Raw genomic sequence first — 386048 nt, 5'->3', positions numbered from 1 at the left:
TAGATGACACGAGTGATGATGGTGATGACACGGATGGCAACACTGAAGATGATGCAACGGTAACGACCATAGCCGAAGATCCAAGTATCGAGGCGGTTAAGACCGTAGCGATCACGAATGATGTTGCACCAGTAGGCGCGAGTTTAGGCGACACTGTAGAATATACAATCACAGTAACGAACACTGGAAATGTGACTTTAGATGGTGTAGGTATTGTGGATACGTTCGAGGATGCCAATGGTAATACCTTAACCTTATTAACAGGTCCAACGTTCGTCAGTGCGGATGCAGGCAGTTTAGAAGGCGACTTATTAGTCGGCGAGACGGCGACGTATACAGCGACTTATGTTATAGAGCAAGATGCAGTAGATGCAGGCGGCTTTAGCAACAGTGTATTAGCTGATGGTGATAGTCCAGCAGATACGAATGTAGATGACACGAGTGATGATGGTGATGACACGGATGGCAACACTGAAGATGATGCGACAGAGACTATTATAATCCAAGAGCCAAGTATGGCAATTGAGAAAGCAAGTAGTTTGGACTTAGGTGCTGATGGTATAGCAACTGTAGGTGATATCATTACTTACACTTATACAATTACAAATACAGGTAATACAACATTATTTGATGTGAGTGTTACTGAAGACACAACTGACTTTACAGGTACAGGAGGATTACCAACACTAATATATCAGAGTGGTGGTAGTGATGAAGATGGTGAGTCTGACTTAGAAGATATGGTAGTAGGTACAGGTACAATAGTTTATACTGCTACATATGCAATTACTCAAGCAGATATTGATGCAGGTATTGTAACGAATCAAGCTGTCGCAAATGGTACAGATCCTTTAGGAGGAGACGTTTCAGATGATAGTGATGACCCAACAGACACAACAGGTACGGATGATCCAACGGATACAACTATTCCACAAGATGCTAGTATTGCAGTAGAGAAAACAAGTAGTTTAGACTTAGGTACGGATGGTATAGCAACTGTAGGTGATATCATTACTTATACTTATACAATTACAAATACAGGTAATACAACATTATTTGATGTGAGTGTTACTGAAGACACAACTGACTTTACAGGTACAGGAGGATTACCAACACTAATATATCAGAGTGGTGGTAGTGATGAAGATGGTGAGTCTGACTTAGAAGATATGGTAGTAGGTACAGGTACAATAGTTTATACTGCTACATATGCAATTACTCAAGCAGATATTGATGCAGGTATTGTAACGAATCAAGCTGTCGCAAATGGTACAGATCCTTTAGGAGGAGACGTTTCAGATGATAGTGATGACCCAACAGATACAACTGGTACAGATGATCCAACGGATACAAATATTCCACAAGATCCTAGTATAGCAGTAGAGAAAACAAGCAGTTTAGACTTGGGTGCTGATGGTGTAGCAAATGTAGGTGATATCATTACTTATACTTATACAGTAACTAACACTGGAAATACAACAGTATTTAATGTGAATGTTACTGAAGATGTAGCCGACTTTACTGGAACAGGAACATTACCAACACCAGTGTATCAGAGTGGTGGTAGTGATGAGGATGGTGATACAGAAATTGATGATATTGCGGTTTCTCCACAAAATCCAATTGTATTTACTGCTTCATATGCACTTACTCAAGCGGATATTGATGCTGGTATAGTAACAAACCAGGCTGTTGCAAATGGTACCGATCCTTTAGGTGGTGGTGTATCAGATGATAGTGATGACCCAACCGATCCAACAGGAACGGATGATCCAACAGATACTGAGATTATACAAGTACCATCAATTAGTTTAATTAAAACTACTTTACCGTTAGAGGATACCAATGGAGATGGTATTGCCGGAAGTATTGATGACATAATTACTTATGTATTTGTTGTAGAGAATACAGGAAATGTAACCTTAACGAATGTTGAAGTACAGGACGTATTGCCTGGACTAAATCTTGTTGGTGGACCAATAGCTGTATTGTTACCTGGTGAGGTTGATGGTACAACATTCACTGCAACGTACCAAATCACTCAAGATGATTTAGATACTGGATTTATTACGAACTCTGCAACAGTGACTAGTGAAGGTCCTAATGGAGATCTCTTTGATCCATCTGATGATGTGGTTGATATTAGTGATGATCCAAATGATCTTAACGATGATGATAATAACGGTAACGGTAACCCTGATGATCCAACAGTTACTCCAGTTAATTCAATATTTGATTTACAGGTGGATAAGGTTGTTGATCCGACTGATCAGGTTGTTGTTGGTGATGAAATTACATTTACCATTGAGGTTGCTAATATTGGTAACGTAACAGCAACGGATATTGTTATAAGTGAGCAGATACCTAGTGGTTATGTATTTATCTCTGCAATTACTACTGCAGGAACTTATTCTGAAGTAAGTGGTGAATGGGCTATTACGCAACTGGATCCCGATCAAGTAGAGATATTACAGATCACGGTCGAAGTTCTAGGAATTGGAGATTATTTGAATACGGCATTTGTCGAGAGCTCAGTAGGAGGAACAGATGTAGATACAAATAATGATGAGAGTTCAGCTTCAGTCGATCCAATTTGTTTAACAATTTACAACGAGTTCTCACCTAACGGAGACGGTGTAAATGAGACGTTCGTGATTGATTGTCTAGAGCGATTCCCTAATAACAAATTAGAAATCTATAATAGATGGGGTAATATAGTTTACTCTAAGAATGGATATCTAAATGATTGGGATGGGACTTCTAATGGTAGAGCTGTAATTGAACAATCAAACGGATTGCCAGTAGGAACATACTATTATGTTCTAGACCTAGGAGACGGTTCTGAACCAAGAGTTGGATGGTTATATATAAACAGATAAGCTAATTAACACTTAATTATAAAATACGTTAAAATGATACATAAATCATCAATATTAAAAGGATTAGTAGCTGTAGTATTTGTACTAATAAGTGCTAATAGTTTTGCACAGCAGGATCCACAGTATACGCATTATATGTACAATACACTTAGTGTAAATCCTGCATATGCCGGACAAAGAGAAACCTTAAGTGTAGTAGGTCTTCATAGATCCCAGTGGGTTGGTATAGATGGAGCGCCACAAACACAAACCTTAGGTATACATTCTCCTTTGCGAAATGATAGGGTAGGATTAGGTCTTAACATCATAAGTGATGCACTTGGACCAGCAAGAGAAACTTTTGTGGATGCAAATTTCTCTTACACAATACCTTTAAATACCAATGATCTAAAACTATCTTTTGGTGCTAAGGCAGGTATACATATGTTAGATACAGATTGGAGTAAGGGACGTTTTCAAGATCCTGATGTTGTATTCAATCAGAATTTGAATTTAATATCTCCAATGATTGGAGCAGGATTATATATGCATACAAGAAAATGGTATTTAGGATTTTCGATTCCAAACTTCTTAGAAACAGATCACTATGATGATTTTCAAGAATCTGTAGCTACGGAACGAATGCACTTTTATGCCATTGGTGGATATGTATTTAATCTAAGTGAAACTTTAGAATTAAAACCTGCTTTTTTAGTTAAAGGCGTTTCTGGTACACCACTAATCGCTGATATATCAGCTAACTTTTGGTACAAGAAGAATTTAACAGCTGGTCTTGCATGGCGCTGGGATGATTCTGTTAGTGCTTTAGTAGGATTCCAGGTTACACCAGGTATGTTCATAGGTTATGGATATGACTTAACGACAACAGGCCTAAATAACTACAATAGTGGCACACATGAGATTACTTTAAGGTTTGAAGTAAAGAGATTAGGTAGAATTTTATCACCACGTTTTTTCTAAAATATTGAATATGAAAAGAGTATATAAATATATTTCGTTAGCAATTGTTATTGCATTTACTTCGTTAGTATCTGCGCAACAAGGAAAAATTCAGAGCGTTAAAAATGACTACAGAGACTTTGCATACGTTAAAACGAGCGAGGTTTTATTAGAAGTTGCAAATAAAGGCTATAAGTCTGCCGAATTATTTCAAAAATTAGCCAACTCTTATTATTTCAGAAACCAAATGGAAGATGCGGCAAAATGGTATGGAGAACTAATGGCCTTGAATGAGGTAATAGATCCAGAATACTATTTTAGATATGCACTTGCACTCAGAGGAACAGAAAATTATCAAGAATCTGATATGTGGATGAAAAAATTCTATGAGATGAAGCCAGACGATATGCGTGGTAAGGCCTTTATTTCAAAGGTAGATTATAGAGATGCTATAGAGGAACTTAGTAGAGATGATATAGAGCCGATAAATTTAGAAATCAACTCCGAATTTTCAGATTTTGGAACTACTGAATATGAAGATAAAATTGTTTTTGCATCCTCAAGAGGTGGTGGCAGAAAATATAGATGGAACGAACAGCCTTATTTAGATCTTTATAGTGCAAAAGTATCAGACTCTAGTTATAGTGAAGTTACTGAAGTACTTGGAAAGGTTAATACAAAGTTTCACGAATCTAGTGCTATTTTTTCTCCTAACGGAAAGTACATGTTTTTTACTAGGAATAACTTTTTCAATTTAAAATATAAAGAAGACGAGTCTGGTGTAAATAGACTCCAACTTTATAGAGCTACGTTAAGTGAAGATGGAACATGGGATGAAATTCACTCTGTACACTTCAACAGCCAAGATTATAGTGTTGCACACCCTTCATTAAATCTCTTAGGTAATAAACTTTATTTCGCATCTGATATGCCTGGTACTTTTGGTCAATCAGACATTTTTGTTGTAGATGTAAATGATGATGGTACATTGGGTGAGCCAGAGAATTTAGGGCCATCAATTAACACTGAAGGTCAAGAGTCATTTCCTTTTGTGAATACAGATGGAGATCTTTATTTTTCATCAAATGGATATCCTGGACTTGGTGGGTTTGATGTATTTAAATCTGAAGAATTAGATACCAAAGTTAGAGCAGGTTCTAATAAAAACTTTCCAATAGAAAACATTGGTAAACCTGTAAATGGCGCTTATGACGATTTTGCGTATTATGAGAATTTGGTAACTAAGCGTGTATATTTTAGCTCGAATAGAGAAGGTGGTAAAGGAAGTGATGATATTTATTCATTTGAGATCCCAGAATGTGAGCAACTTGTTGTAGGTACAGTGGTTGATATGGATACTGACGAATTAGTACCTAATTCAACTGTTATTCTTTTTGATGGAGAAGGAAAGGAAATAGAACGTGTTACCGTTGGTGCAGATGCTCAATTTCAATTTAGTTTAGGTTGTGAATTAGAATATTTAGTAAGAGGAGAAATGGAAACTTATGCTTCTGATGAAAAACGTTTTACTACACCAGACAGAAAGCAAGAGTTAATGCTTCAGTTATTACTTGATAAAGATGAGCAAGAAATAGAACCATGTGATGATTTAGCTAAAATCTTAGATATTCCAATTATTTATTTCGACTTTGATAAGGCCAATATTAGATATGACGCTGAGATTGAACTTCAAAAAGTTCTTGCTGTATTAAATAAGTATCCAACGATGACTATTGATATTAGAAGTCATACAGACTGTAGAGGTCCTGAAAAATACAACGAAAACTTATCAGAAAGAAGAGCACAGTCTACAAGAAAGTACTTAATTGATAATGGCATTTCTGAAGAACGATTAACTGCTAAAGGTTATGGTGAGTATAGATTGGTAAACGATTGTGGTTGTGAGCCAACAAATGCATCGACATGTTCTGAAGAAGAGCATCAGTTAAACAGAAGAAGTGAATTTATTATCACTGGTATAAATGGTAAAACATGCCCAGATAAATAAATCAATAAAATATCTTAAAATATTAGCCGATTATAACTTATAATCGGCTTTTTTTATGAATTCCTTTACTTTTTTTAATGGTATTGGTAGTAATTTTGCAATATGACAGAAGAACAGGTCATCCTAGTGGATGAAAATGACAATCAAATTGGTCTAATGGCCAAAATGGAAGCTCATGAAAAGGCCGTTTTACATCGTGCTTTTTCAGTATTTGTATTTAATGAAAAGAACGAGTTAATGCTTCAGCAAAGGGCTTTACACAAGTATCACTCTCCAGGCTTATGGACAAATACTTGTTGTAGTCACCAACGCGATGGAGAAACTAATCTCGAAGCGGGAAAAAGAAGATTGCAAGAGGAGATGGGTTTTGTAACAGAATTAAGTGAAACCACTTCTTTTATTTATAAGGCACCTTTTGATAATGGCCTTACCGAGCACGAGTATGATCATGTTATGATTGGGTATTTTAATGATGAACCAAGTATTAATGAGGATGAAGTTGCCGATTGGAAATGGATGCCACTAGAGGCAGTTAAATCAGATATTCATCAAAACCCAGATAATTATACGGCTTGGTTTAAAATAATATTCGAGAAGTTTTACGAACACATAAATGTAAATCCATCATGAGAGTAACTGTACATAGAAAGGCGCATTTTAATGCGGCCCACCGATTATACAGAAAGGATTGGTCTTTCGAAAAGAATGATGTTGTATTCGGTAAATGTAATAATCCAAACTTCCATGGTCATAATTATGAGTTAATTGCGAGTGTTACAGGTGAAATTGATCCGGAAACAGGTTATGTAATTGATGTGAAAGTACTAAAGGATATCATTAAATCTGAGGTTGAAGATGCCTTCGATCATAAGAATCTTAATATTGAAGTACCAGAATTTCATAATTTAAATCCTACGGCAGAAAATATTGCTGTGGTCATCTACAATAAGGTAAAAGCCAAATTAAATCCTAAATTTGATCTCGAAATAACACTTTACGAGACACCTCGTAATTTTGTAACATATTCAGGCGAGTAATTTATGAGCATATTATATCCACTTAAATTTAAACCCATTTTACAAGATAAAATTTGGGGTGGCGAAAAGCTAAATAAATTTTTTAATAAAGACTCCCAATCAAAGCTATTAGGAGAAAGTTGGGAAGTGAGTACTGTGCCTGGAAATGTTTCTTTAGTTTCGAATGGAGATTTTAAAGGAATTAGTTTACAAGCGCTTTTAAATGATTATACCTACGAATTATTAGGTGAAAAGAATTTCAAGAGATTTGGTAAAGATTTCCCGCTATTAATCAAATTCATTGACGCAAAAAAGGATTTGAGTATACAGCTTCATCCAGACGATGAACTGGCCAAAAAACGCCATAATTCCTTCGGTAAAACAGAAATGTGGTATGTGATGCAAGCTGATGAGGAAGCAAACTTAATTGTGGGATTTAAAGGTGATGTTAATAAAGAAACTTACTTAGAACACCTAAAGAATAAAACATTAACTGAAATACTGAATTTTGATAAGGTTACCGAAGGTAATACTTACTTTATTGAAGCAGGTCGCGTACATGCTATTGGAGCAGGGGTTTTATTGGCAGAAATTCAACAGACCAGTGATGTGACTTACAGAGTCTATGATTGGGACAGAGTTGATGCGGATGGAAATGAAAGAGAATTGCATAATGATATTGCTATAGATGCTTTTAAATTTAATATGAAGGATGATTTTAGAGTTGACTATGACAACACCAGAAATACATCGAATGAAATGGTGGCGTGTCCTTTTTTTACGACCAATTTTCTTCCAATTAATGGAGAAGTTAGTAAGAGGAATGTATTTGATTCTTTCATAATTTATATGTGTGTGAGTGGCGAAGTTAAAGTTGAGACAGAACAACATTGTGAAGTTATTTCTGCTGGCGAAACCATCTTAATTCCTGCATCTATAAAGGACTTTACGCTAAGCTCAGCTGAGGGTAAACTTCTTGAAGTTTACGTTTAAAACAAGCTAAATAAACCCAATTTTTAATTTAAGTATTTATTACTTTTGTACTTATAAATAATATCAATTATGGCTAACAAAAGAGATTTAAAAAAAGACATAAATTACGTGCTTGGTGATATCATCGAAGCAGTGTATATCTGGGAACTTGCAAATGCTGAAAAACCAACAAAAGAAAGCGAAGCAATTATCGATGAGGCTATAGCTACATTTGATGAATTAATTGCTCGAGTTAACGACAGAAGTGTAGAGGATAAGAAAGCACATTTTAAGGCTATTAACAACGACTTAGAGTCCAAGGGAAAAAGCCTTATCGATAAAATCAATAAGTTAAAATAAGGTATTAAAGGTATCTGGATTTGATGCTATATACTGTTGCCGATATAGCTCAGCTGGCTAGAGCAGCTGATTTGTAATCAGCAGGTCGTGGGTTCGAGTCCCTCTATCGGCTCAAATAAAAACTCCAACTAGAAGTAGTTGGAGTTTTTTATTTTATTTATTTCGATTATCAATCAATGTTTTTAGTTGTTTGCCATATAAAGATTCTTTGACGTTTTCTGAGAGACTGTTATATATCGAATCTATATAAATTGGATTAGCACTAGGAACTTCATAGAGTGCTAAATAGGGTGCAATTTCACTCTCAGCGTTATTCATTGCATATTGTATGGTGTAAGAGTACTTGCGCTTTATTAATCTTTTAGAGAGTTTAGCAATAGAATCAAAAGCTATAGAATCACCTTCCTTCTGTGCTAATAGTGAGGCTTCAATTAAGTCTAGGTTTTGATTTTTATAACCCTCCATTATTTCTAGATAGGCATTTAAAAGATCTTGTTGCTTAGAGCCTTTAATTTTAGCATCAAAATTAAAATTGTTTAAGGTGGTATTTATTTCTGTGACACCTTGGTCCGCAAAGAAGGGTATAAAGTGCTCTTCACCATCATTTTTAAACAATTTTAAATACAATAACCTTGGCTCATCTAAAGAGGTGCTTAAAACAAATTCTTTTTCACCAACAATATCTAATGAGTCGAGATTAATAACAGTAGAATCACCATCTTTTTGTAAATAAACTGTACCCTTTTTTAGACCTTTAATAGTGCCTTTTAAAGTAAAGTTTGCGGTATTGTCATTTCCACAAGAAACGATAAGTGTAATTAAAATTAAAAGACTTAGGGTCTTATATAATCTAGTCATATTTATAAGTTATGGTTATTATGTAATGGGTGCAATAATTCGCATTAATTCAGCAGTGAGCATGGCGCCATATGTGCCTACAACGTAGCCAAATACAGCTAGTAAAACACCAACAGTTGCTAATGATGGGTGAAAAGCCGCGGCCACTACAGGTGCTGAGGCTGCACCTCCAATATTTGCTTTGCTACCTACTGCTAAAAAGAAATAAGGCGCTCTAATAAGTTTGGCAACTAAGAATAACAGAGCAACATGGATAGCCATCCAAACGAGACCCACCACAATTAAGCCCGGATTTTCTACAATTTTAGTAAGATCCATTTTCATTCCAATTGAGGCGACAAGTATGTAAATAAATACGCTACCAATTTTACTTGCTCCTGCACCCTCATATTTTTTTAAACGTGTGAAGGAAAAGAGGATACCTAAAATGGTCGCAAAAGTGATCATCCAGAAAAATTGAGATCCGAAAGAGGACCAAGCTGATTTTTTATCTCTTACCGCTTCAATGTTATTTTTTAGAAATTCAGATATTTCGTTGGCTCCAAAATGCGAAATACCTACAACTGTAAAAGCGATACCTAGAATAATCATAAAGTCAGCCAAACTAGGATTTCTTGAAATACTCGCAGCATAACTTGATACTTTCTCCTTTAATGTGTCAATTGCACTATTATCTGCTTTGAGCCATTTGTCAATTTTTTTCTGTTTGCCAATACCAAGTAATAGGATAGCCATCCATATGTTCGCCACTACAATATCTACAATTACCATTCCTGCATAATTGGTGATATTATATTCATAAATCTCCAACATTGCTGCCTGATTTGCACCACCACCAATCCAACTGCCCGCAATTGTAGCCAAGCCTCTCCACACAGCATCAGGACCTGCACCTCCTACAGTTTCAGGAGAAATAAACGCAATTAAATAAATAGCGATTGGCCCTCCAATAATAATACCTAATGTTCCTGTTCCAAACATGGCTAGTGCTTTCCAACCTAAGTTGAACACTGCCTTTAAATCTATACTTATTGTCATTAAAACAAGTGCAGCTGGAAGTAAATAGCGACTCGCAATATAATAGACTTGAGATTGGTGTTTTACCACTTGCCCTGAAGCATCGGTAGTCTCCCATTCTGGTGCAATAATACCAAGTGTGGTTAGAACAGCTGGTGTCATATAAGCCATTAAGAGTGCAGGGAAATATTTATAGAATTTTTTCCAGAAACTGTTTTCACTCGTCGAAGTATAGAAAACAAACCCTAACAACAACATTAGCAGTCCAAACACAATAGTATCGTGAGTAAAAATAGGAGTGGTATCCATGATTTTGATTTTAGATTGGTGCAAAATACAAAAATTCAGGACTAAAAAAAGTGACCATTAAGATCACTTTTTGTTTGTTGGAGGTTCCTTTTTTTTAGGTTCCCTTTTATGTGTTTTTAAAGATTGCATTAACATCCATTCTATCTGTCCGTTGGTGCTTCTAAATTCATCAGAAGCCCATTTCTCAATAGCTTTGAGCATATCTTCATTTAACCGTAATGCAAATGCTTTTTTCTTAGCCATCGTTATTTAATTTGGTTTTATAAGTCTGCAATACCATTTCGGACTCATTTTTTAATTGTGTACCAATAAGGAGTTTTTTACCATTCTTTAGTTCAAGTTGTATACCTATATCGCCAGAAACATTAATAGCAGTGCCACCTTCTTTTTTCCAAAACTTACCGCCTTTTATTCCCCAGCCACCATATTCTGTAAGGGCATCATATTTTCTTATGTAAGCCTTATTGATATCATTCCAATTTATGGTTTTGAATTTAAGATGAAAAGGAAAAAACTTATAATGAATTCCATTTTCATCTATACGTGTCGTTAATCGGAAAATAAAAATTAAACATGGTGCTAATAATGTTATAATAAGGATTGAAGTAAACTCTAGCGGTGTAAATTGTTCTGGATTCTTAACGTAAGAACCTATAATAAGCGCCACAGGTACAATTAGACTTACCAACATTAATATGATTAGCCATAATTGATTAAATCGCTGATGTTCCTTAAATATTCTCATTATCTGTTTTTATCACGCTCTAAAACGACACTAGTCCAACCTTGACCAATAAAATTTACAGTCCAACCTTCACGTGCATGTTGATTGAGTAAATCCTCAAAATTTTGAAATCGATGCCTAAATCCTAATTTAGGTTGTATCACTTTATATTCTTTCATTTTAATTTTTGTCTTTATTAATTAGAAATGCGATAGCTATTACTACGCCAATAATTGTTCCTATAAGAGAACCCATATACAGTACCCATGGCAACATTACCTATCACAGCGCCTATGGTAACGCCAAAGCTAGTTCCTAAGGCGCTACCAATAGCTACGCTATATATTTGATGCTTGCTCATTATTAATGACTTAATGTTCCTGTATTCACTACAGGTGATGCGTCTTTATCACCACATAGCACTACCATAAGATTACTTACCATTGCAGCTTTACGTTCTTCATCTAAATCAACAACATCATTCTTATTAAGTTCTTCAATTGCCATTTCAACCATACTCACAGCACCTTCTACTATTTTGTGTCTTGCAGCAACTATAGCTGTTGCTTGCTGACGTTTTAGCATGGCATTTGCAATTTCTTGTGCATAAGCTAAGTAGCCAATACGTGCTTCTAAAACCTCAATACCTGCAATAGAGAGACGCTCGTCAATTTCTTTTTCAAGAGCATTACTCACTTCATTTACACTAGAGCGTAAGGTAATGTCCTCGTCATGACCTTCGTCAGCAAAATTATCGTAAGGATACATGCTTGCTAATTTTCGTACTGCAGCATCTGTTTGTACACGTACAAAATTTTCATAATTATCTACATCAAAAGCGGCTTTATATGTATCCTGAACACGCCATACCAATATGGTACTAATCATAACAGGATTACCAAGTTTATCATTAACCTTAAGACGTTCACTATCAAAATTACTTGCTCGTAATGATATTTTCTTTTTGGTGTAGAATGGGTTCACCCAATAAAATCCATTCTTCTTTACGGTGCCAACATATTCTCCAAAAAGTAATAGAACTCGAGATCCATTAGGTTGTACCATAATGAAGCCAAACATAATTATAACAGATAGAAATAATGATAGTCCTGGCCATGGTGTTTCATATGCAATTATTAAGCCTATACTTCCGACAAACATAATTAGAAATACAAGTAGCATTAAATAGCCGTTTGCTGGTACAATGATTTTTTCTTCTTTCATGATTTAAAAATTTAACTGGTTAATCATTTAATTTAACATGATATTAAAATGATATCATAAAGATATAATTTATTTCATTAGTACACAAATAATATTTTTTGTTACAGTTAAAAACAAAAATTTTAGTTTTTAAGTTTGGCACGAGCTTTGCTATATATAAAATGTAATGTTTCAAACGACAGTTGTATTAAACAACTTTACTTCAAAATCGTTGCATTACAATTTGGTTGGTTAGTTAGTAAAAAAGCATCTCAGTTATGAGATGCTTTTTTAATATTATTAAGTCGTTTAACTCCTTATTTTATAAAGGATGTGATTGCTTTAATAAGATCTGAAGAAATCGCTCTAGAGGTATCGTTATATGATTTTGAATTTTCGAGATCATCACCTTCAATTATAAATAAAATGTGATTCATATTCTCGATTAGTTTTAATCTAGCCTTTTCATTAGATTTTTTTAATTGCTCTGCTTCCTCAACTGTTACTTGTAGATCTTTAGTTCCATTAACAATTAATATTGGTATATCTAATTTATTCAAGATATCAGTAGGGTAGTAGGACATCCAGTTGATCATAAATGGTTGTATTTCCTGGCTAAACATTGAAGTTAATTCAGGAGGATAGTCGTTGGTGGTCTTACCAGCTTTTAAAGTATTGATCACACGTTCGGTATCTGTCTTAAACATTGGAGCTGTTTTTTCAACCTGCTCAAGTATGACATCACCAATATTCTGTCCAGCTCCAGCTAAAGAAATAAAACCATCCACATCTTCCATAGAAGCTAGCATTCCAATTAGACTACCTTGGCTATGCCCAATGACAAAAATCTCTGAAAATTCATCCTTGTCCTTAAAATGTTTTATAACATCTTTGGCATCATTTACGAAATCATCGAAGCGCGTATTGAGGTCAAATTTTCCGGTTTTAAGCTGTTTTACAACGCGTTTATCATATCTAAAGGTGGCTATTCCGTTACTAGTTAAATTTTCAGCTAATTTTTTGAGCGAATTGTTTTGAAGAAAGTTTTGATTGCCATTTCGATCTGTTGGACCAGAACCTGCAATGATAATTGCTAGTTTAGGCTTCTCCATTTCATTAGGTACCAACAGTGTGCCATCAATCCATTTAGATATTTGAAGTTCTTCACTACGAAATGGTGAATTTTCAGTTTGCGAAAAGCAAAATGTAGATACAAATAATAAGACTAAAACATGATAGATCTTCATAGCAAGCTTTTTAAACAAAATTAGTTATTTATTAGTAACAAAATTAAGGCCGATTTAGTATCAAAAAAAAGTAGATTCCACTTTTTGTATTTTGCATTTTATCGATGAAATGCACATTTTCATCTTTAAATGTTAAAATTATATGTATTATATCGATTAAATATGTTTTTAGGCGTCAAAATTAAATCCTAATTCTATATTTGAAGTGTACTAAAATTTAGTTTTTAGTTCAATGGATTAATTAATTAATATTTGCATTATGTTATGTTGACTTAGAGACCCTAAATCTACTTACATAATAAAAAAAGCAAATTAGGAAAACCGGGTTTGAGGGAACCCGGTTTTTTGTTTTTTAATTAATAAGTTTTCTAAATGTGAGATTAATTCGAGGTCCAATTTCTTTTTTTGTCTTAGCAATTTGATGTAACCAAAAATGTTGCATTTCTCCTTTCATAATTAATAGGCTACCATGTTTTAAAATTAATTTGTGTTTTGCTTCTTTAATGCTTCTGTGTTTAAAATGAAAAGGACGCTCTTCACCTAGACTTATTGAGGCTATTATAGGGTTTTTACCAAGTTCTTTTTCGTTGTCTGCATGCCAACCGTTACTGTCTTGTCCGTGTCTATATAAATTAATTAAAACAGTATTAAAATCGGATTCTGCAATTTTTTCAATGCGTTCTTTTATTGATAATAAAGTAGAGGTGAAGTACTTGGGATACATTGTAATATTTGAATAGGAGTAGGGTTGCCCAGATTCTCCATAAAGTGCTGTTAATCTCGGTTGTTTATATAATTTCCCAAATATTTTAATATCATCTTGTTGCCAATTAGTTTCACTGTAAATTGTATCGAAAAATGAATCTGCCTCATGTTTTTTAAAAAACTCAGGAACATAGGTTAGTTCTGCGTTAGGTAGTTGCAGGTGTTCAATCTCGTTTGTAAACAGGTCCATGGCATTTTTTTTGTCTAAATTAGTACTTAGATATGAAATTTAAAACGCTTTTTCTTTTCATTGTTTTTAGTAGTTTTTTAGGCAGTAGTTTTTATCAAAAAGAATTGCCTGACGGATTTGTTTATGCAAACGATATTATAAAAGACCTTGATGTAGAATTAAGATACTATTCTGCGAACAACTTTGTAGGCGATACAATAGATGGCTATAAGGCTAACAAACTTATTTTGACTAAAGCTTGTGCTGATCGTTTAAAATTAGTTCAGGAGGCGCTTCAATCTAATAATATGTGTCTTAGAGTTTATGATGGTTACAGACCACAACAAGCAGTTAATCATTTTATAAGATGGGCAAGAATCTTAAATGATACCGTAAATAAGTCTAAGTTTTACCCTAATGTTCTAAAACGAAATTTATTTAAAGAAGAATATATAGCCTCAAGATCTGGTCACAGTAGAGGGAGTACTGTTGATCTTACCATAATTGATGGTAATACAAATAGGCCATTAGATATGGGTAGCCCGTTTGACTTTTTTGGTGAGCCATCGTGGGTAGATTACCAAGACATCACTGAACTCCAAAAAAAGAATAGACAACTATTACATCAGGTGATGTTAAAGCATGGCTTTAGGAATTATGCGAAAGAATGGTGGCATTTTACGTTACGTGGAGAACCCTTTCCAAATACTTACTTTGATTTTCCTGTAGAGTAATTAGATAATTTTTAGTGCAGTAAAGAAGATGAAGGCCAATTCTATAATTAGAATCAAAGGATGAGTAATTTGAGTCCTTAGTTGTCTTTGTAAGTATTGACTGTTATTCCAATACCATAATTAAATAGGCCCTTATCTAAAAGACTCGATTTAAACCCGTTGCCTTTTTCAAACTTAACCCAACTGTTTCCATTGATAAATATCCGTTTTACATAGGTGTTCTTATTAATGACCTTATCTGTAAAAGGTAAAAGTGGTCTAAAATTAGTTGGTATCTTAACTGTACCAGTTTTAGACTTTATTTCCTTGTACTTTTTATTAGGTAACAACTTCCCGTTTTTATCAGTGTAACCCAATACCTGTAATGATACAAAAAAGCCATTTTTGGGAATGTAAATATTTAAGTCATCGACATCTAAATCAAAAAAATCACCATTTCTCTCAGTGGCTCTAAATACAATAGTCTCATAAGTTAAAACCTTACCTGGATATCCATTATTGTTGCTATAGAAATTTACTTTAAACAAGGTTGAAAATTTCTTTTTATCACTATTCGACTTTTTCCTTTTATTCCAATCTTTAGATTCTAGTGCAATTGGAAAAAACACATTGGTAACTTTTTGATCCTTATTCGAATTTTTAGGAAAATAAACTGCGATTTCAGATTCTATAGTTGGCAACCAACACTTGTAATAATCATCATCTAAATAAGGCTTTATTTTCTCCTGTTTATATTTTCTGTTGTTCTTTATCCCTATTACCACTTCATCCAATTCATCGGCTTGTGGTACCATTAAAATCGAGTCGGTTAGTTGTTTGGTAGATAAGTTTAAGCTTTTGTATCCCAAAGCTGAAATGAATAACGAATCAATATCTGGATATAATTTCTTTGTAAAAAAGAACTTACCATCATCATCAGCAAAAATGCCATTACCGTTTCCAAAAGAAACTGCAGCATAACTCACAGGATAATGAGTTAAACTATCCGTTAAAATAATTTGAGCGTTTAAGGATTGTAGGGAGATAAAGAGAATGCAAATAAATCTAATCATAAATAGATATCTAACTCAGTTAAATATACACTATTTATAGGCATAAAAAAACGCCTCAATATTTGAGGCGTTTTAATTTTGATTGATTAGATTTTATTCATCTAAAGCCTTTTTGGTCTGGGTATAGCCAACATATAAACCTACACCTGCCATAAAGAAAACAACAGCTACGTTTGCACCATCATTTAGGGTGGTATATTCATCTATGAGCGAAGCTATAAATGAACCTAAACCAATACCCATTAGAAGGAAGGCAACATTAATAATTATAACTTTCCATGATGAGCCTGAGCGCTTACCCATATTAAATATACTGGCATCTGCTCCTTTTTCGATAAGAGCTAATCGTTCTTTGTTTCTAGTAGAAAAGTATAAATAAACGATTCCAAAAACTGCGGCAAAAAAGCTCAACGGGATTAAAATTTCTTCTTGCATAATATTTGTCTTTTAATTGATTAATTTTAAATGTTCACAGCTTATGACGATATGTTTTTTGATAAGGTTACACTTTTTTTAAAAAAAATTATTTTCCAATTAATTGTAACCTTATATATACAAGTGTCGTCTTAATTTAAAATGACCACTAACGACGATCAAATAATCAATGCTATTAAAAATGGTGATACCCAAGCTTTCTCAATCTTGGTAGATCGCTATAAGGACTTGGTATATACCTTGGCCATTAGGATGATTAAGAATAGAGAGGAGGCGGAAGAAGTGGCACAAGACACGTTCATTAAAGTTTTTAAATCTTTAGATAGGTTTAAGGGAGATTCAAAATTTTCAACTTGGATATATAGGGTTACTTATAATACCTGCCTAGATAATATAAAGAAGAATAAAAAGCATTTAAATGATGTTGCAATAGATGAGTTTACATTTAATAAATTAGATACTATTGATAATGCTTTAGATCATTTAATGAAACAAGAGCGTAGTCAGCTTATAAAGCAATGTATTGAAAAGTTACCTGAAGACAGTAGTGCTTTAATAACACTATTTTATTTTGAAGAGATGTCTTTAGAAGAAATATCAAAAATTATCAATGTTGAAACAAATACAGTTAAAGTAAAGTTATATAGAGCACGAAAAAAGTTGGCCGTTATATTAGAGCAGTATTTGCAACCACAAAATAGATTGAATTATGGAACAGGATGATAAGAGAATAGCAGATTTGGTAAATAAGTTAATGGATTCAAATAACCTTGAAAAGGCACCTTTGGATTTTACTGACAAGGTTATGACCAAAATAGAAGGGTTGTCTGAGACTAGTGCAATTGTGTATAAGCCACTTATCCCTAAGCCTGTAAAGTGGAGTATAATTGTTGCTATTTTATCATTTATAGGCTATATCCTTTTTAAAACACCAGCATCAGAAGTTGGGTTGACCGAACGTTATAATTTACCTGAGCTTTCTTTTAACCTTTTAGACAAAATAGCATTCGACTTTTCATCGTCATTAATGTATGCAATGATCTTCTTGGTTCTTATGATTGGAATTCAAATACCACTTATGAAGCAACACTTTGAAAAAAGGTTGGCCATTTAATCTGGGAAATACCAAAATGGTATTTTTCTAAGGCTGAAATAGACCGTATCATTATCTCTATTTAATCCCTTTCTTTTAAACTCGAGCAAATGTTTGCCCTTAGTTAAATTGTCTGTAGATATATAACTTTCAAAACCTAAGGTTCCTTTTTTAGTGTGACTCACGATAAATTCTGATTCAACAACGGTTGTGTCAATCTTTGTATAATACACCTTGTTAAATGTAGAAAGATAAGCTCTTCTTAAACTATCTCTGTTTTGCATATTGCTATTATCATTAATAACCACAATATCTGAATCTAATCCGCGAATATCTTTTTCTGGCTTTAAGCCTTCATTAAATGAAAAAATTCTATCCTCAATATCTTCAGAATAGGGCACAAATACTTTAATGTAGTTTTCTTTTATGACCTTAGATTGGATTACTACATTATCTATATAACCAGACTCTTCTTCAATTAAATCCTCATAATTATCTCGATTAGAGATATAATCATTGGATGCATTTTCTACACTGAAGTAATTAGAAAAATTATAGTGCAACGAAAAGGCGATAGCAAACCCTATAAACAAAGGAAATAATAACATTGCAAAACGTCTTCCAAATTTATTATCTAAAAAATTATAAACGATCGGACGATACAAAAAGGATAATGTGATAAAACTAAATACCCAATAGAAAGGAAAATAGAACTTAGAGGTCCATTTTTTGCGCTTTAAAAACCCTTGAGTGATATAATCGATGAAAGTAAGGAGCATTCCAAAAACAATAAATAGCATTAATGGCACACCAAATCCAATGGAAAACCATTCTGGTAACCAATCACTATCTATAATATTACTGCCAATGAAACCAATAGTAAAAATTATGCACGTCATGGCTAAGACATAGAAAATTAATAGGAAAGACGCAGCAAAAATTATACTGCAATAGTTTTCTAAAGTAGCAATGTATTTGTCGAATGAACCAACTTTTTTCTTTAGGTATTTAGTGAATTTTTCACTGTAATTGAGTTCTTCATAATCAATCTCACCAGAAACGTACCGTAAGCCTAATGCACCAATCCAAAGACCTCTGAGTAATACATGTATTAAAAGACTAAAAATTAAAATAATACAAGATATACGAAAGACCGTAAATGCAACTCTTTTATAATCTTGGCCTGTAGCAACAGCTTCGTTAAAGTATAATACAACTGAATCATAAGCTGTAAAAAGACCAAAATTAGCGAAACCAGAAATGAGCAATTCTAACTGCCAACTTTCTTCTTGTAATTTTTCTAGTAGCTTTTTAAAAGCAGGATTAGTGTAATCAGAACTCATTATTAGTTGCTTTTATTCGATTAAAATTAGTGATTAAGATTAATAAAACACCTAATAAAAAACAAAAACACCACAAATGTGGTGTTTTCTGATTACACTGTACTGTCCATTAACTATTAACTATACCAGGACAAGTATTTTGAACTATTTAATAGCTAAAATTAGTTAGTCTAAAGAATAAAAAAATTATCCTATGTTAAGACTGGACAAAAAGATTATTTAGAAGGTTATTCATAGTTATGGATTAGCATGTTAATACTTTAGTAATATACTAATATTGCTATACCCAACTTGTAGTTTAGCGACTAGAATTAAAAAGTTCTTTCACATTTGGTTTACTTAATTCTATAAGCGTAAATACACCTAAAAGAATGCCTAAGATTCCTGTTAAGCAATTAACCACTGCCATTGCAAAAATAAAGTTGTAATTTTTTTCAGCTTTTAGATAATTGGATGCCAATATCGTAAGGATTCCAATAGTGACTGTAATGACAAGTCCAATACCTCCAATAATAATTATAAAAACGCCTGGGTTAAACGGTATATCGTTATCTTGATTTAATTCTACCGCACTCGTTACGAAAAACCCAAGACCAACATAAATCATAAAGAATAATGAAAAGCAAAGTGTCAAAATTCCTTTGATAAGAAAAAGTATACTGAATGTTCTTAAATTATTGTTTGCCTGCATCGTAAAGAAAAGTGACTTATTAAATATAAAAAAACCACCTCAAAGTTGAGGTGGTTCTTAAAACTTTATTTGTATTAAATTATTCTGAAGCTTCTTCTAAAGGAATTAAATTATCATCAGGAATACGATCTATCATTTTATTATAAGGATCGATACCTGCCTTTACAGGTAATTTATCAGTTACAAAAGTATATTTGGTTTGCCCTGGTTTTACCCAAATACGTTCTAATACTAAAGGTACTTTTGTAGTTATGCCTTGTTCATTTACATCATCCTCATCAAAGACGCCAATTTCCAGCAAATTAGGTTGATCTCCTTCTTGGAGAAGTTTACCGTTACCATCAAAGTAATTTTTTGCACTTTGTATATCTAAGGTTACTTCAAATTTATCATCTGCAAGCTTCTTATATGTTGCTTCATTTACCTTATTAGAGTATAATGTGATTTTCTCAAAACTATCTTCTAAATAATACTTTAAAGAATCTGGTGTAACCGATTTCATATAGTCGTACCATTCGGTGGTGGTTGTAAAAGGAGCTTTTGGTCTAAAGCGTGCCGCCTCCGTGTAGGCCTTAAATCCTCTGTTGAGATTATCTTCACCTATAAGATCTTGCAATGCATATAGAATTAAGCCTCCCTTTCTGTACCATACATAAGCCTGATTATCATTATCCAAGAGCGTCTTTTCAAACTTACTCTCATTAGCTCTACTTCTTAAATAGCGATCTAACTCTTCCTTTAAGAAACGCTGCATTGCATCTACACCGTATTCTTTTTTCATAACCATTAAAGACGAATATTCCGCCATAGACTCTGAAATCTGATTTGAGCCACGTGTGGCTGATGGTGTAATCTGGTGGCCCCACCATTGATGTGCTACTTCGTGTGCGGTAACAGTATATACATAATCTAAGTCGTTAGGATCGCTAAAATCACCAACCCAACCAAAACTTTCTGCAAAAGGTACTGTGTTAGGGAAGGACTGAGCAAATGTTGCATATCTAGGAAACTCTAAAATGCGCATTTGTCTATATTGATATGGTCCGTAGTTTTCAGTAAAATAATCAATGGAATGCTTCACACCTTTAATAAAGCGATCTAAATTATAGGTATGTGTAGGATGATGAAAGATTTCAATATTAACTTCATCACCATTTTTACCAGTCCATACTTCGCGGTGTACTGCGTATTCTGCAGAAGAAATATTGTAGAAGAAATCCAGTTCTCCTTCCATTTTGTAATGATAATATTTCCTGCCGTTTTCTTCCCATTCTTTTTGCAAGTAACCTGGCATTACTGCAATTTGATTTGGCGCTGTACTCACAATACCCTCAAAGGTCACGTAATCTGCATCATCATTAAATAACAAATTGCTTAAACCCCAAGGATCTTCTTGATCAGGTAAGGAATAATCTTTAATTGGTAAATCATATTTCTTTCGATCTTGGTCACTTGTGAGTTCCCCTTGTGAGCTGTAGCCAAAGGAAGGAAAGAAGTTATTGTTTAAAAATGTTCCGTTATAAACAATTGTGGAACCTGATCCCTCATTTGGGAATCCTTTATAATTAGCTTCTACCTCCAAAGCTAACGCAATAGTATCATTGGGTTGTAGAGGTGGATTGAAGGCATAAATCTCGTAGCCATAGTCATCATACTTTTTTCCTAATTGAGGTGCTTTGCCATTTAAAGTAAAGTGCGTCACCTTCTTTTTTAATAAACCTTCAGGTCCCCAATTGAGGTGAAGAGAATCAATAACTTCGTCAGATTTGTTAACCATAATGTAATCTGTTCTAATCGTGGCAGAACGTTCTTCAGGTACCAAATCGGCATTTACCTTTACATCAATTACTTTTGGTTGTGCAATTTTATCATATTTACTCAATTGCTTTTCATATTCTGCTGATCCAATAGTTCCTGCTTCTACGGTTTGATATTTATTAATGGTCTTTGTATTATAATTAATGTAAAAACCTGCACCTATAAATATGACGAATAGGATTATAAACGTAGAAATAGTTCTAAGATTTAGACGTTCTTTGGCTAGTTTCCAGCGGGCTTTTCTACCAGAATCTGTGCCGCGTTTCCAGAATAAATAGCCAATAACGGCTAATACACCACCACAGGCTAACCAATAGGTTCTAAACCAAAACAAAGATTCTCCAAAATGACCAAAACCGTTCATGTCTGAGACTGTATAGCCAGGCGCATAACCATATAGGTATAAGTTATTATTTACATCAGCAAGACTATTTAATCCAAAGAGTAGTACCCAAATCGCAATGGCCACAACGTGACCCATAAACTTCTTTGTAACCAAGGAGTGCACAAAAAAGGCCAGCATCACAAATATGATATACTTTGGAAATTCAATTAAATATAAGTCGGTGAAGTATTTGTCAAATTCAAAATTAAAGTAGCCTTTTACGATTTGATTTAACACACCACTTACTAATACCATGTTTACCAAAATGAAGCTCACCATAACAAGCGCTAAAAATTTAGACCCATAGACTATTCTATTTGGTAATGGTAGAGATCCAAAGATTTGGTCATAATTTACGCTACGTTCTCGATGCAACACTTCACCTGTCATAAACACGATAAGTATGAAAATGAGAATGATATAAGTGAAATCCTTAACTTCTAACATGTAATAGGTTAAAGGCAAGGATGGTGTACCATAAATTGGGAATCCAAACCAAGCATCAAAGAACAAAAACAAAACAGCCGCAATTAAAATTGCTCTAAAAAAGTTGTCTTTAATTATGTTTTTAAATTCCATAAATGCTAAACCAAAGAGTAACTTAAGATTTAGGCCTTTTGAAAATACCTGTTTAACATCAGGTATTTTAGTTAATGCTGCAGTTGAACTTTTTTCTTCATTATTTTGATCCTTCTTTTTAGTCTTGTAATTCTTGTTTAGGAATTTGATGAAATCAAATCTAAAGAGTGTATAAAAGAAGGCTAATAAACCAATACCACACCATATGAGTCTGTTCCAAACTAAAACACCACTAAATGGTACCGTAAGGGTATTTTGCTCTTCAGGAGTCCAATAACGAATGATGTTATTATAAGGGCCTAATCCAAATGGATCCAATAAGCTCACAAGATTTTTATTTTCTAAATCCTGCGTAAGCGTTAAGGTTATTAAATAAGTGATAAAAAGAATTGCACCACCAGCATAGGCTAGCATTACTTTTTTTGTTAAACTCACTAAAGCAAAAAAGATACAACCTGCAAAGAAGAAGTTGGTCCAATACAAGACTAACGTAGGTTGTAAATAATGCCAAAAATTGAAATCTGTGAATCGATCTGGTTCAACGTATCCTGCAAAAGGACCGATAGCAAAACCAATAATAAGCCCTAAATGAAGGCCTAAACTCACAAGAAAGAGTACAAACATAGAACCAACAAATCGGCCAAGCAAGTATCCTTTTTCAGTCACAGGGTAAGAGAAATAGTAATTTTCTGTTTTGTGCTCTATATCTCTATAAATAGGAACTCCCATTATTGCACTAGATAGCATAATTCCAAAAATACTAATGGTAGTGAGCATCGTTGCGATTGCAACCGGAGAGTTAACAAATACTTTTTCGGAGGCTGGTCCATTACCGCCAATCGATACAATAAGTCCAAAAATTAAAAGAATACCGAAGTATGCCCAAGTGGCTGGTCTTTTAAATCTATATTTTATCTCAAAGAGAAAGATTTCTTTAAACATAATTGATAAGGTTTAGATTAGTATTAAACAATTATGCAGAAACCGTCTCCATACGAGAGGTAATTTCAGCAAAATAAACATCTTCTAAATTCGCGTAACTTGCTTCGAATGAAGCATCTGGCTGATTGTCACTTAATACATGAATAATTGTATTACCCGCTTTAAGGTGCGTAGAGATGACTTGCATATTATCCTTGTAGTTTTCTAATTCTACTTTAGGTATTGCCTTTTTCCAGATACGTCCTTTAACGCCTTCTGTTAATTGATTAGGATTCCCTTTAGCGACTACCTCACCAAGGCAAATAATAGCCATATTATTACATAAATTGGATATATCTTCCACAATGTGAGTGGACAAAATTACGATGGTATTTTCACCAATCTCACTTAAAAGATTATGAAACCTTACACGCTCTGCTGGATCTAATCCTGCAGTTGGTTCGTCAACAATAATTAATTTAGGATCACCAATTAAAGCCTGTGCGATACCAAAACGCTGTTTCATACCTCCAGAATACGTCCCAAGGCTTTTATTCTTTACATGCCATAGGTTAGTTTTTGTCAATAAAGATTCAACAAGGTCTTTACGCTCTCCTTTGTTAGAAACACCTTTTAAGGATGCGATATGATGAAGCATATTATAAGCACTGATCTTTGGGTAAACTCCAAACTCTTGTGGTAAATAACCGAGAATTTCCCTCACTTTCGATTTTTCATTTAAAACGTCGATATCATCTAGCGTTACTGAACCAGAATCTGCTTGTTGTAAGGTTGCTAAAGTCCTCATTAAGGATGATTTTCCTGCACCATTTGGTCCAAGAAGCCCAAACATACCTTGGGGAATGTCTAGGGTTACATTTTTTAAAGCTTGTACACCGTTAGAATAGGTTTTGCTTAAATTCTCGATTTTTAATTCCATGATTTAGTTTTAATTTTTTTTGTTGGTATTTAAAGGTAGTGAAAATTGAAAAGTTCTGATAGTTAATTAATTATAGCCAAAATATCAATAACATAGTTTAAGCTAAGCATTAAGAACGTGCAATTAAAAACATACCTCTATTAGATAAGACGACTGTATTAATCAAATGGTTGCATGGTCTTTGAAAAATTTTCAAAATCTATGTTGTTTAAATTATTTCAAAATGCTTATTACAGTTTGATTTAGCGCGAATTCCATGCTGTAATCATCCCTTTTTCTTTCTCCACCATTTGTTTTAGATTACTATTGAATTTATCTCTTCTCTCATTTGAAACAGCTTCAGAATCCCACCATTTCAAAATGGACTTTAAGGTATCATTTAAAGGTCTGAAAGTAAGACCATTCTTTTTGGATTTGGCATTGGTGACTCTGGCAGACCCATAATGCTTGTCTAAAGGAATAATCCACGGAATAGAAAAATAGAATTCATTGTCTTTTAGAAAATCATAATCATCTATATAAACGAAATGATGTTCCTTATCGAAGGATTTTGATGCTTCATTAATAAACTGTTGCATCGTCTGTGGGTTTGCAGGTCCTACACCATTATAAATGCCTGCAGTTTTTGTTTCAGCTAATCGTATAAACCATTCTGCAATATCCCTTACATCAACATACTGTATAGAGTCGTCTTTTTTACCAGGAACCATAATTTCGCCTCCTTCTGCTAGCCTAACTGGCCAGTGCATAAAGCGATCCATTCGATCACCAGGACCTAACATATAAGTAGGTCTAATAATGGTTGTTCTATCTTCACCAAATGCCTTTATGGCTTCAAGTTCAGAATTGGCTTTCATAATGCCATAATCTTGCTCATACTTTTCATCTTCTGTTAGACCTTCTGGCATTTCTAATACAAGTTTGGTGTCGGTAGAAAGATTACCTGTTAAGTAGGGATAATAAACACCTGTTGATGAGGTGTACATGTAAAGCCCTACATTGTCTTTCAATAAAATAGCAGTGGCTTTCGTCCATTCGACCTTACGGCCAGAATTATCTATAACGACATCCCATTTTCGGTTTTCTAAGGCCTTTAAGTTATTTTCTCGATCACCAATTAACTGTTCAACATCTTTAAATAATTCTGCATGTATTTTTGGTATGGTTTTACCACGCGTAAATGTTGATATAGAATGACCGCGTGAAAGGGCATATGCGATTTGATGTGGTCCTAAAAAACTAGTGCCTCCAAGGATTAGGATTTTTAGCTTTTTAGATGTGCTGTTTAAGTCTTTTTTTTCAGATTTACAGGAGAGAATACTTGTGCCTAAAATAGGTAATGCAAGACTAGCCATTGCACTAGTCTTAATAAACGACCTTCTCGATTTAAAATGTGACATGATTAATTAGCTTTGTCACTAAAGTTAACAAAAAAACCACTTTACATTTGTAAAGTGGTTTTAGTTATAAAGTAATCAACTAATCAGTGTGTCAACTATTTGATCATATCATAGCTTCGCTTAATGAAGTTTGTAAGTTCTTCACCTTTAAGCAGGCCTTGAGATAACCTCGCCAAATCTAAACTCTGATTTATTAAGCGTTCTTGCTTTTTGCGTGTTTTGGTATTTAATATTTCACCAACGAGTTCGTGGTTTGTATTTACAACCAAATTGTACATTTCTGGCATGTTACCCATACCAAACATACCGCCTCCACCAGTTTGTTGCATTTCCTTCATACGACGCATAAACTCTGGTTGTGTAATAATAAATGGAGATGCATTACTATCCATAGCTTCTAGCTGTACCATAAACTTCTCTGATGGTACTACTTCTTTTAATAGTTCATCGAGTTTAGTTTTTTCGTCTTCACTCAGCTTAGATATGGTTGTGTCATCTTTTTTAATGAGGTTGTCTATATGATCTGCATCAACACGTGCAAAAGAAATGTTCTCTTTAGACGTTTCTAACTTCTGCATTAAATGACTAACAATAGGTGAGTCTAAAAGTAAAACCTCATAGTCTTTTTCTTTAGCTGCTTGTATATAGGCATGTTGCTCATCTTTATTCGAAGCATAAAGAATCACCATCTTATCATCTTTGTCTGTTTGCTTCGCTTTTATCGCATTCGTCAATTCTTCAAATGTGTAGAATTTTCCATCAACCGTTGGGTAAAGAGCAAATGCATCTGCTTTTTCAAAGAATTTTTCTTCTGAAAGCATTCCATATTCAATAACGATCTTAATGTCATCCCATTTTGCTTCAAAGTCTTCTCTATTGTTATTAAATAAAGATTTTAACTTATCAGCTACTTTTCTAGTGATGTAAGAAGATATTTTCTTCACATTTCCGTCTGCTTGTAAATAGCTTCTTGAAACATTTAATGGAATATCTGGCGAATCAATAATACCTCTCAACATGGTTAAGAATTCGGGCACAATACCTTCAACATTGTCTGTAACAAACACTTGGTTTTGGTAGAGTTGAATTCTATCCTTTTGAATGTTGAGGTCATTAGTCATTTTAGGGAAATATAGAATTCCAGTAAGGTTAAATGGATAATCTACATTCAAATGAATATTGAATAATGGCTCCTCAAACTGCATTGGGTACAACTCTCTGTAGAAGTTTTTGTAATCATCTTCTTCTAAATCTGTTGGTTGTTTAGTCCATGCAGGATTTGGATTGTTAATGATATCGTCTACTTCTTGTGTAGGAGCAGGATCATCTTCTTTAGCATCTTCTGGTTTTGGTAAAGTTTCAGTTTTAGTTCCAAACTTAATAGGGATTGGCATAAACTTGTTGTACTTCACTAAAAGCTCTCTAATTCTAGAATCTTCAAGGAACTCTTTTTCGTCTTCAGAAATGTGTAAGATTATTTCTGTACCACGATCAGCCTTGTCAGAGGTTTCTAGAGTAAATTCTGGTGAACCGTCACATATCCAATGTGCAGCAGGAGTATCTGTGTGCGATTTTGTAATGATTTCAACTTTATCAGCAACCATAAAGGCTGAATAAAACCCTAATCCAAAATGTCCAATAATACCAGAGTCTTTTGCAGAATCTTTATACTTATCTAAAAATTCTTCCGCTCCAGAGAATGCAATTTGATTGATATATTTTTCAACCTCATCAGCTGTCATTCCAATACCTTGGTCTATAATGTGGAGTTTCTTCCCTTCCTTATCAATCTTAATTTCAATCTTTGGATTCCCATATTCAGATTTGGACTCGCCAATACTAGTAAGGTGCTTTAACTTTAACGTCGCATCCGTAGCATTACTAATAAGTTCACGTAAAAATATTTCGTGATCACTGTACAAGAATTTTTTAATTAATGGAAAGATATTCTCTACCGATACATTAATATTTCCTTTTGCCATGATATATATATTTTTTGTTTTAAATTTTTATATCTAGCACTAGTCAAATAAAATACCAAGGACTAATTTGTGACAAGATGGCAGAATGCCTAGAATATGCTTAACTTATTGGGAGGACCAGTTTATGAAATTTTGTATCTTAATATCATATAACCAAACCAATTTTTTATGAAAAAAAAAGTTTTAATCATTTTGACTATAGCCCTTTGCTTTGGGTTTACAAAAGAAGAAGGACCAGATTACAGACAGGAAGGATTCATTGGTGAAGTAAAAATGTTTGCTGGAAATTTTGCACCTAGAGGATGGGCATTATGCGAGGGGCAACTACTAGCAATTAGTACCAACCAAGCCTTATTTAGTATTTTAGGAACTACTTATGGTGGTGACGGTCGTACGACCTTTGCTCTACCAGATTTAAGAGGTAGAGTGCCTATTGGTCCAGGCACAGGACCAGGGTTATCAACTTATCGATTAGGCCAAAAAGGAGGTGCTGAAACTAATACGATGCTAGTTAATAATATTCCAGCCATGAGTTATGGAGTTCCTGCTTATGAAGCCAGTGAGCTTAATGGTGGTACTATGGAAAAAGGTAATAAAGCTGTTTTAACAACAGGTAGCGAACCTAATACAACATTTAAAACTACCATAAATGGAAGAGGGCAATATTCAAATATTATGCAACCTTATACAGGAATGAATTATATCATATGTCTCACAGGAACATATCCCTCGAGAAGTTAAAGCTCGACTATAGAAATTAAAAAAAGCTGATTTAAATAATCAGCTTTTTTAGATTTAAAATGGTACTATTTTATTAACCTTTTATTTTTGTGTTTTCATTTTCAATTTGTGCCTCATCTTTCTTTTTGTTTTTTACATGCTTGTCGAGCCATTGGTCTTGCTCCCAAAGCATGTGCATAATAGATTCTTTGGCGCGATATCCATGACTTTCTTTTGGTAGCATCACTAATCTAACAGGTGCTCCCAATCCTTTTAAGGCATTAAAGTAGCGCTCACTTTGTAATGGGTAAGTACCGGAATTATTATCCGCAACACCATGAATAAGTAATAAAGGCGTCTTCATTTTGTCAGCATGCATAAATGGTGACATATTATAATAAATTTCTGGTGCTTCCCAGTAGCTACGCTCTTCACTTTGGAATCCAAAAGGTGTTAAGGTTCTGTTGTAAGCACCACTTCTGGCAATTCCTGCAGCGAATAAATCGGAATGAGATAATAAGTTTGCTGTCATAAAAGCACCATAACTATGTCCGCCTACAGCAACCTTTTCTCTATCTATATAACCTAAATTATCCACGGCATCTATAGCAGCTTTACCGTTGGCTACAAGTTGTGTTCTAAAAGAGTCATTTGGCTCTTCTTCACCTTCCCCAACAATTGGAAAGGCTGCGTCATCTAGCACCACGTAACCTTTGGTAACCCAGTAAATTGGTGAGCCCCAATATGGATATACAAATTCATTAGGGTTTGCAGTACTCTGTGAAGCACTAGACTTATCTTTGTATTCACGTGGATATGCCCAAAGAATCATTGGATACTTTTCACCTTCCTTATAATCTAAAGGAAGATAAAGTGTACCTTCTAAATCTAAACCATCATCGCGTTTGTAACTTATAACACTTTTATCAACTTCTTCTAGACTTTTGAATGGATTTTCAAATTCGGTAATTGCCGTTAAGCTATTCTTTTTAATATTTCTAATGTAATAGTTAGGATACTCCTTCTTAGATTCGATACGTACTAAAATTTCACCTTTTTTCATATCGATGGCCGAATTCAAATTCTCTAATTTATCGGTATACTTAGACTGATAAAGTCGTTTTGTTTTGCCCGATTTAATGTTATACTCATCAATAAATGGAAATTGCCCTTCCTTAGAGTAACCATCGCCCATTAGGTAGACTTTACCACTATTCATGGTGAGTGTATATCTACCAAATTCATTCTTAGATGTTACAAAATTACCTGGATCGCTATACACATCTTGGTAGTTTCGATCTGAAATGACTTTGGCATTTCCATTAGAAGGATTGAAGTGATACGTTTTTAAATTTCTGGTATTCCACCAATAATCGTATGCAATTGCGTTATTGTCATCGCCCCATTGTATTCCAGAAAAACGCTGCTTAGTTTTCAAAATTTCCTTAGGTTGTCCGTTAAATGGAGCATTCAATTCGTAGACAACATCTCTATATTCTACCTTAACCTCAGGGTCTCCTTTATCTAAGGCCTCTGCCCACACTAGGGTCGCGGCCTTGTCACCACGCCATTGCATGTTACGTTTACCCATTCTTGTTGACATAAACCCTTTAGGACGGACCTCATCTAGTGGTACATCATTTACAGTTTTAATCTTTTTACCATTAGCTTCATACATAATACTTTCACTAGGAAATCTACCATAGGTAACTATATAAGAAAAAGGACGTTTTATCTTAGTCACCATTATATAATTTCCATCAGGTGAAAAGCTAATGCCACGGTACATATCTGCGCCTAAAAAATCTTCAACGTTTCCGTTAATAGAGACTTTTTTTATTTCAGAGCGTGCTAATTGCTCAAAATTGAACTCATCGTTTGGTGTTTTTAATAAATCTTGATAGGTTCTATTCTGCGCTTTTGCTCCATCACTCACAGATACGGTAGGACCTGTAGGTACAGCTGTTGCAGTATTTATTAATTCTTTTCTGTCGTTAGGTAACATCTTAACCAAGAGGTTTTGGTTGTCATTAAACCAATTTAAAGTACTACCCATATTAGCATTTACGTTAGCCTCTGTGATTTTGGTAACTTTTGCTTCATTAATATGTAAGACCCAAACCTCAACTCCAGTTGCTGTAGTATTTAAACATGCAATCATACTTTCATCTGGTGACCATCTGAAACCAGATAATCTGGCATTATCAGGTAAACCAGTAACCTGTTTAGCATCTTTATCTTCAATCTTTTTGACTTTAATATTGGTAATGTAATTTGTTCTACTTCCAATATTTGTTACTGGGTTGATACGAAGTCCTGCAAGTCTTAATTCACTTTCTGATAATTCCTGAATGGATTTGTATTGATTTCTGTAAAGTAAGACCATATGCTGTCCTTTACTGTCGATTTGAACACCTGGTGCAAGTTCGACATCAGCGAGTTCTAAAATTTCATCTGAAGGTTTTTGGTAACTTAAGCTTTGTTGTGCATAACAATTTATTACAAAAAGAAATGCAAATAATTTGATTAATGATTTCATATATAAATGATTAATGATTAGTGCCTTGAAATTAATTAAAAATAGACTGAACCTATGGTAGGAGCTTGTTAAATAATTGCAAATTTTTATTCTCTCAATTTATTATGCACGCATAACGAATGGGTTTAAGTTTCAAGGCAAATGGGTTAATTTTGTAATTCTAACTTTATAAGGTAACTAATGTACAATTCAAGAATTACAGGATTAGGAAAATATGTTCCTGAGAACGTTGTAACTAACAACGATCTTAAGGTGTGGATGGATACGAGTGATGAGTGGATACAAGAACGAACAGGGATTAAAGAACGACGTTGGATAGATCCTAAAACCAGTGATGATACCACTTCATTAATGGGTGCAAAAGCAGCTAAAATTGCTATTGAAAGGGCTGGATTGACTAAAGATGATATTGACTTTATTGTTTTTGCCACCTTAAGTCCTGATATGTATTTTCCAGGTGGAGGAGTGCGTGTTCAGGAAATTCTTGAAATGGATACAATAGGTGCGCTAGATGTAAGAAATCAATGTTCTGGATTTATCTATGGACTCTCTGTTGCAGATCAGTTTGTAAAAACAGGTATGTATAAAAATGTATTAGTTATTGGGAGTGAAAATCATTCAGGTGGATTGGAGCGATCTACTCGAGGAAGAGGTGTAACGGTAATTTTTGGTGATGGTGCAGGTGCAGCTGTAGTGAGTAGAGAAGAGGATAACAGCAAAGGTATACTATCTACACATTTACATTCTGAGGGTAAACATGCTAAAGAGTTGGCTTTAGAAGGTCCTAGTACAGGTCGCTGGGTAGATACTATTATGGAAGAAAATGACCCAGATGATACGTCGTATTATCCATATATGAATGGACAGTTTGTTTTTAAGCATGCGGTTGTGCGATTTAGTGAAGCAATAATTGAAGGATTGACAACTAATAATTTGAAGAAGGAAGATATTGATATGCTTATTCCTCATCAGGCCAATTTGAGAATATCCCAATTTATTCAAAAGAAGTTTGGCTTAGGTAATGACCAAGTTTATAATAACATAATGCGCTATGGAAATACAACAGCAGCTTCAATACCAATTGCATTAACAGAAGCATGGGAAGAAGGTAAAATTAAAGAAGGCGATAATGTGGTCTTAGCAGCCTTTGGAAGTGGATTTACTTGGGGAAGTGCCATTATAAAATGGTAATTGTACCAATATGAATAAAAAAAGCCCGAACAATTTGTTCGGGCTTTTTCAGCTATTAACCAACTTTAACTAACACTACTATTATAAAACTTAATTTATAAAGTCTATTACTTAAAACTTATCTCCACTTAATAGACGTAGAGACTTCTGTTTTATTTCAAACTTTAACATATTTATGTATTATTTAACAAAAACCCGAAACCAAGTGGTTTCGGGTTTTATTATTTAATAGCAGTACACTAACACTAACCATCAACTATTTTTATGTAAACTATTAAATAAATATGTTCATATGTCTTGTATTTTAAAGACTATAATTTCCAGTGGATGTTACACCTTATTATAGAAATCCACCACCTGATTTTTCGTCGTTATCACGTCGCTTTCTTGATTTTGCTCTGTATTTTCCACCACCAAAACGGTAAGCTAAACTTGCGAAGATGGTCTTGAATTCAGGAATAAAATGTGCTTCTTGTCTAAACGGACGCTCACTGAGAATATTTACTTCTTGTGTGTCGAAAACATTATTAAAATTCAAACTAAATGTTGCTCTGTTTTCTTCAAGGAAACTGTAACGTAATCCTAGGTTAACAAAATACATTGGGTCCATTTCAAAATTTAAGCCTGTGTCACGTCCTCTATACATTGCAAAAGCAGAAAGAGATAATTTCTTAGTCACCTTAAAGTTGTTAAAAACTCTAAAGTTGATAATAAGGTTATCAACCTCAGTATTGGTTAAAATAATATCATCCTCAGTTGGGTTCACTATTGTAGGGTCTAAAGATTCTGCAAACCCACGTTGCGTTCTACCATACATATCGAAGCTAGCATTTAAGCTCCACCATTTTGTTGGTCTATAGTTACTAGATACTTCTACACCATAAGCAGATGTATTATCAAAATTGTCTATTCTTAAAATTACTCGACCAGAACCTAAGGCAGAACGGTCAACAAATACACCTTGATTAATTTCATCCTCAATTAATCGGTAAAACACTCCAGCAGTAATACTACCCTTTTCAAGATTTCTTGTATAGTTGGCCTCTAGAGAATTGGTGAACTGTGGCTCCAATTCCTGGTTACCGAACTGCGATATTAATGGCGTATTAAATTCTGGTATAGGATTTACTTGGCCTACTCCAGGTCTGTCAACACGTCTACTAAAGCTAAACTGATATGAGTTTTTCTCAGACGGATTGTAAGTAACAAAAGCTGATGGATATACTTGCGTATAATCATTCTCAAAAGGTAATTCTGTTACACTATTATTTGTAAGATCGGTATCTAATGCTAAGGTAGTTACGTTTACAGTCTCTGCTCTTAAGCCTAATTGATATGACCACTTTTCTAATTGCTTGCTGTAACTAACATAGGCCGAATAGATATTTCTCTCATAATCAAACGAGGTTGACGTAGGAATGTATTCTCCTAATTCGTTCTGAACTCTTGCATTAGAATTATAATCTAAATCGGTGCTAAACAATCTGGCCTGTAATCCTGCTTCTAATTTTGACTTATCTGATAGAGGATTTACATAGTCTAAATTTAGCGTAGTTCTGTCGCGTTCTGTATCTGTGAATTCGTCAAAATTTGGTCTTGCACCCATGCCAGAAAAGCGGTTGTAGGTAACAACATCATTATCAAAAATGTTGAAATCAGCTTCTAACTCAATATTATGGCCTTCTTTATCAAAGTCTAACTTATAATTGACATTATACTGTTGACTCATATTTTCATTTGTATTATCAATTATCTGATTTTGATTTAAAGACGGATCATTTTCGAAAAATAAACCTGTTTGGCCAAAAGCACCACCATCAAAAAAATTTTGATTCGTAAATACTGAAAAAGTGTTTTTATCATTGATGTAATAGTCTACTCCCAGTTTGAAGAGATTAGAATTCTGGCTATCTAATAAATCGATATCCTGAAATAAGCCTGTCTCAACCTGAGTAAGCTCAATAAAGGCTTGATTATCCGAGAAGTTGTTACCATAGCTCCCGTAAAAGTTTAATTTGTTATTTCTATAATTCATATCTATAGAGCTATTAAACTTTGGTTCTAGTTGATATCCCAGTCCGAAATTTACGTTACCATTGAAACCAATGTTTACGTTTTTGTGGAGAATGATATTAATAATACCACTCATACCATCAGGATTATATTTGGCAGAAGGATTAGTAATTAATTCGATCTGTTTTATAGAGTTAGACGGTATTTGTCTCAATAATTGTGCTGCAGGAATATTTGATAATTTTCCATCGACCATGACTTGCACATTTTGATTTCCTCTTAGTGCAATTGCACCAGTTTGAGGGTCTACATTTACTGTAGGAATGTTATTCATAATATCCGAAGCTGTTGGTCCAGATGTTGTAAGGTCCTTACCAACATTTATAACACGACGGTCGATTTTTTGTTGAATGGTAGAGGTTTCTGCTACTACGGTAACTTCATCCAGATTCTCAGCGTCCTCTTCGAGAAGGATGTCACCAACGTTTATCTTATAACTATTCTTACCTATAGTGATTTCTTTTTCAATGGTTTTAAAACCAATGAATGTAATTTCAACTTTAACGAGACCAGCAGGAATCTTAGAGATATTAAAAGTACCGTCTGAATTAGTGATACCTCCAGTAATGATTTTCTCGTTAGAATCTTTGATAATAACGTTAACGTAAGGCAATGGTTCATTGAGGCCTGCGTCTATTACACGACCTGAAATTGAACCGGTTTTAATGTCTGAATTGGACTTAGGTTGGGCGCTTAAAATGGCTGATGAGACCATTAAAAGCATTAAGAAGAAATGCTTCATTTTTTGATTGTTTTTTGATTGATTTGATAGTTTCTTAGTGTTAAGACGACTATTTTTGCATCGTGTTACCACAATTAACACTCCTTAACATCTTTTTAACAAATGAGCGAAACAACTTTAGTCCTTGGAGCATCCTTAAAACCTGAGCGTTATTCGAATATTGCAATTGGTAAATTAGTAGATAATAGTCTGAATGTCAAGGCATTTGGTTTAAAATCAGGTATAGTTAAAGGTGTTGATATCGATACAGAACTAAAGCCTTACAAAAATATTGATACGGTAACCCTATACGTTAATCCGCAACGACAAAAAGATTATTATTCCTATATATTGAACTTAAATCCTAAGCGTGTGATTTTTAATCCTGGGACTGAGAACCCAGAATTTTATGACCTTTTAATTGAGAATAATATACACGCTGAAGTGGCATGTACATTGGTTTTATTGGCGACTAATCAATATTTGAATTATTCGGAGAACGAATAAACTTTCATTTCGGCATTATTAGCCATGACAAGGAGTAAGTTCTTGTCTTTCATTTTAATAACTTCAATTTGCTTTATCTGATCATTAAATCGATCAATGCCATAATCTGTTACAGATTTAAAACTAGAGGATGAATCCATAATTATACCTTTCAATGAATTATAGGAACCATGATAAGTGTTTAATTTATAGGAATTACCTCCAATAATTATTTTAGAATCATCTTTTATATCAATAGAGGTGAAGCTGTTAATTGGTGCCAATTGTAAAGCATCGTCGAATTCAACAAAAGTATTGAATACGCCATTGTCATTTCTCAAATATCCTGAAGCTAAAGTATGAGCTAAAGACTTTTCTGCTTTATCTAAAGTGCCTTGTTTCATGACATCGACAATGGTTTTTCCAGCAATACTTTTATGATCCACATAAATTTTACTAACCACATTCATTTGACCGGCCAATTCATCTTTAGAATTAACCATGTAATATTTACCATTCCTGTTATATGCAATAAGTGTCTCTTTGACGCCATTTTTATCGAAATCGGAATAATACATGTTTAATGGGCCGTCGAAATACAAATTAAATTTTGTGTTTAAGCCCCAATTACCTAGTAGTATATCTAAGTCACCATCATTATCAATATCAAAGGTATTTATGGATTGCCATAGGCCATTAATATTGTCGGGTATATTCATTAAACTGAGTTTGCCGTCTGTATTTAGATAAATTTTTGGAGCATCCCATTCACAAGAAACAAGCAAATCTTTAAGACCATTACCGTCGATATCTACCCATTTCGCTGAGGTCACTTTACTAATATCTAATTCCGTACCTACCGAAAATTTACCTGTTCCGTCATTGGTTAGTATATAAGACGTTACGCGCTGGCCATAATCTCCAGCAATTGAGTGATTACCAACAAAAAGATCTATATCACCATCATCATCATAGTCATAGGGTTCTACTGATGTTGTCACATTAGTGTTTTCTGGTATCCATTGATTTGCGATGGTATAATTTCCATTATCGTTAATGTATAATCGATCTTTCATTACACTTTTAACCTTGAGAGGTGTAATACCAGAAGCCACATATAGATCTAAATCTCCATCATTATCAGCATCAAAAAAACTAGCGTCATTATCTTCATATACAACATCACCATCAAATACTTTTTGACTTAATAACTCAAGATCAGTTCCTGAATTAAGGTATAATTGGCTTGCTTTTCCAGAAGCACTACCGATGTAAAGATCTTCAAAGCCATTACCGTCAACATCTCCTTTTGCAATAGTAGGTCCAAAGGTTGAGACTTTATATGGAATAAGTTTTTCCTCCAAAAAGTCAATGTAATTATCCTCTTCGTGTTTATAGGAAATACTGCCATCAGTTTTAAAAAAGGTAGGTTTAGTTACTTTTTTGTAGGTGAAAGCTTTATCTGTTGCCTTATACTTTATTGATATTTCCGAATTAATTTCTGGTGCAATAATTTTTTGATAAGTGTTGTTAGGCCAAATTATTTGTAGAGAATCAATAGTTTCACTGGTGTTTAAGCCAAAATGAAGTTTACTGTCAAGCGAGGAAAGAAAGCCACGCGATTTAAACAATTGTTTCATTTGGGATTTTCCTCCAGCATATACTGTCGCTTTTGTCCCAATACCTTCTTGATTTCCTGCTTTATATTCTAATTCAATATTTAAAAATGCATTGTTCTTATCCGTAGTGTTTTTGTAAACACTTGCAACAGCATTAAAATTATTGGTAACAATATCTAAATCACCATCTTTATCTAAATCAACATAAACTGCTCCATTAGAAAGGCTCGGCTTGTTTTCTATCCAATCTCCTGTTTTAATTTTGAATTCCTTTGAATCTCCTTCAAAAATTTCATTGGTTACATCTCCGGCTGTCATTTCACCTATAGAATTAAATAACCATTCTAATCCTTCGCTCTCCGACCTTCCTTTGAAAGCATTTGATACGTATTTTTTAAAATCTAATCCGTTAGGGCGTCTTAAAATTCCATTTGAAATAAATAAATCTTGGTGTCCGTCATTATTAAAATCTGCGAAAAGAGGTGCCCAACTCCAATCTGTGTCAGCAATTTTATTAATCAGTGCGGTTTCATGGAAATACTCTCCATTGTTATTAATTTGAAGCATATTCCTAGAATATTGATCTTTATACCCTAAGTTTTTCAGTTGTTTTTGCATGTTAAACATGGCATCATCTCCTTCGGTTTCTTTGAGGATGCGCTCATCTTTAGGCAACATGTCTAATGTCATAATATCTTGATAGCCGTCACCATTAATATCAGAAGCATCGCTACCCATAGAAAAACGACTAACTGTAGAAAACGATTCATCTAAACGTTCAGAAAAAGTACCATCTTGGTTATTTATATAGTAGTAATCATCTTCATGAAAGTCGTTGCAGACATAAATATCATCCCAACCATCATTGTTGAAATCTGCAATACTAGCACTTAATCCATATCCATTAACACCACCATAAATATTTGCAGATTCACTGACGTCGGTGAAAGATCCATTATCATTATTTAATAAAACATCTCCAACAAGGGGAACACGTTTATTTCTTAAGTCAGCTTTTCCGTGCGAAAGTGTTGTATGTACAGCATGGTTTACGATATAAACATCTAAGTCGTCGTCTTTATCATAATCAAAGAAATAGGCTTGTGTGGAATATCCTTCAAAATCAAGTCCATAGGCTTTTGCATTTTCAGAAAATGTACCATCACCATTATTTATAAAAAGCTCATTATGACCTGTAAAATCTAATAGACCAGAAACTGCACAAACATAAATATCTAGTAAACCGTCATTATTTATGTCTATCATTGTGGCTCCTGTTTGCCAGCTTGCCTTACCCTGTACATTTGCGCTTTCAGTAATGTCTTTAAATTGAAAATTCCCCTGATTGAGATACAACTTGTTTTCACCCATATTCGATACAAAAAACAAGTCCGGTAAACCATCTCCATTAACATCACCTGTAGCAACACCGCCACCATTATAGTAATAGATGTAATTGATGATACTGTGCTGTGGATCCTCGGTTACTAAGTTCTTAAAATCGATTCCTGTAACATCTTCAGAAACAGATTTTAATAAGAATGAGGTTTCATTCGTACTTTTTTGTGGGTCTTCAGAACAGGAGATCAGTGTTAAAAAAACTAATACTATTGCAGAAATTTTTTTCATAGACTATTAGCAAAAGCAGTTGAACAAATATACTAATATTTTAAGCTAAATATTTCTGCAATACCTATAGCCAATTATGTTTTTGAAATTTTGGTTCTAATTAAGAGAAGGCCAATAAATGTGATTAAACCATTGATTGGTAAAAGTTCATAACCTAAGGTGTAACCACCTAATTTTTCAGGAGGAATAGAACCGATAATAGCGATTAAGATTGCAGAGACAATTGCAACAATCCAAACATATTTATCTTTAATGGAATACTTAGTGAAAATGCCAAAAGCAAATAAACCGAGTAATGGGCCATAGGTATATCCTGCTACGGTCAAAAGACTATCAATAACATTACTGGTCAATACATATTTAAATATGATTATAACAAATACTAACAGTATACTCATGGCAATATGAACTCTTTTTCTTAAACGCTTTTGGAGGGCTTTTGGTTTATCATTAATGTTCATAAAATCCACACAAAATGATGTAGTGAGAGAGGTAAGAGCGCTATCGGCACTACTATATGCTGCAGCAATTAAACCCAGCATAAAGGTTATGGCCAGTGTAATACCTAGACCGCTGTTAAGTGCTATTTCAGGAAACAATAAATCTGTTCTTGGCTTACCATCCATTAAAGGAACCTCGATATTATTTTTCTTGGCGTAGATATAAAGTAACGCTCCTAAAAGCATGAATAAAAATGTGGCAATTACAAGAACAATACTAAATGAAACCATATTTTTTTGTGAATCCCTTAAAGACTTGCATGTAAGATTTTTTTGCATCATGTCTTGGTCTAAGCCGGTCATACAAATAGTAATAAACATGCCACCGATAAAAGATTTTACAAAATGGCTACGCTCCAGAAAACTCTCTGTTACAAATATTTGGTCATAATTTTTAAGTTCTTCAGAAGAAAGAAACTCGCTAAAAGACCACCCTAAATTATCATTGATAAAATAAATTGAAAGCCCTACAGCTAGTAACATAAATAAGGTCTGTAAGGTATCTGTCCATATTATTGTTTTAATACCACCTTTATTGGTGTAAACCCAAATCAGTAAAATCGAAATTATTACAGTTATTTCGAAAGGAACGTTCCATGCATCAAAAACAAATTGTTGTAATACAATTGCTACTAAAAATAGTCTAAACGCAGCGCCAATTACTCTAGATATAAAAAAGAAAAATGCACCGGTTTTATGACTAACAACTCCAAATCTAGTCAGTAAATACTCGTATATAGAGGTTACATTATGCTTATAATAAAGGGGTAAAAGCACAAAAGCGACAACGAAGTAACCGAACATGTAGCCTAGTACCACTTGGAAGTAACTAAATTGAGACCCATCGATCCATCCTGGTACTGAAATAAAAGTAACACCAGATAGGGAGGCACCAATCATTCCAAATGCAACAATATACCAAGGTGATTGCTTGTTTGCACGAAAGAAAACATCGTTACTATCCTCTTTACCAGTTAGATAAGATATTAAGATGAGAATACTGAAATAACTCAAAATTAAAATCAGTATGGAGATTGGTGACATAAAATTTGTATTAAAATATTTACAGAAAAATACTATTTTTGGAAAAAATTGCTATCCCAAATTTAATCTTTATGAAAAAGAATATCCTTTTTTCCGTTTGTTTTTTAATTACATTTTCTCTCTTTTCCCAAGAATACTTGGATCTAATCGCAGAAGGAAATCATACCGTTCAGGAAATTTCTGAAAGTGCTGAAGCGCATTTTGATGAAGTAGGTCGTCAAAGAGGTACTGGTTATAAGCCATTTAAAAGATGGCAGTATTTTGCAGAGCGCGCTATGGATGAAAATGGTATGCTAAAATCACCAGAATTTTATTACAATGAACTCATTAATTATAATGCTAGAATTAATGATGAAGGCGCTTTTTCTAGAACAACTGTTGGTACCTGGGAAGAAATGGGGCCAACTTATTGGAATGCAACTTCTGGTTACAATCCTGGTGTTGGTAGAGTTACGTCAATTGCTGTTGATGAATCTAATTTAGATCATATCATCGCAGGAAGTCAAACAGGCGGTGTTTGGAAGAGTTTGGATGGAGGTTCAACATGGACAGTCTTAACGGATAACTTATCAAATATAGATGTTTATTCGTTGGCCATAGATCCACTGAACAGCAATACTTATTATTGGGGATCAAATGGAGGATCTATCTTCAAATCAACCGATGGAGGAGCAACGTGGTCTTTACATGGTAGTGTTTTTGGTACTGTAAATAGAATATTGATTGATCCAACGAATACATCAAAAATGTATGCTAGTGCACAAAGTGGTGGTTTATTTAAATCTGTAAATGGTGGCACAAGTTGGACATCTATAGCTTCTGGTATATCAACGGGATTTGATTTTCAATTTAAACCTGGTGATACAAATACAATTTATGCATCCGGATCACAATTCTATATTTCAACAAATGGAGGTACAACCTTCAATGCTGGTAACGGTTTTTCTTCAGGAGCAAAAATGATAGGTGTTTCATCAAATGATCCTATGGTAGTCTATGTAGTAGAAGAAGACGGTGGTGTTTTTGGAGGATTATACAAATCAACAGATAGTGGTGCAACGTTTACAGAACTAAGTCATTCTTTCTTCAATTACTTTGGGTATGATTCTAATGGGTTTGATAATTTAGGTCAGGCTCCGAGAGATATGGCGATAACGGTAAATCCAAATGATGTTAATGATGTTCATATAGCCGGAATTAATACTTGGCGATCTACAGATGGTGGAGTTTCATTTAGTATTACATCGCAATGGACACCAGGAGGAGCAAATAGTGAGAATATTGGGTATTGTCATGCAGATGTGGATTTAATGTTTTTTGCAGGCAGTGGAGCAAATACAAAATTATTTGTGGGCTCTGATGGCGGTATATATAGAGCTGATGATCCAACTAATGTGAGTACAAGTTATTACACGGATTTAACAACAGGAATGGGAATTAGACAATTTTACAAAATTGGAATAAGTCAAACGGATCCTGTAATCATAACAGGTGGCTCTCAGGATAATGGATCCTCAGTGTTACGAGCCGATGGCAATTGGTACGATTGGTGGGGAGCTGACGGTATGGAAGGCTTTGTGGATAAAAACAATACAGATATAATGTATGGCACTTCGCAGTTTGGGTCATTTGTTAAGTCCAATAATGGAGGTAATTCGGTTTTTGGTATTTCTCAACCTGATGGTAAAGGTGGGCAAAGCTCTTGGAATTGGATAGTACCTTTTGAGCAAGATCCGTTAGTTCAGAATACAATTTATTGTGCGTTTGATCAAGTATATAAATCCGTCGATGGTGGTAGTAACTGGACCTCTATTTCTCAAAACTTTGGTGCTGATGTTGACCACTTAAAAATTGCCCCTACGGATAGTAATAAGATGTATTTAGCTATTAATGGTACACTGTGGTATACCTCAAATGGTGGAACGAATTGGACACAATCATTTTTATTCCTTGGCGGAAGCCAAAGAATTAATAGTATTGCAGTTCATCCAACAGACGCAGATAAAGTTGCAATAGCAACTAATAATAGTAGCAAGGTTTATGTTAGTACTGATGGAGGAGTAACATTTACAGATATTCCATGGGACCTTCCAAATTTTTCAGCACAGGCTGTGGCTTGGCAAGATAATGGCAAAGATGGATTGTACGTTGGGATGAACTATGGTGTGTATTACACAGATAATGATTTAGGAGATACGTGGATACCATTTAATAATGGTTTGCCAAATGTTAGAATTAACGAGTTAGAAATAAATACTGCAGACAATAAAATATATGCAGCAACTTATGGAAGAGGCTTATGGCGTTCTAATGTTTATGAAGCATCATTAAGTGTAGATGAATTTAAATTAACAGATTTTAGTCTTTATCCAAATCCAGCTAATGACCAAGTGACGTTAAAATGGTCCAAGCCTGAAGATGTAAGTGTTCGAGTATACAATACTTTAGGAAAGCTAGTATTCTATTCAAAAAAGTTGAATATTATCAATGGATACAATGTCGATATTTCAAATTTTGAAAAGGGCATTTACTTTGTAAAATTAAATAGTACTTACGGAGAATTAACCAAAAAACTGGTTATAAATTAAGACTATCTAAAAGCTTAAAAAGTCCAATTATTGTTTTTGATAATTGGACTTTTTTATTTGTCTTCTTGACACTAAAAACAGTAACTTCGCACTTATGGATTTCTCTTCGAAACTTCTTGAAAATGCTGTAAACGAAATGTCTCAATTGCCTGGCATTGGTAAACGTACTGCATTGCGATTGGTTTTGCATATGCTTAGGCAACCAGATACACAAACGTTTCAATTGGCAGAAGCACTTACAAAGGTACGAGCAGAGATTAAGTTCTGTAAATCTTGTCACAACATTAGTGATAAGGAACTCTGTGAAATATGTGATAATCCTAAACGCGATTCAGAGATTATTTGTGTTGTAGAGGATATCCGAGATGTAATGGCTATAGAAAATACTAGCTCCTACAAGGGTTTATATCATGTTTTAGGAGGAAAGATCTCACCTATGGATGGTATAGGGCCTCAAGATTTAAATATTAATTCGTTAGTTGAGAAGGTTAAGGCTGGTAGTGTAAAAGAATTAATATTTGCTATGAGTCCCACTATGGAAGGTGATACAACAAATTTCTATATCTTCAAAAGATTACATGGCTTGGATGTGGCGACATCAACTATCGCTAGAGGAGTTGCTGCAGGAAATGAACTTGAGTATACCGATGAAATAACACTAGGACGAAGTATTATAGATAGAGTGCCTTTTGAGGCATCACTAAAATCCTAAACTACTGTGAAGCTTTCCGTTGTTATTCTTAATTATAATGTACGCTATTTTTTAGAGCTATGTCTTAATAGTGTTCAAAAAGCGCTACGCGATATAGATAGCGAAATTATAGTTGTTGATAATGCATCAAACGATGAAAGCTGTGCGATGGTGCGCGCTCATTTCCCAGAAATTAATCTAATAGAGAACAAAGAAAATCTGGGCTTTTCTAAAGGCAATAATATTGGTGTAGAAGAAGTTAAGGGAGAATATGTATGTATTTTGAATCCAGATACGGTTGTTACTGAAGATACATTTGAGACACTATTAGAATTTTATGAGTCTAAGGACAAAATAGGAATATTAGGGTGTCAACTCATTGATGGTAAAGGGTGTTTTTTACCAGAAAGTAAAAGAAATGTTCCCACTCCAAAAATTGCCTTAAAAAAACTAATAGGTTTAGGCAAAGCTTATTATGCCAATCACCTCGAAAAAAATGAGATTGGCGGAGCTGATATATTTGTTGGTGCTTTTATGTTACTTCGAACCGAATTGTACAAGTCAGTAGGAGGATTTGATGAAGATTATTTTATGTACGGTGAGGATATAGATTTATCCTACAAGATTAAAAAAGCCGGTTTTCAAAACTATTATGTAGGAACCCAGAGCATTATTCATTTTAAAGGTGAAAGCACATTAAAGGATAAAACATATGCAAAGCGATTTTTCGGTGCAATGCAGATTTTTTACAGAAAGCACTTTAAAACTTATTTTGTTATAGACGCATTTGTATGGATTGGACTTAGGCTTGCAAAAATTTTAAGTCGACCATCTGGCGAGGAGAATCAAGTTACTCAAAGCACCTATTTTTTAACTAATCGACCTATCGAGGATTTTAAAGATTATAATAACACACAAGCCTATACCTATACCAATGTTGGTGCACAAATCCCAAATGATACTACAATCGTTTACGATTGTGAGTTTGTAGATTTTAAAACGGTTATTACGGATATTAAAGAACGCTCTAAAAGATCTAAACACCAATACAGATTTTTATTAGGTGATCCTAAATTTGTTATTGGTAGTGATTCTTCAAAGGGAAGGGGAGAAATAAAATTGGCCTAAGACTGTTTTTACAATGCATAAAAACGAACAAAATATCGTTTTTTTTATTAATTTTGCAGTCGATTAGCGAATAAAGACCTACAAATTAAAGATATGGCAAAGTTTGAACTTAAATTACCTAAGATGGGCGAAAGTGTTGCTGAGGCAACAATTACTTCGTGGCTCAAAGATATTGGCGATACCATTGAAGCCGATGAGGCCGTTTTGGAAATTGCTACTGATAAGGTAGATAGTGAGGTGCCAAGCGAGGTAGATGGTGTCTTGGTTGAAAAATTATTCAATGTTGATGATGTCGTACAAGTTGGTCAGACTATTGCGGTTATTGAAATAGAAGGTGAAGGCGATGGAGATACAAGTGCACCTAAGGTAGAAGAAACAGCAAAAGTAGTAGAAGCTCCAGAAGTTGCAGAAGTTGCGCAAACGGTGGAAGTTGCTAAACAAACGGTAGAGCCTGTTGTCTCTAATGGTGATCGATTTTATTCGCCATTAGTAAGAAATATTGCCAAGGAGGAAGGGATCTCTCAAGAAGAATTAGATCGAATTCCTGGTACAGGAAAAGATGGTCGTGTTACAAAAAATGATATTAAAGCCTACGTTGCTAATAGAGACTCTAGTTCAACAGCATCAGTTGAAGTTACGCCTAAGATAGAAAAAGTAGAGGCACCAAAAACAGTTGTTAAGACTGAGACCAAGAAAGAGCAAGATGTTGCAGTTACGGCTAGTGGAGAAGATGAAATTATCGAAATGACTAGAATGGGTAAGCTCATTTCTAAGCATATGGTTGATTCTGTGCAAACATCGGCTCATGTGCAGTCTTTTATTGAAGCTGATGTAACCAATATCTGGAATTGGAGAAAGCAACATAAGGACAGTTTTAAGAAAAGAGAGGGTGAAAACTTAACGTTTACACCAATCTTTATGGAGGCAGTAGCTAAAGCATTACGTGATTATCCAATGATGAATATATCTGTTCAAGGAGACAGTATCATTAAGAAAAAGCATATTAATTTAGGTATGGCCGCAGCATTACCGGATGGGAATCTAATAGTACCAGTAATTAAAGATGCTGACCAGCTGAACCTATTAGGTATGGCGAAAAAAGTTAATGACTTAGCAAATAGAGCCAGATTAGGTGAATTAAAACCAGATGAAATCCAAGACGGTACCTATACAGTTACAAATGTTGGAACTTTCGGTAGTGTTATGGGAACACCAATAATAAATCAACCTCAGGTAGGGATCTTAGCACTAGGTGCAATTAGAAAAGTCCCTGCAGTTATTGAGACACCAGATGGTGATTTTATCGGCATTAGATACAGAATGTTCTTATCACATTCTTATGACCACAGAGTTGTTAATGGTGCTTTAGGTGGCCAATTTGTCCAAGCAGTAAAGAATTATCTTGAGGCTTGGGATATGGATAGAGAAATTTAATTTTACTCAAATATTATATTTAAGAAGAAAGCACAATTATAATGATTGTGCTTTTTATTTTACAAATCCCTCCCAACGACGCATATAGTTAATAAAGGTTTTACTCAAACCTTCATTTTGCAGATAATCTTCAGTAACTGGATTTTTTATAGGCTCAAAATTTGAATCTTCTATAACACGCTTCGGAAAATCATGATGCAAAATTGCTGAACGACCAATGGTTGCAAAATCAACACCTGCATTTAGTATTCGATGGACATTCGCTCCAGTTCTTATATTTCCTGCCACTGTAAGTTTTACGTTTTTATAATCGAGTTCTAGTATGTGTTCAAGGAGACTTTGCTTGCTTTCGGGTAATTCCTCAGGAGTTTTAAAACAATCCCAAAGTGAGAGATCTAAAAAGTCAATATTATAGTCGTTAATTAGTGTTTGACTTACGTCTTTCATTTCGCTCAACTTCATACCAAAGCGCTCAGGCGAAAGCCGAACACCCAATAAAAATTCGCTACCACACTGCTCACGTATGCCTTTTACAATATCAAAAAGTAAACGTGCTCTATTCTCTAGAGATCCTCCATATTTATCAGTCCTTTGATTGATTTTTGAACTTAAGAATTGCGTAAGGATATAACCATGAGCACCATGTACCTCCACACCATCATAACCACATTTTTGTGCTCTAACCGCCGCAGAAATAAAATCTTCTTTTAGTTGCTCCACCTCTTCAAGAAGCAAAGCTCTAGCATTATGTTTTTCACTATCAGATGGACAGACAGCCTTTGTTTTAATGACCTCAAATGGCGAGCGCATTCCAGCATGATGTAATTGAACAACAGCTAAACTTTCAAACGACTTTATTTGCGAAGCCAATTTCTTGTGTCCTTCAATATGTCCATCTGAAAAAATACCAAGTTGCCCACTAAAACCCTTTCCGATTTCCTGAACATGCGAAGCACAAGTCATTGTTAAACCAAACCCACCTTTTGCACGCATTGTTAGCCAATGGTATTCATCGTCAGATAGTTTGCCGTCTTCATGACTTTGCTGATTCGTCAATGGTGCAAGCATAAAACGATTGTTCATCGTTTTACCACAGTTAAAGGTTAAATAAGAAGAAGGTTCAATTGACATAGGCTTAATTTCTTACGAATTTCGACTATTTAATTAATATCCTCAAATTTGATTAGAAACCATTTAGTTTAGCTAATTCGAGTAACTTTGCAAAAAATATTTTGCATGCAGTTGAATTTAAATAAACCGATCTGTTTTTTTGATCTTGAAACTACAGGTATAAACATATCACAAGATAGAATTGTTGAAATTTCTATTCTCAAAGTCTATCCTAATGGTAAAGAGGAGTCTTACACAAAACGTGTTAATCCTACCATACCGATTCCTCCAGAAGTCACGCTTGTCCATGGTATTTCGGATGATGATGTTAAAGATGCACCAACTTTTAAAGAAATAGCCAAAGAGGTACATAATATGATTAAAGATTCTGACTTAGGCGGATTTAATTCAAACCGTTTTGACATACCATTATTAGCAGAGGAAATGCTAAGAGCAGAAGTAGATTTTGATATGAAAAATAGAGTAGCTGTTGATGTTCAGACGATTTATCATAAAATGGAACAGCGTACTTTAAGTGCTGCTTATAAATTCTATTGCGATAAAAATTTGGATGATGCGCACAGTGCAGAAGCCGATACCAAAGCCACTTATGAAGTGTTAAAAGCACAACTTTCAAAATACGATGCACTAGAAAATGACACTAAATTTTTAGCAGAGTTTAGCTCTCGAAAGAAATTTGCAGATTTTGCTGGTTTTCTAATTTACAATAAAGAAGGAGAAGAATGTTTCTCTTTTGGAAAACATAAGGGAAAGCGTGTAGTTGACGTTATGGAGAAAGAACCGGGTTATTTCGGGTGGTTACTCAATGCGGACTTTCCACTTTATACTAAAAAAGTGTTAACCGCAATTAAATTACGCCAGTTTAATAATAAATTAGGCTAGTCTCTTTTATAAAATCGTAGAACTACTACTTCTGTATCTTTCATGAGGGTAATTTTTTTGTTCATTTCATTTTTGAGTTTTGCTCAAGAGCAAGTTGCAAAAGGCGTTGTGTTGGATCAAGTAACGAATTTACCCATTCCTTATGTTAATATTTCTATCCTAGATTCCACGGTAGGAACCTCTAGTGATGAGGATGGAAGTTATAATCTCAGGATTAAGGAAAAGAACCTAAAAAAGCGAGTGAAGTTAACCTCATTAGGATATGAAAATCATGAAATACCAGTTTCATCATTATTAAAGTCTCAAAATATCTTTTTGAAGCCTAAAACTGAGACGTTAGAGGAAGTTGTAATTGCTGATAAATTCGAGGAGAAGCTTAAAATAGTTAATAAAATAGAGGATTCAGATTTATGTCATGGTTATGGCTCTATCGCTGAAAATCCATGGATTATGGCTTTATATTTTCCTTACCTAGATGCTTATGATGAAACACAATATTTGAAATCAATCAAGTTTCATTTTGGAAATTTTAAAAACAAAAAGGCTAAGTTTAGAGTACGGTTATTCACCATTGGAACAGATAGCCTTCCAGATAAAGACCTGTTGAAAGAAAATGTCATTGTGAAGTTAAAAAAGAAACAAAAAGAAACAGAAATCAATATTTCTGATTATGATATTCTTTTTCCTTCGGAAGGGTTTTACATAGCTTTCGAATGGTTGTATATTCCTTATAATGCTGAGGAAGTCACATTTCATTTTACAGATAAAAACAAGAAGAAAGAAAAAAGAATGAAGTACTCTCCAACACTTTCAGCGACTTGTGCAAAGGAGGGAGACTTTGTAGTTGCATCGTATATTTCTGGTGAATGGCGTTTTTATGTAGCTAAAACTTCTAACAACGAATACAGAGCAATACCTGCTATATCACTAACTTTGTCCAATTGAATAAATTGTAATTATGAAACTTATCTGCATAGGACGTAATTATACGGAACATATAAAAGAACTAGAAAATGAAAAACCTACTGATCCAGTAGTGTTTTTAAAGCCTGATACTGCTATCCTTCTTAAAAAGATGCCTTTTTTTATACCAGATTTTTCTGATGAGGTGCATCATGAGGTTGAGGTCTTGGTTAAAATTAAAAAAGTGGGTAAGTTCATTGATCAAAAGTTTGCGCATAAGTACTATGATGAGATTGGCTTGGGTATTGATTTTACTGCAAGAGATTTACAAGCCAAACTCAAAGCCAAAGGCCTGCCATGGGAAAAAGCAAAGGCATTTGATGGTGCTGCTGTGATTGGTAAGTGGTTGTCAAAAACGCAGTTTGATACCGTGGATAATATTAATTTTGAATTAAAGCGAAATGGTGAGACCGTTCAGTCTGGGAATACGGAGCTCATGTTATGGAAAATTGATGAGCTTATCGCTCACGTTTCAAAATTTTTCACCTTAAAAATTGGTGATATAATCTTTACAGGTACTCCAGCTGGAGTTGGTAAGGTTTTTGCAAATGATGAATTAAAAGGATATATTGAGGACCAAGAAATGTTTTCAATCAAAATAAAATAGATGCCAGAACATTATAAATTAGATCGCGTACGAGAAATGGCTGATAACGATGAGGATTTCGTTATGGCTTTAGCCGCAGCCTTTATTGATGAAGTACCAGTTGATGCTGACAGATTGCGTAAGGCCGTGCCAGAAAATGATTATTATGAAGCTTATCAAGCGGCACATAAAATGAAACCAACTTTAGAATTATTTGGCTTAACAGCTTATCATGCTCTAATAGAAGTGCAAGATTGGGGAAAATATGAGCAATCAGATAAAGATATTTCCGCTCAATTAGAAAAAGTACTTGATGGTGTGGAAAAGGCCACTGAAGAAATTAAATCAGACTTCGATCTTTAAATTATTTTATACCTAAGACTTTTTTAGACATATGCATAGTAACAAGCATATGAGGTAAGTCTACAGTTTCCGCAATTTTGAGATCACCTGCAAGAGAGCAAAGCGCATAGGCCTCATTCTCACCCATCTGATGTTCTCGCATTAAGTAGTCTACCATGTATAAGGTTGCTTTTTTAGCTGCGATATCTAATGTCGTTCCATAACCTGTGGTGGCATAGTATTCTTCCGTTTCGTACTGTGGTTCTTTAATTGTTTTGTTTTTAATTAATTCGATTTCATAGATTATGCGTAATGGAACTTCTATGGCAGTGCCACATACTTCACCAAGTCCTTGCACGGCATGACCATCACCAATGGAAAATAAACCACCTTCAACAAAAACAGGGAAATAAACAGAGGTACCTTCAGTCATATTTGGATCATCCATATTACCACCATTTGCTCTAGGAGGGATTGTACTGAGTAATTCTGTAGTTTCTGGTGCAACTCCCATTACGCCTGGAAATGGGCTTAGTTTAAGTTGAATGGAGTCATTAAAATGGACCTTGTCTTTATTCTCTTTAAGATCATAGATTCGAAGATATTCCCCTTTAATAGAATCTGCTACGAAACTAAAACCAGGAACAATAGCATTCCAGCCCCAATCACCAACTTCTATATCGTGTAAGGTGATTTTTAAAACATCACCTGGTTTTGCATCTTCAACAAAGACAGGACCTGTTAAAGGATGTATAGGTTCAAAGTTTAAATTTTTAAGATCTTCTATTGTTGAGCTTAGATTAAACTGTTCGTCACTGGCATCTTCTGTATAGGCCTCAATAATAGCGCCTGATTTAACGGTGAGAATAGGAGCAATAGTACTGCTAAATTTATTATGGGTTTGATCTTTAGTTAAGGTGTATTCTGGTTTTCTTTCTTCATCTTCAGAAGGCGCTGAAACAGAGTTTACAGGCATTTGATTATTACATTGATAAAGTAAAGTACATAGAAGGATGTAGCAGAGAATCTGGAAAGTGAATTTAAGTGACATGGATGGTTTATTATTTTATTAAAGGTTGTTTAAAATTAATGAATTAACATTTTAATAGCCTTACCTTTGCCAATATCATTAAAGTACTTAAATATTGACTGCAGAAATAATCACTATTGGCGATGAAATACTCATAGGCCAAACTGTTGATACGAATTCGACATTTATTGGCAAGGCATTTAATAAAATAGGGATTTCTATTTTCCAGATTACATCAGTTCAAGATGATAAAGCCCATATCTTAAAGTCCTTAAAAGAAGCTGAAGAAAATGCTGATATAATTATAATGACTGGAGGATTAGGCCCTACAAAAGATGATATCACAAAGTTGACCTTATGTGAATATTTTGATGATAAATTAGTTGAAAATAAAGCAGTGCTTCAAAACGTAGAATATCTATTTTCAAAATACATCAAAACACCAATTTCTGAGATCAATAGGCATCAAGCTTTAGTACCCTCTAAATGTAAAGTTCTAATGAATAAGTTTGGAACTGCTCCTGGTATGTGGATGGAAAAGAATGGAAAGGTATTTGTTTCTCTACCAGGTGTTCCTTATGAAATGAAGGCTTTAATAAATAATGAGGTAATTCCATTATTAAGAGAAGCCTATAATTTTCCTTACATAAAACACACGACATTATTGACCTATGGACTTGGAGAAAGTGCTATAGCAAGTAGAATTGAACATTTTGAGGATAACCTACCAGATTTTATTAAGCTCGCTTATTTACCAAGCTTAGGGCGTGTAAGATTACGCTTGTCGGCTAAGGCTATGGATAAAAATATGGTCGATGAAGCGATGGATGAGCAAGTAAAAAAACTCATCCCACTGGTTGAAGATATATTTGTTGGATTTGAAGACGACACAACCATAGAGCAAATTATTGGATCACGTTTGGTTGATTTGGGTAAAACCCTATCGATAGCCGAAAGTTGCACTGGTGGTAGAATTGCTCAAGCTTTTACAGCTAACGCAGGCGCCTCAAAGTACTTTAAAGGGAGTATAGTGAGTTACGCAACTGAATCAAAAGTCAATGTTCTTAAGCTTAACGAAAGCATCATTGTCGAAAATTCAGTGGTTAGCCAAGAAGTAGCTGAGTCTATGGCGAAAAATGTAAGACAACTATTCAATGCCGATTATGGTTTAAGTACCACAGGTAATGCTGGCCCTACAAAAGGTGATTCGGACGTGGAAGTGGGTACGGTATGGATCGCTATTGCAACAGAAGATGAGGTCATTTCAGAAGTTTTTAATTTCAGTAATCATCGTGAGAAAGTAATTATGAAAGCTACGAATAAGGCCTTTGAAATGCTACACAAAGAAATTTCAAAAAAGTAACACTTTATGTTTGTCGAAACGTAAAGATTTACTAAATTTGCACCCTGTTAAAAATTAACGTACCTAAAGAAAGAATACAATGTCAAGAGTTTGTGAACTTACTGGGAAAAAAGCAATGGTTGGGAACAATGTATCTCACGCCATGAATAAAACAAAGCGCAAGTTTAACGCAAACTTGATTAAGAAGCGTTTTTACATCCCTGAAGAGGATAAGTGGGTAACACTAAAAGTTTCTACATCAGCACTAAAAACTATCAACAAAATAGGTATTTCAGCTGCGATAAAAGAAGCAAGAGCAAAAGGTTTTTATAAATAATAACGAACGCTAAAGTCAAATACCATGGCAAAGAAAGGAAATAGAATACAAGTAATCTTAGAGTGCACAGAGCACAAAGCTTCTGGTATGCCAGGAACTTCAAGATATATTACAACAAAAAATAAAAAGAATACGCCAGACAGAATGGAGATTAAAAAATTTAATCCAATTCTTAAGCGTATGACAGTTCACAAAGAGATAAAATAATTGAATCATGGCAAAGAAATCAGTAGCAACATTACAGACAGGATCTAAGCGTTTGACAAAGGCTATTAAAATGGTAAAGTCACCAAAAACAGGAGCATATATGTTCGTAGAATCGGTGATGTCACCAGAACTTGTCAATGACTTTTTAAATAAAAAATAATTCGTTATTAACGAAATAGATGTTGAAAACTGCTTTCATTTGAAAGCAGTTTTTTTATGTCTATATTTGATCAAATTCTGACAACTTTTCATGTAAAAAACAAAGGCAAGGTTGTTGCTATAAATACTGCAAACAAACATTTAATGGGCTTTTTTAAAAATATATTTTCTTCAGAAAAAAAGGAAACACTAGATAAGGGATTAGAGAAATCTAAAACTTCTTTTTTTACCAAATTAAACAAAGCTGTTGCTGGAAAATCGAAAGTAGATGATGACGTTTTAGATAACCTAGAAGAGGTCTTGGTTACAAGTGATGTGGGTGTGAATACTACACTTAAAGTTATTGAACGCATAGAAGAACGTGTTTCTAGAGATAAATATTTAGGGACTTCTGAATTAAATCAAATACTAAGAGAGGAAATAGCAGCCTTATTATCCGAAACTAATGTTGGTGAAGCAACCGAATTTACAGTTCCTAGCGATAAACGACCTCATGTAATCATGGTTGTTGGAGTAAATGGAGTTGGTAAAACCACTACAATAGGCAAATTAGCTTATCAATTTAAAAAGCAAGGTCTTAAGGTTGTTTTAGGTGCTGCAGATACCTTTAGAGCTGCGGCTATAGATCAATTACAGGTATGGGCGGACAGAGTCGATGTTCCAATTGTAAAGCAGCAAATGGGTAGTGACCCAGCATCTGTTGCTTTTGATACTCTGCAAAGTGCAGTTAATCAAGATGCAGATGTTGTAATTATTGATACGGCTGGTCGTCTTCATAATAAAGTTAACCTAATGAACGAGCTCACCAAAGTGAAGCGTGTTATGCAAAAAGTTGTTGGTGAGGCTCCACATGATGTTCTTTTGGTTTTGGATGGCTCTACTGGTCAGAATGCTTTCGAGCAAGCCAAGCAGTTTACAGCTGCTACGGAAGTAACATCATTAGCAGTGACAAAATTAGATGGTACAGCAAAAGGTGGTGTTGTAATTGGGATAAGTGATCAATTTAAAGTGCCTGTAAAATACATTGGTGTTGGTGAAGGTATCGAAGATTTACAGGTGTTTAACAAGTACGAATTTGTAGATTCATTCTTTAAATAAGTCTATCTTTTTTCTTTTTTACCACTAATAAGTCCAAAGTTTGTCTTGCACTCCTTTCACAATTCTATTTGTCTGAATGGACTTCTTAGTTATTTGTATTTCAAAGATTTTAGAATCTAGTTTTCTAAGCTGAATTTCTTATTTTTATAAATGTCATTTAGATATTTAACAAAGTCAATTTATTAGCTTTTTTTATCTAAAAATTAGTAACCTTTATTCCAATCTAGTTGTGCAAAAGTTATTTTTATTATTTTTTATTTTTCTATGTTTTAGCTTTTGTCAGGGACAAAGTGTTGTTAATACTCCAAGCCAATATGAAAGCACATGGAGATTAAAACAAATCATTAGAGATCGCTTAAATAGAGACGAGAAAGCAAACCCTATTTCCTTTGAAGATATCAAAGGAAGCCCATATTTAACTCAAAATTTTGAAACAGCTCAGCTTATTATAAATGATAGTATTTATGGTAGTTTTCCAATGCGATACAATATTTATAATGATGAGATTCAAATAATGGATCCCAATGTAGCTCAACTTAATAATTCTAATAATGAAGAGTTTGACGCCCTATTAAAACTAAATGGAACCATCGTTAAATTTAAAGATGCTACTTTATTACTAAATGATTTAGCCGGTTTAGAGAAATACTCAAACACTTACATTATGCAGTTGTTTGAAGGAAAGAAGTTTTCATTATATCAAAAGAAAACGTGTAAACTAACACCTGCTGAAAAAGCAGCCTCTCCAAATCAGTCTGATAGAGCAGCAAAATTCAATATTTACGATGCCTACTATTTGTATAATCATAATAAAAAGGAAGGGTTTGAACTTTCCTTAAAAAAGAAAGACCTGAAGTTGGATTTCCAAAATGATTTTGAAGCGGTTTATACCTTTATAAAAAAAGAAAAAGTAAAGAAAAAAAGTCCTGAGTCGTTATTGGTCTTTCTAGAGTTTCTTAATAATTTAAATTAGTTGTTATGCCAAGAATAATTACCTTATTGTTAGTCTTATGTTTTGTAGTCTCCTGTGAGGAAGAATCGAATAATACCAAAGTAAAGGATGATGTAAAACTTGGATCCGATTCTACTGAAACCGTTGAGAAAGATACAACTGGTTTAGAAGCAATTTCTACAAAGGATTTTACTGAATTTTTAGTTTTAGATTCTAAAAATTTGACAAAGGATGAAATTTGGAATGCTATTAATCCAAAGTTGGAAGATTTTAGTGAGCAAGACTATGAGCGTCTAAAATCTCTAATCATCGAACAAGATATTCCTAGTCTTCAGCAAAATATTGCTGAGGGGAAATTCACTTATGAAGAATTAACTAAATTTTACTTATACAGAATTAGAAAGTATGATCGAGAAAACCCACTGGCTTTAAATTCTGTGATTTCAATAGATCCTAATGCTATTGATATTGCTATAAAACGAGATAAAGATAAAAGTGATGATACGCACGCCATTTATGGAATGCCAATTTTACTTAAGGATAACATCAATGCATCAGGTATGGCAACTACTGCTGGTGCTGTAGCATTAAAGGATAATTTTACTAATGATGCGTTTATAGTTGAAAAATTAAAGTCTAAAGGGGCCATTATTCTCGGTAAAGCAAATCTGAGTGAATGGGCTTACTTTTTTTGTGGTGATTGTCCTAGTGGTTATAGTGCTATGGGTGGACAAACTCTAAACCCTTATAAGCCAAGAGTTTTTGATACAGGAGGTTCTAGCTCAGGTAGTGGTGTTGCTGTGTCTGCTAATTTTGCGGCTGCCACGTTGGGAAGTGAAACTTCAGGGTCCATTTTATCGCCAGCAAGTCAAAATTCGGCTGTTGGACTTAAACCAACTATAGGTTTGGTAAGTCGTTCTGGTATTGTGCCTATTTCTTCCACACTTGATACCGCTGGTCCAATTACACGCACAGTTATCGATAACGCCATAGTTTTAGATGCTATTTTTGGAGAAGATGAAGAAGATGGTAAGTCATTTATGATGATGTGGGAGTCTGGATTCTATACAAAAGATCTTGCAAACGCTACCTTATCAGGAAAGCGATTCGGTGCGCCAAAACGACTATTGGAAGACAGTTTATATGTACAAGCAATTCAGGTATTAAAGGAGCAAGGTGCTGAAATTATTGAGATTGAGGAAGAAAAATTAGGCTTGCCCAATTTTTTACGCCTTTTAAATCTAGATATGAAGAAAGACCTACCAAATTATATGGAGCGCTTTGCTAATAAGGACATTAAATTGAGAACAGTAAGTGATATGATGGCATTTAACCTACAGGATTCTTTAAATTATATGCCTTATGGTCAAAATTTATTTAAAGGGATCGCTGCTGATGAAGGTGATGAAGCGTTTTTAGAGCGTATTATAGATACACTTCACAATAATGGTAAACGCTATTTTGATATCCCAATGTCTAAGCATGAATTGGATGGATTTTTATCTATCAATAATTATCATGCTGGTTTTGCTGCAGTAGCTGAGTACCCTGCTTTAACGGTTCCGATGGGATATAACAAAGAAGGTAAACCTTTGGGATTAACATTTATTGCAAAACGTCTTCAAGAAAAATTATTGTTGGAGTGGGCCTATGTGTACGAACAAGCATCAAAAGCAAGAGTCGCACCAGTAAACTACAACTAATTTATAAGCATATTAATGCGCAACCATAATTGGTCATCAAAATCAGAAAGAGCAAAATTTTCGTTATCCGCAGCTTCACCCATTCTAATTACGACCAGATTTTCACTTGGTACAATGTAAATTTTTTGGTCGTTCTTCCCTAAGGCGCAATACATGTCATTAGGAGCATTAGGAATCAATGAACCACTAAAAATATTTTGTGATTGAGGTAACATAAAAGTTGTTTTACCATTGAGCCACCACATGTAACCATAGGCTTCGTTGAGACCTTGGGAGGTGTTTATGGCTTCGTTTAAGAAAGATTCAGGTAATACTTGTTGATTATTCCATGTGCCATTTGCGTAAATTAACAGCCCAAACCTTGCCATACTTCTTGTTGTACTCCAATACACATTAAAATCCCCAGAAGGAAGCCATGCACCACTCATACCTATTGGATTTTTTAATCGATCATTAAAATAGTCGACAAAACTCATATTACTGGCACTGGCAACAACATCTTGCAGTTTAACATAAACGTTATGATAAGCCCATCGGGAGCCAGCATCTGCCACATATTGCAAATTTTCTGGTAAAACACTATCACCAATACTGTCATCTAATCCAGAATCCATACTTAATAAGTTCTTAGGTGTAATTAGATTTTCCTTTTCTAATGGTGCACTGGTCCATCCAGTTCCAAGATAATTCGAAACGCGATCGTCAATATTTAAAAGGCCTTCGTCTTCTGCAATTCCGGTAACTGCGGTAGTTAGTGTTTTACCCGCACTTGCCCAATACCAAGGTGATGTATTGGTGTGCCCATTTAAATAAGATTCTACCACAATTTTACCATTGTGAAGAATAATAAAACCTTTGGTGTTTTTATCTGTTAAATAATTGAGCAGTGGTTGCAGCTGGTCGGTGTTCCAACCTAGTTCTGCAATTGTTTTTGTATCCCATGTATTGGAGTTTAATGACGGAAAGTAAAGCGCTTCATCATTTGGTAATTCATTTGGGTCATTTTGATTTTGCTCTACATCTCCAGAGTTACTATCTGTGGTGCAACTATATAAATTATTTAAGCAAATAATAAAAAGTAACACCTTTATAGACTTCATAATTTGGGTTTTGCATTTAGACTATCAAATATATAAAAGGTTTAATTTACATTGTATCTTTGCGGTTTGATAGATCAAAAGCATGAGGACTAAAACACTTAAGAAAAATAGAATTAACGTTATTACACTTGGCTGTAGTAAGAATGTCTATGATAGTGAAGTATTGATGGGCCAATTAAAGGCCAGTGGAAAAGATGTTGTGCATGAGCAAGAAGGTAATATTGTAGTGATTAATACTTGTGGTTTTATAAATAACGCCAAAGAAGAAAGTGTTAATACCATCCTTGAGTTTATGCAAAAGAAAGAGGAAGGTGATGTAGATAAAGTATTTGTTACTGGATGTTTGAGCGAGCGCTATAAGCCCGATTTAGAAAAGGAAATTCCAAATGTAGATCAGTATTTTGGTACAACAGAATTGCCAAGTCTATTAAAAGCTTTAGGAGCAGATTATAAACATGAACTTATAGGTGAGCGACTCACGACGACTCCTAAGAATTATGCTTATTTAAAAATTGCTGACGGATGTGATAGACCTTGCAGTTTTTGTGCTATTCCACTAATGCGTGGTAAACACAGAAGCACACCAATCGAAGATTTAGTTGTTGAGGCAGAAAAATTAGCTTCAAATGGTGTAAAAGAACTTATTTTAATTGCTCAAGATTTAACCTATTACGGTTTAGATTTATATAAAAAGCGAAATTTAGCAGAGCTATTAGAAGCTTTGGTAAAAGTAGATGGAATAGATTGGATAAGATTGCATTATGCATTTCCAACAGGGTTCCCGATGGATGTATTAGATGTGATGAAGCGTGAACCAAAAATCTGTAATTACTTAGATATTCCTTTACAACATATCTCAGATGCTATTTTAAAGAGTATGCGTCGAGGCACTACAAAAGAAAAGACCACAAAATTACTTAAGGAATTTAGAGATATAGTTCCTGAGATGACAATAAGGACTACTTTAATCGTTGGCTATCCTGGTGAAACTGAGGAGGACTTTCAGACACTAAAGCAGTGGGTAAAGGATATGCGTTTTGAGCGCTTAGGATGTTTTACGTATTCTCACGAGGAGAATACACATGCTTACAATCTTGAAGACAATGTTCCTGAAGAAGTAAAAATGCAACGCGCTAATGAGATTATGGAAATTCAATCGCAAATATCCTGGGAATTGAATCAACAAAAAATAGGGCAGGAGTTCAAAGTAGTTATTGATCGTAAAGAAGGGAATTATTTTGTTGGACGAACTGAATTTGATTCTCCAGATGTAGATAATGAGGTTTTGATAGATGCTTCAAAAGTTTATTTGAAAACTGGTGAATTTGCGACTGTTAAGGTCACAGAAGCAGAAGATTTTGATCTCTATGCTGAGGTTGTCTAGATGGTAAAATCAATTAAGTTACCTTTTATTTTAAAGGGATGAAATCTGCTAAATAGCTCTTCTGAGTACCAACCTAATTCGCGTGTTTTTTTTACCATTTGGGCATGTTTAGGGTTTTTATAGGCATATTGAATCATTTCGTTTCCATTATTCCATAACGAAAAAGTTGCCTGCATAAAAATAGGCCATTCACCAATACCTTTAGAGTATATCAAGCCAGTATGTCCATCCATAGACTTTGATACCGATGGAACATATTTCCAAAATTTATGAATTAGTTTAGGTTTAATGGTGGCCCTGGTAATAACAGCCAATGGCTTATTAACATCATAGTCTATTGCCTTTTTAAAAGGTTCCTTATCGCTCCATCTACCATGGGCTTTAATGGTGTGCATATAAACATGAGTAAATGAAATTGCTGTATGAGTATAGGCCTCAATAACTTCTGATTCTATAAATGAATTAGCTTCTTCTTCAGAATTGAATACTGTAAGTAACCCAAAAGTTGAAAAATCTGGCCAAATAGAAAATCCATTACCACTACCACTACCTAAGGATTTCCAAAATGTCAAGCCTTCAATTGATGCTTCGAGTAAAGGAGGTCTGCCCATGCGTCCTAAGGCATTCCATTTATTGCGTGCACCCGAGTATTTAAAGAAGGAAATAAGTGTAGTTTGTGGCATTAATCTTATGCAATGAATTTGTACAAAGATAAGGCCAATAGCACTCTGTTTTTATTAATATAAGTTTAAAATGTGACTGTCTTAAAGTCAATGGGTCCTAATTTAAAGAGACATAATATTTAATGAACCACTTAGTAAAAAAGAATAGATTAAAAATAGTTATGCTGTCAATTTGCACACTATTAATACTATGCATTTGGAGTATTATACTATAACAAATAGTGAAATGTTGATTGGATGTATGAGTCACATAAATTTAACCAACCGTTATAATACTAAGACTGAGCAACCTCATTTAAATATGCTGATCGATAAGGATCGCATTGCCATCTGGATCTAAAACCACAAAACTAGCAGGTCCAGAATCACCAGCATCAATTTCACTAGCAAAGGTTACGCCTTTAGATTTTAAATGCGATTGAATTTCTCTAACATCATTATAATCATCTAAGGTATTGGCATTTTGATCCCATCCTGGATTAAAGGTGAGAATATTGTTTTCAAACATACCTTGAAATAAACCAATCAGTGTTGATTCGTTTTTCATGATGAGATAATTGCTCTCAATGGCTCCGGCAAAAACCGAAAAGCCCATGGTTTCATAAAAAGATTTTGAAGCCTCTAAGTTTTGGACAGACAAACTTACAGAGAATGCACCTAGTTTCATTTTAATTGATTTTAATTAGTACCTAAAGTTAATAAAATCAATAGAATAGCTTTTTTATGGGACTTAGATTATTTATTCAATAGAATAGGCTTGCCAAACCCTAAGGCTTCTAAACGATCTAATTGAGTTTCTGCATCTCCAACAAGGAGGTAAATCATCTGATTTGGTTTGATATATTTTTCTATCAATGCCTTTACATCATTAACAGTCATATTTTTCACCAATTCTTCTCGTTGTTTTGCATAGTCATCGTCAAGACCATAGTTACTAATATTAGTAAGCATATTTAATTTGGCATTTAAGGTTTCAAAAGCTCTTGCATTACTTTTTATGGTATAGCCTTTTGTAACTTCAAGATCTTCTTCATTGTATCCAGAGCCATAGTTTTCTAATATATCTTTAACTAAGCTTGTAGATTCGAATGTTACGTTTGATCGAACACCACTGCTAATTGCGAACTCGCCGTTATAATTAGAACCCGAAAATCGAGATCTAATACCATAGGTATAGCCCTTGCCTTCTCTTAATTGTTGAGTAAGCTGAGAAGCAAATCCGCCACCACCTAAACGATAGTTCATTACTGTTGCTGGATAGTAATCTACCTCAGTTGCCTTTAGTGCTGGATATCCAAATCGTATAACTGATTGTTTGGCACCTGGAATATCATAAAAATAAATCTTCGATGATGCAGGCTTTAATGGTAACGGCAATTCTGGAATGGTAACTTCTTTAGATTCCCATTGGTTATTTATTTGATCTAAAGACGCAAGCACCTCAGATTTTGAAATAGCACCAACAACATGATAGGATGCTAATTGAGGAGTGAGATTTTTATTGTAGAACTCCTTGAGATCTATCATGGTAATAGATGCTACAGATTCTTCTGTACCATTATTGCTATTTGACAAAATGTTATTTTCTCCATAAAGTAGTTTGGCATATTCATTTGCCGAAATACTGTTAGGGCTTCCTTTTTGTCTTTTTATTGTACTGATAGTACTCGCTTTTAGTAATTCTAGTTCGTTTTCATCCCAACGTGGTTCTAGTAGAATTTCATTCACCAAATCCATGGTTGCATCAAAATGTTTTGACAGTGTAGTGCCAGAGATGGTAATATTACTATCAGTGGCATAGGCATAGATACTAGCACCAAGGCTTTGGATAGCATTTTCTAATTCTTCAGTGCTTTTATTTTTTGTGCCTTTGGTCATAAGATTGGCTAAAAGGTTTGAAACACCAATTTTATTTTTATTCTCTAATAAAAGTCCACCTTCAATCTGCATTTCAAATTGTACTAGTGGAACTTCTGTATTTTCAATACCATAAACATTTATACCTGAATCGAGTTTTTCTTTCCAAACTTCTGGGATATTTAATTCAGGATTCTCACCAAAAGGTGGTTCAATACTACGATCAAAACTGCTAGGCGTTTTCTCATAAGTTGCTTCGATACTGGCGTCAAAGGTTTCTTCTGCACCTTGAACAATCTTTTCTTCAACAACATTTGCTAATGTTGAATTATCTAGAACTAAATCAACCTGTCCCTTAGGAACAAAACTTGTCGCTATATAATTTTTGTCTTTAATATACTTATTGTATACAGCCATGACATCCTCTGGAGTCACAGCTAAAATATTTTTAACATCTTGATTTATAAATCCAGGATCACCAGCAAAAATTTCATATTGTGCCAACTGAAATCCTTTGCCTAACACACTAGAAAGACTATTGTAGAAATCAGTTTCTTGTCCCGCTTTGATTCTATTTAAATCTGATTCGGAGATACCATTGAGTTCGAAATCCTTGAAACCGTCATTGATGGCATCTGCTACAACATTTAAATCAATTTGGTTAAAGGCCGTAACGGATAATGATATTTGTCCGGCTATTTCAGAATTATATTGAGAGAATCTGACATTATCAGTCAGCTTTTCTTGGTCAACCAAAATTTGATTTAAGGGTGCTTTTTTTCCATTAGATAAATACTCGGTCAAAACGCTTAAAGCATAAGAATCCTTATGGTATTGTGGTACACCTGGCCAAGTCATTGATAATCGAGGTAATCTGGCAAAATTATCCTCATAAAAAAGACGTTTTGATGATTTTAAAATAACAGGTTGTTTTTCAATTTCATCAATGTCTTCACCTCGTGGAATTTCATCAAAATATTTCTTTACCCATTCCTTAGTCTGTTTTACATCTATATCTCCGGCAATAGTCAAGGTTACATTATTAGGAACGTACCAGCGTCTATAAAACTCTTTTACATCCTCTAATGTGGCATTCTGCAGATCTTCCAAGGAGCCTATAACTTCCCAGCTGTAAGGGTGGCCTTCTGGGTAAAGATTTGTGTTTGTAACATAAGAACTGTGGCCGTATGGTCTATTGTCTGTAGATTGGCGCTTTTCATTCTTTACAACTTGCTTCTCTTTCGCCAGAACAGGTTCTGTAACTGTGTTAATGAAGAAACCAAGTTTATCAGCTTCTGCCCAAATCATTTTTTCCAAGGCATCTTTTGGCACGGTTTGGAAGTAGTTGGTTCTGTCTCTACTTGTAGACCCATTTGCACCTGAACCTCCAATACGAGCACTCATTTTGTCTAAACCACCTTTACCTAAATTCTCAGATTCAAGGAAAAGTAAGTGTTCGAATAGGTGAGCAAAACCTGTGCGCCCTTCTTTTTCTCTAGCTGAACCAACATGTGCTGTTAAAGCGACAGCCACAACAGGATCAGAATCATCTACGTGTAAAATAACCTGAAGGCCATTATCTAGAGTAAATTTTTCAAAATCGACTTTAAATTCAGTGGATTGTGTTTTTTCTTTTTCTTGACATGCTAATACAATTACAGCAGTCAATACAAATAGTAATAAGCCTTTTATTGATTTCATAATTTAGAGCTGAAAAATGACTAAAATTCAAATGCATTTATATTTACGAAGAATACAGAGTTCACTAAGAACAATTTACCGTTGTCCCAAAAATTCCTGAACAACACATTATCAGCAAAGTAAATAATACTACCGCTTCCTTTCTGTTCTTCACCAAAAACCAACGTATTTTTTAGGTTATTAATTGTATTCTTACCAGCAAATCCCGAGTATACTTTGGTGTCACCAATATGAGCTACATTATATCCACTACTTAGTAAATCATAAGCAGTGCTTCCTAACTTTAAAGTAAAATACTCATTTCCGTATCCAAATGCCATTGGGTGCGTATTATCCACTTTGGTTTTAAATATTGCACCAGTGATCATATTATTAGTGTATTCTCGTTCTCTTTCTGCATAAGGCGTTAGGTTATTACTTTCGCCTATCCCTTCTGAGGCTTTATATTTTAGACTCATTCCGTCTTTTCCAGCTATACTTCTTAAAGCACCATCTATGGCAATTAAGGTACCACCAGCTCTTACCCAGTCATTGATTTTATTGAAACTGTTATCATTTAAAACACTACCATAATAACCGTTAGGAACAATTAACACATTGTATTTGCTTAAGTTAGTTCTGCTTAGGTTTTTTGTATTTATTGAGGTAATAGGATAATTGAGTTGGTTTTCAAAAAAGTTCCAGATTTCACCATAACTTAAAGATGATGTACCATCTCCAGAGAGCACTGCAACCTTTTGATTATTTATTAATTTAATATCTGGTGAGCCAATATCTGGAGTCGTTTGGGAGAAACCAGATACAATAGGTGTTAATTTTTGATTATGAACTTTTATGGCTTTGTTTAAAAGTGTCATAAAATTATCGAGATGGCTATTGTCCCCTTTAGTAATGATGAGTGAACCTCTATCAAAAGTGCTACCATTTGATTTAAATGGTTTTTCAGTAAATCTTACTCTTATATCATGCTTTAATAGTGTTGCGAGAAACTGTGCATCCTTCATAGAATTCCATTTGCTCACATAGCCATAGGCTTCAGATACCTGTTCCAGAGTGTTATTATCTATTAAGATTTCACTAGATACTTTTGAAGTACTCGCAATGGCCTTTAAACCGTAAGCATATGGTAAAGACCATGCTGTTATATCATAAGTTAGGGAATCAGATAACTTTGCTGAAGGTTCAAAAAGTACCTTTACCATTTTACCTTTTGGCTGATTAGAATGAATAACTAAGTCATTAGATGAAAGGGACATGCTACCTTGTCCACCTTTGCTATAATCGTAGCCTGACGCTTTTCCGCCAGAAGGACGCTCATATTTAATTTCGTGTTGATCTAAAAGCGCTTTAAGTCTATTTAATTTATCCGCTTCACCTTGTAGTACATAACTCTTGTATTTTAAACCATTATTATTGAAAAACTTAACGAACTCGGTATTTATTTTATTGGCATTTTTTGAAGCAATTTCAACTGTTGATAAACCTGTAGTGGTGTGATGCGTTAAACGTTCAACTAAGGTTAATACATGACCCTCATCATTTAAAACACCTAGACCAGCCATACCATGACCACCTTGCTCATAGGTCATTCCAATAGCTCCCATGTAAGTAGGGTAGGTGTCACCATAACTTGGGTAAAGCAGGTCAAACCGTTCGCGAGTGAAAAATAACCAACCATTCGCATCGAAATATTTAGCGTGATTAATACCAATTTGAGTTTGGAAATCACGTTGCCAATCCGTAATTATTTCGTGATAAGGTTCTGCCGCAGGAGCAAAATAATAAGGTTCATTTATACCTTGTTCATGAAAATCTACATGAATATGAGGCATCCACTTATTATATACTTTAAGGCGTTGTTGCGTTTCAACTTGAGTGGCCCAAACCCAATCTCTATTTAAATCAAATAGGTAGTGGTTTGGTCGGCCTCCAGGCCATGGTTCATTATGCTCACTGGCTTGGATATCTATATCATATGGCTTGCTAGCCGTCTCATTAAACCAATTTACATAACGATCTCTACCGTCTGGATTAATACAAGGATCAATAATTACTACAGTATTGTTTAAAAGTTGTTTCTGTTCTGTCAATAATTTATAAATCGTAAGCATTGAGGCTTCAGTACTGGAAGCTTCATTCCCATGTACATTATAACTAAGCCAAACAATAGAAATATCAGAATCATTTGAAGTACCATCTAATAGACCAGTTTGCTTCAAATTGTTTGTTCTAATTGTTTCTAGATTTTTCAAGTTTTCTTCACTCGAGATATAAGCCAAATACAAAGAGCGTCTTTCATTGGTTTGACCATATTTTTCTAACTTTACATTAGCTGGCATAGCATCTGCTACATGCTCAAAATAATCAACGACTTGGTGGTGTCTGCTAAATTGAGTTCCAATTTCATAACCCAAAAAATCATCAGGTGATTGTAAGTTTTGGGCATTTAATTGAAAAAAGGAATAAAGTGAAATGAATAAAATGAAAAAATGTCGGCGCATATTAGTTGGTTTTATTTGATAACTAGTAAATATAAAGACTGTATCTCATATTTTTTGCATGATAATTTGAATTAACTAAAAATTAGCAGTTGCAAATTTGAAGAAGCTTATATTTACAGCATAATTACTAATCCTATGCCAACTAACTATATTCCTTTTAGAGAAACTGGTTATTTCTCTAAATTTATTTGTGATTATTTGGAAGAAAGACCAGAGTTGGCAGACTTTTACAATCGCTTTCCTAGTAAAGAGAATTTTGAAACACAAATAAAGGAAAAGCAGAGTAGTTACAAAGCATCTCATCGTAAAATCTTAGTTGAAACTTTAAAAGATCAGTATTCAAATTCTGATATTTCTGACTTAACAAAGCATAATATTCAGTCACTTGCAAGTGATGACACATTCACAGTAACAACAGGGCATCAATTAAATTTATTCACAGGTCCATTATACTTTTTATACAAGATTATTTCGGCAATAAAGCTGAGTAATGATTTATCGAAAACTTATCCAGAATATAACTTTGTTCCTGTTTATTGGATGGCTTCAGAAGATCACGATTTTGATGAGATAAACTATTTTAATTATAAGGGTAAGAAGCTTCAATGGAATAGTAATCAAACTGGCGCAGTGGGCCAATTTAGCACTGAGGGTTTAGATGAGGTTTTTGAGGTGGTTTCTGCAGAATTTGGTCAGGGAAAAAAAGCGGATCAACTTAAGCATTGGTTTAAAGAAGCCTATTTAGGACACACCAATTTAGCTGATGCTACGCGTTATTTGGCAAATGCTTTATTTGGAGAATACGGTCTAGTAATTATTGATGCAGACAATTCTGAATTAAAGCGATTATTTATTCAACAGATGGAGGCAGAACTATTAGATGAAACAGCTTATAATAATGTCTCCAAGACCAATTTAGATTTAGAAAGATTAAATCTTAAGATTCAGGTGAATCCAAGGGAAATAAATTTGTTCTACATTAAAAATGGGATACGCGAACGTATCATTAATGAGGAAGGTATATTCTCTGTGATGAATACTGATATGCGTTGGACTGAGTCAGAGTTAAAAGCCTCCTTACAAAATAACCCAGAGTGTTTTTCACCTAATGTGATATTACGACCCTTGTATCAAGAAGTTATTCTGCCTAATCTATGCTACATTGGTGGAGGTGGAGAAATGATATATTGGTTGCAGTTGAAATCTAATTTTGAAGCAAACAGGGTGACCTTTCCAATGCTTTTATTAAGAAATTCGGTGTTGGTTAAAACTCAAAAACAGTCAGATAAGCTGCGTAAGCTCGGCATTGTAGACAAGGACTTATTTTTAAAAAGGAATACATTCATTAACAAGCGTGTTAGAATAATCTCTAATATAGAAATTGATTTTTCAGAACAAATTAAGCACTTAGAAAATCAGTTTGAGGCCCTTCATGGTGTAGCAGAAGAGACTGATAAGTCCTTCTTAGGAGCAGTTAAAGCGCAGGAGGTTAAGCAAATAAAGGGATTAAAACATCTAGAGAAACGACTGTTGAAAGCCCAAAAACGCAAACTAAAAGATCAGATAGAGCGTTGTACGGAACTGCAAGAACAGCTATTTCCAAGTCAAAGTCTTCAAGAGCGTAACCTGAATTTTTCAGAATTGTATCTTGAGTATGGTGAAGAATTAATTCCAGAATTATTTAAGACTTTAGAGCCCTTAAAAGGCAAATTTACGGTGTTAACAATTTGAGGTAATTTTTGTTTTTCAGCTCTTTAATTTTTAGTTGCAATTGTTACTTTTGCACATGCAACATAATAAAGTCCTTATTTTAGATTTCGGATCGCAATACACTCAGTTAATTGCGCGCCGTGTGAGAGAGTTAAACATCTACTGCGAAATCCATCCTTTTAATAAAATTCCTGAAGCTATAGACACCTATAATGCGGTCGTACTTTCAGGAAGTCCAGTCTCTGTAAGATCAGAAGATGCCTTACATCCAGACTTATCTCAAATAAGAGGAAAAAAGCCAATATTAGCTGTGTGTTACGGTGCACAGTATTTGGCACATTTTTCAGGTGGACAAGTAGCAGAATCGAGTACTCGAGAATATGGAAGAGCAAAATTAGCCTACATTAAACCAGGCGAAGATTTCTTTGAGAATATTCATGAAGACAGTCAAGTATGGATGAGCCATAGTGATACGATTAAGAAATTACCAACCAATGGTGTTTTACTTGCCAGTACTCACGATGTTGAAAATGCGGCTTATAAAATTGAAGGCGAGGATACTTATGCCATTCAATTTCATCCTGAGGTTTATCATTCTACTGACGGTCATCAATTACTTCATAATTTTCTAGTCAAAATAGCAAAAGTAAATCAAGATTGGACACCAAATGCCTTTGTGGATGAAACCGTAGAAGATCTTAAGGCGCAACTCGGAGATGATAAGGTGGTTCTTGGTCTTTCTGGAGGTGTAGATTCGTCTGTAGCCGCAATGCTATTGCATAAGGCCATTGGTGAAAACTTATACTGCATTTTTGTAAATAATGGATTGTTGCGTAAAAACGAATTTGAAGATGTCTTGCATCAATATGCGGATATGGGCCTTAATGTTAAAGGTGTTGATGCTTCGGCACGTTTTTTGGATGCCCTAGCTGGTAAGAGCGACCCAGAAGAAAAAAGAAAGATAATTGGTCGCGTGTTCATTGAAGTTTTTGATGATGAAGCTCATCGTATAAAAGATGTAAAATGGTTAGCGCAAGGCACTATCTATCCAGATGTGATAGAAAGTGTTTCGGCAACGGGAGGACCAAGTGCCACAATAAAGAGTCACCATAACGTTGGCGGTTTACCTGATTTTATGAAGCTAAAAGTTGTTGAACCTTTAAAATCCTTGTTCAAAGATGAGGTAAGACGAGTTGGAGCTTCTATGAATATGGATTCTCATTTGCTTGGTAGACATCCATTTCCAGGTCCAGGATTAGCAATTCGTATTCTTGGAGATCTAACGGCTGAGAAAGTACGTATATTACAAGAGGTAGATGCAATTTTCATTAATAACCTACGTTCTTGGAATTTATACGACAAGGTTTGGCAAGCAGGTGCCATGCTATTACCAGTCAATAGTGTTGGTGTTATGGGAGATGAGCGAACCTATGAAAAGTGTGTGGCATTAAGAGCAGTTGAAAGTACGGACGGTATGACTGCGGATTGGGTGAATTTACCTTATGAGTTTTTACAAAAAACTTCTAATGAAATAATAAATAAAGTGAAAGGTGTTAATAGAGTTGTATATGACATAAGCTCAAAACCACCTGCGACGATAGAATGGGAATAGTTTGTGACCTTTGGTTCAAATATGTCTCTAATATCATATAGTCACAAGTATATTATGAAGAAATTTATATCCCTCTTACTATTAGTTTTTACGCTTAGTGTTTTTGGTCAGAATTATAAGACCCATAAGGTACTGAAAGGTGAAACTATTGAAAGTATTGCAAAGCAGTATTTGGTTACACCATTTGATATTTATGCTTTAAATCCAGATTTAAAGGCACGGTTGAAGCCAAATAGTGTATTGATCATTCCAAATTCTAAAGTTAAGAATGAGCCTCAAAAAGAGGAGACACGAGAACTAGTTGGCTATAAAAATCATAAAGTAAAGCGTAAGGAGACACTTTTTAGTCTATCTCAGAAATACGATGTTTCAATTGAGGAAATAAAAAAGGCCAATCGCTTTCTATATTCTGAAAATCTGAAGAAAGGGGATAAACTTAGAATCCCTAAGTTTAAAACTGTTATATATAAGAAATCCTTTAGTAACACTATTAAAAAGTATGTGGTACAGCCAAAAGAGGGTAAATGGCGAATAGCCTATAAATTCGGGATTACCGTAGACGAATTAGAGGATTTGAATCCTAATATGAAAGATGTACTTCAACCAGGTGATGAGTTAAATGTACCAAATATCTCAGATAACGAAGAGAAGCTTGTCGAAGAAGATTATAACTATTATGAAGTATTACCGAAAGAAGGATTTTACAGGCTCAAAATAAAAACAGGCTTATCGCAAGAAGAATTAGAAGCATTAAATCCTGAATTAAAGGAAAGCGGTTTAAAGGCTGGTATGGTATTGAAATTACCAGCACAACTAGATGCTGAGGCCGAGTTGAGTCGTGTAGAAACAACCGCTCTACATTCTAATCTTTCCAATTTTAAGACTAAAAAGATTGCTTTAATGCTACCATATCGACTAAATAGAGTCGATGTGGATTCCATAACAGAAACTAAAGAAATGATAAAAAACAGCAGGCTATTGTCTGTGGTTTTGGATTTTCATGCGGGTGCATTAATGGCCTTAGATTCTGCCAAGCAATTAGGTATTTCAACCGATTTGAAAGTTTTTGATACTCAATTTCAAATTTCTAAAACTAGAAACATTTTAGAAGGTAATAGTTTTGAAGATTATGATGCTGTTATTGGTCCTATGAAAGCTGAGTGCTTCGATCGTGTTGCTACGACGTTAAGACGCGACGGAGTTCCAGTAGTTGCGGCCATGAACAAACCAGAAGAAGTCTACTCAAATGTTTTTCAAACTATTCCTGAAGATGAACTCTTAAGGAAAGCTATGATTAATTATGTTAAGGCAGATAGTTTAAAGCAAAAAGTTGTTATTATTTCAGATTTATCAAAAACGGCAACGAGCGAAATGCTACGCAGTGAGTTTCCTGGAGCCAAATTGATTTACTCACGAAAAAATATTAAGACAGGAAAAGATGGATTCTTTATTGACCCGACCGATTTAGAGGAGGTATTCCCTAAAGGTAGAACTATTGTATTTTTGGAAACTGAAAACAATGCATTTGCATCGAGTATAATTAGTTTACTTAATGGATTAACAAATGAAGAAGAGCAAATAATATTGGTGACTTTAGATAAAAACCGAGCGTTCGAAGGAAAGAATATTGATAATTATCATTTGTCAAATCTCAATTTTCATTATCCTTCGGTAAATAAAAATTTTGAAGATCAAAGTAATTCAAGCTTTGTGAAAAACTATAAAAGAACATACGGTGTATCACCAAGTAAATATGCTTCTCGAGGTTTTGATGTGACGTTAGATTTATTGCTGCGATTAGCTTCTGCGGAGGATTTATATGAAGGCTCAACTGATGATATTGAAACAGAATATATAGAGAATAAGTTTAGATATAATAAAGCCATGTTCGGCGGTTATGTCAATGAGGCGCTCTATGTTGTAAAATATCAGGATCTAACTATAGTAAAAGCAGAATAATGACATCAAAAGTAGAATATCTCGGTGATTTAAGAACCGAGAGTACGCATATAAAATCAAATAATTCCTTTATTACAGACGCACCGACGGACAATAATGGTAAAGGCGAGGCGTTTTCTCCTACAGATACTGTAGCCACTGGGTTAGCAAGTTGTATGCTAACCGTTATGGGAATTAAAGCACGTGATATGGGCATTGATATGTCTGGAACAACAGCTGAGGTAACAAAAACAATGGCAAGTAACCCAAGGCGTATTTCTAAGATTGAAGTTGCTATCAATTTCTCATTTGAGACTGATGATAAGACTCGAAAAATTTTGGAGCACACAGCCAATACATGTCCTGTGCACTACAGTTTGCATCCTGATATCGAAAAGGATATCACATTTAACTGGTAATACATGCAACTAAAACATTTTGTGATTTGTTTATTATTGCTCTTTTTGGGACAAAATCAAGAGGAAGAAACCATATCATGGAGTGAATCTCGTAAACTTAATTGGGCTGATTTTAAAGGAGAAGTCAATCCAAATTCGGACGCAGTAGCCTTAACAGCCTCTGGTATCACATTTGGATTTTCAGTTTCAACCTCAGGATCGAGAATAGTGAATTACAGTACTACAGTTGAGGCTCATTTCTATCCTAACAAATCATGGTATGATAAAGAAAGGGCAGACGACTATATCCTTGGGCATGAGCAACTACATTTCGATATTACGGAACTTTATACGCGCCTTTTTAGACAACGCTTGTCTCAATTAAGGATTAATCAAAATATAAGAAAGCAAATGAAAGCCATCCATGAAGCTATTAATGCAGAATTAGATGAGACTCAAAAGCGCTATGATGAACAAAGTTCACACTCTATAAATACTGAAGTTCAATTACAATGGCAACAATTAATTGCTGAAGAATTACTCAAACTAGAAGAATTTAAGTCCATTTAGAATTGGAAGGTGATAAGAATGCACTAATAGAACTTGCACATTACAAGATGCCCTTTGGTAAGTATAAGGGTTCCTATTTAATAGATATTCCAGAGTACTATTTTACGTGGTTTAAGCAAAAAGGATTCCCACAGGGTAAGCTTGGTGTCATGATGACCCAAATGCACGATATAAAAATCAATGGTTTAGATGAGATAATTCGTAAAATAAAACAGGATTTTCCACGCTAAAATGAAGAGATTTAAAACATATAAACAAACCTTCAACAAATCCCTAAATACTCGTTTTATTTTGTAAATTTGCCTGCGTTTAAAGACGTAACATGACCACAAACCCTAAGTATATTTTTGTAACTGGTGGTGTGTCTTCTTCCTTAGGAAAAGGCATTATCGCTGCCTCTCTGGCCAAACTACTTCAAGCACAAGGCTATAGAACAACCATCCAAAAACTAGACCCTTACATTAATATTGACCCTGGGACATTAAATCCTTACGAACATGGTGAATGTTACGTAACAGATGATGGTGCTGAGACTGATTTGGATTTAGGTCATTATGAACGCTTCTTAAATGTACCAACTTCACAAGCAAATAATGTAACAACAGGTAGAATATACCAAAGTGTTATAGATAAAGAACGACGTGGTGAATTTCTTGGTAAAACGGTACAGGTGATCCCTCATATTACTGATGAAATTAAACATAGAATTCAAATCTTAGGAAACTCTGGAGATTATGACATTGTGATTACAGAAATTGGCGGAACGGTAGGTGATATAGAATCCTTACCTTATGTTGAATCGGTTCGCCAGTTACAGTGGGAACTTGGTGATAACAATGCATTAGTCATTCACCTAACATTAATTCCTTATTTGTCTGCCGCTGGTGAATTAAAGACAAAACCTACCCAGCATAGCGTAAAAACCTTGATGGAAAGTGGAGTGCATGCAGATATTTTAGTTTGTCGTACAGAACACGAATTAAGAGATAGTATCAAAGCTAAATTAGCACGTTTTTGTAATGTGAAAAAGGAAGCGGTTATTCAGTCGATTGATGCGTCTACAATATATGATGTACCAAATCTTATGCTCAAGGAAGGGTTAGATAAGGTTGTGCTCGAAAAGTTAAACCTTAAGAGTGATACACCAGACTTAACTCGATGGAATGAGTTTCTTAAACGTCATAAGAATCCAAAGAGTGAGGTTACCATTGGGTTAATTGGTAAATATGTAGAATTACAAGATTCTTATAAATCTATATTAGAAGCTTTCATACATGCAGGTGCCGAAAACGAAGTTAAAGTAAAGGTAGAGTCAATTCATTCAGAGTATCTGACTCCAGAAAATATTGAGTTTAAGTTACAGCACTTAGATGGTGTTTTAGTAGCTCCAGGTTTTGGTGAACGTGGCTTGGAGGGTAAAATCGAAGCTGTAAATTATGTACGCGAAAACAACATTCCTTTTTTAGGTATTTGCTTAGGTATGCAGATGGCAGTAATTGAGTTTGCAAGAAATGTTGTAGGCATTAAAGATGCAAATTCTGTGGAGGTTGACGAGAATGCCACACATCCTGTTATAGATTTAATGGAATCACAGAAAGATGTTGTAAATAAAGGAGGTACCATGCGTTTAGGTGCCTGGGATTGTGCATTAGAAAAGGAAAGTATTGCATATAATGTTTATAATAAGGATCTTATAAAAGAACGCCATCGTCACAGATTTGAATTTAACAATGATTATAAAGAACAAATCGAACGTTCAGGGATGAAAGCCACTGGTTACAACCCAGAAACAGGACTAGTGGAAATCGTCGAAATACCAGATCATAATTGGTTTGTTGGTGTGCAGTATCATCCAGAATATAAGAGTACAGTAGCAAATCCACATCCTTTGTTTGTAGCATTTGTTAACGCATCATTACAATATAAAAATAAGAAGTAACCCACTGCCACTTTGGCGGAAAGTAAAATTTGGATAGCTTTTTGGGTAATTCTATTTAACTAATCAAGTAGACCGTAAATACGGCTTTAAATATGGAAGAAAAGAAATTAGATATTAATTCAATAATAGGATTCGTATTAATATTCGGAATCTTGTTATACATCATGTATCAAAATCAGCCTTCTCCAGAAGAGATAGAGGCACAGAAACAAGCTGAGCAAGAAAAAGTAGAGGCTGAACAAAAAGCAAGTAAGCAAAATGAAACGCTTGTAACTACGGCAGAGGATTATTCGAATACTCAAAGTTTAGATTCAGTACAACGCGCAGCACTTCAAAATAAGTTAGGTGCATTTTCATATGCACTTTCACAACCCTCTAACTCTAGTACAACGGAAGTAGAGACAGATGTCCTTAAACTTAAGTTTAATAACACAGGTGGTCATTTAGAAGAGGTAAAGCTTAAGAATTTTGTAGACTTTGATTCTGTTCCTATTTACATGGTTAAGGACCAGAATAGTAGTTTCAACATTTCATTTGGCACAACCGACAATCGAATTTTTAACACACAAGACCTACCATTTCAGCCATCGGTTGTTAAAAGTGGAGAGAATACTGTGGTATCTATGAAGTTAAAAGTTTCAGAACAAGCATTTTTAGAATATCGCTATGAGCTGAAACCTAATGATTATATGATAGATTTCACCATTCGCTCGCAAGGTTTAAATGGTGTTTTTAATACTTCACAACCTATAAACCTCGATTGGAGACAAAAGGCATTTCGACACGATAAAAGCATCAGTTACGAAAACAGATATACGCGTTTAACTTATATGCATGATGGAGAGAAGGTAGATAAGTTAAAACAGATGGGAGATGATGATGAAACTGTTAACGATGTATCTTGGTTATCTTACAGACAACACTTCTTTAGTTCCATATTAGTTTCTGGTGATAATACATTTAATGACGTAGCTATAACATCAACTGATTTGGTTGAAGATGAAGAAGTAGATACCTTATTTACTAAAAAGTACACCGCAAAGATGCCGTTAGCTTTTAAGGGCGGAGAATTAAATGAAAATTTAGGGTTGTATTATGGGCCAACAGATAGTAAGGTATTAAAACAATATGGTAAGAGCCTTGAAGAAAGTATACCATTTGGTTGGGGCATTTTTGGCTGGATAAATAAGGCGTTATTTATACCATTATTTGGATGGTTAAGTGGCTTCTTGCCTTACGGTATTGCGATTATTGTTATGACTATCCTAGTAAAGATTCTATTATCTTTTGTACAGTACAAGCAATTCTTATCTCAGGCAAAAATGAAGATTTTAAAGCCAGAGCTAGACGCCATAAGACAAAAGTATAAGGATAATAAATTAAAGGCACAACAGGAGACTATGGCCTTGCAAAGTAAAGCTGGAGCAAGTCCATTAAGTGGGTGTCTACCAGGTTTAATGCAAATACCTGTATTCTATGCCTTATTTATGTTCTTCCCAACTGCCTTTGATCTTCGCCAAAAGAGTTTTCTTTGGGCTGATGATTTAAGTTCTTATGATTCGATTTTCGAATTACCGTTTAATATACCGTTCTATGGAGATCACGTGAGTTTATTTCCAATATTAGCAGCCCTTGCCATTTTTGTATACATGAAAATGACAACTGGGCAACAAATGGCAACACAGGCACCACCGCAAGAAGGTATGCCAGATATGAGTAAGATGATGAAGTACATGATTTATTTCTCACCACTGTTAATGTTGGTATTCTTTAATAACTATGCTTCTGGATTAAGTTTATACTACTTTATATCTAATTTAATTAGTATTGGTATTATGATAGTGATTAAAAACTACATCATAGACGAAGAAAAAGTTCTAGCTAAGATTGAGGTAAGCAAAAGCAAGCCAAAGAAGGAGAACAGATTCCAAAGAAAGATGAAAGAGATGATGGAGCAGGCAGAACAACAAAAGCAAGTACAACAGAAGCGTAATAAGAAGCGCTAAGTCAAAAAGAATTATAGATAAGCCTTGTAAATCAAGGCTTTTTTTATGCGTAAACTTTCTTTGATATGCGTATTCAGATTGCCACGTTAAGCACTCTGTTATTTATCTTCTTTAAAAGTCTAAATAGCTTCATAGTTTAATTATTCTAAGCTTTTTTAAGTGCTCACAACTACCCTAAGTTTGCAGAGTTACTTAAACTATCCATAGATAACTAGTGAGGGATTAATAAATGAAAGACATAACTATATAAACAAGCAAACCCGGACAAGCGTCCGGGTTTTACTACTAACTAAATCAATCAATATAAAAATGAGGTAATCAGCCTCGACTTTCCTATAATTAATCTACCGCTGGAGGAGGTAGAATTACTCTATCAATTACGTGTACAACACCGTTGATAGACTGTACGTCAACTAAAGACGTAATAATGTTACTCACACGACCATTCTGATCTGTAAGTGTAAAGTTACTTGTGTCTGCTTCGATAGAACCACCTAAAGTAGCAACAGCTCCTGTAGTTAATTCATCAGATTGTACGTTCGCACCAACAATGTGGTATAATAAAACCGCATTTACTGTGTCTGTATCTAAGTCTGTTAAAGCATCTATTTCTAATTCTGCTAATAAAGCAACGAATGCGTCGTTGGCAGGTGCAAATACTGTGAATGGACCAGCAGTGTTATCTGATACTGTAGCGATGTAAGGTACAGTTGGAGACCCTGTGTCAGCATAAGCTAAGGCATCTACTAAAATTGATAATGCTGGGTTTGATGTTGCGAAAGTTGCAATAGTTGGTAAATCGATTACCGTATCTACAATATGAATTGTACCGTTTGTTGCTGTTCTATCTGGATTAGAAACCGTAGAAACACCATTAATCATAACACCGTTAGATGTTGAGAAATACAAACTTAAGTTTTCGCCATTAGGACCCGTAGCTGCAGTGTTGGTGTAACCAGAACCAGCATTAACTAAATCAGCTGCCATTAAATTACTTCCAACTATTACATGGTTTAATAAAATGTTAGTTACTAAAGCTTCTTCATCAGCAGTCATGTTGTTTAAATCTACACCAGCTGCGTTTAAGAAAGTCGTAAACGCTTCATTTGTAGGTGCAAATACTGTAAATGGTCCAGGACCTTGTAAAGTGCTCACTAAACCTGTTGCCTCTAATGCAGCGGCTAAAGAAGTTAAATTGTTTTCTAAAGCTACATCGATTACCGTTGTGTCCATTGCAACTGGACCATCGTTGTTGTCATCATCATCACTACATGCAGTAAGACCAAAAACCAAGAATAATACTGGTAGTAATTTGAAAGTTTTTGAAATAAATTTCATTTTTTTGAGTTTTTAAAATTGTTCAACATTGCACAAACGTTTATTACATTTGTTTAACAAAAATAGAAAATGATTAAACAAAAAATATTATCAGGATTATTTTTAACATTAATTTTAACAACCTGCCTGGCTCAAAACTCGGTTAATCAGTTCGATAATAACGGTGAACGTCACGGTTTATGGGCTAAAAACTACGAAGGTACGGATCAAAAACGATACGAGGGTAATTTTAAGAATGGTAAGGAGATAGGTACGTTTAAGTATTATAAACTTAAAGATGGCAAGAGCGTCTTAAGTGCAACAAAGGTATTTAATGAGTTCAATAATATTGCTGAAGTAACATTCTTTACCTCGGATGGTAAAGTCGTGAGTACAGGTAAAATGGATAAAAAGAAATTTATCGGGAAATGGCTTTATTATCATAAGAATTCAAATCAATTAATGATTGAAGAGCATTATAACGATGAAGGCTTATTGGATGGTAAGCGGATTGTATATTATGAAAATGGAAACGTAGCTGAAGACACCAATTATAAGAATGATAAGCTAAATGGTGTAGCTAAATGGTTTACCAAAGCCAAACAAAATATAAGAACTATTACCTATTTAAATGGTGAACGAAACGGTTTGGTCATTAATTATGATGGTAAAGGCAACAAAGTTTCAGAGGGCTATTATAAAGGAGATCAAAAAACAGGTGTTTGGAAATATTATAAAGATGGTGTACTTTCAAAAGAAAAAGATCACGGCGCAAATTAATAGCGTTTATCTTAGATACAATTAATGAAATATCTACTGTCTTTATTCTGCTGTATTATTTTTTTGCATTCTTGTGCCAAAAAAAACATAAATCTAAAGAACAGTCCAATTACAAAAATAGATAGTATATCTAATCTTAATGAACTGCGGAAATTCGTAACAAATGCTGATGAAGCTTTAAAGCAGTTTATGTGCATGTCTCCACACGTTTATAAAAGTGAGGAATTAGCATCATCACCTCTAAAAGCAAAGTTGGATTCATTAATACCCAAGAAAGATTATTTAAAAGCCGATTTTGATGGTAATGGTTTAATCGATTTGGTCATTACAGGTTCAGTAAACTTTTCTTTTAGTGCTTTGGCAATATTAGATCAAGGTGATGAAAATTATAAGGTATTATCCTTAACACCTTCTAATTCTTTTATACAGTTTCCAGTTTACACACAATTGATAACAAAAAATGGAAAGCAACTAATTGAGGTGTATCAGAAAAGTTTGAGTCTAGTCAATGAAGATTTTGTTAAGTCCGTTTTGGTTTATAAGGATGGAAATTTTATTGAATATCAAGATGAGCCAGCTGACTATCAGATTTCAAAAATTGAGTTTGGGACTGCAGGTTGTTTTGGGACATGCCCAGTATTTGATATGACTATTTTGCCTTCTGGTAAGTCAAAGTTCCATGCAAAGTATTTTAACTTCAGTCAACAACGTGGTAGTGATGAAGAAGAAGGGCAATTTGAAACTGAACTAAAGCCTTCAGATTTTAATGCAATTGTTCAAATGATGAATGAGCTAAATATAAAAGATTTAGAATCAAATTATCGTGTCGGCTGGACAGACGATCAGACCATAAAAATAAAGGTCACATTCGCTGACGGTTCATTAAAATTCATTCAAGATTATGGTATGCAGGGCACAAGAGGCTTAATGTTATTATATGAAAAATTATTGGCCTTACGTTTTAATCAAGATTGGCAACGTATTTAGACCTTTGTTTGCCATAATTAATAGCTATTATTCCCATAGTATTTAGGTATAGCAATCTGGTTAAGATTGCTTTTTTTATTTGTAATTTTGCCTCGATTTTCGAGACAAAGGAGTTATGAAACGTGTTATAGTTGGACTTTCTGGTGGAGTAGATTCTAGCGTTGCGGCCTATTTATTAAAGGAGCAAGGCTATGAGGTTATTGGGTTGTTTATGAAAAACTGGCACGACGACTCTGTGACTATTTCAGACGAATGTCCTTGGTTAGAAGATAGCAATGATGCCATGTTGGTGGCAGATAAATTGGGAATTCCTTTTCAGACTGTAGATCTAAGTGTTCAATACAAGGAACGTATTGTGGATTATATGTTCAATGAATACGAAAGAGGTCGTACGCCAAATCCTGATGTGCTTTGTAACCGAGAAATAAAATTTGATGTCTTCATGGATATTGCGATGGAGCTTGGTGCAGATTATGTAGCTACAGGTCACTACTGCCGTAAAGGTTCTGTTGAAAAGAATGGAGAAACTGTTTATCAATTACTATCTGGTGTTGATGGTAATAAAGATCAATCTTATTTCTTATGCCAATTATCACAGGCGCAACTTGCGAAAGCCTTATTTCCAATTGGTGAGTTAACTAAACCACAGGTAAGAGAAATTGCAAAAGCACAAAATCTAATTACCGCAGAGAAGAAAGACTCTCAAGGGCTGTGCTTTATTGGTAAGGTACGTTTACCAGAATTTTTACAGCAACAATTAAAACCAAAGGAAGGTGTAATTGTTGAGGTAGATGCCTCTTTAGATACCTATCAGCAAACTGCACCACAATTTGAGTCTAAGGAAAACGAATTAGCGTTTCTCTCTACAAAACCTTCGTACACTCTTAATGATGGAAGAGTAGTAGGTAAGCATCAAGGTGCACATTATTTTACAAAAGGGCAGCGTAAAGGATTGGCAGTCGGTGGTACCAAAGAACCACTATTTGTAATTGAAACCGATGTTGATGAGAATATCATTTATACTGGTCAAGGCAAAAACCATCCTGGCTTGTTACGAAATGTATTATTTGTAACCAATGATGAATTGCATTGGATTCGTGAAGATTTAGCATTGAAGGAAGGTGAAACAATGGCTGTAAAAGCTCGAATAAGATATAGACAACCACTAGAGGAAGCCACTTTACACAAAGTACAATCTGGTTTATATGTGGAGTTTAAGAATAAACAATCTGCCATTACAGAAGGCCAGTTCGTTGCATGGTACATTGAGGATGAATTAGTTGGTTCTGGTGTAATTTCTTAACTTGCAATAAAATAAAAAGCTATGTTTAGATTAATATGCATGCTTTTATTGCTCCAGTTTACAATAACAGCAACAGCCCAACAAGATGCTTGGATTTATTTAACAGACAAAGCTAATGTTGCATCCTCATTAGCGAATCCTATTTCAATTTTAACGCAAAAGGCCATTGATCGCAAGGCACAATTCAATATTGTTATTGATGAACGCGATGTGCCTGTTAATGAATCCTATATTGCCGATTTAAAAACACAAACTGGTATTACAGTTATGGCAAAGTCTAAGTGGTTTAATACTGTACATGTAAGAGGAACTGAGGCAGATATTAATGCACTTGATGCTTTAACTTATGTTGATTCTATTGATTTTGCGGATAAGAGTCTTAATTCTGGCTCCCGAGAATTTCATGAGCAAGACAAATATGACAATTTTGAACAACAGGTTGTGTTTAACTATGGTAATACCCAAAACCAGGTCCAAATGATCAATGTAGATAATTTACATGTGGATGATTATACTGGTGAAGGTATTACTATTGCAGTTATGGATTCTGGTTTCCCAAATGTTAATACTATGGGAGCCTTTCAGCGCCTGCGTGATAATGGTGATTTATTAAATGGTTATGATTTTGTAACAAGAAATACTGATGTTTATGCCAATACGGCCAGTTCACATGGTACACGCGTATTAAGTGATATGGCTGGTTTTATTCAAGATCAATTTGTTGGTACAGCACCAGACGCATCCTACTATCTGTTTATTACAGAAGACGTTTCAAGCGAAAATCCTGTTGAAGAGAGTTATTGGGTAGAAGCTGCAGAACGTGCAGACAGTCTTGGCGTAGATATGATAAACACCTCATTAGGCTATCGAGTTTTTGATAATAGTAATTACAATTATACACCTGCAGATATGAATGGCCAAGTGACCTTTGTGTCGAAAGGCGCTTCTGTAGCTGTAGAAAAGGGAATTCTAGTTGTTGTGAGCGCAGGAAATTCGGGAGCTTCTTCGTGGCAAACGGTAGGCTCTCCAGGAGACTCACCAGATGTCCTGTCAGTAGGTGCTGTTAACGCAGATGGAAATTATGTATCATTTAGTAGTCAAGGTGGGCCTGCACAAGTAGGTTATCAAAAACCAGATGTTGTAGCACGAGGAGGAGCGGCTTATGTAATCGATCAGAATAACAACATTATTCAGAATAACGGAACATCCTTTAGCAGTCCAATTTTATGTGGTGGCATCGCTTCATTGTGGCAAGCCATACCAGATGCCTCGCATACTGAAGTTATGGATTATGTAAGACAATCTGCTTCTCAGTTCAGTACTCCAGATGATTTCTTGGGATATGGTATTCCAGATTTAGAGTTAGCTAAGAATATTGCACTAAGTACAAATGAACGATTGCGCCCAGAGTTCTATGTTTATCCAAATCCAGTAAAGGATGAATTAAAAATTCAATTTCCCAATGAAGTAATAGAGGCTGAGGTAGAAATATATAATCAAGTGGGACAACGTATATTCTCAGGAACGGTATCTTCAGATTATAATACCGTTAATGTCTCGCAATTATCAACAGGAATCTTTATTTTGGTACTAAGTTTTGAAGCTACTTCAAAGACGTACAAAATATTAAAAGATTAAATGTCAAACCGAATAACCGAACTTTTTAATATAGAACACCCAATCATTCAAGCAGGAATGATTTGGAACAGTGGATGGCGCTTAGCATCTGCTGCGAGTAATGCAGGTATTCTTGGACTTATTGGTGCAGGATCTATGTATCCAAATGTATTAAGAGAACACATTCAAAAGTGTAAAAAAGCGACTGACAAACCCTTTGGTGTTAATGTGCCAATGCTCTATCCGAATATCGTAGAGATTATGGACATCATTGTTGAGGAAGAGGTGAAGATTGTATTTACCTCTGCCGGAAATCCAAAAACCTGGACCAAGTGGTTACAAGACAAAGGCATTACGGTTGTACATGTGGTAAGTAGTGTAAAATTTGCACTAAAAGCACAAGATGCTGGTGTTGATGCTGTGGTTGCTGAAGGTTTTGAAGCAGGTGGTCATAATGGACGCGATGAGACCACGACGTTAACTTTAATCCCAATGGTTAAGGAACAGCTCAATATTCCATTAATCGCTGCTGGAGGCATTGCAACAGGAAGTGCTATGTTGGCTTGTATGGTTTTAGGTGCAGATGGTGTACAAGTTGGAAGTCGTTTTGTGGCAAGTGAAGAATCTTCGGCTCATATCGACTTTAAAAAAGTTGTTGTTGATGCCAAAGAAGGCGATACGCAATTAACCTTAAAAGAGTTAGCACCAGTACGCTTAATTAAGAATAAATTCTATAATGAAGTCCAAGAACTCTATAAAACAGCACCAACACCAGAGCAATTAAAAGAACTACTTGGACGTGCGCGTGCCAAACGTGGTATGTTTGAAGGTGACCTAGATGATGGTGAATTAGAAATAGGTCAAATCTCAGGTTTAATTCATGATATAAAGCCTGTAGCTTCTATTGTAAAGGATATGTTGAAGGAGTTTGAGGATTCAAAGCTTAAGGTATCCAATTTATAAGAGGATGAAGAAGTTTTTTGTTTGTTTTTACCTTCTCGCGAGTAGTACAGTATTCTGTCAGGAACAATTCGTTTTTACAGATCAAGGACTTAATCCAACTACTATTTCTATGGAGTTTCAAAACATTTCTGTATATAGTAAATCTTTGAAATGGATTAAGGATAATTCTGAAACGCACAAAATCAAAGTCTTAGACTCTTTAGAAAATGAGATGATTCTTTTTACAGCATCAAAGGGCAATGCAGTAAGTCTTGATAAGCAATATTTTAATGTTAGATATACCATTAGACTTAGTTTTAGGGAGAATCACTATACATTTGAACCAACGGAGATAGACTTAAAGCTGAATAGCAAATATGATATGGGTTGGAAACCCTTCAACTTTAAAGATACCAGCCAGTATTTTAAAAAAGGAAAACTTATTAGAAAGTATAGAGCTTATTTAAATGGTATTAGTCAACCAATTAATTTATTACATCAACAATTGGTTAATTTTATTGGGAGATAATATTTGAAGTTTTGCTTCAATCCGAATTCAAAACCACTACTTTTGCGCTATGGTTTTGAGCAACTATACCAAAGAGTTTAAATATAATTTAAGGTTGGCCTCTCCTGTAATTCTTGGGATGTTAGGCCATACCTTTGTGAGTTTTATTGATAACGTCATGGTTGGTCAGCTTGGAGCTGCCGAACTTGCCGCTGTCTCCTTGGGAAATAGTTTTATTTTCATAGCTATGTCCCTTGGCATTGGGTTTTCTACAGCCATCACACCTTTAGTTGCTGAGGCAGATACTGAGAAAAACTTTACTAAGGGTAAATCCGTATTTAAGCATGGTTTTTTTCTTTGCACAGTAATGGGAATCATTTTATTTCTATTGCTATTATTAGCCAAACCATTAATGACTGCGATGGATCAACCAGAGGAAGTGGTGGTTCTTGCCATACCTTATCTAGATTTAGTGGCATTTTCATTAGTGCCTTTAATTGTATTTCAGGCCTTTAAACAGTTTAGTGATGGTTTATCATTAACTAAGTATCCAATGTATGCCACATTATTAGCTAATATCTTGAATGTGGCAATTAACTATGTGCTCATATTTGGGAAATTTGGTTTTCCTCAACTTGGTATAGTTGGTGCTGCAGTGGGGACTTTAGTTTCGCGATTTGTCATGCTCTTCTTTTTATGGTGGTTACTTGCAAAGCGCGACAAATCAAGTCAATATGTTACCAATATAAAGTTCTTTAAATTGAGTAGCCAGCCGATTAAAAAACTCATTAATCTTGGCTTGCCATCTGCCATGCAAATGTTCTTCGAAGTAGCCGTTTTTACGGTTGCCATTTGGCTTTCGGGAATATTGGGAAAAAATGCCCAAGCGGCAAATCAAATAGCACTTAATTTAGCTTCTATGACCTTTATGGTGGCAATGGGCTTAAGTGTAGCTTCTATGATTCGTGTTGGAAATCAAAAAGGACTTAAGGACTATATTAATTTAAGACGCATTGCTGAATCTATTTTCTTTGTTGGAACTATCTTCGCAGTCATCTTCGCGATTTGTTTTGTCCTGTTTCATGATTATTTACCACACCTTTATGTTAATTTAGATGATGCTACAGAGATTGGAGATATTAATGAAGTCATAGAAATAGCTTCGACCTTATTATTGGCTGCAGCTGTTTTTCAAATTAGTGATAGTATTCAGGTCATTGTGCTTGGTGCACTAAGAGGTTTACAAGATGTAAAGATTCCTACACTTATAACTTTTATTGCCTATTGGGTGGTAGGTTTCCCAATTAGTTATTTCTTAGGAAAGGAAGAGGCTTATGGAAGTCTAGGAATTTGGATGGGACTTCTAGCTGGCTTAACATCAGCTGCAATTTTATTGTATTTGAGGTTTAATTATCTTACAAAGCTTTTAATTTTGCAACAAGACAATAACTAATATGGAATTACCAAAGTTTATTTTAGGAGACAATACGGATCATCCGGATGCTATATATATTATCCATACTGAGTTTCCTAGGTTTATCATTAATCTAGAAAATGATGAGGTAGAATGGTTCGAAGAGTTTGATCCACAAGACCAAAAGGAGCTCGAAACTGAAACTGAAAACTATATTAGGCAGGCTACTGAATTCTACGATAGAGAAGTGCAACGTTACGAAGACTAATGATAGATCAATTAATAGAACTTGATAAATCACTTTTTCTTTACCTGAATAATTTAGGTAATGAAACTTGGGATGGACTTTGGCTGGTTATTACCAATAAGCTGACGTTTATTCCTCTTTATGCTTTCTTACTATTTTTAATATTTAAAAAGTTTGGTTGGAAACCATTATTATTAATGGTTTTGGTTATTGCGGCAATGATTACATTCACGGACCAGATTACCAATGTATTTAAAGATGGTTTTATGCGCACTAGACCATGTAGAGCTGATGGTGTTTCAGACCTTACCCGTTTTGTCGCTGAGCGTTGTGGAAAATATGGTTTCTTTTCTGGACATTCTTCTAATTCTATGGCAGCCGCGGTTTTTGGAGGTTTAGTTTTACGACCTTATTTTAGAAGGTTGATTTTTATTCTACTTTTTTGGAGTTTTGTGGTGGCCTATAGTCGCATCTATGTCGGTGTGCATTATCCATTAGATATTATCTGTGGTATGGCCTTTGGTGCTTTATCAGGATTTTTATTCTACAGGTTGTCTCAATATCTCATAAAACGTTATTTGACGTAGATTCTTCAACTTGAATTCGCATATACTTTCGCTTTATCCATAAGTATATAAAACAATCTATTGGTGTACCAATGAGTCGCTTGCTAATACCATATTTAGATGTTCCTGCTTTTCTGGGAAAATGATGAATAGGGACTTGTTTTACTTTTCCATTCTGCAATTGAATCATAGCAGGAAAAAATCTATGGTAGCCTTTAAAAAACGGCATCTCTTTAGCGTTAGTTGTTTTAAATATTTTTAATGGACAACCTGTGTCGTTCACACCATCATTGGTAAACAGACGACGTATAAAATTGGCAATTTTTGAAGCTGATTTTTTTAATTGAGAATCTTGTCTATTAATCCTTTCTCCCATTACGAGTTCATAGTGGTCGCTATGCGTTAAAAGCAATTCAAAATCTTTGGGAGTTGTTTGTAGGTCAGCATCTATATATCCTACAAGAGGACTTGTTACGTAATCAAAACCAGCCATTAGTGCGGTACTAAGTCCTTTATTGGAACTAAAAGTAATGTGTTGAAAGCTTTTATTTCGTTCGCAAATAATTTTAATGAGGGCCAAGCTCTCATCGGTAGAACCATCATTCACGAAAAGAACAGTAGTTTTTTTAGTTGCTATTTTAATATAATTAGATAACTCTTTTTCTAAACGAAATATATTGTCCTCCTCATTAAACACAGGAACTACAATGGTGAATTCAGATTTCATTAAAATAGATTAAAGGCTTAGCAGATACTCTGCGGCAACAAATGGTGTTGTTTTACCAGCTTCAACAAGTTGTAATTGTTGTTTGAGTTCAGTTTTAATTCTTTCAGAATTATAGAAGTTAGATTTTAAACGTTCTTCAATGGTTTGGAGTAACCAAAATTTATTCTGGTTATTTCGATTTTGATTAAAATAATGATTGTCTTTAGTCGCAGTGATGTATTTGGTTATCATTTCCCAAACCTCTTCAATACCTGTATGTTTTAAGGCACTGCATAGTGATACTTTTGGTAACCAACCAGATTCCTTTTCAGGATATAAATGTAATGCTCTATTAAATTCTACTTTAGCAGATTTGGCTGCTCTCAGATTATCACCATCTGCTTTATTTATAACAATGGCATCAGCCATTTCTATAATGCCACGTTTTATGCCTTGTAATTCGTCACCAGCACCAGCGAGCTTTAGCAATAGAAAAAAGTCCACCATACTGTGTACAGCAGTTTCACTTTGACCTACACCTACGGTTTCAATCATTATAGTATCAAATCCCGCTGCTTCACAGAGAATAATAGTCTCACGAGTTTTTCTAGCAACTCCACCGAGTGAATTCCCAGAAGGGGAAGGTCGTATATACGCATTTTGATTTTTTACCAAATCTTCCATCCGTGTTTTATCACCTAAAATACTGCCTTTACTCAAAGTACTACTTGGGTCTACAGCAAGTACTGCAATTTTTTTTCCTAACTTAGTTAAGTGACTACCAAAAGCTTCAATAAATGTGCTTTTACCAACACCAGGTACTCCTGTTATGCCAATTCTTACCGAATTATTAGCATATGGTAAACAAGCTGTAATGACTTCATTAGCCTTTTTATTATGAGAGGTATTAGTGCTTTCTACTAAGGTAATTGCTCTACTCAATGCGGTGATATCACCATTTGTAATACCGTTTACTAAATCAGAAGTTGATGGTTGCTTTGAACGCTTAGCTTTTATGGATTTTACCGAGTGGATATTAAGAACTTTTGGAGGTGTAATACCTTCTTGTTCTTGCAATGCAGATTTATATTTAGGGTCTTTTTTGGACACAATAGCTTAAAGTTACGACTTTATTGTCAATACGCTTTAATAGGAATCTCAATCAAAGTTCTATCCCAGGCCATGGTGAGTTTCAGGTTCCCTGTGGTGTTATCGAAAGCAATCGTAAATTTTTCGACCGTTTCTTCAAGCTGTTTTACAGACGTTTCCAATTCCACAGCATCATAATTAGGATCCCACATTGGCTCCATTTTCTCATTAACACCCCATTCATATTGTCTTGTATTAAACATGACCTTCCAAGTGCTTTCTTTCGGAACTGTCCATACTGTATATTTTCCCTTCGTTAGACGCATACCACCAACATTGAGATCTTTATTGGTTTTAAAGGTTGTTGCTTCATTAGCACCTGTACGCCAAACTTTATCGTATGGTACTAGGGCACCGAATATTTCACGTTCACGTTTTGAGGGTCTATTATATTCTACTTTAAGGTTTAAATCGTTCAATTCAATTTTAGCAATATCCTTAGGACTAAGACGAGGAGAAAAAATATTTTCTACAAAAACGGAATATAATAATAATGCACTGGCAACAATGGCCAAAATGATAAGCAGGCGCTTGAGGAAACTGTTCATTAATTGCATGTGTTTAATAGTGAGTTAAAGATAATTCAATTCCATAACTTTATAAGATAGTAACGCTGAATTTTAAGCAAATCTTATAATTTCAATTTTTTTTGAAATTTTTTGCAACACTTAATTTTTTGTGTCGTCTTTAATGTGAAATCAACCAAAAACCAATAAAAAATTAGCACGTTTCAGATTCATATTGTTGAAAAATGCAAACAGAATGATAGGCAAGCTCAAATGCAATTGTACAATCAGTACTGTAATGGTATGCTTACAGTAGCCCTACGATTTGTTGGAGACACTATGGAAGCGGAAGATATTGTTCAAGAGGCATTTATAAGAGCGTTTTCAAAGTTAGATCAATACAAAGCTGAAGTAAGTTTTGGGGCCTGGTTGAAACGTATTGTAGTAAACCGATGTATTGATGTATTAAAATCTAAACGACAACGCTTAATTGAATTAGAAGAGAATCATCTTAATGTTGTTGATTCAGATTATGAAACAGAGTGGTTGGTTGAGGATGATATTACGATAGACGCGGTGAAATTAGCGATAGAGCAATTGCCAGAGAAGTATAGATATGTTGTGATGTTATACTTGATAGAAGGCTATGATCATCAAGAAATTTCAGAAATTTTGAATATTTCTGAAGTCGCCTCAAGAACGCAACTATCGCGAGGAAAACAAAAATTACAAGTTGCACTAAAAACAGAGAAAAATGGCACAAGATCTTAGGAATTTATTTAAAGAGGAAGAAGGAAACAAAGAGATAAGAATGTCTAAAGGTCATGAGGCACGTTTTCTAGAACGTTTGGATGAGGCCTTACCTGTAAAAAAGAAAGCCAGTTATTTCAATTTCTTAAATATTGCTGCAAGTGTTGTACTACTGTTAGGATTAAGTTATGGCGTGTTTACAATGTCTAATCAAACTGATCCTAATATTCCAGAAGATAATACTGTAGTTAATAGTATTAAAACTTTAGGTGATGTGTCACCAGATTTAAAAAAGGTTGAGGATTATTATTTGGCCAGTATCAACTTAGAACTTTCAAAGGTTCAACTTACACCAGCCAATAAGGATCTAGTAGATGGCTATATAGAGCGCCTAAAGGAATTAAATGAAGAATACGATAAACTAACAGAAGAATTAAATGAAAATGGACCGAATGCTGAAACCTTAGATGCCTTAATTGCTAATCTTAAGTTTAGACTTAACCTGGTTATGCGATTAAAAGATAAGCTAAGTGAGTACAGTGAGGATGCATTTGTACAAGAGAGTATATAATCAATTAAATAAAATCAAAAAACGAACAGTTAAATTAAAAAATCATGAATGCAATTAGAGTTTTAATGTTGTGCCTTATTACCAGTATTGGTTTTGCACAAAACAAATTAAGTAAGACGTCACAGTCTATCAAAGTAGATAAGGATGTGGTAGTTGATCTTAATACCAACTATGTTGAAATTGAAATAGATACCTGGAATAGAGATATCGTTGAAGTTGAGGCATATATAGAGAGTAGTGTTCTGTCAGGTGACGATTTACAGCGCGCCTTAGAAGCTTGGAATTTACAAATTGATGGATCAAATGACAGAGTTACAATCTCATCTGCAGTAGGAAGAACTGTCGGCTTATTTGGTGAAGCTGATTATGCTGATTTATTAAGAGACCTAGAATTTAAACTCGCTGATATTCCAGAAATGCCAGAAATTCTTGTATTACCTAATATGCCAGAGCTAGGTGAACTACCTGAGATGCCAGAATTACCAGAAATGCCTGAGTTACCAGAAATGCCAGAACTTCCTGAATTACCAAGTGGGATTACAACCATTAAGTTTGATTACGATAAATATCAAAAGGAAGGCGAGAAGTATTTAGAAGAATGGAGTAATCGTTATGAAAAAGAAGGTGGAAAGGAATTACGCGAGAAGATGGAAAAATGGGCCAAAGAGTTTGCAGATTCTGGTTATCAAGAAAAAATGGAAAAATGGGGAGAAGAGTACGGAATGCGTTTTGATAAGAAATGGGCCAAAGAAATGGAAAAATGGGGTGAGAAATTCGGAGAGAAATATGGTAAGGACATGGAGAAATGGGGAGAAGAATTTGGTGAGAAATTTAGCGAAGAGTGGGCTAAAGAGATGGAAGAATGGGGCGAAAGGTTTGCTAGAGAATGGGAGCGTAAAGCGGAAAGAATTGAGCGTGATGCTGAACGACAAGCTAGATTGGCCGAGCGCGAAGCTGCTATCGCAGAACGATATGCTGAGCGTGCATCGCAAATGGCAGAGCGTCAAGCGAAGATGCAAGAACGTAATAGAGAGATGCAAGAAAAACGTGAAACCTTATTTGCGAGAGGCTATGAAGGAGGTAGTAATAGTAAAGTGAAAAAGGTAATTAAAATCAAAATACCTAAAAAAGCCAAACTTAAGACAAACATAAGACATGGTGAATTGAAGCTGTCTTCGGTAATTCATAATATGAGCGGAGATATTTCACATTCATTTTTATTGGCAGAAAACATTGATGGAGGAGATACCTCCATCAATGTATCTTATTCTCCTGTGGTTATTAATAATTGGAGCTTAGGGTCGCTTAACTTAAATTATGTGGATAAAGCTCAAATTAAAAATGCTGGAGATATAGTCTTAAATGCAAAGTCTTCAAATATCAATATTGAAAAACTTATTAATACTGGTATCATAGATGGCAGTTTTGGCGATTTAACGATTTCTAATTTAGACGAGTCTTTTAGAAACCTCAATTTAGTTCTTGAGAATAGCGATGCCTATGTGAATCTACCAGATAATGCAAATTATAGCTTATTTTTCAAAGGTAGCCGTTCTAAATATAACAATGCACCAACTAATCAAAAGACCATTAGAAATTACCCTGAAGGTAGCAGTACAGATAAGACAATTGTTGTAAATGCAAAATATAGCAATGTTATAGTAGATTAAGCCCCTAAAAGTCTTAAATAGATTAGGGGTTTATTCTAACTTTTTTTTCACGTTTTCCATGAAATAGATACTTATTTTTATGGAAATTTTTGTTTTATGGCCCTTAGCGATTTTGAGGAATTATTAAAATCTCTCCAACCACATTCTTTATTACCAGAGTCTTTATCTAGAACAGACTTTACACCTTTAAATTTATCGGTTGATAACCAAGAACTCAAATCAGTAGATGTTGGTTCAGTTGAAGAATTGCAAAAATATGTATGGCAAGTCATGAAACTGCAAAATGCCAAAGTTGCATATGGTGGCTATTTGGAGAAGCGCGGTATTTATAGACGTAGTGATTATTTTAATCAAGAAGATCCAGAGACGGAGCGAAATATTCACTTAGGTCTAGATTTATGGATTAAGGCAGGCACACCAGTTTTTTCGCCATTAGAAGGACATATACATAGCTTTAAAAATAATACCAATTATGGAGACTATGGACCATGCATCATTTTAGAACATCATTTGAATGGGTTTAAATTTTATACACTATACGGTCACCTAAGCCTTGAGTCTTTAATTGATAAAGAAGTTGGAACAAAAATTCAAAGCGGTGAACAAATTGCGACACTTGGTATACCTGAGGTCAATGGTAATTACCCGCCACACTTACATTTTCAGATTATTAAAGACCTACAAGACTATTATGGAGACTATCCAGGTGTTAGTAATAAAATAAATCTTGAGTTTTACTCGGAAAATTGTCCAGATCCCAATTTGCTTTTAGGAATTTGAATCGTCAATATAATCGACAATTTTTGCAGGATTTCCGGCAACAATTGCCTTTTTTGGCACATCTTTGGTTACTATTGAGCCAGCGCCAATTACAGCCCCATTTCCTATAGTAATTGGTTTGATGATGAGACTATTCATACCAATGAATACGTTATCACCAATCCAAATATCTCCAGTAGAATATTCTGTTACGCCACTAGAAGATAATACAGGATAATGATTAATAATTTTTGTGCCTGTAGTTATTGTAACATTTTTACCAATTATAGTTTTGGTACCTTTTAAATTATCAAATAATACATCGGTTCCAATAAAAACAGATTTCCTATCGATAAAAGTAATACCACACCATTTTAGAATTAAAGTTCTAAAGCTTGGAGTGATAAAATACTTCATGGAAAGATGTAAAAACAAAAATTTAATTCCTTTCTTAAAAAATTTAATTGAAAATTTATTCCATGTTGCCTTATGCGTCATTTAAATTTCTGTATTTAATATGTTTTGCAGGTATGCCACCAACGATACTATTGGGCTGGACATCTTTGGTTACAACAGAACCAGAAGCAATAATTGCTCCAGTGCCTATAGAATTTACCGAACTTGTAATAACGACGTTGTTGCATATCCAAACTTCATCACCTAAAATTAAAGGTGAACAACTAGTAATGTTGTCAAAGATACTTAAGTTTTCAAAGTGATGTTTATGCGTTTGGATGGTAACATTGTCAGAGACCGTTACATTTTTACCAAATGTAATACCTCCACAATAATCAATTTCAATATTTCTAGAAAAGGTGCAGGGGCCGTTAAAATTTATTTTTGCCTTGGGGTTAGGTTTATCAAAATTTGTAATTACGACATTATTCGTTATCTCTAATGCGAAAGTTTTGAAGCGTAAAAAAAAGAATAGTTTTTTAAGTAATTTTAAAAGTGGAAAGGTGAAAATTAAAGATGTGAAAAAACGTTGTAAAACATAATCGATTTTATAAAGAAATTTTTTCATCAAACTTAGGCTTTAAAGATGATAAATTTTGAAACCATAAATCTTATTGGAAACAACAGACCAATTGTTAATACAGTTGCTATTAAATAATTTAAATTTAAATATACACCAATATTAAATAATAGATTGGCGAGCACATAAAAGACAAATATTGAAAGTAGAAATTTAATAAGTTTACCTTTAGTGTGTTGTGTTTGAAACAAAACCTTCAATTGCAGAAAATATAATAGCATATATGAAAGACCATAAATTATCATGAATGCTAATGATTGATTTATGTTTAAAACATCGACGAATAAGAATAATCCTGAAAAAACGAAACAATAACCTATAAGACTTATTATCATATATCTTACAAGCTGGTTCTTTGTTTTCTTATTTATTTTTTTCAAAATAAAGTTTCTTTTGATAGTATAGGATCTTTTCCTGGTTTTTTCGAATTCGACCTAACATATCAGCCATTAATGCATATACTGTTAGAATAAGTGACATCCCAACTAATGCTAGTCCAAATATTCCGATACTTTTATAAGGTGTAATACTGCCATTTTGTATCCAATGCGTCAGTACAAAACCTCCGAATAATAGACCAATCACTAGGATAATCATGGCAATAGACCCAAAGAAATACAAGGGTTTATAATCCTTAAGGCATTTAAAAATTATTGATGAGGTTTTAAGAGCATACTTTGTGAGGCTATTTGCTACTCGTGAAATTCTATCATCAAAATAAGTTACCTTAACTGGAACCTGAGCAACACGATAACCTTTATTTGCCAGGTCTAGAATAGTCTCATGGGTATATGTGAAACTACCGTCTAAATTTAAGTTTAATAAGCAGTCGTATGAGTATGCTCTAAAACCACAAGAAGCATCTTTAATTTTGTTTCTACTTACAAAACTTACGATTTTACTTATACGCTTATTACCCCAGTATTTTAATTTTGGCATTCCAACTGGCTTACCTTCATTAAAACGGTTTCCAATTGAGAAATCTACATCATTATTTAATATAGGTTTTATCATTTGTTGAATCTGGTTCACGTCAAATTGTCCATCGGCATCAATACTAACCAAAATAGTAGCCTTTTTTTTTAATGCATAATCGACTGCTGTATGGAAAGCACTTCCAACACCTTTATTGTAAGAATGGCTAATAACTGTTGCTCCTGTTTTTTTAGCTTCCGATACTGTATTGTCTGAGCTCCCATCATCAATTACCAATAATTCGATTTCTGAAACGCCTTTTAATTCTTTAGGAACAGATTGTAATACCTTATTAATTGTTTTGCCCTCATTTAAGGCTGGCATGTATATTATAACCTTTATATCATTCATGTTGGTTAAATATATCGGTTTAAGATTAAATAATCGAGTCTAAATTCGTTGATTATGTAAATAATACTGATAACATACATTGCATTTAAAATCCAACTTTCTCGTATACTAAGTCTCTCAAGAAAGTAATAAATACCTAACACAAAACCCGCTAATAAAATTAACCAATATCTACTGAAACCCGTTCCTGCAATTATTAGACCTAGCATAGTCAAAATTATTGCTGACAGAAGGATTTGCTCACCGAATTTTAGTGGTTTAGTAAGGTATCCTGCTAAAAATAAAATTATAAATCCAATACTTAATAAATAGTTTCTATACCCATCAATGGGAATAAATAATGATGCGAAAGCAGGTATTCCGTTTATTTTATTAACCTCTTCATGTTTAATAATACCAAGCCCAGCTTTAATATTATATAATAATGGATTCTCTGCTTCAAAACGGCTGAAATAACTGATTTCAGATAGATTGTTTTTCTCAATGTTTTGAACATATTTTAGCCACAACAAGACCGGTAATGAAATGAGAATAGAATACTTTAATAAACTATAAATTGTAGCATAGGAGGATGCCTTATAATATCGGAAGCAATTGTAAAGTATTATTAATCCTAAAATTGCATATACATACCTGGTTAAGATTAGCATAACAAAGAATAGTAACATTTTAATAAAATGTTTCTTTTTAACACTAGTTGTAGAATAATATATGAATCCCCAAAATGTAAACATTAATATTCCTTCTGGATATAGTCTGGCAAAAAATGTAATCCCTATGGGGTTAACAGCTGTAATTGCAATAATTGCCAACACCAATTTAGTTTTTAAACGTAATTGTGTTAAAAATAAATACAAGTATCTAAATCCAAGAATTGCGAATAAAAGATGAATTAATTTATGGAGTGTGAGACCAATTAGCGGCGTTGTTGACGTTTTTAAAAACGCTAAAATAAATGGAATGATGGGTGTAACAGTAGAAGGATAGTTTTTATAATAATATTTACCTTCTAGAATATGACTACCAATGGTATTGTACGTGTTTTCATCAGCTATCAGTGGCATAATTAAAGACCTGAGAGCAGAAAGAATGCTCAAAAAAATGATTAATGAGAATAACTTATGCTCTTTGATAAAGGAGATATATTTCACGCGTTAATGCACTAATAATAAAATTCTCTACGATTCTCTATTAGAATTGAAAGATAATAAATAAACCATGCAGTATTAGTTACTCTGTAATAAACTTGTCAATATCTTTTAGAGCATGTGCTCTAAGATAATCCTCTTCGTCAATTGTGTTGCCCTCACTAGAATCGTAATCCATAGTGATATACCACTTATCATTCACTTTTTTTAAGATAACATGGAATTGGCCATAATACTTTTGCTCTTCCGGTTTGCCTTTATTTACTATTAATTGATAAACACCACGCTCGCTGGCAGTCGCTTTGTTATTTATACGTTCAAAAAACCTCAGACTGATATTATATGAAATCCCAGCCTCCTTATTTTGTTGAAATCTTTTTTTATAGTTGTTTATATATGTTTGATAATCAACTATTGATTGACTACCTGAGATTCTAATCAAATCTTTTGAATGAATTTCGGCCATAAGGCTGTAATCAAGATATTCGAAAGCGTTATAAAATTTCTCCCAAGTTTTATTAATTTCAATTAAGTCCTCTTTTGTTTGTGCGTTAGAGGTAAACACAAAAAAGCAAATACATAAAACTCCAACTAATCGTTTCATTTTAATCTGCTGATAATTGTTTTTGGGCCAATTGCTTACCTAGTATAAACCCAACTATTATTAAAAGGCCGTCAGATAAAGTAAACCATAATTCTTTAGGTAGCATTACGATATTAAAAAGAGTCGCTAATAGCATTAATGCACCTACAATGTAACTCGGTACCATTGATTTTTTTGAAATTTTGGCCGCTACAAACATACCGACTACTATACCTGCAAAGTGTGCAATAACAACACAAATTTTAGCGCCCATTGGTATCTGATCCATATTATTTTTTATCCATTCCATATCCATTGGGTTTGCACCTTCGGGCAATGGGAATAAATTATGGCCTATAAGAGTTTCAAAGATGTAAACTGTAATTGAAGCAACTATAAAACCAACAATAGTGGCAAGAACATTTTTCATAATTATTTGATTTAGTTAGTACCCTCAAATTAGTAAAAAAATATTAGAGTATTCTATATGCCTTACCTACAGTAATTTATACTGGTTTAAATGTGACTTTTTTAAAGTTTTGGTGTCTTATTTATAAAGAAGGTATTCAACCTTGGTTAATGAAACATAAAGTAAATCCTTAAATGCGGATCCCTAAAAAGAAACATTAATCTATTAACTATACAAATAAAAACTAATTGTTTTTACAAAAAAATCCTGATGAGACTCATCAGGATTTTTAAGATATATATTTTAGCCTTTATTCATTTACTAAGACCCATTCGCCTTTATCGATTAATGGAATAGCTTGTTTGTATTTAACCACTTTATTTTCGCCACTGATTACATGTTTAATAGTGACTTTGTCATTACGACCAATTTTAGGTTTATCCCTTACAATGGTCTCAATAACTTGTTGTTGACGTGATGCATTAGCACCAGCCACTCTATTTTGTGCGGCACGCTCATCCATATTAGGAATTTCATCCTTCTGAGTTTCAAGCTTTTCTTGTTTACGTTTTTTAGCTTCTTGGATCGTACTCGCAGTCTCTTGCGGTATTTCTCCTTTAAATAAGAAGGAAATAACATCTTTATTGACTTGATCAATCATCGCTCTAAAGAGCTCAAATGCTTCGAACTTGTATATTAATAATGGATCCTTTTGCTCATGAACAGCCAACTGAACAGATTGTTTTAATTCATCCATTTTGCGTAAATGTGTTTTCCAGGCGTCATCTACGATAGCTAGTGTAATATTTTTTTCAAAATCGTTAATAAGTTGCTTTCCTTTAGATTCATAGGCCTTTTCTAAATCTGTAACAACTTGAAGATTCTTAACACCATCCGTAAATGGAACGACGATGCGCTTAAAACGATCACGTTGTGTATTATATACGTTTTCGATTACTGGGTAAGCTAAATCTGCTGCACGTTGCATTTTTTCGCGATAATGCTTGAAAGCCTCTTTATAGATTAGTCCAGAGATCTCCTGAGTACTCATTTTTGCAAATTCGTCTTGGCTTATCGGTGAAGCCATTGAGAAATAGCGAATTAATTCAAACTCAAAATTTTTGAAATCATTAGCATCTTTATTGGTCTGTGCGATACCTTCTGAAGTATCAAAAATCATGTTGGCTAAATCTACTCTAAGACGTTCACCATGAAGTGCATGACGACGGCGCTTATAAACCACCTCACGTTGTGCGTTCATAACATCGTCATATTCTAAAAGTCGTTTACGTACACCAAAGTTATTTTCCTCAACCTTTTTCTGAGCACGTTCAATAGACTTAGAAATCATAGAATGCTGAATAACTTCACCTTCTTTGAGTCCCATTCTATCCATCATTTTAGCAATACGGTCACTTCCAAAAAGACGCATAAGGTTATCTTCTAATGATACATAAAATTGAGAGCTTCCTGGATCTCCTTGACGTCCAGAACGTCCTCTTAACTGACGGTCAACTCGGCGAGAATCGTGACGCTCTGTACCAATAATAGCCAAACCTCCAGCTTCTTTAACCTCGTCACTCAATTTAATATCTGTACCACGACCTGCCATGTTTGTTGCAATAGTCACCTGGCCTGGTTTACCAGCTTCAGCAACAATATCCGCCTCTTTTTTGTGAAGTTTCGCATTAAGTACATTATGAGGTACTTTTCTAATGCTTAGCATTTTGCCGAGAAGCTCAGAGATTTCTACATTAGTAGTTCCAATAAGAACAGGTCTACCAGCATTTGAAAGATCTGTAACTTCATCAATTACTGCATTGTATTTTTCGCGTTTTGTTTTATAAACTAAATCGTCTTTATCGTCTCTGGCAATTGGTCTGTTTGTTGGGATTTCAACAACATCCAATTTGTAAATTTCCCAAAACTCTCCGGCTTCAGTAACGGCAGTTCCCGTCATACCAGATAATTTACGGTACATTCTAAAATAATTTTGAAGGGTAACCGTGGCGAAAGTTTGCGTTGCCGCTTCAATCTTTACATTCTCCTTGGCTTCAATTGCTTGGTGCAAACCATCTGAGTAACGACGGCCATCCATAATACGACCTGTTTGTTCATCTACAATCATTACCTTATTGTCCATGACAACGTACTGAATGTCTTTTTCAAAGAGGGCATAGGCCTTTAGTAACTGATTTAGAGTGTGGATTCTTTCAGATTTAATACCAAAATCTCTGAATAATTCTTCCTTAAGGTCAGCCTCTTCTTCACTCGATAATCCTTGATTTTCAATCTTTGCAATTTCTGTTCCCATTTCTGGCATAACAAAGAAATTTGGATCATCTTTTCCGGATAGGAAGTCTACACCTTTATCTGTTAATTCTACTTGATTATTTTTTTCATCGATAACATAGTAGAGTTCTTCATCTACCTTTGGCATTTCTCTATTGTTATCTTGCATATAAAAATTCTCAGTTTTTTGAAGTAATTGTTTAATGCCTTCTTCACTTAAGAATTTAATTAATGCTTTATTTTTAGGAATACCACGATAAACTCTAAGAAGTTGGAAACCTCCTTCTTTAGTATCACCTTCAGTTATGAGTTTTTTAGCCTCTGCTAAAACCCCAACAAGATATTTACGCTGTACATCAACAATCTGACTTACTTTAGGTTTTAACTGATCAAACTCGTGCTCATCTCCTTTAGGTACTGGACCGGAAATGATTAATGGTGTTCGCGCATCATCAATTAAAACGGAATCTACCTCATCCACAATGGCATAGTGATGAGGGCGCTGTACTAAATCTTCTGGAGAGTGCGCCATATTGTCTCTTAGATAATCAAATCCAAACTCATTATTAGTACCATAGGTTATATCTGCATTATAAGCCTTGCGTCTCGCATCTGAGTTTGGCTTATGGTAATCGATACAGTCTACGCTCAATCCATGAAACTCAAATATTGGAGCCATCCAGGCACTATCACGTTTTGCTAGATAATCGTTAACCGTTACAAGATGCACACCACGTCCGGCCAATGCATTTAGATAAACTGGTAATGTTGCAACAAGTGTTTTACCTTCACCAGTCTGCATCTCTGCAATTTTTCCTTGGTGCATTGCGATACCACCAATTAATTGCACATCATAGTGAATCATATCCCAAGTTATTGGTTTGCCAGCTGCATCCCAAGAATTTTCCCATACCGCTTTATCACCATCTAAAGTTACGTAGTCTTTATCGCCAGAAACTTCTCTATCAAAAGCATTTGCAGTGACAGGAATTTCTTTATTATTTACAAATCGCTTTGCAGTTTCTTTTACAACTGCAAAAGCTTCTGGTAAGATCTCATTAAGAACTTCTTCAGTAACATTATATATATCGTCCTCAATTTTGTCTGCTTCGAGATACAACTCTTCACGTACATCTATATCCTCAGTTTCTTCTGCTTTGGAAAGTAATTCATCCTTTTTTGCTTTCAGAGGTTTTCTGGCTTCGGCAATTTTATCTTTGAATTCTATTGTTTTAGCTCTCAATTCATCATGTGAGAGTGCTTCTAGAGCAGATTCAAATGTTTTTATCTTGTCTACTATAGGTTTTATAGCTCCAACATCTTGTTTGGATTTGTCACCTACAAAAACCTTTAATACTTTATCTAATATACTCATGATATTATTTATTGTGGTGATTGGAAATTTCCAATCTCGTAATTCTTATTTAAACTTAAACAGGTCTTAGTTAACCCATTTTAAGTGGTCGGATAAAAAGTATCCGAAAATAAAAAAAGTCTCTTACTTAAATTGTTGCAAGAGACTTTTTTTTGTGATTTCTTATATGTTAATATTCATCCTCGTTCCAGAGGTAATCTTCATCGGTTGGATAGTCTGGCCAAATTTCCTCAATTGAGTCGTATGAATCACCTTCATCTTCAATTGCTTGTAGGTTTTCAACTACTTCTAAAGGCGCTCCTGTTCTAATCGCATAATCGATAAGTTCGTCTTTAGTGGCTGGCCAAGGTGCATCACTTAAATAGGATGCCAATTCTAATGTCCAATACATTTGCGTATGTGTTTAATTTTTTGCAAAAATAATTTTTTAGCTGAATAATTCAAGAAAAAACTAATTTATTTAGTTTCTAGTCTTTATATATTCAATTATTGGTCTCACTAAACATTTTTATTTGGACGATTCTCTTAAAATAAAGAGCTGCCTAAAAATGTTATATCATTAATAAAAAGAACGTTAATTAATTCAACTCAACTAAACCTCAAAATTGCATTTTTAAAGTTTAGGGCATTAAAATCAAAGTCTAGTCTTCTTTCTGTGGAATCCATTTGATTTCTTCAGCTTGCAAATCATGTGACAACTTCCGTGCCAACACAAAGAGATAGTCAGAAAGTCTATTTATATACATTAGCGTCTGTGGCTGAAAAGGTTCGAGATCGTTGAGATGTGAGGCTAATCGCTCTGCTCTTCTACAAACTGTACGTGCTATGTGACAGAATGACACAGTTTGATGACCGCCTGGTAGAACAAAATGAGTCATTGGTGGTAAACTTTCTTCCATTTGATCCATTTCGTCCTCTAAGCGTTTAATATCTGATTCCGATATTTTGGGAATATTAAGTCTGGCTTTACCGTTTTTTAGAGTTGCCTTTTCTGGGTCAGTTGCCAAGATGGCTCCAACCGTAAAAAGTCTGTCTTGAACATGCATTAATACTTCTTTGTAATGCTGATGAATTTTTTGATCTCTAATTAAGCCAATGTGCGAATTTAATTCGTCTATGGTACCATAGCTTTCAATTCTAATATGATGCTTTGGAACTCGCGTACCACCAAATAGGGCAGTGGTTCCTTTATCTCCAGTTTTTGTATACACTTTCATAGCTGTAAAGATAAGGCTTAAAGCCAAATTTTAAGGATTCTAAAAGAATCAACTTAAGAACTTTAACAATGAGTTAGGAAATATTAATTGTAGGTGTCGCTATCGATCATACCATCGAGCAAACGTATAACTCGTTTTGCATGTGCGGCAATATCTTCTTCGTGTGTAACCATTATTACAGTATTGCCACGTGCATGGATTTCATCGAAGAGCTCCATGATTTCTAATGATGTTTTTGAATCTAAATTACCAGTAGGCTCATCGGCCAAAATTATGGATGGTTTATTGACTAAAGCTCTTCCAACAGCAACACGTTGTCTTTGTCCACCAGATAATTGATTAGGTTTATGATCCATTCTATCTGCTAAGCCAACATCTGTTAATACTTCAGACGCACGCCCTGAACGTACTTTTTTAGAGGCGCCAGCGTAAATCATTGGAAGTGCGACATTTTCTAAAGCAGTTGTTCTTGGCAAAAGGTTAAAAGTTTGAAATACAAAACCTATTTCTGTATTTCTGATTTCTGCCAATTCATCATCAGACATCTGACTTACATCCTTACCATTTAGTTTGTAACTACCTGCGGTTGGAGTATCTAAGCAACCTAGTAAGTTCATTAGTGTTGATTTACCTGAACCTGATGGTCCCATTATCGCTACATATTCTCCTTTTTTGATATCTAAGTCAATTCCTTTTAATACATGAACAGTTTCTTGTCCAAGTTTAAAATCTCTGATAATATTTCTGATTTCAATGACGTTGTCACTCATAATAGCTGGTCTTTATTACCAATGTGCCTGCAAGATACAGGATTTTACAGTTAATAAGACGTTAAAGTTGTGAGGTTGTTACAATCTAATTTTAAAATGTTCTTTTGCCTGTTCTTTTCTGAAAAAAACGATGCCGAAATGGAAGATATCAACTGTTACCGAAACCGATTTATGTTCTTTTATGTAATGCCAAGCGTCTTCCATACCTTTTGACCAATAAATATCATCAAAAATGAAAATAGAATCATTTTTTGCTTTAGGTAATAAAGCTTGAAAGTAGTTTATAGTAGCTTCTTTTTCGTGATGCCCATCAAAATAAATGAGGTCAAAATTGGGTTGTTCTAGTTTGGGAATATAATTTTTGAATTGATTATTTATCAATTCGATATTTGAAAATGATGACAAGGAATCCTTTGTGAATTGATAAATATTTGGACAACCTTCGATACTCACGAGTTGTTTAACTGAACTGTTTAAACCCATAGCCTGTGTCGCTATTCCTAAGGATGTGCCGAGCTCCAATAAATATTCAGGACTAAAATAATTTACAATTCGGTATAGTAGTTTTGCTTTTTTTAAAGGTGTTCCAGAATGCGTGGTAATTTCTTTTACAGAACGATTATTAGATTTTGAGACTTTTGATCCAGAACCATAATCTGTTATTTGAATGCGCCTTTTGTTTCTTATCAACACTTTTCGGTAAGCCTTAATAAACTTGTAGTTCTTATGATTGGTTTTATCATAAAGGCATTTTGTAACAAAATCATAGATGAATGGAGAATGTACACCATGATGATTTTTTGATTTCTTTAGAAATTTAAGATAGGCAAACAGACTATACATTTAATTTTCTAATTTTTCTGCCAATTCAAACCAACGCAATTCTTTTTCTTCGATGGTTTCAATTAAGGTTTGAAGCTCCCCTGACAATTTACTTATTTCATCTTGAGATAAGTCTGGATTATTGAATTTTGCCTCTAAAGCCTTTTTGTCTAATTCTAAAGACCTGATTTTAGATTCTAAGTTTTTGTATTCTTTTTGTTCGTTGTAAGATAATTTTTGAGCTTGGTTTTGCTTTACAGCCTTGTTTGATTGTTCACTTTGGGCTTTTTCAATCTGTTTTGGTTGGCTATTTTCATAAGCTCTGAAATCTGAATAGTTCCCTGGGAAATCATCGATTATACCGTTTCCTCTAAACACAAAAAGGTGATCAACAATCTTGTCCATAAAATAACGATCGTGTGACACAACAAGCAACACGCCAGGAAAGTCTAATAGGAAATTTTCTAAAACATTCAATGTTACGATGTCCAAATCATTTGTAGGCTCATCTAAAATGAGAACATTTGGATTTTGAATTAAAACTGTGCATAAGTACAATCGTTTTTGTTCACCACCACTAAGTTTCTCAACAAAATCATATTGCTTTTTGCGATCAAAAAGAAAACGTTCAAGTAATTGTTGTGCACTAATCTGTCTTCCTTTCGCTAATGGTATATAATCCCCAAATTGCCTTACAACTTCAATTACCTTTTGTTGTGGTTTAATATTTAATCCACCTTGAGTATAATAGCCAAATTTAACGGTTTCACCAATGACTATTTTCCCATTATCTGGTGATATTGATTGTGTTAGTAAATTTAAGAATGTAGATTTCCCAGTTCCGTTCTTACCAATGATGCCAATACGTTCACCTTTTTTAAAGGTATAGTCAAATCCATTTAAAATTTTATGATCCTTAAAAGCTTTGTGAACATTATGAAATTCAATAATCTTACTCCCCAGGCGCTCCATATTAATTTCTAATTGAACAGTATGGTCTTTTCTTCTTTGATGCGCTTTCTTTTTTATTTCAAAAAAATCATCGATTCTGCTCTTAGATTTTGTAGTTCTTGCTTTTGGTTGCCTGCGCATCCAATCGAGTTCTTTTTTAAACAATTGTTTTGCTTTACCAACTTCGATAAGTTCCTTAGAAATACGCGCTTCTTTTTTTTCTAAATAGTAGGAATAGTTGCCTTTATATGTAAACAACTTACCATGATCTAGCTCAATAATTTCATTACAAACACGTTCTAGAAAGTAACGATCATGGGTCACCATAAATAGCGTTTGTAGTGTTTTTTTAAAATAGTCCTCAAGCCACTCAATCATCTCCAAATCTAGATGGTTGGTAGGTTCGTCTAATATTAATATATCAGGTTGGCTCAATAAGGCCTGAGCAAGTGCTAAACGCTTCTTTTGTCCACCAGATAAAATACTAACTTTCTGTGTAAGGTCATTTAATTTAAGTTGTGACAGTATCTGTTGATACTGGGTTTCAAATTCCCAGGCGTTATTTCTATCCATTGCCTCAAAGGCAATTTGATAGGCTTCTGAGTCTTCAGGGTTTTTAAGAGCGTTTTCATATGATTGAATGATGTCTAAAATTGGGATATCAGAGGCAAAAATAGCTTCTTCAATGTTGAGCTTTGGATCAAGATCTGGTTCTTGATCAAGAAAGGCTAATCTCAGGCCATTTCTAACTACTATTTGACCTTCATCAGGAGTGTCTTGTCCAGATAGAATATTTAGAATAGATGTCTTACCACTTCCATTTTTTGCAACAAAGGCAATCTTTTGTTCTTTGTGTATACTAAACGATAAATCTTTAAAGAGGATGAGCTCTCCATAAGACTTCGATATGTTTTCTACATTAAGATAATTCACACTAAATTTTTTACAAAGAACGTAAATAAACCAAAAAGAAACCATTAAGTTTTGTTATTGGTATTGATAGGTTATATTTGTGTAATAGCACTTCAAACTTACTAATGAAAAATAGGCTTTTGATCTTTGTAATAATTCTATTAGTAGGATTATCATCATGCATTCCACATAAAGACTTAGTGTATCTTCAAAATAAAGAGATTGCATTAGATTCTTTATCATCCAATAACCTTACTGAAATTCAAAAACCATATCGTGTCCAGGTAAATGATATATTAAATATAAGGGTTAAGGCTTTAGATCAAGATAAGGTTACGATTTACAATCCAGTTGGTAATGAGAATCTTAATGCTGAAAGCCAAGAACGTTCTTATTTTGATGGCTTTACAGTAGATATTCACGGTAATATCCGTATTCCTGTCCTTGGGGAATTAAATGTTTTGGGATACACGACTGAGGAAATCCAGAAAATGCTGGAAACAAAACTATTGGAGGACCAGTTTAAGGAAACTGCAAATATTTTTGTTACTGTTAAACTCGCAGGATTGAGGTACGTGACCAGTGGAGAGGTAAATAGTCCGGGAACACAAGTTTTATTTCAAGATCGCGTTAATATTTTTGAAGCTATTGCTAATGCTGGTGAAATAACGCAGACAGGCAATCGGAGGGAAGTAATGTTAATTAGGCAATATCCACAAGGACAACAAATTCATAAATTAGATTTAACAGATATAAATGTTATGAAATCGCCCTATTACTATATTCAGAATAATGACATGATTTATGTGAAACCTTTGAAACAAAAATCTTGGGGTACAGGCGTCACTGGAACGCAGACGATTACAACAATTATTACTGTAATGGGTCTAGTTACAACAAGTATTTTGTTAATTGATAGATTATAGGGTATGTCTGATCTTGATTACGAATTAGAACCTAATGACGGAAAGCAAACTACTTTTGATATTAAGGGTTTGTTTTTTAAGATTCTAAATTATTGGCCGTTAATTGTCCTTTCCGTGTTAATTGGTTTAGGAATAGCTTATTATATCAATGTTCGTAAGCAAAATATTTATAGACTTGAAAGTTTGATTTCTGTTGAAAACGAACAAAGTCCATTTTTTACAACAAATACAAGTAAATCATTTAATTGGGGTGGGGTTTCGGGTAAAGTTGGTAAAGTAGTTACCGAACTTAACACAAGAACGCATAATGAATTGGTTGTTGACTCCTTAGAGTTTTACAAGCAGTACCTCAGAGAAGGTGAGTATAATCTTATTGATATTTACAGTAATTCTCCATTTGAAATAAGGTTGAATAAGGACCATCCTCAATTATTGGGTAAATCAATTGAATTACGTCCCATAGATGACGACACCTTTGAACTATATATAGACTTTGGGGAAGCAAAACAAGTAGTTTGCCAGATATATGACAGTCGAAAAGTAACATCGATTACGCTTTTTGAGAGTACTCTTTCGCAAAAATATCGATACGGTCAAAAGATTGAATTGTCATTTTTTAATGGAATTATTGAAAGAAATAAGAATATTAATTTTATTGAAGATTCTAAATACTACTTTAAATTCTTGAACTTTGATGCCGTTGTAAATCAATATAAAGACGCTGTAAGAGCAACACCTAAATCCAGAGATGCATCATCTATTCTGAGAATGCAGATGATTGGCAACAATAAGGCAAGAATTGTTGATTTCTTAAATGCGACTGTTGAAATTTTAGCCAAGACTGAACTGGAAAGAAAAAACCTTTATGCTACAAATACTATAAAATTTATCGATAGTAGTTTGGCTGAAGTGGATGCAGTTTTAAAGGCTGGAACCAATGAAATGAGCGATTTTAGGAAGCGTAACAAAGTATTTGATGTAACTGAAGAACTAACGCTAGTCTCAGATGACCTAAAAGAATTAGATAAGTTGCGAGAGTTAGAAAGATCTAAGCTTCAATATTTAAATTCACTAGAACAATATTTGATAACTCAAAAAGATTATACAAATATTGTTGCGCCAACTTCTGTAGGAATTACTGAAGCCAATATAATTGCTAGTGTGCAAAACATAACTGTTCTAGCCATAGAAAGGCAGAATCTAGAATATACTACTCAACCTGGAAACGTACTATTTGATGATCTGGACCGAAAAATAGATGCAGAGAAAAATGTACTATTAGAAACTATTACAGCAACAAAGCAGACTATTAATTATCAGTTGAATCAAGTCAATAATCGAATAGCAAAATTAGAATCAGAACTAAGAAATCTACCAGAAGATCAGCAAGAATTTTTGAAGATTCAAAGAAAATTGGATATAAGTATTGAAACTTATAATGTCTATCAAAGTAAGTTAAGTGAAGCTAAAATTATTAAGGCTGCCAACGTCTCTGATATTACTTTTATCGATAGAGCAAAAGATATTGGTGGTGGGAAGATAGGCCCTAATACTTCATTAAATTATATCATGGCGACCTTACTTGGTTTTGGATTGCCTATTATTTTAATTTTTATATTATACCTTTTAGATAATAATATTCACAATTCTGGTGAGGTTGAAAAATTATCTCGTATTCCTATTCTCGGTTTAATAGGAGTTTTTAAGCACGCGAATAACCTTGTGGTTTATGAAAAGCCAAAATCCACAATCGCTGAGTCTTTTAGGGCAATAAGGTCGAGTTTACAATTTATTTATAAACAACAAGAAAGCTCAGACGAAAAAGGAAGAACTTTAATGGTGACTTCATCAATTAGTGGTGAGGGTAAAACATTTTGTTCAATTAATATTTCTACTGTTTATGCACTTTCTGGAAAGAAAACGATATTGTTAGGGTTAGATTTACGTAAGCCGAAAATTTTTGGCGATTTTAATCTCAACAATGAAAAAGGTATTGTCAATTATTTAATTGGTGAGGAAAGTCTCGAAAATACAATCACCAATACTCACATTAAAAATTTAGACTTAATTTCATCTGGTCCTATTCCACCAAATCCTTCAGAACTTTTAATGAGTGATAAATTAAAGGAGGCAATAGAAATTTTGAGAAAGGAATATGATTTCATTGTATTAGACACTCCGCCGCTCGGTTTAGTTGCAGATGCTTTAGAACTTTCAAATTATGCTGATGCAACAATTTATATGATAAGGTTTGACTACACTAAAAAAGGAATGTTGCAACTTGTTAATGCAAAATACCGTAATGGTGAAGTTAAAAATATAAGTTTTGTCCTTAATTTCTATAAATACAAAGCACGCTATGGTTACGGTTATGGTTATGGCTATGGCTATGGTTACGGCTATGGTAGTTATGGAAATGCATATCACCAAAACGATAAACAAACCGTTTGGACAAAAACTAAGAATCTTTTCAAAAGAAAATAGTAATAAAATTGTTTTGATATCAACTTACCAACTTAGGGTTAAACGGATTTTTGATTTCACTCTAGCAACACTATTATTTCCTTTTTTAATCGTCCCAATATTTCTACTCACCTTAATGTGTTCTATTGATACCCGAGAATGGGGAATTTTTTCTCAATTAAGAGTTGGTCAACATGGGACACTTTTTAAGATATATAAATTAAGAACATTGCGTAATGAGCCTCATGAGCTAGGACAATTAAATAAGAGCGCTACTAAATTTGGAAAGATATTAAGAAGAACAAAATTAGATGAATTACCACAAATCTTTAATGTCCTAAAGGGAGATATGAGTTTTGTTGGGCCAAGACCTGATATACAGGGTTTTGCGGATCAATTACTGGGTGAAGATAGGATTATTTTATTGATCAAACCTGGAATAACTGGACCTGCTACACTAAAATATAAGGATGAGGAGCGTGTATTAGAACGACAAAAAGACCCAGAACATTACAATAGAACGATTATTTGGGTAGATAAAGTGAAAATCAATAAAAAGTATATCCATAATTACAGTTTTTATTTAGATTTGAGGCTCATTATAAAATCTACTTTAAACATATGACTACCTCAAATGATAAGATTGCCATTATTGGCTTAGGATATGTTGGCCTGCCTCTTGCTGTTGAATTTGCTAAACAATTTTTTGTTGTTGGATTTGATATCAATAAATCAAGAATCGACGAATTAAATTCTGGAGTCGACAGCACATTAGAAGTTGAGGATGAAAATCTTCAATCAGTATTAACTTCCGATAATAATGCAAGCACAGGATTATTTATAACCGATGATAAAGATGCATTGTCGCTTGCAAATATTTACATAGTTACAGTTCCAACACCTACGGACGCTTTAAATAAACCTGTCTTTACACCTTTAATTAAAGCAAGTGAATCAGTTGGAGCAGTTTTATCAAAAGGCGATATTGTAATTTATGAATCAACAGTTTATCCAGGAGCAACTGAAGACATTTGTATACCAGTATTAGAAAAAGTATCTGGTCTAACTTATAATAATGATTTTTATGCTGGATACTCACCTGAGCGCATTAATCCAGGGGATAAGAAACATACTGTTACGAAAATTTTAAAAGTAACTTCAGGTTCAACACCAGAAATTGCTAAGAAGATTGATGCCTTATATCAAAAGGTAATTACTGCAGGTACACATTTGGCACCATCAATTAAAGTGGCTGAAGCCGCCAAGGTTATCGAGAATTCTCAGAGAGATATTAATATAGCTTTTGTAAATGAGCTTTCTAAGATTTTTAGAATACTCGATATAGATACAAAAGCAGTTCTGGAAGCTGCTGGTACTAAATGGAATTTTTTAAAGTTCACACCTGGTTTAGTTGGAGGTCATTGTATAGGAGTTGATCCTTATTATTTAGCACAAAAAGCTATTGAATCTGGTTATAATCCTGAAATAATACTAGCAGGAAGAAAAATGAATGATAGCATGGGTAGTTATGTTGCTACAGAAACTGTAAAGATGATGATTAATAAAGGGGCAACGATTAAAGGCTCTAAAGCCTTGGTTCTTGGAATTACATTTAAAGAAAATTGTCCTGATATCAGAAATTCAAGAGTTATTGATATTATTGAAGAACTTCAATCATATCATGTAGATGTGGATGTTTATGATCCTTGGGCATCTAAGGCCGAAGTTCAGCACGAATATGGTTTAGATCTAATTACAGATAAATCAAAATTAAACTCAAATTATCAAGCAATAATTCTTGCAGTTTCACATAACGAATTTTTAGATATTGACATATCCAGTCTTAAAGCTAAAGACTGCGTTACTTTTGATGTTAAGTCTTTGCTACCGATTGAGTCCATTGATGCGCGCTTATAATTTCTGATTTATTATGTACGAAAATAAATATCATACAGCAGACCTCTCAAAATTAAGTTTTTTAATTACCGGAGGAGGAGGGTTTATTGGTTCTAATCTTGTTGAATATCTTCTCAAGTATAATGCCAATAAAGTAAGAGTTTTGGACAATTTCTCAAATGGATATAGAGAAAATCTAGTAGAATTTATGAATAATCCTGCCTTTGAATTATTAGAAGGTGATATAAGGGATCTTCAGACCTGTATTCAAGCTATGGATGGTATAGATTATGTTTCACATCAAGCTGCATTAGGTTCTGTTCCTCGTTCTATAAATGACCCTGCTACCACAAACGAAGTCAATATTTCAGGTTTTCTAAATATGATGATCGCTTTAAAAGATAGTACAAATGTAAAGCGAATGGTATATGCAGCCTCGAGTTCTACTTACGGAGATAGCAAAACATTACCTAAAGTTGAAGACAAAATAGGAAAGCCATTATCACCATATGCTGTCACTAAATATGTTAATGAGCTTTATGCAGATGTTTTTGGAACTACCTATGATACTGATGTTATTGGTCTTAGATATTTTAATGTATTTGGACCGAAACAGAGTCCTAACGGAGCTTATGCTGCTGTAATTCCTTTATTTATGCAAGCTTTGAAAGACAACAATCCATCGAAAATAAATGGTGATGGTGAACAAACTCGAGATTTTACATTTATAGATAATGTAGTGCAGGCAAATATTAAAAGTATGTTTGCTTCTAAAGAGGCCAAAAATCATGTTTTCAATGTTGCGTGTGGTGAGCGTATAACCATAAACTATTTATGGGATTCTTTAAAGATTGCAGCAGGTTCTTCTCTTAAGGCCATTTATGGACCTCCACGACTTGGAGATGTAAGAGATTCTCTTGCAGACATTTCCAAAGCTGAGAAACTTATTGGTTATAAACCACAATTCACCGTCAGAGAGGGTCTTAAAATTACTTGGGATTATTTTAACTAAAGCATTGTTAAAATCACCTTAATAAGTGATTTTATATTTTACTACTTCAATTAATATCATTTATTATATTCGCTCATCTAATATTTGATATTTGAATTCTTCAGACCAAAAATGGCTCTATACCATATCCTCAAAAAGGAATTTATTTAATCTCAATTTTAAAGAAATTTGGAGATATAGAGATCTCTTAACACTTTTTGTTAAGAGAGACGTTATTACAGTTTATAAGCAAACTATTCTAGGACCACTGTGGTATATTATTCAGCCATTAATCACATCGATAATTTTTACACTCATTTTCAATAATTTGGCTAGTATACCAACTGGAAATAGAGTACCACCATTTTTATTCAATCTTGCAGGTATTACAGCTTGGAATTATTTTAAAGCCTGTTTAACCGGAACTTCAGATACATTTATTAAAAATCAAAATATTTTTGGGAAGGTCTATTTTCCACGAGCTATAATGCCAATGTCAATAGTAATATCAAACCTTTTGAAATTTGGTATTCAATTATTTGTTTTTATTGTGTTTTATCTTTATTTCATATTTGTTAATAGCTCAACAATTAGGCCAAATAGTGGATTAGTTTTCTTGCCATTTCTCATTTTGATAATGGCACTATTAGGACTCGGTTTTGGTATGGTGATTTCATCACTCACAACTAAGTATAGGGATCTTAGTTTTTTAGTTCAATTTGGAGTTCAACTATTAATGTATGGTTCAGCGGTTATGTACCCATTATCTTATTTTGAAGAAAAATTGCCTCAATATTCCTGGCTTGTAGAATATAATCCTATTGCAATTGTTATCGAAACTTTTAGATATGTGGTACTAGATATAGACTCATTCTATGTTTACAAACTTATCTATGCAATCGTCTTTAGTATATTAATTTTTATTATTGGTCTGGTCGTTTTTAACCGAACAGAAAAAAGTTTTATTGATACCGTTTAAATATGTCTAATGTGATTCTAAAGGTCGAAAGTATAAGCAAGCAATATAGACTTGGTCTAGTTGGTACTGGTACACTAAGTCATGATATTAATCGTTGGTGGCATACTGTACGTGGCAAGGATGATCCATATTTAAGAGTTGGGGAATCTAATGACAGAAGTAAGAAGGGTAAAAGTGAATATGTTTGGGCATTGAAAAATATTGATTTTGTGGTCCAAAAAGGAGAAGTGCTCGGAATAATTGGTAAAAATGGTGCAGGCAAATCAACTTTGCTAAAAATACTATCCAGAGTTACCGGTCCAACAAAAGGTCAGATCAGGACAAATGGAAGAATAGCATCTCTTCTAGAGGTAGGAACAGGATTTCATCCTGAAATGACAGGAAGGGAAAATATTTTTTTGAATGGTGCTATTTTGGGAATGACCAAATCTGAAATCAAGACTAAATTAGATCAAATAATTACATTTTCTGGATGTGAACGATATATTGATACACCTGTAAAGCGCTACTCTTCTGGAATGAAAGTTAGGCTTGCTTTTGCTGTTGCTGCACATCTAGAACCTGATATTTTAGTCGTAGATGAAGTATTAGCAGTGGGCGATGCGGAGTTTCAGAAAAAAGCCATAGGTAAAATACAGGATATCAGTGAAGGTGAAGGACGAACTGTTCTATTCGTAAGCCATAATATGGAGTCGATTCAGAAACTTTGTAGCAGATGTATTGTTTTGAGTGATGGTGAGGTTTCCTTTGATGGTAATGTGAACGAGGCTATTTCAAAGTATCTAACATTTTTTTCAGAAGATCAAAATGAGAATAATAAGTTTCCTATAGTTGTAGGAGATATTCAAATTAATAATTTCCAAGTTTCAGATAAGAATTTTAAAGAAGTTAAAACATTAATTTCAGGATTCCACTATTGTTTTCATTTAGAAATTTTGAGTAGCAGTAAGTTACCGATTGAATTAAATTTGAGAATTCAAATCTTCGACAGTAAGGAGGTATTAATATCCACATTAAATACATATCACACGAATAGTACTATCGAAGTGAAATCTAATGAAAAAGTTCATTTTGATTGTATAATTGATAAACTTCAATTAACAGAGGGAGAATATTTAGTAGGTATTGAACTTCTTGACTTATTTTCAAGACGAAGATTATATTCTAATGATAGAATTTTATCTATTAATGTTGTTAATGGTGATTATTTTAACAGTGGTAAACTTCCAAATAAAAAGAATTTAGGAAAGTTTTTGAGTAATTTTAAGTGGGAAAATAAAATCAATGATATCTCATAAATACAAATGCATATTTATTCACATACCTAAATGTGCAGGGAGTAGTATCCAAAAATATTTTCATCCTTATGTAGGCTTAAATTGGAAAGAACCAAATTATGACATTTTATATGGATGGTGTCCAAAACGCAAAATTCACCTTCAACACGCTACCAGTAAGATACTGTTAGAAACAGAACTTATTTCTGAAGAAAATTGGAAAAACTATTTTAAGTTCACAATAGTTCGTAACCCATGGGATAGAGCTTATTCAGATTATTTTTGGATTCAGAAAGAAAGAAATATTAACGGATCATTTTCAGATTATATTCAAGGGCAAGGACCATTCTATGATATTTTCAATTTAATTGATGTAAAGGAGTATCGAGGGGATCACCTTAATCTACAAACGGATTTTTTTGATTTTGAGGGACTTTATAAATTAGATGCAATTTTAAAATTTGAATCTCTTAATTCAGATATGTCTAAACTTGTTGATAAGCTGAATTTTGATAAAAAATTCAGAATTCATGAAAACAAGTCACCATTAAAAAAGAAGCTCCATTATTCTAAATTTTATACAGATGATTATAGAAGTATGGTCGAACATAAATATATGCGAGATATAAAGCAGTTAGGTTATGTATATGAAAACAGAATTAGTTTAAAATCCAGAATTAGTGACTTTTTTAGTGGATTAATTAGTACTACAGCCTAATGACTAAAAACGGTTTAAATAAACGAATCTTTACTGTAATAGTCTCCTATAATGGTCTTTTATGGATTGAAGACTCTATTAATTCTGTAATCGGTGATACAACAGTTATTGTTGTAGATAATTTATCTACTGATGGCACCAGGGATTTAATAAAAAGCAAATTTCCTAGTGTATTACTTCTAGAGCAAGAAAAGAACCATGGATTTGGAAAAGCAAATAATATCGGAATTGGTTATGCATTTGAGAATAATGCTGAGTACATATTGTTGCTAAATCAAGATGCTAAAATGCAAAAGGGTAGTATCGAAGAGTTATTTTATGCTTCTCATGAACATGAAGAGTTTGGAATATTGAGTCCTATTCACTGCGATTGGGAAGGTGAGTTTTTAGAATCATCATTTTCTGGATATATGTCGTACGAAAAAAATAAATTCTTCTATTCAGATTTTGTACTTTCAAAAGAAAAGCAAAAAATATATGAAGTTACTTTTTTTGCAGCGGCATGTTGGTTTATGTCAAAAAAGGCGGTTCTAAATGTAGGAGGTTTTGATCCAATTTTTAAGCATCTTGGTGAAGATGTAAATTTGGCACAGCGGTTTAGGTATCACGGTTATAAATTAGGTGTATTACCAAATTGTAAGGTAATGCATGATACAATGAATAGGAAATATGATAAAATTGATAAATTTTCAGATCAATATTTCTATAAGTTAGACTATCGGAGCAAAATGAAGTTTGCAGATCTAAATATATCCAACTGGCAAGAAAAGTTGAATTATGCGAAGAATCAGGTTAAAAAAGAAGCTCTTTTATCACTTTTAAAATTTAGATTAACTGATTTGAAAGGATATTTAAAGGAATTAAAAGAATTGAGTAGAATAGAACTCGAGTGTGCTAAATCTAGAGAATTAAATAGAAGGACTGGAGATCATTACTTAAATTAGTGAACGATGGGTAAAAGAATTGTACATGTTGTTAATGACTTCCCTTCAAAATCTGAGACATTTATTGTTAATCATATCGTAGAGACAATTAAAAATGGTTATGAAGTTTCTATATTGGTCAATAACTTACATCCACAATCGCACACTTCACAACAATTGCTATTTGACGAATATGGGCTTTACAAAATAGCTAGAACGTTTAATCCATCATTACCGAAGAACAAAATAGTAAGACTTGTTAAAGCAAAATTTGAATGGTTAAAGAAGCCTTTTTTCTTAAAGGTATTTTTAAGAACACTCAATAAGAAATATGGAAAAAAATCTAGATCTCTGAAAATGTGGTTTCAAACAAGTACTTTTTTAGAATATCGAGATGTTCAACTATTTCATGCCCATTTTGGAGTGTCTGGTAAAATATTGGCAGAAATGAAAGAAATAGGAGCCATAAAAGGAGATATATTCACTACATTTTATGGAATTGATACGTTTTCAACAAATGAAAATAGAGCCGCAATAAAAAAGTATTATTCAGACCTATTTAGTTCTGCCAAATCAATAATTACAAGTTCTAGTTATCTTGCTAATAATCTCAAACTACTAGAAATACCTATTGAAAAATTACATGTCAATTCGGTAGGTGTTGATTTGGAGAAATTTAAGTATCAAAAAAGAAAAATAGATTCTCAAATAAGGCTTGTTACGGTTGGTAGATTAATCAAGTTAAAAGGACAGGATTTAGGTATAAGAGCGGTCAAGTTGTTAGTGGATAAAGGGTATAAAATCAATTATAGTATTGTTGGAAAGGGTGAGGAATACATAAACTTAAAGAACTTAATTACGGAATTAAAACTTGAATACTTTGTTGATTTGAAAAAAGGTAATTCCCAACAGGATGTTATAGAAATGTTATATGATTCACATTTGTTTTTAATGACCTCGACCAAAGACAAAATGGGAAGAGCAGAAGGGCAAGGATTGGTATCGGCAGAGGCACAGGCAACAGGAATACCAGTTATTGGATTTAGATGTGGTGGTGTGCCAGAAACAATTCAAAATGGCAAAACTGGTGTTATTATAGATGAAATAAATGAGTACTCTTTGGCTATTGCTATTAAGAAATTTATAAAAAAACCAAGTTTGATTAATGAAATGGGACTGAGTGCGAGAGCAATGGTTGAGAATGATTTTGATAATCATATCCAGAGTAAAAAGATAATAGAATTGTATAACTCCATTTAAATTTTGCAACCCTTAATATCCATTATCATACCAACCTATAATCGTGAAAAGCTTCTCATTGAGACTTTAGATAGTATATTGTTACAGACCTATGAAAATTGGGAGTGCATCATAATTGATGATGGAAGTACTGATAATTCTGAAACGATAATAACGACATATACCGATAACGACTCGAGATTTTTATTTTATAATAGACCAGATTATAAACCAAAAGGCGCAAATGCTTGTAGAAATTTCGGGTATGAAATGTCAAAAGGTCAATTCATTAATTGGTTTGATAGTGATGATATTATGCATCCAAAATTTCTTGAGATTAGAATAACAAGATTAATTGAAGACAAAAACCTTGATTTTTGCGCTTGTCTTGGGAGAAAATTTGTTAAAGGTATTGAGATAGATCCATTGACAATTAGGCCACCAATTATGAAGTCAGATAATTATTTGGAAGATTATTTACTTAATGGATTATTCTTTTATACACCAGCACCATTATGGCGTAGGCGTTTTTTAAGTGGTAAAAAACTTTTTGACGAATCTATGCATCGTGGTCAAGAGAGTGATTTCCATTTGAGATTATTGGCCTACAACCCTAAATATTTATACTTGGAAGATGCTCTATTCTATATAAGAGTTGGTCAAGAAAGTATTACTACCACTTATCAAAAATCCTTACTGGCACAAAAATCTATTTTTAACTATTTTAATACGGCATTCAAAGTTATTAGCGAACAAGGCAATGCCAAAGGATTGATATTAAAACGATATATATTCTATAGACAATGTGTCAATTATTATAATGTAAGTTTACTTTCAAAGGGATTTAAAGGACGATTGAGATCTCTCATGGATTATACTGTTAATATTTTTACTTATAGTTTTAACTCCAAATTGAATTTTGGAATAATATTAAAATTACTTTTAGGAATGTTAATACTATTATTTTTTAATAGAGGATATAATTTGTTTTACTATCCACAATACGACTACAGAACATACAAATAAACTAAAGGCAGGTATTTTAATAAATGTTAAAGAGAATAAATAGAAGATTAAGAAGAATAATAAATAATCCATATAAGCTATATGCTCAAAATTCAGAATTAAAATCTCTATTCAATGATTTCAATGAGGCTGTTATTTTAGGGTCTGCCTCATCAATTAATCAATTAGACTTAACTGGTTATTCAGATAAAATGGCCATAACTGTAGGGAATTTTTTTGAACATCCAGATATAGAAAAAATCAACCCAAAGATTCATATTTTTGCTGCATCACATCCTCCCATAACTAAGGAAGTTCTTATAGATTGGTGGACAAGATGCCAAGAAGTTTTGCCTCAGAATGTCCCACTATTGGTTGAAAAAAGAGACAAAGAAGTAGCTGACAAAATATTCAAGAATCGTTCTGTTTATTACTATTCTTATGGTGGAGATGTCCCTGTAGACTTTACTAAGCCTATTTTGTCACCATGGAGTGTGACGATTGTCGCTTTGCAATTAGCAATATATTGCAAATTGCCAAAAACAGGAATTTTTGGAGTGAACCATGATTGGCAATGCATTAAGCCCTATACACATTTTTATGATCATGATAAACCATCATTAGAGTTTTATCTAAATAAAGCAGGAATAGAAATCTCATATGAAAAACAAAAGCAACCATTCCCAAAGGAAAGACTTTATAAAGAATATGAATTGTACCAGCAATATGAAACATTAAAAAATCAAGCTCAGATTAACGGACTGAAAATTTATAATTATGATCCATTCTCAGACTTTGATGTATTTGAGTTTGATAAAAAGCTTGAATTGCTCATGTAATTTTTAAATATTATGAAGAGGATAAAATTATTTGTTTATAAAATTATTGGTTTTTTTATACCTGAGATTAGACCTATTCTTTTTCATAATATTCAGCTAAAGTCCTTATCAAATACCAGTATCAATTCTACTGTTGCATCAAAAACAAATATTGTTGACCCTTATCGATTAATTAATGTATCCATTGGAAAAGGCACATATATAGCAACCAATTCTAAAATATCTGAGACCGAAATAGGAAAATTTTCTTCTATTGGTCCTAATTTTTTATGTGGTTGGGGTATACATCCTACAGATGGAATATCCACAAGTCCTTATTTCTATAGTACTTTAAAACAAAACGGTGAAACATTAGCTACTGAAAATTTAATTGAAGAACGAAAACCAATTACTATAGGGAATGATGTTTTTATTGGCGCAAACGTAACTGTTTTAGACGGCATCAATATTGGTAATGGTGCAATAATTGGAGCGGGTTCGATAGTGTCAAAAGATATACCTGATTTTGCCATTGCCTATGGAAATCCAATAGAGATTAAAAATTATCGCTTTACAGCTGAACAAAGGAATGATTTATTAAAAATGAAGTGGTGGGATTTTGATGATGAAGCTCTTAAGGACGTCAATAAATATTTTTTTGACGTTGACACTTTTATCAATAAATATAATAACTGTTAATTGTTGAAGATAAACTCACTTAGATGTTAAGTATCATTACAATAAATTTCAATAACGCTTCTGGTCTAAAAAAGACTATGGATAGTATTAGTTCTCAAACTAATAGTTCAATTGAGCATTTAGTAATTGATGGGAATTCGACAGATAAAAGTATGGATGTTATAAAATCCTTCAACTATGAAAACCTAAGGTATATAAGTGAACCTGACACAGGTATTTACAATGCCATGAATAAGGGTATTAAAATGGCAAAAGGTAATTACCTTTTGTTTCTTAACAGTGGCGATTACTTAGAAAGCAATTCAGTCATAGAAAAAGTACTACCATTTTTAGCAAAGGATTATTCTGTATTATCTGGGCACCTCATATTTGATGAAAATAGCGGTCCAAGATTAAGGGAGCATCCAGAAAAAATTACATTTTCATATTTAGTAGGTAATGCTATATCTCATCCATCTACCTTTATAAAGCGAGATTTATTTTCAAAATATGGAATGTATGATGAGTCGCTCAATATTGTGGCAGATTGGGCATTTTTTATTAAAGTTCTCGGCTTGAATAATGAGACATTTTTAAAGCTACCTTTTACAGTTTCGGTTTTTGATACACGCGGTGTTTCTTCAGATGTGAATAATTTTGATGAAGTTTATAAAGAGCGACATGATGTTCTATGCTCTTATTTCCCAAGAGTTTTTAATAACGAAAATGACACTTATATTTTTGATAAGTTTCTCAAAACAAATAAAAGGTTTAAGTATTTAAAGATTATTGATAAGTCACCCTTATTCAGAAAAATTGCCACACTACAACTTGGCGCTAGTGCTAAAATCTTAGGTTTATTTGGTATTAAATAATGAAAAAAATTTTGATTTTTGGGCCAATTGGAGACCAAGGAGGTAGAGAGTTAGAAACTGGTTTCATAGCAAAATCTCTTTCAAAAGATTTTGAGGTGAGAGTTTTATCTTCAGGCAATTTAACTTCGAAATCTCAAATTTTTGATTTTATACCGACAGACAAGGTTTTGACTTTAAATCAACTGATATACAAGAGTAGTATATGGTTCAGATTTTTGGCATTTGTAAGTGCATTAAAGTCTAATAAGATCATCAATAAATTTTCATTTGTTAGTAATTCAGTAGCTAGAAAAACGGGATATAGAACTTATGCCATAAAAAAAATACAAAATGAAGTCCTTCAAAGTGATTTGATAATATTGTGTGCTCAACTCTCTAGTAACTATTTAGAGGAGATAGTTTCAATTGCAAAGAAAAAAGGAATTAAGACTGTTCTTAGGACGTCCATGACCATTAAAGAAGCGGATATTCAAAACAAGGATTGGTTAAGTGATATTTCACTATTTATCCATCATTCACTTAGCAATGCTCAAAAACTTAATAGTATCTCAAATTACAATTTTAAACTCATTGATCAATGTACATATAGCGAGTTTGAAATGCTCAATTTAAGTTTACCAAAAAAGATAAGTACTTTTCTATATGCTGGTCGCATATCTGAGGAAAAAGGAATTTTAGAATTTGTGAATTGCTTTAAGAAAGTTGGGCAAGATTTTAAGCTAATCATTATTGGTGATGGACCTTTATCTGCTGAATTGATATCAAAGACTAACTCATTGGATAACATCACTTATTTAGGATTTAAACCATATGAGGAATTAACCGAATTTAAAAAGAAATCTGATGTTATTGTAATTCCATCTTATGAGGAATCAGGTCCTTTAATAGGGCTAGAAGCGATGGCCTCCGCAAGATTAATTATTTCTACCAAAGTTGGTGCAATGCCAGAAAGATTAAAAGATTTGAAAAATCAATTTTGGATTAAAGCAAATGATTGTCAATCAATTGAAAAAATATTAATAAAATTGACAGAACTCAGTGATCAAGAAGTAACATCAATTGCACTAGAGAATAGGATACGTTATCAAAAACATTATTTAAAAGAACATATTTCTGGTCAGTATAAAAATGCTATTTTTAACCTATAAAACTTAACATAAAATCGCATTATTAGTCTATTTAAGTATATGTGATTATTAGTATGGACGTTGAAGTAATATTAATTTCTGAATTACCATTACCATTTCATAAGGTAGCTAGCTGGACACGCATGTATGACTACCTATTCAGAAAATCAGATCAACCTTTTGATCATATTGTTTGCCCAGAAGTAAATGAAAAATTAAAAGGGATTTCATATGAGTTCATAAGAGATATCAATGTTGTTGACAAAATAAAAAATAGGCTACCCTCAAAAACTTTATATAATAACTATATAGAGGCATTAGAGCGAATTATCGATCCAGACAAAAGGTATGTTATACAGATAGTTGACAATAGTGGAATTGTAGTTCCAATTAACAAGTTTCTATCTAAAAAGTTTGATAGGAAAGATTTTTATATTCAATACTATTTTCATGGATTTGCACCAATTGTGTCAATTAATAAAGGGGATAAATTTCTTGGAGCAATTGACGAATTTTTCTTTTTAACCCAGTTGTCATATCAAGAGTATCTTAAGTTTTATAATAGTTGTCCTTTTAAGGCAAGAATAATCCATAATGGAATTGACATTGAAAAGTTTAAGCCAGTATCAGAATCTGACAAATTGAACCTTAGATTAGAGCTAGGATTAAATAATGATGAAATCATTTTTACGTGGTGTTCTCAGGATAGACCCAAAAAAGGACTTCATATCGCTCTAGAGGCCTTTAAAGAAGTTCACAAAACAAATCCTAAAACCAAATTGATTGTAGTTGGTATAAATAGGGTGATTAATCAGTCTGGAGTAATTAATACCAAAAGGATTCCTAATGAAGACCTGGCTAAATATTATCAGTTATCAGATATATTTTTGTTTCCAACGCTTTGGAAAGAAGGTTTTGGAATTGTTTTAGCCGAAGCTATGCATTGTGGTTGTTACATAATTGCTTCAGACCAAGGTGGTGTACGTGAGGTATTAGGTAACGGTAAATATGGTAAACTCATAGATAAGCCGAATTTAGTAGAGGAATGGGTTAATGCAATGCATTTTTCAGTTGAAGAATTAAAGAGTAAAGGGAATCAGTATAACAAAAAAGTTCCTGAAGGATTATATAGTATAGAATCCTGGTATCAAAATATGACCATGGCCATAACCGAAGCAAAACAGAAATTAGTAGTAGAAAATATATGAGAGTAGGTATGAATCCGCAAAAGGCGTCAAAGCAAATTGAGCTCGAGTTTCAACATCGGCTTATTATTGTGGTATTTATTCCATCACTTGAAGGCTATTATAAGGATGTTTTAGAAGTTTTTAAATTAGGTCTTGATTCTGCTATAACCACAACCAATTCATACTGTGCAATTACGGTAGTGAATAATGCATCGTGTAATGAAGTAAAAGAAATATTAGACGATAAACTGACCGAAGGTAATATTGATAGCGTTATCCATCACACTAAAAATATTGGAAAGATTGATGCTTTAATTGGTGCTGCAAGAGCAAGTAGAGAACCAATTATTACATTGGCAGATGTTGATATCTTGTTTCAATTTGGTTGGCAAAATGAAGTAGAAGCTATATTTCAAAATATTGAAAATGTAGCATCTGTTTCTCCCATACCATGCCGAAATTTCAAGAATTATGAAACCTCATCAACATTAAGTAGAGTAATTTTTAAGAGGGTAAATTTTAGTTATGAGTCTATTCCAGACAATCATGATGCACATAACAAATACTTGGAGAGTTTTCATTGGCAACTAGAAGAAGATAAAAATGCTAAATGGGCTGTTATACAGTTAGGTGGTCAAAAGGCGATTGTTGGTAGTGGGCATCAAATTTTGAGTATGAGAAGAGAACTTTTTCATTCCACTGTTCCAAAAGAGCCATCATTAATTTTGGTAGGCAATAATTCTGAATTTTTATACTGTGATCAACCGATAAATTATTCAGGAGGTATGCGACTATCGACTTATAATAACTTTGCCTTCCACATGGGTAATACTGTAGAGGAGTGGATGAAAGAAATTCAAGAAGAAAATAAATTAAAGGCCAAAAACAATACAAATAAGGTTAGTGAATTTAAATTACTTAATTTTAAACCAAGACCTATCAATTACCAGTTATACAAGCTTAAAAAACGTATTGTTCATCGATTATTTAATATAATATATGGCAAAGGTTAAATCAATAATTATTATTCCAGCGAGAGGGGGCTCAAAGCGTTTGCCTGGCAAGAACTTAAAGATGCTTGCGGGGAAGGCTCTTATTGAATATAGCCTTGATTATGCCAAGATTAATGCAAACGATGATATTGATATAGTCGTAACAACTAATGATAGTGAAATCAAGACATTTGCTAAAAGTGAGGGTGTGCAAGTTATCGATAGACCAGAAGAAATTTCAATGGATGACTCAACGACTGTTTCAGCGCTTAAACATGTGCTTCAAAATTTAAATGGATTCTATGAAAATGTCATTCTACTACAACCTACAAACCCACTTAGACCGACTAATTTATTAAATGAAGCACTTGAAATTTTCTCTGAGGGTAATTATGAAAGTCTCATGACGGTCTCGCTTAATGATAAAAAACTGGGTAAAATAGAAGGTGATCGTTTTATTCCTTACACTTACAAAATGGGACAAAGAAGTCAGGATTTAGAACCACTTTACTTCGAAAATGGATTACTTTATATTACTAAATCAGAAATAGTCTTAAAAAATCAAATTTTAGGCGAGAAAAATTATCCAATGATTATAGATCACCCATTCGCTTCAGTTGATATTGATACACAAGAAGATATGAACTATGCTGAATTTATAGCTAAAACATATTTAGATGAATAAACCCTACATTACTATTGCAAGTAGAAAAATAGGACAAGATTATCCACCTTTGGTTATAGCAGAAATAGGCATTAACCACGAAGGATCTTTAGATGTTGCCAAAGAAATGGTCGATGCGGCTAAGCGCGCTGGTGCAGAGGTCGTCAAACATCAAACTCATATTGTTGAGGATGAAATGAGTGGTGCAGCAAAAAAAGTGATTCCAGGTAATGCAGATGTTTCAATCTATGATATTATGGAGCGCTGTGCATTGAATGAAGCAGATGAGATGTCCTTAAAAGATTATGTGGAAGCCCAAGGTATGATTTTTATATCAACACCTTTTTCAAGAGCAGCCGCAAATCGATTGCATAAAATGAATGTTCAGGCCTTTAAAATAGGTTCGGGTGAATGTAATAATTATCCACTGTTGGAGCATATTGCGAAGTTTGGAAAACCGGTAATCATGAGTACTGGGATGAACACTATTGAGAGTGTGGCCAAAGCCGTTACGGTATTTGATAAGTATGAGGTTCCCGTTGCTTTGTTACACACGACTAATTTATATCCAACACCAAGCCATTTGGTAAGATATGGAGCGATGATGGAGTTACACGAGGCATTTCCTGATAAGGTATTTGGCTTAAGCGATCATACTTTAAATAATAATGCATGTATAGGAGCCGTGGCTCTTGGCGCCTCTATTTTAGAACGTCATTTTACGGACCATATGGAAAGAACAGGTCCTGATATTGGATGCAGTATGGACGAGGCTGAAACAAAGGCATTATTACAGGCAAGTAAAGAAGTATGGTCCATGCGAGGTGGTACGAAAGAACCAGTAAAGGAGGAGCAAGTAACAATCGATTTTGCTTTTGCTACGGTTTGCTCAATTGCCGACATTAAAGAAGGCGAAACATTTACTGAAGAAAATATCTGGGTAAAGCGACCTGGTACAGGAGAAATACTAGCTGAACATTTCAATACTATTTTAGGTAAAACCGCTAAAAAATCGATAAAGAAAGATGAGCAAATCGCTTGGGAAGATATCAATCAATAAACCTTTAGTGTATGCAAAGTAAACGACTAGTTTTTTTAACGGGAACGCGTGCAGACTTTGGAAAAATTAAAGGGTTAATTGCTGCATTAGAGGAAAATCAAGAGTTCGAACCTTTCATTTTTGTAACGGGAATGCATCTCATGGAAGCGTATGGATATACCTTGTTAGAAGTCGAGCGTTGCGGTTTTAAACACATCCACACCTTTAGTAATCATACTCATGAGACCACAATGGATTTAACTCTAGCAAAAACAATTGAAGGTTTTTCAAGCTATGTGAAGGCTATACAACCAGATTTAATTGTGGTACATGGTGATAGAGTAGAAGCTTTGGCTGGGGCAATAGTTGGAAGTCTAAACAATATTTTAGTTGCGCATATTGAAGGTGGTGAAATATCCGGAACAATTGTTGAACTCATTAGGCACTCTGTCTCTAAGCTGAGTCATATTCATTATACTTCAAACGAGGAAGCAAAAAACAGGTTGATCCAAATGGGAGAATTGCCAGAATCAATCCATACTATCGGATCTCCTGATATTGATGTGATGTTTTCTGATACTTTACCTTCAATTGATGAAGTTAAATCCTACTATGAAATTCCATTTAATAACTATGCTGTTGCCATGTACCATCCAGTAACCACGGAAATTGAAAGCATAAAGGATGATGCTCAAAAATTTGTAAAGGCATTAATTGAAAGCAATAAAAACTATGTGGTCATTTATCCAAATAATGATCTTGGTAGTCAATTCATAATTGATGCGTATTCATCATTGAAGGCAAATAAGAGTTTCAGAATTTTTTCTTCAATCCGATTCGAATATTTCTTGACCCTGCTCAAAAATTCACAGTTTATGATTGGCAATAGTAGTGCAGGTGTAAGAGAAGCACCTTATTATGGTATTCCAAGCATAGATATTGGTTCACGTCAAAAAAATAGGGTTAAGGTAGATTCTGTAGTTAATTGCGATTGTATTGTAGATAACATTGTTAATGCAATCCAAAATATTGGTGCAATTCAATCAGAAAAAATACAGATATTTGGTTTTGGTGATAGTGCTTCATTATTCTTACAAAGCTTAAAGTCTAAGGCTGTGTGGAGTATAGATCATCAAAAACAATTTAAAGATATTGATGGCTCATAAATCACATGTTGTAATAATTGTTCCAGATGGAGTTGGCATTAAAAATTACCTCTACTCTGATTTATTAAAACATTTAGGCACTTCCTGCAAAATTACGATTTGGTCGCCACTAGGCGAAAGTGCCTTTAGTGAAGTAAGACAACGTCATTCTAACATCAACATCAACTACAAGTTTCTCAAAATTCATAAGGAACCAATTCTTACAAGACTTTACAGGGAAGCTTCAACTTATGCACGCCTAAATTATTTCGCTAACAAAACCAAGAATGAGACATTACTTTTAAATTGGCGCAAACCAAAGTCTAATTTTAAATTAAAGCTGTTATATGAATTGGCTGAATTTATTGGTAATAAGGCTAAATCAGATTATCAGAAAATCAAATCGCTCGAGCATAAGAGTAAATCAAAATGGACAAAGGCGATCATCGATTTTTACAAGTCTGAATTGGTAGAATTAAGAGCAGATCATTTATTTATTACCCATCAACGTGTCGCTGGGTTAATGCCAATTAGTTTGGCTTCAAAATCCTTAGGAATTAAAAGTACATCGGCAATCTTCTCTTGGGATAATCTTCCTAAAGCTCGTCTTTGTGTAGAAACAGATAGCTATGCACTTTGGAGTGATTGGATGAAAAACGACATGAACTTGTTTTATCCTGATATCGAGGAGCATCAATTAAAGATAGCTGGAACACCTCAGTTTGAATTTTATAAAGATGAAGGTCAGATAAAATCTAGAGAGGAATTTGCCAAAACTTATGGATTAAATCCAAATAAAACGTGGGTTTGTTTTAGTGGAGATGATGAATTGACTTCACCATATGATCCTCAGTATTTGCGTGATGTTGCAGAGACAGTCTCTTTGAATTTTGAAAATGTTCAATTAATTTTTAGGCGATGTCCAGTGGATTTTTCAGATCGGTATGATGCTGTGTTAAGCGATTTCAAAGACATCATAATAGCAATTGATCCTAAATGGCACACTGAGTCTGGTTCTTGGGTAGGCTATTTTTCAAAAATTGAAGATATTGATTTACAGGTTAACCTAGCACATCATTGTGCAGGTGTTATTAATTTGGGAAGTACAATGGCCCTTGATTTTGCATCTTTAAATAAATTGTGTTGTTATCTTAATTATGACACCAGTAATGATGCAAACTGGAGTACTAAATTTATTTATAAATATCACCATTTCGGTACTTTAGAGAACTTAAATCCGGTAGGATGGATAAATAGTAAAGAAGAAATTCAGTCGGCTTTAGAAACCTTGATTAAAGGTGATGAAAAAATTGTTTCAGATAGTAAAAAGTGGATGGAACGTATCGTTTTATTTCCAATTGAAAAGAACTCTGAGGAACTTGCAAAGATTTTAACCTAATGCACATCTGTTTTATATCAAGTGAATATCCATTATGGAAATCTGGTGGTGTTGGAACTTTTCTTCAAACCTTTGGACGTGCTTTGGTAAACGAGGGTCATAAGGTTTCAATTGTAGGTATTGGTAATTCAGATTATGAAGAGTTGAATGATAAGGGTGTCAAAATTTATAGGCTTCCTAAGTCAACTATTCCTTTTGGCAAGTTTATTTTCAATACGATATCCATATCATCAAAAATTGAGAAAATTCACAAACAAGAAAACATTGATATTGTTGAGTCTGCTGAGCTTGGTCTGGCATTTATGAGAAAAAATCCAGCATTAAAATATGTTATTCGATTACATGGTGGACATCATTTTTTTGCTGAAAGTGAAAACCGTAAAGTGCATTGGTGGCAAGGGTTGAAAGAAAAATTATCATTTAAAAAAGCTGATGGTTTTATAGCTGTTTCAAATTATGTAAAAGAGCACACCTCAAAATTCTTATCATTTCATAATAAACCAATTGAAATTATCTACAGTCCAATAAACACAGAATTATTTCATCCAAATCCTAATCAAAAAGCACAACCATATAATATAACCTTTGTAGGAACAATTTGCGAAAAGAAAGGCGTAAGACAACTTATAATGGCAATGGAAGCTATTAAAAGAAAGTACCCTGAAGTACATTTAAATATTTTTGGAAGAGAATGGTTTTATAAAGACGGGCGCTCTTACACCGAAATGCTAAAGACTAAGTATAAGGAAATTATTGAAAATTGTGTAACAATCCATGGTGTTCTACCTTTTGAGCAAGTACCAGAAAAATATTGTTTAGCACAAGTTTGCGTTTTTCCATCACATATGGAAACCCAAGGGTTAGTGGCACAAGAGGCTATGGCCATGCAAAAACCTGTAGTTTTTTCAAAAAAAGGTCCTGGTCCTGAAACTATAAAGGAATTTGAAACAGGTTTACTTTGTGATCCATTAAATATAAATGAGATTGCAGAAAAAATTTCTTGGTTTTTTGAGCATGAAGATAAAGCCTTAGAAATGGGAAAGAAAGCAAGACAATACGTGTTGAAGACGTTTGATATTGAAACTAGTCTTGCGAAAAATATAGATTTTTATAAAAGTCTGAATAAAGCTTAAAATGACATTTGCAATATTCACTTTGGTACAACATAAAAAATGCGATAATATGTATTATGGCTACGCACCTTATGTGCGTGAGATGGATTTATGGAATGTGCTTTTTGATACTATTATAATCGTGGCACCGAAATCGAATTCTAGCCAAATTGAGAATATTGATTTGGCTTATGAGAATCAAAATATCACATTTGTTGAGGTACCCGTTTTTAATGTGAAGTCATTTTTAGGGATATTGAAATTAATTATCACATTACCTAGGATGTTAATTAAGATATTTAATGTCATGCGAAAAGCTGATCATTTGCATTTTAGATGTCCGAGTAATGTTTCGGCATTAGCATCATTTGTCCAATTATTTTTTCCTAAAAAGAAAAAAACGATGCGTTATGCTGGTAATTGGGATCCAAATAGTCAACAGCCATTGGGTTATAGGTTTCAAAAATCTATTTTTACAAATCCATATTTGACAAAAAATATGACAGTTTTGGTCTATGGTAAATGGCCAAATTTTAAACGAAGCATGAGAACATTTTTTGCGGCTACCTTTTATGAAAAGGATAAAGTTAATTTCAAAGAGCACAACTACAATGGGCAATTAAATTTCACATTTATTGGTGCTTTGGTAGAGGGGAAACAACCATTAATGGCCATTAAAATAATAGAGGGTTTAAATAAAAATGGTATATCATGTGTACTCAACCTTTATGGTGATGGCAATCTCAAAGGTGATCTGACTAAATATGTCAAGAATAATAGCATAGAGAACTTTGTTAGTATAAAGGGGAATGTAAAGAAAGAGACTTTAATGACTGAACTTCAAAGGGCTCATTTCAATATCTTACCTTCAAAGAGTGAGGGTTGGCCAAAGTCATTAGCTGAAGGTATGTTTTATGGTGTAATTCCTATTTCAACAAAAGTATCGTGTGTAGAGTGGATGCTAGATTATGGTAAACGAGGCATTTTAATTGATAACAATATTGACCTAGCTATTATCCATATTATTGAAGTGATTAATTCTAAGAATCTAAACCAAATTTCAAAAAATGCCCAGATTTGGTCACAGCAATACACTGTTGAAAGACAGGCTGAAGAGATTAAAAGTATTTTAAACGCATGACAAGGGTAGTTCAATTAATAGATTCATTAGATGCAGGTGGTGCTGAGCGCTTGGCTGTTACCTATGCTAATCTAATAAGTGAGAAAATAGAAGCATCCTTTTTGTGCACTACGAGGCGAGAAGGTTCTTTAAAATCTTCAGTGAAGGACGCTGTAGGTTATTTGTTTCTTGAACGTAAATCTAGCTTCGATTTACGAGCTATCTTTAGGTTTCGTAAATTTTTAAAAGAAAATAGAATCCGTATAATTCATGCACATGCGACGTCCTATTTTTTTGCAACTCTGGTCAAATTCATTACGCCTTCAGTTAAAGTTGTTTGGCACGATCATTATGGAAAAAGTGAAGAGTTAGATCAAAGACCAAAATTTGTACTAAAACTTTGTTCCTTATTTTTCAATCAAATTTTCAGTGTCAACCATAAACTTTTGGATTGGTCTAAAAAACAATTGTATTGTAAAAAAGTAGATTATTTACAAAATATAGTTGTGTTAGATGAAAACGAACCTCAAACAGCCTTAAAGGGATCAAATAATAAGCGGATTTTATGTTTGGCCAATTTGAGGACACAAAAGGATCATCTCAATCTCTTGAAGGCCTTTCAATTGGTTTTAAAATCACATTCGGATTGGACACTTCATTGTGTAGGTAAAGATTTTAAGGATGAATATTCAAGAGCTATAAAGCAATATGTTATTGATCATAAAATGGAAGAATCTGTTTATTTTTATGGAAGTAGACAAGATATAAATCACATTATGAGTCAATGTGAGATAGGTGTGTTGTCATCAAAATCAGAAGGATTACCATTAGCTTTATTAGAATACGGTTTGGCAGGATTGGCTGTTGTTACTACAGATGTAGGTGATTCTAGTTTAGTTATAATACAAAATAAAAATGGCCTTTCTGTTGAGCCTAATAATCCAATCAAATTGAGTATAGCGTTGTCTAAATTAATTGATGACAAATTATTAAGGAAAAAATTTTCAATGGAGTTGATGGTAAAAGTCAAAAGTGAATATTCGGCAGACGAGGTTTTATATAAACTTTTAAAAGTTTATAGGTCTTAAAAAGGGCAAATTGAAATATAATTCATTAAAAAATAAATATCATGTCAGTAATAAGGAGAATTACCTTACTATGGTATTTCTACATATTTTAATAGCATTTTTGCTTTTGTTTATACCAGGATTTTCGAGAGCTTATTTTATTGCAGTTGTTCTGTTCTTTTTGTACCGTATTTTTTCATCTAAAGATAAAGACAAACCAATTGAAATTGTTTTTGCGTGCTGTTATGTCGTTGGTTCTGAAGTGCTATTTAGAATGACCTCTGGTTCGTTTTTTTATGAGGGCTCTAAATATCTAGTAATTCTTTTTGCTCTCATTGGTTTGTTTTATAACGGTATTTCCAACAAGGCCTATCCCTATTTTGCATATTTAATCCTTTTAATTCCATCAATAATTGTTGCCTCAATCACCATTGGTTTTGATTCAAATTTCAGGACGAATATTGCATTTGTATTGAGTGGCCCAGTTTGTTTGGGTATTTCAGCATTATACCTTGTGAACAAGCGATTGTCTATGAGTCAATATTTAAAAGCATTACTTTATCTCAGTTTACCAATTATTTCAATGTCCGTATATCTATTTCTTTATAATCCAAGTATTAAGGATGTATTGCGCGGAACACAGTCTAATTTTGCGACTTCTGGTGGGTTCGGACCAAATCAAGTCGCAACAATTCTAGGATTAGGAATGTTTACTTTGACAGTTCGACTATTTATGAAATCTCCAACTTTAGTTTTGAAAATTGTTAATGCTATTTTACTTGGTTTAATAAGTTTTAGAGGAATTGTAACATTTAGTCGAGGAGGGATTATTACCGCAATATTAATTATTATGGTATTTTTTTACTTCTTATACGTTAAATCTAGTTCTAAGATGAAAAACCGAATACTCTCAACCTTTGTCTTATTCGGATTATTGGGTATTTCTGTCTGGATAATTAGTTCAAATCAAACTATGGGTCTTATTGATAAACGTTACGCTAATCAGGATGTTTCTGGTCGAGCTAAGGATGATTTGTCAACTGGTAGAATTACCCTTTTTATGGATGATTTACAAGGGTTTATAGAAAATCCAATTCTTGGCGTTGGTGCTAATGGTGCTAAAGAGCTAAGACTAAAAAAGGGTATGGGTATAAAAGCGTCTCACAATGAACTTAGTAGGTTGTTTTCTGAACATGGTTCTTTTGCCTTTTTTATTTTGTTTATTTTAATTTTAGTACCGCTATTTTATAGGATAGAAAACAAACGAAATATTTTCTTCTATTCTATGCTGGGTTTTTGGTTTGCTACTATAAATCATTCTGCAATGCGCATTGCTGCTCCTGGGTTTATTTATGCCTTAGCTCTTATAAATGTATATTATGATAAACGTCCTGTATATAGGAAACGCCTTGTCAAAAGAGGATAAAACTCAAACAACGATTGAGATATTAGGGGCAAAACTCAAAGAAATTTGTGAGGTCAAGATTGCATCTAATAAATCAAATAAAGTATTGAGGTTTTGTGATATGATGTGGATGGTTTTTAAGTGGCGAAAATCTACTGATTATGTTTTAATAGATACCTACAGTACATTAAATTTCTACTATGCCGTTGTTGTTGGATTTTTATGCAGAGTTTATAAAATAAAATACATACCGATTCTTCACGGTGGTAATCTAGAGTATCGACTAAAGAATAATCGGACTTTAAGCAAATCCTTTTTTGGAAATGCTCACAAATTAATTGCACCGTCTAAGTTCTTATATGACATATTTAAAAATAATAAGTTTAAGAATCTAGAATATATTCCAAATTTTATTGAAATTGATAAATATGATTTTAATCAAAGGGAAATGGATCGTATACAGCTGTTATGGGTAAGGTCTTTTTCTTCAATTTATAATCCAAAATTAGCAGTTGATGTATTAGAAGATTTGTCGAATTTTGATACAAATGCCTCACTTACTATGGTTGGTCCAGACGTTGACGGATCTCTAAATAGTGTAAGGCAATATGCAAAAGGAAAAAATTTAAATATTGAGTTTACGGGTAAGTTGTCGAAAGAAGAGTGGATTGCGTTGTCAAAATCGCATAATATATTTCTTAATACCACTAATATTGATAATACACCTGTTAGTGTTATAGAGGCCATGGCACTAGGAATTCCAGTTGTTTCCACCAATGTAGGAGGAATGCCATATTTAATTGAAAATAAAGAAGAGGGCCTTTTAGTCGATCCCAATAATAGAGAAGCTATTACAAGAGCAATTTTAGTTTTGAAAGAAAATAGTGAACTACTATTAAAAATAACACAAAATGCACGTGAGAAAGTTGAATTATTTGATTGGGATGTGGTTAAATCGAAATGGCAAGTTATTCTTCAATAAAATTGTATTGTAGGCGAGACTTTTTATCTTTACATATCCCTATGTCCCGACCAAATTAATAATGAAACATAAAAAAGGAATACACTTTGAAGTGTCCGAACGTAAGATTCTGCTCAGAATTATGGATTTGGTCATGGTCTTTTTTGGTGTTTATTTATTAAATTCAATTTCTAGTTTTAACTATTTACCATTCACAGAACAAAGTATAATTCCTTTAGTGCTTTTAGGTATTTATGTTACAATATTTGGTACCGTTTTTGAACTTTATGATTTACAACAGGCAAGTAAATTAGATATTACGACCCGGAACATTGTCCTAACAATTTCGGTTTTAGTTCTTTTTTACTTATTAACGCCTTTTCTATCTCCTGTTTTACCAGAGGAACGTATCCAAATCTTATTTTTTTATTTAACCTTAATCGCTTCAATTTTTTTGTGGCGTGTTGCATATACACAATTAATAGAATCCCCAAGATTCTACAAGAGAATTCTTCTTGTTGGAGATGTCTCAAATATTGATGGCCTCGTTAGATCATTAAATAATTCTGACCCCAACTATAAGATTGTTGGATTTTTAAATAGTGAAGCGTCCGATAATGAACGCATCACATATAAAGGATTAAAAGAATTCCCTTCACAGGACTTTTTAGAGGTTATACAAAAGGAAAATATTTCAGAAGTAGTTGTTGCTAGTTTTAATACCGAAGCCATGGTGTCCGAAGTGTATCATGATTTAATTTTACTTCTTGAACGTGGATTTAAGATTAGAGATTACAGCCAAGTCTATGAGGAATTACTGCAGCGCGTACCCATTCAGTTTGTGGGTAAAGACTTTTATAAATATTTCCCATATAGTAGAAGTAATGAAAATAAACTTTATCGTTTTTTCCAGCGTACGATAGATATCATCTTTTCCATGATAGGATTAATTTTTGGGTTGGTAATTTTACCTCTGGTGTATTTAGGCAATGTTATAGGCAATAAAGGACCCATTTTTTATATTCAAGAAAGAATTGGTAGAAACAGTAAGCCATTTAAAATCTATAAGTTTAGAACAATGGTAGTCAATGCTGAAAAGGATGGTGTGAAATGGGCAGAAAAAGGAGATAAGAGAATTACACGTTTTGGTCGATTTTTAAGAGGTAGTAGGATAGATGAGATTCCTCAATTTTATAATGTTCTTAGAGGAGATATGAGTATTATTGGTCCAAGACCAGAACGACCATTTTTTGTAAATGAATTGTCTCGAATTATCCCATTTTACGAAATGCGTCATATTATTAAACCTGGGCTTACAGGTTGGGCTCAAGTTAATGCAAGATATGGTTCTTCTATAGATGATAGTCTCACAAAGCTACAGTATGATTTATACTACATTAAGCACAGAAGTTTGTTTATAGATTTTAGTATAATCATTAAGACATTAAGTACGGTCTTGTATTATAGAGGTCAGTAGCAGAAAATCTAGAAAGACTTTACCAAATAGGTATATCTTATCAATAAAGCAATAAGGATTGGTATTAGCCCAATAGCAAAGACTTGCACACCAATTAGCCAGTGCAAGGTCATCAAGCTTAACATAATAATTAAAAACTTAAGATACCCTTTCACCCAAGATTTCATTTTTGTGTTTATGATCTGTTTAACTAAGATAAGATTTAGTGGAAAGGCCCATAATAAATTATAGTTATTGGCAGTCGCACTATGATCTGTAGCAAACCATAACAAAAAGATAACAATACCTACAACACTTGTTAGAACGAATATAGCAGTGTCTAAGATTTTATTTCTTGTGTTCGACTTATAATCTTTATAGGTTATGTAAATAATTAAAAGCGATAAAAGGCTAAGAATAAATAGAGGGCTTAATAAGAAGTTTGAAGTTGATACTTCTGGCTTTTTTTGAATCAGAGTTTTTGAGGTTTTAACCAAACTTGTTGTGCCATTATAATCTGTATTACCGAAGAAAGAATAAATGTATTTGGGTAAAAACATGTATTCATTAGGTGATGCATTCTGGTCAATAATTGATCCTAAGGCTAGATCTATTCCAAAACTACCCCATGTGTTTTTATCAACGTGTTCATAAATAAGATCTCTAAAGGTTTTTTCCGTAAAATCTTCTGGAGATTTAAATTCGATTTTAGTATTTGTCACTTTCTGAGATATATCCCGAATGCGAGTTGCGCAATTATCATAGAAAAAATCATAAAGATAACGACGATTTTCAGGTTTATAATTGTTTTCTAAATATTCGAAAAGTGCTTGTTTTTCATTTTGATTAAAGTTAAGAATCTGCTCTTTTACAGTTCTATTGTAGTAAGCATAATGATTGTAAAAATCAGAATAGTTATGTCTACTGATCAAATAATTTAATTTGCCACGTGCAAACTTTAAATAGAAATTTGGTGCATCAAAATCATATTCACCATAACCATATGTAACATCTATGCCAATCGAGTTGTCTTTTATTCGAAAAGCATTATGTCCAAAGGCATCGTTTAAAGAATTTCCAGGTCCTACGGTTAGAACAGAAACTACAGCGTTATCGGTTAAGGTAATCTGTTGGGCACCAATGACACCAACAATTAATAACTTAGAAAGAACTAGAAAAATATATCTCATTATTATCTAAAGATACCAAAGTCTATTTTTAGAGAAAAAACATTGGAGTAAAGTGCTGCACTCTGATCTCCTATATCTGTGAAAGCATAATCGATTTGGATACCTTTATATTTGAAACCTACGCCAAAATTTGGTTGAAATGTGAGGTTTTCAGAATTATCAATTTGCAATTCATTTTGAAAATTTCCAACACCACCTCTTAAAAATACTAAGTCGGTATAACCAAACTCAAACCCAAGTGCAGGGTTTATGCTGGCAAAAGAGGATGAAATAATATCGTTGTTTTCTTCAAACCTAACAATCAAGTTAGTAGCTGCGAGGAGCGAATAATCATAATTGAAGATCCACTTTTTCGAAATTCCAAATTGAAGCTTTGGGATAGTTATCTCTGTAGTCTCTGGTAATTCTTGATTTTGTCCCTCGACCGCACCACTGATCTGTTCAAATTTATCTTCGTCAATAGACCAAGCATTATAGGTGGTCGTAATATCTCTGGCCATTAAACCAAACTTCCAATCATTATCAGTTTGAAATTGAATACCTGCATCAAGCCCAAATCCCCAGGAAGAGGCAAAATCACCAATTATTCTTCTAATGATTTTTGCATTGACTCCAAAATTTAAACCATCTAATGGAAGCTTACGTGCATAGGAGAAAGTAAGGCCATAATCAGCTGTAGAGAAGGTACTTATTCGATCATAATTAATATTTCCTTGATCGTCTATTAATTGTGTGGTATCTAATATGTCATCTACGCCAAATCGAATTAAGGAAATCCCTACAGCACTGCGATTGTCAAGTGGCATAGCAAATGCAATATAATTGTAGTTGGCAATATTTGCGAAGTAACTAGAGTGCATCAAGGCAACTTGCTTGTCCTCAACATGTACAAGTCCAGCAGGATTCCAATACCCAGAATTTACATCTGATGTATGAGAAACCACAGCATTACTCATGCCTAATGAAGCCGCGTCAACACCAATATTCATAAATTCATTTGAATATTTTCTTGTGGCCTGTCCAGTAGTAGCAAGAGTAGTAAGCGTTAAGAGAATTACTAGGTAATTTTTCAACAGCAATAATTTTTTACAAAGATGCACAATATTTTCTATCTATTAAACTTCAAATACGGCTTCTTATTGTGTGTTTTTATAAATTGCAGGTTATATAGGTTAAGCATAAATTAGTTTCCTATTTTTACCTAAATAAACGAGATGAAAATCAAAAAACATATTCCTAATATCATAACGTTACTCAACTTGTTTTGTGGTGCTATTGCAACCATATTTGCAGTACATGGAAATTTTGTTGTTGCGTCACTCTTTGTGTTCTTGGGGATTTTCTTTGACTTTTTCGATGGATTAGCGGCAAGAAAACTAAAGGTTCAAAGTCCACTGGGAATTCAGCTCGACTCTTTAGCTGATCTAGTAACGAGTGGTCTCGTACCTGGTATAATTATGTTTAAGCTTATCTCGCTTACAGTAGATGCACCTAGTTTTTCAAGTTATTCTAATGAGTGGAATTCGATTTTCCATTGGCAGGATTTTAAATTATCTATTTTACCATTAATTGGATTACTTATTCCTTTAGCTTCTGCGTACCGCTTGGCAAAGTTTAATCTCGATGAGGATCAACAGGCCTATTTTAAAGGCCTTCCAGTACCAGCAAATACTTTGCTGATATTGTCATTGCCACTTATTCTAGAATATCAGAATAGTGATTATATGAATGCAATCATAATAAATAAATGGTTCCTAATTGTCCTAACAATAATAAGTTGCTACCTTTTAAATTCGCGCATTAAATTATTTGCTTTAAAATTTAGTGATTGGAGTTTTAAGAAAAATGCGATTCGGTACATATTTTTAATTATAAGTTTAGTGATACTAATCGTGCTCAAATTTGCTGCAATACCTTTAATTATTCTTCTTTATATTTTACTTTCTTTATCAAATCAAAAACAGATTTGATAGGTACTTAATTTCTAAATCTATGGCCTCAGGATTATTTGCTTTACTAGATGATATCGCAGCATTAATGGATGATGTTGCAACGATGACAAAAGTATCAACTCAAAAAACAGCTGGTATTTTAGGAGATGATTTGGCTGTTAATGCAGAAAAAGCTTCTGGATTTAGTCCCTCTAGAGAATTACCAGTATTATGGGCAATTTCAAAAGGCTCTTTAATTAATAAGATTATTATTTTACCGCTAGCCTTCTTAATGAGTGCATTTATACCGAAAATGGTCATTGTAGTTTTGGTATTAGGTGGGTTGTATTTGGCCTATGAGGGAGCAGAGAAAATTTATGAGTTTTTATTTCATAGGAATCATGTAAAACCTATTCCTGCTAAATTGGTGGACTCACCAGAGGAGTTATTAAAAATTGAAAAGTCTAAGGTAAAATCAGCAATAATTACAGATTTTATATTGTCTGTGGAGATCGTCATCATTGCCTTAGGTGCGGTGGTAAATGAAAATTTGACGACTCAGATTATTGTAGTATCTATAGTGGCACTTATTGCGACTGTCGGAGTTTATAGTATAGTTGCTTTGATTGTTAGAATGGATGACTTTGGATTTAAATTAATTCAGAAAAGTGATTCTAAGTCAGGCTTTATTTATAATATCGGTCAGCTTTTAACCAAGGCACTTCCTTGGGTTATTAAATCATTATCAGTAATTGGGACGTTAGCATTATTACTTGTTGCTGGTGGCATTTTTGTACACAATATAGAACAGCTACATCATGTCCTTGAAGTATTACCTGGTATTTTAAGGGATTTTATTATAGGCTTAGCAGTAGGTATTTTGTGCCTTATTATGGTTAAAACCGTAAAAGCAATTTTACCAAAATCAAAAGAGAAATAGGATTTAAAATTCTAACTTTTTTCTACGAAGTTCAAAATTTTGACCTAAATATACTTTTCGTACCATTTCGTCACTAGCAAGTTCTTCTGGTATTCCAGCTTTAAGAATACCGCCTTCAAACATTAAATATGTTCGGTCTGTTATTGCTAATGTTTCTTGTACGTTATGGTCTGTAATTAAGATGCCAATATTTTTCTTTGTTAGCTTGGCAACGATACGCTGTATGTCTTCCACCGCAACAGGATCAACACCTGCAAAAGGTTCATCTAATAAAATAAAGTTTGGATCTGTTGCTAAAGCACGTGCAATTTCAGTTCTTCGTCTTTCACCACCAGAAAGAAGATCACCTCGGTTTTTTCTAATGTGACCTAGTCCAAATTCTTCTATAAGCGATTCCATTTTTTCGTGCTGTTCCTTCTTACTGAGTTTAGTAAGTTGTAATACACTCAGAATATTATCCTCTATACTTAATTTTCTAAAAACTGAAGCCTCTTGTGCGAGATATCCAATACCATTTTGCGCACGTTTAAACATCGGATATTTGGTAATATCAGTATTGTCGAGATAGATCTTACCACCATTTGGTTTAATAATACCTACAATCATATAAAACGAAGTTGTTTTACCAGCACCATTTGGTCCTAATAATCCCACAATCTCTCCTTGATTGACTTCAAGGGAGACATCTTTAACAACTTTTCGTCCGCTGTAGGACTTCATTAAATTTTCGGCTCTTAGTTTCATTTGAAATAGAATAACGCTAAAAATAGCAAATTCATATGGACTTCTATAAAATGGACCTTGATTTAATAAAGGTTTAACCTTGGTTCTCTATAGCCTCCCAATATTCGTGTGCTCTCCTTAAATGAGGTATAACAATAGTACCACCTACAAGAGTCGCAATACCTAATGCTTCACTAATTTCTTCCTTAGTCACACCTTCATTATAGGAAGACTCTAAATGATATTTTACACAGTCATCACAGCGCAATACTGTAGATGCAACAAGGCCTAGAAGTTCTTTCGTTTTTTTATCTAAAGCGCCTTCATTAAACGCATTGGTATCTAAGTTGAAAATACGCTTTATGATTTTATTATTGTCAGAAAGGATTTTATCGTTCATTCTAGAACGATATTCATTAAATTCTTTTACGATATCAGACATTTTTCTGTTTTCTATTTTGATTTTTAACAACCAGTGCAGATATGTATATACTTACCTGGTACAAGATTAAAATTGGAATGGCCACAATTACTTGACTCGCAATATCTGGAGGTGTTATAACAGCGGCTAATATTAGTACAATTACAAGCGCAAATTTGCGATATTTTTTCAAAAATTTTGGTGTAACCAATCCAGCTCTAGTAAGGAAATAGATTATGATTGGTAATTCAAAAACAAAGCCCGAAGCAATGGCAGAGCTTCTCACTATAGCAATTACAGAACTTACGTCAAACTCATTCGAAATCTTCTCGCTAATGGTATAATTCGCTAAAAAGTTCAGAGATAAAGGCGTCACAATATAATAGCCAAATAATACACCAATGAAGAATAAGATTGAGGCTGAAAAAAGGAATCCTCTTGAATTTTTTCGTTCGTTATCTTTTAATCCAGGACTTATGAAACTCCATAGTTGATATAAGACATATGGAAATGCAATGATAAAACCGGCGTATATAGAGGTCCAAATGTGAGCAGAAAATTGTCCTGCTACAGTTCTGTTTTGAATTATAAAAGGAAATTTCTCAGCACAGAATGTCGTATCATTAAAACCAATTAATTGAGACATATTGCACAACCCTTTATAGGTTGGAAAATTCATGTTCGTTGGTCCAAATATGATTACATCAAAAATGAATTTTTTAAATATAAAAGCAAGGGTTGCAGCAATTACTACACCTAGAGTCGCTCTAATTAAGTGCCATCTTAAATCTTCGAGATGGTCTAAAAAAGACATTTCGTCAATATTCTTCTCTGCCATTATATAATGCCTTCTTTGATTAAATCATGAAGATGTACCACACCAGCATAAGCACCATTTTGTTCAACGAGTAATTGTGAAATGCCATACTCTTCCATCAATTCTTTAGCATCAACAGCCATAGCATCCTCAGAAATACGTCTTGGATTTTGACTCATGATATCTTTAGCAGTTAAGTCAGCAATATTATCACTTTTGCTCAACATTCTTCGCAAATCGCCATCTGTGATTATTCCAGCTATAGCATTGTCGTCTATAACAGCAGTAACACCTAACATTTTTTCAGTTATTTCAACGATGACTTCTTTTATGGTTGCATCTAATCCTACTTGAGGTTTTAAATTTTGAGACGAAAGGTCTTGCACTCTTAGATAAAGGCGCTTACCTAAGGAACCTCCTGGATGATATTTTGCGAAATCTTTACTAGAGAATCCTCTCAATTCTAATAGGCAAACGGCCAAAGCATCTCCAATAACTAATTGGGCTGTGGTACTTGTTGTTGGAGCAAGATTATTTGGACAAGCTTCTTGCTCAACATAGGCATTTAAAACATAATCTGCCTGTTGCCCAAGAAAAGAGTCTTTGTTGCCTGTAATGGCAATCATTTTATTCTTGGCATTTTTGATTAAAGGGACAAGTACTTTTATCTCTGGGGTATTACCACTTTTAGAAATACAGATGACAACGTCATCTTTAAGTATTAAACCTAAATCACCATGTATCGCGTCTGCCGCATGCATAAAGACAGCAGGTGTACCTGTGGAATTTAAAGTGGCAACTATTTTAGTCGCAATAATTGCGCTTTTTCCAATTCCTGTTATTATAACACGGCCTTTAGAATTATAGATTAATTCAACGGCGTCTGCAAAATCTTCATTTAATAATTCTGTAAGGTGCTCTATGGCCTTACTTTCTAATTTTATAGTACTTTTTGCGGTACTTAAAATGGATTGTTTTGTGCTCAAAACTTATTACTATTGCTTTTTTATGTTTTAAAGAAATGTATTATCTTTAAACATATTGCAAAAATAGATAAAATACTAATAGGGATTAATGAGTATTGCAGAAATTGACTTACACTCCGCGCTAAAAAAATTCTTTGGTTTTTCTGGGTTTAAGGGTCTTCAAGAAGAAGTGATCAAAAATGTAATAGAAGGTAATAATACTTTTGTTATTATGCCTACTGGTGGTGGGAAATCCTTATGCTATCAGTTGCCTGCTTTAATTAAAGATGGTACTGCAATTGTGGTATCACCGTTAATTGCGTTAATGAAAAACCAAGTAGATGCGATTAGAGCAGTTTCTGAAAATGAAGGTGTTGCTCATGTATTAAATTCTTCTTTAAATAAAACAGAAGTTAAACGGGTTAAGGAGGATATTATTAATGGTATAACTAAGCTCTTATATGTTGCTCCAGAATCACTCACAAAAGCAGAATATGTAGATTTTTTGAGGTCAGTCCAAATTTCGTTTATGGCTGTAGATGAAGCGCACTGTATTAGTGAATGGGGACATGATTTTAGACCAGAGTATCGTAATCTGCGTCATATCATCAAGCGAATTGGTGATAATATCCCAATAGTAGGTCTTACCGCAACAGCTACACCTAAGGTTCAAGAAGATATTTTGAAAAGTCTTGGCATGACTGATGCTGTAACTTTTAAAGCGTCGTTTAATAGACCAAATCTCTATTACGAAGTAAGACCTAAAACAAAAAATGTAGATGCAGATATCATCCGATTTATAAAGCAGAACGATGGAAAATCTGGTATTGTTTATTGTTTGAGTAGAAAGCGCGTTGAAGAACTTGCTCAAGTACTCCAAGTCAATGGAATTAAGGCTGTGCCTTATCATGCAGGATTAGATGCCAAAACAAGAGTGAAACATCAAGATATGTTCTTAATGGAAGATTGTGATGTTGTTGTAGCCACCATTGCCTTTGGTATGGGTATTGACAAACCAGATGTGCGGTTTGTAATTCATCATGACATTCCTAAAAGTATAGAAAGTTATTACCAGGAAACCGGTCGTGCTGGTCGCGATGGTGGAGAAGGGCACTGCTTGGCATTTTACGCATATAAAGACATTGAAAAGCTAGAGAAGTTTATGTCTGGCAAACCAGTAGCCGAACAAGAAATAGGACATGCTTTACTTCAAGAGGTTGTTGCTTTTGCAGAAACCTCAATATCGAGGCGTAAATTTATTTTACACTATTTCGGTGAGCCGTTTGATACAGAAACGGGAGAAGGTGGTGACATGGATGATAATGTGCGTAACCCTAAGAAACAGGTTGAAGCCAAAGATGAGGTTGCAATTTTATTACAAACCGTAAGTGACACCAATGAAAAGTATAAGTCAAAAGACTTAGTGCAAGTACTTGTTGGAAAATCTAATGCATTAATTGCATCGCACAAAACAGATACCCGACCATGGTTTGGAGTCGGTAAACATAAAGAAGCACGCTATTGGATGGCATTAATACGTCAGGTATTAGTGGCTGGTCTATTAAAAAAGGATATTGAGACCTATGGTATTTTAAGACTTAACCAATCTGGGAAAGACTTTATAAAAAGCCCAACCTCTTTTATGATGGCAGAGGACCATGTTTTTGATGAAACAACCGATGCAGGTATTATTACAAATGCTAAAGGTTCTGGTGCATCAGCAGATGAGAAGTTGATGACCATGTTGAAGGATTTACGTAAACGTAATGCCAAGCGACTTGGTGTTCCTCCTTTTGTAATTTTCCAAGATCCTTCCTTAGAGGATATGGCTTTAAAATATCCAATTACTATCGAAGAACTTAATAATGTTCATGGTGTTGGCGAAAGTAAGGCTAAAAAATATGGGCGAGACTTTGTGGCTTTAATTTTGGATTATGTAGAGGATAATGGTATTGTAAGACCAGACGATATGGTAGTTAAATCTACAGGATCTAATTCTGCCTTAAAACTATATATCATTCAAAATGTAGATCGAAAGTTACCACTCGATGATATCGCCTCTGCAAAAGGTATGGAAATGCCAGATTTTATTAAGGAGATGGAGTCCATAGTATATTCTGGAACAAAACTTAATATTAGCTATTGGATCGATGAGATTTTAGATGAGGATCAACAAGAAGAAATTCATGAGTATTTTATGGAATCTGAGTCTGATAAAATCTCAGATGCAGTAGATGAGTTTGATGGCGACTACGAAGACGAAGAACTAAGACTTTATCGTATTAAATTCATTAGTGAAGTGGCTAACTAACCTAGACCTTCTGTTCCACATTATTTTCTTTTAACAAACTTCGTATCTTTGCACCCTTAAATAAATGATATAACAATGCAAGACGGTTTATACGCAAAATTTACAACGACAAAAGGAGAGATTTTAGTGAATTTAGAATTTGAAAAAACGCCTGGTACAGTAGGTAACTTTGTGGCTTTGGCTGAGGGAAATTTAGAAAATTCAGCAAAACCTCAAGGTACACCGTACTACGATGGATTAAAATTTCATAGAGTAATTCCAGATTTTATGATTCAAGGCGGATGTCCTTTAGGAACTGGTACAGGAAATCCTGGATATAAGTTTGATGATGAAATTCATCCAGATTTAAAGCACGATGCACCTGGTAAGTTATCAATGGCCAATGCTGGTCCTGGAACAAATGGTAGTCAATTTTTCATCACACATGTTGAAACACCATGGTTAGATGGTAAGCATACGGTATTTGGAAATGTTGTTGAAGGTCAGGATGTTGTTGATGCTGTAGCTCAGGGCGATACTATGGATAAAATCGAAATACTAAGAGTCGGTGATGCTGCAAATAAATTCAATGCTATTGAAGCCTTTAGAGTTTTTGAAGGTGAAAGAGAAAAGCGTGTAGCGGCAGAACGTGAAGCAACTAGAGCAGAATTAGACAAATTAGCGGCAGGATTTGATGAGACGGATTCAGGTTTACGTTATAAAGTGATCCAAAAAGGGGATGGTAAAAAAGCTGAGAAAGGGAACATGGTTTCTGTACATTATAAAGGTCAGTTGGCTGATGGTACCGTTTTCGATTCTTCATATAAACGTAATCAACCCTTGGATTTTCAAGTTGGAGTGGGTCAAGTTATTCCAGGTTGGGATGAAGGTATTTGCCTTTTAAATGTTGGTGATAAAGCGAGATTAGTTATACCAAGTGACTTGGGTTATGGTGCTGCAGGTGCTGGAGGTGTAATACCACCAAACGCAACATTAATATTCGATGTTGAACTTATGGGTGTTAAGTAGTCCTAAGCGTAACATTTTAGATTTAGAATCGTCTCACTTTTAGTGAGACTTTTTTATTTTAACCAATCAAATCAATAATCGTATGAAATTTAAGGTGTTGAGTCGTTTATTACTCGTAGCTATCGGACTAATGAGTTGTTCGGGAAATGTGGAATTTACGGAAGCTTTTAAAAAGAAAACAGAAGGTAAATACAAATACACTGAAGATGAATTAATTTTAGTTTACTATGAGGAGAATAAGCTTAAACTAAAATGGAAGGAAGGTGTTTTTGAACCTGTGGTTACCGACACCAATGAGTTTTTTGTAGCAGACATGTATAAAAAATTAAGGTTTGTAACGGAGCCAGGTTCAAACAATAGATATTTATCTATAGTTAATGAAGAAAACCAAGACTCTATTTCCTATGATTATTTAAAAGTTGCAGAATCTTATAAAACACCTAGTACCCACTTAGAAGAGGGAAACTATGAAGCGGCACTAACTGGTTTTCTTAAAATTAAAGAGAAAGATTCTACAAGTTCCTACATAAGAGAATGGGATTTTAATAACAAGGGCTATCGATATCTTCGTAATAAGGAATATGATAAGGCTATCGAAGTTTTTAAGATAAATCTAACACTTCACCCTAACAGTTCTAATGTTTACGATAGTCTTGCAGATGCATATGTGAGAAGTGGTGATAGCTTAAATGCCTATATTAATTATAAAGAGGCTTCAAAACGTAATTCTGATAATCGTAGGGCACGAGAATACATCAATGCCTATAAGCCTAAAGATTCTATCCAATAAACACATATTGAGTTCTACATCATTAATTTGGATAATTCTAAAATGTAAAGTATATTTGTCATATAGTAAAAATAATTTTACTTAATATAAAGAATACTTGTCAAATATGAATAAAGACTATGTAATTGACTGTGAAAGAACTCGTCTAGAAAAAATAGCGAGCTTTAGGTTGCCTTACGCTTTTAAAACTGTAGGGCTAGTTTTAATATTTTGTTCCATTTCTTTAATGTTCTATAGGGCATTCGTAATGGATGGTGATAAAGAATGGTTTAGGTTAATACTACGAAAAGCATTATTAATTGGAATGCTAGTAATATCCATTTCTAGGGATAAGATCGAAGATGAGATGACCATTGCCTTAAGAGCGCAATCTTATGCTATTGCATTTGTTATAGGTGTTGTCTATGCTTTAGTAATGCCTTACGTTGAATATGGTGTTTCTAATGTAGTTCATTCTGGAGGTGAGGTCTACAAAGATCTTGGAGATTTTCAGGTATTATTATTCATGCTAATGATTCAATTGATGTTTTATTATGTTTTAAAACGCAATAGATAATGAAAAACACTATTAAAGTTGAACGTGCAATATTAAATCTTACCCAAGATGAACTTGCCAAGAAAATAGGTGTTTCAAGACAGACCATAAATTCTATTGAAGCAAATCGCTATGTACCGTCTACTGTTCTGGCCTTAAAAATGTCAGAAATCTTTAATAAACCGGTTAACAGGTTCTTTCAGCTCACAGAAGAGGATTGATTAAAGTGCATTTAAAAAGTCTTTTATCCCTTCGGTTGCCGATTTGGGAATCACTTTAATGTTTGAATGATTTACCGAAGCTAGTCTTGGGTCTATGTAAAAAATGGGAGTGGAGGCATTTACATAATGCATTAAACTCGCTGCAGGATAGACTTGCATACTCGTTCCAATTATTAATAAAATATCAGCAGTTAAACAGATTTCAATGGCCTTTTCGATCATGGGTACATCTTCGCCAAACCAAACGATGTGAGGTCTAAGTTGATATCCTAAATCACAAGTGTCTCCAAGGTTTATATCTTCAGTCCAATATTTAATATCATTTGGATTTCCCGTACTTCTAATCTTTAGTAATTCACCATGTAGATGCAAAACATTGGTACTGCCGGCACGTTCATGCAGATCATCAACATTCTGAGTGACTACGGTTACTGTATAATCGTTTTCTAGTTGGGCTAATGCTCTATGAGCAGCATTAGGCGCCACCTCTTTTAATTGTCTTCGACGCTGATTGTAAAAGTCTAAAACAAGTTCAGGATTAGCTCTAAAACCTTGTGGTGAGGCTACCTCCATGACATCGTGACCTTCCCAGAGACCATCATGGTCTCTGAAGGTTTTTACACCACTTTCGGCACTCATACCAGCTCCAGTCAATACAACAATGTGTTTCATGGTATAAAAATACTATTTTTGATAGATGGCCGATTTAAAACTTCTCGAATATCTAGAATCCTATTTAACGGAGCATAGACGTCATCGTTTTGCTACTGTTTTGGCAGAACGTACTAAATATTTTACGGTCGCTACAGAAGATGTTTACCAATTGCATAATACCAGTGCAGTTATACGATCTTGCGATGTTTTTGGTATCCAAGAGGTCAATATTATTGAGGAAGTAAATACAAAGCGCATTGACAGAGAAATTGCCATGGGTGCTCAAAAATGGGTAGATTTAAACCGTTACAACACTGTGAATAGTTGCATAAAAGACTTAAAATCTCAGGGCTATCAAATAGTGGCTACAACACCACATGCTGAAGATTGTGATCTCATAGATTTTGATATCTCTAAAAAGTCTTGTTTCTTTTTTGGTCGAGAAACCGAAGGTTTATCTCAACAAGTGTTAGATGAAGCCGATTGTTTTTTAAAAATCCCAATGTATGGATTTACTGAAAGTCTCAATATTTCCGTGTCAGCAGCAATCATTCTTCAACATGTAACTTCAAAGCTGAGAAACTCAGATATAGCTTGGCAACTTTCGGAAGGGGAGCAGATAGAAAAACGCTTCGATTGGATTAAAAAAACCATAAAAAACTATGATGCCATAGTTGAACGGTACTATTCTGAAGGATAATTTTTTCGTAACTTTAAAGGACTAACTAAATAAATCTAAATAATATGATGATCGCATTATATGTGGTGCTCGCGATTATTGGATTAATCGTTTTACTTGCCTTGGTAGCACCCAAAAGTTACAACGTAAGCCGAAGTATAAAAATCAACAGACCTTTACCTGAAGTGTTTGATTACATCAAGTACGTAAAGAAACAGAATGATTGGTCACCTTGGAAAAAGAAGGACCCTAATATGACCCAAGAGTTTGAGGGTACTGATGGTGAGGTAGGATTTATTTCTAGATGGGAAGGCAATAAAGATGTCGGTACTGGAGAACAAGAAATAGTCAGAATTATTGAAAACGAATCTATTGAATCGCAGCTTCGTTTTTTTAAACCGTGGAAATCACAGTCTGATGCCTATATCACCGTAGATGCAATAGATGAAACGACAACAAAGGTCACTTGGGGCTTTTCAGGTGTTAACAAACCACCTTCAAATATCTTCTTTCTGTTTTTTAATATGGATAAAACTGTTGGTGCAGACTTTGAAGATGGCTTAAATCAATTAAAATTAAACTTAGAATCTTAATATTATGGTAGGTTGGTTCGAAATTCCTGTAAATGATATGGCTAGAGCTAAACAGTTCTACGAAACTGTATTTAAGGTTGAATTAAAAGAAGTAGATCTTGGCGGTTTTATAATGGCTTGGTTTCCTAATAATAATGTTGGTCCTGGAGCTACTGGATCATTGGTAAAGCAAGAAACTTACATTCCTAGTCAAGAGGGTACGATGGTTTATTTTATGTCCGAGGACGTTCAAAATGAATTAGATAGAGTGGAAGGTGCAGGTGGTAAAATATATCATCCAAAAACTAAAATTTCAGATGAGCATGGGTATATGGGTGCATTTATAGATTCCGAAGGTAATAGGATAGCGCTTTATTCTAATCCTTAATTTATGCTCTGTCCTTTTTCTTGCCTTTATTTCTTCTATTATTGCGACTAATTACCTTGTATTCTTCATAGCACTCACTAATAGCGTCTAAAATTTGAAGATCATTAGCCGTATTAATAAAATCTTTGGAATAGTTACACTGATTCACAATTTCATCCAAATCAAACTTACTTACTTGTAAAAGCACAAGTAACATTTCGCGATCAAATCGTTTGGCAAGCTGATTTCGAATTTCATCATCCTCCTTCATCTTTTTCAGCTTCTTCATTTCGTTTGGTTTCTTACCAAACATATTATACAAGAAGTCTGCTGGATTAAAAATGGCACCTAAGACCTTAGTGGCGATGTTTGGTCGTCCAGCTTCATAACCTTGACCTGGTAAGCCAGAAATTCTATACCTATTATTAGATTGAATAGGTACTTGCATCATATCTACTTTAAGATAACCTGTTAATTGCAGTTGCTTTACGGTTACCTCTTCGAGTGCCAGAGCAAGTTCAGTCATGCTTATTTCAGTGTTACCAAATTTTATCCAGTCATTGGTAACTCTCACTTTAATGGATTTATAACCTAAATATGATAAAAGAAGTGTATCGTTTGCCTTTGCTCTAATATCAAAAATACCTTCCTCATTTGTTGATGTACCAATCACCTGATTGATATTCACAATATTTACTTCACTAAGAGGTGTGTTTGTAGAACTACTAATTATAGTACCCTTTACGCGTGTAGGTTCATCAGTAGGATTTGTGTCTTGGCTATAGCTATTAACTGTAGTAAAACATAAAAATAATATCAGTAAATATCGCATGTATATGGTTTACGTTGTAAATGTAATAAAGAAAACGCAGTTTGTATGGTCACTATATTAGATTTGACGTAATATTAACAACAACTATACCAAGGTAAGTGTTAAAGTATAAGCCATTTAAATACGCAACTGAAATAAGTTTATAGAATTGTTTGTATTTTAGATTACGACTTGGTCTTTGTTGGCCCTTGAGTCGATTGCTATAAGAAAATGAAAAGAACGTACATCATATTGCTATTATGGCTGTGTTTAGGCCATTCTGTTTTTGCTCAAGGTGAGGCAGCAAACTGGTATTTTGGTGTTAATGCTGGTCTCAATTTTAATTCTGGTAGTCCTGTTGCAGACTTAGATGGACAATTAGCAACAAATGAAGGTTGCGGTACGATATCAGATGCTAGTGGTAATCTTTTATTTTATACAGATGGTATTTCGGTATGGGATAAAAATCACAATGAAATGCCAAATGGATTTGGTCTTTTAGGAGATCCGTCGAGTACGCAGTCTGGAATAATTATGCCACTTCCTGGCTCAGAAACGATTTACTATGTTTTTACTACAGACAGTTCAGCAGGAGATAATGGCTTTAAATATTCCATTGTTGATATGACACTAAATAATGGTCTTGGTGATGTCACGGTCAAAAATGAAGAACTATTAACACCAAGCACAGAAAAGGTCACTGCAGTAAAGCATGCTAATGGTATTGATTATTGGATTATTACCCATGGCTGGAGCAATAGAGAGTTTTTAGCCTATCGTCTTACACCTCAGGGAATTAATGTTAACCCTGTGATAACGGAAATAGGCAGTGTTCATGGCAATGATGATCCTACAGCATTTGACCAAAATATCGCAAATACAATCGGCTATTTAAAGGTTTCTCCAGATGGGAGCCGTATTGCAAGCGCCAAATTTGGAGGTGCCAATAGCAATGTTGAGATATTTGACTTTAATGATAATAGTGGTGTTTTATCTAACCCAATTGCTATTAATGGTGTGTTTTATGACAGTTCCACCGCATCAGGAGCTTATGGTGTAGAATTTTCGCCAGATGGTAATTTACTCTATGTAACTGACAAAGATTTTGATTTTTCAGTTAATGAACCAGGTTCAAGATTATTTCAGTTTGATTTAACCCAGAATAATGCAAATGATATTATTGATACTTCTGTTCTGTTATATGATGGTAGTAACGAACTAGGTGGTTTACAACTTGCTATAGATGGAAAAATATATGTTTGTAATTCTGAGAAAACGGCACTCGATGTTATTGAAAATCCAAATGAGCAAGGTATTGGTTGTAGTTATCAAATTGGTGCTATTGATTTGGGTGGGAGATTAGTAAAATTGGGTTTACCACCTTTTGTACAATCGCTTTTTAATCCAACATTTAATATCAATAATTCCTGTTTAGGGAATGCAACCAACTTTGAGCTGGTTTCTACAGTAGATAATGCGAATGTGTCGTGGGATTTTGGCGATGGGACAACGTCTAGCGATCAAAGTCCAACACATTTGTATGATAGCCCAGGAACTTATACTGTCGTTGTCAATGCTTCTGTTGCTGGCCAGTCTGTTACAATAACAGAAGATGTTATTATCTATGATAATCCAGTAGCAAATTCGGTATCAGATTTTTATCAATGTCAACCTCAGAATGAAAGCGGATTAACGACTTTTAATCTTCAAACCAAAGTAGGTGAGGTGCTAGGCCCGCAAGACAGTAGTACTTTTTCAGTTTTATTTTTTAATTCTGAAGCTAATGCCATTGCTGGTTTTAGCACTTTGGATTTAGATTATAGTATCGAGAATTCTCAAGTGGTTTATGCACGTATTCAGAATAATTTTAACTCAAGCTGTTATGATATAACTTCCTTTAATCTATTCATTTTAGACAGACCAGATATTGTAGAAGAGGAAACGCTATCCATTTGTGAAGGCGATACACTCAATTTAAATGCTGAGGAGGGATTCGATGGCTATGAATGGTCAACAGGAGATTCAACTACATCTATTGAAATTAATGAAGCTGGTACTTATACAGTTGAGGTATTTCAAAATCATCAAACCACACCTCAGATTAGTTGTAGTACACTAAAAGTATTTAATGTTGAAGCCTCTAGTGTTGTAACCATTACAGATATTGAAACAGATGAGTGGCAACGTCGAAATAGTATAACTGTTTCAGTTGAAGGATCTGGTGATTATGAATTTTCACTTGATGGATTGGTATACCAAGACGCCAACATATTTTCCAATTTAGGCTATGGTGATTTTATCGTTTATGTAAGGGATAAAAATGGGTGTGGCATTATAACACAAGACGTTTTAGTGTTGGGTTACCCAAAATTCTTCACACCAAATAGTGATAATTCTAATCCATATTGGACTATAAAGTTACCACCAGATGAACCAAATTTTGAGATCCTCATTTTCGATCGTTATGGTAAAAAACTGGTCACCCTAAGTCGAGAATTACCCTATTGGGACGGGACTTATAATGGTCAGTTAATGCCAACTTCAGATTATTGGTTTCTTCTAAAACGAGAAAACACCAGTGAAACCATTAGTGGTCACTTCACTTTAAAACGATAAACACCTATTTACGTCTTGAACGTCTTGGTCGGTCAGAACCAGAACCTGATCGTCTGCGGTCAGATTTTGGACTACTAGAGCGTCTACTTCGTCTATCGCCTCTTTTTCCAGAATCAGATGAACGTCTTCTGCTACGTTTATCATCATTACGTCTTCTGCCGCGACCACCTTTATCACGTCTTCTACCACCACCTTTGTTTTCGGTGATTTCAACATTAACGAATCGACCGTTGTATTTAAAATCTGTAAAGAAATCTAGAACTTTCTTTTCAATGGACTTATCTGTATTAAAGAAGGAGAAGCTATCCTTTACATCGACTTTAAAGACATCATCTCTTCCTAATTCTAAGACTTCTTTTAGGAAATCTTTGAGGGACATCCAATCATAGCCATCTTTACGACCAACATTAATAAAGTAGCGTGTTTCGTCACCAGAAGATTCTCGTCCACCGCTTTCTTTAGTGTCACTAACAGTAAGGTCTTTGGCATTTTTATAATAGTCATAGAAACGGGAGAACTCTACAGAAAAGAACTTTTTAATAAGTTCATTCTTACTGGTGTCAACAAACAATTCATTAATACTTTCTAAAAAGGCATCAATCTCATGATTAATCTCAGTATTATGCATTTTATTGGCCAGACTCATGAGCTGTACCTCACATATTTCCATTCCAGATGGAATATCTTTCTTTTCGAATGACTTTTTAATGATGCGCTCAATACTTTTGATTTTGCGCACTTCACTCTTTGCAACAATCACCATAGAAACGCCTGTTTTACCAGCACGTCCTGTTCGCCCAGAACGGTGTGTATAGGTTTCAATTTCATCTGGGAGTTGATAGTTTATAACGTGCGTTATATCATCCACATCAATACCGCGCGCCGCGACATCTGTTGCCACAAGCATTTGTATTTGCTTGTTTCTAAAGGATTTCATCACCAAGTCACGTTGATTCTGACTTAAATCACCATGTAGAGCGCCAGCGCTGTAACCATCTTCAATTAGTTTTTCAGCAATTTTCTGCGTATCGCGTTTTGTGCGACAAAAAACAACAGAAAAGATATCAGGATTAGCATCTGCCAAACGCTTTAACGCCAAGTAACGATCTCTACCATTCACCAAATAATATTCGTGCGAAACTTGGCTGGTACTCTCATTACGGTTACCAACAGTAATCTCAATAGGATCATACATAAAGTTCCTAGCAATCGACGCGACTTCCTTAGGCATAGTTGCCGAAAATAACCAAGTGCTTTTATCATGTGGTGTGTGCGAAAGAATATCTGTAATATCCTCATGGAAGCCCATGTTTAGCATCTCATCAGCTTCATCGAGGACACTATATTCTATTTTGGAAATATCAACCATGTTACGGCTAATCATATCCTTCATACGTCCTGGAGTCGCAACAATAATCTGGGCTCCTTTTTTAACTTGCTTAGCTTGCTCAGTTATACTAGCACCACCATAAATGGCTACAACATTAAGGCCCTTGCAATATTTACCATAAAGTTTAAGCTCGTTGGTAATTTGTAAACAAAGCTCGCGTGTTGGCGATAAGATTAAACCTTGGGTTGTACGGCTTTTAATATTAATATTCTGAAGCATAGGGAAACCAAATGCTGCGGTTTTACCTGTGCCAGTTTGCGCTAAGGCAACAAGGTCGCGATCTTCTGAAAGTAATGTTGGGATAGCTTTTTGCTGTACTTCACTAGGTGTTTCAAAACCTAGATCATTAATAGCATTAATAAGGTCTTGGTTAAGCCCCAATTCTTTAAATGTACTCATTCGTTTAGTTACGATATCGATTATGTTATGTTGTGTTACATAAGAAGGGAATCGACATCCATTTACCTAAACTTCTTATAACACCTGTCCTAAACCGTTAGGACCTCGCTCAATTTGCCGCAAAGATAGACTTTTATATGAAATAGGCATGAATAATGTCTAGTTCAAAAATTCATCATAGCCTGCATCTGAAAGTAGTGCTTTAATTTCTTCATAATTTTCGATGATATCACGCTGTGTCGAACGATTCACTTTTTTGTATGAAGTTTTACATACTCTTGGTTGGAGCTCTAGATAATTCAAAATTTTATCAATTGTGTCTTGATGATGGTCAGATTGCTCTAAATGATCTTCGTAGGTAATTGGAAGATAATCGAGTCCATTTAGCGCTTTTAATTCTTCATTTTCGTGGTTTACCCTTTGTTTAATAGCCTGTATTGTATTTTGTGGATCGAGATTAAGGGTTATTTTTTCTTTTTTATCATCAAACTTAAAATAGCCACGTTTTTCCGCAACAAGATTAGAAAGAATATGATTTAATTTGTTTTCACGTCTTAGATATAAAATTTGCCAACCGTCTTCTGCTAATGTATTGAGAAATACTACAGGGTCGATTTCCTGTTTTCGATCGCGTGTTAAGTGATAAATTTTTAAATGAAAAATAAAATTCTCATTAGGCTCAATATTCGCTGCTCCTTTTATAAATCTCAAAGGATATTTTATGGTAGCCCCGTGATGACCAAGAATTTCTCCACGCTTTTTAAAATGCCCTGTTGAATGAATTAAATCTTCTAGGACTGTGCTACCCGTTCGACCTTGGGCAAAAATTACTACTTTTCGTTGTGCTTTATTATTCCCTTTTTTTAGGCTATAGAGGTAGGCTTTAATAATGGGTAAACGCCTAATTATTTTGCGTTTTATTTTGTAGAGGGTGGTTCTCACTTATGATTTTTATTATTTATTCGATGTAAAACAAAAATAATTAAATGAAAATAGCATTTGGATTAGCGTAATAGGTTTATTTCTCCAATGGATAATTATTGCCATTTTAGAATGTGTAGTTAAGCCTTCTGCCCAAAAGTTAGCAGGTTATTGTCTGGATCGAGGATGGAGAATTCTTTTTGTCCCCAAGGCTTTGTTTCTAGCTTACCATTGGGATGAATAGCAATCTTATCATCAATAAATCTTTGATATAATTGCTCTATCTGATTAGTCCTAATGTAAACCATGCCATAATTCTCCTTGGGATTTAGGTCTTTAAATAGAAAGAAGTGAATCTCAATCTGGTCTTTTTTCATCATGAGATATTCGGCATAATCAATGTCTCCAAGACTATGAAATCCTAAATGTTCGTAAAAGTCTCGTGTGTTAGACTTATTACGCATGGGTAATTTGGAATGAATTTCTAAGAGCATATTTTAATTTTATTTATTGAGTAATTTCAACCACAATGAATTATAGCCATTGTTGTAATAAGTTTTTTTAGTTAAAAGAAAATCCAAATAATCTATAATTAAATAGGAACAATTGACACCTTATTATTATTGAATTATAAATATGGATGAATGGATCAAATTATAGTTAATACTTAATCATTATTTAACGGAGTTACTAACTCTATTTTTTGTTGTTTTCCTCTGAGCGTAATATTACCAACAGACTTAAATTCTTTATCTAGAAATTTTAGATCAATCTGTTTTAATAATTTATTAGATAGTAATAGATCAGTGTTCATTTCATTGCAAAGTGATTGTATCCTAGAAGCCGTATTTAAAACATCTCCAGAATACACAATTTCTCTTTTTACAATTCCCATTTCACCAGTAATGACATGACCAAGATGTAATCCTGCCTTAAATAGAGGTTGTGTTCCGTAGGTTTCATCAAAATAAACGGATTTATCCTTTAGCTGTTCGATTATTTCATAATAGCAGCGGATACAATTTGCTCTATTAACCCCATTTTTTATTAACCAGCTAATTACTATTTCATCACCAACATACTGGTAGATTTCCCCCTGTGTAGCTAATATTCCAGGAGTTGCTATTCTAAAAGTGTCATTTAAGAAATTGAAATAGCGTTCTTCTCCAAGCCGTTCAGCGATTGTAGTGGACGATTTTAAATCCATAAACATAAAGATGCGCTCTTCGCGTTTTGGTCTTAGGTATTTTCCTTTTAAAAAATTAACAAACGTAATTGGGCCGAATTTATCCCTAATGAATAAAAATAAAATGGTCATAAAAGTAATAACCAGCCAATAGATATAGTTCGTCAAAAAAACCAGATTAAATCCTTCTTTAAATTTAAGCGCAAGGACCTCTACATCCATGGTTTGTTTTGTGTTACTCAGCTTAATCAATCCTTGTTCTAAACTGAATAAAATAGAAAACATCAAGGAGTAAAACAGCATAATGAAAAACATGGCTTTGAAGTAAGCCATCCTTCTCAACCAACGCTCCCAAAGAAATACGATACTGGCTCCAACAAATAAACCTGCAACAGCAGTAATAAGAATACTCGATGCTAACTCTTCATTTAATTCTATAAGATCCGGATTGCTAGCATATGTTTCAAAAAATCTAAATAATCGTATTAAAGTCCAGATTAAGGTTATCCATAAAACGGTTGTTATTTTTCCTTTAATGTTGTAATGAGAAATTCTTTGTCTTAGGATTGCGAATCTATTCATGGATGATTTTTATTTATTTGCTATGTCAATTTATTAGATTAATAAAAGTCAATGTTATTTTAATTACTAGTTTTCTGCGAAAACAACTACCTAAAACAAATAACAAGATGATCAAAAATCTATAAATTAATTCACATGACTTACAGCAGTTTTGTGTAAGCGTTCGTTATGTGAAAATGCACAAATATTTTCCGCTGAAGTACTAAAGATAGCAAAACGAGTTGAATTCCGATTAGGAATTCAACCGTAAGGAACTATAGCCATTGTTGGTAGTAGTTTTTGTTTATGGCCTCAGTGTTTCTAGAATCTTTGAATTGACCCAAAAAATATCTACATTTTCAAAATCGTCTGAACCGACATTTCTACTAAAGAACAGGTATTTGCCATCTGGAGTAATACTAGCGGACGCTTCCCAAGCGCCAGTGTTTATTTTATCTCCTAAATTAATGCCATTACCCCAAGTGCCATCTTCTTGTTTAAAACTGATGTAGATATCAGAATCACCAAAACCATCTTCCCTTTCAGCATCAAATAATAAATATGATTCATCTGGAGCAATAAATGGGTGACTTAAAAAAGTCCCTGTGTTTATCGCTTTGGGCAAAACAATAGGTTCTTCATGTTTTCCATCAATCAAACGTGAATAGCGAATTGGAAAAGTCGAGTCATTCTCTTTATAGGTGTCAAAATAAAAGGTCCCATTTGCAGAAGATGAAAGCCGCATAATATACATAGAATCATTGCTTACAGTGGGAGGTTCAAGGCTTTGTAATTCAGACCATCCGGTCTCCGTTCTTTTTAGATATCTATCTCCTAAATGCATTGTTTCACCGTCCGGAGATATTACTGGTCGTCCTATCCATGGTGATGCCACCTCTGATTTTTCCCATTTCCCATTAATTTCATTGTATTTGTATTCGTAGAAAGCTGATTTTTTATTTTGTTCTCCTCTTCTAATAAAATAAAATGCCTTCATATCTGGGGTAAATGCGCCATCGTATTCATATATTTCTGTAGATATAAGGCCTGGAGCAAATGGCTTAGGAGTTAACCCTGGTGGTTTTTGACCAAGATATGGGTTTTGTAATTTCAAAGAATCGTCTTCTTTTATATTAGAATTTTCAGGTTTACAAGCACTTAAAAACATAATTGACAGCAATACCGAAAATTCAATTATTAGGTTTTTCATCTATTAGATTGTTTTAATTTCTGCCAACGTTCTGTGTATGGTGCGTATCCCAAAGGGTATGTACTATAAACCGTGTTAGCTGTTGTTGTTTTTCAGATTCCTGATTTCTTAAATAATTGGTCTTTACTGTTTGTAATTTGAATCATGGTTATCGGTTATTTGTTTGGCGATTTCGTGTAAATCTGTATTGAATCCTGTTTCATAAGTGTTGGTATTTAGATCAACATGATAGATACTGTTTAACCATATAAGACCACCTGTCACGCGAACTATATCACCTTGATGTCCTTTTGGGTCTGTAAAAATAGATGTTTCGCGTGCCCCAAACATATCAATATCGTCAAGCAATAAGCCATCAATATTCATTTGTGCTAATTCAAAGGTTGCCAATCCAGTTGGGATGGTGAATATATTGGTAGAAGGAAATTCGATACGCAATTCGTCTACAATTTCGTTATGTATAATCTCATTTATGTAATAATCATAGAACTCCTGTATTGAATTGAACCCATTTTCGATTGCAAATGTATTCCAATTTGGTCGAGTACCATTAGGATCTCCGTTGGGAAAGTCAAAAGGTGATAATGATATAAAAATAGTTACGTCTGGATTGTTTTGTAATGCATAGTCTATCCAAGCGCGATGACCTTCAATTCGATTGATTGAATCGTGCCCAAAAGTCATCCCAAAGTATTTAATATTACCCGCATCAAGTACAGACTTTATCTGTTGATGTTCGGCACTAGTTGAATCATTCCAAAAATTGATAGGTCTTCCATTTTCGCCCCCACGAAAGACTGTCGTACTAGTGTGATTTTCAAAACCAGCATCAACTGCCATTACATCAAATTTTTCTGCATAAGGTCTAAAAAAGCTATTCCCAATAAGAAGCATATTATACCCTTCTGTTTCAATTGGTTCAGATTCCTCTAATGGATTGTCGTCTTTGCTGCATGCAAGAAATACTAACATCAATGCAATTATCCATAAATTATTTCTGGTCATACTTTGTGTTTTTTGATATTAGACCCAAATTTCCTTATTTGGTTTAATTACAGCTAACGGTTTGTATAAGAATATTCCCCGATTGCGGAACTCCAATCTATCAAGTTATGACTGAATTTTATGCGGGCTACAATGTTCATATTTATTACTATTTCCACTATTATTTTTATACTTTGTTAGCAGCTTTTGTTTTTACTCGTTCGCAGTCTTTAGTGGGATGATCCATATATTTTTTTCTTGATCAAGTGTTCCGCCAATTTCTTCTTTTACAACTCTATCTGTCACAAATAGCCCCTTTTTGGCCATGTTTTCAAAAGTATCTATTCCATTATAAGGGAAATTTTGTCTGGTTCTGTGAATATTGAATCGATTTGAGAATTGTCTATCGAAAGATTTTTCTATTCCACCCTTTCCAATCATGAAACCAATTAAACCACCCCAAGTTGCTGTTGGATTATCAGAATCCCAACCTACCAAAGTTCCTATTTGTATGGTTTTTTTCAAATCACCCTCTCCATAGAATAAGCTTACTAAACTCGATGCAAAGTTTATACCTGCGGCAAAACAACCATTACAATACAAGTTTCTTGATGTAATATCATATCCATCTTTTTGTTGAACCTGATAACGATAGTAAATTGAATCTCTGGTTTGTTCCCATGGTATACCTGACTCGTATAACTTACGTGAATAATCATACATCTTTGCCGGGTACAGGCTATCCGGCAGTACTTTTCGAGCCTCATCAGCCATCCAGTGAATACGCTCACTCAAGGTCTTATCAGGGTTTAATGAGGCCAGAGAATACATTGTAACATAGAATTTTGAAATATATTCAGCCTCTCGACGAGAGGTAGTTTTAATTGGAAGATCCGCAATTTTATTCGCAATATCGGCACGACCAGGAGCAAAAAATCCAAAGAGCTCAGTGGTCAATTGGGCATCTATCATGTTATAATGTTCATTCCTCTCTGGGCTACCTGTTTCTGGAGGTAGAATACCTTGTCTCATTAGGTCAAATGCCTTTTGATTAGACACCCATAAGTAATTCTCTTCGTCTGCTTTTATATGTTTTAACCAACCATCCCGAATATGTTTTGGGCTTAGGCTACTAGTCTGGTTTTCGTACATCAAGTGTTGATACATATATTCAATATCGGTATCGTCATCAGCACCCCATACCTCTGTTGTATCCCTGAATACAAAATCAATAATAGGAGACAAGTCACTGGGAATACCCTGACCCCAAATACTAGGTTGGTCGGGCTTTCCCCAATCCTCACGGGTATAGAAATCTCCCGTCTTTATTTCCCCGATATTACCGATCTTATCCATCTCAGTGACCAGGCCTGTCCAATTAGCAACGCATTGCCCCAACCAAAAACCATATAATTGATCTTTATATTTATCTCTTGAGATACTTAAAAATCTACCCTCCTCTTGGATAATAGTATTTTTCGTCTTGTACTTCTTCTTGGTTTTTGTATTGCAGGTAGACAATACAAAGACTGATAACAATATTACTATATACAATCTCATAATTGCTGATAACGGTCTTGGATATGATTAGTTGAGGATTTTACGCTCTAACTGTTCAGTTTAGCACTAACCTTTGTTTTATATTTTTGTTTCGTTTTATAACTTTCGCCCCAATTGTTTATAGTCATTGTTGGCGGTAGTTATTTATTCAACACTTAAATTTTGTCTTTCAACTAGAAAATCGAAAGTTAATTCGAATAAGCCCTTACCATCAAATATACCATTCCAAGCTCCATGCCCTATAGGTTCACCATTCGGTTTGGTTAAGGTTGCTAGTTTGTTGTAAATACCCAAAGAGTTGTATATACTTTGCAGTTCAAGTGCTTCTTCATAAGGCGTAACAAGATCCTGTGCTGTACCATGACCCATAAATAATTCTGGATCATTAGCATCATATCTGTTATACTGTTCTAAGTTATAAGCTGCTTCAAAAACATCTAATTTTATGTTTGAACCCCAAAAATAAACCATACTTCTTACTAAATAAGATTCGTTTAAGTTTGAAGTAGAAAGTGTAGGGTCATTGCTAATAGTAATTTCATCTTTAAAGTCTTCTAAGTTAGAAATTCCTAAAGCAATTGTAGTAATTGCTCCTGCAGAAGCTCCACCAACTGTAATAAAATCTTCATTTATGTTATAACTTCTTGCGTTTGCTACAATCCAACGAAGAGCGGCTTTTGAATCCCTTTGGGCGAGGTACATAGCAGTAGCCTGCTGAACTTCATCCGCACTCTGCGCTCCTTGCAAAGCATTTTCAACCCATTCTTGAGGTGCAATTCCTCTATAATACGTTAATAATTCCTCTGGGGTCATTCCTTGTATTACTCCCAATTCTTCTGTTGTTCTATAATCTATAGAAACAAAAACCCATCCTCTTGAAGCATAGTAATTTGCCATCTCTACAATTTCGGGCTTTGTCTTTGTTCCTCCATTAAATCCACCTCCATGAATAAACATAAAAACAGGTCTATTGCTAGAATTATTATCAGGATAATACAAATCTAATTTTAGGGGAATTGCAAAAGCGGAATTACTTGTTGTATTATGACTAAGTCCATCAGCATAAGTGATATCTTCTTCTTTTAAAACCGTGTAAGAAGATTCAGCCTTTACTACTGGTATTGCATTGACTATTGAAATTGGTTCATCTTTACTACAAGCAGCAAATAGTAATACCGCAAAAAATTTTAAGTAAGCTGTTTTATTCATTACTGGTACATTAGTTAAATTCCTTTTTTGGACTTTATTTTCTCGTAAAGGTTTAATTACCGCCAACGGTTAGTATAAAGTGCGTTTTAATGCATTTTATACAGTGTTAGCGATTTGTTATTTTATCTCAAGTTCGAGTAGATTCTTCAATGCGCGGTTCTTTTTAATTAATAGTGTATTTCTATTTTTCCCTCTCGAAACCAAACCACCACTCCAATTAGATGATTGGACTATTCTCTTGTAACCATCTGAATTATTATCACTAAAGAAATTTTTAGCTAATTCCAGATTATTCTTGCTCGAAGACCTGATATACCAATAGTCCAATAATTCAGGACCATAGAAAAGGTTTCTGAATTCTCTTCTATCTTCACGTGATTGGTAAGTATTATCATCAACCAATCTATAATATTCTATAGTTTGTTCGATTAAAGATTGATTATCCAGCTTATAGATACTACCTGTATTAATCATTTCATCAAAAGTTGCTCGAACACTATTAACATCTTTAATATCCGCACCACTGAAGAAAGCAACCTTCTCTAATTGTTCAGGGCTCTCAATTTTATCCATTGCGAGAATTTTATAAACTTCACCTATGTTTTCTAGATTTTTCGTGTAAGTTGAATCTATATATTTAAGACGATTATAATCAGCATCAATATCCTGAATTAATCTATCCAGCACATTAGTAGCAGCGTCCTTATCTAACTTTTTTTGGTTTAAACTATTTATTTGCAAGGCTATTAAAATTCCAATTACAACAAGTATAATTTCTCCTATAGCATAAAAAAGATAGTTTCTAAGTTTGCCTTTTTCAATTAACTTTTTCCTTATTTTCCTTATCAGTGTGAACATTATATCATCTAATTATCGCTAACGGTTTTGTGTATGGCTCGTTGCGGAAAATCATAGCTGATTTTCCGCCGTAACCGAAAGATAGCAAATTGCAATGAATTCCGATTAGGAATTCAGCCGCAATGAGCTATACACGTTGTTGTGCTTTCGTTTATTTATTGTGGCTTTGAATATTCGATTAATTCCTCCACGTAGTGAAAATCACCTTGATTTTGAGTAAGTTTAATGAAGTTTTTTACAGCAGGTGCATATAACCAAACTTCAGTTTCATTTGCGCTATATCCTCTAGAATTGGTTGTTTTACCTGTGTATTGTATTGTGTAGGCCATAAAGGTTCCTGCTTCTACAGTTTCTTCTTGGTATGATAGTACTTCGGCATTCTGACTTTGGTTCCCAGTAGTTCCGTCTTGACTTGTCCAACTGTTTTCATATTTCCATTTTTTGCCTACTTCAAGAGGCCAGTCGTACTTCGGTGTTTCGCTTACATCTGGTTTAACGATTTCGCTAACGGGAATAGTATCTTTTCCAATAGTCATACCTAGGACTCCGTCAAAACTTACTATTTCTCTTGTATCTTTACCATCAGAGCGTACTTCTCCTTCAGTAGTCACTCCTTTATATTTCCAGACCCATTTCTCGCCAAGCTGATAATCATTTAGAGTTGGCTGATTAGTTGTGTTCGATTTAGTTGAGTTGTTACAGGCACTAAATAATACTAATGCAAGTAATAGTAGAATTTGATTTTTCATTTATATTGTTTAGAACAATAGGACGTGGAAGTTTCAAATTTGTTACAATTACTAAAAGTGGATGACAAGCACAGAAATATATATGTCTTATAGTTAGCTTTGGTTATTCTTTTCTAAAGATTGGTATTCAATATCTATTAGCTCGATTAATTCTGTTATGCTCTTTTTTAATAAAACTGATTGCCTTGTATAATAATTAAGTTGTCTCGATGAAATATAAATATCGGCTAATATCCGTTTGTCAGTAATTGTAATTGGTGAGCCAAAATCACCATATTTTATTTCATACGCATATTTATTTCGTAATTCATTAGAACGATCCAATACATCCTCTCCGATATTGATGATATTTTGGGCTTCTAATTCATAGATATTTTGAATAGTATTAAATAGCTCCCGATTGCTTATAATGTTTGATTTTCCTTCAGATATCATTGAATTATAAGTTCCAATTTTTGGTCGAAATTTTCTATCTGTAAAAAATATATATTCTAATTCAGATACTCCTGCTACTTTAGGAAGCTCACCAATAATTTCTTCAAAAATGAAGTCAATAGTAGAGTCTTGAGACATTAATTGAGCAATTCGCCATTTGTGATCTTGAATGACTTGAGACAACAATACGGTATCTTGAATTAGATCACTCTTTATTTCTTTTAGATAGACTTTCTCTGCCTCTTGTGTTTTTTTTAATTCATTTGAATTATTGATACTTAACGCTATTAAAATTCCAATAACGACGAGTATAATTTCTCCTATAGCATAAAGAAGATAATTAATGACCTTTTTATCCTTAATCATATTCTGTCTTATTTTTCTAAAGATTTTTGCCATTGACTAATGTTTGATTTAAATGAAGCACAACGGTTAGGCTATGATTCCGTTGCGTAGAAATTCGGCAGAATTTCGGAGTAGGAATCAGTAGCGCTGGTCATGTTTAAATTTATAATTTTTTACTAACGTAGCAATGGATTATAGCCATTGTTGGCAGTAGTATTTATAATTAAGATTTCTTATTTTTTTCAAAGCCTTGATAAATCCATAGTCCGGAAAAAATTAATACCCAATAAATGATTGAAGTTCCAAGAATATATTCGGAAAATTCATTATCATAAAAGTAGAATTCGAACAATAACCATATAATTATAGCAATTACAAGATTGCCAACAATAAAGATTCTCTTAATTCCAGGGTTAAGTTTTCTAAAGTATTTTATCATATTTCTTGATTAATGTTGTTCGTAAATATAGTTATTGATTAACTATTAGTTTTTAGACACCAATACTAAATATGGTTCAGTTGTACTATTCCATTTTACTAAGTCGACTCCACACACGTATTTTAGGATGCCAGATTCTTTGTAAGGTGCTTTTATAGAATCGAATTCAAATTCATATTCATATTGTGTATCACATATGTTACATTTTATTCTACCAAATGGCTCTTTTGGTTTATCCAATAAAGGTAAGTCGTCATAAATTTAATTTTTCATTTTAGGGTTAGTTTATATTACTGCCAACGGTTAGTATAAGCGCAGTAGCGGATTTTATACAACTGCTTTTCGGTTGAAAAGATACTTAAATTAAAACAAAATCGGTTCAAGTTTGCACCTGAACCGCTATTGCGTTTATACATTGTTGCCAGTAGTTATTTCTGATGCTTTGTAAACCCACCCATAACTTTTTCCATTACTCTTATTTTTCCCCATCTAGGCAAAAGTCTTAGACTGTAAACTAAAAATTTTGTCAAGAAACCCGGTAGCAAAGTACTTTTCTTGCCAATAGCCTTGATGATTGGGATAGCTATATCTTCAGGTAATAATGACATTCCCATATTCATATTTGCTCTATCTGCAAAACCAGATTTCACTGGACCAGGTGCGGCACATAAAATATCAATACCAAAAGGCTTTAACTCTCTAGCTAATCCTTCACCAAATGATTGAATGTAAGCTTTACTTGCTCCATAGTTAGCTGCATTAGGAACTCCTTGAAAAGCAACCATTGAACTAAGTAATACAATAGCACCTTTTCTGGTTTCATCTTTCATTTTATTGCAAAAGTGATGAGACATTTGTAAAACAGCTTTACAATTTAGGTCAACCAAATTCAACTCATTTTGAATATCAGAATTAACAAACTTTCCCGAAGTACCAAAACCAGCATTCAATATCACAATCCCAATAGATAAGTGATTGGTTTCTTCTAAAAGTGAATCGACTGCTTCTTTTCTAGATAAATCACCAACTATTGGTATCGATTCAACATTGTATTGGTCAAAGAATTCGGTGCTGAGTGAGTTTAGTTGTGTCTCTCTACGTCCAGTAATTACCAAGTTAAAACCTGCTTCAGCTAATTTGGTAGCTAATGCTTTACCAATGCCTGAAGTAGCTCCAGTAACTAAAGCCCAATTACCATAGTCTTTTTTTAATCTATCAACTGTTTTATTTTTCAGTTTCATTTTCTGCTTTGTTTTTGAGTTCTCTTAACCATATATCGTGTAATTTTTTCAACTTATTCGGAACAAATACCTTTTGCATAAAGGTTAAAAAACCATGTTGAGTTTCACTTGTAATCACTTTACATCCATTATCGGTTGGTATAATCAGCCAAGCATGGTAGCCTTTAATGTTATTTTTAGTTGCTTCCCAACTTAACCTGTAGGGCGGTGAGAACTCTTTGATAGTAGTTGATTCGAAACTTTGACCCATCGTTTTCCAAGAGAATATTGTTTTGTCTCCAAGTTGCCTTGATTTATTGTTTATAATATTTACATCTGTGGCTCCTTCATACCACTTTGGCCAGTCTTCGGCTTTAATTAAAATATCCCATACTGCTTCAGGTTCAGCATTAATGTCGATTTCATTATGAACAAAAAAAGCTGCTTCTTCTGGCTTATAATTAGCAGGCCAGTTTATTTTTTCTGAATTGGGTTTGCTTTTTTTTACGGTCTTTTTAACCGAGTAACAACTAGTCAGAGTTAATAAACAAAGTAGTAGTACTAAATGTGTTGTTTTGAATTTACTTTTCATTTTAAATAGTTTTAGAATTTGAATATTGAATTTCCTCTTAGTGCCATGACTAAAATGAAGACCGCTAAGAGTGCGTATATTATTGCTGCAAGAATGGTCAGTTTGGTGTTTTTTAAAAAATACCAAGCTACTAATGGAAGTACCTGAAGTGCATGCATACCAATAAAATGTGAGATGCGTAAATCGCCATAGCTAACGCTCCAATTTAGAAATGGCAATCCTTTGACTCCATCCTGAGCTCCAACAGTATGAGACATTTTAGCTCCCATAACGAATCCTTCAAATGAAAAAATGACAAATAGGATAAATCCAAACCGTATAGCCCATAAATAGTAATTTGGTATATCATTAATTGAATAGCTGAAAAATTTGATGCCAATATATCCTACGGCAATAGTTGCAATTGTTGCAGCTAAGGCCATCATTGAAAACATAAAGGCATAAAAAGGTGAGGATTGATTATAATGAGAAGCTTGGCCTTTACTGGCTTGCCAAGTTATGTAGATGACTTCAAATGCTAGCGTGATAATTATAACCCAATTCATTACATTGATATCACTACTAGGTTTTAAATATCCAGTATACCAACCAACGGAAAATGATAATATAGCAGTCGAAAGTGTAAACTTTATAGGTTTGTACCATGCATTTGTACCAGCAAATTCTATTGGTTTAAAATAGGAAAAGAACACGAGTATAATTGCTAGACCTAGATTTAGCAATCCAAGCCAAAACAAAAGTGCATTTCTTTCTTTTAAGGTTTCAATGAATTCCATTTGTCAAAAATTATTTCGACAAATTTCATTAGAGAAGGACGTCTAAAACGATAACAAATGTTTATGTTTTACAGAAGTTGCTTTTTTATTCTACTCAAATGTATTGGTGTAATACCTAGGTAAGAGGCTATCATGTGTTGCGGAACACGGTTATGAATTTTAGGGAAAATTTCATCCATTAATTTGTAACGCTCAATAGGTGATAATGTATATAGATTTTGAATTCTTGTGTCCATATAAATAAAGTAATACTCTGCAATTAGTCTTCCTAATTTTTGTCCACTACTCATATTTGTATAACCCCATTCAATGGCTTTTCTCGGAAGTACAATTACATCTGTATTCTCCATTGCTTCTAATAGATATCTGGACTTTTGTTGCGTAAGGAACGCATTGTAATCGGCAATGAATTGATTTTCTATTGCAAAATGTGTAGTGTGTTCTGTTCCTTCTAAATCGATAATTTTTACTCTCAAGATGCCTTTTTCGATAAAGTAAACTTCATCAATAAACTTATCGTCATCGCTTAAAATCTCTTTCTTTTTGAATGATTTCTTATAACAAAAAGACATGAAAGTGTCCATCTCTTTTTGAGAGATTTCAATCATAGATTCTATGGCATTCTTTAGCGAAATCATATTCTAATTACTGGCAACGGCCGAGTATATGAAACGTTTGGCATATCGAAGTGTAAATCTTTCAAAAAAGGTACAATTTTTATTAAGTGTAACAAACTTAAAATTAGCAGTATCCGCCAAATGTTTTATATACAGTGTTACAGCCTGTAATTTTTATTTTTCAAGATATTATTTATCTAATCCTTTCAGCTACTCTCATTAAATCACCATCATTGTAATGTTGCAATGAATTCCCACAGTGTACAATAATGACTTCCTTATCAGGAATCACATAAATATTCTGCCCTAGATTTCCATTTGCAAAAAACTGAAATGTTGAATCACAATTAGTATTTCCCCACCATTGATAGGAATAATAGTTGTGTTTACATCCGCTACCTAACCAATCCGGATAATGGTCTCGAGAGATGGTTTTATCCTCTGTTGTTGATTTAATAACCCAATCTTCCGAAATAATTTGATTACCATTCCAATTACCTTTGTTTAGAAAAAGGCGTCCGAATCGTGCATAATCTATGGCTCTTGCAATGAGTCTGCTAGGCATATATTCAAATCCAGATTCTTTACTGTCTATTGAAAACAATGCATCGTATTCCATAATTTGCGACCATAGTTTTTCTTCTAAGTATTTTGAGACAGTCTTTCCGGTTGCACGTTCAATAATTAGGCCCAGGTAACTTGTATTGTAATTATTGTATTCAAATGCTTTACCAGGTTCAGATTCAACTTCTAGTTTTTCGAGTAATATCTTTCGTACATTAGGGTGGTAGTATCCAATTACTTCATCGTTCCAAGGTGCATGGATGTTGATAACGGGTAAAAAATCAGTGTTGTATTTAAGGCCTGAACGCATTTCGAGAAGATTCTTAATAGTAATCTTATCGAATCGTGGGTCACGCTCGATTAATTCTGGGATATAAAGTGTCATTGGTTCATCAACACTTTTAATTAACCCCTCATCAATAGCCACCCCAATCAAAAAAGAAATAAATGATTTAGCCACAGATTGAGAATGAAAATAGGAGTCTCTTGAAAATCCATTAAAATACTTTTCATAAACTATGGTATCTCTACGAATGAAAATAAGGGCAGTAGTTTGCGATTGTTCTGCCCACTCATCAAATGAATTGAAACCTGAGTTTGAAACTCGTTCATCAAACAATGATTCTACATAAGCCTCCTCTAATTTTTCTTCAAAATGGAAGGTATTTACAGCCCCTTGTATTACCCTGTTCTCAAAGTTTTTGTAGTCGTACACATCAGCCACATTCATGGTAATTGTGCGGTAAACATAAGTTGGTGAATATTTAACCGACAGAATTGCTAATAACAACAGGAGCAGAATTATTGGAAACAACAAGACTATTTTAATTACTCTTTTTATCATTGACTTTGCTTTGTTCATTGTTTTTTATTGGCTGTAACGGTCTCGGCTATGATTTCGTTGTGGAATCATCCGCAGGATTATTCCGCCGAAATCCAGACCTTTCATTTATAAATTAAACTTTGTTTTAACTCGTTGCCACAATGAATTATAGCCATTGTTGGCATTTCGTTCTTATTCCACTTTTAATTTCATTCCATAGTACGCATTGATTAGATAAAGCACATTAACTAAAGGTCCTATCATCAATGCTTGTTTCCAATCAATAATTCCAATAAACGTAATTAAGAAGGTCAAAAATGTAATTCCTGAAAGTGCTATTGCAGTCCATTTCAACCATTTTTTCAGATAGTTATCTGATGAGTATAGTTTTAATAGTCCGCCTAAAAAAATTAAGTTTCCAAAAACAAATACTACGGTTGCTATTTGATTTGCCATTTGAGACATTTCAAAAGATGTATTTTCAAATCCGCCAAGCATTATTGGATAGGTTGATAGCAGAATCAATTGTCCAACTGAAATTATTGTCCAACTTATTTTCTTAAGATTAAAAGCAAAGTATAACGCACCTATCGCTATCAAAGTCATAAATAGAAATTCAAATTTCCAGTGCGTACCGTATGAATCCCAATTTTCATTCACATAATTATGTCTTTCTACTGGGTCAAGTGGTGCCTTACTTGATAAATAGATATAAATTCCTATTGTTACGTTTATTAATATCGAACCTGAAGTCCAAAGTAGTTTTCCAAGTTTCATAATGTTCTATTTTAAATGAATGCCAACGGTTTTGTGTATGGCTCGTGGCGCTTTTGCGTTCTAGTGAGTTACACGGAATTTATTTAATTTAAAGGTAAATAAATTTCAGTGTATTCAAAGCCATGAGTTATACACGTTGTTGTGCACAGTAATTACTCTTTCAAAAGCATAATTTGAGTACCTCCAGCGTCATTAGTTCTCGTAGATATTAAGTACAAAAGTTTGTCTTTTTCGTAACCTAAAAATCCCATATCATCTTTTCCAATGTATTCGAAATCTCTCTCCAATAGTTTATCTTTAATTAATCTTAAATTGTAGTTTTTCGCAATTGTGATCTCTATAAAATTTGGTTTGATATAGTATGATTTCATTCCATCCTCTTCTTTTGGAATTGGTTTAAATTTTGTGACTTTTATAATTATCGTATTATTGAAATCATCGTTGTAGTATCTTGAATAAACACGTTTCTTACCTTCATTTTCTTCTCTAATTTTTTTGAATCCATATCCCTCAATCATATAATTATCAATTGAATAGAATGAAATATTAGTAAGTTTTTCAATTAGCTCAAAGTCAAAATCTTGAGAATAAACAAAATTTAGTGAAAATAAAAAGAAGAGAGTGGTTAATATTTTTTTCATACTTGTATTTATTGTGCACAACGGTTAGTATATGAAGCGTAGCCTGCCGATAGGCGGCTATGACTTTATATACATTGTTGTGTGTTCGTTGTCTTTTTTAGTCAATGATTTCAATGACTACATTTCCTTTTTTACGCCCTTGGTCAACATACTCATGAGCTTCAACTATTTCACTAAGTTTAAAGGACTTGTCGATAAAAGGCTTCAATTCTTCTTTTTCAGCCATATCTTTTATCAGTTTTAAATATTCGCTTTTCTCTTTTGTAAGCATTTTAACAGAAACGAATTTACCTCCAGTTTTAAGAACCTTTTTTGCTTTTGATTTTGTCGTTTTGCCAACCGCATCAAAGATTATATCGAATTTTTCATTGCCTTCAGAATAGTCCTCTTTTTTATAATCAATCAAACTTTCAGCGCCTAATGATTTTACCATTTTAAAATTGGCAGTGCTACATACGCCCGTTACTCTTGCACCTTTTTGACTTGCGACCTGTACCGCATAGCTACCAACACTTCCAGAAGATCCATAAACCAATACGCTTTGTCCATTTTTCAAAATCGCTTTTTCAAAAAGGTATATAGCAGTCATTGCTCCAACTGGTAATGCCGCAGCTTCTTGATAAGTCAAGTTTTCTGGTTTTAATCCTATCACACCACTTTTCCATTTTTGAGGCAAGCATATATATTCTGCATATGAACCAGTACGAAGCATGGTGGTTGTTCCAAATACACTATCTCCAATCTTAAACTCTGTAACATTTATGCCAATCTCTTCAACTATTCCAGCTAATTCATGACCTAGAATTTTTTTCTTGGGTTTGAAAAGTCCAAAAATCAATCTTGCAGGCAGCCAGACTAAAGGTGGAAAATCCGAACTTCTAAGTCTAACGTCTCCCGAAGTGACAGTTGAAGCATATATTTTTACCAGAATCTCATCATCTTTAGGTTTTGGTTTTTCTATATCCTTTAGTTTAAGGACTTCTGGTGAACCATATTTTTCATAAACTACTGCTTTCATATTTGCTTTTTTAATGCCACACAACGGTCTCGTATAACCGTCCGTTACGGGTTTAAGTTACTATTTTTCGATTAATAACTGACGCTCGCAATTCCGAGTGGATTCGGACGTAGTCGAATCCGCCGTAATTGCGGTTATACATTGTTGTGCATAGTTTTTTATCCATTAAATTTTGACTTTATTTTATTCCAGAATGAGCTTTTTTCAACATAAAGCTTATTTATCGATTCAGCTATTTTTTCTAATTGTCTTGTTTCGTGATTCCAGAAATATAGTTCGTCAGTTAAATTTCCATTTCCGTTATGAGTCAGGATTAGTAGATTTCCATATCCGTCTGCCCCAATTGCGATTCCATTGTCAGGAAATCCATTCCATTCACGAGCATTTTTTGTTTCAAGTCCGATGTGATTACAAGTCCGACTTATTCTTTTTCGGTCAGTCTTATCAAAAAATGGATACAGTTCAAATTCAAACTCGTCCGAAATCAATAATTCTCCGCCATTTGATTTTATCATTCGGTTTTTAAATTCAGATGCAAATTTTACGTTCAATTCCGATTCAGTTTCTTTTATATATTTTTCGTCTAATGGAAATGGCATTTTACGGTTTCGTTAAATTATGCACAACGGTCTCGGCTATGATTTCGGCGTGGAATGATTCGGCAGAATCGTTCCGCAATAGAAATCAGCTTTATTTAATGTTTTTAGTTTCATTTTATGAATTCAGCCACGCTGAATTATAGCCATTGTTGTGGTTAGTGTTTTTTTATTTACTCAATTTTAATATTCTAAATGCTCCTTGAATTACCAAAACAAAAACGATTGTTCCGATAATCAAATCGGGTTTATTTGAGCTTAACCAATTTACCAAAACTCCAGCTATAATTACTCCCAAATTGATAATCACGTCATTCGAAGTGAAAATCATACTTGCTTTCATATGAGCCTCTTCCTTACTTTTTGACTTTTGTAAAATGTAAAGACATATTCCGTTTGCAATAAGTGCAAAAATTGAAACGATAATCATTGTTGAAAAATCGGGAAGTTTCTCGTCTCCGAAAAATCTCCTTAAGACTTCCACAAATCCAATAATGGCTAGTGTTATTTGAAAATATCCAGCAAGTTTTGCAATCCGTTTTTTTCTTGTTAGAGTTCCGCCAACCGCAAAAAGACTGATTCCATAAACGAAACTGTCGGCAAGCATGTCCAAACTATCTGCAACCAATCCCATTGATTTTGAGATTATTCCAGTTGTCATTTCGATTAGAAAAAACGCGAAATTTATTCCGAGGACAGTCCAGAGTAGTTTTTTCTGGTCTACGTACTCTTTAAAGTCTGTCCGGTCGGTTTGTTCGGTTGAGATTTTCCTTCCGTCTAAATTCAGTTCGAGAACTGACTTTTCAATTTGGTCGATTTGTCCGCTGTGAAAAACAGTCAGTTTTCGGTTCGGAATATCAAAGTCCAAATTTGCAATACTTGAGATTCCGTCCAACTTCATTCGGATTAGATTTTCCTCGGAAGGACAATCCATTTTGGTAATCTCAAATATCGTTTTGTTCATTCACTTTCTCGGTTTTGGGACATTAACCACAACGGTTTCGGCTATGAGTAGTCACGATCACTCGGGATTACTTATAGCCATTGTTGGCGGTAGTTTTTAATATTCTGATATATTATCAACTTCCAGTTTTCTCATGGCTTCTCCTTCGACCAATTTGTACATTACTTGACGCGTTCCACCAGTAGGATTTGCGTTAGAATCTCCATCTTTATAAATGGGGAAACGTTGGCCCAAATAAATCTCAACAAGAGAAAACTGATCATGCCCCATATATCCCTTGTTTATCTCAGTGTTTTCTGCAGTGGGTTGAAAATAAACTCGACTCATTGATTTCTTATTGTTTACAGAAAAAGCATAAACATTTCCATAACTACCACTACCTACTGACCGCGTGTAAATAAAAAGTTCAGGTGAACCATCAGAATTAAGATCTTCAACTTCCGCATTTACTACATCTTCACCTTCAATGTTCAAAGTTTCATTGTACTCACTCTCTTGTAAGCCAAAGGTGAAAATCGTTAAAGTGTTTTTACCGTCTTTTTCTATTGAAGAGATGTTAAAACCAACGCCTTGTAAATTTAATGTCTTACTGAACTTTGTCTTATCAATTTGACTTTGATCTAAAGGTTCATTGATTTTCGAGTATGTGCCACCGATACTTGCACCACCACTGCAATAAAAATAGAGTAGACCATCCATTTCTTCTTTCGACGAGATACTGACTTGAGAATTTGTAAATTCAAATTGTATGGTTTTCCCGTTGATTTCAGTTTCATAGACATGATCAGCCATTTTACTGGCGACAGCATCAAATGTACATGTTGGTTTTTTCTTATCTGAGCGTGAGCGGACTGAAATGTTTAATTGATTACCTGGCGTTTCCATAACAGATACAGCTACCCAATCATAGCCTTCGCTTCTCATTGTATAACCTTCAGAAACGTAGTTGCCTATTACATTTATCTCTTCCGTAGCTTCTTTTGTGGAAATTTCTTCCATCTTTTTTGTTTCGTTTTTACAGCTTATGGCAAAAAAAACAGCCAACACTATCAAATAATGAGCTTTAGTTTTGTTTTCCATTTTTTTCATTTAATTACCGCCAACGGACTCGTATAACCGTCAGTTTACGGGTTAAAATACGTAAATTTTTCGGTTAAGCACAGACGTTAGCAATTCCGAGTGGATTCGGACGCAGTCGAATCCGCCGTAATTGCGGTTATACATTGTTGTGTGTAGTGTTTTATTCAATTTTGTTTCCATTTTCTATTCGCCAAGGCGGATTCAGTCGATTTTCTCCACCATAAAATAATATCAGTTGATTTCCGTCAACATCTTTTAATCTTGCTTCTCTCCATAACCATCTTTGGTCAGTTGGTTCTTGGTCAAATACAATTCCTTTACTTTTTATTTTTTCAACTTGCTCGTCAAGGTTTGTACATTCAAAATACACATAGATTCCGTCTCCTTTTGGTAGTTCGTCAGTTTGATGAATTGAGAAAGTCGAGGTTCCATTTGGGCATTCAAATCGAGCGTAATGAGGAAGAGATTTTACTATTAATTTAAGTCCCAATTTTTCATAAAAAGGGATTGATTTTGTCAAATCCAATGAGGGTACTGTTATTTGGTTCAAATTCATATTTTCTCGGCCGGTTTACATTACACACAACGGTTTCGCTATGATTTCGTTGCGGAAAATGTCCAACGGACTTTTCCGCCGTAACCGAAAGATAGCAAATTGCAAGGAATTCGCCTGTGGTGAATTCCACCGCAATGAGCTATACACGTTGTTAGCTGTAGTTTTTTAATAAATAATCTTGTATATCATTCCATTTGTCGGAAGGTGGCGTATTTGAACCAAGTGAATATGTATTGAAATACATAATTCCAGTTTCTTTATGCTCCCAAATTGAAAAATATCTTTTTGAGAGTTGTCCTTTCTTATTCATTGGCCATTCCAAACCGTTGATATTTAAATAATTTTCAGGCGTAACGTCAATCAGTTTTTTGAAGCCTAAACTCTCTAAACCAAACAAATCATAATAGGTTTTGCCTACTGATAAAACAGTTTTAATAGCTGAACAATGAATAGCCTCACTTATAATATCAAATACATTTTCTCTAATATATGTATTCAGTTCGGGAGAAATCTTTTTTAACGCCTTCCATTTTTTAGAGTGCCACGGACAAATTTCAATGGCAAAAGGTAGTTTATGTTTGATGTCGCTACCAATAATACTATCTATCCATTTGAATTGTTTAATCCAAAATCTACTTGGGTGGTTTTCCAGATTCATTTGTGGAAAACTCTTTGCATATTCAAAATAGTTCTCGCTATCACTGAATTTCTTAACGAGCATTCCGTCTTTATAAATTCGCAAATCACTGGTTGGTCCAGGATTTAAATTTAATGTGATTACTGAACAATCATTAGGATTTCCCAAATATGGTTGTGGCAAACTGAAGGGGTCCAATTCCGTTTTTCCTTTTCCAGTATGTCCTTTGCCCCAAATATCGTTTTCAAATACTTCCTGTGGGGAATTCAACCAATTTTCAAAAAAAGTATTCCATTTTGATTTATAATTAGAGATTCTTTTGCTCAATGTTTTCTGGGGTTTCGGTTAAATTACAGCTAACGGTTTCGTGTATGATTCCGTTGCGGAGATTATTCCGAGGAATATTCGGAGTAGGAATCAACACGATATAAGTTAATAAAATTTTGAATTGGGATTATCGATGATATGCAATGGATTATACACGTTGTTGTACTTTCGTTATTTCTTAATTTCTTTATCAATATTTTCAATAGTTTGTTCAATTCCTGGTAATGCTAATTTTAGTTGTTGCCCTGCATTACGAGCTCTCCAACTTACTCCAGCAAGAAGTTGCAAAAAACCTTGACTTTGAAATAGATCTTCAGGTACATCTACCCAGCCTACGAAATTTCGTCCTCTTGAATCATCTATATGGCGATCACCAAATAATTCTAGCATTGACTCAATATTTTTTTGATGATTTCTTGTAATGTGTTCAATATTATTTCCTAGTATAGGTAAATCAAAGTCAAATAAATTGGTTATTTGATTCCGAAGAGTATCGTTTGATATTTTGTCAATTCCAGTAGATTTTAATGCTTCATATGGTCCAGAATTAAATTGATAAAGTATATCATTATTCAAATCGAAAACTTTTCCAAATAATGAATCATGATACATTTCGTTTTTCTTACTTAACTCCATAAAATAGTCAGAGGTGTCATATAAATCATCAAATGTTTTTATCATTTCTTTAAAGTACACAACATCATTTTTTAATGATGAGCTTATTTCTGTTAGCATTTTAGTTTCATAGTTTCTGTCTTTTCTTGCTTCGTTGCGATTATTAATTTGTAGAGCAATTAAGATTCCAATAACAACTAATACAATTTCTCCAACTGCATAAAAAAGATATTTACTGAACTTATTTTCTGCTAGTAATTTTTGTCTAATTTTTCGAAAGAATTTTATCATTGGTTGGATATTTCTCTAAAGTTAGAATATTTATTTAATTCCGTTTGAGTGAGAAATAATGAAGCACAACGGTTATGTGTATGATTAGTTACGTGGTTAAGCAACTATGCTATCAAACAAATCACAGATAGAAAATTCCAGTCTAATTTTCGTAAGCCGGCCCTGATCTAGTAATTAATTATATACGTTGTTATATGCTGGCTGTTTCTTTTGAATGATGTCATTGATTGCACCCCAAAGAGAAATTCTCTTTTCTAAAGATTGTTTTGCAACTACTAAAGCTTCCGCCCATTTTGCACTATCATTACCACATAATTCAGAAATCATTTCAAGGGATAACGGACCGTGTTCGTCCCCATCTAACTCGATATGCCTTTGAAGATAGTAGGTTAGTTTGTTGTATTTTAAGTTTTCGGAATCAGCCTTTTTGAGAATTTCAATAAACATATCGGGTATAAGGTCTTCACGTCCGAATGTAAATGCAGAAGCAACAAGGTAAGGTTTATTCGTGTTTATTACAGAAAAGGTGAATTTTACGAAGTCTTTCACTCTTTCATCAATTGCAGTCTCATTTAAGGAATAGTTCAGAGGATAACCTGCTTCCATCAACTTTATGAAACGATCAACTCCATTTGTGTCTGCATTGATTTGCCTCATAGCATCCAAATACATTTCAAAATGACTTTTTGGTTCTCCTAATTCATTAATGTCACTTTCTTCTCCATGTACAATTTCATTTATGAATCTTGAAATAGTTGGGTTTTTCGCAGGTGTCCAAGGAACTTCAACATTTGTCAACGTAATTTGAAGTGATTTTAATAATGACATAAAGTCCCAAACAGCATAGACGTGATTTTCCATAAATACCTTTATATCTTCAATAGTATTTAAATTTTTATATAAAATGTGGTTTTGCAACTCCCTTCTTAAGATTTGAACCTCTTTTTCTATATGCTCTATCCTATGCATTCTGTTTAAATAGATTTAGTAAATTTTAAACAAAAATACAAACATCAATTAATAAAAAGAATTATTCAATTATTAAAATTTGTTTTGTCAAGAATTCATTAAGTTATGGATGTAACCATATTTTTTATAGGCTTGCATATAACGGATTACGGCTATGCGTATGTGCCGATTAAATCATACGTTAAAATTAAACAAAGACCACAGGAAGGTATTACGTATAGCCTTTGTTATGTGGCGTTATTAATATGAAGCTTAAACTATACTTTGAAGATAGGAATGGTACTATGGGTGGTTGGGAATACGTTAATTTGTTAAAATTGATGTGGTGGTTATTTACAGCCCGAATTAGACCAAAAGAAAATAGTACCATTTATTACATACGAAAAATTGAAACTAAAAGTGGTATGAGGATTTAATGCCACATAACACGTAAATAGGTCTGTATTTACGCTATTCATTTTAAAAATAGTAATATTCTTACATTCTGCAATACCACTAGGATTATTTTCTGTACTGCATTAAGGTAGAAAAGATGAGTGAGCGTAAAATGAATGGTAAAATCAATGCCATAAAATTCTTTTTTGAGCAAGTATTACACAGGCCAAAAATGTTTTTTGATATTCCAAGGCCCAAAAAACCCTTAACGCTCCCAAAGATGCTCAGTAAATCTGAGGTTAAAAAACTATTTAATGTAACTACCAACCAAAAACATAAAATTGCCCTGCAATTGTGCTATGGTATGGGCTTAAGAGTTTCCGAAGTTATAGCACTTAAAATAAAGGATATAGACAGTAAACGCATGGTGGTGCATGTACGTGGAGGAAAAGGTAAAAAAGACCGTTACGTGCCATTACCAAAAAGTATTTTACCAGGACTTCGCCAATACTATGTCACATATAAACCCAAGGAATTTTTGTTAGAAGGTCAGCATGGTGGTTCCTACGCAAAGTCTAGCTTGCAACAGGTGTTTAAAAAAGCTTTGGTAAAAGCTGGTATAAAAAAGGAAATTGGTATTCATGGTTTGCGTCACAGTTATGCCACGCACTTGCTAGAAGCTGGTGCAGATATGCGTTTCATTCAAGAATTATTAGGCCATAATTCTATTAAAACCACACAGATTTATACCAAGGTGACACCTCGTAGCATCTCAAAGATTAAAAGTCCGCTAGACAACTTAAACAATTAACTAATTCCTGCGCTGGCAGGAGTCTCAGAGTTTATCCAATAATTCAATCAATTGTTGAACGGCTTTGCCTCTATGACCAATTTTATTCTTTTCTTCTAAAGTAATCTCAGCAAATGTGCGGTCGTAGCCTTTGGCCTTAAACACAGGATCGTAGCCAAAACCATCCTTGCCTTGTTTTTCGGTAGTGATACTGCCTTTACAAATGCCTGTAAATTCGTGGTATTCGTCATTGAGATGCAGTGCAATTACCGTTTTAAAGTGGGCATTACGGTTGTCTTTATCCTCTAAATTTTTCAGAAGCTTGGCCATATTAGCATCGGCATTACGCTGTGGTCCTGCATAGAAAGCTGTATCTACACCAGGCTCACCATCTAAAGCGTCCACTTCCAAACCTGTATCGTCTGCAAAGCAATCGTAACCATAGTGCGTTTTAATATAATCGGCCTTTTGCTTGGCATTGCCTTCTATGGTGCCTGTAGTCTCTGGTAATTCTTCCGTACACTTAATATCACCTAAACTCAATAGCTTTATATGAGATGGGACCAGTGCTTGGACTTCTTTTATTTTGTTGGGATTATTGGTGGCAAAAACAAGTTGCATAATGGCATGTTAAAACGAGCTTCAAAGATAGGTTTTAATTCGGTTAAGCGATAAAAAATGGGTAGCTTTACCTAACACAAAAAATTTGCTATGCGATATCTTGTTTTTTGCTTTTTATGGTCTTTAGTGTCCTTTGCACAAACCACTGTAGAAAAGATAGACGATCAATGGGTACTTAAAGTAGATGGCGAACCTTTTGAGGTAAAAGGCGCAACTTGGGGTTACGACAAGGATGTTGAGAACTATGATACTTATTTTAAAGATTTAAAGTCCTTAGGCGTTAATACCATAAGGCTATGGGCAACAGGAGAAAATACGCCGAAGCTTATGGATGTGGCCCATGCCAATGGCATAAAGGTTATGGTAGGTATTTGGATGCGCCATGGTAGACCAGGTATGGAAGATGACGATAGTTTTGACTACCTCACCAATAAAAAAGGTATTGAAGAGCAGTACAATAATGCCATACGCGTGGTTAATCAATACAAAGAGCATCCAGCAACCCTAGCTTGGGGCATTGGTAATGAGGTGTATCTCAATATGGCTACAGATGAAGAGAAATTGGTCTATTCTAAATTTTTGGAGCGTGTTTGCAGTGCCATTAAAAAAATAGATACGAATCATCCTATTTCGTCTACGGAAGCCTGGACCTTTGGTATGGACTGGTGGAAAGCACACGTACCGTCTTTAGATATTTATGGGCTAAACACCTATGGTGCAGGAGCCAATTTTCTACAAGAAGAAATGGAAAAACGCAATATTGATAAGCCTTATGTGATTACTGAGTTCGGACCCATGGGTGAGTGGGATGCCACTGAGGATAAGAATGGTATTAAGATAGAGCCTAATGATCAGCAAAAGTATGATGCCATCGCTAAGGGTTATGGTGATTGGATAGTCGGTAAGTCCAAATGTTTAGGTGTTTATGTATTTCATTACAACAACGGATTGGACTTTGGAGGTGTGTGGTTGATGACGCATTTTAGAGGTAGTTATAGACCACAATATTGGGCGATTAGAGAAGCCTATACAGGTAAGTTGCCAGATAACTACGTGCCAGAAATAAATGCTTTAGCATTGCCTGATAAAACCATAGCAAGTGGTGAATGGATACCTGTAACGCTAAAGGTTTTAGATAAGGAAAATGATGACTTAGAAGTTAGTTTTGGGTACAACCATCGTGTTGGAAGCAGACGTTACAGAAATCAAATCTTACCCTTGCAGTCTAGAGGTAATTTAGAAGATGGGTTTGAGATACAACTGCCCAAAGTAGATGGTGGTATTAAGGTCTATGCTTTTGTAAAAGATGCTTTTAACAATATGGGAATTGCATCTACATCCATTAAAGTTACAGATGCAATAGTCGCTTCAAAACAGTTTTTAGTGCCGAAGGTAGAATTACCCTTTTATGTGTATAAGGATGATATCGATGTGCCTTATTTCCCGTCAGCGTATATGGGAAATTATGAAGCATTGGAAATAGATTTAAATCATAAGGCCGAAAAGTATTCTGGTGAGACCTCAATGCTCATCCACTACAAAGAGCGCAGTGGTTGGTATGGAATCGGATTGGTAGATCCTGCAAATGATTGGGGCGATATTTTGGGTGGTTATGATATTAGTGGTGCCAAGACCTTCAGTTTTTGGGCGAAGTCAGATTTTGGAGGCGTGAGTGCTAAGATTGGTTTTGGTCTAATTGGAAAGGATAAGACCTATCCAGATTCGGCTATCGAAGCCAAGGAAATTGCCCTAGATTCTAAATGGAGAAAGTTTACGATTAAACTAAAACGAACAAATCTAAGCTGTATTAGGTCTGGTTTTGTGCTGTTTGCCAATGCCTATGGATCACCACATAAAATCTATATAGATGATATCGTTTTTGAATAGTATGAGGAAGATTGCGCTTTTGTTTATTCTTTTTAGCCAATTCTGCTTGGCGCAAGATTGGGTAAAAACTATAATTCCTGGTGTTGGAACCATTGACTTTCCTGAGGATGCAGAAATCTATGATCAGGACGGAACACTGGTTTACAAAGTAGAGAATGATGATGCTTATTATTTTTTGACCATTGTTCAAATCGATGAGCGCTATGCGTCGGAAATTGAAAATAACCTAGATGAATATTATGCAGGTAATCTTGAAGGTGTAGAGAATGCTACTGGTGGAAAAGTAACCTTTAAAGAAAATCTTATCATCGATGGTAAAAAAGCTATGGATGCCCGAATTTCTGGAGTAGTGAATCCAGAATTACCGAGTTTATTGTTTAAGCGATTTGTTTATAAACAGCCTTTTAATATTAGTGCTGAGTTTATGCCCAAAAAGACGGATGAACTTGTGTTTACAGAACTGAAGGATACGTTTTTTAATTCCCTGGCCTTAGAGGTGCGTCCTGAAGAGGCTTCGCTAAGTGTTGAAGACCTACAACCCGAACAGCAAGCCTTTAAAAAAGGTTATGCAATAGGTTACGTCATAGGACGCATTGCCTTTTTTGTATTCTTCTTCGTCATCTTAGGTTTGATTGTATTTTTTGTAGTTCGCGCACTTCGGCCTAAAACAAAGCCACAGGTAAAACCAAAATCAACAAAGAAAATTATACCTACTAAAATTATATGTGCCAATTGCGGAAAGGACAATAGCCCAGAGGCCAAATATTGCTCGCAATGTGGTTTTGCCTTACCAAAGGCTTAATTAAAATCAATCGTGCAACTTCTAGATTTACCAAACCACTTTACACGGTTTTTTGAAGCTGTTTTGTATATGTAATCTCTAATCATCCTTGGAATAAAGGCAAGTAATGCCGCAACACGTTTCCATTTAGGGATTTTAGATATGATTTTTAAAAAGCCATCTGAATGGGTTTTTACACCATGTTCATCAATTAGTATTACCGTATCTAATTGCTCAGTCGGAAAACCATGTTGTCGAAGTAGTTGTTGACCATAGCGAGATTGAAAGGCCACAAATTGAAATAAATCCTCAGGTGCAAACTTTAGTAACCAACCAACAACACCGTTACAAAGGTTGCATTCGCCATCAAATATTATAAGGTCTTTAGTGATTTGATTTTCCATAGTTAGTGTATTAATAGAATAATAGACGAAGCTTCACTTTATAACTTTCAGGCATGAAATATTTTAGCGATTATTTATGATAATTATCAGTTATGAGTCTTGTCTAAAATCGTATCTTAGAGATAGGAATTATTAATTAAAACAAGTAGAATTATGACGGTAAATTTTCAATATGTAAATACGCATGTAAGTGATACCTTATCTGAGTTTATCACAGAGAAATTAGAGAAATTAGCAGACAAATTTGAGTTTCTAATTTCAGCGCAGGTCTATATTAAACACGATGATAAAGACCACGATGCTGGTAAGATATGTAATATAGAATTGAGCCTACCAGGACCGCGTATATTTGCGACTTCAAATGAAAGAGATTATGAGTTAGCCGTTAACGAAACTATTAGTGATTTAACGCGTCAATTAAAAAAGCGCAAAGAAGTATTTAAAACACATTAATTATTTATAAAACGCATTACGGCGTTTAATTATACCAGAGGGTTTACTACTATCTATGATGATAGGGTTCGTTCTTCAAAATAGTAAACCCTCTGTATAATTGCTCAATAAAGAATAAGCGTACCATTTGGTGTGAGAACGTCATTTTAGACAAGCCCAATTTACCATTGGCACGTTGGTAAACTTCCTCAGAAAATCCATAAGGACCACCAATTACAAAAATCAAATTTTTAATCCCAGAATTTAAGTGCTTTTGTAGATAATTGGCAAACGCTACTGAGTCCATTTGCTTGCCGTTTTCATCTAATAAGATTAAAACATCAGACTTCTGTGTTTTGCTTAATATCAGTTGACCTTCTTTCTCTTTTTGCTGATTTTCGTTGAGGTTTTTAGCGTTTTTTATATCTGGAATAATCTCAAATTCAAACCGAATGTAATGCCCTAATCGCTTTTGATAGTCCGCAATAAGGGATTGCAGATTAGAATTGTCGGTTTTACCGATGGCGAGGAGTTTGATGGTCATGATTTCAAAGTTATACTTTTTAAAAGAAGGTATCGTCTTTTTTTATTTATTAATCTTGCAATCCCTATTTTTACAATAAATATCCATACATGATTTCACAAGAACAATTTGACAAAGAGATAGCACTTATTATAGCAAATGCCATACGTGAAGACGTTGGTGATGGTGATCACAGTTCCTTAGCTTGTATACCAGCAAGCGCAAAGGGTAAAGCCAAACTTTTGGTAAAAGATGATGGTGTTATTGCTGGTGTGGAATTTGCCAAAAAGGTCTTTGCTTATGTAGATGTCGCTATGACCGTTGAAACCTTAATTGAAGATGGAAGTGAAGTGAAGCATGGTGATATTGCCTTTTATGTTGAAGGGGCTTCACAATCTATATTAAAGGCTGAGCGTTTAATACTCAATGCCATGCAACGTATGAGTGCGATTGCCACTAAAACGAAGAAATTTGTAGACCTTCTAGAAGGCACTGGAACCAAAATATTAGATACGCGCAAAACAACACCTGGCATTAGAGCATTAGAGAAATGGGCTGTAAAAATTGGAGGTGGTGAAAATCACAGATTTGCCCTTTATGATATGATAATGCTTAAGGATAATCATATCGATTTTGCTGGTGGCGTCGCCAAGGCCATTGATCTTACTAAGCAATACCTTAAGGATACTAAGCGCGATCTAAAGATTATTGTTGAGGCACGTAACCTTGAAGAAATTAAAGAAATTTTAGACTGCGGTGGTGTATATCGAATTCTTATCGATAATTTTAATTACGAGGATACAAGAAAGGCGGTTAAATTAATTGGAGACCAATGCCTTACAGAGTCCTCAGGTGGAATTAACGAGCATACAGTCCGAAAGTATGCAGAATGTGGTGTAGATTATATTTCGTCTGGTGCTTTGACGCATTCAGTTTACAATATGGATTTGAGTCTAAAGGCCGTTTAAAATCTTTGCATGACCAAACATATAGAAGATAAGTTAGATAAAATTCCTATTCTCAATCTTCTGGTGCGCTTTTTTAAAAAAATAAGGCTACCAGGATTTGAAGGGCTTTCTGTATATGATTTATTAGAGCTTTATCTTATGGGTATTGTAAAAGGTGCTTTAACTACTCGTGCGAGTGCCATTGCCTTTAGTTTCTTTACGGCAATTTTCCCTTTTTTGTTATTTGTTATTATTCTAATGCCCTATATCCCAATAACGGGATTTGAAACGGAGTTCCTAGATTTTCTAAATTCCTTTTTACCACCTCAAACGTCCGAATTTTTCTTCTCCAATATTTTTGAGAACATTAGTGGCAGTGGAGGTGCAGGGTTAATTTCTTCCATATTTTTATTGTCCATGTTTTTAATGGCCAATGGTGTAAGTGCGGTCTTTTCGGGATTTGAATACTCTTACCATGAGCAATTAACACGGAATGTTTTTCAGCAGTATCTCTATGCTTTCGGAGTGTCTTTAATCTTAGTCGTTTTAGTATTACTAACCGTCGCGTTTTTTGGTTACACCCAGATTTATATTATCACACCGCTCAATGATGCTTTAGATACCCAAAAAGGGACTTCGGACCAGTGGATTGCTGTGGTGAAATACCTTTTCTTTATTCTAATGGTCTACTTGGCTACAGCGACCTTATATTATTTTGGAACTAAAGAGGGTAGACATACACGTTTTTTTTCAATCGGAGCCCTACTAACAACCTTATTAATTATACTAACATCGTATTTATTTGGTATTTATATAGAGAATTTCTCTCAGTATAATAAGCTTTATGGCTCCATTGGTGCCTTATTAATCTTATTACTTTACCTATGGCTTAATGCTAATATCTTATTGTTGGGTTATGAGCTCAATGCGACCCTAAGGAGATTACAAAAAATAAATTTAAAAAATGAATAAAATTTTAGTTGCTATACTCATTCTTTTTGGATTAAACTTTGGTTTCTCTCAAGATATTTTTGGAAAATGGAAAACTATCGACGATGAAACTGGTGAGGAAAAATCAATAGTCAATATCTACGAAGAGAATGGAAAAGTCTACGGGAAAATAGTAGAAATACTAAATCCAAGTCGTAAAAATGCTTTGTGTGATAAGTGCGAGGATGAAAATAAAAACAAACCGATTCTTGGAATGAAAATCATTGATGGTTTAGAGAAAGATGATGATGTTTATGAAGGTGGCACCATATTAAATCCTAGTAATGGCAAAATATATAAATGCCGACTAAAACTTGGAGAAGAACCTGGGACCTTGCAGGTTAGAGGTTATGTTGCCTTTTTTTATAAAACCCAATATTGGCAGAAGGTGAAATAGTGGAGTATTATTTAGATGTCATACTACCAATAACTCTTCAACGCGCTTTTACTTACCATATAACAGAAGCCGAAGCTGACTTTATAAAAGTTGGTATGCGCGTGGCTGTTCCCTTTGGGAAAAACAAAATTTATACAGCATTAGCATATAGAATTCATAATAATCCGCCCTTAATTTATGAAGCGAAGACCATTCATCAAATATTAGATGAAACTCCAATAATTACAGAGCCACAGCTGAAACATTGGGAATGGATTGCCAGTTATTACATGTGTAGTGTGGGTGAAGTGATGCGTGCAGCATTGCCTAATGCATTAATTCTCGAAAGTGAAACCATAATTTCTAGAAATACAGAGATCCTAGTTAAAGATGTTGATTTAAAAGATGATGAATTTTTAATTTTTGAAGCGCTTCAGTTTCAAACCTCCTTAAAAATTCAAGATGTGATATCTATTTTGGATAAAAAGCGTGTGCTTCCGGTGATAAAAGGGATGGTAGAGAAGGGCATATTAAAGCTCCATGAGGAGATTTATGAAAAATACCAACCTAAGTTAGTGCGCTACGTAAAACTGGCTCAAGGTCTTAAAACAGAAGAAAAGCTACAAGAACTCCTTGAGATGCTCAGTCGAGCACCAAAACAGCGGGAAGTAGTCCTGACCTTGTTTACTTTAGAGGCTCAAAAAAATGTACCTATAAAAGTGGCTGAGCTCACTAAAGCCAGCGGGTCTTCATCGGCTATTATAAGAACTTTGATAGATAAAGCCATTTTAGAGGAGTTCCATATTCAAAAAGATCGCATCGAGTATCAAGGAGATAGTGCCTCAGACATTAAACAATTAAGTGCTGTGCAAGAAGAAGCTTTAGTGACTGTAGAACATCATTTTGAAGAAAAGTCAGTGACGCTGCTTCATGGTGTGACCTCTTCTGGAAAAACTGAAATTTATGTCAACCTCATTAAAAAACAGATTGAAAGTGGTAAGCAGGTACTGTATTTACTGCCAGAAATCGCACTAACAACGCAATTGGTAGAACGATTACAGCATTATTTTGGTGAGCATGTAGCCGTATTTCATTCAAGATATTCCAGTAATGAACGTGTTGAGGTATGGCATAATTTACTGAGCCAAAAGTCGAAGGCACAGCTCATAGTTGGTGCACGCTCAGCCATGCTTTTACCATTTAGTGATTTGGGATTAATAATCATTGACGAAGAGCATGAGCAATCCTTTAAGCAGTTTGATCCGGCACCGCGTTATCACGCCAGAGATGCGGCCATTGTTTTAGCGAATTACCATAAGGCAAAGATCCTCTTAGGATCTGCAACACCAAGCTTAGAGAGTTATTTTAATGCTACTAAAGGGAAGTATGGTCTTGTAGAACTTAAGACACGTTACAATAATGTGCTTATGCCAGATATTGAATTGGTTGACCTGGCAGATAAGTACAAACGCAAGCGGATGAAAGGTCATTTTAGTGATCGTTTGATAGAAGAAATGACATTAGCTTTAGAAGAAGGACAACAAATCATTCTATTTCAGAATAGACGTGGTTTTTCGCCAATTGTAGAGTGTGTTACCTGCGGGCACTCACCGCAATGTCCTAATTGTGATGTGAGCCTCACATATCACCAGTATAGAGATCAGTTACGTTGCCATTATTGTGGCTTTAATACAATAATGCCAAAAACTTGTGATGCTTGTGGGAATGCAACTTTAGATACAAAAGGCTTTGGTACCGAACAGATAGAGGAGGAGGTGAAGGTATTATTTCCAGACCACAAAGTGGCTAGAATGGATTTGGATACCACAAGAGGTAAATTTGGTTTTGAAAAGCTTATTACAAACTTTGAGCAAGGGGAAATAGATGTGTTGGTAGGTACACAAATGCTGACCAAAGGTCTCGACTTTAGGAATGTGAAATTAGTAGGAATTATGAATGCTGATAACTTGCTTAATTTCCCTGATTTTAGAGCACATGAGCGCAGTTATCAACTGATGGCTCAAGTTGCAGGACGCGCTGGTCGAACCGATTTGAGGGGTAAGGTTTTAATACAAACGTATAATCCGCATCACAGAATATTGCAACAGGTGTCTACCAATGCTTATGAGGACATGTTTAAGGAGCAAATGAACGATCGATACAATTACCACTACCCACCGATTTTTAGGCTTATTAAAATTACCTTTAAGCATAAGGATTATAATAAGGTTAATTTAGCTTCTGATTGGTTTGCAAAATCTTTAAGGCAGGTTTTTAAGGCTAATGTCTTAGGACCAGAATTTCCACCAATCTCTAGAATAAGAAATCTATACAATAAGAACATTTTGGTGAAAATTCCACAAAATCAATCTTTACCAAAAACGAAAGAAGCCATTATGAAAATTCATAATAGCTTCAATGCTGTAAAAGACTTTAGGCCTGTGAGAGTAGTTCTAAATATAGATAACTATTAATTACATATTATTTAAAGCGTCCACCAATTGCGTCTTTTTATTTCGACTCAATGGGATCTCATAAGCACCAACTTCAACATTTTTACTGTTAAAGCGATCTATTTTATCCAAATTCACAATGTAAGATTTGTGAATTCTCAAGAATTTTCCTTCTGGTAATTCTTTTTCAAAAGCTTTCATAGTAGATAAAACGACTAGGCTATTTTCTTCTGTTACGACTTTAACATAATCGCCTAATGCTTCAATCCACTTAATATCCTTAATATAAACTTTACGTTTCTTCAGGTTACTCTTCACAAAAATGTGTTCGCCGTCAGTTTCGTTAAAGTCTAATTTTAATTTATGCTGCTCAATAGCTTTTTCAACAGCCGTATTAAATCTTTCTTTAGTAATTGGTTTTTGAAGATAGTCGGTAGCGTCGTAATTAAATGCTTTAAAAGCATATTCCGTTTTACCTGTAACAAAAATAATTTGGGGTTTGTTGTTGAGTACATCTAATAGCTCAAAACCGTTTAATACAGGCATCTCTATATCTAAAAAGATAAGATCAACCTTATGTGTATTAAGACCGTTTTTTGTTTCTAACGCACTGCTGTACTCTGCAATAAGGTTAAGTGAAGAATGGTTCTCAATTAACTTTACTATAGAGAGACGCTGAATCGCAGAATCATCAACAACTACACAGTTTAAAGTCATAACATTAATATTTTATTAGGTTAAGATATCGACAATAGTACAATAATTTCGGTTAAAAAACAAATTTTACCGACAAAGTGTAATTTTTAACAAAATTTTTTGTGTATAAATCCACGATATTTTAGTAGTAAAAACATTGTCAAAATAAGAAAATATGTGTATTTTTGCACCCGTTTTAATTATAAACAAATAAATTATTATGAATCATTATGAAACTGTTTTCATCTTAAATCCCGTTTTATCTGAAGATCAGATAAAGGAAACAGTGAAGAAATACGAAGATTTTCTTGTTTCTAAAGGTGCTAAGATGATAGCCAAGGAAGATTGGGGCTTAAAAAAGCTGGCTTATCCAATCCAAAACAAAAAAAGTGGTTTCTATCACTTATTTGAATACCAGGTAGCTGGTGAGGCCATTCAGCCTTTAGAAGTAGAGTTTAGACGTGACGAGCGTTTTATGCGTTATTTAACTGTAAAATTAGACAAGCATGCAATTGCTTGGGCTGAGAAAAGAAGAGAAAGAAATAAACAAAAAGCGTAATTATGTCATCAATAGAACAACAAGCAAAAGGTAAAAAAGATGGTGAGATTAGATATCTTACACCATTAAATATAGAGACTACTAAAGCAAAGAAGTACTGTAGATTCAAAAAATCTGGTATTAAATATGTAGATTATAAAGATGCAGATTTCTTATTGAGCTTTGTTAATGAGCAAGGTAAATTATTACCAAGACGTTTAACAGGAACGTCTTTAAAGTATCAGAGAAAAGTATCTGTGGCTGTAAAAAGAGCTAGACATCTAGCTTTAATGCCATATGTTGCTGATTTATTAAAATAAAATATCATAACAATGGAACTTATATTAAAACAAGACGTTGAGAATTTAGGATTTAAAGACGATATTGTAACAGTTAAGAACGGTTATGGTAGAAATTATTTAATTCCTCAAGGGCAAGCTGTTATGGCAACGCCTTCAGCTAAAAAAGTATTAGCTGAAACTTTAAAACAAAGAGCATTTAAAGAAAAGAAAATCATCGATGACGCAAAAACAGTTGCTGAGGCGCTTTCTGGTTTAGAAGTTAAAATTGCTTCTAAAGTAGGTGCTGGTGATAAACTTTTCGGTTCGGTTAACAATATCGACGTTGCTGCAGCTTTACAAAAAGCAGGTCATGAGATCGAAAAGAAATACATCAATGTTATTGGTGGTAACGTAAAGCGTTTAGGAAAATACAATGCTGTAATTAGATTACACAGAGAAGTTACTGTAGATTTACCATTTGAGGTAGTAGCAGAAGCTTAATAAAACCTATAATTTTAATTAAAACCGTTTAGTTTTTCTAAGCGGTTTTTTTATACCATAGTAATGAAATTATCTAAAGTTATTTTGCTCATTGGTCTTTTGGTTTTTGCCTGTAAGACGAATGAAAAAGAAACGGTATCAAAATCTAAACTGATTGATAGCTTTAGGGCTTCTAATTCTGAAATTCCTAACATTAGTGTACATAGAGGCGGTAAAGACCTTTATCAATACCCAGAAAACTGTTTGGAAACTATTAAATATATTAATGATAGTATTCCGGCCATTTACGAGATTGATATCGCACAGACTAAAGATGGTAAGTTGATTTTAATGCACGATAATTCTATAAACCGAACAACAAGTGGGAGCGGTTTAGTGCGTAAAATGACCTATAAAGAATTAAACAATTTTAATCTTGTGGATGATTTTGGAAATGAAACATCATATAAGATTCCTTTATTTAAGGAGGTCCTTAATTGGGCTAAGGCAAATGATGTGGTTCTTACTGTGGATATAAAAAGAAGTGTAGCGCAAAAAGCAGTTATTGATGCCATAAGAAATGCTAAAGCTCAAAATAATTGTATACTCATTACCTATGATGTTGCTCAGGCAAAATCGGCATTTAAATATGCACCAGAATTATTGTTATCTGTTTCAGCAAGAAACCATGACGAGTTCGATAGGTTATTAAATGCTAATATTCCTGTAGATAATATGGTTGCCTTTACAGGAACACGCTTATCACCACCATCTTTATACGAGCGTTTACACGATAATAATATAGTGTGCATGTTGGGTACACTGGGCAACTTAGATCGACAAGCAAAGGCCAGAGGTGATGTGTTATATGCCTCTTGGAAAGATAATGGGATTGATATTATTGCAACCGATCGACCATTTGAAGCCTTTAAGGCCATAAATTAAAATAGTAAAGCATGAAATATACAAGACTAACAAAAGAACAGTTTGAAGAATTGCACCAAGAGTTTATAAATTTCTTAGCTACACAATCTATTACGGCTGATGAGTGGGTAGACATTAAGCAGAATAAGCCTGAAGCCGCGGAGCAAGAACTTGATGTTTTTAGTGATTTAGTCTGGTATGGTGTTCTAAGTAAAGTCGAATATCTCGAACATATTTCTCCACAACAATTGCATTTATTTAAGTGCGAAGCCAAAAAGATGCACCTAATTGCTTTAAAGTTGAAAGAAAATAAAGCAGACCTCACTACAAAAGAGGGCTTTCAGTGGCTAAGAGATAATTTATTGTCTGATGACATTGAATTTTTTAATGCCAAGAAAGACTATTCAGAAGACAAGCATCAAGATCTCTTTCAATTAATACAGCAAGGAGCCAATATTACAAAAGGAGAACTTTTTAAGTATTTCCAAACACTCATTGGGCAGAACAATTAAAACCCTCTATTTTGCTCGTGCTGTTCTAAATTGCGTTTGCGATTTAATTTTTCCTTGTGCTTCTTATAAGAATTATTTGCTCTAAAGCCTTTGTGATAGGGTAAAGGACCGTCTTGTGTTTTATCCACATCTTCTAACAATAAATTTTTGAAGAAATCATTTAGACGTTGTAAAAAGCTAAGCATTATTACTCGTAACGTAAAGATTCAATAGGATCTAATTTTGCTGCTTTGGTTGCAGGATAAAGTCCTGAAATTACAGCAACAATAAATGCAATACTTGTTGCCCAAATCATGGCAACCCAAGGTGTTGAGAATTGTAGTCCAAATGCAGAGGCCACACCCCAACCAATGAGTATACCGAGAAGAATACCAATGAGCCCACCTAACTGACCAATAATGATGGTCTCCATAAAGAACTGAAAGGCAATCGTTCTGCGCTTGGCACCAAGCGCTTTTCTAACACCAATTTCTCGTGTACGTTCTGTTACAGAGACTAACATAATATTCATTAAGGCTATGGTAGAACCGAATATGGTAATAATACTGATAATCCAAGCCGCAATATAAAGTGCAGCCGTATTTTCTGCCACACGATTTAAAAGGTCATCACTACGCTCAATGCCAAAATCATTATCCTCGACTGGATTAAGTCCTCTTATATTTCTAAAAGTGAGTATAGCATCATCTTGAGCCGCTTGTAGCATATCTTGCTTATCAACTTTAACACTAAGCCCATAATTAATGCGTGGATTGGTAAATATAGATCGTGCTTTTTGAATAGGTATAATGGCTCTTAAATCTTGATTGTTACCAAAGGTGGCACCTTTTTCTTTTAGCACACCAATAACTCTAAACTTAGAACCTCTAATACTAACAACTTTATCAATTGGATTTTCTTCAGGGAAGAGCGCTTTTTGCAAATCGCTACCAATAACAGCTACAGCATTACTATTTTCAATATCAAAGAAGTTAAGTGATCTGCCATTTTCAACTTCAAGTCCAGAATTTTCAATAAAATTTTCGTTGGCACCTAAGATAATCACCTCAGGATCTGTTTTTGTATTATCGTATTTTACTTCAGCAGTTACGGTACCTGTAAAAACTACAGCCACTCTTGTAAAAGGATAGTCATAACTTTCTTCAAATTCCTTAACATTTCTGTAGCTTATTACCGGATTTACTTTTTGTCGTTCTCTACTACTTTGGCGTTGTGCTGTAAATTCATAACGCTGAATATTAAAGGTATTAGATCCCATTGAAGAGAAGTTACTCGATAAGGTATTTTCTAATGCCGAAACACCGCTTAAAATACCCACAAGTGCCATAATACCAATGGCAATAATTAAAACCGTTAAAATGGTTCTCAGCAATTGACTTTTAATGGAGCCAAAAGCGATTTTAACATTTTCTCTTGCTAATGAAAACATAGGAATTTTCTAATAGTTAGGTTGTTTAAAACAATAAGACTACTGAAACAGTATAAAGTTACTATAAAATCAAAATATCTTAGTTTTGACTTTAAAATTTATAATATTTTTGTGAAAAATTAATCGAGACGATGGCTCAAAAACCGAGTATTCCAAAAGGGACAAGAGATTTTAATGCAGAAGAGGTAGCAAAACGTAATTACATTATAAATACCATTAAGTCTAAATTTGAGATTTTTGGATTTCAGCCAATCGAAACACCTAGTTTTGAGAATTCAGAAACCTTAATGGGTAAATATGGTGAAGAAGGGGATCGATTAATTTTTAAAATTCTTAATTCTGGGGAATATCTAAGGAAACTTTCTGAAGATGATTATTCTAGTCGATCTGAAAAAATCCTTACGCCTAGAATAAGTGAGAAAGCTTTACGCTACGACCTTACTGTTCCTTTTGCACGCTACGTTGTACAACATCAAAACGACATCGCTTTCCCATTTAAGCGCTACCAGGTTCAACCCGTTTGGCGAGCGGATAGACCTCAAAAAGGACGTTTTAGAGAATTCTACCAATGTGATGCCGATGTTATTGGATCTAAATCATTGTTTCAAGAAGTTGAGTTTATACAACTCTATGATGCGGTCTTTACGGCTTTAGGGTTAAATGGGACTACCATTAAAATCAACAATCGAAAAATTCTATCTGGGATTGCTGAAGTGATAGGTGCCCAAGACAAGCTTATTGACTTTACGGTAGCTTTAGATAAACTCGATAAAATAGGAGAGGACCGTGTCAAAGAAGAGATGCGCTCTAAAGGTATTGCCCATGAAGGGATTGATAAATTGCAACCCCTCTTTGATTTAAAAGGGGATTTTGGTACTCAAATTTCTAGTTTAAATTCAATTTTAGCCATTTCTGAGATAGGTTTAAAAGGTATTGAAGAGTTAGCATTTATAAACGATACACTAACCAGTTTAGGATTACAAACAGCCAAGCTTCAATTAGATGTTACCCTAGCACGTGGCCTTAACTATTACACAGGTGCAATCTTCGAAGTGGTAGCTCCTGAAGGTGTAAAAATGGGTTCTATTGGTGGTGGAGGTCGTTATGATGATCTTACAGGAAACTTTGGTCTTAAGGACATGAGCGGTGTTGGAATTAGTTTTGGTTTAGACCGTATTTATTTGGTTCTCGAGGAGTTGAATGCTTTCCCTAAAACTATTGCTAACTCCACTAAAGTGCTTTTTATAAACTTTGGAGAAAAGGAAGCCTTGGCATGTATACAAGCTGTTTCTAAGTTGAGAAATAATGGTGTAAAGGCCGAATTGTATCCAGATAGTTCTAAAATGAAAAAGCAAATGAATTATGCCAATAGACGCGAAATTCCATTTGTTGTTTTGGTTGGTGAGGAAGAATTAAACTCCAACAAGTTCACCTTAAAAGATATGAATACAGGAGACCAAGAAACGCTTGATTTTGATGCATTATTGAGTAGACTTCAATAAAAAAAGGCCTCGATTAATAGGGAATTGAGACCTTCTATCATGAAAAACTTGGTTGTTACTTTACTATAAATTTCTTGGAGACAAAGCCATTATCAGTGGTTATTTTAGCGATGTAAACTCCAGAACTTATTTGATTTATTGGATATTCATTGTACGATCCTTCCCAGGCCTCATAGGATAGTATTTCCTTGCCATTGATGTCAAAAACGGTTAAACCTTGTAAGGCAATCATTTCTGGATTTAAGATGACAATCTTCTTTCGGCTCATGGCATAGTAGAAATTAAATCCGTCTTTGAATATATCTGTATTAGATAAAGTTTGAGGCATTGAGAACGTAATATCAAAACGATTTAAATATTCGCCTGCATCAATACTAAATTCATGGCTTGAAGCTCTTAGATCGTGATATTCACTCGTCGTTTTATCATGTAAATAAATGGGTAGATCCTCTGGCACATTTTCTAATGAGTCTATGGTAATTTCATAATTCTGAGTGGTGGAGGTATGGAACCCTAAAGGCAGTACAGTAGCATCGTTAACTTCGTTATAGCCTTGAATAGTATATTTATTTTCATTAATCATCCAATATAGATCATCGGTTAAATTATCGTATACAGAAGCGTCGAAGCCACGATCGACTTCTGGACTTGCAATACTGTCGATAGTTAATAATATTTGACGATGAATAGTACCAGGTGCATTAAAACCGAATCTAAATTTCATACGATTATCTGCAAAATCTTCATCTTCTTGTGATTTAGCGCTATTGCCGTTTTTCATAAATACAGAAGTAGAATTACTCTCTTTCACAAAAGCACGTTGACTGTTCTTAAATTCAATAGTCCCATCACTTTCTCCAAGAACAAAGAAACCTTGACTTACTGGGATATATCTACCAGGTATTTTTGTTGGTGTTCCTCCTGTAGCGACATTTGGATCGTTTGTACCATAAGATGGTGCAGCTACACCTCCTGCAAGATTGTAGATGGCATAACCACCTTGGTAGTCAGATAATTGGTGTGAACCACCGCCCCAATGTTCCCAGAAGTAAATAGTTCCACTAATCGTAGGATCCGGATCAGGTGAGCCTTCGTAACCCAATATCGCAGCATTATCTAGAATAAACTGATGGGCATCTAAAGCAGATGGATACGGGTTTCCTAATAAGTAATTATTATCTGCATTTATCGGTAAGGTTATGTCTCCATTATTTGGTTTACCCACAAAAACATAATTTTGATCAGCATCAATTGGTCCTGTTCCTGGTCCTTTCATGGTGAAGCCTTCACCAGAACTCATCGTACCTGTACTTCTTACATGTTGCCATGACGAATAACTAGAACTTTGATGATTGTCGAATTTCCATATCCAATAATCAGCCAAACCTATTGGACTAGTGTTAGTTCCGTTATATCCTGAGGTTAGCCAATTAATTGGTACTGGATTATCAGGATCACTACCATCCATTAAAACAGACTTAATTTGATAATCATTATTATTAGTACTCGAGTTTGATACACCTACTGGTGAAGACCAATAGTTGTAGGTAAACTTATCGGCTGTTCCCTGTTGATCACGCTCTAATGTACCTTTACTCGTTGGGTCGAGAATACTACCTTCACCCTGAACAAGTTGTGACTCGCCTTCTAAATCTACAAAACCGTCTAATTTAAAATACCAAGAGACATTTAACTCCGAATCATTATTCACATGATATTCAATCGGATTATTACTAGCATCGTTTTCACTAATTAGTAAACCGAGGAATTTTTGGGATTGGTCGTAACTAATATTATTGTGATTAATTTTTACAACAGACCAGTCGTATAATAAAACATCTTCACCATAAATACCATCTGCCGTTTTATCAATGGCCGATTCTAAATCTGTATCACCTGCTTGACTCACAAATGGTAAAGGCGCAGTTTGTCTCTTAATATCCTTAATATTATAAAGGCTGGCTCCTGTATTTTCATCAATAATTGAAGTAGTTAGGTCATCTGTTATTTGACCTTTAAAATTGTCTAAACTATAATACTTTACTAGGTCTGTCCAACTCAGTGTTTCTACATCAAGTGGTATTATAGTTCCTCTAACAAGGCCATTATTTTCAATTTGTTGATATTGAATCTTTTGGATCTCAATTTCACTTAGTGCTTTATTAAAGACTCTAATTTCATCCATATAACCACTAAAATACTCGGAGTCGCTACTAGCATTTTTAGCTATAGTAAACAAACTAGCATCCGAATTAAGGTTCCCAGATTTACTGCCATATTTTACATTGGCACCATTTACAAAAAGATTGTATTCTTCATCGTTTGCACTATACGAAATTGCCACATGAGTCCAACGATTTAATGGTATTGAAGCATTATATGTAGCGGTCGTTCCACTAATATTTACTTTTATGGAGCCATCATTTTGGATTTTTAGATTACAATTGTCTTGTCCAAAAAGGAATTGATCTGACGAACCATAGGAAACAACTCTAATCCATCCCATTAATGTAATTTCACTCCATTCGCCTATAACAGCAGTATCTTGTATATAGTCATTTCTTCCATCAAATAAGATATCAAGCCCTTCACTTAGTTCTCTCGGAGATCCAAAAGGTATCATCAGCTGTATCAAATAAGTCTAATATACCATCACCTTCCGAATCTAAGGTATCATCTATAAGCCCATCATTGTTAGAGTCTAACGAAGCATATAGAGTATTCGCAATATCGTAGGTGTTTGTTGAATTATTAAAGATATCAATGTAATCTGGTGTACCGTCATTATCTGAATCTTTTACAAGTAGACTATGATCCGTACCTTGTCCTTGGTTACCATATGCGGTTGCAAAGGTAGTACCACTATTAAAGTCATATATATCTAGGATACCGTCAGGATAAAATTCAGTAGTACCATCGGAGTTGTAATCTTTTTCTCTTACCGCATCTGAATCTACGCCGTCACCAACACCATCACCATCAATGTCACCATCACCGTTTTCAAAAGTGAGGTCTGAAGTGTTTCCTGCTCCAGATTCGTCAACATCAAAAATGGTATCGTTATCACTATCAAGATCTAAATAGTTAGGTGTACCGTCACTATCAGAATCTGCCGGACTTAATCCTTCAAAGGCATCATGCATACCGTTACTATTGTTATCTACCCAAGCGTCGATTAATGCTTTACCATTACTCACTGGCGAATATCCTGACTCTACAACATCTGGGATACCATCATTGTCACTATCAAGGTCAAATACATTGGCAACATCATCCCCATCGGTATCACATAAAGTCTGTGATATCATAATATCATCTATAGCAAGGTCATTACCAAGACCACCAGTTTCGTTATTATAAAAATACACATTGAATTCACTAACAGCGAAGGTGAGATCCGCAGAAAAGTTGTACCAGTCACCTTGTAAATTTCCAGCTGTGGTAGGTGGTAATTTATCTGTAGTAATTGAAGCTAAAAGATTATTATCTACATCACGGAATTCTACCAAAATATCTGGACGTAAACGCGAATCAATGCCAGGTGCGTCTGTTCTATCGAGATTAATTACCCAAAAGCTATAGGTTATAGGGATATTTGGTAATGCACCTGTAATGTTTGCCGTGTAGAAAATTCCAGGATCATAGGAAGCATTGAACATGGCCATTCTTCCATTGGTATCATCTGGTGTGTGGTCCTCACCAAGATACCAATAATTATCAGCCCAAGAACCAACTTCTTCATTTGGTGTGTCGTTTACACCATCACCATCGGCAGCTCTATAATACACAGTATATTCTCCATCGTTAAGGTCTATGCCTCCAGAAGAACAGCTAGATGTACCATCTTCAAAACAATACGTAGTTATGGCGTTATAATTGGTGTTAATGGTAGTGCGTTCTCCAGTTCCAAAAGTCTCAAAAAGAAATTTGTAGTTACTTTTAATTGCAATACCAGTGTTATTACATTGCGATTCTTCCACAGTGTCCGATATGCCATCATTATCATCATCGATATCTATATTATCATAAATGCCATCACCATCACTATCAAAGAAATTCTGAACAGCCGTAGCCTTAACAGTAAATTGAAAGCTAGACTCATCAGCGTCATTATTTTCAATCGTTACAAGAGTTGTTTTTTCTCCTATTTCGGAGCTACTAAAATTAATATCAAAGGTACTGCTAGTACTAGGATTTATAGTAAGTGGTAAGGTGATACCGTTTAATGAGAATTCAGAATAATTGGAAAGTGTGATATTCGAAATTTCTAAATCTATTGTTCCTGTATTTTCTATGGTATAGGTTTTAGATGCAGTTTCATTAATATTTACCGATCCAAAATCAGTATTATTACTTGTTGATGTTGAGGTATCACCATCTTCAATTTCAGTAGTGTTCCCAGTTATTGATATTTCAGCAACAGCAGGTGCAGAAATTATGATACCATAATCTTCTACTTCACCATCAAAATCTGTTTCGCAACTAGAAGGATCACTCCAGTATTTGGCAGCAACTCGCATGCGTGTTGTTCCAGGTTGCGCACTTTCGGGTACCGTAATGGCCAATGGTGATAAACTAGTTAGACCATCTGAAACATTAGAAACAGATCCCAAGTCGTAACTTTCGCCATCATCATCAAAATCATAATCACGATTCCAGTCAATCCAAGCAAATGCGTGCACTGTATAGTTCCCATCTGTATCAACTTTAACACTGAGGTCGTGTGTTGCACCTATATCTACCGTTGTGCTATGTGAGTTAGTAAAATCCTCATAACCCACATCTTTAGGTGCACCATCAGAATGGTTTATTGTATTGAAGCTTACATTTGTAACACTAGTATCATAGTCTAAATTTCCTGAAGATTCACAATATGAGGCGTCACTTCCAGTACCTTGTATTGTAAAGTTATATGGGTTTTCATCAGCATCGTCATTGGCAATGGAGATGTTGGCCGTTTTAAGACCTTCTGATGAAGGCGTGAAAGCAATAGCAAATGTAGTACTGCCTAATGCGTTTATAGTATTACTTGGTATTGTACTAACATTAAAATCACTGGCATCTGCTCCAGAAATGGTTATAAATGGAGAGGTACCTGTTAATGTAAGTGTGCCAGAAGATCCAAGATTTTCAATTGTGAATACTTTTGTTCCGACTCCAGAATTACTACTAATATCTCCATAATCTGTATGATTTAATAATGATGGTGTAGAATCACCATCTTCAATTTCAAAACCGTTACCTGAAATACTAATTTCAGCACCAGTTGGAGCATCACTAACAATAATCTCATAGTCTTCAACTTCACCATCAAAATCTGATTCACAAGATTCAGGATCTAAACCGAACTTTGCGGCAATTCGTAATCGTGTTGCACCAATTGTGGCGGTTGAAGGAATAGTTATAGCGAATGGAGATAAATCTGTTGAACCATCGGATACATCAACTGCAGTTCCTAAGTCGTAACGCTCACCATCATCTTCAAAATCGTAGTCTTGGTTCCAGTCAATCCAAGCAATAACATGTACTGCATAGAACCCATCTGTATCAACATTAACACTTAAGCTTCGAGTTGTATTTCTTTGCACTGTTGTAGAATGGGTGCTGGTAAAATCTTCGTAACCATTATCCTTCGGTGACCCGTCAGCATTACTGAGTGTATTGAAGGTAACCTGAGTAATCCCTGTATCATACGAGGTATTACCATAGGCATCACAATAATCAGAACCACCACCATCGTTATTAGAACCAATTGCGGATAAATCAACAATTTGAATTTCATGTGTCATGGTATTCCCACTTCTATGAGCCCAGTGTGAAGCCTGTGTTGTGGATTTTAAATGATAGTTTCGCCATCCTCTGGCATAAGCTGTACCATTACCACTAGATATAGAAGAACCAATAATTAAAGCCTCATCAATAGAATTAAGATTAGCAGAAGAAATGTCGAAATCTGTTTCTCCAGCCGAATTACTATTTAAATCGTATCTCGTTACTTTTAAATCGTTATGGCTTAAAACATGTACAAAATGTCTATTGTTACCATTAGAGTCGTGATTAGAATTAAACTCCCAATCTACAGTTTGGTCATCATCGCCTTCAAGGAAAAGAGGCCAGTTATCTGCAATGGCTTGATTGACGCCTGAAACGTTATCATCACCTCTATGCTGACCAAAGATGATGGACTTGCTCCATGCTATAACGTTCGAACTACTACCGTCGCCATCAGAAGCCTCAGATAGAGAAATTGAACCTGTATCGGCTGAAACATCATCTGAATCGCCATGAAGTACAGTCCAATTACTTCCTGTAAACTCTACCACAGTTACAAATACCGTAACATTAGAAGCATTTGTTCCTTTTTCTACTCGAAGTGTAGTAGCATCTTCAAGGTAGGCGATTGCTGTACCTGAATCAGCACCATTTGTGGTGTCACTACTTAATATCCCAGTAATAAACGGTATACATTTATTAGCATTACTGATACTTAATAAACTTTGTGTCGTACTATTTGTGCTACCATTGAGTGCGACTTGATAACGTCCTCTTACAATAAATTCATTAGCACCACCATCTGGACCAATATATTCTAGAATAGAACTATTAAAGCTCATGTCGTAATTAGTAGACCCGTTTTGACGATAGTAGGTTAGGGTTTCTATATCTGTTAAAACGCGTGCTCCTGAGAGATCATCGGAATGAAGAGTTCCTGAAAAATAGGCACTACCTGCGTGAGATTTCCGGTTGCTGTTTGGAAGAACAAATGCAGCTTCCATAGCACTAATTTCTGAAAACTCAGTATTTGTGCCACCAGTATTGGCTACTTCATCTTTAAGATGTTGGACTTTAAATTCAGAGTTCTGACTGTTAAGATTAAAACTTAAAATAGTCATAGCGACCACTAGATACCATTTTATAGTATTTAGTAAGTCGTTTTTGCAAGGGAAGGTTTTTGTTTTCATGAGATAAGGGCGCTCAGATTTTTAACGCGTCAAAATCATAATCTACAGTTGTCTATAAAGTGTATGATTTATTCGACGAAAAGTATCATTTAAAAAAAATTAATTTTATTCATATTCATTTTCATTTTAAAAAACCCTGCCTGTAAAGACAGGGTTTTTTTGAGGTTAAGTTTAAGATTTGGGTAAATTATTTTACCAGAACTTTTTTAGTTGATACCGAACCGCTAGCGGTATATAACCTAACTATGTAAGTTCCGGTGCTCAAATTTTCAACCTCGTATTCGGAGTAACCGCTCTCCGAAATTTCTTCTATTTTATATACTGATTGACCTAGTATATTGAAGAGCTCAATAGAGCGTACCTCAATTTGGTTAGGGTTAATCAGTACAATTCTTTCTTTATCATTAGAGTAAAGCACGTCAAGCGTTTCTTGGTCTTGATCGTCTACACCCAATAAGTTGTTCATTCCAAATGTGATTTCAAATCGCTCTTGGTATTCACCTGCATTAAGGAAAATAGAGTAATCACTTTCTCTAAGATCATGATACAGTCCTAAAATTTTATCGTGCAGATAAATGTTTATATCATCTGAGACATTTTCTAATTTGTCAATAGTAAAGGTGTTGGTTCCGTCCGTATCTGTTTTGACACCGATAGGGTAGACGCTATCTTCTTCTGTCTCACTATTGGCCTGAATCATATAGGCCTCATTATTGATAATCCAATACATATCATCCATCTGTACTTCATTCAGCATGGCATCATAAGCCCAATCTACACCTTCAGTTGTGTTCTCATCAATAGTTAATAACAGTTGTCTATGTATGGTGTTTACAGAATTAAATCCAAATCGGAATTTCATTCTACTATCATGTATCGAGTTATAGTTAAATAAGTATTGAGGTGTACCATTTCGAACAAATACCGAAGATCCACTGCCTTCTTTTTCAAAGACACGTTGTCCGTTGTTAAAGTTGATTGTACCTGAGTTTTCACCCGTTACAAAGAAACCTTGACCAACAGGGATATAGCGTCCAGGTAGTTTGGTTGGTGTTCCACCAGTACCAACATCAGGATCGTTAGTTCCGTAGGATGCCGCACCTACAGCACCTGAGAAATTATAAGTAGCATAGCCACCTTGATATTCTTGTAGAATATGAGATCCGCCTCCCCAATGTTCCCAGAAATAGAGCGTACCACTAAGTAATGGTGTTGGATCTGATGCCGGATCGTAATCCAACTCAGGGCCATTATCCATAATAAACTGATGCGCATCAATTGCAGAGGCATATGGATTACCAACAAGATAATCGTAACCACCAGTAATGGTAAGGTTAATATCACCGTTATTAGGTTTCCCTAAGTATACGTAGTTCTGTTCTGTCAAGATACTGCCTGTTCCCGGGCCTTTCATAGTAAAGCCTTCACCAGCGTAAATAGTACCGGTACTTCTTACATGTTGCCAAGATGAATAATTACCACTTGGCTGGTTTGCATATTTCCATATCCAGTAATCAGCGATAGTTACTGGGTTTGTTGCTGATCCATTATAACCAGAAGAGGTAAAATTTACCGAATTAGTGCCATCATAGAAGATATCTTCTAAGGCGTAACTGTAGTCGTTGGTTGCGATATCCGTATCACCAACTGGAGCAGACCAGTAGTTATAGGTAAAAGTATCTGCAGTTCCCTGCTGATCACGCTCTAATTCTCCATTTACTGCAACATCTAGGTCACTGTTGAGTTCTTGTATCAATTGCGATTCGCCCTCAAGGTCTATTTTACCAGTTAAGCTGAGGTAATGTGACACATTGATAGCGTTACCTGTATCGGTACTGTTATCACCATCAATCGTAAGCTCATTCGCTTCAACATAAAGCCCAAGTACAGTTCTCACATCATTATTTCCTGCCGGTAGGGACGTGTTGTCCATAGTAATATCGTGTGATGTTCTTACTACATTCCAATCCACAGTGATATTAGGATCTACAATTGATGCTGTTCCTGGCATATACTGTACATCACCATCTGTCCATGTAGTATCAGTATCCCAATCACCATTCTGGGTCGTCGTATAAGGTAGAGGTGCCGTTTGTCTATCAACTGTATCTAAGTTTCGCAGTGCGCCATGATTGTCGTTACCAGACATATCATCCGTATTGGTATAGGTATAAATACTCATTGGATAATAGCCTGCCAAATCAGACCAAGGAATAGCATTGGCATCGTTTCTTGTAATGGTTGTTGGTAATTCATCACCCATTACTTGGCCACCATTATCGGATATTTCCTGATTCATCACAAAGTGCAGTTCATCAACTGAAAGGGCAGTATTCCAAACACGTACTTCATCAATATTTCCTCTAAAGAATTGTGTTGGTGTGTTCTTACCAGCCGCAGCGATATAGAAGTTCTCATCGGTTGCAACAGGCGCTGTAAGGTTAGCCGAATTGTCCTCAACACCATCGATATATAATTTTGCTGTTGCCCCATCATAGATCGCAGCAACTTCGTGCCACTCATCATCAGGAATGGCTGTATTAGAAATCAGACTCTGGTCTGAACCGTTCTTCCAAATGATTTCAATAGTATTATCGTTTAAGATTCTTAGGTCATAACCTTCCGTAAAGGACGCATCACGCTTAGAAACAATAGAAGCTGTACCAGTATCCGCAGCATCACGCTTAATCCAAGCTGAGATTGTAAATTCAGCTGGGTTAAGATCTAATCGATCATCAACGTCAACAAAATCTACAGATCCATCAAAATAGATAGAACGTTCCTCAATAACCTGCGGTGCATAACCGAATGTAATGTATTTGGTACCGTCAAAATCATAAGTGGTTTCAAGATTACCACTACCATCAGAAGTCATAATGCGGTAGTCTGCTGTGGGGTCAAACACACCAGTGTCAGAAATAAACATTAAGTAGTTTCCAGGAGGCGATATATTTCTTATTGCATTTTGAGGTATAGAAATCTTAACATCTGGAATGTCACCACCATTCTCTACAACTTTCCATACACGTTGCATACCTGTAAAGCTTACCTGTGTGGTAATACCACCAATACCCGAACTCATATCAACTTGTATGTCTGAAGAGGCTAAATCTAAGTCTATACCATTATTTCCCCATACTAAGAATTCTTTGTCGTTAAAGCTTGTCGCGTTAGAGACTTGGTTATCATAGTTGGTGTCATAAATATCAGTAAGCCCAATAGTTAATATACCTTCAATTAAGCCTGTGCCGTCTGTGGCGTCATTAACACTGCTTGATTGTTTTTGGTTTAATTCTGAAGCATCGTCTCTACCAATACCAGCAATATCATGATTGTATCCAACATTTGCAGACTGATCCCAGATTACGGTACCATCACTATCAACATAGTCTTTTGTAGTTCCATTACTATCTGGTGCAAGTGTGATACCATATTTTACCGCTAGGTAAGATTGAATTCTATTTCTATTACTAGTGTCATTGGTATCGTCATTTGTGGCATTATAAGTAATCACCTCAGCAATACGACCATTGAAACTGCCACTCCAATATTGACTTCGTCCTAAGAAATATCTTGTATTGGTAATGGTTGAAAAATCTGCGGCATCATTTTCTAAATCATCTGTTTGATTAGCGTTTAGATACAACTCCATTCCTGTGTTACCACTGTTATGACGTATATTGATTATACTTATTTGGTTGTAATCTGATGAAGCACTTGTATCGGCTAATCCATATCCTGGATAAGGGGACGAGGAACTTGTTGAACCAATACAATAGGCAAAATATTCACCAGACAATCGCGCTGAGTAGGCACCATAACCAAATCCTGTGACGTCTTCAGAATAGTAATTTCCAGTATCGTCTCGTCCTGTAAAGGTATCTAAAGGGATAATTCCTGTAGAAACGCTAACATCTGGAATTAATACAACAAACATATCGTTACTATTAAAGCCACCAGTACCTTCAAGAACATCTCTATCTGATAATAAATAGGTCATGTCACCACTCGATGTATTGTTGTTATTGTCAAATTCAATGACTGGATTGAAATTAAAATTATCTGTAGTGTTGTTTCTGTAGATTGGTGCTCTTGCAGAATCGGTAGTTTCAGCATGGTTTCCTTTTCCATTATCCGTCCATTCATTTACACTCGTCCCATTAGCTACAACAGTAGATCCATCAACTTGATCTGCTTTTAACCAGAGATCTAAATTTGAAGCTATTCCACCCGGACCTTCGGTAGGCGAACAATAGGATACACCAGTTATTGTAATATTATCTATATAAACCAAGTCACTGGTATCTGAGCCATCGCTGCGCACTCTAAATTGTGAATTTGAACCAGAGGGAAAGGCGTAGTCTGAGTCTAAGAGCGTACCTGTTCTGACATAAAAATATATGGAATCACCACTTTCATAATCACCATTCTTATCTGCAATATCTCCTGCAATAAAATCCCTAACTACGGTCCAACTTGTTCCGGCATCATCACTAAATTCTAGGTAGAAATTATCACTGTTTTCACAGTTATAAGCTGTAAAGAAGAATTTGAAATCTACTTTGTCGTAACTACTTAAATCAAATAATGGCGATAAAAAGGATGAGGTATTCCCAACGGCATCCGCATTACGGATTTCTAAACTGTAGTTATTGGAGTAGGAGCGTGCCGCGTTATTAACACGTTCAGCATCTGCACCACCATCGGTCCAACCATCCAGGCCAGACTCAAAGTCTGCGGTATGTACTACAGTACTTCCACAAGGTGGTGGTACATAGCCTGTTCCTTGTATATCAAAATTATATGGGTTTTCATCAGAGTCGTCATTGGCAATTGATAGGGTTGCAGTTCGTAGTCCTAATGCACTAGGATCAAATGTAATAGCGAAGGTTGTGGAGCTGGATGCCGAAATTGAATTTGACGGGATTGTAGTTACAGTAAAGTCTGCGGCATGAGTTCCGCTGACAGTAACATAAGGGGAAGACCCTGTTAAATTGAGTGTAAGCGTACCTGTGTTTTCTATAGTGAAAATATTTACATTAGTTCCTCCTGCAATATCAACATTACCAAAATCGGTATCGTCAAGAACATTTGGAGTAGTATCACCATCGGCAATTGAAGTAGAATTCCCTTGAACATCCATTTCTGGAGCTGGTGTGTAACCAGTCCCTTGGATATCAAAATTATATGGGTTCTCATCACTATCGTCATTAGCAATTGAAACCGATGCGGTCCGTAGTCCATCAGCACTAGGGTCGAAGGTAATTGTAAAAGTCGTACTTCCACTAGCTGATATTGGGGTAGATGGATTTGCCGTTAATGTAAAATCACTGGCATTTGTACCTGTAATACTTACATAAGGTGAGCTATCTGTTAATGCGAGACTCGCTGTTCCTGTATTTTCTATGGTAAACGTGTGGGCGTCAGTTCCGCCTGTTGTTAGTACTGATCCAAAATCGGTGTCATCGGATACATCTGGTGTAGTGTCACCATCCGTTATAGTTGTAGCATTTCCTAATAAGTTTATTTCTGCTACAGGTGTTGGTGATTCAATAAGAACATCATCAAAATAATTTCTTTCACCATTTCCATTAGCTGTTCCAGTAAATCTAAATCTTGAATTAGATGCAAATGTATATGTTCCACTATCTAGCGATTCTAAAAAACTATTGGAAGATCCAGTGCCATCATTATTGAAGTCTCCTGGTTTTGTATAAGACCTTACAAGCACCCAAGATGAGCCATCATAAAATTCCAGGTCAAATCCTTCTCCACTGTCAATACCAGTAGATTTATGACAAAATGAAATTTCTATATCCGTGTAGGATGTTAGATCATAGGTAGGGGAAGTCATGTAATTGTTAGAAGTATCGTCGTCCTTAGAGTAAATTGCCCAAGAACCACCACATTCATAGCCAGTGGAACTTTCTATACCAGCATCACTACCACCATCGGTCCAACCATCAAGGCCAGATTCAAAATCGTGGGACGCAATAGTTTGTGTATATGACAGACTCACAAAATGGAGTAAGCATAATAAAATAGGCCACCTCTTCGCTGTTGGGGCAGAAGCAATCATAAGCGGTTAATTTAGATTTGGGACTAAATTTTGCTTATAAGGGACTCCTAAATAAAGGCATCGATCTATTAAATGCAAAAAAAATCGATGAAATGCACAATTTAATTTTTCGTCATTGTGTTGTTTTCATAAAAAAAACCCTACCTAATGGTAGAGTTTTCCTGAGGTTAAGCTTAAGATTTGGGTAAATTATTTTACCAGAACTTTTTTAGTTGATACCGAACCGCTTACAGTATATAACTTAATAATATAAGTTCCAGTACTTAAATTTTCAACCTCGTATTCAGAGTAACCGCTCTCCGAAATTTCTTCTATTTTGTATACTGACTGACCTAGTATATTGAACAGCTCAATGGAGCGCACATCAATTAGGTTAGGGTTAATCAGAACAATTTTTTCTATGTCATTTGAGTAAAGCACGTCAAGCGTTTCTTGGTCTTGATCGTCTACATCCAATAAGTTGTTCATTCCAAATGTGATTTCAAATCGTTCTTGGTATTCTCCTGCATTAAGGAAAATAGAGTAATCACTTTCTCTTAGATCATGATACAGTCCTAATATTTTATCATGTAGATATATATTTACATCATTAGGAACATTTTCCAATTGATCAATTGTAATAGTGTTGGTTCCGTCTGTATCCGTTTTTACACCAATTGGGTAGACACTATCTTCTTCTGCATCACTATTGGCCTGAATCATATAGGCCTCGTCATTAATAATCCAGTACATATCATCCATCTGCTCTTCATTAAGTAAAGCATCATAAGCCCAATCTACACCTTCAGTCGTGTTCTCATCAATAGTTAATAACAGTTGTCTATGTATAGTGTTTACAGAATTAAATCCAAATCGGAATTTCATTCTATCGTCTGTATCTGTGTTGATATTTGCGCTTTTACCACCTACTGTATTTCGAACAAATACTGAAGATCCACTGCCTTCTTTTTCAAAGACACGTTGTCCGTTGTTAAAGTTGATTGTACCTGAGTTTTCACCCGTTACAAAGAAACCTTGACCAACAGGGATATAGCGTCCAGGTAGTTTGGTTGGAGTTCCGCCAGTACCAACATCAGGGTCATTAGTTCCATATGAAGCCGCCCCTACAGCACCAGAAAAATTATAAGTAGCGTAACCACCTTGGTATTCCTGAAGAATATGAGATCCGCCTCCCCAATGTTCCCAGAAATATAGCGTACCACTTAGCAATGGTGTTGCATCTACTGCTGGGTCATAATCCAACTCTGGACCATTGTCTAATATAAACTGATGTGCATCAATCGCTGAGGCATACGGATTACCAACGAGATAGTTATTACCTCCAGTAATAGTAAGGTTAATATCACCATTATTTGGTTTTCCTAAGTATACATAGTTCTGCTCAGTTAAAATACCACCTGTTCCAGGGCCTTTCATAGTAAAGCCTTCACCTGCATTAAGAGTTCCTGTGCTTCTTACATGTTGCCAAGCAGAATAGTCGCCACTTGGTTGGTTCACAAATTTCCAAATCCAATAGTCTGCAATGGTTACTGGGCTAGAAGCAGCACCATTTAAGCCGGTATTACTAAAGTTTACCGCATTGGTACCATCATAGAAGATATCCTCTAAAGCGTAACTATAATTGTTTGTCGCCGTGTCTGTATCACCAACTGGTGCCGACCAATAGTTATAGGTAAAGGTATCTGCAGTTCCCTGCTGATCACGTTCTAATTCTCCGTTTACTGCGACGTCTAGGTCACTGTTAAGTTCTTGGATCAATTGTGACTCGCCCTCAAGGTCTATTTTACCTGTTAAGCTGAGGTAATGTGACACGTTGATAGCATTACCTGTATCAGTACTGTTATCACCATCAATCGTAAGTTCATTTGCATCAACATATAACCCAAGTACAGTTCTAACATCATTGTTTCCTGCTGGAAGGGACGTGTTGTCCATAGTAATATCGTGCGATGTTCTTACTACATTCCAATCCACAGTGATAGTAGCATCTACGATCGATGCTGTTCCTGGCATATACTGTACATCACCATTTGTCCAAGTAGTATCGGTATCCCAGTCACCATTCTGAGTGGTTGTATATGGCAGTGGTGCTGTTTGTCTATCTACCGTATCCAAGTTACGTAACGCACCTTGATTACTATTTCCTGATAAGTCATCTGTGTTGGTGTACGTGTAAATACTCATTGGATAATAGCCTGCCAAATCAGACCAAGGAATAGCGTTGGCTTCGTTTCTTGTAATGGTTGTTGGTAATTCATCACCCATTACCTGACCACCATTATCTGATATTTCCTGGTTCATTACATAATGAAGCTCATCTACTGATAGAGCTGTATTCCAAACTCGTACTTCGTCGATATTTCCTCTAAAGAATTGTGTTGGTGTGTTCTTACCAGCAGCTGCAATGTAGAAGTTCTCATCGGTTGCAACAGGCGCTGTAAGGTTAGCCGAATTGTCCTCAACACCATCGATATATAATTTTGCTGTTGAACCATCATAAATTACTGCAACTTCATGCCACTCATCATCAGGAATAGCAGTATTTGAAATCAGACTTTGGTCCGACCCATTCTTCCAAATGATTTCAATGGTATTATCGTTTAAGATTCTAAGGTCGTAACCTTCTGTAAAGGAAGCATCACGCTTAGAAACAATAGAAGCTGTACCTGTATCAGCAGCATCACGCTTAATCCAAGCAGAAATTGTAAATTCAGCTGGGTTAAGATCTAATCGATCATCAACATCGATATAATCTACCGATCCATCAAAGTAAACGGAACGTTCGGCCACAATTTGAGGTGCATAACCGAAGGTTACAAACTTTGTACCATCAAAATCGTAAGTGGTTTCAAGATTACCACTACCATCAGAGGTCATTACACGGTAGTCTGCTGTAGGATCAAATACACCAGTATCTGAAATAAACATATAGTAACTTCCCGGAGGAGTAATGTTACGGATCGCATTTTCTGGAATCGATATTTTTACTTCTGGAACATCACCGCCACTTTCTTGGAATTTCCAAGTACGTTGCATCGCTGTAAACGTTACGTTTGTTGTTAAGGCAGGAGTTACACCAGCACTCATATTTACTGTAATAGTAGATGCTGCTAGGTCTAAGTCTGTACCATCATTACCCCAAATTAAAAACTCTTTATCGTTAAGGGTTGTGGCATTAAGATCTTTGTTTTCTTTATTGGTATCGTAAATATCGGTAAGGCCAACAGTTAATACACCTTCAATTAATCCTGTACCATCTGTAGCGTCATTAACACTACTTGATTGTTTTTGATTTAATCTTGAGGCATCATCTCTACCGATACCTGCAATATCATAGTTGTATGTTGCACTATCTGCAGATTGGTCCCAAATTACCGTACCATCACTATTTACATAGTCTTGAGCCGTACCATTAGTACCTAAGGTGATACCGTATTTTATGGCAAGGTAGGATTGAATTCTGTTTCTAGCTTGTGTAGCATCGGCATCATTTTGAGTAGACGAGTAAGTTATAACTTCCGCAATTTTACCATCAAAACTTCCATTCCAATATTGGCTACGTCCTAACCAATATTTTGTGTTAGTTACTATTGAAAAATCAGCAGCATCACTAGTCACATCACCTATGGCTGCACCGTTGAGGTAGAGCTCCATATCATTTACGGCACTATTATGTCTAATGTTAATAATTCCAATTTGGTTATAGTCTACCGTGTTAGATGTAGATCCTCTACCGTAACCTGTAATTGGTGGTCCTGACTGTGATGTACCTAAACAGTACCCAAAATATTCGTTTGTGAAACGTTGACTATAAGCACCATAACCAAAACCAGTTACATCCTCAGCCTGAATATCATTAACTGTAGGATCTGAACTTGTAAAGGTATCTAACGGAATCATGGATGTAGTAATCGTAGGGTCTGGCATAATCACTACGAACATATCCGCACTATTAAAACCACCTGTACCAGTAAGCTCATCTCTACTGCCATCACTGATAATGTATGTCATATCAGAATTAGCTGTGTTGTTATTATTTTCAAATTCAATTACTGGATTGAAATTGAAGTTGTTTGTGGCATTGTCTCTATACACAGGCTCTAAACCGGTTACCATAACCTCTGCATGATTACCCTTACCGTTATCGAACCAATCGGCTACCAAAGCACCATCTGAATCTTCATCAACGCCGTCTATCATATCTGCTCTTAACCATAAATCTAAATCAGAGGTAACTCCTCCTGGTCCTTCGGTAGGCGAACAATAACTGGTTCCTGTAATAGTAATGTTATCTATATAAACTTCATCGTCATCTTCACTTGCATTACATCGTATTCTAAATCGTGATGTTGTTGATGAGGGGAAGGTATAGTCTGTACTATTTAAAGTGACAATCTTACCGTAAAATATTGTCGTGGAAGTCGATTCAAAATCTGCAGTTTTATCTGCAACAGCGCCACCTTCAAAGATTTGAACTGTAGTCCATGTACTTCCATTATCATCACTATATTCTATTATTAATTCTTCTGTGTCCTCCACGCTGTTAGGTGAAAAGAAGAACTTAAAATCTACCTTATCATAACTCGATAAATCAAAGGCCTGAGAATCAAATGAGGTTGTTGATCCTGCTACATCATCATCTCTTACACGCAAACTCCAGCTTCCTTCGTAAGACCACGTCGCACTGTTTTCTCTTGAGGCATCTACACCTCCAGAGGTCCAACCGTCTAAGCCAGACTCAAAAGTCGCTGTATGTACTATAGTCGAGCCACATGGTGGTGGTACGTAACCAGTACCTTGTATATCGAATGTATAAGGATTCTCATCGGTATCATCACTTGCAATCGATACAGTGGCAGTACGAAGCCCTAGAGCACTTGGGTCGAAAGTGATACTAAATGTTGTACTAGCACCTGCTGCAATACTATTCGCCGGAATAGTAGCAATTGTAAAGTCAGCAGCATTCGCACCTCCGATAGTTACATATGGTGAAGCACCTAATAGGTTTAGATTTAATGAAGAACCTTCATTCTGAATTGTAAATGTATTTGTGTCAGTACCACCAGCAATATCAACATTACCAAAATCGGTGTTATCTGTTGTCGTTGGTGTGGTATCACCATCTACAATATCAGTACCGCTACCTTGTATGTTAATTTCCGGTAGGGTTGTCGTACCATTACCTTGAATATCAAAAGTATATGGGTTTTCATCAGCATCATCATTTGCGATGGATACCGACGCTGTTCTTATTCCTAATCCACTTGGGTTAAATGTAATTGTAAATGTTGTACTACCACTTGCTGCGATTGGTGTAGAAGGGTTAGCCGTTAAGGTAAAGTCTCCAGCATTCGCACCTGTAATACTGATGTATGGAGATGGATCTGTTAAACTTAAATCTGTTGTTCCGGTATTCTCAATTGTAAATGTATTGGCGTTTGTACCAACCGTAAAATCAACATCTCCGAAGTCTGTATCATCAGAAACGTCTGGTGTGGTATCGCCATCTGCAATAGAGGTGGCGTTACCGAGTACATCGATTTCTGGACCTGAAGCAGATATAATTGTTACTGTATAATCCTCAACTTCTCCATAATTGTGAGTTCCACATGGACCAGTTACCGCGTTAGCATCATCCATAATGACACGCATACGCGTAGAACCTAAAGATGCTGTTCCTGGAATAGTAATGTTTCCTGTTTGCGGAGAGACAGAATCTGGACCAGCCGTAAAAACAAGTTCACCAGCATCCTCAAAATCATAATCTTGGTTAAAATCAATATATACTGCGAACCCTTCTGTGTAAACCGTTCCTGTCCATACAGGTGTAATTGAAATCGGATAGGTACTTCCTTGAGTCAAGGTAGTTGATTGTGCTGTAAAATCTGTATAACCGGTAGTTGGTGTACCTTGACCAGAGGTATTGTTAATTGTATTTAAAGTAACATTACCAATGTATTCAAAACTATCGTTGTTTCCATTTGCTGCACAATAACTCGGTACTGTACCAGTTCCTTGAATACTAAAATTGTATGGGTTTTCATCAGTATCATCATTAGCAATAGATACTGTTGCTGTTCTTAAGCCATCAGCACTAGGATCGAAAGTGATGGTAAATGTGGTACTACCACTCGAAGCTATTGGGGTTGTTGGGTTGGCCGTTAAGGTAAAGTCGGCAGCATGTGTACCTGTAATACTAACGTAAGGAGAACCACCAGTTAAAGATAAATCTGTGGTTCCATTATTGTTTATTGTAAACGTATGTGCGTCTGTTCCACCAGCTGTTAGGACATCACCAAAGTCTGTATCATCTGTAGTTGCAGGTGTGGTATCACCATCGGTAATTGAATTACCATTTCCTGTGATATCAATTTCAGGTCCAGAAGGTGCTGTAGCTGTAATCAGTATGTCGTCTATGAAAAACCTGTCATTATTAGCATTACCACTACCTCTTATTCTAAATCGCGCATTAGCCGTATACTCTGTCGTACCAGCATCTGTTATGGGAATGATTGTACTGTATATTGTGTTGTTACTATAAGTACCACCTACAGTGTATGTAGCAATGGTGGTATAAGTACCGCCACTATCCTCAGAGTATTCCACAAAAAAGTCATCACCGGTTTCACAATTGGTAAATTTAAAATCAAACGCTATACTTACGGAAGTATAAGAGGTTAAGTTTAAATCTGAAGTATAAGTAACTGCTCTTGTAGTTCCAGACCTATTCAGTCTTACAGAGTTGGTACCATTAACCTCTGAGCCTGTATCTAATGTACAGCGATCTCCACCGTCTTGCCATAGCGTAAACGGAAAAGTACCAGATTCGAAAGTTTCTGTAACATTCAATTGTGCGTAGGAACACACTGTTGCGAATAGCATAAGGGTAAAGGCCCTTATCCTTGGGGTAATAGTTTTCATAAGCGGTTAAATATTAGTTTGGGACTAAATATCTGGTGCAAACATAGGATACATATCCATCAAATGCAAAAAAAATCGATGAAATGCATTATTAAATTGTAACTACCTGATTAACAGTGTTAAAATTTATGATTGTAGGAGAGAAGTGTTAAATTTTAAGATAACAAAATACTGGACATGAGTCCTTTAGAAGAAAATAAAACAACGATTCTTAATAGAATTCAGAAGAAGGATATTAAATGTAAAAAGTCTACTCTTCTTTCTTATGCCATATACCATCGGCATCCAAATAGAAGCTACCAACATGATTAAAATTGCATTCCTCAGGAGAAATAATCGATAAGAAGGTGGAGTTATCAGTTCGTATATAAAGGTGGTAGTCATTACCAACAACAGGTTCAAAGTTAAAAGCGGCACTGTATACAAGGTTATTGTATTCGTACTGTTCCATCATTTTATCGTAAGCAGCCCTTAATTCGTTATACTTGGCCTGGATGTGCTTATTCACCTTATTAATATTCCTATTTTTCCAAGCTATCGAATCGGTATTGGTAATTACAGGTGCTACCAAATCAGTAGCATAAGGCTTTAGGTGGGCTTCGTAGCGTTCTTCTTCAGTATTATATACAACCTGATCTGGTTTCTTATTCTCTTTCATAGGCTATGCTAAAATTTTAGCAATGCAAAGTTAAGGAATACAAATCCAATGCTTAGACCCTTTAATATTTTATTAATAGACTTCAGTTGATGCCATTCCATTTACATATTACTACCCAAGGGCAGGTAGAATGCTATTCTATTTTTGTATAAATAATCAATTTCTTGTCGAAAAAATGATGGTCACTTGCCAATTTTATCAGATTTTAATTACATTGAAGCACTTTAAATAATTAGCTATTAAAGTTTTATGCTCAAACATAAATACAACCTACTTGTCCTATCCTTCATTTTAATCTTTGGATGTATCGGTGCTTTTAACCTGGCCTCGACTATTATTTCAGATGAAAAAATGAGGCTAAATTTTGGTGCTGAAGCCATTTTACCACCAGATGCAACCATTTCGGGAACAGCAACAGCATGTTTAGATGAAACCCCTTTACCACAAATTACATTTACAGGATCTGGCGGTGATGCACCTTATACTTTTGAGTATACCATTAATGGAGGTGCTGTCCAGACGATATCTACGGCAACCAATAACGATTCGGTGTCTATAGATGTACCCACTAATACGCTTGGCACCTTTGAATATGAAGTGATTTCAGTCACTGACGATAACAATGATACCGAAACGGTTTCTGAAACCGCAACGATAACCGTAGTAGCACCACCAACGGTAAGCTTTACCTTTAATAATGGTGGCTGTTCTGCAGACCCAGTAATGTTTACCTCTAATGTTTCAGGAAATGGACCTTTTACCTATAACTGGTCATTTGGTGATGGTAATACGTCAACCGATGAAAATCCAGAAAATATATACAATGCCTTTGGTTGTGGTTTTTCAAACTATACAGCAGAACTCGAAGTTACCGATGCTAATGGCTGTACAGCTACTTTTGATTCGCTTATCACTGTAGAGCAACGACCAAGTTTAAGCTTCGAAGATTTAGATGCCATATTTACGGATCCATTTGATAATTGTGGTAATAATACCGTAGATCCTTCATATACTATTAATGTTGGCAACACTTCGACGTCCACAGCCTGTATAACAGGATACGATGTGGATTGGGGAGATGGCACTTCGGAAACCAATGTGACATTTCCGATTACACATACCTATTCCGAATTAGGGTCTTTTAATATGGTCATCACAGGATATGGTGATACAGGTTGTAATGCCACCGAAACCATATTGGTACGTAATTCAAGTAATCCTGTTGGTGCAATTATAAGTCCTGGTAATACAGTCAATTTATGTTTACCTATAGATGAACTCGACTTTGCGATAGGGTCTTGGGGTGTGAATCCACCAGACACCACGTATTTTATCGATTATGGTGATGGCACTACAGCTCAATATACACAAGCCGAACTTATTGCAGCCACTGCCAATTATGATCCTAATAATCCAGAATTGGCAGATCCGTTTCCTATACCACATGAGTATACCGAATCCAACTGTCCGATACCAGCATACACGATTACGTTAGTTATTGCGACCTCATGTGGGCAGACCATTCTTACGGCTGGTCCTATTATTATATTAGGGCAACCTCAGGTGGATTTCGAATTTGAATCGCCAGGCTGTGTGAATACCCAAGTTCAATTTACCAATACGACTGAAGGAGGCTTTGGTCCTAATTGTACGACTATTGCCAATCATTCATGGGATTTTGGCGATGGTAACATCTCCAATCTCGAAAATCCAACACATACCTATACGGCACCTGGTACGTATACCGTGACCTTAATTGAAGAAAATTTCTGTGGTATTGCAGATCCTGTACAACGACAAATCTGTATTGAAGATGATTTGGTAGCTGATTTTGCGCTCAATTCTAATGATGGCTGTGCACCCTTTAATGTGGATGCCACAAACACCACAGACCTTACACAGTCTTGTGGTGGTGAAACGTATTTATGGCAGGTATTTTACACGCCAGGCAATTGTGGCACTACCGCATCATGGAGTTTTACCAATGGAACCGATGAAACCTCTGAGAACCCTTCATTCCTATTTAATAATGCAGGGACCTATCAGTTATTTATGACGGTGACGAATACTTGTGGAGATTATACAACCAACCAAACGATAGAGGTAAAGCAACCTCCTGTTTCAGGGTTAGATCCTATTTCAGATTTCTGTGGAACAGCATCCATTAACCCTGTAGCTAATGTCATTACTTGTGCGCCAGCAACAGAAACAGTAACCTATAGTTGGATGTTCCCAGGTGGTACACCAGCCACTTCAGATCAATTAGATCCAGGGACCATTACTTACGATACGGTTGGTGATTATATAGTAACCTTTGAGATTATAACAGCTTGTGGCTCATCTACAGTTTCAGAGACCTTTTCAGTAAATGATATTCCGTCTATTACAAATACGGACTTGGCCCAGACCATTTGTTCAAGTACGCAGACCAGTGCTATTAATCTCACTTCAGATTTTCCAGGTACGACTTTTACATGGACCTCCAATAACCCAGTCGGACTTACCGGTTTTATTCCGTCAGGAACAACGGATGTTATTCCGGCTCAGAATATTGTGAATACCACAGGAGCTGATGTCACTTTAATTTACACGGTAACGCCAGACCTTAATGGTTGTACAGGTACACCAGTAGATTTTGAAATTACGGTAGAACCAGCACCACTCATTATAGACCAGCCGATTTCTGATGAAGTCTGTCTTAATGGTACAACCAATGATTTAACGGTAACCTTCCAAGGTACAGGAACACCAGTATACCAATGGTATTCTAACACAGTTGATGATACTACAACTGGTACGGCGATTGCTGGTGAAACAGGTCCAACATACGCACCACCAACAGATACGGTAGGCACAACTTATTACTATGTAATCATTACTTTTTCAACAGGTGGATGTAACGAAATTATATCAAATACAGCCTCTATTACGGTAGCTGATGTAGCTCAGGTAACGACCCAGCCTATTCCAACACAATCGGTATGTAATGGAGGTACAGCAGAGGCTTTATCCATTGCTATTTCTGGAGGTATTGGCGCCGAATCCTATCAATGGTATAGCAATACGGTAAATGCTAATACAGGAGGCACCTTAATTCCTGGTGCAACAACACCAACCTATACACCGCCAGCGTACACGGCAACAGGCACCTATTACTACTATTTAGAAATTAGTTATGTGGCTAATGGTTGTACAGGTGTGGTCAGTGATGTTGCTGAGGTTTTTGTTGTTGATGATCCTATGATTACGGCAGAACCTATAGTCTCACAAACCCTTTGTGAAAACACAGCATCTCAAGATTTAGAAGTGCAGGTGAGTGGTGGTCTGGGAAATACAAGCTATCAATGGTACGTTAATACAGTAAACGCCAATACAGGAGGCACTCTAATTCCTGGCGCAACCAATCCTTTATATACGCCACCTACAAACACAGTCGGCACTTTATATTATTACTGTGTAGTCACTCAGGATGTTTCAGGATGTGAGGTGGTGAGTGCTACAGGAGAGGTGATAGTAAATCCGGGAGCACAATTTACGGCACAACCCATTTCAGATGAACTTTGTTTGGGTGATACCACAGCATCTTTAGTCGTGTCTTTTGCTAATGGTACAGGTACACCAACCTACCAATGGTATGAAAATACGGTTGATGATACCACAACAGGAACTCCAATTGTAGGCGCTACAACAAATACTTATGATCCACTGGTTAATGTAGTAGGCACAACCTATTACTATGTTATTCTAACCTTTAATTCAGGTGGCTGTTCTGAAATTATATCGCAAACGGCCGAAATTATTGTGAATCAAACACCGAGTATTGGTGATGGTACAGAATTAATATGTAGCGGTAATACCTTTAGTTTTGTGCCAGATACGGCAGGTGGTGATATTGCACCAGCCAATACAACTTATACTTGGACGACACCAGTCGTGGTGCCAGCAGGCGCCGTTACAGGTGCTACGGCTCAGACGACACCTTCTACAACGATCAGTCAGTTTTTAGAAAATGTAACTACAAATCCAGCAACGGTAACTTATACGATTACGCCAACGTCGGGTGATTGTGTCGGCGCCACTTTTGAAGTGGTTGTTACCGTGAATCCTTCAATTACGGTGACACAAACGGTGGCGAACAACTTATGTTTCGAATCTAATGATGCCTCCATACTGATTGATATTGTTGGTGGTATTCCTTTTGCAACAGGAACACCCTATATTATTTCTTGGACGGGTCCTAACGGTTTTACAAGTTCCGATGAAGATATTTTCAATCTTGAAGCTGGAACTTATACTTTAGACATTCAGGATAATGGTGGTTGTCCATATACCGAAACCTTTACCATTACGGAGCCTGATGAGCTGACTTTTAGTATGGTAGATTTCGATCCTGAGACCATTTCATGTTTTGGTGCTAATGATGGTGAGATAAATATTGATGTTGCTGGAGGTACGATGCCTTATGTTTACACTTGGACACTTGATGGTGCACCATTCTCTAGTGACGAGGATTTGGCAAATTTAGGACCAGGGACTTACGATATTTCCGTTACTGATGCTAATAATTGTGGACCAATCGCTTTAACCTTTGTGATTATTGAACCTACCGAGCTTCAGGCGACTTTAAATACGGTAACCAATATTATTTGTTTTGGTGATGATACAGGTGCCATAACGGTAGATGTAGTAGGAGGACGACCTGATTATACCTATGCTTGGGTAGGGCCTAATGGCTATACGAGCGCAGATCAAAATATTACGGCATTATTTGCCGGAACTTATACCTTAACCGTAACCGATACTTCAAATTGTACCGATACGATTGATGTTGAAGTGATTCAGAATGATCAGCTGGAGATTGATTTCACCGTCACAGAAATTGAATGTTATGGCGATAATGATGGCTCTATTACCATTAATAACATCTTAGGTGGTGTGCCTCCATATACGGTAGCCTGGAGTAATTTTGGCACCGGATTTAGCCAAACCAATTTATCGGCTGGTATTTACACGATAACCATTACCGATTCTGAGGATTGTGTACGTGAGTTTCCTATAGAGATTGAAGAAGCACCGATTTTCTTAATCGATCCTGTGGTGACTCAAATGTCTTGTGCTGGTGAAAATGATGCCAGTATCGTGCTTAATTTTCAAGGTGGCTTAGACCCTATAACTGTAGTGTGGGATGATGATGCTACGGCAGGTGTGGAGCGTAATAATTTGGTGCCGGGAACCTATTCGGTGACTATTACCGACGGCACACCATGTGTAATCCAAGAAACCTTTACCATTTTCGATATTCTGCCGTTACAATTATCTGCTGGTGTTACCGATGCTTTAGATTGTGAGGATACCAATAGTGGTGCAATTAACCTTCTTATAGAAGGCGGTACGCCACCATTTACCATTGCTTGGTCTAATGGTGCATCGACCGAAGATTTAGATGCTATTCCACCAGGAAATTATGTGGTTACAGTAACCGATACTAATGGTTGTGATATCACAGGCAGTTGGGATGTGAACCGTTTTGATCCTTTGGTGCTTGATGTGGTGACACAAACTGATGTGGACTGTGATATGCGAGAGGTAGAGCAATCCTTTATGGCCGTTGCTACAGGTGGTGTGCCACCATTTCAGTACAGCTGGTCTAGTGGTATTGTGAGTGGAGCGAATAATGAAATGATGACGACGGATGAAAATGGTCTGGTGATGCTCGAAGTCACCGATAGCCAAGGCTGTACAACCAATTATAGTTTAAATGTAGAGATTCCAGTATTGGGAGAGCCTGATTTTGAAGTGTCCTCTTTTGGATTCCTGAATTTTGGTGTGTATGCTATCCTCGACCCTATAGAGTTTACCAATACGGCAACTGGAGATTGGGAAAGTATCCTCTGGGATTTTGGTGACGGTAGTTTCTCTTCCGAAGAAAATCCAACGCATACCTACGTAGAAATTGGGAGTTATATCGTCACGCAACGTGTTACCTATCCATTTGGCTGTGTATACGAGCGTGTTATTACTTTAATTGTAGAAGAAGGCTACCGACTGGTAATGCCAGATGCCTTTACACCAAATGATGACGGTCTTAACGATCGCTTTGGTCCGGTTTATGTAGGTCTTAATACCCTTGAGCTCAATATTTTTGATACTTGGGGAAGTTTAATCTACTCGGAGTCTGGCGATGCCATCCAAGGTTGGGATGGTACCCTTAAGGATGAGATCGTAGAAAACGGTAATTACTATTACACGTTTACGGCAAAGACCTTCTACGGTAACGAGATTAAAAAACAAGGTGCCTTTGTGTTTATCAGATAGATCAAGAATGAAATTTAGATATATAACCCTCCTCATATTTGGTTTTAGTGTTTGGTCTCTCACGGCGCAAGACCCTATTTTCACACAATCAAATTACATACAAGAAACGATAAATCCGGCCTTTTCCGGCTTTGAGGATAACGAGCGTATTGCCGCTGGTGTACTCAGTAGAACACAGTGGCCAAATCTTAATTTAAGAATCAATACCCAATTTGCCTATGCCAACAAATCTTTTGATTATGGCGACAGTATGGGCTTTGGGATTGGGATTTCGGCCCTATGGCAACACGAATCGTTTAATAACTATAATTTCTATCAGCTGAATGCCAATTATGCCCATCGAGTTAATTTAAATGGTGGTTGGTTCTTTAGACCTGCAGTTGAGGTAGGTTTTGGGTTTAAGGATATCCGCTTTAGAAGTCTAACTCTGGCCGATCAGATTAATATAAATGCTGGGACCATTGCACCAGTATCGGTAGATCCTTTAAGTAATAATGTAGAGAATGTATTCTTTGCAGATATCTCAGGTGGTTTTGTGTTTGAAAAGACCGAATTTAACGGTCGCACTTATTGGTTTGGCTTTACGGCAAAACATCTCAATACACCAAATATCTCTTTCGTAGATGGTGAAAATCTACCTTTAGATATTTTCTTTTCCGTACACGGTAATTACCGCTTTCCATTCTTAAATGATTACAGCATTATGATGACAGCCAATTTCATGCAACAAGGCCCTTATAACCGATTGGATATTGGTTCTTTGTTTCAGGTGAATGAATTTTTAATTGGTGTCACGGCAGCGACAAATCCAGCACAGAATGCTGAGAATAGCCACTTACTCACGTCTATTAATGCTTTTTTAGGTTTGGAGTATAAGGAGTTTCGATTTGGCTTGTCTTATGATATCAATACCTCAGGCATTGGCCGTACTGATGGCGTCTATGAAGTCTCCGTAACCTACTTATCACGCTGTAGACGTTGTAACACCGACCGTAGCCGTAAACGCTAGACCATTTGAAGTGAAATGCTCAAGTCTAAAACAACGATTTTAAGAAATAATGAGCTCCAAATTTTACCCGTTAGTAATCAACGATTTGAGAAGTAATGAGCGGTAATTTTTTCTTCAATAATTAAAAACTGGTCTTAGGATTTGGCAGGCGAGTGTCTACGGAAATGAATAACCGTTGAGAATCAAATGCTGTTTGAGTGCAACGAGTTCATTTTATTCAGGTTTTCATTTGCAGAAAGACCGTCGAAAATCCAGACCTAGATTTTTTTTGCTTCTTTTTTTGATCAATGCAAAAAAAGAATGAATCAGATTTTCACAAAGAATGGCAATAACGATCTTTTGGTTTTGCTACGCAATATACTTCCATTCAAAACAGTGTTTTAAATGAAAGTAGTACATCAAGGCAAAATGAACATATTAATCCTATTATTTGATTTTAGCGGAAGTTCGACATCTTTAGTAAAATAGGTTGACTATAGTATTGAACAGAATAATTAACTTTACAATAATCCAAAAGAATCTAATGTCAAAACAAAATACTTGGGCGCAAGCTATACAACAACTCATAGAAGCAATTCTAAAAGCCTTAGGCCAAGGCCCAAAACGCACCTGGCACCAACACGTAGTCCCATATGAAAATGGTTGGGCCGTAAGACGCGAAGGTAATAAACGCATTACCTCCAAACATCGCAAGCAAAGCACAGCCATAAAACGTGCTAAGACCTTAGCCAAACGTAAAAAAGCAGATGTGATCATTCACCGAGAAAGTGGTGGGATACGCGATCGTATTAGTTATGCTGAGGATTGAAAGATTGGAACATATATCGAATTTATTTATTAAAATTATTAATAGAATAGGTTAATGAGCATCATCAAAGACATTTACGACGTTGCCAAAGAAGGCGCAACCCAAGCGGCTAAAGTCAGTGCGGTAAAACGTGCGCTACGTACAGAGGCTAAACTTAACCAACGCTTTCTTATGGACATAAGCCATCACCTTAATATTCATACCAAGCGCCATATTGAGATTATAAAATACTTAGAGACAGTAGAGCTCTCTGCTGCGGTGAAATATGAGATTCCGTATTTGGCCATTTCGCGTAAAAAGGTGACTGAAGAACTCACAGAACAATATAAGATTAAACGTGCCTTAGACTACGATCTCGAGAAACTCATTGAGAGTCTGTTTCTTATGATCTCTTACCTTAAAAAGGACTATAAAAACAAGCGTATCGATTTAAACCTGCGACTTATTAATATTAATAAGTATAACAATCTGCTTCTAGAGTTGTTGCGTTAGGCTTACTTTCTCCATTTTTCAAAGCACTGGTAATCAATAAGTCTTATTTATTAAATAGTTAAATACTTACAAAATAAATACCACTCAACGAAAATAATTGTATATCATAGGAGACTCTGCTAATTTTAGCCTTTAAAATAATTCTATGATGACAACATTAAGAACACTTTTAATAGCACTTTGCTTAGTTTTTACTTTTGGTTGTGAAACTGAAGCCGTAGAGACTGAGGACTTTTTATTATCGCGACAAAATAATGCTTCAAACACCAATTCAGACGATCCTGATGAGGAAGAGGAGGATGAAACCGAGGAAGAAGAAGAGGATACCTGTGAAACCTTATTTGCCTTTGGCGATAATGAGGATTCAACGTGTTTTATAGACGATGGGTTTAACCGTTGGGGCTGGACCATAGGGCCAATAACCGATGGTGACTATACCTTCGATTTATATGCTGGCGCAGGGCAGTGCGATACCGAGCGTGGTACCCATGTTGGTGCTTTAAGTGTTACCTATAACGAAACAGAAGGTACTGTTGATGTCAATTTTGATATGCTTGAGGGCTTTGTACTTAATGAAACTCACCTTTATATTGGCAATGATCCTTATCCTATAGGAAATAACGGTCAAGATACAGTGGCACCTGGTCAGTATCCTTACCAGAACCAATTGGAGGATGCCAGTTCAGATTCTTATAGCATAAGCGATATTTCGGGTGAGATCTACATTATTGCGCATGGTGTGGTTTGTGATGCACCAGATGACGAGGAAGAGGATGATGAAGACGATGATGATGATGGTGGTAATGTGGGCGCTTTCTAGGATGAAAGTGATGTTTTCGCATTGAAGTCAGCAAATTATTACAAAATTGTGCCATTGGTCTTTTTATTGATGACTCTATCTTAATTATGAGCACTTATTAACATAGGTTAATTGTGAGCAGATAGCAGTTAAATAGATTTGTGCACTAACCAACTCAAAATCTATTTTATAGTTTTATACTAGTTAAAAATGGTATTAATAGTAATCAAAGGCACTTAGCAATAGGTGTCTTTTTTTATTGGAGGTGGTTTTCTCTTAAGAGATTTAGAGAATCTGCATTTTAGAGCCTAACCTTTGGTGTATCTCGATCTCGAAGATTTACCTTACGGTCAATCTTTTTGGGGTAGCTGTACAATAGTAAAAACCCACTATTCCTGCAAAGGCAGGAATCTCAATAATATTAGTTTTTGCAACTATCGTTAAGAACTAAGAGAAATATATCGGGATATCAAAGATTTACCTTCGGTGAATCTTTTTTGGGGAGGCCTTACAACAGTAAAAACCCACAAAACTCTGTTTTGCCAGGATTTATTTTATGCGCCTTCGCTAGCAAACAGGTTTGCGCTTGGCGCATAAAAAAAACCCTGTACATTCTTGTACTGGGTTTTTACTTTTGTAGCGAGATCGAGATTTGAACTCGAGACCTCCGGGTTATGAATCCGACGCTCTAACCAACTGAGCTACCTCGCCAACTTCCTGCGAAAGCAGGAATCTCTTTAGATCACTACTTGCGCCATAATTGCGGGTGCAAATATAAAAACAAATTCTGCTACAACAAACCAAACATTCTAAAAAAATAATTTTCTAATAAAGTTTTGAATTGTACCATAAATGTATATATTGAGCACATAATACCGACTTTAAATGGACGATAAGGAAAAATTTGAAATGGAGTTTGTGATTCAAGCATCACCTTCATTATTATACCAATATATTTCAACACCTTCTGGGCTTTCAGAATGGTTTGCCGATAATGTAAATTCTCGTGGCGAACTATTTACCTTTATTTGGGATGGCTCTGAAGAACAAGCCAAGCTCCTAAGTAAAAAGAGTAGTGAGCGTGTGAAGTTCCGTTGGATGGACGATGAAGAAGATGGTGCCTCTTACTATTTTGAAATGCGCATCCAAGTGGATGAAATTACAAAGGACGTGTCGCTTATGGTAACCGATTTCAGCGAAGATGATGAAGTAGAGGAAGCTAAAATGCTATGGACAAATCAAATCTCTAGCCTTAAACAAGTTTTAGGTTCTGCTTAACATGTAACTAACTATTCTATTATATCTTTGTCCCGATTTTTTCTAACACATTAATCGGGACTTTTTTTATGGTAAATTTTAACGGAGACCTTATCCCAACTACTGAGCATCAGCTCAGTTTTGAAAACCGTGGTTATAAGTATGGCGATGCCCTTTTTGAAACGCTAAAGGTCGTTAATGGTAAGATCTTCTTTTGGGAGGACCATTACTTTAGGCTTATGGCTTCGATGCGTATAATGCGTATGGATATCCCAATGACCTTTACCATGGAATACCTCGAGGAAGAAATCCTAAAAACTGTTGAAGGCAACGCCCTAACTAACGATGTGGCACGTGTACGCCTTAATGTAGATCGTGGTGAGGGTGGGAAGTACCGTCCGGCAAAAGATGCCAACATCAACTTTAATATTGTTGCCGAGAAGCATCCCAATCCCTTCTATACCATAGATGAAGGGTCTTATGAAGTCGATCTGTATAAAGATTATTATATAGCACCTGGTTTGCTCTCAGGGTTAAAATCCAATAATAAAGCCATTCAGGTGATTGGTAGTGTCTATGCCGAAGAAAATGGATTGGACAATTGTTTGGTGCTCAATACGAATAAAAGTGTTATTGAAGCCCTAAATGGTAACCTGTTTTTGGTGAAGGGTGACCACATTAAAACACCACCATTATCAGACGGCTGTCTTAAGGGCATTATGCGTCAGCAAGTTTTAGATGTGTTACGACAAGATGTAAACCTTATTGTTGAAGAGGCCTCGATTTCACCGTTTGAACTTCAGAAAGCCGATGAGCTCTTTGTAACCAATGTGATTGTTGGGATACAGCCCATTTCAAAATACCGTAAAAAGGAATATGGTTCAGACTTCGCGAAGTCCGTCATCACAAAAATAAACGCGAAGCTCAGATTACTTTAATAGCGCACAGTAACCATAAACAAGCTCAATAAATTCCGATGAAATCGGAAGGCACGATTTTCAGAAATAATGAGCTAGGCTCATGATTCATTCTATGGATAAGGATTGAACGAAAGTTCCAGTTCGAATCTCATTTCCGAATATATTAGCGAGTGGTACGTAGTAATTTCCTAATGAATCGTTAGGACTTTTTGATTCGTTTTGTGTCCGTACAAATGCGATAGCATTCATGACTTCTACTTTAATACATTAGAAATGACAGGAATAAAATGAATATCTAAAAAGTAAAAAAAGGTGATTTTAATTATAACTCGGATTCTCAGGTGCATTAGACCAAATGCTATACTCACCACCAAGCTCTAGCATTTTTTCACGCCAAAATGTAGAACAACTTTTAGCGATAATTTCATTATCGTATTCGTTTTCAGAGACCAGCCAAGCATTAGACTCTAGCTCATTATCCAATTGTTGCTCCGCCCAGCCACTATAGCCTAAGAAAAAGCGGATATCGTCCTTTGAGATTTTATTGGCATTAATAAGCTCTAAAACGATACTAAAATCGCCACCCCAAAAAATGCCATTGGAAATTTCCACACTATTTGGTATGAGTTCTGGTGATTTATGGATAAAATAAAGGTTGTCTTGTTCTACCGGACCACCATTGTAAATGGTAAACTCAGAATCGGTGCCTTCTACAAGATCTTTAAGGTGATACTCTAAGGGTTTGTTTAAAATAAAACCTACAGAACCAAGGGCATTGTGATCCGCTAAGAGAATCACCGCTCGATTAAATGATAAGTCACCTATAATAGATGGCTCTGCAATTAATAAATTGCCTTTAGTTGGCTTCATTATAAATGGTTCTAACGTTTTTAGAGTTACTCTAATCTAGAGTATTTTTCTCAATTACACAACTTTGGAACTTTAAACTTAAGACAAAAAAAGCCCGCTCACTGAGCAGGCTTCTTTCTAAAAATTTAAAAATATCTTAGTTTACAGCGCTATTTAAGTCAGAACCTGCCTTAAACTTCACTACATTTTTAGCTTTTATCTTGATTGTTTTGCCAGTCTGTGGGTTTCTTCCATCTCTTGCAGCTCTTCTAGAAACTGACCAAGAACCAAAACCAACTAAAGACACTCTGTTACCTTTTTGTAAAGATCCTTCGATATCAATTAATAAAGAGTCTAATGCTTTTTTAGCAGCTGCCTTAGTAATCCCAGCATTTTCTGCCATACCATTGATTAAATCTGTTTTGTTCATAAAATTTTAAATTTAAATTGTTAAAAATTCGATTTCTAATTATAGTTGTTAAAAATCCGTCTACAAATTTATTAGGAATATTAAGCTACGCAAGGAATAGCAAGGGAAAACGGCGATTTTGTTAATAAATAGGGCCTTTTGTTAATAAAGGCGTGTATTTTATCGGATTTTTTTCAATCCCAATGCCCATAAGGGCTTAGCGAAGTTTGGCTTCTTCAGAAAATTGAAATCCATTTAAGAGGGCTTTTACCTCCATTTTTCGCTTTCCAGGAAGCTGTATTTCCTTAATATGAATGTAACCACCTGAGCAGGCCACCTTTAATGTATTCTTTTCTGTAATAAGCGTTCCCGACTCCATATTATGGCTATCACTTTCTTTGTCTACCGCATATAATTTTACGGTTAACGGCTCAGCTTCACCATTATCTAAAAAGCACCATGCTGTTGGAAATGGATTTAAGCCACGGATCTTATTATATATGGTGTCCAAATCTGCCGACCAATCGATCTTACAATTATCACGATTCAATTTGTAAGCCGTTTTCAGATGTTCTGATACAGGTTGTATGGTGGTTTCCACGTCACCGGTTTCAATCAGTTGTACGGTTTTAATCACCAGCTCACTTCCTATAGCCATTAAACGATCGTGTAATGCACCAACTGTTGTATCGTCATCAATGGTTGTTTGTTCAGAAAGGATAATCGCACCAGTATCAATTTTCTCATCAATAAAGAAGGTAGTGACACCTGTTTCGGTTTCTCCATTAATGATGGCCCAATGTATTGGAGCCGCACCTCGATACTGTGGTAGTAGAGACGCATGGAGATTAAAGGTGCCATATTCTGGCATTTGCCATACCACTTTAGGCAACATGCGAAAAGCCACTACAATCTGAAGATTCGCTTCTAAAGTACGTAATTCTTCGACAAAGGATTCCGCCTTTAAATTTGTAGGCTGCAAGAACTTTAACTTATGTTCTAAGGCAAATTCTTTTACGGCAGAAGCTCTCAGCTTACGGCCACGCCCAGCAGGTTTATCGGGTGCTGTAATTACACCTACAACATTATAGTTATGGTCTAATAAGCTTTTTAAGGTTGCCACCGCAAAATCTGGTGTGCCCATAAATACGATACGTATGTCGCGCTTTGCTGTCATTTTAATCTGTAGGTATTAGTTGCTGTAAGTTCTATGGTTTGTGTTTCTAACAGTTCGGACAGAGCCTTTAGTAATTCCGATTCCGAATAGGCCAATCGTCCTAATAACTGTCGCGAAGTTAATTCTTCTTCCTTTAAAGCCACTTGGATTTCAGAAGAAACTGTTTGAATATGGTGTTTACCCGATGGTTGTTCTAAAGCTAGGCAAACCGAGCAACGGTCACAAGGCTCGCTTTTAGTTTCACCAAAGTAGGCGAGTAGCTGTTGACTTCTGCAGAAGGTATCGGTATTGATATAGTTGATTACCGCTTCGATCTGCTCGTGCTTTAACTGGTTTTGTTGGGTTATGGTACGTGCAATCGGATTAATGGTAATGTCGTCCTCTCTAGGTTGAAGAAAGACAATTTCAGAATCGGAATTGGCTAATGACAGGCTGATAATCCCATCGGTTTCCAGTTGCTTTAACTGCGCAAGGACTTTGGCTTCGGGTAATTCACTCTTGGTAATAACCAAATTAAGATTCACCTTAGTGTCATAATCAAAAATACCACCATAGGTACGTAATAAGACCTTAACTAAGGTGTTATAATCTAAGTGTTTTTCGAGGTATTGAAACAGCTGATCACTGGTCACCAAAAACTGAATTTGGGTCCTGAAATTAAAATGCTGATTTAAAGTTAATACACCATTACGATCTAATGCCAGTAAGGCATTGTAGGTCATGCTTGCATTAAGTTGATAGGTGGCACAAAAGGACTTAAAATCAAATTGATGCTGGCTGTTTTCGCCTTCACCATAGGAGATCTGAAAATAATTACAGAGTTTTTTGTACACCAATTTAATATGGTCTACTGTGGCCAAAGCACCCAAAAACTGCCGTTTGAGATGGTCTTCATCGATATGCTGTTTTAAGATAATCGCATAGGCATCGGAACCGTCACGACCTGCGCGTCCGGCTTCTTGATAATAACTTTCTAGACTTTCTGGTAAATTATAATGGATTACTGTTTTTACATTAGCCTTATCAATTCCCATTCCAAAGGCGGTTGTCGCCACCATTATTTCAATGCTACCATTGGTCCATTGCTGTAAACGCTCTTGCTTTTCTTTATTGGTAATACCACCATGGTAGTAGGTGCTCGAAAAGCCCTTAGCTTTTAAATAGCTATGAATTTCGGTCGTGGCACGTCGGTTTCTTACATAAATAATTGAAGCACCTTTGTGGGTGTTCAGGGTGTGTTCGAGTTGAAATAATTTATCATCGGTATGCACCACGCGATAAGCAATATTGGGTCGTTTAAAGGATGCTGTAAATAGTTTTGGTGCCACAAAATCGAGATTGGTAATAATATCCTCCACGATATTGTGTTTGGCCGTTGCGGTAAGCGCAATACAATTCACATTGGGATGAAGTGTGCGTAATAAGGCTATGGATTTATAGGCTGGTCTGAAGTCATTTCCCCATTGGCTGATACAATGGGCTTCATCTACCGCAATAAGGTTCACCTTCATCTGTTGTATGCGCTCTTGTACTAAGGGTTGTTGCAAACGCTCTGGTGATAGATATAGGAACTTGTAATTGCCATAAATGCAATTGTCCAATAAGGTATCTAATTCACTATAAGAGATGCCAGAGGTCAAAGCAATAGCTTTTATGCCTTTTTGTTTTAAGGTATTCACCTGATCTTTCATTAAGGCAATTAAAGGCGATACCACAATACAAAGACCATCTTTGATTAATGCCGGAATTTGAAAGCAAATAGATTTGCCACCACCTGTTGGTAAAAGGGCAAAGGTATCTTCATTATCAAGCACGGCATTAATAATGTCTTCCTGTAAGGGTCTAAAGGCAGTGTAATTCCAATAACGTTCTAAAACTTCTATGGGATGCATTACTACAAATTTAAGACCTCTAGTACAAAGTCCGAGCGTTTTTCAATACTCTCAAAAGGCACATCAATCAATTGGTAGCCAAAACGCATATAGGTTTTTAGCAAATGGTGATGGATTTCTATGGCTTGTTCAAAATTCTCGTAACGCTCGTTGTCTGACGTATAGATTTCTTGCCAAGGCGCCAAAATAAAGACGTAATCGTATTTATGGTCGTTACAGGTCTCAACAAAATGATGCGGATAGTCATCGCCAATAAAGTCCATATAGGCCAAAACGTCAGGCAAGCCACGATCTAAAAAAACAGTATTCGCTGTCTCTTCAGAAGCTTTTATAAACTGCTGTTTTCGACCCTCTAAGAGCTTCTTACTAAAGAGCAGTGGTTTGGTTAAGAACAGTTGCTCAATACCGTCTTTACGAGCTTGTAAGGTCACCTGGCGTGAGATTTCATCATAGCACAAAAAACCACGCTGTTTAAGGTGATTGATGATAGATGATTTACCAGTACCTGGTCCGCCCGTAATGACAATTTTCTTTGGATTCAAATTGGCAATATTTTTGCAGTAAAATTCGTGATAAAAAATAAGACTGAAAAATGTATAGATAACGTATCTTTGCATCTTGAAAATAAGACTATGGAAAGCACCAATAATTCGGATGAATTTTATAAAAAATTAAAGGTTCAACTACAAGACACTGCCTTGTGGCCAACGACCTATTTGTATAAGTTTATTGTGATCTCAGAAACGGAGAAAATCAATCAACTTAAGGAGCTTTTTAATCACCAAGGTGCTGTGATTAATACACGTGAATCCAAAAACGGAAAATACACGAGTGTCTCTATTAATGTTAGGATGAAAAATCCTGATGCAGTCATCGCCAAATACAAAGAAGTTGCAGTCAAAATCGAAGGTGTAATTTCCCTATAAATTTTCTTTTAGGCGTCATAATTTTTTGTACTTTGCGACAAAACCTAGAGACTACGGGTTTTTGTTTAGTTGACTACACATTTATATAATTTTGATTGACGATTTAGAATACAACACGGAGCGCGAGCATTTGATTATACCAGAATATGGACGTCATCTGCAAAAGATGATTAATTATGCCAAGACGCGCGAAACAAAAGAAGAACGTAATAAATTAGCACAGGCCATTATATCTGTAATGGGAAATCTACAACCTCATTTAAGAGATGTGCCTGATTTTCAGCATAAATTATGGGATCAGCTTTTTATAATGGCTGATTTTGAATTGGATGCCGATTCGCCTTACCCAAGACCTTCGAAAGAGGAATTAACATCACGACCAGATCCTTTAAAATACCCACAGAATCATCCTAAATACCGTTTTTATGGGAATAATATAAAGACAATGATCGATGTGGCACGTACTTGGGATGATGGGGAAATGAAAGAAGCCTTAGTGTATACTATTGCCAACCATATGAAAAAGTGTTACCTCAATTGGAATAAGGATAGTGTGGAGGATTCAGTCATTTTCGAGCACTTGTTCGAATTATCTAATGGCGAAATAAATCTAAAAAATAGCGAGGAAGATCTTAGTGATTCGTCTAGCCTGTTGCGTGCCAAATCTAAATATGGTAACAAAGGCGGGAAAAAATCTAAAAAGAAATATTCTAGTAATAGAAAACGTTACTAAGACCTATGAGTACATTTAAAATAGAAGGTGGCCACCAACTCAAAGGATCTATAAAGCCACAGGGTGCAAAAAATGAAGCACTCCAGATCTTATGTGCCGTACTTTTAACACCAGAGACGGTTACTATTAATAACATCCCAGATATTGTTGACGTCAATAAATTAATTACCCTGCTTGGTAATCTTGGTGTTGAGGTAAAGAAACTAGGCGATAACACCTATTCCTTTAAGGCTGAAAATATCAATTTGGCCTACTTAGAGTCCGATCAATTTAAGGTTGAAGGACGTGGTCTAAGAGGATCCATTATGATTGTTGGACCTTTGTTAGCCCGTTTTGGTAAAGGGTATATTCCAAAACCAGGAGGTGATAAGATTGGGCGTAGACGTTTAGATACCCATTTTGAAGGTTTTATAAATCTTGGTGCCAAATTTAGATACAACAAAGAGGATTATTTCTATGGTGTTGAGGCTGAAAAGCTTAAGGGAACGTACATGCTTCTAGATGAGGCTTCCGTAACTGGTACTGCTAATATTGTCATGGCAGCGGTTTTAGCCGAAGGAACAACCACCATATATAATGCTGCTTGTGAGCCTTACTTACAACAGCTGTGTAAGATGTTGAACCGTATGGGCGCAAAAATTTCAGGCATTGGTTCTAATATGCTTATCATAGAAGGTGTCGAGAGCTTAGGTGGTACAGAGCATACCATGTTACCAGACATGATCGAAATAGGCAGTTGGATAGGTTTAGCTGCGATGACAAAGAGTGAGCTTACGATTAAAGATGTAAGCTGGAGTGACTTAGGGCAAATACCAAATGTCTTTAGAAAATTAGGCATTACTGTAGAGCAACGTGGTGATGATATTCATATACCAGCACATAAAGAAGGGTATCAAATACAAAACTATATTGATGGATCTATTTTGACCATTGCAGATGCGCCATGGCCAGGATTTACACCAGACTTATTGAGTATCGTACTAGTTATTGCAACGCAGGCGAGAGGTGAGGTGCTCATTCATCAAAAGATGTTTGAGAGCCGTTTGTTCTTTGTGGATAAACTTATTGATATGGGAGCAAAGATTATTTTGTGTGATCCGCATAGAGCGACAGTGATAGGACATGATTTTAAATCAACTTTAAAAGCAACGACCATGACTTCGCCAGATATTAGAGCTGGTATTTCTTTATTGATTGCGGCCCTTTCGGCAAAAGGAACATCAATTATTCACAATATTGAACAGATTGATCGTGGTTATGAGAATATAGACAGTCGTTTACGTGCTATTGGTGCAAAAATAGAGCGTTTGCCAGGCAACTAATTCAAATAAAATATACTGGAAAGGCTTTAGGTAGAATAACTTGAAGTCTTTTTTTTTGGCCTAAAAAACTAAAAGCCCTGAGGCACATCAGGGCTTTTAAAATTGTTTTTGAAATGGTTATTTTCAGGTCAAGACGTTAACGTCTTAACAAAATAACGCATTGTATTTTATATTATTGCATAAATTTTTGAAAAAAAGTTAATTTTTTAAAAATAAGTACTTCTTTCTGTTAATTCAGTGCGGATTTATAGGTTTCTAGACAGCGTTCACGCGCCATTTTATGATCCACCATTTGTTGTGGATAGGTTAATTCTTGAAAATCGGGCACCCATGTTTTGATATACTCCAATTGTTTATCAAACTTTTGAATTTGGGAGGTGGGATTAAAAATTCTAAAATATGGTGCGGCATCGACTCCAGAACCTGCGACCCATTGCCAATTGCCAACATTGCTTGCCATCTCATAGTCATGCAATTTTTCTGCAAAATAGGCTTCGCCCCAACGCCAATCAATCAACAAGTGTTTACACAAAAAACTACCCACCAACATACGCACTCTATTATGCATAAATCCGGTTTCATTTAATTGGCGCATACCAGCATCCACTAAGGGGTAACCTGTATTGCCTTCACACCAGAGTTTGAACTCCTCAGCATTATTGCGCCATTCGATGCGATCGTATTTAGGTTTAAAGGCTTTGTCTTTAGTATGTGGGAAATGCCACAATATTTGCATAAAGAATTCGCGCCAAATGAGTTCTTGCCAGAATATCTCATTCTCTTCTTGTATGGCTTTGTGTACCATTTTACGAATACTTACGGTACCAAAACGTAGGTGAGGTCCTAAGCGCGATGTGGCATCTTTAGCAGGGAAGTTCCTCGTAGCTTCATATTCTTGGATAAGCTTAGGTGTGACCTCGTAGGGTTTAATTACTTGAGTAGCGCGTTTAAACCCGATTTGCTCTAAGCTTAGATTTGGTAAATGAGTTGCCTTCACCAAATTATTGAGATGGTCTTCGGATGGATAAAACTTAAAGTCAGTAGTTTTAAATTGTGCTTTCCAAGTTCGCATATAGGGTGTATAGACGACATAAGGATCACCATCTTTTTTAACCACCTCGTTTTTTTCGAAAATGACTTGGTCTTTATAGGTATGGAAGCTGATGCCTTGTCCGTTGAGAAAGGCTTTTATTTCCTGATCGCGTTCGGTGGCATAGGGCTCATAATCGTGATTGGTATATACAGCTTCAATCTGATGCGTCTCTACCAATGATTTGTAGATCTCTAAGGGTTTACCATAGTATATACCAATACTGCTACCAAAGTTGTCTTGGAGTGTACTGCGCATATCTTGAAGTGTATCGTGTATAAAGGTAACACGAGCATCATCTTCAGGTAATTTATCCAGAATGTCCTTATCGAAAATAAAAATAGGCATCACATTGTGATTGCCTTGTAAGGCTTTAAATAAGCCTACATTATCAGAAAGTCTAAGGTCTCGTCTAAACCAAAATATTGAAATCGGTGTCTGCATAATTAATAAGTGCCAAATAACAATTCGAGTTGTTCGCGTCTGTAGTTAAAAATAGATTCTAGTTTAGGTTTAACTAATACAGGATGTACCATTCGTCCTAAAATACCAAATGGGACCTTGTAATCGATAATGTCTTCCATTTCTACACCACCATCGATCTCATGTACAAAGTGCTTATGATGCCAAAAGGCATAAGGTCCATATAATTGAAGGTCTACAAAATACTTTTTCTCTTCATATTGGGTAATCTCGCTCACCCACTTGGTCTTAAATCCAGGTAGTGGTGTAACACTATATTGAAGTACTTGGCCAGCATACATGGGTCTATCAGCACCAGAAATAATGTTCATGTTCATTTCTTGTGGTGTTAACTTCGATAAGTTTGCTGGATTGCACAAAAAGTTCCAAGCTTCGTCTAAGCTTATGGGTAGTTTTTGAGTTTTATGAAGCGTGTAAATTTTCATGATTAGTTATTAAAAACAACATAGGTGTTGAGCGAAATGGCGATACAGAGCCAAATCAGGTAGGGTAGAAGGAGGTACTTCGCCGTTTTAAGCCGATCACTTCTAAAGGTAATAAAGAAATAGAAAATGACGAGCATGAGCATTATTAAGGTTAATAAGGCCACCATTGTCAACTTTTGGTTAAAAAACACCCAATTCCAACTCACATTTAGTAAGACTTGGAATCCATAAAATCCCCAAAGAAATTTTGAGCCTCTTATATCAAATAGTTCAACCAGATACCAAGAAAAGCAAAGCATTATTAAGGTCCAAGCTGCACCAAAAACCCAGCCTGGAGGTGTCCAAGGCGCTCTATTAAGATTGCGATACCATTCGCCCGTTGGGCCTTCACCCATTATTAAATTACCTAAGGCTAATCCTCCAAAATTTATAATAAGAAATACTATGAGGTAGCCTATTTTTTTCAAACCGTATCGACCTTAATTGCTTCAATACGATCTAAGATTTTTTGGGCTTCTGAGTATTTTTTATCGCTCTCGGCACGGTTGGTTGTTGATAAACGATGCCAGTCTGCCATAAGCTTTTCATACTGTTTTTGAAGTTTGTCTACTTCCGATGTTTTTTTAAATAATCCAAACATAAGTTCTTAGTTTAAATATTTGGTAATTCTACTATTGAAGGGTTTTGTGATGGAATAGAAATAGTCTAAAAATTCACCTTTTTCGTCCACTAAATATTTCTGGAAATTCCATTTCACAGAAGAATTCTGTTTGCCATTTACGTATTTCTTGGTCAACCACTCATATAAAGGGTGTTGCTCTGGTCCTTTAACATCGATTTTCTCGGTGATTAAAAAAGATACACCATAATTTAACTGACAAAATTCTTGAATGTCTTCAGCATTTCCTGGTTCTTGACCACCAAACTGGTTACATGGTACACCAATGACGACAAGGTTGTCCTTATATGTTAAGTGCAATTTTTGAAGCTCCTTATACTGTGGTGTAAAGCCACATTTAGACGCAACATTTACAAATAGAATTTTTTTGCCTTTATAGTCTGATAAATCTATAGGTTGCCCTTGCAAACTATTAATTTGTATATCATATAAGGACTTTGAGGCATTTTGTACCACCTCTTTATCTGTAGTCGATAGTGTACCGACAAATGCTTTTAATGGGTTCATAGTTTATATTTTAAAGCTTACGATACCACAATCCATTTCAAAGATTTGTCCTGAAAGCGAAGCCGCTTTTTCAGAGAGTAAGAAGGTTGCCATATCTGCAACTTCTTGAGGTTGTAAGTACTTTTTTAAAGGATGACGCTCGTTCATGTTATCGATCATCCGTTCATTTCTTAATAATTTGGATGCTAAATCCGTATCTGTAACTGTAGGTGCAATGGCATTAACACGTATGGTAGGCGCCAACTCCGCACCTAAGGATTTAGTAAGTCCTTCTACTGCCGATTTAGAGGCCGCAACACTCGCATGGAATGGCATACCTAATTTAGACGCTACTGTGCTAAACAATAGAATAGCCGGTTTATTACCATTTTTTAGAACAGGTACGTATTTCTGTACGGCTTTTACGGCACCAATAACGTTAATCTCAAAATCGTTTCTAAAGTCATCTGTACTCAAACGACTAATCGGCTTTAAATTAATACTCCCAGGACAATATACAAGACCATCGGCTGCATCGATCTCTGGCAATGCATCGGTAAGTATATCGCACTCATGATGCTCTAAATTTGGATGCGTTTGTTCAGGCGCATTTCTGCTTATGTTTATGACCTTATGCGAAGAAAGCAAAGATGAGACAATAGCGTTGCCTATACCTCTGCTTCCGCCCACAACAATAATTGTATTCATAGTGTTGATTATGCCGCTGTTAATGGACGACCTTTAAGTCGTTTTTCAATTTTTTGCTTGATTACGGTTAAACGCTTCATCAAGTCCATTAGCTTAGCGTCTTTCTTTTGTTTGTAAACTTCGTTAACACCAAGGATGATTTCTTTTGCTTCTCTAGCGGCCAAAATTCTATCACTTGTCGTTTTGAAGGAATGTTTCCTGTTTTCAAATTCAAAGGCTCTTTCTAAAATATCCATAGCTTAATTGTTTAAATAATTCTGTAATTCTGCGATCTTTTCAGGTCTGTTAAACTCACCACCATAGTAGGTTGTTACTGTTGCTGAAGTATCATCCTTAACACCACGTGAAGAAACACATAGATGCTTGGCATCAATAATTACCGCTACGTCTTCAGTCTGTAACACTGTTTTTAATTCGTTAGCGATTTGATTAGTTAAGCGTTCTTGTACCTGTGGTCGTTTGGCATAATACTGCACAATACGATTGAGTTTAGATAAGCCAATAACCTTACCTGATGATTTGTACGCCACATGTGCCTTTCCAATAATTGGAACAAAGTGGTGTTCGCAGTTTGAGTAAAATGTAATATCCTTTTCTACCAACATTTGATTGTATTGGTACTTATTATCGAAAAGGGCTACTTTAGGTTTGTTTTCTGGGTCGAGACCAGAGAAAATTTCCTCTACATACATTTTAGCCACCCTGTCTGGTGTGCCTTTTAATGAATCATCAGTAAGATCGAGGCCTAAAACGTCCATAATCTCTGAAAATAATATAGTTATACGCTTTTTCTTTTCGTCGTTAGACATATCAAAAGCGTTCGCTTTCATTGGTGTTTCTAAACTTGTAAATAGGTGGTCGTCTCCGATATCTTCTGTTGTAAAACCATTAAGGTGATGACCATTCTTAAGGGAAGTTGTTTCTGTTTTCATAGAATCTTTTTAATGTGCTGTCTTTAAGTACTCCAAGCTTAAATCAAAGCACGAGTTAACGTTTTGAAATAGAGTTATTTGATATTGTTCTTTGACGCGAACACTTAAATCTGCCTTTGTCAAACGTTCTTTTTTTACTGTGTTTCGTTGAGCGCCCTTGAACACGAGCTCTCCACATTCTGAAACTACTAGGTTTCATTTCTTTTCGCATGAGTTCGACCACCTCTTGCTCTTTGAGTCCAAACTGGAAAGTTATGGCTTCAAATGGTGTTCGGTCTTCCCATGCCATTTCTATAATACGGTCAATATGTTGTGCTTCTAAATTCATAGTCCTGCTGGCATTGCATACTGCATATCATACTTTACTTTCTCGTCTAACAGCTTATCAAAAAACTTTTTATTCTCTCTAAAGGTTTTACTATCTCTAAAATGAATGAAACGGCCTTGCGCATGTAAACTCGAGCCATTCACTTTATAGATGACAAGCTGATAATAAGGAATGATCCATGTAAAATTTTTCAATCCTTGATTAATACGCACTAAAATACCGTTCGGTCTTAGTTCTATATTGGCATAATTGATATCAGACACTCTGTTCATCATGCTTTGCATGTTTTGACTAACTTCATCAATAATCATCCGTTTTGACCCTATACCTTTCATTTTCAATTTCTGTACCAAACTAAACGGTTGACCTACCAAGTCCGCGATAATTTGCTTGTGCTCAGGATTGTTATGTGTGGTATTTAATATCATAATCTATGCTAATATACAAAATGTTTAATCTTTTGGATTATAAGTTAAACAAAAATTAACAGAGAATTAAGATTGTAGGAAAACTTGTGTTATTTTAAGGTATTACTCGTTTCTGAGCATTCGTCCTCTGTCCTGTATAGTATGTCGCCGAAGTATGCGAAAACTTTCACGAACTACCTCAGGGTCTTCTTTCATATTCCAAAGAATTTCGCTTGCTAATTTGCGGTTCTTATTTATGTCTACAATTGGTTGTGGATAATCACGTCCTAGTTTGAAGTTGTAGAAGCCTTGTTCGAGCTCTGTCATTAAATAAGGTTCATGAATAAATGGCACCTCTAATTGCGCCAATTCTGGAACCCATTTTTTTATAAATGTTGCATCAGGATCGTGTTTGAGCCCATTGACGGTAGGATTGTAAATGCGTAAATTATTAATGCCAGTTTCACCAGCTTGCATCTGTAATTGTGGGAAATGAATACCAGGTTCAAAATCCAGAAACTGCTGTGAAAGATGTGCGGAGGCATCTTGCCATGGTTGCCATAAAATATGGGTAAAGAAGGAAACTAACATGGCACGCATCCTAAAATTAACATAACCAGTTTCAATTAAACAACGCATACTTGCATCGACTAAAGGAAAGCCGGTTTGGCCTTCTTGCCATGCTTGCTGATAGCGTTTAGAGATACTCTTTTTGAGTTTGTGATAGCCTTTGTTAACACTCGCACTCTCCATGGTATGCTCCATTTCAAACTTTTGTATAAAATGCGCCTGCCAGCGTAATCTGGAAAGAAAGGCACCTATATGTCTTTTGTCTGATGTTGTTGCTCGTAATTCTTGCCCCTTTTGAAATATTTGCCTTATGGATACATTTCCCCATGAAATATAAGGCGAAAGTCTACTACAACTCTTGCGTGAAGCTTCGGGTTTAGAAATGTTAAACATGTACTCTTGATGCCTACTGTCAAAGAAGGAATTGGCATATTTCCATGCCATAGTTGTACCACCTTTTTGAAAGTTACTTTCAGCTGGTGTCTCTAATGGAGTAACCGTTGAAACTGCTTCGAGTGCTTTAATAGCTTCTAAATCTAATAATTGCTGGTCCTTAGGTTGAAATGCTTCAAGTGATTGATACATGTAGGATTCCCAATTTTCAAACCAATTATCGCGATTTGCCAGTCCACGTTCCACACCATTATTCTTACTTTCTACCCAATCAATAAGATTATTGCGACAATAGCGTTTAAATTCTTTGTCTCTATTGTAAGTGACAAGCAATCCTGTTTCTACATGAGAGTATACCGTTTCGACCTTATAATAGGTTTGAATAAGGTTAAAAGCACTCTGAATATCACTTGTTATGGTAAGTATTTTGGTGTTATATTCTAAAAGCTGCTCATTTAAATCCCTTAGTGATTCTTTAATAAAATTAAAATGGCGCGTACTGTAATGTGCGTCGTTAAGCAACATGTGCTCAAATACATATAGCAGTAGGGTGGGTTTACCAGATTTTAGAGCATTGGAAATAGCTTCATTATCCTGAAGTCTCAAATCGCGTTTTAACCAAACAACATGTATAGGTTTTCGTTCTATCATTTATAGCGTTTCAAAAAAGGAAGCCGCATTTTTAAAATGCACCTCTTTTGTTTCCTGTTTCATTTTGTCAAATGTTCTAATGAGCATTCCTAGTCTGGGATTACTCAAAAAGAAATCACGATGCTTATCCATAAAAGTCCAGAAGAGACCATCCCATGTCCTTTGCCATTCTCCTTTGCTGTAATTACTCATTTTCATGATGTAATTACTACTGCTGATATAGGGTTTTGTAGACATTAAGCCACCATCTGCATAAAGGCTCATGCCATAGACATTCGGTACCATAACCCAATCGTAAGCATCGATAAAGAGCTCCATGAACCATTGGTAAACATCATCGGGATCAAATTCACATAAGACCATAAAATTACCGAGTATCATCAAACGTTCGATGTGATGTGCGTAGCCAGTTTTTAAAACTTTTTTGATGACATCATCAATAGGTTCAATTCCTGTGGACCCATCATAAAAAGACGCTGGGATTTTTCTACTGAATTTCCAGAAATTTTTAGTGCGTTCTTGGGTACCTTTGGCTTCATAGACACCACGTATAAATTCACGCCAGCCAAGAATCTGTCGCACAAATCCCTCTGTAGAATTTAAAGGTACACCGTTGTCATTTGCAAATCTTATAGCCTTCTGTATAATGTCCATAGGATCTAGTAAGCCTACATTGATGAGTGGTGACAAAAGACTATGGTTTAAAAAGTGCTCTTCCTTAACAATAGCATCTTCATAAGGACCAAACTCATGAAAACGTTTCACAAAAAATTGCTCTAACCAATCTGACGCTGATTTAAAATCTATTGGGTAGGTTATAAAATCATTAAGATCACCATAATGATTTGCAAAGTTTGAATGTACATAGTCTTCAGCTTCTTTATGGTAATCGCTCTTATCTGGAAACTGAATAAATGGTGGTATTTTGTCTTTTGGATATTTTTTTCGATTGTCGGAATCATAAGTAAGTTTACCGCCTTCTGGTTCGCCAGAAACCATTAGTATATCTCGATTTTTTCGTTCTGATTTATAAAATGCGGTTTGAAAGAATTTCTTTTTTGTAGGTTTAAAGAACGAACTGAGTTCTTCTTTGGTATTAATAAATAGGGGATTATTAAGCCAATTTATACTTATTGATGCAGATGCATGATTAATATGTTTTTGAAGCCAATTATCAGTTGGGTCAATACAATGCAATTTGGTGATACCTTTTTCAATCAAATCAGCAATTAATATGCGAACATCATGTTGCTTTGAAATGGCTTCAATATAATGCACTGTCTTCCCATGAGACTCAAGGTGATCTTTATAGGCTTGCATACTTGCTCTATGAAAGGCGATCTTCTGCTTGTGGAACTTGTAATGCGTACAGAATAGAAATTCCTCGACCAGATAGATATCACAATCTATCTCAATTAAAGGAGAGTCTTTAAATAATTGATGCGGAAAAACTAGGGCAACTTCTTTTCTCATTTCACTTAAACCTAATTGTTTAATTGTTGTTTATCGCAGTACCATTTTCGTATTTATTATGAATAAGTATAATGGCCAATCCAAATAATACTGCAGAAATTATTAATACGGTACTTACTAAACCACTAACACCAAAGGATAAGCGTATTAAAATAGTGGAAACTATAAATCCAGAATTTCTAATGATTTTATGAAACTTATCTGTGTAAAAGAAGGATATAAGCAATAGTACAACATCTACAAGAATTAAAACGGTAAAGAATTCATCAAAAAACAGATTATTAATTGTCTCAAAACTTGGTATAACCTCAGAGGAAAAAGAAATACTCGACATCCAGCTCCAAAATGTTGCCATGGCTATAATTATAAATGTTGGAACCAATAGGACTGCAATTATTTTTTTCCTATTTATAAATCTTTCAATTTTCAGTTCATTGGTTTTTTGCTTTATGGCTTTTTTCATCCCTTGTTTTTGAAATTGAAAAATTAGGTAGAAAAGAATGATAGAAGCAAGTATATCATATGTAAATTGTAAATCTCCATTTATCTCAAACCAATTAGACGTGAGTTCCAATCCTGATAAATCTTTGAATAATTTTCTGATGATTATGAGTGTGATTATTTCATACTGTTTTGTGATGTATGTAGTAAATGATTTTGGCAAATAATAAATTAAAAGATATACTTCATAAATTAGTATAAAGGAAAAAGGTGTATAGATCGCAGAAATTGGATTGTTGAATAATTCTGACTCCAAATGGAAACTTACGATATTGTTTTTTGACATAAATATCAATATCAAATGAACAAAGAATCCCAATAGCGCAACATAAAGTATAACTTTTTCTATACTTTTTTTAATTTGCTCTGAGAGAAAAATAGGATATAGTTTGTTCAGTAAGTGCATGCGCTATTATTTTTTAAAATAGTGTCGTTTGCAACCAGAGTTTTCTAAATCTTCCATCGGTATCATAACGATCGGCTTGCATATCGACATTAAATTTTCGGTCTCTTGGGTCATTACCAACTCCAGAGACGTACATCCAATTGCCATAATTACTATGCACGTCGTAATCGAGTAATAAAGATTCAAAATAGGCGGCACCAATGCGCCAATCTAGGTAGAGCTCCTTGGCAAAGTATGACGCTACATTTTGTCTTCCTCTATTACTCATCCAACCGGTTTCCTTTAGTTCGATCATATTGGCATTTACAAAATCAGAAGCCGTTTCCCCATTAATCCATTGTGCGATTTTGCAAGGTTCAGACGACCAATCGTAGTTCTTATTTAAAATGCCATGGAGCTTAAAAATAGCGTTACCATGTTTTAGTGAAACATACTTAAAGTAATCGCGCCAAATCAACTCAAAAATTAACCAATAGGTCGATTGGTTTTTAAAATGTTCCTGTTCGAATTGCTTGACTTTCCAATAAATAGTGCGTGCTGATAAGCTACCATTGGCCAGCCATGGTGAAAATTTAGAGCTGTAATCACGCCCAACTAATCCATTGCGTGTCTTTTTATAGAAACCTAGCTTTTTTGACTGAAAAAAATAACAATCTAGTCGTGCCAAAGCTTCATTTTCCCCTCCTTTAAAAGGAAATGCTGTGTTTGGATGCATTGTAAACGAGAGAAAGCCTAGATCGGCAATGCTTGGAATGTCTGTTGGATTATCTATTCGATTTGTTTCAGGTTGTGCTTCTACATGAACTTCCTTTCGTATGTCCACATATTTTTCAAGTTTTTTCCTGAAAACGGTAAATACTTGTGGTGTTTTTTCAATCTCAAAGTTGATATCATCAGGATGAAAAAGAAATTGATTGTAGTGTCTATGCCATGTTATGGAAGTAGGGAGCTCTTGTTGAACATTCCGTTCTTCATCCACTTCTTCTTGTGTCCATTCCTTTTGAATATGGATATCTGTAATAGCATAGGTCTCACAAACCTGTGGTATGATGACATCAGGACGCTCATGATACACCAATAAATCAATGTTGAGGTCCTCTAATTCAGACCTGAGGTCTTCTAAGGTTTCTAATAAGAATTGAGCCCTATACTTTTCGGTCTTTTTAAAGCCATAAGGTGTTTCTTCAAAGTACTTTGGGTCTAAACAATAGATACCAATTACCTTTTCTGCATGTTTAGTCGCTTCATGAAGTACAACATTGTCTAAGGTTCTAAGATCGTTTCTAAACCAAATTAAGTTTCTCATTTCGTTCTTTTGCATTTTTCACTACAATATTTCACATTCTCCCAATCCTTAGCCCACTTTTTACGCCATGTAAACGGCCTTTCACAGACTAGGCAAATCTTTTGAGGTAAATGTTGTTTTTTTAAATCTCTCATTTTGGTTCTACCAATGCGTTAATCATTCCTTTAAAAACAAAGGCGTGGAAGGGTAAGACCATATACCAATATAATCGACCCCAAACGCCTTTTGGTCTAAAGACAGCACGTTGGTAGAGTTTGTCTTTAACAATTTTAAACTCCAGCCATGCCTCACCAGGTAATTTCATCTCGGCAAATAGGAGTAAACGTTTTTCACCTTTATCAGCAAATAGGACACGCCAAAAATCTAAGGGATCACCTGGCTCTAAATAAGTGTCGTGTGTTCTCCCACGACGTAATCCGACGCCACCAAATAGTTTATCTAAATAACCTCTCAGTTTCCATAAGCCATTGAAACTATACCATCCGTTTCGACCACCAATACCCCAAATTTGGTTTAATGTGAATTCTTCGTCCTTCACATCGCGTGAACGCACATCCTTAAAACAGCCAAATTGAGGGAGTTCTACATATTTTGAAAGTTGGTCCTTAAACAAACCACTACTTACGGCATCTTTCCAACTCGAGATTACCGAGTTTTGCTGTATTCTTTGAAACGCTAAATTAACCGCTGTTTTATAAGTCATAGGTTGGATATCGATATGCGTATTGATATCACTAGGTTTACCAATGACTTCTACCTTCATGCTATCCACTAAGGCCTGAGCTAATTGAAAAGACGTAGAGGTTACAAAATACAACCAATAGGAGGAAAGTTTAGGTGTTAAAACGGGTAGAGTATAAATATATCGTTTAAGCCCACGAACTTCAGCAAACTGCAATAGCATTTCCTTGTAGGTCAATATTTCTGGTCCATAAATATCAAAGGACTTATTGTATAATGCCGTTTTACCAATGGCACCAGAAAGGTAGGTCAATACGTCTCTAATCCCAATAGGTTGGCTTTTCGTTTTTAACCACTTTGGCGTAATCATAATTGGTAGCTTCTCAACGATATCTCTGATAATTTCAAAAGAAGCGCTACCACTACCAACGATGATACCGGCTCTAAACGTTGTTAGTGCATAACTCTTCGACTTTAAAGTCTCTTCAACCTGTAGACGTGATTTTAAATGTTTAGAAAGTGAATTGTCATTAACAATACCACTTAAATAAATAACTTGTTTGCAATTCGTCTTTTCGACATGTTTTTTGAAATTCTCGGCACACTTACGCTCTAAGGCTTCAAAATCTTCAGAATTTGTGGCCATAGAATGAATAAGATAATAGGCCACATCAATATCTTCTGGAATGGTGTTTGGCTGTGGATTTAAAAAATCCACTTTTATAAATGAGCACAATGGATGCTCCTCTATTTCATCAGGTATGCGATTCATATCACGGACACAACAAATAAGCTCATGCTTATCTTCTAAGAGCTGAAGCGCTAGGCGCTTAGCAATGTAGCCTGTTGTACCTGTAATTAGTATACGCATTAGTCATTCGAAATTGCAAATTCTGGTTTAGGTCTTTGGTATTCTAATCTTGTCTTTAATTGTGGAACGGCATAACCATCAAGACCGTTTATTGTGGCTACCTTTCCTTTAGATAGGTTGATAAACCCATCCTTTTCCAACAGTTCATCTGGAACATATAGCTTTTCAATTCGTCCAATAAGAAGTATGGTATTATTGGCTTTTATTGGGTACTCTTCTACATAACTCATGGCCAATTGAATAGGACAACTTTTTACAAAAGGTGCTATAAAATCATCCTTATATTCTTCTTCTAATGCTGTCACATCAAACTCAGATATGGACGAATCATATTTAGCTGAAGTATGATGTGCATCCTTAAGGATACCCTCATGAATATGATTGAGCGTATACTTACCTGTCGTTTTTATGTTGTCGTACGTATTTCTAATTACCGTTGTAGGTCTTAAGAAGAAACCTAGCAAACCTGGATTAGAGCCTAAATGTGTTATAGAACTGAAAACAGCCACATTACTTACTCCAAGATTATCTTTAGTCCCAATTAAATTAGCAGACTTATAGCCAGAGCAACTATTAATTAAATTGATGCGATAGAGATGATGCATCTTATTGATATCCTCTAGACTAAACTGTGCCATGTTACAAGTTGATAAAATTGTTGATTTTTACATGCTCTGCCTTAAGATCGAACATGAGGTTGTAAAGACCAAAGAACGTTCTATTGATGTAAATAAAATGCTTAGACCCTCTATTACCATTCATGTTACGCAATTCTGTACTTTTAGAGTAGCGTTGTCCCATTTCTCCGACCTTATTAAAAAATTCAGGGTCTGAGAAATCAAAGGTCTCACTGTGAAATGGCTGGGTGAATAAACTTAAGAGCTCATAGAACATCTCACTAAAGAATTTTACCTCCTCTGGGGAATCATCTTTTCTTAAGATTTCTAATTCGTATAATTTTTCAGTAAAGAATACTGGGTCTTGCAGACTTTCTTTTCGAGCCAATTCAAAATATGGAACATAGAATTCTTCTGGAATTTCTTTCATGCATCCAAAGTCAAGGGCTATAAGTTCACCTTCTTCAGAAATCAAGAAGTTTCCAGGATGTGGATCTGCATGGACTTTACGTAGCTTATGGATTTGGAACATATAAAAATCCCAAAGCGCTTGTCCCAGGCGATTTGATACCTCTTCATCTGTATTATGGGCTACAAACTCAGAAAGGTGTTCACCTTTCATATAATCCATAGTTATAATACGCTCAGATGAATATTTTCTGTAATAATTTGGAAATTTTAGATTCGGGATATGCTTACAAGCTTCCACAACGGCTTCACTCTGTTCTATCTCAAGTAAGTAGTTCGTTTCTTCGGTAAGTTTATCTTCCACTTCTTTGAAATACTTGTCAGAGTCTTTCCCTTTGATGTTAAACATCTTAATGGCTACAGGCTTTACTAAAGCTAAGTCTGAAGCGATACTTTCTGCAACTCCAGGGTATTGGATTTTCACAGCAAATTTTTTCCCATCCTTCTCTGCCAAATGGACTTGTCCAATACTGGCAGCATTGACCGAAGTTGCGTTGAAAGTATCAAATAGGGCTTCAGGCTTTTTTCCAAAATATTTTTTAAATGTCTTAATGACCAATGGCGGTGATAATGGTGGTACCGAAAATTGTGATAATGAGAATTTCTCCACGTAAGCCTGTGGAAGAATACTTTTTTCCATACTCAGCATTTGGGCTACCTTAAGAGCACTGCCTTTAAGTTTTTTGAGACTATCATAGATATCCTCAGCATTGTTTTGATTAAGACGCTCCTTTGCTTCCTCTTTGGAGGTGACCATCTTATCGCCATAATATTTTAAATAGTTCACACCAACTTTTGCACCAGTAGTAACTAGTTTTGAGGCACGTGAAATTTTGGTAATTGGTATACTATCGATTGTTTTCATTTAACCAGCTTGCATTTTTTCTTTGTACAAAAATTTACCAAGGTCTATTAAACTCTTAAGTGGTGTGGTATCAATTAAATCAAAACTAGCTTTGACAGATTTTTCGATAAAAATATCGGTCTTTTCAAACGCAGGTGACGTATCGTCTATCCAGAACTTCATAGTTATGAGTAACTGCAACCAAGCTGTTTCTTTAAGACCTCTGTTTTGAAGTTTTTCAAGTTGATCTTGTTTAAAATCGATGGTCTGAATATTAAGATGCTCAATGTAATTACTAAAACGTTGTTTTAGCTTTGATAAGGTTTTGAGCGTTTTAAGTTGATTCTTGTTTTCTTCGAGCGCATGAATTACATAACTTCTATTCGCAGTTAAGATTTCGAAAAATGTAAAATAGAAGCTTAATAGTTTATTTCTTGGATCAAAATCTAAATACTCTTCACTCTTTTCGAGAACCTTATGAGCATTATCAAAAAAGATTTTAAAAACCGATTGCTCTAATGCATCGAAAGACCCGAAAAACTCATAAAACTTCTGCTCTTCAAAATTATTTTCTTTCGCGAATGCATACACTGTTTTAGGTGGTTCACCATGTGACAGCACATAATCCATATAAAATACGATGATGTCTGCTTCCTTGATTGATTTCTTCTTTGCCATTGTGTTTGAATTTCAATTCAAAGATACATAATGTTTAACGATTTATAATAAAGGTTAAACAAAATTTAACAGCTAAAAAAAGTATCAATTGTTTTGTTGGTGATTTTAAAGGAATTGAATAGGGTTATTTTCTAAGAACCAGTGCCGTGTAGACTGCAAATAGAGCTCCTAAAATTGGTGCAGTAATGTATAACCATAAATGTTCTAAATTACCACTAATAAAAGCGGGTGCAATAGATCGTACCGGATTCATTGAAGCCTTTGTAATAGGACCTGCAAACATGGCCTCAAGCAGAATAACTGACCCAACCGCTATGGCAGCCATCGTGCCTAGCTCTTTACTACCTGTAGAAACATTGATGATTACCAACATTAAAAAATAGGTTAAAAGTGCTTCTAAAATAAAGGCTTTATAAGGTGCAAAACCATCTCTAGGATAGGTATGACCATAGCTTTCAGATTCTGGAAATAAGATCCACAAAATTACAATAGCCAATAACGCACCTAAGATTTGAGCACTGACGTATAGAGGGACCTTATTCCAATTAAATTTGCCACTCACTGCAAAACCTATGGTTACGGCTGGATTAAAATGCGCTCCAGATATTTCACCAAATGCATATATCATTGCCATTACAATGAGACCCCAAATGATGGCAATACCAATATGTCCTATTTCGCCATTGGTAATTTCGTTTACAGTCATGGCACCACAACCGCAAAACACCATCGAAAAGGTACCGATTCCTTCAGCTAAAGCATTTTTAAACATTCAGATGGATTTAAGTCGTTTTTAGATTTGAGAACACATACTTGAGGTTAGTTGCAATCTGAAGACTGCGCTCTAAATATTTTTCCTTTTGTAATTGCGTACCATCAAAAGCCTTAGGATCTTCAAAGGTGATGGGTAATCGTACTTCTGCACCAGCAATAAATGGACATCCTTTATCTGCGCTGGAGCAGGTCATGATGGCTGCAAAAGCTTCGCTAGGATTAAAAGAATCATCAAAGGTTTTAGAAAATCCTATAACAGAAGGGTAGGTGTCAGAAAATTTAATGCTATAAATCGGATTGTTACTCTTGCTTAATTCTTGTATTTGAAAGCCTGAACATTCTAGGGCTTCAGCTGCTGAAGGAAATAGTGCTGTGGCTTCCGTACCACCAGAATAACAATGAACATTATTAATTTTATAATAGGTCGCCATAGCTTGAGCCCAAACCTGCGATAAATGACTTCGTCTAGAATTATGTGTACAGATAAAATTGAGGTTAATTATAGCGCCTTTATTCACTTTATTCTGTATGAAATCGATCATTGGATCGAGACTTTTATATCTATCCTGAGGGATAGAATTTAAATCTAAGCTTTCAATGACATCGTTTATTTGTTTATACATTTTATTAATCCTAATAAATTTAACAACAACCTGATTTAGGATCACAACATGTACTCATGGCTTGTAATTCTGATAATTTCACTCTTGGCTTTTGCTTAGGTACACCACAATTGTCCTTTGCTAAACAGTCGGTCTGCATTGGGACCAACAAGAAAGAAGTGCCATCAAAATCAAGATGGTATTTGCCAATGGTATCACCTTGGTATTCTACTTCTATTTGAAGATCTGGAATGCCTAGTTTTTCTTGAGAGAGCTCTATGATTTTCAAAAGTTTTTCCGGGTGTAGTCTATGGTTATAATCATTTGCTTCCCACAGTTGAAAATTTACAACTTCTTCATGTCTAATAGTACCACCACAGTCAATAAAATCTTTTGTGATTTTACCAACTTCAGTCACATGAAAATGTTCTGGGACTTGCGTTCCATTTGGTAATTGGAACTCTATTTGTTCAAGTCGATGCAGATGTGTTTTTATTTCTGAGAGTTTCATAGTTTAATATTAACAACAATTAGTATTTATGTCCTGATCAAAAAATTCTGTCAGTAAGGTTTTCATTTCTAACCATTTCTCTTGATTAATGCAATAGCAAACACTTGTACCTTCTATACTACCTTGTATTAATCCTAGATTTTTAAGTTCTTTTAGATGCTGAGAAATAGTAGCCTGTGCCAATCCAATTTCATCAACTAAGTCGCCACAAATACAGGTGTTTGCTTTAAAAAGATGGTGTAAGATGGCCACTCTGGCAGGATGTGCAAACGCTTTAGCGAGGGTAGCTATCTCGTTTTGTACATCAGTAAATATTTCGGTTTTTGTAACACCCATTTGTGTAATTAATTTATTTATTGCAATATTACGATAAAAGAATTAAAAACACTTTATATTTTGTGTAATTTTTGATTTAGGCGTATTTCATTTTATGGATTTGTTAACATATACACCTTGGCTTTAATTGTACATTTATCGAGCTAAATAATAAATCTTTAATACTAATCGAAATGAAAAAATTACTATTAATGACGTTTGCAATGGTTATTGCATTCTCATTAAACGCACAAATTGAAACACCGCAACCTAGTCCTTTTACTAAAATTGAGCAAAAGGTGGGATTAACGGATGTGACTTTAGAATATTCTCGTCCAGGGATGAAAGGGCGCAAAATATTTGGAGATTTAGTGCCTTATGGCAAACTATGGAGAACAGGAGCTAATAAAAATTCCATGATAACGTTTAGTGATGATGTGGTTGTGGATGGTACTACGCTTAAAGCAGGTTCTTATGCGATTTTTGTAACACCGAATGAAAGTTCTTGGGATGTTATTTTCTACAGTGATACTAATAACTGGGGAACCCCAAGAAATTGGGATGATTCAAAAGTCGCTGCTAAAACTACTGTTGAAACTTATGCAATGCCTATGAATGTTGAAACTTGGACCATTTCTATAGATGATCTTACAAACAGTTCAGCACAAATCGGTTTTATCTGGGAAAATGTGTATGCTGGTGTAAAGTTTGAAGTACCAACGGATTCTAAAGTGTCGGCTTCAATTGAAAAAACTATGGCTGGTCCTGCCGCAGGAGATTACTACAGTGCTGCGGTGTATAATTTAACTGAAGGCAAAGACTTAGAGCAAGCTAAAGCTTGGATGGATAAGGCGATGTCTATGATTGATAAACCAGGTTTCTGGCAGTTAAGACAACAGTCATTATTATATGCTAAACTAGGAGATAAGAAAATGGCTATTGAAACAGCAAAAAAATCATTAGCAGGAGCTGAAGAGGCTGGAAATGCTGATTATGTTAAAATGAATAAGGACTCCTTAAAAGAATGGGGTGCTATGTAATTATGTAGCCAATCAATAAATTGAAACGCAACATCTTAATGTTGCGTTTTTTTATGCCCTGAAAAGAACTGTAAAACATTTGCAATCGCTATAACGATAATACAACCAATTAAATTAAGCCATAAATAGGGTAAATTAATAAGGCCAGCATTGTCTAGAAAGTACAATCCAATAATAAGTACTTGGGTAATTAAAGCTCCAATAAATACCGCATTTCCTCTAATGTGTTTAAAGAAAAACGCCAGTAGAAAAATACCAAGAACATTACCGTAGAATATCGATCCAATAATGTTTACCAACTGAATGAGATTTTCCGCTAGGTTTGCAAAACATGCAATTATAATCGCAATAATTCCCCATCCAAATGTGAACCATTTGGTCATATTCACAATGTGATGTTCGCCTTTATCTTCTTTTAAATTTCGTTTATATAAATCTATAGATGTAATGGTAGCTAAGGCATTAATTTCTGATGCTGTAGATGACATAGCTGCTGATAAAATCACTGCTAAAAGCAAGCCTATAAGACCTTTTGGAAGGTGATTGAGAATAAAGGTAATGAACATGTAATCTCTATCATTTGTGAGCGTGTCCTTAGCGGCATCACCATATAAGCTTTTTAAAGCAATAGACTTTTCGTTATAAAGTGCACTGTTTTTATCCTCTATCGCTTCAAGTTCTGAGGACAAGTTATTATAGGCACTAGCATATTCGGCATCAATAGCTTTTTTAATTAAGAATTTTGACTCTGAACGATAGGTTTTTTCAGTTTGGTCTAATACTGCAATTTGATCTTTAATAACTGCTCTGTTAGTAGAGGCTTCACCATATTCTAATGAGAGTTTCTTTTTTTGTTCAAATAAGGCCTCTTGTTTGTTTTGAAGTTCTCTATAGTCATCGCCATAAGGAGAGGCTAAAACGGTTTGCGTAGAGGAGTCAATAAAATTTAATGGTGCTGGGTTAAACTGATAAAACACAAAAACCATTACACCCACCAACAAAATAAAAAATTGCATTGGTACTTTTAGGAGACCGTTAAACAAAAGACCCATTTGCATTTCTTTCATTGATTTACCAGAAAGATAACGCTGTACTTGGCTCTGGTCTGTGCCGAAATAGGATAACATTAAAAAGGTACCACCAATTAAACCCGTCCAAACGGTATATCGGTTTTCGAGATCAAATGAAAAGTCTAAGACTTCCATTTTACCCGTAGCTCCTGCAATATCAATAGCTTCTGAAAAAGACACTTCATCAGGGATTAAATCTATAACCACGAATAGTGCGGCCAACATCCCAGCAAAAATGACAAACATCTGTTGTTTCTGAGTAACCGTTACCGCTTTTGTACCTCCTGAAACCGTATAGATGATTACTAAAACACCAATAACTATATTGAGGGTTACAATATTCCAACCTAGTAATACCGATAAAATAATTGCTGGTGCGAAAATGGTAATACCAGCAGCAAGACCACGCTGAATTAAAAACAGAATCGCAGTAAGACTTCGCGTTTTTAAATCGAATCTATTTTCTAGGAATTCATAAGCCGTATATACTTTTAGTCTATGGTAAAGTGGTATAAAGACCATGCAAATAATAACCATTGCTATTGGTAGCCCAAAGTAAAATTGTACAAAGCCCATTCCGTCTGAAAAGGCTTGTCCTGTCGTGGACAAAAATGTTATCGCACTGGCTTGTGTCGCCATAACGGATAGTCCTATGGTCCACCATTTGGTAGAATTACCACCGCGTACATAGTCTTGTACATTTTTACTGCCTCGCGTTTTCCAAGTACCATAACCTACAATGGTTAAAAGTGTAATTGCCAAAACAGTCCAATCAATCCAATCTAAAGTCTGTTGCATAGCCTAAGAGAATGACGCCGTTATTAAATAAAACAATATGAGGTAAATGGCGTTTGCTACCAATACTATGGTATACATTTTATCCCATTTCTGTTTTGGTGAGGTTTGATTGTCCATAGTGGTTGGCCTTAATTTTTAAGTGGTGTTTGGTCATCTTCCTTGCCTGCCGATAAAAGATTGGCGAAAAGGCGATAGGCTCCTGGTACACCAGCTGGAAACTCTCTAAAGAAGCTTAATCCTGTATAAATGTAATTCCCTTTTCCGTATTGGGCTATGAGAAGACTGCCATCTTTTGCGGATTCTCCTGAGTCATTCATTGCAAAAATGGGTGTGAATTTCTCTGACCATTGATTTGGAAAATACAATCCACGTTCTTGTACCCAGCCTTCAAAATCGTCTGAGGTTATTTTATTTGGGAAATTAAGAAGTGGATGATTGCTATCTAATAAAGTCACTTTTGCATTTTCATCAGTTACGCGATCTCTAGAAAGCTTTAGATCATAAGGTGCTAATTGATCTGTTGTAAGGCGTCTACTCGTATTGTATTGAACAATTAAGTTGCCTCCATTTTCAACATAATCTAACAGATATTTCTGCTTAAACTTAAGTTCATCCACTACATTATAGGCTCTAATTCCCATAACGACAGCATCAAAATTGGCAAGATTATCAGCAGATATTTGATCTGGTTTAATGATGGTGACATTATAACCGATTTGTCTAAGACTTTCTGGGACCACATCACCAGCTCCTTCAATATAACCTATATTATTGCCACGTTTTTTTATATCTAAGCGTACTACTTTGCTTTCTGAAGGTATGAGAACTGTTTGATAGGGAATATGGTCGTAATCAATCTCGATTAACTCACTGGTATACCATTCCTCATTGATATTAACCATAGGCGTGATTAAGCCCTCACTTTGATTTTTTGGAGGAATAATAGTGAATCTAACCTTCTGAATGTCACCTTTATTGGCAATAGCTACCTTTTGTTTTTGTGGATAAACACTCCAGTCGTTAGGGTAGGCCATTTGCACGTAGCCTTCTAGATTGTCACGTCCTGCTTTAACGAGAACTTCAATTTCTTTTTGTTGGTCATTTTCAAAAATAAAGACCTTTTCTGTTAAGCTTGCAGAAACCTCTGGTATAATTTCGAAAGGTCTATATAATTCTCCTTTATCTGGTTTTGAGTATCTGTAGACAACAGGTTTAGTGAGTGTAATAGGCACATTGTCTATCATTAAATTAAAATTAATGGTCAATCCTCGAGGAGTTTCAGGTAAGCCAATCAACTTTTGGTCAGCAACATCATACATACCAATACCACTTTTCTTATTGAGCCAATAAGGCGTCGTATAGGCATCAGATACTGGTAAAACAATATCCTCTATTAAGTTGAGCTTTTGGTTTGGTGCCATAGACATAGATTTGTCAACACCTTGTGACATCGTTGAGATCGAGTAAGAGCTTAGTTCTACTGGAATGTTACTTCTATTCAAGGCTTCAATACGTAAGGTCACTAATGAATTTGGAGAGGCCTGTGGAGCATTAGCGGAAGCTTCTAGAAATAACCCTAAACACGCTTCAATAATGGCTTTAATTTCATTTGATTTAATTGTTCTCCAATGTGTATCCTTTAGATTATGAATCCGTTTGTAGGCTTCCATAAGTTTTGGGATATGTACTGAAGGATTCTTAAAATTAAAATCGTCTTCAACACTTTTAAGGAGTTCACCGATTGGTGCACCACCTTCAACACGATTCCAAGACGTGTCTATACCAGCAAAAACATCATTACTGCCATCTAGTGGATCTCCTTTTAGAAACTCGATATATTCTTGTTGTGAACCGCGTTGCGATAACCTACCAAAGCCCTGGCATAAGTGCTGACTGCTGGCTAAAGCAGCGACTTCATTATTGGAGAGCCCTTTAGTGGGATAATAAACACCAATATCAAAGTTCAGCATGTTGGATTTATCCGCTTTTTCAAAATTCTCTTGGCTCCCATAAAACCACCAAGACGTGTTAAAAAAAAGACGTTTTGGTTGCCATGTATCGGTTAAATTGAGTTGCGATGCGTATTTTGTTTCGTCATTTGCCAAATCAAAGGCTTCCATGCTTAACATAGCCGAAGCCGTATGATGTCCATGAGTTCTTCCAGGTGTTCTATGATCAAAACGATTGACAATTATGTCTGGTTTAAATGTTCTAATGGCCCACACAACATCTGCTAATACTTTGTCTTTGTCCCATATTTCGAATGTTTCATCAGGATGTTTAGAATACCCAAAATCATTTGCTCTTGTGAACCGTTGTTCGCCACCATCAACACGTCTTGCGGCCAATAATTCTTGTGTTCTAATTACACCTAATAATTCTCTCAGCTCAGGACCAATTAAATTCTGTCCTCCATCACCGCGTGTAAGTGAGAGATAGGCAGTTCTTGCCTTAACTTCATTTGACATATAAGATATGAGACGTGTATTCTCATCATCGGGATGGGCAGCTACATAGAGTACAGCGCCTAAAACATTTAGTTTTTGAACAGCTTCGTAAATTTCTGATGCGTTTAGTTTTTTGGGCTGTTGTGCATGTGCTTGGAATACTATGCTAAAAACTAATAGTAGACAAAAGATATATTGTCGCATGTATTATAAATAGTTAGTTATATGTCCAAAGTTAAAAAAGATAAGAGGTGGAGTAGGTGATTTTAGAATTATTTAACGGAATGGTTAAGGCAAACTAATTTTAAATGTACTTAGAAAGTTATAACCATTTTTTACGTTTGAAGTACAATAACATTCCGAGAAAGAGAAAGATCATTACACCCCAAAGAATATAGTAACTGTATTTGTAATGGAGTTCTGGGATATTGTCAAAATTCATCCCATAGATACCTGCAATAAAAGTTAAGGGTATAAATATGGTGGCTATAATGGTGAGTACCTTCATGACTTCGTTCATTTTGTTGCTGATTGTGGTCATATACATATCCATTAAACTCCAAATCATTTCCCTATAAATATCTAGGTTTTCTGACACTTGAATTAAGTGGTCGTAAATATCTCTATAGTAGGTGATTGTGTTTTTATATATTAAGGAATGATCTCCTTTTTCGATTCTATTTAGAATCTCTCGTAATGGAAAAATAGCACGTCTTACCTTAAGGATTTCTCTTTTTAATTGCTGAATTTCAACATTTATATTTTCTCGTGCTATTCCGGCGAACAACTCGGTTTCTAAATCTTCAATTTTATTGCCAAGCGTTTCGATAATACTAAAATAATTATCCACCACAGCATCGATTAAAGCGTATAGCAAATAATCGGATTTCATGCCTCTAATGCGGCCATTGTTAAATCTTAAACGATCTCTAATAGGGCCAAAAACATCACCTTCGGATTCTTGAAAGGTTAAAACATAATTTTTGCCCAAAACGAAACTAACTTGTTCAATAACAATGTTTTCGTCTTCGTCGTAGTATAACATTTTTAAGACCACAAACATATAATCATCATATTCATCAATCTTGGGTCTTTGTGTGGTATTAACTATATCCTCTAAAACTAATGGATGCAAATTGTATTGCTTCCCAATATTTTCTATTTCTTGGGTATACTTTAGGCCATCGACATTAATCCAAGTTACAGAGTCTGTTTCTTTATAATTAACCGCATCCTCAATATTGAGTAAAACGGTTTCTTCTATATTATCCTTGGTATAGTCAAAACACTCAACATGAAAATCTTTATCTGATTTTCTTCCTGTATAAACAAGTGTGCCAGGAATTTGACCGATATGCTTTTTATGAATTTCTGAGCGTTTTCTTTTAGCCATAGCAACAAGTTACAAAATACTGCTATCATCTAGCGCATCCTTTTGTAATAAGGTTACAGCCTTTTGGAGAATAAGGTTATTGGGATAGGTGACTAGATCACCATTATCTTCTCTAAGAATAATTTGAAAGGCTCTAATATCTTCAATAATGGCCTCAACAGGATAGTCCTTGTCATGGATCTTAATTTTATCTCCAACCTTATATGGAAAGGAGAAGAACATAATTACGCCAGACGTGACATTGCTTAGAATGGACCATACGGCAAAAAGGGCAATCCCGATAACTGCAAAAACAGAAGAAAAGAGTAACGTTATATCTTGTGTATTTGCACCAAGAATGAAGGCTTCAATTAAAACAGCAATTAATACAAGAGTGACTGTTACATAGCGACCTATTAATATGGCTCGGGCTTCAGTAGTACCGCTTCTTTGCCCAATTTTCTTAACCGTAATAATTATGATGGCTCTAATTATAAATAAGACAATTAATAAGACTAAAGAATAGATTATTTCTGTCTTGTATGTAGAAAGGAATGCAGACATAATTGGTTAATTAGTGTAACACAAATATAGCCTTAAAAACTATTCGAGTTTTAGTGTCGCTCTAAGACTTTCATCAATATTACTGTTCTTGCTCCAATACGCTGATTTAATAGATTTTAATTTAGTGGCTTTAGTGGTTAAAGTCTTTGCATTAGCACCATATCCACTTACCGTTGTTTCTTCCCAACTGGTTATTTCATGTGGGAAAGTGGTATTAAAATTTATTTCAAGACTCCGATTAAGTGTAGGATATGAAATCATATAAGTGCCATCTTTCAATACAGCATAAGCATCATAAGCTTTAATTTCGGCATGTCGTAATCGTGTGAATTCTAATGACGGTAAAATACTTATGTCTCCAGTAGGTAAGCTTGTTGGATCAATTCTCAGTTTGGTAAAAAGTTCATTTTCTGTCCAAGTCTTTCCAATACTATAATTTTGGTCTGCTTCACCTTGGAAGTAGGAGTGTGCTGTAATTTCGAATTTACCCCGATTGTTTAATTGCGCATAAACATGACCACACCATTCTTGAATGGAAGCAGAAACTTTAAGAGCATGCTGATTATTAGCAACGGGATAAAAAGTACTTTGCATAATAAAGTACGGATAAATTCCGGTATTAAAGTTTTTGGTTGCATTCAATTTTAAAACAGGGATATTTGTCTTACTATAATTATCGGCTTTTACCTGTACTTCTGGTAAAAAGTCTTCGGTAACAAAAACGAGTACAGCACTACCTTCTCTCATCTCACCATAACGTGCTTGTTCGAGTTTGTATGACGTAATTTCGGCCTCACCATTATACCAATAATCTTTAAATTCTTTGGAGAGTTTAGTTTTTGGACGTTTAGGTTCTGGTGTCGTCTCAACCGTTGCAATCTCCTTCAATGTTTCAGTGTTGTTTTCTTGGCAAGCACTAAAAACAATTAAACAGAATCCCATCAGGATTAATGATAATTTATTCATAAGACGTTGTTTTTTGCAAAGTTAAGACCCTAAATATCTGCAGCAATACGATTTAACGTTTCGTATAGTAAATGGGTAGGTAAACCTACAACATTATTGTAGGAGCCTTCAACTTTTATTATAGCAACAGCACCAATCCATTCTTGGATACCATAAGCTCCAGCTTTATCGAAGGGTTCAAAATTATTAATGTAGTACCAAATCTCATCATCAGTTAGTGCTCTAAATGTTACTTTAGTTGTAGTACTAACAAGGTTTTGTTTATGAGTTTGTGTGAAACAAATCGAAGTGACCACATCGTGCGTTTTACCACTCATGGATTTAATCATTCTAAAGGCGTCCTGAGCGTCTTTTGGTTTTTCGATAGCGGTATCCTCCAACCATACAATGGTATCACTCGTAATAAGAATATCGTTGTGCTTTAGTGTGGCTCTAAAAGGTTCAGCTTTGAGCTTTGCCAAATAATCGGTGATTTCTCCAGATTTTAAGGTTGAGGGGTAGATTTCCTCAACTGGATGTTGTTCAATCTTAAAATCAATATCCATAACTCTAAAAAATGCGTGACGACGCGGTGATCCCGAAGCTAAAATGATATTGAAATGCTTTAATTTTTCTTTTAGCATAATTTATTTGAGAACATATTGGTACAAAATCATGGACAGCATGCCAGAAAGCATTATTAGCTTCAATATAAAACTTAAATGACTGTAGTGTGATTTTTTTTCAGCATTAAATAGTTTAATACTCACATAAATAAGAGGGCCTAGAACAAAAAGTAAAAAGTACCCAACCATAAGTTGTTGCTTAAACATGTACTGGACGAGATAATAAATAATCGCACCAATAGGTATTAAAGACACTATAAAGGCAATGTTATTTGCACGCTCTCTACCAATAACAACTGGTAAAGTTTCTATACCAGCATTATAATCTCCATCAATATCCTCTATATCTTTAATGAGCTCACGAATAAGATTTATTAGAAAAGCAAATATGGCATAGTCTCTCACAATTTCAAGAAATGCTTTTTGAGCGGATTGATTTAATTCGGTCATAATCGGTAAGAGCTCAAAAATTCCAACAATAAATATAGATAGTGCTACTATAATTGAAACGACCACATTACCTACAACGGCTATTTGCTTTAAAGCTGTAGAGTATAAATACAGTATAGCAGAAGTAATTACAAAGAGTACAAAATAACCCGGTTTACTAATACTATTGGCAAGAAAGAAACCTGCACCTACACCTAAAATATTAAAAGCTATAAAGAGGTTGAAACCAACCTTCTCGGATATATGTTTATTGATTATTAATTTTTCTGGTTTATTAATTTTATCGGTGTCAATATCACTAATGTCATTAATAATATAGCCTGCGGCCGCGATGCATGTGGTGGCTAAGACTAAAACAAAGAACTCGAAATCGGTTAGTGCTGTAAATACACCGAAGGTCGTTTTAAATGGTACTAATAATGCATATTTAATTAGACATTGCACCGCAATTATCATGATTAAATTTTGCCAACGGATTAGATTTAAAAAATGAATCATTCTTTGTTTATCGAGATAAGATTTGATTGATTAAATAATAGGCGACATAAGCGACACCTGCAAAAACGACTAAGCTCACTAGCGTTGTTCTTATAAACAACTTACGTTCTTCCTTTCTAATTTTTTCTTTTATTCTATGCTTTGCTTCTTTGCTAAGATCTTTATGCAAGAAATGCATTTCGTAATGTAAATGTGCTTCGAGATCGAGTTTCTCTTTATACACAGAGAAAGGTGTTTTTGATGTTTGGTTAAAGGTAGATTGGTTATTTCCAAAACCTATATATCCAAAACCTGTACTATGCCTTCTACTGCGCCTGCGCATCTATCTAATCGTGTTTAGCATCAAAATTTTTATTCCATTTCCCATGGACTTTCAAGACCTGTTCTATTACATCTCTAACGGCACCTTTACCACCATTTTTATGGGATATGTATTTGGAAACAGCTTTTATTTCTGGCACGGCGTCTTGAGGGCAACAAGGCAATCCAATAATCTTCATTACCGGTAAGTCTGGTATGTCATCACCCATGTAAAGTACCTGCTCTGGTTTTATATTGTAGATGTCTAAATATTCGTCTAATTGATCAACTTTATGATGGGCACCAAGATAAATATCAGTAATACCCAAACCCCTTAAGCGTTTTCTAACACCTTCATTTGATCCACCCGAAATGATACAAACATTAAAACCCTGATCGACTGCAGTTTTAAGGGCAAAACCATCTTTTATATTCATTCTTCGAAGCATTTCGCCATTGGTGGTAACCGTAATGGTACCGTCTGTTAAAACGCCATCAACATCAAAAATAAAGGTGGTAATGTTTTCTAGATATTCTTTATAACTTTTATCGTTGTCCATGTGTCTTTTTAATGGCTTTAGTTAGCAATTCGTATATCGCTTTATGCTCTGGATTTTCAATCTGTTTTAAATGCCTTTTTATTGTTCTTTTATCATTCCGTTTAGCAGGTCCTGTCTGCGCTTTATAAGGCGACATATTTTGAACCTTTTTTGAGGTTTCTAGAATTAAAGGTTTTAAGATATCAAAATTTATGCGTTTAGCATCACTGATTTCATGAGAAACTCTATACAACTGATTCACAAAATTATTTACAAAAACAGCACATAAATGTAGGGTCTGACGTTGTTCTGTACTTATTTTATACGATGTACAACCAAGTGCATCGGATAGTGCGTTTAAAAGATCGAAGCTTTCTTTATCAAGAGCCTCTAAACAGATAGGAACTTCATTAAAATTCAAAGAAGCGTCTTTGGTAAATGATTGTAAGGGATAGAACACACCACGTTTTAATTTCTTATCAAGCTGATGTATAGAAACACTACCAGAAGTGTGTACAACAAGGCTGTTATCAAAAGGTAGGGCCGAAGAAATCTCTGCAATACTATCATCACTAATCGCCAGAATATAAACGTCTGCTTCAACAAGATCTTCGAGGCTATCTGTTACATTGACTTCATTTTTAAACGAGCTTACTTCACTGTAAGATCGATTATACCATTGCACAACTTTAATACGCTCAGCAATTTTAAATGCTTGGTAGAGATGGTTGGCCAGGTTTCCCGCTCCTAATAATACAACTGATATCATGGCGTAAAAATAGTAAGATTTAATCATCTTGCTTACTAGTTTATAACAAATGGAATAACTTTAACCTTCCAATTATTATACAAACAAGAATCAAATGAAACTATTTAAAGAATTTAAAGAATTTGCGGTTAAAGGCAATATGATGGACATGGCCATTGGTATTATCATTGGTGCATCATTTAATAAGGTAATCGATGTTTTGGCCAAAGAAGTTTTACTACCACCTTTATCGCTTTTATCGGATGGGGTAAATTATCAAGACAAAAAAATTGTTCTAAGAGATGAGGTTGCTGACGCTGTAGGTGTAGTTTCAACAGCTGAAGTGGCTATTGCATATGGGCATTTGATTGAGGTGCTTTTAGATTTTTTAATCATTGGATTTACAGTATTTATTGTTGTAAAATTTATGAATAAACTACGTCGTAAATCGCAAGATATAAGCGATGAGACTGTTGTTACGCCAAAAGATATTGAGTTGTTAAGTGATTTAAAGGTGCTTATGGAAGAACAAAACAATTTGCTTAAGGCTGGTAAATAATCATATTTATTTAAGGATAATTTTAACACATATTGCTGTGGCTTTACACTTATATAAATCCTTAAAATACGTTATCTTTGCACGAGCTTAAAAACAAGCCTGAAACTATGCAAAAGAAGATATTCAATTTCCTGTTTTCCACACGTCTTACCGCAGTTTTATTTATAGTTTTTGCAGTCGCCATGGCTACTGGGACCATTCTAGATCGTAATATGGATACCTCTCCAACGCCATACACAAGACAGCTTATTTATAATGCTTGGTGGTTTGAAGCTATTATGGTCTTTTTTGTCATAAATTTTGTGGGTAACATTTTTAGATATCGTCTTTTGAGAAAAGAGAAATGGGCCACGCTTGTTTTACACTTGTCCTGGATTTTTATTTTGGTAGGAGCCTTTGTGACGAGATATATTGGTTACGAAGGCATGATGTCTATTAGAGAAGGCGCTACTGAAAGTGAATTTTTATCTCAGAAAACATACATAAAGGGTAGAATAGTTGGAGATTTTCAAATTAATGGGCAGTTACAGCAACGCAATATTGAAGAGGCAGTTGATTTTTCACCACGTTTACAGAATGATTTTGATGAGACCTATGATTATGGAGGTACTCAGGTGAATATTAAACTCAAAGAATTTATAAAAGGCGCCGAGAAGGATATTTTACCTGCAGAAACAGGTGAGCGCTACCTAAAAATTGTTGAAGCAAGTGGAGGGCAACCACATAATCATTTTTTAAAGGACGGCGATATCGCGAATTTACACAATGTCTTAATCTCTTTAAACAACTATCAAGAAGGTGCAATAAATATTACCGATACCGAAGATGGGCTATTCATCAACTCACCTTATGAAGGTGAATATATGACCATGGCTACAATGGCTCAGGGTAAACTTGTTAAGGATAGTCTTCAGCCTTTGTATTTGCGTTCACGTTATATAATTGGTAGTATGCAAATGGTTTTTCCAAAGCCAATCATAGAAGGTAAATTCGGAGTGGTTAAGAAGTCTGAGATTCTTAAAAATGATGCTGATGGTATTATTCTAAGTGTTACTGCAAATGGATTAACTGAAGAAGTTGGACTTATTGGTGGTCAAGGAAATTATAACGGATTTGAAGAATTTGAAGTAGGAGGTTTAGAGATGGCCTTACAATATGGTTCTAAGGTATTAAGTCTACCTTTTGAAGTAAAGCTCAATGATTTTATTGCCGAAAAGTATCCCGGAACAGAGAATGCTTATTCTTCATATGAAAGTAAAGTAACGGTTCTTGATAAAGAGAAAGGTGATTTTGATTATCACATTTATATGAATAATATCCTCGATCATAGAGGTTATAGGTTCTTTCAAGCAAGTTTTGATCCAGATGAGAAGGGAACGATTCTATCAGTTAACCATGATTTATGGGGAACGTATCTTACTTACATCGGTTACATACTTCTATATGTTGGATTATTAGCTATAATGTTTGCACGTCACACAAGATTTGATGAATTAAGAAAGCGTCTCGAAAAGCTAAAAATCAAAAAAGCTAAACTTGTTACAGTATTAGCCTTAATGTTTAGTATAAGTGGTATGGCTCAAGAGCATTCTGAAGGTGATGGCCATGATCATTCACCTGGTTTAAGGCCAAAAGAAGCGCAAATAGATTCTATTTTAAGGGCTAACATCACTCCTAAGGAACATGCTGAGAAATTTGCTAAAATGGTGATTCAGGATTATAGCGGTCGGATGATGCCAATGCACACTTATGCCTCTGAAATGATTAGAAAGCTAAGTAAGAAAGAGACTTATGGTGATTTTACTGCGACACAAATTTTCTTATCTATTCAAGAAAGCCCTCTGTTGTGGTATAATGTACCCATCATCTACTTAAGACCAAGGAAAGCTGATTCGATAAGAACCCTAATTGGAGTGGATTATGACCAGAAGTACGTAAGTCTTCTCGATTTCTTTACACCTGATGGACGAAATAAATTAGGGCCATATATTGAAGAAGCTTACAAGGCGCAAATACCAAATGGTTTTCAGAAAGAAGTTAAAGAGGCCTATGGGAGATTAGGCTTGTTATCTGACGCTATTGAAGGACGATCCATAAAAATCTTTCCTGTGCCAGATGATGAAAATAATACTTGGATATCCTCTTTAGAATTTAGGGAAGGAAATTATAGAGATAAAATAAAGGATAGCCTTTATGGTAATTTTATAAATAATGGATTTAGTGCCTATTTAGTTACACTGAATAATGCAAAGCAAACTGGTGATTTTTCAAAGGCAGAGGAATTGCTTACAGGTATCAAAAAAACGCAAGAAAAATTTGGTGCAGAAGTCATGTTACCAGATGAAAAGATAGACGCAGAAATCATGTACAACAACTATGATATCTTCAAAAAGTTGTTCAGTTGGTACATGTATGCGAGTACAGTGTTATTCATTTTAATTATTGTACAAATATTTAAATACCGAAGTAAATGGCTAGATATAGCAGTAAAAACTTTTATTGGAATTATAGTGTTTCTTTTTGCCCTGCATATTGCAGGTCTAGGCGTACGTTGGTATTTATCTGGGCATGCACCTTGGAGTGATGCTTATGAATCCATGATTTATGTGGCCTGGTCAGTGATGTTGTTTGGACTGCTTTTTGGGAGAAAGAGTAACCTTACTATTGCCTCCTCCGCATTTGTTTGTTCAATGATTTTAATGGTAGCCCATTGGAATTGGATGGATCCTGCAATTGCGAACTTACAACCAGTATTAAAAGGATATTGGCTAATGATTCATGTATCTGTTATTGTAGCCAGTTATGGACCTTTTGCAATTGGGATGATATTAGGAGTTGTGGTACTTCTACTTATGATTCTTACTAACAAGGAAAATAAGGCTAGAATGGATATTAATATTAAAGAGCTAACGATTATAAATGAATTGGCACTAACCGTGGGTCTTGTTATGCTTACTATTGGTAACTTCCTTGGTGGTATGTGGGCTAATGAAAGTTGGGGAAGATATTGGGGATGGGACCCAAAGGAAACATGGGCTTTAATTAGTATTATGATTTACGCTTTTGTAATTCATATGCGTCTTGTTCCAGGTTTGAGAAGTAAATGGTTGTACAATCTTATGTCGGTCATAGCCTTTGGTAGCATTTTGATGACCTATTTTGGTGTGAATTTCTATTTATCTGGATTGCATGCCTATGCCAGTGGAGATCAGATACTGAGTTTTCAATTTATTGCGATAACACTGGTTGTTATTGCTATTTTGGCCTTTTTTGCACATAGGAAGTATAAACTATTTTATAAATAATAATCAAAAATTAATTACGCTTTTTTAATATATCGACGCGTATTTTTAGTAATTTAATCCTGTCAATATGAATTTCTTCAAAAAATTAGGGACTGCCAACTTGTTTATGCTCATTCTATGTGCTGTTATTATACTTGTTGCAGAATATTTATTTCTAAGTGGAGATCAAATGCATGGATTGTTTATTGGTCTTTGGGCACCTACCTTGCTTGGGGTTATGATTTATCTAAAACTCGTACGCGATGGAAGGGAATGATATAGTATTTTGGTTTTCGGTCGTTGTCATTTTACTCGTCGTACTCTGGGCTATTTTAATGATTAGAGCTTATAATAAAGTAGAAAACGATCATTAAAGTACTTCCTTTTAGGGAAAGATTTTTTACCGGATTTTGTCCTACACTAAATTATATGAGCTTTAAATAGCTCTTCTTTTATTACATTAATATGAAGCTTACTTTACGTTTAGCAGCACTTTATAACCTACTCTGGGGCGCTTGGGTTGTCTTATTTCCTAATCATTTTTTTTGAATTGGTTGGTATGGATACTTTAAATCATCCAATGGTTTGGCAAGGTATGGGAATGGTTATTGGTGTTTATGGTCTTGGTTATTGGTGGGCCTCATACAACCCTATGAGACATTGGCCTATAGTTGCTGTAGGGTTTTTAGGCAAGATTTTTGGACCTTTAGGATTTATATTTAATTATTTAAATGGTGATGTACCTTTTGAGTTTATTTACACCTTAATTACGAATGATTTCGTTTGGTGGATTCCATTTTATCTTATCTTAAGAAAAGTACATAAAGACTATAAATGGCAACTAACTTAAAAAAATATGCGCGCTATTTTCTAATTGGCTTTTACTTAATTGCCGGAAGCAATCATTTACTTAATCCACAGATGTATACAGAATTAATTCCGGATTATTTGCCTTATCATACCCTTATAAATTATGTTAGTGGTCTGCTTGAAATTAGTTTAGCCCTAGGTGTTGCATTTACAAAAACAAGATATTATGCTGCAATTGGAATCATATTAATGCTTTTACTCTTTATACCATCTCATTTGTTTTTTATCAAAACTGGATCTTGTGTTGAAGGCGTTTTATGTGTGGCGCCATGGGTAGCTTGGTTGAGGTTAGTGGTGTTTCATCCATTACTAGTGTATTGGGCATGGCTGGTTAGAAAGTAATAGGTATGGTATTAGAATTACTTAGATTAATTATCGATTTTGGATTTATGGTTCTTATTTGGGCTGTGCAATTGGTTATTTATCCCAGTTTTAAATATTATAATAGTTCAAACCTTATCCTATGGCATCAAACCTATACTAAACGCGTTACTGTAATTGTTTTGCCTTTAATGGTTACACAGCTCTTATTAAGCGTTTTTCATTTTTTTGAAATTTTAAATTGGTATAGTATTGTTAGTTTCGCTATAATTCTAATGCTTTGGGCACTGACATTTTTAATTTTTGTACCGCTTCATGTAAGTATAGATAAAGGAAATCCAGCTGAAAATGTTTGTGTTAAACTCGTTCAAAAGAATTGGGTTAGAACATGCCTTTGGAGTCTTTTATTTTTTATTTCGTTGTTCTATTTCCTGTCTATTCAAAAATAATGTGCATCTTTGTGTCATTATGATTGCATAATTATACATCCTCCGAATACAAGATTACCAACTGGGTAATTGAATGCTATGTTGTATTGCATAGCCAATGCTAACCTTTATTTTTCACATCATGCAATCTAACAATCTCTCAATAAAACAAATATTACATTACTTTAAAATTGCTGTAACAGGCAAAGAACAAGATTTCACTACAGGCAGTATTAGAAAAGCTGTATTTATGCTTTCTATTCCGATGATTCTTGAAATGCTCATGGAATCTATATTCGCTATTGTAGATATCTTTTATGTTTCTCAGGTCAGTGTGAATGCGGTTGCTACCATTGGACTTACAGAATCTGTAATCACCTTAGTCTATGCTGTAGCTATAGGATTAAGTATGGCCGCTACGGCAATCGTTGCACGACGAATTGGTGAAAAAGACAATGAAGGTGCATCCCAAGCTGCGGTTCAGGTCATTTTCTTAGGTATTGGAGTTGCTGCTATTATTAGTGTTATCGGTATTCTTTTTCCAAAAGACATATTAAGTCTTATGGGTGGAGAGCCAGATCTTATAGAGGAAGGATATGGCTATACGCAAGTGCTATTAGGTGGTAATGTTACCATTATGCTTCTATTTTTGATCAATGCGATATTTAGAGGCGCAGGTGATGCTTCTGTTGCCATGTGGGCCTTGGTCGTATCTAATGGATTAAATATAATTTTAGATCCTCTTTTTATTTTTGGATTAGGACCAGTACCAGAATTTGGTGTTAAAGGCGCAGCAATAGCGACAACAATAGGTAGAGGTACAGCAGTTATCTTTCAATTATTGGTGCTTTTTTACGGCTGGAGTAGGATAAAAATTGGATTTAATGATATTGTCTTGCGACTTGGTGTTATGTTGAATTTAATAAGGGTTTCTCTTGGTGGTATTGGTCAATTTTTAATAGGTACTTCTAGTTGGGTGTTTTTAATGCGTATTATGAGTGAATTTGGTAGTGAAGTTCTAGCAGGTTATACCATTGCAATTCGCGTTATAATGTTTACAATGATGCCAGCATGGGGAATGAGTAACGCTGCAGCAACTTTAGTAGGTCAAAATCTAGGTGCCTTAAAGCCAGATAGGGCAGAGCAATCTGTATGGAAAACCGGTAAATATTCGGCAATTTTTATGGGTATGGTCTCTGTTTTTTATCTTGTTTTTGCACCCCATATTATTGGATTGTTCACAACTGTTCCTGAGGTTATAGTAAATGGAGCACTGTGCTTAAGGATTATTGCTGCAGGATATATATTCTATGGCTATGGGATGGTAATTATCAATGCCTTTAATGGTGCTGGTGATACTAAAACACCGACTTATATCAACTTCTTTTGTTTCTGGCTATTTCAGTTACCAGTTGCCTATGTATTGGCTTTAACCCTAGAATTGGGTCCGTTGGGAGTGTTTTTGGCTATAACACTTGCGGAAGTTTTAATAACCGTTTCTGGTATACTATTATTTAAGAAAGGTGGTTGGAAAGCGACTAAAGTATAAAAGAAAAAACCTCCTTATTAGGAGGTTTTTCTTTCTTTTCCATTTTTTTATTGAGCCTATGCGTCTGCAGTAGCCGATGAATTTACAGCAAGTCCGTAAACTACTAAACCGAATCCGATTTTGTTCACGGCGTCACCTATGTTATAAATTACATCCATATTTAAGCCTAAGTTAGCTAATCCATCGTACCATCCTGGTGTTCCTGCCATGTATCCTAATGGATAAATAGCCCATCCTACCAATACGAACCAACATAATGTTTTGTGTGCATTTAGTACAGCACCACCAGCTTGCTCAGCTAATTTCTTAGCCTCACCAAACCAGATCATGTAGGCAATGATAAAGTATGCGATACCTGAAATTAGACCCCAGAACCATGCTTGATCTCTGTAGACAGCCTCACCGAAGTATCCTGTTACTAACATTACAACAGACCAGAAGATTAATTTCCACATTAGTGATTTCTTCGCACCTGCTACTTTGAGGATGAGATAGAACTCAACACACATTAACGGTACTGTTAATACCCAGTCAACATACCTAAAGAATGTTGGAGATTCTGCATTAGAAGCCCAATAATCTCTCATGTACCAGTAGTGCACTGCTGCAATAAAAGTAATTAATCCTGATACCAGAATTGAAGTTCTCCACTTCTTATCAAAAGTGTTCATTGATAAAAAGAAAAAGGCCGAAGCCGCCATCATTGCCATACATCCTACGAAGAATGTAAAACCAACGTAGTCATCAGTAGCAATTTTGCTTACGTCAGCTAATAAAATGGTTAGTAATTTCATGTTATAATAATTTTGTTTAAACAAATGTAATATAAGTTGAACAATAAATGTTTAAAATTTTCATAAAAAAATTTAACAATTTTAAATTTGAATACCTTTGTAATGTGAAATCTTCAATTTTTCGACTTTTTTTAACAGTATTTCTCCTTTGGCTTACTTTAAGACTTAACGAGGCCTATGAATCTTATTTGGCCTATATATTGGTCATAACTGTTGGTATTTTTCATGGCTCAAATGATATCTCCCTGATTCAATTTTTAAAAAAAGACTCTTCAGAACACATTAAAAAGTATTTGTTTTTTTATGTCTTACTGGTTGTCATTACCTGTTTGATATTTATCAATATCCCATTAATAGCACTTCTTATTTTTGTAGGGTTTAGCTGTTATCATTTTGGTGAACAACACTTTCATCATTTATTGAAGGATCAATTTTTAATCGGGCAATTATTTTTTACAAGCTATGGTATATTAATATTTGGGCTCATATTTTATTTTAATCAAGAAGACACAAGTGCCGTTATATTAGAATTATCAGGAGCCCAACTATCCATGCCCTATTACTTAAGTTTTTTACTTTTAGGTGTATTGTCTACGCTCACTTTTGGTTATATCAATAGAGCTAATTTTAATGATGATATGGAGCTATTTAGGGAGTTGTTTTTAATCCTTCTCTTCGCGCTATTATTTAAGATTGCTACACTGCTTTGGGCATTTGCCATTTATTTTATTGTCTGGCATTCCATACCTTCTTTGATTGATCAAATTGAATCGTTGCATGGCCGTTTACACTTTAAAAGTCTTATAAAGTACATTCAATCGTCTTTGTTGTATTGGATGATTTCAATAGTAGGATTGGTACTTGTTTACTATTTAGCTCAAGAACTAAATATTCAGTTTATAACTTTATTTTTTGCCTTTTTAGCTGCCATTACGATTCCTCATGTGATAGTAATGTATTATCTCAATAAGAAGTAATATCTTTACTTTTTTAAGCAGATTCAATATTATTTAACATGACGAAGTTTGGTTTAAACACGATATGTACACACGTTGGTGAGGTTAAAGATGAACAATTTAAAGGTGCTGTCTCCCCAATGTATTTAAGTTCATCTTATGAGTTCCTAGATGTAGACGTTAAGCGCTATCCACGATATTTTAATACACCTAATCAAGAGTATCTCTCCAAGAAAATAGCTGCATTAGAAGGTGCAGAAGACGCGATTATTTTTGGATCTGGTATGGCTGCAATTAGTACTATGTTTTTGGCTTTTCTACAGAAAGGGGACCATTTAGTAGTTCAGAATACTTTGTATGGTGGAACGGTAAATTTTATTAAGGAAGAGTTTCCAAAATATGGTATTGAATACACGTTTACAGAGGGTTATGACGTGGATGATTTTGAGAATGCAATACAACCTAATACCAAGTTAATACATATTGAAACGCCTTCAAATCCTTTAATGACCATAACGGATATGAAAGCTATTTCTAGTCTTGCCAATTCGAATGGTATTTTAACTTCAATGGATAATACTTTTGCCTCACCTGTAAATCAAAATCCTTTAGATTTTGGTATTGATATGGTAATGCACTCTGCAACAAAGTACTTTGGAGGCCATAGCGATATTTGTGCAGGAGCTGTAGCAAGTTCATCTCAGCACATTGAGCGTATTTGGAATGTGGCTAAGAACCTTGGTGGTAGCTTAAGTGATATGACGGTTTGGATGCTAGAGAGAAGTATGAAAACCTTAGGCCTTAGGGTGAAGGCTCAGACAAAAAATGCAACAAAACTGGCCAAGTGGTTAGAAAAACACCCTAAGATCTCTAAAGTTTATTATCCAGGTTTAAAATCACACCCTGAGCATCAACTGGCAAAGTCACAAATGAAGGGATTTGGCGCTATGTTATCCTTTGAACTTAGTGAGGAATTAGATTCCTATAAATTTCAGAAACAACTCAAATTAATTAAATCGTCCATGAGTTTGGCTGGTATTGAAAGTACTGTGATATCACCGCATTTAACCTCACATGCTTTGCTTACTCAAGAAGAACGCGATAAAGTTGGGATTAGTGATCAGCTTATTAGATTCTCAGTTGGTATAGAAAGTATAAAGGATTTAAAAAGAGATATTAATCAGGCTATAGATGCGCTATAGGCTGACTGATTTTGCGAGTATCAGTCGTTATACTCACACCGATGATCAATCTGTTTAAATTGTTTTTTCGGATATGTTGTTTCATGTATCCAAGTTGAATTCTTGAATTCTTCATAACATTTAGACCTATTCCAGCGTAAAATCTATTCTCATGAAAAACTTGGTCTTGAAAATTGATAAATGGTTCTTCTGAAAGTACTAAGGAAAATGTCTTATTTATTTGATAGTTAAATTGAATACGATATCGAAACCTGTTTTGTAATTCCCAACCCGAATTAAACTCTAGAAATCGTTGTTCTAATCGACTACGATGAGATACATTAAATGCACCGAGTTTATGAGATTTTGAGTATTGTTGAAATAAACGGTGTTCATGTACATTGGGTTCGTCATCAAATTCAAAAACGGTATCGATATCAACATAGGCATAGCCAAACCCTAAGCTTTGCTTATTTTTCATATGATAAGTCCCTCCGATAGAAACATAAGCCAGATTATAATTTGAAGAGGCTTCATATAATCTTAGCTCAGCATATGGGTTAACACTGAATCTTTCATTTATTCTATGACTACTACTGTAAGAATACCACGAGCCTAAATAGTCTTCGGAAATGTTCTGTGAATTGAGATTTAGAGAAATGATTAAGGTGGAAAATATAAAAAATAGTGTCCTCATATTAATTGAATATGAAAGAGCCCATTTCTGGGCCCTTTCTTATCATGGAATTATTAAACATGGTCACCCAAATGATGATGTTCATCAATCAGTGGACCGCCTTCTATAATCTCATTAGACGCTTCACTCGCAAATTTTTCAAAGTTTAAGTGGAACGAATGTGCTAGTTGAATAGCTTTACTTATATAAGCACCTTTTTGTAACCAAGTGTTCATAGGATCTAGCATTTCTGTAGGAACGTTTGGACAATATTTAGGCATATTTAAACCAAAAATTGGATGTTGCTCATAATCAACGTTATCTAATTCTCCATTTAAAATGGCTGTGATCATTGCTCTTGTGTACTTAAGTTTTATACGAGAACCAACACCGTATGGTCCGCCACTCCATCCTGTATTCACTAACCAGACGTTTACGCCAGCTTCTTGCATTTTTTTACTCAACATCTCTGCATATTTGGTTGGGTGTAATGGCATAAAAGGTTCGCCAAAACATGCAGAGAATGATGGTACAGGCTCAGTGATACCAGCTTCTGTACCTGCTACTTTAGCTGTATATCCAGAGATAAAATGGTAAGCAGCTTGTCCAGGAGATAACTTAGAAACAGGAGGTAATACACCAAAGGCATCACAGGTTAAGAAAAAGATATTCTTAGGATTATCAGCGTAAGAAGGTGTTTGAATATTATCAATATGATAAAGTGGGTAACTTACTCGTGTATTCTGTGTTATTGAGCTATCAAAGTAATCAACCTCGTTGTTTTCATCGAAGATTACATTTTCTAAGATAGCACCCGGTTTAATTGCTCTATAAATGTCCGGTTCTTTTTCCTCTGTAAGATCTATACATTTTGCATAACAACCACCTTCAAAATTGAAGATTCGGTTTTCAGCGGTCCAGCCATGTTCATCATCACCAATGAGTTTTCTTTCTGGGTCGGCAGACAATGTTGTTTTACCTGTACCAGATAGTCCGAAGAAAATGGCAGTTTCACCATCTTCACCAACGTTAGCTGAACAGTGCATAGGTAATACATTTTTATCAACAGGTAATATCATATTTAAGGCAGAGAAAATACCTTTTTTCATTTCACCTGTATAAGCTGAACCACCAACTAACGCTATCTTCTTAGTAAAATTAAGGATAGAAAAGTTACCTTGTCTTAGACCATACTTCTTAGGATCTGGACATTCATATCCAGGAGCACAGAGAACTAACCATTCTTCTTCAAATGATTGTAATTCTTCTTCTGTTGGTCTCAAAAACATGTTGTAAATAAACATATTTGACCATGGGTATTCTGTAATGGTTCTTACACCCATTCTGTATTTTGGATCAGAACAAACAAAACCATCTCTTACAAAGATTTCTTTTCCGCTCAAATAAGCTTCTATTTCAGATTGTAAAAAGTCAAAATTCGCAGGGGCAATACCTTTATTAGTTTTTCCCCACCAAACACGATCTCTTGTATAATCATCTTTTACTAAAAATCTATCTTGAGGAGAACGACCCGTAAACTTGCCAGTATTAATGGCTAGTGTACCATTGGCTGTTTCTTTACCCATTCCCTTTTCAACTGTAATTGCTTGCAACTCTTCAGGTGATAAATTCCAATGTGCTTTTGTGTCTTTAAGACCATACTTTGTGAGATCTCTAGACGTCTTTTTTGATTCTTTTAATAATGTTTCCATGAGTTAAAAATTTTATTTTCACTTCAGTTAAAATGGCCATATTAGTGGCACTAATAATAATGTTGTTATTAAGAACAATAGGAGCAAGGGTGCACCTACACGTACATAATCAATGAATTTATAACCACCTGCAGTCATTACCATTGCATTTGTTGTAGTACCAACAGGTGTTAAAAATGCTGTTGAGGCACTTATGGCTACAGCAATCATAAATGGCGCAGCAGATAGTGACAGTGTATTCGCCGCAATGATGACAATGGGCGCCATAAGAACAGCTGTAGCAGAATTATTTATCACTTGGCTAAAACCAGTGGTTAATAAAAATACACCTGCCAATAATGCTACAGGATGGAGGCTTCCTAAAGAATTGACCAGACTTTCGGCTATAAGTTGAGCTGTGCCAGTTTTTTCTAAAGCAATACCCATAGGAATCATAGCAGCAATCATGACAACACTTATCCAACTTATGCCTTTATAGGCTTTGCTGATTGGAACACAACCAGAAATAAGTACAATACCCGCGCATATAAGTGCTGCTACAGCCCCTGGAACAAGTTTAAAGACCAATAGTACGATCATAAGTAAGAGGGTAAATAATGCGATGTAGGATTTGTAAGTGAGATTAGTTACTGTTTTGGACATGCCCTCAGGACTGCCACAAATCACCAAATTTTCATGATGAACCTTGAGTTGTTCTATATCTTCCCAAATTCCTCTCACAAGAAATGCGTCCCCTGCCTTTACAGTTATTTCTCGCTCTGAAACTGGTTTATTATTTCGAGATGCTGCCATCAACTGCACACCAAATCGCTTGAAGAATCGTCCAATTCTAATTTTTCTACCTACGATTATAGATTTTGGGGTTACCAATATCTCAGCCATACCAACCTCTTGATTTATAAGATTATTTCTTAATTCATCGGCAATTGGCTCTAGAGGTAAAAGACCTAATCTAAATTTAATCATCAAAGCATTTATAGCAGGTGTATCTCCTTTTACTGTAATAATATCATGATACTTGAATTCTGTATCATCATCAGGAAATTCAATAAATGGGTCATTTCCTTTTATGCGACTAGGATGTCTTCTTTTAATCCTTATAATAGATACGTTGTGATTATTTTCAAAACTCCAATCTTTAATCTGAGTGCCAAGTAGAGGAGAAACTGATCTCACTCTTAGTCGGTAGTAATCATCATTTACTTTATAGGCTTCAATCCATTTATGCAAGGTACTACTGATGTCAACCGGTTTATTATTGGTCTGATTACTTGGTAATAATTTATGACCAACAAACCTAAAATAAAGAAGTCCAATAATGAGTAACGGAAGTCCGATTAGGCTAAATTCAAAAAATGAAAAACCTTCTAAACCGCTCTGTAGCATAGTATTGTTAACAATAATATTTGGTGGTGTACCAGTTAAGGTAAGTAAGCCGCCAGTATTTGAACCAAATGCCACAGGCATCAATAATTTTGAAGGTAAGGTTCCAATACTCCATGCTGAAGAGATGGTAACTGGCATTAAGGTTGCAACAGTCCCAGTATTACTTACAACTCCAGATAATAGACCAGATCCCAAAGTTGTAATGACTAAAAGTTTAGTTGAACTTTTACCTGCAAGATTTATGAATTTTTCACCAGCCATTGCTGTCCAGCCTGTTTGAGATAGTCCTTCTCCAATTATAAAGAGTGCTGCAATCATAATTACTGTCGGATTGCTAAAGCCACTCAAAGTTTCATCTAAAGTGAGTATACCAAATAGAAAAAGGCTAAGCATTGAGAGCAATGCGATAATATCTGGTGTGAATTTCCCCCAGATAAATAGGATAATAGTGATGATTAAGATGATAAGCATTAAAGTCATTTCTATAGTGTTTTTAATTACACTTTTAAAGTTAGAAATACTTCTGTAAAGTTAATGGCAAGACCTTCGAATAAATATGACTAATGTCATGCTTTAAGCTTATTATGAAGTTTTCAATTATACGTACGATTGTATTAGAAATAGGACAGTATTTTTATACGATATCGATTGCGTTTTAAAAAGAAAACACGATTCTATAGAGTTTTTAATATTTTTGATAATTGAGAAAAAAGAAAATTACATGAAACTAGATATTTTGGCCATTGGAGCTCATCCAGATGATGTGGAATTAGGTTGTGGAGCAACCCTTGCGAAGGAAGTAAAAAATGGTAAAAAAGTTGGAATAATTGATCTCACTCGTGGAGAACTTGGCACAAGAGGTACAGCTGAAACAAGAGATACAGAGTCTTTTAACGCGGCCAAGATATTAGGAATTCATAGTCGTTATAATATGCAGTTTGCTGATGGCTTTTTTATTAATGATAAGTCACACCAGATAGAGCTTATTAATATGATTAGATTTTATAGACCCGAAATTGTGATTTGTAATGCTATTGAAGATCGACATATCGATCACGCAAAAGGAAGTCGTCTAGCTAGTGATTCCTGTTTTTTAAGTGGTCTGAGAAAAATTGAGACGGTTGACAATAATGGTGAAGCACAGGAAGCTTGGCGTCCTAAAGCTGTATATCATTATATTCAATGGAAAGATATAGATCCGGATATCGTGGTGGATGTTTCAGGTTTTATGGATTTAAAAATGGAATCCGTTTTGGCCTATAAAACACAGTTTTACGATCCAAATAGTGACGAACCTGAAACACCAATATCAAGTAAAAATTTTACAGACAGTATAGAATACAGAGCTAGAAATTTAGGCAGAATTGTAGGTGCAGAATTTGGAGAGGGCTTTACAGTGGAGCGTTATCCTGCTGTAGATTCATTATGTGATTTAAAATAAGTAGCTAAAACGCTTTGCAGAAAATTGTAAATAATTTACATTTGCAGTCCTATTTAAAATGGTGGTTGTAGCTCAGTTGGTTAGAGCGCCTGATTGTGGTTCAGGAGGTCGTCGGTTCGAGACCGATCTTCCACCCAAAAAGACCAAGCCTTTCAATATTGAAAGGCTTTTTTTGTATTTTATTTTTATCGTTACTTAAGGCTCTACAGATTTGTCAACAACAATTCTATCAGCTCTGTTAGCTAATTCCCAAGCCGTATAAAATACCAGTCGTGTTCTGTTCTCAAGTAAATCGAACTGTATTTTTTCAACCGTGTCCGACGGTCTGTGGTAATCATCGTGAGTACCGTTAAAGTAGAATATTACAGGGATATTATTTTTTGCAAAATTGTAATGATCTGATCTGTAATAATAACGGTTAGGATCATTTTCATCATTGAATGTATAATCGAGCTCAATATTGGTATATTTCTTATTAACCTCTTCTGAAAGGTTATGTAAATCTGTACTTAATTTATCGCTTCCTATTAAATATACATAGTTTCTATTACCTTCTTTTCGTTTTGGATCTGTACGACCAATCATATCTATATTCAGATTAGCGACAGTGCCTTCAAGTGGAAAAATAGGATCCATATCAGTATAGAATCGCGATCCGAGTAATCCTTTCTCTTCACCAGTGACATGTAAAAATAGAAGAGAACGCTTGGGGCCATTGCCAGCTTTTTCAGCTTTCTTAAAGGCTTCAGCAATTTCTAAAATTGCCACAGTACCAGAACCATCATCGTCTGCACCGTTATAAATTTCACCATCTTTAATTCCTTCATGATCAAGATGTGCAGAAATGACAATGATCTCGTCGGGTTTTTCAGAACCTTTAATGTAGGCTACAACATTTTCAGAATCTACATTTATAGAGTTGTTTTTAATATTAACAGCCATATCGGTAGTGAGCACTTTTGAAGTACTGTCGTTACCAATAGAAGGATGTAGTGCAGTGGCTAAGTCTTCATTTATCATTAACATTAGCATGCCTTCTTCATTACTTTTTAGCGAAAGTCTACCAGCAGCACCTGATGAAGCTTGACGTTTAAAATAAGGCGCATATCTCGAAAATAATGATGCGTCAAAATAGAAGAACCCTTTCGCACCATTATTGAGAGCGGCATCTCTTTTACTTGATAATGATTGTCTGCCATTGGTCCATTTGGTAGCCTCTTTAGTTCCCGAAGTAATAAAGTTGCCTTCTTCATCTTTTGGTTCACCAGCCTTTGCCAGAACCATTTTACCTTTTACATCGATGTTGCTGTAATCACTATAATTCTCAGAATCGATTCCGTAGCCAACATAAACAATTTCATTAATCGTTGTATTAATAGTTTCAGGTACCATAACCGCCACTAGATCATCAAAATTTTTAAAGGCTTTTTGATTTACGCTTATTTCAGCTTCTGCAACTTTTTGTTTTTCTAAGGGTACTTCCTGAAAATAGTCTTCACCACCGAGAGGCGTTGTTATACCCATTTCTATATATTTAGATTTAAGGTAATCTACAGCAAGTTTCTGTCCTTTTTCACCAGTTTCACGCCCTTCAAATTCATCAGAAGCGTACTTGGTTAATAAAACTTTTAAATCATCTGAGGTTATAGAATTAGCGAATTCTGTCCCGTCAGGATTAATTTTTATTTCTTGGTTTTGAGTATTACTCGGTGTTGAAGTTTTTGTTTTTGTTCCACAACTTACTATTAAAAGTGAAATACAAAAAAGGGTTATTAATCTTTTCATATAGATACAATTTTTAGACTCGTAAAACTACGAAAAATAAAGGTCTATTTAATTCTGTAAAATTAACTTTATTAGAGTACTTCGGCTGTTAATTTATTCTTAGAATTAGAGAGGTACCAAGCAATCGAAAAAATAAGTTTAGTGCGTTGCGATAGTAGTGGATAATTTATTTTATCAGCTGTATCTGTTGGTTGCGTATAATCTTCGTGTTCACCATTAAAAAAGAAGATGACTGGTATACCCTTTACTGCAAAATTATAATGATCTGAACGATAGTAATAACGATTTACATCTTTAACATCATTATAAGCATAGTCTAATTCTAGATTTGTAAAGGTTGAATTGGCTTTCTGTGCAATGAAATGAAGTTCTGTACTAATTCTGTCTGAACCAATCAAATAAATATAATTCTCGTTTTCTATGTGATTGTCATCAACACGACCTATCATATCGATATTTAAAGTTGCGACCGTATTTTTAATTGGAAATATTGGATTTCTAGTGTAATACCTAGATCCGTGTAATCCAATTTCTTCAGCGGTTACATGCAGAAATACGATGCTACGCTTTGGACCATTTCCTTCTTCAGCCGCTTTTTTAAATGCTTCCGCAATCTCAAGTACTGCGGCAGTTCCAGAGCCATTATCATCAGCACCACTATATATTTGTCCGTCTACAATACCTTCATGATCTGAATGTGCCGTTATGTAAATATACTCATCAGGGAATTCTGAACCTTCGATATACGCAATTACATTTTGTGAGTCATTTTTAATCTTCTCTGGTAATGCACCCTTTGGAACGGTTTGGAAATAATTAGGATGCGTGATTGGTGCTTTTATATTTTGCTCCTTATAATAAGACCTTAAATAATCACAAGCCTCATTATGCCCTTTTTCTCCAGTCATTCTACCCTCATATTTATCATCTGAAAATTCGTAAACATGAGTTTTCAATTCCGCCTCTGTAATCGTTTTTAAATAGGTGTTAACGACTTCTGCATCAGTATAGGTAATGCTATTTTTTAAATTATCTATTTTATCACTATGCCTAACGGTAGCACAGGAACCAACAAGGACTAAAATTGAGGCGTATAGATATTTCATTACTAATTAACTGATTTGCGCAAAAATAGAGTAAAATGTTCAATTAAATCTAATGGTTTTGTAACCCATTAAAAATCTTCATCTATATCTAGACCTTCGAGGATTTCTTTAGAGTCTTCAAGATTTTCCTCTTCACGTTGTTCTAATTGTTCAGTATCGCCTAATTCAGGGGTGTTAAATATGCCTTTGTAAATGGTTAAACCTAAGGAGATAATTATTAAAATGAAAATATACTGAATCGTCTTAGTCTTTTTATTTTGTTTTTTAGACAAGTATAATAGACCAAGACCACACAATAAAGCCACTATTGAAGGAATAATTGATAAATTTGATAATGGTGTAACAGCTAGGATTGTTGCAATAATTGCTGTTATAAACCCCAAAATGATTAGTACTTTTTTCATGCTTAATATTTTAAACCAGAAGCCGATTCAATTTTTAATTCACCATTCCCAACAGGTATTTTAAATTTAGCGTAGACAGGTACTTTATTCTCATCTGCGGTAAGCCAAAGTAAGTTAGAATTATTACCTTTTAATATATCGCTCCCTTTCATTGAAATGGCCAGTTTATAGCATTCTTTTCTTCCGATATTTGTGTTGATGGATTCTTTGGCGAGATACTTCACTGTTATTACCGTTTCCTCGTTATCAAATAAAACTGTAAAATTTTGTTGATCACCAATACTAGCTTTATGGATATCTAAATTTCTAATGCTATAAAGCGTAGTAACTATATCCTTGGTTGAAGGATTAATCTTTACAGCTTTTTTAGTTTCCCATATGGTTCCATCACTACGTCTTTTTTTTCTAATATTCTGAACCATATTTGTCTTATGGCTATAACGGTACTGCATAAATTTATAATACCCACCTTCGCTTATATCTCTCTTATATAAGTAGGGTGTAAGGGTCTTTGGATTTACATAACTTTCATAAAGATCTCTAATCTTAAAAAAGTTGTCCCATTTTTTGTAGGTAGCTGCAGTACATTTTAGTCTAAGTAAAGTATTTTTTGATGTTTTTACTTCACTGGTTTCCATTTTAACTTGTGCAATATTGGTTAATAAACCAGACATATTGTAAGTTGCTGTATAAACTAACTTTTCACCAGCAGGTATGGTTTTATTCTGTGAACTTATAACTTGTCCACCAATAAGTAATAATAGAATAAGTAAGTTTTTCATTCGTTGCAGTTTACGTAATAACGAAATAGATAACATTTATTGTGCCGAAAATACAATGCATTGTTAAATGTCACTAATTTTTGAAGTAAAAAAGTACATGAAAGAAACCAAAAAACACAAGAAAAATCTTTGGCTACATAAAAAAGGGTTTTATATTTGCATCCGCTAATGGAGAAATGGCAGAGTGGTCGAATGCACCGGTCTTGAAAACCGGCGAGGGTCACACCTCCGGGGGTTCGAATCCCTCTTTCTCCGCAGATTTCAGTTTCAAAAGAAACATCAAAAATCACAAAACCCTTTAAATCAGTTGTTTAAAGGGTTTTTTATTTTTTATAATCCTTCAAAAGACTCATAAATACTCAAAGTTTAGTTGACCTATTGGTTGACCTATTACATTTTTAGGTCATTTTTCAAAAATAGGTACACTAAACTAAAAGAATTCGCTCCGAATTCGCAGTAAACATAGGGCGTTCAAAATGTTTTTAGGTTAATTCAAGTCTAATTTAAAAGCGTTTAATTATGTTGAAAATCACGTATTTTATCAGAACCCAGAAGGCAAAAATTAATGGTGAATCTCCGATATTTGCCAGAATCAAGTTTCACAACCAGACCATAACCATGAGTACACGGCAGTATATATCTGCTGAACGATGGAATTTTACTAACAAACTGAGGAATCCACTCAAGCTCGAAAAAGAGAAAATTAGAAGGATGTCTTTGGATAGTTTATACCTAAAATTTGAACGAAAAATCAATGAGCGAATTCGAGAAAACTCCGCAATCGATCTTCAGCAAATTAAGGCAGAAATTATTGGAAAACCCAAAAAGAAGACCAAAGAAATTGGTTTAATTGATTTGTTTAAAATTCACAATACGGCCTTTGAGAAAAAAGTTGAGGCCGGGGAACGCTCAGCTGCATCCCTTCAAAAATATAACAGGGCCAAGAATTTGATCCAGGCTTTTTTGAAAAAAGAATACAACAAGGATAATATTTCTACCAAAGCTGTTAACGGTCCTTTCATTTATAATCTGGAATCCTATTTAAAATACGATAGTATTTATAGACACAAAACAGGAATACAAAACAATTCAGTGGTAAAGTACTTCAAAACCTTTAAGACCGTATGCAATCACGCCATAAAACTGGAGCTAATAGATAAAAACCCATTTTCCAAGTATGACGGTAAACTAAAGGTCAAGGAAGCCGTATACCTCACCCAAGACGAACTTCGTAGGATTGAACAACAATCCTTTAGAGTAAAAAGACTAGAGCGAGTTAAGGATATCTTCCTTTTTAGCTGTTATACAGGTTATGCACCTGTTGATGCTCAAAAATTGTCGGAGGACAACCTTATAAAAGATAACGATGGCAACCACTGGATTAAGGCTAATCGTTCTAAAACTGGCACGCGTGCTAATGTCCCCGTTTTGCCAACTACCAAGTCCATCATAGACAAATACGCTGGTATGCAAAAAGGTTTAATTCCGAAGTTATCTAACCAAAAGATGAATGCCTATCTCAAGGAAATAGCAGATGTCTGCGGAATTAATAAACATCTTACTTGGTATGTGGCTAGACATACCTTTGCTACCACGGTGACCCTTGGTAATGGAATATCCCTGGAAAATGTATCGGCAATGTTGGGGCACTCCAGCATAAGGCAAACGCAACACTATGCCAAGGTTTTGGATGCCTCTGTAATGAAGGATATGAAGAAGCTTTTTGATAAATACTGTTAAAATTTAGGGCTAAGTGCAACAAACCGCAGTTTGTTGCACATAAAGTTCTGATATCATGTTTATTGTGTAATACCTTATTATAGATTTGCTAATAATCAATAGTGTTACATTATGGAATTAGTATTTAAAACTGAAGATGCCATATCAAAATTATTAACGATTAAGATTGAATATTTTGATTCTCTACAAATCTATTTGTTGAATGACCTTTGGGTTCATGAAATGGAGGGAGATTTCTTTTTAAAGGAGGTCGAAAGTTTTAAGCCAATTCTTAAAAGACAACTCAAGTATGGATTAAATCCTGAAGAGTATATAAACAAAGTTTGTAAGCGAATCAAGGAAAAGTTAGAGTTTCTTGAAGAGCATAAAGTAGGATCTATTGAGTTTCTTCAATTCTATTGTAAGCAGATCAAACCAATAACTGAAATTACGACATTCCCAAGTTTAGGTACGGACTTTTACGATGAATTTAAGACCAGCCTGAAGGAGTGTAAGACCGATGAGACAGATTTATACAAGTTTTTGGTTCGCTTTGCTGAAGGGAATTTTAACTATACCAAATACCACGAATTTTCCATTGGTTGTCTCAGCTATGTTATATGGAATTACTACTGTGCCTTAACTGAACTATATAGGTTTGTTTCAACGCTTCAAGAGAATGCCCCATTTGTGGATTTCAGTAATCTTGATATTGAAGACAACAAAAAATGTACTGAGCACTTGAAAACTGACATTAAAGTCCATTTTAACCAAGACAAGATAAGTGTAGCACACCTATTTTTATTTCTTTTAAAAGAAAAGCATATTGTTTTTGACTGCAAGGATGAGCGCAACAATGAGCTTCAATTGAAACGCTTTATTGAAGCCCATCTCACTTATCTAAATATTAATGGTGACAGAGTTCCAATTAGAAGCTTTAACAGAGAATTTTCAGAAGCAAGAGCTTCAACTAAGGTGCAAAAGCACAAGCAGTTTATTAATAAGTTCATATATGGGCTAGAACAGTACAGAGATAGTCTTAAAGATTAAATGTTCGCTCCGAATTCGCTTCTATTGTTGGGGTATCACGCCTTAAGATGGTTATTTAGCAGTAGTAAATATTTAAAATTATTAGCTATGGAAAGAGATGAAAGAGAAATAAAAATTGCCACAGAAGCTACCATAAGGCGTCTACTAGAACCAATACGAGAGCAACTAAACAACATTAGTTCAGAACTAACTAATCGACAGGGCAATGCCCAAAAACCAAAATACTATAGAAATAATGACCTTAAGGACATTTTTAAGCTATCTAACAATACCATTGTGAAATACCGCGAAACGGGTGTCTTGCCCTATACCAAACTAGGAGATGTTTATTTGTATGAGGTAAAGGCTATAGATGCCATATTAAAAGAAAATGTAATTAAAATAAGGGAGTACTCGAATTCCCATACCAATTACAATGGTAAATATCAATGATTTTATTTTTCTTAAAATCAAAGTATAATGCAAAATGCTCTTTAGAATTATTACCGATAAATTTGCATACAGGAGCATTGCAATTGCAACTATTACAGGCATCTAAGTCTAAAATAAGCTCAGTATCACCTATGAGTTTGTGATAGATGAATCTACCTTTTAATTTATTAACAAACCTGGACTTGCCAATATCTTCATAGTTGATGTCATCATCAAGAAGACTTGCAAGAAAACTTTCATCCATATACATTATGGCAAAGCAAATCAAGCTAAATTGGTTGATTTTTTTATAGTCCATTAAGTCCAAAAGTGTGATTTTCGCCATGCCAATTCCTGTCTTTCAGTACAAAATTGGACGTTTAATGTGCATTTTATCTGCATGTTGTATTTTCTTATAAATTACCATTGGATTTCCTTTATATTGACAGCGCTTTTTTTTAAATTTAATCCCCTTAATTAATATTCCTATTAACATATATTTTCGAGATGGCAACCAATAGGCACGCACAGGTACGTTATACAATTTTAGATCGATGTTTTAGTAATCCAGGTAGATTATATGATTATGATGATCTTTTGTTCGAGGTCAATGAAGCCTTGTCTAAATTGGGTTCCGATGGAATTCAGTTGCGTCAATTGCAATATGATATTGAACATATGAAATCAGATACTGGTTGGTCCATTGAATTAGAGAAAGGTTTAAGAAAGCAGGAAACAGGAAAAAAAGCATGGCGGTATAATGATTTAAAATTCTCAATTGCTAATCACCCTCTAAATGTTAACGATATTGAGCAACTCGAAACAACGCTATCAATTCTTTCAAGATATAAGCATAGAGAAGAATTTAATTGGTTAGAAGAACTCATACCACGCATGAAGCAGGCCTTTGACTTAGCTGATAAAGGAGAAAATGGTATTATTAGTTATCAAGAGAACGAATTTCTAAAAGGAAGAAATCACTTGGGCGTACTTTTTAATGTAATTCTTAAAGAGAAAAAAATTAAGATTGGTTATAAACCTTTTTATGGTGAGTTGGTTGAATACGTCATTAGTCCACTTCATCTCAAACAATACAATAATCGGTGGTTTCTTTTTGCTAAACCATCTGATTTTGACAAAATTCACAATTATCCTTTAGATAGAATCGAAACAATTGAAGAGTTGTCGGAATCTGCTGAAAAAATAGATATTAATTGGATAGACTATTTTGATGATGTTATTGGTGTTACCAAACCAGAAGGCAAACAGGTAGAAAAAATTTGTTTAAAGTTTTCAGAAAGTCGTATACAATATGTGATCACCAAACCTTTGCATGGTACACAAAAGGTAAATGAAGCGGACCGGACAGTGACCATTGAAGTTGTACCCAACAATGAGTTGTATCAATTACTAATGTCGTTTGGGGAAGATTTGGAAGTAATTTCACCTGAAGTCATAAGAATAGAAATAAAGAAGAAAATTAATGCTATGATAAATAAGTATTAGTATGCAGGTGTACTGCACAACAATAATTCACATTTGCAGTATTAATACTTACAATGATTTATGAAGGGAATTTATTTAAAAGATAGTGAGCCTGTAAAGGCTATAATAGAAAAAGTTTGGCAGATTAACGAGGTCCTTGAAAAATTCGGCGTAGAATCTGCTGATAAAGGTGTGATTCTGCTCTGTTTATCTCTTTTTAAAGATGACCTTTTTGAAAAAATTACTCTTCTGACTGACTATGCGACATTGAATTACGAGAAAGAAAAACTTCGTTTTTTTAGGGATGAACTGCCTGAAAATAAGAAGGAATTATCAGATTACTACGATCCCATAATAAAGGCTTTCAAAGGAGTCTTTGTTAATGCTAGCGAGCAACAAATATTTCAAATTGAGCATCTTTTTGAAGAGATAGAAAATGAGGTGTTGACGAAACATTTCGCTGAAATTTTTGATGGCATTTTATTTAAAATTGAAAATTCGAAGGGTAAGTATGGGGATAATTTTATCCAGCCGCTAGAATTAACAAGTGTTATTTGTTCAATCGCGGACTTACAGGAGAAAGGCAAAGTTTTTAATCCATTTGCAGGATATGCTTCATTTGGGGTCTATTTAGATGAAGGGAAACACTATTACGGTCAGGAATTGAATCACAAAACATGGGCTTTGGGAGCATTAAGACTAATGGCTTATAACAGACAATTGAATTCTAGATTTTTTTGTGAAGATTCCATTTCAAATTGGCCTAATCCATCTGAAAAATTTGATTTAATTCTTGCGACTCCTCCTTTCAACATGCGCTTGAATAAAATGTATCGACATTCAGAACCAAATTTCAAGACTTTAGAACAATTTTTAATTGAAAGAGGGTTAACGTCCTTAAATTCTACAGGAAAATTGATTGCTTTATTACCTCAAGGTTTCTTTTTTGGTAATGAAAACGCGGACTTGAGAAGGAAATTAATAAAAATGGATTTGGTTGAATCCGTAATTTCATTGCCTACAAATATTTTTATTTCAATGGCTATTTCAGTTAGTATAATTGTGTTGAATAAGAATAAACACCTCAAAGGACAAACAGTTTTTATTAATGCACAGGATTGTTATATTCAAAACAAGAGGGTAAGAACCATTGATGCTGTTGCATTATTAAAGTTGACAGAAAGTAATAATACGTCAAATAAGAGAGCTATTGTAGATTCCAGTGAATTAGAGACTAATAAATTTAGTTTACTACCTAATAGATATATTTTTGACCCTTTAGAGGTTAAATTAGAAAAAGAGGAGAGTATAATTAAGTTAAAATATTTAATTAAGCCAAACCCAAAAGAAAAGTCTAAACCAGAATCATATGGTAAATACGTGAGAATCCGCGATTTATCAGACGATATTAAAAATTTACAAAAATCCTTTGATGATTTAGGGGAAGAGCAAGTTCCTAAGCACGCATTTGTTTTACCTAGTCATAGTTTAATGCTAGCTTCAAGATGGAGTAAATTTAAGCCTACATTCTATTTATCTGGGGACGACGCAATTTTTTATTCACCTGATATTCAAAATTTCACTGTAAATGTTGAGAAAGTGCATTTAGAGTATTTGCTGCAAGAACTTACTGAAGATTACGTGCAAGCTCAAGTAAATAGACTCTCAACAGGAACGACAGTTCCATATATTTCTAGAAAGGATATTTTGGATATTAAAATTAAATATCCTTCAATTGATGAACAAAAGCAAATTGTCTTGAAAAGACTTGCTTTACGGGCAACAACCGAAAACCTTCTTGTTTTGGAAAAGCAAGAAGAATTAAATAAGGAGGTGGCCAACCAAAATATTTACCTAAGGCATCATATTGCGGGATCGTTGGGACAGGTTCAAAAATCATTTCAATCAATGGTAAAAATTATTGAAGAGCAAGTTGTTAATGAATTAGATGGGGTTATGGATTACAAGACAAATCCAAAATCAACTTTGACTTTAAGAAGACATATGGATATTATAATGCGCGACTTAGACAGTATGTCAAGATCTCTGAACAAAACGAGTAAGGAATCAGATTTAGCAGATTTTAAGCCTTCTAAAGTTGATTTTATAAAATTTATTTTAGACTATTTTGCCGAGATTAAAGATGATAAGAGGAAAGACTATTCAGTTTTTGTATTGGCAGAGGAATGGATCAAACAAGATATGGAGGCTCATAAAGTAAAAAGGGTTTTTATTGATACTGATGAAACATTCTTAAGAAAAATGTTTGATAATTTAATTGAGAACGCAGAAGTTCATGGATTTAAAAAGTCAATTTACAATTCGCATAAGTTGGAGGTGGAGGTAATGTTTTCATTCGAAACGAATGAAGTCCAAATAAATGTTTGTAACACAGCTTACCCACTTCCAAGCAATTTTTCTTTAGACACCTATAAAAGAAAAGGCGGAACGGCCGGTGAATCTGGTGGTGACGGTTATGGCGGATGGCTGATTAATGAAATCATGAAAAAGCACAATGGTAAAATATTTTCTATTGATGACGAATTTTATGAAGAATATCAAGGCCAGATTATTAATAAAATTATTGTTGAATTGATATTTCCTATTAATGTAGAGTTTTATGAATAGTTACACGGTATTATGGTTCGATGATAAATTTGAAGAGTATGATAACGATTTTGATACTGCTTACCTAAAAGACATAGAATTAATTGGGGTTTCAAATTCAAAAGAAGGATTAAAGGAATTAACTCATAATTACGATGACTATGATGCCATAATCGTCGATGGTCTTTTTTATGAAAACCCAGAAGAAAAAGGAGACCCAAAATCAACAGCTTTTGGCAAAGTAGCAAATAAAATGAGGGAGCTAAAAGCACAAGGAATAGTTATTCCATGGTTTATTTACTCGGGACAACTTGGTTTTATAAGAGAAGAAAGAAATTTAATAGACGTTCTTAAGGATACGGATTTTGGAGATGGGAAAGTTTATGATAAAAACAATATTAATGATTTCGAATTATTGTGTGATGAACTCATAGATTGCGTCAATAAAATGGAAAATACAATTATTCGGAATAAGTACCAGAGAGTTTTTGATGTTTGTACTGAAACCTATTTGGGTAAGCAGCTCAAGTCTAAAGTGTTTAAAATGCTGAAAGTATTAGAAAAAAATAATGGTGATGCAGCAACAGAAGATTTATTTAATCCCTTGAGAAAAATTATGGAAACAGTATTCACTAAAATGAGTGAATTAAATTTACTGCCTTCAGCGATAATTGAAAATAAAGGATGGATTACTGGTTCAAGTTTATTTATTTCAAATAAGCATTCAGATTACAAGCACACCGAAGAATTTATTCACCCGCTTGTGGCACATACTATTCATAGATTATTAGATGTTATTCAAGATGCTTCTCATACTGAAGGAGAGCTTAGATTAAAGGTTGATGACTATGTATCCACCAACAAATCATCCTATATCTATAATAGCTGTGTGTATCAAATTCTTGAAATTATAATTTGGTTTAAAAACTTGAGAGATAAATTTCCCGATGCAGAGCAAAACAAAGTTCTTTGGAAAAAATTGGCAACGCCTCAAATTGAAGATAATACTATTGAGGGAATAATAGAACAGGATGCAAGTGGTAATTACCATTGTGGAAAACACTTGTTTCAGTACAAAAAGATTCATAACACTTATGACATTGGAAGTAAAGTAAAAGTTACTAAAACAATTGCAAATAAGCGTGATACAAAAGATGTATATCCTTACTTTATAATTGAATTTCAGGTAATTGAAAATAGTTAAATCACTTAATGGAACAAAATGAACCAAACCGTACACAACAGATTAATAAGTTTTATCTGGTCAATCGCTGATGATTGCCTTAGAGATGTATACAATAGAGGGAAATACCGTGATGTTATACTTCCTATGGTGGTGTTGCGTCGACTAGATGCCCTTTTGGAGCCTACTAAAGAGGCTGTAATGGAAGAGTTGGCTTTTCAGCGCGATGAAGCAGGATTTACAGAATGGGATGAAACTGGTCTTAAGGATGCTAGTGGATACGTATTTTATAACACCAGTAAATGGACGTTACAAAGATTGTATGACACGGCTACAAACAGTCAGCAGATACTAAAAGCCAATTTTGAAGATTATCTCAATGGCTTTAGTCCCAACGTTAAAGACATCATCAGCAGATTTAATCTCAAAAGTCAAGTGCAAAAAATGGCCAATAAGGACATTTTGTTAGATGTCCTTGAAAAATTCACATCACCATATATCAATCTAACACCATTGGAAAAGGAAGATCCTGATGGAAGAAAACTACCACCTTTATCCAATTTGGGTATGGGATATGTCTTTGAAGAACTAATCAGAAAGTTTAATGAGGAAAACAACGAAGAAGCAGGGGAGCACTTTACACCTCGTGAAGTCATTGACCTTATGACGCATATTGTTTTTGACCCGATCAAAGATAATTTACCACCTGTTATGACTATCTATGATCCAGCATGTGGTTCTGGAGGAATGTTAACTGAATCCCAGAATTTTATAAAAGATGAAGAAGGTGAAATTAGAGCTTCTGGTGATGTATATCTGTATGGTAAAGAAATTAATGACGAGACTTATGCCATATGTAAGTCAGACATGATGATTAAAGGTAATAATCCAGAAAATATAAGAGTAGGATCAACATTGTCTACAGACGAATTTTCAGGAACTACATTCGACTTTATGCTTTCTAATCCGCCTTACGGTAAATCGTGGAGTAGCGAAGTAAAAAATATTAAAGATGGAAAGGATATTATTGACCCTCGTTTCGTAGTGCCACTCAAAGACTATTGGGGTAATGAAGCGGAAGAAGCTGCTACACCACGTTCTTCTGATGGGCAGTTGCTCTTTCTTATGGAGATGGTCAATAAAATGAAACCCACAAGCCAAAGTGCTTTGGGTTCTCGTATTGCCTCTGTACATAATGGATCGAGTTTATTTACCGGTGATGCTGGTGGTGGTGAAAGCAATATTAGAAGATATATCATTGAAAATGATTTATTGGATTGTATCATTCAACTACCAAACAATCTATTTTACAATACTGGTATTACCACCTACATCTGGCTGTTAACCAACAATAAACCCGCTAACAGAAAAGGAAAAGTCATCTTAATCGACGCGTCTGAACGTTATTCCAAATTGCGAAAAAACCTTGGTGCAAAAAATTGTGAGCTTAAGTCTAAGCACATTACAGAAATACAAGATGCTTATCTAAACTTTAAGGACATTGATCGAAAGATCGACCCTGAAACAAAAGAGCTAATCCCTAGCATAGCCGCCAAGGTATTTAATAACTCAGATTTTGGCTATTACAAAGTGACCATTGACCGACCTGCACGATTGATGGCTCAATTTACTCCAGAACGTATTGCTGAATTACGATTTGATAAATCTTTAAAAGAACCGATGCAATGGGCTTTTGCTACTTTTGGAGATGACGTCTATGAGAACGTGAAAAAATATGATACGGAAATTTTAGAGTGGTGCGAAAAAAACGACCTCAACCTGTCGTCGGCTAACAGAAAGAAACTCCTTAGCAAAGATTTATGGAAGAAACATGCCAACCAGTTTAAGGCTGCATTTCATCTGGAGAATTTAATATTTGGGGACAAATTATTTAATGACTATAATGAATTTGTAAAGCAATTCAATTACTACAGTAAGGGAATGAAATATTTATCAGCCAGTGATAAAAAAGCCATTTTAAATGCACTAAGTTGGTATGACGAAACAGCCGAAAAGGTGATAAAGAAAGTCGTAAGACTAAAAGGAGATAAATTAACCCAGCTTACACAGCATTTAGATTGCGACGAAGCTGATTTACCAGATTATGGCTATTATCCAACAGGGAAGCCTAATGAATATATCATTTACGAAAATCAATCTGATTTACGCGATACTGAAAATGTGCCTTTAAGTGAAAACATCCACGACTACTTTTTACGAGAAGTAAAACCCCATGTTGAAGAGGCATGGATTGATTTGGACAAAACCAAAATTGGCTATGAAATAAGCTTTAATAAGTATTTCTATATGCACAAGAAATTGCGTTCAATCGAGAAAGTGAGTGCTGAAATATTGGCTTTAGAGCACAAGAATGAAGGTCTGATAATGGATATTTTAAACCTAGCATAATGGAAAGAAAAACTTCAAAATTAACATTTGAAACATATACTTTCTATAAAGATGCAGGTACTGAATGGTTAGGAGAAATACCTGAGAACTGGAAAGCAACTAGAATGAAATTTTTATTTCATGATGTATCTATAAAAAATAAACCAGATGAAGAATTACTATCGGTTACCCAGAACAAGGGTGTTGTACCTAGGTCTTGGGTCGAAAATCGTATGGTAATGCCCTCTGGTAATCTTGAAAGTTTTAAGTTTATTGAAAAAGGTGATTTCGCAATTAGTTTAAGGTCATTTGAAGGGGGCTTGGAATACTGCCATCACAATGGAATTATTAGTCCTGCTTATACCGTGTTAAAGAAAAAGAATGGATTATTTGATGGTTATTATAAATATCTATTTAAATCAAGTTCTTTTATTTCAGAAATACAAACAAGTGTAGTTGGGATTAGAGAGGGTAAAAACATTAGTTATCCTGAACTTTCCACCTCACTTTTGCCTATACCTTCAAAAGAAGAACAAATCGCTATTGCCAATTTCCTAGATGAGAAAACCATCAAAATAGACCAGGCCATTGCTCAAAAAGAGCGGATGATAGAGCTACTTAAAGAACGTAAGCAAATCATCATTCAAAATGCGGTAACCAAAGGTTTAGACTCTAATGTAAAACTCAAAGACTCAGGTATAGCATGGATTGGAGAGATTCCCGAACACTGGGAGATTTTTAAATTCAAACAATTATTTCATGAAAAGAAGAAAAAATTGAATGGTCAATTACCTGCTGGAGCAATCAGTTATGGCTTCGTTAGATATAAACCTGAAAATTCAATTTTAGAATCTACCAAAGAGACCTACCAAGAAGTTTTAAGTGGTGAATTTTTGATAAACCCATTGAATCTTAATTATGATTTAGTTAGTCTAAGAATTGCTCTGTCAGAAATTGATGTTGTAGTTAGTTCAGGTTATATCGTGTTAAATCAGTCAAGAAGTTTTGATAAAAACTACATGAAATGGCTTCTTCATCGTTTTGACATATCTCAAATGAAACTACTTGGCTCAGGAGTTCGACAAACAATAAATTTCGGCCATTTATCAAATGAATTATTGATTCTACCACCAAAAAAGGAACAAGAATTGATTCAATCTTGGATTGGAGAAAAACTTGCTAAAATCGATTCTTCAATTGCTCTACAGCAGAAGCAAATCAAAAAACTCAAAGAATACAAAGCCACGTTGATAGATAGTGCGGTAACGGGGAAAATAAAAGTGTGTTAAAGAATAGTATCATGGATAAAACTAAATTTTTCAAAGACTTAAATAAGTCTTTTCAATATGGAGATAAATCAGGGCTGAATAATACACTAAACCATTATATAAACAATAATGCTTTAGAAACCGTTAGTAAGGATTTAGCAGAATACTTGTATAATAATTACACCAGTTATAAAGCTGATGCAATGGCAGGCTTAATGCAATTGGCAATTCAGTGTAACCCGGAGATAGCATTATTAAAATTTCCTGAAAACTATCTTTTCCGTTTACTCATAATAAAGGGGTCAATGGATTTGTACCAATGTTTTATGGAAGAAGCTATTGAGCCATTTTTAAAAGGCAAAGACGAAGATTTTAGATTTGATTATTACTCGGAACTGAATCTGGTTGCACAAGAGTTAAATTACCACTTTTTTTCGCAATATGTGCCATGTAAAAAAGGAATGGATTTTAATGGCGTTTTCGGCATTTATGAGAACAATCCAGCCAAGTCATTAATTAATACAGAAGATTATGAAACCCTAAATGATGTGGTTGAAAACTATAATACCATAATAGGCAGAAGAGATATTTTAAAGGACTTAGAAGAACGGATTTAATCTAGCTTAATAAATGAGCACAATACCATTAAATAGACAAGAAATATTAGATCGAGCAAAACGAGAATCTGAATTGTCAGATTTAAAGCAGCATGCAGATAAAATGATTAGAGGCTTTGAAAACTTTAATGATTTTTCCTCAAATCGTGCTATTTGGGAGTTGGTTCAAAATGCATGTGATTTAACTACAGAGTGTAAGGTAACCATTGATTATAGTAATAAATATTTTTCATTTTCTCATAACGGCAAGCCTTTTACTACTAATTCATTAAACTCATTAATCAAACAGGTAAGTGGTAAATACGGCGAGGATGCAGATATACCAGAAGTAGGCAAATATGGTACAGGATTTTTAACGACACATACCTTTGGTAGAAGGTTTGTTATTAATTCTGTAATGGAAGCAGAAGGTGCATTTTTCGAATTAAAGGATTTTGAGATTGACAGAACCCCAAAAGAATGGAAAGAATTGAGCGAAAACATACGTCTTCAAAAAAAGAAAGTCTATGAGATTATTGAAGGTGGGACTATTATACAAAAGCCTTCTGAATTTAAAACAACGTTTACATACATTCCAAGCACACCTCAAGAAAACCAGTACATAAAGGAATCCAGTCATGATTTAGAAGATTATGTGCCGTTAGTGTTAACGATTAACAATAGATTAAAACAGATTGAGATTATAAATGAACAAGGCGTTAAAACAACCTTTTTCTTTGAAAGTAAAATACCAATAGAAAATGAAGCTAACATTAATTTGTTTAAAACCATAATTTATAAAAATGGTGAAGAGCTTTATGTGTACTCATTAGTGGATGAAGCCAATGAAATTGAAGTCATATTGCCAATCAATAAAGACTTGACGTTGTTTGAATTTCCAGAACGTATAGCACGTCTCTTTTTATATTATCCTTTAGTAGGCTCAGAAGATTTCGGATTAAATTTTATCATTAACTGCAATCAGTTTTTGCCAAATGAACCAAGAAGCGGTGTACATTTAAATAGTAATAAAGACCAAGTTAGAGAGCAAGAAGAAGCTAATAGAAATATTCTTGAAACAGCTTCATCATTAGTTTTTATATTTCTTAAAAGCAATACTTTAAAAGTTGATAATCCACTGTTATATGCCAATGTAAACTTTAAAAGAAATTCTGAAAACGCTTTGCTTAATGAGTATTTTGAAGGATTACAAGAAGTTTGGAATGAAGAATTGAAGAACTTGCCAATTGTAGAAACAAGTGAGGGCTTTAAAGAAGTGAGGGAAGTTCTCTTTTTGGATGAGGAGTTGTTTTTAGATAAAAAGGTGTTTGATGATGTATATAAATTAGTGAACATTTTTTATAAAAATGTTCCAAAAAAAGAAAAGTGTAAGCAATGGTCCAGTTATGCTAAAGCGTGGGATGATGATGAGGTAGAGTTTATTACTCATGACGATTTAGTAAAGGGAATTTCTAATGAAAATCTAAGCAAATTTGATAGGTCTAATCTTATAAATTACTATCAAAGTTTAATAACACAGGATAAGGCTTCTGTCTTCGCGGATTATAAATTGTTGCCAAACCTAAAAGGGGAGTTTTGTTATCTTAATATACTACTATTACCTTCCTCTATTACACCAAAATTAATTGAACTTGCTAATGTTCTAATTCCAGAAACAATAGATAAATTAATACTAAGCGATTTTCAATTTCAATTTAATTTAGAGGAGTTTAATAGAAAGGATTATTCTACAAGTGTCAAAAATAAACTGGATGAATTAGAAGCAGATAAACTGGTTTGCTTACCCGAAACTTTCGATAGTGAAATTTACAATCCTATAGAATTAGAGGAGGAGAAATTGGATTTTAAGTTTTTTGAGGCACTAATCAACTATTGCAAACTAAGTAACACCATTGAGTCTCAAAGTAAACCCGCTCAATTACTGCGCTTAATAAGTAAATATTATGGGTTAAATGAAGACTTAATTCATCTGCCTAATGTTTTAAAGAGTGAAGAAAACCTGGAAGTGAGAAGTTCTAGAAAAATTTTGGTTAAAATATTTTTTAATCTCTTGTCTCAGCATAATCAAGATTGGGTAAGGGAGAATATTTCATTATTACTGAATGTTGCTAATTGTTATGAGGACAGTTTAAAGGAAGTGTATTCTGATTCATGTATCTATCCTAATCAAATTTTTCAATTAAAACAAGCTCATGAATTAAAACGGGATATAAATATTTTAGATGAAATAAAGGATTTATACAACAAGGTCAATGGTGATGTTGAAATTAGAAGTAAACTAGTTTACGAGGGATTTAATGATTTCATCGATGAAGAAGATTTTATAAACAATAAGTATTTAACAACTAAAATCGAGGATATATTTTTTGAAACTGATATTCTAGATATAAATGAACATCCGTATAAAGACGAAATCCTTGATATTATCTCTAAACTTAATATAAAAACATATAAGGAGTTATTTCCTAGACTAGATGATAAGAAGGCAAAATTAATGCTCGATGTAGTAACTAATGAAAGAACAAAGGATGACATATTTTCAATAGTAACTCTAAAAGAGGATAAACTAAAAAAATTAGGAGAGCTCGTTAAAAATGAAAACTTTGATGAAATTTTAAATAAAGCTGAACTATTGGCTTTACAAGAGAAATACAGACAAGCAGACTTTCAGCATAAATACGAGATTGGGACGAATATAGAAAGATTAATCCGGGAAAAACTTTCTAAAGAATTACAAGATAGAGTAACATTCAAAAACGATGAATCTATAGAAATGACTGATATTCAAGGAGGTCAAGATATAGTGGTCTTTTTAGATAATAAACCATTTTATTTTATCGAGGTGAAATCTAGGTGGAATTCTGATAGCTCAGTATCGATGAGCAAACTGCAACTTCAGAGAGCTGTAGAAGAAAATGAAAGATATTCGCTTTGTTCTGTGGATATAAGTAAATACACAGGTATAAATAATCGATATAATTTGCCTGTAGATGAAATCATTCCATTAACAAAATTCATAAATGATATAGGTACAAACATCCAGCCCTTAATTGAGAGTAATTTACATGCTGAAAAGAATAGTGAGAAATTAATTCATTTAATTGATTATAGAGGTATTATACCACAAGATGTCATAAAAGATGGTTCTGAATTCAACGAATTTCTTGAAACACTTCTTAATAAAATTAATAAAGAAATTGAATCAAATGTGTAGTAAAACCAAAAAACAAGTATTAGAAGTAGCTATCAAAAAATTTTTAGTAAAATTATTTTTATGCATTTAAGTTATCCGATTAAACATAAGGCTCAACTAAATATTCAATAACATCATTATGAGTAAAACAGAACACAAAATAGAAGCATCAGATAAAACAATAAGCGAACTTTTAAAAGACAAAAAGTTCTTTATAGATTATTTTCAACGCGAATACCGTTGGCAAAAAAAGCATATGGTGGCGTTGGTTGAGGATTTAACATCAACATTTCTTAAGTCTTATAAGAAAACAGACAAACGATCGGACGTCGCTAATTATCAAAGTTATTATTTAGGTCCTGTGGTTTTTAGCGTTGCGGAAGACGGAAAAGATTCTATAATTGATGGGCAACAGCGCATTACATCTATTACCTTGTTTTTAATATACCTAAATAATCTTCAAAAAGATTTACCAAATCAGGTATCAATTGCTAATTTAATTTTTTCAGAACGTTATGGGGAGAAATCCTTTAATATGACAGATGAAGATCGTCAAACTGTTCTTAAATCACTTTATGATACTGGTGAATTTGATAGCTCAAAAAGTACTGACGAAACTGAAATTAATATCAATGAACGCTACATGGATATTGATTCTGTGTTTCCTGAAACAATAGATGATAGAGCCTTACCTTATTTTATTGATTGGTTTATTGGTAATGTGGTTATAGTCAAGATAACAGCATATTCAGATGAAAATGCCTACACTATTTTTGAAACCATGAACGATAGAGGAATGAATTTAACCTCTACGGAAATGCTAAAGGGTTATGTATTATCTCGCATATCAAATAAAAAAGAGCGTAGTGAAATTAATCTCATTTGGAAAAACATTATTACAGAGTTACATAGTTATGAAGCCAATGCCGATTTAACCTTTTTCCAAGGCTGGTTTAGAGCAAAATATGCGGTGAGTATGAGGCCTACTAAAGCAGGAGCACAAAATCAGGACTTTGAATTGGTAGGTACAAGATTTCATAGCTGGTTTAAGGATAATCATGAGGACCTATTTGAATTAAGGACGTCTGATGATTTTTACGAATTCTTTAAAAATCAATTCGTTTTTATGGCCAAGTGGTATATGAAAATTTGGGATTATATGGCAGAATTTAACATAGCATGTCCACACCTTTATTACATTAATCGTTGGGGTATTGCACCATCTTTGCAAGATGCCATGCTACTCGCTACTTTAAAACACACAGATAAGGACGATGTAGTCTACGACAAATTAGACGCTGTCGCTCGCTTTATAGAGACCTACACAGTTCGTCGAGCAATAAATTATCGTAAATTTGGTGCATCTTCTATAAAATATACATTCTTTAATATTATTAAATCCATTCGAGATGCTGAACTAGAAGAATTAAAGGATGTATTGTTACAAGAAATCAACTCACTGGATGAAAAATTTGATGGTATATTCAATTTTTCAATGCATCAACAGAACGGAAAATTTGTAAAACATTTGTTGAGTAGAATTACTGGCTTTATAGACCAAGAAGTAGGTAAGCCTACAAATTATGTATCCTATTATGAACCTGTAGGAAAGAAATTTGAAATAGAGCATATATGGGGAAATAAGTTTGTAGAACATAAAGATGAATTTGAACAGGAAAATGATTTTGGACATTGGCGAAATTCAATAGGTGCATTAATATTGCTGCCTAATGGAACCAATCAATCCTTTAGTAGCGATAAGTATGAAGAGAAATTAAAGCACTACATTAAAGAAAATACCTTTGCTCAGACTCTTCATCCTGCTTTTTATGAGAAAAACCCAAATTTCTTCAATTCTGAAAAATTAAAAGGTATACCATTTAAAGCCCATAAAGAATTTAAGAAGGCCGATATTGCGGATAGAGCAGAAACAGTAAAACACATCTGCGAAACCATATGGTCCTTAGAGTATTACAACAATGATAATGAAATTTTAGATGCATAGTAAAACTAACGAACAAGAATTAGAGGCTGCTATAGAAAAAGCCTTAACAGGTAGTTGCTTAGAGGATTTAAAATCGAATGGAAATACAGTGCAGGAAGCGAATACATTATATCGTTCTGGTAATGGATACTATATGGGTGAAGCCAGTGATTTCAATCCCAAATATGCCATTGACGAAACCCGCTTTTGGCACTTTTTAGAGACGACACAAAAGGAAGAACTAGAAAAGCTACAACGGTCGGCAGATTGGAAACTTAAAATTCTAGAACGCTATAATCGTATAGTAAAAAAATATGGCATATTACGATTACTGCGAAAGGGACTTGAAGTTGAAGACGCTCATTTTACTCTGTTATATCAATTGCCAATGGCTAGTAGTAGCCAGACCGTAAAAGACAATTTTGAGAAAAACGAGTTTAGTGTTACAAGGCAAGTTCGGTACAATTTAGAGAATACTAGAGAGGAAATAGACATGGTAATATTTGTTAATGGACTCTCTATTGCATCTCTCGAACTCAAAAACCAATGGACAGGTCAAAATGCTAAATCTCACGGCATTAAGCAATACAAATACAATAGAGACATAAGGCAGCCATTATTAAATTTTGGGCGTTGTATTGTTCATATGGCAGTAGATACGGATGAAGTCTATATGTGTACCAAATTGGCAGGTAGCAAGTCCTTTTTCTTACCATTTAACAAAGGACACAATAACGGTAAAGGCAATCCACCTAATCCCTTCGGCCATAAATCAAGTTATTTATGGGAAGAAGTATTTACAAGAGAAAGCTTGGCTAATATTTTACAGCATTTTGTGCGATTTGATGGTAAAGCTAAAGATGCCTTAAGTAAACGGACACTGTTTTTTCCACGGTATCACCAAATGGATGTGGTGCGGAAAATTTTAGCCCATGCTTCCAGTAAAGGTGTAGGACATACCTATTTAATTCAGCATTCTGCAGGTTCTGGAAAATCAAATTCAATTACTTGGGCGGCTTACCAATTAATTGAGACGTATCCTGAGAATGACGGACTGCCTGGTGCAAAAGGTACAGACAATCCGTTATTCGATTCTGTAATAGTTGTCACTGATAGACGTTTGTTAGATAAGCAGCTTCGTGAAAATATCAAGGAATTTTCAGAAGTAAAAAACATTGTTGCACCTGCTTTTTCTTCAAAGGATTTAAAAGATAGTTTAGAAAAAGGAAAGAAGATAATCATAACTACTATTCAGAAATTTCCATTTATAGTCGATGGTATAGCAGATCTAAGCGATAAACGTTTCGCTGTGGTTATAGATGAGGCTCATAGTTCACAAAGTGGAACAGCAGCCGGAAAAATGAATCAAGCTATGGGTATGGAACAGAATGATGAAGATGAAGAAGATGTGCAAGATAAAATATTAAAGGCAATGCAAGCGCGCAAAATGAAGGGTAATGCGTCTTACCTGGCTTTTACGGCAACACCTAAAAATGCTACATTAGAACGATTTGGGACAAAGCAGGAAGATGGCTCTTTTAAACCGTTCCATTTGTATTCCATGAAACAGGCCATAGAGGAAGGTTTTATTCTGGATGTTTTGGCCAATTACACAACGTATAAAAGTTATTACGAAATAGAAAAATCTATTGAGGAGAATCCGCTGTTTGACACTAAGAAAGCACAAAAGAAGCTCAGAGCTTTTGTTGAGCGCGATAAACGTACAATTGCTACAAAGGCTGAAATAATGCTAGACCATTTTGTTTCTAAGGTGTATAATACCAAAAAGTTAAAAGGAAAAGCTAAGGGAATGGTAGTTACGCAGAATATTGTCTCTGCCATCCGATACTATTTGGCAATGAAACGTATATTGAGCGATAAGGGAAATCCATTCAAGATCGCTATTGCCTTCTCTGGAAAGAAAACAGTCGATGGTGTTGAATACACCGAAGCTGAAATGAATGGCTTTGCTGAAAAAGATACGGGTGATAAATTCGATAGTGATGAGTACCGCATTTTAGTTGTGGCTAATAAATATCTCACAGGATTTGATCAGCCTAAACTTTGTACGATGTATATCGATAAGAAACTACAAGGTGTTTTGGCCGTTCAGGCGTTGAGCAGATTAAATCGTTCTGCGAATAATTTGGCTAAGAAAACTGAAGATCTATTCATATTGGATTTCTTCAACCAAGTTGAAGACATTAAAGCATCTTTCGACCCATTCTATACATCAACTTCCTTGAGCAGTGCTACCGATATTAATGTGCTTCATGAATTGAAAGGTACTTTAGATGATGTTGGTGTTTATGAATGGTCTGAAGTAGAGTCTTTTGTAGAAAAATATTTTGAAGGTGTTGATGCCCAACAACTAAGCCCGATTATAGATATTGCAGCCAATAGATTTAATCAAGAGTTAGAACTTGAAGATGACGAAAAGGCTGATTTTAAGATTAAAGCCAAACAATTCGTTAAGATTTATGGTCAAATGGCATCGATTATGCCATATGAAGTTTTAGATTGGGAGAAACTGTTTTGGTTCTTAAAGTTCTTGATTCCTAAATTAATAGTCAAGACAAAAGAAGACGAATTAATTGATGATTTATTAGAGTCAGTTGATTTATCAACTTACGGTCTGGAACGTACAAAACTTAATCACAGTATTGGTTTAGATGACTCTGAAACTGAATTAGCCCCACAAAACCCTAATCCACGAGGTGCACATGGAGCAGAAGAAGAAAAAGACCCTTTAGATGAAATTATAAAAGTTTTTAATGAAAGGTGGTTTCATGGATGGGATGCTACACCAGAAGACCAACGCGTGAAGTTTTTGTCATTGAGTAAGCATATCAAAGCACATCCTGATTATCAGACCAAAGTTGCAGATAATAAGGATACGCAAAATCGTGATATTGCATTTAAAAAGATACTTGATGACGTAATGCGTGAGCAGCGCAAAAAAGAATTAGATTTATACAAGCTTTACGCTAAAGATGATTCGTTCTATCAGGCCTTTTTTGATACGATGAAAAGAATGATTGATAATCCTAATTTGTCTAATAAATAATAACGATATTGTCACAACATTCAATTGTTATACTTTATGCATATAAAATGCATAAAAGTAAAAGATATTTGTAAAGTTCTTTGAAAGGCCTACCTAAAATATTGACTTTGCTAACTGGATTTCTGCAATGAAGAAATACAAATACAAGTAGTTGCAATTTGAAGTCAGATCGGTTAGTGTCCCGTATTTACGGGATGAATGTTTTGTTTTTATTTATACTAGGGCATGAAGTTTCTTGTGAATTGCACTGCGTTTATTAAACAAGGAATATAGGTAGGCTTTCATTGAATGTATAAAAATGAAGTTACAGAAACCACATATAGAAAAAATTAAGTCTGATTTTATGGAAATGCAGACGATCCATGATTTTCTTGATTTAATAAATTTTGTAAATAAGTTGTTATATGGCTCCGATTCCAGATCCTTTAAGCTCAGACAAATAGCGTACTATTCAGTCCCAAATTACATTCGAAAAAAACGAATAAAGGATACTGAAGGAGTTTTTAAAACAAATACATATCACACTTTTAGCATAAATAAAAAGTCGGGAGGTAAGCGGATAATTCATGCACCAAATAAAACACTAAAGAAGAAACAAAGAATATTTTCAGTAATTCTGCAATGTGTTTTCAACCCAACTCATTCTTCATATGGCTTTATTAGGGATAGATCTATTGTTGATAACGCTAGGGTGCACTTAGGGAATTACTATATATATAATATTGATATAAAAAATTTCTTTTCTAGCATTGATCAAGCAAGGGTATGGAAGTGCCTTCAATTATCTCCGTTTCATTTAAATTCAGAATATAACAATGGTGATAGGCTTAAAATTGCCAATATTATTGCAAATATATCGTGTGTTGACTTGGAGGTCGAGAGATTTAACGAAAAAGGACAATTAGTCAAAGTGGTGAAGGATGTCTTACCGCAAGGAGCGCCAACATCACCAATATTAACAAATGTGGTATGTCAGCGACTGGATTATCTTCTCACAGGTATTGCAAAGCGTTTTGGTTTAAAATATAGTCGATATGCGGATGATATTACCTTTAGTTCTTTGCACAACGTTTATCAGAAAGATAGCAAATTTCTACATGAGCTAGATAGAATCATTAAAGATCAGGGTTTTTGTTTTAATGTAGCTAAAACTAGATTACAGGTTAACGGGATGAAAAAAGAAGTTACGGGTCTAGTTGTTAATGACAAATTAAACGTTAACAAACGCTATATAAAACAGCTAAGAATGTGGCTTTATTACTGGGAAGAATATGGTTACGAAAAAGCTTCTGAGATATTCTCAAAGGATTATCAAAAGGATAATGGACATAATGCAGTAAAAGAAAACGTTAGTTTTAAAAACGTGCTATATGGCAAGTTGAATTTCCTCAAAATGGTGAAAGGAGTTGAAGATAATACTTATGTGAAGTTGAAAAATCGATATGTAAAACTTGCAAAAGAATTAAAAATCAAGCAAAAAATAGAAGAGAGGAAGAGAGATGAGAAACGATATTTAGAGCTTAAAAACTACTTTGAGAACAAGCCTGAAAAAGATGAAGGTGATTTTGATAATATCATTGCAGATTTAATGTTGAAAGGTGAATTAAGTCGTTTAGAAAGAAAATTGAGAATTAAGATTAAGCTTCCAGAAAAACCGAATACTAAGTCAAATAACGAATTGCCAAAACTGCATAATCCAAAAAAATTAGTTGCACTCTTAAAAAAGTTCTCAAAAAATGAGAGCGCGTTAAAATATACCACTCATAGTTGGGATGCAGGTAGAGATTTAGAAAAATTCAAGGATATTAATGAGTTTATAAAAATTGCCAGAGAAGAATATGCCGGTTTCTCCAAGGATTTGAATAGCCTAAGTAAAACGTTAAATGCATTGATATATAATTTTGTTTTTAATCCTGATGTTCATAAAGAAGGATGGGGAGCAGTTCAACGGGATGAAAGGATTGAGTTTGGTTGGAGTTCTTCAGAACTTATTAAAGCATGTAATGCAGATTTATCTTTAAATCCAGAGGATTATATGCTACCTGAGAAATATTGGAGTTTAAAAAAAGGAGTAACCATTCAAAAGTTCAAACAGGTAATAGATTTCTTTAAAAACCAAATTGAGATTCGAGATGAAAATTCTGCATTATTAAAGTTGATATTATCAAAGCACAAAAAACACCTTGCGCAAGAAAATTTTGAAATTCACAATCGTGAATTGTTGGATACTTTAGAAGATAAAACATTTTACACAGACGTACAAGCTTTAGACAATGCTCTAGAACTGATTTTTAAATGCATCTTAAAAAAAAAACAGCATCCAAATATTTCTTATCAGGTAAGGAGTTTAGATGATGCTTATGTTCTTGAAATATCACACATAGGATCCTCAAATCAGTTTAAATCTATAAAAGATAATAAGCTAAATATTGATGCTGGAGATTTTGGAAGTATAGCAACTGAACTAAATAATTTGTGCGATTGGAGTATTGAATCCACATTTAAAGAAGGACCACATAGAATAAATTTTTTAGTATCGGATTCTGAGATATCAGCACATGAAAAAATAGATTCGGCTGATGGGTTTAAATATATATTAACATTTTATAAGTAGGAAGGATGAAATTCATGTTAATTGAAGATAGGATAAGTAGAATGGAAAAATATAATTCCAGTATAGTAAACATACCACAAGTAGATATATATACTGGAAACAAGTTTGAAGTCCTTATAAATTCTTTAAAAAATAATGATACAACAATCCTGGATAATTATGCCTGTATTGCAGCCCATAGAACAGCGCTTCCTGATAAGATTAGGGAGTCTTTAAAGGATTACTGTATGACAAAAGATAAGCCTTTAATATTTTTTTCAGGAGGTATTAGCGCTAGTGTATTAAAGGATAATCCATTCCCTTTTCTAAACTTAAATTCTAAAGACTTTTATTCAGGCAATTTTAATTTATTTTGTGAGGCATTAGAGGATTTAGGAATGCCTAATTTGTTAATTCTACAATTTGGTGCAAAATGGAAGTTATCATTACTTCTAAATTTAAGAAACCTTATTTCGGTACATATGAACCGAAGAGTACTTGTTGAAAAGAGTATAGACGGGTTCGAGAACAAGAAATTGGTAGATGAGCTATCTATGGTAAGAGATTTAAAATTAAGTAAACTTTTAATTAAAGATTTGATTTCTGAAAATGAAAGCCTTGTTTTTTTAAATAATCCATATCAAAGTATAGATGGGTTTGTTTTTTTAGAAGATCCTAATGAAAGTATAGATGGGGATAGGATAAAAATAGAAAAAATAAAAATCCTAAAGAAATCTGTTGACAATTTAATTTTTAACAGTATATGAAAAAATTATTAATTCACAGTAATAACACTTCCTTTAACACTGAAGCGTTGTTTCCTGTTAAGAATCAGTACTTATTTGATATCGCCTACGACAAAAGCGCCGATGAATATATTGATGATATTCTAAATGATGACTTAGGAGAACGGTTAAAATATACAGATGTCGTTTATATAAAACTTTCACTATCATCTAATTATTTAGAATACCTTGGCTTAAGATTAATATACCATATCAGATTGACAAAATCTTTAGGTGATAGCTGTAAACTTCCAATTGTATTAATTGCTGATGAATCAATGCAGTTTCTTGGCTTAACGTCGGAAGAACCTTCAGTACTTTTCACAAAAGGTGTTTATTTAATTAGAGAATCATATGACGATTATATTAAGTCTAAAGAGAATTTTGAAAAGAATAGGATCAAACCATTAGATAATCATTCTGATTTTGTAGATGCAATTCGGATTTCTCCGCCTTCGAATTATGATTCACATCATTCTATTGCCAATGAATGGGCTTTGGTGCGGTATTTTGGCATGTTAAAGCGAGATACTCAACACGAAAAATACAATTCTCTTCAGAAGAAAATAGAAGGGCTTGACTATATAAAGACTTTGCACTTTAAGTACACTGAATCCCAAACACACAGGCAAAAGTTTGGTAGAAAACATCTATATACTCCTGTAATTGATGATGTCAAAAATCAAACGATCGGAGTTATCGAAGATGAATTAAAAAAAGGCTGGTTTGAATATTATGATTATCTGTTTGAGCTATCTGGAGCATATCTACTAGCATTTGATACTTTTAATAAGGAAGAAACAAAGGAAGAATTAGTTGATCGCCTAAAATCATGGTGTGATAAGAATATGGAAGGAGAAGATCCGGTTGATATTTTTATTGTAGATATAAGGCTACATGATGAAGATTTTTTTGAAAAGGATTTTGATCAGTTATCAGGCGTTAATATTATAAAATATATTAAAGCAAAAAATCCTGGTTGTCAAATCATAGTGCATACGGCTTCAAATAAAGTTTGGAATTATCAAAATGTTCTAAAAGATGGTGTGACATCCTATTGTATAAAAGAGTCTCCAGAAAATTTTAATACTAGAGCAGAAACTAAATTAAGTATAAACCTTTTTTGTAAAGAACTCTCTTTAGCAACAAGTAAGTCATATTTAGCTAAACTATTCAGGAGGGTTAAGAACATAAAAGCCAATCACATTTTTAAAACCGATGATTCTAAAGAAGAATTCAATCAAAAAGTTTTTTCTAAGAATGGTTTATTAGATCAAATATTCAATCTTTTAATAATTAGTAATGAAGAGGCCATTCTAAATCAAAGTTTGTTATTGTGTTTTCAAATATTAGAAATATATTGTGGATGTGTTGGAGATTTTCAGAAAAGCGGTACTACTTTAAATTCGGGCTCTGTATGGTTAAGAGATAAAACTAAAAAACAGATCTTTTATGTTGATAAAGTCACAAATAAAATATCAACTCATTTTGAATTGATATTGGGGAACTTAGAGTTTCAAAAAGATAAAGCAAGGAAAACACCTGTTTCAATTGAATTATTCGATAATATGGAGCTTAAATCAAAATTTCAATCAGGTATTGATGCCACAACATTAGTCGAAATAATTTCTGTACTTCATTATAGGGATAATATTAGTAAACGAATCATAGAGAAAATTATGGCACTGAGATATTACAGAAGTAACGTTGCTGCTCATAATACTGGTAATATTAGATCTGATCATAAAATTGATTCTACAGACATACTATTTTTCTTTGATATATTTGAGAGTGCATTCTTAGATCATGTGTAGAATTTTATTATTATGCAGATATACTGCATAAACTAACTTTTACTTTGTCTTGTCGATTAATAAGAGCAAGACTATGAAAAATCCAATTTCAATTTTAGACCATTTACAATTTGATTGTCCAACACCAGAGCAAAAGGAAGCTTTATTGGCAATGTCTGAGTTTATAAAAACTTCAAATGAGGATGATTTTTTCATTTTATGCGGTGCTGCAGGTACGGGTAAAACTTCAATAACAACGGCATTGATTGGATATTTAAATACCAAATCTATTGCCTATAACATTGCCGCGCCTACAGGAAGAGCTGCGAGAATATTAGGCAGAAAGTCTAAAACGGTTAATAGTACTATTCACTCTTTAATTTACAATGTAAAATCTAATGCTGATTCTGGAGAGGTCATATTTCAATTAAAGGAGAATGAGGTCAAAGACTTCAATATTTTTATAATAGATGAGGCCTCGATGATTGCTTCAAAGGTCCAAAATGACACTAACAATTTATTTAAATCAAAGAATTCCCTACTTTCAGATTTAATAAATTTTGTAAAAAGTGGCAATGAGAAAAATAAAATTGTTTTTCTAGGTGATAATAATCAATTACCACCCGTGAATGAAAAGCATTCATTAGCCCTTTCAAAAGATTATTTAATCAATACTTTTTCTCTAGAAGGTAATGCGAAATTGCTAACAGAGGTAAAACGACAAGATGATGGTAGCTATGTGCTCAAAAACGCTAATGTAATCCGAGAAGGGATAGACAAGCAACAAAAGTCAGTTGGATTGTATGGTATCAGGAAGCAATCCATTGAAGATGCGTCTCGCGATTATGTTATAGATTATTTAGCCAATGGTCAAGATTCGATAGTTTCAATAGGCGCAACACATAAAATGAATACGATGTTCAATAGTAAAGTGAGAAGTAAAATATTTGGATATGGTGCAAAACTACTAGAGAAAGATGATTTACTATTAATTACTCAAACTTGGAAGCGAAATGGCTCACAATTGTACAGTGGAGATCACGTAGTGGTAAAAGAAATTGACATAAATGATATTGAGACTGTTGCAGGATTACGATTTGCACCTATAAAGTTATTGTCAAAAAATCTTAAAGGTGAAGACGAAATCATTCGAGACTACATCTTAATCGATTCCATAACAAACCCTCAAGGAATACATATCAAACAAGAAAATATGTTGCGACATGAACGCTTTAAAAAAAATAAGGTTTTTAGAGAAAGCATGAAACCATGGGATGACAGATATGTAGGAGCTATAAGAGCGACTTATGGCTATTCCATTACCTGTAACAAAGCCCAAGGAGGTGAATGGGATAATGTGCTGATTAACTCTTTCTATATGCCTTCGCTAAGATACCAGTATACCGCTCTAACAAGAGCTAAAAAAGAAGTTAGATTTTACTAATCAAAGCAATTATAAATAGTCTGTTTTAATCTGTGGGTTATTAGTATAAATAAAAATTGATGATTATTTTTATAACCTCACGGCAAACATATTTATACTAAGATATTTGTTTATATGAAGGGTATAGGATTAGAAAATATAAAAGTTTTTAAACAAGAACAATGGTTAGACTTTAATAATCTAACTCTATTCACGGGAACGAATAATAGTGGTAAAAGTTCTGTAATTAGTACAATGCAATTAATTCAGGATAACATTGTAAACCGAGACCTGCAAGCTTTACTTAATGCTAAGATACGCGTTAGAACTAATCAAAATAAACATGGAAGCCTCGATAATTTTATTCATAGTAGCTCAAAACTTGATTCAGGTAAGTCTTTTGCATTCAGTATGCAGAACGGTTTTTTAATATATAAGGTGATAATTGAAGTTCAGGAAGGCATTGAAAGTTTTGGGGTTGTAAAAGAAATTTATATTTATGATAAGCTTAGTAATAAAGAAATATTTTGGATTACACCTGGTGCTAATAAAACTCGATATGAGTATAATTTTAGAATCAACTATGGATATTTTTTAAATCGATTTTACGAGAAATGTGAGAATACTATTAGATTAAAAAATCGATTAAAAGAACTTGACCAACTTGTGGGCCGCGTTAAAAAAGATAAGGCTGATGTTGAAGAACTTTATGACTTGGCGCATGAATTAAGTCAGCAATTTTTAGTCAAGATTAGCGTACGTTATTGTCACTATAAAGATCCTCAATTTAAATTATTTATGGGATTCGGAGTGAATGATACAGAGGAAACAATTAACGATAGAGTTGAGAGGCATATTAAATCAAAAACCTCTATTATAGATTATAACATTGAAAGGCAAAAATTAAAAGATAAAGAGGAAAATACACCTTTAAATCAAATTGGTGTTTTCTTTTCGGAAAGGAATAATGTAGATAAGATTGTAAATGAAAAGCCAATTTCCATACCTGTAAAACCTAGCTTGTTATCTGTAAAGGAAATAAATTCCTTATATACTGACACTACAAAATTTGGAATATTTGATTTTTCTTTTTTGTGGAGAGATAATGATGATATCAATAAGAAATTTGAGCAAATCATTTGTTCTTATTATGAAACTGACTTCAAGACTGCCAATAGAAAGTTAAGTGATGATTTAGTTATTTTATTGTCAAACATTAATTGGAATTTAAAACAAAGCCATGATAGTGAATTAGTTGATGGCTGGTTTCCAGCAAATCTTTATGAAGATTATTTAGGTAGCTTGTCATATTTTGGTTTAATATCAATTATGGTTCATTACTCTAATGGGGATTCGTTACTAAATAATGAATTTAGAACTTTGACGGCGCGGGATGAGATATTAAATGATAATGAAGAAGTTTTGAAACTTAAAAACGATGGATTCTTCGATATTCTATTTTCTAAAATTAGTGATTTAGTATTTAATCATATAAATCCTAAAATAACTCGATTTCCTGATTTAGAAGGTTTGGATAATACTATGAGACTCGAGGCAATAGACACTTACAAAAAGAAAAGATATAATTTTTTTAATGATGAAAAACCTCTAATTAAAGAGAATGCATATGCTACTATTTTTAGTGATATTTTAGATAAACTGGTCAATTTTAAAATAGGTGTTTCTTGTTTATATATTTCTTCTAATAGGTTTTCTGTCAAACGATCTTTCAGTTTTGGTGATAAAACAGATTTTTCAACATTGCTGAAACAGATTGAATCTCTCGATTCTCACAGTAGGAAAATCAGTCATAAGTTCATAAATAAATGGATAAAGGAATTTGGTATTGCAGATGAACTTGTTCTAACATCAGATAGGGATACGGGGAATTTTAAGGCGCATCTTTTAAAGGATGGGACCAGAACATCTCTGGCAGATTACGGACTTGGTACTAATCAATTACTTCCGGTGATTTTTGGTATAGGAAAAATTGCCTATAATCATGTGTATGAAGTTTTGCCTGATGATGAAGAACCGTTTAAAAGTCGGACCGTGGTTATAGAAGAACCAGAAGCTAATTTACATCCTGCTCTTCAGAGTAAACTCGCAGATATGTTTGTCGAGGCCATCAACAGATTTAATGTTCAGATAATTGCGGAGACACATAGTGAATATTTGATCCGAAGATTGCAGTATTTGACAGCTAAATACTATTTTGAAGCCGATAGTAAAAAGTACATTAGTCCAGAAGATTCAGTCATATATTATTTTAATGAGGAAAAATATGTGGATGAAAAGAACCCTAAAGTGATTAAAATAGAAATAACGGAAAATGGTAGCCTTACCGATTCATTTGGCAAGGGGTTTTTCGATGAGGCAACAACACTGAAGTTTGATCTTGTGAGACTAAACAGAAGTCAGTATAATTAGTGGGTTATGCAGGTTTTTATTGAATCAGATTTTATAGAAAAAATTAACGACGACTTTCAGAAAATGACTGGTGTTAGAACTCCTGCTCTCGAGGTAGTTGTGTCAGTACTGACAGAATATGGTAATCTCAAAATGTATATTGACTGTAGTCTACAGAAGTTAAAAACGCTAGAAGACACTAATGAAATCGTTGCAAGGAGAATAAGCCAGTTTTCGGGCTTAGTATCTTTAAACAAACCACTTAAAGAATTATATGAAGATATTTCGAATTTCGAACAGGTTATTGTTTTTACGCTTGATAATGAACCGTGGCATTCAGAGGCTCAAAAAAAAGGTGTTTTATGTTTCACATACAGTAACTATAATCAAAAGATTTCGGACATTATCAATGTGTGTAATTCAATTAAAATTGATCTTAGTAAAAGATTTCAGGGATGGAATATCTTTGGAAAGCTTAAAGACATTCCAAAAAATTATTTACTGCTAAACGATAATTATATTCTCAAAAAAAATGCAATAAACAGAAATTATGTACCCTTGGTTAAATCTATTTTAGCTAAAAATATTGAGGCTGAAGTTGAAGTATGCACTGATTTTTTAAACGATAGAACGCTAGCTTCTTCTATTAATACTATTTTTGACAAATTTTGTAGCCAATTTGATGATGATTACAAGTTAAATGCACGGTTAGTTCATTTATATCAGTACCGAGATTTAAACTTTCACGATCGCATTGTTTACTCCAACTTTTTTATGATAGAATGTCCAGTAGGTTTCAATTTTGATACACGAAAAACTTCAAATTCAAAAATCACTGTAGATTCTATATTTGATAAGTTTAGTTACAACAGAATGAACAATCATTTAAGGCATCTGAATAATGCAAAAAAGAGTGCTAGAATAATAGATTAGCAAGTAATTTAAGTTTATAGTTTCAATCAGTTTTACTAGGATAATGAAAAAGGCCATTCTGTCAAAATCCACCTTTTTAAGAGGCCAACAATGCCATAAATCTCTTTACCTATATAAACATTATTATCATTTACGAGATGAAATATCGGAAGACCAACAGGTTATATTTGACCAAGGGACGAATGTTGGGCTGTTAGCCCAAAAGCTTTTTCCAAATGGAATAGACGCTTCTCCATCAGATCACTTTAAAATACATGAGTCCGTCATCAAAACTAAAGAATACATTGAAAGAGGTGAAACAATAATTTATGAAGCTACATTTCAATTTGATGGTATCATTGCTGCTATCGATATTTTAGTAAAAGATGAAAATGGCTGGAATGGTTATGAGGTGAAAAGTTCTACAGAAGTAAAAGATGTTTACCAAACAGATGCTGCCATTCAATATTACGTTATTTCCAATTCTGGTGTTAAGTTAAAAGATATATCTATTGTATATATAAACAACAAGTATATAAAAAATGGGTTACTTGATATTAACCAGCTATTTCATATTGAATCTGTCATTGATATAGTTAAAGAATTAGTTCCAGGAATTCCAAATGAGGTTGAGGTCTTAAAAAAGGTTATTGGACAGAAAGATATCCCTGATATTGATATTGGACCTCACTGTTCAGATCCTTATGGTTGCGATTTTATGGGCTATTGTTGGAACCATATTCCTGAGTATTCAATATTCAATATCTCTAGACTTCGAGCAGACAAGAAATTTGAACTATATCATAACGGTGTTCTATATTTTGAGGATTTGGATCTTAAGAATAATTCACTAAACGGTAATCAGCTCTTACAGGTTAAGAGCGCATTAAATAAAGAAGTTCATATTGACCAAGAAAATATTTCAAATTTCTTGGAGGACATAACATATCCGCTTTATTTCTTAGATTTTGAAACCATTAATCCTGCAGTTCCTATTTATGATAAGAGTAGACCGTATCAACAATTAGTATTTCAGTACTCATTGCACAAACAGGAACACTATAATAGTGAGCTCATTCATCTTGAATATTTGGCCAAAGCCGATCCGAATATTGATCCTCGGATAGGATTTATGCAGCAGCTGATTAAGGATTGTGAGATTGAAGGGGATATTATAGTTTATAATATTGGTTTTGAAAGGAGTAAGCTTAATGCTTTGATTGATGATTTCCCAGAATACGAATACAAATTAAGACCCATTATTAATCGATTAAAGGACTTAATGATACCGTTTCAAAAAAAATGGTACTATACCCCAGAAATGAAGGGTAGTTATTCCATAAAGGCAGTTCTGCCAGCGTTAGTTCCGGAATTGTCATATGACGATTTAGAGATTAAAGATGGAGGTTCAGCTAGTAACCTGTTTGTAAAAATATTGAATGGCCAAATCACCAATGAAATCCAGCTTCATAGGCAAAATCTTAAAGATTATTGTAAGTTGGATACTTTTGCAATGGTCAAGGTGATGGAAAGCCTTTCAAAAATATAAGAATCATTTCAGAACATATCTTTTTATCTCAGGTAGCAATAAGAATTAAATATAAATATTTCCATTTTTCTAAAAATTTCATTCTTGAAAGTTGGTGTATTTCTATTGAGCTTGTCTGAGAGATTTTGGTACGACTTATTCTAAAAGTATTGGTATAATATTCATTTTTTGAACAAGAGAAGAAAAAAAGAAATTGCTTAAAAAATGTCTTTATATAAAAAAATACTGTCTTTTGACTGACAAAAAATTATATAATCTTTTAGTAAAAAATTGTTTTGGTCTACACTGTTTATAACAACTGTCTATATCAATGGATTTAGTTGATTAAGTTTTTTTCTAAAGACAACGTGTTTGGGTCTTTATACAGTCGACACACGCTTTAATTTAATCGAAAAAAAGTGTCATTTTTTAATTAGAAAAGACGTAAGATACTATGTGTAAAAAGTGTACTTATTTAGGGTAGATTGAATAGGGAGTTAAGTATGTGTCCGTTTATTGTATTTAAGAATAAAAAATTGAGCCTTGATACATTAAGGGTAAATAAAACTATATGATAGAATCCTTCTCAAATCAAGGACGCATAAATATCGCATATGCCATATACAACCCATAAGTTAAACTGTAAATCGGTACGACTCTCATAATTCACCGAAGAAAACCCGATAACGCAGAAAACTACAGATAATGAAGTTAAAGGTGAAGTTAAGATTCTTTTGGATTATATAACGTTTTAAAAAATAGTATTTTTAAACGACAGATATTGACGTAATCACAATTTAGTTTTGTGATATGGAAAAGTTTATTGATAAACTAACTAGTCGGATAAAGGAATATCTTGATAATGAATCCCAATTTAGAATAAAATTGAATACATCAGAAATTAGTATAAGACAGCAATTAATTCTTAATAGACTACGAAAGGGAAACTATACTTTTGAAGAGATATTAAGCTATTTAGAGCTGGAATCAGAAGTACAAAGCTTAGATCTTGTATTATCTAAAAGAACATTGCAAAGAGACCTTAAAATCATCTATTCTGTCTATGGCGTAGAAATTAAATATGATAGATCAATAGGTAAGTATAGAATTATCAATGATCACCAATCCATATTGCAACAACGCCTTTTGGAAGCTGTTGATTTGTACAATGCTTTAAGCTTAAAGGAAAGAGTCTCGGATAAATTAATATTTGAGCAACGCAAACCAAAAGGTACTGAATATTTGGTATCAATTTTAAAGGCTATAAAGGATAAAAAGCAAATCACGTTCGATTATCAAAAGTACTGGGAAGCACATGAAAGACAAAGAACCATTGAACCTAGAGCATTAAAAGAACACAAACAACGTTGGTATGTAATAGGTATTGATGTTGAAAAGAAAAAACCTCGAATATTTGGTTTAGACAGGGTTCAAAACTTAGAGGTAATTGAAGGTGGTTTTATGTTTGAAAAAATTGATGTTAAAGAGATGTTTAAACACAGCTTTGGTATCATTTCTCCAAATAATGATAAGCCTATTAATATAGAGCTCACATTTAATAGCTTTCAGGCTAAATATTTAAAGAGCCTTCCCTTACATCATTCCCAAAAAATATTAGAAGAAGATAAAGATATAGTTGTTTTTGAGTTGTTTTTAGTACCAACATACGACTTTAAAATGGAATTAATGTCTTATGGTAGCTCATTACTAGATATTAAACCTGAAGGGCTTAAAAATGAAATTGTTCTAGAAATTCAAAATTCGCTTAAAGTATTGAATAGAAAACTATAGATTGAAATGAAAAGCACATCAACATTATTAAAATCGTTAAGCACAGAAAATCTGGATAATGACAAAGGTTTAAAAACAGACTTCCCCGAATTCGATCAATTTACAGGAGGCTTTAAGCTTGGTGGACTGGTGCTAATAAATGGAAGAGTTGGTATGGGTGTAAATCATTTAACACGATGCCTAGTCTTAAATACAAGTATTAGATGTAAGAACTCGGTTGGAGTGTTTTCATTATATCAATCTCAGGAAACATATTTGCTGCGATTGCTCGCAACAGAAGCAGGTATTTCATTTCATGATCTTAAAAGGAATAACGTATCGGATGCCAATGACATGGTCAAGACTGCAAAGGAGCTAATTGCAAAAGCACCAATATTTATTAGTGATGCCATGTCTTTTTCTGTTCAGTCAATAATTGCTGAAGTCCAGGAAGGAATAAAATGGTTTGGAGTGAAAATAGTTGTCATCCATGGTTTCAACTTATTAACTGACAACACATTTTGTGGAATTTCGAGATATGAAGAACTAGATAGGGTTGCAAGTAAACTTAAAGATTTTGCCATTTACAACGATGTTACTTTCGTTATCACACATGAATTACCAGAGATGTCTTCCCCAAACGATAATCAAGAATTTTGTCCTACAATTCGAGAAATATATGATGATTTATCATTAGCTAAATATGCGAATCTGGTGACCGTATTATACAGGCCCGAATATTATGGTATAAAGACTTGGCCACGTTTTGATGAATCCACTGAATGTGAAGCGGAATTGAGAATAGTCAAAAACAGAAATGGTAATCTGGAAAGTTTCAGGTTATTTTTCGATGGGTACAGGTCAAGATTTCATGAGGTAGGCGATGATCGCTACAGAAAACAGCCTTTTACCCCGAATGCTTAAAGAAACCTTATAGTATCCCATTGAATCTAATTTAATTCCTAATAAAGCGACTTTAAACTAAATTAATATGAATTAAAGCGTTTTAAACACGTATTAATATGCTTTTAAAACCACAGTAATCGAATAAATCACGAATCAATAATCAATAAATATTTCTAGATTGTTAGAGCCGATAATCTTTAGGTGCCCTGTAAGTATACCTATTGAATTACTTTGTTTTATTTGACTGATTAACAAAATAATTGATCATGGGTTGCGGAGTGCTTTGTACCGATAAATTTTAATCTCAAGCGTTTATCTTAGGACATAACTAGGGTTTCGATACTCATAAATAATACTCTAGTTACTCATTTTTAACTAAAAAACAGGTAATATCTATCATTTAATTGAAATTATCATCTCATTATTATAAATTGGGTAAAAGATTACGATAGCTATTAACCAAGGTAATGAATCAAAAATTACTTCAATTTTTTCTAAGCCCATTTACAATTGCTGGAGTTGTAACCCTTTTAGTTATACTTTTATTACCTAATTTTTTGTCAGAATATGAGGTCAAATTCATAGAAAGAGAGCTCCTCGGTGATATGCAAAATATTTATTATGAAGATCTTGACGGTGATGGGAAAAGCGAAAAAATATTATCTCAGCCCCAACAAGCCCCTGGAAATTATAATGCAAGCTATCTGTTGTTTAAATCTAATGGAGACTTTATAGATCAGTTTAATCTAGATCAACCTTTTTGTAATTCAAGTTGCACAATGTGGTTTAAAGACCTGAACAATGATGGTAGAAAGGAGTTTTACATACCAACAAAATCAGAAGACAGTTTATTTCTCACAATTCAGGACTATGATAGTGGTCGTATCATTAACCAAAAACGAGTATTTGTGGATATTATGTCCCCATATAATAATAAATTTGAGTTTAAGGTGTTATCAGATCGACCGTTCAGTCAAAACTCAATCAATAAAAGAGAACTGTATTTTGCCGTGATGAATGGATACGCGGCTAATCCAAGAAACATCTATACCTATGACTATAGTAGCAATGTTATATTTAAATCACCGCATATTACCAATCCAGGTCATATTTCAGGAATTGCCGATTTAGATGGTGATAGCAAAAATGAAATGCTCATAGACGTCTATGCCTCTTCAAATACTCTAGATTCGCTTAAAACTAATCGTTCAGATTATAGTACATGGCTAACAGTATTGGATGACGATATGTCATTCTTATTCGAACCTATCGAATTTTCTTCTACAGGATCAATATATTTATCGCAAATCACGCAAAATGATTTAAAAAAATTAATTTGTTTTTTCAAGTCAAGACGACCTAGCGAAGCACCAAGTCAGCTTCTTAAATTGGCAGTTGATGGTACTATAGAAAAAAAAGTAAGTGTTGAAACAGACACTAACGTTTTGGGCCTGGTACAATTAAGTAAAGAAACAGTGGGTATATATCGACGAAATGATGGAATTCTTTCAGTTTATGATTATGAGCTTAATACAAAAGGCGATATCCAGTTAGAAACAAATATTAACACGTTTAATAAATTCGATTTTGATGGAGATGGTGAAGATGAGTGGATATGTCATGATGGGGGTGGTAAAAATTTTTTAATAAGTCGTGAAGATCTATGTGAAAGTACAAAGATCGAAATACCCATTTCAGAAAATTCGGTCCGAAGAAGTTATGGTGTTAAGAGTGTTGACTCAGGGCAAAATCAATTATATTTTCAAAATGGCAGCTCCATATTTTATTTTACCTACGGTAAAAATCCAAGTGCTGTATTCAAATATCCTATATATGGCTCAATGTATCTGGGGGTATTGGGCATACTTCTTTTAGTAGTTAGAGGCCAAAAGAATATTGAGGCAAATAAACGCGCAATCGAAAAAGAGATATCAGAGTTACAGCTTAAAACCGTTAAAAACCAAGTGGACCCGCACTTTGTTTTCAATGCCATCAATACTATTAGTGAAATGACCTTGACCGACAATAAACTAGAAGCTGATAATTTCATAAGTAAGTTTTCCAACTTTATGAGACAAACCCTTAAGCAATCAGATAAAATATCTACTACACTCAAACAAGAATTATCCTACACTGAAAATTTCATAAAGCTTCAACAGATAAGATTAAAGAATAAATTTGATTACGATATTCAAATCGACTCAAGCGTAGATGTTAACATGCAGGTGCCGAAACACATTTTATATACGTATGTTGAAAATGCCATAAAACATGGTTTAGCTTTAACCATAGATGGTATGTTAAAAATTGCCGCCGATAAAACTAAAGAGTTTGTAGAACTGACCATTGAGGATAATGGTGTTGGAATCAGATATGCAGATGAACCTAAGAGCCATTCCACGGGAAGTGGCTTAAAAATTATGGATAAGATATATGGACTATATACTAAGTTTTATAAACAACGTATAGAACATCAATTATTAGAACTCAAAAATAAAAATGGCACCAAATCTGGAGTTCGAATTGTTATACATATCTATCCTAAAAAACGAAATTAATTATGGCATCAGAAACTATAAAAGTGGTCATTCTAGATGACGACCCAAGAGCCTTAAATCGAATAAAACTTTTGTTAGAGCATTTTTCTAATGTGGAAATCATTGCAGAATTTGAGAATTCTGAAGTGGCCCAGGATTATATTGTCGCCAACGAACCCGATCTCGTCTTTATGGATGTGGAAATGCCCGCCAAATCGGGAATTGAAGTTGCGGAAGATATCAATAAAAATCATCTGGATACCAAGATTGTCTTTATCACGGGCCATGAGCATTATGCCATCAAGGCCATAAAAAACTCCGCTTTTGATTACCTTTTGAAACCTGTTAGTATTGATGAATTAAAGGCCACCATAGAACGCTACAAAGCTAAATGGCAGTCTAATTTGAGTAAGCGTGAATTTGACATTATAAGACTTATTTCTAAAGGTTTAAATAGTAAAACCATAGGCGAGCAGTTGTTTATAAGTCGGCACACTGTGGATACCTACAGACGGGCTATTCTGGAAAAAACGGGTTGTACTAACTCGGCTGAACTTATTAGCTATGCAACTCGTAATAACTTGATATAATAGATTTTATCGGTTACTATTCATCTTATTTTTTTGCGCTTTAAAGAAACTCTCATTTCTGAGAGTTTATGTTCTCAGGACTAATGGGTACATTAGGAAATTAGGGAAGTAAATTGCAATAAATTAAAAATCAATTGTTTACCCTCAAGTCTTTAGTAATGCCTTGGCATTAACATTAAACTAGACCTGCTTTAAAATTGCAGGTTTTGAAAAATTATTCATCTTTCACCATTTACGTCATCTTCATTGTTATTGTTCAATGTAGTCTACATGCACAATCTGTATCTAAGCTTAGAAAAATTGGAAACGAATTTGAAAAGAACGGTTCAATTGTAAAAGCTTCAGAATATTATTTGAAAGCATTAGATAAACGATCTAGTGATAAAAAATCTATTGCCCAATTGAAGAAGATTGCTCCAATGGTAATGGATAAATATGCACAAGATGCCAATAAGGCATATACAATGAAAAAATATGAAAGAGTACTAGAAATCTATGATTTGTCAAAAGATTTTCTGGCTGAACTAGATGACTTTGACGTTTATGTAAGCACACCTTCTATCTTAAAAGATTTAAAGAAAAATACAGATATATACTTTGCAAATCAGCATTATGAGGATGGAAAGAGAAATATTCAAAATGGGTTGTTAGAAGAAGCCATCAAAGATTTAGAAAGTTGCATATCCTATGACGCGTATTATAAGGATGCAAGAAATTTGTTGGATAAGGTAAGAGACGATCTAAGATTAATTCGAGCGGAAAAATATTATTATTCAGGTGTCACAAAATTATCTAAAAAGGAATTTCGTAGTGCCTATAAAGATTTTGGTGAATGCCTTTCAAATAAAAGTCCTTACAAAGATGCCTATCAGTTGAGGGCCCAAGCCCTTGAAAAGGGCTTAGCAAAGATAGGAGTATTAAATGTCAAAAATCTCTCTAACTATAGAAATGGAATTGAGAAAACACTGTATACTAATATAGTAAACAATATAGAAAATAAACGCTCTCCATTTATTGAGATTGTTAATTCAAGTAGGTTTAATAATGGGTCCGGTAACTATTCAGGTTCATTGACTGAATCATCCGCCATACTGGTAGGAAGAGAAATGGGCTTAGAGTTCATCCTTATTGCCAAGGTCCTTGATGTGGATAAATCTGGGGGCAAACTAACATCAAAAGATGTCGATGCCTATGAGTTATACTATGTTCAAAACTCTAGCGGAAAAAAGACACCGAAAGGAAGAAAGGTGAAATTTAAGCTTTATGAAGGTGCATCTCGTGTAACCTACCGTGTTGATTATAAGCTAATTTCTACAAAAACCAATCAAATCATAAAATCCTCAGTTATTTCAGAATCTGCGAGCGACCAGGTAAAATACGCCTTCTACAAAGGTGACCATGAAAAATTATGTGTGACTGATCCGGCTGAAAATGGTGATAGTATTTTAGGGTCTTTCCTTACTAATGTAACCATGGTCGATCAAAAACTGTTTAAGTCGCGCAAATCCCTAAAAACACCATATGATTTACACAAACCTGTATTTGAGACTATATCAAAAAAAATAGCACATGAAGTTTATATAGAGATTAATGAAAACTAATAAATAATAACATGAGAACAGTGAGATATTTACTTTTAGTCGTAGCCATAATGTCAGCACCTATTGCCCAGGGACAAGATTGGAAAAAGAAAGCTAACAAAAGTTTTAAAAAAGCTAAGTCTTCAGTGAATAGACGTCTAAATCAATCCAAGAAGAGCATTAATAAAAGGTATAGTCAGGCTAAAACTGACCTAAGAAGAGTCCAAAAAACAACACAACGAAAGATTGAAAACAATTATGGCAAAGTAAGGGCACATTATAAACAAATAGAACAAAAAGCAAAAAAACAATATGCTAAATACCAGCCTCTAGTTAAGAAGTATGGAGAGCAGTCAATTAACAATATCTCTGCAGTTACTAAAAGGTATGGAGAAACTGCTGGAGATAATCTGAGTAAAGCTTATCAAAGGTATGGAGTAGAGATAGCAGAGAAAATTAAGTATTTCTATGATACATATGGCGAAAACGCAGGAAATACTCTCTTATATGCCTATGATAATTGGGATGATGAAGTTGTACAAAAAATCCAGAGCTCATATGATAAATACGGATCAGAAATAGGCAATACGGTTTCTGAGTTCTACAGTAAATATGGCCCTCAGGTTGCAGAGAGTATTAGGGAGAGTTATGATAGATTTGGGCCAGAAATAGGTAATTATATAAGGGATGCTTACACCGCGTATGGTCCACAGGTAGGAATTATAATAAGAAATCTCTATGAACTGTATGGTGAATATGTGGCTAATGAAATTAGATACGCTTATGATAAATATGGTCCTGAGGTCGGATATTCTATTGTTAAAATTTATGAGAAATACGGACTCGAGTTAGTAGAACAAATCTTGGATGTTTCCAATAAATACAGCGACGAAATTAGGGATTCTGTTATTCTTGGATTTGAATTATATGGTGAGGAAATAGGTTATAAACTAATGACTGAAACGCTTAAAATAGCGGAGGTATTAGATGATAAAGATACTCTTATTGCAGCACTAGCTATAACACTCGTGGTTTATGATCAGGCAGAGCAGGCAGGAGTTGTAGATTTAGTTAAACTGGTAATTAAGTACAAATTAGGTATGTATTCATACCCCACGGAAATAATGGAATTGGGGACTGATCTCGTTGTACTTTACGCTTTTAGTCAGCTTTCGGAAGATGAGTTAATGAAAATTTCTAAAGATATCTCAAAGTCAAAAAAATCAGAATCAAGATTGGCAACGTTATCTAGTTTATTGGAATTACAAGAAGCAATTTTATATGGTGAAGACCCTGTCGACGCTATGATACAACTACAAATGTTTATGAAGTAAAATCAATATTAATTATCACTTAAACACTCCTATTATGAAAAAACAATTACTCTACATTTTAATGCTCCTTTTCTTAAGTAATAGCAATGCCCAAGATGTGCCAACATCAAACAATAAATATTTTTATAGTATTTATGATAAAACAGAATTAATTGATGCGCAGATTGTTCAATACACAGATGATTCATTTGTGTCAGCTAATGATGTGAGATATGATTTCCAATATTATGCAAATGGTAATTTAATGCGGCAAACAATTTTTGTCGGAAGTGTTGGAACGGGATCATGGAATACTGTTGGGAAAATCGAACAAGATTTTAATAGTAATGGATTACTATCTACTGTTACAGTATATGGATGGCAAAGCTCAAGTAGTCAATGGATAGAACAAGCGAGACTTAATTATTTCTATTATTCAAATGGCAGAATTTCATCAATAATCGAGCAAGATTGGGATTCTTGGACTGATGATTGGGAAAATGAAGAAAAAAAAGATAACTATATCTATGACACTAATGGAAACCTATTGTCTTATATTTCATATAATTGGTCTTCATTCAACAATGATTGGGATCAATCGTCAAAATATGTTAATACTTATAACTCTAATAACTTAGATGTAGAGGTTTTACAAATATGGAACAATAATAATTCAACATGGGAAAATGATACTAAATGGGAATATCAATACGATGCCAACTCTAATTTAACTAAAAAAGAAGCCTATATTTTTACTTCAGACTGGGACTTAGCATGGTTTGTCGATTATTACTATGACGCTAACATTAAACTTGATGAAGAAAAGTACTATCAATATAGTGGTTCGGGAATAACATATGTTAATACCGTAATAAATGAGTACAGTTATAATGGTAATTTAGACTTGACAACAGTCGATATATCTCAATTAAATGTTTCTAATCAAACTTACGATTTAATTGGGAGAAGAACTTATTCCTATTCATACTCAGGAACAGATTTTACCGATTTTGAACTACCTGAAGAAACTGGCGATGCTACCATAGATTTGATTAATCATACCATTGATATTGAGGTAGAAAATGGTACGGATTTAACTTCATTATCTCCAATATTTACATTGTCTTTTGAAGCTAATGCAGATATTAATGGAACTAATCAAATAAGTGGGTCAACATCTAATGATTATAGCATTCCGGTCACCTATACTATAACTGCAGGTAATGGTACTGTGGAGACTTGGGTAATTACGGTTACTGAAGAAGAGACCTTAAGTGTTGGTGAAAATGATTTGAGCATTGATATTTCAATTTACCCTAATCCAACAACAGGCATAATAAACTTAAATGGAGAATTAAAAGATTTAAGTTCGGTACAGATAATCTCAGTTATGGGCCAAATGGTTTATGAACGTAATGGGGATTTTAATACACTGGATTTAAGTTTTCTAAAGAGCGGAGTTTACTTCCTAAGAATTTGGGTAAAGGAAAAACAAAAAACCCTACGCTTTATCAGGCAATAAACAAAAAAAAACGCTCAGCTTATCGAGCGTTTTTTTTGTTTATGGTGTTTTTATAACGAAGCGCTGTCAGGAATTTAATAGCCTTGTCAAAGATAAGATTATAGTCATAGGCAATTATAGTTTAGATACTTGAGGGACGATTTATGGTGATATACCTAGCTCTTTAACTCTGCTTAATAGTTATTTAGCCATAGAAAAGGGAAAGAATAAGTTAAGTCTGGGTTTATTTCTGTTATTATGGCTTATTTGTTTGGGTTACTCCGTCGCGGTTATTATCCCTAAGGGAACTTTTAAAAATATACTGTTAAGAATACCATTCATAAGGGACATCTTAATGGGTTTATCCTATGCATTGGTGATGATTGCATTGGCTTTGCTCATTTACTTTGTATTTAATGTTAATTTAAGCCTTATTTACCTTGCTGCTATTTTTTATGTAGAAAATCTTATATTTCATAGGAAATTATATTGGCAACGTCTAAAGGAGACTCTAAAAGCCAAAACAGCTGCTAATAGTTAATCGGTTTTGTAATTAGTTAGCTCAAAATAAACAATCCATCAGTTCTTATTTTTAACTTTTTTAAAACATTTGCCTGTAATAATGACCTTGTCATCAATAGGTTTAATGTCTTCTATATTGTTAATGACATATTGAAATTGAGGATTACCAATGAAATCTTTAAATAACTCTTTATAAAAGAACCATTCTACAATAGAAAATAGATGTTCTGGTTTTTCTAATAATTCTTGAAACGAACAATAGTTTGCTTCCGAAAAATCTGAAGTTTCGTTATACTTTATATCATCAGCCTTAATTTCAATCAGAGCTTGATGGTAGGGTTCTTCTAGCAGATTACAAAATTGAGCTTTATCCATGATGATCTTGTAATCTTTAACGGTGTTATGGTCTAAAAACCACCCAAAATTTAAGCCGTCATTAAAGGTGAATACTGACTGCTCTGTAAGTTGATTATTCAAGTATATTTCCATCATCATCAATTTTATCTATAGAATAAGTATTCATTAGTTCAGAAAACACATAATCTTCTGCATAAGTATATGGTTGTTCAAAGTACTGATTCGCTATGTTTTTTAAGTCGCTTATTTTATGTGGTATGCACTTACATTTTTGTTTAATGATTAGATTCGAGCCTAATTTTCCTAATATGATTCTTGGCAAATCGTCCGTAAGTAAACCAATGAGTCCAACCAGATCATAATTATAGGCTTCAAAAGCTAGTAAAGCCTCTTTCTCAGAAGACTTTATGTCGGCTTTAAGCTCCAGATAGGGAAGTAGGGCTTTTAAGATATCCAGTTCATTATTAAGGTTGAGTGCATGAGAAATAGAAGGAATATAGCTTATACAAAGTTCTTTTAATTGTTTTGCCCTAGGGTCTTCAATAAACTTTAAGTCGGGTACCACATCTGTAAAAGGGTCTATGTGTTTGGACAATTTATGAGTGTAAGTGGCAAATTGTTCAAGGATTTCAAAACCTTCTTGATGCCCACAGATGGCAATGCATAAAGCTGCAGAATAGACGTCTTCTTCGTTTGGAGAGTTTGTGTAGTCTAGTAAAATGGATTTGTCAACTTGCCTAAGCCCAGATTTTATGAACAACTCTAAATGGTAAATAGGCCAATTAGATGCTAAAGCATACTTTAAAGCAGTTTTTTCGCCATAGTCTTGAATAAGCTGATAGAGCTGAGGTAAAAACCAGGGTTCATCTTCTGGTATAAAGCCGTGAAGCGATTTTTCTAATTTTTGATATGCTTCTGCAAAAGTTGATGACATTTTCCAATCTCTTATCTTGCTACCGGTTTTGGCTATGGTTTCGTTGCGGAATGGTTCGGCAAAAATATTCCGCCGCAAACCAAAGTTAGCAAGCACGGAAGAATTTCCGAGAGCAAATTTCACCGCAATGAGCTCCAGCCGTTGTTAGGCATAGTATTTATTTTTCCAGTATTAATTTTTCAGATTCGTTGTCTATTGTCCATTTTCTAAATTTGTCAAGGAAACTTTTACCTAATAAAAGAGGAATGTTTGATGAACCTATTGAAGCTGTAACATTGTTGACAGTAAATTCTCCAACTTTTACTTCTTTTAAAAGGACTCTTCTTTTTGCAACTATTGAACCATCTGCAATCCGATAAAGAGCTGGTTCAATGTAGCTGTCTTTTGTAAGAATTCCACGAGTAATGAATTCTTTTTCCAATTCGGCTGATAGGGAAATTTCACTTGCTCCAGAATCCAATACAAACTGTTTTTTAATTCCACTTATCTCAATTAAGATATAATAAATTCCAGATTCTTTGTCAAGTTTGATTTCCTCTTTACTTTTTATTCCAGTTATAAAACTATAAGTTGATTTGAAATTTTCATTGGCAAAAGGGTCGTCATCTGTAGTTTGATATTCAGGACTTTCATTAATAAGTCCAATTAAATACTTGAATGCATTATAAACTTTGTCTCTTTGGCCTTCTTTTTTAAAACGAAGTCCAAAGCTGTATTGATTCTTATCAAACACTTCTTTTTCTACTGTTAGAAAGCAAGGATTTCCATTATTGCATTTGAAGTCAAGAATAAAATCATTCCTAAAGTCTATTGATTTATCTAATTTTATTTTCGATATTTCTCCAGAATAAGTCCATTTTTTGCTTATATCTCGATTTCCAACTTTTCCCAAATACTCATCGTTATATTTTTTTTGGAATATCTCAAAAGTTCCGTCTCTATTTACTATCAGTTTATGATTGTAGGTTAGATTTTCATTTATGTAATTAATAGTTTCTTCAATTGTCAGTTGTTGTGAAAATAAAATCCCTGTCGAAAAGAATAATCCAATAAATAATTTCAAGTTCATCGTTTTGTTCATATTGCGCGTAAACGCAGGGTTAAACGTAGTTCTGCTTTGAGAATGAAAAGATAATAAATTCTTGAGGAATAATTAGAGAAAGGGTCTGTCTTATACTCTCTAATTATTGATTGTCAATTAGCTTCGCGAGAGCGAAGTGTAAATTGTAGAATTCATTAGATTGGGGATTCTAGAAGCAGGATCAAATTACCATCAAATTAAAGAATTAATGCCTTCTAATATGCAATATTTTACATTTAAAAATAAAAGCAGTTACAGTTGAGTTACCATATTGGTTTTTTGTTTTGTATTACCCAGGTTCATAACTGAATAGGCAAGGGGTTGCGGAGTGCTTTGAACTAGTAGCCTTTAGCAAGGATTCAAAATACAAGTGAAGCTAAGTGTTTAGTGTTATTAAAAGCAATAGATATTAATGTTTATTATTCTTTGATGTTCGTTGACAATGAACATGCTGAATTAGTGAACAAATTATTGTAGTCAATATTCAACCCAAAATTTTCTTATTTATACCCTAAAGGGTATAAATATAGTAAAATTAAAATATTTATACCCTTTAAGGTATAATCATAAAATAATTCATTATATTGTACCCATAAAGGTATAATATGATGGAATGGGATAGAGAAAACACAATAGCAAAATTTGTAAGGGATAGACGCAAAAAGGCAAATTTAACACAAGTAGAGTTGTCAGACTTTACAGGTGTTGGCTTGCGTTTTGTACGCGACCTCGAACAGGGGAAACCAAATGTAATGACCGATAAAGTAAATCAGGTTCTGTTATTTTTTGGCCACACACTAACACCAACACCTATAAGTGATGAGACAAGGAGAAATCTGGGTAAATAAAACCTTGGCCGGTATATTAACCGAGGACGATGATGGCTATCATTTCAAGTATGACAAGGTATACTTAGAAAATGAAAGCAGCTTAGCAGTGAGTTTAACCTTACCATTACAGGAAGAACCGTTTAGAGCCGAATACCTATTCCCTTTTTTCGATGGTTTAATTCCAGAAGGTTGGTTATTAGACATTGCGCATAAAAATTGGAAAATAAATCCAAGAGATCGTATGGGTTTATTGCTAACTACATGCAGAGATTGTATTGGCAATATTAGCATTATAGAGAAAGTATGAATGATTGCTTAGCATGTCATAAAAAACTAGGAGATGGTGAAATAAACTACCATAAAAACTGCTTAACAGCATTTTGGCAAGAAGACACGCCTGTACTACAATTAGAGTATGAAATGTCACAAATCGAAGCGCTGGCAAAAGAAAACGTAGCGCAGCGCATCATCGTTACAGGTGTACAACCAAAACTATCATTAGGATTCACAAAACAAAATGCTCAAAATAGGTTAACCATTGTAGGAGCATTAAATGGTAGGTACATTTTAAAACCACCATTTCATATGTACCCACAAATGCCTGAAATTGAAGCATTATCCATGTTATTGGCACAAGCTTGTGGTATAGCAACAGTACCCTTTTTATTAATACCGCTTAAGGATGGCACTTTAGCCTATTTAACCAAGCGAATTGATCGTACTGCTAATAATGAAAAGTACCCCATGGAAGATGCCTGTCAATTCACAGAGCGTCTTACGGAGCATAAATACCGTGGTTCTTACGAGCAAATTGCTAAAGGTATTATAACCTATGCCCAAAACCCATTACTGGATGCTGTAAAATTTTATGAGCAAGTCATTGTTTCTTTCCTTATTGGAAATAACGATATGCATTTAAAAAACTTTTCACTCATAGCAAACGACAGTATACACTATGCATTGGCTCCAGCCTATGATATGGTAGCGGTTAAATTATTAGTCCCGGAAGATCAAGAAGAATTAGCACTAAACCTCAACGGGAAAAAGCGGAAAATCAAGCGTCTAGATTTTAATGAAGCAATGGCCGTAGCACAAATCCCGGCAAAAGCTATTGAAAACCTCTGGAAACGTATTGAAAAAGGCATGCAGCAATGGCAAGAATTAATTAACTGTAGTTTTTTAAATGATGAAAATAAACATACTTTAAAAACAGTTATAGAAAGCCGAGCAAAACAATTAGAATTAAATGCTAAATTGTAATACTTATAAATTATAAAGATGATCCAAGCACAAGATCTAGTTCAAAATATCGAAACTTCAGAAAAAGTCAAATCACAACTTATACAGGTTATTGAAGCCTTTCAAAACATGGATTACCATAGGTTAAACGATTTGTTGGATGATGAAGCCTATTACGAAGACATGAAGAAAACAGCATTCATATACCAACAAATGCAAATCTTTAAAGAACTACGTAAAAAAGGAGATACTCTTCTACTTATATCTACAAATATTTGCACTGGCTGTTTGTGCAGCGAACCTGTTTTTGTGTTTACGGGCAATAACTCTGGTCTTAAATATGCCATATACGGACAGTTTACAGAAGGTGAAATAACCGATATATTCAGATGTTCAGAACAATCGGACTGGCTAGACGGTATGTTGCCTTTTTGATTATTTAAAAATAATTAATAATGAAGTTTAGGTGAATTTCTTAATTTTACTCCTAAATCAAGTAAAAATAATTTTGGGTGCCCTATGAGTTGCCCTATTGGATTCTAAATTTTATATAAAACTGATAACCAATATATTAGTTAAAGGGTAGCGGAGCCTCTTTCTCCGCAAAAAGAAGGCTTTACAGAAATGTAAAGCCTTTTTGTTTTATACGGTTAAATCTGTTTTCCGCTCCTTTAATGATTTACTAAAAGGTTGTTTTAGCAAAATTTGTCCGGTTGCCGCTTTTATCGCATTTGCCAGTGCGCCACCTGCAGGTGGTAAGCCTGGCTCACCTAATCCAGTAGGAGAGAGGTTGTTTTCAACAAAATAGGTGTCCACTTTCGGTGTTTCATTCATCCGAATGAGACGGTATGTGTCAAAATTAAGGTCTACTGGTTTCCCATCCTTGAAGTTAAAATCACCAAACATAGCATGGCCAATACCATCTAATACACCACCTTCAACTTGATTTTTTGCACCTGTAGGATTTACAACAATACCACAATCAACAGCAACGGTTACCTTTTCTATGATTGGTTTTCCGTTATTTAATGTTATGTCTACAACTTCTGCCACATGTGTATTATGACTGTAATAGGCCGCAAAGCCTTGATATACATTACTAGCAGCATTGCCCCAATTTCCTTTTTCAGCAGCAAGTTTGATAGTGTCTGTCATACGTTTTGCTGAATATTCAATGGATTGGTCTTCACCATCTTTCACATTCTTTAAAAGGTCTAATCGTAGCTGAACAGGATCCTTTTCTAATTCTTCTGCTAATTCGTCAAAGAAACTTTGCTCAGCAAACGCTAGAAAATTCGTATAGGGTGCTCTCCATGCTCCAGTTGTAATATTACTTTGATAATTTGCTGTATCTACTTGATAGTTCTCAATAGCACCTGCTGGAAAGAAATTCGGAATTAATCCATACATATTGCTATTGATTGCGGCTTCTTTTAAATGGTAACCTGAAATTCCACCATCTTTAATAGACGCAGCTATTTTGTATTTTATTGCTGGACGATATACACCTGTAGACATATCATCTTCTCTAGTTGAGACTAACTTAACAGGTCGTTTTAATTTATCTGAAATCTCTGCAGCCTCATAAACAAAGTCGCCGTAAAGACGTCGTCCAAATCCACCACCCATTCTCGTCATATCTACATGAATATCTTCAAGATCTCTGTTTAGAAGAGACGATACAACTTTGGCGGCTGCCTCAGGTGTTTGAATAGGACCTACCAAATGCACTTTCTCATGGGTTACATTAGCAAAAAAGTTCATTGGTTCCATACAGTTATGCGGTAAAAAAGGAGATTCATATACACGCTCAATAACTTTGTCCGCATTTGCGAATGCCTTCTTTACATTGCCATCAGATCGTCTTGTATCGAATTTGGTTCCATTAAGAAGATCATTCAATGCTTTATCGTGTATTTCAGTACTTTCTAAAGCAGAGTTGTCCTTCCAAATCGCTTTAATAGCTTTCTTACCTTTAATGGCATCCCATGTTGTTCTACCAATTACTACAACTTTATCAGTTTCAGCTAATCGTACTGACCAATGGGCAGAAGGATCAAATTTATCTTGATTTAAATATTTTCGCGCTTTATCTCCTATGGTAATAACATCAATAACACCTGGTAAAGCTTTTGCTTCAGTGGCATCGAAGGATTCTAAAATTTGTCCAAAAGCAGGAGGCCTCAATATTGTGGCATATACCATACCATCTGCAACATAGTCTAATCCAAACAATGGCTTGCCAGTTATAATTTTGTCGATGTCTACATTAATGGCGTCCTTTCCAATAATTTTATAATCTTTAGTTTCTTTAAGTGCGACATCTTCTGGAATCTCTAATTGAGCTGCTTCGTTTACCACATTGCCATAGCCTAATGTTTCGCCATTACTATTTGTAATGACACCATCAGAGGCATTACATGTACTTGCGTCAACACCCCATTTTGCAGCTGCACCATTAATCAACATCTGTTTCGCAGTGGCACCGGTTTGTCGTAAGGCATCCCATCCAAATCGTATAGATTGACTTCCACCAGCAACCTGACGTTGAAAGTTTTTTGTGTCTAAAGCACCCTGTTGTACACTAACATGGCTCCAAGGTACATCTAACTCCTCAGCTATAATCATTGGCATGGAGGTCTTTACACCTTGACCAATTTCTGGATTGGGAGAGAAAATGGTGACATATCCATTTTCTGCAATTTTTATAAAAGCATTAAAATCTTTAAAATCTAATTGAGAAATATCAACTGGTGGTGTGGCCGACTCTTTACAAGCACTAAAAAAATTAAATCCTATTAATAACCCGCCACTTGCTAAAGCAGAAGTTCTTATGAAACTACGTCTGCTAAATGTTATTTTATTGTTGTCTTTCATGATTTCCTAGCTTAAGACATTTTTTCTGCAGCTAAGGCCACTGCTTTTTCTATTCTGTTATAACTGGCACATCTGCACAAGTTTCCATGCATCGCCTGTCTGATATCATCTCTGGTCGGTTCTGGATTTTGTTTTAAAAATGATGTCGCAGTCATAATTTGACCTGCTTGACAGTAACCACATTGTGGAACATCCATTTCTTTCCATGCCTCTTGTACAGGATTTAGTTTGTCAGATTCTAAACCTTCTATTGTTGTAATGTCAGAACCTTCGAGCCTTGAAGCTGGTAATAAACAACTTCTAGTCGCAACACCGTTAACATGAACTGTACAAGCGCCACATTGACCGATTCCACATCCAAATTTTGTACCTACTAGGTTAATTTTATCGCGTAAGATCCATAATAATGGTGTGTCATCATCCGCAGTAATGTTGTAGACCTTACCATTGATTTTTAAATTATAATTTGCCATAGGAGTTGATATTTAGTTAAAGTTAAAAAATAATAGAATAGGATGGAGTCATTTCCTAAAGATTAACAATAAACTAACTGTTTTAGAGGAATTTAAGTTTGAACGCTTCTAAACTTAAAACATTTGGGTTTTTAATTTTATATTTAGAAAGGAACTCATCGAGGCAAGACTTGCGTACTACAAAAATGAAGGTTGAATATTCTATAAATTTTTGGTTGAATAATCTTATCAACAGGTGATGAAATCCTAGGTTTTGACGAATTTCTAGAGGTCCAATTTCGTCCACTATTATGAATGAGGCACTTTTATTACTAATTGTATCTAAGATTGCTTTTACTGCAACATCAAAACTTTCCTTGTTAAATGCATATTTGCCAACCTTTAAGGTTGTTTCCCCTGCTTCCATTGGAATAAACGTTTTGGATTCGATAATTTGGAACATCCGCTTTCCATTTACTATTGGCGATAATACACCGCTTACTTTAGGGTTGTTTTTTACCCAATTTTGAAGACTGGTCGTTTTACCAATACCCTTTTCATCCGTAATTATATAAATACCTTCACTGCTCATTATCGTTCAGACTAAAATAAAGTGATAGACTTAGCCAATTTATTGTAAATGCCAATAACTTTTTATAGGTGTTATTTTCTTTTAAGGACAGGTGATATGCAGCATTTATATTTCTTTTTATTGAAGGCATAAATTTTAAAATACCTCTAAGTGTGTCACCCTGAGCATCCTTTTCTTTTTTAGCCCATTTTTGAATAAAATATTTAAACAACGGATTGATGACAAAGAGAAAGAGAACCAATGCTCCAAAAGTTCTTAAAACAATGGACAATGCGTTGTCTATTGCACCAGTAAAAACAAACACTAAAACAGAAAAAAGGAGTAATGACAGAAAAAGGTATACACGTTTTCTCTTGCGTTTGGAATTTGCTTTTCTGGTATTATCAAATGTCAATTCTGATACTTTTATTGACTTTGCATTATCTAAAACTTTCTTAGGTAATTTTATGGATAGATTTCCAATAATTATTCCACCCAAAAGATAGACTAAACCATAAATGAAAAGAAAAATCCAAGGTAGCTCAGAAATCCAATCACTATTGAATTTATCTTGCAACTCATTGAAGAATTTTTGAAAAGATTCCCAGAGTCCCAAACCAAAAAATAAAGTTAAGGTTAGAATTTTTTGAAATGCTGATTCAAATAATGCAACCGCTCCAAATAACATGGCACTTAACCGATTAACCCCAAAAACTGCATATATACATGCACCTATAAGACCTTGAAAAAGAACTGCGACATACGCCATTGGTGGAGAATGTGGACTTGCCGTAGCTTTAATTAAAACCACCAATAAAGTAGCCTTAATTATAGCATCAAATTTCTTAGGACTAATGTATGCTAAATAAGTAATTATTATTACCGCTAAACTTCCTAAAAACAAACCACTAAAAGGCAGTCTTATGGCATGTAAAAAACCACCAAGACCACTTTCGCTAACTGCCCATATTGCAGTGAGTTTTGCACTAAATTGATAAGGTCTTTCGTCAAACTTTATCATTAAGACTCTAATTTATTTTTAGATATTAAAATGTAGTCAAGTGGTGTGTCAACATCAAAGAGGTCTACAGGCTTATCCATAACTATTACCTGCTCAAGTTCATTATTTAAAAGGCGTTTAGCGCCCTTGTCATCACTTAAGCTTTGTAATTTTTGATAATATTTTTTAGGGAATATTGCAGGGACACCATTACGTCTACCATAAGTAGAGGCGATTATCTGATTTGGGTATGTTTTGGATTTTGCAATCATTTCATTTAAATAGGCAACATCTACTAATGGCTGGTCACCTAAAACAACACATATTGCATCCTTTTTTTGAAGCGCATTTACTCCTGATTTTATACTTGTACTTAAACCATCTCTATAATCTGGATTAATAATGATATGCGTCGATGAAGGAAGTTCGCTTTTAATTTTATCAGATTCTGAACCCAGGACGACAGATAGACTATCGGCATTTGTTTGACTACAATTATTAATCACTTGCCCCAATAGTGTACTATCTCCAAGTTTTAATAACTGTTTTGTGGTTCCCATTCTTGTAGAACTACCAGCGGCAAGTATGAGAATAGCAATATTCAATTAATCAAGTCGTTTTTTTAAATCTCTTAATGAAGTCACTTGCTTTTCTCGAAAAACAGACATCATTTCTGAGAGTATTGAAAGTGCTATTTCTTCTGCGTTAATCGCTCCAATATTGAGACCGGCTGGACTGTAAATATTTTCTAAGAATTCTAAATTTATGCCATCCGTATAGTCAATAAGGTCATTCTTTAACCGTTCTCGTCGTTTTGACGACCCAATAATCCCTAAGTACTTTGGATTTTGATCATGCAGACGAACTAAATATTTTAGATCTAAAGCATAATTATGAGTCATGAGCATAATAGCTGTATCGCTATCGATCTTTATTTCCATCAATGATGGGTCAACTGCAGATACTGTTTTAGCACCTGGAAAATCATCTAAGTTTTTAGGATCTTTTAAAGAAGTCATAACATCAACCTCCCAGCCTAAAAGATTAGCCATTTGACATAGTTTAACCGCATCGTGTTCACCGCCAATAATGATGAGTCTAAATTGTGGACTTAAGGTTTGCTTAAATATTTGAGCATCCGTGATTTTTTCAAACTTAAAATTCTCAGAAAACGAAAATTTCTCTCCATTACAAATTAATACACTACCAAATCCACCAGTGAGATCATCCCCAAGCTTATAGTAAGACTCAATTTCGTATGCGATGCGTTGCTTTAAGAACAAATCAAATTTCTCAACCAATAATTCTGAAACCTGAAACGGTTCTAGTAAAATATGAAGGATGCCTTCACAGCCTAAGCGATAACGGCCGTCATAGACCATTATTTTAGGCTTTCCAGTTTCTAATACAGATTGTGCACGTCGTTCTATCTCGTTCTCTACACAACCACCACTTACTGCACCAATCCTATTTCCATTTTCACATATGAGCATTCTTACTCCAGGTTTTCTATAGGACGAACCTTCTAAATGTACCACTGTTGCTAAAACGCTCTTTAGGCCTAACCTTTGATTCATTAGGGCACTTTGGATAATGTGAATTAACTCGTGAGTCATTAAAAACTTTAATTTATTCAGTAAGTGAATTTATAAAAAAGAAATGGCAAATGTTAGATATGGATCCTATTAAGTGAGAGTTTGTACAATTACATCCTACTAAGTAATTTAATATTGATGACGATTATTGTGAAATCAAAAATTAGAATAGGTTGTTGAAACTATATATTACATGGATGTACGTATCTTTGTAAATAAAAAGAAATGTCTATAATAGAGCAATTAAATTGGCGCTACGCTACTAAAAAATTTGACTCAAGTCGTTCATTATCCGAAGATCAAATTGATACACTAAAACAAGCATTTAACTTAACAGCCTTGTCTTACGGTCTTCAAACACTTAAACTGATTGTTATTAAAGATAAAGATATCCGAGAGGGACTTGTTGAAGTTTCATTTGGGCAAAAGCAAGTTGTTGATGCGTCGCATTTACTCGTATTATGTATTAAGGATAATATAGATCAAGAAGATGTCGAAGATCATTTTACAACCATTAAATCGATTAGAAATACTTCTGATGCCATTTTAGATCCTTTTAAAGAACAATTAAAAAATACTATTAATGATATGCCAGGCTCTAAGAAAATAGACTGGGCTACTCGACAAGCATATATTGCACTAGGGAATCTTATGACTGTTTGTGCGATTGAAGAAATTGATAGTTGCCCAATGGAGGGTTTTTTGCCAGATAAATTAGATAAAAAACTCAAACTTAAAGACCACGGCTTAAAATCTGTTTTGCTTTTACCGGTAGGTTTTAGAGCAGAAGATGATCTCTTTGCAACACTAAAAAAAGTGAGAAAACCAATTTCTGAAACTGTTATAGAATTGTAGATAATAAGTTTAAGACCTCCTTTCAAAAACATATATTTGTTGAGTAAATTCAATAACTACACGAAACTATATTATGCCAGGATTTGAATTATTTAGTGACCTAGAACGAAAAGAAGTTAAAGATGTGCTCGATAATGGTGTGCTTATGCGTTACGGCTTTGATGGTATGCGTAATGGGCATTGGAAAGCAAAAGAACTAGAGTCTGAACTTGCAAAAACCTTTCAAAGTAAGCATGTTCAATTGGTTTCTTCGGGTACTGCGGCTGTATCTGTGGCACTTGCATCAGCTGGTATCGGTGCTGGTGACGAAGTTATTATGCCCACATTTACATTTGTCGCAAGTTTTGAGGCCATTATGATGTTAGGAGCTATACCTGTTTTGGTGGATATTGATGATACACTAACACTAGATCCAAAGGCTGTAGAAGAGGCTATAACCTCTAAAACCAAAGCTGTTATGGTTGTGCAAATGTGTGGTAGCATGGGTGATATGAATGCACTAAATGAAATATGCGACAGACATAATTTAATTTTTGTAGAGGATGCTTGTCAGGCAATAGGAGGGACTTACAACAACAAACCGCTAGGTAGCATTGCTGATGTTGGTTGTTTTTCTTTTGACTTTGTAAAAACCATAACTTGTGGCGAAGGAGGTGCTGTAGTCACCAATAATCAAGAGTATTATTTAAATGCAGACCACTATAGTGATCATGGTCATGACCATGTAGGTAAGGATCGTGGTGCTGAAACCCATCCATTTCTAGGGTATAATTTTAGGATATCGGAACTCAATGCAGCAGTTGGTTTGGCTCAAGTAAGGCGTTTACCTGAGTTTATTGCGATTCAAAAAAAGAACTATACGGTCATTAGAGAGGCACTATCTAAAGTAGATGGCGTTACTTTTAGACGTGTACCAGAAGGAGGGGAAGAAAGCTACGCTTTTTTAAATTTCTTTCTACCAAATTTAGAAATTGCTAGAGAGGTTTCGAAAGCATTTAAAGAAAATGGTATAGATGTTTGTTTTCACTATTATGATAACAACTGGCACTATATTAGAAAATGGGAGCACCTAAAAGAGCTTAAATCTTTATTTCCTGTTTCTAAAGAAGTGAAAGAAGGATTAAAATATTTGGAAACGAAGACTTATGAACAGTCTGATGCTCATATAGCACGAAATATTTCTTGCTTGATAAAGTTATCATGGTCTGAAGAAGAAGTGCTACAAAGAGCCAGTAAAATGGCAGAAATCGTCGATTCGTTTACTTCTTAACACTCTGTATAGGCTTTGTATAGGATAACTTAGCCAGTAAATAGATTCTGTTTAGTAAATTGCTTAAAAATTAAGCTATGAAGAATTTATTACGTTTTATCTGTTTGTATTTGATGAGCTCAACGCTAATGCTCGCACAACAGACACCCTTAGATTTTTCGAACAGTCAACACGCTTTTACTGCTTTTGCTAATAGTGGCTTTTCTTTTAATGTAGATCCAACTGATGCAAGTAATGATGTTGGTCAATTTTTTAATGATGGTAGTGATCCATGGCAAGGGTTCTTTATTGATTTGAGCGTGCCCATTGATCTTAGTGATAATCAATTGCTAACCTTATCGTTTTATCAATTTGATCCAAATACACATGACATACTAATTAAACTTGAAAATGGGACTGATCCTGATGTTGAGGTATTACAATCTGTGAATGGTTCGGGTTGGGATTTTGATATCGAATTTGATTTTTCAAATGCTATAATAAGTGGTGTAGGTACACCAGTTAATGCATTAGGAACTTATTCGCGACTTGTTATATTCATTGATGGAGGTTCAAATACTCCAGGAACATATCTTATAGACGATGTAAATAATGGTGCTGTTGCTACAGATCCGCATGCACTTGACGTAATATATACAGATCTGGTGTGGTCAGATGAATTTGACAGTACCACACCTCAGGTACTTGATGACACGAAATGGTACCACCAAACCTTTGGTCCTAATGGAGGTCGTTGGTTTAATAATGAAGAACAGCATTATACAGATAGACTGGATAATTCTTACCTGGAAAATGGAAATTTAAATATTGTAGCTAAGGCAGAAAGTTTTACACAAGATGGTGTTACGCTTGATTACACGTCTGCACGATTAAATTCGAAATTTGCATTTACTTATGGTAGGGTAGATGTTAGAGCAAAATTACCCGAAGGCGATGGGACCTGGCCAGCGATTTGGACCTTAGGTAAGAATATTAGTGAAACTGGTGCATATTGGCAAACACAAGGTTTTGGTACAACCTCATGGCCAGCTTGTGGAGAAATTGATATAATGGAACATGGATTGGGTGCAACCAATCATGTTAGTAGTGCAATACACACACCTTCTAGTTTTGGGGCAACAATAAATTACCAGTCTTTTATTCTTAACGATGTTGCTAATAATTATCATGTTTACTCTGTAAATTGGTCTCCAAACCAGATTACATTTTTAATTGATGATGTTGGTTTTTACACCTATAATCCTGCTGTAAAAGATGCTGATACCTGGCCATTTGATGATGAGCAATATATTTTACTAAATATTGCAATGGGAGGTGTTTCAGGTGCTATAGACCCAGCATTTGTTGAAAGTAATATGGTAATCGATTATGTAAGAGTTTACCAAAATTTAGGATTAAGCGTTGATGAAAATTTCGCGAGTCAATTTAGTGTATACCCGAATCCTGCAAGAGATATCATAACAATAGAATCGCCGCAACGTGTTGATGAGGCCTTATTGTTTAATCCGCTTGGTCAGCTTGTTTTGAAAGAAACAAATAACGTTGAAAAACTAAATGTAGAACAGTTTAATGCCGGAATTTACATACTAAAGCTAAGGTCTGGAAATCAATCTGTAACTAAGAAGCTACTAATTAGTAATTAACATAATCAACAATTTCCAATCCATAACCTATCATACCAACACGTTTGGTTTGTAAACTATTTGAGATTAGTTTTAGCTTACTTATTTTAAGGTCGTGTAAAATCTGGGCTCCTATCCCGAAATCTTTAGAATCCATACCAATTCGTGGTGCTTTAACGAGTTCACCATCAACTTGATTTTCCTTTAGAATAGATAATCTTGTCAATAAATTCATGGATTCAGCCTGCTGATTTATGAATATTATGGCTCCTTTTCCTTCTTTGTTAATGACATTAAACATGTCATCAAGTTTCTTATCAGCGTTATTAGTGAGTGTACCTAATATGTCGTTATTTACTAAAGTGGCATTAACACGTGTCAAAATAGGCTCATCAGATTTCCAGTTTCCTTTTGTTAAGGCTATATGGATTTGATTGTTTGTAGTCTGCAGATAAGCACGCAATCTAAATTTTCCAAATCGCGTTTGAATATCAAAGTCTTCTTTCTTTTCAATTAGAGAATCGTATTCCATTCTATAGGCGACAAGATCCTCTATAGAAACAATTTTTAGATTAAACCGCTCAGCAACTTCAATTAGTTGAGGAAGACGCGCCATGGTGCCATCCTCATTCATAATTTCAACAATAACACCTGCAGGAGAAAAACCTGCCAATCGTGCAAAGTCAATAGCAGCTTCGGTATGTCCTGTACGTCTTAATACACCACCTTCTTTAGCTACCAGAGGGAAAATATGACCAGGTCTTGCTAGTTCGAAAGCCTTTGTATCTTTATTGACCAATGCTTTAATGGTTTTCGCACGATCATTTGCAGATATCCCAGTACTTACGCCATTACCTCTTAAATCAACAGACACAGTAAAAGCAGTTTCCATTGGATCTGTATTGTTCCTAACCATCATATTGAGCTCTAACTCATTACATCGATGTTCGGTTAGCGGAGCACAAATTAACCCTCTACCATGCATGGCCATAAAATTGATCATCTCAGGTGTCACTTTATCAGCAGCCGCTAAAAAATCACCTTCATTTTCACGATTTTCATCATCTACTACGATAATCACCTTACCATTACGGATATCTTCAATAGCTTCCTCAATGGTATTTAGCTTGGTTTTTGCATGTGTTGAATTCGTACTCATAGCCATATTCTTGTCTTGGCAAAGATACGCTTATTTTATGTTACGGATACAACTTAAATAGAAGTGTTCTTCAATTTTGTTCTTAAGTAATATGTACTTGAATGGGTACAAAGGAAGTGTTAGGAAGAACCAAATAGGATTGATTCTTTTCTTTTCCTCATTAATGGTTTTGTAGAATTTGGAATATTTGAGTGCAGAAACAACTGCATAAATGCCCAAGAATATGAAACCTATAATACTTAGACTTAATGAGGCTTCTGCAAATTCAGGTAACTTATTGTTCTTAAAGACGAAATGTAGAATTAGCAAAATACCTCCTATGGAATAACTTACAAGACTTGTAAGAGAGTAATCTTTATAATCCTTTACAATAGACTTGGCTTCGATTAGCTCATCTGGGATTTCAAGACCTTCCTTCTTTAGAGCCTCTAATGCGATATTCCTATTCAATAAATTATGTAAGGCAATTTCTTTAGGTTTTTTATCTAGGTCGTATTCACCTTGACTTTTAATCACATCGATTAGTTCCTCAATAGAATATTTCTTGAAATAATTATATTGTTTAGTCTCACTTTCAGAAAGTCGAATTGGATTTTTTGGTGAAAAAAGTCTTTTGATGGGTACAATGATGGCATCAAACTGAAACACACCTTTATCATTGGTAGCTCTTGTGGTTAAATATATACTTAAAGGTAGCATCACAGTAGTAGATAACCAGGATCCAATGATTGGATTAAGACTTCCTTTCTCTGCACTATTAATGGCAAAAATCCCAAAGAAATGATAGGTTAAGAATAAGACCATAGCTATTACCATTGGAAGCCCAAGACCACCTTTACGTATTAGAGCACCTAATGGAGCACCAACAAAAAACAAAATAATACATGCTACAGCAAGAACAAATTTGTCGTGTAATGCCGTGATGTGTTTATTATACCAGATTTTTTTAGTTGAGAAATTACGCTTATTTGATTCAATTATTTGTGCAGTACTATTTGCAGAATTAATGGCAAGATTAATTATTTGCAATTGGTTACGCGTATTAAACAAATCTAACAGCTCACCAGAATACAAGGAATCATTTTTAGTCTCATTCATATTGAGATTTAAGGCGGAATAGGTCGATCTATTATAGAGTGTGTTTGATAGTGCTTTTAGATCATCTTTGCGTTCTTGGTCGAGCGTATCTATCGCTCGGTTTAATTGACTAACATTAAACATATTATAGCGATCACTTTGGCTTCGCTCATCTAGATCTTCATCGTTTAATATCTCGAGATCTACATTAATGGTGTAGCTGTCAAAATAACTTCGAGCGTGAGGTCTATTGACATTTTTACGTGCATCTTTATTTATGATTTCCTCATAATAGTTTCCATTGATTAATTCGAGTTGCAATACATTAGAATTACTGCTGCTAATTAATTCTCCTCTTTCTGAAACTATAACTTTAAAATTACCTACACGAGCACTACTTTTTTGGTGTATAATTAGTCCTTCTAGATATTGTCCACGCTCACCAGACTTCTTGTCGACCTTAATATTTATGTTGCCTATTTCATTAAATTGTCCCTCTGCTATGGCCAATGCTGGTTTTACTTTGGCAATATTTTTTCTAAGGTTATAAAAGTGATATTCACCCCAAGGAATTACATTATTTGCAAAAAAGAAACATGCTACACCAAGTATTACTATAAATACACTAAGGCTTCTCATAGCGCGTTGTAGCGAGATCCCAGTGGACTTCATTGCTGCAAACTCATAGTTCTCAGCAAAGTTTCCAAAAACCATAATCGAGGTTAGTAATACCGATAATGGTACTACCAAAGGGATGAGCCTTGGCATGTAATAAAGGATAAACTTAGCTGTAACGGAAATATCTAAGTCCTTGCCAGCAAGCTCAGAGATATAGAGCCAAAATGCTTGAAGAACAAAGATGAACATGAATATAACAAAGACGCTAAAAAACGTCTTTAAAAATGTGATAAGTATGTACCTATCTAATATTTTCACTAATCCTTAGTCTATTTTATTGATGAAGTAATCACTGTATTTACCCTCATCAAATGTAAATAAGGTTTTTGAGATAGGCTCGTTTGTTTTAAAAGAATTAACGGTTAAGGTTGTTTTGGTGCCGTTTTTACCAATCTCAATTAAATTATAAATGTGGTTAGTAGTTGCATCTATACCCAATAAAACATGCTTTATTTCAGAATTTGTGTCTATTGGATTTAGTTTTACATACTGAATTTTTCTGCCCAAAACATTCTGAATAATATCCATTTTATAAGTGTAACCATCTTCATAAAATGATAACATTTTACTTGGAGTAATTGTCCCTTCTTCATCTGTATTTTCAGAAGAAATAGTTACCTCTTCATCTTCTGGACTTATAGTATATAGTGTTTTGCCGTCATAGATTCTTGTGATGCCTAAAACATTGAGCTTGTATTTGTCACCTTCAATGACAACATCACCTCGAGTTTCTTGTTTTATATTCTCGCTTACATTATTGAGTTCATACTTAAAATCCAAGCTTATGTTATCATAGGCCTTAATTTTATTACTCACCTCTTTCAATAAGTTTTCGGCCTTGGTATCGTTCTGTCCAAAACTTGTGAATCCAATGATTAAACTAAAAAGTAGTACTAATTTTTTCATTTTTATTATGTCTTCTTTCTATTGATTTTCGTTCTCCAATAATTGATCTAAAGCAATTAAGTCAGAGACTAAAACTTGCCTTGCTTTACTGCCTTCAAAAGGACCTACAATTCCTGCAGCTTCCAATTGATCTATAATTCTACCAGCTCTATTATAACCGAGCTTTAATTTACGTTGTAATAATGAAGCCGAGCCTTGTTGCGCAGTTACAATCACTTCAGCGGCTTCTCTAAACAACTTATCTCTGTCTGCAATATCTATATCAAGATTTGTGCCACCTTCTTCACCAACGTATTCAGGTAAAAGATGTGCATCTGGGTAAGCCTTTTGTGCACCAATAAATTCTGTAATCTTTTCAACTTCTGGCGTATCCACAAAAGCACACTGTATTCTAATAAGATCGTTACCCTGTGTATAAAGCATATCACCACGACCAATTAATTGATCTGCGCCAGATCCGTCCAATATGGTCCTTGAATCGATTTTACTTGTCACTCTAAAAGCAATTCGTGCCGGGAAATTCGCTTTAATTATACCAGTTATTACATTAACCGATGGACGTTGCGTAGCAATAATAAGATGGATACCAATAGCACGAGCGAGTTGCGCAAGACGTGCAATAGGTGTCTCAACTTCCTTACCTGCTGTCATTATTAAATCAGCAAACTCGTCTACCACTAAAACTATGTATGGTAAGAATTGATGGCCATCGTTTGGATTCAGTTTACGTGCTTTGAATTTAGCATTATACTCGGCAATATTGCGACAAAATGCATTTTTAAGCAACTCGTAGCGATTATCCATTTCTATACATAGCGAATTGAGGGTATTAATAACCTTGGTATTATCCGTTATTATAGCCTCTTCACTGTCAGGTAATTTCGCCAGATAATGACGTTCAATTTTATTGAATAATGTTAATTCAACCTTTTTTGGATCAACAAGAACAAATTTTACTTCTGCCGGATGTTTTTTGTAGAGTAGTGACGTTAATACCGCATTAAGTCCAACAGACTTCCCTTGTCCTGTAGCACCTGCCATTAATAAGTGTGGCATTTTTGCTAAGTCGACAACAAAGGTTTCATTACTAATCGTTTTACCAAACGCAATTGGTAATTGCATTTTAGATTGCTGAAACTTTTGAGAAGCTATAACGCTTCGCATAGATACAATAGTCGCTTTTTTATTAGGTACTTCTATACCGATAGTTCCCTTTCCTGGAATTGGTGCAATAATTCTAATCCCGAGTGCCGCAAGGGATAAGGCTATGTCATCTTCAAGATTTTTGATTTTTGAAATCCTAATTCCTGCTTCTGGTACTATTTCGTATAATGTAACTGTTGGGCCTATTGTTGCTTTAATGCTGCTAATACCTATTTTATAATTCAGTAATGTCTCGACAATCCTATTCTTATTTTCTTCGAGTTCTTCCTGATCTATAGAAATACCTTCATTGTCATACTTCTTTAATAAATCAAGCGGAGGAAACTGATACTTGCTTAATTCTAAAGTAGGATCAAACTGGCCAAAATCTTCAACTAACTTATCGGAAAGATTATCGGTCTCAGATTTTTCTTCAGCAATACTTTCGACCTCGACCTTAAGTTCTGGTGTTTCAGTTTCTTTCTCTTTTAGTGGTTCTACCTCAATTTTAACCGGTTCAGTCTTTGCCTTTGGTTTAGAATAATTGGAAATCGTAGGTTCTGGATTCTCTAACGGAATCTCAAATGCAGATTTAATTGCTTCAGCTTCTTCAGTGAGACTATTATCTACAGATACTTCTGACGATTCGGTACTATCCTTAAAATCATCCTTAATATCTTTTTTTGCGTTCTTAAACAGTTTAACAAACGAATCTCCCGTAACACTAAATCGAATAGCTAGATAGGAAATAAGTCCGAAGAGTAATAAAAGAATTACACCAATCTTACCTATGTAGTCTTGCAGGAATTGATTTATCTCAAAGCCGATGGTGCCACCTAGGAAATCATACTTATGTGTAAAAAAGCCAAATAAGATAGATAGCCAAATTACAATTAGAGTACCCCAAATCCAGTGTTTTCTTAAGCGCTCTTTTTTTAAGTTTAAAGTCACATAGACTCCAGATAAAAAAATCAATCCAGAAAAAATGAACGCAGGTATACCAAATCCTTTAGAAATAAATACTTCACTTACCCATGCTCCCAATTGACTTGCCCAATTTTTATAAGCCTCCGATCTTTCAGGAAAATTAGTTAATACACTTTGATCTTCTTTACCTGTAAAAATGAATGATAGAAATGATATAAAAAGAAGAACACCTACAATGATGAGTAAACTACCAAAAATCAACTTTTGTTGGTTGGATAGTTTAAGTGTAGGTTTTGAAAATTTAACCTTTGATTTTGCCTTACTTGTTGATTTAGTCTTTGTTCTTCGCTTCGCCATGGACGGTATCCAAAATATGGATAAATTCTAAAAATACATAGGAAATAATAAACACTTCCTTATTGATTGATTCTCTAAAATCAAAAATACAAATAAGTAACGTTTATTCTATTAGTTTTGGTATTAAAGAAATTTAGGAAGATATATAATACCAGCTATCACTACAGCTACTATAGAAGCAATAAATACAGCACCAGCAGCGACGTCTTTAATAAGCCCAATTTTTTCGTTGTGCTGAGGATGCACAAAGTCTGCCAAGTATTCTATTGCTGTATTAATACCTTCGATACTCATTACTAGACCAATCATAGCAATTTGGATTATCCATTCTGTACGGGATATATCAAAAACAAAGCCAGCTATTGTTACAACTATGGCAATAAAAACTTGAATTTTTATACTAGACTCTGTCCTTACAAGTATGAGCATGCCCTTAAAGGCATAGCCCACACTCTTAAGTCTATTAATGATAAATGGTTCGTTCTTTTGCATTTTACAGTGACAAGAACTAGCTCAAGGCATTCATTGCAGCCTCATAATTTGGCTCGTCAGCAATTTCGCCTACTTGCTCAGTATGAAGAATTGTGCCATCTGTATCGATTACGATGATACATCTAGATAATAAGGTTTCTAGAACACTATTTGCGATTGTTAATCCGTAGTTTTCTCCAAATGTACCAGATTTGTAATCAGAAAGATTAATAACGTCTTCTAAACCTTCAGCTCCACAAAAACGTGCCATAGCGAAGGGTAAATCTTTTGAAATGCATAAGACCTTTGTATTCTCTAATCCACTAGCTTCTTTATTAAATGTTCTCACAGATTGTGCACATGTACCAGTATCAATGCTAGGAAAAACATTTAAAACTAGTCTAGAACCTTGAAAATCTGATAAGCTTTTATCTGAAAGATCTGTTGCTGTAAGTTTAAAATCAGGAGCTTTAGATCCAACTTTTGGTAATTCTCCGCTTGTTTGTATTGGGTTTCCACCTAATGTTATATTCGCCATATATTGAGTTTTATTAAAACGTAAAATTAATAATTATTGAAGTTTAGTATGCTAAATAAAATATAATGTTCAACTCGAATATTTGTTTGAACTTTATTAGAATGTTCCTACAAAACCAATTTGATTTGTTCCTATTCTGAAATTCCAGGATATAGCCTTTTCTTTTTTTGGACCTTCATAAGCTTCAGATCCAAATAAGAATTTATCTATAGCATCTACAACAAAAATGCTAAGTACGGTACTAAATGCAATATCGCTAAACCAATGTGCGTCATCAATAATTCTAGAAATAGGAGGGATGGCTCCAATAGTATAAATACCTGCTTTTACCCATGGATTATCAAATTGTTTAGCGATAGAATGCGCCATTGTAATTGATAACACCGTATGACCAGATGGGAAGGATCGGTATCCAGCATCATTAGAAAATGGTTTAAAAGATAAATGACCTACTTCAGTACCAGGTCTTGCTCTTCCTATAAGTCCCTTGGAAAGCGATTGTATAAATCCAGTGGTTAGAGATGATGAAATTATGAGTACACTAACGCGTCTTAAATTTTCATTCTTCGTAAATAACCCAAAACCATATAAACCAGCATTTGCCATAAAATAATTCTGTGGGCTTCCAAAATACCAGCCAAAATCTCTAATTACTCCAGGGAAGTCTTCACTCTGGTTTTGAGCAAATTCTCGGATGGACTCATCGGTAAATGTTAAAGCTGCTGTACCTCCTAAAAGAATTCCAAGTTTAGCAAAATCATCACCTTGCCAATATAGTGGCCTTGTGACCGCATAACTAACACTTTTAAAAGTATATTCTGTATCATACTTCACCATTCCCCAAATGGTCTCTGGTTTAGGTTCAGAGAAATCAATTTGAGTATCGAGGGATTGTGCTTGTATGCACGTAGGTACAAACAAAAAGATTAATAAAAGTGAAAATACGAGCGCTCTCATACTATCTTAATTCTGCTCCAAGCTTAGACTCAAAACTAGATTGTAGTTTAGACATTATCTTGTCTATTTGCTTGTCTGTAAGTGTTTTGTTTTCATCTTGTAGCGTAAAACTAACTGCATAACTCTTTTTGCCTTCAGGTAGATTTTTACCTTCATAAACATCAAAGAGGTTAACATTTTTAAGCAGTTGCTTCTCGGTTTGTTTTGCAACGGTAAAGATGTCATCAAATGATACCTGATGGTCTAATAACAAAGCAAAATCGCGTCTAACTTCTGGGTATTTAGGAATCGCCTTAAACTTTATAGCATTGTGTTTGGCCATCTCAAGTACATTGTCCCAATTAAAATCTGCAAATAATACTTGTTGCGAAATACCAAAACCTTTTAAAATAGACTTTCTTACCAGTCCAAACTCAACCAGTTTTTTCTTACCTAAAGATAAGGCAATGCCTTCGCTAAAAATATCTGATTTTGTAGGTGCAGATTTATAACGGCTTAAGCCTAGGCGTTCTAATACAGCGTCTACAGTTCCTTTTAAGAAGAAAAAATCACTCGGACTTACTGAGGTATTCCATCGCTCAGACGTCTTATTTCCGGTTATAAATATTGATAGATGTTTGTATTCCTCACGGGCTTCTGAATATTGGTGATAGGTTTTTCCGTATTCAAATAGTTTTAGATCAGCTCGCTTTCTGTTAATATTATGCGCAATAGCTTCTAGACCAGAAAAGAGTAAAGACTGTCGCATCACACCAAGATCATTACTAAGCGGATTTAACATTTCAACATTATGCTCTGCATTCATGGAGTCTACTAACTCTATATATTGAGGTGTTGTGAGCGAATTGGTCATAATTTCAAAGAAACCTTGAGAAGCCAATTGCTGACCAATTATATTTTGAAGTTTATAATCCTCAAATCTAGTAGAATTGGAAATAGAGGCATTTAATTTTTCTGTAGTACCTACATTATTATAACCATAAACCCTCAAAATTTCTTCAATGATATCAGCTTCACGCTGTACATCATTGCGGTAGGCAGGTACGGTTAATCCTAATCCCGTTTCTGTTACGTTATTTACTTTAATTTCTAAAGAGGTGAGGATACTTTTAATGGTTTCCCTTGGTATTTCCTCACCAATAAGTTTCTTGGCGTTATCAAAACTTAAACGCACCTGAAAATCTTCAATTTTTACAGGATACGAGTCTGAAACATCACTTGATATTTCGCCACCTGCAATTTCAGTGATTAATAAGGCAGCACGCTTTAATGCATATTCCGTTATATTAGGATCTATACCGCGTTCAAACCTAAATGAAGCGTCCGTATTTAAACCATGGCGCTTAGCAGTTTTACGAACACTAACGGGATTAAAATAGGCACTTTCTAAGAAGATATCTCTAGTATTTTCTGAAACACCTGAGTCTATACCACCAAAAACACCAGCTATACACATCGGTTTTTCCACATCACAAATCATAAGGTCATCTTCGTGAAGCTCTCTAGCTGTTTCGTCTAAAGTGGTAAATTTTGTTCCAGCCTTACAGGTTCTAACCTCTACTTTGTTGCCAGCAATTTTCTGGGCATCGAAAGCATGCAATGGCTGTCCGAGTTCGTGAAGCACGTAATTGGTGATATCAACTATATTATTTATTGGAGACAACCCAATTGATTTTAAGCGATGCTGTAACCAATCTGGTGAAGATTCAACTTTTACACCAGAAATAGTGACACCACAATACCTTGGGCATTTCTCCTTGTCTTTTACTTCTACATCGATTTTTAAGGAACGTGCATCAACGTGGTATGAACTTACAGAAGGCGTTATGAGCTCAAGGGCCACTTCTTTTTGTAAAAGTCCCGCTTTGAGATCTCTTGCTACACCATAATGACTCATGGCATCAGCTCGATTTGGAGTAAGGCCTATTTCAAAAACCTGATCATTCTCTATATTAAAAACCTCCGATGCTTTAGTGCCAACTTTTAAATGCTTGTCTAAAATCATGATACCTTCGTGAGAATCACCTAAGCCAAGCTCATCTTCGGCACAGATCATACCATGACTTTCCTCGCCACGTATCTTACCTTTTTTAATTTTCCACGCTTCTCCTTCTACTGTGTAAAGGGTTGTACCAATAGTTGCTACAGGTACTTTTTGTCCCTTAGCTACATTAGGTGCACCACAAACAATTTGTACTGGCTCATCAGCACCTATATCTACAGTAGTTACTTTTAATCGATCTGCATTTGGGTGTTGTTCACAAGTTAATACCTCGCCGACAACAATGCCCTTGAGTCCACCTTTTACGGTTTCATAGGCTTCAATACCCTCAATTTCTAGTCCGAGATCAGTGAGTAACTCACCGGTTTTCTCGGCATCCCAATCTATCTTGATAAACTGTTTTAACCAGTTGTATGATATCTTCATGCGGTTTAATTAATCAAGCCACAAAGATAATAATAGTTGTATGTTAATGAAATTTGAATATGCTTTTTTATGTAAGGTAATTGTTGTTATTTCGAACTCTTTAAAAAGCATTTTTATGAAAAACATATTCCTGTTTGGCATGGTCTTACTTTTCTTATCATGTAATAATGAAGAGGTGAAACGTCAATTAAAAAATGGTAAGTATAAGGTGGAGTTAGACGTACAGGACAATGAACAATTACCTTTTACAATTGAAGTAACATCACCTGAGACCTTAAAAGTATTTAATGCTGAGGAGGTTATTGATGTTGATGAGATTGTTTACAAGGGAGATTCGATTTATATAAACTTTCCGGTTTTTAAGGATTATTTAGCTATTAAAGTTGTGGAAAATGGTGATTGGAGTGGATTTTATGTTAGTCCAGATAGAGGTCGCAAAGTAAATTTAAAGGCAACTTTTAAAGCTAAAAATAGGTTTGAATCAAATAATAAACCTGAGGAAGATGTTAATGGAATTTGGGAAACTGTATTTAGTAAAGGGATACAAGGAGATGAATATATTGCCAAGGGCATCTTTAAGCAACAAAATGAACGTGTCACTGGCACCTTTAGAACAACGACTGGTGACTACCGTTATTTAGAGGGTGTTATGGATGGCGATACCATGAAACTCTCAACTTTTGATGGTGCACATGCTTTTTTATTCACTGCAAAAGTGAATGATTCTACGATGGAAGGAACCTTTTATTCTGGTAAGCACTGGAAAGAACCATTTGTAGCTAAGCGTAATCCTGACTACGAATTACCGAGTGCTAATGAACTTACTTATTTGAAAGAAGGGTATGAACGATTTGAATTTTCTTTTCCTGATAGTTTGGGAGAACAAGTGAGTTTAGATGATGAGCGATTCAAGAATAAAGTAGTCGTGGTACAAATTATGGGTACATGGTGTCCTAATTGCCTTGATGAAAGTAAATATTACAGTAATTTCTATAACAATAACAAGGATAAGGATATTGAGTTTGTGGCCCTTGCATTTGAATATGCCAAAACCGAAGACCTTGCTATAAAACGTATAGATCGCTTACAGTCTAAGATTGGAATCAATTATCCAATTTTATTAGCTCAATATGGAACAGCTGATAAAGCTAAGGCACAAGAAAAATTACCAATGCTTAATCATGTACTGTCTTATCCGACTTCGATTTTTATAGATAAGAAAGGTAATGTGCGTAAGATTCATACAGGGTTTAATGGTCCTGCAACAGGAGATAAATATGTTGAATTCAAGGCCGAATTTGAAGGATTTATAGCGGAACTCTTGGCTGAGTAATTAAAATAAATCTTTAAGATGCGTATTAAAATATGCTGCACTATACTTAGCGCTTTCAGTTGAGTTGACTGTGAAATTTCCACCTTGCTCAATATAATAATAATCTAATCCAGAAGTATCTAGTTGAGGTAATATGGACTTATAGTCTATGGACCCATTTCCTAACTCTGTATAGTCGTCTGTTACCTTATCCATGTCCTTTATATGCCACATAACAAAACGCTTTGGGTTCGTAGCGATAAGGTCTTTTATAGGTAGTTTTGCAGAGCGTTTTAGCCAATACATATCAATTTGAAATTTAACTAAAGACACATCTGTTTCGTTCGTAACAATGTCAAATCCATTTTCTCCACCGTAATCTGTAAACTCGTAGCCATGATTATGATAGGCAAGTTTAAGACCTGCTTTTGAAATTTGTTCTCCCATTACATTCAATTTTTCGGAAATAATCTTAAATCCTTCAGCATTTCTGAATTTTGGGTCTACCCAAGGCCAAGTGATGTAGGCACTGTTCATTATTAAAGCACCTTCAATACATTTTGTAACATATCGTTTGAGCTCATCATTAGATTTTTCTAAAAATCCTGAAAAGGGATAATGACCACTACTGATGCTAAGATTAAGGTCGTCTAGTATCTTTTTAAATTCCTTGAATTTATAGCCATAATAGGTACTTTTATCAGCGTCGAAGCCATAATGCTCAAAATCTTCATATCCCATTGCTTTTAGTGCTTTTAATGTGGAGATTGGATCTATTTCCATTTGATCTCTAATGGAATAGAGTTGATAACCTAATTTTAGTTTTTTGGCAGTATTAAGGTCAATGCACGATATTGGTAGACACGCTAGTAATCCTGCGCTTGCTGTTAATTTTAAAAACTCAGATCTATTCATTTAAATTAATTTAAAGTGGTATATAAGTCACCAAAAGTCCTTGGATTATAAAGAAGATTATAAATGGAATAAATAAGTAACCTACAATATCTCGTGCCTGTATTTTTATACCCTTTCCCATAACAGGAAAAACCATAAGAAGAAAGAATGGTTGTAAAAGATTACTAAGACTTTCACCATATGCCACAGACATTGAAGCTCTAGCAATCATTGCATTCAATTCTGGTTGGGATAAGCCTATACCCAAATCCTTTACCATATTAATTATACTAGGGCCAATGACTGCAAACTCGCCTCCAGCAGATGGGATTGCAAAATTTACCATACCACCCGTGAGGTAGGAAATAAAGGCATAAGAGTTTGGAGTAGCTACTGAAGCTAAGATTTCACTGATTTTAGTCCCTAATCCCGAAGCAATCATAATCCCCATTATACCGGCATAGAATGGATATTGAAATAAAATACCCGAAATATTACTACTAGCGCGCTTCATGGCAATACTATAGCGCATTGGTGTTATATGAAGAATCAGACCTAACATCAAAAAAATAAAAATCATAATGTTGAAGTTGAGATCGAATCCCTTTGTGATAAAATGATATATGATGTAAGTTGAACCCAAAAGTGCTACACTAAGTTGTAACCAACCAGCATTATTTAGGGCGTCCGAAACTGCTTTAAAAGGCAATTTATAAGAATTTGCTTCTTCTTTTACCGACGTAGTCTCATCACCAATTTCTGTTTTTAAATCTCTTAATTCTTTTCCTTCAGAATTTTTTGGGATTAAAAGCCATATAGTTAGTGGTGCAATTATTACAAATAGTATAATCATTGAAATATTTAGTAAGGCACCTAAACTGTAAGTGGTTGAAATTGTTGATTCTAAAATTCCATCTTGAATAAGAAAGTTATTTTCTGTGTTCAGTAAAAGTGCAATGGAACTAGACAATCCGCAGACCCAACCATTTAATGAAAAATAAACGCAAGAAATTAAAAAAGGATAGTGAATACCTTTAATCCTCAGCGCCAATTCGCGTGCTAGAATTGCGGTTACAACAACCATCCCAAAACTTATTAATGATATAAGGGCACCAAAGGAAATAATGATAAGATAGACTTGGGTAGGTGTTTTAACAAGAGTCGCCAATTTGTCTATACCTTTTTTAATTGGTGATGATTCAGCAATGCAATAAGCTGTTATTATAATTAGAACAATTTGCATACCGAATGAAAGTAGTTTCCAAAAGCCATCATACCATCCTTCTAATATTATAATAGCTGTAGAATCGGTAAACAGAATAGCTAAAATCGCAGAAAGTAAAGTTAATAACAGAGCAAATACATAAGCGCTAGGCATATATTTGGTGAAGGTGTCAGTAAATTTCTGACCGAGTCGCGTAAGCATAAGAGATTGTTAGTTAGGACTAAGATAAATCTTTTTTAAAACACTATCAATGCACCTACAAAAGTGTGTGGGTCTTAATAATAAGTTAATTAACAAAGTCAATTCTTTTTTAACAAGTCCATAACAGCAGTGTCTTAATAATCAGAGTAATTTGGAGGTAAGAACTAAACAAAATCAATATAATCATATTCTTCCAGGAATATTATTATCTAAAAATTTTTAGTAAGGGATCGTTTACTTGTGCTAATATTTAGCTATTAACCAATCCTAGATATTGCATTCATCATCAAAACACGTTTAGTTACTGTTTTGTGAGGCCTGGTTGTAGTTGGTGCCAGGCCTTTTTTTTAGCTTATATAATTCCAAATATTTTTATACTTGGCCATTTGTCTGTAAGTACTTAAAATCGCTTTGTTCTCGGGTAGGGCCAAGCTCGGATCAATTTTTAAAGTATTCTTTGCCATAAATCTAGCTTGGTCTAAAATAGATTTATCCTTTACTATATCAGCTATTCTGAGGTTTAGAACACCACTTTGTTGTGTGCCCATTACATCACCAGGTCCACGCAATTTTAAATCAACTTCAGCTATTTCAAAGCCATCATGAGATCTTACCATGGTTTCTAAACGTGTTTTACTATCATTGCTAAGCTTGTGGCTAGTCATTAGTATACAATAACTCTGTTCAGCACCACGGCCAACGCGACCTCGTAATTGATGTAGTTGCGACAGGCCAAAACGTTCAGCACTTTCGATTACCATAACAGAGGCATTAGGAACATTAACGCCGACTTCAATTACTGTGGTAGCTACCATAATTTGTGTTTGTCCTTTGGCGAAACGTTGCATTTCGTAATCCTTGTCACTAGCCTTCATTTTACCATGGACAATTGAGATTTGATATTGTGGCAGAGGAAATTCTCGCGATATACTTTCGTAACCATCCATAAGGTCCTTGTAATCCATTTTTTCGCTTTCCTGAATTAAAGGATAGACGACATATACCTGTCTACCTTTTGCAATTTCGTCTTTCATAAACCTAAAAACATTAAGTCTATTTTTATCATAACGATGTACGGTCTTAATTGGTTTTCTGCCAGCAGGTAATTCATCAATTACTGAAATATCAAGATCACCGTAAACAGACATGGCTAAGGTTCTTGGAATAGGAGTAGCCGTCATCACCATGATGTGTGGAGGAGAACTATTTTTCTTCCATAATTTACTTCTTTGAGCGACTCCAAATCGATGCTGTTCATCAATAATTGCGAGCCCTAAATTTTTAAATTTTACCTTATCCTCGAGTAGGGCATGTGTGCCAATTAGTATCTGTAAACTCCCATTTTCTAAATTTTCATGGATTATTTTTCTTTCTAAAGTTTTACTTGAACCAGTTAATATTGAAATACTGATATTTAATTTATTACATAATTCACTTAATCCATTGTAATGCTGGACTGACAAAATTTCAGTTGGCGCCATTAGACAACATTGAAAACCGTTATCAAGTCCCATGAGCATTGACATAAAGGCGACTATGGTCTTTCCAGAACCAACATCTCCTTGCAAAAGACGATTCATTTGAGCGTTGCTACCAAAATCTGCTCTAATTTCTTTTAAAACACGTTTCTGTGCATTGGTCAATTCAAAGGGTAGATGCTCGCGGTAAAACGTATTAAAATAGTCTCCAACTTTTTCAAACTTGAACCCTTTGATCTTCGATTTGTGAATCAAATTTTTCAATATTAATTGTAATTGTATATAAAATAATTCTTCAAATTTTAATCGGAATTGTGCTCTTGAAAGAAGGTCAGAGGACTTTGGAAAATGGATATTAAAAAGTGCATCAGATTTTGACATTAATTTTAATTCTCCCAAAATTGAATGTGATAAGGTTTCAAAAAATTGCCCTTTGGTTTCCAAAAAGAGTTGTTGCATAACTTTGGTAATGACACGATTGGTAATACCCTTATTGGTAAGTTTTTCTGTAGAGGGATAGATGGCCTGCATTGCTGAGCGCAAATTTTTCTCATGTTCAGATTGTAATTCTAGCTCAGGATGAGGCATGCTGAATTTTCCATTATACAAATTTGCTCTTCCAAAAGCGACATAGGGTTGACCTATTTTGAGGCTTTCACGTATCCATTTTTGACCTCTGAACCAGACAAGCTCCATCATACCACTCTCGTCTTTAAAATCGGCAACCAATCGCTTACCACGTTTTTGGGCAACTTCCCTAAAACCGGTAAGAACGCCTATTACCTGAACTTCTGCATTATTGCGTTGTAGTTGGTTGATAGCATAATATTTTGTCCTATCGATATAACGGTTTGGGAATAAGTTAATGAGATCTTGATAGGTATGTATTCCTAATTCTGAACGCAGTAAATCTGCCCTATTTGGGCCGACACCTTTAAGGTAATCTATTGGTGTTTGTAGATTTACGCTCATATTACGAAATTACTGATTTTGGTCCTAAAAACACATCTCATTTTTTATAGAAAATGACTAAAATTCGTACTTTGGCGTTATCCTTGTATAGAATCGGTTAATGAAACAAATCGTCTTGTATTTATTGGTAGTTGTGAGTGTTGTTGCGTATGGGCAACAAGTAAATTATGTGGATTTTACTGAAGGGAATGCGAGCATTAAATTATATCCAGATTCCTCTAAAGTAGAAGGATCGGTAACATATAAGTTTGATGTGACAAGGTCAGTTGATTCCATTTATGTTGATGCTAAAAGGATTAATGTCGATAAGGTTTTATTAAATGAGGAGCCAGTTGAGTTCTTTAATAGAAATAATAAGATTGTCATTAAAAAAGCTTTTAAGCCATCTTTAGAAAATGAGCTATTCATTTCGTATTCGGCCAAACCAAAAAAGGCATTGTATTTCTTGAAGCGGAATGAAGATTGGAATATTTGGACACAAGGTCAAGGAAAGTATACGAGTAATTGGTTACCGAGTTTTGATGACGTTAATGAAAAGTTGGTGTTTACATTATCTGTTGACTTCAAATCAGATTATACCATTGTTTCAAATGGTAAGTTAGATTCACAGTTAACATACTTTGATCCACATCGCCAGATAGTGACATATAAAATGAAAAAAGCAATGCCGAGTTACTTGGTTGCACTTGCAGTTGGAAAATATGATAATCAAACACAAGTGTCTCGGTCTGGTATTTCCCTTGAATTCTATTACTATCCTGAAGATTCATTGAAAGTTGAATCTACCTATCGTTACAGCAAACGTATGTTCGACTATCTGGAGAGCGAAATCGGGTATCCATATCCATGGCAAAATTATAAACAGGTTCCGGTTCATGATTTCCTTTATGCAGGCATGGAAAATACTAGTGCTACTATTTTTTCAGATGCATTTATGGTCGACCATATTGGCTTTAATGATAAAAACTATGTAAACGTCAATGCTCACGAGCTAGCACATCAGTGGTTTGGTGATTTGGTTACAGCAAAGTCGGGTGAGCACCATTGGTTACAAGAAGGTTTTGCGACCTATTATGCATTATTGGCAGAGCGCGAAGTTTTTGGTGAGGATTATTTTTATTTTAAGTTGTATGAATCGGCAGTAGACTTAGGGCGTCAAGATATTTCTGGTCAAGGGACTTCGTTATTGAATCCAAAATCTAGTAGTTTAACCTTTTATCAGCGCGGTGCGTGGGTTTTGTTTGCTTTAAGAGCTAAGGTGGGTGATGAAATTTTTAGACAGGCCGTACGTAATTATCTGAATAAACATGCCTATGGTAACGTTGAAACAAACGATTTTATTTATGAGGTAGAGTCGCTTTATAAACGTAGCTTAAACTCCTTTGTAAATAATTGGATTAAGAGTGAGAAATTTCCAGCATATGGTGCTATCGATCTATTAAAAGAGGAATCTTCGTTTTTACAAGAATACCTCATGGTTGATTGTCAGGTGAAATCTTCGAAGTGTGAGGAGTATCTCAAATACTATGTATCAGACGAAGCAAAGGTGAAAATCATAGCCCAGTTGCCAGAATTAGTAACCTCAGATACTTTTAAAAATAGTTTAAAAGTTAGGCAAGCTATAGCGCAACATGTTACAAAAATACCTCAGCAATTAAAGGAGGAATATGAAACCTTGTTGGATGACAAATCCTATATCACTATAGAACGGGCACTCTATAATCTATGGAATAACTTTCCATTAGATCGTGGGAAATACTTGTCTAAAACACGAAATATACACGGTTTTAATGATAAGAATATTCGATTACTTTGGATTGTTTTGAATTTAAATACCCCATACTATAATTCGGAAAGTAATCAAGAGTTATACACGGAACTTCTAGGTTATACTGGAGGAGAACATAATGTGGACTTAAGAATAAGTGCATTTCAATATTTAAATTTAATTGATGGTTGCAATGAAAAATGTGTTGAGAATATTGAAGACGCGAAATCTCACCATAACTGGAGGTTAGTGCAATTTGCTAAAGATTATAGTGAAAAACTTAAAGAGAAAAAGAAGTAATGCGAGCATTGGTAATTTCTGGAGGTGGTAGTAAGGGAGCTTTTGCAGGCGGTGTTGCTCAATACCTTATGCGAGAGGAAGGTCGTGACTATGATATGTTCTTAGGGACGTCTACAGGAAGCCTTTTGGTACCACATCTTGCAGTGGGTAAAATAGATAAGCTTTATAATATTTTCACAAACGTGCAACAACAGGATATTTTCAGTGTTAGTCCTTTTGTGCAACGAAAAAAGGGTAATAGAGAATATGTTTCTATCGATTTTGTTAACTCTTTATGGCAATTTATTCGATTGAAACGAACATTTGGTGAGAGTAAGGCCTTAAAGCGAAATATTAGAAAGAACTTTACCGAAGAAGAATTTGAGCGTATAAAATCTATAAGGCACGATGTGGTAGTCACGGTGTCTAACCTATCAATGAATCGTGTAGAGTATAAGTCTATTAATGACTGTACTTATGAAGAGTTTTGTAATTGGATATGGATATCTTGTAATTACATACCTTTTATGTCGCTGGCCGTTGTAAATGGGCATGAGTATGCGGATGGTGGCTTGGGAAGTGTAATTCCGATTAGAGAGGCTATACTAAGAGGAGCTAAGGAGGTGGATGCTATTGTTTTGGAGGCAGAGACCATGAATAGACAAAAGGTACTTGGTAAAAACCCATTTTCGTTAATGATTAGTTTGTTTGGTCATCTCTTAAATCAGGTGGAACGAAATGACATAGTCATTGGTAAACTAGCAGCTAAAAACCAAGGTGTAAAATTGAATTTATATTACACGCCTACTTCACTTACTGAAAACTCCTTGATATTTAGTAAGCGGCTTATGGAAAGTTGGTGGCAGCAAGGTTATGACTATGCTGCTCAAAAACATGCTAAACTTAATAGGCAGTACCAAATTTAATTTGTGGGAGTATTTAGTTGAGCTACCACATATTTCCAACTTCTTCCTTAATAAAAGCAAGAGCAGTATTGCTTGGTGCTTGTTTATCCATAAGATCGGTTAATACGACTTCACGAAGTTTGTTTGCAGTATCTGTTTTCTCTTGCATAGTGCCTTTTCTAATTAATTGAATAGTTGCGTTCTTGGCACCTCTTATTACATTCCAACATTCGTCACTTACATAAATTTGCTGTGATAAATTATGCTCAAACTCTTGTTCAATTGTTGCTATAAGTAAAGATTCATAATCTTCTTTATTAGAACTAGTTGGGTGTATTCTGGTAAGTAGTTTTGAAGGTGATATACGCTCTAAGAAAAGTGCCATACGTTCATAAGCCTGAAGGCGAATTGGCAAGGACTCTTTCTGCATGTTTCTCTGCAATAAAAACCGTCTTCTATTGTTTTCATTTGCTATATGTTCTTTAAAAAAATAATAGGCAATAGCGCCAACAATAATTGTTGGTAATAGGTTGATGAGGAGGTCTAAAATAGTGTCGGTTGTCATTATTAATTTATTACTTATTTGATTGGTTTTTTAATTACCACCAAGATACTCACATTCTTTTAAATGTGCCATACCTTTAAAATCAACAGGTGTTTTTTCGTATTTAAATGTTTGGTCAAATTCTCTTGAGAGGTGATGATCCTCAACATTCATTTCGATATCATCCATATCAAACTGGCAAGGATGTTCATAGCCAGCGGCATGTGTTATTTCTATAAGTTCTTTTCTAAACGTTTTAAAATATTGAGCAAGGCGCTGTGATTTTAAAGGAATATTAATGCCATTCTGAAGCCACTTACTCTGAGTTGCTATTCCTGCCGGACAACGATTGGTATGACAAATTTGAGCTTGTATACAACCGATACTCATCATAGCTTCTCTTGCTACATTAATACAGTCTACACCCATGGCAAAAGCCATAGCCGCTTTTGCTGGAAAACCAAGTTTGCCACTTCCTATAAATACAACACGTTCTGTTAAGCCTCTTTTTTGAAAAAGTTTGTAGATATCACTGAATCCATAAATCCATGGTAGCGAAACATGATCGGCGAAACTTGGTGGTGCTGCTCCTGTACCACCTTCACCACCATCAATCGCAATAAAGTCAGGACCTCGGTTCTCTGACTTCATAATGTCTACAAGTTCTACCCATTGTTCGAGTTTACCAATGGCAGCTTTAATTCCGACAGGTAATCCTGTAGCATCTGCAATAGCTTCAATAAAATCAATAAGTTCCGGTACATTTGAAAATGCTTTATGATTTGGTGGTGATAAAACGGTTTTACCAATTTCTACACCTCGTATCTCGGCAATTTCCTTGGTGATTTTTTTTCCTGGGAGGACCCCACCCTTACCTGGTTTAGCACCTTGAGATAGTTTTACTTCTATGGCCCTAATAAATGGATTTTCTTCAACAAGTTCTATCATTTTGTCCATTGAAAAGCCACCATCTTCAGACCGAACACCAAAATACCCTGTTCCAAAATGAAAAATGACATCACCACCATTACTGTGGTAAGGGGACAAACCGCCTTCTCCTGTATTATGATATGCATTAGCGATTTTGACACCTTTATTCAATGATTCTATGGCTTTAGCAGATAAAGACCCAAAACTCATAGCAGATACATTAATAATAGAGGCTGGACGATAAGGTCGGCGTCTTTTGTTATATGCACCCATTACTTTTGCACATGGGATAAAGGTTTTATCCATAGCGGTTGGATGAGAATCTTCAACTTTATAGGGCATCATGGCATTGTTAATAAATATATGTTGATGCGTGTAGATATCTCTATCGGTACCGAATCCCTCATAGTTGTTTTCCTTTTTAGCTGATGCATAGATCCAACTACGCTCAATTCTATTAAAGGGTAATTCTTCTCTGTTATTGGCTACAAAATATTGGCGCATTTCTGGACCAATACTTTCCATCATATATCTTAAATGTCCAATTATTGGAAAATTATGACTAATTGTGTGCTTATGTTGCAGAAAAACATCTCGAAACGCTACTATTGTAAGTGCGATAAGTATCCATAACCACCAAGGAATTTTACCTAAAAGTTCTAATAATTGATCCATTTGTAGTCTTTGAAAGTAAAGATATTTAAAAATAGCAGTTATCATTAAAACGAATGACTATATTTAAGTATGACTTCAATTATACAAAAGCCAATAAAGAAGCTTGTGATCACATTTGTTTTGGTGTTATTATTGGGTTTTTTTGCAAATTGGTTTCTCACGTATAAGATCAAAGAAACTTTATCCAACTTACCACCTTATATTGAGTTAACATATGATGACTTAATCATAAATGTACTTATGGGCAATGTCGTTTTAGAAGGGCCAAGATTAAAGCTTAAACCATCAAATTCTAATTTGTTAGATCTCGATGCTAAAGGGACAAAAGCTGAGGTTATTGATTTTGGTTACTTTACTTTTCTAACCAAAAAGAAGGTTCATATTGAACAAATAGAGCTTAAAGACTTTACAATCAATTACATTAAGGGAAAAGCACAAAGTAAAAAACAAGACTCTATTAAACAGACTAATGGCCATAGAAATGGGTTTGAAATAGATAAAATCACTTTGAAAAATTCTATTGTAAGTATAAAGACTGACAGTATTGAAGAGGTGCTTGGCCTTAAAATAATAAAATTGGATGCACTTGGCATCCAAACTAATCAAGCTGAAAACTCAATAAATTCAATAAACTTAAATGATGTTCAAGGTCAAATAAAGGATTTGAAATACCAGACAAATCCTTATGATCATCTCATTATTGGAGATTTAGAACTAAATAATAACCAGGCATTAATTTCTGATCTTCAATTGAAAACTAAATATTCTAGAGCTGATTTATCGAGAATATTAAAGTCTGAGCGCGACCATTTTGATATATCGGTCGATTCAGTCGTATTAGATAAAATTTCATTTGGTTTTGATTCTAATAATCGATTCTTTTTTGGTTCAGAAAATACTAATATCCAAAATCCTAATTTGGTAATGTTTCGGGATAAATTGGTTAACGACAGCTACGCCAATAAACCACTTTATGCAAAAATGTTGCGTGATTTAAATATTAATCTTAGTCTAGACACATTAAGTATTAATAATGGACAATTATCTTACGAGGAGAAGGTTAAAAGCACGAACAAGGGTGGCCGTTTAAATTTTCAAAACTTAAATACCACCGTATATCGCTTAGGAAACACATATGAGAATGATACCACACATATACATATTGAATCTGATTTTATGGATAAATCTCCAATAGCTGTTGACTGGAAATTCGTGGTGCAAGACCCAGAAGATAAATTCTCATTTCAAGGAGAGCTCGCTCATTTTAGAGTAGGAGAGATAAGTAAGTTTACACAACCTAATTTAAATGTGGAGTTTCAAGGTGAGCTTAAAGAAACTTATTTTAATATAAATGGAAATTCATACCATTCAGATATTGATTTGCAGGTAAACTTTGAAAATTTCAGAGTCGTTGTATTGAGAAAGGATGGAAAGGGTAAAAATAAATTTTTCTCAGGTTTGGTAAATATGATCGTATCTACAAATAGTGGTAAGGATACTAATGCGTATTACTATGGTAATATAAATAGAATTGAACGCGACCGGACCAAGTCTATTTTCAATTTTATATGGAAAAATATCGAGGCCGGTTTAGTTTCTGCAATGACAGGTAGTGGTAAAAAGAAAAATTAATTATTGGTTAAGATAATCTAATGTTATTTGCGTAAAAGCTTTAACACCAAGGAGTAAACCACTATCATCAATTTTAAAATCTGGTGTGTGATGCGGGAATACTTCCGTTTCTCCAGGTGTCATACCACCTAAAAAGAAATAAACTCCAGGTACTTTTTCTTGAAAATATGAGAAGTCTTCACCACCAGTTGTGGCCTTCATTAATTGAACATTCTCTTCCCCAGCAGCCTTATGTAATGATGGAAGAACCTGTGCGGTTAAGTCTGGATCATTATAGGTTACAACAGTGTTATTCTGCCAATCGATTACGGCCTCACCACCATAGGCACTCGCAATGTCATGTGCCATTTCATCCATACGCTTTATAATAAGTTCACGCATGTCTGGGTCTAAAGTTCTCACTGTACCGATTAACTCTGCAGATTCTGGAATAATATTGAATCGTGTCCCGGCAGTTATCTTCCCAACGGTAATAACGGCTGGTGCCTCAATAAGATAAGACTCTCGTGATATGATAGTCTGAAAACCGTCAATTAGTTTTGCCGAAATTAATACTGGGTCTACGCCAGACCAAGGTTGTGAACCGTGTGTCTGTTTACCTTTCACATTAACGACAAATCGTTCCACAGCAGCCATAATTCCTTCAGTTTTATATTTAATGGTGCCTACAGGTGTTTCTGAATTAATGTGTAAACCAAAAATCGCATCCACTTTTGGATTTTCTAAAACGCCTTCTTTTATCATAAGCTTTGCACCACCTTCTTCACCTGGAGGAGGTCCTTCTTCAGCCGGTTGAAAAATAAACTTTATGGTTCCGTTAATTTTATCCTTATGTTTTGATAATACTTCGGCAGTAGCCATTAGTATAGCAATATGTGTATCGTGGCCACAAGCATGCATAACACCCGTTTCTGTATTGAGAAAGGTAGTTCTTACCTCAGATTTAAAATCTAAATCATTACGTTCTGTCACAGGTAACGCATCGATATCTGCTCGAAGTGCTACTACTTTTCCAGGATTGTCTCCTTTTAAAATCCCGACAACACCAGTTTTTGCAATACCAGTTTCAACTTCTAAACCAAGAGACTCTAGATGTTTTGCAATCTTTTCTGCAGTCTTAAATTCGCGATTAGATAACTCTGGAAATTGATGAAAATCGTGACGCCACTCAATTAATTTATCTTCTATTTCTATAATGTCTTGTTCGATAGAATTTTGAGCTTGAAGACAAAGTGAGAGTGTCAAAAAGAAGCCGAATACTGTTTTCATAGGGTAATAAATTTTTCTAAAGATATCGAAAATAAAGAAATAAAAACTCTTCACATAATGTTTATAATTAAAAGAAAATTCATGTGGATTTACTTAATACAATACGTATTTTCACATTTCGAAAAAATGAGCTTTTGGAGAAGTATTTAAGTCAATTAAATGAGGCGCAATTGGCACCCACTTTACAAAAAGAAGGGCCAATGATTATTATTGCTGGAGCCGGCTCTGGCAAAACTAGGGTATTAACTTATCGTATTGCTTATTTAATGAGCCAAGGTGTAGATGCTTTCAATATTTTGGCACTTACTTTTACCAATAAGGCGGCTCGCGAAATGAAAGGGAGAATAGCTCAAATTGTTGGAGAGGGTGAAGCCAAAAATTTATGGATGGGAACTTTCCACTCTGTATTTGCTAAAATATTACGATTTGAAGGTCATCATTTAGGATTTCCAAGTAATTTTACAATTTACGATACTCAAGATTCTCAACGTCTGCTTTCTTCGATCATTAAGGAGATGGGTCTTGATAAAGACATTTATAAAACCAAGCAGGTCTATAGTAGAATATCTTCTTACAAGAATAGTCTGATAACGGTTAAGGCGTATTTTAATAATCCTGAGTTAATGGAAGCTGATGCCATGGCAAGACGTCCAAGAATGGGAGAGGTCTATGCTGAGTACGTTGAGCGTTGTTTTAAAGCTGGCGCTATGGATTTTGATGATCTATTGTTGCGCACAAATGAGTTGTTAACTCGATTTCCTGATGTTCTGGCTAAGTATCAAGACAAATTCCGTTACATCTTAGTAGATGAGTACCAAGATACAAACCATTCACAGTATCTTATTGTGAGAGCGCTTTCTGATCGTTTTCAGAATATTTGTGTAGTTGGTGATGATGCGCAGAGTATTTATGCATTCCGGGGTGCTAATATTAACAACATCCTTAATTTTCAAAAGGATTATGATGATGTTAGTGTGTATAGGTTAGAGCAAAATTACCGTTCAACTAAAATGATTGTTGGTGCGGCCAATTCTGTAATAGAACATAATCAAACGAAATTAGATAAGGTTGTATGGACTGCAAATGAAGAAGGTGAGAAGGTCATTGTACACCGTTCTATGACAGATGGTGACGAAGGTCGCTACGTAGCTAGTACGATTTGGGAAACCAAAATGAATAAGCAATTACCTAATAGTGATTTTGCAGTATTGTATCGAACAAATGCTCAGTCTCGTGCTATTGAAGATGCCTTGCGTAAGCGCGATATTCCTTATCGAATTTATGGTGGTTTATCGTTTTATCAACGTAAAGAGATTAAAGATGTTACGGCCTATTTAAGACTTATTCTCAACTCATCTGATGAGGAAGCTCTTAAACGTGTTATAAATTATCCAGCAAGAGGGATAGGACAAACAACAATAGATAAGCTTATCGTTGCAGCTAATGCGACAGGTAAGACGATTTATGATTTAATGAAGACCATTGATGAGGTTTCAATTAATCTTAATAGTGGTACAAAAAACAAGTTGAAAGACTTTGTAACGCTCATAGAGAGCTATAAGGTTTTGAATCAAAATGCCAATGCATTTGATCTTGCTGAACATGTTACCAAAACAAGTGGATTAATTAGAGAATTGAATAAGGACGGTACACCAGAAGGTGTTACTAGAATGGAGAATGTTCAAGAATTATTAAATGGTATTCGCGATTTTGTAGAAGGACAGGTAGAGTTAGCAGACGCAGGAGACTCCTTAGCAGAATTTCTTGAAGATGTTGCCTTAGCTACAGATTTAGATGGCGACAAAGGTGACCCTAATCATGTGGCTTTAATGACCATTCACTTGGCAAAGGGACTAGAATTTTCTCATGTGTTCATTGTTGGTATGGAAGAAGATTTATTTCCAAGTGCCATGAGTATGAATACCAGAAGTGAACTCGAAGAAGAAAGACGCTTGTTTTATGTGGCTTTAACACGTGCCGAACAACAAGCTTATTTAACCTACACATTGTCACGTTATCGTTGGGGAAAATTAATTGATGCCGAACCAAGTCGTTTTATTGAGGAAATAGATGATAAATTCGTAAATATTACAACACCACTTAGAGAACAACGTTTCAACCCTATGCTCGATGCTTCAATTTTTGGTAATGTAGAACCGAATAAGGTTCGATTTGCCAAACCAAAATCTACACCTTATAAAAAGCGAGAGGTCAAAAAGAAACCAGAAAAGTTTAAAATTAGTACACCAAAGAATTTGAAGCCTGTTGGTAAGTCTAATAGTTCAAAGAATCTTTTTGATACCAAACTCACAGTTGGCAATGTAGTTAATCATCAACGATTTGGACGTGGTGAAGTTATAAAAATCGAGGGTGCAGGTGGCGATATTAAGGCTGAGATAAAATTTGAAAATGGCGGTATAAAGAAATTGCTATTGCGTTTTGCTAAGCTTGAGATTCTTTCCTAAATCTTACGCAACCTTTTCTTTTATTGTGCATCTTATATTAAAAGACTTTATGACCTTTTTATTTCGGCGACTATTTTATTTTACATTTATTTTAATTTCAGTTTTGAGTTGTGCAGAGACACAGATTGAAAATGATATTAGAGTAGTGGTTAAGGGTAACATTCTAGACCAATTAAATACGCCTGTTTCAGGAGCCCTTGTTCAAGTGTTTACCGATGCTGATGCTCCTGGAGCAACAAACATTCTGGTAGGTGAGGGACTGAGTGATGAATCTGGCAACTTTTTTGTGACCTCACTATTTGGCCCTAATGCTCTTTTCTATGTCGTTATAACTTCTGATGATCAATTTTCCACATATCGCTATCAAACTAATACCGAATCGTTTACACCTTTAGATTTAGTGTTTGATTTGGATACTGTTTCTTTACAGAGATTAGCAGCTTTTAATTATACGATTTCACGAGAAACCAGTTCAGACGATATTCTGAATTTTAATATCAATTCTATTGATCCGAGATGTATTGAAGTTTATGAAGAGGGCATTTTTAATGCGGTAGAGAGCTCTTGTCTAGAGCTCACTCAAATGTCTCGACAATTAAACAATTTAAGCCCTTCTGTCTTAGAGGGTGTGATCTATGCACCACTTCAATCTCAAGTAGAATTTACATATAGCATCAATGATGGTGATGACGTTACCGAAACCATAACCCTAAATTCACCACAAAATGCATTTGAACTTAACTATTAAGACTATAATTTGCTGTTGTTTATGCTTACAAATGATGGCGCAAAAAGATAGCTTAGACCTAGGAGGTGATAATCGTGAGATTCCATTGTTATATGATAAAAGTAGGCAATTCACAGGCTCAATTACAACGGTTTATCAATTGCCACTCGGATATGGTGATAATTTTATTGGTGAAAGCTTAGATGGGAAAGATGGGTTGGCTTTTAGTTTCAATTTATTTTTATTTAGGAATTTTTATCTAGGCGCTAATTATGGTATAAGTAATTTTGAAGTAACTGATAAGGCGTCTTTAGGAAATTATGAAGAAACTCAAATCGAAGAGCGGCATTTAACCTTAGGCTATGAATTGCTACCATTAAAAAACATACGATTAGGACTTTTTACTTCGCTTTTTGGTGAGGCTACCTTAACAAATGAAGGTCAAGATGTTTCAAATCGCGATTCTGGAAAGCTATGGATATATGGTCTAAGACTTGAGTATGAAATAGTAGATAACCTAAGTCTTTTACTGGTTTTTGATTGGAGACGCATTAAAACAAATATAAATGTACCCTCTGAAATCAGGGATTTTTTCGAAACAGGGACTTACAATAATTTAAGTTTTGGTTTGAAATTTAATTTTGGTAAGTCTGACATATTAAAGAGTATTCAACTTTAATAGAAAAACGCTTGCACGATGGTCGTTGTATAGCTAGATTTCTTGTATAATCATTATCTTTATGAATCACAATTGTAAACTCATGAAAGTACTTTTTTCAATTCTTTTATTTTTTCAAATATCCATACTGGTAGCACAACGCCCTGGAGGAGGTAGAGGTGGTAATTTTAATCAAAACCAAAACACAGGAACTCGAGTTGTTCAAAAATTCGAATCACAAAAATTTGCAGGTATTTTAGAATATGATTCTAAAAAGACTTTGAAGAAATTAAAACTCAAGAAATCAGATTCTGTAGCATCATTTGTAATCTCAGAAATTGATAAATACAATCAACAAGTAAAACAGATTGGAATTGATAATAAGGATTTATTTGAAGGGTTGGATATTGTGGTTAATCAAAATATGGAAACCGCAAGATCTTCTCAAAATAGAGAGCTTATGAGAGAAACCATGGGAATAGTTAGAGAAAAACTAAATCCCATTCGCGAAGCACTAAGATCAAAGGAGGAGATATTAAATAATAATTTGAGCACTTATTTGAGTGAGGAGCAACAGGAGAAATGGCTGAAATACCAAAAGGACGAAAAAGATAAGATTATGCCAAAACGACGTAATGGTAATGATGCTCGAAATAGACCTGATAATTATAACCAGAATAGACGTCGAAGAGGATAGTCTTTAATTATGGCTGAGTTTGTTAAAATATATCCAGAAAATCCAAATCCCAAGGCGGTTCAAAAGGTAGTTGAGATACTACAGCGTGGAGGATTAGTTATTTATCCTACAGATACGGTTTATGGTTTGGGTTGCGACATTACTAACATCAAGGCGCTGGAACGTATTGCACAGATTAAAGGTGTAAAACTCGAAAAATCAAATTTTTCCTTTGTGTGTAAAGATCTGAGTAATCTTAGTGATTACGTTAAACAAATAGATACCTCTACGTTTAAAATACTTAAACGAGCGCTTCCTGGTGCATATACATTTATTTTACCTGGTTCAAAGAGTTTGCCGAGCCCTTTCAAAAAACGAAAAACGGTAGGAATTAGAGTACCCGACAATTCCATTGCACTAGCATTGGTTTCGGCTTTGGGAAATCCCATTGTTTCTACTTCTATTCGCGATGAGGATGATATTATAGAATACACTACAGATCCAGAATTAATTCTAGAGAAATGGGACAATCTTGTAGATATCGTTATTGATGGTGGCTATGGTGGTAACGAAGCCTCTACTATAATTGACCTTTCTCAAAATCCTCCAGAGGTTCTAAGGGAGGGTAAGGGTAGTTTAGATATCTTTTAGGTAGCTTTTATAAGTTTACTGACCCAATTACTGTTTCCGTAGAATAGTACCAATGAAATCGAACCACATACAAGAAACCCAATGAAAAGCGGTTGAACAGAATCTTCTATAAAACTCCCTATATAATCAGCTATAGGTACAGCCATAACAGTTGATATAAAACCATTTAGTGCAGATCCTATACCTGCAATATGTCCCATAGGTTCCATCGCTAAAGCCCTAAGATTACCAAATAAAAATCCAATAGTAAAAAACTGAACTGCAAAAAAACCAATCAAGACCTCCACACTTGGTTTGGCATCACCAGAGTATATTATAAGATAAATAAGCGAGGTTAAAATAAAACTAACCATAGCAATATGTACAATGGTTTTCATGCCATATTTTACAACCAATTGACTGTTCATAAATGTGGCCAAACCAACTGAAATAGCAAGACTAGCAAATATTAATGGAAACTCCTCTGCAAGATTATACTGCTTTTCAAAAATCTGTTGTGAGGTACTGAGATATACCATAAATGATCCTGTTATAAAACCAGATAAGAGGGTATATATCACTGCAGATTTAATTTTAAAAAACTGGACAGTACCTGTTGTAAAAATGGAAAGTCTATAAGGTATTCGGTATTTGTCTTTTAAGGTTTCGGGTTGCCTTAACCAAAACCAAAGCATAACAATAACGCCAAAAAGAAGTGTAAACGTAAAGATAAATTGCCAATCGTAACGGTACATTAAAAACTGACCGAGCGTTGGTGCAACTACCGGAACTAAAATGAATACCATTACAACGATAGATAATATTTTAGCCATGTAGTCACCTTCATAAGAGTCTCTTACCATTGCTATACACATAGTTCGAGGCGATGCGAGCCCGATGCCTTGCAAAACCCTTCCAAACAGCATCATTTCAAAATTCTTTGTCGTGATACAAATAATGGAAGCAATTACAAATAAGAGGAATCCAGCATATACTATAGGCTTTCTTCCAAAACTATCCGAAAGAGGTCCAAAAATAAGTTGGCCTATACCGAGGCCAAGAAAAATGGAAGTAATTAGTTTAGGGTTATCTAGTGGATTAGAAACACTTAAATAATCACCAATTAGAGGAAGTGCAGGGAGAACTGCATCAATGGATAGTGCTACAATAGACATTAAAGCAGCCATGAGCACTACAAATTCAAATTGAGAATTTATCTCCTTTTTCATGTTGCAAAAATACTCTAATTGAAAAGTATTTTAAGTGTCTTTGAGCTCATATTTAAATTTGATATAAAATCATTTCCATTATTTTTTTGGTATTTTTAGTAGATATAAACACCAACATTATGAAAATATTAAAACCAATAGCATTTATAGTGCTAGTTCTATGCCTTAGTTCTTGTAAGGAAAAATTTGATAAAGAATTACATGATAAAATAGTTACTGAACATGAAACTTTAGAAAATGACCATGTTAAGTTGGAAGCTTTACATGCCACATTGATGAAAGATCATAATTCTTGGGTAGAGGCACATGCGATGCTCGAGGAGACTGATTCAACACATTTAGTCATAGAAAAGAATCACGAAGAACTCATTAAAAAACATGACGCGCTTATTAAAAGTCATGAAGCTTTAATTAAGAAGCACTCAGAGCTCGAAGCATCGCATGCTTCGGGAGAAATGACTAATGAGGAAGTCAATAAAGAGCATGAGGAAATAACGGAAGAGCATAAGCAAATGATTGAAGATCATAAATTAATGGAGGAAGAGCATGGACAAATGAAGAAAGATCATGAAAAAATACTTCAAGATCACGGTGAAACGGAGGAATAGTTTATTCACCTTCAAAACACAAAAAAGCTTATCGTATTCGATAAGCTTTTTTAAAATAAACCGTTTAATCACTTAAATTAAACACACTAAATTTGATCTTAATACTGATCAGTTCTTTTATTACTTTTTGTTGTATAGATGTAACACAATTAAAGCTATTGCAGGTATATAAATAGCAAACTCTGGAATAGCCAATAGATGAATTTTTTCATTTAGGATGATTAAGCATAGACCAACCCAATTAATCCAAAGTCCATTTTTCACCCATTTATTAGTACTGCTATTTGCAGACCAATACACGGCATAAAACGAAATAAGTACAAGTATTATATCTATAAAACCCCACCATGCTGGAGCAGAGGACCCAATAGTGGCAGAACCTGTTTGCGCTAAAAAGATAAATGGTGTAGCAATGCAATGAACTAAACATAGTCCACTAGCTAAAACGCCTAATGTGTCTGATTTGGATTGTTGTATCGTTTTTGTAATCATCGAAAAAATTAATAAGACAAAAATAATATATTTTTTTATAATGCAACTCAGTTGCATTATTTTTTTAATGTTTATTAGAATTGTTTAAGAAACGTAATCTTGCTTATAAACTGTCTATTCCTCAATACAGGATTGAAGGTATCAGTCTCAATATCATTAAATACGATATAGACAAATGACAGTGGTTGATATTCCCAACTAAATCTTACATTCCATCGCCCTTGTTTGTCGAAGCTGTTATATTGGTAAAATGTAGATAATTGTACTCTTGGATTAAGAGCTAATCTCAAACTTGTAGTATATAGGTCTGTATTGAGATTCTCATTGTCCTGGCCAAGGTTATTAATATTATTATGTTCGTAATTAAAATTCAATGCAACTTGAGGAAGTGGTGCATATCTTGCACTAGCATTTAATGTGTTACGTGTACCATTATAAAAATTCCCAAAATTATAGCTTGTACTACCTGATAATTTTTTTGATTGATCTGTGTTATAGCGTAAGGTATACCTTGTATATTGGTAATTATCTTCATTTATTTGGATACCAAGAGGTGAAAAATTAAAATTAATATTTTGCCATGTTGGTGTAAAAGATGCTTCAAAAAAACTATTGTCTTTAAACCAAGTATAGATTGGGAAAATATATAGGCTTGCTTGTTGAAAATTTCCAAAATCTTGGAAATCATGATACAGGCTTGCAAATACACCTGGATCCCAACGTCGTATAAAGGACCATTTTTTTGGACGTATAATGGCATATCCACCAGGTCCGTGATACATAACATCATTTTGAAATACAAAACCCATCTCAGGATTATAATCTTTGCTTACAAAATTATTGACATAACCCATGTAATATTTGTTGGTTCTCGAACCAATAAAGAATCGACCAGCAAATCCTGCATTGTCAATTTCACTATCTATGGAAGAGGAGAGCATGTAAGAAATTGACATTTCTGGTTTTGGTCTAATAAAACCATCTACAGTAATTGTAGTATTTGAGCTAGATGATAAGGATAAATCATTAGATGAGTCATTTAACCTATGCGTTACCATACCTCCAATATTATTTTCTTTACCATAATTTTGAAGATAACGTCCAACAGCAAAATTACTGGCTTGACTATTATCTGTTTCACGCTGTCGAACAACCAATGCAGCAATACTTCGTTTATCTGTGCGATCGGTATATCTAGTACCAAAATCAATTGGTGCTGGTAGCGCATTGAACGAATTTTCTAAACCTATTGTTCTACTAAAGAAAGGTCTTATCTGAAAATTGTTAGATCCAGCCCAAATACCAGAATTTTCTAAAAAGAACTGTCTTCTTTCGGGAAAGAAGATATTAAATCGTTCTAGGTTATTTACTGCTCTGTCAACATCGGCCTGAGCAAAATCTGTATTTATGGTTAGGTCTAACACTGCATCTGGGTTAATAGCCCATTTTACATCACCACCAACTTTAGGCTCATTTATTTTATCTATGAGTTCTTCACCTGATTTATTTTCATCATATTGATATAGCGCATAAGGTTCAACCCTAATATTGGCAGAAGGTGGTGGTACCTTTAAATTAGTGAGTAATGCGGCATAAACCATTCTGTTCTCTGAGAATGATTGAGGAATTGCAGGAAATACGGTTTTTTCAAAATCTCTTCGTGCCAACCGGTAGAATGTAATTCCCCATTCGACAGTGTCTTCATTCAATGGTTTGTCATAGCGAATAGACTTAAAGGGTATTGCAAATTCCGCATAATAACCAGAGTCGGTTCTTTTGGTTCGTACACTCCAAAGTGCATTCCAATCTCTATCGGTATTTGTTCCATTAAAACTCTGTAGATCTAATTGATTGCCATGTGGCGTGGTTTGAAATGATACATTATATTGTTTGGTATTCTGTGCATCTATCTGTATTCCAAATACATCATTTTCACTTGAATTAAAATCACGTCTTAGATCTTGTATGCGCACTCCTTGTTTACCCAATGTATCTTTAGCGAATACCCCAAAATATAAGTTCTTTTTATCGTAAAGTACTTTAACGTAAGTCTTATTCCTGTAATTACCACCTTGTCTAGGTTCTGTTCTGAAAAAATCTGAAACTGTTGAAGCTGTAGACCAAGATTGCTCTGATAAAATTCCGTCTATATTTATTTTTTCGGTAGTGCTATGGGCTTTTATCTTTATTGGCGTTTCTGGAGGAGGGAAGTTTTCATCTTCTTGAGCAGAGATATATTTAGTCCCTATTTGAACATAAGCGAAAATTATTAGATATCTAATTAATTTACTTGAAGTCACATTAATAAAAATTTATGGTTTCCCCTTCGAATTCCCATAATTTATATCAATCAACTCTTCAAAATTTATGGAACCTGTGTATTGTTTAATGAGTTGATTATTCTCGTAAAGTGCGGCAAAAGGAATCCCTGAAAAGTCGTAATAATTAATTAAAAATCTGGAGGTCTCCTTTCCTATAATAATTGTATTTAACTCTTTCAATCTATATTTTTTTGCAAACTCTTCTATAGAATTCATTTGTGCCCATTCACCTGAAATCCATATAGTTCGAATATTTTTCAAACTGTCTTTTTTTGAATGATAGATTTCAGCCTCCTCTTGACAATTATCACAATCAGGGCTAAAATATTTGAGGAGTATAAGCCCTTCTTTTTCAATGGTTTTACTATTAAAATCTGCGCTATCTTTTATAGTGGAAATGATAAAATTGGGGATAGTTAGGTCATCATTAAAATTGATAACGACTTTATCTTTTTTTAAAGAGTTGTTTTTTGATTCACAACAAATGAATAGAAAAGGAAAGGTCAATAGGAAAACACCAATATTTTTTAAATAGTGTTTAGTGTATTTTTTTAAATAAGGTATCATTAAAATAAGATTGGTATAATTTTTTATCAGCTACTTATACTTATATCCATTAGAATTAAATGTATGTTAATTACATTTTTGTTAATTATTATTACCAACTTCTACTTTATTAAAAAGCCAAACACTCACATTAATGAAAATTTGGAGTATTTAATTTAAAATTAGAAGAATGGCGAGTATAAACTGTAGTTGAATGCTAATCTAAAACCCACGTAGTTCCATTAAACATACTCGCCATTTATTAAGTTCATGTAGCATAGAAATTTTGAAACTTCAATTCGATACTGGTCAAGATAAAATTTATTCGAAACCTGCTGTTCAGTGATTGATTTATTATAACATGGTAATAAATTTCAATTTCTTAATGCAACATAGTTGCAAATAAAAGAATAATAATTTGATATTGCAACATTGTTGAATTAAATTTGCATCATGAGTGTAATTCGAAAAACGAAATCAGTAAATCTTATTATGTCTATTTTTGATAATAGTCATGAAGCGCTTTCTGTTGTGAATTTAGTTGAACAGCTCAAAGACGAGATGAATAAGACTACTGTCTATCGTATTCTTGATAGATTAGAAAATGAAGGTACTATACACTCTTTTCCTGGATCGAATGGATTGAAATGGTACGCGCGTTGCCAGGAATGTACGTCACATCAACACAATGATGTACATCCACATTTTGAATGCAATGATTGTGGTAAGGTAGAATGTTTAGATGTAAATATTTCTATCCCTAAAATGAACAATCGTAACATTGAAACAGCAAATATTATGCTTAAGGGGCAGTGTTCAGATTGTTCAGATTCTTAACTTATAGTTTATAATGGGATGTTCCCATGTTTGCGGTTTGGTTTATTCACCTCTTTATTCTCCAACATACTAAACGCTTTAATGAGCTTACACCTCGTATACTTTGGTAAAATAACCTCATCTATATAACCACGTTCGGCAGCACTATAAGGATTCGCAAATAACTCTGCGTATTCGGCTTCTTTTTCCTTCCATTTAGCCTCCGGATCTTCTGCACTTGAAATCTCCCTTTTAAAAATAATCTCAGCAGCACCTTTGGCACCCATAACTGCTATCTCAGCATTTGGCCAAGCAAAATTCATGTCAGCACCAATGTGTTTAGAGTTCATTACATCATAGGCCCCACCATAAGCTTTTCGTGTAATTACAGTAACTCTAGGAACGGTAGCTTCACTAAAGGCATACAATAATTTAGCACCGTTTACGATTATGCCATTCCACTCTTGGTCTGTTCCTGGTAAAAAGCCTGGTACATCTTCTAATACTAAAAGAGGAATATTAAAAGCGTCACAAAAACGTACAAAACGCGCTCCTTTTTTAGAGCTGTTAACGCCTAAAACACCTGCTAAAAACATGGGTTGGTTTGCAACGATTCCTATCGATTTACCCCCTAATCTTGCAAAACCTACAATTATGTTTTCAGCATAATCTTTATGGATTTCATAAAAGGAGTCTTCATCAATGATTCCTTCGATGATTTGATGCATATCATAAGGTTTATTAGGATTGTCAGGTACGATATCAGATAAATTTTCTCTTAACTCTTCTTGTAATTGGAAATCTAGAGCTTTTGGTTTTTCGCGATTGCTTTGTGGTAAATAACTTAGAAGTTTCTTTACATCTTCAAGGCATTCAATATCATTACCGGATGTTTTATGAGCCACACCAGATTTAGTAGAATGCACGCTTGCACCACCTAATTCTTCACTTGTTACTTCTTCGTTTGTAACCGTTTTAACCACATTTGGTCCTGTTACAAACATATAACTGGTATCTTGTACCATAATTGTAAAGTCTGTCATTGCAGGTGAATAAACAGCGCCTCCAGCACAAGGACCCATAATTGCTGAAATCTGTGGTATAACGCCAGATGCTTGGACATTACGATAAAATATATCTGCATAACCACCTAGTGATCTTACACCTTCTTGAATCCGTGCTCCACCAGAATCGTTTAAGCCAATAATAGGTGCTCCGACATTTACGGCCATATCCATTATTTTACAGATTTTTTCAGCATGAGTTTCGGAAAGTGAACCACCAAAAACGGTAAAGTCTTGTGCAAAAACATAAATGAGACGTCCGTCTATAGTTCCATACCCTGTCACAACACCATCACCATAGAATTTCTGATTTTCCATACCGAAGTCCTTGGTTCTATGCGTAACTAGAGCACCAATTTCTTCAAAAGACCCTTCATCCAACAAATAGAGGATACGTTCTCTTGCGGTTAATTTCTTCTTTTGATGTTGCTTATCAATTCTTTGCTGTCCACCGCCTAATTTTGCTAAAGCGAGTTTATCGTTAAGTGTTTTTATTTTGGAACTCATAATATGTTAATTAGGTAGTCTTAATAATTTTTGGTCCTTTAAATATTGTTTCAACGCAATTTTAGCGGCAATTTCTGCTTCTGCTTTATGCTTAGATTCTAATAAAGAAGGGGAGTAGTAGTTCTTTACAAAATGTGTATCAAAATTACCGCTTATAAATGCCTCGTGCTCGCATACAAAACGACCAAAAGGTAACGTAGTTTGGACCCCTTTTATATGGTAATTGTCAATTGCTTTAATCATTAATTGAATGGCTTCATTACGCGTTTTACCATATGTAATCAATTTTGAGAGCATAGGATCATAATAAATAGGGATATCCATCCCTTCTTCAAAACCATTATCTACTCGTATATCTTCTCCAACAGGAAGCTGGTAGGTTTCTAGATTTCCTACACTTGGTAGAAAATCATTCATTGGGTCTTCTGCATAAACACGTAATTCTAAGGCATGACCATTAATTTTAAGGTCTTCTTGCTTCATTTTTAACGCTTCACCACGTGCTACATTAATTTGAAGTTCTACTAAATCAACTCCAGAAATAAGCTCAGATACAGGATGCTCAACTTGTAACCGTGTGTTCATCTCTAAAAAGTAAAAATTGAGATCAGCATCCATTAGAAATTCAACAGTACCAGCACCTACGTAATCACAAGATCTGGCAACATCAATAGCTGCTTGTCCCATTTTTTCCCGTAATTCTGGTGTAAGTATAACAGAAGGCGCCTCTTCTACAACTTTTTGATGGCGTCTTTGTACAGAGCATTCTCGTTCAAAAAAATGAAGATAATTACCATGCGTGTCAGCCATAATCTGAATTTCGATATGTCGTGGCGAGGTAACATATTTTTCAACAAAAACAGAACCATCACCAAATGCTGAAGTCGCTTCACTGATAGCACGTTTCATTTGATTTTCGATATCCTTTTCTTTTTCTACAATTCGCATACCTTTTCCTCCACCACCTGCGGCAGCTTTAATTAGAATAGGTAGTCCAATTTCTCTTGCAATTTTGATGGCTTCATCAGGATCTGTAACCGCATGGTCTACACCAGGAACCATCGGGATATTATAATCTTTAACAGCGTCTTTGGCGGCTAATTTATCACCCATCATTTTAATGGCTTTGGATCTTGGCCCAATGAAAATAATATCATTCTTTTCACAGAGTTCGGCAAAGTCTGCATTTTCACTTAAAAAGCCATAACCTGGGTGTATTCCGTCTGCATTTAGTGATTTTGCCACTTCAATGATTTTATCACCTTTTAGGTAGGATTCACTAGATGGAGCTGGTCCAATACAGACTGCTTCATCAGCAAATTTCACATGTGGAGCATGGCGATCAACTTCAGAGTAAACAGCAATGGTTTTAATGCCCATTTTCTTTGCGGTTCGCATTACCCTAATGGCAATTTCTCCACGGTTGGCAACTAATATTTTTTTCATGTTTATTCGAATTCTATAAGTAGTGAATTTTTATCTACGGTTTCTCCTTTATCAACACTAATACTTTTAATGGTGCCTTCTCGAGGGGAGTTAATAACATTTTCCATTTTCATAGCTTCAAGAATTAATAAGGGGTCATCTTCATTTACCTCTTGTCCTACGTTGACATTAATCTCTAAGATTAAGCCAGGCATTGGCGCTTTTATTTCATTTACTTTTTTAGAAGAACCTATTTCAAAACCTAGAGCTTCTATCTGCTGATCTAATGCATCATTAATCGTAACATCATAGACGTTATTATTAACTTTTACTGAGTAGGATTTGTGATTGAAATCAGAGCTAATAACCTCTGAATTTATAGTAGTATTCTCTTGAAGGATGTGATATTTTTTTGGAGAGGTTTCGATGCAATCCATGGCTTCGATTTGCTGCTCATCAACATTAAATTGATGATCACCATTCACTTTGATTTTATACATAGATGTGATTTTAATAACGCGAAATTATATATTAAAGGCCTTTAAAAATATGAAATAAATCATGTTTTAAGAAGCACTTTAATTAAGTTTTAAAATTTGAATTTTCTTGATGTTTCTTAATAGCTTTTTTTGATAAGACAATTGCAATAATGAGCGAAACAAAAGCTCCAATAGATATTCCAGGAACAAAATTTATAAATAAGAAAAAATCATAGGCACCATGAAATATTACCGCTAAAAAGAGACCTGTTAAATTAAGCTGTAGTCTGTTTTTTGAGAATTTTGCCAATCCCATGTAATAACCCATTAGGATACCAAATGTTGCATGCGCTGGCACTGCAGTAAAAGCTCTTAATACAGCTGTTTGATAACCACCATCAAGCACATAGAGTACATTTTCAGTACATGCAAATCCCATAGATACCATCACCGCGTAGACAATGCCGTCGTAGGGTTCGTTAAAGGCCTTTCTTGGCTGCGCAAAATATTTGACAATGATATATTTACTAAATTCTTCTGATAAGGCAACAACTAAGAAGGCTTGTATAAATTGTTGCCAAATACTGAATTCATCTGTTAATGGTAGGAAATGACCAGTAAAGAGATAAATGACCGTAACAATTATAATACTTACAACAGCTCCTAAGAAGAAGTTTAAAAGTAAAAGGCCTAAAGGTTCTTTTTCATACTTATCCTGAATATAGATATAAGTGAGAATAACAAACACTGGAGCAATTGCAAATAATACTAAACTCATTTACTTAACGCCTCCTTAATTCCATTTAAAACAAATAGGTAATACGATTTGTTGGTTGCTATGAAGTGACTGTTGGTTTGACTGTTTTTTAAAAGCTCAGTAAACTCCTCGAAAGTAACAAATTTAAGGGCTTCAACTTCTTCTGGTTGTGGAGTAAGGTCTTCTAATCTAGCATTTAGTTCAGCAATATATACTTGATGAAACTCATTGTCTAGAACCTTGCCGTTATCATAAGAAGATTCATGTAGTTGAACTCCTATCTTATGCAGCGTATTTGGTTGTAAATTCAATCCAATTTCCTCTTCTGTTTCTCTAATAGCAGCTTCTATAAATGTTTCGCCAGCGTCAATATGACCTGCAACCGATACATCCCATAATAAAGGATGTATTTTTTTCTTATGAGATCTTTGCTGAAGTAATATTTCTCTATTCTTAGTATATAACCAAAGATGAATGGTGTTATGATATAACCCTCTTTTATGGGCCACAGATTTTAGCACTTTCTCTCCTGTAGCTTTACCATCAGATGTAACAATATCAATATATTCATCCATGATTTTCCACCTGTTTTAAGACGTTTACTAATTTTTGAAAATGTGCTTTAGTATTATATAGATGTGCTGAAACTCTTAAATAACTACCGCGATAAGAAACGATTATATTATTTGCTTTAAGAGTGTTCTTAAGTAGATCGTGATTAATTGATTCTGGTATACTAAGTCCGAAAAGATGGTTTGCTCTAAGATGTAGGGGAAAGGATTTAAAGCCTAATGTATCTAAATCTTTAAGACTTTCTAAGGAAATACCTGAGCAAAAAGCCTGTAGGTCCTCTGGTCTAAATTTTAAGACTTCCTCAAGTGCAGCTAATTGCATTTGAACATAAATAAAACTTGCCGATTCTCCGGCATTATACCGTTGAGCGAGGGGTTTATAACTGTCACTATATTGAGTTAATGAGGCTAAATTTTCACTGCCTGATCTAATCGACCAATTTTCTTCAATCGGTTTACCATGGTCAAAATATTCACCGTAATATGCATATGCACAACCATAGGGACCAAAGAGCCATTTGTAACCAGCACATACGAGTGCATCAGGTTCAATTTCTTTTATAGAAAATGGAAGTGCACCTAGTGATTGACTTGCATCGACAATTAACAAGGATTCGTAATCTTTGGTCTTCTTTCGTATACTCTTTAAATCAAAAATAAAACCATTGGCCCAATGCACATGCGCCATAGCTACAATTCTAGTATTGCCATTGATTGCGTTTAAAATTAAATCATTCCAGTCAGAAGGGTTATTAGGTTGTTTTATAGTTACCAATTTGGCACCATATTTTTTAGTAAGCTCTATCCAAGTATAGATATTACTTGGAAATTGTTCCTCTATCACAACAATTTCATCCTCTGGTTTAAGTACTATATTATTAGCAACATTAGCTAAACCATAAGATACTGAAGGAATATTGGCAACCCGCTGATAATCCTCTAAATCTATAATCTCAGAAAACTTCTTTTTAAGTGCTATTAAAGGCTCAAATAAATCTGAATTTTGATATAAATCTGGTCTGCGCTTTTTAGTAACAGCCTTTATGCCAGCTAATTCAACAGATTTTAAAGCAGGTGAGAAACTCGCTTGATTGAGAAATATAACATCATCAGGAAATCCAAAGTCTGCTTTAAAATCTGCTAAATTCATACTATTTTACTTGAAATAGCTGAAAGTCTCTCCATCCTCAATATTTAATAAGGTCTCATAGATAAGACGAATTACATTTTCTACATCATCTTTATGAACCATCTCAACAGTAGTATGCATATAGCGAAGTGGTAATGAAATGAGTGCAGAGGCTACACCACCATTACTGTATGCAAAAGCATCTGTATCTGTACCAGTGGCTCTCGAAAGGGCAGAGCGCTGAAAAGGAATGTTCTTATCCTCAGCTGTATCAGTAATTAAGTCTCTTAATTTTTGCTGCACAGCTGGTGCATACGCAATAACTGGTCCTTTACCAATTTCTGCATAGCCTTGTTTTTTCTGATCTATCATTGGAGTCGTAGTGTCGTGCGTTACGTCCGTTACGATGGCAACATTCGGTTTAATAGTTTCTGTAATCATCTCGGCACCACGCAAACCGATTTCTTCTTGTACAGAATTTGTTATGTATAAACCAAAAGGCAATTTCTTTTTATTTTGATGTAATAATCTCGCCACTTCTGCAATCATAAAACCACCCATTCTGTTGTCTAAAGCGCGACAAACAAATTTATCACCATTAAGGATATGGAATTCATCAGGATACGTGATAACGCAACCTACATGTACACCCATTTTCTCAACTTCAGCCTTGTCTTTTGCGCCTATATCAATGCATATATTATCTGGTTTTGGTGGCTCTTCTTTTGCTCTATTACGTGTATGTATAGCAGGCCATCCAAATACACCTTTAACGATTCCCTTCTTAGTATGGATATTTACAATTTTACTCGGTGCAATTTGATGATCAGAACCTCCGTTTCTTATGACGTAGAGTAGTCCTTTTTCAGAAATATAATTCACATACCAAGAAATTTCATCCGCATGCCCTTCTATAACAACCTTATATTTTGCCTTTGGATTTATTACTGCTACCGCAGTACCGTAGGTATCTGTAATAAATTCATCTACATAAGGTTTTAAATAATCCATCCATAATTTTTGTCCATCCCATTCATAACCTGTTGGAGATGCATTATTTAAATATTTTTCTAAAAAGTCCATCGACTTTTTGGTCAATAATTGCTTTTTCGCCATGTGTAAAATTTTTCTTTAAAAATAATAATATTAATACGAATTTAAGGTTAATAGAACTATTAATTCTTAATTTTGAGAACCTCTTAAAAGTCTTCTTTGGAATGATTTTAGAAGGCTAATAGTTATGAAGAATTTAGCATACATTCTCCTCTTTTTGCCGTGCTTGATGATTGGTCAAATCAATCCAGTGGAACAAGATACCACTCAGGTTGAGTATATTATTATTGAGGGTGATTCTATACCAAGAACCGCTATAGATTTAGATGAGGTTTTAGTCTTACCAGAACTTAATTTTAAGAATCGTGATGAACGGATTAGATATTTGGTCTTAAGGCGAAAAACACTCAAGGTATATCCTTATGCCAAATTAGCTTCAGAGCGTTTAGAAGCTTTACAAGAACGTTTATCAACTTTAAAGAAAAAACGACATAAAAAGCGCTATGCTAAAGTGATTCAGAAATATATAGAAGATGAGTTCTCTGAAGAGTTGAAAAAATTGACCAAAACTGAAGGTCAAATTTTAATAAAATTGATTCACAGGCAAACTGGCACAACAGCTTTTGATTTAATTAAAGAATTACGCAGTGGTTGGCGAGCCTTCTGGTTTAATAATACGGCCAAGATCTTTGATATTTCGCTAAAAAAGGAATTTAGTCCTATAGACGAAAAGGAAGACTATTTAATTGAAGATATTCTACAACGTGCCTTTCAAAATGAGCAATTAGAACGTCAAAAACCAGCTTTTGATATTGATTTTTATGCCTGCGTGAATAAGTGGGGAAAACCTAAAACTAAAAAGTAAATGAGTGAGCAAACCAAATTGGAGGAACAACTCAATGCTTGGTCTCATGGAATTGGTGTTGTTTTAGGTATTTTAGGTTTAGTTTTATTAATCATAAATGTAAATAAGGATAGACCCTTTGATCTTTTTAGTGTTATAGTTTATGGCTTATCAATAATTATTTTATTCACAGCCTCTACACTATACCATTCTGTAGTTGATGAAAAGAAAAAACACTATTTCCGGATCGTTGATCACATAAGTATTTACCTTCTTATTGCTGGTAGTTATACACCTGTACTTCTCATACTTCTTACAGATTCTCTAGGCTGGACTTTATTTTGGATTGTTTGGGGTATTGCACTTTTTGGAGTGATACTAAAGTTGTTCTTTACAGGTAAATTTGAAGCCTTTTCTACGTCTTTATATCTAGTAATGGGCTGGCTGATTGTGTTTGATTTCGCTAATCTCTCGGATGCAATTGGACCGAATGGTCTTTTCTGGCTATTTGCTGGTGGCCTATTTTATACGGTTGGTATCGTCTTTTATGCTATTCAAAAGATTCCATTTAATCACGTGATTTGGCATGTATTTGTATTAGCAGGAGCCATAAGTCACTTCCTTATGGTCTATTACTATGTCATTTAGAGCTATGACTTAATAATATCCTTGTATTCCTCAAAGAACACTTCGAATAAGTTCATATTTAGGTTAAAAAACTGCATAACCTCTTGCCACGTATTTTTGTTGTGAATGGATACTTTGCTTTCTAGTGGAACATATATGCGAGATATTTCTTTTCCATTTTCTAAATAGAATTCTTCCTCATAAATAGCATTTGGTAAATAATCTGAGTGTAATATAGATTTTAAGGCAACCAGTTTTTCCCAACAGTTAATTCTGTTTTCAAGGTCATCTTCAAGATCCAATGCGATGAGCGCCTTTTTAGTATCAAAGTGAAATTTAAAAGAGAGCCCTTTGATTTTTGTGTTATAGAGTAGCCATTTTCTTGGAAAAGATTTCCCAAAACTCGTCCAGAATTCCTGACGTAACAAACGGCTTTCCTCTTTTGAAAACATTATAGGAAATAAGCAATAAGAACACCAAGCACAATAGCCAGGAGTTTGGATAAATTAAACTTATGGCCTTCACTAGCTTCAAATAAAATGGTAGTCGATATATGAAGAAATATTCCTATAACAACCGCATTTATGACATTAACATATTCATTTACTGCAGTAGAATTATTAGAGATAATAGTTCCTAAAGGCGTCATCGAGGCAAAAACAACTAAGAACAATGCAATCTGTAGTTTCGAATAGGAAGACTGAATGAGATATGCGGTTATTAATACTGCAATTGGTATTTTATGAATAAAAACACCGAAAACCATGTCATTTTCTTGGTGAATAGGGAATCCTTCTAAAAAACTGTGAATTGAAAGGCTTATGAACAAGAGCCACGGGAAATTCATATCATCTTTATGAATGTGTACATGGCCATGTTCAGCACCCTTTGAAAAAAATTCGAGTACAATTTGAAGTAATATGCCACACATTATGAATAAACCTGTACGTTTTGCCTCAAGATGCTCATACACCTCTGGTAATAGGTCAAAGAGCGTTAAAGCTAATAAGAAGGCACCACTAAATGACAATAATAACTTGGTGCCCAAAGACTTTTGCCTTTTAGTTAAAATGGCAATGAGTACTCCTATTATAATAGCATAAATTGGAAATAAATACTTATTCATACCAATTACTTAAATATCATTATTAGGCGTTCTGAGGATTCAGGGTGATATTTATTGAGACTATAATCACCAAAAATATCAAGTAGGGTTACATTAGCCTTATCAAACAATTCTTGAAAATCTTTTAGTCTAAATGCCTTAACACGTTCTTGGTAACTGTAAACGATATCATTGTGATTAAAATGTATGTCTTTTACAATGTAACCATTCTCTAGGCGTCGTTTTTGAAGGAAATCAATCCCTTCAACAGTTTTTGTGTTTTGCGGCACGAGATTGTTCACAACATAATCCACATTCATAAAGTCTATAACACCAAAACCACTTGAATTAAGTTCCTCTCTTATAGATTTAATTGTATTTAAATTACAAATATCATCTTCGAAATAGCCGAAACTTGTAAAAAGATTAAAAACAGCATCAAAAGTGCCATTGTAAGGCTTACTCATATCATGAACCTCAAATTGCAAGGTGTCATTTTCAAATTGCTTAGCATAAGCTATGCTTTGTTCAGAAAGGTCAACTCCTGTAACATTAAAACCAAGCTTATTAAGATATACTGAGTGTCTACCTTTACCACAGGCTAAATCAAGGATTTTACCCTTTTCTGGTATGTTTAAGTAGCTGGTAAGATTATCCATGAAGACCTGTGCTTCGGCATAATCTCTATCCTTATATAAAATATGGTAATATGGTGTATCAAACCATGAGGCATACCATTGTTTGGTGGATTTACTCATATCATTAAATGTCGTACAAAAATACTGTATTTTTGCTTTCTGTTTGCGCGTTTAGCGAGAATCGATAATTGAATTGTAGTAAAATAACCAACAACATTACAAATAGTTTAGATTTTGAATTTAGACTGTGATTTAGCATATGGATAATAATTTTAAAATGGTAGCTAAAACCTTATTTGGTTTTGAAGATATTCTTGCCAAGGAATTGAACCAAATGGGAGCAATGCATGTGGAAAAAGGTGTGCGTAATGTAAGTTTTGTTGGTGACAAAGGTTTTATGTACAAGGCCAATATGGGACTGAGAACCGCAATTAAAATTCTAAAACCTATTAAGACGTTTAGAGTAGTTAAAGAGCAAGATTTATACACTAATGTTAAGCGTATTAAATGGGAGAATTACTTAAAACAAGATGGTACTCTGGCTGTTGATG

At 34.6% G+C, this 386048-nt stretch carries 345 protein-coding genes and 4 tRNA genes (1 of these 349 cut by a window edge); 174 read left to right on the top strand and 175 right to left on the bottom strand.

Annotated elements, in window-relative coordinates; translation table 11 throughout:
• From ACRHOC_RS09685 to ACRHOC_RS09650, 8 genes are all read left to right on the top strand, one after another.
• Window positions 1-2879 (top strand): DUF7507 domain-containing protein (locus ACRHOC_RS09685; protein WP_431158430.1); only part of this gene is annotated, 2879 nt, incomplete at its 5' end.
• A 33-nt stretch (window positions 2880-2912) separates the two neighbouring features.
• Complete coding sequence (locus ACRHOC_RS09680) at window positions 2913-3839, top strand: PorP/SprF family type IX secretion system membrane protein (RefSeq protein WP_431158429.1); 927 nt, start codon at window positions 2913-2915, stop codon at window positions 3837-3839.
• Window positions 3840-3849: 10 nt separating this feature from the next.
• Window positions 3850-5826 (top strand): OmpA family protein, encoded by a 1977-nt coding sequence (locus ACRHOC_RS09675; protein ID WP_431158428.1) that lies wholly within the window; start codon window positions 3850-3852, stop codon window positions 5824-5826.
• A 102-nt stretch (window positions 5827-5928) separates the two neighbouring features.
• Window positions 5929-6456 carry an isopentenyl-diphosphate Delta-isomerase gene (gene idi / locus ACRHOC_RS09670; RefSeq protein WP_431158427.1) on the top strand — a complete coding sequence of 176 codons (528 nt, stop codon included), beginning with the start codon at window positions 5929-5931 and terminating at the stop codon, window positions 6454-6456.
• A complete protein-coding gene (locus tag ACRHOC_RS09665) occupies window positions 6453-6863 on the top strand; it encodes a 6-pyruvoyl trahydropterin synthase family protein (RefSeq protein ID WP_431158426.1) in 411 nt (136 codons plus the stop codon). Before idi ends, ACRHOC_RS09665 begins: the two co-directional genes overlap by 4 nt.
• Before the next feature lie 3 nt (window positions 6864-6866).
• Window positions 6867-7835 carry a type I phosphomannose isomerase catalytic subunit gene (locus ACRHOC_RS09660; protein ID WP_431158425.1) on the top strand — a complete coding sequence of 323 codons (969 nt, stop codon included), beginning with the start codon at window positions 6867-6869 and terminating at the stop codon, window positions 7833-7835.
• Window positions 7836-7904: 69 nt separating this feature from the next.
• Window positions 7905-8174 (top strand): hypothetical protein, encoded by a 270-nt coding sequence (locus tag ACRHOC_RS09655; RefSeq protein ID WP_431158424.1) that lies wholly within the window; start codon window positions 7905-7907, stop codon window positions 8172-8174.
• 38 nt (window positions 8175-8212) lie between these two features.
• Window positions 8213-8286: transfer RNA gene (locus ACRHOC_RS09650), tRNA-Thr, on the top strand.
• 41 nt (window positions 8287-8327) lie between these two features.
• Here the strand turns inward: ACRHOC_RS09650 and ACRHOC_RS09645 are convergent.
• The 9 genes from ACRHOC_RS09645 to ACRHOC_RS09605 form a co-directional block, all read right to left on the bottom strand.
• The gene (locus ACRHOC_RS09645) at window positions 8328-9032 is read right to left on the bottom strand and encodes a DUF4369 domain-containing protein (RefSeq protein ID WP_431158423.1); all 705 of its coding nucleotides are present in this window, start codon (window positions 9030-9032) and stop codon (window positions 8328-8330) included.
• Window positions 9033-9050: 18 nt separating this feature from the next.
• Entirely contained in the window at window positions 9051-10358 is a 1308-nt protein-coding gene (locus tag ACRHOC_RS09640; protein WP_431158422.1) for a DUF819 domain-containing protein, read from the bottom strand.
• 63 nt (window positions 10359-10421) lie between these two features.
• Window positions 10422-10601 (bottom strand): Arc family DNA-binding protein, encoded by a 180-nt coding sequence (locus ACRHOC_RS09635; RefSeq protein ID WP_431158421.1) that lies wholly within the window; start codon window positions 10599-10601, stop codon window positions 10422-10424.
• Window positions 10594-11103, bottom strand: a complete 510-nt coding sequence (locus ACRHOC_RS09630) for a hypothetical protein (RefSeq protein ID WP_431158420.1) — start codon at window positions 11101-11103, stop codon at window positions 10594-10596. The genes ACRHOC_RS09635 and ACRHOC_RS09630 overlap by 8 nt, the downstream gene beginning before the upstream one ends.
• Window positions 11103-11261: a hypothetical protein gene (locus ACRHOC_RS09625; RefSeq protein WP_431158419.1), complete on the bottom strand. Its 159-nt coding sequence runs from the start codon at window positions 11259-11261 to the stop codon at window positions 11103-11105. The genes ACRHOC_RS09630 and ACRHOC_RS09625 overlap by 1 nt, the downstream gene beginning before the upstream one ends.
• 17 nt (window positions 11262-11278) lie before the next feature.
• Window positions 11279-11443 (bottom strand): hypothetical protein, encoded by a 165-nt coding sequence (locus ACRHOC_RS09620; RefSeq protein ID WP_431158418.1) that lies wholly within the window; start codon window positions 11441-11443, stop codon window positions 11279-11281.
• 2 nt (window positions 11444-11445) lie between these two features.
• On the bottom strand, window positions 11446-12306 hold the full coding sequence (locus ACRHOC_RS09615; RefSeq protein ID WP_431158417.1) for an SPFH domain-containing protein: 861 nt from the start codon (window positions 12304-12306) through the stop codon (window positions 11446-11448).
• 296 nt (window positions 12307-12602) lie between these two features.
• Window positions 12603-13532, bottom strand: a complete 930-nt coding sequence (locus ACRHOC_RS09610) for an alpha/beta hydrolase (RefSeq protein ID WP_431158416.1) — start codon at window positions 13530-13532, stop codon at window positions 12603-12605.
• A 352-nt stretch (window positions 13533-13884) separates the two neighbouring features.
• The gene (locus ACRHOC_RS09605; RefSeq protein ID WP_431158415.1) at window positions 13885-14487 is read right to left on the bottom strand and encodes an alpha-ketoglutarate-dependent dioxygenase AlkB family protein; all 603 of its coding nucleotides are present in this window, start codon (window positions 14485-14487) and stop codon (window positions 13885-13887) included.
• A 32-nt stretch (window positions 14488-14519) separates the two neighbouring features.
• Between ACRHOC_RS09605 and ACRHOC_RS09600 the strand changes: the two genes are divergently transcribed.
• Complete coding sequence (locus ACRHOC_RS09600; protein ID WP_431158414.1) at window positions 14520-15200, top strand: M15 family metallopeptidase; 681 nt, start codon at window positions 14520-14522, stop codon at window positions 15198-15200.
• Window positions 15201-15277: 77 nt separating this feature from the next.
• On the opposite strand, the gene ACRHOC_RS09595 is transcribed toward ACRHOC_RS09600, so the two are convergent.
• A complete protein-coding gene (locus ACRHOC_RS09595) occupies window positions 15278-16252 on the bottom strand; it encodes a hypothetical protein (RefSeq protein ID WP_431158413.1) in 975 nt (324 codons plus the stop codon).
• Between the two features lie 93 nt (window positions 16253-16345).
• Complete coding sequence (locus ACRHOC_RS09590; protein WP_431158412.1) at window positions 16346-16687, bottom strand: CPP1-like family protein; 342 nt, start codon at window positions 16685-16687, stop codon at window positions 16346-16348.
• Window positions 16688-16828: 141 nt separating this feature from the next.
• On the opposite strand from ACRHOC_RS09590, the gene ACRHOC_RS09585 reads away from it, so the two are divergent.
• Both ACRHOC_RS09585 and ACRHOC_RS09580 read left to right on the top strand, forming a co-directional pair.
• The gene (locus ACRHOC_RS09585; protein WP_431158411.1) at window positions 16829-17410 is read left to right on the top strand and encodes an RNA polymerase sigma factor; all 582 of its coding nucleotides are present in this window, start codon (window positions 16829-16831) and stop codon (window positions 17408-17410) included.
• Window positions 17397-17801, top strand: a complete 405-nt coding sequence (locus tag ACRHOC_RS09580) for a hypothetical protein (protein WP_431158410.1) — start codon at window positions 17397-17399, stop codon at window positions 17799-17801. Before ACRHOC_RS09585 ends, ACRHOC_RS09580 begins: the two co-directional genes overlap by 14 nt.
• Here the strand turns inward: ACRHOC_RS09580 and ACRHOC_RS09575 are convergent.
• The 6 genes from ACRHOC_RS09575 to htpG all read right to left on the bottom strand — a co-directional run bounded on the left by ACRHOC_RS09575 (window position 17798) and on the right by htpG (window position 27839).
• On the bottom strand, window positions 17798-19123 hold the full coding sequence (locus tag ACRHOC_RS09575; protein WP_431158409.1) for a hypothetical protein: 1326 nt from the start codon (window positions 19121-19123) through the stop codon (window positions 17798-17800). The two genes, ACRHOC_RS09580 and ACRHOC_RS09575, sit on opposite strands and share 4 nt — an antisense overlap.
• Before the next feature lie 298 nt (window positions 19124-19421).
• Entirely contained in the window at window positions 19422-19757 is a 336-nt protein-coding gene (locus ACRHOC_RS09570) for a hypothetical protein (protein WP_431158408.1), read from the bottom strand.
• Window positions 19758-19893: 136 nt separating this feature from the next.
• Entirely contained in the window at window positions 19894-23538 is a 3645-nt protein-coding gene (locus tag ACRHOC_RS09565; RefSeq protein WP_431158407.1) for an ABC transporter permease/M1 family aminopeptidase, read from the bottom strand.
• A gap of 31 nt (window positions 23539-23569) precedes the next feature.
• The gene (locus ACRHOC_RS09560) at window positions 23570-24457 is read right to left on the bottom strand and encodes an ABC transporter ATP-binding protein (protein WP_431158406.1); all 888 of its coding nucleotides are present in this window, start codon (window positions 24455-24457) and stop codon (window positions 23570-23572) included.
• A gap of 242 nt (window positions 24458-24699) precedes the next feature.
• A complete protein-coding gene (locus tag ACRHOC_RS09555; RefSeq protein WP_431158405.1) occupies window positions 24700-25857 on the bottom strand; it encodes an NAD-dependent epimerase/dehydratase family protein in 1158 nt (385 codons plus the stop codon).
• Between the two features lie 95 nt (window positions 25858-25952).
• Window positions 25953-27839: a molecular chaperone HtpG gene (htpG, locus tag ACRHOC_RS09550; protein WP_431158404.1), complete on the bottom strand. Its 1887-nt coding sequence runs from the start codon at window positions 27837-27839 to the stop codon at window positions 25953-25955.
• Between the two features lie 273 nt (window positions 27840-28112).
• Between htpG and ACRHOC_RS09545 the strand changes: the two genes are divergently transcribed.
• Complete coding sequence (locus tag ACRHOC_RS09545) at window positions 28113-28580, top strand: phage tail protein (protein ID WP_431158438.1); 468 nt, start codon at window positions 28113-28115, stop codon at window positions 28578-28580.
• Between the two features lie 73 nt (window positions 28581-28653).
• On the opposite strand, the gene ACRHOC_RS09540 is transcribed toward ACRHOC_RS09545, so the two are convergent.
• Window positions 28654-31098 (bottom strand): alpha/beta hydrolase family protein, encoded by a 2445-nt coding sequence (locus tag ACRHOC_RS09540; RefSeq protein ID WP_431158403.1) that lies wholly within the window; start codon window positions 31096-31098, stop codon window positions 28654-28656.
• Between the two features lie 180 nt (window positions 31099-31278).
• Between ACRHOC_RS09540 and ACRHOC_RS09535 the strand changes: the two genes are divergently transcribed.
• Window positions 31279-32289, top strand: a complete 1011-nt coding sequence (locus tag ACRHOC_RS09535) for a 3-oxoacyl-ACP synthase III family protein (RefSeq protein WP_431158402.1) — start codon at window positions 31279-31281, stop codon at window positions 32287-32289.
• 340 nt (window positions 32290-32629) lie between these two features.
• Here the strand turns inward: ACRHOC_RS09535 and ACRHOC_RS09530 are convergent, their stop codons facing one another.
• Window positions 32630-35104 carry a TonB-dependent receptor domain-containing protein gene (locus ACRHOC_RS09530; protein ID WP_431158401.1) on the bottom strand — a complete coding sequence of 825 codons (2475 nt, stop codon included), beginning with the start codon at window positions 35102-35104 and terminating at the stop codon, window positions 32630-32632.
• Between the two features lie 102 nt (window positions 35105-35206).
• Between ACRHOC_RS09530 and ACRHOC_RS09525 the strand changes: the two genes are divergently transcribed.
• Window positions 35207-35590 (top strand): CoA-binding protein, encoded by a 384-nt coding sequence (locus ACRHOC_RS09525; RefSeq protein WP_431158400.1) that lies wholly within the window; start codon window positions 35207-35209, stop codon window positions 35588-35590.
• Here ACRHOC_RS09525 and ACRHOC_RS09520 read toward each other — a convergent pair.
• Window positions 35572-38817 (bottom strand): VCBS repeat-containing protein, encoded by a 3246-nt coding sequence (locus ACRHOC_RS09520; protein WP_431158399.1) that lies wholly within the window; start codon window positions 38815-38817, stop codon window positions 35572-35574. The two genes, ACRHOC_RS09525 and ACRHOC_RS09520, sit on opposite strands and share 19 nt — an antisense overlap.
• Window positions 38818-38891: 74 nt before the next feature.
• Window positions 38892-40361 carry a sodium:solute symporter gene (locus ACRHOC_RS09515; RefSeq protein ID WP_431158398.1) on the bottom strand — a complete coding sequence of 490 codons (1470 nt, stop codon included), beginning with the start codon at window positions 40359-40361 and terminating at the stop codon, window positions 38892-38894.
• A 71-nt stretch (window positions 40362-40432) separates the two neighbouring features.
• On the opposite strand from ACRHOC_RS09515, the gene ACRHOC_RS09510 reads away from it, so the two are divergent.
• From ACRHOC_RS09510 to ACRHOC_RS09495, 4 genes are all read left to right on the top strand, one after another.
• Window positions 40433-42949, top strand: coding sequence for a VPS10 domain-containing protein (locus ACRHOC_RS09510; protein WP_431158397.1), 2517 nt, complete (start codon window positions 40433-40435; stop codon window positions 42947-42949).
• Between the two features lie 94 nt (window positions 42950-43043).
• Window positions 43044-43661 carry a recombination mediator RecR gene (recR, locus tag ACRHOC_RS09505; protein ID WP_431158396.1) on the top strand — a complete coding sequence of 206 codons (618 nt, stop codon included), beginning with the start codon at window positions 43044-43046 and terminating at the stop codon, window positions 43659-43661.
• Window positions 43662-43667: 6 nt separating this feature from the next.
• Window positions 43668-44768, top strand: a complete 1101-nt coding sequence (locus ACRHOC_RS09500; protein ID WP_431158395.1) for a glycosyltransferase family 2 protein — start codon at window positions 43668-43670, stop codon at window positions 44766-44768.
• A gap of 93 nt (window positions 44769-44861) precedes the next feature.
• Window positions 44862-46202, top strand: coding sequence for a dihydrolipoamide acetyltransferase family protein (locus ACRHOC_RS09495; protein WP_431158394.1), 1341 nt, complete (start codon window positions 44862-44864; stop codon window positions 46200-46202).
• A 54-nt stretch (window positions 46203-46256) separates the two neighbouring features.
• Here ACRHOC_RS09495 and ACRHOC_RS09490 read toward each other — a convergent pair whose 3' ends face one another.
• Window positions 46257-47333: an NADH:flavin oxidoreductase gene (locus ACRHOC_RS09490; protein WP_431158393.1), complete on the bottom strand. Its 1077-nt coding sequence runs from the start codon at window positions 47331-47333 to the stop codon at window positions 46257-46259.
• Window positions 47334-47438: 105 nt separating this feature from the next.
• On the opposite strand from ACRHOC_RS09490, the gene ACRHOC_RS09485 reads away from it, so the two are divergent.
• The 4 genes from ACRHOC_RS09485 to ACRHOC_RS09470 are packed head-to-tail and all read left to right on the top strand — an operon-like array spanning window position 47439 to window position 50127.
• Window positions 47439-48215, top strand: coding sequence for an exonuclease domain-containing protein (locus tag ACRHOC_RS09485; protein ID WP_431158392.1), 777 nt, complete (start codon window positions 47439-47441; stop codon window positions 48213-48215).
• Window positions 48216-48257: 42 nt separating this feature from the next.
• On the top strand, window positions 48258-49160 hold the full coding sequence (locus tag ACRHOC_RS09480; protein ID WP_431158391.1) for a carboxypeptidase-like regulatory domain-containing protein: 903 nt from the start codon (window positions 48258-48260) through the stop codon (window positions 49158-49160).
• Window positions 49161-49173: 13 nt separating this feature from the next.
• Window positions 49174-49785 (top strand): fumarylacetoacetate hydrolase family protein, encoded by a 612-nt coding sequence (locus ACRHOC_RS09475; protein ID WP_431158390.1) that lies wholly within the window; start codon window positions 49174-49176, stop codon window positions 49783-49785.
• Complete coding sequence (locus ACRHOC_RS09470; protein WP_431158389.1) at window positions 49786-50127, top strand: Hpt domain-containing protein; 342 nt, start codon at window positions 49786-49788, stop codon at window positions 50125-50127. It begins immediately after the preceding gene.
• 1 nt (window position 50128) lies between these two features.
• On the opposite strand, the gene ACRHOC_RS09465 is transcribed toward ACRHOC_RS09470, so the two are convergent.
• Complete coding sequence (locus tag ACRHOC_RS09465; protein ID WP_431158388.1) at window positions 50129-51157, bottom strand: acetamidase/formamidase family protein; 1029 nt, start codon at window positions 51155-51157, stop codon at window positions 50129-50131.
• A gap of 94 nt (window positions 51158-51251) precedes the next feature.
• Between ACRHOC_RS09465 and ACRHOC_RS09460 the strand changes: the two genes are divergently transcribed.
• The 7 genes from ACRHOC_RS09460 to ACRHOC_RS09430 all read left to right on the top strand — a co-directional run bounded on the left by ACRHOC_RS09460 (window position 51252) and on the right by ACRHOC_RS09430 (window position 56934).
• Window positions 51252-52499: a competence/damage-inducible protein A gene (locus ACRHOC_RS09460; RefSeq protein WP_431158387.1), complete on the top strand. Its 1248-nt coding sequence runs from the start codon at window positions 51252-51254 to the stop codon at window positions 52497-52499.
• A 79-nt stretch (window positions 52500-52578) separates the two neighbouring features.
• Entirely contained in the window at window positions 52579-52815 is a 237-nt protein-coding gene (rpmB, locus tag ACRHOC_RS09455; protein ID WP_111683792.1) for a 50S ribosomal protein L28, read from the top strand.
• Between the two features lie 24 nt (window positions 52816-52839).
• Window positions 52840-53022: a 50S ribosomal protein L33 gene (gene rpmG / locus ACRHOC_RS09450; RefSeq protein WP_076616981.1), complete on the top strand. Its 183-nt coding sequence runs from the start codon at window positions 52840-52842 to the stop codon at window positions 53020-53022.
• A 7-nt stretch (window positions 53023-53029) separates the two neighbouring features.
• A complete protein-coding gene (locus ACRHOC_RS09445; RefSeq protein ID WP_411895398.1) occupies window positions 53030-53182 on the top strand; it encodes a DUF4295 domain-containing protein in 153 nt (50 codons plus the stop codon).
• Window positions 53183-53325: 143 nt separating this feature from the next.
• Window positions 53326-54279: a signal recognition particle-docking protein FtsY gene (gene ftsY / locus ACRHOC_RS09440; protein ID WP_431158437.1), complete on the top strand. Its 954-nt coding sequence runs from the start codon at window positions 53326-53328 to the stop codon at window positions 54277-54279.
• A 229-nt stretch (window positions 54280-54508) separates the two neighbouring features.
• A complete protein-coding gene (locus tag ACRHOC_RS09435) occupies window positions 54509-55252 on the top strand; it encodes a hypothetical protein (protein ID WP_431158386.1) in 744 nt (247 codons plus the stop codon).
• Between the two features lie 5 nt (window positions 55253-55257).
• Window positions 55258-56934, top strand: a complete 1677-nt coding sequence (locus ACRHOC_RS09430) for an amidase family protein (protein WP_431158385.1) — start codon at window positions 55258-55260, stop codon at window positions 56932-56934.
• On the opposite strand, the gene ACRHOC_RS09425 is transcribed toward ACRHOC_RS09430, so the two are convergent.
• A complete protein-coding gene (locus ACRHOC_RS09425) occupies window positions 56931-58034 on the bottom strand; it encodes a serine hydrolase domain-containing protein (protein WP_431158384.1) in 1104 nt (367 codons plus the stop codon). The genes ACRHOC_RS09430 and ACRHOC_RS09425 overlap by 4 nt on opposite strands.
• Window positions 58035-58116: 82 nt before the next feature.
• Between ACRHOC_RS09425 and rimO the strand changes: the two genes are divergently transcribed.
• A complete protein-coding gene (gene rimO / locus ACRHOC_RS09420; protein WP_431158383.1) occupies window positions 58117-59418 on the top strand; it encodes a 30S ribosomal protein S12 methylthiotransferase RimO in 1302 nt (433 codons plus the stop codon).
• Here rimO and ACRHOC_RS09415 read toward each other — a convergent pair.
• The 4 genes from ACRHOC_RS09415 to ACRHOC_RS09400 form a co-directional block, all read right to left on the bottom strand.
• Window positions 59415-60101, bottom strand: coding sequence for a hypothetical protein (locus tag ACRHOC_RS09415; protein ID WP_431158382.1), 687 nt, complete (start codon window positions 60099-60101; stop codon window positions 59415-59417). The genes rimO and ACRHOC_RS09415 overlap by 4 nt on opposite strands.
• Before the next feature lie 295 nt (window positions 60102-60396).
• Window positions 60397-60768, bottom strand: a complete 372-nt coding sequence (locus ACRHOC_RS09410; protein WP_431158381.1) for a VOC family protein — start codon at window positions 60766-60768, stop codon at window positions 60397-60399.
• A 68-nt stretch (window positions 60769-60836) separates the two neighbouring features.
• Complete coding sequence (locus ACRHOC_RS09405) at window positions 60837-63659, bottom strand: M16 family metallopeptidase (protein WP_431158380.1); 2823 nt, start codon at window positions 63657-63659, stop codon at window positions 60837-60839.
• A 20-nt stretch (window positions 63660-63679) separates the two neighbouring features.
• The gene (locus tag ACRHOC_RS09400; protein WP_431158379.1) at window positions 63680-66160 is read right to left on the bottom strand and encodes a M14 family metallopeptidase; all 2481 of its coding nucleotides are present in this window, start codon (window positions 66158-66160) and stop codon (window positions 63680-63682) included.
• A 135-nt stretch (window positions 66161-66295) separates the two neighbouring features.
• Here ACRHOC_RS09400 and bshC point away from each other — a divergent pair, with 135 nt between their 5' ends.
• The 8 genes from bshC to yidC all read left to right on the top strand — a co-directional run bounded on the left by bshC (window position 66296) and on the right by yidC (window position 76333).
• Window positions 66296-67891, top strand: coding sequence for a bacillithiol biosynthesis cysteine-adding enzyme BshC (bshC, locus tag ACRHOC_RS09395; RefSeq protein ID WP_431158378.1), 1596 nt, complete (start codon window positions 66296-66298; stop codon window positions 67889-67891).
• 55 nt (window positions 67892-67946) lie between these two features.
• Complete coding sequence (guaA, locus tag ACRHOC_RS09390; RefSeq protein WP_431158376.1) at window positions 67947-69482, top strand: glutamine-hydrolyzing GMP synthase; 1536 nt, start codon at window positions 67947-67949, stop codon at window positions 69480-69482.
• A gap of 54 nt (window positions 69483-69536) precedes the next feature.
• Complete coding sequence (locus tag ACRHOC_RS09385; protein ID WP_431158374.1) at window positions 69537-71441, top strand: PBP1 and LysM peptidoglycan-binding domain-containing protein; 1905 nt, start codon at window positions 69537-69539, stop codon at window positions 71439-71441.
• On the top strand, window positions 71441-71839 hold the full coding sequence (locus ACRHOC_RS09380) for an OsmC family protein (protein ID WP_431158373.1): 399 nt from the start codon (window positions 71441-71443) through the stop codon (window positions 71837-71839). Before ACRHOC_RS09385 ends, ACRHOC_RS09380 begins: the two co-directional genes overlap by 1 nt.
• 3 nt (window positions 71840-71842) lie before the next feature.
• Window positions 71843-72388 carry a DUF922 domain-containing protein gene (locus ACRHOC_RS09375; RefSeq protein WP_431158372.1) on the top strand — a complete coding sequence of 182 codons (546 nt, stop codon included), beginning with the start codon at window positions 71843-71845 and terminating at the stop codon, window positions 72386-72388.
• 2 nt (window positions 72389-72390) lie between these two features.
• On the top strand, window positions 72391-72618 hold the full coding sequence (locus ACRHOC_RS09370; protein ID WP_431158370.1) for a DUF3820 family protein: 228 nt from the start codon (window positions 72391-72393) through the stop codon (window positions 72616-72618).
• Between the two features lie 92 nt (window positions 72619-72710).
• A complete protein-coding gene (locus ACRHOC_RS09365; protein WP_431158369.1) occupies window positions 72711-74327 on the top strand; it encodes a CTP synthase in 1617 nt (538 codons plus the stop codon).
• A gap of 92 nt (window positions 74328-74419) precedes the next feature.
• Complete coding sequence (gene yidC, locus ACRHOC_RS09360; protein WP_431158367.1) at window positions 74420-76333, top strand: membrane protein insertase YidC; 1914 nt, start codon at window positions 74420-74422, stop codon at window positions 76331-76333.
• 339 nt (window positions 76334-76672) lie between these two features.
• On the opposite strand, the gene ACRHOC_RS09355 is transcribed toward yidC, so the two are convergent.
• Window positions 76673-77671, bottom strand: coding sequence for a fasciclin domain-containing protein (locus tag ACRHOC_RS09355; protein WP_431158366.1), 999 nt, complete (start codon window positions 77669-77671; stop codon window positions 76673-76675).
• Between the two features lie 69 nt (window positions 77672-77740).
• On the opposite strand from ACRHOC_RS09355, the gene ACRHOC_RS09350 reads away from it, so the two are divergent.
• The 9 genes from ACRHOC_RS09350 to ACRHOC_RS09310 all read left to right on the top strand — a co-directional run bounded on the left by ACRHOC_RS09350 (window position 77741) and on the right by ACRHOC_RS09310 (window position 86035).
• The gene (locus tag ACRHOC_RS09350; protein ID WP_431158364.1) at window positions 77741-78430 is read left to right on the top strand and encodes a toxin-antitoxin system YwqK family antitoxin; all 690 of its coding nucleotides are present in this window, start codon (window positions 77741-77743) and stop codon (window positions 78428-78430) included.
• A gap of 24 nt (window positions 78431-78454) precedes the next feature.
• Window positions 78455-79417, top strand: a complete 963-nt coding sequence (locus ACRHOC_RS09345; protein ID WP_431158363.1) for a DUF6438 domain-containing protein — start codon at window positions 78455-78457, stop codon at window positions 79415-79417.
• A gap of 115 nt (window positions 79418-79532) precedes the next feature.
• Window positions 79533-80720 carry a tRNA 2-thiouridine(34) synthase MnmA gene (mnmA, locus tag ACRHOC_RS09340; protein WP_431158361.1) on the top strand — a complete coding sequence of 396 codons (1188 nt, stop codon included), beginning with the start codon at window positions 79533-79535 and terminating at the stop codon, window positions 80718-80720.
• Between the two features lie 21 nt (window positions 80721-80741).
• A complete protein-coding gene (locus ACRHOC_RS09335; RefSeq protein WP_431158359.1) occupies window positions 80742-82358 on the top strand; it encodes a S8 family serine peptidase in 1617 nt (538 codons plus the stop codon).
• Window positions 82359-83300: an NAD(P)H-dependent flavin oxidoreductase gene (locus ACRHOC_RS09330; protein ID WP_431158358.1), complete on the top strand. Its 942-nt coding sequence runs from the start codon at window positions 82359-82361 to the stop codon at window positions 83298-83300.
• A gap of 4 nt (window positions 83301-83304) precedes the next feature.
• The gene (locus ACRHOC_RS09325) at window positions 83305-83808 is read left to right on the top strand and encodes a hypothetical protein (RefSeq protein ID WP_431158357.1); all 504 of its coding nucleotides are present in this window, start codon (window positions 83305-83307) and stop codon (window positions 83806-83808) included.
• A gap of 49 nt (window positions 83809-83857) precedes the next feature.
• Complete coding sequence (locus ACRHOC_RS09320; RefSeq protein WP_431158356.1) at window positions 83858-85240, top strand: MATE family efflux transporter; 1383 nt, start codon at window positions 83858-83860, stop codon at window positions 85238-85240.
• A gap of 1 nt (window position 85241) precedes the next feature.
• Window positions 85242-85469, top strand: coding sequence for a hypothetical protein (locus ACRHOC_RS09315; RefSeq protein WP_431158354.1), 228 nt, complete (start codon window positions 85242-85244; stop codon window positions 85467-85469).
• A complete protein-coding gene (locus ACRHOC_RS09310; protein WP_431158353.1) occupies window positions 85469-86035 on the top strand; it encodes a phosphatase PAP2 family protein in 567 nt (188 codons plus the stop codon). Before ACRHOC_RS09315 ends, ACRHOC_RS09310 begins: the two co-directional genes overlap by 1 nt.
• Here the strand turns inward: ACRHOC_RS09310 and ACRHOC_RS09305 are convergent.
• The 3 genes from ACRHOC_RS09305 to ACRHOC_RS09295 are packed head-to-tail and all read right to left on the bottom strand — an operon-like array spanning window position 86013 to window position 88417.
• Window positions 86013-86741: a glycosyltransferase family 2 protein gene (locus ACRHOC_RS09305; protein WP_431158351.1), complete on the bottom strand. Its 729-nt coding sequence runs from the start codon at window positions 86739-86741 to the stop codon at window positions 86013-86015. The genes ACRHOC_RS09310 and ACRHOC_RS09305 overlap by 23 nt on opposite strands.
• Window positions 86742-86750: 9 nt before the next feature.
• Window positions 86751-87830, bottom strand: a complete 1080-nt coding sequence (meaB, locus tag ACRHOC_RS09300; protein ID WP_431158350.1) for a methylmalonyl Co-A mutase-associated GTPase MeaB — start codon at window positions 87828-87830, stop codon at window positions 86751-86753.
• A gap of 26 nt (window positions 87831-87856) precedes the next feature.
• Window positions 87857-88417 (bottom strand): DUF2911 domain-containing protein, encoded by a 561-nt coding sequence (locus tag ACRHOC_RS09295; RefSeq protein ID WP_431158348.1) that lies wholly within the window; start codon window positions 88415-88417, stop codon window positions 87857-87859.
• A gap of 231 nt (window positions 88418-88648) precedes the next feature.
• On the opposite strand from ACRHOC_RS09295, the gene ACRHOC_RS09290 reads away from it, so the two are divergent.
• From ACRHOC_RS09290 to ACRHOC_RS09275, 4 genes are all read left to right on the top strand, one after another.
• Entirely contained in the window at window positions 88649-89146 is a 498-nt protein-coding gene (locus ACRHOC_RS09290) for an RNA polymerase sigma factor (RefSeq protein ID WP_431158347.1), read from the top strand.
• Complete coding sequence (locus ACRHOC_RS09285; protein WP_431158346.1) at window positions 89130-89696, top strand: hypothetical protein; 567 nt, start codon at window positions 89130-89132, stop codon at window positions 89694-89696. The genes ACRHOC_RS09290 and ACRHOC_RS09285 overlap by 17 nt, the downstream gene beginning before the upstream one ends.
• A 44-nt stretch (window positions 89697-89740) precedes the next feature.
• Complete coding sequence (locus ACRHOC_RS09280) at window positions 89741-91366, top strand: hypothetical protein (RefSeq protein WP_431158344.1); 1626 nt, start codon at window positions 89741-89743, stop codon at window positions 91364-91366.
• A 96-nt stretch (window positions 91367-91462) separates the two neighbouring features.
• Entirely contained in the window at window positions 91463-92146 is a 684-nt protein-coding gene (locus ACRHOC_RS09275; RefSeq protein WP_431158343.1) for a peptidoglycan DD-metalloendopeptidase family protein, read from the top strand.
• Here ACRHOC_RS09275 and ACRHOC_RS09270 read toward each other — a convergent pair.
• From ACRHOC_RS09270 to ACRHOC_RS09210, 13 genes are all read right to left on the bottom strand, one after another.
• Entirely contained in the window at window positions 92135-92542 is a 408-nt protein-coding gene (locus ACRHOC_RS09270; protein ID WP_431158342.1) for an acyltransferase, read from the bottom strand. The genes ACRHOC_RS09275 and ACRHOC_RS09270 overlap by 12 nt on opposite strands.
• Window positions 92543-92612: 70 nt before the next feature.
• A complete protein-coding gene (locus ACRHOC_RS09265; RefSeq protein ID WP_431158341.1) occupies window positions 92613-93149 on the bottom strand; it encodes an acyltransferase in 537 nt (178 codons plus the stop codon).
• A 5-nt stretch (window positions 93150-93154) separates the two neighbouring features.
• A complete protein-coding gene (locus ACRHOC_RS09260; protein WP_431158436.1) occupies window positions 93155-93496 on the bottom strand; it encodes a GtrA family protein in 342 nt (113 codons plus the stop codon).
• A gap of 28 nt (window positions 93497-93524) precedes the next feature.
• The gene (locus ACRHOC_RS09255; RefSeq protein WP_431158339.1) at window positions 93525-94487 is read right to left on the bottom strand and encodes a glycosyltransferase family 2 protein; all 963 of its coding nucleotides are present in this window, start codon (window positions 94485-94487) and stop codon (window positions 93525-93527) included.
• 5 nt (window positions 94488-94492) lie between these two features.
• The gene (locus ACRHOC_RS09250; RefSeq protein WP_431158338.1) at window positions 94493-95551 is read right to left on the bottom strand and encodes a hypothetical protein; all 1059 of its coding nucleotides are present in this window, start codon (window positions 95549-95551) and stop codon (window positions 94493-94495) included.
• Window positions 95552-95717: 166 nt separating this feature from the next.
• Complete coding sequence (locus ACRHOC_RS09245) at window positions 95718-96239, bottom strand: hypothetical protein (protein WP_431158337.1); 522 nt, start codon at window positions 96237-96239, stop codon at window positions 95718-95720.
• Window position 96240: 1 nt separating this feature from the next.
• On the bottom strand, window positions 96241-96648 hold the full coding sequence (locus ACRHOC_RS09240; protein ID WP_431158336.1) for a hypothetical protein: 408 nt from the start codon (window positions 96646-96648) through the stop codon (window positions 96241-96243).
• A gap of 289 nt (window positions 96649-96937) precedes the next feature.
• Complete coding sequence (gene secA / locus ACRHOC_RS09235) at window positions 96938-100294, bottom strand: preprotein translocase subunit SecA (RefSeq protein WP_431158335.1); 3357 nt, start codon at window positions 100292-100294, stop codon at window positions 96938-96940.
• Window positions 100295-100463: 169 nt separating this feature from the next.
• Window positions 100464-100685 carry a DUF2795 domain-containing protein gene (locus tag ACRHOC_RS09230; protein ID WP_008272287.1) on the bottom strand — a complete coding sequence of 74 codons (222 nt, stop codon included), beginning with the start codon at window positions 100683-100685 and terminating at the stop codon, window positions 100464-100466.
• A 250-nt stretch (window positions 100686-100935) separates the two neighbouring features.
• Window positions 100936-101511 (bottom strand): cob(I)yrinic acid a,c-diamide adenosyltransferase, encoded by a 576-nt coding sequence (locus ACRHOC_RS09225; RefSeq protein ID WP_431158333.1) that lies wholly within the window; start codon window positions 101509-101511, stop codon window positions 100936-100938.
• Window positions 101512-101594: 83 nt separating this feature from the next.
• On the bottom strand, window positions 101595-102281 hold the full coding sequence (locus ACRHOC_RS09220; RefSeq protein WP_431158332.1) for an ABC transporter ATP-binding protein: 687 nt from the start codon (window positions 102279-102281) through the stop codon (window positions 101595-101597).
• Window positions 102282-102359: 78 nt separating this feature from the next.
• The gene (locus ACRHOC_RS09215) at window positions 102360-103124 is read right to left on the bottom strand and encodes an O-methyltransferase (protein ID WP_431158331.1); all 765 of its coding nucleotides are present in this window, start codon (window positions 103122-103124) and stop codon (window positions 102360-102362) included.
• Entirely contained in the window at window positions 103125-104987 is a 1863-nt protein-coding gene (locus ACRHOC_RS09210; RefSeq protein ID WP_431158330.1) for an ABC-F family ATP-binding cassette domain-containing protein, read from the bottom strand.
• 104 nt (window positions 104988-105091) lie between these two features.
• Here ACRHOC_RS09210 and ACRHOC_RS09205 point away from each other — a divergent pair, with 104 nt between their 5' ends.
• The 27 genes from ACRHOC_RS09205 to ACRHOC_RS09075 all read left to right on the top strand — a co-directional run bounded on the left by ACRHOC_RS09205 (window position 105092) and on the right by ACRHOC_RS09075 (window position 134449).
• Window positions 105092-105892, top strand: coding sequence for a polysaccharide biosynthesis/export family protein (locus ACRHOC_RS09205; protein ID WP_431158329.1), 801 nt, complete (start codon window positions 105092-105094; stop codon window positions 105890-105892).
• Between the two features lie 3 nt (window positions 105893-105895).
• Window positions 105896-108376, top strand: coding sequence for a polysaccharide biosynthesis tyrosine autokinase (locus ACRHOC_RS09200; RefSeq protein ID WP_431158328.1), 2481 nt, complete (start codon window positions 105896-105898; stop codon window positions 108374-108376).
• Between the two features lie 13 nt (window positions 108377-108389).
• Window positions 108390-108980, top strand: coding sequence for a sugar transferase (locus tag ACRHOC_RS09195; protein ID WP_431158327.1), 591 nt, complete (start codon window positions 108390-108392; stop codon window positions 108978-108980).
• Window positions 108977-110272: a nucleotide sugar dehydrogenase gene (locus ACRHOC_RS09190; protein ID WP_431158326.1), complete on the top strand. Its 1296-nt coding sequence runs from the start codon at window positions 108977-108979 to the stop codon at window positions 110270-110272. Before ACRHOC_RS09195 ends, ACRHOC_RS09190 begins: the two co-directional genes overlap by 4 nt.
• Before the next feature lie 13 nt (window positions 110273-110285).
• Window positions 110286-111263 (top strand): SDR family oxidoreductase, encoded by a 978-nt coding sequence (locus ACRHOC_RS09185; RefSeq protein WP_431158325.1) that lies wholly within the window; start codon window positions 110286-110288, stop codon window positions 111261-111263.
• Window positions 111264-111354: 91 nt separating this feature from the next.
• Window positions 111355-112221: an ABC transporter permease gene (locus ACRHOC_RS09180; protein WP_431158323.1), complete on the top strand. Its 867-nt coding sequence runs from the start codon at window positions 111355-111357 to the stop codon at window positions 112219-112221.
• 2 nt (window positions 112222-112223) lie between these two features.
• Complete coding sequence (locus ACRHOC_RS09175) at window positions 112224-113519, top strand: ABC transporter ATP-binding protein (protein ID WP_431158321.1); 1296 nt, start codon at window positions 112224-112226, stop codon at window positions 113517-113519.
• Window positions 113506-114216: a sulfotransferase family 2 domain-containing protein gene (locus ACRHOC_RS09170; RefSeq protein ID WP_431158320.1), complete on the top strand. Its 711-nt coding sequence runs from the start codon at window positions 113506-113508 to the stop codon at window positions 114214-114216. Before ACRHOC_RS09175 ends, ACRHOC_RS09170 begins: the two co-directional genes overlap by 14 nt.
• Window positions 114216-115160: a glycosyltransferase family 2 protein gene (locus tag ACRHOC_RS09165; protein WP_431158319.1), complete on the top strand. Its 945-nt coding sequence runs from the start codon at window positions 114216-114218 to the stop codon at window positions 115158-115160. The genes ACRHOC_RS09170 and ACRHOC_RS09165 overlap by 1 nt, the downstream gene beginning before the upstream one ends.
• A 6-nt stretch (window positions 115161-115166) precedes the next feature.
• Window positions 115167-116399 (top strand): glycosyltransferase, encoded by a 1233-nt coding sequence (locus ACRHOC_RS09160; protein WP_431158318.1) that lies wholly within the window; start codon window positions 115167-115169, stop codon window positions 116397-116399.
• 3 nt (window positions 116400-116402) lie between these two features.
• A complete protein-coding gene (locus ACRHOC_RS09155) occupies window positions 116403-117404 on the top strand; it encodes a glycosyltransferase family 2 protein (RefSeq protein WP_431158317.1) in 1002 nt (333 codons plus the stop codon).
• A 23-nt stretch (window positions 117405-117427) separates the two neighbouring features.
• The gene (locus tag ACRHOC_RS09150; RefSeq protein WP_431158316.1) at window positions 117428-118222 is read left to right on the top strand and encodes a hypothetical protein; all 795 of its coding nucleotides are present in this window, start codon (window positions 117428-117430) and stop codon (window positions 118220-118222) included.
• A gap of 12 nt (window positions 118223-118234) precedes the next feature.
• On the top strand, window positions 118235-118900 hold the full coding sequence (locus ACRHOC_RS09145; protein ID WP_431158315.1) for a CatB-related O-acetyltransferase: 666 nt from the start codon (window positions 118235-118237) through the stop codon (window positions 118898-118900).
• Between the two features lie 23 nt (window positions 118901-118923).
• Window positions 118924-119754 carry a glycosyltransferase family 2 protein gene (locus ACRHOC_RS09140; RefSeq protein WP_431158314.1) on the top strand — a complete coding sequence of 277 codons (831 nt, stop codon included), beginning with the start codon at window positions 118924-118926 and terminating at the stop codon, window positions 119752-119754.
• Window positions 119754-120902 carry a glycosyltransferase family 4 protein gene (locus tag ACRHOC_RS09135; protein WP_431158313.1) on the top strand — a complete coding sequence of 383 codons (1149 nt, stop codon included), beginning with the start codon at window positions 119754-119756 and terminating at the stop codon, window positions 120900-120902. The genes ACRHOC_RS09140 and ACRHOC_RS09135 overlap by 1 nt, the downstream gene beginning before the upstream one ends.
• Before the next feature lie 53 nt (window positions 120903-120955).
• On the top strand, window positions 120956-122089 hold the full coding sequence (locus ACRHOC_RS09130; RefSeq protein ID WP_431158312.1) for a glycosyltransferase family 4 protein: 1134 nt from the start codon (window positions 120956-120958) through the stop codon (window positions 122087-122089).
• 8 nt (window positions 122090-122097) lie between these two features.
• Window positions 122098-123081 carry a glycosyltransferase gene (locus ACRHOC_RS09125; protein ID WP_431158311.1) on the top strand — a complete coding sequence of 328 codons (984 nt, stop codon included), beginning with the start codon at window positions 122098-122100 and terminating at the stop codon, window positions 123079-123081.
• Window positions 123068-123745 (top strand): cytidylyltransferase domain-containing protein, encoded by a 678-nt coding sequence (locus tag ACRHOC_RS09120; RefSeq protein WP_431158309.1) that lies wholly within the window; start codon window positions 123068-123070, stop codon window positions 123743-123745. Before ACRHOC_RS09125 ends, ACRHOC_RS09120 begins: the two co-directional genes overlap by 14 nt.
• Window positions 123738-124784: an N-acetylneuraminate synthase family protein gene (locus tag ACRHOC_RS09115; protein ID WP_431158307.1), complete on the top strand. Its 1047-nt coding sequence runs from the start codon at window positions 123738-123740 to the stop codon at window positions 124782-124784. The genes ACRHOC_RS09120 and ACRHOC_RS09115 overlap by 8 nt, the downstream gene beginning before the upstream one ends.
• 11 nt (window positions 124785-124795) lie before the next feature.
• Complete coding sequence (gene neuC / locus ACRHOC_RS09110) at window positions 124796-125929, top strand: UDP-N-acetylglucosamine 2-epimerase (RefSeq protein WP_431158305.1); 1134 nt, start codon at window positions 124796-124798, stop codon at window positions 125927-125929.
• Window positions 125919-127307, top strand: coding sequence for a hypothetical protein (locus ACRHOC_RS09105; RefSeq protein ID WP_431158304.1), 1389 nt, complete (start codon window positions 125919-125921; stop codon window positions 127305-127307). The genes neuC and ACRHOC_RS09105 overlap by 11 nt, the downstream gene beginning before the upstream one ends.
• A complete protein-coding gene (locus ACRHOC_RS09100) occupies window positions 127307-128440 on the top strand; it encodes a glycosyltransferase family 4 protein (protein ID WP_431158302.1) in 1134 nt (377 codons plus the stop codon). The genes ACRHOC_RS09105 and ACRHOC_RS09100 overlap by 1 nt, the downstream gene beginning before the upstream one ends.
• 1 nt (window position 128441) lies before the next feature.
• Window positions 128442-129560 (top strand): glycosyltransferase, encoded by a 1119-nt coding sequence (locus ACRHOC_RS09095; RefSeq protein WP_431158301.1) that lies wholly within the window; start codon window positions 128442-128444, stop codon window positions 129558-129560.
• A complete protein-coding gene (locus ACRHOC_RS09090) occupies window positions 129557-130627 on the top strand; it encodes a glycosyltransferase (RefSeq protein WP_431158300.1) in 1071 nt (356 codons plus the stop codon). The genes ACRHOC_RS09095 and ACRHOC_RS09090 overlap by 4 nt, the downstream gene beginning before the upstream one ends.
• A gap of 10 nt (window positions 130628-130637) precedes the next feature.
• A complete protein-coding gene (locus ACRHOC_RS09085) occupies window positions 130638-132032 on the top strand; it encodes an O-antigen ligase family protein (RefSeq protein ID WP_431158298.1) in 1395 nt (464 codons plus the stop codon).
• Complete coding sequence (locus tag ACRHOC_RS09080; RefSeq protein ID WP_431158297.1) at window positions 131986-132993, top strand: glycosyltransferase family 4 protein; 1008 nt, start codon at window positions 131986-131988, stop codon at window positions 132991-132993. Before ACRHOC_RS09085 ends, ACRHOC_RS09080 begins: the two co-directional genes overlap by 47 nt.
• A 61-nt stretch (window positions 132994-133054) precedes the next feature.
• Complete coding sequence (locus tag ACRHOC_RS09075) at window positions 133055-134449, top strand: sugar transferase (RefSeq protein ID WP_431158296.1); 1395 nt, start codon at window positions 133055-133057, stop codon at window positions 134447-134449.
• An 8-nt stretch (window positions 134450-134457) separates the two neighbouring features.
• Here the strand turns inward: ACRHOC_RS09075 and ACRHOC_RS09070 are convergent, their stop codons facing one another.
• Both ACRHOC_RS09070 and ACRHOC_RS09065 read right to left on the bottom strand, forming a co-directional pair.
• Window positions 134458-135618, bottom strand: coding sequence for a DUF4105 domain-containing protein (locus ACRHOC_RS09070; RefSeq protein ID WP_431158294.1), 1161 nt, complete (start codon window positions 135616-135618; stop codon window positions 134458-134460).
• A gap of 2 nt (window positions 135619-135620) precedes the next feature.
• Window positions 135621-136691 (bottom strand): PorV/PorQ family protein, encoded by a 1071-nt coding sequence (locus ACRHOC_RS09065; protein ID WP_431158293.1) that lies wholly within the window; start codon window positions 136689-136691, stop codon window positions 135621-135623.
• Between the two features lie 141 nt (window positions 136692-136832).
• Between ACRHOC_RS09065 and ACRHOC_RS09060 the strand changes: the two genes are divergently transcribed.
• Complete coding sequence (locus ACRHOC_RS09060) at window positions 136833-137588, top strand: CDP-alcohol phosphatidyltransferase family protein (protein ID WP_431158292.1); 756 nt, start codon at window positions 136833-136835, stop codon at window positions 137586-137588.
• A 22-nt stretch (window positions 137589-137610) separates the two neighbouring features.
• Window positions 137611-138489, top strand: coding sequence for a DUF808 domain-containing protein (locus ACRHOC_RS09055; protein WP_431158291.1), 879 nt, complete (start codon window positions 137611-137613; stop codon window positions 138487-138489).
• 3 nt (window positions 138490-138492) lie between these two features.
• Here the strand turns inward: ACRHOC_RS09055 and lptB are convergent, their stop codons facing one another.
• The 4 genes from lptB to ACRHOC_RS09035 all read right to left on the bottom strand — a co-directional run bounded on the left by lptB (window position 138493) and on the right by ACRHOC_RS09035 (window position 141436).
• Window positions 138493-139233: an LPS export ABC transporter ATP-binding protein gene (gene lptB, locus ACRHOC_RS09050; RefSeq protein ID WP_431158290.1), complete on the bottom strand. Its 741-nt coding sequence runs from the start codon at window positions 139231-139233 to the stop codon at window positions 138493-138495.
• A 73-nt stretch (window positions 139234-139306) separates the two neighbouring features.
• Window positions 139307-139654 carry a carboxymuconolactone decarboxylase family protein gene (locus ACRHOC_RS09045; protein WP_431158289.1) on the bottom strand — a complete coding sequence of 116 codons (348 nt, stop codon included), beginning with the start codon at window positions 139652-139654 and terminating at the stop codon, window positions 139307-139309.
• Window positions 139647-140471: a twin-arginine translocase subunit TatC gene (tatC, locus tag ACRHOC_RS09040; protein WP_431158288.1), complete on the bottom strand. Its 825-nt coding sequence runs from the start codon at window positions 140469-140471 to the stop codon at window positions 139647-139649. Before tatC ends, ACRHOC_RS09045 begins: the two co-directional genes overlap by 8 nt.
• Entirely contained in the window at window positions 140471-141436 is a 966-nt protein-coding gene (locus tag ACRHOC_RS09035) for a KpsF/GutQ family sugar-phosphate isomerase (RefSeq protein WP_431158287.1), read from the bottom strand. The genes tatC and ACRHOC_RS09035 overlap by 1 nt, the downstream gene beginning before the upstream one ends.
• Before the next feature lie 88 nt (window positions 141437-141524).
• On the opposite strand from ACRHOC_RS09035, the gene ACRHOC_RS09030 reads away from it, so the two are divergent.
• The 5 genes from ACRHOC_RS09030 (at window position 141525) to ACRHOC_RS09010 (ending at window position 146280) form a co-directional block, all read left to right on the top strand.
• Window positions 141525-143726, top strand: a complete 2202-nt coding sequence (locus ACRHOC_RS09030) for a RecQ family ATP-dependent DNA helicase (protein WP_431158286.1) — start codon at window positions 141525-141527, stop codon at window positions 143724-143726.
• 75 nt (window positions 143727-143801) lie between these two features.
• Window positions 143802-144734: a peptidylprolyl isomerase gene (locus tag ACRHOC_RS09025; RefSeq protein ID WP_431158285.1), complete on the top strand. Its 933-nt coding sequence runs from the start codon at window positions 143802-143804 to the stop codon at window positions 144732-144734.
• A gap of 82 nt (window positions 144735-144816) precedes the next feature.
• Window positions 144817-145524, top strand: a complete 708-nt coding sequence (locus tag ACRHOC_RS09020; protein WP_431158283.1) for a tetratricopeptide repeat protein — start codon at window positions 144817-144819, stop codon at window positions 145522-145524.
• 106 nt (window positions 145525-145630) lie between these two features.
• A complete protein-coding gene (locus ACRHOC_RS09015; protein ID WP_431158282.1) occupies window positions 145631-146080 on the top strand; it encodes a hypothetical protein in 450 nt (149 codons plus the stop codon).
• Window positions 146080-146280, top strand: a complete 201-nt coding sequence (locus ACRHOC_RS09010; protein ID WP_431158281.1) for a helix-turn-helix transcriptional regulator — start codon at window positions 146080-146082, stop codon at window positions 146278-146280. Before ACRHOC_RS09015 ends, ACRHOC_RS09010 begins: the two co-directional genes overlap by 1 nt.
• Here the strand turns inward: ACRHOC_RS09010 and ACRHOC_RS09005 are convergent, their stop codons facing one another.
• Window positions 146281-146952 (bottom strand): SIR2 family NAD-dependent protein deacylase, encoded by a 672-nt coding sequence (locus ACRHOC_RS09005; RefSeq protein ID WP_431158280.1) that lies wholly within the window; start codon window positions 146950-146952, stop codon window positions 146281-146283. It lies immediately after the preceding gene.
• A 25-nt stretch (window positions 146953-146977) separates the two neighbouring features.
• Between ACRHOC_RS09005 and ACRHOC_RS09000 the strand changes: the two genes are divergently transcribed.
• The 3 genes from ACRHOC_RS09000 to ACRHOC_RS08990 are packed head-to-tail and all read left to right on the top strand — an operon-like array spanning window position 146978 to window position 148573.
• Entirely contained in the window at window positions 146978-147634 is a 657-nt protein-coding gene (locus tag ACRHOC_RS09000) for a TrmH family RNA methyltransferase (protein WP_431158279.1), read from the top strand.
• Between the two features lie 44 nt (window positions 147635-147678).
• Window positions 147679-148206 carry an SRPBCC family protein gene (locus ACRHOC_RS08995; RefSeq protein ID WP_431158278.1) on the top strand — a complete coding sequence of 176 codons (528 nt, stop codon included), beginning with the start codon at window positions 147679-147681 and terminating at the stop codon, window positions 148204-148206.
• A 4-nt stretch (window positions 148207-148210) separates the two neighbouring features.
• Entirely contained in the window at window positions 148211-148573 is a 363-nt protein-coding gene (locus ACRHOC_RS08990; protein WP_431158276.1) for a VOC family protein, read from the top strand.
• 1 nt (window position 148574) lies between these two features.
• Here the strand turns inward: ACRHOC_RS08990 and ACRHOC_RS08985 are convergent, their stop codons facing one another.
• Window positions 148575-149384 carry a carboxypeptidase-like regulatory domain-containing protein gene (locus ACRHOC_RS08985; protein WP_431158274.1) on the bottom strand — a complete coding sequence of 270 codons (810 nt, stop codon included), beginning with the start codon at window positions 149382-149384 and terminating at the stop codon, window positions 148575-148577.
• A gap of 210 nt (window positions 149385-149594) precedes the next feature.
• Here ACRHOC_RS08985 and ACRHOC_RS08980 point away from each other — a divergent pair, with 210 nt between their 5' ends.
• Window positions 149595-151979, top strand: a complete 2385-nt coding sequence (locus ACRHOC_RS08980) for a T9SS type B sorting domain-containing protein (protein ID WP_431158273.1) — start codon at window positions 149595-149597, stop codon at window positions 151977-151979.
• Window positions 151980-151983: 4 nt separating this feature from the next.
• On the opposite strand, the gene ACRHOC_RS08975 is transcribed toward ACRHOC_RS08980, so the two are convergent.
• The 27 genes from ACRHOC_RS08975 to ACRHOC_RS08845 form a co-directional block, all read right to left on the bottom strand.
• Window positions 151984-153768 carry a DEAD/DEAH box helicase gene (locus ACRHOC_RS08975; RefSeq protein ID WP_431158272.1) on the bottom strand — a complete coding sequence of 595 codons (1785 nt, stop codon included), beginning with the start codon at window positions 153766-153768 and terminating at the stop codon, window positions 151984-151986.
• Between the two features lie 159 nt (window positions 153769-153927).
• Entirely contained in the window at window positions 153928-154710 is a 783-nt protein-coding gene (locus ACRHOC_RS08970) for a hypothetical protein (RefSeq protein ID WP_431158271.1), read from the bottom strand.
• Between the two features lie 119 nt (window positions 154711-154829).
• The gene (locus tag ACRHOC_RS08965; protein ID WP_431158270.1) at window positions 154830-155183 is read right to left on the bottom strand and encodes a bleomycin resistance protein; all 354 of its coding nucleotides are present in this window, start codon (window positions 155181-155183) and stop codon (window positions 154830-154832) included.
• Between the two features lie 173 nt (window positions 155184-155356).
• Window positions 155357-156457: an adenylate/guanylate cyclase domain-containing protein gene (locus ACRHOC_RS08960; protein WP_431158269.1), complete on the bottom strand. Its 1101-nt coding sequence runs from the start codon at window positions 156455-156457 to the stop codon at window positions 155357-155359.
• A gap of 283 nt (window positions 156458-156740) precedes the next feature.
• Window positions 156741-157646 (bottom strand): TolB family protein, encoded by a 906-nt coding sequence (locus ACRHOC_RS08955; protein ID WP_431158267.1) that lies wholly within the window; start codon window positions 157644-157646, stop codon window positions 156741-156743.
• 123 nt (window positions 157647-157769) lie between these two features.
• On the bottom strand, window positions 157770-158651 hold the full coding sequence (locus ACRHOC_RS08950; RefSeq protein ID WP_431158266.1) for a hypothetical protein: 882 nt from the start codon (window positions 158649-158651) through the stop codon (window positions 157770-157772).
• Window positions 158652-158843: 192 nt separating this feature from the next.
• Window positions 158844-160190 (bottom strand): ADP-ribosylglycohydrolase family protein, encoded by a 1347-nt coding sequence (locus ACRHOC_RS08945; protein WP_431158264.1) that lies wholly within the window; start codon window positions 160188-160190, stop codon window positions 158844-158846.
• A 144-nt stretch (window positions 160191-160334) separates the two neighbouring features.
• Window positions 160335-161399 carry an alpha/beta hydrolase gene (locus tag ACRHOC_RS08940; protein WP_431158263.1) on the bottom strand — a complete coding sequence of 355 codons (1065 nt, stop codon included), beginning with the start codon at window positions 161397-161399 and terminating at the stop codon, window positions 160335-160337.
• 117 nt (window positions 161400-161516) lie between these two features.
• Window positions 161517-162257, bottom strand: coding sequence for a hypothetical protein (locus ACRHOC_RS08935; RefSeq protein ID WP_431158261.1), 741 nt, complete (start codon window positions 162255-162257; stop codon window positions 161517-161519).
• A gap of 155 nt (window positions 162258-162412) precedes the next feature.
• Complete coding sequence (locus tag ACRHOC_RS08930; protein ID WP_431158260.1) at window positions 162413-163006, bottom strand: hypothetical protein; 594 nt, start codon at window positions 163004-163006, stop codon at window positions 162413-162415.
• A 93-nt stretch (window positions 163007-163099) separates the two neighbouring features.
• Window positions 163100-163840 (bottom strand): DUF6090 family protein, encoded by a 741-nt coding sequence (locus ACRHOC_RS08925; RefSeq protein ID WP_431158259.1) that lies wholly within the window; start codon window positions 163838-163840, stop codon window positions 163100-163102.
• Window positions 163841-164270: 430 nt separating this feature from the next.
• On the bottom strand, window positions 164271-164465 hold the full coding sequence (locus ACRHOC_RS08920) for a hypothetical protein (protein WP_431158258.1): 195 nt from the start codon (window positions 164463-164465) through the stop codon (window positions 164271-164273).
• A 188-nt stretch (window positions 164466-164653) separates the two neighbouring features.
• Entirely contained in the window at window positions 164654-165466 is an 813-nt protein-coding gene (locus ACRHOC_RS08915) for an SDR family NAD(P)-dependent oxidoreductase (RefSeq protein WP_431158257.1), read from the bottom strand.
• Window positions 165450-166037: an SRPBCC domain-containing protein gene (locus ACRHOC_RS08910; protein ID WP_431158256.1), complete on the bottom strand. Its 588-nt coding sequence runs from the start codon at window positions 166035-166037 to the stop codon at window positions 165450-165452. The genes ACRHOC_RS08915 and ACRHOC_RS08910 overlap by 17 nt, the downstream gene beginning before the upstream one ends.
• A gap of 11 nt (window positions 166038-166048) precedes the next feature.
• Window positions 166049-166813, bottom strand: a complete 765-nt coding sequence (locus tag ACRHOC_RS08905) for a hypothetical protein (protein WP_431158255.1) — start codon at window positions 166811-166813, stop codon at window positions 166049-166051.
• A 68-nt stretch (window positions 166814-166881) separates the two neighbouring features.
• Window positions 166882-167451 (bottom strand): Crp/Fnr family transcriptional regulator, encoded by a 570-nt coding sequence (locus ACRHOC_RS08900; RefSeq protein WP_431158254.1) that lies wholly within the window; start codon window positions 167449-167451, stop codon window positions 166882-166884.
• Window positions 167452-167623: 172 nt separating this feature from the next.
• On the bottom strand, window positions 167624-168838 hold the full coding sequence (locus ACRHOC_RS08895; protein WP_431158253.1) for a serine hydrolase domain-containing protein: 1215 nt from the start codon (window positions 168836-168838) through the stop codon (window positions 167624-167626).
• Between the two features lie 171 nt (window positions 168839-169009).
• Window positions 169010-169594: a hypothetical protein gene (locus tag ACRHOC_RS08890; RefSeq protein ID WP_431158252.1), complete on the bottom strand. Its 585-nt coding sequence runs from the start codon at window positions 169592-169594 to the stop codon at window positions 169010-169012.
• Between the two features lie 152 nt (window positions 169595-169746).
• Entirely contained in the window at window positions 169747-170235 is a 489-nt protein-coding gene (locus ACRHOC_RS08885; protein ID WP_431158251.1) for a hypothetical protein, read from the bottom strand.
• A gap of 97 nt (window positions 170236-170332) precedes the next feature.
• A complete protein-coding gene (locus ACRHOC_RS08880) occupies window positions 170333-171253 on the bottom strand; it encodes an NAD(P)-dependent alcohol dehydrogenase (RefSeq protein ID WP_431158250.1) in 921 nt (306 codons plus the stop codon).
• Between the two features lie 158 nt (window positions 171254-171411).
• A complete protein-coding gene (locus tag ACRHOC_RS08875) occupies window positions 171412-171852 on the bottom strand; it encodes an SMI1/KNR4 family protein (RefSeq protein ID WP_431158249.1) in 441 nt (146 codons plus the stop codon).
• A gap of 166 nt (window positions 171853-172018) precedes the next feature.
• Window positions 172019-172813 (bottom strand): cation transporter, encoded by a 795-nt coding sequence (locus ACRHOC_RS08870; protein WP_431158248.1) that lies wholly within the window; start codon window positions 172811-172813, stop codon window positions 172019-172021.
• 96 nt (window positions 172814-172909) lie between these two features.
• Entirely contained in the window at window positions 172910-173893 is a 984-nt protein-coding gene (locus ACRHOC_RS08865) for a PliI family lysozyme inhibitor of I-type lysozyme (RefSeq protein ID WP_431158247.1), read from the bottom strand.
• A gap of 160 nt (window positions 173894-174053) precedes the next feature.
• Window positions 174054-174449, bottom strand: a complete 396-nt coding sequence (locus ACRHOC_RS08860) for a VOC family protein (protein ID WP_431158246.1) — start codon at window positions 174447-174449, stop codon at window positions 174054-174056.
• A gap of 151 nt (window positions 174450-174600) precedes the next feature.
• Complete coding sequence (locus tag ACRHOC_RS08855; protein WP_431158245.1) at window positions 174601-175413, bottom strand: hypothetical protein; 813 nt, start codon at window positions 175411-175413, stop codon at window positions 174601-174603.
• A gap of 171 nt (window positions 175414-175584) precedes the next feature.
• The gene (locus ACRHOC_RS08850) at window positions 175585-176319 is read right to left on the bottom strand and encodes a DUF6090 family protein (RefSeq protein WP_431158244.1); all 735 of its coding nucleotides are present in this window, start codon (window positions 176317-176319) and stop codon (window positions 175585-175587) included.
• Between the two features lie 174 nt (window positions 176320-176493).
• Window positions 176494-177288 carry a DUF3050 domain-containing protein gene (locus tag ACRHOC_RS08845; protein ID WP_431158243.1) on the bottom strand — a complete coding sequence of 265 codons (795 nt, stop codon included), beginning with the start codon at window positions 177286-177288 and terminating at the stop codon, window positions 176494-176496.
• Window positions 177289-177533: 245 nt separating this feature from the next.
• Here ACRHOC_RS08845 and ACRHOC_RS08840 point away from each other — a divergent pair, with 245 nt between their 5' ends.
• Window positions 177534-177704, top strand: coding sequence for a hypothetical protein (locus ACRHOC_RS08840; RefSeq protein WP_431158242.1), 171 nt, complete (start codon window positions 177534-177536; stop codon window positions 177702-177704).
• A 116-nt stretch (window positions 177705-177820) separates the two neighbouring features.
• The gene (locus ACRHOC_RS08835; RefSeq protein ID WP_431158241.1) at window positions 177821-178474 is read left to right on the top strand and encodes a tyrosine-type recombinase/integrase; all 654 of its coding nucleotides are present in this window, start codon (window positions 177821-177823) and stop codon (window positions 178472-178474) included.
• Between the two features lie 24 nt (window positions 178475-178498).
• Here ACRHOC_RS08835 and ACRHOC_RS08830 read toward each other — a convergent pair whose 3' ends face one another.
• The gene (locus ACRHOC_RS08830; protein ID WP_431158240.1) at window positions 178499-179074 is read right to left on the bottom strand and encodes a non-canonical purine NTP diphosphatase; all 576 of its coding nucleotides are present in this window, start codon (window positions 179072-179074) and stop codon (window positions 178499-178501) included.
• A 90-nt stretch (window positions 179075-179164) separates the two neighbouring features.
• On the opposite strand from ACRHOC_RS08830, the gene ACRHOC_RS08825 reads away from it, so the two are divergent.
• Window positions 179165-180961 (top strand): glycoside hydrolase family 2 TIM barrel-domain containing protein, encoded by a 1797-nt coding sequence (locus tag ACRHOC_RS08825; RefSeq protein ID WP_431158239.1) that lies wholly within the window; start codon window positions 179165-179167, stop codon window positions 180959-180961.
• A gap of 1 nt (window position 180962) precedes the next feature.
• Entirely contained in the window at window positions 180963-181763 is an 801-nt protein-coding gene (locus tag ACRHOC_RS08820) for a zinc ribbon domain-containing protein (RefSeq protein WP_431158238.1), read from the top strand.
• On the opposite strand, the gene ACRHOC_RS08815 is transcribed toward ACRHOC_RS08820, so the two are convergent.
• Complete coding sequence (locus ACRHOC_RS08815) at window positions 181760-182146, bottom strand: thiol-disulfide oxidoreductase DCC family protein (protein ID WP_431158237.1); 387 nt, start codon at window positions 182144-182146, stop codon at window positions 181760-181762. The genes ACRHOC_RS08820 and ACRHOC_RS08815 overlap by 4 nt on opposite strands.
• Before the next feature lie 153 nt (window positions 182147-182299).
• Here ACRHOC_RS08815 and hpf point away from each other — a divergent pair, with 153 nt between their 5' ends.
• Complete coding sequence (gene hpf / locus ACRHOC_RS08810) at window positions 182300-182599, top strand: ribosome hibernation-promoting factor, HPF/YfiA family (RefSeq protein WP_431158236.1); 300 nt, start codon at window positions 182300-182302, stop codon at window positions 182597-182599.
• Between the two features lie 49 nt (window positions 182600-182648).
• On the opposite strand, the gene rlmH is transcribed toward hpf, so the two are convergent.
• Entirely contained in the window at window positions 182649-183122 is a 474-nt protein-coding gene (gene rlmH, locus ACRHOC_RS08805) for a 23S rRNA (pseudouridine(1915)-N(3))-methyltransferase RlmH (protein ID WP_431158235.1), read from the bottom strand.
• A gap of 89 nt (window positions 183123-183211) precedes the next feature.
• Between rlmH and nadC the strand changes: the two genes are divergently transcribed.
• Genes nadC through priA form a run of 4 tightly spaced genes read left to right on the top strand, consistent with a single transcriptional unit; the run spans window position 183212 to window position 187888 of the window.
• The gene (nadC, locus tag ACRHOC_RS08800; protein ID WP_431158234.1) at window positions 183212-184069 is read left to right on the top strand and encodes a carboxylating nicotinate-nucleotide diphosphorylase; all 858 of its coding nucleotides are present in this window, start codon (window positions 183212-183214) and stop codon (window positions 184067-184069) included.
• A 9-nt stretch (window positions 184070-184078) separates the two neighbouring features.
• Complete coding sequence (locus ACRHOC_RS08795) at window positions 184079-185020, top strand: YihY/virulence factor BrkB family protein (protein WP_431158233.1); 942 nt, start codon at window positions 184079-184081, stop codon at window positions 185018-185020.
• A complete protein-coding gene (locus ACRHOC_RS08790) occupies window positions 185013-185435 on the top strand; it encodes a DUF2147 domain-containing protein (protein ID WP_431158232.1) in 423 nt (140 codons plus the stop codon). Before ACRHOC_RS08795 ends, ACRHOC_RS08790 begins: the two co-directional genes overlap by 8 nt.
• Window positions 185435-187888, top strand: a complete 2454-nt coding sequence (gene priA, locus ACRHOC_RS08785) for a replication restart helicase PriA (protein ID WP_431158435.1) — start codon at window positions 185435-185437, stop codon at window positions 187886-187888. The genes ACRHOC_RS08790 and priA overlap by 1 nt, the downstream gene beginning before the upstream one ends.
• Here the strand turns inward: priA and ACRHOC_RS08780 are convergent, their stop codons facing one another.
• Window positions 187889-188584, bottom strand: a complete 696-nt coding sequence (locus ACRHOC_RS08780) for a LytR/AlgR family response regulator transcription factor (RefSeq protein WP_076620930.1) — start codon at window positions 188582-188584, stop codon at window positions 187889-187891. It lies immediately after the preceding gene.
• Between the two features lie 199 nt (window positions 188585-188783).
• Here ACRHOC_RS08780 and rpsF point away from each other — a divergent pair, with 199 nt between their 5' ends.
• From rpsF to ACRHOC_RS08755, 5 genes are all read left to right on the top strand, one after another.
• Window positions 188784-189122 (top strand): 30S ribosomal protein S6, encoded by a 339-nt coding sequence (gene rpsF, locus ACRHOC_RS08775; protein ID WP_431158231.1) that lies wholly within the window; start codon window positions 188784-188786, stop codon window positions 189120-189122.
• On the top strand, window positions 189122-189421 hold the full coding sequence (rpsR, locus tag ACRHOC_RS08770) for a 30S ribosomal protein S18 (RefSeq protein ID WP_431158434.1): 300 nt from the start codon (window positions 189122-189124) through the stop codon (window positions 189419-189421). The genes rpsF and rpsR overlap by 1 nt, the downstream gene beginning before the upstream one ends.
• Window positions 189422-189433: 12 nt before the next feature.
• A complete protein-coding gene (gene rplI / locus ACRHOC_RS08765; RefSeq protein ID WP_431158230.1) occupies window positions 189434-189883 on the top strand; it encodes a 50S ribosomal protein L9 in 450 nt (149 codons plus the stop codon).
• 63 nt (window positions 189884-189946) lie between these two features.
• Complete coding sequence (locus ACRHOC_RS08760) at window positions 189947-190807, top strand: glycerophosphodiester phosphodiesterase family protein (protein WP_431158229.1); 861 nt, start codon at window positions 189947-189949, stop codon at window positions 190805-190807.
• An 11-nt stretch (window positions 190808-190818) separates the two neighbouring features.
• On the top strand, window positions 190819-191298 hold the full coding sequence (locus tag ACRHOC_RS08755) for a DUF6495 family protein (RefSeq protein WP_431158228.1): 480 nt from the start codon (window positions 190819-190821) through the stop codon (window positions 191296-191298).
• Here ACRHOC_RS08755 and ACRHOC_RS08750 read toward each other — a convergent pair.
• Together ACRHOC_RS08750 and ACRHOC_RS08745 are read right to left on the bottom strand one after the other, a co-directional pair.
• The gene (locus ACRHOC_RS08750; RefSeq protein WP_431158227.1) at window positions 191295-191483 is read right to left on the bottom strand and encodes a hypothetical protein; all 189 of its coding nucleotides are present in this window, start codon (window positions 191481-191483) and stop codon (window positions 191295-191297) included. The two genes, ACRHOC_RS08755 and ACRHOC_RS08750, sit on opposite strands and share 4 nt — an antisense overlap.
• A 2-nt stretch (window positions 191484-191485) precedes the next feature.
• Complete coding sequence (locus ACRHOC_RS08745; RefSeq protein ID WP_431158226.1) at window positions 191486-192727, bottom strand: ABC transporter permease; 1242 nt, start codon at window positions 192725-192727, stop codon at window positions 191486-191488.
• Window positions 192728-192858: 131 nt separating this feature from the next.
• Between ACRHOC_RS08745 and hisS the strand changes: the two genes are divergently transcribed.
• On the top strand, window positions 192859-194229 hold the full coding sequence (hisS, locus tag ACRHOC_RS08740; RefSeq protein ID WP_431158225.1) for a histidine--tRNA ligase: 1371 nt from the start codon (window positions 192859-192861) through the stop codon (window positions 194227-194229).
• Between the two features lie 55 nt (window positions 194230-194284).
• Here hisS and ACRHOC_RS08735 read toward each other — a convergent pair whose 3' ends face one another.
• The 5 genes from ACRHOC_RS08735 to ACRHOC_RS08715 form a co-directional block, all read right to left on the bottom strand.
• A complete protein-coding gene (locus ACRHOC_RS08735) occupies window positions 194285-196852 on the bottom strand; it encodes a LamG-like jellyroll fold domain-containing protein (protein WP_431158223.1) in 2568 nt (855 codons plus the stop codon).
• Window positions 196818-201191 carry a choice-of-anchor D domain-containing protein gene (locus tag ACRHOC_RS08730; RefSeq protein WP_431158222.1) on the bottom strand — a complete coding sequence of 1458 codons (4374 nt, stop codon included), beginning with the start codon at window positions 201189-201191 and terminating at the stop codon, window positions 196818-196820. Before ACRHOC_RS08730 ends, ACRHOC_RS08735 begins: the two co-directional genes overlap by 35 nt.
• Window positions 201192-201378: 187 nt before the next feature.
• Window positions 201379-207270, bottom strand: coding sequence for a choice-of-anchor D domain-containing protein (locus ACRHOC_RS08725; RefSeq protein WP_431158221.1), 5892 nt, complete (start codon window positions 207268-207270; stop codon window positions 201379-201381).
• 189 nt (window positions 207271-207459) lie between these two features.
• Window positions 207460-214191, bottom strand: a complete 6732-nt coding sequence (locus ACRHOC_RS08720; RefSeq protein WP_431158220.1) for a choice-of-anchor D domain-containing protein — start codon at window positions 214189-214191, stop codon at window positions 207460-207462.
• 250 nt (window positions 214192-214441) lie between these two features.
• Window positions 214442-214849, bottom strand: a complete 408-nt coding sequence (locus ACRHOC_RS08715; RefSeq protein WP_431158219.1) for a DUF2452 domain-containing protein — start codon at window positions 214847-214849, stop codon at window positions 214442-214444.
• A gap of 249 nt (window positions 214850-215098) precedes the next feature.
• On the opposite strand from ACRHOC_RS08715, the gene ACRHOC_RS08710 reads away from it, so the two are divergent.
• From ACRHOC_RS08710 to ACRHOC_RS08690, 5 genes are all read left to right on the top strand, one after another.
• Window positions 215099-221164 carry a PKD domain-containing protein gene (locus ACRHOC_RS08710; protein WP_431158218.1) on the top strand — a complete coding sequence of 2022 codons (6066 nt, stop codon included), beginning with the start codon at window positions 215099-215101 and terminating at the stop codon, window positions 221162-221164.
• A 7-nt stretch (window positions 221165-221171) separates the two neighbouring features.
• The gene (locus ACRHOC_RS08705; protein WP_431158217.1) at window positions 221172-222173 is read left to right on the top strand and encodes a PorP/SprF family type IX secretion system membrane protein; all 1002 of its coding nucleotides are present in this window, start codon (window positions 221172-221174) and stop codon (window positions 222171-222173) included.
• Window positions 222174-222696: 523 nt separating this feature from the next.
• Window positions 222697-222981: a DUF2188 domain-containing protein gene (locus tag ACRHOC_RS08700; RefSeq protein ID WP_431158216.1), complete on the top strand. Its 285-nt coding sequence runs from the start codon at window positions 222697-222699 to the stop codon at window positions 222979-222981.
• A 54-nt stretch (window positions 222982-223035) separates the two neighbouring features.
• Window positions 223036-223473, top strand: a complete 438-nt coding sequence (locus ACRHOC_RS08695) for a hypothetical protein (RefSeq protein WP_431158215.1) — start codon at window positions 223036-223038, stop codon at window positions 223471-223473.
• 145 nt (window positions 223474-223618) lie between these two features.
• Complete coding sequence (locus tag ACRHOC_RS08690) at window positions 223619-224293, top strand: hypothetical protein (RefSeq protein ID WP_431158214.1); 675 nt, start codon at window positions 223619-223621, stop codon at window positions 224291-224293.
• A 616-nt stretch (window positions 224294-224909) separates the two neighbouring features.
• On the opposite strand, the gene ACRHOC_RS08685 is transcribed toward ACRHOC_RS08690, so the two are convergent.
• A tRNA-Met gene (locus ACRHOC_RS08685) sits at window positions 224910-224983 on the bottom strand.
• A 174-nt stretch (window positions 224984-225157) separates the two neighbouring features.
• Here ACRHOC_RS08685 and ACRHOC_RS08680 point away from each other — a divergent pair.
• Window positions 225158-225550 carry an START-like domain-containing protein gene (locus ACRHOC_RS08680; RefSeq protein ID WP_431158213.1) on the top strand — a complete coding sequence of 131 codons (393 nt, stop codon included), beginning with the start codon at window positions 225158-225160 and terminating at the stop codon, window positions 225548-225550.
• Window positions 225551-225618: 68 nt separating this feature from the next.
• The gene (locus tag ACRHOC_RS08675) at window positions 225619-226467 is read left to right on the top strand and encodes an aminotransferase class IV (RefSeq protein ID WP_431158211.1); all 849 of its coding nucleotides are present in this window, start codon (window positions 225619-225621) and stop codon (window positions 226465-226467) included.
• Between the two features lie 300 nt (window positions 226468-226767).
• Here the strand turns inward: ACRHOC_RS08675 and ACRHOC_RS08670 are convergent, their stop codons facing one another.
• The 5 genes from ACRHOC_RS08670 to ACRHOC_RS08650 form a co-directional block, all read right to left on the bottom strand.
• The gene (locus tag ACRHOC_RS08670) at window positions 226768-227319 is read right to left on the bottom strand and encodes a YqgE/AlgH family protein (RefSeq protein ID WP_431158210.1); all 552 of its coding nucleotides are present in this window, start codon (window positions 227317-227319) and stop codon (window positions 226768-226770) included.
• A 136-nt stretch (window positions 227320-227455) separates the two neighbouring features.
• Complete coding sequence (locus ACRHOC_RS08665) at window positions 227456-227728, bottom strand: HU family DNA-binding protein (RefSeq protein ID WP_114301190.1); 273 nt, start codon at window positions 227726-227728, stop codon at window positions 227456-227458.
• A 196-nt stretch (window positions 227729-227924) separates the two neighbouring features.
• Window positions 227925-228884 carry a methionyl-tRNA formyltransferase gene (gene fmt / locus ACRHOC_RS08660; protein ID WP_431158209.1) on the bottom strand — a complete coding sequence of 320 codons (960 nt, stop codon included), beginning with the start codon at window positions 228882-228884 and terminating at the stop codon, window positions 227925-227927.
• Window positions 228881-230776 carry a RecQ family ATP-dependent DNA helicase gene (locus ACRHOC_RS08655; RefSeq protein ID WP_431158208.1) on the bottom strand — a complete coding sequence of 632 codons (1896 nt, stop codon included), beginning with the start codon at window positions 230774-230776 and terminating at the stop codon, window positions 228881-228883. Before ACRHOC_RS08655 ends, fmt begins: the two co-directional genes overlap by 4 nt.
• A gap of 2 nt (window positions 230777-230778) precedes the next feature.
• On the bottom strand, window positions 230779-231318 hold the full coding sequence (locus ACRHOC_RS08650) for an AAA family ATPase (protein WP_431158207.1): 540 nt from the start codon (window positions 231316-231318) through the stop codon (window positions 230779-230781).
• A 90-nt stretch (window positions 231319-231408) separates the two neighbouring features.
• Here ACRHOC_RS08650 and ACRHOC_RS08645 point away from each other — a divergent pair, with 90 nt between their 5' ends.
• The 3 genes from ACRHOC_RS08645 (at window position 231409) to murA (ending at window position 233757) form a co-directional block, all read left to right on the top strand.
• Complete coding sequence (locus ACRHOC_RS08645) at window positions 231409-231702, top strand: DUF493 family protein (RefSeq protein WP_431158433.1); 294 nt, start codon at window positions 231409-231411, stop codon at window positions 231700-231702.
• A gap of 91 nt (window positions 231703-231793) precedes the next feature.
• The gene (locus ACRHOC_RS08640) at window positions 231794-232435 is read left to right on the top strand and encodes a DUF4290 domain-containing protein (protein WP_431158206.1); all 642 of its coding nucleotides are present in this window, start codon (window positions 231794-231796) and stop codon (window positions 232433-232435) included.
• A 5-nt stretch (window positions 232436-232440) separates the two neighbouring features.
• Window positions 232441-233757: a UDP-N-acetylglucosamine 1-carboxyvinyltransferase gene (gene murA, locus ACRHOC_RS08635; protein ID WP_431158205.1), complete on the top strand. Its 1317-nt coding sequence runs from the start codon at window positions 232441-232443 to the stop codon at window positions 233755-233757.
• Window positions 233758-233986: 229 nt separating this feature from the next.
• On the opposite strand, the gene ACRHOC_RS08630 is transcribed toward murA, so the two are convergent.
• From ACRHOC_RS08630 to ACRHOC_RS08520, 23 genes are all read right to left on the bottom strand, one after another.
• The gene (locus ACRHOC_RS08630; RefSeq protein ID WP_431158204.1) at window positions 233987-235291 is read right to left on the bottom strand and encodes a cryptochrome/photolyase family protein; all 1305 of its coding nucleotides are present in this window, start codon (window positions 235289-235291) and stop codon (window positions 233987-233989) included.
• A 2-nt stretch (window positions 235292-235293) separates the two neighbouring features.
• Window positions 235294-235755, bottom strand: a complete 462-nt coding sequence (locus tag ACRHOC_RS08625; RefSeq protein WP_431158203.1) for an SRPBCC family protein — start codon at window positions 235753-235755, stop codon at window positions 235294-235296.
• 2 nt (window positions 235756-235757) lie between these two features.
• Window positions 235758-236222: a TspO/MBR family protein gene (locus tag ACRHOC_RS08620; RefSeq protein ID WP_431158202.1), complete on the bottom strand. Its 465-nt coding sequence runs from the start codon at window positions 236220-236222 to the stop codon at window positions 235758-235760.
• Window positions 236219-236395 carry a Lacal_2735 family protein gene (locus ACRHOC_RS08615; protein WP_431158201.1) on the bottom strand — a complete coding sequence of 59 codons (177 nt, stop codon included), beginning with the start codon at window positions 236393-236395 and terminating at the stop codon, window positions 236219-236221. Before ACRHOC_RS08615 ends, ACRHOC_RS08620 begins: the two co-directional genes overlap by 4 nt.
• Before the next feature lie 6 nt (window positions 236396-236401).
• Window positions 236402-236941 (bottom strand): glutathione peroxidase, encoded by a 540-nt coding sequence (locus tag ACRHOC_RS08610; protein ID WP_431158200.1) that lies wholly within the window; start codon window positions 236939-236941, stop codon window positions 236402-236404.
• A 3-nt stretch (window positions 236942-236944) separates the two neighbouring features.
• Window positions 236945-237628 carry an SDR family NAD(P)-dependent oxidoreductase gene (locus ACRHOC_RS08605; RefSeq protein ID WP_431158199.1) on the bottom strand — a complete coding sequence of 228 codons (684 nt, stop codon included), beginning with the start codon at window positions 237626-237628 and terminating at the stop codon, window positions 236945-236947.
• Between the two features lie 8 nt (window positions 237629-237636).
• Window positions 237637-237864 carry a hypothetical protein gene (locus tag ACRHOC_RS08600; protein ID WP_431158198.1) on the bottom strand — a complete coding sequence of 76 codons (228 nt, stop codon included), beginning with the start codon at window positions 237862-237864 and terminating at the stop codon, window positions 237637-237639.
• 3 nt (window positions 237865-237867) lie between these two features.
• Entirely contained in the window at window positions 237868-238560 is a 693-nt protein-coding gene (gene folE, locus ACRHOC_RS08595; RefSeq protein ID WP_431158197.1) for a GTP cyclohydrolase I FolE, read from the bottom strand.
• Between the two features lie 55 nt (window positions 238561-238615).
• Window positions 238616-238888 (bottom strand): TIGR03643 family protein, encoded by a 273-nt coding sequence (locus ACRHOC_RS08590; RefSeq protein ID WP_431158196.1) that lies wholly within the window; start codon window positions 238886-238888, stop codon window positions 238616-238618.
• On the bottom strand, window positions 238885-239316 hold the full coding sequence (locus tag ACRHOC_RS08585) for a hypothetical protein (protein ID WP_431158195.1): 432 nt from the start codon (window positions 239314-239316) through the stop codon (window positions 238885-238887). Before ACRHOC_RS08585 ends, ACRHOC_RS08590 begins: the two co-directional genes overlap by 4 nt.
• A 102-nt stretch (window positions 239317-239418) precedes the next feature.
• Window positions 239419-240909, bottom strand: a complete 1491-nt coding sequence (locus tag ACRHOC_RS08580; RefSeq protein ID WP_431158194.1) for a deoxyribodipyrimidine photo-lyase/cryptochrome family protein — start codon at window positions 240907-240909, stop codon at window positions 239419-239421.
• Window positions 240910-242382, bottom strand: a complete 1473-nt coding sequence (locus ACRHOC_RS08575; RefSeq protein WP_431158193.1) for a cryptochrome/photolyase family protein — start codon at window positions 242380-242382, stop codon at window positions 240910-240912.
• Between the two features lie 19 nt (window positions 242383-242401).
• Entirely contained in the window at window positions 242402-243169 is a 768-nt protein-coding gene (locus ACRHOC_RS08570; protein WP_431158192.1) for a hypothetical protein, read from the bottom strand.
• Window positions 243170-243302: 133 nt separating this feature from the next.
• On the bottom strand, window positions 243303-244595 hold the full coding sequence (locus ACRHOC_RS08565; protein ID WP_431158191.1) for a DASH family cryptochrome: 1293 nt from the start codon (window positions 244593-244595) through the stop codon (window positions 243303-243305).
• Entirely contained in the window at window positions 244592-244729 is a 138-nt protein-coding gene (locus ACRHOC_RS08560; protein ID WP_431158190.1) for a DUF2256 domain-containing protein, read from the bottom strand. Before ACRHOC_RS08560 ends, ACRHOC_RS08565 begins: the two co-directional genes overlap by 4 nt.
• Complete coding sequence (locus ACRHOC_RS08555; RefSeq protein WP_431158189.1) at window positions 244726-246147, bottom strand: SDR family oxidoreductase; 1422 nt, start codon at window positions 246145-246147, stop codon at window positions 244726-244728. The genes ACRHOC_RS08560 and ACRHOC_RS08555 overlap by 4 nt, the downstream gene beginning before the upstream one ends.
• A complete protein-coding gene (locus tag ACRHOC_RS08550; RefSeq protein ID WP_431158188.1) occupies window positions 246147-246785 on the bottom strand; it encodes a flavin reductase family protein in 639 nt (212 codons plus the stop codon). Before ACRHOC_RS08550 ends, ACRHOC_RS08555 begins: the two co-directional genes overlap by 1 nt.
• A 1-nt stretch (window position 246786) precedes the next feature.
• On the bottom strand, window positions 246787-248097 hold the full coding sequence (locus ACRHOC_RS08545; RefSeq protein ID WP_431158187.1) for an ABC1 kinase family protein: 1311 nt from the start codon (window positions 248095-248097) through the stop codon (window positions 246787-246789).
• Complete coding sequence (locus ACRHOC_RS08540) at window positions 248098-248754, bottom strand: TetR family transcriptional regulator C-terminal domain-containing protein (RefSeq protein WP_431158186.1); 657 nt, start codon at window positions 248752-248754, stop codon at window positions 248098-248100.
• 124 nt (window positions 248755-248878) lie between these two features.
• Window positions 248879-249526: an MIP/aquaporin family protein gene (locus tag ACRHOC_RS08535; protein WP_431158185.1), complete on the bottom strand. Its 648-nt coding sequence runs from the start codon at window positions 249524-249526 to the stop codon at window positions 248879-248881.
• Window positions 249527-249536: 10 nt separating this feature from the next.
• The gene (locus ACRHOC_RS08530) at window positions 249537-250151 is read right to left on the bottom strand and encodes a protein-tyrosine-phosphatase (protein WP_431158184.1); all 615 of its coding nucleotides are present in this window, start codon (window positions 250149-250151) and stop codon (window positions 249537-249539) included.
• 19 nt (window positions 250152-250170) lie between these two features.
• A complete protein-coding gene (locus tag ACRHOC_RS08525) occupies window positions 250171-250641 on the bottom strand; it encodes a DUF6428 family protein (RefSeq protein ID WP_431158183.1) in 471 nt (156 codons plus the stop codon).
• A gap of 9 nt (window positions 250642-250650) precedes the next feature.
• Complete coding sequence (locus tag ACRHOC_RS08520; protein ID WP_431158182.1) at window positions 250651-250977, bottom strand: ArsR/SmtB family transcription factor; 327 nt, start codon at window positions 250975-250977, stop codon at window positions 250651-250653.
• Window positions 250978-251150: 173 nt separating this feature from the next.
• Between ACRHOC_RS08520 and ACRHOC_RS08515 the strand changes: the two genes are divergently transcribed.
• A complete protein-coding gene (locus ACRHOC_RS08515) occupies window positions 251151-251996 on the top strand; it encodes a DUF2911 domain-containing protein (RefSeq protein WP_431158181.1) in 846 nt (281 codons plus the stop codon).
• Window positions 251997-252031: 35 nt separating this feature from the next.
• Here the strand turns inward: ACRHOC_RS08515 and ACRHOC_RS08510 are convergent, their stop codons facing one another.
• The 10 genes from ACRHOC_RS08510 to ACRHOC_RS08465 form a co-directional block, all read right to left on the bottom strand.
• Window positions 252032-253864, bottom strand: a complete 1833-nt coding sequence (locus ACRHOC_RS08510; protein ID WP_431158180.1) for a sodium:solute symporter — start codon at window positions 253862-253864, stop codon at window positions 252032-252034.
• 128 nt (window positions 253865-253992) lie between these two features.
• Entirely contained in the window at window positions 253993-256515 is a 2523-nt protein-coding gene (locus ACRHOC_RS08505; RefSeq protein ID WP_431158179.1) for a PIG-L family deacetylase, read from the bottom strand.
• Window positions 256516-256633: 118 nt separating this feature from the next.
• Window positions 256634-257704 (bottom strand): magnesium/cobalt transporter CorA, encoded by a 1071-nt coding sequence (corA, locus tag ACRHOC_RS08500; RefSeq protein ID WP_431158178.1) that lies wholly within the window; start codon window positions 257702-257704, stop codon window positions 256634-256636.
• Window positions 257705-257713: 9 nt separating this feature from the next.
• Entirely contained in the window at window positions 257714-258247 is a 534-nt protein-coding gene (locus ACRHOC_RS08495) for a mechanosensitive ion channel domain-containing protein (RefSeq protein ID WP_431158177.1), read from the bottom strand.
• Between the two features lie 39 nt (window positions 258248-258286).
• Window positions 258287-259213, bottom strand: coding sequence for a septum formation inhibitor Maf (locus tag ACRHOC_RS08490; protein WP_431158176.1), 927 nt, complete (start codon window positions 259211-259213; stop codon window positions 258287-258289).
• Window positions 259214-259242: 29 nt separating this feature from the next.
• Window positions 259243-259836 carry a Maf family nucleotide pyrophosphatase gene (locus ACRHOC_RS08485; RefSeq protein WP_431158175.1) on the bottom strand — a complete coding sequence of 198 codons (594 nt, stop codon included), beginning with the start codon at window positions 259834-259836 and terminating at the stop codon, window positions 259243-259245.
• Window positions 259837-259839: 3 nt separating this feature from the next.
• Window positions 259840-260766 (bottom strand): geranylgeranylglycerol-phosphate geranylgeranyltransferase, encoded by a 927-nt coding sequence (locus tag ACRHOC_RS08480; protein WP_431158174.1) that lies wholly within the window; start codon window positions 260764-260766, stop codon window positions 259840-259842.
• A gap of 7 nt (window positions 260767-260773) precedes the next feature.
• Window positions 260774-261088: a hypothetical protein gene (locus tag ACRHOC_RS08475; RefSeq protein ID WP_431158173.1), complete on the bottom strand. Its 315-nt coding sequence runs from the start codon at window positions 261086-261088 to the stop codon at window positions 260774-260776.
• A 4-nt stretch (window positions 261089-261092) separates the two neighbouring features.
• The gene (locus ACRHOC_RS08470) at window positions 261093-261626 is read right to left on the bottom strand and encodes a KdsC family phosphatase (protein WP_431158172.1); all 534 of its coding nucleotides are present in this window, start codon (window positions 261624-261626) and stop codon (window positions 261093-261095) included.
• On the bottom strand, window positions 261613-262401 hold the full coding sequence (locus ACRHOC_RS08465) for a Rossmann-like and DUF2520 domain-containing protein (RefSeq protein ID WP_431158171.1): 789 nt from the start codon (window positions 262399-262401) through the stop codon (window positions 261613-261615). Before ACRHOC_RS08465 ends, ACRHOC_RS08470 begins: the two co-directional genes overlap by 14 nt.
• A 67-nt stretch (window positions 262402-262468) precedes the next feature.
• Between ACRHOC_RS08465 and mscL the strand changes: the two genes are divergently transcribed.
• The 7 genes from mscL (at window position 262469) to ACRHOC_RS08430 (ending at window position 269364) form a co-directional block, all read left to right on the top strand.
• Complete coding sequence (mscL, locus tag ACRHOC_RS08460; protein WP_431158170.1) at window positions 262469-262912, top strand: large conductance mechanosensitive channel protein MscL; 444 nt, start codon at window positions 262469-262471, stop codon at window positions 262910-262912.
• A gap of 107 nt (window positions 262913-263019) precedes the next feature.
• Complete coding sequence (gene ccsA / locus ACRHOC_RS08455) at window positions 263020-266217, top strand: cytochrome c biogenesis protein CcsA (protein WP_431158169.1); 3198 nt, start codon at window positions 263020-263022, stop codon at window positions 266215-266217.
• Between the two features lie 67 nt (window positions 266218-266284).
• Window positions 266285-266473 (top strand): hypothetical protein, encoded by a 189-nt coding sequence (locus ACRHOC_RS08450; protein ID WP_431158168.1) that lies wholly within the window; start codon window positions 266285-266287, stop codon window positions 266471-266473.
• 282 nt (window positions 266474-266755) lie between these two features.
• Complete coding sequence (locus tag ACRHOC_RS08445; RefSeq protein ID WP_431158167.1) at window positions 266756-267046, top strand: alkyl hydroperoxide reductase; 291 nt, start codon at window positions 266756-266758, stop codon at window positions 267044-267046.
• Complete coding sequence (locus ACRHOC_RS08440; protein WP_431158166.1) at window positions 267031-267408, top strand: DoxX family protein; 378 nt, start codon at window positions 267031-267033, stop codon at window positions 267406-267408. Before ACRHOC_RS08445 ends, ACRHOC_RS08440 begins: the two co-directional genes overlap by 16 nt.
• A gap of 5 nt (window positions 267409-267413) precedes the next feature.
• Window positions 267414-267836, top strand: a complete 423-nt coding sequence (locus tag ACRHOC_RS08435; protein ID WP_431158165.1) for a hypothetical protein — start codon at window positions 267414-267416, stop codon at window positions 267834-267836.
• A 121-nt stretch (window positions 267837-267957) separates the two neighbouring features.
• Window positions 267958-269364, top strand: coding sequence for an MATE family efflux transporter (locus ACRHOC_RS08430; protein ID WP_431158164.1), 1407 nt, complete (start codon window positions 267958-267960; stop codon window positions 269362-269364).
• 56 nt (window positions 269365-269420) lie between these two features.
• Here ACRHOC_RS08430 and ACRHOC_RS08425 read toward each other — a convergent pair whose 3' ends face one another.
• On the bottom strand, window positions 269421-270158 hold the full coding sequence (locus ACRHOC_RS08425; protein WP_431158163.1) for a bacteriorhodopsin-like: 738 nt from the start codon (window positions 270156-270158) through the stop codon (window positions 269421-269423).
• Between the two features lie 104 nt (window positions 270159-270262).
• Between ACRHOC_RS08425 and ACRHOC_RS08420 the strand changes: the two genes are divergently transcribed.
• Both ACRHOC_RS08420 and ACRHOC_RS08415 read left to right on the top strand, forming a co-directional pair.
• Complete coding sequence (locus tag ACRHOC_RS08420; protein WP_431158162.1) at window positions 270263-271135, top strand: Brp/Blh family beta-carotene 15,15'-dioxygenase; 873 nt, start codon at window positions 270263-270265, stop codon at window positions 271133-271135.
• Window positions 271136-271173: 38 nt separating this feature from the next.
• Window positions 271174-272316 (top strand): trans-sulfuration enzyme family protein, encoded by a 1143-nt coding sequence (locus ACRHOC_RS08415; RefSeq protein WP_431158161.1) that lies wholly within the window; start codon window positions 271174-271176, stop codon window positions 272314-272316.
• On the opposite strand, the gene ACRHOC_RS08410 is transcribed toward ACRHOC_RS08415, so the two are convergent.
• From ACRHOC_RS08410 to ACRHOC_RS08400, 3 genes are read right to left on the bottom strand one after another with little or no spacing between them, the layout of a single operon-like run.
• Entirely contained in the window at window positions 272300-272992 is a 693-nt protein-coding gene (locus tag ACRHOC_RS08410; protein ID WP_431158160.1) for a DUF2490 domain-containing protein, read from the bottom strand. The two genes, ACRHOC_RS08415 and ACRHOC_RS08410, sit on opposite strands and share 17 nt — an antisense overlap.
• A 53-nt stretch (window positions 272993-273045) precedes the next feature.
• A complete protein-coding gene (gene pckA, locus ACRHOC_RS08405) occupies window positions 273046-274683 on the bottom strand; it encodes a phosphoenolpyruvate carboxykinase (ATP) (protein WP_431158159.1) in 1638 nt (545 codons plus the stop codon).
• Window positions 274684-274710: 27 nt separating this feature from the next.
• Complete coding sequence (locus ACRHOC_RS08400) at window positions 274711-276549, bottom strand: SLC13 family permease (RefSeq protein ID WP_431158158.1); 1839 nt, start codon at window positions 276547-276549, stop codon at window positions 274711-274713.
• Between the two features lie 241 nt (window positions 276550-276790).
• On the opposite strand from ACRHOC_RS08400, the gene bshB1 reads away from it, so the two are divergent.
• Window positions 276791-277510: a bacillithiol biosynthesis deacetylase BshB1 gene (bshB1, locus tag ACRHOC_RS08395; protein WP_431158157.1), complete on the top strand. Its 720-nt coding sequence runs from the start codon at window positions 276791-276793 to the stop codon at window positions 277508-277510.
• 60 nt (window positions 277511-277570) lie between these two features.
• Window positions 277571-277646: transfer RNA gene (locus tag ACRHOC_RS08390), tRNA-His, on the top strand.
• Between the two features lie 59 nt (window positions 277647-277705).
• Here ACRHOC_RS08390 and ACRHOC_RS08385 read toward each other — a convergent pair.
• From ACRHOC_RS08385 to ACRHOC_RS08370, 4 genes are all read right to left on the bottom strand, one after another.
• Window positions 277706-279295 carry a M28 family metallopeptidase gene (locus ACRHOC_RS08385; protein WP_431158156.1) on the bottom strand — a complete coding sequence of 530 codons (1590 nt, stop codon included), beginning with the start codon at window positions 279293-279295 and terminating at the stop codon, window positions 277706-277708.
• 71 nt (window positions 279296-279366) lie between these two features.
• On the bottom strand, window positions 279367-280401 hold the full coding sequence (locus tag ACRHOC_RS08380) for a M28 family metallopeptidase (RefSeq protein ID WP_431158155.1): 1035 nt from the start codon (window positions 280399-280401) through the stop codon (window positions 279367-279369).
• A gap of 68 nt (window positions 280402-280469) precedes the next feature.
• Window positions 280470-280805: an FUSC family protein gene (locus ACRHOC_RS08375; protein ID WP_431158154.1), complete on the bottom strand. Its 336-nt coding sequence runs from the start codon at window positions 280803-280805 to the stop codon at window positions 280470-280472.
• Between the two features lie 2 nt (window positions 280806-280807).
• Window positions 280808-281587 (bottom strand): DUF3108 domain-containing protein, encoded by a 780-nt coding sequence (locus ACRHOC_RS08370; protein ID WP_431158153.1) that lies wholly within the window; start codon window positions 281585-281587, stop codon window positions 280808-280810.
• Window positions 281588-281757: 170 nt separating this feature from the next.
• Between ACRHOC_RS08370 and ACRHOC_RS08365 the strand changes: the two genes are divergently transcribed.
• The 27 genes from ACRHOC_RS08365 (at window position 281758) to ACRHOC_RS08235 (ending at window position 324220) form a co-directional block, all read left to right on the top strand.
• Window positions 281758-281842, top strand: a tRNA-Ser gene (locus tag ACRHOC_RS08365).
• A 264-nt stretch (window positions 281843-282106) separates the two neighbouring features.
• Complete coding sequence (locus tag ACRHOC_RS08360; RefSeq protein WP_431158152.1) at window positions 282107-283327, top strand: site-specific integrase; 1221 nt, start codon at window positions 282107-282109, stop codon at window positions 283325-283327.
• A 111-nt stretch (window positions 283328-283438) separates the two neighbouring features.
• On the top strand, window positions 283439-284356 hold the full coding sequence (locus ACRHOC_RS08355) for a hypothetical protein (RefSeq protein WP_431158151.1): 918 nt from the start codon (window positions 283439-283441) through the stop codon (window positions 284354-284356).
• An 87-nt stretch (window positions 284357-284443) separates the two neighbouring features.
• A complete protein-coding gene (locus tag ACRHOC_RS08350) occupies window positions 284444-284788 on the top strand; it encodes a helix-turn-helix domain-containing protein (RefSeq protein ID WP_431158150.1) in 345 nt (114 codons plus the stop codon).
• Between the two features lie 486 nt (window positions 284789-285274).
• A complete protein-coding gene (locus ACRHOC_RS08345; RefSeq protein ID WP_431158149.1) occupies window positions 285275-286273 on the top strand; it encodes a helix-turn-helix transcriptional regulator in 999 nt (332 codons plus the stop codon).
• A gap of 60 nt (window positions 286274-286333) precedes the next feature.
• Window positions 286334-288880 carry an N-6 DNA methylase gene (locus ACRHOC_RS08340; protein WP_431158148.1) on the top strand — a complete coding sequence of 849 codons (2547 nt, stop codon included), beginning with the start codon at window positions 286334-286336 and terminating at the stop codon, window positions 288878-288880.
• Complete coding sequence (locus ACRHOC_RS08335; protein WP_431158147.1) at window positions 288873-290063, top strand: hypothetical protein; 1191 nt, start codon at window positions 288873-288875, stop codon at window positions 290061-290063. The genes ACRHOC_RS08340 and ACRHOC_RS08335 overlap by 8 nt, the downstream gene beginning before the upstream one ends.
• An 18-nt stretch (window positions 290064-290081) precedes the next feature.
• The gene (locus ACRHOC_RS08330; RefSeq protein ID WP_431158146.1) at window positions 290082-292451 is read left to right on the top strand and encodes a type I restriction-modification system subunit M; all 2370 of its coding nucleotides are present in this window, start codon (window positions 290082-290084) and stop codon (window positions 292449-292451) included.
• On the top strand, window positions 292451-293719 hold the full coding sequence (locus ACRHOC_RS08325; protein WP_431158145.1) for a restriction endonuclease subunit S: 1269 nt from the start codon (window positions 292451-292453) through the stop codon (window positions 293717-293719). Before ACRHOC_RS08330 ends, ACRHOC_RS08325 begins: the two co-directional genes overlap by 1 nt.
• 11 nt (window positions 293720-293730) lie before the next feature.
• On the top strand, window positions 293731-294315 hold the full coding sequence (locus tag ACRHOC_RS08320) for a hypothetical protein (protein ID WP_431158144.1): 585 nt from the start codon (window positions 293731-293733) through the stop codon (window positions 294313-294315).
• Between the two features lie 13 nt (window positions 294316-294328).
• Window positions 294329-297529, top strand: a complete 3201-nt coding sequence (locus ACRHOC_RS08315; protein ID WP_431158143.1) for a sacsin N-terminal ATP-binding-like domain-containing protein — start codon at window positions 294329-294331, stop codon at window positions 297527-297529.
• A 118-nt stretch (window positions 297530-297647) separates the two neighbouring features.
• The gene (locus tag ACRHOC_RS08310; protein WP_431158142.1) at window positions 297648-299513 is read left to right on the top strand and encodes a DUF262 domain-containing protein; all 1866 of its coding nucleotides are present in this window, start codon (window positions 297648-297650) and stop codon (window positions 299511-299513) included.
• Entirely contained in the window at window positions 299506-302559 is a 3054-nt protein-coding gene (locus tag ACRHOC_RS08305) for a type I restriction endonuclease subunit R (RefSeq protein WP_431158141.1), read from the top strand. Before ACRHOC_RS08310 ends, ACRHOC_RS08305 begins: the two co-directional genes overlap by 8 nt.
• Before the next feature lie 298 nt (window positions 302560-302857).
• Window positions 302858-305173, top strand: coding sequence for a reverse transcriptase family protein (locus tag ACRHOC_RS08300; protein WP_431158140.1), 2316 nt, complete (start codon window positions 302858-302860; stop codon window positions 305171-305173).
• Between the two features lie 5 nt (window positions 305174-305178).
• Window positions 305179-305919: a hypothetical protein gene (locus ACRHOC_RS08295; RefSeq protein WP_431158139.1), complete on the top strand. Its 741-nt coding sequence runs from the start codon at window positions 305179-305181 to the stop codon at window positions 305917-305919.
• A complete protein-coding gene (locus tag ACRHOC_RS08290; protein WP_431158138.1) occupies window positions 305916-307751 on the top strand; it encodes a hypothetical protein in 1836 nt (611 codons plus the stop codon). Before ACRHOC_RS08295 ends, ACRHOC_RS08290 begins: the two co-directional genes overlap by 4 nt.
• 73 nt (window positions 307752-307824) lie before the next feature.
• Window positions 307825-309174: an ATP-dependent DNA helicase gene (locus ACRHOC_RS08285; protein WP_431158137.1), complete on the top strand. Its 1350-nt coding sequence runs from the start codon at window positions 307825-307827 to the stop codon at window positions 309172-309174.
• 114 nt (window positions 309175-309288) lie between these two features.
• Complete coding sequence (locus tag ACRHOC_RS08280) at window positions 309289-311583, top strand: DUF3696 domain-containing protein (RefSeq protein WP_431158136.1); 2295 nt, start codon at window positions 309289-309291, stop codon at window positions 311581-311583.
• A 6-nt stretch (window positions 311584-311589) separates the two neighbouring features.
• Window positions 311590-312495 (top strand): hypothetical protein, encoded by a 906-nt coding sequence (locus ACRHOC_RS08275; protein WP_431158135.1) that lies wholly within the window; start codon window positions 311590-311592, stop codon window positions 312493-312495.
• Between the two features lie 43 nt (window positions 312496-312538).
• Window positions 312539-314023, top strand: a complete 1485-nt coding sequence (locus ACRHOC_RS08270; protein ID WP_431158134.1) for a DUF2779 domain-containing protein — start codon at window positions 312539-312541, stop codon at window positions 314021-314023.
• Between the two features lie 789 nt (window positions 314024-314812).
• Window positions 314813-315793 (top strand): helix-turn-helix transcriptional regulator, encoded by a 981-nt coding sequence (locus ACRHOC_RS08265; RefSeq protein ID WP_431158133.1) that lies wholly within the window; start codon window positions 314813-314815, stop codon window positions 315791-315793.
• 6 nt (window positions 315794-315799) lie between these two features.
• Complete coding sequence (locus ACRHOC_RS08260) at window positions 315800-316696, top strand: DnaB-like helicase C-terminal domain-containing protein (protein ID WP_431158132.1); 897 nt, start codon at window positions 315800-315802, stop codon at window positions 316694-316696.
• 449 nt (window positions 316697-317145) lie between these two features.
• Window positions 317146-319236: a sensor histidine kinase gene (locus ACRHOC_RS08255; protein WP_431158131.1), complete on the top strand. Its 2091-nt coding sequence runs from the start codon at window positions 317146-317148 to the stop codon at window positions 319234-319236.
• Between the two features lie 2 nt (window positions 319237-319238).
• On the top strand, window positions 319239-319805 hold the full coding sequence (locus ACRHOC_RS08250; protein ID WP_431158130.1) for a response regulator: 567 nt from the start codon (window positions 319239-319241) through the stop codon (window positions 319803-319805).
• Window positions 319806-320011: 206 nt separating this feature from the next.
• A complete protein-coding gene (locus ACRHOC_RS08245) occupies window positions 320012-321406 on the top strand; it encodes a hypothetical protein (protein WP_431158129.1) in 1395 nt (464 codons plus the stop codon).
• An 11-nt stretch (window positions 321407-321417) separates the two neighbouring features.
• Complete coding sequence (locus ACRHOC_RS08240; RefSeq protein WP_431158128.1) at window positions 321418-322719, top strand: hypothetical protein; 1302 nt, start codon at window positions 321418-321420, stop codon at window positions 322717-322719.
• Between the two features lie 34 nt (window positions 322720-322753).
• Window positions 322754-324220 carry a T9SS type A sorting domain-containing protein gene (locus tag ACRHOC_RS08235; RefSeq protein ID WP_431158127.1) on the top strand — a complete coding sequence of 489 codons (1467 nt, stop codon included), beginning with the start codon at window positions 322754-322756 and terminating at the stop codon, window positions 324218-324220.
• A 558-nt stretch (window positions 324221-324778) separates the two neighbouring features.
• Here the strand turns inward: ACRHOC_RS08235 and ACRHOC_RS08230 are convergent.
• The 3 genes from ACRHOC_RS08230 to ACRHOC_RS08220 all read right to left on the bottom strand — a co-directional run bounded on the left by ACRHOC_RS08230 (window position 324779) and on the right by ACRHOC_RS08220 (window position 327075).
• Window positions 324779-325210: a hypothetical protein gene (locus ACRHOC_RS08230; RefSeq protein WP_431158126.1), complete on the bottom strand. Its 432-nt coding sequence runs from the start codon at window positions 325208-325210 to the stop codon at window positions 324779-324781.
• Window positions 325191-326012 carry a hypothetical protein gene (locus tag ACRHOC_RS08225; protein ID WP_431158125.1) on the bottom strand — a complete coding sequence of 274 codons (822 nt, stop codon included), beginning with the start codon at window positions 326010-326012 and terminating at the stop codon, window positions 325191-325193. The genes ACRHOC_RS08230 and ACRHOC_RS08225 overlap by 20 nt, the downstream gene beginning before the upstream one ends.
• Window positions 326013-326169: 157 nt before the next feature.
• Window positions 326170-327075, bottom strand: a complete 906-nt coding sequence (locus ACRHOC_RS08220; protein WP_431158124.1) for a retropepsin-like aspartic protease family protein — start codon at window positions 327073-327075, stop codon at window positions 326170-326172.
• A gap of 623 nt (window positions 327076-327698) precedes the next feature.
• Here ACRHOC_RS08220 and ACRHOC_RS08215 point away from each other — a divergent pair.
• Genes ACRHOC_RS08215 through ACRHOC_RS08200 form a run of 4 tightly spaced genes read left to right on the top strand, consistent with a single transcriptional unit; the run spans window position 327699 to window position 329597 of the window.
• The gene (locus ACRHOC_RS08215) at window positions 327699-327941 is read left to right on the top strand and encodes a helix-turn-helix transcriptional regulator (protein WP_431158123.1); all 243 of its coding nucleotides are present in this window, start codon (window positions 327699-327701) and stop codon (window positions 327939-327941) included.
• Entirely contained in the window at window positions 327913-328230 is a 318-nt protein-coding gene (locus tag ACRHOC_RS08210; protein WP_431158122.1) for a HipA N-terminal domain-containing protein, read from the top strand. The genes ACRHOC_RS08215 and ACRHOC_RS08210 overlap by 29 nt, the downstream gene beginning before the upstream one ends.
• Entirely contained in the window at window positions 328227-329183 is a 957-nt protein-coding gene (locus tag ACRHOC_RS08205; RefSeq protein WP_431158121.1) for a HipA domain-containing protein, read from the top strand. Before ACRHOC_RS08210 ends, ACRHOC_RS08205 begins: the two co-directional genes overlap by 4 nt.
• Before the next feature lie 18 nt (window positions 329184-329201).
• Window positions 329202-329597 (top strand): hypothetical protein, encoded by a 396-nt coding sequence (locus ACRHOC_RS08200; RefSeq protein ID WP_431158120.1) that lies wholly within the window; start codon window positions 329202-329204, stop codon window positions 329595-329597.
• 207 nt (window positions 329598-329804) lie between these two features.
• Here the strand turns inward: ACRHOC_RS08200 and ACRHOC_RS08195 are convergent, their stop codons facing one another.
• The 6 genes from ACRHOC_RS08195 to ACRHOC_RS08170 form a co-directional block, all read right to left on the bottom strand.
• Window positions 329805-332039, bottom strand: a complete 2235-nt coding sequence (locus tag ACRHOC_RS08195; protein ID WP_431158119.1) for a molybdopterin cofactor-binding domain-containing protein — start codon at window positions 332037-332039, stop codon at window positions 329805-329807.
• 11 nt (window positions 332040-332050) lie between these two features.
• Window positions 332051-332512, bottom strand: coding sequence for a (2Fe-2S)-binding protein (locus ACRHOC_RS08190; protein ID WP_431158118.1), 462 nt, complete (start codon window positions 332510-332512; stop codon window positions 332051-332053).
• A gap of 82 nt (window positions 332513-332594) precedes the next feature.
• Window positions 332595-333083, bottom strand: coding sequence for a nucleoside-triphosphatase (locus ACRHOC_RS08185; RefSeq protein ID WP_431158117.1), 489 nt, complete (start codon window positions 333081-333083; stop codon window positions 332595-332597).
• Complete coding sequence (locus ACRHOC_RS08180; RefSeq protein ID WP_431158116.1) at window positions 333073-334083, bottom strand: hypothetical protein; 1011 nt, start codon at window positions 334081-334083, stop codon at window positions 333073-333075. Before ACRHOC_RS08180 ends, ACRHOC_RS08185 begins: the two co-directional genes overlap by 11 nt.
• Entirely contained in the window at window positions 334083-334667 is a 585-nt protein-coding gene (locus ACRHOC_RS08175) for a nucleotidyltransferase family protein (protein ID WP_431158115.1), read from the bottom strand. The genes ACRHOC_RS08180 and ACRHOC_RS08175 overlap by 1 nt, the downstream gene beginning before the upstream one ends.
• Window positions 334668-335678, bottom strand: coding sequence for an XdhC family protein (locus ACRHOC_RS08170; protein ID WP_431158114.1), 1011 nt, complete (start codon window positions 335676-335678; stop codon window positions 334668-334670). It lies immediately after the preceding gene.
• 204 nt (window positions 335679-335882) lie between these two features.
• On the opposite strand from ACRHOC_RS08170, the gene ACRHOC_RS08165 reads away from it, so the two are divergent.
• The 3 genes from ACRHOC_RS08165 to ACRHOC_RS08155 all read left to right on the top strand — a co-directional run bounded on the left by ACRHOC_RS08165 (window position 335883) and on the right by ACRHOC_RS08155 (window position 339425).
• On the top strand, window positions 335883-336512 hold the full coding sequence (locus ACRHOC_RS08165) for an NAD(P)H-dependent oxidoreductase (RefSeq protein WP_431158113.1): 630 nt from the start codon (window positions 335883-335885) through the stop codon (window positions 336510-336512).
• Between the two features lie 73 nt (window positions 336513-336585).
• Window positions 336586-337782 (top strand): DegT/DnrJ/EryC1/StrS family aminotransferase, encoded by a 1197-nt coding sequence (locus tag ACRHOC_RS08160; protein WP_431158112.1) that lies wholly within the window; start codon window positions 336586-336588, stop codon window positions 337780-337782.
• A 77-nt stretch (window positions 337783-337859) separates the two neighbouring features.
• Window positions 337860-339425: a family 16 glycosylhydrolase gene (locus tag ACRHOC_RS08155; protein WP_431158111.1), complete on the top strand. Its 1566-nt coding sequence runs from the start codon at window positions 337860-337862 to the stop codon at window positions 339423-339425.
• On the opposite strand, the gene ribB is transcribed toward ACRHOC_RS08155, so the two are convergent.
• The 8 genes from ribB to pheT all read right to left on the bottom strand — a co-directional run bounded on the left by ribB (window position 339415) and on the right by pheT (window position 350045).
• Window positions 339415-340563 carry a 3,4-dihydroxy-2-butanone-4-phosphate synthase gene (gene ribB, locus ACRHOC_RS08150; protein WP_431158110.1) on the bottom strand — a complete coding sequence of 383 codons (1149 nt, stop codon included), beginning with the start codon at window positions 340561-340563 and terminating at the stop codon, window positions 339415-339417. The two genes, ACRHOC_RS08155 and ribB, sit on opposite strands and share 11 nt — an antisense overlap.
• A gap of 30 nt (window positions 340564-340593) precedes the next feature.
• Entirely contained in the window at window positions 340594-342576 is a 1983-nt protein-coding gene (locus tag ACRHOC_RS08145) for an LptF/LptG family permease (RefSeq protein WP_431158109.1), read from the bottom strand.
• A gap of 6 nt (window positions 342577-342582) precedes the next feature.
• Window positions 342583-343224 (bottom strand): LolA family protein, encoded by a 642-nt coding sequence (locus tag ACRHOC_RS08140; protein ID WP_431158108.1) that lies wholly within the window; start codon window positions 343222-343224, stop codon window positions 342583-342585.
• A gap of 18 nt (window positions 343225-343242) precedes the next feature.
• Entirely contained in the window at window positions 343243-345651 is a 2409-nt protein-coding gene (locus ACRHOC_RS08135) for a DNA translocase FtsK 4TM domain-containing protein (protein WP_431158107.1), read from the bottom strand.
• 123 nt (window positions 345652-345774) lie between these two features.
• The gene (locus ACRHOC_RS08130; RefSeq protein ID WP_431158106.1) at window positions 345775-346143 is read right to left on the bottom strand and encodes a diacylglycerol kinase; all 369 of its coding nucleotides are present in this window, start codon (window positions 346141-346143) and stop codon (window positions 345775-345777) included.
• A 16-nt stretch (window positions 346144-346159) separates the two neighbouring features.
• On the bottom strand, window positions 346160-346660 hold the full coding sequence (gene tpx / locus ACRHOC_RS08125) for a thiol peroxidase (protein ID WP_431158105.1): 501 nt from the start codon (window positions 346658-346660) through the stop codon (window positions 346160-346162).
• A 96-nt stretch (window positions 346661-346756) separates the two neighbouring features.
• Complete coding sequence (locus tag ACRHOC_RS08120; protein WP_431158104.1) at window positions 346757-347617, bottom strand: phosphatase PAP2 family protein; 861 nt, start codon at window positions 347615-347617, stop codon at window positions 346757-346759.
• Window position 347618: 1 nt separating this feature from the next.
• Window positions 347619-350045, bottom strand: a complete 2427-nt coding sequence (gene pheT, locus ACRHOC_RS08115) for a phenylalanine--tRNA ligase subunit beta (protein WP_431158103.1) — start codon at window positions 350043-350045, stop codon at window positions 347619-347621.
• A 115-nt stretch (window positions 350046-350160) separates the two neighbouring features.
• Between pheT and ACRHOC_RS08110 the strand changes: the two genes are divergently transcribed.
• Window positions 350161-351378, top strand: a complete 1218-nt coding sequence (locus tag ACRHOC_RS08110; RefSeq protein WP_431158102.1) for a peroxiredoxin family protein — start codon at window positions 350161-350163, stop codon at window positions 351376-351378.
• Here the strand turns inward: ACRHOC_RS08110 and ACRHOC_RS08105 are convergent, their stop codons facing one another.
• The 3 genes from ACRHOC_RS08105 to recG all read right to left on the bottom strand — a co-directional run bounded on the left by ACRHOC_RS08105 (window position 351379) and on the right by recG (window position 356127).
• The gene (locus ACRHOC_RS08105; protein ID WP_431158101.1) at window positions 351379-352272 is read right to left on the bottom strand and encodes a sugar phosphate isomerase/epimerase family protein; all 894 of its coding nucleotides are present in this window, start codon (window positions 352270-352272) and stop codon (window positions 351379-351381) included.
• Between the two features lie 10 nt (window positions 352273-352282).
• Window positions 352283-353677 carry a short-chain fatty acid transporter gene (locus ACRHOC_RS08100; protein WP_431158100.1) on the bottom strand — a complete coding sequence of 465 codons (1395 nt, stop codon included), beginning with the start codon at window positions 353675-353677 and terminating at the stop codon, window positions 352283-352285.
• 347 nt (window positions 353678-354024) lie between these two features.
• Complete coding sequence (gene recG, locus ACRHOC_RS08095) at window positions 354025-356127, bottom strand: ATP-dependent DNA helicase RecG (RefSeq protein ID WP_431158099.1); 2103 nt, start codon at window positions 356125-356127, stop codon at window positions 354025-354027.
• A 100-nt stretch (window positions 356128-356227) separates the two neighbouring features.
• On the opposite strand from recG, the gene ACRHOC_RS08090 reads away from it, so the two are divergent.
• Both ACRHOC_RS08090 and ACRHOC_RS08085 read left to right on the top strand, forming a co-directional pair.
• Window positions 356228-358195, top strand: coding sequence for a M1 family metallopeptidase (locus tag ACRHOC_RS08090; RefSeq protein ID WP_431158098.1), 1968 nt, complete (start codon window positions 356228-356230; stop codon window positions 358193-358195).
• Entirely contained in the window at window positions 358195-359100 is a 906-nt protein-coding gene (locus ACRHOC_RS08085) for a patatin-like phospholipase family protein (RefSeq protein ID WP_431158097.1), read from the top strand. The genes ACRHOC_RS08090 and ACRHOC_RS08085 overlap by 1 nt, the downstream gene beginning before the upstream one ends.
• A 22-nt stretch (window positions 359101-359122) precedes the next feature.
• Here the strand turns inward: ACRHOC_RS08085 and ACRHOC_RS08080 are convergent, their stop codons facing one another.
• Together ACRHOC_RS08080 and ACRHOC_RS08075 are read right to left on the bottom strand one after the other, a co-directional pair.
• Entirely contained in the window at window positions 359123-359644 is a 522-nt protein-coding gene (locus tag ACRHOC_RS08080; RefSeq protein WP_431158096.1) for a hypothetical protein, read from the bottom strand.
• Between the two features lie 30 nt (window positions 359645-359674).
• Entirely contained in the window at window positions 359675-361228 is a 1554-nt protein-coding gene (locus ACRHOC_RS08075; protein ID WP_431158095.1) for an FMN-binding glutamate synthase family protein, read from the bottom strand.
• A gap of 69 nt (window positions 361229-361297) precedes the next feature.
• Here ACRHOC_RS08075 and ACRHOC_RS08070 point away from each other — a divergent pair, with 69 nt between their 5' ends.
• A complete protein-coding gene (locus ACRHOC_RS08070; protein ID WP_431158094.1) occupies window positions 361298-362860 on the top strand; it encodes a hypothetical protein in 1563 nt (520 codons plus the stop codon).
• On the opposite strand, the gene ACRHOC_RS08065 is transcribed toward ACRHOC_RS08070, so the two are convergent.
• Entirely contained in the window at window positions 362861-364129 is a 1269-nt protein-coding gene (locus tag ACRHOC_RS08065; protein ID WP_431158093.1) for an amidohydrolase, read from the bottom strand.
• A gap of 134 nt (window positions 364130-364263) precedes the next feature.
• Between ACRHOC_RS08065 and ACRHOC_RS08060 the strand changes: the two genes are divergently transcribed.
• The 5 genes from ACRHOC_RS08060 (at window position 364264) to ACRHOC_RS08040 (ending at window position 369306) form a co-directional block, all read left to right on the top strand.
• Window positions 364264-366594: an ATP-dependent helicase gene (locus ACRHOC_RS08060; protein WP_431158092.1), complete on the top strand. Its 2331-nt coding sequence runs from the start codon at window positions 364264-364266 to the stop codon at window positions 366592-366594.
• A gap of 103 nt (window positions 366595-366697) precedes the next feature.
• Window positions 366698-367342 (top strand): hypothetical protein, encoded by a 645-nt coding sequence (locus ACRHOC_RS08055; RefSeq protein ID WP_431158091.1) that lies wholly within the window; start codon window positions 366698-366700, stop codon window positions 367340-367342.
• A gap of 31 nt (window positions 367343-367373) precedes the next feature.
• Window positions 367374-368000 (top strand): hypothetical protein, encoded by a 627-nt coding sequence (locus tag ACRHOC_RS08050; protein ID WP_431158090.1) that lies wholly within the window; start codon window positions 367374-367376, stop codon window positions 367998-368000.
• 82 nt (window positions 368001-368082) lie between these two features.
• The gene (locus ACRHOC_RS08045; protein ID WP_431158089.1) at window positions 368083-368676 is read left to right on the top strand and encodes a hypothetical protein; all 594 of its coding nucleotides are present in this window, start codon (window positions 368083-368085) and stop codon (window positions 368674-368676) included.
• Between the two features lie 9 nt (window positions 368677-368685).
• Entirely contained in the window at window positions 368686-369306 is a 621-nt protein-coding gene (locus ACRHOC_RS08040) for an L-threonylcarbamoyladenylate synthase (RefSeq protein ID WP_431158088.1), read from the top strand.
• Here the strand turns inward: ACRHOC_RS08040 and ACRHOC_RS08035 are convergent.
• Window positions 369303-370514: a multidrug effflux MFS transporter gene (locus ACRHOC_RS08035; protein WP_431158087.1), complete on the bottom strand. Its 1212-nt coding sequence runs from the start codon at window positions 370512-370514 to the stop codon at window positions 369303-369305. The genes ACRHOC_RS08040 and ACRHOC_RS08035 overlap by 4 nt on opposite strands.
• 119 nt (window positions 370515-370633) lie before the next feature.
• On the opposite strand from ACRHOC_RS08035, the gene ACRHOC_RS08030 reads away from it, so the two are divergent.
• Window positions 370634-371122, top strand: a complete 489-nt coding sequence (locus tag ACRHOC_RS08030) for a hypothetical protein (RefSeq protein ID WP_431158086.1) — start codon at window positions 370634-370636, stop codon at window positions 371120-371122.
• A gap of 120 nt (window positions 371123-371242) precedes the next feature.
• On the opposite strand, the gene ACRHOC_RS08025 is transcribed toward ACRHOC_RS08030, so the two are convergent.
• The 3 genes from ACRHOC_RS08025 to ACRHOC_RS08015 form a co-directional block, all read right to left on the bottom strand.
• Window positions 371243-371614 carry a MerC domain-containing protein gene (locus ACRHOC_RS08025; protein WP_431158085.1) on the bottom strand — a complete coding sequence of 124 codons (372 nt, stop codon included), beginning with the start codon at window positions 371612-371614 and terminating at the stop codon, window positions 371243-371245.
• A gap of 74 nt (window positions 371615-371688) precedes the next feature.
• Window positions 371689-373914: a DUF5916 domain-containing protein gene (locus tag ACRHOC_RS08020; RefSeq protein WP_431158084.1), complete on the bottom strand. Its 2226-nt coding sequence runs from the start codon at window positions 373912-373914 to the stop codon at window positions 371689-371691.
• 12 nt (window positions 373915-373926) lie between these two features.
• On the bottom strand, window positions 373927-374502 hold the full coding sequence (locus tag ACRHOC_RS08015) for a hypothetical protein (RefSeq protein ID WP_431158083.1): 576 nt from the start codon (window positions 374500-374502) through the stop codon (window positions 373927-373929).
• A gap of 432 nt (window positions 374503-374934) precedes the next feature.
• Here ACRHOC_RS08015 and ACRHOC_RS08010 point away from each other — a divergent pair, with 432 nt between their 5' ends.
• On the top strand, window positions 374935-375318 hold the full coding sequence (locus tag ACRHOC_RS08010) for a Fur family transcriptional regulator (RefSeq protein WP_431158082.1): 384 nt from the start codon (window positions 374935-374937) through the stop codon (window positions 375316-375318).
• An 8-nt stretch (window positions 375319-375326) separates the two neighbouring features.
• Here ACRHOC_RS08010 and ACRHOC_RS08005 read toward each other — a convergent pair whose 3' ends face one another.
• The 7 genes from ACRHOC_RS08005 to ACRHOC_RS07975 form a co-directional block, all read right to left on the bottom strand.
• Window positions 375327-376868 (bottom strand): acyl-CoA carboxylase subunit beta, encoded by a 1542-nt coding sequence (locus ACRHOC_RS08005; protein ID WP_431158081.1) that lies wholly within the window; start codon window positions 376866-376868, stop codon window positions 375327-375329.
• A 6-nt stretch (window positions 376869-376874) separates the two neighbouring features.
• Window positions 376875-378314, bottom strand: coding sequence for an acetyl-CoA carboxylase biotin carboxylase subunit (gene accC, locus ACRHOC_RS08000; protein ID WP_431158080.1), 1440 nt, complete (start codon window positions 378312-378314; stop codon window positions 376875-376877).
• A gap of 2 nt (window positions 378315-378316) precedes the next feature.
• On the bottom strand, window positions 378317-378793 hold the full coding sequence (locus ACRHOC_RS07995; RefSeq protein WP_431158079.1) for an acetyl-CoA carboxylase biotin carboxyl carrier protein subunit: 477 nt from the start codon (window positions 378791-378793) through the stop codon (window positions 378317-378319).
• A gap of 82 nt (window positions 378794-378875) precedes the next feature.
• Complete coding sequence (locus tag ACRHOC_RS07990; RefSeq protein WP_431158078.1) at window positions 378876-379550, bottom strand: PrsW family intramembrane metalloprotease; 675 nt, start codon at window positions 379548-379550, stop codon at window positions 378876-378878.
• Window positions 379547-380104, bottom strand: a complete 558-nt coding sequence (locus tag ACRHOC_RS07985; RefSeq protein ID WP_431158077.1) for an NUDIX hydrolase — start codon at window positions 380102-380104, stop codon at window positions 379547-379549. Before ACRHOC_RS07985 ends, ACRHOC_RS07990 begins: the two co-directional genes overlap by 4 nt.
• Window positions 380097-381251, bottom strand: coding sequence for an aminotransferase class V-fold PLP-dependent enzyme (locus ACRHOC_RS07980; protein WP_431158076.1), 1155 nt, complete (start codon window positions 381249-381251; stop codon window positions 380097-380099). The genes ACRHOC_RS07985 and ACRHOC_RS07980 overlap by 8 nt, the downstream gene beginning before the upstream one ends.
• Window positions 381252-381257: 6 nt before the next feature.
• A complete protein-coding gene (locus tag ACRHOC_RS07975) occupies window positions 381258-382346 on the bottom strand; it encodes a M42 family metallopeptidase (protein WP_431158075.1) in 1089 nt (362 codons plus the stop codon).
• Window positions 382347-382470: 124 nt separating this feature from the next.
• Here ACRHOC_RS07975 and ACRHOC_RS07970 point away from each other — a divergent pair, with 124 nt between their 5' ends.
• Together ACRHOC_RS07970 and trhA are read left to right on the top strand one after the other, a co-directional pair.
• Window positions 382471-383148, top strand: coding sequence for a DUF4294 domain-containing protein (locus ACRHOC_RS07970; RefSeq protein WP_431158074.1), 678 nt, complete (start codon window positions 382471-382473; stop codon window positions 383146-383148).
• Entirely contained in the window at window positions 383149-383775 is a 627-nt protein-coding gene (gene trhA, locus ACRHOC_RS07965; RefSeq protein ID WP_431158073.1) for a PAQR family membrane homeostasis protein TrhA, read from the top strand. It abuts the gene before it with no gap.
• A 2-nt stretch (window positions 383776-383777) separates the two neighbouring features.
• On the opposite strand, the gene ACRHOC_RS07960 is transcribed toward trhA, so the two are convergent.
• The 3 genes from ACRHOC_RS07960 to ACRHOC_RS07950 are packed head-to-tail and all read right to left on the bottom strand — an operon-like array spanning window position 383778 to window position 385617.
• Window positions 383778-384206, bottom strand: a complete 429-nt coding sequence (locus tag ACRHOC_RS07960) for a DUF4268 domain-containing protein (RefSeq protein WP_431158072.1) — start codon at window positions 384204-384206, stop codon at window positions 383778-383780.
• Complete coding sequence (locus ACRHOC_RS07955; protein ID WP_431158071.1) at window positions 384206-384880, bottom strand: ZIP family metal transporter; 675 nt, start codon at window positions 384878-384880, stop codon at window positions 384206-384208. The genes ACRHOC_RS07960 and ACRHOC_RS07955 overlap by 1 nt, the downstream gene beginning before the upstream one ends.
• A 5-nt stretch (window positions 384881-384885) precedes the next feature.
• Entirely contained in the window at window positions 384886-385617 is a 732-nt protein-coding gene (locus tag ACRHOC_RS07950) for an SAM-dependent methyltransferase (RefSeq protein WP_431158070.1), read from the bottom strand.
• Window positions 385618-385756: 139 nt separating this feature from the next.
• Here ACRHOC_RS07950 and ACRHOC_RS07945 point away from each other — a divergent pair, with 139 nt between their 5' ends.
• Window positions 385757-386048: the start of a THUMP domain-containing class I SAM-dependent RNA methyltransferase gene (locus ACRHOC_RS07945; RefSeq protein WP_431158069.1), read on the top strand. 875 nt of this gene lie beyond the right edge of the window; the window shows 292 of its 1167 coding nt (coding positions 1-292); it begins with the start codon at window positions 385757-385759; the stop codon falls past the right edge of the window.

This window comes from Winogradskyella poriferorum (genome assembly GCF_050618035.1).
Taxonomy (GTDB): domain Bacteria; phylum Bacteroidota; class Bacteroidia; order Flavobacteriales; family Flavobacteriaceae; genus Winogradskyella; species Winogradskyella poriferorum_A.
The sequence above is the reverse complement of the archived record's forward strand: the minus strand, read 5'-3'. Positions and strand labels throughout refer to the sequence as shown.

Excerpts from the sequence above, each read along its gene's own strand:
- ACRHOC_RS09680 (WP_431158429.1), top strand. The coding sequence starts at position 2,913 with ATGATACATAAATCATCAATATTAAAAGGATTAGTAGCTGTAGTATTT.
- ACRHOC_RS09675 (WP_431158428.1), top strand. The coding sequence starts at position 3,850 with ATGAAAAGAGTATATAAATATATTTCGTTAGCAATTGTTATTGCATTT.
- idi (WP_431158427.1), top strand. The coding sequence starts at position 5,929 with ATGACAGAAGAACAGGTCATCCTAGTGGATGAAAATGACAATCAAATT.
- ACRHOC_RS09665 (WP_431158426.1), top strand. The coding sequence starts at position 6,453 with ATGAGAGTAACTGTACATAGAAAGGCGCATTTTAATGCGGCCCACCGA.
- ACRHOC_RS09660 (WP_431158425.1), top strand. The coding sequence starts at position 6,867 with ATGAGCATATTATATCCACTTAAATTTAAACCCATTTTACAAGATAAA.
- ACRHOC_RS09655 (WP_431158424.1), top strand. The coding sequence starts at position 7,905 with ATGGCTAACAAAAGAGATTTAAAAAAAGACATAAATTACGTGCTTGGT.
- ACRHOC_RS09645 (WP_431158423.1), bottom strand. The coding sequence starts at position 9,032 with ATGACTAGATTATATAAGACCCTAAGTCTTTTAATTTTAATTACACTT.
- ACRHOC_RS09640 (WP_431158422.1), bottom strand. The coding sequence starts at position 10,358 with ATGGATACCACTCCTATTTTTACTCACGATACTATTGTGTTTGGACTG.
- ACRHOC_RS09635 (WP_431158421.1), bottom strand. The coding sequence starts at position 10,601 with ATGGCTAAGAAAAAAGCATTTGCATTACGGTTAAATGAAGATATGCTC.
- ACRHOC_RS09630 (WP_431158420.1), bottom strand. The coding sequence starts at position 11,103 with ATGAGAATATTTAAGGAACATCAGCGATTTAATCAATTATGGCTAATC.
- ACRHOC_RS09625 (WP_431158419.1), bottom strand. The coding sequence starts at position 11,261 with ATGAAAGAATATAAAGTGATACAACCTAAATTAGGATTTAGGCATCGA.
- ACRHOC_RS09620 (WP_431158418.1), bottom strand. The coding sequence starts at position 11,443 with ATGAGCAAGCATCAAATATATAGCGTAGCTATTGGTAGCGCCTTAGGA.
- ACRHOC_RS09615 (WP_431158417.1), bottom strand. The coding sequence starts at position 12,306 with ATGAAAGAAGAAAAAATCATTGTACCAGCAAACGGCTATTTAATGCTA.
- ACRHOC_RS09610 (WP_431158416.1), bottom strand. The coding sequence starts at position 13,532 with ATGAAGATCTATCATGTTTTAGTCTTATTATTTGTATCTACATTTTGC.
- ACRHOC_RS09605 (WP_431158415.1), bottom strand. The coding sequence starts at position 14,487 with ATGGACCTGTTTACAAACGAGATTGAACACCTGCAACTACCTAACGCA.
- ACRHOC_RS09600 (WP_431158414.1), top strand. The coding sequence starts at position 14,520 with ATGAAATTTAAAACGCTTTTTCTTTTCATTGTTTTTAGTAGTTTTTTA.
- ACRHOC_RS09595 (WP_431158413.1), bottom strand. The coding sequence starts at position 16,252 with ATGATTAGATTTATTTGCATTCTCTTTATCTCCCTACAATCCTTAAAC.
- ACRHOC_RS09590 (WP_431158412.1), bottom strand. The coding sequence starts at position 16,687 with ATGCAAGAAGAAATTTTAATCCCGTTGAGCTTTTTTGCCGCAGTTTTT.
- ACRHOC_RS09585 (WP_431158411.1), top strand. The coding sequence starts at position 16,829 with ATGACCACTAACGACGATCAAATAATCAATGCTATTAAAAATGGTGAT.
- ACRHOC_RS09580 (WP_431158410.1), top strand. The coding sequence starts at position 17,397 with ATGGAACAGGATGATAAGAGAATAGCAGATTTGGTAAATAAGTTAATG.
- ACRHOC_RS09575 (WP_431158409.1), bottom strand. The coding sequence starts at position 19,123 with ATGAGTTCTGATTACACTAATCCTGCTTTTAAAAAGCTACTAGAAAAA.
- ACRHOC_RS09565 (WP_431158407.1), bottom strand. The coding sequence starts at position 23,538 with ATGTTTAAAGAAATCTTTCTCTTTGAGATAAAATATAGATTTAAAAGA.
- ACRHOC_RS09560 (WP_431158406.1), bottom strand. The coding sequence starts at position 24,457 with ATGGAATTAAAAATCGAGAATTTAAGCAAAACCTATTCTAACGGTGTA.
- ACRHOC_RS09555 (WP_431158405.1), bottom strand. The coding sequence starts at position 25,857 with ATGTCACATTTTAAATCGAGAAGGTCGTTTATTAAGACTAGTGCAATG.
- htpG (WP_431158404.1), bottom strand. The coding sequence starts at position 27,839 with ATGGCAAAAGGAAATATTAATGTATCGGTAGAGAATATCTTTCCATTA.
- ACRHOC_RS09545 (WP_431158438.1), top strand. The coding sequence starts at position 28,113 with ATGTTTGCTGGAAATTTTGCACCTAGAGGATGGGCATTATGCGAGGGG.
- ACRHOC_RS09540 (WP_431158403.1), bottom strand. The coding sequence starts at position 31,098 with ATGAAATCATTAATCAAATTATTTGCATTTCTTTTTGTAATAAATTGT.
- ACRHOC_RS09535 (WP_431158402.1), top strand. The coding sequence starts at position 31,279 with ATGTACAATTCAAGAATTACAGGATTAGGAAAATATGTTCCTGAGAAC.
- ACRHOC_RS09530 (WP_431158401.1), bottom strand. The coding sequence starts at position 35,104 with ATGAAGCATTTCTTCTTAATGCTTTTAATGGTCTCATCAGCCATTTTA.
- ACRHOC_RS09525 (WP_431158400.1), top strand. The coding sequence starts at position 35,207 with ATGAGCGAAACAACTTTAGTCCTTGGAGCATCCTTAAAACCTGAGCGT.
- ACRHOC_RS09520 (WP_431158399.1), bottom strand. The coding sequence starts at position 38,817 with ATGAAAAAAATTTCTGCAATAGTATTAGTTTTTTTAACACTGATCTCC.
- ACRHOC_RS09515 (WP_431158398.1), bottom strand. The coding sequence starts at position 40,361 with ATGTCACCAATCTCCATACTGATTTTAATTTTGAGTTATTTCAGTATT.
- ACRHOC_RS09510 (WP_431158397.1), top strand. The coding sequence starts at position 40,433 with ATGAAAAAGAATATCCTTTTTTCCGTTTGTTTTTTAATTACATTTTCT.
- recR (WP_431158396.1), top strand. The coding sequence starts at position 43,044 with ATGGATTTCTCTTCGAAACTTCTTGAAAATGCTGTAAACGAAATGTCT.
- ACRHOC_RS09495 (WP_431158394.1), top strand. The coding sequence starts at position 44,862 with ATGGCAAAGTTTGAACTTAAATTACCTAAGATGGGCGAAAGTGTTGCT.
- ACRHOC_RS09490 (WP_431158393.1), bottom strand. The coding sequence starts at position 47,333 with ATGTCAATTGAACCTTCTTCTTATTTAACCTTTAACTGTGGTAAAACG.
- ACRHOC_RS09485 (WP_431158392.1), top strand. The coding sequence starts at position 47,439 with ATGCAGTTGAATTTAAATAAACCGATCTGTTTTTTTGATCTTGAAACT.
- ACRHOC_RS09480 (WP_431158391.1), top strand. The coding sequence starts at position 48,258 with ATGAGGGTAATTTTTTTGTTCATTTCATTTTTGAGTTTTGCTCAAGAG.
- ACRHOC_RS09475 (WP_431158390.1), top strand. The coding sequence starts at position 49,174 with ATGAAACTTATCTGCATAGGACGTAATTATACGGAACATATAAAAGAA.
- ACRHOC_RS09470 (WP_431158389.1), top strand. The coding sequence starts at position 49,786 with ATGCCAGAACATTATAAATTAGATCGCGTACGAGAAATGGCTGATAAC.
- ACRHOC_RS09465 (WP_431158388.1), bottom strand. The coding sequence starts at position 51,157 with ATGTCACTTAAATTCACTTTCCAGATTCTCTGCTACATCCTTCTATGT.
- rpmB (WP_111683792.1), top strand. The coding sequence starts at position 52,579 with ATGTCAAGAGTTTGTGAACTTACTGGGAAAAAAGCAATGGTTGGGAAC.
- rpmG (WP_076616981.1), top strand. The coding sequence starts at position 52,840 with ATGGCAAAGAAAGGAAATAGAATACAAGTAATCTTAGAGTGCACAGAG.
- ACRHOC_RS09445 (WP_411895398.1), top strand. The coding sequence starts at position 53,030 with ATGGCAAAGAAATCAGTAGCAACATTACAGACAGGATCTAAGCGTTTG.
- ftsY (WP_431158437.1), top strand. The coding sequence starts at position 53,326 with ATGGGCTTTTTTAAAAATATATTTTCTTCAGAAAAAAAGGAAACACTA.
- ACRHOC_RS09430 (WP_431158385.1), top strand. The coding sequence starts at position 55,258 with ATGCCAAGAATAATTACCTTATTGTTAGTCTTATGTTTTGTAGTCTCC.
- ACRHOC_RS09425 (WP_431158384.1), bottom strand. The coding sequence starts at position 58,034 with ATGAAGTCTATAAAGGTGTTACTTTTTATTATTTGCTTAAATAATTTA.
- rimO (WP_431158383.1), top strand. The coding sequence starts at position 58,117 with ATGAGGACTAAAACACTTAAGAAAAATAGAATTAACGTTATTACACTT.
- ACRHOC_RS09415 (WP_431158382.1), bottom strand. The coding sequence starts at position 60,101 with ATGCCACAAACTACACTTATTTCCTTCTTTAAATACTCGGGTGCACGC.
- ACRHOC_RS09410 (WP_431158381.1), bottom strand. The coding sequence starts at position 60,768 with ATGAAACTAGGTGCATTCTCTGTAAGTTTGTCTGTCCAAAACTTAGAG.
- ACRHOC_RS09405 (WP_431158380.1), bottom strand. The coding sequence starts at position 63,659 with ATGAAATCAATAAAAGGCTTATTACTATTTGTATTGACTGCTGTAATT.
- ACRHOC_RS09400 (WP_431158379.1), bottom strand. The coding sequence starts at position 66,160 with ATGCGCCGACATTTTTTCATTTTATTCATTTCACTTTATTCCTTTTTT.
- bshC (WP_431158378.1), top strand. The coding sequence starts at position 66,296 with ATGCCAACTAACTATATTCCTTTTAGAGAAACTGGTTATTTCTCTAAA.
- guaA (WP_431158376.1), top strand. The coding sequence starts at position 67,947 with ATGCAACATAATAAAGTCCTTATTTTAGATTTCGGATCGCAATACACT.
- ACRHOC_RS09385 (WP_431158374.1), top strand. The coding sequence starts at position 69,537 with ATGAAGAAATTTATATCCCTCTTACTATTAGTTTTTACGCTTAGTGTT.
- ACRHOC_RS09380 (WP_431158373.1), top strand. The coding sequence starts at position 71,441 with ATGACATCAAAAGTAGAATATCTCGGTGATTTAAGAACCGAGAGTACG.
- ACRHOC_RS09375 (WP_431158372.1), top strand. The coding sequence starts at position 71,843 with ATGCAACTAAAACATTTTGTGATTTGTTTATTATTGCTCTTTTTGGGA.
- ACRHOC_RS09365 (WP_431158369.1), top strand. The coding sequence starts at position 72,711 with ATGACCACAAACCCTAAGTATATTTTTGTAACTGGTGGTGTGTCTTCT.
- yidC (WP_431158367.1), top strand. The coding sequence starts at position 74,420 with ATGGAAGAAAAGAAATTAGATATTAATTCAATAATAGGATTCGTATTA.
- ACRHOC_RS09355 (WP_431158366.1), bottom strand. The coding sequence starts at position 77,671 with ATGAAATTTATTTCAAAAACTTTCAAATTACTACCAGTATTATTCTTG.
- ACRHOC_RS09350 (WP_431158364.1), top strand. The coding sequence starts at position 77,741 with ATGATTAAACAAAAAATATTATCAGGATTATTTTTAACATTAATTTTA.
- ACRHOC_RS09345 (WP_431158363.1), top strand. The coding sequence starts at position 78,455 with ATGAAATATCTACTGTCTTTATTCTGCTGTATTATTTTTTTGCATTCT.
- mnmA (WP_431158361.1), top strand. The coding sequence starts at position 79,533 with ATGAAACGTGTTATAGTTGGACTTTCTGGTGGAGTAGATTCTAGCGTT.
- ACRHOC_RS09335 (WP_431158359.1), top strand. The coding sequence starts at position 80,742 with ATGTTTAGATTAATATGCATGCTTTTATTGCTCCAGTTTACAATAACA.
- ACRHOC_RS09330 (WP_431158358.1), top strand. The coding sequence starts at position 82,359 with ATGTCAAACCGAATAACCGAACTTTTTAATATAGAACACCCAATCATT.
- ACRHOC_RS09325 (WP_431158357.1), top strand. The coding sequence starts at position 83,305 with ATGAAGAAGTTTTTTGTTTGTTTTTACCTTCTCGCGAGTAGTACAGTA.
- ACRHOC_RS09320 (WP_431158356.1), top strand. The coding sequence starts at position 83,858 with ATGGTTTTGAGCAACTATACCAAAGAGTTTAAATATAATTTAAGGTTG.
- ACRHOC_RS09315 (WP_431158354.1), top strand. The coding sequence starts at position 85,242 with ATGGAATTACCAAAGTTTATTTTAGGAGACAATACGGATCATCCGGAT.
- ACRHOC_RS09310 (WP_431158353.1), top strand. The coding sequence starts at position 85,469 with ATGATAGATCAATTAATAGAACTTGATAAATCACTTTTTCTTTACCTG.
- ACRHOC_RS09305 (WP_431158351.1), bottom strand. The coding sequence starts at position 86,741 with ATGAAATCTGAATTCACCATTGTAGTTCCTGTGTTTAATGAGGAGGAC.
- ACRHOC_RS09295 (WP_431158348.1), bottom strand. The coding sequence starts at position 88,417 with ATGAACAGTTTCCTCAAGCGCCTGCTTATCATTTTGGCCATTGTTGCC.
- ACRHOC_RS09290 (WP_431158347.1), top strand. The coding sequence starts at position 88,649 with ATGCAATTGTACAATCAGTACTGTAATGGTATGCTTACAGTAGCCCTA.
- ACRHOC_RS09285 (WP_431158346.1), top strand. The coding sequence starts at position 89,130 with ATGGCACAAGATCTTAGGAATTTATTTAAAGAGGAAGAAGGAAACAAA.
- ACRHOC_RS09280 (WP_431158344.1), top strand. The coding sequence starts at position 89,741 with ATGAATGCAATTAGAGTTTTAATGTTGTGCCTTATTACCAGTATTGGT.
- ACRHOC_RS09275 (WP_431158343.1), top strand. The coding sequence starts at position 91,463 with ATGGCCCTTAGCGATTTTGAGGAATTATTAAAATCTCTCCAACCACAT.
- ACRHOC_RS09270 (WP_431158342.1), bottom strand. The coding sequence starts at position 92,542 with ATGAAGTATTTTATCACTCCAAGCTTTAGAACTTTAATTCTAAAATGG.
- ACRHOC_RS09265 (WP_431158341.1), bottom strand. The coding sequence starts at position 93,149 with ATGAAAAAATTTCTTTATAAAATCGATTATGTTTTACAACGTTTTTTC.
- ACRHOC_RS09260 (WP_431158436.1), bottom strand. The coding sequence starts at position 93,496 with ATGATAATAAGTCTTATAGGTTATTGTTTCGTTTTTTCAGGATTATTC.
- ACRHOC_RS09255 (WP_431158339.1), bottom strand. The coding sequence starts at position 94,487 with ATGAATGATATAAAGGTTATAATATACATGCCAGCCTTAAATGAGGGC.
- ACRHOC_RS09250 (WP_431158338.1), bottom strand. The coding sequence starts at position 95,551 with ATGCCACTGATAGCTGATGAAAACACGTACAATACCATTGGTAGTCAT.
- ACRHOC_RS09245 (WP_431158337.1), bottom strand. The coding sequence starts at position 96,239 with ATGAAACGATTAGTTGGAGTTTTATGTATTTGCTTTTTTGTGTTTACC.
- ACRHOC_RS09240 (WP_431158336.1), bottom strand. The coding sequence starts at position 96,648 with ATGAAAAATGTTCTTGCCACTATTGTTGGTTTTATAGTTGCTTCAATT.
- secA (WP_431158335.1), bottom strand. The coding sequence starts at position 100,294 with ATGAGTATATTAGATAAAGTATTAAAGGTTTTTGTAGGTGACAAATCC.
- ACRHOC_RS09230 (WP_008272287.1), bottom strand. The coding sequence starts at position 100,685 with ATGTATTGGACATTAGAATTGGCATCCTATTTAAGTGATGCACCTTGG.
- ACRHOC_RS09225 (WP_431158333.1), bottom strand. The coding sequence starts at position 101,511 with ATGAAAGTGTATACAAAAACTGGAGATAAAGGAACCACTGCCCTATTT.
- ACRHOC_RS09220 (WP_431158332.1), bottom strand. The coding sequence starts at position 102,281 with ATGAGTGACAACGTCATTGAAATCAGAAATATTATCAGAGATTTTAAA.
- ACRHOC_RS09215 (WP_431158331.1), bottom strand. The coding sequence starts at position 103,124 with ATGTATAGTCTGTTTGCCTATCTTAAATTTCTAAAGAAATCAAAAAAT.
- ACRHOC_RS09205 (WP_431158329.1), top strand. The coding sequence starts at position 105,092 with ATGAAAAATAGGCTTTTGATCTTTGTAATAATTCTATTAGTAGGATTA.
- ACRHOC_RS09200 (WP_431158328.1), top strand. The coding sequence starts at position 105,896 with ATGTCTGATCTTGATTACGAATTAGAACCTAATGACGGAAAGCAAACT.
- ACRHOC_RS09190 (WP_431158326.1), top strand. The coding sequence starts at position 108,977 with ATGACTACCTCAAATGATAAGATTGCCATTATTGGCTTAGGATATGTT.
- ACRHOC_RS09185 (WP_431158325.1), top strand. The coding sequence starts at position 110,286 with ATGTACGAAAATAAATATCATACAGCAGACCTCTCAAAATTAAGTTTT.
- ACRHOC_RS09175 (WP_431158321.1), top strand. The coding sequence starts at position 112,224 with ATGTCTAATGTGATTCTAAAGGTCGAAAGTATAAGCAAGCAATATAGA.
- ACRHOC_RS09170 (WP_431158320.1), top strand. The coding sequence starts at position 113,506 with ATGATATCTCATAAATACAAATGCATATTTATTCACATACCTAAATGT.
- ACRHOC_RS09165 (WP_431158319.1), top strand. The coding sequence starts at position 114,216 with ATGACTAAAAACGGTTTAAATAAACGAATCTTTACTGTAATAGTCTCC.
- ACRHOC_RS09160 (WP_431158318.1), top strand. The coding sequence starts at position 115,167 with ATGGGTAAAAGAATTGTACATGTTGTTAATGACTTCCCTTCAAAATCT.
- ACRHOC_RS09150 (WP_431158316.1), top strand. The coding sequence starts at position 117,428 with ATGTTAAAGAGAATAAATAGAAGATTAAGAAGAATAATAAATAATCCA.
- ACRHOC_RS09145 (WP_431158315.1), top strand. The coding sequence starts at position 118,235 with ATGAAGAGGATAAAATTATTTGTTTATAAAATTATTGGTTTTTTTATA.
- ACRHOC_RS09140 (WP_431158314.1), top strand. The coding sequence starts at position 118,924 with ATGTTAAGTATCATTACAATAAATTTCAATAACGCTTCTGGTCTAAAA.
- ACRHOC_RS09135 (WP_431158313.1), top strand. The coding sequence starts at position 119,754 with ATGAAAAAAATTTTGATTTTTGGGCCAATTGGAGACCAAGGAGGTAGA.
- ACRHOC_RS09130 (WP_431158312.1), top strand. The coding sequence starts at position 120,956 with ATGGACGTTGAAGTAATATTAATTTCTGAATTACCATTACCATTTCAT.
- ACRHOC_RS09125 (WP_431158311.1), top strand. The coding sequence starts at position 122,098 with ATGAATCCGCAAAAGGCGTCAAAGCAAATTGAGCTCGAGTTTCAACAT.
- ACRHOC_RS09120 (WP_431158309.1), top strand. The coding sequence starts at position 123,068 with ATGGCAAAGGTTAAATCAATAATTATTATTCCAGCGAGAGGGGGCTCA.
- ACRHOC_RS09115 (WP_431158307.1), top strand. The coding sequence starts at position 123,738 with ATGAATAAACCCTACATTACTATTGCAAGTAGAAAAATAGGACAAGAT.
- neuC (WP_431158305.1), top strand. The coding sequence starts at position 124,796 with ATGCAAAGTAAACGACTAGTTTTTTTAACGGGAACGCGTGCAGACTTT.
- ACRHOC_RS09105 (WP_431158304.1), top strand. The coding sequence starts at position 125,919 with ATGGCTCATAAATCACATGTTGTAATAATTGTTCCAGATGGAGTTGGC.
- ACRHOC_RS09100 (WP_431158302.1), top strand. The coding sequence starts at position 127,307 with ATGCACATCTGTTTTATATCAAGTGAATATCCATTATGGAAATCTGGT.
- ACRHOC_RS09095 (WP_431158301.1), top strand. The coding sequence starts at position 128,442 with ATGACATTTGCAATATTCACTTTGGTACAACATAAAAAATGCGATAAT.
- ACRHOC_RS09090 (WP_431158300.1), top strand. The coding sequence starts at position 129,557 with ATGACAAGGGTAGTTCAATTAATAGATTCATTAGATGCAGGTGGTGCT.
- ACRHOC_RS09080 (WP_431158297.1), top strand. The coding sequence starts at position 131,986 with ATGATAAACGTCCTGTATATAGGAAACGCCTTGTCAAAAGAGGATAAA.
- ACRHOC_RS09075 (WP_431158296.1), top strand. The coding sequence starts at position 133,055 with ATGAAACATAAAAAAGGAATACACTTTGAAGTGTCCGAACGTAAGATT.
- ACRHOC_RS09070 (WP_431158294.1), bottom strand. The coding sequence starts at position 135,618 with ATGAGATATATTTTTCTAGTTCTTTCTAAGTTATTAATTGTTGGTGTC.
- ACRHOC_RS09060 (WP_431158292.1), top strand. The coding sequence starts at position 136,833 with ATGAAAATCAAAAAACATATTCCTAATATCATAACGTTACTCAACTTG.
- ACRHOC_RS09055 (WP_431158291.1), top strand. The coding sequence starts at position 137,611 with ATGGCCTCAGGATTATTTGCTTTACTAGATGATATCGCAGCATTAATG.
- lptB (WP_431158290.1), bottom strand. The coding sequence starts at position 139,233 with ATGAAACTAAGAGCCGAAAATTTAATGAAGTCCTACAGCGGACGAAAA.
- ACRHOC_RS09045 (WP_431158289.1), bottom strand. The coding sequence starts at position 139,654 with ATGTCTGATATCGTAAAAGAATTTAATGAATATCGTTCTAGAATGAAC.
- tatC (WP_431158288.1), bottom strand. The coding sequence starts at position 140,471 with ATGGCAGAGAAGAATATTGACGAAATGTCTTTTTTAGACCATCTCGAA.
- ACRHOC_RS09030 (WP_431158286.1), top strand. The coding sequence starts at position 141,525 with ATGAGTATTGCAGAAATTGACTTACACTCCGCGCTAAAAAAATTCTTT.
- ACRHOC_RS09025 (WP_431158285.1), top strand. The coding sequence starts at position 143,802 with ATGCAAGACGGTTTATACGCAAAATTTACAACGACAAAAGGAGAGATT.
- ACRHOC_RS09020 (WP_431158283.1), top strand. The coding sequence starts at position 144,817 with ATGAAATTTAAGGTGTTGAGTCGTTTATTACTCGTAGCTATCGGACTA.
- ACRHOC_RS09015 (WP_431158282.1), top strand. The coding sequence starts at position 145,631 with ATGAATAAAGACTATGTAATTGACTGTGAAAGAACTCGTCTAGAAAAA.
- ACRHOC_RS09010 (WP_431158281.1), top strand. The coding sequence starts at position 146,080 with ATGAAAAACACTATTAAAGTTGAACGTGCAATATTAAATCTTACCCAA.
- ACRHOC_RS09005 (WP_431158280.1), bottom strand. The coding sequence starts at position 146,952 with ATGAAACACATTGTTGTATTGACTGGAGCTGGTATGAGTGCCGAAAGT.
- ACRHOC_RS09000 (WP_431158279.1), top strand. The coding sequence starts at position 146,978 with ATGGCCGATTTAAAACTTCTCGAATATCTAGAATCCTATTTAACGGAG.
- ACRHOC_RS08995 (WP_431158278.1), top strand. The coding sequence starts at position 147,679 with ATGATGATCGCATTATATGTGGTGCTCGCGATTATTGGATTAATCGTT.
- ACRHOC_RS08990 (WP_431158276.1), top strand. The coding sequence starts at position 148,211 with ATGGTAGGTTGGTTCGAAATTCCTGTAAATGATATGGCTAGAGCTAAA.
- ACRHOC_RS08985 (WP_431158274.1), bottom strand. The coding sequence starts at position 149,384 with ATGCGATATTTACTGATATTATTTTTATGTTTTACTACAGTTAATAGC.
- ACRHOC_RS08980 (WP_431158273.1), top strand. The coding sequence starts at position 149,595 with ATGAAAAGAACGTACATCATATTGCTATTATGGCTGTGTTTAGGCCAT.
- ACRHOC_RS08975 (WP_431158272.1), bottom strand. The coding sequence starts at position 153,768 with ATGAGTACATTTAAAGAATTGGGGCTTAACCAAGACCTTATTAATGCT.
- ACRHOC_RS08965 (WP_431158270.1), bottom strand. The coding sequence starts at position 155,183 with ATGCTCTTAGAAATTCATTCCAAATTACCCATGCGTAATAAGTCTAAC.
- ACRHOC_RS08960 (WP_431158269.1), bottom strand. The coding sequence starts at position 156,457 with ATGAATAGATTCGCAATCCTAAGACAAAGAATTTCTCATTACAACATT.
- ACRHOC_RS08955 (WP_431158267.1), bottom strand. The coding sequence starts at position 157,646 with ATGAAAAACCTAATAATTGAATTTTCGGTATTGCTGTCAATTATGTTT.
- ACRHOC_RS08950 (WP_431158266.1), bottom strand. The coding sequence starts at position 158,651 with ATGACCAGAAATAATTTATGGATAATTGCATTGATGTTAGTATTTCTT.
- ACRHOC_RS08945 (WP_431158264.1), bottom strand. The coding sequence starts at position 160,190 with ATGAGATTGTATATAGTAATATTGTTATCAGTCTTTGTATTGTCTACC.
- ACRHOC_RS08940 (WP_431158263.1), bottom strand. The coding sequence starts at position 161,399 with ATGAATAAAACAGCTTACTTAAAATTTTTTGCGGTATTACTATTTGCT.
- ACRHOC_RS08935 (WP_431158261.1), bottom strand. The coding sequence starts at position 162,257 with ATGTTCACACTGATAAGGAAAATAAGGAAAAAGTTAATTGAAAAAGGC.
- ACRHOC_RS08930 (WP_431158260.1), bottom strand. The coding sequence starts at position 163,006 with ATGAAAAATCAAATTCTACTATTACTTGCATTAGTATTATTTAGTGCC.
- ACRHOC_RS08925 (WP_431158259.1), bottom strand. The coding sequence starts at position 163,840 with ATGGCAAAAATCTTTAGAAAAATAAGACAGAATATGATTAAGGATAAA.
- ACRHOC_RS08915 (WP_431158257.1), bottom strand. The coding sequence starts at position 165,466 with ATGAAACTGAAAAATAAAACAGTTGATAGATTAAAAAAAGACTATGGT.
- ACRHOC_RS08910 (WP_431158256.1), bottom strand. The coding sequence starts at position 166,037 with ATGAAAAGTAAATTCAAAACAACACATTTAGTACTACTACTTTGTTTA.
- ACRHOC_RS08905 (WP_431158255.1), bottom strand. The coding sequence starts at position 166,813 with ATGGAATTCATTGAAACCTTAAAAGAAAGAAATGCACTTTTGTTTTGG.
- ACRHOC_RS08900 (WP_431158254.1), bottom strand. The coding sequence starts at position 167,451 with ATGATTTCGCTAAAGAATGCCATAGAATCTATGATTGAAATCTCTCAA.
- ACRHOC_RS08895 (WP_431158253.1), bottom strand. The coding sequence starts at position 168,838 with ATGATAAAAAGAGTAATTAAAATAGTCTTGTTGTTTCCAATAATTCTG.
- ACRHOC_RS08890 (WP_431158252.1), bottom strand. The coding sequence starts at position 169,594 with ATGAAACTTGGAAAACTACTTTGGACTTCAGGTTCGATATTAATAAAC.
- ACRHOC_RS08885 (WP_431158251.1), bottom strand. The coding sequence starts at position 170,235 with ATGAAAAAAATATTAACCACTCTCTTCTTTTTATTTTCACTAAATTTT.
- ACRHOC_RS08880 (WP_431158250.1), bottom strand. The coding sequence starts at position 171,253 with ATGAAAGCAGTAGTTTATGAAAAATATGGTTCACCAGAAGTCCTTAAA.
- ACRHOC_RS08875 (WP_431158249.1), bottom strand. The coding sequence starts at position 171,852 with ATGCCATTTCCATTAGACGAAAAATATATAAAAGAAACTGAATCGGAA.
- ACRHOC_RS08870 (WP_431158248.1), bottom strand. The coding sequence starts at position 172,813 with ATGAACAAAACGATATTTGAGATTACCAAAATGGATTGTCCTTCCGAG.
- ACRHOC_RS08865 (WP_431158247.1), bottom strand. The coding sequence starts at position 173,893 with ATGGAAAACAAAACTAAAGCTCATTATTTGATAGTGTTGGCTGTTTTT.
- ACRHOC_RS08860 (WP_431158246.1), bottom strand. The coding sequence starts at position 174,449 with ATGAATTTGAACCAAATAACAGTACCCTCATTGGATTTGACAAAATCA.
- ACRHOC_RS08850 (WP_431158244.1), bottom strand. The coding sequence starts at position 176,319 with ATGATAAAATTCTTTCGAAAAATTAGACAAAAATTACTAGCAGAAAAT.
- ACRHOC_RS08845 (WP_431158243.1), bottom strand. The coding sequence starts at position 177,288 with ATGCATAGGATAGAGCATATAGAAAAAGAGGTTCAAATCTTAAGAAGG.
- ACRHOC_RS08840 (WP_431158242.1), top strand. The coding sequence starts at position 177,534 with ATGAAGCTTAAACTATACTTTGAAGATAGGAATGGTACTATGGGTGGT.
- ACRHOC_RS08835 (WP_431158241.1), top strand. The coding sequence starts at position 177,821 with ATGAGTGAGCGTAAAATGAATGGTAAAATCAATGCCATAAAATTCTTT.
- ACRHOC_RS08830 (WP_431158240.1), bottom strand. The coding sequence starts at position 179,074 with ATGCAACTTGTTTTTGCCACCAATAATCCCAACAAAATAAAAGAAGTC.
- ACRHOC_RS08825 (WP_431158239.1), top strand. The coding sequence starts at position 179,165 with ATGCGATATCTTGTTTTTTGCTTTTTATGGTCTTTAGTGTCCTTTGCA.
- ACRHOC_RS08820 (WP_431158238.1), top strand. The coding sequence starts at position 180,963 with ATGAGGAAGATTGCGCTTTTGTTTATTCTTTTTAGCCAATTCTGCTTG.
- ACRHOC_RS08815 (WP_431158237.1), bottom strand. The coding sequence starts at position 182,146 with ATGGAAAATCAAATCACTAAAGACCTTATAATATTTGATGGCGAATGC.
- hpf (WP_431158236.1), top strand. The coding sequence starts at position 182,300 with ATGACGGTAAATTTTCAATATGTAAATACGCATGTAAGTGATACCTTA.
- rlmH (WP_431158235.1), bottom strand. The coding sequence starts at position 183,122 with ATGACCATCAAACTCCTCGCCATCGGTAAAACCGACAATTCTAATCTG.
- nadC (WP_431158234.1), top strand. The coding sequence starts at position 183,212 with ATGATTTCACAAGAACAATTTGACAAAGAGATAGCACTTATTATAGCA.
- ACRHOC_RS08795 (WP_431158233.1), top strand. The coding sequence starts at position 184,079 with ATGACCAAACATATAGAAGATAAGTTAGATAAAATTCCTATTCTCAAT.
- ACRHOC_RS08790 (WP_431158232.1), top strand. The coding sequence starts at position 185,013 with ATGAATAAAATTTTAGTTGCTATACTCATTCTTTTTGGATTAAACTTT.
- ACRHOC_RS08780 (WP_076620930.1), bottom strand. The coding sequence starts at position 188,584 with ATGACTTTAAACTGTGTAGTTGTTGATGATTCTGCGATTCAGCGTCTC.
- rpsF (WP_431158231.1), top strand. The coding sequence starts at position 188,784 with ATGAATCATTATGAAACTGTTTTCATCTTAAATCCCGTTTTATCTGAA.
- rplI (WP_431158230.1), top strand. The coding sequence starts at position 189,434 with ATGGAACTTATATTAAAACAAGACGTTGAGAATTTAGGATTTAAAGAC.
- ACRHOC_RS08760 (WP_431158229.1), top strand. The coding sequence starts at position 189,947 with ATGAAATTATCTAAAGTTATTTTGCTCATTGGTCTTTTGGTTTTTGCC.
- ACRHOC_RS08755 (WP_431158228.1), top strand. The coding sequence starts at position 190,819 with ATGAAATATACAAGACTAACAAAAGAACAGTTTGAAGAATTGCACCAA.
- ACRHOC_RS08750 (WP_431158227.1), bottom strand. The coding sequence starts at position 191,483 with ATGCTTAGCTTTTTACAACGTCTAAATGATTTCTTCAAAAATTTATTG.
- ACRHOC_RS08745 (WP_431158226.1), bottom strand. The coding sequence starts at position 192,727 with ATGTTTTCATTAGCAAGAGAAAATGTTAAAATCGCTTTTGGCTCCATT.
- hisS (WP_431158225.1), top strand. The coding sequence starts at position 192,859 with ATGGCTCAAAAACCGAGTATTCCAAAAGGGACAAGAGATTTTAATGCA.
- ACRHOC_RS08735 (WP_431158223.1), bottom strand. The coding sequence starts at position 196,852 with ATGATACCTTTTGGATCTCCGAGAGAACTAAGTGAAGGGCTTGATATC.
- ACRHOC_RS08730 (WP_431158222.1), bottom strand. The coding sequence starts at position 201,191 with ATGAAAACAAAAACCTTCCCTTGCAAAAACGACTTACTAAATACTATA.
- ACRHOC_RS08725 (WP_431158221.1), bottom strand. The coding sequence starts at position 207,270 with ATGATTGCTTCTGCCCCAACAGCGAAGAGGTGGCCTATTTTATTATGC.
- ACRHOC_RS08720 (WP_431158220.1), bottom strand. The coding sequence starts at position 214,191 with ATGAAAACTATTACCCCAAGGATAAGGGCCTTTACCCTTATGCTATTC.
- ACRHOC_RS08715 (WP_431158219.1), bottom strand. The coding sequence starts at position 214,849 with ATGAAAGAGAATAAGAAACCAGATCAGGTTGTATATAATACTGAAGAA.
- ACRHOC_RS08710 (WP_431158218.1), top strand. The coding sequence starts at position 215,099 with ATGCTCAAACATAAATACAACCTACTTGTCCTATCCTTCATTTTAATC.
- ACRHOC_RS08705 (WP_431158217.1), top strand. The coding sequence starts at position 221,172 with ATGAAATTTAGATATATAACCCTCCTCATATTTGGTTTTAGTGTTTGG.
- ACRHOC_RS08700 (WP_431158216.1), top strand. The coding sequence starts at position 222,697 with ATGTCAAAACAAAATACTTGGGCGCAAGCTATACAACAACTCATAGAA.
- ACRHOC_RS08695 (WP_431158215.1), top strand. The coding sequence starts at position 223,036 with ATGAGCATCATCAAAGACATTTACGACGTTGCCAAAGAAGGCGCAACC.
- ACRHOC_RS08690 (WP_431158214.1), top strand. The coding sequence starts at position 223,619 with ATGATGACAACATTAAGAACACTTTTAATAGCACTTTGCTTAGTTTTT.
- ACRHOC_RS08680 (WP_431158213.1), top strand. The coding sequence starts at position 225,158 with ATGGACGATAAGGAAAAATTTGAAATGGAGTTTGTGATTCAAGCATCA.
- ACRHOC_RS08675 (WP_431158211.1), top strand. The coding sequence starts at position 225,619 with ATGGTAAATTTTAACGGAGACCTTATCCCAACTACTGAGCATCAGCTC.
- ACRHOC_RS08670 (WP_431158210.1), bottom strand. The coding sequence starts at position 227,319 with ATGAAGCCAACTAAAGGCAATTTATTAATTGCAGAGCCATCTATTATA.
- ACRHOC_RS08665 (WP_114301190.1), bottom strand. The coding sequence starts at position 227,728 with ATGAACAAAACAGATTTAATCAATGGTATGGCAGAAAATGCTGGGATT.
- fmt (WP_431158209.1), bottom strand. The coding sequence starts at position 228,884 with ATGACAGCAAAGCGCGACATACGTATCGTATTTATGGGCACACCAGAT.
- ACRHOC_RS08655 (WP_431158208.1), bottom strand. The coding sequence starts at position 230,776 with ATGCATCCCATAGAAGTTTTAGAACGTTATTGGAATTACACTGCCTTT.
- ACRHOC_RS08645 (WP_431158433.1), top strand. The coding sequence starts at position 231,409 with ATGGAAAGCACCAATAATTCGGATGAATTTTATAAAAAATTAAAGGTT.
- murA (WP_431158205.1), top strand. The coding sequence starts at position 232,441 with ATGAGTACATTTAAAATAGAAGGTGGCCACCAACTCAAAGGATCTATA.
- ACRHOC_RS08630 (WP_431158204.1), bottom strand. The coding sequence starts at position 235,291 with ATGCAGACACCGATTTCAATATTTTGGTTTAGACGAGACCTTAGACTT.
- ACRHOC_RS08625 (WP_431158203.1), bottom strand. The coding sequence starts at position 235,755 with ATGAAAATTTACACGCTTCATAAAACTCAAAAACTACCCATAAGCTTA.
- ACRHOC_RS08615 (WP_431158201.1), bottom strand. The coding sequence starts at position 236,395 with ATGTTTGGATTATTTAAAAAAACATCGGAAGTAGACAAACTTCAAAAA.
- ACRHOC_RS08610 (WP_431158200.1), bottom strand. The coding sequence starts at position 236,941 with ATGAACCCATTAAAAGCATTTGTCGGTACACTATCGACTACAGATAAA.
- ACRHOC_RS08605 (WP_431158199.1), bottom strand. The coding sequence starts at position 237,628 with ATGAATACAATTATTGTTGTGGGCGGAAGCAGAGGTATAGGCAACGCT.
- ACRHOC_RS08600 (WP_431158198.1), bottom strand. The coding sequence starts at position 237,864 with ATGGATATTTTAGAAAGAGCCTTTGAATTTGAAAACAGGAAACATTCC.
- folE (WP_431158197.1), bottom strand. The coding sequence starts at position 238,560 with ATGAAAACAGAAACAACTTCCCTTAAGAATGGTCATCACCTTAATGGT.
- ACRHOC_RS08590 (WP_431158196.1), bottom strand. The coding sequence starts at position 238,888 with ATGAATTTAGAAGCACAACATATTGACCGTATTATAGAAATGGCATGG.
- ACRHOC_RS08585 (WP_431158195.1), bottom strand. The coding sequence starts at position 239,316 with ATGATATTAAATACCACACATAACAATCCTGAGCACAAGCAAATTATC.
- ACRHOC_RS08580 (WP_431158194.1), bottom strand. The coding sequence starts at position 240,909 with ATGATAGAACGAAAACCTATACATGTTGTTTGGTTAAAACGCGATTTG.
- ACRHOC_RS08575 (WP_431158193.1), bottom strand. The coding sequence starts at position 242,382 with ATGAGAAAAGAAGTTGCCCTAGTTTTTCCGCATCAATTATTTAAAGAC.
- ACRHOC_RS08570 (WP_431158192.1), bottom strand. The coding sequence starts at position 243,169 with ATGTCAAAAAACAATATCGTAAGTTTCCATTTGGAGTCAGAATTATTC.
- ACRHOC_RS08565 (WP_431158191.1), bottom strand. The coding sequence starts at position 244,595 with ATGAGAAACTTAATTTGGTTTAGAAACGATCTTAGAACCTTAGACAAT.
- ACRHOC_RS08560 (WP_431158190.1), bottom strand. The coding sequence starts at position 244,729 with ATGAGAGATTTAAAAAAACAACATTTACCTCAAAAGATTTGCCTAGTC.
- ACRHOC_RS08555 (WP_431158189.1), bottom strand. The coding sequence starts at position 246,147 with ATGCGTATACTAATTACAGGTACAACAGGCTACATTGCTAAGCGCCTA.
- ACRHOC_RS08550 (WP_431158188.1), bottom strand. The coding sequence starts at position 246,785 with ATGGCACAGTTTAGTCTAGAGGATATCAATAAGATGCATCATCTCTAT.
- ACRHOC_RS08545 (WP_431158187.1), bottom strand. The coding sequence starts at position 248,097 with ATGAAAACAATCGATAGTATACCAATTACCAAAATTTCACGTGCCTCA.
- ACRHOC_RS08540 (WP_431158186.1), bottom strand. The coding sequence starts at position 248,754 with ATGGCAAAGAAGAAATCAATCAAGGAAGCAGACATCATCGTATTTTAT.
- ACRHOC_RS08535 (WP_431158185.1), bottom strand. The coding sequence starts at position 249,526 with ATGTTTAAAAATGCTTTAGCTGAAGGAATCGGTACCTTTTCGATGGTG.
- ACRHOC_RS08530 (WP_431158184.1), bottom strand. The coding sequence starts at position 250,151 with ATGTATAAACAAATAAACGATGTCATTGAAAGCTTAGATTTAAATTCT.
- ACRHOC_RS08525 (WP_431158183.1), bottom strand. The coding sequence starts at position 250,641 with ATGAAACTCTCAGAAATAAAAACACATCTGCATCGACTTGAACAAATA.
- ACRHOC_RS08520 (WP_431158182.1), bottom strand. The coding sequence starts at position 250,977 with ATGGGTGTTACAAAAACCGAAATATTTACTGATGTACAAAACGAGATA.
- ACRHOC_RS08515 (WP_431158181.1), top strand. The coding sequence starts at position 251,151 with ATGAAAAAATTACTATTAATGACGTTTGCAATGGTTATTGCATTCTCA.
- ACRHOC_RS08510 (WP_431158180.1), bottom strand. The coding sequence starts at position 253,864 with ATGCAACAGACTTTAGATTGGATTGATTGGACTGTTTTGGCAATTACA.
- ACRHOC_RS08505 (WP_431158179.1), bottom strand. The coding sequence starts at position 256,515 with ATGCGACAATATATCTTTTGTCTACTATTAGTTTTTAGCATAGTATTC.
- corA (WP_431158178.1), bottom strand. The coding sequence starts at position 257,704 with ATGGCTAAAAGAAAACGCTCAGAAATTCATAAAAAGCATATCGGTCAA.
- ACRHOC_RS08495 (WP_431158177.1), bottom strand. The coding sequence starts at position 258,247 with ATGTCTGCATTCCTTTCTACATACAAGACAGAAATAATCTATTCTTTA.
- ACRHOC_RS08490 (WP_431158176.1), bottom strand. The coding sequence starts at position 259,213 with ATGAATAAATTATCATTAATCCTGATGGGATTCTGTTTAATTGTTTTT.
- ACRHOC_RS08485 (WP_431158175.1), bottom strand. The coding sequence starts at position 259,836 with ATGCTAAAAGAAAAATTAAAGCATTTCAATATCATTTTAGCTTCGGGA.
- ACRHOC_RS08480 (WP_431158174.1), bottom strand. The coding sequence starts at position 260,766 with ATGATTCATTTTTTAAATCTAATCCGTTGGCAAAATTTAATCATGATA.
- ACRHOC_RS08475 (WP_431158173.1), bottom strand. The coding sequence starts at position 261,088 with ATGCGCAGGCGCAGTAGAAGGCATAGTACAGGTTTTGGATATATAGGT.
- ACRHOC_RS08470 (WP_431158172.1), bottom strand. The coding sequence starts at position 261,626 with ATGGACAACGATAAAAGTTATAAAGAATATCTAGAAAACATTACCACC.
- ACRHOC_RS08465 (WP_431158171.1), bottom strand. The coding sequence starts at position 262,401 with ATGATTAAATCTTACTATTTTTACGCCATGATATCAGTTGTATTATTA.
- mscL (WP_431158170.1), top strand. The coding sequence starts at position 262,469 with ATGAAACTATTTAAAGAATTTAAAGAATTTGCGGTTAAAGGCAATATG.
- ccsA (WP_431158169.1), top strand. The coding sequence starts at position 263,020 with ATGCAAAAGAAGATATTCAATTTCCTGTTTTCCACACGTCTTACCGCA.
- ACRHOC_RS08450 (WP_431158168.1), top strand. The coding sequence starts at position 266,285 with ATGAATTTCTTCAAAAAATTAGGGACTGCCAACTTGTTTATGCTCATT.
- ACRHOC_RS08445 (WP_431158167.1), top strand. The coding sequence starts at position 266,756 with ATGGATACTTTAAATCATCCAATGGTTTGGCAAGGTATGGGAATGGTT.
- ACRHOC_RS08440 (WP_431158166.1), top strand. The coding sequence starts at position 267,031 with ATGGCAACTAACTTAAAAAAATATGCGCGCTATTTTCTAATTGGCTTT.
- ACRHOC_RS08435 (WP_431158165.1), top strand. The coding sequence starts at position 267,414 with ATGGTATTAGAATTACTTAGATTAATTATCGATTTTGGATTTATGGTT.
- ACRHOC_RS08430 (WP_431158164.1), top strand. The coding sequence starts at position 267,958 with ATGCAATCTAACAATCTCTCAATAAAACAAATATTACATTACTTTAAA.
- ACRHOC_RS08425 (WP_431158163.1), bottom strand. The coding sequence starts at position 270,158 with ATGAAATTACTAACCATTTTATTAGCTGACGTAAGCAAAATTGCTACT.
- ACRHOC_RS08415 (WP_431158161.1), top strand. The coding sequence starts at position 271,174 with ATGACGAAGTTTGGTTTAAACACGATATGTACACACGTTGGTGAGGTT.
- ACRHOC_RS08410 (WP_431158160.1), bottom strand. The coding sequence starts at position 272,992 with ATGAGGACACTATTTTTTATATTTTCCACCTTAATCATTTCTCTAAAT.
- pckA (WP_431158159.1), bottom strand. The coding sequence starts at position 274,683 with ATGGAAACATTATTAAAAGAATCAAAAAAGACGTCTAGAGATCTCACA.
- ACRHOC_RS08400 (WP_431158158.1), bottom strand. The coding sequence starts at position 276,549 with ATGACTTTAATGCTTATCATCTTAATCATCACTATTATCCTATTTATC.
- bshB1 (WP_431158157.1), top strand. The coding sequence starts at position 276,791 with ATGAAACTAGATATTTTGGCCATTGGAGCTCATCCAGATGATGTGGAA.
- ACRHOC_RS08385 (WP_431158156.1), bottom strand. The coding sequence starts at position 279,295 with ATGAAAAGATTAATAACCCTTTTTTGTATTTCACTTTTAATAGTAAGT.
- ACRHOC_RS08380 (WP_431158155.1), bottom strand. The coding sequence starts at position 280,401 with ATGAAATATCTATACGCCTCAATTTTAGTCCTTGTTGGTTCCTGTGCT.
- ACRHOC_RS08375 (WP_431158154.1), bottom strand. The coding sequence starts at position 280,805 with ATGAAAAAAGTACTAATCATTTTGGGGTTTATAACAGCAATTATTGCA.
- ACRHOC_RS08370 (WP_431158153.1), bottom strand. The coding sequence starts at position 281,587 with ATGAAAAACTTACTTATTCTATTATTACTTATTGGTGGACAAGTTATA.
- ACRHOC_RS08360 (WP_431158152.1), top strand. The coding sequence starts at position 282,107 with ATGTTGAAAATCACGTATTTTATCAGAACCCAGAAGGCAAAAATTAAT.
- ACRHOC_RS08355 (WP_431158151.1), top strand. The coding sequence starts at position 283,439 with ATGGAATTAGTATTTAAAACTGAAGATGCCATATCAAAATTATTAACG.
- ACRHOC_RS08350 (WP_431158150.1), top strand. The coding sequence starts at position 284,444 with ATGGAAAGAGATGAAAGAGAAATAAAAATTGCCACAGAAGCTACCATA.
- ACRHOC_RS08345 (WP_431158149.1), top strand. The coding sequence starts at position 285,275 with ATGGCAACCAATAGGCACGCACAGGTACGTTATACAATTTTAGATCGA.
- ACRHOC_RS08340 (WP_431158148.1), top strand. The coding sequence starts at position 286,334 with ATGAAGGGAATTTATTTAAAAGATAGTGAGCCTGTAAAGGCTATAATA.
- ACRHOC_RS08335 (WP_431158147.1), top strand. The coding sequence starts at position 288,873 with ATGAATAGTTACACGGTATTATGGTTCGATGATAAATTTGAAGAGTAT.
- ACRHOC_RS08330 (WP_431158146.1), top strand. The coding sequence starts at position 290,082 with ATGAACCAAACCGTACACAACAGATTAATAAGTTTTATCTGGTCAATC.
- ACRHOC_RS08325 (WP_431158145.1), top strand. The coding sequence starts at position 292,451 with ATGGAAAGAAAAACTTCAAAATTAACATTTGAAACATATACTTTCTAT.
- ACRHOC_RS08320 (WP_431158144.1), top strand. The coding sequence starts at position 293,731 with ATGGATAAAACTAAATTTTTCAAAGACTTAAATAAGTCTTTTCAATAT.
- ACRHOC_RS08315 (WP_431158143.1), top strand. The coding sequence starts at position 294,329 with ATGAGCACAATACCATTAAATAGACAAGAAATATTAGATCGAGCAAAA.
- ACRHOC_RS08310 (WP_431158142.1), top strand. The coding sequence starts at position 297,648 with ATGAGTAAAACAGAACACAAAATAGAAGCATCAGATAAAACAATAAGC.
- ACRHOC_RS08305 (WP_431158141.1), top strand. The coding sequence starts at position 299,506 with ATGCATAGTAAAACTAACGAACAAGAATTAGAGGCTGCTATAGAAAAA.
- ACRHOC_RS08300 (WP_431158140.1), top strand. The coding sequence starts at position 302,858 with ATGAAGTTACAGAAACCACATATAGAAAAAATTAAGTCTGATTTTATG.
- ACRHOC_RS08295 (WP_431158139.1), top strand. The coding sequence starts at position 305,179 with ATGAAATTCATGTTAATTGAAGATAGGATAAGTAGAATGGAAAAATAT.
- ACRHOC_RS08290 (WP_431158138.1), top strand. The coding sequence starts at position 305,916 with ATGAAAAAATTATTAATTCACAGTAATAACACTTCCTTTAACACTGAA.
- ACRHOC_RS08285 (WP_431158137.1), top strand. The coding sequence starts at position 307,825 with ATGAAAAATCCAATTTCAATTTTAGACCATTTACAATTTGATTGTCCA.
- ACRHOC_RS08280 (WP_431158136.1), top strand. The coding sequence starts at position 309,289 with ATGAAGGGTATAGGATTAGAAAATATAAAAGTTTTTAAACAAGAACAA.
- ACRHOC_RS08275 (WP_431158135.1), top strand. The coding sequence starts at position 311,590 with ATGCAGGTTTTTATTGAATCAGATTTTATAGAAAAAATTAACGACGAC.
- ACRHOC_RS08270 (WP_431158134.1), top strand. The coding sequence starts at position 312,539 with ATGAAAAAGGCCATTCTGTCAAAATCCACCTTTTTAAGAGGCCAACAA.
- ACRHOC_RS08265 (WP_431158133.1), top strand. The coding sequence starts at position 314,813 with ATGGAAAAGTTTATTGATAAACTAACTAGTCGGATAAAGGAATATCTT.
- ACRHOC_RS08260 (WP_431158132.1), top strand. The coding sequence starts at position 315,800 with ATGAAAAGCACATCAACATTATTAAAATCGTTAAGCACAGAAAATCTG.
- ACRHOC_RS08255 (WP_431158131.1), top strand. The coding sequence starts at position 317,146 with ATGAATCAAAAATTACTTCAATTTTTTCTAAGCCCATTTACAATTGCT.
- ACRHOC_RS08250 (WP_431158130.1), top strand. The coding sequence starts at position 319,239 with ATGGCATCAGAAACTATAAAAGTGGTCATTCTAGATGACGACCCAAGA.
- ACRHOC_RS08240 (WP_431158128.1), top strand. The coding sequence starts at position 321,418 with ATGAGAACAGTGAGATATTTACTTTTAGTCGTAGCCATAATGTCAGCA.
- ACRHOC_RS08235 (WP_431158127.1), top strand. The coding sequence starts at position 322,754 with ATGAAAAAACAATTACTCTACATTTTAATGCTCCTTTTCTTAAGTAAT.
- ACRHOC_RS08230 (WP_431158126.1), bottom strand. The coding sequence starts at position 325,210 with ATGGAAATATACTTGAATAATCAACTTACAGAGCAGTCAGTATTCACC.
- ACRHOC_RS08225 (WP_431158125.1), bottom strand. The coding sequence starts at position 326,012 with ATGTCATCAACTTTTGCAGAAGCATATCAAAAATTAGAAAAATCGCTT.
- ACRHOC_RS08215 (WP_431158123.1), top strand. The coding sequence starts at position 327,699 with ATGATGGAATGGGATAGAGAAAACACAATAGCAAAATTTGTAAGGGAT.
- ACRHOC_RS08210 (WP_431158122.1), top strand. The coding sequence starts at position 327,913 with ATGAGACAAGGAGAAATCTGGGTAAATAAAACCTTGGCCGGTATATTA.
- ACRHOC_RS08205 (WP_431158121.1), top strand. The coding sequence starts at position 328,227 with ATGAATGATTGCTTAGCATGTCATAAAAAACTAGGAGATGGTGAAATA.
- ACRHOC_RS08200 (WP_431158120.1), top strand. The coding sequence starts at position 329,202 with ATGATCCAAGCACAAGATCTAGTTCAAAATATCGAAACTTCAGAAAAA.
- ACRHOC_RS08195 (WP_431158119.1), bottom strand. The coding sequence starts at position 332,039 with ATGAAAGACAACAATAAAATAACATTTAGCAGACGTAGTTTCATAAGA.
- ACRHOC_RS08190 (WP_431158118.1), bottom strand. The coding sequence starts at position 332,512 with ATGGCAAATTATAATTTAAAAATCAATGGTAAGGTCTACAACATTACT.
- ACRHOC_RS08185 (WP_431158117.1), bottom strand. The coding sequence starts at position 333,083 with ATGAGCAGTGAAGGTATTTATATAATTACGGATGAAAAGGGTATTGGT.
- ACRHOC_RS08180 (WP_431158116.1), bottom strand. The coding sequence starts at position 334,083 with ATGATAAAGTTTGACGAAAGACCTTATCAATTTAGTGCAAAACTCACT.
- ACRHOC_RS08170 (WP_431158114.1), bottom strand. The coding sequence starts at position 335,678 with ATGACTCACGAGTTAATTCACATTATCCAAAGTGCCCTAATGAATCAA.
- ACRHOC_RS08165 (WP_431158113.1), top strand. The coding sequence starts at position 335,883 with ATGTCTATAATAGAGCAATTAAATTGGCGCTACGCTACTAAAAAATTT.
- ACRHOC_RS08160 (WP_431158112.1), top strand. The coding sequence starts at position 336,586 with ATGCCAGGATTTGAATTATTTAGTGACCTAGAACGAAAAGAAGTTAAA.
- ACRHOC_RS08155 (WP_431158111.1), top strand. The coding sequence starts at position 337,860 with ATGAAGAATTTATTACGTTTTATCTGTTTGTATTTGATGAGCTCAACG.
- ribB (WP_431158110.1), bottom strand. The coding sequence starts at position 340,563 with ATGAGTACGAATTCAACACATGCAAAAACCAAGCTAAATACCATTGAG.
- ACRHOC_RS08140 (WP_431158108.1), bottom strand. The coding sequence starts at position 343,224 with ATGAAAAAATTAGTACTACTTTTTAGTTTAATCATTGGATTCACAAGT.
- ACRHOC_RS08135 (WP_431158107.1), bottom strand. The coding sequence starts at position 345,651 with ATGGCGAAGCGAAGAACAAAGACTAAATCAACAAGTAAGGCAAAATCA.
- ACRHOC_RS08130 (WP_431158106.1), bottom strand. The coding sequence starts at position 346,143 with ATGCAAAAGAACGAACCATTTATCATTAATAGACTTAAGAGTGTGGGC.
- tpx (WP_431158105.1), bottom strand. The coding sequence starts at position 346,660 with ATGGCGAATATAACATTAGGTGGAAACCCAATACAAACAAGCGGAGAA.
- ACRHOC_RS08120 (WP_431158104.1), bottom strand. The coding sequence starts at position 347,617 with ATGAGAGCGCTCGTATTTTCACTTTTATTAATCTTTTTGTTTGTACCT.
- pheT (WP_431158103.1), bottom strand. The coding sequence starts at position 350,045 with ATGAAGATATCATACAACTGGTTAAAACAGTTTATCAAGATAGATTGG.
- ACRHOC_RS08110 (WP_431158102.1), top strand. The coding sequence starts at position 350,161 with ATGAAAAACATATTCCTGTTTGGCATGGTCTTACTTTTCTTATCATGT.
- ACRHOC_RS08105 (WP_431158101.1), bottom strand. The coding sequence starts at position 352,272 with ATGAATAGATCTGAGTTTTTAAAATTAACAGCAAGCGCAGGATTACTA.
- ACRHOC_RS08100 (WP_431158100.1), bottom strand. The coding sequence starts at position 353,677 with ATGCTTACGCGACTCGGTCAGAAATTTACTGACACCTTCACCAAATAT.
- recG (WP_431158099.1), bottom strand. The coding sequence starts at position 356,127 with ATGAGCGTAAATCTACAAACACCAATAGATTACCTTAAAGGTGTCGGC.
- ACRHOC_RS08090 (WP_431158098.1), top strand. The coding sequence starts at position 356,228 with ATGAAACAAATCGTCTTGTATTTATTGGTAGTTGTGAGTGTTGTTGCG.
- ACRHOC_RS08085 (WP_431158097.1), top strand. The coding sequence starts at position 358,195 with ATGCGAGCATTGGTAATTTCTGGAGGTGGTAGTAAGGGAGCTTTTGCA.
- ACRHOC_RS08080 (WP_431158096.1), bottom strand. The coding sequence starts at position 359,644 with ATGACAACCGACACTATTTTAGACCTCCTCATCAACCTATTACCAACA.
- ACRHOC_RS08075 (WP_431158095.1), bottom strand. The coding sequence starts at position 361,228 with ATGGATCAATTATTAGAACTTTTAGGTAAAATTCCTTGGTGGTTATGG.
- ACRHOC_RS08070 (WP_431158094.1), top strand. The coding sequence starts at position 361,298 with ATGACTTCAATTATACAAAAGCCAATAAAGAAGCTTGTGATCACATTT.
- ACRHOC_RS08065 (WP_431158093.1), bottom strand. The coding sequence starts at position 364,129 with ATGAAAACAGTATTCGGCTTCTTTTTGACACTCTCACTTTGTCTTCAA.
- ACRHOC_RS08050 (WP_431158090.1), top strand. The coding sequence starts at position 367,374 with ATGATGGCGCAAAAAGATAGCTTAGACCTAGGAGGTGATAATCGTGAG.
- ACRHOC_RS08045 (WP_431158089.1), top strand. The coding sequence starts at position 368,083 with ATGAAAGTACTTTTTTCAATTCTTTTATTTTTTCAAATATCCATACTG.
- ACRHOC_RS08040 (WP_431158088.1), top strand. The coding sequence starts at position 368,686 with ATGGCTGAGTTTGTTAAAATATATCCAGAAAATCCAAATCCCAAGGCG.
- ACRHOC_RS08035 (WP_431158087.1), bottom strand. The coding sequence starts at position 370,514 with ATGAAAAAGGAGATAAATTCTCAATTTGAATTTGTAGTGCTCATGGCT.
- ACRHOC_RS08030 (WP_431158086.1), top strand. The coding sequence starts at position 370,634 with ATGAAAATATTAAAACCAATAGCATTTATAGTGCTAGTTCTATGCCTT.
- ACRHOC_RS08025 (WP_431158085.1), bottom strand. The coding sequence starts at position 371,614 with ATGATTACAAAAACGATACAACAATCCAAATCAGACACATTAGGCGTT.
- ACRHOC_RS08015 (WP_431158083.1), bottom strand. The coding sequence starts at position 374,502 with ATGATACCTTATTTAAAAAAATACACTAAACACTATTTAAAAAATATT.
- ACRHOC_RS08010 (WP_431158082.1), top strand. The coding sequence starts at position 374,935 with ATGAGTGTAATTCGAAAAACGAAATCAGTAAATCTTATTATGTCTATT.
- ACRHOC_RS08005 (WP_431158081.1), bottom strand. The coding sequence starts at position 376,868 with ATGAGTTCCAAAATAAAAACACTTAACGATAAACTCGCTTTAGCAAAA.
- accC (WP_431158080.1), bottom strand. The coding sequence starts at position 378,314 with ATGAAAAAAATATTAGTTGCCAACCGTGGAGAAATTGCCATTAGGGTA.
- ACRHOC_RS07995 (WP_431158079.1), bottom strand. The coding sequence starts at position 378,793 with ATGTATAAAATCAAAGTGAATGGTGATCATCAATTTAATGTTGATGAG.
- ACRHOC_RS07990 (WP_431158078.1), bottom strand. The coding sequence starts at position 379,550 with ATGAGTTTAGTATTATTTGCAATTGCTCCAGTGTTTGTTATTCTCACT.
- ACRHOC_RS07985 (WP_431158077.1), bottom strand. The coding sequence starts at position 380,104 with ATGGATGAATATATTGATATTGTTACATCTGATGGTAAAGCTACAGGA.
- ACRHOC_RS07980 (WP_431158076.1), bottom strand. The coding sequence starts at position 381,251 with ATGAATTTAGCAGATTTTAAAGCAGACTTTGGATTTCCTGATGATGTT.
- ACRHOC_RS07975 (WP_431158075.1), bottom strand. The coding sequence starts at position 382,346 with ATGGCGAAAAAGCAATTATTGACCAAAAAGTCGATGGACTTTTTAGAA.
- ACRHOC_RS07970 (WP_431158074.1), top strand. The coding sequence starts at position 382,471 with ATGAAGAATTTAGCATACATTCTCCTCTTTTTGCCGTGCTTGATGATT.
- trhA (WP_431158073.1), top strand. The coding sequence starts at position 383,149 with ATGAGTGAGCAAACCAAATTGGAGGAACAACTCAATGCTTGGTCTCAT.
- ACRHOC_RS07960 (WP_431158072.1), bottom strand. The coding sequence starts at position 384,206 with ATGTTTTCAAAAGAGGAAAGCCGTTTGTTACGTCAGGAATTCTGGACG.
- ACRHOC_RS07955 (WP_431158071.1), bottom strand. The coding sequence starts at position 384,880 with ATGAATAAGTATTTATTTCCAATTTATGCTATTATAATAGGAGTACTC.
- ACRHOC_RS07950 (WP_431158070.1), bottom strand. The coding sequence starts at position 385,617 with ATGAGTAAATCCACCAAACAATGGTATGCCTCATGGTTTGATACACCA.